This is a genomic window from Actinoplanes missouriensis 431, from assembly GCF_000284295.1.
Taxonomy (GTDB): Bacteria; Actinomycetota; Actinomycetes; order Mycobacteriales; family Micromonosporaceae; genus Actinoplanes; species Actinoplanes missouriensis.
Genome location: NC_017093.1, coordinates 6,132,977 through 6,594,349 on the forward strand (window position 1 = coordinate 6,132,977; position 461,373 = coordinate 6,594,349).

A 461,373-nucleotide genomic window follows, 5' to 3' on the forward strand; every position below is an offset into this window, starting at 1 on the left:
GCCCGCGATCCCGAGCGGGAACAGCGCCGGCAACCCCACGATGACGATCGCGCCGAGCAGCGCTCCCCCGGTCCGGGACAGCCCGCCGACCACCGCGATCGCGACCACGTCGATGCTGGCGGACGCCGGGAAACTGTTGATGCTCAGCTGCGCCTGACCGAACCCGATCACCACGCCACCGAGGCCGGCCAGGGCGCCCGCTACCCCGTACACCTGAAGTTTGCGGACCGGCGCCGCGACCGTGAGCGCACGTCCCGCCTCCTCGTTGTCCCGCAGCGCGAGCAACAACCGGCCGAAGCCGCCGCGGCGCAGCCGCGCGGTGACCGCCCACCCGACGGCGAGCATGAGCAGCGCGAACAGGTAGTAGTCGGTGGCGACGCTCACCACGTAGTCGCGCCACATCGGGTACGGCGTGGTCAGCCCGTCGCCGAGCAGGAACGTCTGGCGCAGCAGCCAGCCGCTGGTGGCGAGCGCGAACGCGAGCGTGGTGACGCCGAGGGCTACCCCGCGCAGCCGCAGCGCCGGAATGCCGACTCCGGTGGAGGCGAGGGCGCCGGCCGCGCACCCGGCCAGGACACCGGTGAGCATGTTGCCGGTGAGCTGGGCCGTTTGGATGGCGGCGGCCGCCCCGATGCCGGCGAACGCGAACTGGCCGAGCGACAGTTCACCGGCGATGCCGGTCACCAGGATGACGGAGAGGCCGACCAGCGCGTACCCGCAGATCATCGTGAGGATCGAGGCGGTGGAGTTGCTGACCACGTACGCCAGACCGACACCGATCACGGCGAGCAGGATCAGGCCGATCCGCGTGCCGGGCGGCGGGGTGGCGTCCCAGCGCGGCCAGGACGCGTTCTGCTCGTTGTTGCGCCCGCCGGTGCGCTGCCGCAGCAGCGAGACCAGGATCGCGAGGCCGAGCACCACGTCGACGAACCCCGAGCTCTCCCGGGAGAGGAGGACCTGTTCGAGAACGCCGACGCCGATCGAGGCGGTGAACGCGATCGGCAGCGACGTCATCCGGGCGATCACCGCGCCGGCCAGGCCGCGCAGCAGCAGTTGCGGACCGAGCGATTCGATCGACTGCACGCCCTGGGTGGGTGTCAGCAGGATCGCCGAGAACGCGGCGACCCCGCCGGCGACGGCCCAGGCCAGGCTGGTCATCAGGGGTGCGGGGACGCCGTTCACGGTGGCCGCGTCGGGGTGGTCGGCGGCGGCGCGGATGGCGATGCCGTACTTGGTGCGGCGCAGGAAGAACGCGAGCGCGGCGAGCAGCACCGGGGTGAGCAGGAGCATCGCGGTGAGCGAGGAGCCGACCGCGGTGGTGCCGATGCTGAAGGCGGGCAGGCCGGGCGGTTTCGGATAGGTCGAGCCGGAGAAGCTGTCCCGGTCCACGAGCAGCGCCAGGACCAGGATGAACTGGGCCAGGCCGAGAGTGGCGATCATGCCGATCACGCGGGGCCGGCCGTGCAGGCGGCGGACCACGGACATCTCGATGCCGGCGCCGAGCGCTCCGGCCACCACGATGGCGATCGGGAAGGCCAGCCAGAACGCGATGCCGTCGGTGAGCCGGGCGAGGACCGCCGCGCCGAAGACACCTATCGCGCCGTGGGCGAAGTTGACGAACTTGCTGGACCGGTAGACCAGCACGATGCCGACCGCGAGCAGGCCGTAGGTCAGGCCGGTGAACAGTCCGACGGCGAGCCGGTCGAACCCGAAGTCGTACCCCAGGAAACTCATTCGGCGTGACCTCCGAGCACCAGGCGGCGAGCCAGGTCGGGGGTCGCGCGCAGTTCGTCCGGGGTGTGCTCGGCGATGATCGTGCCGTGTTCCATGAAGAGCAGCCGGTCGGCGATCGACATGGCGACGTTCACCGACTGCTCGATGACCAGGGTGGCGACGCCGGCCGCGGCGAGCCGGCGGACGAGTTCGAGCAGGCCGCCGACGACGACCGGCGCGAGCCCGAGGGAGAACTCGTCGATCAGCAGCAGGCTGGGCCGCTGGATCAGGGTCTTCGCGAGGACGAGCATCTGCCGTTCGCCGCCGGACAGGTTGGCGGCCGGCTGGTCGGTTCGGACGGCGAGGCGCGGGAAGACGGCCAGGGCGCCGTCGACGACGGTGTCGGTCCGGTCGTCGTCGTGGCCGTTCGGGTACGCGTGCAGCCGCAGGTTGTCGCGGACCGACAACGATCCGAACGCCTGCTGCCCGATCACCGTGGACATGCCGAGCCTGACCCGTTTCGGCCCGGAGAGCGCCGTCACGTCCCGGCCGAGGAGCGTGACCGTGCCGGCGCGCGGCCGGTTCAGCCCGCTGAGCATCCGGACCAGGGTGGACTTGCCGACTCCGTTGGGCCCGCAGAGCGCCACGGTCTCGCCCTTGCGGACCGTCAGGTCGATGCCGAAGAGGACCTGGATGCTGCCGTAGCCGCCGGAGAGCCCGTCGACGCGCAGAACGACGTCACTGTCCAAGGCTGGTCACCGGTCCCTCGTAGGTGAAGCAGCCGCAGCCGGCGTCGAACTTCAGCACCCGGTACGCCGTACCGGCCGCGTGCCCGCCGCCGAACTCGCCCAGTCCGGTGGCGGTCGCGAACTCCGCGGACCGCGCCGCCGTCGCCCACGCCGAGGCGTTGAGGTTCGGGCCGAGATCCCTGGCCGCCGACTGCAGGAGCAGCGCCGCGTCGCAGTAGGTGAACGCGACGCGCGCGTTCTCCCGGGCCCGGAACGTGATCCCGGCGCCCGCGTAGATCTTCTGGCAGGTCTTCTCGGCCTCGCTGTCCGGGAACGCCATCTGGCTGTCCGGCACGTCGTAACCGGGCGCGAACCCCACACCGACCATGCCCTTCAGCGCGGCCGGCGGGATCGTCCCCGGGTTGGACACCATGAAGCTGGGGCTGTCGAAGGTGGAGATGCCGTACCGCGCGGTGTAGCTGTTCGCCGCGGCGGAGGTCATGAAGAACGGCGCGATCCGGGCGCCGCCGAGGAAGAAGACCCGGTCGATCTTCCGGCCCCGGAAGTTGACGGCCGCCTGGGTGAGCCCGGAGTTGAGCGTGCCGAGCGAGGTGGTGTCGATCCAGGAGACCGTGACGTCGATGCCCTCCTTGTCGGCGAACGGCGTGACGATGTCCTCGAACACCGCCTTGTTCGCCGGGGTGTCCGCGGCCACCAGGCCGGCCCGGTCCCGCCCCTCGAAGAATTTCTGACGCGACAGGACCGACAGGAACGACGTCGCGAACGCGTCGTACTCCGGGAACGACGCCGTCCACAGATAGGGCGACAACTCGGAGAACGTGGACCTGCCGTTGGCGATCAGGGTGGCGTCCAGCATCAGGGTCTGCCGCTGCGCATAACACGGCCGCGCGTTGGACTGCAGCTGACCGGTCAGCACCACCGCGAACGCCTCGTCGTCCTGGGTGATCCGGCTGCACAGCGTGGTCTCGGCGGCCGGCGAGTCGTTGCTCGCCTCGTACTCGCGGTACACCGCCTCGAGCTTGCGCCCGGCGATCCCGCCGTTCGCGTTCACCCAGGAGGCCAGCGCCTCGACCTGCTCCTCCGGCTTGCCGACGTCGGCGTTGGTGAACCCGGTGAGCGACGCGGTCTTGGTCAGGTCGGTGCCGACGAAGACGACCTTGACGCTGTCCTCGGTGACGCCCGGTCCGGTCCCGGAGGCCGACGCCTGCACGGTGCCGTTGCCGCCGGGCATCAGCGCGCCGCACCCGGTGTAGGCGACCACCGCGACTCCCAGCACGGCGCCGATCCGCATCAGCAGGGGGCCGTCGAGGTTCCGGCGTGTCATTCGTTCTCCTCGAGCAGTGAGATGGAGCGCGGATACCGCCGGGCCAGCACGTGACCGAGGGCGTCCAGGTCGAGCACCGATTCGCCGGCGCCGGGACCGTTGCCCGCGCCGATGAGCGCGCGCAGGTTGTCCAGGCTGAGCTGGGCGCCCGCGTGCCGGCGCAGCCGCCGGGAGCCGGGCGCGTCGTCGAAGACCAGGTAGGCGCCGAGGCTGCCGAGCCGGACCACGGCCGGGAGCAGCGCGTCCGCCGGGTCGACGTCGCGCAGGGCACGCCGCCGCCCGAGCCGGCGTACCAGTCCCCAGACGATCAGCGCGATACCGAGGGCATTGATCAAAATCAGACCCCAGGGGTACGCGTCATGGCTCACCCGGACCGGAGCGAGCCCGCTGACGTCGGCGCTGACGACGTACCGGCCGAAGGCGGCGATCGGCAGCTCCACCGGGACCGTGACGGTCCGGCTCTGCCCGGGCGCGAGTCCCTCGACGACCTCCTGGTGGAAGATGTTGTCGTCGCCACCGCCGCCGAGCCGGATCTGCACGGTCGCGCTGGTCAGCGCCGCCGGAGTCGGGTTGCGGACGGTGTAGGTGAGCGTCAGCCGGTCGCGGGCGCCGAACCAGGCGGCCGCGGTGCCGCCGGTGAGCGTGAACTCCTGCACGGTCAGCTCGCGCGCGGCGGTGGCTGCGGCCGGGATCGTCCCGACCGGGTGCCCGGTGATCGAGATCGGCAGGTTGACCGGGATGGCGCTGCCCTGCACCTCGGCGATGTGCACGACGCACGGGCACGGCCGGGGCGGGGTTCCGGCCTGCACGTCGACCACGAACCTCCCGTCCGCCCGGACCGGGGTGGCCACCGCGGCCCGGGTGTCGCAGGCCGCCGAGCCGGTCAGCCCGCCCTCGCCGCACGTGACGAACTGGAGCAGCGTGCCGGCGGTCCAGCCCGTGCCGGTGACCCGTACCGTCTCGCCGGGCTTCGCCACGTTCACCGAGAGCGTGGCGACCCGGCCCGCGGCCAGGGCCGGCGTGGCCGCCGGCACGGTGAGCGCGGTGAGCACGGTGCACGTCACGAGCGCGACGGTGACCGCGACCAGCGCCGATCTGGTCATCGGGCGGCCACCAGGCCGCGCGGCCGGAGCTCGCGGGCACGGCGGCGGCGCCGGATCAGCAGCACGATCCCGGTGATCAGCAGTGCCAGCAGCAGCAGGGCGGTCCAGGAGACGACGACGGTGCGTTCCGTGCGCTGGGCGAAGACGTCGCCCTCGGCGCGGACCGCGACAGCGGTGGTGACCACGTCGAGCGGCCAGATCCCGCGGGCCCTCATCGCGAAGGCGCCCTGCGCGCCGGGGACCATGTCGCTGGCCGGGGTGGCGCCGGTGACGGTGATCCGGTGGCCGAACAGCCCGGTCATCGTCACGGTGGCGGCCGGCACCAGGTGGATGTTGCCGACGTTGGCGACGGTGTACTCCAGGTCGCCGCCGGTGATCGTGGGCAGCAGCGGCGCGCGGACGTCCAGGTTGAGCTCCGGCACCCCGAGGCCGGGCACGACCGCGCCGGCGACGCGCAGGTAGACACGGGCCGCGACGGCTCGCTGGATGTTCACGGTGGCGCCGTCGGCCTGTGCCGTGGAGCTCGCCGAGGCCTCCATCGCGACGATCCCGCCGACGTGGTCGCCCGGTGTGGCGTTGGCCGGCACGGCGATCGTGAACGGGATGTCGGCGCTGGTCCGCGCCGGCACCTCGACGGCGGTGACCTGGGATCTCACCCACGAGCCGAGATCTTTCTGAGCATCGGTACGGGTCCGGATCGCGAACCCGCCGTTGCGGGCGGTGTTGTAGGCGTCCGCACCGTAGATCACGAACGACCGCGGTTTGGCCGTCAGGTTGGTGACCCGGACCGACTCCTTGACGGTCTCGCCGGCGTGAGCATCGAGGAAGAAGTAGAGCCGCGGTGTGGGGCCGGGGTTCCCCGCCGGGGTCGGCGTGACGGCCCACTCCCCGTTGCCGGTGGCGGCGGCAGGAGCCGGCGTGAGCAGCACCGACGCCACGATGACCAGCGCGGCCGCGAGCTTCCGCATGTGTTTCCTTCCGACCGTTCTTGCGGGTGAGAGGCGGTAGCGGCCGCCTCTCACCCTCAGAAGGCTCAGCTCAGCGTGAGCGTGAGCGTCGCCGTGTACGTGCCGGCGAGCTGGATCGCCGGCACCGTGAGGGACAGTTCGGCCGACGCGTCGTACGAGCCGCCGGTGACCGTGCCGCCCGTGCCGGCCGGACCGGAACACAGGGTCGCCTCGTTGACCGGCACGGCCGCCGAACCCGCCACCGCCGCTGTCGCGTTGGTAGCCCCGGTGTGGTCGGCGCAGGACGGCGTCCAGGTCAGCGCGCCGGCCGGGATGGTGCCGCCGGGGACGCCGGTGAAGTCGGTGACCGCAGCGGCGAGCTCCCAGCCGAGGGTGCTGCCCCGGTTGTCGGTGACGTTGATCGGCTTGAGCGAGCCGGTCGCGGTCTGCGCCGAGCCGTTCAGCGTCACACCGGTGAAGATGATCGTGCTGGAGCCGGCGCCCCGGGACATCGACAGCGAGCCGCCCGTGACGGTCTCGGAGAGCTCGTACTTCAGGTCGCAGTCACCCGTCGCCGCGTTGCCCTCCTTCGCCGTGCAGGCGTCCGCGGACGCGGTCCACGGCGCCAGGGCGAACATCCGGCCGGACACCGCACCGACGTACGCGGTGGTGGTGTCGTTGACCGTGAAGGCGGCGCTGATCCCGCCGGTCGCCGACGCGGTGGCCGTGACCGGCGTGTCGGAGGTGGCGGGCGGCGGCGGGGCGCCGGTGAGCGCCTGATATCCACGAACCACGACGGAGCTGCCGGGATCCCAGTCGGTGCCCTTGACGGAGATCGCCGTGCCGGCGCCGCCGCCCGAGGGCGTGATCGTGACCGTCGGCGTGCCGAGGATCGTGATGGAAACCAGGACGGTGTTGACGCCGTCGGTGACGGCCAGGGTCCGGGTGCCGGTCGTGGGACTGGCCGGCACCACGAGCGTTCCGGTGCCCGAGCCGCCGGCGCCGGTGGAGCCGGTGCCGCTGCCCTCGCCGGTACCGCCACCGGAGCTGTCCTTCAGCGACGCCGTGAGCGTGGCGTTCGCCTCCAGGCCGGTGACCGAGTAGTCGATGGTGTTGCCGGCCCGGGCCGCGGTGACCCCGGTCTGGCCGGTGATCGACGTGATCGTCGCGCCGCCGTCGAAGACGGTGGCGTTGTGCACGATCGTGGTGTCGACCGGCGCGGCCTTGTGGTCCCGGTCGCCGTCGTTCGAGCAGTACGTGGACGCCGTGGAGTTGGCGAACTTGACCTGCTTGACGGTGAGGGCGACGGCGCCCTGCGAGCCGGCGACGAACGAGCCGGTCGCGGTGAAGCCGCCGAGCTCGGCGTACGCCGCGACGGCGCCCGCCGGGTAGCTGGACTGGTTGAGTGTGATCGTGCCGGTCTGTGCTCCGGAGATCCCGACCGTCACGGCCACCGGCACCGAGCCCGCGGTGAGCGGAACCGGGCCGTTCGTGGAGCCTTCCGCCGCGGTGAGCGACACGGTGACACTCTGACCGGGCTTCGGCGACGCCGGATTCGTGGTCAGGGTGAACGTGTCCGCCCACTCCGACGGGGAGGATCCGGTGCCGGCGTCACTGAAGTAGATCCGGCACCCGAGGGAGTTGGCGGTCGGCCCGTAGGCGGCGGCCGGCGCCTGGACGGCCACGACGCCGGCCAGGGCCAGCGCCGACCCGGCCGCCGCGGCCAGGGCTCTTCGAACGATGCGTGTCATGGGTGGTGCCGCGTCCCCTCTGTCAGATGGGTGCGTCCCGTCGTTCCCGGCGGTGACGCTCTTGCGCGCGGTACACATCCGGTTCGCCAACTGTTTCCCATAGGGAAACGCTGTTTTCCTTTTGTGTGGGATCAATAAACGCGGTCGGCATCAGGTGTGTCAACCCACCGAGCAGCCTTATTTCGCATCGCGGAACACTGTTTCCCCAGTGCGAAACAGAGCGGAAACCGGTCCCCCCGCGTCCAGGGCCCACACCGCCGCGGCGAGCGCCTCCACCATCCCGGCGTCGAGCGCCCGGGTCGCGTTGCCGGTGAACTTCGCGGTCACCTCGTCGGCGCGCAGCGGATGACCCGGGCCGCCGCGGGAGCTGTCCACCCGGTGCTCCAGCAGGTGCCCGGACCGGGTGCGGACACGCAGCACCCCGGCGAACGCGCGCGGGAACGCCGCGGTCGCCGCCGGGTCGGCGACCACCCGCACCTTCCCGGCCAGCTCCAGCCGGCGCGGGTCGAGACCGGCGAAGTCGTCCAGCCCGACACCGAGACCGGTCCCCCCGGTCAGTGCCACCGCCACCGTGTACGGCCCGGAGAACTTCGCGTGGTACCCGGTCCGGGGCCGCGCCTTCTCGGCCGCCGGCTCGGCGATCGTGCGCAGCACCGGCTCGGCCACCCCGAGTTCGATGCCGGTCACGTCGTCCGGGTCCAGGCCGGCCGCCCGCAGCGCCAGGGCGCAGTCGATCCCGGCGTGCGTGAAGTGGTTCGACGGGTACGGCTTGAAGACCGTCCGCAGCACCTCCCACCGCTCGCCGAGCGCGTCGGTGACCGCCGCCGCGTCGAGCCGGCCGGTGTGCGCCGTGAAGAAGCCGAACCGTCCCTCCAGGACTGTCGGCGGCCCGGTCAGCCCCTCGGCCGCCAGGGTCGCGGCCACCACCCCGCCGTGCGCCGCCCAGCCGCAGTGCGCCCGTTTCACCGAGCCGCCGGTGCGGTTCGCCTCCAGGACGCCGGCGCCCATCGACGCGGCGATGCCGACCGCGTCCGCGATCCGCCCGGCGTCCAGTTCGTAGAGCCGGGCCACGGCGACCGCCGCGCCGATCGTGCCGCAGATCGAGGTGGCGTGCTGCCCGCGCTCGAAGTAGAGGTTCGCACCGGTGTCCGGGTCGCAGCCGGCCATGCCGAGCCGGTTGGTCACCTCGATGCCGGCGGCGATCGCGGCGATCAGGTCACCGGGCGCGCCGGCCTCGGCGGCGGCGAGCGCGGCCGGCACCACCGAGGCGCTCGGATGCAGCACCGACGGCAGATGGGTGTCGTCGTAGTCCAGCGAGTGCGCGAGCACCCCGTTCACGAACGCCGCGGACGGCGCGGGCAGCCGGTCGCCGTACCCGAGCACGGTGGACTCCCGCACACCTCCCCAGCGCCGCATCGCCCGGATCGCGGCCGGCGCGGCGTCGGCGCCCGGCTCCGCGTACGCGGCCAGCGCGTTGCCGAGCACGTCGAGGATCCGGGGTGGCACGTCCGCGCGGACCCGCTCCGGCGGATCCACCTTCGCCGCGAACTCCCCGATCGTCCGCGCCAGCGGCGCCGTCACGGAATGACCGCCAGCGGCCGGACCGGGCTGCCTGTCGCGCCGACCAGCTTCAGCGGCGCGAGGATGAACCAGAACTCGGTCACGCGTGCGTCGGCCAGGTCGCTGAGCAGCATCGTCTCCACGATGTTGATGCCCGCCTCGACCAGCAGGATCCGGTGCGCCGGCAGGCTCGCGTGCCCGGCGCCCGGCGCGATGTGCTCGTAGGCGATCGTCTCCGCCCCGGTGACGGCGATCTCCCGCTCGGCCAGCCAGCACGCCCCCTCCTCGCCGGGACCGGGCACGCCGGTGGTCGTACCCAGGAAGGATGCGCCCTCGCTGAACCGCCTCGACCAGCCGGTGCCCACCAGGACCGCGTCCCCGGGGTTGATCGGAAGGTCGCCGCAGGCGGCCGCCAGATCCGCGGCCGTCACCTCGTAGCCGGCCGGCAGGATCTCCACGCCGTGCACCCGCGCCACGTCGAGGAAGACACCCCGGCCCACGTACGGCGGGAACTCGTCGATGCCGAGCCGGGCGAACCCGGCGTCGGACTGCACGTCGGCCGCGACCACGCCGCCGTGCAGCAGCCCGTCCTGGGAGACGTGCGCGAGGGCGTCGACGTGGGTGCCGACGTGGGTGCCCATCACCAGCACGTCGTTGGCGGCCGAACCACCGCCGGCACGCACCATGTCACCGTGCCGGCGGACCAGCGAGTGGTGGTACGCGGGATGGTTCGGCGACTGGGGGATGCCCCGCCGCATCGGCTGGGCGAGATCGAAAACCTTCATTGTCAGATGACCCCTTCGGCCCTCAGCTCCGCCCGCCGCTCCTCGTCGTAGCCGAGGCCGGCGAGCACGTCATCGGTGTCCGCGCCGCGCGGCCGGCCGGTCCAGCGGATCCGGCCCGGGGTGCGCGACATGCGGTAGAGCGGGCCCGGCATCCGCACCGGCCCCAGCGTCGGATCATGCGCGGTGGTGACCGCGTCGCGGGCCTGGAACTGGGGGTCGGCGAAGACGTCGGCGATGTCGTAGACCGGGGCGATCGCGGCCTGCGCCTGATCGAACGCGTCCTGGACCTCCCGCTGCGAGCGCGCGCCGATCCAGGCGGCCATCGCCTCGTCCAGCAGGTCGGCGTGCGCGGCCCGGCCGACGCCTGTCGCGAACCACGGCTCGTCGATCAGCTCGGGGCGGCCGATCAGGCGCATCACCCGCTCGGCGATCGGCTGGGCGCTCGTCGAGACCGCCACCCACCTGCCGTCCGCGGTCCGGTACGTGTTGCGGGGCGCGTTGTTGACCGATCGGTTGCCGGTCCGCTGCTGCACGACGCCCAGCTGGTCGTAGACCATCGCCTGCATGCCGAGGACGGTGAGCATCGGCTCGACGATCGCCAGGTCGATCACCTGACCCGGCTGGTCGTGGACGTCCCGGTGGTACAGCGCCGTCATGATCGCCTGCGCGCCGGTGAGCGCCGCGATCCCGTCGGCCAGGCCGAACGGGGGCAGCGTGGGCGGCCCGCCGGGGTCGCCGGTGATCGCCGCGAAGCCGCTCATCGCCTCGGCCAGGGTCCCGAATCCCGGGCGGTGGCTGTACGGTCCGGATTGTCCATATGTGGTCACACGGGCGATGATCAGCTTCGGGTTGATCTCCTGAAGTGCCTGCGGGGCGAGCCCCCAGCGTTCCAAGGTCCCGGGACGGAAGTTCTCGATCAGCACGTCGGTCTCTTCGACCAGGCTTTTCAGGATTTCTGCGCCTTTTGTGGTGCTGAGACTCAGGGTCAGCGTGCGCTTGTTGCGGCCGAGCATGGTCCACCAGAGCGGGACCCCGTCCTTCGCGGGCCCATGTCCCCGCGCCGGATCACCCGTGACCGGATGTTCGATCTTGAGCACGTCGGCGCCGTAATCACCGAGGATCGTCGCGGCCAGTGGTCCGGCGAACAGGGTCGACGCGTCGACGACCCGTACGCCCGAAAGAGGGCTGTCAGCGGCGGGCATGACATACCCTAACCGCTCTGTTCCATTAAGGGAAACCTCGTTACTGTGTGCGAAACACCTGTGGGAGGTTGGGCCGGATGAGCCGTTACGATCTGCTGGTACGCGGAGGCACCCTCGTCGTGCCCTACCTGGGAACCGTCCGGGCGGATCTCGCCACCAAGGACGGCACGGTGGCCGCGATCGGCTCCTTCACTGAGGACGAAGCGGAAACGATCTTGGACGCCACCGGGAAGCTGGTCTTCCCCGGCGCCGTCGACGCCCACTTCCACCTGGGTATCTACCGTGACCTGTCGGTCGACGCGGCCGAGGAGACCCGCTCGTCACTGGTCGGCGGCGCGACCACGGTGCTCTCCTACTTCCGCACCGGCCAGCACTACCTCAACAAGACCGGGCCCTACGGCGAGATCTTCCCCGAGGTGCTGGACGCGGTCGCCGGCCACGCCTGGACCGATTACGGCTTCCACCTGGCGCCGATGGACACCGCCCAGGTCCGCGAGGTCCCGTCGCTGGTCGAGGGAAGCGGCGTCAGCTCCTTCAAGTACTACATGTTCTACAAGGGCTTCAACCTCTCCGCCGACTCCCGTGACGCCAAGGCGTTCACGATGAGCGACGAGTACGACCTCGGCCACCTCTACCAGCTCATGGAGGCGGTCGCGGCGGCGAACGCCGCCACCGACCGCCGGGTCTCCCTCTCCCTGCACTGCGAACAGGCCGAACTGATGCGGCTCTTCATCGATCGGGTACGGGCCGGCGGCGACCCGCAGACGCTGAAGGCCTACTCGGACGCCCGCCCGCCACTCACCGAACGGGTGGCGATCGGCGAGGCCACCACCCTGGCGAAGGCGACCGACTGCGCCATCAACCTGCTGCACCTCTCCTCCGGCGAGGCCCTGGCCGCCGCCCGCGAGGCGCGGGTCGCGATGCCGGGCGTCGACATGCGCTTCGAGGTGACCCTGCACCACCTCTGCCTGTCCCACGACTCACTCCCGGGCCTGGGCGGCAAGGTGAACCCGCCGATCCGGACAGCTGAGGACAACGAGGCGCTCTGGGCGGGCGTCCTGGACGGCACGGTCGGCTGGGTGGCATCCGACCACGCTTGCTGCCTGGAGCAGGAGAAGGGCGACGAGCTCTGGCCGGCCCTGCCCGGCTTCGGCGGCACGGCCCTGCTCTACCCGATCCTGATCAGCGAGGGCATGCACAAGCGCGGCCTCTCCCCGGCCCGCGTCGCCGAGCTGGTCTCGGCGAACCCGGCGCGGGCGTACGGCTTGGACGGCCGCAAGGGCAACCTGCTGCCCGGTTACGACGCCGACCTGGCCGTCGTCGACCCGGACCTGGAGCAGGAGGTCACCACCGACCTGCTCCTCTCCGGCCAGGACCACTGCCCCTTCGAGGGCCGCAAGGTCCGCGGCTGGCCGGTGGCCACGGTCCTGCGAGGCCGCATCGCCTACCAGAACGGCGCCGTGACGGGCACCCCCCGAGGCGCCTTCGTGGCCCGCTGACAGCCGGGTGGCCGGCGGCCCCTCCCGCCGCCCACCCGATTCCTTCGTCGCGGTCATCAGCCGCGTCGCCGGAGTCATGCATGATGGTTCCACCGGCATGGGCATGACCGGCACCGGCGCGGAGGTGACACCGATGAGCCAGTCGAATCACATCCCGGCCGATGGCACGGAACTCGTGATCCGTGCCGTGGGACCGGCAACCGACGGCGGGCGCCTGCCGCTTTCCGAGCTCGCCCGGCTGAGCGGAGGCCTGCAGGCCTCGTTGGAGCGGATCGCGCTGAGCATCAGCGGCAACACGAGCCGGCTCGGTCGTCGTCCCCGCGACATCGTCGACGCGGTCCGGCTCGATGTCGTCGGTTTCCAGCCCGGATCGGCGGTTCTCCGTGTCGCCCGCACCGGACAACACAGTCTGGACGATCTGCTGACCCGGTCGCTTGACGCGCTGGAGGCCGGTCTCACCAGCCTCCGCCGGGACCCCCGCACCCTGCCGCCGCACTTCACACCGCAGGTCATCAACGGCATTCGTGACCTGACCGGGGGAATCAGTGCAAGTAATGTGACACGCATCGAGTTCCGGCGCTCCGGCGAGATACGTTTCACCCTCGATGAAGCGTTGCAGAGGGCGGTTCGTGCGGTGCAGCCGGAAACGATTCAGCAGATGGTGACGGTGGTCGGCCGCCTGCACATGGGTGACTTCTCCCCCGCAGGGCTCCGCTGCCGGATCGACTCATACGCGAGCAGCGTTCTGTGCGACTTCACACCGGATCTCCGGGACGCGGTTCTCGACGCCATGGATCAGATGGTCATGGCTGAGGGCGCAGGCGAATTCGACCCGAACGGCAGTTCGGTGCATGTTCTTCACCTGACCGGGCTGGAAACACTGGACAGCGCCCAGCCACGATCGCTGGAGGCCCTGGCACGTGAGCAGCACGTCGGTCCGGTGCACTCCATCGATGAGTTCACCGTCCCGGGCATGGACGACGTCGACGACTTCCTCGCCGCCCTCCGATCGGCGCGGCAGGGCGACTGATGAAAAACGTCATCGTCGACACCGATGCGTTCTCCCACCTCTGGCTCAGCTCCGGCAGCACCAGTAGCGCCGCGTCCCAACTGCTCGGGACCATCCCCGTCATCAGCTTCACCACGGTGGCCGAGCTGCACTTCGGAGCGGCGAAAGCCGGCTGGGGACCTCGCCGGATCGAACGGCTCGAGGAGGCAATCCGGCGATACGTCGTCGCGCCCTACGACCCGGACCTGGCCCGGCTGTGGGGACGGCTCAAGAGCCAGGCTCAGCGCGCCGGGCATCCGCTCGGGCACAACAGCCAAACCAATGACCTGTGGATTTGTACCACCGCGATCTACTACAACGCTCCTCTCCTGACACTGAACCGCCGCCACTTCGAGGACTTTCCCGGCCTCGTGGTGCTCTCCTAGGCGCGGCCCAGCAGGGCCGCGCCGGCAAGAAAGCCGTCAGGCGCCTGCGGGGACCGACGGGACCGCGGCGTCCTCGGCGGCTGTCGCGTCCTGGCGGGCGGGCTCCTCGCGGAGGATCGCCGCGTTCAGCCAGGTGTCCGGGACGGCGAAGGCGTCGACGAGCGTGCGCATCTGCGGGCGCAGTTCGCGCAGCAGGTCGTTGACCACGCCGGTGACCGCCTTGGATCGGGCCGGGGTCAGCCGGCCGTGCTCCAGGAACCAGCCCTTGTCGCCCTCGATGACGCTCAGCGCGTAGAGGTCGCAGACCCGGGACAGCAGCGCCGCGGCGGCCGGGTCGGCGGCGCGCTCGATGCCGGCCACGAACGCCTCCAGGGTGACCCGCTCGATGTGCGCGGTGGCGGCCTGCAGCACGTGGTCCTGCACGTCGTTGAAGATGTCGAACGGCCGATCCTTCTTCGCCGTGGCGCCGCCGCGCAGCCGCCGGATGGCGCCTTCGAGCAGGTGCTTCTCGCGGAACTCGAACATCTCCAGGTGCCAGCCCCGGTCGGTGACCGCGACGTCCTCGTCCCGGCCGGGCACGGCGCTGACCAGGCGCTGGATCACCGACCGGGCGGCGGTGCGCTCCAGGACCATCTCGCGGACCTGCTCGGCCACGAAGGTGGCCCGGCCCCAGCCGTCGAGCGAGCCGAACGCGTCCCGGTACCCGGTGAGCAGGCCCTTCGCGACGAGTTGCAGGAGCACCGTGTTGTCGCCCTCGAACGTGGTGAAGACGTCGGTGTCCGCCTTCAGGCCGGGCAGCCGGTTCTCGGCGAGATATCCGGCGCCGCCGCACGCCTCCCGGCACATCTGGATGGTGCGGGTGGCGTGCCAGGTCTGCATCGCCTTCAGACCGGCCGCCCGGGACTCGAGCTCCCGCTGGCGGTGCTCCTCGACCTCGGCGCCGGACTGCACGTCGGCCAGGGTGGCGACCAGCTCCTCCTGGGCGAACGTGTAGGCATAGGTGTACGCCAGCGCGGGCAGCAGTTTGCGCTGGTGAGCAAGGTAGTCGTTGAGCAGCACCTCCCGGTCGTCGCCGGGCCTGGTGAACTGGCGGCGGGCATCGCCGTACCGGACCGCGATGGTGAGCGCGCTCTTGGTCGCGGCGAGGGCCGAGCCGCCGACGGTGACCCGCCCACGGACCAGGGTGCCGAGCATCGTGAAGAAGCGCCGGGTGTCGTTCTCGATCGAGCTGGTGTACGCGCCGTCCTCGGCGACCTGCCCGTACCTGTCGAGCAGCATGTCCCGCGGCACCGTCACGTGGTCGAACGAGATCCGGCCGTTGTCGACGCCGAGCAGGCCGGCCTTCGCGCCCGCGTCCTCGATCGTCACGCCGGGCATCGGGCGGCCGTGCTCGTCGCGGATCGGCACCAGCCAGGCGTGCACGCCGTACCGCTTGCCGCCGGTGATCAGCTGGGCGAAGACGACGGCCATCCGCCCGTCCCGCGCCGCGTTGCCGATGTAGTCCTTGCGCGCGGCCTGGTGCGGCGTGTGCAGGTCGAAGCTTCCCGACGCCGGGTCGTAGGTGCAGGTCGTGCGCAGTTGCTGCACGTCGGAGCCGTGACCGGTCTCGGTCATCGCGAAGCAGCCGGGCAGCTCCACCGAGATGATGTCCCGGAGGAACTCGTCGTGGTGCCGTTTAGTGCCGAGCGCGACCACCGCGCCGCCGAACAGCCCCCAGTGCACGCCGGCCTTGACCATCAGTGACAGGTCGACCTGGGCGAGCATCTCCGCGGCGACCACGGAGCCGCCCGGGTCGCCGGATCCGCCGTACTCGGCGGGGAACGCGTCCACCACGCCGACGCCGGTCGGGATCTTCCGGATCAGCGCGCTGACCCGGGTCCGGGCCTCGTCGCCTGTCTCGCCGGGGATCGTGACGAAATCAGCGCCGAGCCCGTCCCGTACCGCCTGGCGCACGTGCGCCCATCGGCCGTCCAGGACCTGCTGCAGGCGTACCGGATCGACCGCGTTCTGCTGACCGTTCATGGCCGAATATTACCCGCCGGTAACGTCCGTCAACCGGCGAACGGCCTATCTCACATCCCGTCGCCGGACCACTCCCCGCGGGACCGCGAGCGCACCGGCAGCGTCGAGATGACCGGCTGGTGGGCGTGGTTGTGCTCGTCGTAGTTCTCCGGGTGGCCGCCCCACTTCACCCACTCGCTCGTGGTGTACCAGTTGGTCAGCTCACCGTCCGAGCGGATGATCCAGTCGATGTCGGTCTCGGCGATGAAGTGGCCGTGCTTCACGCCTGCGGGACGGAAGCAGTACGTACCCTCGTCGATGTCTCCGAAGTTGTACGCCATCCGGCCACCGAGCGTGTAGAACTCCTCGTAGCACGGGTGATGCGCGAGCCGGTGATCGGTCCAGCCCTTCTTCGCCCGGATCAGCCGGGTGTAGAAGCCGGTCTTCGGGTCGCGGTGCAGCAGCTTGATGTAGAGCGGGGTGAGCGGCCCGACCGACGTCGCCTCGGTCCACTCCATGGTGGTGGCGTCCACCACGGTGACGTCCCCGGTGGCGTCCGTCTCCGTGACCGAGGTGAGCGGGTCGAAGCCGGCGTCGCCGTACTCCCGCCAGTGCAGGATCCGCGAGCCCTCCCGGATCTTGATCCAGTCCATCGGGACGCCCTTGGGCACCTGGATGTACCCGCCGGCGCCGAGTTCCCGGCCGCCGTAGATCAGCGATCCCTCGACCACGTAGAACTCGGTGTCCGCGTGCGCTATCCCGGCGCTGCGACCCCAGTCCGCGGTGGCGTGCAGCGACAGTGACGACGAACCGTCCTCCTCGTCGGTCGACAGGCGGCGCTCGAGGATCCTCCCCTCGCCGAACGGCAACTCGCCGGCGTGGAAGATGTAGTCGTTCTCGTGGATCAGCTCCACATGTGCCCTCACGGCGTACTCCTCAGCTCGCGTTTCAGGATCTTGCCGGCGGCGTTGCGGGGTAGCGCCGCGACGGCGCGGTACTGCTTGGGAACCTTGAATCCGGCCAGCCGCTCGCGCAGATACGCCTCCAGCGCATCGGCGGCGACGGGTTCCCGGCCGACCAGGTAGGCGACGACCCGCTCACCCCAGCGGTCGTCCGGCTCGCCGACCACCGCGCACTCGGCGACGGCCGGATGGGTGAGCAGGACCTCCTCGACGTCGCGCGGGTAGACGTTCACGCCACCCGTGATGATCACGTCCTTGACCCGGTCGACGATCGCGATGAAGCCCTCCTCGTCGCGGATCACGATGTCGCCCGAGGTGAGGAAGCCGTCCTCGGTCGTGCAGGCGGCGGTGGCGGCCGGGTTCTCGTGATAGCCGTTCATCAGGTACGGCGACCTGCTGTACAGCTCACCGGGCTCGCCGTCCCCGACCTCCCGCCCGGAGGGGTCCACGATCCGCACCTGCGTCCCGAACCACGGGTGCCCGACCGTCCCGGCCTTGCGGCGGGCGTCCGCCGGGCGCAGGTTGGTGACCACTCCCGCCTCGGTGGAGCCGTAGAGCTCGTGCACCCCGACGCCGGGGAACGCCTCGAACACCCACTCCTTGAGGACTCGGGGCAGCGCGGCCGCGTTGAAGTAGAGGGTGTCCAGGGTCGGCAGGCGCGGGATCTCGCCGAAGTGTGCCCGCAGCAACTGCGCGTGCGTCGGCACCAGGAACACCGACTGCGCGCCGTCCCGCGCGATCATGTCGATCAGCGCGTCCGGCTGGAACGACCGCAGCATGCTCACCGTGCCGCCGCAGTGGACGGCCGCATAGGCGAACGCGAACCCGGCGCCGTGATACATCGGGGCGACCGCGATGGTCCGGCGCCCCGGCCCGATGCCCCATTCGAGCGCGGAGGCATAGAAGGTCAGCGACCGGGAGCGGTGCGAGATCAGCACGCCCTTGGGGTCGCCGGTGGTCCCGGCCGTGTAGGCGATGCAGAACGGATCCCGCTCGTCCACCGCGACCCAGGGGTCGGCGGCCCGCGCGGCATCGATCCACTGTTCGTAGCCGGCGCCGATCCACACCACATGTCCGGAGAAATCGGGAACCGACCCGCCGTGAGCCTCGTCCACGATCAGCACCCGCGCCCCCGAGTGCCCGAGGATGAACGCCACCTCGGGCGCCGTCAGCCGCGGATTCACCGGCACCAGCACGAGACCCGCCTTGGCGATCCCCGCCGCGATCTCCGGGTACTCCAGGCGGTTACCGCAGAGCAGAGCCACCCGGTCGCCCGTCGCGAGCCCCAGCCCGAGCAGCGCGCACGCGAGCCGCGACGACCGGGAGTCCAGCGCCGCGTAGGACAGCGCCCGGTCCCCGTCCCGCACCGCGATCGCGTCCGGAGTGGCCCGGCCGAACTCCCGCACCCCACCAGCGATCGTCAGATCCGCACCACCGGGCCGCAACATGCGAGAATGGAAACACCGTTTCCATTCTCACCGCAAGAGGTGATCTCCAGGAAAGTCGCCGGCGCGCCCGAGCTGGGCGGGCACGGCCGCCAGCCCGAGTTGCTCGCCGATCCAGGCGCCGGCCCCGGCGGCCGACGTCACGTCGACGCCGGTCGCCAGGCCGGAGCGGTTCAGCAGGTAGGCGAGGTCCTCGGTGGCGATGTTGCCGGTGGCGGCCGGCGCGAACGGGCAGCCCCCGATCCCGCCGAGACTCGCGTCGAGGGCTCCGAAACCGGAGGCCACGGCGGCTGTCGCGTTGGCGTACCCGGCGTTGCGGGTGTTGTGGAAGTGAGCGCGCAGCGGCACGCCCGGCGCAACCGGCCGCACGGCGCCGGCCAGCTCGGTGACCTGAGGTGGGACGCCGACACCGATCGTGTCGGCCAGGCAGATCTCGTCGACCGGGCCGGCGTCCGCGACGAGATCACGCACGCGGGAGACCGGCACCGGACCGGTGAACGGGCAGCCGAACGCCGCCGCCACCGTCAATGTCACGAACAGCCCGGCCTCGCGGGCGCGGGCGGCCACCTCGCGGAACGCCGCCAGCGAGTCGGCGGTGGACATCCCCTGGTTCCGGCGGGAAAACTCGTCGGACGCGACAACTACATAGTTGATCTCGTCGGGCCGCGCCGCCTCCTCCAGCGCGAGCGCCCGATCGAGCCCGCGACCGTTGAGGACCAGCGCGGTATAGCGGACACCCTCCGGCCGCGGCGCCGCCCGCAGCACCTCCGCGGCGTCCGCCATCTGCGGCACCCGGTCCGGGCGGGCGAACGCGGCGACCTCGATGCGCCGGAGACCGGCGGCGATGGCCCGCTCGACATAGGCGATCTTCACCGCCGTCGGCAGCACTCGCTTCTCGTTCTGCAGCCCGTCCCGCGGACCGACCTCGACGATCTCCACGCCCCACCACCTGTTCCATCTAGCGAAACACCGTTTCGCAGCATAGGGTGAAAACCATGATCGGACCACTCGCAGACATCCGTGTCCTGGAAACGGGCACCCTGCTCGCCGGCCCCTTCTGCGGGCAGCTCCTCGGTGACTTCGGCGCTGAGGTGATCAAGCTGGAGGACCCCGGCAAGGGTGACCCGATGCGCCAGTGGGGCCGGGAGAAACCGCACGGCCAGTCGCTCTGGTGGCCGGTGGTCGCCCGCAACAAGAAGTCGGTGACCTGCAACCTGCGCACCGCCGAGGGGCAGGACCTGGTCCGCAGGCTGGTGGCGGAGGCCGACGTGCTGCTGGAGAACTTCCGGCCCGGCACGCTGGAGCGCTGGGGACTCTCCTACGAGGAGCTCTCGGCGATCAACCCCCGGCTGATCCTGGTCCGGGTGACCGGTTACGGCCAGTCCGGTCCGTACTCTCCCCGGGCCGGCTTCGGCTCGATCGGCGAGGCGATGGGCGGTCTGCGCTACGTGACCGGTGAGCCCGACCGGGCGCCGTCACGCAGCGGCATCTCGATCGGGGACTCGCTGGCCGCGACGTATGCCGCGTTCGGCACGCTGGCCGCACTGCACGCCCGCGAGCGCACCGGCCGGGGCCAGGTCGTCGACTCGGCGATCTACGAGGCGGTCCTCGCGATGATGGAGTCGCTCATCCCCGAGTGGGGTGTGGCCGGCTACCGCCGCGAGCGCACCGGACCGATTCTGCCCAACGTGGCGCCGAGCAACGTCTACCCCGCCGCCGACGGCACCGACGTGCTGATCGCCGCGAACCAGGACACCGTGTTCCGCCGCCTCGCCGACGTGATGGAGCGTCCCGACCTGCCGGCCGACCCGCGCTACGCCACCCACGGCGCGCGCGGCGAACATCAGGCGGAGCTCGACGCGCTCATCTCCGAGTGGACGAAAACGGTCCCGTCCGCGAAGCTGCTCGCGCTGCTGCACGAGGCCGGCGTCCCGGCCGGCGGCATCTACACGGCCGAGGACATCATCGCCGACCCGCACGTCCAGGCCCGCGAGGCAGTCATCACTGTCGATCACCCGGACCTCGGCGCGATCCCGATGCAGAACGTCGCGCCGCGCCTGTCCGGCACACCCGGCGAGGTCAGGTGGGCGGGACCCGCCCTCGGCTCGCACAACGACGAGGTCTACACGGACATCCTCGGCCTGACCAGCGACGAGATGGCCGGCCTGAAGGAGCGGGGAGTGATCTGATGCCGCCGTCGGAAATGGCGCTCGACGCCGACTACACCTCCGCCGGATTCGCCCGCCGGCTCGGCTGGGGCGCCCGGCCCGCGGTCCTGCTGATCGACGCGGCGCTGGCCTACACGGCGCCGGAGTCGCCGCTGCACCTGACAACCGGCCAGGCCGCGGCCGACGCGATGGCCCAGCTATCAGAAACGGCCAGAGCCGCGAACATCCCGGTCATCTGGACGACCGTCCGCTTCGCCGACGAGTCCTGCTCCGAAGCACCCCTGTTCGCCGCCAAGGTCCCCGCCCTGAAGGTCTTCGCCGCCGGCAACCCGCTCGGCGGCTTCGCCCCGCCCCTGCACCCGGCACCCGGCGAACCGGTCGTGGTCAAGCACTACGCGAGCGCCTTCGCCGGCACCTCCCTGGCCGCCTGGCTGACCTCCCACTCCATCGACACCCTTGCCATCGGCGGCTTCTCCAGCAGCGGCTGCGTCCGCGCGTCCGCCCTCGACGCCCTCCAGCACGGCTTCCGCCCGATGGTCGTCCCCGAGGCCTGCGCCGACCGCGCACCCGGCCCCCACGAATCGAGCCTCTTCGACCTCAACGCCAAATACGCCGACGTGGTCACGCTGACCGAAACCCTGCAAACCCTCACAAGGTACGCCTGACCCTCCCCGCCGCACCGTGAGCCGTCCCCCAGCACGCCGGGCGACTGACGCCCCTGACGCCGGCGCTTCCCGCCGCCGGCCCCGGCGCCCCCGCGCGCGCGTCGACGTCCGGCCCGGACCCCTTCAGTCCCCGGACAGAGGTAGCAGGCAATCGCCCCAGCACGTGCGCCCGCGCCCATCCCATCCGCCCGTGGATCGTGAAGCCGCCCGGGCCGGTCGGCGCTCAGCGTCGTCCGACCGTGCCCCGGACAGCACTGCAAGCCAGCCGGCCAGTGCGAACTGGCTCCCAGCGCTGCCCCGAGGCCGCCCCAACAGCCCTACGCACCAGCCGGCGCTCAGCGCGACAACACTGCGCACCAGCCGGACCGGCCGGCACCCAGCGCTGATCCAGCGTGTGGAGTTCGCAGCGCGCTGCACACCCGAAAATCCACACGCGGGTCAGGACGGCACGGTCAGCTGAGTGTCTGGATGACGTTGCCGGTGAGGAGGTTCTGGTAGTACGCGCCGCCCGGGTAGTACGCCGCGGTCGTCGTCCCGGTGACCGCGTCCGACGCCCAGTTCACCGCCAAGGTCTGCAGCGCGCTGACGTTCTGCGCCTTCGACGTTCCGCCGGTCAGCGTGCAGAGCCAGTTGGTGGTGGCGCCTTCGGCGTCGCAGTGGCTGCCGGTGGTGAGCCGGACCCCGAGGAACGGCCGGTCGATCCGGGCCTGCAGCTCCACGGTTCCGCTGGCGTTGCTGTTCGAGAGGTACGGCGGGGACGAGATCGCGGTGATCGGCAGCGAGGTGCCGGCCAGCCCGGTCAGCCCGTCCGCCATGTTGGTGCCGGACGGCGACTTCACCGGGTCGAGCAGTTGCAGGTGACGCAGCCCGGCGAACGCGGCCGGGAACGTGGTGCGCAGCCGGTTCGCGATGTAGGTAACCGCCTCGCCACCGGCCGAGTGCCCGGCCAGCACGTACGTGGTGGGCAGGGGGGTCCCGGATCGGCCCGCGGTCGCCGCCGCGGCAGCGTAACTGGTGCCGAGCGCGCCGCCGGCGCCGTTGCCGAGCAGGGCTGCCACGTTGTTCAGGAACGCCGTGTTGTTGCCGGTGTTGTTGACCGTGCAGCCGTACAGGTTGGTCGACGGCAGGTTCGGCGTGAACACCAGGAATCCGGCGGCCTGGTACTTGCGGGCCAGGTCGGCGACGTTCGCGTTGGAGCGCGAGAAGCCGTGCTGGAGGAAGACCAGCGCCTTCGGGGTGGTGGCCGCCGGGAAGAACCAGTCGGCGTCCTGGTTGAGCGTCGAGCCGGCGCAGGGGATCGTGACGGCGCCGTCGACCTCGACGGCGGCCGCGTGCGCGGCGGAGGGGGTTGCCGCGAGGACGGAGGCGGACAGGAGCAACGCCGCGACGATGCGGCGCGGGGACAGGGACACGGGACCTCCAATGGTCATCCGTAACACTCTCCGAAACACTGTTTCCATTAGGGGTTATCGATGGGTTTCTGTCAAGGAAGTGCGGAAACGGACAAAGCCCGGCATCCGCGAGGCGGATGCCGGGCTTTGATGACGTCAGGCCGTCACTCCTCGTATCGGGGAACGGCCAGAGGATGCCGCTCGTCGTCGCGGGCCGCGATGCCCGCCATCGACCGGACGTACTGCCCGGCGGTGATCTCACCGTCGAGCAACTGAGCGCAGAGCACACCTTCCAGACTCTGCGGGCCGAACAGCGCCTCCGGGACGATCAGCGGCTCCGCCTCGGCCTGCGCGTCCGCGCGTACCCCGCGCACCGCGAGCACACAGGCGCCGGCCAGGACGAGGATGAGCAGGGACAGGATCAGCATTGCCACCGCCTTCATCGGTCACCGCGGGGCTGTCACGCCCCGCCCACGACAGAGAGAACGGATCACAGCGCGTGATGGTTCGACCGAATCAGCCGGGAAGCAATCAGCCGAGTCCCACGGCAGCGATCATGAGCGGCAGCACGAGCAGGATCAGCAGTCCCCCGAGGACGTCGAAGGAGACGCCGGAACGGATCATCGTGGTGATCGGCACGACGCCGGAGCCGTAGACCACCGCGTTCTGCGGCGTGGAGACCGGCAGCATGAAGCCGAACGAGGCGGCGAACGTCGCGGCGAGGGCCGGGACCAGCGGATCCACGCCCGCTGCCACGGCGATCGGGATGACGATCGGCACGACCACGGCCGCCGACGCGGTGTTGCTGGTGGTCTCCGAGACCACGATCGCCAGCAGCACGGCGAACGCGGTGATCGCGAACGTGCTGGACAGCCCGAGCGCGTCGGCGCTGGAGGTGCCGATGGTCTCGGCGAGTCCGGTGTCGGCGAGCAGCGACCCGAAGATGATGCCGGTGCCGAAGAGCAGGATCGTGCCCCAGTCGATGCGGGCCGCGTCGCTCCAGTTGAGCGTGAACTCCCGCCGGCCCCACGAGGTCGGCAGCAGGAAGAGCAGCGAGGCGCCGAGGACCGCGACGACGCCCTCGTTGAGCCGGCCGCTGACCGTGTCGTAGACGCTGGACTCGGTGCCCCAGAGAACCGCGATCACACCGGGCGTGATCCAGAGGACGACCGTGACGACGAAGGCGACCAGGGTGTTGCGCTCGGCCGGCGAGAATCCGCCGAGCTTGGCGCGCTCGGCGGCCACGTACTCCTCGACGCCCTCGATCCGGCGGATCTCCGGCTTGTTCAGCAGCAGGAGGACCAGCGCGAGGATCACGAACATGCCGAGGCAGATCGGCGCGGCGACGGCCATCCACTCGGCGAACGAGATCTTCACCCCGGTCGCCTCCTCGATGAGCCCGCGACCGATGAGGTTCGGGGGCGTGCCGACCGGGGTCAGCAGGCCACCGACGCTGGCCCCGTACGCCAGCATCAACATCAACGCCGCACCCACCCGCAGCCGGGTGGGATCGAAGTCGGCGGCCGCGAGGCCGCGGTCCTGCATCATCTTGGCGATCACCGCGAGGATGCCGAGGGCGGTGGGCAGCAGCATCGCGACGGTGGCGGTGTTCGAGACGAAGGCCGACAGCAGCGCGGTGATCACGCCGAACGCGATGATCACACGCGCGGTCGAGCGGCCGACGCCGGGCAGCGAGAGCACCCGGAACGCGAACCGGCGGGCCAGGCCGTGTTTCAGCATCGCCTGGGCCAGGATGAACGCGCCGATGAAGGTGAACACTGTGGACGACCCGAAGGGCGCGAGCACGTCCGCCGCGGGCGCCACCCCGAAGATCACGATGAGGGCGACGCCGATCAGGCCACCGACCGGGATCGGCACCGCCTCGGTCACCCAGAGCACGATCACCGCGAGCAGCACCGCGGCGAGGACCTGCTGGCTCGGGCGGATGCCGAGCGGGAGGGCCAGGAAGATCAGCATGACGACCGGGGCGAGGAAGAGCCCGATCGTGCGCCGGCCCCGCTCGAAACGCTCCTCGGCGGGAGAGAGCCGCTGCTCGCCGAGACTGCGGTAGGTCGAGCCTCCGAGCAGCCGCTCCTCGACATCGGTGCGCGCTCCGGGTGCCCCTTCGGTGGTGGACATGCCGACTCCCTCCCGATCAGTGATCTACATACGTCGATATTAAGCCGAGACCACGTTCGAGTACGGGGTATGTCCTAAGTTTACCTATTTTGGATATTGTCCCGCTGTGTCCGGTAAACGTGCTAAATACCCTGCGCTGCATTTGACGCGTTATCTCCGAGGGGCCTGAACCCTTCACAGACGCTCGTCGATGCAGGGAGACCGATGACGTACGACTACGACGGCTTCAGCCGCCTCGCCGGCGACGCCGATCCGGTGCCGGGGCCGGAGTACCGGGTCCGCCTGCGAACCCTGTCCCGGCGGCGGCCGATCCGTTCGGTGCTGATCGCCGGCTTCGCCTTCGCCTTCGAGTCGACGTTCTTCGGCTGGCTGCTGTCCTCGATGGAGCTGCCGGAACGGCGCACGGCCATCACCGCCGTCATGATCGCGGCAACCGCGCTGATCGAACTGTTCCGCCTGGTCAACGTCGTGACGCTGTGCCTCGCGACGCTCCGCGCGCGCGACCCGGTGCCGGTGCCGCCGGACGAGAACCTGCGCGTCGCGTTCCTCACCACGATCGTCCCCGGCAAGGAGCCGCTGGAGATGGTGGAGAAGACGCTGCGGGCCGCACGCCGGATCCGCCACCCCGGCCGGTACGACGTCTGGCTGCTGGACGAGGGCAACGACCCGCAGGTCAAGGCGATGTGCCGGAACGTCGGCGCCCGCCACTTCAGCCGCAAGGGCGTGGCCCGCTGGAACACCGCGGCCGGTGGCTTCAAGGCGAAGACCAAGCACGGCAACTACAACGCCTGGATCGACAGGCACGGCGCCCGGTACGACGTGTTCGTCTCGGTCGACCCGGACCACGTCCCGCTGCCGAACTTCTGTGAGCGCCTGCTCGGCTACTTCCGTGACCCGGACGTCGCCTTCGTGATCGGCCCGCAGATCTACGGCAACTACGACAACGTGATCACCCGCTGGGCCGAGTCACAGCAGTACCTGTTCCACTCGCTGCTCCAGCGCGCCGGCAACCGGCTGGGCATCCCCATGCTGGTCGGCACGAACAACGCGGTACGCATCGCCGCCCTCAACTCGATCGGCGGCCTCCAGGACTCGATCACCGAGGACATGGCGACGAGTCTCGTGGTGCACAGCACCATGAACGAGAAGACGGGGAATCGCTGGAAATCCGTCTACACCCCGGACGTCCTGGCGGTCGGCGAGGGACCGTCCTCCTGGACCGACTACTTCAGCCAGCAGCACCGCTGGTCACGCGGCACCGATGAGGTCTGCGTCGCCCAGTTCGGCTCCATGGTGAAAAAGCTCGGCATCCGGCGGTCGCTGCACTACGCGCTGCTGATGGCGTACTACCCGCTCACCGCCGTGGCCTGGCTGCTCGGCGCGACCACCGCGGTCCTGCACATCGTTCTGGGGGTACGGGGTGTGCAGGTCCCGCAGCAGGTCTGGCTGATGCTCTACGTGGACGCCGCGCTCTTCCAGGTCGGCCTCTATCTCTGGAACCGGCGGCACAACGTGAGCCCGCACGAGGCGGCCGGATCTTCCGGCCTGGCCGGCATGCTGCTCTCCACGCTGTGCGCGCCGATCTACGTCTCCTCGTTCCTGCAGGCGGTGCTGCGCCGCCGCGCCGGTTTCGTGGTGACGCCGAAGGGCGACTCGGCCAGCCCGGATCGCCTGCTCACCTTCCGTACCCATCTGCGCTGGGCCGCGTTCTACGCCGCGCTGCTGGTCGTCGCCGTGCTGACCGGGCACGCGCACGGCCTGATGTGGCTCTGGCCCGCCCTCAATCTGGCGCTCTGCCTCGCCCCGGCGGCGATCTGGGCGGCCCAGCGCCGGCCCGCCGAAGTACCCCAGCCCGCAGTCGAAGAGAAAGAACCCGTGGAGACCTTCGTATGACCCCCCGAACCCGGCCCACAGCCGCCCGGCGGTTGCTCACCGCCCTCACCACGATCCTGTGCCTGGCCGTCGTGGCCGTGGTGAACCGCCCGATAGTGGTCCTCGCGACCGACCGCTATCACGAGTTCGCCATCAACCGGCTGACCTACAAACAGACGCACGGCCACTGGTCGCTGCTGCCGGTGCCCGCCGGCTTCAAGATCAATGCGATCCACGCGGCGCTGCTGAAGACCGGCAAGGTGCTGATCATCGCGGGGTCCGGCAACAACCGGGAACGGTTCGAGGCCGGCACGTTCCGGACGATCCTCTGGGACCCGCGCACCGACCGGTTCACCGACGTGCCGACGCCGACCGACATCTTCTGCGCCGGGCACACGTTCCTGCCCGACGGCAAGCTGCTGGTCGCGGGCGGGACGAAGTCGTACGAGGTACTGGCCACGGACATCACGCACGCCGCCGGCGTCATGAAGATCAAGAACGAGTCGCCGGACTTCGGCGCCCGGGCCTTCCCGAAGGGCACCAGGTTCGAGTCGGCGGACGGCCGGATCTATCTGACCCGGGCCGACGTGAGCGTGCCGGCCGCCACCAAGATGTGGCACGGCACCCAGACCATGGTGCACGCCGGCGAGGTCGAGGTCTGGGTGGACGCGCTCGAACCCGGCGACGCCCCGATCGTGAAGGAGCCCGCACAGTACAAGATCCAAGGCCTGAAGGGCGACGACACCCACAACCTGTACGGCGTCGCCGACAAGATCAGCCGAGACAAGCAGGAGTACGGCGGCGACAAGACCTCGTACGAGTTCGACCCGGAGACCGAGCGCTACGCCCGTACCGGCGACCTGGTGAAGAACCGCTGGTACCCGACGCTCGCGCCGCTGCCCGGCGGTGACGTGCTCGCCGTCTCCGGCCTCGACCAGTTCGGCCGGATGATCCCCGGCATCAACGAGCGCTACCAGGTCAAGAAGAAGAAGTGGGTGGCCGTGCCGCAGCTGCGCCGGACTTTCCCCACCTATCCGTCACTCTTCCTCACCGAGGACGAGCGGCTCTTCTTCTCCGGGTCGAACGCCGGGTACGGTTCGGCCACCGAGGGGCGCACCCCCGGCCTGTGGGACGTCCGGAAGAACAAGTTCCAACCGGTGCACGGCCTGCGCGACGGCACGATGACCGAGACCAGCGCGTCCGTGATGCTGCCACCGGCACAGGACCAGAAGGTGATGATCCTGGGCGGCGGCGCGGTCGGTGACTCGCCGATCTCCACGGCCCGGACCGCGATCGCCGACCTGGCCGATCCCCGCCCGGTGTTCCGGCCCGGACCGGACCTGCCGCATCCGACGCGCTACCTGAGCACGGTGGTGCTGCCCGACGACACGGTCTTCACCAGCGGCGGGTCGTCCGGTTACCGGGGCGGGCCGTACCAGGGACGGCAGCGCAGCGATCTGCACAACGCCCAGATCTACGACCCGCGGAAGAACGCGTTCCGGGAGGCGGCGGCGCCGGCGGTCGGCCGCAACTACCACTCCGAGGCGCTGCTGCTGCCGGACGGGCGGGTCGTCACGATGGGCAGCGACCCGATCTACGACCGGTCCGGCAAGAACCCCGGCACGTTCGAGCAGCGGATCGAGATCTACAGCCCGCCGTACCTGTTCCGCGGGGACCGGCCGGTCGCCCCGACCGGACCGAGCCTGATCGAACGCGGGAAGAAGGCGACCTTCGCCACCCCGGACGCGGCGCGGATCCAGTCGGCGCGCCTGGTGCGGCCGAGCGCGGTCACCCACGCGACCGATGTGGACCAGCGGTCGGTGGCGCTCGGCGTGGCCCGCACGCCGGGCGGCATCACCGTGTCGATCCCGTCGAAGCGCGGCCTGCTGCCGTCCGGCTGGTACATGCTCTTCGTCACCGACGGCGAGGGCACGCCCTCGCCGGCCCGCTGGGTGCGGGTCAAGTAATCAGTTGGTGGCCAGCTCCAGGGCGTACTCCGGCCACCACTGACCGGCCGGGGGAGCTCCCGCGCGGCACGCGCCGTCGGACTCCCCCGGCCGTTTCACCCACAGGTACGCGTCGACCAGCGGCTGACCGGTACGCGTCGTCGGCGCCGGCCCGAGAGCCCGCCCCGGCGGATTGCACCAGTGCCCCTCGGCGTCCCGCCCGTCGATCGCGGCCGGGCCGTTCCCGTTCCGGCTGGTGTCGATCACGAACCGCTTGCCGCCGAGCCGCTCCGAGATCCGCGTGCCGTACTCGATGTTCGCCTCGGTCGTCTCGAAGTTCGCCACGTTCAGGCTGAAACCGTCCGCCTGCCCCACCCCCGCCTCGGTCAGCGCCGCCGCGACCCGGTCCACGTCACGCACCCAGCTCGGGTTGCCGCCGTCCAGGTAGACCCGCACGCCCGGCCCGGTCTTCAGCGCGGCGACCGCCTCGGCGAGCAGCGCGTACCGCTCGGTGGCGGCCGGGCCGTTCACACAGCCCTGCAGGACGTGCGTGACCGCGTCCGGCTCCAGCACCACGATCGCCCGGGAATCCCGGATCGCCCCGGCAAGCCCGGCGATCCAGCCGCGGTAGGACGCGGCGTCCGGCGCGCCGCCACCCGAGTGCCCGCCGCAGTCACGCTGCGGGACGTAGTAGGCGACGAGCACCGGGACGCGCCCGCTCGCGGCGGCCGCGGTGACCAGGGCGTGCGCCTTCTCCGCGTAACCGGGGGCGCCGTCGGCGAACCAGACCGCGGACGGCGACTCGGCGATCCGGCGCATCGCGGCGGCCTCCTCGACCCGCCCGGCGGCGGTCCAGGCCGCGACCTGCCCGACCGGTGGCGCGTCGGGCTCCACATAGAACTCCTCGGCCGCGGCCGAGGACTCGGCGGTCGCGGTGGGCTTGGCGGTGGGTGACGGCGCCACGTCCGGATCGCCGGCTGTGCAACCGCCGAGGACGACAAGGGCGGCGAGACCACAGAGGGCAGGCAGAGTTCTCATCCGGACAAACGGTACCTTCCCCCTAAATGATCACTGCACCGAGCGCGCCACCTCCGTCGCCTCTTCGAGTGTTCCGAGTCCCTCCAACCGGTAGGTCAGGTTCTGGGCCGACGACCAGACCAAAGACGGTCCGGCAAGGCGCGTCGCCTCGGTGTGCGCCACCTGATCCCGGTCGACATAGGTCAGCGGATGCGGCTCCGGCAGCCAGATCGCCACCGGCGCCACCGAGCCGAGATCCACCCATTCGGCGTTCGGCGTGGTCTTCAGGAACCCGCCCTCCAGGGTGCCGTCGAACTGGTCGAACCGCACCGTCCCGCCCCGGTAGAGCATGGTCACCACCCGGTCGGCGAGCACCACCTCCTCCGGTTCGCCGAGCGCCGCCGGCGTCACGAGCGGGAAGCCCGCCAGCCGCCGGGCCTCCCTGAGGCCGATTGTCCGGCTCGACGGGAGCGGGGACGCATCCGGCGGGATCGGGCGGGACGGGTGCTCCGCCCGTACCTCGATCCCTGCCACCCGCAGAAGGTCACCGACCACCTGGACCACCGCCGCTCGTGCCGGCGCGACAAACGCCACCGACGCGATGAGCGCGGCCAGGCACGCGGCAATCGCCAGGCGCACGCGACGCGGTCGCGGCGCAGGCTGAGCGAGGCGCGCCCGGACCGCCTCCCGCTGGTCGATTGCCGGGGGTACGCGGAGAGCCCGCCCCAGATCGCGCAGCTCCCGCGCCAGCTCGTCGTCAGACACCGGGCGCCTCCCGCAGCGGCATCCGCTCCCGCAGGCGGGCCAGCGCCCGCGCGGTCCGCGACTTCACCGTCCCCCGGGGCAGCCCCAGGGTCGTCGCCGTCTCCGCCTCCGACAGGTCCAACAGATAGCGGCAGACCAGCACCTCCCGGTCCCGCGTGTCGAGCGCCCGCAGCTGCTCGACGAGGAACCGCCGCCGTTCCGAAGCCTCAGCCGTCTCGGCCGGGTCCACGTCCAGCGGCAGCGGATCCTCCCGAGCCGCGGCCCGCATCAGCACCCCGGCCCGGCGGCGCCGGGAGCGGAGCAGGTTGTGCGTCTCGTTCGCCACGATCGCCAGCAGCCAGGCCTTGAACCCCTCGCCGCGGTACTGCTTGATCCGCCGGTACGCCTTCACGAACGCCTCCTGCACCACGTCGTCGGCGTCGGCGCCCGCGCCGAGCAGCACCGCGGCCCGATGCGCGGGCGAGGTGAAGCGGGCGACCAGGATCTCGTACGCGTCCAGATCGCCGCCGCGGGCCCTCGCCACGGCGTCCGCCTCGTCGATGTCGATGGCCGCCCCCTTCACCACACCCTAGAGACACCGCCCGGCGGGAACCGGTTCCCGCCGGGCGGTGTCTGTGCGGTTATGACGACTCGGCGGAACCTTCTTCTGGCCGGTGCCGGCCTTGCCTTTCTCGCCGGCTGCCGTTCCCGTCCCAGCGCCTCCCCCGCTCCCCTCGCCGACGTGCTCCTCGTGGAGACCGCTCGCGGACTGGTCAGGGTGAGCGCCGCCGGTGAGCAGCTGCTCGGCACGGCGGCGGCGCTGAGCCACGACGGGCGGCATCTCTACGTGTCCCGCGACGACGGCATGGCACAGGTCGACCCGGTCACCGGGGCGTCCCTGCGCGAACTGGACCACGGGGGCGGGTGGATGCCCCGGACGGTCTCCGCTGACGGCCGGATGTGCGTCCTCACCTCGCCGCCCGCGGACCGGTTCTCCCCCGTTCTGCTGTCCACACCGGGCGGTCCCCGCAAGTACCGCCTGCCCGGCGTGATCGAGCCGGACGCGCTGAGCACCGACGGCACCGCCCTGTTCGTGCTGGAGTGGCTGCCCGCGACCGCGCCCGACCACTACCGGGTGCGTCTGCTGGACCTGGCGACCGGTGCGATGCATCCGCTGAACACGCGTGACAAGACGCCGGTGCCGGCGGGCGCCGAGGAGGAGATGCGCGGCGAGGGGCGGCAGGCGGTGCTGTCGGCGGACCGGACGATGCTGTTCACGCTGTACACGCATCAGCCGGGGCACGCGCACACCCGGGACCTGCTGTCCGGGCGCCCCGGGAACGCCCATGCGTTCGTCCACGTGCTGCATCTGACGGATCGGTGGGCGTACTGCCTGGACCTGCCCCATCCGTTCGGTGAGGGGCCGGCGGCCGCGCACGCGGTGGCCGCCGATGGGCGGCACATCGTGGTCGCGGATCTCGCGTCCGGGAAGCTGGCCTACGCCGATTCGCAGGCTTTGACCGTCAGCAAGGTGATCGACATCCCGGTGGCGGCGCAGTTGACCGCCACGCCCGGCCAGGCGCACGGTGCCGGCGTGAAGGCTGCGGTGTCCCCTGGCACGGCGGGGGCGGCGCTCGCTCTCACTCGGGAGCGAGTGTTCATCGGCGGATCCGACACGGTCACCGTGCTGGACCGGGCCGGCGATGCGGTCGTCGCGAAATGGCAGGTTCCATCGGCGATTCGGGGCATGGGGCTCAGCGCGGACGGCAGCCGACTGTATGTCGGCACTGCTGACCAGGTGATCTGCTTGAACACCACATCCGGTACGGCCCTGAGCAAGACTCCCGTGGACGGCCTGACAACACTCCGCCACGTGCACCAGTCAACCTAGTCGTCGCGACGCCCGTGACGCACCGCAACAGGACGACGAGCAATTGCCGGGGGACGGTTTAGTGCTTTTGGAGAGTTTCAGCCGTACCTTATGGGTTTTTTCGTAGGACGTCCAGGAGGAACCATTCGTCCTCGTGGTGGACCACCCGGGTCAGGCCCGGGCGGGCGGCGAGGATCTCGTGGACGTTGTGGCCGTCGTAGTTGCCGCCGTTCTCGCGGTCGCGGAAGTGCAGGGAGACCAGGTCGCCGCCGGGTTCCAAGCGGTCGGTCACCGCGGTGAGGAACTGTTCCAGGTCGGCGGCGGAGAGGTAGTAGAGCAGGTCGCCGATGACCACCAGGTCGAACGTCTCGTCGGGCATGTCGGCGGGGACCATGGCCTGCTCGACCGTGACGTGGGGCAGGTCGGCGGTGTTCTCGCGGGCCTGCTGGACGGCCTCCGCGACACTGTCCGTGGCCAGGATCTTGGAGCAGCGCGGGGCCAGCATCCGGGTGAACAGGCCGATCGAGGCGCCCGGCTCGTAGCAGCTGCGGTAGTGCTCGCGCGGGAGGCTGGCCAGGGTCACCGCGTATTTGCGCTGGTTGTGCCACTTGGTGGCGACGTCCCACGGGTCGTCCTTCGCCAGGTAGAGCCCGGTGAAGTAGTCCAGCGAGACCGTGGTCTCCGGTGCTGCGGCGTCGCCCTCTGCTCGTGTCACGCCGGAATTGTGCCGAACTCGGGGACGACGCCGCCAACCAGGGTCAGCCGGCGGTCACGGGTGCGTGATCACGATTGACGTGCCGTGACGGTCAGGGTGCCGATGCCCGATTCGGCCCGCAGGTCGATGCCGTCGTCGCCGTCGCCTTTCGTGAGGGTCGCGCCGGTTGCCACGCCTTTGTCCCGTTTACCGTAGAGGGTGACCGTTCCGGCGCCCTTGCGAAAGTCGGCGCGGACCGGGATCTCGCCGGCCGTGCTGATGCGCCAGGTGTTGACGCCGCCGCCCATCAGGATCGGAATCGGACTGTCGGTCTTCGGCAGCGCCAGGGTGGTGCGGGCCGTGCCGCCGAGCAGGTCGAGCCGGCCGAGCGTGCCGCGGGTCAGGTCGAACGTCGCGACCCGGGCGCCGCCGCGCATCCGCAGCGACCAGGTGACGTCCTCGCTGAGCAGGACGTCCACCCGTGCGGAACCCTCCGGGCCGGTGGGTTCGACGAAGACCTTGACCGTGTCGCCGTCGAGCTGGGCGCGCGGCTTGACCCCGCTGCCGTCCGGGCTCGTCACCCGGAACCAGCCCTTCGGCACGTCGCCGATCGTCACGTTGACCTCCGTGGTGCCATCCACCAGCTCGAACGTGGCCGCGTCCGGGATCACGGGGGCCGGGTCCGGCGTCGGCTCGCCGATCTCCACGGGTGGGTTGGCCGGGGTGAGGGCGGCGGGCGGCTGGAACGAGGGGACGCGGGTCTGTTCCTCGCCGGGGCGGAGGGCGGCCCAGGCCGCGGCCGAGCCGATCGCGAGGACGAGGGCGACGATCACGGCGGTACGGCGGACGGGGCGGCGCGGGCGCTCGGCGAGATGTAGTTCGAGGGTAGGGCGGGCAGAGCCGGGATAGACGTCGGCGGTCAAGCCACGGCGGGCGTGGGCCTGATCGGCCTCGGTCACGCCACCGGCGCCGCCCGGGGAAGGGGAAGCGGCGCCGGGCGCGCTCGGATCGGACAGGCCGGCGCCGGTTCGGGTGGGCTCGGCGCCGGGCAGTTCGTAGTGGTCGGCGGCCGGGCCCACCCGGTGCGGGGCGTCCGGCCAGTACTCGGTGATGTCGGGCAGATCGGCAGGGGCGGCTTTACTGTCCACGCGTGGTCTCCTCGGTCGGCGCGCGGGTGGCTCCGGCCGGAGATACGGATGAACGACGCGATCGGTTCGACTGGGATCGCTCCCATCCGGATTTCCCTCTTGCACATCACTTCGCTTACCTGTAGATCATTATCGAACGATTAAGTCGCAATGCGCGAAGTTGCCACAGGAAGTGGAATTGATGCCGGAAGATGAGAACGGCCTTCGCGTCGGTGGCTGGGTGCCGCCGTATTCCGATCCCCGGACCGGCGGATCGCCCGCCGCGCGGCCCGCGCTCCCCCGCGGCTCGCAACGCCCGGCGCTCGGCCCGGGACAGGGCCCGCCGCCGCATTCCATCCGTCACCTGTTCATTCTGGCGGCCGCCGCGGCATTGGGGTGCGCGGCCACCGCGCTCGTCGCGCTGAACACCGGCGGCGAGACCCCGGCACCCGTCGCGCAGCAGAGCGCGGCGTCCCAGCAGGGCTGGCCGGCCTTCCCGCTGGAACCGGAGGAGACGATCCCGCTGCTGCCCAAGCCGTCGCCGTCACGGTCCCACTCCCGGGCCGTCACACCGGTCGCGACCAGGGTCTCGTCGGCATCGCCCCCGGCGAAACCGGGCGCGACCCCGGCCTCACCCACGGCAGGCCCGGCCGGGCCCACGGCACCGCAGCCGGTCTCCCTGACCGCCGGCGCGACGGCGGGCCTGGAGCTCGTGGACCAGCCCGGCCAGTGGGTGCGGCACCGGAACTTCGCCGGGCGGGTGGACCCGATCTCGGCCGCCGGCAGCGACGGCGACCGGGCCGACTCACGGTTCGTGATTCGCACCGGCCGGGCGGCGTCGAACTGTTTCTCGTTCGAATCAGTTAACTTTCCCGGATATTATCTGCGGCACCGCGACTTCCGCATCGAGCTTACCCGGGCGGAGCAGTCGGAACTGTTCGACGAGGACAGCACTTTCTGCGCCGAGTCCATTCGGAACGGCGCCGCCCTGACGTTACGGTCACACAATTATCCGAGCCGTCATATCGCGGTGAACGGCGAGCGGCTGGTGATCGCCGAGTCGGGGGCGGCCGCGTTCCGCCCGCAGCCGCCCCTGTGACGGGTCCTCACATGACGAGGACGCTCCGGGCGTCCAGCACACCCGCGCCGCCGGGCAGGTCGATCGGCTCGTCGGTGCGGTTGATCAGGAACCGGTGCTCGCCACGGATCGCCAGCTCGACCCGGCCACGCAGCTCGGGCGGCAGCTCGCTGGCCACGCCGGCCGGCCGGAGCAGGGACGGCAGGACCGGGGCGATCCCGGCGGCGCCGAGGCGGGTGGAGACGTAACTGGCCGAACCCGTACCCACCGGACGCCGGGTGATCGCGGCCTGCTTGCCGTCGCGGTACCGGGCGAGCACCTCGACGCCGGAGTCGGCCACGTCGACCCGCTCGGTCCAGAGCGTGCCGGTGGCGCCGTTGTCGAGGGCCACGCTGTCGCCGTCGAGCAGCGGCGCGAACTCCTCGACCCGGATGCCGAGCAGGTCCCGCAGGGCCCCGGGGTACCCGCCCAGCCAGACGTGGTCGTTCTCGTCCACGATGCCGGAGAAGTAGGTGGTCACCAGGTGACCGCCGTTCTCGGCATAGCGGGTGAGGCGGCCGGCGAGCGCCGCGGGCACCACGTGCAGGATCGGGGCGATCAGCATCGGGTACCGCTCCAGGTCACCCCCGGCCGGCACCACGTCGGCGCGGATCCCCTGGTCCAGCAGCGCCGTGTACCAGTCCAGCGCCTCCTGCCGGTACCGCAGCCGGTCGGTCGGGTGCGAGTCCTGCTCGGCCACCCACCACGACTCCCAGTCGAAGACGATGCCGACCGGCGCGGGGGTCCGGGGCGTGCCGGCCACCGGCGCCAGGTCGCGGAGCCGCTTGCCGAGCTCGGCCACCCCGCGGAAGAGCGCACTGTCGGTGCCGGCGTGCGGCAGCATCGCCGAGTGGTACTTCTCCGCGCCGGCTCTCGACTGCCGCCATTGGAAGAAGCAGACCGCGTCAGCGCCGTACGCGACGTGGGTGAGCGAGTCCCGTGCCAGCTCGCCGGGCCGCTTCGCCACGTTGACCGGCTGCCAGTTGACCGCGCTGGTGGAGTGCTCCATGAGGAACCACGGGCGGCCGCCGGCCAGCATGCCGGTCAGGTTCGCGGAGAAGGAGAGCTCGTCACGGGCCTGCGGGCCGGGGACCACGTAGTGGTCGTTGGAGACGAAGTCCACCTCGGCGGCCCAGTCGGCGTAGTTCATCGGTTTCTGCTCGCCCATCACCATGAAGTTCGTGGTGACCGGCACGTCCGGGGTGATCTCCCGCAGGACTGCCTTCTCGGCGCGCAGGTGCTCCTTGAGCGCGTCCGAGGAGAACCGCTTGAAGTCGAGCTGCTGGGTGGGGTTGGGGTGCGAGGCGGCGAGGCGCGGCGGCAGGATCTGCTCCCAGTCGGAGTACTGCTGCGACCAGAAGGCGGTGCCCCAGGCCTCGTTGAGCCGGTCCATCGACTGGTAACGCGCTTCGAGCCAGGCGCGGAACGCCCGCGCCGCATCGTCGGAGAAGTCGTAGATGTTGTGACAGCCCAGCTCGTTGTTCACGTGCCAGGCGACCAGGGCGGGGTGGTCCCGGTATCGGGTGGCGAGCGCCCGGACCAGCCGTAGCGCGTGCTCCCGGAAGACCGGCGAGGTGGGCCGCCAGTGCTGGCGGGCGCCCGGCCACACCGTGCTCCCCTCGGCGTTCACCGGCAGGATCTCCGGGTGTTTCGTGGTCAGCCACGGGGGTGGTGAGGCGGTGGCGGTGGCCAGGTCGACCGCGATCCCGCCGGCGTGGAGCAGGTCCATCGCGTCGTCCAGCCACGCGAAGTCGTACGCGCCCTCGGCCGGCTGGAGCCGGGCCCACGAGAAGATCGCCAACGAGACGATCGTGACGCCGGCCTCGCGCATGGCCCGTACGTCGTCGTCCCAGATCGCACGCGGCCACTGCTCCGGGTTGTAGTCGGCGCCGAACTCCAGACGGGCCTCCCCGGCGCGACGGATCCAGCGCCGGGGAGCGTTCTCGGATGAGCTCATTTGACAGTGAAACCCTGTTCCTGGCCGTACTTGACGGAAGCGTCCTGCCAGGACTTCAGCCCGTCCTGCAGGGTGCCCTGCCCGAGGTAGGCCTTGCCGGCGGTGTCGTTGAAGACGTTGTTGGCGTAGACCTGGAAGGGCAGGTACGACCAGCCGGGGACGACCTGCCCGGCGGACGCGGCGAGAACCTCGTTGACCTTCTGACCGCCGAAGTACGGGAACTCCTTGTTCAGGAACTCCGGCGCGTTCAGCTGCTTCGTGCTCGCCGGGAAGGCGCCGTTGTCGACCCGGGTCTGTGCCCCCTTGTCGACCGTGGCGTACTTGAGGAACGCGTACGCCAGGGCCTTGTTCGCGGCCTTCTCCGGGATGGTGATGGAGCTGCCGCCGTTCTCGGCGGTGGCCTTGCCCCCACTCTCCCACTGCGGCATCGGGGCGACCCGCCACTTGCCGTTGCCCGCCTTGACGCCGGACTCCAGGTTGGCCGGCATCCACGCGCCGATCACCAGGGAGGCGATGGTGCCGTCGGCGAGGCCGGCGTACCAGCCGTCGCTCCAGCCGGCCACCGGGTTGAGCAGCTTGCCGTCGATCAGCTTCTGCCACTGGGCGGTGAACTTGCTGGTGCCCGCGTCCGCGAAGTCGATCCCGACGTCGGTGCCGTTCACCGTGTACGGCTTCCCGCCCGCCTGCCAGATCATGCTCGTGGTGAACCCGGCGTCGCCGCTGTCCGCCGTGATGTACGCCTTCGGGTCGGCCCTGTGCAGCTTCTCCGCCGCCGTCGTGTACTCCTCCCAGGTCGCCGGCACGCCCAGCTGGTGCTTGTCGAAGACGTCCTTGTTGTAGAAGAGCGCCATCGGGCCGGAGTCCATCGGAAGGCCGTAGACGGCCGCCCCGGAGTGCACCGCGTTCCAGGTTCCCGGCGTGAACGTGCCGTCCAGCGACGCGGCGCCGAACGTGTTCAGATCGGTGACGGCCTTGCCGAGGGCGAACTGCGGCAGCGCGTAGTACTCGATCTGAGCGACGTCCGGCACCCCCGAACCCGCTTGGATGGCGTTCTGCAGGGCGGTGTACGCGTCGTTCCCCGTACCCGAATTGACGAGGTTGATCTTGACCTTGGGGTATGTGGTCTGGAAGTCCGCGACGACCTGCTTGAGGGTGGGCTCCCAGGCCCAGACCGTGAGCGTGCCGCCGGCGTCGAGCGCGGCCTGGACGTCGTCCTGCGACACCGTGGTGGCGGCGGGCTCGTCGGCGGAGTCACCGCCGCATCCCGCGGCCAGGAGCGTGAACGAGAGAGCGGCGCCGAGGATCGCGCGCCGACGGGTGATCAGCATGGGCGGTTCCCTTCGGTGAACCTTGTCGACGGATGTCATTGCTTGACGCTTCCGGCGGCGAGACCCGACTGCCAGTAACGCTGGAGCAGCAGGAACGCCACGATCAGCGGGACGATGGTGAGCAGCGATCCGGTGATCACGAGGTCGAAGACGACATCGCCGCCGGCCGTGGTGCCCTGCTCGTTCCAGGAGTAGAGGCCGAGCGTGAGCGGGAACAGGTCGGCGTCCTTCAGCATGATCAGCGGGAGGAAGAAGTTGTTCCAGGTCATCACGGTGTTGAAGAGCAGGACCGTGACGAGTCCGGGGGCGAGCAGCGGCACGGCCAGGGAGAAGAAGGTCGTGAACTCGCCGGCGCCGTCGATCCGCGCCGACTCGAGGATCTCGTCCGGCACCGCGTCGCGGGAGTAGGTCCACATCAGGTAGAGACCGAACGGCGAGGCCAGCGTCGGGATGATCACCGCCCAGGGCGTGTCGGTCAGCCCCATCTTGGCGAACATCAGGAAGATGGGTACGGCCAAGGCGGTCGGCGGCACCGCGACCCCACCGAGGACGACGGCGAAGACCGCCCTCCGCCCGGCGAAGTCGAACTTGGCCAGGCCGTACCCGGCGAGCGCGGCCAGCAGGGTGGCCCCACCGGCGCCGGCCACGACGTAGAGCAGCGTGTTGAGCAGCCAGCGCCCGAAGATGCCGTCGTGGTAGGCGAAGACGTCCGCGATGTTGCCGAAGAACGCGAAGTCGCCGCTGAACCAGAGGCCGAACGAGCCGAACAGGCCCTCCTGCGTCTTGGTCGCGCTGATCAGCAGCCAGACGAGCGGGAGCAGGCTGTAGATCAGCGCGAGCGCGGTGATCAGGGTGAGCGGGATGCTCCGCCGGGGCCTCATCGGCCCGCTCCGATGCTGCGGCGCTGGAACAGGTACGCGACGATCATCGTCACCACGCCCATGATCAGCGCGATCGTCGCCGAGTAGTTGACCTGCTGCCCGCCGAACGACAACTGGTAGGCGTAGACGTTCGGCGTGAAGTACGTGGTGATCGAGTTCGGCGCGATCGTGTCCAGGATCTGCGGCTCGTTGAAAAGCTGGAAACTGCCGATGATCGAGAAGATGGTGGCGACCGCGAGCGGCCCGCGCAGCGCCGGCAGCTTGATCGCCCGGATGATCCGGAACTGGCCGGCGCCGTCGATCGCGGCGGCCTCGTAGAGCGCGGTGTCCACCACCCGCAGCCCGGAGTACAGGATGATCATGTTGTAACCGACGAACTCCCAGGTCACGATGTTGCCGATCGCGGCGAGGATCAGGTCGGGCGAGAGCGGGTCGGGCAGCGTGATCCCGAACGCGTCGTTGACGTTGCCGACCAGGCCGATCCGGGTGCCGTACATGAAGCCCCACATCAGGGCGGCGACGACGGACGGCACCGCGTACGGCAGGAAAACCGAGATCCGGAAGAAACCGGCGCCGTACAGCCGGCCGCTGTCCAGGGCGAGCGCGATCAGCAGCGCCAGGAACAGCATGATCGGCACCTGGACGACCAGGAACAGCGCGACGCGGCTCAGCGCCTCGAAGAACTGCGGATCGCTGAACGCCTTGGTGTAGTTCTCCAGGCCCACGAAGGCGGTGCCGCCGATAAGCCGGTTGCGGAACAGGCTGAGGTACGCCGCGTAGCCGATCGGAGCCAGGAAGACCAGGGCGAACACCGCCAGGAACGGGCCGGTGAACTGCCAGCCGATCCACGAACGCCGGGTTGACACGGCCCTCCCTCCACGGATGTTTACGTTAACAATTTCGGCCGTGTCACCGGATGTTTACGTAAACGGGTTGGGCCGTATAGTGGCACGGGTCACCAGCACGGTCAAGGAGTACCCATCGACACTCATCGGCTCCGCGCCGGCTCGGACGTTCCCGGCGGGCGCCGCAAACAGCGCGTCTCCATGGCCGACGTGGCCCGCCTCGCCGGCGTCTCGTCGCAGACCGTCTCCCGGGTCGCCAACGGCCAGTCCGGCGTCGTCGAGTCCACCCGCGAGCAGGTGCTCGCCGCGATGCGCGAGCTCGGGTACCGGCCGAACAGCGCGGCCCGCTCACTGCGCTACGGCCGCTTCAACACGATCGGCGTGATCCTCTTCGGACTGTCGTCGACGGGCAACAGCCGTACCGTGGAGGCCATCGCCACCCACGCGGCAGCCGAGGGATACGCGATCACGCTGATCCCCGTCGGCGCGCCCACCCAGGACAACGTGCTCGGCGCCTTCACCCGGATGGGCGAGCTCGCGGTCGACGGCGTCATCCTCATCATCGAGGTGCACCTGCTCGACGCCACGGCGGTCGCGCTGCCGCCCGGCGTGCACGTCGTGGTGGTCGACTCGGACGCCGGCGACAGGTACCCGGTGGTCGACACCGATCAGGCCGACGGCACCCGCCAGGCCGTGCGGCACCTGATCGGCCTCGGTCACCGGACGGTCCACCACGTGGCCGGGCCGGCGGAGTCCTTCGCCGCCGAGCGACGGGCCGGCGCCTGGCGCGCCACCCTCGAGGAGGCCGGCCTGCCGATCCCGGAGATCGAACGCGGCGACTGGTCCGCGGACTCCGGCCACCGCGCCGGGCTGCGCCTCGCCGCCGATCCGTCCTGCACCGCGATCTTCGCCGCGAACGACCAGATGGCGCTCGGCGTGCTGCGCGCCCTGCACGAGTCGGGCCGCCGGGTGCCCGCGGACGTGAGCGTGGTCGGTTTCGACGACATCGCCGACGCGTCCGCGTACCTGCCGCCGCTCACCACCGTGCACCAGGACTTCGCCGAGGTCGGGCGCCGCTGCGTGCGCCTGCTGCTCGACCAGATCCACGACGGTCCGGCCGCGCCGGGCACCGACCTGGTCCCCACCACCCTCACCGTGCGGGACAGCACGGCGGCACCCGGCTTGACCGGTGGGCGCACCCTGGCATAGACGACTCTCCTCGCAGCGAAGGGCGTTTCCCATGGCTTCCAGGACTGACAGCTCGGACATCCTCGCCAAGGCACGGGAAGGCACCGAGGCCGCCGTGGCGAGCCGCGTCTTCGGCGCGCCGATCGAGCGGGACGGTGTCACCGTCGTACCCGTGGCCGTGGTCTCCGTGGCGGAGGCGCCGGTTCCGGCAGCGGGATCATGCCGCGCCGGAAGGAGGAGGACCGGGCCGAAGGGCTGCCCGAGGGCGAGGGCGCCGGGGGCGGTTTCGGCTTCTCCGCCCGCCCGGCCGGGGTCTACGTCATCAAGGACGGGTGTGTCAGCTGGCGCCCCGCCGTCAACGTGAACGCCATCGTCGCCGGCGGGCAGCTGGTCCTGGTGGTCGCCTTCCTGGTGGCCCGCTCCGTCCTCCGCGGCCGCCGCTGACTCATCGCCGCCGGAAATAATCGTGCGGGCGAGTGCACGGAACCGTGCCGTCGCGCGTCTATATCTGTGTGACCTTCGAGCAATTCGCGGTGGCCCGCCTTCCGAGCCTCCTGCGCTACGCGGTCGTCCTCACCGGCGATCGTGACCTGGCGCAGGACGTCGTGCAGGAAGTGCTGGCCCGGGCCCAGGTCAAATGGCGCCGCATCAGCGGCTCGGACTCCCCGGACGCCTACGTCCGGCGGATGGTGCTGAACGAATATCTCTCGTGGCGGCGCAGCTGGGCGTTCCGGAACGTCCACGCGGCCGGCGAGCGCCTGGCCGAGATCGAGGCCTCCCGGGGCGGCGTGGGCGACCACGCGGACGGGGTCGTCGAGGCGGACGCGCTGTGGAACCGGCTGGCAATCCTCGGCCGGAAACAGCGGGCCGTGCTGGTCCTGCGCTACTACGAGCAGCTTGACGACCAGTCCATCGCCGACCTGCTCAGCTGCTCCCCCGCGACGGTGCGCAGCCAGGCGTCGAAAGCGTTGCGAACGCTGCGACTCGAAGAACAAGACCAGAGACAACGGATCCACGCCGAGGAGTGGTCGTGACCCTGCACGCTGACCGGCTGCGCGAAGCCTTCCTGACCCACGAGAACGAGACGCCCGACCCGGCGCTGGTCTACGCCCGCGTCGAGGAGCTGGCCCGCAAGCGGCGGTGGCGACGCCGCAGCGCGCAGGCCGCCGGTGGGGCCGTGCTCAGCGCCGGCCTGATCGCCGGGATCGCGAACCTGCCGGCGATCCTGCCCGCCGGCCCGCAGCAGCTGCCGGTCGCCGGGCTGCCGGCCGCGGCGCCGCCGGACGCGTCGGCGGTCCCCTCGGCCGACCCGTCGGCGGGCGCCCCGCTGGAGGTGGAGAAGGAGCTGCTGGAGCGGTGGGACGCCTTCTTCAACGCCGGCTACAGCTACAACGAAGCCGTTGAACTGGCGAAACTCTGGAAGATGAGCCCGGAGAACATCGGCGCGGTCAAGGCCGAGGCCGGTCGCCGCCTGCTCGCCGGCGAGACGCTGCCGGTCGAGGCGAAACCGGACCCCGACGTGACCGAGGCGCCCACCCCCGATCCGGAGACGACGAAGCGCCTCGACGCGTATTTCGCGGCCGGCTACGACTGGGACGACGCGGAGCAGCTGGCGAAGCTGTGGAAGCTGGGCGACCCCTACGACGCCAAGGTCGAGGCCGGCAAGCGCCTGCTCGCCGGCAAGAAGCTGCCCGGCGTCGAGGCCGACCCGCAGCTGGCGAAGGAGGCGAAGGAGGGCCGGCTGGTCGGCGCGTTCTTCGAAGCGGGCTACGACTTCGCGGACGCGGAGGCGCTCGCGAAGCTGTGGAAGCTGGACGACCCGTACGCCGCGAAGGTCGCCGCCGGCAAGAAGCTGCAGGCCGGCGAGACCCTGCCGATCAAGCCGTGACCGAGCGGCTGCGCCGGCGGATCGGCTTCGAGATCGAGCTGATGGCGCCCCCCGGTGTCAGCCGGCGCACGCTCGCCTTCGACCTGGCCGGGCGCTGCGGGGGCAGCGTCCGGCCGGTCTGGCACCACGACAGCGAGCCGTCGCTGGTCCCGGGTCTGGGCCGGTTCCTGCATCTGACGCAGGGCTTCGAGGTACGGCGTGCCGACGGCTCCCCGCTGTGCACGCTCGTGGACGACGTCACGCTGCTGCACGGACTGGATCCCCGCGCGCCCGCGCTTCCCGGCTGGTTCCGGATCCTGACCGACGACGGCCGGTTGCTGCGGCTGCTGGCCGCCCAGTGTGATCCCGCCTCCGGTCCGGCGACGGTCCTGGAGCCGGCGGCGAAGCTGTGGGACGCCGAGGTGCGGCAGCACGGGCCGATCCACCGGCTCGACGATCCGGCCGGGGCGACGATCGCGCTGGCCGCGCCGCTCTCCGGGGAGCGGGAACGACCCTGCGAGGTGATCACTCCCCCGCTCGCGTCGGGTCATCGCGAGGCGCTGGCGGAACTGCTGGGACCGGCCCGGGAGCTGGGTTTCACGGTCCCCCGGGAGGCCGCCGTGCACCTGCACTTCGACGGCGGGCCGTTCCGTGATCCGGCCGCCCTGTCGAACGTGATCCGGCTGTTCGCCCACTGGCGGGAGCCGTTGCGGGCGGTGCTGGCGACGAACCCGGCATGCCGCAGGCTCGCGCCTCTGCCGGCGCCGCTCGTGGACGCCGTCGCGGGCACGCCCACGATGACCGAGCTGCGGACCGCCGCCGACGCCGGGGATCTGACGAAATACTTCGACGTCAACCTCACCCAGGTCCTCGCCGGCACCCCGCCGGTCCGGGACACCGTGGAGATCCGCATCCTGCCCGGCATGATCGACGAGGGTCCGATCACCGACCGGGCGGCGCTGGTCGAGCTGCTCCTGGAGCGCTGTCTCGACCCAGCGCCGCTGCCGGCCGGCGCGGACCTGCTGGAGTTGGCCGCCGACGCCCTGGCGGACCGGGATCAGTAGACGTACGGCCATCCCGACGAGTCCCAGCCGAGCAGGTTGATGCCCAGCTTCGCGTCGCCGTTGGCCTGGTAGTAGTGATAGGCCAGGACGGTCTGTGAGCCGTCCCGGAACACCGCCGGGTGCCCGGGCCCGTGAACGGCGTCGTGCGACGCGAGGATCTCCGAGCCACCCCCGGCGGTCATCGCGACGCCGGCCCGGTCGGCGTAGGGCCCGGTGATGCTCTTCGACCGGCCCACCATGATCCGGTACGTGCTGGACGCCCCCTTGCAGCAGAAGTCGAACGCCACGAAGAGGTAGAAGTAGCCGTTGCGCTCGACGATGACCGGCGCCTCGATCGACTTGCTGTTGGTGAACCGCTCGGCGATCGAGTAGATCTTGCTGTCCGCCCGTTTGCCGCTCGCCGAGCTGAGCTTGACCATTTTGATGCCGCTCCAGAAGGAGCCGAAGCTCAGCCACCACTCACCGGACGAGGTGACGATCAGGTTCGGGTCGATCGCGTTGTACCCGCTGGTGGCGGTCGACTCGACCACCTTGCCGTAGTTGGTCCAGGTCCCGGCCGCGCCGGTGGTGCTGCCGGCCAGGAAGATCGCCGACTTGCTCGAGCCGAACGTGGAGGCCGAGTAGTACATCAGGTACTTGCCGCCGACGTAACTGATGTCCGGCGCCCACAGGTTCTTGTCCGAGGCGGTGTAGGCGTCGGCCCACGGCGTGCCGTTCGGGAAGGCCTTGCCGGCGTCGGCGAAGGCGGTGCGGTCGGCCGACGTCTTCAGGCCGATCCCGGGTGACGTGTAACCGAGCAGGTAACCGCCGGTCGGCCGCTTGATCATCGTCGGGTCGTGGGCGAAGGTCGAGCCGGTGACGACGCCGGGATTGGGGTAGGTCGCGGCGTCGGCCATCGTCAGGCCGTAGACGCTGGCCGACGCGGCCACGAGGGCGGTCACGGCGGTCAGCAGGAGCTTGCGTGTTCTCACGGGGGATTCACCTTTCGACGGGGACTCCCCTATGTGTCGTGCAGCGCTGAAAAGGTTGCCCCGGTCCGGTGAAAGTTCATGGTCGTCGGCCGCACCGGGCTGCGGGACCGCAGCCCGGAGTCCGTGGAACGCCGGGCCGGCGACCTCACGGCGGCCGCCCGTGGTCCGCCAACTCCCACGGCGACCTAGAGGAAGTCGACCAGGGCGGACGTGAAGGCCGGCTCCCGCACCGCGCCCAGGTGATCCCCATCGGTCACCGTCAGCTGGGCGCCGGGGATCGCCTTCGCCAGGACCTCGGGGCGGGCCGCCAGCACGTCGTCGCGGCCCGCCAGCACGAGCGTCGGCGCGGTGACGGCGTCCAGCGGGATCGGGTCCGCGTGCATCCGGGCGGCCTGCGCGGCGAGGGCCGCCCGGTCACCGCCGACCGCGTCGATGAACGCCCGGAAGCCGGCCGCCGCCGGGTTGGTGATCGTCGCCGGGTCCTCGGCGTGCAGCGCCTCGCGCAGCGGGTCCGGCCCGATCACCCGGGTGTCGACGCCACCGAGTTCGACCACGGCGGCGCCCACACCGCCGATCGCGAGGCGCCGGATCCGGGTGTCCCGGGTCGCGGTGATCAGTGCGACGACCGCGCCCATCGAGTAGCCGACCAGGTCCACGGCCGGCTCCCCGAGCAGGTCGAACAGCATGATCAGGTCGTCCGACATCCGGACCTCGCCGTAGAACGACGGGTCGTGCGGCTTCCCGGAGCGGCCGTGTCCACGGGCGTCGATCGTCACCACGCGACGGCCCGCCCCGGTCAGCGCGTCGACGACGCCGGTCAGGACCCAGTTGGTGAGCCCGTTCGCGATGAAGCCGTGGTGCAGCACCACGGGCGGCTGTGACGAACTCCCCTCCCAGGTCTGGTAGTAGATCTCGACGCCGTCACCGGCCTGGAAGCTGGGCATGTGTGCGCGTTCCCTTCTGGAGCGGATGCCGCCACAGGGTAGAACTCGCCACCATGATCAAGCATCGGTGAGATCGCCAGCCCGTGGCTTCCGCGATAGATTGCGAGTGAGCATCCCGTCACTCCATAGGGGGATTTCCCGGCTGTGACCCCCACACAGTTGCGCGCCTACTCCGCCGTTGTCCGATTCGGCTCGGTCAAGCGAGCCGCCGCCCAGCTCGCCGTCTCCGAGTCCGCGGTGTCCCTGCACATCGGCCAGCTGCGCAAAGAGCTCGGCGACCAGCTGTTCTCGCGCTCGGCGACCGGGCTGACCTTCACGCCGGGCGGCCTGCGCCTGGCGAGCCGGGCCACCGAGATGCTCGGCCTGCAGGACATCACGGTCCTCGAGGTGAGCGCCGCCGGCCAGGGGCGCCGGCTGCTGCGGGTCGGCGCGTCCAGTCTCTTCGGCGAGCACGCCGCGCCCGGTCTGATCGAGCTCTTCGCGAACCGGGCCGCCGATCTCGACCTGGAGCTCAGCGTGCGGAACCCGGGATCGTTCACCGAGGCGCTCGTCGAGCGCACCGTCGACATCGCGATCGGTCCTCCGCCGCCCCTCGCGGACCCGGCGGTGACGTCCCGCCCGGTGATGTACTACCGGATCGTCACGGTCGCCTCCCCCGACCACCCGCTCGCCGCCACCCAGCCCAGCATGCGCCAGCTGCGCGAGCAGACCTGGCTGCTCGGCCCGTCCGCGGTCGCCGACAGCGGGGCGATCCGCACCCTGGTCCGCCGGATCGGCGTGCCCGACGACCGCCAGCAGATCTTCCAGAGTCACGCGGCCGCGCTCGAGGAGGCGAAACGGGGACGAGGTGTGGCGCCGGCGCTGTCGTTCGCGGTCGCGCCGGAGGTCCGCAAAGGACACCTGGTGAGCTTCTGCGGCGGCCCGGCCAGCCTGGAGGAGGTCTGGCACTCGATCACCCTGGCCGAGCCCGCCACCCCGTCGGCCGCCGCCGAGCTGGCCCGGTTCGCGTCCACGCCGCGGGCGATCCAGGCGATGATGCGCGGCACCGGCATCAGCAAGACCCGATTCCGGCCGTCGGTGCACGTCACGCTCTGGAGCTGAGCTCTCTCAGGCACGCCGCCAGGTCGGCGAAGGTCGCGGCCGGCATCAGCCTGTCGCAGAACGGCAGGGCGGCGGCCATGGCCGCCACACGCGGGGTGAAGCCGGGCGCGCCGGCGCGGGGATTCAACCACACGATCCGGTACGCCCGGCGCCGCAACCGCGCCATGACGGCCGCCATCATCTCCGGCGGATCACTGTCCCACCCGTCCGACGCGATGATCACGATTCCACCCCGAAGAGCATTTCCCTGGTACGAGTCGAGAAGCGCCCGCAGATTCCCGGCGATCCGCGTCCCGCCGAACCGGTCGGTGACCGCCGTGCCGGCCGCCGCCACCGCGTCCGCCGCCGACGCGTTCCGCAGCACCGGGGTGAGCCGCGTCAGCGTCGTCGCGAACGCGAACACCTCCGCGTCGGCGACCAGCGTGAACGCCCGCATCATCTGCAGATAGGCGGCCGCCTGCGCCCGCATCGACTCGCTCACGTCGCAGAGCAGCACCACCCGCCGCGGCTCGCGCACCGGCCGCTGGCGGACCACGGTGATCGCCTCCCACCCGGTGCGCCGGGCCCGGGCGATCGTCGGCCGCAGCGCCACCCGCCGCCCGGCCGGGTCCACGGCGTGCCGCCGGGTGCGCCGCTGCGGCCAGCGGGCGAGCGCGGCACGCAGGTCGTCGCCGAGCGCCCGGATCTGCGCCTCGTCGAGCTCCTCGAACGGCCGGTCGGCGAGACCGGCGAGGGCGCTCGGGCGTAGCTCCGGCACGCGCAGGCCGGAGTCCGCGCCACTCTCGGCGGCCGCGACCACGGGTGGCAGCGTCGCCCAGGGCAGCCCCTCGCCGTCAGCCGTCCCGTCCCCGCCCGCCGGAACCTTCACGTGCACCGTGTCGTCACGCCGGCCGGGCTGACCGGCCGTCCGGTTCAGCGGCAGCGACACGACGTCGTCGAAAACGGTCGCGAACACCTCGTCGAAAACGGCGAGGTCGGCGTGCCGGCGGACCAGGGCGATCCGTACGGTCCAGTAGAGCGTGTCCCGGTCCGCGGGCGGGCTGACCGACAGAGCCCGGACCAGGTCGTCGGTCTCGGTGATCCCGGCAGCCAGTCCGGCGCGGCGCAGCCGAGCCACGAACGCCACAGCGAACGCGGCCCGGTCCGTCCCCCGCAGCAGCACGGGCGCAGAGTCGGCGGCGGTCACGCAGCGACCCGGCGCCGTTCCCGGCGGCGGCCCGGGGAACGGCGATCCACGGCGCAATCGGCGGCGGTCACGGCGGCGTCATCGGCGGTCACGGCGGCGTCAAGGGCGGGCGACGGCCCAGACGATCACGGCGGCGGCCACGGCGACGCCGATGACGACCGGGATGGCCCGCTTGTAGATCGATCCGCCGGCCACCTCCAGCAGATCGAGCGCCTCCGGCTCCGCCGACTCGATCTTCCGCTCGGCGGCCGGCGCCGGAGACGAGGCCGGGGCGCCGCCGGCCAGCTCGGCGCTGGGAACGTTGAGCGGAGCAATCGGATCCGGGGTGCCGGCGGCGACCTCGGTGCGGCCGGCGGCAGGCTCCACGGTCCCGGCGGACGGATCCGGCACCGCCGCGTCCGACATTTCCGAAATGTCGGAGATGCTGCTTCCGGGCGCGGCAGGGGCGACCCCGCCCAGGGCCACCGCGGTGGCCGGCGCGGTCTCGACGGCGGCAGCGGAGGGAGCGGCGTCGGCCCCTGCCGACGGAGCGGCATCCGATCCGGTGGTGAGGGCGGCATCCGATCCGGTCGTGGGAGCGGCGGGCGAAGCCGGCGCGGCGGCGGGCTCGGGGGACTCCTCGCCGGCGGCCAGTTTCTTCTCCAGGTTGGCTACGAACTGGGCGAGCAGCTTGCCCGACACCTCCTTGATCATGCCGCTGCCGAACTGGGCCAGCTTGCCGCTGATCCTCAGGTCGGTCTCGACGTTGACCTGCGTGCTGTCCTCGCCCGACGGGGCCAGCCACGCGGTCACCACGGCCGCCGCGTTGCCCGCGGACCGGGCGTCGCGGCCCTTCGCGTCGATCACCGCGCGGTAGGCGTCGTCGTCCTTCGCGGTGAACTGCGCGGTGCCGGTGAAATCGGAGATCACCGGGCCCACCTTGACCTTGACCCGGCCCTTGTAGACGTCGCCCTCCACGCCGGTGAGCTGGGCGCCGGGCATGCACGGGGCGATGCCCGGAAGGTCGGTGAGCACCCGCCAGGCCCGGTCGATCGGGATGTGCACGACGAACTCGTTATTGATCTTCATGAGCGGGTCTCCTGGGAAGCGGCTCCGGCGACCAGTTCACGGTCGTCGGGGGTCTTGGCGATCGTGCCGAGGGTGCGCAGGACGTCCGCGCCGGCCAGCTCGGTCACCCCGAGCGCGGCGAGGGCGGACACCCAGTCGATGGTTTCGGCGAGGCCGGGCGCCTTGTCCAGGTCGAGCCGGCGCACCCGGCCGATGAACTCGGTGGCGTTGCGGATCAGCGGGGCGGACGCGCCGGGGACCGCACGGCGCACGATGGCGGCGGCGCGTTCGGCAGCCGGGAACTCGATCCAGTGGTAGAGGCAGCGGCGGCGCAGCGCGTCGTGCAGGTCGCGGCTGCGGTTCGAGGTGAGCACCACGATCGGCGGCCGGGTGGCGGCGAACGTGCCCAGCTCCGGGATGGTGATCGCGGCCTCGCCGAGGAACTCGAAGAGCAGCGCCTCGAACTCGTCGTCGGCCCGGTCGATCTCGTCGATCAGCAGCACCGGCGGGGTCGGTCCGGCGTGCCGGACCGCGCGCAGGATCGGCCGCTCCTGCAGGAAGTCGGCGGTGAACAGGTCGGCGTCGCGGATCGACGAGCCCTGCGCCTCGGCGAGCCGGATGTGCAGCAGCTGCCGCTGGTAGTTCCACTCGTAGAGGGCCTCGCCGGCGGTCAGGCCCTCGTAACACTGCAGGCGGATGAACGGCGTGTCGAGCGCCTGCGCCAGGGCCTTGGCGGCAGCGGTCTTGCCGACGCCCGGCTCACCTTCGAGCAGCAGCGGCTTGCCGAGCCGCATCGACAGGAAGATCGCCATCGCGAGCCCGTCGTCGACCAGGTAGTTCACGTCGTCGAGCCGCTGGACGACCTCGTCAGGATTGTTCACAGGACCTCAGCAGCCGCTCATAGTCTTCCCGGGTGTCCACATCGATCGGCACCGTACCCCCGGCGTCCACTTCGGTCACCGGATACGAGCCCGCGTGCAGCAGCTTCCACACCGCCTTGTCACCGTGCAGGCCGGTGAGCTCGCCGAAGGTCTCGCGGCGGAACAGGAACGGGTGGCCGAGGCCGTCGGTGTACCGGCAGATCCCGATCGGTGTGGGTACGGCGGCGACCCGGCGCACGTCGGACGGGCGGATGCCGGGCTGGTCACCGAGGAGCAGGACCAGCCGGTCCGCGTCGCCCAGGTGGGGGACCGCCGACCGGACCGAGGACCCGCACCCGCTGGCGAACGCGGGGTTCTCGATCACCCGTACCCCGGAGAGGTCGACCTGGGCCCGGACGGCCTCGGCCGAACCGCCCAGGGTGACCAGAAGTTCGTCGAACCCGCAGGCCCGGGCCATGTCGAGGGTGGCGTCGAGCAGCGTGCGGCCGCGGAACGGCAGCAGCTGCTTGGGCTCGCCGAGGCGCTTCGAGCCGCCGGCGGCGAGTACCAGCCCGGTGACTGTCATCCTGGTCAGGCCGCCGTGAACTTTTTCAGACAGCCGGGGCAGCAGAACCAGTAGTCCTCGCCATCCACCACACCGTGCGGCGTGTCCGGCCCGATCGTCACGGTCATCCCGCAGATCGGGTCGATCGCGGTGGCGGCGGGCGTCTCCACCCCGGCCGGCGTCCCCACCGCGGCCGGCCTCCCCACCGCGGCCGGCCCGATCAGCAGCGTCGGCCCGGCCACGAACTCGGGCTCCTTGGCGAGCGCCGCGGCCTCCCCATGCGTCGCCGCGTGGCTGGAAGCCGCCTTCCTCGCGGCGGCGAGACCGCCGACCCGCATCTCACGGACGATCTCCGCGAGCACGGCAAGAGCGATTTCCTTCGGGTTACGGGCACCGATGTCGAGCCCGGCGTGCGGGCGGATCCGCTCCCGCTCGTCCTCGCTCAGCTCCATGGCGTCGAGCACCACGGCCGCCCGCTTGTGGCTGGCGACCAGCGCGATCAGGCCGACACCGGCGTCCAGCGCACCGCGGATCGCGCGCTCCTCGTCGCGGCCCAGCCCGGCCACGACAGCCGCGGTCACGCCAGCATAGGCGCCCGGCGGGGCGATTTCGAAGTCCAGGAAGGTGGCGAGTTCCGCGACCGCCGTACCGATGGGTGTGTTTCCGTCGACCGCGACGAGCGGTTTCGGCAGCACCGGACGCAGAAAGATCTCGATCGCTCCCCCGCTGTGGCAGGGATTGACGACGACGAGCGCGCCGGGCGTCTCCGGGAAGTCCGCCGCGTCCTCCGGCAGCACCCGCAGCAGCACGGTGTTGCCGTCGCGCAGCGTGCCCATCGCGGCGGCCCGCACCGACGTCTCCGCACAGGACCCGCCGACGAATCCCTCGATGGAACCGTCGGCCAGGATCACCGCGTCGTCACCGGCGCGCGCCGAGGTCGGCTCCTGGGCGCGGACCACCGTCGCGTGTACGAACGGTCTCCGTGCGTCGGCCAGCTGTCGCGCCCGCTCGGCGGTGCTCGTCGTCATCAATCGCTCCCTGTTTCCTCGTTTCTCAGATCGGCGGGGTCGCCTGGCCGCGCATCGCGTCCCACACCCGGGACGGGGTGAGCGGCATGTCGGCGTGCCGGATGCCGAACGGCTTGAGCGCGTCGACGACCGCGTTGACGATCGCCGGCGGCGAGCCGACCGTGGCCGACTCCCCCACGCCCTTCGCGCCGATGGGGTGGTGCGGCGACGGGGTGACCGTGAAGCCGGTCTCCCAGTCGGGCGTCTCGAGGGCGGTCGGGATCAGGTAGTCCATCAGCGAGGCGCCGAGGCAGTTGCCGTCGGAGTCGAACGAGATCATCTCCATCAGCGCCATGCCGACGCCGTCGGTGAGACCGCCGTGCACCTGGCCCTCGATGATCATCGGGTTGATCCGGGTGCCGCAGTCGTCCACCGCGATGAAGCGGCGGACCTTCACCTCGGCGGTGCCCGGGTCGACGTCGACCACGCAGATGTACGCCCCGTGCGGGTAGGTCAGGTTCGACGGGTTGTAGCAGATCTGCGCCTCCAGGCCACCCTCCATGCCGTCCGGGAGGTCGCCCGCGCCGTGCGCCCGCATCGCGATGTCCTGGATCGTCACCGACTTGCCGGGGTCGCCCAAGACCCGGAACGATCCCTTGACCCACTCGATGTCGGCGACCGACACCTCCAGCATCGCCGAGGCGATCAGCTTCGCCTTGTCCCGGACCTTGCGGGCCACCAGGGCGGCCGCCGCGCCTGAGACCGGGGTGGAGCGGCTGCCGTACGTGCCGAGGCCGAACGGCGTGTTGTCGGTGTCGCCGTGCACCACGTCGATGTCCGCCGGCGGGATGCCCAGCTCCTCCGCGATGATCTGCGCGAAGGTCGTCTCGTGGCCCTGGCCCTGGGTCTTCACCGAGAGCCGCACCACGGCCTTGCCGGTCGGGTGGACCCGCAGCTCGCAGCCGTCGGCCATGCCCAGTCCGAGGATGTCCATGTTTTTGCGCGGGCCGGCGCCGACCGCCTCGGTGAAGAACGAGATGCCGATGCCCATAAGCTCGCCCTTGGCGCGTTTGAGGGCCTGCTCCTTGCGCAGCTCCTCGTACCCGGCCATCTCCATGGCGAGGCGCATGGTCGGCTCGTAGTCGCCGGAGTCGTACACCCAGCCGGTCTTCGTGGTGTACGGGAACTGGTCGGGCTGGATGAAGTTCTTCAGCCGCAGCTCGGCCGGGTCCATCTGCAGCTCGTAGGCGAGCACGTCGACGATCCGCTCGACGAGGTAGACGGCCTCGGTGATGCGGAACGAGCAGGCGTACGCGACACCGCCGGGCGCCTTGTTCGTGTAGACCGCGGTCATCTTGCAATGCGCGGCCAACAGGTCGTAGCTGCCGGTGAAGACACCGAAGAACCCGGCCGGGTACTTCACCGGGGCGGCCGTGCCGTTGAACGCGCCGTGGTCGGCGAGCACGTTGGTCCGGATCGCCAGGATCTTGCCCTCGGCCGTCGCCGCGATCTCCGCGCGCATGATGTAGTCCCGCGCGAAGCCGGTGCTGATCAGGTTCTCCGAGCGGTCCTCCATCCACTTCACCGGCTTGCCGGTGACGATGGAACCGACGATGCTGTGCACGTAACCCGGGTAGATCGGCACCTTGTTGCCGAAGCCGCCGCCGATGTCCGGGGCGATCACCTGGATCTTGTGTTCGGGCAGGCCGGCCACGATCGCGTAGAGCGTCCGGTGCGCGTGCGGCGCCTGGGTGGTCGACCAGAGCCGCAGCTTGCCCTCGACCGGGTCGAAGTCGGCGACCGAGCCGCAGGTCTCCATCGGGGCCGGATGGACCCGCGGGTAGACGATGTCCTCCTTGACGATCACGTCCGCCTCGGCGAAGACGCGGTTCGTCTCCTCCTCGTCGCCGGTCTCCCAGTCGAAGACGTGGTTGTCGTTCTTGCCCTCGAGGTCGGTGCGGATGATCGGGGCGTCTTTTTCTAATGCTTTCCGCACATCGATCACCGGGTCGAGCACGTCGTACTCGACGTCGATCAGTTCGAGGGCGTCCCGGGCCAGGTACCTGTCCTCGGCGACGACGAACGCCACCTCCTGGCCTTGGAAGCGCACCTTGTCGGTGGCGAGCACGGCCTGCACGTCGTTGGAGAGGGTCGGCATCCACGCCAGGCCCAGGCCCTTGAGCGTCTCGCCGGTGACCACGGCCTTCACACCGGGCGCCGCCTCGGCCGCGCTGGTGTCGATGCTGACGATGTTCGCGTGGGCGAACGGCGAGCGCAGGATCGCCAGGTGCAGCATGCCGGGCAGCTGCACGTCGTCGACGAACCGGCCGCGGCCGCGCAGCAGCCGGGCGTCCTCCTTGCGGAGCATCCGGCCGAAGCCGACCGGCTTCTGGTCGTTGTCCTCGAAAACCGTCTCGCGCTTGTCCTGCAGATCGGTCATTTCGCGGCCGCCTTCGCCTCAGCCTCATGCACGGCCGTCCAGCGGACCGAGCGAACGATCGAGGAGTATCCGGTGCATCGGCAGATCTGACCCGAGATGGCCTCGCGGATCTCGCCCTCGGTCGGGTCGGGGTTGTTGTCGAGCAGGTGCCGGCAGGTCATCAGCATGCCCGGCGTGCAGAAACCGCACTGCAGGCCGTGGCACTGCCGGAAGCCCTCCTGGATCGGGTCCAGCTCGGCGCCGTTGGCAAGACCCTCGACGGTACGGACCTCGCGCCCGCCCGCCATCGCGGCCAGCACGGTGCACGACTTGACCGGCTCGCCGTCCATCCAGACCACGCAGGTGCCGCAGTTGCTGGTGTCGCAGCCCCAGTGCGTGCCGGTCAGGCCGAGCGTGTCGCGCAGGAAGTGCACGAGCAGCAGCCGGCCCTCGATCTCCTTGGTGTACTCGACACCGTTCACGGTCACGGTGACCTGCATGCTCAGCTCCTCGCCCGTTCCACAGCCTTGCGCAGCGTGCGCCGGGTCAGCTCGTCCGCCAGGTGGCGCTTGTAGTCGGCGGTGCCGCGCGTGTCGGTCGCCGGATCGCAGCTGCGCGCGGCGATCGCGCCGGCCAGCTCGTAGAGGGCCTCGGCCGGCTCCTGGCCGCGCAGCGCCGCCGAGATCTCCGGGATGCCGGTGGTGTTCGGCCCGACGGCCGCGAGGCCGACGCGGGCGTCGGTGATCCGGTTGTCCGCGCCCAGCCAGATGGCCGCACCGGCACTCACCACGGCCCAGTCGCCCGCACGCCGCTCGACCTTGGCGTAGGCGCTGCCCGACTTATCCGCCTTAACCGGAATGCGGATCTCGGTGAGGATCTCGTTGTCCGCGACGGCCGTCTCGTACGGGCCGACGTGGAACTCCTCCATGCCGACCACGCGCTCGGTCCCGCCGGGACCACGGATCACGCAGCTCGCGTCCAGCGTCGTGCACACCGCCGACAGGTCCTCCGAGGGATCCGCCTGGCAGAGCGAGCCGCCCAGCGTGCCCCGGTTGCGCACGATCGGGTCGGCGATCACCCGTTCCGCGTCCCGGAAGATCGGGAGCACCTGCGCCAGCGCGTCCGACTCCAGCAGCTCACGGTGCCGGGTCATGGCGCCGATCCGTACCTCGTCACCGCTGCGCCGGATGTATCCCAGCTCGCCGTGCAGATCGTTGATGTCGATGAGATATTCGAAGTTCGCCAGCCGCAGCTTCATCATCGGCAGCAGGCTGTGGCCGCCGGCCACCAGCCTCGCTGAGCTTCCGAGTCGCTCCAGCAGTCCAATGGCTTGATCTACGCTCGTGGCACGTTCGTACTCGAACGGAGCCGGCACCTGCACCCTGCACCTCCCGCGAATTCGCGCCGAACCCTCGCGCGGGTCAGGTCCAATGTCAACAGTGACCTAAGGGATCTCTTAACTAGCGTTTGACTCTCCCGTGAAGATCGCGGATCGTTTTCCGGATGCGGGACATCGTCGACGGGCTGCTCGCGTGGCGCGCCTCGGGCACCGAGTTCGCCCTGGCCACGGTCGTCAACACGTGGCGATCGGCACCTCGCCGACCGGGTGCCGCGATGGCCGTCAACGCGTCCGGCGAGGTCATCGGCAGCGTCTCCGGCGGCTGCGTCGAGGGCGCGGTCTACGCCGCCGCGCAGGAGGTCCTGCAAACCGGAAAAGCACAGACCCAGGTGTACGGGGTGAGCGACGGCGACGCCCTGGAAGCAGGACTGACCTGTGGCGGCACGATCGAGGTGATGATCCAGCCGGCCGCGGCGCTCACCGCGATCGACGAGGTGCTGGACGCCGTCGCCGCGGGCCGCCCGGTCGCCACCGTGACCGTCCCCGACGCGCAGCTGGTCGTCTGGCCGGCCGGGCCGGCAGAGGGGACCCTGGGGGACGCGGAGCTGGACAGGCAGGCCGCTCAGCAGGCGGCTGGCCTCCTCGCGCACGGCCGTTCGGCGATCGTGCAGGCCTGCGAGCGCGAGGTCTTCGTCCAGTCCTACGCGGCCCCGGCCCGCATGATCGTCTTCGGTGCCATCGACTTCGCGGCCGCGGTCGCCCGGATCGGCAAGTTCCTCGGCTACCAGGTCACGGTCTGCGACGCGCGCGGCGTCTTCGCCACCCCGGCCCGCTTCCCCGAGGCCGACGAGATCGTGGTCGAGTGGCCCCACCGGTACCTGGAGTCCACCGAGGTCGACGAGCGCACCGTGCTGTGCGTCCTCACCCACGACCCGAAGTTCGACATCCCGCTGCTGCAGGTCGCCCTGCATACCCCCGCCCGGTACATCGGGGCGATGGGCAGCCGCCGCACCTGCGAGGACCGCCTGGCCCGGCTCCGCGAGGCCGGCGTCTCCGAGGCGGCCCTGTCACGGCTGCGCGCCCCGATCGGCCTGGACCTGGGCGCCCGAACCCCGGAGGAGACAGCGGTGGCTATCGCCGCCGAGATCGTCGCCCTGTCCTGGGGCGGTTCCGGGGCGCCGCTGACCGACCTGACCGCGCCCATCCACGGCGCCTGACCACCCATCCCACTACCCGCCGGCGATCTCCGCACCGGCTGGCCGATCCGGGGGCTCCGCGCAGCGACCAAGATCCGCCCCCTGCCGATCGCCGCACCCGGCCAAAGCCGAGACCAACTCAAGCGAAGTGGCGTGAGGGCGCTCGCGAGCCGTAGCTCAGGCAGGCAAAACGGCTGGGAAACCTGCGTCGGCTACGGCTGGCGTGCGGGAGCCGTAGTGCGCGCAGGTAAAAACGGCCGGGAAGCCGGCGCCGGCTACGGCTGGCGTGCGCGTGATGCCACTCGGGCTGGGTTGATCTCCCGTTCGGGTGGTGAACGGCAGGGCGGCTCACGGTGGGCTCGTGCGAGGGTGGCGGCTCACGATACGGCTCTGTCGCGAGGGCGGCAGCACACCGAAGCTCGCGCCGACCGCGATGAGGTCGCACCGAAACGGTTCGTGTGCTTCCATCCCGGCCCTGGCGTTGATGAAACGCCACACAAGCGTTGCGTGTGACCTGATCCCCGCGGCGCAAGCGTTGCGTGTGACCTGATCCCCATCCCCGCGGCACCGGCGTTGCGTGTGACCTCACCCCCGCGGCACAGCCGTTGCGTGTGACCTCACCCCCGCGGCACAGCCGTTGCGTGTGACCTCATCCACGCCAGCGGACGGTCCGGCCGTACCCCCTGGGGGTTCAGCCTCTCTTCATCAGGCGACCGACCGCGGCCATCAACTCGGACGCCATCTCGTCGGCGCGGCCCTCCTGGGCCCCCTCGTGCATGCAGTGGCGGGCGTGCCCATCGAGGAGGCCGAGCGCGACCTTGTCGAGGGCGGCCTGGATCGCGGAGATCTGGGTGAGGATGTCGATGCAGTAGCGGTCGTCCTCGACCATGCGCTCGATGCCTCGGACCTGGCCTTCGATGCGGCGCAGCCGGGATTGCAGGTTGTCCTTGGTGGCCGTGTAGCCGCGCGTCGGAGCCGGGTTGGTCATGGACACCATGCTACAACCCCCCAGGGGTATCGAATGCGGCTTGCCATACCCCTACCGGGTATGTGTACGCTGGGGCCATGCAGACCACGACCTACTCCGTGACCGGAATGACCTGCGACCACTGTGCGAACTCGGTCAGCGCCGAGCTCGGCCGGATAGCCGGGGTCACCGATGTCCGGGTCGAACTCGCTTCCGGAACCGTCGTCGTGACGAGCACGGAGGCGCTCGACCGGGACGCCGTCGCCGCCGCGGTGGACGAGGCAGGGTATGAGCTGGGGGTGACGCCGTGAGGACATCGGTGCGACTGGGCGCCTACGCCGCCGGACTGGTGGTGATCTTCGGGGTGTCGGCGGGCGCGGGAAAGGCTCTCGGACCGGACACCTCACCGGACAAACCCGAAGCCGCAGCCCCGGCACACACGGCAGCCCACGGTGACCCCGCGCCGGGCGCGACGGCAACACACGGTGACCCCGGGCCGAGCGCGACCGCGGCACACGGTGACCCCGGGCCAAGCGCGACCGCGGCACACGGTGACCCCGGGCCAAGCGCGACCGCGGCACACGGTGACCCCGCCACGGAGGCCGCCGCCACCCCGGCCGGACTGCAGACCGTCCAGGACGGCTACCGCCTCGCCCCGCTGACCACCACCCTCTCCACGACCGAACCCACCCCGTTCGAGTTCCGCATCCTCGGCCCGGACAACCGTCCCGTCACCGACTACACCACCGAGCACGACAAGGACCTGCACCTCATCGTGGTCCGCCGCGACCTCGCCCACTACCAGCACGTCCACCCCACCCGGAAACCGGACGGCACCTGGACGATCCCGCTGAGGGCGGGCGCACCCGGCCAGTACCGCGTCTTCGCCGACTTCGTGACGGTCGGCCACGACCTCACCCTCGGCGTCGACGTCCCGGCGCCCGGCAACTACCAGCCGGCGCTGCTCCCCCATCCGGAGCGCACCGCCGACGTGGACGGCTACCGGGTCACCCTCGGCGGTGACCTCCACGATCCCCGGTTCACGATCACCCGGGGAGGCGCCGCGATCACGCCGGAGCCCTACCTGGGAGCTCGCGGCCACCTTGTCGCGCTGCGCGAGGGCGACCTCGCCTACCTGCACGTGCACCCGGCCGACCCGGACGAGCTGGCCTTCCACGCGGAGGTCCCGTCCGACGGGGTCTACCGTCTCTACCTGGACTTCCAGCACGACGGAAACGTGCACACCGCCGAGTTCACCGCCGACACCGGTCACACGCGCAAATGAGGACCCCCGTCATGAACCGGATAGAGCTCACCATCGGCGGGATGACCTGCGCGTCCTGCGCGGCCCGCATCGAGAAGAAGCTGAATCGGATGGACGGCGTGACCGCCACGGTCAACTACGCCACCGAGAAGGCCACGGTGACCGTCGACGGCCCGGTCACCCCGGCCGACCTGATCGCGACCGTGGAGAAGACCGGCTACACCGCCGCCGAGAAGCAGCAGGAAGTCGATCAAAACTCGGAAAAGGCGGACCCGCTGGCCACCCGCCTCTGGGTCTCCGCCGCCCTCAGCGTCCCGGTCATCCTCCTCGCCATGGTCCCGGCCTGGCAGTTCACCTACTGGCAATGGGCCTCGCTGACCCTCGCCGCCCCGGTGGTCGTCTACGGCGGCTGGCCCTTCCACAAGGCTGCCGCCGTCAATCTCCGCCATGGCGCCGCCACCATGGACACGCTGATCTCGCTCGGCACTCTGGCCGCGTTCGGCTGGTCCCTATGGGCCCTGTTCTTCGGCACCGCCGGCGAGCCGGGCATGACGCACCCGTTCCGGATCGCCATCGAGCGCAGTGACGGCGCCGGCAACATCTACCTGGAGGCGGCCACCGGCGTCACCACGTTCCTGCTGGCCGGCCGCTATTTCGAGTCCCGTTCCAAGCGGCGCGCCGGCGCGGCGCTGCGGGCGCTGCTGGAGCTGGGCGCCAAGGAGGTCACGGTCCTGCGCGGCGGCGCGGAGAGCCGGATCCCGGTGGCGCAGCTGGCGGTGGGTGACCGGTTCGTCGTCCGCCCCGGCGAGAAGATCGCCACGGACGGGGTCGTGGAGGACGGCTCCTCGGCCGTCGACATGAGCATGCTGACCGGCGAGAGCGTCCCGGTCGAGGTGGAGCCCGGGGCGACGGTCGCCGGCGCGACGGTGAACGCGGGCGGCCGGCTGATCGTCCGTGCCACCCGGGTCGGCGCCGACACCCAGCTCGCGCAGATGGCCCGTCTGGTCGAGGAGGCGCAGTCCGGCAAGGCGGAGGTGCAGCGGCTCGCCGACCGGATCTCCGGGGTCTTCGTGCCGATCGTGATCGGTCTCGCGGCGGCGACGCTGGGCTGGTGGTTCGGCACCGGGTCCGGCTGGACGGCCGCGTTCACCGCCGCCGTGGCCGTGCTGATCATCGCGTGCCCGTGCGCGCTCGGCCTGGCGACACCGACGGCCCTGCTGGTCGGAACCGGTCGCGGCGCCCAGCTCGGCATCCTGATCAAGGGTCCCGAGGTGCTGGAGTCCACCCGCCGCGCCGACACGATCGTCCTGGACAAGACCGGAACCGTCACCACCGGCCGGATGACGCTCGCCGCGGTGCTCCCCGCCGCCGGCCAGGACCGCGACGAGCTGCTGCACCTCGCGGCCTCTGCCGAGTCCGCGTCGGAACACCCGATCGCTGCCGCGATCGCCTCCGGGTGCGGCGATCACCTTCCGGTGAGTGGTTTCACCAGCTTCGAGGGCCTGGGGGTACGGGCCAGCGTCGCCGGCCGCGAGCTCGTGGCGGGCCGGGTGGCCCTGCTCCGGCGTGAGGGCCTGACGATCCCGGCCGAGGTCGAGGACGCCGTGGCCGCCGAGGAGGCAGCCGGCCGTACCGCGATCGTGGCCGGCTGGGACGGCGCGGCCCGGGGTGTCCTCTCGGTCGCCGACGCGGTGAAGCCCACCAGCCGCGACGCGATCGCCCGCCTGCGCGCGCTGGGCCTGCGCCCGATCCTGCTGACCGGTGACAACGAGACGGTCGCCCGCGCGGTCGCCGCCGAGGTCGGCATCGACGAGGTGATCGCCGGGGTGCTGCCCGCCGACAAGGTGGAGACGGTGAAGCGCCTGCAGTCCGAGGGCCGGGTCGTGGCGATGGCCGGTGACGGGGTGAACGACGCCGCCGCCCTGGCGCAGGCCGACCTGGGCCTGGCGATGGGCACCGGCACCGACGTGGCGATCGAGGCGTCCGACCTCACCCTGGTACGCGGTGACCTGTCCGCCGCCGTCGACGCGATCCGGCTGTCCCGCCGCACCCTGCGGATCATCAAGGGCAACCTGTTCTGGGCGTTCGCCTACAACGTGGCGGCTCTCCCGCTCGCGGCGGCCGGCCTGCTCAACCCGATGATCGCGGGGGCGGCGATGGCGTTCAGTTCGGTGTTCGTGGTGGCGAACAGCCTCCGCCTGAGGCGCTTCGCCGCAGCCACCTGACACAGCGACGCGGCCCGCACGATCCCGACACAAGAGTCCAAGATCGCGCGGGCCGCCGCCGTCAGTCCAGCCCGGTTCGGCCGGGCCGGCCGCTAGTCCAGCACGCCCGGCCCGGCCCGGCCGTCAGTCCAGCACGGCCGTCACGGTCCCCGCGGCCACCGTGCGGTTGCCCTCACGGACCGCGAACCCCATCCCCGGCTCCAGCGCCACCGCCTTACCCAGCGTGACCGTCACCGCGTCCAGCGTGTCACCCGGCATCACCAGGTCACGGTCACCCAGGTCGATCCCACCCGACACGTCCGTCGTGTGCAGGTAGAACTGCGGCCGGTAGTGCTGCTCGAACGGGGTGTGCCGGCCACCCTCGGCGGCCGTCAACGCGTACATCCGGGCCTGGAACCTGCGGTGCGCAAGCACCGAACCCGGCGCCGCGACCACCTGGCCGCGCTGCACCTGCTCGCGCTTGACCCCGCGGAGCAGGATCGCCGCGTTGTCACCGGCCTCCGCCGACTCCAGGATCTTCCCGAACGTCTCCAGCCCGGTGGCGACGCTGCTCACCGTGTCACCGAGGCCCACGATCTCCACCGGCGAACCGGCCCGCAGCGTGCCGCGCTCGACCTTTCCGGTGACGACGGTGCCCCGCCCGCTGATCGACAGCACGTTCTCGATCGGCATCAGGAACGGCTCACCGAGCTCACGGGGCGGAATCGGGATGTACTCGTCCACGGCGTCGAGCAGCTCCACGATCGACCTCGTCCACCGCGGGTCGCCCTCCAGCGCGCGCAGGGCGCTCACCGGGATCACCGGAACCTCGTCACCGGGGAATCCGTACTCCGACAGCAGCTCCCGGACCTCCAGCTCGACCAGGTCGAGCAGCTCCGGGTCGTCCACCGCGTCCGCCTTGTTGAGCGCGACCACCAGGTACGGCACGCCGACCCGCTGCGCGAGCAGCACGTGCTCCCGCGTCTGCGGCATCGACCCGTCCTGCGCCGACACGACGAGGATCGCCCCGTCCACCTGCGCCGCCCCCGTGATCATGTTCTTCACGTAGTCGGCGTGGCCGGGCATGTCCACGTGCGCGTAGTGCCGGGTCGCGGTCTCGTACTCGACGTGCGCGATCGTGATGGTGATCCCGCGGGCCGCCTCCTCCGGCGCCCGGTCGATCCCCTCGAACGCGACATACCGGTTGGTTGCCGGGTCGCGCTCGGCGAGAACCTTGGTGATCGCCGCCGTCAGCGTCGTCTTGCCATGGTCGACGTGCCCCATCGTCCCGATGTTGAGATGCGGCTTGGTCCGGACAAACTGGCTCTTGGCCATCGTTCTGCTTCCTCACTGGATGCGAGGCGTGGGGTGTCACGAGCCCCGATGCCACCCGGGGCGCGCCAGAACCGCGCAGCGTGCAGACACCCTCCCCCGGGTCCTGCTGCCGATGGGGAAGGGTCAGACTCGCGAATCAGCGAAGACGTGCGGGCGCACGGGAGCCACCACAGAGGGCAGCTGCAGACCGGGCGCGAAGAACATGGCTGGGACTGTAGCTCGCCCGCCAACCCCCGGCGACCCATTTTCCGGTACGGGCGACACCGCCCCCGAACCCACCGCCCCGTCCCCCGGCTGACACGCGACCACCTGCCGCCACCGGGCCGCTGCGCGTCCGCCGGCGACCGGTGCATGGTCACCCCGCGCCCGTCCCGCCCACCCATCAGCGCGTGGATTCCGGGTGCGCTCCGCCCCGCACCCCAACACGCAGACGCGAATGCCGCGATCCGTGGGGAATTCCGGTCACCGACCCGCGAGCCGTAGCCGGCGCAGGCTTCCCGGCCGTTTTACCTGTGCGGACGACGGCTCGCGGACGCCAGCCGTCGCCGGCGCAGGCTTCCCGACCGTTTTGCCTGCCTGGGCTACGGCTCGCGAGCGCCCGCTGCCACGTCGCTTGAGTTGATCTCGGCTTCGGCCTGGTGAGGCGATCGGCTTGACTGCGCACCTGGGTTTTCGATCCGCCCGGTGAACTCGCGCGGGAGCCACAGAGCGACGCCCGGGCCGTGGTGACGCCGGGGCCGGGACAGCGAGATGCGGCTGATGTCGGTGGTGTCGGCCGGCCGCGCGCGGGTAGCTGTAGGACCATGAACGTCGTCGTGACCGGCCAGCTGGCCCGAGACCTGGTCCTGCTCGTGGACGAGATGCCGGAGACCGGCACCTCGGCGGACGCCCGGCTGCGCCGGGAGATGCTCGGCGGCAAGGGCGCCAATCAGGCCGTCGCCCTGGCGCAGCTCGGCGCGCGGCCGGTGCTGGTCGCGGTGCGCGGCGACGACCGGGTCGGCGAGGAGCTGATCGAGCAGGCCCGCCGGGACGGGATCGACGTCGGTCACGTGATCTGCCGGCCGGGCACCGAGACCGGGTTGATCGTGGAGGCGCTCGACGCGTCCGGTGGCTGGCGTTACCTGCAGCACCTGCCGGACGGGGTGCTGCTCACCGAGGCCGACGTGGACGCGGCGGCGCCCACGCTGCGGTCGGCCGACGCCGTCCTGGTGCAGTTGCAGCAGCCCGGACCCGCCGCGCTCGCCGCTGCCCGGCACGCCCGCGCGGGCGGCGCGCTGGTGGTCCTGGACGGGGAGCTGCCCGAGGCCGAGCGCGACGAGCTGCTGAAACTCGCCGACGTGATCCGCGCCGACGAGCACGAGGCCGAGTCCCTCGGCGACGTGAGCGTCGAGGCGCCGGGCGGGACGGGAGCCGAGACGCTGGGCGGGACGGGCGGCCCGCTGCTGATGCTCGGGCGCTCGGACGGGAACCTGGTCCGGTGGGCGGACGGCGAGGAGTTCATCCCGCTCACCGACGAGAAGGTGGTGGACACCACGGGCGCCGGGGACGCGCTCACCGCGGCGCTAACCGTGGGCCTGCTGCGGGGGATGCCTCCGGTGGAGGCCGGCCGGTTCGCGGTGGCGGCGGCCGGCGCCACGGTGGGCCATCCGGGTGGACGCCCGGATCTCTCCCGGCTCAGGCGGGGGTGAGCATCTCGGTCACCGACCAGTGCTCGACGATCAGGCCCTCCTCGAACCGCCACAGGTCCACGACCGCCTCGCGCACCTCGCCGGCGGTCAGGAAGTAGTGCATGACGACGAGCTGGTCCTCCGCGAGCACGTGCTGGATCTCGATCTCCGCGGTGGCGATCGGCGAGCCCTTGATGAACTCGATCCAGGCGTCCCGGCCGGCCGGCGCGCCCGGGGTGTGCGAGACGAAATCCTCGCGCAGAATCTCGAACAGGACGGCGGTGTCGCCTTGCGCGAACCGGCCGAACGCCTCCAGGAACCTCGCTTTGTTGATCTCCGCCTCATCGATGTCAGTCATGCCTCAACATTGGCATCGGTGGTCGAGTCCTGTCGACAGCGACCGCATGCCTACCATTGATCGGCCGACCATGTCCGGCGTTTCGGTCAGGTCTGCCCGGACGTCCGGGCGCGCTGCGCCGGTCGGTCAATAAAACAGCTGAGCGAGACACCGGCAAGCGTTTCAGTTGCGCTATTCGCTGCGCCTTCTTCCCCCGCGATCGTACGTTTTGAAGCGCCTTTTCCGCCGTCCGAGACGAAGGAGCTTCGCATGCTGAACGCACTGACCGCAGGAGCCATGGCCGTGTCCTCGCTGACCGCGCCGGCCGCGCCCCCGCCCACCACCGAAATGGTGATCGACGTGGTGAAGACGAACGGCACCGGCTGCCCGCCGGGGAGCGCCGAAGTGATCGTGTCGCCGGACAACAAGGCGTTCACGGTCTCCTACAGCAAATTCGTCGCGCAGGTGGGCCCGGAGACCGCGGCCACCGACGTACGAAAGAATTGTCAGCTTCTCCTGAACGTGCTGGTGCCGGACGGTTACACCTACGCGGTGGCCGGCGTCGACTATCGCGGATATGCCAACCTGCAGAAGGGCGTGACCGCGACGGAAAGCGCGTTCTACTACTTCCAGGGCGAATCGCACACCACGGAGATCAAACACGAGCTGGTCGGTTACCTGGCGGACGAGTGGCAGCACAGCGACCGGGTCCCGGTGGAGTCGATGTCATTCCTCGACTGCGACAACAAACGGTATCTGAGCGTGAACACCGAACTCAAGGTCGACCCGGCGAACGCCGACCGGTCGGTCACCAACTGGGTCGCCATGGACTCCATCGACGGCGACCTGGAGACGACCTATCACGTTGCCTGGAAACGGTGCTGACAGTCACTGAGCGTAGCTGAGACGGAAATCCCCCCGCGCGGGCTGGATACTCTCCGCGACTTCATACATCATGGCTCCCGAGCGCGGGGGTCTCGATATGTACATATGTTGCTTGGTGACCGTCAAGACCACCGCCGCCGCCTGTTCACATTCCTGCGGCCCCTCGGTGGAGACACGGTATGGCACAACGACCGACGCTCGCGACGATTCGCGAGCGCACCTACAAGCGCAGGGACGCGTGGTGGACCGTCTGGCTGGTTGACCCGCTCGCCTCCCGGCTGGTCTGGCTGGTGGCACCGTGGCGCTGGGTCACCCCGAACCGGCTGACCTTCGGGGCCTTCCTCGTCGGCCTCGGCTCGGCCGCCTGTTTCTGGCAGCAGGACTACACCTGGCTGCTCGCCGGCGCGGTGCTGTACCACCTGAGCTTCGTGCTGGACTGCATGGACGGCAAGATCGCCCGGCTGAACGGGACGGGTTCGCTCTTCGGCACGTGGCTCGACTACGTCTTCGACCGCCTGCGGGTGCTGGCCTGCGCCGTCGGTCTCTTCGGCGGGCAGTACCTGCGCACCGAGGACGCGATCTACCCGGTGCTGGCGACGCTCGTCATCTTCGTGGACATGTTCCGGTACCTGAACGCGCTGCAGATGTCCAAGGTCAAGCTGACGATGAAGGACCGGTTGCTCGCCGCGGCCGTGGCGGCCGGAACGACGAACCCGACGTACGTCGAGGAGAGCGACGAGGCGGCGCCGGCCTATCCCGACGCGGACCCCGCCCAGGCGGCGGTCGACGTGCACGGCGACTTCCGGACGAGGTTCGGCCTCTTCGTCCGGATCCGGAACTTCCTGCTGCGCCAGCGGATCCGGGCGCACGTCTTCAGCGGCATCGAGTTCATGATGTTCGTCTTCATCATCGGCCCGGTGATCGGCCAGATCGTGGTGACCACGGTCGTCTCCTCGGTGCTGCTGCTCGCCTTCGAGGCGCTGCTCGTCTTCAAGCTCTGGACCACCACGAAGACGTTCAACCGGCGGCTCGCGAAGCTGGAGAACTCGGCGCCCGCGCTCGTCTGACCCCACCGTGCACAGCGCCCCGGCGGTTCCCGCCGGGGCGCTGCCGTGTCCGCGGACGACTCTTTACGCGACGGATACAAGTTGGTAACTTGCTGAAACAACCTGCAAGAACTTTCACCACGTACCCGTGCCCTGAAAGAACTTGCGCCCCCCGTCCTCGCGTTCCCCTTCCTCAGCAGAAGGCGTCCCCATGCGAACGAGATCCCGTAGCCTCCTCGTCGGATCCCTCACGGCCCTCACCGCGGCAGCCGGCATCCTCACCGCCGTCACGCTGCCGACCACGGCCTCGGCCGCCGTGACCCTCAACAACAGCGACGTCACCGCGAACCTCTGGCAGTGGAACTTCGACTCCGTCGCGGCGGCCTGCACCGACCACCTCGGCCCGGCCGGCTACGGCGCGGTTCAGGTCGCCCCACCCCAGGACTCGGTCAGCCTCTCCTCCTCCAGCGACGGCGCGCACCCCTGGTGGGAGGTCTACCAGCCCACGTCGTACGAGATCGCGGGCCGGCTCGGCAACCGGACCGACTTCACCGACATGGTCACGGCCTGCCACAACGCCGGCGTCCGGGTCTACGTCGACGCGGTGGTCAACCACATGGCCGGCGCGAACAACACCCAGACCACGACGTACGGCGGGTCCACGTTCAGCCCGTCCGGATACAGCTACCCGTCGGTGCCGTACTCGTACAACGACTTCCACCACCCGAACGACGGGTACTGCAACGACGAAGACGGTGTCATCGACAACTGGAACGACATCAACGAGATCACCAACTGTGAACTGCTCTCGCTCTCCGATCTGAAGACCCAGGACTCCTCGGTGCGTACCAAGATCGCCGGATTCTTGAACAAGCTCATCGGGTACGGCGTGGACGGCTTCCGGATCGACGCGGCGAAGCACGTCTCGATCGGCGACTTCAGCGCGATCCGCGGGCAGCTCGCCACCACGACCGCGGAGGGCAAGGCCCCGTACATCGCTCAGGAGATCTTCCCCGGCGGGGTCTCGCCGTCCTCCTACACGCCGAACGGCGACGTGCTCGGGTTCTCCTACGCCTACGGGCTGAAGTCCCAGTTCGCGAACGGCACGCTCAGCAACCTCGCCGGCATCGGTTCCTGGAGCCTGGACGCGTCCAGCGCCCTGACCGCGGCCATGGTCACCAACCACGACCTGGAGCGGGACGGTTCGACGCTGCGCTACCAGGACGGCAGCCCCTACGTCCTGGCCAACTACTTCCTGCTCGCCTACCCGTACGGCCAGCCGTTCGTCTACGACGGTTTCGCGTTCTCCACGTCGGCGACCGGCGCGTCACCGCCCTCGGACTCCAGGGGTTTCGTCACCGGAACGAACTGCGCGAACGGCGCCTGGCAGTGCCTCACCCAGAGCACCGGCGTCAAGGGCATGGTCGGCTGGCGCAACGCCACCCAGTCGGTCAGCACCGTCTCGAACTGGACCGGCACCGCGAGCAACGTGATCGGTTTCAGCCGCGGCAACCTGGGCTGGTTCGGCGTGAACCGCTCCGGCAGCGCCTCCACCGCGACGTACCGGACCGGCCTGGCGGACGGCGCCTACTGTGACCGGATCACCGGCGGAGTGACGAGCGGCGGCACCTGCGCCGGCACGTCGATCACGGTCTCCGGCGGCACCGCGTCGATCACCATCCCGGCGAACGGCGCGGTCGCCGTCGACGTGAACGCGAAGCGGGGCACCACCGCGTCGCCGTCGGCCAGCGCGAGCGCCAGCCCGAGCACGAGTGTCAGCCCCAGCGTGAGCGTCAGCCCCAGCGTGAGCGTCAGCCCGAGCGCGAGCGTCAGCCCGAGCGCGAGCGCCGGCACCGGCACGGTCGCCGCGACGTTCAACGTCTACGCCACCACGACCACCGGGACCGACGTCTACGTGGTGGGCTCGAACGCCGCCCTGGGCAGCTGGAACACCGCGAACGCCGTCAAGCTGTCCGCCACCGGGTACCCGGTCTGGAGCTCCACGGTCGCGGTCCCGTCCGGCACGTCGTTCGAATACAAGTACATCAAGAAGGACGCCTCCGGAACCGTCACCTGGGAGAGCACCGCCAACCGAGCGGCCTCCACCGGCACGTCCCCGGTCACGTTCACCAACAGCTGGAACGTCGCGAACGCCACCACCGTGACCTTCACCGAGACCGCCACGACGAGCGCCGGCCAGAACGTCTACGTGGTCGGCTCGATCGACTCGCTCGGCGCCTGGAACCCGGCCAACGCCATCCCGCTCGCCGCCACGTCGTACCCGGCCTGGAGCCGCCCGGTCGCGGTCCCGCAGAACACCACGTTCCAGTACAAGTACATCAAGAAGGACGCCTCCGGAACCGTCACCTGGGAGTCCGGCAGCAACCGGTCCTACACCACCGGGACCTCCACCACCTACACCACAACCGACACCTGGAAGTGATCCGGAGCGGTCGCCCCCCGGACAAACACGAGGGGCGACCGTCACTTCCTCAGCGTGAAGGTCCCGAGGGTCGCCTTCAGCACGCCGCTCTCCTTGATCTCTTCGACCGTCCGATCATCTCGACGTCAGAATCCGAGGCGGACCGGGACCACGTCCGGGGCGCCGAGCCGGGCCGCGTCCGCTGTCTCGTCGTCCTGCTGTTCCTGGGACGCCCGTTCCGCCTCGACGCGCAGGCGGTAGTGCTCCACCTCCCGTTCGCGCTGTTCGGGTGTCCACCCCAGCACCCGTCCCATCAGCTCGGCCGCGTCCGGCGCCGCCACGACACCCCGGTCGAACGTCTCGATGGAGATCCGGGTACGGCGGGTGAGCACGTCCACCAGGTGCCGGGCGCCCTCGGCAGCCGCCGCGTAGACGAACTCGGCTCGCAGATAATCCTCGGCGCCCTCGATCGGGCGGCCCAGGTCCGGGTCGGCGGCTATCAGGTCGAGCACCTCGGTGATCAGCGAGCCGTACCGGCCGAGGAGGTGTTCGACGCGTGCCACGTGCAGCCCGGACGACGCGGCGAGCAGCCCGCGCCGGTTCCACAGCGCCGGGTACCCGTCCGCGCCGAGCAGCGGCACCCGGTCCGTCACGCAGCGCGGCACCGAGCGGGCCAGGCTGTGCACGCACGCGTCCACGGCGTCCCGGGCCATCACCCGGTACGTCGTGTACTTGCCCCCGCCGACCACGACCAGTCCCGGCACCGGGCTGCCCACCGAGTGCTCCCGGGACAGTTTCGAGGTCGACTCGGACTCGCCGGAGAGCAGCGGCCGCAGCCCGGCGTAGACGCCCTGCACGTCGGCGCGTTCCAGGGGCGTGGAGAGCACCTTGTTGACCTCGTCCAGCAGGTAGTCGATGTCCTTGCTGGACGCGGCCGGGTGCGCCTTGTCGAGGTTCCAGTCGGTGTCGGTGGTGCCGACGATCCAGTGCCGGCCCCAGGGGATCACGAACAGCACGCTGGTGGCGGTCCGCAGGATCAGCCCGGTCGAGGACTGGATCCGGTCGCGGGGCACCACGAGGTGGATGCCCTTGGAGGCGCGGACGTGGAACTGGCCGCGTTCGCCGACCAGGGACTGGGTGTCGTCGGTCCACACCCCGGTCGCGTTGATCACCTGCTGGGCGCGGATCTCCAGGGTCCGGTCGTGCTCGAGGTCGCGGACCCGTACCCCGGTGACCCTCTCGCCCTCGCGCAGGAACCCGACCACTTCGGTGCGCGACGCGACGTGGGCGCCGTAGGCGGCCGCGGTGCGCGCCAGGAACATGGTGTGCCGGGCGTCGTCGAGCTGCCCGTCGTAGTACTGCAGCGCGCCGACCAGCGAGTCCTTGCGCAGCGCCGGGCAGGCCCGGAGCGCGCCGCGCCGGGTCAGGTGCCGGTGGTGCGGCAGCGCCTGCGACGCGGCCATCGCGTCGTAGAGGGTGACGCCGGCGCCGGCGTAGAGCCGCTCCCAGCCTCGGTGTTTGAGCGGGTAGAGGAACCGGACCGGGCGGGCCAGGTGCGGCGCGAGGCGCTGCAGGATGAGTCCCCGCTCCCGCAGCGCCTCACGCACCAGCCCGAAATCCAGCATTTCCAGGTATCGCAGCCCGCCGTGGATCAGCTTGCTGGAGCGGCTGGAGGTGCCGGAGGCGAAGTCGCGCGCCTCGACGAGGCCCACGGTCAGTCCCCGTGTGACCGCGTCGAGCGCGCACCCCGCACCGACCACTCCCCCGCCGATCACCAGCACGTCGACCTCGGCACCGCTCAGCGCGGCCAGGGCGTCGTCCCGGTACTGCGGAGAAAGGGCAGTCATCATTCAGTCCACATCCACCCAGTCGAGGGTTCGCTGCACCGCCTTCTTCCACTTGCCGAAGCCCTGCTCGCGTTGTTCCTGCGACCAGTTCGGCTGCCAGCGCTGCGACTCGTTCCAGTTCTCCCGCAGCTCGTCGGTGGACTTCCAGAACCCGACCGCCAGGCCGGCCGCGTACGCGGCGCCCAGCGCGGTCGTCTCGGCCACCACCGGGCGGCTGACCGGCACGCCGAGCACGTCCGCCTGGATCTGCATGCACAGGTTGTTGACCGTGATCCCGCCGTCCACCTTGAGCACGTCGAGGGTGACGCCGGAGTCCTGGGCCATCGCGTCGACCACGTCGCGGGTCTGGTAGCAGATCGCTTCCAGGGTGGCCCGGGCGATGTGCGCGCCGGTGTTGTAGCGGGACAGGCCGACGATCGCGCCGCGGGCGTCGGAGCGCCAGTACGGCGCGAACAGCCCGGAGAACGCCGGCACGAAGTAGACGCCGCCGTTGTCCGCGACCTGCGCCGCGAGCGTCTCGCTCTGGGCCGCGTCGTTGATCAGGTGCAGCTGGTCGCGCAGCCACTGCACGGCCGAGCCGGTCACCGCGATCGAGCCCTCCAGGGCGTAGACCGGCGCGGCGTCGCCGAACTTGTAGCAGACCGTGGTGAGCAGCCCGTTCTCCGAGCGCACCAGGTTCGTCCCGGTGTTCAGGAGCATGAAGTTGCCCGTACCGTAGGTGTTCTTGGCTTCTCCGGGCGCGAAGCAGACCTGGCCCACCGTGGCGGCCTGCTGGTCGCCGAGGTCGCCGGTGATCGGCACGTCGCCGCCGAGCGGGCCGGGCGAATGCGCCACCCCGAAACCCGCCGGGTCGGACGACGGCCGGATCTCCGGCAGCATCCGGCGGGGGACGCCGAAGAACGACAGCAGCTCGTCGTCCCAGTCGAGCGTCTCCAGGTTCATCAGCATGGTGCGGCTGGCGTTCGTCACGTCGGTGACGTGCCGGCCGCCGTCGACACCGCCGGTCATGTTCCAGATCAGCCAGCTGTCGGTGTTGCCGAAGATCGCGTCGCCGCGCTCGGCCGCCTCCCGGACGCCGTCGACGTTCTCCAGGATCCACTGGATCTTGCCGCCGGAGAAGTAGGTGGCCGGGGGCAGGCCGGCCTTGCGGCGGATGACGTCACCGCGCCCGTCCCGGTCCAGGGCGGAGGCGATCCGGTCGGTCCGGGTGTCCTGCCAGACGATCGCGTTGTAGTACGGCCGGCCGGTCCGGCGGTCCCACACCACCGTGGTCTCCCGCTGGTTGGTGATCCCGACCGCGGCCAGGTCGCTCGCCGACAGGTTGGCCTTCTGCATGGCGGTCCGCACGACCGCGACGGTCCGTTCCCAGATCTCGATCGGGTTGTGCTCGACCCAGCCGGCCTGCGGCAGGATCTGCTCGTGCTCGAGCTGGTGGCGGGCCACCTCGTTGCCGCCATGGTCGAAGATCATGAAACGGGTGCTGGTGGTTCCCTGATCAACAGCGCCGACGAAGTCAGCCACGGTGTGCCTCCACGTTCTCGTCACCACGGGGTGTCGGTATCCTGCCCGGCTCCGGAGGCTCCTCCGCGGGCAGGAAGCGTCCGACCAGAACTTTGTACAGGCCGGCGCCGAGGACACCACCGATGATCGGCGCGACTATCGGCACCCAGAAATAGAGATACCCCGTCTGATCTCGGAACGCGCCCTCGTACCCGGTCAGGTAACTTGCCAGGCGCGGACCGAAGTCGCGGGCCGGGTTGATCGCGTAGCCGGCCGCGGTGCCCCACGCCATGCCGATGCCGACGACGATCAGGCCGATGATGAACGGCGCCAGGTTCGCCTGCGGCGGCGTGCTGAGCACATCGGTGACCGCGAGGATCAGGAACAGCAGGATCGCGGTGCCGATGATCTGGTCGCGGAAGGCGCCCCACTCGCTGAACGGCAGGGTCCCGTTGCCGGGCAGCGTGGAGAAGACGCCCTGCGTCTTGATGGTCAGGCCGGGGTCCGCCGCGTGCAGGGCCTCGGTGTAGTTCCAGCGCACCAGCAGCGCGGCGACGAACGCGCCGAGGAACTGGGCGACGATGTACGGCGCCACCTTCTTCCACTCGAAGCCCTTGAAGACCGCGAGCGCGATGGTGACCGCGGGATTGAGGTGCGCGCCGCTGATCCGCGCCGCGACGTAGACGCCGAACGTGACGCCCAGGCCCCAGGCCCAGGCGATGCTGTCGTGGTCCCCGATGCCGGCGGCGGCGACCTGCGCCACCACGCCCACACCGAAGAGAATGAGGATCATCGTGCCGGCGAACTCCGCCAGGAACTCGCCGGCGATTCCGGGAATCTTGGGACGTGTGGCCATGCTCCCTCCCTGCTTCCGATGTCTCTGGACGCTAGGAACGGGATCGAGATGGGGCAATGAACACCGGTCGGCATTGTCGAACAATCGACCACGGCGAGTTGTCGCGCGGTGGCATAGAGTCCGAAACATGCCGGGAACCGTACAGGCGATCGAACGGGCGGCCGCGATCCTGCGGACGCTCGCGACCGGGCCCGGCCGGCTGGGGCTCTCCGAGATCGCCCGCACCCTCGACCTGGCGAAAGGCACCACCCACGGCATCCTGCGCACCCTGCAGCTTGTCGGCTTCGTCGAGCAGGACCGCAACTCCGGTCAATATCAGCTCGGCGGCGCCCTGCTGCATCTCGGCACCAGCTACCTGGACATCAACGAGCTGCGCTCCCGCTCGATCAACTGGGCGGATCCGCTCGCCGCGCGCAGCGGGGAATCGGTGCGGATCGGCACGGTGCTGGAGGGCGAGGTGCTGGTCGTGCACCACGTCTTCCGGCCGGACGACACGTTTCAGACGCTCGACGTCGGCACGCTGCTGCCGCTGCACGCCACCGCCCTCGGGAAGGTGCTGCTCGCGTACCGGGCCGGTGGGGCGGTGGCGCGCGCCGACCTGGAGGCGTTCACCCGCCGGACGCTCGTCGACCCCCGGGCCCTCACATCCGCCCTGGAGGGCGTCCGCGAGACCGGGTGGGCGGCGGAGATCGAGGAGATGACGCTCGGCCAGGCGGCCATCGCGGCCCCGATCCGGGGGTACGGGGGACTCGTCGTCGGCGCGATCGGGATATCCGGCCCGGTCGAGCGGCTCTGCGACAGCCGGTACCGCCCGCACCCGCATCTGATCACCTACGTCCGGGACGCCGCCCGCGCGGTCTCCCGCGACCTGGGCGCCACACGATAGGGATCTGGGAGCCGCCCGATGACCGAGCGATTCGTGGTCGCGATCGACCAGGGCACCACCTCGACCCGCTGCATCGTCTTCGACCGGCGCGGCCAGCTGGTCTCGCTGGCCCAGCAGGAGCACAAGCAGTACTTCCCCCGGCCCGGCTGGGTGGAGCACGACGCCGCGGAGATCTGGCGCAACGTGGAACGGCTCGCCCCGCGGGCGCTGCGCCGGGCCGGGATCGGCCTCGATCAGGTGGCCGCCCTCGGCATCGCCAACCAGCGGGAGACCACCGTGCTCTGGGACGCGGTCACCGGCGTGCCGATCGGGCGGGCGATCATCTGGCAGGACACCCGCACCGACGGCCTGGTCCACGAGCTCGCCGCCCGGCCGGGGGCGAAGGAGACCGAGGAGCGGGCGGGACTGCCGCTGGCCACGTACTTCTCCGGTCCTCGTCTGAAATGGATCCTGGACCACACGCCGGGCCTGCGGGAACGCGCCGAGCGTAGCGAGGTCCTCTGCGGAACCATGGAGACCTGGCTGATCTGGAACCTCACCGGCGGCCTGCACGTCACCGACGTCACCAACGCGAGCCGGACCATGCTGCTCGACGTGCGGACGCTGGACTGGTCGCCTGAGTCGCTCGCGTTCTTCGGCATCCCGGCGGCCATGCTGCCCGAGGTGCGGCCGTCGGTCGGCGTCTTCGGCACGGCCACCGCGGCCTTCCCCGGGGTACGGATCGGAGCGGCGCTCGGCGACCAGCAGGCGGCCCTGTTCGGGCAGACCTGCTTCACCCCGGGCGAGGCCAAGTGCACGTACGGGACCGGCAGTTTCCTGCTGCTCAACACCGGCACCGAGCTGGTCCGCTCCCGGAACGGGCTGCTCACCACGGTCGCCTACCAGATCGCCGGCGAACCGGCCGCGTACGCCCTGGAGGGCTCGATAGCGATCACCGGCTCGCTGGTCCAGTGGTTCCGCGACCAGCTGGAGCTGATCTCCAGCGCGCCGGAGATCGAGACGCTGGCGCGAACCGTCGCCGACAACGGCGGCTGCTACATCGTCCCGGCGTTCTCCGGGCTCTACGCGCCGTACTGGCGCAGCGAGGCGCGCGGCGTCATCGTGGGCCTGACCTCGTACATCACCAAGGGACACCTGGCCCGCGCGGTGCTGGAGGCGACCGCCTGGCAGACCCGCGAGGTGGTCGACGCGATGAACGCGAGCTCCGGGCTGGCCCTGCGCACGCTCAAGGTGGACGGCGGGATGACCGCCGACAACCTGCTCATGCAGATGATCGCGAACGTGCTGGACGTGCCGCTGGTCCGGCCGCTGGCCGTGGAGACGGTGTCGCTGGGCGCCGCGTACGCGGCCGGGCTGGCCGTCGGTCACTGGCCGGACCTGGACGGGCTGCGCAGCAACTGGCACATCGCCGGCCAGTGGATGCCGGCCATGGATCCGGCGGTGCGCGCCACCGAGTACGCCAACTGGCGCCGCGCGGTGGAGCGCACCTTCGACTGGATCCAGCCCGCCTGAACCGGGTGGTGGCCCGTTACTTGGTGGCCCGGCCGCTCAGCTTGTCGCGCAGCCGGTCCACCAGGCCGACGCCGGGGCCGACCAGCTTGTGGAAGAGCTCGGCGTTCGGCGCGCCCGGGTGCGGCCGGGTCGGCGCCAGCTTCTTCGCGGTCTCCACCTTGCCGGCGAGCTCCACCAGCTTCTCCGCCGGCACGTGCCGGCGGAGCTCGGGGAACTGCTCGTCCTCCTCGTCGCGCACGTGGTCGGCGAGCACCTCCTCGAGCTTGGCCAGCGCCTGCTCGAACTCGGCCGACGAGACGTCGACGTCCTCCAGGCGCTTCATCGTCTCCTCGAGCTCCTTGTGCTCCTCGACGTCGTGCTCGACGGCCTTGTCGCCGTCCGGCAGGTGGTCCTTCATCGCGGGGTAGATGTACATCTCCTCGGCGACCGCGTGCCGGACCAGCTCGCTGATCGCGGTGTCGGTCAGATCGCGGCGGATCATCGGGTCCTTCACCGACTTGATGTTGCCGATCAGCGCGGTGACGTCCCGGTGGTCGGCGATCAGGACGTCGATCACGTCACCGGTGCTCGGGGCGCTCGTCATGGTTCCTCCCGGGGGACATGCCGCGCGCTCTGCGCGGACGCTCTGCCGCCTACCCGGCCGGGCGGCGAATATGCGCGTATCGAAGGAGTGAGTTCCGGGCGCGGGCGCAGCGGTGGCACGCAGAATGGCGGGGTGCCCGACCCCGTGGAGTGGCTCGCCGCCCTGGACGCCGATCCGCAGGGCTGGGCGCTGGCCACGGCCGTCCGGGCGGACGGCGGCGCCGGTGAGATCGTCGACTTCGAGCTGCGGTACGTGAACGAGGCGGGCGCCCGGCTGACCGGCCGGACCCGGGCCGAGCTGATCGGCGGCCGGTACCGGGAGCTGTGGCCGGAGACCGCTGGTCCGCCGCCGGTTCCGCGCGAGGCGCTCAGCGCGTCCACCGCCCGCCGGTTCACCAGTGACATGCTCGCCGCCTGGGACCTCACCGCGCTGCTCGAGGACGCCCTGCTGATGCTCGGCGAGCTGATCACCAACGCGATCCAGCACACCGTCGGGGACGTGGTGGTGGAGCTGCGCACGGACGGGGCGCTGCGCATCGCGGTGAGCGACCCGAGCAACCGTCTCCCGGTGCCGCGGACCCCCGGCCCGGAGAGCGAGAACGGGCGCGGCCTGCTGATCGTCGAGCGCCTGGCCGCCGGCTGGGGCACCGCGATGCTCCCGGCCGGCGGCAAACAGGTCTGGTTCGAGCTGCCCCTGCCCTGAGCGCGGCCCGGCCCGGCGGGCTCAGTGCACGGCCAGGCCCATCCGGTGCGGGTCGGTCTCGCGGAAACCCCGGCAGTGCCCGCACACCAGGAAGTACTTCGCGGCCTTGACCGGGAAGAGCGGGATGAAGAACAGGGTGAACCGGGTGGTCCGTTTCAACAGCTGCTGCGGCGCCTGCCACCCGCAGATCTCGCAGTTCATCAGGTGCGTGCCGACCATGTGGTCCTTCGAGCTGATTCCGAACAACAAGAACATGGCTTTCAGTGTTACCCACCACCGCCAGACCTCAGTCGCCGTTACCCCGGGCGAAGACTCTGCGAGGGAGGTGCGGGCGACGTGGCAGGACCGAGCCTGGTCATCCGGTTCGGTGCCGGGCGGATCACGATGGCGCTCGACGACGACACCGCGAGCGGCCTTCCGGCGCTCTCCCACCGAGACAGCGCGATCCGGCCCGGCAGCACGCCGGCCGAGTTGTCCGCGCTCCTCGCCGAGGTGCTGCGGCAGGCCGGGCCGCCGGTGCCGCGCCGGCTCACGGTGATCCACCCGGTGGGGTGGGAGGAGGCGCACCGGACCGCGATGACCCGCGCCACGGCCGCCGCCGGGGTGTCCGGTCCGTCGTTCCTGATCGGTCCGGTCGCGGTGGCCCACTCGGTCGCCACCGGCCTGCGGCGGCGGCGGGCCGCGGCGGTGGTCACCCTGGGCGGCCCGGTCGCGGAGGTCGCGGTCGTCGTGCGTACGCGGTCCGGCTTCACCGTTGTCGGCGAGCCCTCGAGCGTGCTGGTCCCGCACACCCCGGAGGGCCGTCGCCGGGTGGTCGGCGAACTGCTCACCACGGTCTCCGGGGCGGGTCTCACCTCGGAGCAGCTCGCCGGGGTCTACGTGGTGGGCGACACCGAGCCGGGCGCGCCCCTGGCGGCGGAGATCCAGAAGACGCTCGGGGTGGCGACGTCGGCGCGCCGGGAATTGGAGAACGCCGCGGTGGACGGGGCGCTCAGCGCGTACCCCCGCAATCGCCGGCGCAGCGGGTGGCGCCGCACCCTGCTGGCCGCCGCCGCGGTGATCGCGCTGCTCGGCGCCGCGGTCGCCGGTGTGCAGGCGCGCGGCGGACCGGAGGCGGCCGGGGCCCGGTTCGTGGCCGCCACCGCCGCGCCCGCGCCGCTCGTGCACCTGCTCGATCCCGACGCCGGGACGCTGATCACGCTGGACACCGCGACCGGCCGCACCACTCCGGCGTCCCCGCTGCCGGCCAGTGAGGCCGACTGGTTCCGGCTCACGCCGGACGGGCGGACCGCGGTGACCGGCAACATCGACGGCGTCACGCTGATCGACACGGCGACCCGCCGGGTACGCCACCACGTCCACCTGACCGGCGCCACCAGCACGGTGATCTCCGCCGACAGCCGGACCGTCTACGTGCTTACCTGGCCGGACCCGGCCCGCCCGGCCATGATCGTGCCGGTCGACACCGCCACCGGCACCGCGGGCACACCCATCCCGGCGGGCCGGCGGGCCGGTCAGCCGGCCGGCGGACCGGACGGCGTGATCTACCTGCTGGAGCCGGCCCGCAAGGGCGCGGACGCCCGGCTGAGCATCGTCGAGACCGCCACCGGCTCCCGCCGCCAGATCGCGCTGCACCCGAGCTCGCGGGAGATCGCGCTGACCCCGGACGGGCGGACGCTCTATGTGGCGGCGGACCGGCGGCTGAGCTCCTACGACACGGTCACCGGCACGATGCGGGCGCCGATCACGCTGCCCCGCCGGATCACCGCGATGGCCGTCACGCCGGACGGGCGGTCGCTCTACGCGCTCGGCGCCGGCGCCGCGGTCGCGGTCGACGTGGCCACCGGCCGGGTGCGCGCCGAGATCCCGCTGCCCGGCGTCGGCAACGCGTGGCGCCTCAGCGCCGCGCCGGGCGGCCGCCGGGTGTACGCCTACGGCAGCACCGACGTCCCCGCGATCGGCTGGATCGACACCGCCACCGACCGGGCCGGCCCGCCGATCACCGTCGGCGCGCAGCCGTGGGAGATCGTGCACCGCGCCGACGGGGACGCGTCCTACGTGCTGACCCGGGCGCCCGGCAACCGGTCGGCGCTGGTCACCGTCGACGCGGTGAGCGGGACGGCGGGCCGGGTGTTCGACCTGCCGGCGGGGCCTGTCGTGATCGCGACCCCCGGCTGATCTCACGTGTCGCTAGGCTCCTGTCGCATGGGGCGTGGCTTCGGATGGCTGTGGGCGGCGTACGCGGTCAGCACCCTCGGCACCTGGCTGGCGTTCGACGCGTTCTCACTGATCGCGATCCTCGCCCTGGACGCCGGCCCGGCCCAGGTCAGCCTGCTCGCGGCGGCCGGTCTCGCCGTCGGCGCGCTGACCGCGATCCCGCTCGGCCCGTGGGTGGAGTTCCGCCGCAAACGGCCGGTGATGGTCGGCGCCGACCTGGTGCGGTTCGCCGCGATGGCGAGCGTGCCCGTCGCCTACGTCCTCCACGTGCTCACTTTCGGTCAGCTGCTCGTGGTGTCGATGGTGGCGGTGACCGCCGACATCACGTTCCGGGCGGCCTCCGGGGCGTTCCTGAAGTGGCTCGTCCCCCGGGACGCCCTGCTGGAGGCGAACGCCCGGTTCGAGACCACCACGTGGACCGCCACCGTGCTCGGCCCGCCGCTCGGCGGCGCCGCGATCAAGCTCTTCGGCCCGGTGCTCACGGTCGCCGCCAACGCGGTGAGCTTCCTGGTCTCGGCGCTGTTCCTGCGCGGCGCCGGCGATCGTGAGCCGCCGCCGCCCGCGCGCCCGGCCCGGCGGATCAGCCGGGCCGACCTCGCGACCGGCTGGCGCCACCTGCTGGCCGACCCGCCGCTGCGCCGGCTCTACCTCAACACGGTGCTGGTCAACGGGCTGATCATGGCGACCGCCCCGCTGCTGGCGGTGCTGATGCTGGGCACGCTCGGCTTCCCGCCGTGGCAGTACGGGCTGGCGTTCGCCGTACCGTGCCTCGGTGGTCTTCTCGGCTCCCGCCTGGCCCGGCCGCTGGCCCTGCGGTACGGCCGCACCCGGGTCCTGCGGGTGGCCGGCGTGCTGCGGGTGTGCTGGTCGGTGCCGCTCGCGCTGATCACAACCGGACCCGCCGGGCTGGCGACCGTGATGGTCGCCGAGTTCCTGCTGATCCTCAGCGCCTCGGTGTTCAGCCCGCTGATGTCGACCGAGCGCCTCGACCGGACCCCGCAGGACCGGGTTGCCCGGGTCCTCGCCGCCTGGACCGTCACCGACAAGACGACGGTCGCGGCGCTGACCGCGCTCTGGGGCCTGCTCGCCGCCGCGGCCGGCACCCGGGTCGCGATCGGGGCGGCCGGGCTGCTGCTCCTGGCGACCCCGATATTTCTGATCGGTCCGAACACTTCAGTCCCGCGCCCGGCAGCCGACAAGAACTCGCGAGACAGTCAGTTCGACTCGAGAGGCCGGTAGCACAACGTGCGCAGCTCCGCGGTTTACGACCAGATCCCCGTCGTCAAGGTGACCGGTCAGGGCACCACCACCCTCTCCGCCTTCCACGACGCGCTGGTCCAGGCCGACCTCGCCGTCTACAACCTGGTGCGGCTCTCCAGCGTCATCCCGCCCGGCACGTCGGTCGACGCGACCGGTAAGGCCCCGGTCCCGGTCGGCGCGTGGGGCGACAAGCTGTACTGCGTCTACGCCGACCAGTACGCGACCCTCCCCGGCGAGCAGGCGTGGGCCGGCATCGGCTGGGTGCAGCGCCTCGACGGCAAGGGCGGGCTCTTCGTCGAGCACGAGGGCACCAGCGAGGGATACGTCACCCAGGCGATCAAGAACAGCCTCCGCGACCTGATCCGCGGGCACGAGGAGGGCTTCACCGACCCCGACTTCGTGGTGCACGGCGTGGTCTGCGAGAGCGACCCGGTCTGCGCCATGGTGATCGCCCCCTACGAGACCGCGACCTGGGTCGGCGCCGCTTCCTGAGGGTGCTTCCGATCACGGCTTTTCCACTTCCCGGAATCGCCCGGGACCGCGGGAGGTTCGCGCTGACATGACGACGATCGGACTCATCGGCAGCGGGAACATCGGCAGCACCGTGGCACGTCTCGCGGTCGCGGCCGGCCACGACGTGGTGCTCAGCAACTCCCGCGGTCCCTCCACCCTCGCCTCCCTGGTCGCCGAGCTCGGCCCGCGTGCCCGCGCGGCAACCGTCGCCGAGGCGGCCGCGGCAGCCGACATCGTGGTCGTCACGGTGCCGCTGAAGGCGTACCGCGACATCCCGGCGGCCCCGCTGGCCGGCAAGATCCTGATCGACACGAACAACTACTACCCCGAGCGCGACGGCGAGTTCCCCGACCTGGAGAACGGGTCGACGACCACCGGTGAGCTGCTCCAGAAGCACTTCGCCGACGCCTTCGTGGTCAAGGGCTTCAACACCATCTGGTACGAGCACCTGCGCTCCCTGGCCCGCCCGGCCGGCTCGCCGGAACGGTCCGCGCTGCCGATCGCCGGCGACGACGAGACCGCGAAGAAGACGGTGACCGGCTTCTTCGACAGCATCGGCTACGACACGGTCGACGTCGGGCCGCTCGCCGAGAACTGGCGCATCCAGCGGGACGAGCCCGCCTACGTGACGCCGTACGGTCCCTACGGCGACCCGGCCGGCGCGACCGCGAGCGCCGACTACATCCGCGAGCGCGTGGCGGCGGCGAAGCGCTCCCGATAGACGTGATGACAGGCTTGCGCACACCCTTGCGGCGGCTCGGGTAGCAGGCCGAGGGCCGCGCGCCCGGTCGGCGGACCGGGCGCGCGGCCGCTTTCCCCTATGCGGGTGGTGCCGCCGCCCGGCGGTCGCTTTCCCACGCGCGACCACCGCCCCTGGCACGGCGCGGTTCCGCAGGACGCGGTCCGGGTGGTTACTGGTCGGCTCGGGCTCCGGTCAGGCGGGCTGCTGTTCGCTGCTTGAAGGCGAACCCCTGCTTCGCCGCGTCGCGCAGGCGGGCGACCAGCGGTGACCGGGAGCGCCGCGCCCACGGGACCGGGACCTCCGTGGTGCCGTACTTCGCCTTGTACGCGTTCCCGCCCACGAAGTCGAACTCGGTCACACCCTGCTGCTTCGCCCAGCGCAGCGCATGCCAGATCAGCGTCTCGTTGGGCCGCAGGTGCTGGTGCTCCCGGTAGCTGGCGCCACCCCAGAAGTACATCGCCCGGTGGTACCACGGCAGGACCGCGGTGGCGATGCTGCGCCCTTCGGGATCACGGGCTCGGAGCAGCAGGATGCGGCCCGCCGGTTCCAGGTGACGGATCAACGACTTAACTCTTTCCACCGAATAGGTGGGCACCAGATTCTGCTTCGCGAAAACGTCCCGCAATTGATCGTAGAATTCGTCGGCGAATGCGGGATCGCCGTGCACCTCCTCGACGGTGACGCCGGACTTCGCGGCCTTGCGGATGTTGCGCCGGCACGCGCTGGCCATCGCGCCGAAGAGCGCGTCCTCGTCCGGATTCACGTCGATCACCGCGGTCGGCGCGGCGTCCCAGCGCAGCCCGAGGCCGCCGAGATCCGCCTCGGTGAGGCCGCGGTCGCGGATCTCCAGATGCGCGCAGCCGAGCTCGCCGAAGGCGAACGGCATCAGCGCTTCCAGGGCGGCCCGGCGGGACACCTCCGGGAGCAGGTTGAACCCGACGTACGACGTGGTCCAGCCGGCCATCGGGCTGCCCAGGATCCGCAGGCCGTACTTCCTGGTGATCAGCCCGGTGAAGTGACCGACCGGGGTGTCGCCGTCGTGCAGGGTGGCCAGCACCGGCTCGGCGCCCTGGCACTCGGCGACGAACGCCAGCCACTCGGGAGTGTGGAAGATCAGTCGATCGTGGTAGCCCGCCCGGTCGCGCCAGAGCGCCGCATCCGGGTCCATCCGTCGCAGTCGAAGCATGTGTTCGGTATCCCCGATCGAAATAGACGCCGCGGTGGGATGGTGCCCACCGCCGGCGTCATTCCACAATGACCCGTTCGGACCATTTATCAATCGACGTGAGTAATACTCACGTTCCTTATGACAATTGCTACTGCCGTGGATCGTACGCATTTGCCATCGTGGGTGAGAGCCGCGGGGCGCAAGGCGCGCCGTGGCCCTTCGTGGTCGAGATCAAAGGGGGACCATGCATCCGCCCACCGCGCTGAAGAAACGCCTGAACGAGCTCGGGCTGCGCAGCCGGCTGCGGGCACGGCCTCGCACGCAGGGCCGGATCCTCGCCCCCGCCGGCCTGCTGCGCCGCCTGCCCAGCACCCCCGGTCTCTACTTCCCCTTCTACCACGACGTGCTCCCGGAGTACGGCGCCGACCTGCGCCGCCACCTGCGCACCCTGCAGCGGATCGGCCCGATGCTCTCCTGGGACGAGGCGCTGCGCGTGCTGGCCGGGGACAAGCCACTGACCGGCCCGATGTTCTGCCTCTCCTTCGACGACGCGCACCGCAGCTGGCGCGACGTGGCAGCGCCGATCCTGCTGGAGATGAAGGTGCCGGCGATGTTCTTCCTGACCTCCGGGCTGGTCGGGCAGCCCGGCAACCTCACCTGGGACGACTGCCGGCAGCTGGTGGCGGCCGGCTTCCGGTTCGGCTCGCACACGGTGACCCACCACCGGCTCGCCGACCAGGACGACGAGGAGGCCGCCCGGGAGATCGTCGAGTCGAAACGGGAGATCGAGGACGAGCTCGGCGTCGAGGTACGGGACTTCGCCGCGCCGTACGGTCATCCCGCCGTGGATTTCCGTGAGCGGGACGTGCGGGTCGCCCGGGAGGCGGGCTACCGCAGCTTCGCCACCACGCTGCGCCCGGCGATGCATCGCGGCGACTCACCGATGTGGATCCGGCGTCAGGGCCTGCACCCGGCCTGGCCGATCATGGCGGTGAGGACCCGGGTCCATGACTGACGCGCGCATCTACCTCTCCCCGCCGGACGTCAGCGACCTGGAACGCAAGCTGCTGCTCAACGCGTTCGACTCGAACTGGGTGGCGCCGGTCGGCCCCGACCTGGACGCCTTCGAGGAGCAGGCCGCGGCGCTGGTCGGCGTGCGGCACGCGGTCGCGCTCAGCAGCGGCACGGCGGCGCTGCACCTGGCCCTGATCGCCGCCGGGGTGCGCCGGGGCGACACCGTGCTGGTCCCGTCGTTCACGTTCGCCGCCACCGCGAACGCGGTGCTCTACCTGGGCGCCCGCCCGGTCTTCGTGGACTCGACGCCGGACAGCTGGAACGTGGATCCCGAGCTGATCGCCGAGGAGCTGCGCGCCCGGGCCGAGCGGGGCCAGCTCCCCCGGGCCGTGATCGCCGTCGACATGTACGGGCAGTGCGCCGACTACGAGCCGCTGCTGACCGCCTGCGACAGGTACGGCGTACCCCTGATCGAAGACGCCGCGGAGGCACTGGGCGCCACCTACCGGGGCCGTCCCGCCGGCGCGTTCGGGCTGGCCGGGGTGCTGTCGTTCAACGGCAACAAGATCATCACCACCGGCGGCGGCGGGATGCTGGTGACCGACGACGGCCGCGTCGCCACGCAGGCCCGGCACCTGTCCACCCAGGCCCGCGAGCCGGTGCCGCACTACGAGCACCGCACGGTCGGCTACAACTACCGGCTCAGCAACCTGCTCGCCGCGGTCGGCCGGGGCCAGCTCCAGCGGCTCCCGCAGATGATCGCCGCTCGCCGGGAGACGTTCCGCTTCTACCAGCGCGAGCTGCCGGACCTGGAGTTCATGCCGATCGCGGCGTACGGCGAACCGAACTACTGGCTCACCTGCGTGCTCACGGACCAGCGCGACGAGATCATCGCCGAGCTGGCCCGGCACGACATCGAGGCCCGCCCGGCGTGGAAGCCGATGCACCTGCAACCGGTCTTCCGGGACTGCGTGATGCGCGGCGGGCACGTCAGCGCCGACCTGTTCCGCCGCGGGCTCTGCCTGCCCAGCGGCTCCGCCCTGACCGGCCGCGACCGGGAGCGCGTGGTCACCGCCGTCCGAACCGCGCAGCAGAGGGGCTGACCCGCGATGCACATCGTCTACATCCACCAGTACTACTGCAATCCCGGGATGGCCGGGGGCATCCGCTCCTACGAGCAGGCCCGCCGTCTCGTCGCCCGGGGGCACACGGTCGACGTGATCACCACCGACATCACCCCGGGCGAGCGGGAGCTGGGCTGGCGGGTCACCGACGACGACGGGATCCGCGTGCACTGGTTCCGCGTCCCGTACTCGAACAACATGTCCTATGCCCGGCGGCTGCGCGCCTTCGCCGAGTTCATGGTGCTCGCGGCGGCGAAAGCCGCCCGACTGAAAGCCGATCTGGTCTTCGCGACGAGCACCCCGCTGACCGTCGCCGTGCCCGGGGTGATCGCCGCGAAGCTGCGCCGGGCGCCGTTCGTCTTCGAGGTCCGCGACCTGTGGCCCGAGGTGCCGATCGAGATGGGCGCGCTGCGCAACCCGGTGGCCCGCGGCCTGGCCGGCGCCCTGGCGAACTTCGCCTACCGCAACGCCGCCGAGGTCATCGCCCTCTCCCCCGGCATGGCCGCCGGGGTGACGGCCCGGCGGCCCCGGACCCGCACCACGGTGATCCCGAACGCCGCCGACATCGACCTCTTCGCCGTGGACGCCGACGAGGTCGCGCGGTTCCGGGCGCGCCACGACTGGCTCGGCGACCGGCCCCTGATCGTCTACACCGGCGCGCTGGGCGCGGTGAACGGCGTGGAGTACCTGGTCAAGGCCGCCGCCCGGATGCGCGAGCTGGACCCGGAAATCCGGGTGCTGATCGTCGGGCACGGTAAGGAGTGGGAGCCGACGAAAGATCTCGCGGCGCGCAGCGGTCTCCTGCAGGAGACCGTCTTCATGTGGGAGAAGGTGCCGAAGTCCGAGCTCCCGGTGATCCTCGGGGCGGCGACCATGTCGTCCAGCTTCGTCCGGCCGATCCGGGGACTCTGGGACAACTCGGCCAACAAGTTCTTCGACGCGCTCGCGGCGTCCCGGCCGATCGCCGTCAACTACGGCGGCTGGCAGGCCGACCTGATCCGGGAGACCGGCGCCGGCCTGGTGCTCGACCCGGAGGACACCGACGCGGCGGCATCCCTGCTGGTCCAGCACCTGCGCGACGAGCTGTGGCTGAAACAGGCACGGGAGGCCGCGCACCGGCTCGCGGTCGAGCGCTTCTCCCGGGACCTGCTCTTCGCCGACTTCGCAGCGGTCCTCGAGCGATCCGCCCGGCCGCAGGCAGAGCGACCCGCCCGGCCGCAGGCACAGCGACCCGCCCGGCCGCAGGCAGACCGACCCGCCCGGCCGCAGGCAGACCGACCCGCCCGGCCGCAGGCAGACCGACCCGCCGGACCGGCCACCGGGCGGCCCCCGCGACAAGCCGGCGAGCGGCCCGCGCAGACGGCCACCGAGCGATCCGCACCAGCGAACTGACGAGCGGGGGAAACGTGGAACTGCGTGCGTACGTCCGGGCCTGCCGGCGCCGATGGCTGTGGCTGCTGGTGCCGGTGCTGGTCGCCGTCACCGTGGCGACCGGCCTCTCGCTGGCCGGCCCGCCCGCCTACACCTCCTCGATGGTCGTCTTCGTGACCGGCGGGAACGGTGATCCGGACGCGGACGCACGGCGGCTCAACTCGTACATCGCCCTGCTCACCGGCCCGCGCGTGGCGCAGGGCGTGGTCGACCGGCTCGGCCCGGACGTGACCGCCGACCAGGTGCAGCGCAGCCTCGCCGCCCAGGTCCGCGAGGGCACCGACCTGCTGGTCATCTCGGCGACCGCGCCGGACCCGGAACAGAGCCGGGAGATCGTCACGACGGCCGCGTCGGTGCTGGTCAGCGTCACCCGGCAGATCGGCACGCCGAGTGACGACGGGCCGGCCCCGGCCATCTCGATCGTGCAGGACGCGGTGACCGCCGAGCAGCCGGGCAGCCTGGGCCGCAACGCCGGTTTCGCGGCGGTGCTGGGCCTGCTGATCGGCGCGGCCGCGGTGGCGATCCGGGAGGCCACCGCACGGACGGTCGCCGAGGAGGACGACCTGCGCCGGCTCGGCCTGGGCACGGTCGGGACGATCGCGATCGGGAACCGCCGGTCCGGCGACCCGGACCAGGACCTCGCCGAGGCGTTCCGGCGGCTGCGCAGCCTGCTGCCGGAACTGTCGGAGCCGCCGGACGTGCGCGGGCCGGACCGGGGACGGTCGGTGCTGCTCACCGGCACCAGCCGCCGGGAGGGCACCACCGCCGTCACCTGCGGGCTGGCGATAGCGATGGCCGAGACCGGCGCCCGGGTCGCGGTGGTCGACGCCAACCTGCGGACTCCCGGGCTGGGCCGCTACCTCGATCTGGAGAGCTCCCGCGGGCTGGCCGAGGTGCTGACCGGCGACGCCCGGGTGCCGGACGTGCTGCAGAGCTCGCTCGGCGGCCGGGTGACCGTGCTGCCGTCCGGTGAGAACGCGCCGGATCCGGGCGAGATCCTCGCGTCGCCGCGGCTCGGCGCCACGGTCCGTACCCTCACCGAGCGGTTCGACGTGGTGCTCGTCGACTCACCCGCCCTGCACGGGGTGGCCGACGCCGTGGTGCTGAGCCGGGTCACCGACAGCGCCCTGCTGGTGGTCCGGGCCGGCCGGACCCGGACGGCCGACGTGGAGAAGTCACTGGACCTGCTGCGCCGGGTCGGCGCCCGGATGGCCGGCGCGGTGCTCAACGCGCTGCCCCGCAAGCTGCCGACCGGCAAGGACTGGCACGAGGTGGTGGCCGAGGTGCAGCCCGGCCTGGACAGCATCGGGCTGATCCCGGACGGGCACCGGATGGAGGACACGTTCGTCTCGCTGCCGCCGGTCGGCACCGCCCGCGGCCGGGCCCGGGTGGAGACGGCCGCGATCTCGGACGCCCCGGAGACGGGTGCCCCGGAAAGAGACGCCCCGGACGCGGAGGGCCAGGACGTGGTGCGCGGCTCGGCGAGGGTCGTCACGCCGGCCGAGGTCGAGGTGCCCGCCCAGCGCGAGCCGGAGCTGGACACCCCGGAGAGCGACCGCCCGGATGAGTGAGGTCCGGGTACGCCAGCGGGAGAGCACCTGGCTCCTCGGGATGCTGCGGGAGCCGTACGTCCAGCTCCTCGCGTCCCAGGTGCTCACCGGCGTGGTCGCGCTCGCCGCGAACGTCCTGATGGTCCGCTCGCTCACCCCCACCCACCGCGGCGAGGTGGCGCTGATGCTGCAGGTGGTGTACCTCGCCACCCAGGTGCTGCTGCTCGGAACCGAGCGCAGCTTCGTGGCCGCGTACCACAACGTCGCCGCGGGCCCGGCGGTCCGCGCGTACGCCCGGTTGTTCGCCGTGCCGGCCGCGCTCTTCCTCGGTGCCGCGGTGATCTACGCGCTGGTCGCACCGCACCGGCTCAGCCCCGGCCCGCTGATCATCGGGATGCTCGCCTGGTACGCGCTGATCGAGGCGGCCGGGCTGGCCACCCGGTCGATCGCGATCGCGGCCGGCCGGGTCCGCGACTTCCTGCTGTGCCGGGTCATCGAGGCGTTGCTGCTGCTCACCGGCCTGATAGGCCTCTACACGGCGGGCGCGGGCCACCCGGAGACCTGGTTCATCGCGTATCTGGTGGCGGGTGCCGCGCCGACCCTCGTCTACGTGGTGATCTGGCTGCGGCTGCCGGTCGACGAGACCGCCGCCCCGATCTCGCCGGAGCAGAACCGGCTGGTCCGGCGGGAGGGTCTGGCGCTCTTCCCGGCAGCCCTGTCGAACATGGCGATGCTGCGGGTGGACCGGCTGGTCATCCCGGCGCTCGCGTCGACGGCGGCACTGGGTCTGTACGCCTCGGTCGCCACGATGACCGAGCTGCTGGCGTGGCCGTTGCGCGCGTACGCGGACTCGCGTCTCGGGCGCTGGCGTGCCGCGTACCGGGAAGGGACCTTGCGGGCCAAACCGATAGTCCTGGCCGCCGCCGCGTACGTGCTGGTGGTGGTGCCGCTGGTGGCCGGCGGGCTCTACCTGCTGATCGAGCCGGTCTTCGGCCACCACTACGCGCCGGCCAAGCAGATCGTGCTGCCGCTGGTGGTGGCGGCCGGCCTCTACGGCGTCTCCCGGGTGAGCCTCGGCCTGCTGATCTCGAAGGGGTACGGCGGCCTGGTCTCGACCGCGGAGATCGCCGGTTTCGCGGTCAGTTTCGCGGCCTACGTGCTGCTCATCCCCAAGATCGGCATCCTGGGCGCGGCCTACGGCTCGCTGCTCGGCTACGGCGCCTGCCTGATCTTCTCGCTGGCGGCCACGGTGGTCGTCAAGAGATGACCGAGCGCGCCTTCGGAGCACCGGGACTCGTGCTGGTCCTGGTGACGATCGGTGGCCGGTACACCCTGGACCGGGCCGGTTTCCTGGAGCTGGCCTGGGTGGATCTGCGGGTGATCGGGCTGATCATCGCGCTGGTCCTGCTCGCCGTCGACCTCTCCCGCCGGCCGGCCCTCGGGGTGGGGCCGGACAAGCGCGAGGGCTGGCTGCTCGCGGCGATCCTCTTCTTCCTCTTCCAGATCGGCTCGGCGCTCTGGGCGCCGGCCGCTTCGCGGATCGGCCCGCAAACCCTCGACCTGGTCCTTCTCGGCGTGCTGGTCCTTGCCTTCTACGGGTACGCCGTGAGCGATCCGGAACCTGTCATCCGCACGACGTTCCGGCTGATGTTCGCCGCCGCGATCATCTTCGCTCTGCAGGCGCTGCTGATCAGCGGGCCGGGCGAGCAGGGCCGGTACTCCGCGTTCGGCGGCGGCCCGAACGTCTTCGTCCGGATCCAGATCCTCGGCGTGATCAGCGCGGTGGCGCTGCACATGTTCACCGGCCGGATCCTGCCACTGCTGGTGACGCCGCTGTTCCTGCTCGCCGCGGTGCTCTCCGGTTCCCGGGCCGGCCTGCTGGCCGGCCTGGCGGTCGGCGCCTACGCGCTGCTCAAGCTGCGCCGCCGGCTGCGGCCGGGCGTGGTGGCCGCGGCCGGCGTGCTGCTCACCGCGGTGGTCGCCGGGCTGTGGGCGTTCGCCCCGCCCGAGTTCACCAGTCTGTTCCAGGAGCGCTTCGTCGAGCAGACCGTCCAGGAGCAGTACCTGTCGGACCGGACGTCGATCTGGGCCGCCGCCTGGAACCTCTTCCTGGACCACCCGGTCGCCGGGGCCGGCCTGGACGGCTTCTACGGCGCGATCGGGGTGAACCAGATGGTCGAGTACCCGCACAACTACGTGCTCGGGGTCGCGGCCGAGGGAGGCCTGCTCGGCCTGGGCCTGATGACCACCTCGATCGTGCTCTGGACCCGGCTGGTCCACGGCGGCGGCGCCCGCCCGCAGATGACCGGCCTCTGCGTGGCGGCGGCCGTCTTCGTGGCGCTCAGCAGCCTCTTCTCCGGCGATTACTACGACTCCCGGCTCGCCTGGATCTTCGCGGCGCTGGCCGCGGCGGCCGCCCTGCCCCGCGCCGGGATCACGCCCGGCGCCGTTGTACCGGCCATGACAGAACGAGAGCCGGTGTCCCGATGAAACCGTTGAGCAGGCGCAACCTGCTGCTGCTGAGCGCCGGCGCCCTCGCGGTGGCGGGCACCGCGGCGGCGCACACCGCGGTGCGCGACCCCGACGTGCCGGAGATCCGCGATCCGATGCCCGGCGCCGCGCCGTCCCCGCAGGACCGGCTGAAGGTGAAGCCGGTGTCGCACTGGGCGGCCGTCTTCGGCAAGAGCTGGGACTTCCAGTACCGGCACGGCCTGCCGCTGAGCCGCTCCGCCGACAGCCGCGACCACTACGACCTGTCGTACGACGTGGACTCCTGCGTGGCGATGTTCCGGGCCACCGACCAGCGCCGTTACCTGGACCGGGCGCTGACCTTCACGGAGAACGTGGTGGCGTCGGCGAAACCGTCCTCGTCGCTGCCGAAGAGCGGGTTCAAGGACCGCTACCGGGGCTGGAAGGCGGCCGAGGAGGGCGACGACGAGGTCCCGCTCTACGAGAGCTACTTCTGGCGGTACGCGACGTCGCTGCTCGTGGCGATGCGCGACAACCCGGGCGTGCACGGCGACGCCGGGTACCGCGCGCGGTACGACCGTCTGCTCGCCTTCGCCGAGGTGGACGTCTTCGAGAAGTGGGACAGCCGGGGCGCCGAGGACACCATCTACCGGGAGCGCACGCACATGGCCGCGCACTGGGCCCTGATCGCGCTCAACCTGTCCCGGCTGACCGCCGACGCCGGGCGCAAGGACCGCTACACCACCGTGACGAACACGATCGCGACCCGGCTGCGCGGGCAGCTGCGCCGCAACCCGGCCGAGCCGACGGCGTACTTCTGGAGCGACGTCTGGGAGTCGGCGAAACGGCCCGGTCAGGACGTGGGGCACGGCAACGGCGTCATCGCGTACGTGGTGGAGGCTCGTGATCGCGGCGCCTCCTGGACCGACGCGGACATGGCGGCGTTCGGCGCCCTGCTCACCAAGGTCGTCTGGCCGCTCGGCCGGACCACCTACGCCGCCTACGTGGACGGCACCGGATCCGACAACGGCTGGTTCGCCGACGGCTTCGTGAAACTCGGCCGCTACGACCCGGCCGTGCAGCTGCGGCTGGAGAAACACCAGGTGGTGAACGACCAGTTCGCCGCGAACATGGCGCTCAACGCCCGCTTGCTGCGGGGCTGAGGCGCGGAAGGAGACACCCATGACGGCATGCCTGCTGGAGCCATCGGCCCGGGAGTGGAAGGAGACCCTCCAGCACGTCGGGCACGACATGTACCACGTGCCGGAGTACGTCGTCCTCGACGCCCGGCTCTACGGCGGCGCGCCGGCCGCGTTCTGGTTCGAGCGGGACGGCCGGCGGCTGCTGATCCCGCTGATCGTGCGGTCGATACCGGGCTCGGAGCTGCGGGACGCGATCTCGCCGTACGGCTATCCGGGGCCGGTCAGCGACGCGGACCCCGCCGACGCCGCGTTCTGGGAGCACGCCTGCGCGGCGTTCGTGGCGACGATGCGCGCCGGCGGTATCGTCTCCGCGTTCGTCCGGATGCACCCGCTGCTCGGCCGCCCGGTGCCGGCGATGCGGCAGGCCGGGGCGATGGTGCACCACGGCGAGACGGTGTCGATGGACCTCACCGTGAGCCTGGAGGAGATGTGGTCGCAGACCCGCAGCGACCACCGCAACCACATCAACCGGGCGAAACGGGCCGGCACCCGGGTGGTCTTCGACGACTGGGACCGGCTCGGCGAGTGGGTCGAGGTCTACCACGACAACATGCGCCGGGTCGGCGCGACCGACTACTACTTCTTCACCCGGGAGCACCTGGCGGCGCTGCACGACGCGGTCGGCGACCGGATGCACCTGGCGGTCGCCCTGGAGGACGACGAGGTGGTCGGGGGGAACACCTTCTTCGAGTACGACGGGATCGCCACCGGTTACGTCTCGTCGACCCGGCGGGCCCCGAAACGGTACGCCGACGAGATGCTCTACGACGAGGTGCGGCGCTGGTGCAAGAGCCGTGGTGACGAGGTGTTCCACCTCGGCGGCGGCAAGGGCGGGGCGAACGACTCGCTCTTCTCCTACAAGGCCGGGTTCTCGCCCCGCCGGCACCCGTTCCACACCTGGCGGGTGGTCGCCGACCCGGCCGCGTATCGCGCGCTGGTCCGCGAGCACCGGCCGGACGCCGACCCGGACGACCTGACCGCCATGTTCCCCGCCTACCGTTAGGAGCTCGCCATGCGGATCACCTGCGTCGGTGGCGGACCCGCCGGCCTGTACTTCGCGGTCCTCGCGAAACTCGCCGACCCGGGCCACGAGATCACCGTGCTGGAGCGCAACCCGGCCGGCGTGACCTGGGGCTGGGGCGTGGTCTTCTGGGACGACCTGCTGGACGACCTGTTCCGCTACGACCCGGTGAGCGCCGAGCGGATCTGGGAGTCGGCCCGCAAGTGGGACGAGTACGAGGTCCGGGCCACCGGCAAACCCGACACCCACCTCGCCGGGTACGGGTTCAGCCTGGGCCGGCACCGTCTCCTGGAGATCCTCGCCGAACGCGCCGAGGAACTCGGCGTGCGGATCAGCTATTCCGACGAGCTCAGCGACCTCGCGGCGCTGCCGCCGGCCGACCTGGTGGTGGCCTGCGACGGCGCCCGCAGCCGGATCCGCGACGAGCACGCCGGGCACTTCGGCGCCGAGGTGGAGGTCGCCCGCAACAAGTACATCTGGCTGGGCACCCCGCACGTCTTCGACACGTTCACGTTCGGCTTCGAGAAGACGTCAGCGGGTTGGATCTGGTACCACGCGTACCCCTTCGACGACACGACCAGCACGTTCATCGTGGAGTGCCAGCCTTCGACGTGGGCGGCGCTCGGTTTCGACACGCTCGACGCGCACGCCGGTGCGGAGAAGCTGCGGCAGATCTTCGGAAAGCATCTCGGCGGGCAGAAGCTGATCGACCACCGGGCCGAGGTGGGCGGCACCGGCTGGCTGAACTTCCGCCGGGTGACCGCGCAGCGCTGGGACCACGGCAACGTCGTGCTGATGGGCGACGCGGCACACACCACGCACTTCGCGATCGGCTCGGGGACGAAACTGGCGATGCAGGACGCGATGGCCCTGGCGGACGCGGTCGCCTCCGGCGATCCTTTACCGGTGGCCCTGGAACGCTACGAGCACCGCCGCAAGGCAGCCCTCGCGCCGCTGCAGAAGGCGGCGCGGGCCAGCAGCGCCTGGTTCGAGCGCCTCCCCGAGTACGCGGACCTGCCCGCGAAGCGGTTCTCCTACGCGCTGTCGAACCGCCGCGGCGAGTACCCGGCGTGGCGCTACCTCTTGCACATGTCGACGCAGAGCCCGATCCCGCGCACCCTGCTGCGGCGGACCCTGGCCGTCCGCCGGTGGACCCGGGCCCGCCGCCGCCCCCCGATCCTCGCCAACACCGCCTGAGCGGCCCCGCTCGGGCGGGCACGACTGAAGGGACGACCGATGGCCGAAGGCGCCCTGCTGGAACCCGGCGACACGGCATGGGCGGACGCGCTCGCCCGGACCCGCCACGACGTGTACCACCTGCCCGGTTACGTCGCGCTCGACGCGCAGCTGGCCGGGGGCACGCCCGCCGCGTTCCGGTACGACGAGGCCGGCCATGTGCTGCTCGTCCCGCTGGTGCTGCGGACCATCCCGGAGACCGGGCTGCGGGACGCGGTCTCCCCGTACGGATATCCCGGCCCGATCAGCGACGTGCCGGCCACGAACACGGCGTTCTGGGCGCGCGCCGCGACGGCCATGGTGGAGCTGCTGCGCTGCCACGACGCGATCACCGCGTTCGTCCGGCTGCACCCGCTGCTGCCGGCGCCGGCCGTCGCCCTGGACCGGGTCGGCACGGTGGTGCGGCACGGCGAGACGGTCGCGATCGACCTGACCCTGCCGGCCGACCGGATCTGGAGCGAGACGCACCGCACCCACCGCAACCAGATCAACAAGTCACGGCGGGCCGGTGTGGAGATCGTCTTCGACGACTGGTCCTACCTGGACGCGTGGATCTCGACCTACCACGCGACGATGCGGCGGGTCGGCGCCACCGCGTTCTACTTCTTCGAGCGTGACCACTTCCACCGGCTGCGGGAGGCGCTCGGCAGCGCCCTGCACCTGGCGACCGCGGTGCGCGACGGGGAGGTGCTCGGCGGCAACCTGTTCTTCTCGCACTCCTCCGCGGCACAGGGCGGCATCATGCACACTCATCTGCAGTCCACCCGGGACGGCGATATCTGGTGGGCGGACAAGCTGCTCTACCACGAGGTGCGCCTGTGGGGCCGCGAGCACGGCAACCGGGTCTTCCACATCGGCGGCGGGCTGGGCGGATCGGACGACTCGCTGTTCCGGTACAAGGCGGCGTTCGGGTCCCTGCGCCAGGACTTCCACACCTGGCGGGTGATCACCGATCCGATCGCGTACGAGAAACTGGCCGGCCCGCCGACGCGTGAGTCCCTGGCCGGCCGGTTCCCCCCGTACCGCTGACCGGTTCCGCCACCCCGCCGTGGCCGGCCGGGCCCGCCGGACCGGCTATGACCCAAGCGGTGTGGCAGGACCGAGATCAACCACAGGTCATTCATAGACTTCGATGCTTTTCTGCTGTCTCCCCCACGGCAGAAGGGAGAAGTCCCATGCAGGACAACGAGGCCTTCGTGCGCGAGGTGCACGACAAGGGCCTGACCTACGACCTGCCCGTCATGTCCCGGCGGCGGATGCTCGCCACGGTCGGCGGCGCCGCGCTGCTCAGCGCGCCGCTGCTGACCGGCGCCACCTCGGAGGCGGCCGCCGCGGCGTGCGCCGCCGAGGTCGACTCGGAGACCGCCGGGCCGTACCCCGCCGACGGCTCGAACGGGCCGGACGTGCGGGTGCTCTCCGGCATCGTGCGCAGCGACATCCGCCCGTCGTTCGGCACGTCCACCACCGTCGCGCCGGGTGTGCCGCTGCAGTTCTCGCTGACCGTGCTGAACGCGGCGTGCACACCCACCGCGGGTGCCGCGATCTACGCCTGGCACTGCGACCGGGCCGGCCGGTACTCGCTCTACTCCACCGGCGTGACCCGGGAGAACTACCTGCGCGGCATCCAGGTCACGAACGCGGCCGGCACGGTGACGTTCACCAGCATCTACCCCGGCTGCTACGCCGGGCGGTGGCCGCACATCCACTTCGAGGTGTACGCGTCGCTCGCGCACGCGACGAGCGGCGCCGGCCCGATCCGCAAGACCTCACAGATCGCGCTGCCGCAGGACGTCTCGCAGACCGTCTACCGGTCGGCCACCGGGTACGCCCAGAGCGTCACCAACCTGAGCCGGATCACGCTGGCCCGGGACATGGTGTTCGGTGACGACCTGGCGGCCACCCAGATGGCGTCCGTGACCGGGTCGGTCTCGGCCGGTTACGTGGCGAACCTGACGATCACGGTCTAGCCGCCCGGTGGTGCCGGTCGTGCCCCGGCAAAGCGGCGCGACCGGCACCACGCACCCGTAGCGAGACGCGCGTAACGGCCCGGAGCGGGCAGACGGCCGCGGTGTCAGGCCCGGGACGGGGTTACTGCTTGTGGGTGCGGCCGTCACCCCGTACCCGGAAAGGGGAATCTAGCGGCGCAGGACGCCGTGCGGGTCGAGCACGTATTTGCGCGCCGCGCCCTGGTCGAAGTCCTGGTAACCCCGCGGGGCGTCGTCCATCGGGATCGGTGTGGCGTTGACGTTCTTCGCGATCTGCACCCGGTCGTGCAGGATCGCCATCATCAGCCCGTGGTTGTACTTCATGACCGGGCACTGACCGGTCACGAAGGAGTGCGATTTCGCCCAGCCGAGGCCGAGTCGCAGGGAGAGCGAGCCGACCTTGGCGGCCTCGTCGACGCCGCCCGGATCACCGGTGACGTAGAGGCCGGGCACGCCGATCGCGCCGCCCGCGCGGGTCAGGTCCATCAGCGAGTTCAGCACGGTGGCGGGCATCTCGGTGCCGGAGTCGCGGCCGTGGCCCCGGGCCTCGAAACCGACGGCGTCCACCGCGGCGTCCACGAGCGGCTGACCGATCGCCGGCGCGGAACGGCCGAGGATCTGCTGCACCTGCTCGGTCGGATCACCCTGCGCCACGTTGATCGTCTCGCAGCCGAAACTGCGGGCCTGCGCGAGCCGCTCGTCGTTGAGGTCACCGACGATGACGACCGCCGCGCCGAGCAGGAACGCCGAGGTCGCAGCGGCCAGACCGACCGGACCGGCGCCAGCGATGTAGACCGTCGACCCGGTCGTCACGCCCGCGCTCACACAACCGTGGTACCCGGTCGGGAAGATGTCGCTGAGCATCGCCAGGTCCAGGGCCTTCTCCAGGGCCTGGTCGCGGTCCGGGAAGCGGAGCAGGTTCCAGTCGGCGTAGGGAACCATCACGTACGCCGCCTGACCGCCGACCCAGCCGCCCATGTCGACGTAGCCGTACGCCGAGCCGGGCCGGTCCGGGTTCACGTTGAGACAGACGCCGGTCTTGCGTTCCTTGCAGTTGCGGCACCTGCCGCAGGAGATGTTGAACGGCACCGAGACCACGTCGCCGACCCGGATGAACTCGACGTCCGGCCCGACGTCGATCACCTCGCCGGTGATCTCGTGGCCGAGCACCAGGCCCTCCGGCGCGGTGGTGCGCCCGCGGACCATGTGCTGGTCGCTGCCGCAGATGTTGCTGGCGACCGTCTTGAGGATCGCGCCGTGGGGTGTCCTGCGCCCGACGTTCATCTTGTTGACGCCGGGGCCGTCCTTCACCTCGTAGCTCGGGTAGTCGACGTCGCAGACCTCGACCCGGCCGGGACCCTGGTAGACAACCGCTCTGTTGCCTGACATGGTGCGCCTCCAGTTGGTTACGTCGCTGTCACCGCCATGCTTCTCGATGCGTGACCGGAACAGAACCGTCAGTAGTTGCGGATCGCGCATACGCCCGTGGGCGGATGTGCTCGCCGGGCGGGCCGGCCGACCGGGAACCCGAAGTGGCCGGGCCGGCGCCGAGATCGCGTGGTCGTCGCGTCCCCGCCGGGGCCGGCTACCTGACCGGCCGCCCGCCGGCCTCCAGGACAGCGGTCAGGTGCGGCGCCACCCAGGACGGGAAGTCGGCACGGTCCACCGGCTCCAGGCGCACCCTGTCGACCCGCTCGTTCCCGGCGGGCACGGGTCGCAGCCCGGTCCATCTGCTGCCGGTCAGCAGCCAGGCCACCTGACCGGCGAGGACACTGCCGTCGGCGTTCCGGCCGGTGATCAGCGCGGAGACGCTGCCCCGGGTCTGCGCGCGGGCCCGCTCCGCGAGACCGCGGTCCCGCGGCGGCATCCACGGCTGCCACTCCAGGTCCGCGAGATCCACCGTGCCCCGCAACGGCCGCTCCGGGCCGAGGCCGGCCCGCACGGGGTCGCCGCCCCCCGGTTCGGGTACGGCCCGGAGCAGCTCCCCGCCCAGATCGGCCGCATTGAAGAGGGACAGCTCCACGGTCTCGCCGGCCAGGGTGAACAGGCTCGCCCCCAGACTCCCGGCAACGCTGAACAGGCCCCGCAGCACCCGGCTCGGCACCGCGGTCTCGATCCGCACGGCGGCGACCGGACGGGCCAGGACGGCCAGGTTGACGGCGAGAGCCTGCTCCTCCTCGGGCGACCACTGCCGCTCCGCCTTCGGCACGGCGTCCTGCGGGACCAGCCCCGGTGGGAGGGTCACCTCCGCGAACTCGACGAGCGCGGCCATCTCCCCCTGAGTCAGCACGAGCCGCCGGGCGGTCACAACGCACCCGGCCGGCTCAGGAACCGGCCCGCGTTGTCGCGGGTCCAGGCCACGTTGTCGCGGGTCCAGGCCACGTTGTCGCAGCTCCAGGCCGTGTTGTCGCGGGTCCAGGCCGCGTTGTCGCAGAGCCCGGCCGCGTTGTCGCGCGGACCGGCAGCTAGCCGGTCGAGCTCGGCGGGGTTGCCGTAGAAAGCCATGATGCCGCCTCCCGGGAGGAGTCTCTCCCTGAGGTCTACGCCAGTGTGGACGCCGCCGTTCGGCGCAGGCCAGTAACCGACACGCCTCGCTGGGGCATCCTAGGAACCTAGCTTGAAGGGGGTCAGCGGTATCTCCGGGGCGCGAAGTTAAGAGGTCAAGCGGCATTAGCGTGGAAGATCGAGCGCCTGCTTCCGCCCCGAACCGGGCCGCCTGACCGGCGTCAACGGCGCGAACGGCGGTATGAACGGCGCGGCCGGTGCGCGGCCGGTCCGGGTGCGTGCTCGGTTGCCTCTTGCGGTCCTCGGGTTCGCCGATCGTGGAAACGGCGAGGCCGGCTGGCTCTCAGCGCGGACAAAACGGGCGCAGGGCAGCACTGGTGACCAGCCGGGCGAGATGAGCTGGCTTCCAGTGCTGGCAGCAGCGTCTCAGACAGCACTGGAAGCCAGCCGGACCAGCCGGACGACAGCGTTGATCACGCGAACCGGGTCGCCCACACGCGCGATCACTTGACCTCGCGGCACCGGGCGGCGCCCCGGACCAGAGCACACGGTGAGCAGCGACTCAGGCCAGGGCACACCGTGATCAGCGACCCAGGCCGCGCCCACAGGCGCCGGCTCACCCCTTCCTCCCCCACGGGAACCGCCACCGCCCCGGCCCCGGAAACCGGCCGCGGACGCCTCGGCTGCACCCGCCCCGAGCTCCCCCCACGCCCGGGATAGATCAGCAACCCGTTCACCGGATCAGGAACCGCGTCCAGCGCCGCCCCCACCACCGCCAGCCGCCGATACGACTCCCACCGGCCCTCAGCCCGGAACCCGATCTCGAACACCACGCCCCACGACTGCCGGACCCAGCTCCATTCGTAGGCCCCGTGCGCGACGGCCGCCTCGACGAGTGCCGTCCCGCAGGAGTCCTGCCACCGCGCCGCCGACTGCTGCGGCCCGTCCAGCACCTCGATCGACCACCAGTGCAGTTCCACGAGCTCACCCCATCGTCACGCCGCCGACGAACGCCGCCCCGACGGCAACGCGTGGCGCCCCGACTTCCGCCGCGAACCCCCACGCGGCGCCGCCCGCGACCCCCGCGCCTCCGGCAACGAGGGCCGCCGGGCCTCCGGAAGCTGCGGCCCGGCCCACGCCGGCACGGAGCCGGGCACGTTCAGCGTGCGGTCCGGCGGCACCCACAGCGGCTGCGGCGTCGTCGGCGAGCCCCACCAGCGGAATGTGCCATATCCCCGGACCAGCGGCGGCTGCAGCGCCGGCCAGTGCGCCTCGGGCGGGATGGCGAGCCGCCACGCCTCGACCGGCACCAGGCCGAGCCCGGACTGCGGTGGCACCGCGACGGTGGTGCCGGCGGGCGCCGGGCTGCCGTCGGCGGATTCGACGGCGACGGTGGCGGGCGCGGAGGCGAGCACCACGGCCGCGCCGATGGTGACGATCCCGGCGAGCAGGGCGGCGGGTTCCCAGCCGGGGCGGACGGTGTCGCCGAGCAGGGTCAGGGCGATCACCGAGGGGGCGACCACCTCACCTGTCCAGTGCACGGCGGTGACCCGGCCGACGTCACCCTGCTGGAGCGCGTTGGCGTACAGGATCATGCCGTTGATCGGGAAGATCAGCAGGGCCCAGACCAGCGGCTCGGTGGCGATCGCGACGACCGCGGACGGGAACGTGTCCATCGAGCCGGGCGGCATCGTGAGAACGCGGCCGGTGAGCGCGGCGCCGCCGAGGGAGAGGCCACCGACGCCGGCGATCAGGCCGGGGATGCCGATCCTCGTGGTCATCCAGCCGAGGATCACGACGCCGACGGCCGCGCAGCAGAACCCGACCCGCATGGTCCACGTCGGGGTCATCTCGTGCTGCTGGCCGGCCGACATGGCGAGGGTGGTGAGGGCGACGCTGGTGCAGACGATGGCGGCGACGTCCCGGTGGCGCAGCCGGGAGCGCAGGAACAGCCAGGCCAGCACGGCGGTGACGGCGAGGGAGCCGGCCAGCACGGACTCGACGACGTAGACCGCGAGGTGCTGCAGCGCGAACATCGCGGCGACCCAGGCGGAGATGTCGAGGGCGATGCCGATCAGGTAGAGCGGGTGGCCGAGGGTGCTCACCGTGTTGTGGCTGCGCTTCGCGCCGACGGCTTGGAGGATCGATCCCACCGCGTAACTCAGGGCGCCGTAGACGGCCAGCCCGAGCGCCATCCAGCCCGCGGTGGTCATGGTCACCGCCCTTGATCACTCTGCGTTGATCGACATATCACGCAATGATGATATGCCGATCGACCGATCGATGCGACCCTAGGCGGCGACGGCGGGTGCGAACGCGGTCATCACCTCCGCCATCCGCAACAAATCCCCTGGTCCGCACCGATGATCGACGGGCAGCGTGAGCATCCGCGCGGCCAGTTCCGCCGCCTCGTGGTCGCCGCTCCAGAGTCCGCCGCGATCCTGCCGCCAGTGCACCGGCGCATAGATCCGGTTCGCGGCCAGGTGCGCTTGCAGCGCATCGCGCGCCTGTGCGGTGGGGCACGCCAGCTGCAGGCGGAACGGGCCGTCTCCCACCAGCTCGATTGCGGGGGTACGCCCACCGAGCAGTCCCGCCATCTCCCGCGCCCGGGCCGCCGCCGTGGCCAGCACCCCGCCCACGTCGATCAGCGGCAGCGCCGCCCGGGTGAACGCGCAGGCCGGCCCGGCGCTGCCCAGCAGGTCGTGCTCCCCCTGCTGGGCCAGCGCCCGGAACTGCTCCTTGGCGACCGGCCGCCCCTGCAGCCAGGCCGCCTTGAGCAGCATCGCCGCGAGCTTCAGATGCGCCCCGTCGCTCTCCGGACCCCGCGGACCGGGCAGCTCGCGGCCCGACGGCGACCAGAGCAACCCGCCGTCGGGCAGGGGCAGCGTCTTGCGCAGCGAGGCCACGGCGTACGCCGCTTCGCTGTCCCGCGCCCAGTCGCTGAACGGGGCGTGCGAGTGGTCCTCGATCACGCAGACGCCGGGATGCGCCCGGATCCACGCCGTCCACGGCTCGCCCCGCTCCCGCCCGAACAGGTTCTGGGCGAGCACCACGTCCCCGTCGCCGGCCCGCAGGGTCTCCCAGCGCGGGCCCCGCCCGTCCGGCAGGTGCCGGTACCAGGCGATCGGCGCCTGCGCGGAGAGCGCCTCGGCGACGCCCATGCAGAAGTAGGACGGCACGTGCAGCCGGCTGCCCGGCGCGAGCAGCCGCAGCAGCTCGCTGAGCGCGCCGCATCCGGTGGCGAAGAGGGCACGCCGCGCCGGCAGCCACGCGGGCGGGCCGTCCTGCTCGGCGCCGAGCAGGACGGCCGGGTCCCAGTGGAACTCGGAGCCGATCTCAGGCGACACGCGAGACGTCCTTGTCGGCGGCGTCCACCGTGGCCGCGGTCTGCTGGCGGGCGATGTTGAGCGTGTCGACGTGCACCGGCGGCTCGTCCCGCTGCAGCGTGACCGCGGTCCGCCAGAGGATCTTCAGGTCGAGGGCCGGCGACCAGTTGTCGACGTACCACCGGTCCAGGATGAAACGCTGCGGCCAGTCGATGTCGTCCCGGCCGTTGACCTGGGCCCACCCGGTGATGCCGGGTTTCACCTCGAGGCGGCGGGCGTCCTCGGCGGAGTAGTTGGCGACCTGCGGCAGCACGTCCGGGCGGGGGCCGACCAGGTTCATCTGCCCGCGCACCACGTTGATCAGCTGAGGCAGCTCGTCGAGGCTGGTGCGGCGCAGGAAGCGGCCGCACGGGGTGATCCGCGGGTCGTTCTCCAGCAGGCCGAACGGGTCGTCGATGCCGAGCTCGGCGCTGAGCGCCACCGAGTTGTGCACCATCGACCGGAACTTGAGCATCCGGAACGGCGTGCCGGCCCGCCCGGCCCGGTCCTGGACGAAGAACACGCCCTTGCCGTCGGCGATCCGGATCCACGCCGCGAGCGCGAGGATCACGGGGGCGAGGAGGACCAGCATGACGGCGGCGACCAGCCGCTGCAGGCCGTTCCAGAGAATGCGTGTCACGACTACCTCCGCAGGGTGTCTCAGATCGACTCGACGGTGGGTCCGGTGAGGCGGTGGCGGGTGTCCAGCACGTAGGTGGCGTGCTGCACGACGAGATCCAGGTCGAAGTCGTCGTGGTCGGCGAGCAGCACCACGGCGTCCGCGGCGGCGACCTGTTCCGGCGTGAGCGAGACCCGGGCGACCCGGCTGTCCACGTGCGCGTCCTCGACCACGTGCGGGTCGGCGGCCCGTACCTCGGCGCCCATCTCCAGCAGCAGCGCGGCGACCCGCCGGGCCGGCGACTCGCGCGCGTCGCCGCTGTTCTTCTTGTAGGCGAGGCCGAGCAGCAGGATCGTCGAGCCGTTGACCGCCTTGCGCCGGGTGTTCAGCGCGGCGACCAGGCGGCGGGCCACGTAGTCCGGCATGTGGTTGTTGATGTCGTTGGCCAGCTCGACGAAGCGGAAGCTCTGGCCGAGGGTCCGCTGCACCCGCCAGGAGAGGTAGGACGGGTCGATCGGCAGGCAGTGCCCGCCGACGCCGGGCCCGGGTACGAACCGCATGTACCCGAACGGCTTCGAGCTGGCCGCGTCGATCGCCTCCCAGACGTCGATGCCGAGCTCGTGCGCGTACACCGCGAGCTCGTTGACCAGGGCGATGTTGACGTGCCGGAAGGTGTTCTCGAGCAGCTTGGCGAGCTCGGCCACCTTGGGGTCGGAGACCGGCACGGTGTGCTCGACCACCGAGGCGTAGAACGCGCGCACCCTCTCCAGCGACGCCGGGTTGATCCCGGAGACCACCTTGGGCGTGGTCGCGAGGTTCCACTCGCGGTTGCCCGGGTCTATCCGCTCCGGGCTGTACCCCAGGTGGAAGTCGACGCCGGCGATCAGCCCGGAGCCCTCTTCGAGCAGCGGCGCGACCAGCTCGGTGGTGGTGCCCGGATAGGTGGTGGACTCCAGCGCGACGGTCGCGCCGGGGCGCAGGTACCGCGCCAGGGTGCGGGCACAGTCCTCGATGTAGCGCAGGTCGGGGGTGCCCTCGCGGAGCGGGGTCGGCACCGCGATCACGGCGATGTCGAAGCCGCCGCAGGAGCGCGGGTCGGACGACGGGCTGAAGGTGCCGGCGGCTAGGACGGCCTGCAGGTCGGCGGAGGAGACGTCGTCGACGTACGACTCTCCGGCGGCGAGCCGCTTGATCCGATCGTCGTCGACGTCGAAGCCGACGACCGTGTGCCCGACCTGGGCGGCACGGACCGCGAGCGGCAGTCCGACGTACCCCTGACCGGCGATGACGACCCGCATGGGCGTGCTCTCCTTCTGCTTCTCCGGATGGCTCTTCTGCCGGGACCGGGCCGTTTTCTTGGTCTGCGGCGGGCGCACGGCCCGCGACCGGGCCGTCTTGGCACGCTTGATCACGGGCGCCGGGCCGGCGGGACCGCTGCGGCCTGCGGGTGGCGCTGCTTGCTGACGGGCGCCGGGCGGTGCCATCCGTTCGGCACGGCGGTGGCCGGGCCGGGCGACGTCTGGTGTACGGGCAGAGCCGGCGACTCGGCGAGCCAGTGCAGGACGGCGATCAGGTCGGCCCGGGGCGCTGCCGGATCGAGCAGGGACAGCACCGCGCCGTCCAGCGGCGGCACCGGGGCCTGCGAGATCAGCGGGTGGTTGGGCCGGTGATCGGGCTCGTCCGGCCCGAGCAGGATCTCGGCGATCTTCTCCCCCGGCCGCAGCCCGGTGTAGACGATCTGGATGTGCTGGTCGGCGGCGTCGGCGATGCGCTTGGCCACGTCGGCGATGCGGACCGGCTCGCCCATGTCCAGGACCAGCACCTCGCCGGCGCTGTCCAGCGCGCCGGCCTGGACGACCAGCCGGACCGCCTCCTGGACGGTCATGAAGTACCGGTTGACGTCCGGGTGGGTCACGGTGATCGGTCCGCCGGACTCGACCTGCGCGGCGAACGCGGTGAGCACCGAGCCGCGGCTGCCGAGCACGTTGCCGAACCGGACGCTGCAGTAGGTGCCGGTCGACAGCGCGTCGGCCGCGGCGGTGAGCCGCTCGGTGATCCGCTTGGAGTACCCGAGGACGCTGCACGGGTCGGCGGCCTTGTCGGTGGAGATGTTGACCAGCCGGTCGACGTTGTGCCGCAGCGCGGTCTGGAGGATCTGGTACGTACCGATGATGTTGGTCTTGAGGGCCTCGGAGGGGTGCATCTCCAGCAGCGGCAGGTGTTTCAGGGCTGCGGCGTGGAAGACGACGTGCGGCTTGTGCTCGGCGAACACCTCGTCGAGGCGCTGCTGGTCACGGATGTCGGCGACGACCAGGTTGCGGTCGTCGAGCATGCCCCGGCCGTCCAGCGAGAGCTGCACGGCGTGCAGGCCGGACTCGTCGCGGTCCAGCATGATCAGCTGCGCCGGGTTGAACCGGGCGACCTGCCGGCACAGCTCCGAGCCGATCGAGCCGCCGGCGCCGGTGACCAGCACCCGGCGGCCTTCCAGGTACCCGGCGACGGCGGCCAGGTCGATGCCGATCTCGCGGCGGCCGAGCAGGTCCTCGTGGCTGACCGGGCGGATGTCCTCGACCCGGACCTTGCGGCCGAACAGCTCGACAACCGGCGGCACCACCTTGAGGTCGGCGTTGAGCGGCCGGGCCAGGTCGGTGAGCGCCCGGATCAGCTCGGCGCTGGCGCTGGGGATCGCGATGACCACGGCCTCGGCGTCGAACCGGCGGACCACCTCGGCCATCGCGTCACGGTTCCCGGCCACCGGGACACCCATGATCCGGTACGTCCGTTTGGCCGGATCGTCGTCGAGCAGGGCGACCGGGACGTAGGGGCTGCGCGGGCTGCGCAGCATGGCCCGGATGACCTGGGTGGCGCCCTCGCCGGCGCCCATCACCACGACCCGGATCCCGTGCTCCGGCTTGGGGCGCAGCCGGCTGTCCTTGAGCAGCCGGACCGTGTAGCGCACCCCCGCGGCGAAAACCAGGGCGATCAGGCCGGCCGCGATGATCGCGGAGCGGGGCACCAGCCGTCCGAGCAGCGTGTCCAGCAGGAACAGGGCCGGCGTCACGACCACCGCGGTCTTCACCAGCGCGGCGATCTCCTCGAAGCAGCCGTACGCCCAGCGGCCGGTGTAGAGGCCGAAGTGGATGCCGGCGGCGGTGTGCACGAGCGCGGCGACGGCGGAGAGGGCGACCAGGCCGCGGAAGTCGACCTCGCCGATCCGCCCGTCGTGGCGCAGCAGGGTGGCGATGAGGAGCGCGGCCGCGAGGGCCAGCGCGTCGGTCCCGGCACGGGCGGCCCGGCCGGGTAATACGCTCGCGAACCAGGGCGACGCTGATCGCCGTGCCTGCATGGAATCCCCCTCGTACGATGCCGGTTCTCCGGCAGCGGAACCCGTTTTCGCGCGACAAGAAATGCGAGCCGACGGAATACATTTCCGGCAGACCGGAAATGCCAGCGTCCACTCGCCTCGGATGACCGTTTGAAGCTTTCTGCAGAATTAGACTTGCAGCCGGGCAAGGCCGATTACAGTAGCAATTGTCATGGCCTACGCGAGGATCGTTCATGTTCCTCGTTTTGGCATGAACACGATGATTCGATCAAACCGATCGGGCGGTCGAACCAGCCATTCGGGCGAGGATGTCATGCTGAGAGTGAGAACCTCTCGCCTTATGCATGACATCTGCGACTTACGCCGGGCGCATTATTCCGGCAGCGTCTTTCCGGCAACGTGTTTTGGCGCGGGTGTCGCAAGCGTTCTGTCGTCAATGCGACCGGGGGACATGAGAGATGAGGGTGCTCCACGTCATCAGCGCACCGGGGCCGGGCGGGGCGACCCACCAGGTGCGGTTGCTCGTGCGCCGGCTGCCGCACGACCACGAGGTCGTCCTGCTGGAGCCCTCGTCAGGGGCGCCGGAGGGACTCCCCGGCCCGGACCGGATCCTCGCGCGCAGCGATCCGGGCCGGCCGGACGTGCGGGCGCTGCGCGCGGAGGGCGTGCGGGTGCATCGGGTGACCGCGACGCGGGACGCGGACCTCGCCGCGATCGGGCGCCTGCGGCGGCTGATCCACCACGGGCGGTTCGACCTGGTGCACACCCACCTCTACCGGGCGTGCGTGCAGGGGCGGATAGCGGCGCGGCTGGCCGGCGTTCGACCGGTCGTCGCCACCGAGCACCACCTGGGCGCCGCGGCCCTGGAGGGGCGCAGGGTCTCCCCCGGCGTGCGCGCGCTCTACCGGGCCGGGGAACGGTTCGGGCAGATCACCGTCGCGGCGTCCCCGGCGATCGCCGCGCGGCTGCGCGCGTGGGGCGTGCCGGAGCGGCGGATCACCATGATCCCCAAGGCGATCGACGCGGCCGAGTTCCGCTTCGACGCGCGGCTGCGCGAGGCGGCCCGGGCCCGGCTGGGCGTCGCGCCCGGCGTCCCGCTGGTCGGCGGCGTCGGGCGGCTCGACCCGGACAAGCGGTTCGACCTGCTGATCCGGGCGATCGCCGAGGCGCCGGACGCGTGCCTGCTGCTGGTCGGCGACGGCCCGGCCCGGCCCGCGCTGGAACGCCTCGCGGTGATCGAGGGGGTCGCCGACCGGGTGCTCTTCGCCGGGGCCGTCGCACACGCCCGCGAGCTGCTCTGCGCCATGGACGTCTTCGTCTCGCCCGGCTCCGGCGGCTTCGGGCTGGCCGCCCTGGAGGCGATCGCGGCCGGGCTGCCCGTGCTCTACGCCACCTGCCCGCCGCTGGAGGAACGGCTCGCGGCTCGCACCCCGGTCCGCGGCACCCACCGGCTCTCCCCGCGCGACCGGGAGTCGCTGCCCCGGGCCCTGCGCGCCGAACTGCTCTGCCTGGCCGAGCGCGAGGACGCGCGGCTGCCGGCCCGGGCGGTGGCGTCCCGGTACTCCGCGGACCACCTGGCGGCCGCTGTCGGCCGGCTTTACGAAACGGTCGCCGGCCGGCCCGCCGTCACACCGCTATCGGCGCCGCATGGGCCGGGCGGGCGAACGAGCACCTTTCCACTGCCCGGCGGAAACGTGCGGAACGCATGAGCCGGTGGAACAGCAGAAAGCCGAGATAGGCGCCGGACGTGTTCGATATCAGGTCGTTCACGTCCGCCCAGCGGTTGCCGTGCAGGGTGAGCACCAGCGCGGCCTGGGTCAGCTCGATCGCCAGGCTCAGCAGGAAACCGGTGAGCACCACCCGGCGCTGGTCGCGGACGCCGAACACGACGTGCAGCACGGCCGCGAGCGGCACCGTCATCACGATGTTCAGCAGGAAGTCGGTCGGGCGCATGCTGACCACCGGCTCCAGGATCAGCCGGTTGGCCTCGAGCTCGCCGCCGCCCCAGGAGAGGCGCATCGGCAGCATCGTCGCGCCGAGGATCGCCACCGCGTACCACCCGGCGGCCCAGCCGGCCAGAAGTCTGCGAATGGTCAGCATGCGGCGGGCGCCGAGGGCCAGACCGGTGACGACCATCAGGACGACGCCCAGGGGCAGGAGCACGGGCAGGGCGGGGATGTCGAGGTGGTGGTTCTGCATCCGTTCCCACGCTACGCCGGAGGCCTGAACGGGCCCTGGGAGATCAGCGCAGCCAGCCCTCCTTGCGGGCTATCCGGATGGCGTCCAGCCGGTTGCGCGCGCCGGTCTTCGTGATGATCGCGGACAGGTAGTTCCGCACCGTGCCGCCGGACAGGTAGAGCCGGCCGGCGATCTCCTTCACGGACTCGCCCTCCGCCGCGAGCCCGAGGACCTCCAGCTCCCGCGTGCTGAGCCCGCGGTCGGTGTTGAGCGAGGCGGCCTGCAGCATCGGCGACACCACCCGCTCACCGCGGGCCAGGCGGCGCACCGCGTCCGCCAGCATGCTCGGCGAGGAGTCCTTGAGCAGGAAGTTCAGCCCGCCGTTCCACCGCCGGGGTGGGAGCATGCCGCGTTTGCTCGGGTCACAGAGCAGCAGCATCGAGCAGGACGGGATAGCGGTGTGCAGCTCGTCGGCGATCGGCAGGACCTGGCTCACCATGTACTGCGTGTCGATCACCACGACGCCGGGCCAGAGCTGGGCCGCGCGCTGCGCAAGGTCACCGCCGATCGGCAGGGTGTCGACATAGTGCATGTCCGGTTCGGTCTCGAGGAACGTCCGCACCGGGACACCGAAGTATCCCTCGTCTCTGACAACGACGACCCGGATCATCACACCACCCTCGTCGAAGGACACGCTGGATGCACTTACCTTTCTATCGCCCCGTGTCCATTCCGGTCGCGCCGGGGCGGCAGAATTTCCATTGATCTCAATAAACGCGAGTCGTGCCAGCTCAGGACAGATCCGTGCCAACGGCGGGCGCCGCTGAACACCTACTTAACGTAACGGGCGGAGGCACTCTTCGCACAGAGCCCTAGCCGATCGACTGACTGAGGTTTACCGGATCTACGATGCGGTGGCCGGAAATCACCCGCACATCGATCAATTACACCGAAGAAATCAAGGGCAAAACCGGACAAATTCCGACTTGTACGGCGGGAAAGTGATCAGTATTCGCCATTGCGATCACCTGAAAGTGATAATGGCGGGGCACCGCAACCGGACCGTTATTCGATCAATTAGGGGCAGCCGCCGACCGAAAAGGATTATCTGTGCGCCGGACCACCCGGGAGCGGTCCCCCGAACAGGCGACAGAAGGTCTTCCAGGCGGCGACCAGACGCCCGGCGTCACGCGACACGGGGCGTGACGGGAGGCATGGCGTGACGGGACGGCGGGCGTGACGGGACGGCGGGCGTGACGGGACGGCGGGCGTGATGGGACGCCGGGGGCGGCGGCGGGATGCGCCGGCGGGAGGGACGTCAGTCGCCCGGCGTGCCGGGGGACTTGGGTAGCGCGTACCCGATGGGTGGGCGCGCCCGGGAAGACGAGCGCGCCCACCGCCGGGTCTACCGGGTTTCGGACTGATCCCTGGCGATGCGCACCAGTTCGATCAGGCCGCCGGCGTATTCCTGAGCTTCCGAATGCGCCTCGTCGAACGGCGGCTGGAAGCCGACGCCCTCCCACTGCTGGGTGGCCTCGTTCCAGCGGTCGTTGCCGACCTCGAAGTTCCAGGCGGTGATGCCGAGGTCGTAGTAGAGGTGGTCGGCGGAGTTGCCGGCCGCGGAGTAGAGCACGTCGGCGACCGGGCCGGTGTAGGCCGGCCAGGTGACCGTGCCGCGCTCGGTGGCGATGGCACCGACGATGCGCCGGGCGCTGTCCAGGAAGAACTTGGACTCGTCGATCGACGGGCGAGGCAGGGTGATCCGGCCGGGGACCTTGTAGGCGCCGGGCGACCACATGAAGTAGCCGCCGTAACTGTGCACGTTCATCGAGAACTTGATGTTGCTGTGCTTCGATGCGAGCGCGACGACGTTGCGGCTCTCCGCCTCGGACAGTTCGGACGTTCCGGCATATGTCCCGGAGAGGCAGTTGGCGCTGGCTCCGACATAACCGTCGAAGTACGAGCCGACCGCGTAGTTGCGGTTCACGTCGACGCCCCACGAGTTGCGGTAGCGGGGGTCACGCTGGGCGCCCGTACAGTGGTTGACCAGGTTCTTGCGCTGGAAATTGAAGTCGTTGAAGGAGTAGTTGGCGCCGTCCGGGTTGACCGTCGGGATGATGAAGACGTCGGTCGAGTCGACCAGGCTCCGGGTCGCCGGGTCGGTCGCGTAGTTCGCCAGCAGCCGCTCCGCGAACTCGAGCGTGACCAGCGGCGTCGCCCACTCCCGCGCGTGCTCCTGGGAGTAGGCGAGCACACCCGGCTTCGAGCCGTCGCGGACCTTGCCGATGCGCAGCGCCTGCACGGTCTGCGGCTTGTGCGACACCTCGGTCCCGGCCAGCCCGTCGTCGAGCCGCGCCGGACCGGCCACCGGCATGATCAGACCGGCCGAGCCCTCCTCGACGAACGCCGAGAACCGCTGCGGGTACTTCGCCGCGATGAACGCGGCCACCTGATCCGTCGTGCTGATCACTTCGCCGGCCGCCCCGGTGGCGAGCCTGATCGTCAGGACGCGATCCCGGTATTCGGCACGCAACGGGCTGTTGCGGCGGCCGGGATCGACGGTGCGTACCTGGACGCCGTTGTAGCCCTGATCGCCGAACTTCACCGACTCCACGACGATCGCGGCGGTCGCCGGGTCGCCGAGGTAGGTGACGGCGGTCCGCCGGTACCCCTGCGTCTTGTTCGGCAGGTTGATCACGTCGACGAGCTTCGGGTACTGCCGGGACAGCCGCTTGATCCGCGCGGTGATGTCGGTCGGCGTCATGTAGGCGTCGATGAAGTCCTTCTGGTACCCGGCCGGGTTCGCCGGCGGGGTGGCGCCGGGCCACGCCGACGGGGTGACGGCCCGGGACTGCCCGCCGAGGCTGGAGGTGGCGGTCACCTTCACCGGCTTCGCGGGCAGCGGCTGCGGCAGCGCGTAGTGGTACTGGTACTCGTCGGCGTCCTCGAAACGGACCAGCGGGTACGACCCCGTCTGGCCGTCCGCGGTCGTCCACGTCACGGTGATCTCCACGTCCGGGTCGTCGCTCGCGGTCGTGGCCACCTGGGTCTGCAGGAACGTGCGACCGTTGCTCGTCCACCAGTAGGCCTGGAGGAACGACAGGGTGTCGGCGGCCGCGATCCGGGCGGTCGAGCGGTTCGCCCGGGTGGCGCCCTCCTTCTGGATCAACTGCACCGGCGTGGCGGTCTTCCGCAGCTCGGCGAGCTCCCGGTCGTCCACGACGAGGTCGGCGAGAACGGCGCCGGGAGTGGTACGGGGACGTGCGGCGATGTCGGCGCCGCTTCTCAGGAGGCGCTCGAAGGCCGCCTCGTCGGTCAGCTGGAATCGGATGAGCGCCCGCTCACCGGAGTTCAGGGTGATCGTTGGTTCCTCCGCGGCCTGCGCGGTCGCGGGTTGGACCGTCAGCAGCGTCGCGGTCAAGAGTGCGGCGGTCAGTGTGGCCGGCCAGCGCATCGAACCTCCTGCGTCGTCGAAGGATGTCGACCTCCACCGCAATCTAAAGATTCGAATCTGTCAATCGGCTGGTTATCGGGCTGACATCGCGACGGCCGGGGCGGTAGGCTGCCCGGCGATGAATACCTCCGGGTACGGAACGGGGGTCTCGTTCGCCGAAGGTGAGTGCTGATGCGCTCCGCGAACGACACCCGACTGGAAATCTGGCGGCACGTGCGGTCGTACGCCGTGCCGCGTTCGATGATCGAATCCGCCACCGTCCGGCGCCTCGCCGGAGACTGGGCCGGCGCGTGCGCCGCGGCCCGGTTCGACGTGGACCTCGACGTGCGGGCCGTGGCCCGCGCACACGGCTCCCCGACGGCTGCCGCCCTGCGCGCGGATCTCCGGGCGCTCGCGCCTGACCTGCTCCGATGGCATCTGCCCCGGGGCGGCGACGGTTTGCTGCGGCCCGGGCTGACCGTGGCGCTCGCCCGGTACGGCGGGCTGCACCTGGTGGCGCGCACTCCCCCGGCCTGGGCGGATGCGGGACAGCGGGTGAGTCTGGCGCTGTGGGAGCGGGGTGAGCCGAGGCCGCGGGGGCATCCCCATCCGCGACCGGACCGGCGTTTCCGGCTCGACCTGCATCGGTGCCTGTGGGACGCCGGGCGAGTTCCTGAACTGTATGAACGCGCCGACCCGGCAGGCTGGGCGGGTGCGGACGGGTTCGCGGTGCATCGGTGGGCCGCCGAGGCGGCGATCCTGCTCACCGCCGACGGATTGCCGGACGGCCCGGTGGCAGTGCGGCGACGCCCTTTCACCGCCGTCGTGGCGAAAGGCGCCCACGGGGCAGCCACGACGTGCCCCGATCGCGTCGGTGGGCGCCACGCCGGAGTGAATCTGCCGGTGCTGCCGGCCGTGGCTGTCCGGGTGCTGCCGGACGTGATGCTGCTCCGCGCCGGACTCGTCGACGCCGAGCAGTTGCACCCGCTCGTCGCCGAAGCGCTCGTGCCCGGCGCCTCGCCACCCCCTGCGCGGCAGCAGCGGGATGAGGTCGCCGATCTCCGGATCGTGGAGTGCGACGAGGCCCGGCATCGGATCGGCCCGGTCGACGGCGTGCTCGCACCCCTGGACCACGACCCGGCCGAACTGCGGCGCGAGCAGCTCCTGGTCGCGCTCGGCGGCACCCCACTGCCCTGCCTGCGAGCCGTCGACGCGGCGATCCGGCACCCGGAGGACCTCGTCGACGTCCGGGCCCGGCTGGACCACGGTGACTACGCGGGCGCGCTGGACACCGTGGAGTCGCTGCTCGGAACCGGTGGCGTGCTGCGCGACGGCGCTTTGCGGGACGAGCTGCGGGCGGCCGCCGACCAGCGGGTCCGCTACGGGCTCTTCCGCGCCGGCATCGCGGGGCACTGCCCGCCACGTCACCCGCGGCAAGCCCGGGAACGCCGCGCCGTCCGGACCCACCCCCGCCACGCCGGCGGACGCTGACCAGCAACTCCCCTGCCGCTCGCCGCGCTCTCCGACCGGAGGCAGCGGCGGCGACCGGCCACACTCGACTTCTCGAAGGTGATGCACATTGACTACTGTCCTGAACGCCGCCGGAACGCTCGACGTCGCCGCCGACCTGCTCGCCCTGCTCGGCGATACGGCCACCGAGCACCGGCCCGACACCCAGCTCGAAGCGCTCACGCTCGCGGTCAGCGCCGACCTGCCGGTGCTGCTCTGGGGTGAGCCCGGCATCGGCAAGACCGCGGCGCTGAACCACCTCGCCGACTCCCTCGGACGTGATCGTGGCACTGACCGACGGCCAGACCCCCCTGGCCCGAGCGCCGGCCACCGTGCCGCACGGTGGTCGGCCTCTTCCCCCGGCCGTCCCGGTTCAACGAGCAGCTGGACTACGTGCCGGACCGACCCCCGGACTGGGCCCACGTCGTCCACATCGGCTGACCACCACCACCACCCAGCACCCACGTCCCACGTCGCCCGCCTTCGTCGCCCGCCTTCATCGCCCGCCTTCATCGCCCAACCGGCATCGCCGGCCCCGTCGCCCGGCACGCGCCTGATCCGGGTGCGCGCCGTCGGTCGCGTCACGCGGTCCTGAGCGACCCCTCGCGATCCCGAGCGCGTGCCGCGGCCCCGACGAGGGCGTCTCGCGATCCCGAGCGCGGTCCCGACGAGGGCGTGTCCGGTCCCAAGCGCGTGTCGCGGCCCCGGCGAGGGCGTGTTCCGGTCCCGAGGGCGTGTCGCGGTCCCCAAGGCTGGCAGATCTTGGAAACGCCGATGCCGGCCGGCGCTCAGTGCGGACAAAACGGGCAGCTGGCAGCACCGGTAACCAGCCGAGCGAGACGAGCTGGCCCTCAGTGCTTTCAGCAGCAGCCCGGGCTTCGGGGCCAGGGCCGGCGCGACCGGCGCCCGGCAAGGCTCAACCCGCGCGACCGACGCCCGGCGACCGGCGCCCGGCAACCGGCGACCGGCAACCGGCGACCGGCGACCGGCAACCGGCAACCGGCAACCGGCAAGGCTCAAGCATGCTGCCATCCACCTACGACGAGAAATCCCCTGACGACAGGAACCGGATGAGCGCCGCCACCTCGGGCAACCGGGCGGTGTCCGCGGCTGTCAGGGCCGGATCGGCGGAGCGGACGGCCAGCGCCGCGTCGAGTCCGGCACGCACGTCGTCGCCGGCGACCCGCCCGAACGCGGCGACGAAACCGCGGGCCGGCTCGGCCATCGGATGCTCGGGGTCCGCCGCGACCTGGGCGACGATGACCGCGGTGAGCGCGACGTCGACCTCCGGTGGCCCGTCCGCCACGTTGTTCCAGTCGATCACCACGGGCCCCCGGGAGGTCATCAGCACGTTGTCCGGGTGCAGGTCGCGGTGCAGGATCCGGTCGCCGGCGCGCCCGCCGGGCCGGGGTGGCACCTCGTGCAGGCGGCGGTGCAGGCCGGCCAGGCAGGCCGCGCCCTCCGCCGTGCTCATCTCTCCGGCCAGGAGCGCGCCCAGCAGCGTGCGGCCGTCCAGCCGTTCCAGGATCAGGTCGGCGCCGCCGGCCCCGTACACCCGGGGTGTGGGGAAATCGAAGCGCGACAGGTACGCCATGATCTCCGCCTCACCGGTGGCGTCCGTCCCGTCGCGGTAGCGACGCAGGACGCGCCGCTCGTCGAGGGCGTAGACGTCGGCCTGGCGTCCGGTTCCGATCAGTTCCAAGGTCGCCCCCGCAGACGGGTGAGGACCCGGGAACGAGCCCGGGTCCTCATCGTGAAGAAGCCGGCGTGGTCAGTGCAGGATGACCGGTGTCGCGGCGCCCTGCTCGTCGGTCAGCTTGGACGTCTCCTTCTTGCGGGGCAGGAAGAACGCCGGGATCAGGGTGAGCAGCGTCAGGACGAAGCCGACCGTGAACGTGGTGGCGAACGAGTCCGCGGCGAACTGCAGGCCCCGCTCCAGCAGCGACGGGTCGGGGAACTGCTGGGCGACAGCGGGGTCCTGCTGTGCGGCGATCGCCATGCCCGCCTCGGTCACCGGCTCGCCGCTGACCGGGTTGGTGACGCCGGGGATGACCGGCGACTCGTTGAGCTGGTTGGTCAGGATCACCGAGAAGATCGCCGAGCCGATCGAGCCGGCGATCTGCTGCAGGATGTTCAGCAGGGTGGAGCCGCGGGCCACCTCGTGGTTGGTGAGCGTGCGCAGCGCCGACGTCATGATCGGCATCATCGTGCCGCCCATGCCGAGGCCCATCACGAACAGCGAACCGCAGAGCAGAAGGTACGACGAGTCCGTCCCGACCTGGGTGAACGCGAAGAAACCGGCCCCGATCAGAAGAAGGGCGAACGGCACGGTACGCCCGATCGGCACCTTGTCCGCCAGGATGCCCGCGATCGGCATCGTGACCATCGCGCCGAGGCCCTGCGGCGCCATCAGCAGGCCGGCGTCGAGCGTCGACTCGCCGCGGATCTGCAGGAAGTAGCTCGGGAAGAGCAGCCCGGCGCCCATGAACGCCACGGTGAACACGGCCAGCGTGATCGAGGCGACGGTCAGGTTGCGGTTACGCAGCAGGCGCAGGTCGAGCAGCGGGTGCCGCGGCTTGAACGAGTAGAGGACGAAACCGATCACCAGCAGACCACCGACGAGCATCGGCAGCCACACCTTGGTGGCGGTGATCGTGCCCTCCTCGGGCAGCGAGGACACGCCGTACAGGAAGAGCGCGAGACCGGGCGAGAGCATCAGCATGCCGATGAAGTCGAACGACTCGGACGGCTCGGCGTTGTCCTTCGGCAGCACGACCAGCGCGTAGACCAGCGCGACGGCGCCGATCGGCAGGTTGATCAGGAAGATCCAGTGCCAGCTGGCGACGTCGATCAGCCAGCCGCCGAGGATCGGGCCGCCGATCGGGCCGAGCAGCATCGGGATGCCGAGCACGGCCATCAGCCGGCCGATCCGTTCCGGACCGGCGGCCCGGGTCATGATCGTCATGCCGAGCGGCATCAGCATGCCGCCGCCGAGGCCCTGCAGCACGCGGAAGGCGACGAGCTGGCCGATGCTGTCGGCGGTGGCGCAGAGGCCGGAGCCGAGCGTGAAGAGCAGCAGCGCCGCCATGTAGAGGCGCTTGGTGCCGAATCGGTCGGCCGCCCAGCCGGAGAGCGGGATCACCGTGGCCAGGGCCAGGGTGTAACCGGTCATGGTCCAGGCGACCTCGGCGTAGGACGCGCCGAACTCGGTCTGGAACGTCGGCAACGCGACGCTGACGACGGTGACGTCGAGGATCGACATGATGGCGCCGAGAACCACCACGCCGGCAATCTTGAGGACGGCGCCGTCGAGCTTGGCTGGCGCTGCCACGGGTTGATTACTCACGAAAACTCCTGGGAACAGGGAATTTGCGGCTTGCGATGCGGGCCCGGCGCGCACCCTGGATCGTCCGCCCCGCAGCCTAGCGACGGATATCCAGCTCCACCTCACCTTTTAACTGTCGGAAGAAGGCCCGGCGCGGCGGCGGCGCACGGCTGTCGATGCGAGCACACCCAGGCCGTTCGCGGCCCAGTGCAGCGCGAACGGCGCCAGCACACCGCCGGAGAGGTCGCGGAGCAGGCCGAACACGACACCCGCGAACGTGGTGAACGCCACTGTCCCCAGCTGGGCGCGGGTATCCGGATCGGGTGATACGTGCCAGAGGCCGAAGAGGACCGCGGTTATCGCGGTGGCCCAGACCCGGCCGTGCTGGGCGTCGATCAGCGTCCAGAGCACCCCGCGGAAGGCGATCTCCTCGAAGGTGACGGTGGCGAGCGGGATCTCCACCAGCGCGGTGCGCCAGGGAGTCGGGAACTCCCGTGCGGCGAGCGCCCTCCGGGCCGCCGGGATCAGCAGGGCCACGGCGTATCCCGCGGCGATCACGAGGACGCTGCTCACCGCGTACCCGATGCCGGTGTTGAAGGCCGGCGGCAGGCCGGTGAGAAGGACCAGGCCCACCGTGGCGAGCGGACCGGTGATCGGCTGGGCCCATGCGGGGCCGATCCAGGTCCAGACGCGGACGGCGACCATCACCGTTAAAACGATCGACACCTCCGCCACCGGCCTCGTAGCCTCTCCCCATCACCGCGACCAGGGAGAGGAGACCGCCGTGCGTTACCGCACCGCCGTCGTCGTCCCGGTGTCGCTCTTCGAGCTGATCCTCGTGTCTGGTGTGCCCGGCTTCGGCTGCGCCACCGAGGCCGGACGTGCCTGACCGCTGTTGGTGAGCGGTCCGGCGGGCGCTGCCCACCATCGGATCAGCTTCGAAAGACAAGAACAATGCGTGTACGCAATCTCGGCATCCTGGCCCACGTCGACGCCGGCAAGACCACCCTCACCGAGCGGATCCTGTTCGCGACGGGCGTCACCCACAAGACCGGCGAGGTCCACCACGGCACCACCGTGACCGACTTTGATCCTCAGGAGCGGGACCGTGGCATCACCATCTTCGCGGCCGCGGTCAGCTGCGACTGGAACGACCACCGGCTCAACCTGATCGACACGCCCGGCCACGTCGACTTCTCCGACGAGGTCGAGCGCTCGCTGCGGGTGCTGGACGGCGCGGTCGCGGTCTTCGACGGTGTCGCGGGCGTGGAGCCGCAGAGTGAGGCGGTCTGGCGCAAGGCGGACCGGTACGCCGTGCCCCGGCTCGCGTTCGTGAACAAACTGGACCGTCCCGGCGCGGACCTGGACGCGGCGGTGGCCTCGATCCGGGAGCGGCTCGGCGTGGTGCCGCTCGTGGTGCAGGTGCCGATCGGCCGAGAGGGTGGCCTTACCGGTGTGATCGACCTGGTCAACAACCCGCCCGCGGAGACTGCGGCGGCGCGACAGATCTTGGAAGAAGCGGTGGCCGAGCTGCACGAAGGGGCTTTAAGCGAAATTTCCGGAATGTCCGACGCGACCCTGCGCGCAGCGATTCAAGATCTCACGCGCACCCGCCAAGCCGTCCCCGTCCTCTGCGGCTCCGCCTACCGCGACATCGGTGTGGAAGCCCTTCTCGACGCCATCGTGGACTACCTTCCCGCACCGGCCGGCGACCACGCCGCACCCCTCGCCGCGCTCGCCTTCAAACGCGCCGGCCGCCTCACCTACCTGCGCGTCTACGACGGCACGATCACGAAGGGAGACGTCGTGTGGGACGCCGGCGCGCACCGTACCGAACGGATCGCCCGGATCCTGCGCGTCCAGGCCGACCGGCACACCGACGTGGACCGGGCGGTGGCCGGCGACATCGTCGCGGTCGCCGGGGTGAAGGCCGCGAAGGCCGGCACCACGCTCTGCGACCGGGCCCATCCGGTGCTGCTGGAGGCGCCACGGGTCGCCGAGCCGCTGGTCTCGGTGGCGGTCGAGGCGCGTACCCGCCAGGACGCGCAGCGACTGCCGTCCGCCCTGGCCGCGCTGACCGAGGAGGATCCGTCCCTGAGCGTGCGTACCGACGCCGAGACCGGTCAGCTGCTGCTGTCCGGGCTGGGTGAGCTGCACCTGGAGGTGGCCGTGGAGAAGCTGCGTCAGGCGACGGGTCTGCTGGTGACGACCGGCCGCCCGCAGGTCGCCTATCGGGAACGGGTCGCCGCCGGGGTCGCCGGTGTCACGTACCGGCACGTCAAGCAGGACGGCGGCGCCGGTCAGTTCGCGGTCGTCACGCTCGACGTGACGCCGGCCGAGGGCACCGGCTTCACGTTCGCGTCCACGGTGACCGGTGGCCGGGTGCCCGCCGAATACGTGCGGGCCGTCGAGGCCGGTTGCCGGGAGGCGCTGGCCGGTGGTCCGCTCGGCGGGCACCCGGTGGTCGGGCTGTCGGTCACGCTCACCGACGGTCAGACCCACCCGAAGGACTCGTCGGAGATGGCGTTCCGGGCGGCGGGCCGGTTCGGCCTGCGGGCAGCGCTGCGCGCCGCCACGCTGGAGGTGCTCGAGCCGGTCGCGGAGGTCACGGTGAGCGCGCCGCCCGAGACCCTGGGCGCGGTGCTCGGCGACCTTGCGGCGCGTCGGGGCCAGGTCACCGATTCCGGGGTACGGGGTGTGACAGCGCTCGTGCCGCTCGCCGAACTGTTCGGCTACGCGAGCCGGCTCCGCAGCCGCACCCACGGCCGCGGAACGTTCACCAGCCGACCGGCCGGTTACCGCCCGGCGGCGTGACTGATCGGCCCGGCGCTCAGCCAGGGCGCCGGGCCTCGATCAGCGTGCGGGTGGAGTGGGCGGCGAACTCCCCCCGCGCGCCGATCAGGGAGTGCATCCGCTCCAGCTCCGCGCGGTAACGGTCCACGCTGAAGTCCGGGATCCACCAGACGCAGCGGCGCAGCAGCCACACCACCGCCCCGACGTCGGAGAACGCCATTCTCAGTCGTACCGTGCGGAGGTCCGTCACCTCCAGACCCGCCGCCCGCGCCGCTGCGGCCTCCCGCTCCGGATCGCGCGCCAGGCGCTGCCGCGGCAGCGGCCCGGTGAAGAACTCGATCAGCTCGAACGCGGACGCCGGCCCGACGTGCTGCGCCAGGTAGCTCCCGCCCGGCGCGAGCACCCGGGCGATCTCCGACCATGCCGGATCGACCGGGTGCCGGCTCGTGACCAGGTCGAACTCGCCGTCCGCGAACGGCAGCGGCGCGCCCTGCGGCACCTCGACGACCGTGACCCCGCGCGGCCCGAGCAGCTCACGGGCCCGCGCCGCGTTCGGCGGCCAGCCCTCGGTCACCACCTGGCGCCGGGCCAGACGGGGCATCCCGGCGAGCACCTCGCCGCCGCCGGTGTCCAGGTCGAGCGCGGATCCGGCGGCGGGCAGGCGGGCGGCCAGCAGTCCCGCGTACCCCCAGGGTGGCCGCTCCTCGGTCGCGCGCCCCTCCAGCCAGCGGAAATCCCAGCCGGACACGTCGGCCGCGGCGGCCTCGTCGATCAGCTCCCGGAAGGCGCGCACGGCAGATCCTTCTGATAGAGGCGGCTGCGGTGGGTGTGAACGTAGCCGAGCGACGCGTTGACCCGGCGCATCGCGGCGTTGCTGTCGGCGGTGTCGGCGAGCAGCCCGGTCAGCCGGGGGAACCGTTCGCGGACGGCTCTGATCTGCGCGGCCTTCATCCATCGGGCCAGCCCCCGGCCGCGGTGCTCGGGCAGCACACCCGTCCCGTAGTGCTGTCCCTCCGCGCTCTCCCCCACGACGACCTCGGTGAACCCGGCGATCTCGCCGTCCGGCCCGATCGCCGCGGTGGTGCGGAGCGTCTCGCCGCGTCGGGCCACCGCCTCGGCGACCGCGTGCAGCCGGGCGACGTCCCACGGCTGCGGGACATAGCCGGCGTCGTCCATCGGCATGTCGTCCATCGCCCGCCGGGACCGCGCGAACGTCTCCGCGAGTTCCGGCGGCACCACGCCCTCCCAGTGGGCCAGCCGATAGCCGGGCGTCTCGGTCACGTCCGGCAGCGTCCCGGCGAGGTCGAGGCGGGTGTAGCTCAGCGACAGCACCCGCCGCAGCCCGTGCCGCAGGTAGAACGCCTCCGCGTCCGAGCCCTCCGGCACCGCCTCGGTCAGCACCCCGGGCAGCCCGCGTTCCTCCGCGGCGGCCACGGCGGCGTCCAGCAGCCTCGTGCCGACACCGGCCCGCCGTTCGGCCGGATGCACCCGGATCTCCAGATCCGCGACGCCACCGGTGGGCACACGCAGGAACGCGGTGCCGAGCGGGCGGCCGTCCGGACCGGACGCGAGCCAGGCCAGGCGGTTCGCCGCCGGGTCATGCAGGAGAATCAGGCGTACGCTCACGGCGGTCATTCTGCGGCAATCCGGTGCCGTCCTCTCCTCAATATCGACGGCATGCCCGTCTCGATGTCGCCGGCATGGCAGTATTCCCGGATGCGACCCTCCGTGATGACCGTCCATCGCATGGTGACGGCCCTCGAACCGGGCGACAACCTGGAGGCCGAGCACCGGGCGCACACGCTGGGCTGGCTCCGGGGCACCGGCGACGTCTTCCGCCGGGTCAAGCCGGCCGAGCCCGCGCAGCACCTGGTCTCCTACGTCGTGCCGGTCGACCCGGCCGACGGCTGCGTCCTCCTCGTCGACCATGTGAACGCCGGGTTGTGGCTGCCGCCCGGCGGGCACGTCGAGGTGGACGAGGACCCGCGCGAGACGGCAGCGCGGGAGGTGCGTGAGGAGCTCGGTGTGACCGCCACGCCGGAGCCGGATCCGCTGTTCCTGACGGTCACCCGCACCGTGGGCGTCGATGCCGGGCACACGGACGTGAGTCTCTGGTTCGTACTCCCGCTGGGTCGTGCGCACCGCCTGACCCCCGACGAGGGTGAGTTCCGCGCGGTGCGCTGGTGGTCGCCGGACGAGCTCCGCTCGGCCGACCCGGGACGATTCGACCCGCACCTGGGAAGGTTTCTGGACAAGCTTCAGCGGAGCACGCGATAGGTCAGGTGGGTGACGCCACGGCCCTCGATCACCTCGGGGCCGGTGAGCCGGATCGGGGCCACGGTGAGGCTGCCGAAGAACCGGGTGCCCTCCCCGAGCAGCACCGGGACCAGCGAGACGGTGAGCTCGTCGAGCAGGCCGGCGTCCAGGTACTGCCGGGTGATCGTGGGTGTGGAGACCGCCACCGTCTTGTCGCCGGCCTCGGCCTGCGCGGCGTCGAGCGCGGCCATCGCGTCCGGGTAGAAGGTGACCGGCACGTCGTCGCGCGGCCAGCCGGTCGGCAGCGAGTGACTCACCACGAAGATCGAGCAGCCGGCCGGGTGCCGCCCGTTCCAGCCGTTCGTCAGGTCGAAGAGCCGGCGGCCGCAGATCAGCGCGCCCACGCCGGCCAGGGCGGCGCGCAGGAACACGGCGCTGGCCTCGGTCACATGGAACGTCCACCGGGGATCGGCACTGGTGATCTCCACGTCGCCGTTCTGATACCAGCCGATGAGCTCGGCGACCCCGTCATGCTCGTCAGCCACGAAGCCGTCGAGCGACATGGAGAGCGCGGAAACGACCTTGCCCATCGGCAGGCCTCCTTCGACGTCTGTCTCCGCAGAGTCGCCCGCGGCCCCCGCACCTGGCAAGACTCCGCCGAGTGACAACCACATTCATTCGCGCGGCTGCCACCGCCCGTCGTCGCGTAGGATGAGCGCACCGCGTTGTACGGGAGAACCCGACATGACTCGAACGCTGACCGCAGCGGTTCACCAAGAAGAAGACTGGTATGTCGCGCGCTGCCTGGAGCTCGATGTGGCGAGCCAGGGGCAGTCCCTCGAGGAAGCGCTGACGAACCTCCGCGAGGCAGTCGAGCTGTATCTCGAACAGACCTCGCAACCCGAGATCGAAGCCACGCCGTTCGTCACGTCGTTCCAAGTGGCCTCGGCTGCATGAGCCCGGCGCTCGCGGACCTTCCTCTGCGTAAGGTTGTCGACGCACTCAAGAAGGCCGGCTTCGCCCACGTTCGAACGAAAGGCAGCCACGCGGTTTTCCAGAACGCGGATGGCCGGATCGTCGTGGTTCCTCAGCATCCGACAGTCAAACGCGGAACGCTCGCGTCGATCCTCCGCCAGGCCGGCCTGACTCCCGCGGAATTTCTGCTGCTGCTGCGGTGACGGTGCCCTCGGCGCGATTCGAACGCGCACCGTCCAGGACCTCGGCCTGGTGCCTCTGCCTGTTGGGCCACGAGGGCGATACAACGCGTGTCCCCGGGGAGATTCGAACTCCCGGCCGCCGGATTCGTAGACCGGTGCTCTGTCCGCTGAGCTACGGAGACGAGGCCCACCCGGCCGGATCGGCCGGGTGGGCGGGCGCGGCGTGAGAGAGAGACACGCGGCACCCGACGGGGAAAGAACGGAAGAAGAGAAGCCGCCCGGATCCGGAATCGCCAGGGGCGGCGCGTCGATCGCCAGCGAAACGCTAGGCGCGCAATCGGGCAAGGAACACGGCTCGTCGGATCATGACTGTCGTGCTCCTTTCGAAGATCCGTTGTGCTGGTAGGACAAACGATAGGTGCGCCCGCGGGCGCCGGCAATTCATTTAAACGGCGGCCTGGTGGCGTCGGCGATGGCCTTGTGCGAGACGTGCGCGGTGAGGCCGCCGTCCACCACGATCTCGGCGCCGTTGACGTACCCGGACTCGTCCGACACCAGGTAGACGATGAGCGGCGCCACGTCGGCCGGGACGCCGACCCGGCCGAGCGGGATCTCCGGGAGCGCGGCGTCGAAGAACTCCTGCGGCGCGGTGTCCATCAGCGGGGTGTCGATCAGGCCGGGCATCACCGCGTTGACCCGGATGCCGCGGATGCCGAGTTCCAGCGACGCGCTGCGGGTCAGGCCGCGCAGCGCCCACTTGCTTGCCGTGTACGGCGCGGCCGCGTGCCCGGAGACGGCGGCCACCGAGCAGATGTTGACGATCGACGAGCCGGCCGGCATCAGCGGGACGAGGGTCTTCATGCTGTACATCGGCCCGGTCACGTTGATCGCCATGACCCGTTCCCAGGCCGCCGGGTCGATGTCCGGCAGCCGGTCGCGGCCGGTCACCCCGGCGTTGTTCACTATCGCGTCGACCCGGCCGAAGCGGCCGCGCAGCTCGGCGGCGAGCGCCACCCAGTCGTCGAGGCGGGACACGTCGAGCGGGCGGATCCCGGTCTCCGGCAGGACGTCGGTGGCGATCACGACGGCCCCCTCGGCGCGCAGCGCGTCCACCTCGGCGGCGCCCTGGCCGCGCGCCGCGCCGGTGACCACCACGATCTTGTCCGCGCACCGTCCACCCATAGCCACGATTCTGCCCACCGGCGGAGACGGGATCGCAGGGGATGGCGCATCCTGGGCTACCGCGTCAGCGCAAGACCTTCGTGACCAGGTCGCGGACCGCGTCGGGCGAGGGCCGGGCGCCGGTACGGTCGGCGAACAGCAGATGCCCGGTCCCGATCAGCATCGCCCCGAGCACCTCCGGATCCGCGTCCGCCCTGATCCGTCCCCGCGCCCGCTCGTCCTCGAGGTAACCGGCGATCATCTGGGCGCCCTCGGTCAGCACCGGCACCCCGGCCGGCCAGGTCGTCCGCAGCCGCGCGCGCAGCTCGTCCCGGAACGTCACCAGGGCCACGATCGCGACGGCCACCGACTCGAAGAGCGCGGTCAGCGCCGCCGCCACGTTCTCGACGACGGTCCCGGCGCCGGCCGCCTCGGCGAGCCGGGCGGCCTGCGCGTCCATCCGGTGCGCCCGGTCCAGCACGTAGTCGGCGAGGAACGCGTCGAAGTCGGCGAAGTGCCGGTGCAGCACACCCTTGGCGCAGCCCGCCTCGGTGGTGACCGCGCGGCTGGTCAGCGCCTCCGGGCCGGAGGTGAGCAGGATCCGGTCGGCAGCGTCGAAGAGCTGCTCCCGCACGTCTCGCAGAGCCACACCTGTCGGCATTCCGGCACACACTCTTCCCGCCAACGAGTGGGCAGGTGCCCACTCCGGCCCTATAGTGGGCGCATGCCCACTCCTGACGCTCACCGCCGGCTCGCGGAATCGTTCGGCCTCGACGCCGAGCGCTACGACCGGACCCGGCCACGCTATCCCGCCGCGATGGTGGAGCGGATCGTCGCCGCGCTGCCCGGCGCCGACGTGCTGGACGTCGGCGCCGGCACCGGCATCGCGGCCGAGCAGTTCCGCGCGGCGGGCTGCCGGGTCCTCGGCGTCGACCCCGACGACCGGATGGCGGCGCTCGCCCGGCGGCGCGGTGTCCCGGTCGAGGTGTCCGCGTTCGAGACCTGGGACCCGGCCGGCCGCAGCTTCGACGGGGTGATCGCCGGGCAGGCCTGGCACTGGGTCGATCCGGTCGCGGGCGCACGGCAGGCCGCGCGGGTGCTGCGGCCGGGCGGCGGGATCGCGCTGTTCTGGAACGCGTTCACGCCCGATCCGGAGCTGGTCGCGATGTTCGCCGAGGTGTACCGCCGGGTGGCGCCGAGCCTGCCGTTCACCCCATGGGCCACACCGGCCGGAGGCACAACCACGAAAGACATGGCGTTCCACGATCGGGCCGCCCAGGGCCTGACGGAATCCGGAGCCTTCGGCGAGCCCGAGCTCTGGACGCATGCCTGGGACCACACCTATCGCCGCGACGACTGGCTGGACCAGGTCCCCACGTCGGGCGGGTACCACCTGCTCCCGCCCGCCGAGCAGGACGCCCTCCTCGCCGGCCTGGCCGCGGTGATCGGCGAGACGGTCACGATCGGGTACACCACCGTGCTGACGACGGCGACCCGGACCGGTCAGGACGTGAGCAGCGAATCCTCCGGGCCGGCGCTCCCGGCCGGGTAGTCCAGGAGCGGCACCGCCCCGGCCCGCCACGCCGCGGTCACCGGCTCGACGATCCGCCAGCACTGCTCGGCCACGTCAGCCCGGATCGACAGCGTCGGGTCGTCCTCGAAGACGCCACGCAGCACTTCACCGTACGGCGGCAGCTCCCCCGCCCCGAACTCGGCCGACAGCGAGACCGGATCCAGCTCGAACGGGTCGCCCGGGCCGTTGATGTTGAAGTCGAGGGCGATCCGGTCCGGCCCGAACGTGATCCGCAGCCGGTCCGGCTCATCGCAGCCGGTCAGCCCGTCCGGCACGCGCGGCGGTCGCTTGAAGGTGATCACGGCTTCCTTGCGGCTGTTCCCGATCGCCTTGCCGGAGCGCAGCCGGAACGGCACGCCGGCCCAGCGCCACGTGTCGACCGTGAGCACGAGCTCGGCGAGGGTCTCGGTCTCGCGCGACGGATCCACGCCGGGCTCGTCGGCGTACCCGGGAAGGTGGCGTCCGGAAAGGTCGCCGGCGGTGTACCGCGCGCGGCGGCTGCAGGCCGCCGGGTCCTCGCCCCAGAGGCGGGTGGCGCGCAACGCGTCGGCCTTGCGGTCCCGGAACTCGCCGGTGTCCAGGCTGATCGGCGGTTCCATCGTGAGGATGCCGAGGATCTGCAGCAGGTGACTCTGGATCATGTCGGCGAGCGCGCCGGCACGGTCGTAGTAGCCGGCCCGGTTCTCCAGCCCCAGGTTCTCGTCGAAGACGATGTCGACCGACGCGACGTGGGTGCTGTTCAGCAGCGGCTCGAAGATCCGGTTGGCGAAGCGCACGCCGAGGATGTTGAGCACCGTCGACTTGCCGAGGAAATGGTCGACGCGGTGGATGCGGTCCTCCGGGACCAGGCGGGTGAGCAGCGCGTTCAGCTCGGCCGCCGACTCCGCGGAGGTGCCGAACGGCTTCTCCAGCACCAGCCGGGTGCCCTCCGGGAGGTCGACGTCGAGCAGGGCCGCGCAGGCGCGGGCGGTCACGGCGGGCGGCAGGGCGAAGAAGATCGCCGGCGGGCCTTCGGCGGCGCCCAGGACGGTACGCAGGTCGTCTGCCCGTGTCACGTCGGCGCGGATCCACCGGGACGGCGGTGTCTGCCCGGCCGAGTCCCGCACCCGCTGCTGCCATCGGGCGTCGTCCCAGTCCTCGTCGAGCGCGGCGCCGATCAGCGTGAGCCCCGGCACGTGTCCCGCCTTGATCAGGGCGCCGACACCGGGCAGCAGCAGACGCGCGGTGAGGTCGCCGCTCGCACCGAGAATGATGAGTGTCTGGTCCGTCATGGACTCCCGATACCCGCTGGACCGGGCCGGTACTCGACTTCGGGACGACCCGGTCCGCCGTATCGCGGGGCCCGGGTCACCCGGGCCGCGTCGGCGAGATGCTCCAGATAGCGGCGGGCGGTCACCCGGGACGTGCCGATGCGGGCGGCGACCTCGGCGGCGGAGAGGCCGGCCGGGGCGGCCGCCCGCAGAGCGCCCCGGATGAGGTCGAAGGTGCGCTGGTCGAGGCCCTTCGGCAGGGTGTCCGGGGAACTGCCGCGCAGGGTCGCGAAGACTCGGTCCACCTCGTGCTGCGCGGCGACCGCGCCGGCCTCGCGGAGCTGGCGGCGGTACCGGGCGTAACCGTCCAGTTTGTCGCGGAAGGCCGCGAAGGTGAACGGCTTGAGCAGGTAGTGGGTGACCCCGAGCGCGACGGCCTGCCGGATCATGTCGATGTCCCGGTTGGACGTGACGGCGAGGACGTCGGTGCCGCTCCCGGCGGCCCGCAGCGCACGGGCGATCTCCAGGCCGTGCTTGTCGGGCAGGTTGAGATCGAGCAGGACCAGGTCGATCGGCTCGCCGCGCAGGCGGGCCATCGCCTCGGCGGCCGTGTGCGCCACCCCCGCCACCCCAAAACCAACGACCTTCTCGGTGTACGCCCGATGCGCCTCGGCGATCCGCGGCTCATCGTCAACCACCAGCACCCGGATCACGACGGCACCGGCAACCGGACCGTCAGCACGGCGCCCCCCTCGGCCGGACTCTCGAGCGCATAGGTTCCCCCGTACCTCTCCGTGATCTGGCGGACCAGCGACAGGCCGACGCCGCGTCCCTCACCCGGCTTGGTCGACCAGCCGCGGCGGAAAGCCTCGGCGGCCTCGCCGGGGCGCAGCCCCGGTCCGTTGTCGCGCACCCGGACCAGCACCTCGCCGTCCTCCTGCCGGATCAGGACGCTGACCCGGCGCGGCAGGTCGCGTCCGGCGACCGCCTCGAGAGCGTTGTCGACCAGGTTGCCGACGACGGTCAGCAGGTCCCGGCTGGGCAGCACGTGGCCGGCCAGGAACGAGGCCGGGTCCACGGTCAGCTCGACGCCCCGCTCGCCGGCCTGGGCGCTCTTGCCGAGCAGCAGCGCCGCGAGCGCCGGCTCCTCGACCGCGCCGACCACCTGGTCGGTGAGCTGCTGCGCGAGGGCGAGCTCGGCGGTGGCCAGTGCGATCGCCTCGCCGGTCCGGCCCAGCTCCACCATGGTCAGCACGGTGTGCAGCCGGTTCGCGGCCTCGTGCGCCTGCGCGCGCAGGGCCTCGGTCAGACCGCGCACGGAGTCCAGCTCGCCGGTGAGCGCGCGCAGCTCGGTGTGGTCGCGCAGGGTCAGCACGCTGCCGAGGACACGGCCGTCGAACCGGGTCTCGCGGCGGCTCACGACGAGGATCCGGTCGCCGGCGAGCACCGGCTCGTCCTCGCCCATCACCGATTTGATCTCCGCGGGCAGGTCGCCGCCGAAGTCCAGCAGCCGGCGGGCCTCGTCGTTGATCAGCTCCACGTGACCGTTTCTGTCCACCACGATCAGGCCCTCGCGGACCGCGTGCAGGACCGCGTCGTAATACTCGTACATCCGCGTCATCTCGGCCGGGCCGAGGCCGTGGGTCTGTCGCCGCAACCGACGGCTGAGCAGCCAGGATCCGCCTGCGGCGAGCAGCAGCGCGCCGCCGGTGGCGGTCGCGACGGCGGGGAGCCGGGCGAGCAGGCTGCGGTTGATGGCGGCGGTCGTGATGCCGACCGAGACGAGGCCGATGACCGTTCGTGTTCCGGGTTCGAAGACCGCGACCACGGTACGGACGGAGTCGCCCAGACTTCCGTGGAACTCCTCCACGACGGTGCCGCCGCGCAGCGCCTCGTCGATGTTGCCGGCGAACGGCCGGCCGATCAGGCTCGCGGTGGGATGCGTGTAGCGGGTGCGGTCGGGCGCCATCACCACGATGAAGTCGGTCCTGGTCGCCCTGCGGGTGGCCTCGGCCCAGGGCTGGAGCGCGGCGGCCGGGTCGGCGCTGCGCAGACCGTCCACGACGGCCGGTGACAGCGCGATGGTGTCGGCCACGGCGGTGACCTCCTCGATCGCGGCGTTGCGGGCGTCGCGGTGGGCGAGCAGGACGGCACCGGTGGTGCCGGCCGCGACCAGCAGCGTCACGACGAGCACCTGAAGGGCGAAGAGCTGCCGCGCGATGCTCCAGCGTCGGACCACGCCGCCATCCTTCCGGTTGAATCGAATGAACAAAATGAACGTAATCGTGATCCCGGGTGAGACCCAGGCCACATTCTCGACATGGAAACCGCACCCGCCCCGAAGGTCAAGAAAGACCGCACCCGCTACCTCTACCCGGCGGTCGTCGTGGCCGTCCTCCTCGGCATCGGCGTCGGGCTGCTCGCCCCGGACGCCGCCGTCGAGCTCCGCCCGATCGGCACCGGATTCGTCGACCTGATCAAGATGATGATCGCGCCGGTCATCTTCTGCACCATCGTCCTCGGCGTCGGCTCGGTCCGGCAGGCGGCCAAGGTCGGCAAGGTCGGCGGCCTCGCCCTCGGCTACTTCCTGACCATGTCCACCGTGGCGCTCGCGATCGGCCTGGTGGTCGGCAACCTGATCCACCCGGGCTCCGGGATGGACCTCAGCGAGTCGGTGGCGGCGGCCGGCCGGAAGGCGGTCGGCGACACCGCGTCGGAGAGCACCGCCGACTTCCTGCTCGGCATCATCCCGACCACGCTGATCTCCCCGCTCACCGAGGGCAACGTGCTGCAGACCCTGCTCGCCGCGCTGCTCGTCGGTTTCGCCCTGCAGGGCATGGGCCAGGCGTCCGCGCCGGTGCTGCGAGCGATCGGGATCTTCCAGAAGCTGGTCTTCCGGATCCTCGCGATGCTGATGTGGCTGGCCCCGATCGGCGCGTTCGGCGCGATGGCGGCGGTGGTCGGCGCGACCGGCGTGGACGCGCTGATCAGCCTCGCGCAGATCATGCTCGGCTTCTACGCGACGTGTGTCATCTTCGTCTTCGGCCTGCTCGGCGCGATCCTCTGGGCGGTCGCCCGGATCAACATCTTCACGTTCTTCAAGTACCTGGGCCGGGAGTTCCTGCTGATCGTCTCCACCTCGTCGTCGGAGTCGGCGCTGCCCCGGCTGATCGCCAAGATGGAGCACGTCGGCGTGTCCCGGCCGGTCGTCGGCATCACGGTGCCGACCGGGTACTCGTTCAACCTGGACGGGACGGCGATCTACCTGACCATGGCGTCGCTCTTCGTGGCCCAGGCGATGGGCGACCCCCTCTCGGTGGGCGAGCAGGTGTCGCTGCTCCTCTTCATGATCATCGCCTCCAAGGGCGCGGCCGGTGTCACCGGCGCCGGCCTGGCCACCCTCGCCGGCGGCCTGCAGAGCCACCGGCCGGACCTGGTGGACGGCGTCGGGCTGATCGTCGGCATCGACCGGTTCATGTCCGAGGCGCGGGCGCTGACGAACTTCGCCGGCAACGCGGTGGCGACGGTGCTGGTCGGCGTCTGGACCCGCGAGTTCGACCGGGAGCGGGCCGCGCTGGTGCTCAGCGGCGGTGACCCGTTCGACGAGGCCACGATGGTCGACGATCACGGTGGTGAGGCGCCCGCGGCGCCGAAGCCGGGGTCGGCGTCGGGGCTGGGGTCCGCGCCGAAGCCGGCGTCGGGGCCGGGGTCGGAGCCCGAGCCGGAGCCGGCCAAGGTGTGACCCCGCCGGGCGGATCAGGGCAGGGCTTCCGTGAAGACCGCCGCACACCGTGCTGCCACGTCGGAGTCGGAGCCCTGCCACAGCCGGTCCAGCCACGGTCCGGCGAAGAGCCCGACGAGCGTCGGCGTCCCGTCCGCCGCGGTGGCGTCCAGCCACTCGCAGATCTCGTTCTCCCCCGGGCCGTGCACCCGGTAGTAGCCCGCCGGGTGCACTGGCCAGAATCGGTCACCAAACCGCAGCACCACCTTCTCCACCCGGCCCGCCCCGAGACGCCCGAGCGCTGCCCGGTGCTCCTCGGGCAGCGCCGGCTCGATCGCGATGCCGCCGGCCGCGAGCACCGGCAGCGGGACCGTCACGATCACCGCGTCGGCGTCCAGCGTGCGCCCGTCGCCGGTCAGTGTCACACCGTGCGGCCCGATGCCGATCCGCCGCACCGGATGCCCCAGCCGCACGTCGACTCCGCCGGCCAGGTGCTCGGTGAGCAGCCGATAACCGCCGACGATCCACCGGTCCCCCTCGCCGACACCGGGCTCGAACCCGTGCCGCGCGCTGAGCCAGGACAGCGGCGCGCCGGAGTCCATCACGATCTCCGCGTCGACGAGCTCCCGGATCGCCGCGGCGGGGAACGGCGCCGGATGCCGCAGCCAGCTCTCCAGCACGTCGGCCACGGCCGCCTGCGGCGGCGCCTTCTCCAGCCGGGCGCGCAACTCACCCTCGAGACCTTCGGGTACGGGTCCGCGCGCCGGCCCGAGCACCAGCGGATCGGTGAAGTCGGTGGCCACCACGGTCAGCCCGATCCGCTCGGCGAGCCGGGCCAGCACGTTGTCGTCGTACTGCTGCAGCCAGTTGGCCCCCAGGTCGAACGTGAACCCGCCCACCTCCACCCCGCAGGTGCGCCCGCCGATCCGGTCCCGGGCCTCCCAGACCATCGTCTCGACGCCGTGGCCGGCCAGGGCACGGGCCGCGCCGAGACCGGCCATCCCGGCGCCTACCACCGCGACCCGCCGGTGCCCCAGCCCTGCGGCCCAGGTCCCGGCGGCGACGCCCTGCTCGTAGGCGCCGTGTGTCATCCCGGCCCGGGTCGGGTGGGTGGCCTCGCCGGCGATCCGCAGCCGGTCGCCGACCGGCGTGCCGAGCGTGATCCGGTCCTGCGGCGTGCCGTCGCGGCCGATGAGGCTCCAGGAACCCCGCGCGAACGGGTCGTCGCCCCAGCGGGACACGGCGGAGGCGAGCAGGCCTGGCGCTTCGATCATGACGGGCAGCCTAGATAACCCGAGAATCTTTCTCAATGTGCAAGTATTAGCCAGCGACTCATACCAATGTTCACTGTGACGAAGCTGAAAACGGGCTGAGCGTTACCGGTCAATGTATGACACGCGCGAAATACTCGTTAACGGATCCGTAGTAACTTGATCGATCTTGTTGTAAAGTCCCGATCACTAATGTCCTCCCCCTGCCGCAGTGAAGGACACGGGCTCAGGCGATGTTCAACCGCACTGTCATGTTCGCGAAGCAGCACACACCGAACCACCTGCGTGTCCGCGCACGCCGGACGATGCTCCAGGCACACAACGCGCGGCTCCGGCTCACCGTTCCGGTGGCCTCCCGTTGCGAATATGTCAACATCTATCACTGCGCTGTGCGCAAAACGGCGAGTCAGTGGATTAAATCCATTTTCAGCGATCCGATCGTTTACCAGCACTCCGGATTACTCACCTATGACCCTCGCTTTTACGACTGGCGCGATCCACGGGTGTGCCCGCCGAACCGCATCGCGCTGTCGCTCTTCTTCTCCCGCAAACGGTTCGACGAGATGCCCAAGCCGGAGCGGTACCGCGCGTTCTTCGTGATGCGCGACCCGCGCGACATGGTCGTCTCCAGCTATTTCTCAACCCGTGACTCGCACGGGCCGATGGGCGACGTCCTCGAGGTCCGCAAGGTGCTGCGGGAGCTGCCGAAGAAGGAGGGCATGCTCTACCTGATCGACGACCTCGCGAAGAAGGGCCGGTTCAACGCGCTGCGCTCCTGGGTGCTCGCGCCCGAGGACGAGGCGATCCGCCTGATCCGGTACGAGGACCTGACCGGTCCCCGGCAAACCGAGGAGATCGACCAGTTGATGCGGCACTGCGGCATCGCCATTCCCCGGCCCGCTCTGGAGACGCTGCTGGACCGGTACAGCTTCGCCCGGATGAACGACAGGCAGGGCGGCGGCACCGTCTCGCACTATCGCAAGGGCGAGGCCGGCGACTGGCAGAACCATTTCGACGACGACATCCAGGAGGCGTTCCAGAAAGCGGCCGGCCCCCGGCTCGTCGAGCGCCTCGGATACCCGGTGGACCAGCGCGCCCACGAGTGACAGCGCCGCGTCAGGGCCGCGCCAGCACGGTGTGCGGCCCATGACAGCGCCCCGTCGCAGTCTCGATGCGAAACGACATCGAGGAGATGCGACGGATGGAAGATCTGGTGGTGCGCGCCGAAGGGCTGCGCAAACGATTCGGGCAGACACAGGCGCTGGACGGCGTCGACCTGGCGATGCGCCGGGGGACCGTGCTCGGGGTGCTGGGCCCCAACGGCGCCGGTAAGACGACCGCCGTCCGGGTCCTGGCCACCCTGTTGCGACCGGACGAGGGCAGCGCCGTCGTGGCCGGCGTGGACGTGCTCAAAAACCCGCAGGCGGTACGCCGCAAGGTCGGGCTGACCGGTCAGTACGCGTCGGTCGACGAGGACCTCACCGGCGTACAGAATCTGGTGTTGATCGGACGCCTGCTGGACATGTCCGGCCGGGACGCCCGGGGCCGCGCCGACGAGCTGCTGGCCTGGTTCGACCTCACCGAGGCCGCGCAGCGGCCGGCCAAGACCTACTCCGGTGGCATGCGCCGCCGCCTCGACCTGGCGGCGAGCCTGGTCGGCCGCCCGGAAGTGATCTTCCTGGACGAGCCGACGACCGGCCTCGACCCGGCCAAACGCGAGGACATGTGGGGCGTGGTCCGCACCCAGGTGGCGCGCGGCGCCAGCGTGCTGCTCACCACGCAGTACCTGGAGGAGGCGGACGCGCTCGCCGACGAGATCGTGGTCGTCGACCACGGCCGGGTGATCGCGCACGACACCCCGGACGGCCTGAAGCGGCGGGTCGGCGGCCAGACGCTGCGGATCCGCCCGGCCGACCAGTCCCGCCTGCCGGAGGTGCTGCGGATCCTCGACGCCGTCGCGGCGCCGGGCACCACCGCGGCCCGGGACGAGGCGGCGGGCAGCCGCCCGGGCGCCGCGAGCGTGCCGGTGGCCGGCGACGCCGTGCTCACCGAGACGCTCTCCCAGCTGACCCGCGCCGGCGTCGAAGTCACCGAGATGGCCCTGCAGCTGCCGAGCCTGGACGAGGTGTTCCACACCCTGACCGGCCGCACCAAGACCGAGGAGCTGGTATGACCACGCAGATCGCCCCGCAGCCGACCGTTCCGCAGCACAGCGCCGCGCCCGATCGTCACAAACGCGGCCTGCCCGCGCTGATCAGGCACAGCGCCGCGCTCGCCCGGCGCAGCCTGATCAAGACGATGCGCACGCCGGAGGCGCTGATCGACGTCACCATCCAGCCGGTGATCTTCCTGCTCCTCTTCACCTACCTCTTCGGCGGTGCCATCGCGGACGGCAACCGGCACGCCTACCTGCAGTTCCTGCTGCCCGGCATGCTCGCGCAGTCACTCGCGATGGGCGGCGTCGCGCTCGGGCAGAACCTGAACGCCGACATCGAGAAGGGTGTCTTCGACAGGTTCCGGTCACTGCCGATCTCCCGGTCGGCGCCGCTGGTCGGCGCGGTCGTCGCCGACGTGATCCGCTACCTGACGGTCTGCGTGGTGATGCTGACCTTCGGCACGATCATGGGCTTCCGCGTGGAGACCGGTGTGCTGCCGGCGATCGCCGCGGTGGCGCTCTCGATCGGGTTCGGCCTCTGCTTCTGCTGGATCTCGGTCTGGGTCGGCATGCTGGTCCGCACCTCGGGCGCAGTGCAGGGCATCATGTTCCTGCTGGTCCTGCCGCTGACCTTCGGCAGCAACGTGTTCGTGGCGACCGACACGCTGCCCGGCTGGCTGCAGGCGTTCGTGAGCGTCAACCCGATCACGCCGCTCGTCGAGACGATCCGCGGCCTGCTGGTCAGCGGACCGGTCGCCTCGCCGCTGATCGTCACGCTGATCTGGATGGCCGGCCTGCTGGTGGTCTTCGTGCCACTGGCGCTGCGCGCCTACGCGAAGCGGGCGTGAGCCCTCGTCGGCCCGTCACGCCGGTCCCAGCGACAGGCGTGCCGGGTCGATCCGGGTGATGGCGGCCGGCGAATCCAGCGACCAGCCGGCCGCGTACGCCTCGCCGTACCCGCTCTCCCCCAGCGCCTTGCGCGCCTCGGCGGCGACCGCGGCGACGTTCAGGTCGGTGTGGTCGTGGGCGCCGCGCAGCCGGGCGGCCGCCCCGATCAGCAGGGCCGCCTCCCGGTGCCGGCCGCGCAGCCCGGCGAGCCCACCGGCGGTCACCGCGACCATCGCCATGATCGGCATGTCGTTGGTGCCGAGCGCGGCGTCGTACGCCGTCTTGAGGTGTTTCTCGGCGGTGTCCGCGTCGCCGCGCCGCAGCGCGAGACCGGCGCGGACGCTGCCGATGATGGCCCCGCCGTGATCGCCGCCGAGGATCGGCAGGTTGTTGCGACCCAGCCCGGCGGCCGCCCGGTCGAGCAGTTCCTGGGCCCGATCGAGGTTGCCGAGGACCAACTGGAACCCGGCCTCCAGCGCGTCGACCAGCAGCACCATCTCGGGCGAGGTGGACCGCTCGGCGCGGACCCGGGCGGACTCCACCGCGGCCGCCGCCTCCTGCATCTCGCCGCGGCGCATGTGCAGGTCGGCCCAGCGCAGGTCGATGAAGACCTCGTCGGCGAGGTCCATCGCGCCGAACTGGCGGGCCATCGCCCGGGCCAGGGTCAGGTCGGCGAGCGCGCCGTCCAGGTCGCCCTCGTACTGGCGCAGCAGCGCCCGCAGCGGCAGGACCGTGGCCTGGCCCCACCGGTCGCCGGTGGCGCTGAACCCGTCCAGAGCGGCGATCACGTCCGCGCGCAGCCGGGCCACGTCGCCGTTGTTCTCGGCGGTCTGCGCCCGGAACATCCGGGCCAGCGCCGCCATCCACGGGTCGGCGCCGGCGATCATCCGCTCCAGGCGCTCGTCCGCGGCCTCGGCCTCGCCGGCGAAGTAGAGCAGCGCGGCGGCGATCGCCCCCGGCGGGCCGGGCAGCAGCTCGTGCCGGCGCACCCGCTGGGCGAGCGACCGCAGCCGCTCACGGCGATCGACAGCGGTCTCGGTGAGGTACGCCGGCTCGTGCCCGGTCCGGTTGATCATCAGCACCGCCTCGGCGCAGTCGGCCTCGAGCGGATCGGTGTCACCTCCGACCGACAGCGCCTCGGCCAGCCAGTACCCGGCGTCCGCCTGCCGGCCGAACATCTGCCAGTACCAGCAGAGATCCAGGGCCAGCCGGATCGCGCCGCGGGCGTCGCCGGTGTCGCAGAGGTGGCGCAGGCCGCTCAGCGCGTTGTCGTACTCCGCGCGGATCACCTCCAGCGCGGTCAGCTGGGCGGCGGTGCGCAGCAGCGGGTCGTGCTCGGCGACCAGCGCGGCCAGGTGACGGGCGGCCAGCTCCCGGACCTGGGTGAGGATGCCCTGCTCGGTGAGGCGCTCGATGCCGTACTCCCGGAGGGTCTCCAGCATCCGGTAACGGCCGCCGTCCGGCGCGAGCTGCAGCAGCGACCTGTCGACGAGCGCCGCGAGCAGGTCCGGGACGTCCTCGGCGGCCACCCCGCTGCCGGCCACGATCGCCGCCGCCGAGGCCGCCGTGACGCCGCCGGGCAGCACCGCGACGCGCTCGGCCAGGATCCGCTCGTCGGCGGAGAGCAGGTTCCAGCTCCAGGCGATCACCGCGCGCAGCGTGCGGTGCCGGGGCAGGGCGGTGCGGCTGCCGGTGGTGAGCAACCGGAAGCGCTGCGAGAGCCCGCCCGCCAGCTCGGGCAGGGCGAGGGTGCGCAGCCGGGCCGCGGCGAGCTCCAGGGCGAGCGGCATCCCGTCCAGGCCGCGGACGATCGCCACGACGTCGCGCACGGTCGTCGCGTCGACCGCGAAGCCGGGCCGGACCGCCGCCGCACGCTCGGCGAATAGCCGGACCGCGGGTGAGCCTGCCGCCTGCGCCGGTTCGGCGTCCGCCGGGGGCAGGCCCATCGGCCCCAGGGGTACGAGGGATTCGCCGTCGATCGCCAGCGGTTCCCGGCTCGTGGCGAGAACGCGCAGCAGCGGGCACCGGACCAGCAGCGCGCTCGTGAGATGGGCGACCGCGTCGATCAGGTGCTCGCAGTTGTCGACGACGAGCAGGACCTGCCGGCCGTTCAACCGGTCGGCGAGCACGTCCAGGTCGTCGCGCTCGCCGCGGGCCCGGTTCGCGGGGTCGAAGAGCGCCGAGCCGCGCAGCCCGGCCGCGGCCACCACCGCGGCGCCGACCTTCGCCGGCTCGGTCACCGAGGCCAGGTCGACCAGCCAGGTGCCGTCCCGGTAGTCGCCGGCGCGCCGCCGTGCCGCCTCCAGCGCGAGCCGCGTCTTGCCGGCACCGCCCGGTCCCAGCACCGTCACCAGCCGGCCGGCGCTCAGCAGCGCGTCCACCCGCGCCAGGTCGTCGTCACGACCGATGAAACTGGTCACCGACGCCGGCAGGTTGGTCCTCGCCTCGGCGGGCAGGGGCCGCTCCCCGCGCAGCAACCGCAGGTGCCGTTCCTGCAGCGTGGCGCCCGGATCAGCGCCGAGCTCGTCGGCGAGACGCTCCCGGATGCCCTCGTACGCCGCGAGCGCGTCGGCCTGGCGGCCCTGCCCGGCGAGCGCGTCGATCAGCAGCGCGGCCACCCGCTCGTCGAGCGGATGCTCGGCGGCCAGCGCGGCGAGCCGGGTGCCGGCCCGGTCCGCCCGGCCCAGGGCGATCTCCGCCTCGGCCAGGTCGGCGGTGGCCGCCACGACGACGGCGGCCAGCCGGGTGGCCTGCGCCGGGGCGACCTCGGCGAGCTCAGGGGCGAGCGGTCCGCGCACCAGCGCGACGGCCTCGCCCAGGGTCGCGGCCGCGGCGGCCGGGTCACCGGCGCGCAGCCTGTCCCGGCCGGCGGCGGCGAGCTGCTCGAACCGGGTGACGTCCACGTCCCGCGCGGTGACCGCGAGGCGGTACCCGCCCTCGATCTGCGTCACGGTGTCGCCGCCGCCGAGCAGCCGCCGCAGCCGGGAGACCAGCGACTGCAGGGCGTTGGCCGGATCGGCGGGGCGGTCGTCGGGCCAGAGCGCGTCGGTGAGCTGGGCCGCAGCGACCGGGCGGCCACCCGCGACGGCGAGCCGGACCAGCAGGCCGCGGATCCGGGCGCCGGGCAGCGTGACCTCAGCGTCGCCCCGGCGCACGCTCAGCACGCCGAGCATCGCGACCCGCAGGCCGGCACCGGACCCTTCTCCGCTCACCGTCCGATCCTCCCCCGCCGTGTCGAGCGGCCCCCAGGTGGGTCAGTTCTCGGCGGCGTAGGCCTCCACCTTCGCGGTGTCGCCGGCGACGATCAGGATCGCCCCGTCCGGGACCGGGGTCTCCGGCCGTGCGTACACGAAATCCTCGCCGGGCCGTTTCGTGCCGACCACCGTGACCCCCCACTTACTGCGCAGCCCCAGGTCGGCGAGGGTGCGGCCACCGGCGCCGCGGGGAGCGCGGACCTTGGCGATCGCGAAGCCGTCGTCGAACTCGATGTAGTCGAGCATCCGGCCGCTGATCAGGTGCGCCACCCGCTCGCCCATCTCGGACTCGGGATAGATCACGTGGTCGGCGCCGACCGAGGAGAGGATCTTGCCGTGTTTCACGCTCGTCGCCTTCGCCCAGATCTCCGGCACGCCGAGCTCCTGGAGCGCGAGCACGGTGAGCACGCTGGTCTCCAGATTAGTGCCGATGCCGACGACGACCCGCGGGAAGTCCGGGATGCCGAGCTGGCGCAGCGCGTCCTCGTCGGTGGAGTCCGCCTCGACCACCTGGGTGAGCCGGTCCGACCAGTCGAGCACGATGCGGGGGTCGCTGTCGACGCCGAGCACCTCGTAACCGAGGTCGAGCAGGGCCTCGGCGACCGAGCCGCCGAACCTGCCCAGGCCGATCACGGCCACGTTGTCGGCATCGCGCGGGGATTTCTCAGCCAACTAGGGGTCTCTCCTCCGGGTATCGGTAGAGCCGGCGCCGGGTGTTCAGCGCGATCGCGGTGCCGACCGCGATCGTGCCGACCCGGCCCACGAACATCAGGACGACCAGGACGACCTGCGCCGACGCCGGCAGGCTGCCGGTGACGCCGGTGCTCAGCCCGACCGTCGCGAACGCCGAGGTGACCTCGAACAGCACCCGGTCGAACGGGATGTCCTCGGTCAGCGCGTCCAGCACGACGGTACCGGTCGCCACCAGCGCGACGCCCATCAGCGCCACCGTGATCGCCTGCCGCTGAGTCTCCTCGGCGATCCGGCGGTTGCGGACCACCACGTCCGGCTCGCCCCGGATCTCCGCCCAGATCACGTAGGCGAGCAGCAGGAACGTGGTGAGCTTGATGCCGCCCGCGGTGCTCGCGCTGCCGCCGCCGATGAACATCAGCCCGGTGGTGGTCGCGATCGTCTCGCTGTTCAGCTGCCCCAGGTCGACCGTGTTGAAGCCGCCCGACCGGGTCATGATGTCCTGGGTGAAAGCGGTCAGCACCTTGGCCGGGGTGCCGAGCGGGCCGAGCGTCCCCGGGTTGCGCCACTCGAAGATCAGGAACGTGAGGAAGCCGAAGACGGTGAGCAGCAGGCTGCCGGCGACGGTCAGGAACGTGTGGGTCGACCAGCACTTCGGGGTGCGCCACTCACGGGCCAGCTCGAACAGCACCGGGAAGCCGATCGAACCGGCCAGCACGCCGAACGCGAGCGGCAGGCAGATCCACGGGTCGGTGACGAACCGGACCAGGCTGTCGGGGTAGAGCGCGAATCCGGCGTTGTTGAAGGCCTGCACGGCGTGGAAGACGGCGTACCAGAGGGCGCGGCCGGGCGGATACCCGTACCCCAGCCAGAAACGCAGGGTGAGCACGACGGCGATGGCGCCTTCGCAGATGACCATGACCAATGCCACCCGGCGCAGGACGGCGGCGATGTTTCCGCCGGAGAGGCCGGCGCTCTCGGCCTGCGCCATCAGGCGCCCGCGCAGACCGAGCCGGCGGGAGACCAGCAGGCTGAGCAGCGTCGCCAGGGTCATGATGCCGAAACCGCCGATCTGCGACAGCACGGTCAGCAGCACATGGCCGAACGTGCTCCAGTAGGTCGGGGTGTCCACGACGGACAGGCCGGTGACGCAGACCGCCGAGGCGGCGGTGAAGAGCGCGGTCACCAGCGGGGCGTGACCCGGCTCGGCGCGCGCGGCAGGCAGCATCATCAGGGCCGTGCCCACCGCTATCGCGCCGAGGAACGCGAGGGGGACGATCCGAGCCGGATGCTGCCAGGGTGATCGCACCCGGAGATTATCGCCGGTGTGCCGCCCGGACGCCGGGTGGCCTACCGGTTTGTTGCAGAAATCCTGCAACAACATTTCTCTTCACATCTATGGACGCCTATGTTTTTCTAGCACTCGGGAGCGCCCCCCATCCCCAAGATCCGCATTCCCCCATGCGGATCACGCTTTAGAAATGGAGCAGAAAATGCCTGGCCGAATCTCTCGGTTCACGCTCGCGGCCGCACTGCCACTCGCCCTCGTCACCGGGGCCGGCGCCGCCTCCGCCGCACCCGTGCAGACGCTCGCCATCACCGACCTGGTCGGGTGGGCCACCCAGAACGGCGGCACCACCGGCGGCGGCAGCGCCGCGACCACGACCGTGACCAGCGCATCCGCCCTCACGACGGCGCTGGGGTCGACATCGGCGGCCACCATCCGGGTGTCCGGCACGATCAACTGCAGCGGCATGCTCCGGGTCCGGAGCAACAAGACGATCATCGGTAACGCCGGCGCCGCGATCGTCGGTTGCGGATTCAACATCAACGGCGACCGGAACGTCGTCATCCGTAACCTCTCTTTCCGGAATTGGAACGACGACGCGATCAACGTGCAGGAGTCGGCCACCAACATCTGGATCGATCACAATAGTTTCAGCAACGGGTACGACGGCGCGGTCGACATCAAACGCGGCTCGGATTTCATCACCGTCTCGTGGAACCGGGTATTCAACCACGACAAATCGATGCTGCTCGGCCACAGCGACAGCAACGCGAGTCAGGACACCGGCCACCTGCGCGTGACGTACCACCACAACTGGTTCGACGCGTCGACGCAGCGGCATCCGCGGGTCCGTTTCGGGAACCCGGTGCACGTCTACAACAACTACTACTACAACAACTCCGGGTACGGAGTGGCGTCCACCGAGGGCGCCGGGGTGCTCGTGGAGGCGAACTCGTTCGAGGGCGTGGACGATCCGTACCACCTGGGTGAAGGGTCGTCGGATGCGGGGACGCTGGTGGCGCGGAACAATCTGCTGGTCAACTCGGGGAGCGGGCAGACCGGCGGGTCGGTGAAGTCGATTCCGTACTCGTACACCGCCGACGCCGCGTCCAGTGTGAAGTCCATCGTGACCGCTAATGCGGGCGCCGGCCGGATCAGTCTCTGATCCCGTTCCCCCTGGTGAGCGGGCGTCCCTGGGCGGGCGTCCGCTCTCCGGTCGTGCCCGTCGTTTCGCCGGCCGGCACGGTCTTGTCGTACCCGGGCGGTAGCTTGCCGGGGTGACGCCGATCGACGCCGGCCGGTTCGCCGGTCTTCTGCACGCCTACGGCCAGGCCACTGACACGCCGGCCCATCTCGACGCGCTCGCCGGCGGTGATCCGGCCGCTCTCGACGCCGCCGTCCATCACCTGTGGTCGGCGATCATCCATCAGGGCACACCGTGGACCGCCACCGCGCCCGCCGCCCTGGTGGTCGCGGCGCTGGTCGGCGACTCCTGGATGTCCGGTCCCGCCAGAGCCGGCCTCCGCGCCGATCTGCTCGGCTTCCTCGCCGAGGTCGCCGAGGCCGGGATGCCGTTCCCCGAGCTGACCGACCTCGAGCCGCCGCCCGGCTTCGATCTGGACGCCGTGGTGGCGCAGGCCGTGGCCGAGGACGAGGACCGCGCCGCCTCCGACCGCCTCACTTCCCCGCCACCACCGCCATCACCCCGCCCTGCCGCCGCGGGGAGGGCGGCGCGGGGCGGACGCTCACCTGGCGAACGCGCACGGGCAGACACTCCCGCGGAGCGAACACTCGCGCGGGGCGGGGCCGGCGAAGCTCCCTGGGCCGGCGGAAGCCCTCCAACCATCTACCGGCAGCGGGCCTGCAGGCGCGCGAAGAACATCGTCAAGCTGCCCCGCGCCCCCTGACCCCCGTCGAATCCGCGCCAACTGCTCCGCAGCAGGGCCGCCAGTTCGTAACACGCGTCGATCGGCACCAGGAAGCAACCCGCGCGCCGCACCACCAGCGCCTCCACCCCGGGACTCAGCGCCGCGAACGCCGGATGCCGAGCCACCAGACGGTCCCACACCGCACCCGGCAGTTCCGACTCGACAGCGCCGCCGGGCCCCGGCCCGCACACGACCAGACCCTGCCCGACCCGGGTGACGATCGCCAACCCGGCCGGCACCCGCAGATCGTCCCACGTCTCCTGCGCCGCCACCTCGCCGGGAAACTCCAGGTAACGATCGGGGACGGGCCGGATCCGATCATCGGAGGCGGGACGCGCGTGACAACCCGGGCAGCCGCACACCAGGGCCCGCCGCGACTCGTCCAGCAGATGCCGGTGCCGCGAGCTGATCACCGCCGAGCAGATGCCGCACCGCGGACCGTCCGGCACCCGGGCATCCCAGCGACGAACAGTTCCCCGGACGACGCCCCCGCGCGAGGCACCTCCGCGCCAAGCACCCCTGCGTGAACCAGCCCGACGCGACACCAGCACGGCCATCGAGACCTCCCGAGCGCCAATGAGGCTCACAGGTTAAACGCCTGCCAGCGGCACCCCACAAGCCCGAACACCCCATGGAGTGCTCGCCGTTGAAAGAGTTTTCATAGCACCCGAATGTGGCGTAGAGGTTGCACATTGACGCAGCTCACGAACGCCTTGCACATCCACACCCGGACATACCACTGTGGATGCAGACGGCCCGCTGCGGACCGAGACGCGGCAAGAAGTTTCAGATTTTGCGGCCGTCATGAGAAGGGAGCATCATGCGTACGAAGCAGATCCTGGCCCTGGGCGCCCTCGCCGGCGTCCTCGCCGCCCCGGCCCTCGCCACCCCGGTTCTGGCCGCGCCGGAGCAGGTGGAGAAGCAGGCGGTGAGCGCCGCCGACGTCGTCCCGATCGCCGCGACGTTCAACGTGGTCGCCGGCTTCACGTCCTACGGCCAGAACGTCTACGTGGTCGGCAGCATCCCCGAGCTCGGCTCGTGGGACCCGGCGAAGGCCGTCCCGCTGACCACGACGAGCAGCACGTTCCCGAACTGGACCGGTGGGGTGGCGCTGCCCGCGAACACCTACGCCGAGTTCCAGTACATCGTGAAGAACCCGAACGGCACCGTCGCCCGCTGGGAGAAGGGCTACCGGCAGAACCGCTCCACGATCACCCCGCCGACCGGCACCTACATCACCCACGACACGTTCGGCGGTTACTGATCGGCACGAGCGGTTGATGATCACCAAAGACGCGTAGGGCGCCGAGGGATATGGCCTAGATATCCCTCGGCGCATGATCATCGTATCGGCAGTGCGGTCCGTCCCTATAGTTCAGTTCGTGGCTCAGGGTCTGTCCTACAACGATGCGCTCAAACTGCTCGGCGGCTCCGGCCCGCTCGCGAAAGCCGCCGACAACGTGCTGGGCGGCGCGCTCTCCGTCGCCACGGCCGGCGGCAGCGACGCGGCGATCAGCCTCTTCGACGCGAAGACCGAGGTGGTCCGGCTGGGACGCCTGGTCACCCAGAAAATCACCGATCTGGTACGGGGCCAGAGCCGCTACAACCGCAGCCAGCGCCTCCACGCCGCGCACAGCGTCCTGGTCGTCACCGCCTTCTTCGAGACTCTCGACACCGACCAGAGCCGGGACGACCAGCTGGCCGCGGTGGCGTCCGCACCGGGCACCTGGATCGAGCAGCTCCTCACCGCCACGATCCCGGCACCCGGCCCGGACGTCCCCTTCGACGCCCTGCTCACCCGGCTGCGGGACTGGTTCACCCGGCACGCCGACGACCGGATCGCCGGCGCGGCTCTCGCCCGCTACCAGGAGCACGTCCGTGCCCTGATGACCGAGGTCCCGGAGTTCGCGATCTGGATGCGCCAGCAGGAGGACCGGGCCGTCTCCCGCGGGCTGGAGGCGCTGGAGGCCACCCTGCTGCGGGTCACCTCGCACCGCGACCCGGTCCGCCACCGCGCGGCGCTGGCTCTCACCTACCGCGCCGGCCTGGGCAGCCCGGTCCTCGGCGGGGACTCGGGCGACCTGACTCTGCCGAGCCTCGGTACCGCGTACCTGGATCCGCGCTTCCGGGTGAAACCCGGCGGTCCCGGCGCCCGGCCGGCGGAGGACGGCTGGTGGGACACCGCTGTGCGCGACGATTTCGCCGAACTCCTCGCGGTGTACCTGACGACGCCGCAGGCCGCCGTCGCTCCGATGCTGCTGCTCGGCCAGCCCGGCGCCGGCAAGAGCGCGCTCACCCGGATCCTCGCGGCGCGTCTGCCCGCCGCCGACTATCTCGTGGTCCGGGTGGTGCTGCGCGAGGTGCCCGCCGAGTCCCCGATCCAGGACCAGGTCGAGGCGGCGCTGCGCAGCGCCATCGGCGAGACCGTGGCCTGGGCGGATCTCGCCGGCGACGCGGGCGGCGCGATGCCGGTGATCCTGCTCGACGGTTTCGACGAGCTGCTGCAGGCCACCGGCGTGCACCAGTCGGACTATCTGCAGCGGGTCGCCGAGTTCCAGCAGCGCGAGGCGGTGCTCGGCCGCCCGGTCGCGGTGATGGTGACCAGCCGGGTCGCGGTCGCCGACCGGGCGCGGATGCCGGCCGGCAGTCTCGCGGTCCGCCTGGAGCCGTTCGCCGAGCCGCAACTCGAGCGCTGGGTCGCCACCTGGAACCACGCCAACGCCGCGTACTGGGAGGTGACCGGCCGCCGCCCGCTCACCCTCGACGTGCTGAAACGCTATCCGGACCTGGCCGGGCAGCCGCTGCTGCTGCTGATGCTGGCGATCTACGACGCGGACGCCAACGCGCTGCAGCGGGACGGCGACGAACTGGGCGCCGGTGAGCTCTACGAGCGCCTGCTGCACTCGTTCGCCGAGCGGGAGGTCCGCCGGATTCACGCCGGGCGCCCGGACTCCTCGCTGCCCGAGCTGATCGAGGACGAGCTGCTGCGTCTCTCCGTGGTGGCGTTCGCGATGTTCCACCGCGGGCGCCTCTGGGTGACGACCGCCGAGCTGGACAACGACCTCGCCGGGCTCGGGCTGCGGCCCCGGCGGGAGACCGGCGAGGGGTTCCGCAGCCCGCTCACCGCGGGCCAGGAGGTGGTCGGGCGCTTCTTCTTCATCCAGCGCGCGCAGGCCCGTCAAGACGATCAAACCCTGCAGACGTACGAGTTCCTGCACGCCACTTTCGGTGAATACCTCGTGGCCCGGCTCGTGGTGCAGGCCCTCGCCGACGCCGCGGCACGCGCGAAGGCCCGCACTCTCAGTCTCGGCGCCGGAACCGAGGACGATCTGCTGCAGTCGCTGCTGGGATACACGCCGCTCAGCGCCCGCGCGACGGTCCTGCCGTTCGTCGCTGAGCTGCTGACCAGGCATCCCGACGTCGGCGAGTGGCTGATCGGCCGCCTGCGGGTGGCGGTGACCCGGCCGGCCTACCAGCCGCGTTCCTATCAGCCGATCGAGAAGCGCGTCGACTATTGGATGTCGACGTACTCGTTCAACCTGGCCCTGCTGGTCCTGGCCGCCGGGCACGAGGTGCGGGCCTCCGAGCTCTTCCGGTACGCGAAGAGGCCGGCGACGTGGCTGCGGGACACCGCGCTGCAGTGGCGTGCCGCGGTACCGGCCAACATGTTCCTGGAGGCCATGAAGTCGGTCGGCGTCATCCGGACCTGGACTGGCGACGGCCGCCGGGACCTGGTCCTGACCGGCACGCCGCACGAGGTGGCGCCGCCGGTCGAAATTCTCTGGTCGCAGGACTACGGGATGGTCCGGGACTCCGGCGTCACCCGCCACGACCTGCCGCTGAAGGACGCCCTCACGTCGATGGATCTGAGCGGCGCGCTCAGCGACGACCTGCTGCGGCACGCGCTGCAGCCACTGCTGGACCGCATGCCGGAGGCCGTGGAGTGGGTCGTGACGGACGCGGAGGGACGGTCGGTGTCGATGGCACACCTCCTGATCGAGGTCCTGCTCGCGTCGGCCATGGAGAAGGACCCCGACGCGCTGCGGTCGATCCGCGAACGTGCCCTGACCCTGGCCCGCTCGGCGGAGTTCGGGTTCCTCGCCGACCATCTGCGGGGCCCTGAGGAGTAGCGATCAGGCCGCCGGGTTGCGGTGGATCGCCAGGTCCCCGATCGTGTCGGTGGCCCGCTGCCGGGGCAGCGGGAACCCGCCCGCCCGCAGTTCCCGGGTCAGTTCCGGGAGCAGCGCCTCGATCCGGATCAGCTCACCGCCGCCGCTGATCCCGTCCCGCAGGACGCGCAGCAGGGCGGCGGTGAAGGCCGAGTTGCGGGCGCCCTCGGGCGCGTGGGCCTTGTCGTTACGCGCGGTGGCCGTCAGCACGTAGGCCCCCTTGATGTCGAGTTCGCCGCCGGGCTCGTCGCCGGCCATGAACTCGATGGCGGTCCCGGCGTAACAGCAGTCCAGGATCACCACGCACCGGCGGCACGGGCTGCGCTGGATGAGGCGCCGGATCTGCGCGTACGGCAGGGAGGTGACCTCGACGTGCGCCGCTGTCGTCTCGCTGAGCCCGAGGTAGAGCCCGTCCTCGGAGAACCCGTGCCCCGCGTAGTAGAGCAGCAGCGTGTCCAGCGGCTCGGCGGCCAGCTCAGCGATCTTCGGGATGTCCGCCCACCCCGGATCGGCGAAGACGTGCACCCGTTCAGGAGCGAACGCCCCGTGCTTCGGATCGCTCAGCACGTCCCGCAGGTCGGCCAGGTTGCCCGCCACCGACGGTAGATCCGGAAGCCGCGCGTCACTGTAGGAAGCCGTCCCGATGAGGATGGCCGCCGACTCGGCGGGAGCGGGCAGCAACCGGTTCACGACACGAACGCCCGCCGCCGCGGCATCCGGAACCACGTCGACGACCGGCACCGGAATCCCGGCCATCTCCAGCACCGCCACCACGTCCTCGGGCCCCACCACCGGGGAATCCGCGATATGCGATACCTCAGGTTCCCGGCTGTCCGCGCGGACCCGCGCCAGCGCGGCGGCCTCGTCCAGGAGATCGAGCGCCCGCCCCGGCGAGACGAACGCCGACTCGTAGCGGTCGGCGTGGGCGGCGGCAACGACGAGGGCTTCGTCGGCGACCTCGACGTCATAGTGTGCGGCGACGCCCTGCGCTGCCCGCCGCAGCATGGGAAGAACCTGTGCCAGACCGGGCTCCTCGACGGCGATCGGGACGAGCCGCCCGCGCAGGAAGGGGTCGTTCAGCAGTCCGTCCCTGGCGGTGGTGTCCCGGACCATCAGGACCGCTTGGAGGGTGCCGGTGGTGATGTCAACGAAGAGCCCATGGAACTGTTTGTCATCGACGAGGAGTTCAGCGCCGTCCACGCACAGGACATCCTCCGGACCCATGTCGAACTCCGCCTCGGAATCCATCCGCCGGAGATCAATCGTCGCCAGTTTGCGGCCTCGCAACTGCTGCGGCACCTGACCCCTGTCGATCCGGTGTCTCAGGCCCTTGACCAGCTCAGACTTGCCCACACCCGCGGGACCGGTCAGCAGCGCGCTGAATCTCCCCCGGCGCACCAGGATCTGGGTGAGGCGCTGCAACTCGCGGTCCCGCCCCACGACCGGCAGATCCTCGGCGGCAGGCGCGGGTGGCCGGCCGAGTTTCGCCAGCAGCCCGGCACGATCCACACCCAGCCCGTCGAGGATCCTGATCGCTCCGCCCTCGCCCTGCCGGAGCAAGGCGATCAGGATGTGCTCGGGACGGACCTCGTCGTCCCCGGCCATATCCGACTCCACCACCGCGAGCCTGCAGATCTCCTTGGCCTGTCGCGAGAACGGGGTGTTGACGCTGGAATTCGCTCGCGCCGGCCGCTTGACGCCGGGAAGTTCGCCCAGCACTCCCTGCCGGGTGACCCCGGCTTCACGCAGCACCTCGCACGCGTCGACCAGGCTGAGCAGGACATGCCCCGTACCCATGTAGTTGTGGCCCCGCTGGTGAGCCTCCTCCTGCGCGCCGAGGAAGACCCGGCGGGCGGCCGCGTCGAACTTCTCAAACATCGGTGTCGTCGTCCCGCAGTTTGCGCAGCAACTCTTCCGCGGTCGCGTCCGCGTCCTTCACTCGATCGGACTCCAGCTCGATCTCCCGCTCCCCCAGTCTCACCCGGACGCGGGTCGGCTGCCGCTGCCGGCCGAGCCACCCCGCCACCGCTCCGGCGAGTGCCGCCAGCAGCGTGTTGTTGTCGGTCACCCACTGCAGCGCGTCCGGGACGAAGCCCATCTCACCAGGCTTGATCGGCGCATCGATGCGGCTCAGACGCGTACCCCGGAGATCGGCGTCGGAGCGCAACTCGCGCTCCACAGCCCGCAGGGTGTCCGGGTCCGCGAAAATCTCCACGCGCAGCGTCATGGAAGCACGTTACGGCATCAGCTCAAGCGCACCTGCAGACCGGAGAGGCTGGGTCGCACGCTGACCACCGTGCCGGCCGGGTACCGCAGGGTGTGGTCGCGTTCGGTGGAGATCAGGACGAGGCCGATCCGGTGCCCGGCGGCGAAGACGTGGTCGGTGGTCTGGAGGTCCCAGTGGAAGGTGTACTCCCGGCCCGCCGTGATCGGCACGGTGCGGGCGGGCGAGAACCGGTTCCGGACGTCCAGCCAGCCGCGCGTGACGATCTCGAACGGGGTCGACGCGGTGACGTACTCACGCTGGTTGAAGCAGCCCGGATCGCCCTCGATGCCGGGGCCGATGCAGTCCTGGGTGGTCAGGGTGCGCAGGCCGGCGTACCGGTCGGCGACCCCGTAGTCGACGAGCAGGGCGGTCAGGTACGGCGAGTCGCCGGTCAGCGAGGCACGCACGGTGACCGTCGGTGTGCCGGTGAGCCGGGTCTGCCGGGACAGCGGCGACGACAGGTAGGCGAGGCGGTTCGGGTCGGGGCCGGCCGTCGCGGCGAGATCCTCGGCGGTCCGGGACGGGTCGTCCACGAACGACTGGGCCGCGTGGGACCAGCCGCCGCCGAGCGTGCCGTCACCGAGCCGCAGCGACTGGGACAGGCCGGGCAGGGGCCAGCGGGCCGAGGTCTGCCAGACGCCGGGCGCGGTCTCCACGTCCGCGATCGGCTCCCGCATGACGCCCGTGTCGATCTTGTACAGCCACGTGTCGAACCACCGCTGGAGGGTGGTGAGCCACTGCTGCCGCCTTACGTTGAAGGGGTCGGTGTGCGCGGCCTGGTGCAACCAGATCTTGCGCGGCACACCGCGCGCGGACAGCGCGTCCCACCACTGGCCGGCCTGCAGCGTGCGCACGTTGTCGTCGTGCAGGCCGTGCACGAGGAATACGCTGGCCCGCACTTTGTTCACGTCGCGCAGGTAATCACGTTCCGCCCAGAACGCGCTGTAGTCACCGGTCTGGCGATCCTGCGCTTTCTCCAGATAATTCATCGCTTCGGCGCAGACTTCCGGGTTGGCCCGTGTCAGCACCGCTTTCGCCAGCACGTCGGTGTCCTCGCCCTGGAAGCCGCCGGGCGCGACCACCCCGCCGTTGGCCCGGTAGTAGTCGTACCAGGAGGAGATCGCGGCGATCGGGACGATCGTCTCCAGCCCCTTCACGCCGGTGGTGGCGACCGCGTTCGGCAGCGTGCCGTTGTAGGAGACGCCGATCATTCCGGTACGGCCGGTGGACCAGCTCGCCGCGACGGGCTGTCCCGCCGCGTCGAACGCCGGCGCCCGCCCGTTCAGCCAGTCGATCACGGCTTTCGCGCCGAGCGTCTCGTTGCGCCCGCCGGAGGTGGGGCAGCCGTCCGAGCCGCCGGTGCCGAGGCTGTCGGCGAAGACCACCGCGTAGCCGCGCGGCACGAAGTAGTTGTCCAGGTACCCGGCGAAGGTGATGTTCTGCGCCCGGTCGGCGGTCCGCGCCGAGCCGACGGTGAGGCCGCCGTCGCGGTCGATGTCGTCGTGGTTCGGCACGTCGTTGAGGCCGGCGTAGTACGGGCTGGCCTGGAAGATCGCCGGCACCTTGACCGGCGCGTCCGGCCGGATGATGCGCACCGCGACCCGGTCCGGCTTGCCGTCGGCGTCGCTGTCGACGGTGGTCTGCACCCACACCTGCTCGCGGATCGCGGAGGCGTAGTCGTAGATCGGCTGAGTGCCCGGAGCGGCGGCGTTCGCGGGCGCCGCGGTGAGCACGGGAGCGCCCACGAGGGCCAGCAGAACCGCCAAGACGATGCGCATCGCCGCACTATATCGCCGCGCGTCGATCAACGGTACGGATGATGCATCGATCGCCGACTTCGTCTACGGTCAGCGGTGTTCCGATGTGGACAGGAGAATCCGCGATGAAGCTGAGGATCTTCGCGGCGGCGGCGACCGCCACCGCCCTGGTCATCGTCCCCGGTACCGCAGCCACCGCAGGCGGGCACGGTCACGGTCACTACGACCCATGTGCGCGACAGGCCAACGACACCTACGCCGAACTGCTCAAGTGCGTGACGCTCAAGGGCGTTCTCGGTCACCTGCAGAAATTCCAGAAGATCGCCGACAAGAACGACGACGCCTACTACCCGGGCTCCCGGGCGGCCGGCACCGAGGGGTACGCGGAGAGCGTCAAGTACGTCTCCGGGCTGCTCCGCAAGGCCGGTTACAAGGTCACCCTCGACCCCTTCGAGTTCCAGTTCGTCTTCCCGGCCCTGCTCCAGCAGCTCACCCCGGTGAACGCGGAGTACGAGACCGGCGCCTTCACCAACAGCCCGCCCGGCGACGTGACCGGCCCGGTCGTCCCGGTCGACATCAACCTGACCGGCGACCGCGCCACCACGAGCGGCTGCTCCGCCGACGACTTCACCGGCCTGGACTTCAGCGGGCCGAACGACATCGCGCTGATCCAGCGCGGCGGCACCCTGCCGGACGGCACCACCTCGTGCTCCTTCGTGATCAAGGCGCAGAATGCCGAGGCGGCCGGCGCCGAGGCCGTGATCCTCTTCAACCAGGGCAACGACCCGACCCGGGAGGGCCTGATCGTCGGCACGCTCGGCGACAACCCGCCGGTCACCATCCCGGTGGTCGGCGCGAGCTTCGCCGACGGCTCGGCGCTGGCGCAGGCCGGCTCGACCGCGCACGTGCGGGTCCTGCCGTCCGAGACCCGCACCGACGTGAACGTCATCGCCGAACTGCCCGGCCGGAACCGGAACAACGTGGTGATGGCCGGCGCCCACCTGGACAGCGTCGGTGACGGCCCCGGCATCAACGACAACGGCTCCGGCTCGGCCGCGATCCTGGAGACCGCGCTGCAGATGGCGAAGATCAGGCCGCAGAACACCGTGCGGTTCGCCTGGTGGGGCGCCGAGGAGGAGGGCCTGATCGGCTCGACCGCGTACGTCGCGGACCTGCCCCAGGCCGAGCGTGACCGGATCGCGCTCTACCTCAACTACGACATGGTCGGCTCGCCGAACTACATCTTCCAGGTCTACGACGCGGACGAGTCGTCGTTCCCGGCCCCGGTCGTGGTGCCGCCCGGCTCGACCGCGATCGAGGACCTCTACGAGTCGTACTACACCTGGAAGAACAAGCCCTACGACGACGCCGAGTTCTCCGGCCGCAGCGACTACCAGGCGTTCATCGAGGCGGGCATCCCGTCCGGCGGGCTGTTCACCGGCGCCGAGGTGGTCAAGACCGAGGAGCAGCAGGCCATCTGGGGCGGTGTCGCCGGCGAGTCCTTCGACCAGTGCTACCACCAGGCCTGCGACACGATCGGCAACCTGGACCTGGGCGCGCTCGAGGTCAACAGCGATCTGATCGCGTTCGCCCAGCTCACGTTCGCCTACTCGACCGAGTCGGTGAACGGCGTACCCGGTAAGAAGGTCCCGGGCAAGCCGATCAGGCTGCCCGCGCCGGCCGGTCCGCAGGGCACGTTCAGCACGGACGGCGGTGACGGTCCCCACCACCCGGAGGACTGATCTTCACAGGCCGATCCAGGGGCGCGGGCCGCAGCGGACGCTGCGGCCCGCTGCCTTGTCCATCCGGGTGCGTTGAGGGTACGTGTACCGCTTCCGCCCCTGCCTTCTCCTGCTGTCCGGGGTACTGCTCGTGATGGCCTCCCTGGCCGCGACCACGGCTGCCCGGACCGGCACCGACCGTGCCTTCTGGGTCCCCGCGCCCCCGCCGCCGACGATGGTGGCCCACTACACGTTCGACGGCGCCGGGCCGGAGATCTGGGCGGACAGCTCCGGCAAGGGTCACACGCTCACCCCGGTCACCGGCCACGCCACCCCGGAGCTGGCCGTCCGCGACACCGGCCGGGCCGTCCGGTTCCCCGGCCCCTGCCGGATGTCGCCCTGCCCCCGCCTGGTGCTGCGGGCCGCCACCGCCCCGGACCTCAATCCCGGCGTCCGGCCGTTCCGGTTCGGCGCGGCGGTGCGGCTCGCCCCGAACCGCACCAGCAAGGGGCAGAACATCCTGCAGAAGGGCTACTCGACCGAGGGCAGCCAGTACAAGCTGCAGGTCGACGGCAGGTCCGGCCACCCCAGCTGCGCGCTGGTCTCCGGCGCCGCGATCCACCTGGTCCTGGCTCGGGTGACGGTTGCCGACGACCGCTGGCACACCGTCGAGTGCCGCCGCCACGACGGGAACCTCGCCGTCTACGTGGACCGGGTCGCGCAGGGCATCGTGGCGCTCCCGGCGGACCTGTCAGTGGTGAACAGCGAGCCGCTGAGCCTCGGCGGCAAGAGCGCGTTCGGCGACAACGACCAGTTTCACGGGATGCTCGACGACGTCTGGGTCGCGGTCGGCTGACGGGTCCGCTCCCAGAGCTTGCGGGCCGCGGCGGCCTCGGTGAGCGCCCGCAGCAGCGGCAGCGCCTCCTCGGTGGCGGACCGGCCGGCCTGCTCGAACTCGCCGATCCGGGACAGCTCCCAGAACGCGTACCCGTCCACCTCCGGGCTGAGCACCAGGTCGGCGTCCTTCGCCAGGGTGCCGGTGCCGCCCGGCTGCAGCGTGGAGACCGCCACCATGATGTGCAGGATGGTGGCCGGCGGGCGGCGCGGCAGCGGGCCGGACACGTCGACCGCCACCACGATGTCGGCGCCGAGGCGGCGGGCCACCCCGGCGGGGACGATGTTCACCAGCGAGCCGTCGACGAGCATCTGCCCGTCCCGGTCCACCGGCGGGAACACGCCCGGCACCGCCGCACTGGCGAGCACCGCCTGTGCCACCGACCCGTCCCGCATCACCACCTCCTCGCCGGTCGCCAGGTCACAGGCGACCGCCGCGAACGGCAGCCTCAGGTCGTCGAAGGTGGCGTGGTCCAGCGCCGTCTCCAGGAAGAGGCCCAGCTTGCTGGTCTCGAAGAGCGCTTTCCGGGTACGGGCGGGGCGCACCAGCCGCGCCCACCGCAGCGTCTGCGCCAGCTTGAGGATCTCGGACGGCGGCTTCCCGGCGGCGTAGAGCGCGCCGACCAGCGCCCCGGCGCTGGTGCCGGTGATCACGGCGGGCTCCAGCCCGGCCCGGTCGAGCACCTCCAGCACGCCGACATGCGCGGCCCCGCGCACCGCGCCGCCACCGAGGGCCAGCCCGATCCTGATCTCCGGCGTCTCGTCCAGGTCCATCCCTCCACCCTGCGACCCGCCCGAACGCTTCGGCAAGCCGGTGTGTCCAGCCCCATCGTGCCGGTCGGCGCTTATTTGACCTTTCGGGTGGACCGGGCGACCACCGCGTCGTATTCCGGGTGCTTCTCCAGCCAGCCGCTGATGAAGGGGCAGATCGGCACGACGGTGCGATGGCGGGACCTCGCGTCGTCCATCACGGCCTTCGCCAGGGTGGAACCCACACCATGGCCCTCGTACGCCGGGACGACCTCGGTGTGCGTGTAGACGATGATGGCGCCGGTCAGCTGATAGGTGACGAACCCGGCGAGGTTGCCGTCGTCGTCACGCGCCTCGAAGCGTTCGCGCTCGGGCGCGTCGGTCACAGAGATGCTCACCGCCTCATCCAATCAACCCAGCAGCAGGCCCGCGGCGGCGGGCAGGTCGGCGACGACCGCGGTCGCGGGCGGGTCGTCCGGGCAGTCGGTGTACTCGCCGGTGCGTACCCGGATCGAGCGGGCGCCGAGCGCGGCCGCGACCGCGACGTCCTTGCCCGGCCGGTCGCCGATCATCACGAGCCCGGCGGGCGGGACGCCGAGCCGGGACGCCACCTCCCGCAGCCCGGCCGGGTCCGGCTTGCGGAGGGCACGGCCGCCCAGCTCGTCGGTGATCACGACGACCGGGAAGAACGCGTCCAGGCCGACCGCGGCCAGTTTGGCGCGCTGGATCACCGGGTTGCCGTCGGTGAGGCAGGCGATCGGGAACCGGGCGGCGATCGCGTCCAGGGCCGCGGCCGCGCCGGGGAACAGGGGCAGCCGCCGGGGCCGGTACCCGGTGAACGCCGCCACCAGGACCGGCAGGATCGCGGGAAGGTCGGCGGCCGGAACCCCGTACCGGAGAAGGGCTCTGTCGATGGTCCTGCCGCGGTCCGATCCGGCGATCAGCTGGCGCCGGACCGCCCGGCCGAGCCGCACCGGGTCGAGGCCCGCCGCGGCGCCGGCGCGACCGACCGCGCGGGCCGCGCCGTAAAGATAGGCGGCCTGCGGATAGATCGTGTCGTCCAGGTCGACGACGATGGCTGTCGCGCCGGAGAACACGGCGGAATCGGTCACGCGACGGCCCAGGGCAGCGGTCCGGCGGTGTAGTCGGGCTCGTCCAGGGCGAGCAGCGTGTCCATGATCGGATCGGCGAGCAGTTCGGCGACGCGGGGACCGGTGTTGCCGTCGCCGTACGGGCAGGGCAGCGCCGCGATGTGCGCGAGCATCAGTGGCGCGCTCAGCCGGTGGGCCGCCGCGACCGCCCGGTCGGCCTCCTCGTCGGTGCTGATCCCGGTGAGCACCGCGGTGCCCGTCTCCACCCCTTCCCAGCGGGGCGTCGAGCGCCGCAGCACGACCACCGGGACACCGAGGTAGGACGCCTCCTCCTGCAGCCCGCCGGAGTCGGTGACCACCACCCGGCTGGTGGCCAGCTCGCGCAGCAGGTCGTCGTAGGCGAGCGGGTCCTCGCAGGTCACGCCGGGCACCGCGGCGAGGCGCTCGGCGAGGCCGTGCTCGCGCAGGCGGGCGCCGGTGCGCGGGTGGACCGGGAAGCGGACCGGCCCGATGTCGGCGAGCCGGGCGACCACGCCGATCAGGCGGGCCAGGCGCTCCGGGTCGTCGACGTTGCTCGCCCGGTGGGCGGTGACGAGCACCCCGGTACGGTCGGCGGGCGGCACCGGCGTGATGCCCCGCCGCCGCAGCGCGTCGATGACCGGGTTACCGACGATGAAGATCCGGTCGGCGTCCACGCCCTCGCCGGCGAGGAAGCCGGCGGCCCGTCCGGTCGGCGCGAAGTGCAGCTGGGCGGTGGCCGCGGCGACCCGGCGGTTGACCTCCTCGAGGCTGCGCGGGTTGAAGCTGCGCAGGCCCGCTTCGAGGTGGGCGAACGGCACGCCGGCGGCACGGGAGGCGAGGGCGTACGCGGGGACGGTGTGCGTGTCGCCGAGCGCGAGCACCAGGTCGACCGGGTTGGATCGCAGCACCTCGTCGGCGCCCTCCAGCAGCGCGCCGAGCCGGCTGCCGCCGTCCTGCGCCGGCTCCGGCAGGGACCGCCGGATGTCCGGGCGCAGGCCCAGGTCGCGCTGCACGTCACCGGCCATCGCGGCGACGGTGTGCTGACCGGTGTCGACGGCCAGGACGGTGTGCCCGTACTCGCGCAGGGCGGCCACGACCGGGGCGAGTTTGATGACCTCGGGCCGGGTGCCGAACGGGACAAGGATGCGTTTCGCGGTCATCGGGCGGCTCCCACGAGCTCGTCGGCGGACGTGTAGAAGATCTCGCTGAAGTACCGGGCCATCCGCAGGCCCGGCCGGAACTCCAGCGGTGGCAGGGCGGCGTCCGGGTCGAGGATCCCGGCGACATAGGCGCCGACCACGTCCGCGCCGGCCGCGAGGGTGAGCGGCAGCCCGCCGGAGAACCGCGGGTTGACCTCGACGATCGTGACCTCGCCGGCCGGGCCGACGAAACCCTGCACGTTGGCGGGGCCGCTGTGGCCGACCGCCCGGAGCGTCGCGGTGACCACCTCGGTGACGGCCTCCGACGCGAACGTGGTGCCGCGCACCGAGATGCCGCCGCGGGTCTCGTCACGCCAGCGGGGCACGCAGGCGAGCATCCGGCCGTCCCGGGCGACCAGGGCGTCCGCGGTGAACTCGCGGCCCTCCAGGCGGGTCTGGACGATCGCGCCGGGGACCGTGAAGAACGCGTGCGGCAGGTCGGCGGGCTCGTCGACCAGGACCACGTCGCGGCTGCCCCGGCCGCGTGCCGGTTTCACCACCCAGGGACCGGGGACCAGCCCGGCGGTGCCGGCGGTCCAGGCGGTGGCCGGGTGCGGCACCCCGGCGGCGTGCAGGGCGGTGGCGAAGGCGACCTTGTCGAGGCAGGTCTCGGCGGCGGCCGGGTCGGGCAGCCAGGTCCGCACGCCCATCTCGTCGAGGCGGGCGGTCAGCGGGGTCAGCGCCCGGTACTCCTCGGCGACCGTGCAGACCAGCGCCGACGGGCGGTACTCCGCCAGGATGGCGAGCAGGCTCTCGGCGTACCCGGGCTGATCGGCCCGGGGAAGCACCGCGGCGTGCGCGGCAAGCCGGAGCCCGGCCCCCTCGGGGTTGGCGTCCAGCGCCAGGACCTCGTCGCCGGCCTTCTGCAGCGCCTGGATCACCGCGACGCCGGCCGGGCCGCCGGCGCCGGTCACCGCGATCAGGCGGCCGGTCGGGGCGGGACCGGTGCCGGCCGGCGCGCGCATCAGCCAGGCCCGGGCCCAGAGCCGCAGCGCGATCACGTCGGCGCTGGCGATCGGCTCCCACTGGCGGGCGGCGACCGCGTCGGCGAGCGCGTCGAGCACCCCGATGTCGGTCTCGTGGGTGGCGACCGCGAGCAGGGTGGCGGTGTGCACGCCGAGGCCTTTGCCGGCGAGGTCGCGGACGATGGCGGCGCGGCGGGCGGCGTTCTCGTGGCCGACCCGGTAGTCCACCCGGGTGCGCTCCCGGCGTCGGGCCAGGCGCGCCGACAGGGCCCGCGGCAGCACCCGGCGATGCAGGAATGCCGCGACCTGCACCTTCGGCTCTTTCGGGGCGTCGTCTGCGTCGAGCGGCACCCGGTGACCGAGTCCGGGACGGGCCCAGGCCTCGGGCCGGTCCGCGGTGTGCCGTCCCGTGTGATCCTGCTCGGCGCGCTGGGCGTCGTACATCGTCATTCCGATCATGATGAGCAGTCCGATCAGGGTGTAGGCGAAATTGATGACCGCGCCGATCCAGTCGTGGAAGAAGACCAGCGCGTCCACGGCGAAGTACCGCCCGGCCAGCAGCGACAGCACGAGCCGGACCTGGTTCGCGGCGAGCACGAAGACGGTCGCGACGGCGAACCCGGCGACGACCTGGGACCGTTCGCGCAGGACGATGGCGGCGAGGGCGGCCAGCGCCAGGACGCTGGAGAGGATCGAGCAGGAGCCGGTCATCTGGGCCACCACGGGCTCGAGCCCGGGACCGAAGACCAGGAAGGAGTCGCCGAGCGCCGCGGAGATCCGATCCACGCCGAGCGCCATGATGATCTGCTCGCAGATCAGCACCTCGAAGTGCCGGGCCCCGTCGATCCAGAGCAGGTATCCGCCGACGCAGCCGGCCACCGCGAGCGCCATCTCGACCAGCACCAGGTGGCGGCGGCGGGCCGTGCCGCTGGGGACCAGCCGGCGCGCGGCCCGGTCGTGCAGGGCGTGGTCGAGGCGGCGGGCGACGAGGGTCATGCCGCCTCCGGGAGCGGCGCCTTCACGGGTGCGCTGGTGGCGCCGGACCGGGCCGTCTTGGACCAGCTGTAGGTGGTGCCCCACATGCCGTCGAGGTAGGCCTTGGTGGCGGTCAGGATCGACATCCCGAAGGCGGGGATGAACCCGATCAGCATCCAGACGGCCTTACGGGAGACCCGGCCCAGGACCAGTCCGACGGCGAGCTCGGTGAAGGGTCCGGCGAAGAGCAGGGCGGAGAGCGCGATCATCTGGAGCAGCGACGAGCCGCCGATCCCGAACGCCCGCAAGCCGATCAGTATCAGCCCGAGTCCGCACAGGACGGGCACGTGGTAGACCCAGAGGAAGAGGATCGTCTCCAGCTTCTCCATCAGGGACAGATGCGGCGTGACGACGACCGGCCGCCAATAGTCCCGCAGACACTTCTGATGGCCGCGCGCCCATCGGTACCGCTGCCGCCAGAACCGGCTGTTCGACAGCACCGCTTCCTCGAAGTCGACAGCCGTCGAGTCGTAGCGGACCCGGTACCCGTCGAGCAGCAGCCGCAGTGTGAGGTCGGTGTCCTCGGTGACGGTGTGCGGGTTCCAGCCGCCGAGCGCCCGGATCAGATCGGTGCGGACCGCACAGTTCGCGCCACCGTACGCGGGCAGTTCGAACAGCGCCTGCCGGCCGTACTCGTTGACCAGATAGCCGGACAGGTAGTCGATGAAGATCGTGGACGCGAGGTTCGACTCGACGCCGTTGCGGACCACGCAGCGCCCCATCACCGCGCCCACCCGCGGATCCCGGAAATGCCGGACGAGCCGGCGCAGCACGCTCGGCTCGGGCTGGTGGTCGGCGTCGAAGATGACCGCGATCTCCGCGTCGACCAGGGCGAGGGCGTCGTTGAGGGCGCCGGACTTGCCGCCGCCGGCGCCGGGCGGCCGGTGCAGCACCCGCAGCCGCGGGTTGGCCACGTGCCAGGCGTCGAGTTTCGCGCCGGTGCCGTCGGTGGAGGCGTCGTCGACGACGACCACGGTCAGCGCCGAGGGCGGATAGGACAGGTCCAGCATGGCCGCCACCATGCCGTCGACCACGAGTTCCTCGTCCTTGCAGGCGACCAGGACGGCGATCGTGGGGGTGTAGGTCTCGATGCCGACGACGGGCGCGTCGAGATCGCGTTCCGCCCAGCGGGCCGCCGAGACCGCGAACGCGAGATGCCGGAAGAAGAAGAGCAGGAACACGACGTTGAGCACTGTCGCGGCCCAGCCCAGCGTCCGGTCCACGCCGAACAGCGCGAGCGCCGCGGCGAGGACCAGGACGTGGGTGAGCAGAGCGCGACGGTAGTGCTCCGGCACGCGGCGGTGGCGCCCCCGTCCGGCAGGGGACGCCACGCCGCCGGTCACGCGGCTACCTGCGCCGAGTACACCGGCATCTCCGACATCATCGGCAGCACGAGAGGCGGCGCCAGATCCCACACGAAGCGGGCCGGCACGAACGCCTCGGCGAACCGGACCCGCGCCTGGGCGCCGAAGTGCCGGGCCGAGGCGGCGACCACCTCCGGGTCGACCATCGCGGACGACTCGACCTGGCTGCGGTGACACGCCAGAGCGGCGATCTTGCGGTCCAGGTGCGCCGAGATGTCGACGTAGACGGTCGGCTCGAACCGGGTGGTGGACGGGCTGCGGTAGTGCAGGATCCGCCGGCTGTGCCGGGTCGCGGACAGGGTGGCCGCCGCGACCGCGCGGTGGTCCTGGTGCGAGTCGTCCGCCGCGTGCACGTAGACGACGTCCGCCTCGGCCTCCCGGATCGCCTGCTCGATCAGCGCCACCGTGGCCGCGTCCGGGGTGACCGCGCAGTCCACCAGGCTGCCCCAGATCAGATTGCAGTCCAGGCTGCGGGCGGCGGCCTCCGCCTCGGCCCGGCGGCCGTCGACCAGGCCGGGACCGTTCTGGCCGCCGGTCACCACGAGCATGGTGACCTTGTCGCCGGCTGCCCGGTGTGCGGCGAGGGTGCCGCCACAGCCGAGCTCGATGTCGTCGGGGTGCGCGCCGATCGCCAGGACGCTGCGCATCGTCACGGCTGGGTCACCGTGCGACGCTTGCGCCACAGGTAGACTCCTCCGCCCACCAGAGCTGCGATGATCAGCACGAGGATCGGACCGGAGCCGTTGCCCCCGGCGGGCAGGTCGACGTCCTTGCCGCAGTTCGGCCGGTTCCAGTGCCCGATCACGATCTTGCCGCCGACCTTCCAGGTGACCTGGGTGTCCTTGGAGATCCAGCCGGTCGCGAACGACGCCTTGTGGGTGCCGGGCTCGAACCGGGTGGTGACCTTCGCGTCGGTGCTCCTGGTCGTGCCGGACAGCACGATCTTGTTGTTGTCCCCGGCGTCGATCTTCCCCGCCTTGCTGGCCGTGCTGACGTAGCCGAACACCGCGCGGTAGGAGTTGGTCTTGCTGTCCTGCACGACGCAGTCACAGGTCGGCGTGCCGGAGAACGTCTGCCAGGTGGCCGCCGCCGGCGTCGAGTTCAGCACGAGCACGGTCGCGATCGCGGCGACCAGCGCAGCGCCGGACGCCGCAAGCAGCGCACGGCGCCTCCGCAGTGACTGGGGCACGAGACGCATGGGTTACCTCCGCAGGTCTACCGGGCACGCCGGGTGGCGCGTCGTACCCATCGGCCTTGCCCGGAGATGCCTGAGTAGCGGGCGGGTTGCACCGCGACATCTGTAAGGGTGTGCCGAGTTCGCCCGTCCTTGCAGCGAAATGCTCGATTCCGGCCTCGGCCCCTCCTTCTTCGGTACGGGTGACCGAACGGTCCCCGAGAGTCCTTGATGATCTTCGGTAACGTGCCGGCCATGACACTCACCGATGTGCTGGCCAGGGCGGCTGCGCTCGCCCCCGATCAAGGCATCGTGCACGTCGGGGACACCGATCGTCTCGTCGGCTACGCGGAGCTCCACGCCGACGCGCTGCGGGTCGCGGGCGGGCTGCGGGCGGCCGGCCTGCGGCCCGGTGACCCGTTGCTGGTGGTGGCGGCCGCCGGCGAGGACTTCCTGGCGCTGTTCTGGGGTGCGGTGCTGGCCGGGGTCGTACCCGTGCCGTTGCCACCGGAACCGGACCGCCTCGCCGCCGTCCGGCGTCACCTCTCCTCGCCGGGCTCTCCTTCGCCGGCCCTCGCCGGCGATCCTGTGGTGCCCGGCGCGCTCTCCCTGGAGACGCTGCGCTCGGCCGAACCGCTCAGCGCGGCGCACCCGGCGCGGCCGGACGACGTGGCGTTCCTGCAGTTCTCCTCGGGCAGCACCGGAACGCCGAAGGGCGTCGAGCTGACCCACCGCAACGTGGTCGCCAATCTCGACCAGGCCGCCCGGGCCAGCGGAACCGGACCGTCGGACGTGGTCGTCACCTGGATGCCGTACTTCCACGACATGGGCCTGATCGGCACCCACCTCACCCCGGTGCACGTGCGCTGCCGGCAGGTGCGGATCAGCCCGCTCACCTTCGCGAAACGCCCCGAGACGTGGCTGCGCGTCGCCGCCCGGCACCGGGGAACGGTGCTGTCGGCGGCCAACTTCGCGCTCGCGCTGGTGGTGCGCCGGGTGCCGGACGCGCTGCTGGAAGGCCTCGATCTGAGCAGCGTGCGCCTGGTGATGGTGGGCGCGGAACCGATCTCGCCGGCAGTGTGGCGGGCGTTCGCCGCGAAGATGGAGCGCGCCGGGCTGCGGCGGTCAGCGCTCGCTCCGGTGTACGGGCTGGCGGAGGCGACGGTGGCGGTCGCGTTCCCGCCGATGGGCGAGGTGGCCGAGCCGGTTGCGCTGAGCCGGGCGGCGCTGGCCCGCGGCGTCGCGCTCCCGGTGTCGTCGGCGGCTTCGGCGGCTTCGGCGGCTTCGGCGGTCGAGTTCATGGACGTCGGTCATCCCGTGCCGGGCTGCGCGGTCCGGATCGTGGACGCGGACGGGATCGTGGTCGAGGACGGCCTGGTCGGGGCCGTACAGGTGGCCGGGCCGAACGTGACACGGGGCTACCATCGCGACCCGCGGGCCACGGCGGCGGCACTGACCGGCGACGGCTGGCTCCGAACCGGCGACATCGGCTTCCTCCGCAACGGCCGGCTGGTGATCAGCGGCCGGGAGAAGGACGTGCTCTTCGTGCACGGCCGCAACTTCCACGCCGCCGACCTGGAGGAAGTGGCGGCGGCGACACCGGGGCTGGGCGCCGGCCCGGTCGCGGTGGTCGGCGCCACAGACCCGGACGGGGGCCGCGAACTGGTCGTGCTCTTCCTCGCCGCGCCGGCCGTGCGGTCCGACCCGGGCGCGGCCGAGCGGGCGCGGCGGCGGGTCGCGGAGGCGCTGGGCTACGACAACGTGCGGGCCGAGGTGGTGCCCCGGGGCGCCTTCGCCCGGACCACCAGCGGCAAGCTGCGCCGCCAGCCCTTACGAGACCGCATCTCCGCCATGCTCGCCGAGCCCCACGCGATCAGGCCCCGCGCGACCAAGCCCTTCGCGACCAAGCCCTTCGCGACCAAGCCCCGCGCCGCCGAGCCCCGCGCCGCCGAACCCCGCGCGCCTGAGGTTCACCCGGCCGCAGCGCCGGCCCGAAGCGCGCCCGAAATCTCCTCCGACACCGGATATTTCCGATCACGGCGGGACATGGAAGGCCTGGTCCGTGCGGTGTGGGCGCGGGTGCTGCGCATCGAGCCGGAGACGATCGGGGCGGAGGATCGGTTCCTCGCGATCGGCGGATCCTCGCTCGCGGCCATGGAGGTGCTCGCGGGGCTGGAGGACGCGCTCGGGCGTACCCTCGATCCGGTTCTCCTGCGCGACTGCGCAACCGTTCCCGCCCTGGCCGACCGCCTCCTGGCCGGGCCCCTCCCCGCGGCGGCCGAGCCCGCCGTGCCCCTTCCCGCTCTGACTGAGTCCGCCGCGGCCGCCGAGGCCGGCATCTCCCACGACCTGGCGATCATCGGGATGGCCTGCCGGTTCCCGGATGCGGACACGCCCGAGCAATTCTGGAACAACCTGATCAACGGCCGGGACTCGGTCACCCGGTCGGACCGCTGGGACGGCTACGGGGCGTTCCTGGCCGACCCGTCGCTGTTCGACGCCGGCTACTTCGGCATCGGCGACGAGGAAGCCCGCCTGCTCGACCCGCACGCCCGGATCTTCCTGGAACTCGCCCACGAAGCCCTGGAACGCGCCGGATACGCCGGCCCTCGCCGCCACGGCCGCCGCATCGGAGTCTTCGCGGCGGTCGGCGAATCCGGCTACCCGGAGCTGCTCCGCGACACCATCGCCGGCGCCGGGGCGCACGCGCTCACCGGCAGTCTTCGCAACCTCACCCCGGCGCGCGTGGCGCACCTGCTCGACCTGCACGGACCCGCCGTCGCGATCGACACCGCCTGCTCGTCGGCGCTCGTCGCGCTGCACCTGGCCCGGCTCAGCCTGACCGCCGGTGACTGCGACGTCGCGATCGTCGGCGGGGTGAACCTCAACCTGACCAGTACCGGTCACAGCCTCCTCGCCGGCGCGCAGGCGCTCTCCCCGACCGGGCGGTGCCGGGCGTTCGCCGGCGACGCCGACGGCTTCGTGCCGGGTGAGGGCGGCGCGGTGCTGGTCCTGACGCGCCCGGAGACCACCGGCGGCGCACCGGTGCTCGCCCTGCTGAAGGGCACCGCCGTCAACAATGACGGCCGTTCGCTCAGCCTGATGGCCCCGAACCCGGTCCTGCAGCGGGAGGTCGTCGCCGAACCCTACCGGCGGATGGGCGTCGACCCGGCCGGCGTCACCTACATCGAGGCGCACGGAACCGGCACCCCGGTCGGCGACCCGATCGAGGCGCGGTCGCTGGCGCACGCGTTCCCGCCCCGGCCCGGCGGCGAGCCACGGCTGCTCGGCTCGGTGAAGACCAATATCGGTCACCTGCTCAACGCGGCGGCCATGCCCGCGCTGCTCAAGGTGATCCTTGCCTTCCAGCATCGCGAACTCCCGCCCTCCCTGCACCGAGGCGAACCGTCACACCGCTTCGACCTGGCCGCGGCAGGCTTCGAGGTCCTCACCGAACGCCGCCCCTGGACCGGCTCGCTGGCCGCGGTGAACAGCTTCGGCTTCGGCGGCACCAACGCCCACGCCGTCCTGGCCGCGCCCTCACCCACCGCACCGGGCGAGGCCGTCCTCATCTCGTCACCGGCATCCACAACGGACATCTCACGCGAATCACCGGACGCCCCTCAGCGCACCGGCCCGCGTCTGCTCACCCTCTCCGCTCACTCCGCGAAGGCGCTCGCCGCCGTGGTCGCCGACCTCACTGATCACCTCCGCGAACACCCTGAGCTGCACGAACACGACGTCTGCGGCACCGCGTCGACAGCGCGAGATGATCACCCGTACCGGATCGGTCTGGTCTGTGAGGGGGACCTCGTCGAGCGGCTCGCGGCAGCGCAGCCGGCGCCTCGCGCAGGCCGCGCACCCCGCGTGGCGTTCCTCTTCACCGAGTCCGCGCCGTCCGGTGTCGCCGAGGCGGCCCGGTTGCGCGCGTGCGGTATCCGTCCGGACGCCGTCGCCGGCCACGACGACGGCGAGCTGACCGAGGCCACGATCACGCGCTTACTGACCGATGGTTTCGACACATTCGTCGTATTCGGTGGACGCCGCGAGGTGCTGCCCCTGCTGCCCGACGGGTCGGCGCTGATCGCCGGAACCGATGCTCGCGCGATCCTCGAAACCGCCGCTGAGCTGTGGCGACGCGGCGCACGACTGGATCGGGCGACCCTCGATGCGGGCAGTCACCGCGTTCCGCTGCCGACGTACCCGTTCCAGCGCCGCCAGTTCTGGATCACCCCGCCGGTCACGCTCGCCACCCCGCGCTGGCTCCCCGAACCGCTGACCGCTTCCGACCCCACCGGCGAAGTGTCCGTCTTGTGGGGATCTTTCAACGCCATGACAGCCCCGGCATCCGGTCACCTCCTTGTCATCACCGAGAACGCCCTGGTCACCGGCGAAGACGGGGAAGCCCACGACCCGGCCCAGGCGATCCGGCTCGGCCTCGCGATGGCCTGGGCCGACGAAAACCCCCACCTCGGGGTACGGGTAATCGACCTCTCCACGTCCGATCCGGAACAGGACCGTCACGACGTCGTCGCCCGGGAGGCCGCCGCCCCGCCGTCACCCGGCCCGGCCTCGGTCGTGGCCTGGCGCAACGGTCGGCGGCTGGCACGCTCGTTCACGCCGGAGCCGGCGCCGCAGCGGGTGGATCTGCCTCCGGACGGCAGCTATCTGATCGTCGGCGGAGCGGGCGCCGCCGGTTCCGCCATCGCCCGTGACCTGGCCCGGCGCGGCCGGCCGTCCCTGCTGCTGGCGGGCCGCTCAGCCGAACCCGTCACCCTGCTGGCCGAGTTACGGGCGCTGGGGGCCACGGCCGAGTACCGGGTCGCGGACATCGCCGTGGATTCCGACGTCGCGGCGCTGGTGGGCGGCTGGACGTTCGACGTGGTGGTGCAGGCCGCCGGCGTGGTACGACCGGGCAGCCTGCGGTCCAAGAGCGCCGCCGATCTGGAGGCCGGACTGGCGGCGAAGGTGACCGGCACCGCATCGCTGTTCGCCGCGGTTGCCCGCCGGAAGCCCGCGCTCGGCGACCGGTCGGCGACGGGAGCAGGCACAGACTCGGGGCCGCTGTTCATTGCCCTCTCCTCGGTGTCGTCGGTAGTGCCCGGGCTGGGCGGCGCGATCGGTGAGTACGTCGCGGGCAACGCCTTCCTTGACGCGTTCGCGGCGGCACAGCGGGCGGCCGGACACCGGTTCGTGGCGGTCAACCTCCCGGCACTCAGCGGCGGCGGCCTCGCGAACGGCATCGACGGGCAGCTCCCGGTGTCGCGGGTCCCGGAGATCCTGTGGTCGGCCGCGGGCTTGAACGTGGCCCAGGTGCTGGTCAGCGCACCGGTCAGCGGTCCCACCCGTACCATCAGCGCACCTTTCCCCTCCCTCGCCGCCCCTCATGTGATCGTGGAATCTCCTGGAGCCGCCGAACGATCACCACACGCGGCGCCGGAGGAACTCGTCGCGGTGGTCCGGGAGCTGCTCGGCGGCGCGCTCGACCGGGAACCGTCGAGCATCGGGCTGGACGAGCCGTTCCTGACGCTGGGGCTGGACTCGCTCACCGCCGTCGACCTGGTCAAGGAGCTGGAGACACGGCTCGGGCGCAGCCTGTCGACGACGCTCTTCTTCGAGCATCGGACGCTCGGTGAGCTCGCCGGACATCTGGCGGGACCGGAGAGTTTCCCGCTCAGTCCGGTGCAGCGAGCCTTCCACACGGCCGGTCGGCTCTATCCGGAGGTGCCCGCTTACGCGTACGTGAGGCAGACCGTGACCGGACCACTCGACCCGGACCGCCTCCGCGAAGCGTTCGTGGCGCTGGAAGAGCGGCATCCGATGCTGCGCGTGCGGATCGATGCCGGCGGCCAGCGTTTCAGCAGTGGCGACACGGCGTCCTGGTTCCGGGTCGTGGAGCTGGACCGACCGCTGGCGGAGATCGACGCTGAGCTGCGTAATGCCACGTTCGACCTGGCCCGCGAAGCGCCGATCCGCGCGGTGCTGGCCGTCGAGCGCCCGGAGCCGGGCTCGGGCGGGGTGTCGCATCTGCTCGTGGTGGCGCACCATGCGGCCGCTGACGGGTACAGCCTGGCGATCCTCGGGGACGAACTGTGGTCGATATACGGGGGTTCGGCGCCGGGCGGGTCACCGGCGACGACGTTCGCCGAGCATGAGGCGTTACGGGCCGCGCCGAAGCCGGCCGACCTCGATCATTGGCGGACGGCGCTGAGCGGATATCCGTCGCTGACGCTGCCGTTCGACGGTTCGCCGGAACCCCGGCCGCCCTATGCGGTGCATCAGGTGTCGGCCGATCCGGCGCTGACGGCGGCGCTCGAGGAGCAGGCCCGGGCGGCCGGTGTCTCGCTGTTCCACCTGGTGCTGGCGGCGTACGTGCGGTGCCTGTCGCGATGGACGGGACAGTCAGCGGTTCCGGTGCTCGTCGCACGCGCCGGGCGGGAGGCGCGGCTGGCCGGTATCGATCGGATGGTGGGCCCGTTCGCGGACACCCTGCCGGTGCTCGCCACCGTGGAGCCGGGCGAACCGGTCGCGGCGCTGGCCGGGCGACTGCGGGACAGGTGGCTGGTCAGTGAGCAGCACGGATCGGTGTCGAGTCTGGATCTCGCGCGGTTGCTGGTTGACGTGCAGACGGCGAGTTTCAGTTTCGCCCGGTTCCCGTCGGCGGGGGTGACCGCCGCGGATCAGGTGACGGCGACGGTCGCGGGGACGGCGTCGGCCGCGACCCGGCTCGGGCTGGTCTGTTTCGAGGCGCACGGCGGGCTGCACTTCTCCTGGAACCACCCCGCCGGCCTGTTCGAGCCGGCGACCGTGGCCCGCTTCGCGGCGGAACACCTGGCCGAGGTGACGGCGCTGGCCCACGCCGGCTCGACCCCCGCAGCGGAAGCCCCGGCCCACGGTGACCCCTGGGACACGCCGGAGCTCACCGTGACTCAAGACCAACCGACAGCGGCCCGGGCACACGGTGGGCCTCTGTCCACGCCGTCGATCGTGGAGCGGATCAGGGCTCAGTGCCGGCTCACTCCGATGGCCGTCGCCGTGCTGACCAGCGGGAAGCCACTCAGTTACGGAGATCTCGACCTGGCCTCCGACCGGCTGGCCGCCACGCTCGAAGCACATCTGTCCGCCGCCGGCACCGGCGGAAACAGCGGCCACCGACGGGTCGGGCTGCTCACCGGACGCGGCAGCGCTACCGTGATCGGCCTCCTCGGCATCCTCAAAGCGAACGCCGCCTGGATCCCCCTCGACGCGACCCACCCACCGGCGCGCCTCACCGACCAACTGACCCGGACCCGCGCGGACATCGTCGTCTGCGACCCCGAGACCCGGAACGTCACCCACGAACTGGGCGCCTTCACCCTCGTGGACGCCACCGCGCCGCCCGCCGCAACCCAGCCGCCCACCGCAACCCAGCCGGCCGGCGCGCCGCACGCCACCACCCAGCCGCCCACCGCGCCGCCTCCGATCGAGAACCGGCCGGACGACATCGCCTACGTCATCTTCACGTCCGGTTCCACCGGGCGTCCCAAGGCCGTCCCGATCACCCATCGCTCGATGGTCAACTACCTCGACTGGGCGATCGGCGAGTTCGGATACCACTCCGGCGACCGCCTCGCACAGACCGCCTCCCTCTGCTTCGACGCCTCGGTGCGGCAGCTCCTGGCGCCGCTCCTCGTCGGCGCAACCGTCGTGACCTGGGACAACGAGACCGTCCGCGATCCCGCTGAGCTGTTCGAGCGGCTGGCCGAGGACCGGGTCACCGTGTGGAGCTCGGTACCCACCCTCTGGGAACGGCTGCTCGGCGCCGCCGAGAAGAGCCGCCGGAACCCTCCCCTGCGGCTCGTGCACGTCGGCGGCGAGGAGCTCTCCCCCGTACACGTCAGACGGTGGTTTGACCGGTTCGGACCAGGGCAGAAAATTACCAACCTCTATGGCCCCACCGAGACCACGATCAACGCCACCTGTCATGTCATCACCGCGCGCCCGGCCGACGACGTTCTGCGTCTGCCGATTGGCAAACCCATCGGGGGTACGGTCGTCGCGGTGCTGAGCGAGACGCCGGCAGCACGGCCCTGTGCTGCCGGCGAGGTCGGTGAGCTGTACATCGCCGGAGCCGGGTTGTCCCCCGGCTATCTCGACGACCCGGAGCAGACCGCCGCGCGGTTCGTCGAACGGGACGGCCGGCGCTGGTACCGCAGCGGCGACCGCGCGGTGATCGACGCCGACGGCCTGCTCTGGTTCCGCGGGCGGGTCGACGACCAGGTGAAACTCCACGGCTACCGGATCGAGCCGGGCGAGGTGACCGCGGCGCTGCGCCGGCATCCGTCGGTGGAGAGCGCCGCCGTGCGGGTCGAGGCCGGTCGCCTCACCGCCTGGGTTCAGCCCGGTGAACCCGTCGAGCCGGCCGAACTGCGGGCGTTCCTCGCGACGTCGCTGCCCCCGTACCTCGTGCCGTCCCGCTTCGAAATCGTCCCCGCACTGCCCCTCACCGCGACCGGAAAGGTTCAGCTGCCACCCAGCCCCTCCGACACGACGGCCACGCCGGCCGACCACGTCGACGAGACGGCTGAGCCGGCGACCCGCACCGAGCGGCTCCTCGCCGCGATCTGGTGCGACCAGCTGGGCCTTGCCCGGGTGCGTCGCGACGACGACTATTTCCAGCTCGGCGGGGACTCGATCGGCGTCCTCGACATGTTCGCCACCCTCGAGACAGCCCTGGAGACGGCCCGGCGGGAGGAGGCGCCCGCACCCACGCGCGGTGCCACGGAACCACTCGCCCTGCCGCGGCCCACGGTCATCTACCGACACCGGACCCTCGCCGCTCTGGCCTCCGTCATCGACGCCGCGCACGCCGCCACGCCCGAGCCCATGCCCGCGCCCGCCGCCGCGTCCACGCTCACCGCCACGCCCGCGCACGACGATGGCGCCTTCCCGCTGACCGCCAGCCAGCGCGGATTCCTGCTCGCCGACGCGCTAGGCGCACCGTCGACGTGGCTGGCCACGCCCCGCATCCACGGGCCCATCGACCGAGAGCGATTCCAGCACGCGGTCGACACCCTGGTCGAACGTCATCCGATGCTACGAACCGTCATCCACGCCGATTCACGCCCGCCGATGCAGCGGGAGCTGGCCTCGCCGGGACGGCTGACCGTCGCGTTCGAGCCGAATCCGGCGCCCCTCCACGAGGAGCTCGCGACCGAGAAAGCCCATCGGTTCGACCCAGCGCGGTGGCCCCTGCTGCGGTTGCGGCTGCTGCGCACCGGGCCGGAGGAGCACGTGCTGATCATGCATGCGCACCACCTGATCGGGGATGGTTACAGCGTCGCGCTGCTGGCCCGGGAATTGTTCGCCGTCTATGACGGGGCGAAGCTGCCGCCGTTGCGGTCGACGTTCCGGGACTACGTGGCGTTGCTCGACGGGTTGACCCCCGAGGTCGTCGAGGGTGGCTCGTTCGGGGGCGGGACGGTATCGGCGACCGACTTCACGGTGACGGGTCGGGTTCCGTTCTCGACGGTGCTTTCCGCATACCGTGAAGCTCTGACCAGCGTCATCGGCGCGCCGGAGTCGGTGATCGGCGTGGCGGTGACCGGTCGTGATCACGCCCTTCCCGACCTGGCCCGGATCTTCGGACCATGCGCGACGGCGGTGGCGGCGGCTCTCGGCACCGATCTCGCGGAGGCCCGCACCCGGACGTTCGTCGCCCCGCGCGGCTGGCGCTATTTCCTCACCTATCTGGACTTCGACGCGCTCGGTCCGCTGAGCGGCGAAACCCTGCGCTGGGAATGGTCGGATTCGGACTCGGACCTGACCGTGCCGTCCGGAACCGACGTCCTGCTTGCCGCCCGTCCCATCGACGGCGGCCTCCGCGTGACGCTGCGCGGCCACCTGCCCGCAGAGATCGTGGAGCGGCTGGCGGCGGCGCTGCGCACCGCCTTGCGGCGGCTCGACGCCGCGCTGATCGGCTACCTTCCGGCCCCCGCGCAGATCGCGCAACTGATTCCCTCATCGGTACGGGCGATGCTGCCGGCCTTGGACCGCGAGAGCATCCGGGCAGCTCTCTTCCCGGACAGGAGTGCACGCCTGCTGGAGACCGCCGATACCCCGCTCGGGCGTTCCGGGTTCGTGTGCCTGCCGAGATTCGCCGACGAGCTCGGCAACCCGGGTCTCGCCGAGGCCGCCGCCGCAGCGGTGGACATCGCCGCCGGCCACGGCGCCCGAACCGTCTCGCTCGCCGGCATGATTCCGGCACACACCGGATACGGAACGGCGGTGTCCGAGCTGATCCGCTCGAACACTGTAATCACTACCGGTCACGCGGTGACGGCAGCGTCGGTTGTCCGCACCACCCTCGCGGCGCTCGCCGCTCAGGGACGCAAGCTGTCCGGCAGCGTGGTGGCGGTGGTCGGCGTCGGCTCGATCGGCAGTTCCTCGCTGCGGCTGCTGCTCGACCGCGGCCCGGAGACACCGGCCGGCCTGATCCTCTGCGACCTGCCCGCGGCCGCCGGCCGGCTGGCGGACCTCGCCGATTCCCTGCCCGGCATCCCCACCGAGATCGTCGCGGCCACCCCCGCGGCACCGGACGCCGTCTACCGCGCCGACGTCATCGTCGCGGCCACGAGCGGCGGCCCGGGCACCGTCGACGTCGACCGGCTGCGACCGGGAACGATCGTCGTCGACGACTCGTTCCCGCACTGCTTCGACACCGCGAAGGCCCTCACCCGGATGCGCGAGCGGGCCGACGTCCTGATCGTCGGCGGCGGCTTGCTCGACTGCGGCCCGTCCACCCGCGAGGCGGCGCCGGGACTCCCCGCCGCCCAGTTCAGCCTGCCCGGCACGATCGCCTCCTGCCAGCTGGAGTCCCTCCTGCACGCGACGGCAGGCGCCCTCGACCCGACGGCACGCAATGCCCGGCCGACAGCAGGCGGGCACGGGACAGAGGCCGGCGTTGCCGGCGCCGCGCGGACAACCGGCCTGCCCGCCGTCCTGGGCCCGGTGAACGCGGAGCAGGCAGCGGTCTACGGCGCCGCACTCGACGCCGCGGGCGTCCGAGCAGCCCCGCTACACCTGCTGGGCACGGTGGTCGCGCCCGGAACGGGTCAGTCCCAGGAGGGGACCCACCACAGCCAGCCGTAGGGCGGCGGCGGCCAGGACGGATCGGGGCGCCAGCCGGGTGGTGGTTTCCACCCGGCCGGCGGCTCCGGCCAGTTCGGCGGCACGACGAAGCGGATACCGGTCGGTTCCGGCGGGATGGTGCCCGGATCCCAGCCCGCCGCCGGCCCGGGAACAGCGGACGCCACTCCAGCAGCGACCGGCACCAGGCCGGAGACCACCGGCGCCGGGCCGGGGACCACGGGCGGCACGGTGGACGTCTGCGGTGAGCCGCCGGGAACCGGCCCGAGCGAGAACGAGATCGACGTGGAACCCGCCGAGACGACCGAACCCACCGGAACCGGCGACGAGGACACCGGCGGGACCGGCGGCGGCGGGACGGCCACCGTCGACGGCTCCGCGCCCATCTTCACCGCATACACGTGCGCATCCGCGATCCAGCTCTCCGGCAACTCGTGTGCCCGCACCACCTGCAGCACCACCTCCGCCTTGAGCCGGTTCCCCTTCACGACGGCCCGCACCCCGGCGCCCAGCCCGCCCTCGGCCAGCATCCGCACCGCGGGCAGCACCTCACCGCTCATCTTCGGCGTCAGCTGTCCGACCCGTACCCCGTCGATCCGCACCTCCACCACGGTCCGGGTGCTACGGGCCAGCTGTTCGGTGACCTCGTGCAGGGTGGCGTGCACCCAGCACTCGCCTTCCGGGCAGAGCCACGGGATCAGCGCGTCGAGGTGGTGCTCCTCGCCGGTGACCTGGATGGCGTTGCCGAGCGGCAGCATCAGATGCGGCCCGGTGGGTGGGGCGTTCCCGGGTACGAGCAAGTGCGGCTCAGCCAGTTCGAGACGCGCCGAGTATCCCCAGTCGCCGCCCCAGAGGTGTGCGGTGACCTGCGGATCCCAGCCGTTCGCCACGAGCTCGGCGAGGACCGGGACATAGCGTGCGGCGTCGGCGCGGGAGAGGTGGCCGATCTGGCCGGTGGAGGCCCAGACACCGACGGCGTTGGGGTCGTGCCGGTTCCGCGGATCGGGCATGAGCCGCACCGGCGTGACGATCTCCGCATCGGACGCGGGCGCCGATGCTCCGAACAGGGCCTTCCACGCCGGGGTGTAGTGCGACTCCCCGACGACCTCGATGTTCGCCCAGCCGCGCTGGCCCCACAGGTCAAACGGTACCGACATGGACGGCAAGCGTACGGACGCGCGGCTGCGGTGGCGGTCAGCGACGCTCGCCCGTACAGCCAGCGGTTTTCGCCGGATCAGCGGAAGCGAACACCAGTGATTCACAGGCGTCGATTCTCGGTGTTAGCGTCTGACCACCCAACGTTGGGAGGAACAGATGAGAAGAGTCCTCGCTGTCTCCACGACCGTCGCCCTTACCGTCTTCGGACTGGCGACCGGCGCCCAGGCAGCACCCGCCGAAGCCGACGTCCTCGCGGTGCCCGGCGCCGAGGCGGTGCCGGGCAGCTACATCGTGGCGCTGAAGTCCGGCAAGGTGGCGAGCGCGGTCGCCGCGGAGCACGACGCGACGGTGCTCCACACGTACCACCGGGTGTTGAACGGCTTTGCCGCACGCATGACGGCGCGCGAGGCGCGGCAGATGGCCGCCGACCCGGACGTCGCGTTCGTGCAGCCCAACGTGATCCATCGGATCTCGGACACGCAGGCCAACCCGCCCTCGTGGGGCCTCGATCGGATCGATCAGCGCAATCGACCGGTGAACCAGGCCTACACCTACGGCACCACCGCGTCGAACGTGCACGCCTACATCATCGACACCGGGATCCGGACCACGCACCAGGACTTCGGCGGGCGTGCGAGCAGCGGATTCGACGCGGTCGACGGCGGCACGGCGGACGACTGCAACGGGCACGGCACCCACGTGGCCGGTACGGTCGGCGGCGGCTCCTACGGTGTGGCGAAAGGCGTGCAGCTGGTCGGCGTGCGGGTGCTCGACTGTCAGGGCAGCGGCACGACGGCGCAGGTCGTGGCCGGGATCGAGTGGGTCACCGCGAACGCGCGGAAGCCCGCGGTGGCGAACATGAGCCTCGGTGGCGGCGCCGACACCGCGCTGGACAACGCGGTCCGCGCCTCGATCACGTCCGGGGTCAGCTACGCGATCGCGGCGGGCAACGGCCTGTTCGGCCTGTTCGCGCTGGACGCCTGCACCCAGTCGCCGGCCCGCGTCCCGACAGCGATCACCGTGTCGGCCACCAACGCCGGCGACGCGAAACCGTCCTGGGCCAACCGCGGGAGCTGCGTGGACGTCTTCGCACCGGGCATCAGCATCCCGTCCACCTGGAACACCGGCGACACCGCGACGAACACGATCAGCGGCACGTCGATGGCGTCACCGCACGTCGCCGGGGCGGCCGCGCTCTACCTCGCGACCCACCCGGGCGACTCACCTGCTCAGGTGCACAGCGCGATCGTCAGCAACGCGACCGCCGGCGTCGTGATCAGCCCAGGCTCGGGCACGCCGAACCGGCTGCTCTACACCGGAGCGTTCTGAGCCGCCCGCGTTCTGCGGCCGCGCCCACCCTGTCGCGATCAGGGCGAGCGCGGCCGCGTGCGCGGCGGCGGCGACCGCCGGCAGATGCAGGCCCGCATACCCGAGACCGGTCAGCAGATCCGCGACCACGAACAGCACCCCGCCTGCTGCGACGAGAGGCGAAACCCCTGCCGCTGCCGCGGCCATGGCGGACAGCGCGAGGCTGTAGACCAGCAGGGGTACGCGGAAAGCACCCCACCGGTCTCCGAAGAGCGCATTGGCCGAGACCGCCAGCAGGGCGAACATGGCCGACGGCGAGGGCAGCGGCTTCGCCCGGTTGAGGAACGCCAGCGTGAAGCAGATCAGGGTGCCGAGGAGGAACACCATGCCGGCGAGCAGCCCGGCGCGGTTCGGGATCAGCAGGGCGATGTCGCCGGCGGTGGCGAACCCGAGGCCGTGGACGACGGCGTCGGGTCTCCCCTCCCCCCGTCTTCTCGTCACCTGGAGATGCCAGATCAGGAGCGGGGCCAGCAGCGGGGTGGTGACCCACTGGAGTGCGGTGAGGCCGGTGGCGACGGCCGCGATCTGCACGGCGGCGACCGCAGCGAACAGTTTCAGTGGAAGAGTCATACCCGGCGATACCCCGTCATGGCGGGCAATCATGACGGCGGGATGGATCACGCGTCAACGGGTTCGACCAGTTGTTAACGCGCGGTTCATGCGGTCGGCGCTTGAACCTTCCACCCTGCGGTGCGTCGGTGCCGGTGTACGCGAAAGGAGTGGTTGACATGCGCCGATGGACCACATACCTCTGGCAGGCACTGGCCGCGCTCGCCGACAGCGAGTACCCGATCGGGGTCTATGCCCCGCCGCCCCGGCCCTTCCATGTCGACCTCGACGACGACGTCTCGGTCCGAGCCGCGTTCACCTCGATCGTGGAGTGGAACTGGGGTCCCGGCCGGTAGGCCAGGGAGCTGCCGGACACCCTGCCGGCGCCGGGCGCACTACGCGTTGCGCTCGTTGCGCCAGGCCGTGCTGCGCCCGGTGTGGCAGTAGTTGCGCTGCCCGGTGTTCCCGGCGTCGAGCCGCTGGATGTCGAGTTGCAGATGCTCCGGCAGACCGGTGCCGCACGAGTCCATGAAGATCGCGTTCCGGACCCGCGCGGCACGGCCGCCGGGCAGGGTGACGGGCGCTCCCGGCACGGCGACCGTGTCCGGCGGGCAGAAGATCACTTCGTTGCTGACCAGGCACGGGCCCACCTCGGCGCCGTCGACGTGGACGGTACGAGGCTCGTCGGCGTGCAGCATCGCGAATTCCAGCCAGTTCACGTCTACCAGTGTGCCCGCGCTGCGATGGATCAACCCAGATTCTTGCGCGTGACCGTCCACTGTGTGCCGCTGCCCAGCCCGAGGATCAACGCTCGAGCCGCCTGGTCGCCCTTGAGCTGCCACTTCAGCCAGGCCGCGCCGACCCTGCCGTACTCACCGCCGTTGACCTGGGCGAACGTCCCGTAGTGACCGACCGGCAGGTGCGCGAGCAACGCCGGAAGCCCGGCCGGAAGGCGGTTGTAGTCGTCGACCGCGTTCGGGTACGCGATGTCGTCCGGCCCACCGGTGAAGTAGGCGACCGGCGCGTGCAGCCGGGCCAGCCGGTAGTTCTCCAGGTCGCTGAGCAGCCCGCTGTTCCAGAACACCGTGGTGTCGACGCGGGCGTCGGCGCTCGCCTCGACGGCCTCGATGCCGCCGCAGGACTGACCCATCACCGCGACCTTGCCGGTGTCGATCCGTCCGCGGTACTTGCTCGCCACCCGGCTGTTCTCCGCGACGGCCCAGTCGATCGCGTCGATGAGCATGTCGGCGTCGGTGCTGCCGGTGCCGCCCGGCCGGCCGTTCGCGATCACCAGGAAGCCGTGCGAGGCGAACTCCTTGAGGATGTTCTCGAACCAGGTGCCGTCCGCCCGGCAGGCGCCGTTGCCCCAGACCACGATCGGCAGCTTCTCCGCCGGGAGCGTGGACGGACGGTAGATGGTGTGGTTGTAGAGGCGGATCGTGGTCTCGTAGTCGGCCGGGTAGGGCCCGGAGCCGCCGGGCGCCGCCTGCGCCGGGGTGGCGGCAGTGCCGAGCGCGAGAGTGACAGCGATCGCTGCGATGACCGTTCTTCCGATGCCTTTCATGCTCCTGCTCCTCCTATGCCGAAGAATTGGACGGCTTCGTAGGGGCCGCAGATCGCGGCGTAGCCCTGACCCGCGGTGCCGCAGTTCTCCACGCCCGCGCCAGGGTTGACGGGCTGCTCATGACCCATGCCACTGACCCGGTACGTCTGAATCTCCCCGGCACCGAAGACCTGTTTCGTGACACCCGGCTTCGGCGTGGTGGTCTGCGTGGGTATCCGGCTGATCCCGAACACGCCGGCCCACTGATCCCGCTGGCGCTCCAGCGACCGCGGGCTGATCAGCCGATCCTCGCTGCCGTGCCAGATCTGCACGGGCGGGCGCGGCCCGGCGTACCCCGGATACGCGGTCCGGATGTCCGGCAGCCGCGTGGCGACCGATCCGGAACACGGGCCGCCGATCAGGAAGTAGCGGGCCTCCGTGCCGGCACACCCGTACGGCATGCCGAAGAAGACCGCGCCGGCCCGGAACCGGTCCGGGTACGCCGCGAGCATCACGTTCGTCGCCGCGCCGCCGCCGGAGTAGCCGGTCACGAACACTCTGTTCCGGTCCGCGCCGCTCTGCCCCACCACGTGATCGACCATCTGGATGACCGACTTCGCCTCGCCCTCGCCGGCCCGGGTGCGGTCGGCGTCGTTCCAGGCGCTGAAGCACTTGTGCGGCACCAGCCCGCCGGAGCCGACGTTCTCCGGTTTCTGCTCCGGCATCACGAGATGGAATCCGTACAGGTCGGCGTACTTGCGCCAGCCGGTGCTGACGTCCAGGTTCAGCGCCTGCCCGCCACACCCGTGAAAGAGAACCACGATCGGGGCGCCCGGCCCGGCCGCCGCCGGCGTGTAGAGAAACATGCGCTGGTTGCCGGGGTTGCTGCCGAACCCGGAGACCTCCTGAAACCCGGTCGCGGTCGTGACGGGGGTGAGCGCGAGAACAAGCGCCACGAGAAGACTCTTCATCCACGTACCTCCTTTGCCTCGCTCCTTCCGCATAGACGCTCGCCGATCAAAAGCATTCGCGGATCGGCGAAATCACCGGCCCTGAACCGCGGGGAGATCGTCCCGGTACATCAGGCAGAAGCAGCCATGCCGGGAGGTAGCCGTGACGAGTCCACTGGCCGCCCCGGTGGCGGGCATGGGATTGGTGGAGGACCCGTTCGAGATCGCCTCCGGGATCCGCAGCGGCAGCTGGGTGGACGCCTCGCTGGGCGGCGTCGGGATGTCGCTGGAGGCGCTGTCGCTGGTCCTCGATCCGCTGGGCAGCCTGATGAGCTGGGGCGTCGGCTGGCTGCTGGAACACGTGGAACCACTGCGGGAAGCCTTGGACCATCTGGCCGGCGACGCCGCGGCCGTGTCCGCGCAGTCGTCGCAGTGGCAGCAGGTGGCGGCCCTGATGTCCTCGGCGCACGCCGGATACACGGCCAGGGTGCAGGCGGACACCGCCGGCTGGTCCGGCGAGGCCACCGAGGCCTACCGGGCTCACGCCGGCGAACAGCTCGCAGCGATGCAGGGCATCGGGGTAGCCGCAGGCGGGATCGCTTCCGCAGTCATGGGTACGGGGTTGCTGGTGGCCCTGGTCCGCGAGATCGTCCGGGATCTGATAGCCGATTTCGTGGCGACGCTGGCGGTGCGGTTGCCGCAGTGGCTCGCGATGGAGGGGTTCACGCTCGGTATCGCGACACCGGCGGTCGCCAGCCAGGTGGCGAGTCTGGTGTCGTCCTGGGCCGGCCGGATCCGGGGCTTCGTCCGTGGACTGCTGACCAGCCTCCGGAATCTGCTGCCCAGCACCGACGGACTGCGCCGGATCCTGGACGCCCTCGTCATGAGCGTCGGCGACATGGCCCGGAAGTCCCCGGTCGGCGGTCACGCCGACGCCACTCCGGCCGCGGGCGGCAGCCCGGCCGCGCCCCGCCCGGACGGCGACGGCGGCGACGGCGGGCCACCGTCGAGCTCCGATCCGCTACCCGAGAAGGACGACGCGCCTCGGGAACCCGACGGCTCACCGACGACGAGTCCCCGCGACGTGCACGGAGCGCTCCAGACCTCCACACGGCAGATCGACGCGGATTACGTCTGGCGGAACGGAACAATGTACGTGCAGGAGGACGGACAGATCGTCAAGGTTCTGGACAATGGGAACGGCACCTATGACGTCGTGGTCCGCGATCTGAGCAATCCGACGGGCCGGCCCACGACCAGCATCGCGGACGTACCCGAGCGCTCCATCCAGCGGAAGATCGACAAAGGAATTTGGGAGTGAGGCATGAATCAACGGGTCTGGACCGGCGAGGTGGGCGCGCGTCTCCGCTGCTGCATCTGCGGGGACGAGACGGTGGATGCCGACGACTACGTGCTGATCCAGATGACTGCGTCACCCGGCGACGAGGCCCAGTGGTTCGGTGCCCACGCCGCCCACCTGAACTCCGTGCTGAAGGAGGGGTTCCGCGTCGAGATTCACGAGTGGTGAATGTCGACCGCGAACCCCTCGGCGAGGACCTCGTTGAGGTGGCTCGCGTGGACGCCGAGAAACTGTTTCGCCTCGGTCGGGGCCGCCGTGATCCGCAGCAGCACGTAGTCGTCGGCACCCGTGGTGTCCTCACCACAGATGCAACAGCGGAGTCTTTCGGTGACCGCTCCCGTCCACTCCCGGCCGTCCGTGCCCACCGCGCCCTCCCCCGCTCCGCAGAACCTCACCTATCTGACCACGGGACCGTCGGTTGAGAAACCCGTCGCCGGGCGGCGGTGGGCCGCCCGGCAACGCTGGGTCAGCGGCGGCGGAGGGTGGGGTCGAGCAGGGACGGGGGTGTGTCGAACTTTTCGTCGGGGGCCAGGTCGTGGCCGGGAGCGACGATGCGGTCGATGGCGTCCAGGACGTCGGCGGGCAGGGTGGTGTCGGCGGCGGCCAGCTGGGAGTGCAGGTGGTCGAGTGTGCGGGGGCCGATGATGGCGCTGGTCACGGCGGGGTGGGCGGTCACGAAGCCGAGCGCCAGCTGGATCAGGGTGAGGCCGGCGTCGTCGGCCAGTGCGGCGAGCTGCTCGACGGCGGCGAGGCGGGCCTGGTTGGCGGCGGCGGTGAGGTCGAAACGGCCGGGCAGGATCGCGGAGCGGTGGGTGGTGATCTCGCGGCCGGCGCGGACGGCGCCGGAGAGCCAGCCCGAGGCGAGCGGGCTCCAGGCGAGCACGCCCATGCCGTACTCCTGGGTCGCCGGGAGCACGTGCGCCTCGATGCCACGTTGCAGGATCGAATAGCTGGGCTGCTCAGTGACGTACCGGGAAAGATGGTTTGCCGTGGATGCCCATTGCGCCTGGACGATGCGGTAGGCGGGGAACGTCGACGAACCGAAGTAGCGGATCTTGCCGGCCCGCTGGAGGTCGGTGAGGGCGGACAGGGTCTCCTCGTCGCTGGTGCGAGGGTCCCAGCGGTGGACCTGGTAGAGATCGACGTGGTCGACGCCGAGGCGCCGCAGGCTGTTGTCCAGGGCCGTCATCAGCCAGCGGCGTGAGGTGCCCTGATGGTTGCGCTCGTCGCTCATCGGCATGGCGGCCTTGGTGGCGAGCACGATGTCGTCGCGGCGGCCGGCGATCGCCTTGCCGACGATCTCCTCGGAGTCGCCGGTGCCGTACATGTCGGCGGTGTCGATCGTGTTGATCCCGGCGGCGAGCGCCGCGTCGACGATGGCGGTGGCCTCGGCCTGGGTGGTGTTGCCGATCTTTCCGAAGTTCATCGCGCCGAGCACGAGCGTGCTGACCTGCACACCGGTGCGGCCCAAGGTGCGGTACTGCATGGCCGTTCCTCCCGAAGATCTGTCATGCTGTTCAAACGGAACCGCGTTCCGGTATGAACATACGGAACCATGTTCCGTTTACCAAGAGACGTGACGGAGGCAACACAGTGGCGCCACGGAAACGCGCAGACGCGCGCCGCAACGAGGAGACGCTGCTGGAGGCGGCCGCCGCGGCGTTCGTGGCATCGGGCGTGAACGTGCCGGTCCGCGAGATCGCCGCGCAGGCCGGGGTGGGTGTCGGCACGTTCTACCGGCACTTCCCGACCCGGGCCGATCTGGTCGTCGCCGTCTACCGGCACCAGATCGAGGCGTGCGCCGACGCCGGGCCGGCGCTGCTCGCCGAGGACGGGACGGCTCATCAGGCACTGGCGGCGTGGATCGACATGTTCGTCGACTTCCTGGTCACCAAGCACGGGCTGGCGGAGGCGCTGCAGTCGGACCAGGCGACGTTCGAGACGTTGCACGGGTACTTCCTGGAGCGGTTGCTGCCGGTGTGCGAGCGGCTGATGGAGGCGGCTCGGGAAGCGGGTGAGGTGCGGGCGGATGTGTCGGCGTATGAGGTGATGCGGGGTGTGGGGAATCTGTGCGCGGGCGCCGCCGATGAGCGGTATGACGCGCGGCGGCTGGCGGGGGTGTTCGTGCAGGGGTTGCGGGTCAGCGGTTGAGCCAAGGGGGTGGTTCGGGGGCGCGGTGCCACCACCAGGCCTTGTCGGCCGAGACGCCGGGAATTTCCTGGGTGGCCGCCCGGAACGTGTCGTCGACCATCGTCACCGCAGCGGCAACGGTCTCGGCCAGGTCCGGCGAAAGCTTGGCCAGGTCGGCGGCCAATTCATCCCGGGTAGCCAGGTCCTCCTGCCAGTATTCGAGGGGGTACCAGCCGTCTGGTGGCCAGCCGGAGGTCATGCGCACCACCATGGCCTCCCATGCCGCCAGCCCGCTCACTGCCTTGCGCGTTACTTTTTCCGGCCCTGCCGACGGCCGTAATCCGTCGGCGACCGGCGTCGGCATGCGGTGCTCCCGGATCACTTCAGGCTGGGCTTCGACGGGAACATGTGGAAGCAGGCCGACCGGCCTCTCCACAGCCTCGATCAGATGTAACCAGGTCTCTCCCTCTTCTCTTCCGTCCAGGCGCACTCTCAGCCGCTGACCATCGGGCTCCACCAGCCAGAAAGCGCTCGGCGGGTAGCTCTCCGCGGCGTAGACGACCGGTGTGCGCAGATGCGCGGACAGTCGTTGAGCGAAGTCAGCCTCTGAAAGTTCCACCGTCCTCATGTAGAAATCGAGGTAGTAGGTCAGGTCGCCATCGAACGGCTCATAGGTGCACAATGCGGCCGCATCCGAATTCCTGCCTTCGTGCCACTCCGCATCGATATCCACGTCATCTCCGGAGACTCCGGCGATTTCACACATCGCCGCGTGCAATCGGTCGAGGTCGAGGCTGTCGATGAGGTAGACGTCGTAGATCCCGGCCGAAGTCATAGCAGTGGCTGCGGCAGCGGTCGCACGGGATGCCCCGCGACGAGCGGGGCGACCTCCGCGCTGTCCAGCCAGTCGTGCCACCCACTGTGGAACACCACTTCGCCGGGCGACCATTGCAGAACCGCGACATCGCCGTTGTGAAGCAGCACGCCCCGACTGGCGTACCTCGCCGAGAACGCCAGGGCTGACGAGATCATCAAGGCCATGTTGTGCTGTCGATCCTGCTCGGTCGACGCGTTCTGGAAGCGGAACGTCCCACTTACCCGCTCGTCGAATCCGAACAGCCGAGAGGTCTCATCCTCCTCGCCGTCGGCCACCCGGTAGACCGTGGCGTACATGCCGTCCCGGAAGACCGCCCCACCCGCGCCGATCTCCCCTTCCAGCGCCGCGGCGAAGAACGCCCGCAACTCGTCGTCACGTAGGTCCGCATCGGTGCTCAGGTCGTACTCAAGCGCCATCCTGATCACTCACCAAAGGGGTAGAAGGGAATGACTTCGCCGTCCTGCACGACGAGTATCTCCTTCAGGTTCGCTATCGGCTTACGCTGCAACACCGCAGCCACCTCCTCCATCGTGCGTGGCGTGTCGTCCATGAACAGGATGAGCCGATCCGCCTGCTCCTCCCGCACCTTCTTGCTCAGCTTGTTCCGGATCTTCTCAGCGTTGTCGGACGCCGGCGAGTAGCAGTCGAAGTATTCGCCTTCGATCTTGTAGTCGGGTTCCTTGCCGTTCGCTTTCTTCTCCGGGTTCTGTTCGATGTCGTAGCCGTGCTGGGCGAGCACATCAGCAGACTCGTTCTCCCGTCGTACGCCCCTGTCATTGAGCCGCTCCGGATGCGCCTCGGTTCGCGTTCCTCGGGGACGCAGGTTGGGGTCCGGTGGCCCGGATGGCGTGGTGAAGCCCGGACTGCCTCCGGGCGCTCCGCCGGCGCTGGGTTTCCCGCCCGCACCGGTGCCGCCGGTACTGGCTTCCGCCCGACCGGAGAACGGCGACTTCCGGGCCAGCCTTGCCAGCAGTTCCCGCAGTTTCTCCAGGATCCGCTTCAAGCCGTCGGTCTTCGGGAGCAGCTGGCGCAGGCTGCTCAGCAAGCCCCGGATGAAGTGCTGGATCCGATGGGCCCATTTTGCTACCAGGCTGGAGACCTGGCTGGCCACGAACGGTGTCGCTATGCCCAGCGTCAGCCCCTCCGCCGCGAGCCACTGCGGCAACCGGACCGCCAGCGTCGCCACGAAGTCGGCGATCAGGTCTCGGACGATTTCGCGGACCAGGGCGACCAGCAGCCCCGTACCCTCGACGGCCGAGGCGATGCCGCCGGCTGCGACGCCGATGCCGTCGAGCGCGGCCAGATGGTCGCCGGCGTGGGCGCGGTAGGCGTCGCCGGCATCGCCGGCCCAGGTGGAGACGTCGGCGGAGAGCCGGGCCGCGTAGTCCGCCCGTGCCGCCTGGGTGTACGCCGCCACGTTCTGCCAGGTCGTCGCGTGGGCGGCCACCTCGTCGGCGTTGCCCGCGAGGTTGTCCAGCGCTTCTTTCAGCACCGAGACGTGTTCCATCAGCCAGCCGACGCCCCAGCTCACGAGGCCGCCGATCGGGTCCAGGACCAGCGACAACGCTTCCAGGGACGTGCCGACGCCGCCGAGGGAGGCGTCGATCCAGCTGCCGTTCTGGATACCGGTGACGAGTCCGTGGGCGTCCTCGACCAGCCCCAGCCCGGTGATGCCGGTGGTCGAGCCGGTCACCGGCGCGACGAGCGGGCTGGTCACGGTGACCTGATCTCGCCGGCCGCGTGACTGTCGGTGGTCTCGAACGTACGGACCGCGTCGCGCAGGTTCAGCGCGGTCTCCTGCAACGCCTCGGCGCTGCCGTTCATCGCGACCACGGCGACCTCGAACACCCCGGACAGGATGCCGGGCAGGAAGGAGCACAACATCCCGTACGCGCCGGGGTCCATCGCCACCTGCGAGACCGCGGAGCGGGCCGTGCGGACCGCGTCGGTGACCCCCTCGACCGCCGACGCGTGCCCGAGGACGGCGGGGACCGGCAGATCCACGAATTCAGCCATGAGAATCCTCCGCGGCCGGTGCCGGGAAGCGCCGGGCGAAGCCGTCCAGCACGGCCCGCCCGGTCTCCGAGTCGGCGCCGACGGTGTCGTGGACCTCCTCGGCGACCTGATCCACCAGCGACTGCTGCGCGGACCGCATCACGGCGAGGATCTCCTCGCTCAGTTCGTGCGGGCTCAGGTCGTACATCCGCTCGTCGAGATCCAGGCCCACGACCTGGCCGTTCGCGCCCACGGTGACCGACGCCCCGTGGCCTCGCGCCTGCGCGCTGAGGCCGGCCACCCGCTGCGCCAGCCGGGCCGCGCGGGCGGCCTGCGCGTCGATGCGGGCGGTCCAGCCTTCCAGCCACTCGTCGGCAGCATCGATGTCCCTCACCGTCGCCACCCCCTTCCCCGTGCTGTACCCGCGGGCAGTGCGCCCGGTTCAGTCGGGACTTACGGCCCTGAACGGATGGCCGGCCGGGAGGAAGGCTGAATGTGACACGAACGAGGGAAGTGACGACATGCGCGCAGCGGTGGTGACCAGCTTCGATCAGCCCCTGGTGGTCCAGGAGGTGCCTTTGCCCACTCCGGGTGAGGGACAGATCCGGGTACGGGTCGAAGCGAGCGGACTCTGCCACACCGATATCCACGCCGCTCAGGGTGACTGGCCGGTGAAGCCGAACCCTCCGTTCATTCCCGGTCACGAGGGCGTCGGCATCGTCGAGGAGCTCGGCGCCGGCGTGACGCAACTCGCCGTGGGTGATCGGGTCGCCGTGCCGTGGCTGGGATACGCCTGCGGCACCTGTGAGTACTGCGTCGACGGCTGGGAGACGCTCTGCGAGTCGCAGCTGAACACCGGTTATGCGATCGACGGCGGGCACGCGGAGTTCCTGGTGGCCGACGCCCGCTACGTGGTCACGGTTCCGGAGGGCATCGACCCGGCCGAGGCGGCGCCGCTCACGTGCGCCGGGGTCACCACGTACAAAGCGGTCAAGGTCGGTGGCGTGACGCCGGGCGACCGGGTCGCGATCTTCGGGATCGGCGGCCTGGGGCACCTGGCGCAGCAGTACGCGCAGATCTTCGGCGGGGAGACGATCGCCGTCGACGTGACCGAGGAGAAGCTGGCTCTGGCCCGCGACCTGGGCGCGACGCACACGGTGAACGCGGCCGAAACTGATCCGGTCGCCGCGATTCAGGCGCTGGGTGGCGCGGACGTGGCGGTGGTCCTCGCGGCGAGCCCGAAGGTTCTCGAGCAGGCGCACGCGTCGCTGCGGCGCGGCGGCCGGCTGGTGCTGGTGTCGCTGCCGAAGGACAACGCGATGTCGCTGCCGATCTTCGAGACGGTGCTGAAGGGGATCCGGGTGATCGGGTCGATCGTCGGCACCCGCAAGGATCTCGCCGAGGTGTTCCGGCTGCACGCCGCCGGGCGGACGAGGGTGCTCTACGAGACCCGCAAGCTCGACGAGATCAACGCCTCGATCGACGACGTTCTCGCGAGCCGGGTGCCGGCCCGCCTCGTCCTCATCCCCTGAAAGGAGCCGATCATGCAAGCGTGGCGAGGCTTCGCCGGTGAGAGCTGGCGGGACAGCATCGACGTCAGCGCGTTCCTGCGGGACAACGTGGAACCGTACCTCGGTGACGCGGGTTTCCTGGCCGGGCCGACGCAGCGCACCGAGAAGATCTGGCAGCAGTTGCAGCGGATGTTCGTCGAGGAGCGCCGGCGCGGGATCTACGACGTGGACGCGCACACCCCGTCGGGCATCACCGCGCACGAGCCGGGTTATCTGGACCGCGACGCCGAGCTGATCGTCGGGTTGCAGACCAACGCGCCGCTGCGCCGCGCGATCATGCCGGCCGGTGGGTTGCGCATGGTGCGCCAGGGGCTCGCCGCGTACGGCTACAGCCTGGACGAACGTGTCGAGGAGATCTTCACGCGGTACCGCAAGACGCACAACGACGGCGTGTTCGACGCCTACCCGCAGTCCGTCCTCGCGGCCCGCCGCTCGCACGTGATCACCGGGCTGCCGGACGCGTACGGCCGTGGCCGGATCATCGGCGACTACCGGCGGGTGGCCCTCTACGGCGTGGACCGGCTGATCGCCGAGCGCCGGGCACTCAAGGTGGCCCTGGACGGACGGCTGTCGTCGGAGGACGTCATCCGGGACCGGGAGGAGCTGGCCGAGCAGATCCGCGCCCTGCAGGAGCTGCGGTTCATGGCGGAGAGGTACGGCTACGACATCTCCGGCCCGGCGACGACCGGCCGCGAGGCGATCCAGTGGGTGTACTTCGCGTACCTGGCGGCGACGAAGGAGCAGAACGGCGCGGCCATGTCGCTGGGGCGCACGGCCAGCTTCGTCGACGTCTACCTGCAGCGTGACCTGGCCGAGGGGACACTCACCGAGGAGCAGGCGCAGGAGCTCGTCGACGACTTCGTGATCAAGCTGCGGATCATCCGGTTCCTGCGCACCCCGGAGTACGACGAGCTGTTCTCCGGCGACCCGACGTGGGTGACCGAGTCGCTCGGCGGGATCGACGCGGACGGGAAGCCGCTGGTCACCCGGACCAGCTTCCGGTACCTGCAGACGCTGTACAACCTGGGGCCGGCGCCGGAGCCGAACCTGACGGTGCTCTGGTCGCCGTCGTTGCCGGAGGGGTTCAAGCGGTTCTGCGCGCAGGTGTCGATGGACACGAGCGCGATCCAGTACGAGAACGACGACCTGATCCGGCCGGTGTACAGCGACGACACGGCGATCGCGTGCTGCGTGTCGGCGATGCGGGTCGGCAAGGACATGCAGTTCTTCGGCGCGCGGGCGAACCTGGCGAAGGCGTTGCTGTACGCGATCAACGGCGGACGCGACGAGATCAGTGGTGACGTCGTGGCGCCTGGGTTGACGCCGGTCAATGTTGACGTCCTCGACTATGACGACGTGTTGACTGCACTGGACAACACGCTCGACTGGCTCGCGGAAGTCTATGTTGACGCACTCAACGTCATTCACTACATGCACGACAAGTACGCCTACGAACGCCTGGAGATGGCGCTCCACGACTATCCCGTCAACAGGTACCTCGCGACCGGCATAGCGGGACTCTCGGTGGCCGTCGACAGCCTGTCGGCTATCAAGTACGCCCAGGTCAAGGTGCTGCGCGACGAGACCGGTCTCGCGGTGGACTACCAGGTGGACGGGACGTTCCCGACGTACGGCAACAACGACGACCGGGCCGACGCGATCGCCGTGGACCTGGTCGAGCGGTTCATGGCGAAGATCCGGCGGCAGCCGGCGTACCGGGGCGCCACGCCGACCCTGTCGGTGCTGACCATCACGTCGAACGTGGTGTACGGCAAGCACACCGGCAACACGCCGGACGGCCGGCGTGCCGGTGAACCGTTCGCGCCCGGCGCCAACCCGATGAACGGCCGGGACAAGCACGGCCTGGTCGCGGCGGCGCTGTCGGTGGCGAAACTGCCGTACGACTCGGCCCGCGACGGCATCTCGCTGACCACCACGGTCACGCCGGACGGTCTCGGGCACTCCCGGGACGAGCGGATCGGCAACCTGGTCGGGGTACTCGACGGGTACACCGACGCGGGTGGCTTCCACCTCAACGTCAACGTGCTGAACCGGGCGACCCTGGAGGACGCGATGGCCCACCCGGAGAAGTACCCGCAACTGACCATCCGGGTCTCCGGGTACGCGGTGAACTTCGTCCGGCTCACCACCGAACAGCAGCGCGACGTCATCTCGCGCACCTTCCACGGCGCGCTGTGATGCTCCGGGAACTGACCGGTTCCGTCCACTCGTTCGACGTGTCGACCGGGGTGGACGGGCCGGGCACCCGGTTCGTGGCGTTCCTCGCCGGATGCCCGCTGCGCTGCCAGTACTGCCACAGTCCGGACACCTGGTACCGGCGCTCCGGCACGCCCACCACCCCGGACGAGCTGCTCGCCGAGATCCGCCGCTACGAGCGGTTCATCAAGGTCGCCGGCGGCGGCGTGACGATCAGTGGCGGGGAGCCGCTGCAGCAGCCCGCGTTCGTGCGGGACGTGCTGCGGCGGTGCAAGGAACTGGGCCTGCACACGGCCGTCGACACCAGTGGATACCTCGGTGACCGGGCCGACGACGACCTGCTCGACGTCACCGACCTGGTGCTGCTGGACATCAAATCGGGAGATCCGGGGACCTATCGGTCGGTCACCCGTACCGGCCGCCTCGCGCCCACCGTGCGCTTCGCGCACCGGCTCGCCGACCGAGGACTGCCCATCTGGGTACGGTTCGTGCTCGTCCCCGGTCTGACGGATGCCCCGGAGAACGTCGAAGCGGTGGCCGCGATCGCCGCGTCGGTGCCGACCGTGCAACGGGTCGAGGTGCTGCCGTTCCACCGGCTCGGCGCGGCCAAGTACGAGGCTCTGGGAGTGGACTTCCCCCTGGCCGGGACGGAGGCGCCGGAGCCGGAGCTGGTCGAGCGGGTGCGGGGACAGTTTCGTGATCATGGACTGTGCGTATTCTGAGGCCGGTGGAGGTTGATCTCGCACTGGTCGGCTACGGCGGCGCCGCGGCGCTGGTCCTCGCCGCGCTGACCAGGGCCGGCGTGACGGACCTGCGGGTCGCGGTGATCGACCCCGTTCCCGGTGCGAAGCCGCGGACCTGGGCGTACTGGACCGGCCCCACCGACGACCTCGATCGGGTCCTGGACGCCCAGTGGCCCGGCGTGGACCTCTTCGGTCCGACCGGCCGCCGCCAGCGCATCGAGCTCAGTCCCCTGCGGTACGCGATGGTCCGCTCCGAGCCGGTCTTCGGGCTCGCCGCCGAGGCAGCCGAGCGCCTCAACGCCCGGACCATGGTGGCGAACGTCGAACGGCTGGCCGACGACGGCGCCGGTGTCGACGTGATCGACGACGGCGAGGCGACGGTGGCCCGGGCTCGCTGGGTTCTCGACTCCCGGCCGGCGAAACCGGTCACCGTCGGCCGGACCTTCTGGCTTCAGCACTTCCGTGGCTGGTGGGTGCGCTCCGCCGAGGACCTCTTCGACCCGGCGTCGGCGGTGCTGATGGACTTCCGGACCCCGCAGCCGGCCCGCGGGGTGTCGTTCGGGTACGTGCTGCCGACCGGTCCGCGCACCGCGCTGATCGAGTACACCGAGTTCTCCCCCAGCCGGCTGGACGATGCGGGTTATGACGGGGCGCTTCGGGCGTACGTGAAGCAGTTGGGTCTTGATCGTCTGGTTGTCGACGAGGTGGAGGACGGCGCGATCCCGATGACCGACGCGCGGTTCGACCCGAGGCCGTCGGCGCGGGTGGTGCGGATCGGGACGGCGGGCGGGGCGACGCGGCCGTCGACCGGGTACACGTTCTCGGCGATGCGGCGGCAGGCCACGGAGATCGCTCAGCTGATCAGATCCGGTCGTGATCCGGTGCCGGGTGCGGCCTATCCGCGGCGGCATCTGTGGATGGACGCGGTCGCGCTGCGGGCGTGGGACGGCGGGCTGGTGTCCGCGCCGGAGTTCTTCGAGCGGCTGTTCCTGCGCAATCCGGCGGATCGGGTGCTGCGCTTCCTGGACGGGCAGACGACGCCGGCGGAGGAGCTGGCCCTGATGGCGTCGACGCCGCTGGTGCCGATGTCGCGGGCAGCCGCTGAGGTGGGGTTTTCGTCGCTTTCGCGGCGGTTCTGAGCGGTACGGCGTCCGGGAGACCCGCCGAGCCGACGCTGAACGCCGGCCGGTCCGGCTGGTCCTCAGTGTCGTCGCGCTGAGCGCCGGCCGGCACGCGAAGTTCCACGATCCACGGCCGGCCGACACGGGGCTGCGCTGCGAGGCGGCGCTCTAACGGCGGGCGCCTGCCAGCTCGGCCTGCCTCAGCACGATGCGGGTCGCCGGCTCCGGGGGCGCGCCCAGCGTGTTCAACGCCTCCCGGACCCGGCACACAACCCGGCCCAGCGCCACCGGATCACGCCGCTGGGTCTCCGCCGCGAGCAGCAACCGCATGCCCCGCTCGGCGTAGGGCTCGGCGGCCAGCGCGCGGCGGGCCAGCTCGGCGGCGGCGGTGGTGTCGCCCTCGGCGAAACGGCGTTCGCCCAGTGTGAGGGCGGCCTCGGTCAGTTCGGCGAGCACACCCGCGGCGACGCCGTCGAAGCCGACCAGGTCGGTGAGCGGGTCGCCGCGCCACAACCCTACGGCGGCGGCCAGGGCCGGGCCGGTGGCTGCCGGGTCACCTCGGCTGCGGGCCGCGTCCGCCTCCGCCAGGTGGTCCCGCAGGTCGGCCAGGTCGACGGTGAGGGCCTTGGAGCGCACCAGCCGGACCCATGATCTGTCGCAGCGCAGGTGGTCGGCACCGAGGGCCTGCCGCAGATAGGTGAGGGTGACCCGCAGGTTGCGGGCGGCCGCGGCCGGGTCCAGGTCGGGCCAGAGCAGGTCCATGAGGCGGTCGCGGTCGATCTCGCCGGTCACGGCCAGGATCGTGAGCAGCTGGCGGACCCGGCGGCGGCGCAGTTCGACAGGACGTCCGTCGACCAGGACCCGCAGCGGACCGAGGACGGAGACCACGGTGGCGGCGGACGGGGTGATCGGGACAGCGTCGAGCAACCGCCGTGCACCGGAGATCCGACCGGCCAGGGGTCGCAGGGCGTCGTGGGCCCGGCTGCCCAGGTGGTCGACGAGCCACTGGAACAGCCTGCGGCCGAACGGCAGGCCCGCGCCCGCCGCGTGCGCGGCCAGTTCCACCGCCCACGGCAGGGGCAGCGCGATCAGCACGGTCTCCGGTGTCACGCCGGCCATCGGGACCGATGTCAGCCGTCCGGCGCGGGCCGCGAGCAGCAGCCGGGCGACCTCGCGGACCCGCTGGTGGGCCGGCCCGAGCGGCGTGCTGTCCCAGGTGCGGCGGGCCGGCGGGGACAGCACGTACCCGTACCCGAGGAAACGCCGCAGATGCACCGCCGCAACCGGATCGCTCAGCGGATGTTCGCCGACGAAGGCGGCGAACATCGCCCGGGCCTGCTCCTCGTCGCCGTTCAGGATCGCGCGGGCGGCGGCGGCCGTGGCCAGCATCGCAGCGTCGCGGGTATCGCCGCCGAGACCCCCCGGGGCGAGCGGGGACCCGGAGTACCCAAGCCCACCCCCGACGAGTGGAGACCAGGAGTGCCCGAGGTCGCCAGCGGCGAGCTGGGACCAGGAGTGTTCGAGGGCCGGCCGGTCGCCGAGGGAGGCGGCGACGACGGTGGCGAAGGCGAGGAAGTTGAACCGGTAGCGGTCGTTGGCGTCAGGTTCCGGCAGGTGGGCGGGACGGTCCGGGGAGTGGGCGGCGGGCAGCAGGTCGCGGGGGTCGCCGGCCAGCCAGCGGGCGAACTGCGGCATCCGGCGGACGTGCGCGTACGGCGAGGTGGACAGGTGCTTCTGCGCGATCACCGCCGCCTCGTCGGCGCGGCCGGCCAGCAGCAGGAGGTACACATGGAACCGTACGATGATCTTGCCCGGTTGATGATCCACGTCGTCGGGTGGGAGCGCCTCGACCAGCGCGAGCGCGTCGTCGATCGACCCCATCAGCTCGAAGATGGCGCCGCGCACCCCGGCCATCAGCAGCCGCAAGGTGGGCTCGGCATCGGCGCCGGGCAGGTCGAGCGATTCCTGGAAGAGCTCGGCGAGCCGGTTCTCGTCGCCGCGGGCGTGCGCGGCGATCGTCGCGAGGCTCAGCGCCGCGGTCCTCAGCCGTGCGTCGCCGTCGCGGAAGGCCGCGTCCACGATGCCGTCGACCTCGCGGTCGCCGGCCCGCGAGGCGTAGCGGGTGGCGGCGGTGAGCAGCCGCAGCCCCGGCCGCCCGTGTTCGGTCTCGGCCACCGCGGCCAGCCAGCGCACGCCGGTGTCCTGCGGGAACGTCGCCAGCGTCGAGGCGACGAGCACGGTGGCGGCGCGGTCCAGCAGGTCCACGTCACCGGCCTCGATCGCGATGCTGCCGGCCCGCAGCGCGTCACCGCGGTCCAGCAGCAGGCCGGCGGCGTGCGCGCGGACGGACGCCACCTGCGCGGCGGGAAGCAGCCTGGTCAGCGCGTCGGTCCAGAGGTGGTGCGCCCGGATCCGGCCGTCGCCGAAGCGAGCCACCAGCGGAACCCGGTCCAGCAGGTCGGAGGCGTCGGCGGAACCGAGCATCGCGAGATAGAGCAGCGCTTCCCGGTCGGCGGGGCTGAGGCCGCTGACCACCTCCTCCCAGAGGTAGTCCCGCGCCACGCCGGGTGGCGCCGCGAGCGTGAGCCGGACCAGCGCGGGCCAGCCACCGAGCCCGGCGACGTCGGCGGCGGCCCGGTCGGCGTGCCCGGCGGCCTGCGCGAGCTCGCCCTCGTCGAAAGCGAGATCGGCCTGGTGGAAGCAGCGGATCAGCTCGGCGGCGTGCAGCCGGGCCAGCGGCGCGGCCGGCAGCCGCCGCCCGCTGAGCAGCAGATGCGCGCCGGCCGGCAGGTGCCGCACCAGGTCCGCGATCAGCCGCTCGCCGGACGATCCGGCCGGGATCTCGTGGCAGTCGTCGAGGATCAGGCACGTCTCGATCGGTGACGCCGAGCGCAGCGCCTCCAGCGCGGCGTCGAGCGGCGTGACCGCCGGCGCCGGCACGCCGAACGCGCGGCAGACGGCGGTGGCCAGGCGGCGGGCGTCCTCGTCACCGGGTTCGCAGGTCACCCACGCCTCGACGCCGCGCGGGTCGGCGGCGTGCCGCCGCATCGCCTGGGCCAGCGCCGTCGACTTGCCGAAGCCGGGACCCGCGACGACGGTCGTGACCGGGACGTCCCAGCGCGCGGCGAGACGGTCGATCAGCCGGGTCCGCAGAATCTCGCCGCTGATCGCCCGTGGTGGGCCGCCGGGAAGTCGCACCCTCTCATCTCGCGCCCGGCAGGGAGGCGGAACAAGCGTCGAGTCGCGTAGGTGACTGACGGTTTGTGGCTAACGGACCGCTAACGGCGGCCCGCGACGCTTCCGGCATCCGATTCTCCAAGGGGGGAGACAGAAAATGGCCGACTCACGCGTCGCCAAGCACACGTTCGTCTACAACGGCGAGCGCTACTTCCGGGACAAGTCCGAGGACATCCTGATGTGCTCGTACGGCGAGAAGGAAGACCCGCTGGGCACCAAGGCCAGCCTGAACGTCACCGACCACGTCGAGCGCGGGCTGCTCAAGGGCCGCGTCCACTACGTCACCACCGCGGACGTGGAGTGGGAGCGACAGGCCAAGGCGGAGGTGGAGGCCGACGCCTCGCTGAAGTACTTCACCGCCCAGGCGTCCGGCACCGCGGCGTTCTCCTACGAGCGCGCCAAGACCGGCAAGCTCAAGCTGGCCAAGTTCGTCATCGACGAGGGACCGCTGCAGGAGCTGCTCAACCGCGACGCCGGCAAGGCGCGCAACTTCCTCGCCCGCGAGGGCGGCGACGGGCGGATCGTGTCGACGATCTGGGTGGTCGTCGAGGGCGAGATCGCGGAGTCGTTCGCGGCGGCCGGCAAGTCCACCGGCGCGATCGAGGCCGAGGTGCTCTCCGCGGCGAAACTGCGGCTCACCGTGAAGAAGAAGGGCAGCGCCGGCGGCACCACGACGATCGTCTGGGAGCCGGGAACGACGTTCGCCTACCTGATGCACAAGGTCGGCAAGTGGAACAAGGACAAGTCCCGCGTCGAGGAACTGGTCATCGACGCCAAGGGTCTCAACTGACCGGACTCGCCGCCGGCTCCTGCCGGCGGCGAGCTCCCTTTCCCGGGTACGGGGTCAGCCCCGTACCCTCAGTTGTCGTCGATCTCGATGCTCACCCGGTGCTGATCGGAGCGCCACGCCGGGACCGGCAGATAGGTCCAGCCGTCGCTGCGGGACCTCGCGACGATCGAGACCGTGCCCCGCGCCGGCATGAACAGGTCCAGCCCGGTCATGAACGTGATGCCGAAGAACTCCGGCAGCGGCGCCGACAGGTCGGTGACGCGATCGCTGCCGTCGTCGAAGGCGAAGACGCCGATCACCCGCTTGACCCGCGGCGCGTTGGCGGCGTTGAGCACCTGCCGCCCGTTGATCCACAACTGGTCGCCGGCCGCGCCCTGGTCGCCCCACCACTCCTTCTGGCGCTGGAACGTCAGGGCCGTGTGCCGCTCACTCGTGTCGACCAGAGCGCCGATGCCCTCGCCGGGCCGGCTGGTGAGAAGTCGGACCAGGGTGTCGGTGCGCTGGAACGGTTCGAAGTAGAAGTGGTGGGTGGCCTGCCCGGGACGGACCAGGGCGAACTCGTACCGGGCCCGGGGGTTGACCGGAACCGGGGCGAACGCGCCGTCGGCGGCCACCTGACGCACGTGCGCGGGCCGTTTCGACAGCCGCCGGCCGTTGCGCGGGTCGAGCCGGTACACCTCCACCGTCGCGTCCTCGGCCCCGGCGTTGCTGGGGAAGAGGACGGCCCTCCCGGAGACCTGCGGGTGGCGGTCCGCGACGATCGCCGTGGTGCGCGGGTCGCGGCCCCGGAAGAAGCGGTAGAACTCCCGGAACGTCTCCACCGACGAGACCGTCTGGGTGTGCGACTGGTCCGGGAACGAGACGTTGGTGGCGCCGGCGACGGCACGGGCCGGGTCGCCCTCACCCCAGATCGCCAGCGTCGGCACGCCGCCGGGCAGCGCCGCGGCGGGCCGGCCGTCCAGGTTGACGTAGTGGGCGACCCGCGCGGCGCGGGCCGGTGAGCTGTTCAGGTAGCCCTGCATCACGAACGTGCCGAGCGAGTGCGCGAGCAGGTCGACCCGGTCGGCGCCGCTGGCGGCGAGGAGCCGGTCGATGCGGGCGTCGAGTCCGGCGTAGACCTGCGGCAGGATCGTGGCGATGTTCGGTGAGTCGTACTCGTGCGCCTCGATGAGCCGGGCCGGATACCCGTTGCCGGCCAGGCGCTTGGCCTGGGTGCGGAACTGCAGGGCGGAGCCGGCGCTGCCGTGCACGAACACGACCGGCCGGAGTTTCGCCGCTGCCGGCCTCTCGGTTGCCGTTGCCGGAGCGCAGAGCCCGCCGGCGCCGAGGATGACGCCGGCGAGCAGGGCGAAAAGCTTTCGGCGAGCAATCAACACTGACCCTCCCGATTGATGACGGTGGTTATCGCACTCTAAGTGCAGATACTCATGGTCGCTACGACTTTCGGCCAATGCGATCGGCCGCCGGCCAGATGTGGGCGAGGGCCGGCGGATTCGATCATGAGGACATGTCCGGCACCCAGACCCAGATTCCCGCCCTGCCCGTCCTCGCCCCGCTCGCGGTGATCCTCTTCGCCGCGGTGGGATGGCGGCTGCGCCGCACACCGGGACGGCTGCTGCTCGGCGGCGCGGCCGTCGCGTACGCCCTGGCGGTCGTCGCCGTGACGCTGCTGCCGCTGCAGATCGCCACCGGCGACTACGCCAACCAGATCCCCTGGTACGAGAAGGGCAACTGGATCCCGGTGATCACCATCGACGTGGTCACGTTCGTCGCCAACATCGTGATGTTCGTTCCGCTCGGAGTGCTGCTGGCGCTCGGCGACCGCACCCGTACCCGCACCGCCGGGAACGTCGCACGGATCGCGCTGGCCTGCAGCGCCACCGTCGAGATCGTTCAGTTCCTGACGAACGTGCTGGTCAGCAGCGGCCGGCAGGCCGACGTGAACGACCTGATCGCGAACACGCTCGGTGGCGTGATCGGGTTCCTCGCCTGGCGCGCCGTCTCGGTTAGAGTGGTGTCGGCCACCTGATCCACAAGGGTCCGAAGCGTCTCGACTAGCATTTGCTGCGTTCGGCAAGCGTGAGGCGAGGCGACATGCGGTTTCTCCGGCTCGGGCTGCGCAAGCGGCGCGTCCAGCACGATCCCGCCCGGCAGCAGCAGCTGCTGCAGGACGTCCGGCAACAGTTCGGAACCCACCTGACCACCCCCTACGGCGACCAGTCGGCCCAGCTCACCCAGCTGCTCGTCGGCACCGACGGCCTGCTGGTCGCCACCGAGATCCTGCGTGAGTTCGCCGAGAGCGCCCACGCCTCCGTCGTCGTGCAGGCCGCCGGTCTCGGCCTGGTCGCCGACCGGACCAACTACCGCACGCTGTGGAAGACCGCGGGCAAGCGACTGCGGTCCCCGCTGTTCGAGCAGCCCCTGCACCCGTACATCCAGGTCACCGCGGCGGTCAAGGCGGTGGGCGCACAGGCGCGGGAGACGGTACGGGTGACCGACCCCGAGCCACTGCTGAGTCACGTCTTCGAGGTGCTCGACCTGACCGTCGCCGGCTGGCAGTACGGCCGGGTGCTGGTCGACACGCACGGCGCCGAGCTGGCCGCCGGGCTGATCACCACGGCGACCGAGCTGCGCAACGCGATGGACGACCCGCCGCCGCTGCCGCCGCCGGTCCGCGAGCAGATGCGCTCCAACGCCAGCGTCGACGTGCTCGACCCGGCCGCCAGCCTCTTCGTCGGCCAGTGGAACCCGGGCAAGCAGATGCGGGAGTCACTTCTCGCCTAGAAGTTTTCCTTGACCCGGGCGTGGCGCGGCCGATCTTCGGGCTCGTTGCGGACGGAAAGGAATCCACCCAATGACCCAGACATCAGCACGTGGTGTGCCGATGCGCGACGACCGCTGGCGACCCCAGGACGAGTTGCTGAACAGCGTGATCGACAAGTGCATCGACGAGGCGTATCGCACCGCCGCCGACGGCAAGGGCGGCAGTCCCGTCATGGTCGCCGGCGCCCTGGTGCTGGCGGTCCTCGGCCTGATCATCGGCTTCGGCACCGGCGATCCGCTGCTCGCCGCCGGCATCGCGGTGGCGCTCGGCCTGGCCGGGTTCGCCTTCACCGCGGTGAGCACCCCCTCGGTACAGCTGAACAAGCTGTCGGTCCTCGACCCGATCGGCGGCCCCGGCAACCTGCCCGCCGGGTACCTGGTCTACCCGAAGGCGTGGGAGGCCGGCATGCGTGAGTACGTCGCCCCGATCACCGACCAGCAGTTCCGCCTGGCGGTGCGGCTCTGCCGGGAGCACCCCGGCTCGGTCTCCGACGTGATCCGCCTGGTGAAGCGGGCCGAGAAGCACGCCGCCCAGCACTCCGGCGGCGGGGTCGTCACCGAGCACGACGCGTTCAAGGTGGCGTCGCGGTGGACGAGCGAGCACGCCCGTAACTCCCCGACGATGGTGATGCAGGTCGCCGCCCGATAACGCGCACGCCGAGGCCGGGACGGCAGTGTCTTCCAGGCCGGGACGGCAGTGGCGCGAGAGGCGCGCTGCGGCCCGGCATGGCACCGGGTCGCGTCGTCAGCCACGAGACGGGCCGGCTGCTCTTGTGAGCAGTCGGCCCGTACCTTTTATGTGGTTTCTCGCCGGTCGTCGGGAAGCCGGCGCGTGATGCCCTTGCGATCGAGGAACTCCAGCAGGGGAACCGCCACCCGGCGGGTGGTCCGGAGCGCGTTCTTGGCCTCGCTCATGGTGAACGGCTGGGGCAGGCCCGCCAGGATTTCGGCTGCCCGGGACGGGGCTTCGGGTGCGAGGACCACCGTGTCGGCCAGGCGGATCAGCAGGCCGGCGCGGGCGGCGGCGGCGATCTGGCGGGGACCGAGGCCGAGTTGGGTGAGCCGGGTCGCCTCCGGGGCGGTGAAGGGTTCCGCACCGGCGAAAGCCTGATTCACCGCTTTCATCAGCATCTCGGGGATCTCGGCGGTTCCCCGGGTGACGCGGCCGGAGCGGCTGGTCAGGGGCGGGCTGACCAGGGCCTCCACCAGCGCGCGGTCGGGGAGGTCAAGGCGGTGGCGAAGCGCTTCGAGAGGGGCGCCGGGCTCCAGCGGCTGCTCGGTCGCGTAGCTTCCGACCTCCTCGACCAGCCTGCGCCGCAGCGCCGCCCAGTGCTCCGGATCGGCGAGCCACTCCCCCGTCACCGGCGCGATCGCATCGACCGGGACGCCCATGCCCGCCAGCTCGGCACGGGAGATTAGCCTGCGGCGGCGCAGCTCGGCCACCGGGTCCGCGGCGCCGTCCATGCCGGCCAGTTCCTCCGCCCGCGCGGAGGCGGCGCCCCGGCGGGTCAGGGGCGGCGGCGCGACGTCGAGGATCGTGACGCCGCCGGCCACGTGGTGCCGCCCCGGATCCCGGATCAGGGCCCGGTCGCCGATCCGCAGCGGCAGCGGGCGGGACAGGCGCAGCCGGGCCGTGTCCGGACCGAGCGGGCGGACCCGCACCGGCACCGCCGCCGAGCCGATGTGCAGCATGATCGTGGCGGGCAGGCCGGTGACCGGATCGCCGTGCCCCCGCACGTCGATCAGGTCGGTGTGCCGGAACCGCCCCGGCGTCAGCAGCGCGGTGCCGCGGGTGATCGCGCCCCGGTCGGTCCCCCGCAGGTTGACCGCCACCCGGGCGACGGCCTCGACCCGGCCGGCCGGGCTGCCGAGCGTCTGCAGGCCACGGATCCGCACCCTGGTTCCGACCAGCTCCAGCTCGTCGCCCCTGGTCAGCACGCCACCGCCGAGGGTGCCGGTCACCACCGTGCCGGCGCCCTTGATCGTGAACGAGCGGTCGATCCAGAGCCGGACCGGCTCGTCGGTGACCGGTGGCGGCAGCCGGTCGGTGAGCCGCCGCAGAGCGGCCCGCAGATCGGGCAGGCCCGCGCCGGTACGCCCGCTGACCGTCACCGCCTCGACCGCGCCCAGCGACGACCCGGCGATCCGCTCGGTCGCATCGCGAAGGGCAGGGCCCGGAGCGGCGAGGTCGGAGCGGGTCACCACCAGCAGGCCGTGCCGGACGTCCAGCGCGTGCAGGGCTGCCAGGTGCTCGGCGGACTGCGGCATCCAGCCCTCGTCGGCCGCCACCACGATCATCGCGGCCGGTACCGGACCGATCCCGGCCAGCATGTTCGGCACGAACCGCTCGTGGCCCGGCACGTCGACGAACGCGACGGTGGCGCCGGAGTCGAGGGTGGTCCAGGCGAAGCCGAGGTCGATGGTCATGCCCCGGCGGCGCTCCTCGGCCCAGCGGTCCGGCTCCATGCCGGTGAGGGCGCGGACGACGGTGGACTTGCCGTGGTCGACGTGGCCGGCGGTGGCTACGACGAACATGTCGGCCCCTCGGCGTGCTGTTCCTGCGGCTCCTGTGCTGCCCGCGCGGCCGCGTTGATCGCCTCTATCAGTCCCGCGTCGGCGGACGGCGGGACGCAGCGCAGGTCGAGCAGCAGCCGGCCGCGCTCGACGCGGCCCACCACCGGCGGATCGCCCTCCCGCAGCGGCGCCGCCCACCCGGCGGGCAACGCCAGCGCCCAGGACGGCAGCTCCAGCTCCGGCGCGCCGCCACCGCCGACCACCGCGGTCGCCGCGACCACCTCGCCGAGGCCGAGCCTCGCCCGGAGCTGCTCGGTGCGCTCGCGCAGCTCGCCGGCGTCGGCCCGGAGCGCCTCCCAGGTCGGCGTGGGCGGACCGGCCACGGTGGCGTGCAGCGCCGCGAGGGTCAGCTTGTCGACCCGCAGCGCACGGGCGAGCGGATGGCGGCGCAGCCGTTCGACCAGGGCGGCGTCGCCGAGCAGCAGCCCGGACTGCGGGCCGCCGAGCAGTTTGTCGCCGCTGGCGATGACGAGATCGGCGCCGGCGCGCAGGGTGGTGGCGGCATCCGGCTCGTCGGGCAGCAGCGGGTCGGGGCGGAGCAGTCCGGAGCCGATGTCGGCGACGACCGGCACGCCGAGGCCCGACATTTCCGAAATATCAGTGGAAAGGGTGAATCCGCGGATCACGAAGTTCGACGGATGCACCTTGAGGATGAACCCGGTCTCCGGCCCGACCGCGTTCGCGTAGTCCACGACCGACGTCCGGTTCGTGGTCCCGACCTCCCGCAGCCGCGCCCCGGTCGAGGCGAGCAGGTCCGGCAGCCGGAACCCGTCCCCGATCTCCACCATCTCCCCGCGACTGACGATGATCTCCCGTCCGGCGGCGAGCGCGGTCGCGGCCAACACCAGCGCGGCAGCGCCGTTGTTGACGACGTGCACCGCGCCCGCGTCCGGGACCGCGGCGGCCAGCGCGGCGAGCACGTCACGTCCCCGGCGCGCCCGTTTGCCGGTGCGCAGGTCCAGCTCGACGTCGGTGTGCCCGGCCGCGCGGACGACCGCGCCCACGGCGGCCGGTGACAGCGCGGCACGGCCCAGGTTGGTGTGCAGCACGACCCCTGTCGCGTTGAGCACCGCCCGCATCCCCGCCGGAAGTGCCGCGACGGCGGCGTCCGCGACCGCCACGGGCTCGATCTCCCCGGCGCGCGCCCGGTCCTGTGCGGCCAGGACCGCGGCCTTCACCGTGGGTCGCCCCAGTCGTGCGGCGGCGGCTTGCAGGCGAGGATCGGACAACACCACATCGGTACGGGGTACCAGCCGCCGACGATCCACGCCCATTGCACCCTCTCCCACCCGTGCTGGTTGTGGCGGAGGCGGACGGGAATCGAACCCGCCTGACCCGGATCCCGGGTCACGTCGGTTTTGAAGACCGCGAGGAGCACCAGCTACCTGAACGCCTCCGCCGCCCACCGTAGCCGCCCGCGTCCCGGCCCGCGCGGCAGCACGCCAGCAGCCGCCCGGGCGTTTGTGCCGAGCGGGGTGACCGGACATGTGCGACAGTGCGACAGTGACGGTCCGGCTTACACAGTTCGCGCACGGCGGTGGCTGTGCCTGCAAGATCCCGCCCGGCGAGCTGGAGGACGTGGTCTCCGGCCTGATCGGCGGCTCGGCCCCGCGCGGACCGGGCGAGCTGCTCGTCGGCCTGGACGACGGGGACGACGCCGCGGTGGTCCGGATCGCCGCCGGTACGGCCGTGGTCGCCACCGCTGACTTCTTCACTCCGGTGGTGGACGACGCGTACGACTGGGGGCGGATCGCGGCCGCCAACGCGCTCTCCGACGTCTACGCGATGGGCGGGACGCCGGTGGTGGCGGTGAACCTGCTCGGCTGGCCCCGCGAGACACTGCCGATGGAACTGGCCGGCGAGGTGCTGCGCGGCGGCCTGGACGTCGCCCGGGAGGCGGGCTGCCACGTGGCCGGCGGGCACAGCGTCGACGACCCGGAGCCGAAGTACGGCATGGCGGTGACGGGTGTCGCCGACCCGGCGCGGCTGATGCGCAACGACGCCGGGCGGCCCGGCATGCCGCTGACGCTCACCAAACCGCTCGGTATCGGCGTGCTGAACAGCCAGCACAAGTCGACGGGCGAGGTGTTCCCGCAGGCGGTCGCGGCGATGACCCGGCTCAACCGGGAGGCGTCCGAGGCCGCCCTGTCCGGCGGCGCGGTCTGCGCGACCGACGTGACCGGGTTCGGGCTGCTGGGGCATCTGCACAAGCTGGCCCGGGCGAGCGGGGTGACGGCCCGGATCGACGCGGCGGCGGTCCCCTATCTGGAGGGGGCCCGGGAGGCGCTGAAGGACGGGTTCGTCAGCGGGGGCACACGGCGGAACCTGGAGTGGGTGCGCCCGAGCCTGGACTCCGGCGGGGTGGCCGAGGATGAGTTGCTGCTGCTCGCGGACGCGCAGACCTCGGGCGGGTTGCTGGTCGCGGGGGAGGTTCCCGGATATCCGGTGGTCGGTGAGCTGCTGCCCGCCCAGCCCGGCGTCACGGTCACCGTCCGCTGAGGGGGTCCCTCCAGGCGGCGAGTGGAGGCAGCACGGCCCGCAGGTCGGGCCCGGTCACCGCGACGTGGGCGGCGGCCTGTGCCGCCGGGGTGGCGTTGAACGCGATCGCCAACCCGGCCTCCGCGAACAGCGGCAGATCCGACCGGCTGTCCCCGACCGCGGCGCACTCCCCCAGCCCGAACCCGAGCTCCCGCGCGACACTCCGGGCGAAATCGCGTTTGCCCTCTTCGTCGAGGTGCTCGGCGACCTGCCCGCTGTACCGCCCGCCGACGACCTCCAGACGCGGACCGCAGGACCGCTCGAATCCGAACCTTTCACACAGGTACGCCCCGACCGCGTCCCAGGCGAGCGTCGCGAGCACCGGCACGAGCCCGTGACCCCGGCACCACTCCACCGTCTCCGCGATCCCGTCGACGACCGGCAACGAGTCGAGGAATCCGCGCACGTCGGCGGGTGACCAGTCGGCCCATCCCCGGGCGTCGATCAGCGAGGCCTGCTGGTTGGTGAGGGTGCCGTCGTCGTACCGTGCCTCGGCGTCGCGGCAGAGCTCGGCGTGACCCAGCCGGTCGGCGAGGTGCTGCCCGCTGCTGGTGCCGGGAACCAGCGTCCCGTCGACGTCGAAGAAGACCGCTCCCCGGATCATGGATGTCATCGTAGGGGCGCGGCCGGCCGGCCCGTCGATGGCAAGCTGCCGGTATGACATCGCTCGATTTCAAGGCCGACCTGCACCGGTACCTGCGCGAGGCCCGCGAAGCCCTGCTCTGGAAATTGGAGGGCCTGCCGGAGTACGACATCCGGCGCCCGCTCCTGCCGACCGGCACCAACCTGCTCGGGCTGGTCAAGCACAACGCCGGGGTGGAGGCCGGCTACTTCGGAGCGACGTTCGGGCGGCCGTTCCCGGACGCCCTGCCGTGGATGGAGGTGGAGGCCGAGCCGAACGCGGACATGTGGGCCACCGCCGGCGAGTCGCGGGAGGAGATCGTCGGGCTCTACCAGCGGGTCTGCGCGCACTCCGACGCCACGATCGAGGCGCGTCCGCTGGACGCCGAGGGCCGGGTGCCGTGGTGGTCGCCGGAGCGGCAGGTGGTGACGCTGCACCGGATCCTGGTGCACGTGACGGCGGAGGCGCACCGGCACGCCGGGCACGCGGACATCGTGCGGGAGCTGATCGACGGGGACGCCGGGGTGCGCCGGACCAACAGCAACATGCCCGACGAGGACCGGCAGTGGTGGTCGGCCTACCGCGACCGTCTCGAAACGGTGGCCCGGACCTTCCGGTCCTGACCGGGAAGGACCCGCAGCACCTCGCCATCGCGCCGCCAGAAGACCTCACCTCGGTCGCCCGGTCCAGGCCGTCGATGGCGGCGCCGGCCAGGCCTGAGGGGCACGCATCGCGGCGTGCCCCCGTAGCCGGCGTCAGATCCGGTACGCGGAGACGGTCTGCTGCAGCTCCGCGGCGGTGCGTGCCAGATCCGCCGCGGTCTGCTGGGTCTCGGTCGCGCCGCTGGTGACCTGCCGGGTCGCCTCGGCGACCGCGGCGATCGTGTCCGCGATGCTGACCGAGCCCTGCGCCGCGTCGTTCACGCTGCGGGAGATCTCCGCGGTGGTCGCCGTCTGCTCCTCGACCGCCGCGGCGATGGTCGTGGTGTAGTCGTTGACCGTCGCGATGACCTGGCCGATCTCCTGGATCGCGGTCACCGCCGACCCGCTCTCCGCCTGGATCGCCGCCACCTGCGCGGTGATCTCCTGGGTGGCCCGGGCGGTCTCCTGCGCCAGGTCCTTGACCTCGGAGGCGACCACGGCGAAGCCCTTGCCCTGCTCACCGGCGCGAGCGGCCTCGATGGTGGCGTTCAGGGCGAGCAGGTTGGTCTGCTCGGCGATCGAGGTGATCATCGCGACGACCGTGCCGATCTGCGCCGAGGCCTCGCCGAGACGCGCGACGCTGGCGTTGGTGGACTCGGCGGCACGCGACGCCTCGGCCGCCACGCCGGCGGCCTGGTTCGCGTTCGTCGAGATCTCCCGGATGGAGACGCCCATCTCGTCAGCGCCGGCCGAGAGCGTCTGCACGCTTGTCGACACCTGCCCGGCCGACTCGGAGACTGTGTCGACCTGCGCGGCGGTCTCCTCCGCCGACGCGGAGAGCTGTGCGGCGACCGCCGACATCTCCTCCGAGGCCGAGGCGAGCACCGTCGAGCTGTCGGTGATCCGGCCGACCATGGTCGACATCGCCGCGACGGTGGTGTTGAGGGCCTCGGACATCCGGCCCACCTCGTCGGTGCTGTCGACCGGCACCCGGGCGGTGAGGTCACCGCCGGCGACCCGGCCCAGCGCCTCGACGGTCCGGACCAGCGGTTTCACGATCAGGCGGGCGATCGCGGCGGCCAGCAGCAGGCCCAGCACGGTGCAGCAGGCGAGGAGCGTGATCACCGTGGTGCGGGTCGACTCGTACCGGCTCTGGGCGAGGGCCTCCTGTTCGGTGCCCGCTTTCAGCGTCTCGTCGGCGAGCGTGGTCAGGTCGGTGCGCACGGCCGTGGCCCGTTCGGCGATCTCGCCGTCCCGCAACGCGGCCAGTTTGCCGGTCTCGCCGGCTGCGGCCAGCGGCAGCAGCTCGTTGTCGAGGGTGTCGGTGAACTGCTTCCAGTCCGCGTCGAACGCGGTGAGGGCCTCGGCCGCCACCGGGCTGACCGAGAACGTGCGGTACGTGTCCGCGTACCCGGTGACCTGATTCTGAGCCGTGGTGACGGCCTTCTCGGCGGTGGCGCGCTGCGCGTCGGTGCTCGCCAGCTGGTAGTCGTCCATGCCGAGCCACACACGGTTGACGGCGCTGCGCAGGCTGCCGATCGTGTTGAGCTCGTCGTTCATCACGTAGGCCCGCTTGACCTGGTCGTTGGTGGTGCCCAGGCTGTTCAGCGCGTAGAGGCCGTTGCCGATGCCGGCCACCGCGACGACGCCGACCGCCGCCATGATCTTGGTGCTGACCCGCCAGTTGCCCAGGAGGCGCTGCAGGGGGTTCACGTGCGCGGCCATGGTTCTCCTCGGCGGTCGTGGGTGCGTACACGCCTAAGGTCGGACGCATCGGCCGCGGGAGTAGTGCAAACGGGTTGCTTCAGCGGTTCAGACGTTCCCGTTGCGGGATCACCGTGTACTTCGGGTCCTTGGCGGACGCGATGCCGCCGTCGAAGATGCCGAAGCGGGTCGCCAGGGAGGCCGCCAGCAACGACGCTCCGGACAGGGCGGAGACGACCCGGCTGCGGCGTCCGAGCAGGGCGCCGGCCACGCCGAGGGCGGTCAGCGTGCGGCCCGCGCGGAGCAGCCGCCCCGGACGGCCCTGCGCGTACGGCTCGCTCAGGATGCCTTTCGTGGTTTCCACGCGGTGAGCGCCGTAGAGCTCCATCGCCGCGCCGAGCACGGCCATGGTGCGGGCCGGGACGGTCTCGCTGGGCGGCGCCGCTATCAGGCCCACGCCGGCGCCGCTGGCCAGGGCGCTTCCGGCGAAGACGAACGGGAGCTCGGGATAGGCGGCGTGCCAGCTCGGGGTGGCGGTGTCGGCGAGCAGGACGGCGGTGTAGGTCGCCAGCGCGGGTGCGAGGGCTGCGGCCGCGTACCCGCCGGTGGCGCCGATCCGGGGCAGGCGGAGCACCTCCGCCCCGGCGGCGACGCCGGCCGCCCCGCCGAACGCGCTGAGGATCCAGGTGCCGACCGACATCGGTGAGGTCAGCTTCGCGACCCGGAGCATGTGGTGGAAACGTTCCGGCCGGCCCAGGTCGTTGATCAGGAAATACGTGCTGGCGCCGAGGGCGCCCAGCGCGGTGAGCCGGCCGGCCCGGCGCAGGCCGGGCCGGTTCGTGGCGTCGCCGCCCGCGGCCAGCAGCGCGGAGCCGGCGGCCAGGCCACCGGTGAAGAGGTAGGCGGCGATGTCGTGGTGCCAGACCGCCGGGCGCACGATCGGCCGGCCGTAGTAGGAGCGGAACTCGGCGGGCGGAACCATGGCGCGGTCCTTCATCGGTTCCCTCCCAGGAACGACACGGCGACGGCGGCGGCCATCGCCAGGCCGGCCAGTCCCGCGCGCTTCCACATGGCCGGCAGATCACGGGTGGTGACGATCGGGTCCGGCGGCAGGCCGTAGACCTCGGGCTCGTCGAGGAGCAGGAAGAACGCGCCGTCACCGCCGACGCCGTCGTCCGGGTCGTGGCCGTAGAGCCGGGCGCCCTCGACCTTCGTCACCCGTTCCCGGGCGCGTTCCCGCAGCTCGTCGAGCTCACCGTACTGGATGGACTGGGTCGGGCAGGCCTGCGCGCACGCCGGTGTCAGGCCGTCGCCGATCCGGTCATAACACAACGTGCACTTCCACGCCCGCCCGTCGTCCTTGCGCTGGTCGATCACGCCGTACGGGCAGGCCGGAATGCAGTAGCCGCACCCGTTGCAGACGTCCTCCTGCACCACCACCGTGCCGAATTCGGTGCGGAACAGCGCGCCGGTCGGGCAGACGTCGAGGCAGCCGGCGTGGGTGCAGTGCTTGCACACGTTGGACATCATCAGCCAGCGGAAATCCGGCGCGGCCGGGGCCCCGCCGGCGACCGCGAGGGCATCGACAGCGGGTGGCGCGGGCGCGGCCGGCTGCTCGATGAACGCCACATGCCGCCACGAGTCCGCGGAGAGCCCGCCGGTGTTGTCGTAGGAGTGGCCGAGCAGGTTGAACCCGTCGTCGGGTACGGCGTTCCACTCCTTGCAGGCGACCTCGCACGCCTTGCACCCGATGCAGACGCTGGTGTCGGTGAAGAATCCCATCCGCGGCGGCGGCTCGGTGTAGCCCGCGTCCGCTGCCGGGTCGAGCGGGCCGTACAGGCTATTGGTCCCCATCCGCCCGCCTCCGGTAGTCGTTGACGTAGTCGATCAGCGCCGGGCCGGTCGGGCGGCGCCCGGGACGGATGTCGCAGGTGCCGACCTTGCTCTCCTGGATGAGCACGTTCGGGTCCAGCACGATGCCGATCAGGTCGTTCGCGGAGTCCCCGGTGACCAGGCCGGAGCTCCCCCAGTGGTACGGCAGCCAGATCTGGTGCACGACGCGGCCGTCGATGCGCAGCGGCCGGAGCCGGTCGGTGATCATGACCCGGGCCTCGATGGCGGCGCGGGTGGTGACGATGTGCGCCCAGCCGAGATGCTCCAGGCCGCGTTCCGCGGCCAGCCGCGGGGAGACCTCGACGAACATCTCCGGCTGCAGTTCCGACAGGTACGCGAGTTGCCGGCTCATGCCCCCGGCGGTGTGATGCTCGGTCAGCCGGCTGGTGGTGAAGACGTAGGGGAACACCTCGGAGATCGGGTTCGACGGGTTCTCCGACCGCTCGTAGCGCTTGCGCGTCGGGTTGGCCCGCTGGCCGTAGAGCGGGTTCGCCACCGGCGACTCGTCCGGCTCGTAGTGGGTCGGCAGCGGCCCGTCGATCAGCCCGCTCGGCGCGTACAGCCAGCCCTTGCCGTCGCCCTGCATGATGAACGCGTCGTCCCCGGCGATCGCCTCCACGCCCGCCGCGCCCTCCGGCGGCCGGTACGACGGCGGCTTGGTCTTCTCGAAGTCGGGCACGTCGTAGCCCGTCCACTCGCCCGCGTCCGGATCCCACCAGACGTACTTCTTCCGCTCCGACCACGGTCGCCCCTCCGGGTCCGCGGAGGCGCGGTTGTAGAGCGTGCGCCGGTCGGCGGGCCACGCCCAGCCCCACTCCCGGGCCACCCAGTCCTGCTCGCGGCCGGGCTTACGGCGGGCGGCCTGGTTGACGCCGTCCTTGAACACGCCCGAGTAGATCCAGCAGCCACAGGCCGTCGAGCCGTCGGCCTTGAGGTCGGTGAATCCGGAGACCACCGACCGGTCGGCGACGCGATAGCCGTTGATCTCGCGCAGCACGTCCTCACCGCTCGGCTCGTCGCCGTGGACCTCGTAGTCCCAGTTCAGCTTGAGCAGCCCCTGGTCGCGGTCCCGGGTCGAGGAGGCCAGCTTCTCCCGGATCCGCCGGCCGAGGTGGTAGAAGAACCACAGCTCGGAACGGCAGTCGCCCGGCGGGTCCAGGGCCTTCTCGCGCCACTGCAGCATCCGCTGGGTCTGGGTGAACGTGCCCTCCTTCTCCGCGTGCGACGCGGCCGGCAGGAAGAAGACCTCGGTCCGGCACTCGGACGGCACGATCTCGCCGGTGGCGATCTCCGGCCCGTCCTTCCAGAAGGTCGCGCTCTCGATCATGAACAGGTCCCGGACGACGAGCCAGTCGAGGTTCGCCATGCCGAGCCGCTGCGCCTTGCCGTGCGCCGAGCCGACCGCCGGGTTCTGCCCGAGCAGGAAGTACCCCCTGATCTTCCCGTCGATCATGTCGAGGACCTGCTGATACGTACCGTGATCGCCGGTCAGGCGCGGCAGCCAGCCGAAGCCCCAGTCGTTCTCCGCAGTCGCCGCGTCGCCCCAGTAGGCCTTGAGCAGACTGACCGCATAGGACTCCGCGTTGGCCCAGAAGCCCTTCTGCTCCGGGTGGCGGATCTCGTCGACCCACTTCTGGAACGTCTCGTGCTGCCGATGGTGCGGCATCGGCAGGTATCCGGGCAGCAGGTTGAACAGCGTCGGGATGTCGGTCGACCCCTGGATGCTGGCGTGGCCGCGCAGCGCCATCACCCCGCCGCCGGGCCGTCCCATGTTGCCGAGCAGCAGCTGGATGATCGCGCCGGTCCGGATGTACTGCACGCCGACGCTGTGCTGCGTCCAGCCCACCGAGTAGACGAGCGCGGTGGTGCGCTCCCGGCCGGAGTTGGCGGTCCAGGCCTCACACACCGCGAGAAACTGCTTTTCGGGTACGCCACAGACCCGCTCGACGACCTCCGGTGTGTACCGGGCGTAGTGCCGTTTCAGGATCTGATAGACGCAGCGCGGATCCTGCAGCGTCGGATCGCGGGGAACGTCAGCCGGGATCGGCGGGCCGTGCGACTCCTGTTCCAGGCCGGAGGCGGTCTCCCGGTCGGCGTGCGCCTCGCCCTCCTCCTGGCCCATGTGCTGCTGCCCCGCGTACTGCCAGCTGGACTGGTCGTACACGTTCAGCTCGGGGTCGAACCCGGAGAACAGCCCGTCGAGCTCCTCGGTGTCCTGGAACTCCTCGCTCACGATCATGGACGCATTGGTGTACGCGACGACGTACTCCCGGAAGTCCTTCTCGTTGCTGAGGATGTAGTTGACCACCCCACCCAGGAACGCGATGTCCGCCCCGGCGCGCACCGGCACGAACTCGTCGGCGAGCGCGCTGGTCCGCGTGAACCGCGGATCGACGTGGATGATCTTCGCACCGCGATTCTTGGCCTCGACCACGTACTGGAAACCCACCGGGTGGGCCTCCGCCATGTTCGAGCCCTGAATGACGATGCAGTCGGCGTTAGCCAGATCCTGGAGGAATCCGGTGGCCCCGCCACGGCCGAAGCTGGTTCCCAGACCGGGAACGGTGGCGGAGTGTCAAATGCGCGCCTGGTTCTCGATCTGTATCGCGCCCATCGCCGTGAACAGCTTCTTGATCAGGTAGTTCTCTTCGTTGTCGAGGGTCGCCCCACCGAGACTCGAGATGCCGAGCGTGCGGTTCAGCGGGCGGCCGTCGGAGTCGGTGTCCTCCCAGGTCTCCTCGCGGGCCGCGATCACCCGGTCGGCGATCATGTCCATCGCCGTGTCGAGGTCGAGCTCCTCCCAATCGGTCGCGTAGGGCCGCCGATAGAGGACCGTCTTGATCCGGCGGTCGCTGGTGACCAGGCTCTTGCTCGCCGAGCCCTTCGGGCAGAGCCGCCCCTGGGAGATCGGGCTGTCCGGGTCGCCCTCGATCTGGACGACCTCGCCGTCCTTCACGAAGATCCGCTGGCCGCAGCCGACCGCACAATAGGGGCACACCGATCGCGCCATCGTGTCAGCGGTCTCGGTCCGTGCTTGCAGACTGCGCGAACGGGTGGACTGCGCGGCGGCGCCCCGCCCCAGCGGGTCGGTGCCGGTCAGCTGCCGGTAGACCGGCCAGCCTTCGATCCAGGTGCGCACGCCCATGTGATCGACACTAACCCCGGTGCGCGCAATACGCACGATATGGGGAATTGCAACCGGCGACGGCCGACCACCATGATCTACGGCATGGCGGCGCTCGCGGGTTTGCACGACATCGACTGGTCCTCACTTGACCAGGGATCGGCCGTACCCCGTCTGCTCGCCGACCTGGCCGGCGGCGAGCCGAAGGCCTTGCGCGATCTCTATCGCCGGGCGCCGGACGGCGAGGACGTGCGCCCGTGGGTGGTGACCGCGCTGCCGTTCCTGCTGGACCTGGTCGCCGACCCGGCGCGCCCGCTGCGGGGTGAGACGCTGCGGCTGGTCGGTGATCTCGCCGGGGCGGATCGGACCTGGCAGATGGCCGGACGGACCCTGGCCGCCAAGCGACTGCTGGCGGAATGGGACGGTTTGAGTGATCTGCTGCTGGATGAGGATCCGTCGGTGCGCGAGGCCGCCGCCTACACCCTGCGTGCCGTCTACCGCCTGATCACCAACCCGACCGGCGACCTGTGGGAGCGGTTCGCCGAGGAGCCGGACGCGGGCGTGCGCCTCATGCTGCTGCGGACCAGCGTGATCACCGGGGCGGTCGGCGGCGGTTACGAGCTGACCAAGGTCTGGCTGGCGTCGGTCGCCGACACCGACGACGACCTCCGGGTACGGATCAGCGCCCTCACCGAGTTGATGGCGCTCTACAACCCGGTGCCGTTCGACGCGGGCCGGGCCCGGGAGACGCTGCTCGACGCGTACCGCGAAGGCCTGAACCGGGAGCCGGAGCCGGTCGCCGACATGGCCGCGCCGCTGCTCACCGGCGCGCGGATGGCGACCCGGCAGTGGACGCCCGGCTATCACCAGGTGGTGAAGGCGGTGCGGGCGACGTACCGGGACGACGTGGACGCCCACCTGGGTCTGCTGCACGAGATGCTGGCGATCGACGCGTGGGACGCCCGGCAGGACGCGCTCTACGAGGCACGCTCGCTCGTGCAGCGGCTGCGCGGGCCGTACCGTCCGCTGATCGACCGCGCCGCTGAACTGCTGTCCGACCGGGACGCGCAGGTCCGGGCCGCCGCGCTGCACCTGCTCCAGGGTGTCGGCGAACTGGCCCGCCCGGCCGCCGACGCGGTGTGGGAGACGATGTCCGGCGCGAAGCCGTGGACGCATCAGGGCGCGCTGAGCCCGTCGGTCGGCATCCTGGCGAGCCTGGGCGACGAGCGGGTGCTGCCCATTCTGGAGCGCCTGCTGGACGACGCCCCCCAGACCACCGGCCTGCACGAGGCGATCGCCGGCTACGGCGTGCGAGCCCGAGCCCTCGGCCGCACCCTGCGCCGCCTGCTGCGCGCCCTCCCCGCCGCGGCCTCGCCCTCGCCTGCGTCCGCTGCCGATGCGTATCGGGCGGCGCTGCTCGACGCGCTGATCGCGGTCGTGCCGCAGGAGGCCGCCGACTACCTCATGCAGGAGCCGCTCGATCTGACCGGTCTCCACCGCCTGATCCGCACCGGTCGCGCCGCCGCCGCCCGCGCCGCCGAGATCCGCACCGCCCTGACCAGCGAGGACCCGGTCGTCGCGCTGACCGCCGCCCGCGCGATCTGGTGCGTCACCGGCGATGCGGAGGCCGCCGCGACCGTTTACGACCAGTACCTGACCGGCCCGGACCACGCCGTGACCGCGATCGACGGCCTCGCCGAGCTGAACTCCCGCGCCGCCGGTCGCGCGCCGCTGCTCAACCGCCTGGTCAAGAGCCGCACCAGCGACGAGGTGCGGGTCGCCGCCGCTCGCGCCCTGTGGCGGATCACCGGCAACCCGGGCAGCGCCCGCCGCCTCGGCCCGGCCTGGGAGGCCACGCCCCGGCTCCGTCCCCGCATCGCCCGCCTCTGGGTGGAGACCGACATGGGCGCCTACGCCACCCGTTACGCCAAGGCCGAGCTGGCCGTCCCGACCCGTTACAACGTGACCAATCTCGGTCTGAGCCCCGCCGAGATCAGCGAGGACGAGCAGTTGCTGGCCGACTGCCGCAAGCTGATCACCGACAAGCCCCGCTGGCCGTTCTGATCGTCAGCCCTGCTGGTGGTTCACCGCGGTCAGGGGTCGGGGACACCGCACTCAGGTGCCGGCGAGGGTCCTGGCCCAGGGTTCGTCGACGTCGGCCAGGGCGAGCACGGTCGTGACGTTGGCGAGCATGCCGGCGGCGAACCAGCGCCGGACGGCTTCGGAGTCACCGTCGAGCAGCTTGTGCACGACCGCGACCTGCCGGGCATAGCAGGCGCGACGTCAACCCTGCTCAGCGCCACGTCGGCCATTTGCCGCAGGCAGTCGTGACACCTACGGCTAGACCGATGCCGGGACGAGGAAGGTGGAGCCGGCCGCGGGCGGCGAGAACGGCCCGTGCTCGGCATCATCGAAGGATGTCGAAAAACTCGTTGACGGACCGGGTCGTGATCGTGACCGGTGCCAGCCGGCGGATCGCGATCGGCGCCGCCGTCGCTCGCCGCCTCGCCGCCGACGGCGCCGCCGTCGTGGTGCACTCCTGGGCGCCCTACGACGCCGAGCAGCGGTGGGGTGCCGACGACGAGGGCCCCGAGGCGCTGGTCGCGGAGCTGGACCGCGCCGTCCACGTGTCCCTGGACCTGAGCGCCCCGGACGCCCCGGCGGCCCTGATCGACCGGGCCCGCGCCGCGTTCGGCCACGTCGACGCGGTGGTCGCCAACCACACCCGCAGCGGCACCCGGCAGTCCCTGGAGGAGCTCACCGCGGCCGAACTCGATCTGACGTTCGCGGTCAACACCCGGGCCACCCTGCTGCTCGCCCAGGCGTTCGCGGCCCAGCACGACGACACCCGTCCCGGCGGGCGGCTGGTCCTGTTCACCTCCGGGCAGTACCACGGGGCGATGCCGGCCGAACTGCCGTACATCGCCTCCAAGGCCGCCCTGCACCAACTGACCCGCAGCCTCGCCGTGCACCTCATCCCCCGCGGGATCACCGTGAACTGCGTCAATCCCGGCCCGAACGACACCGGCTGGGCCGACGCCGACACGAGAGCGGCGATCACCCGGCTCAACCCCGGCGCCCGCTGGAGCACCCCGGCCGACACCGCAAGGCTGGTCGCCTGGCTGCTCAGCGACGAGGCCGACTGGATCACCGGCCAGACGATCGCCTCCGACGGCGGCTGGTCCTCCCGCTGACGGGAGTTCACACAGCGGTGAAGAACGCGGCCGAAGCGCTCAGATCGTGGCGAACCAGAGGTCGTTGGCGGAGAAGGGTGTCACGTCGACCGAAGACCCGAAGGCGGCACGCAGGTCGGTGTCGCTGCCGACAAAAACCTGGCTGGTGAACGACGGGACGGTCACCGAATGGACGGGCAACCGGGCGGCGCGGGCTGCGAGGGGTTCCCTGTCCTCGGCGAGAACGGCGACGGGCCGGCTCGTCGAGATCATGCCGATTCTTGCCGTGTCGTCGAGCAGGCTGATCCACTCCTCGCCGGCGTCCCCGTCCCAATCCATCGTGAACGGTGTGCCGTCGATCAGGGCCATCGCCGCGTCCAGGGCGTCCTTGTCGGTCCATGACGGCCGAGGCGGGTTCGCGGTCAGCACCGCCGAGAAATCGATCACGGGGCGCCTCCCGGGCTTCCGTGCACGGCTCCGCGGTCGTTGCGGTAGACGTTGATGTAGTGGGTGAGTTCCCCGGTCCTGCCGATGATGCCGACCGGCCCGTTCACGACCAGCACCTTCGCCTTGTCGTGGATCCAGAGTTGGTGTGCGTCGGCGAAGGCCGCGGCGTCCAGCACCGCTTTCTCCGCGTGGACCCCGCTCAAGAACACGCTCCTGCCCGGCCGCGCCGTCAGTGCCAGATGCTTCAGCATCGCCTCATTGCTCACAGTGTATGTGCCGTTACTCAGCCTTCCATGGCGGTCGAGGTACGTCGCCGGGGCGACGAACGGCCCGTACGACGCCGGTGTGGCCGCCTCGCCCGGCGGTGCCTTGTCCGGCGGGGAGGGATGGCCGAACAACCGTCGCGCGAGGGCGTGGGCTCGCTCCGTCAGCCATTCCATAGCGGCTCGGAGCCGGCCCAGCAGCGAGCTCAGACCTCGCAGACTGCGCAGCAGGTGGCGGAGGGGCTGCTGGAGACGCTCGGCCCAGTGCCGTACCAGATTCGCCACCTGGCCGACGACCAGCGGTGTGGCGACGCCAAGCGTGATCCCCTCCATGGCGAGCCACTGCGGCAGCCGCACCGCCAGGACGGCCATGAAGTCGGCGATCAGATCGCGGACGAGCTCGCGGACGGTCGCGACGATCAGCCCGGCGCCTTCGACCCCAGAGGCGATGCCGCCAGCCGCGGCGGAGAGACCGCCCAGGATCTCGAGGTGCTCGTCGCTGCGCGACCGGTACGCGTCGCCCGTGGCGCCGAGCCACCCGGCGACGTCGATACGAAGCCGGTCCGCATACTCCTGCCGGGCAGCGGCGACGGAGGCGGCGACGGTGTGCCAGGTGGCGGCCTGGGCAGCCACCTGATCGGCGTCGCCGGCGAGCTGGTCCAGCGCTTCGCGCAGCGGGCGGACGTGTTCGATCAGCCAGGCGACACCCCAGCTCGCCAGCGTGCCGAGCGGATCGACAGTGAGGGACAGTGCCTCCAGCGCGACGCCGGCACCACCGAGCGCGCCGTCGACCCAATCCCCGCTGCGTATCGCGGCAGCGAACTGGCGCGCGTCCTCGACCGCGCCGATTCCGGTGTATCCGGTCGTCGAATCCTGCACGGCGACCACCAGTGGACTCGTCACCGATCAACACCCCCGTCTCAGGGGGATGTACAGGTCGGCGCGTCCCGAGGTTCGGGATCGACTCGGCAGACCCGTCAGTCCACGGCGGAGGCGGCCACGTCGATGCGGTTGGTCCAGATGCCGCCGGACCAGCCTTCCGGGAGGTTGTCCAGGTCGGCGGGGGTGTCGAAGCCGGCGGAGAAGTCGCCTCCATCGGCGGTGAGGATGACGCGGGTGCCGGCGCCGGCCATGCGTTCGGTGAAACGGTGGGGCCAGCCCCAGAGCCAGCGGCCGTATCGTTGCGGCAGGTGCAGCTGAGTGTTGCGGCAGGCATCCGGCACGTGTCCGGTCCAGCCCGTGGCCGCGTACCGGATGAGGCATTTCTCCATCGAGGCGCGGGATGTGGCGCGGACCTCGGGAAGTCGCGTGGTGAAGGCCTCGACGGCGCGGTCCTCGCCGTAGACGGTGAGCTGACCGCGGCGCTGCCCGGGCAGGCCGGCGAGCAGCGTGGCGAGGGCCTCGCCGTCGGCCGGGTCGTTGTTCTTGAGGTGGATGAGCAGCTCACGGTCGCCGAACGCGGCGAGCACCTCGGGCGCCGTGGGCATCAGCCCCACACCCTTGCCACGGAACGGGTACGTGGCGCCACCGTCCGCGGTGTACCCGTACCCGATGTCGAGTTTTCGCAGCTCGTCCATGGTGTGATCGGCGATCGTGCCGCGGCCGTCGGTGCGGCATTCCAGGGTGGCGTCGTGGAAGACGGCGAGCTGGCTGTCGCGGGTGAGTTTCACGTCGAACTCGACCATGTCGGCGCCGGCGTCGAACGCGGCGCGCATCGAGGTCAGCGTGTTCTCCAGGTAGGGGTGCGCCGGGGGTTGGATCACCTGCGCGGTGCAGGTGTCGGCCTGCACCCGGCTGACGTCGAACGTCTGCGCCAGACCACGGTGTGCCATCAGCAGCGGGCGGCCCTCGGTGTCCTCGAACGCGGAGGTGTTACCGATCCAGAGGGCGGCCACGATGACGACCAGCACCGCTAGCGGGATCCGCAACCGCCTGACGATCTTCGGCATCCCGACATCCTGACAGCGGACCGCAAACCGGCGATCCAGGTCGGCGATCTGGCCACGGTCGTCCAGGATGGGCGGATGCTGATGACGTTCGTGGTGGCCCAGGTGCCGGTGTCGTGGGATGTCGAGGCGAATCTGAGCACCGTGCGCGAGATCGTCGGAGCGGCGCACACCGGTGACGTGGTGGTGCTGCCGGAGGGGATGCTTTCCGGGTACGGGGAGGATCTGTCCGATTTAGATCACCTCTGCCCCGCCGTGGTCCTCGATGCGGTCGCCGAGGTGGAACGGCTGGCCCGCTCCTCGGGAGCGCACGTGTTCTGCGGATCGCTGCTGCCGGTCGAGGGCGGCGGGTGGTGCAACGCCGGGCTGATCGTCGCGCCGGACGGCGGCCACCGGGTCTACCAGAAGATCAATCTCGCGATGAACGAGCGGGGTGTGCTGATGGCGGGCTCGTCGCTGCCGACGTTTCCGCTGGCGGGCGGGATGGTGGCCGTTCAGCTGTGCCGGGAGATCAGGTTCCCGGAGCAGTGGCAGCATCTGGCGGCGGCGGGCGCGCAGGCCTTCGTCTACCTGACGAACGCGGCGAATCCCCGTGAGGCGCCCGGGGTCTGGCGCAGCCACCTGATCAGCCGGGCGGCCGAGAACCAGCGGTTCGTGGTGGCGTCGAACGTCGCCCATCCCGATCAGCACTGTCCGAGCATGGTGGTGTCGCCGCGCGGGGAGGTCCTCGGAGAGCTGCCACCCGGCGATGCCGGAATTCTGCGGCTGACCGTGGACCTGGCGCAGGCCGGCGAGTGGTACCTCGGCCAGCGCCGCACCGACGTGGTGGCGGTGACCGCTCACCCCACCCAGACACGCCCAGCGGTGGCATAGCCGGCGTCGGCGCTGGCCGGTCACAAAATGGGCGGCGGATCTTCGGTGGGGTGGCGCAGACTGGCGGGCATGTCGATGGTGGTTCCGGATGTGGCGGCTCTGGCTGCTGCTCACGCGCGTGGTGAACGGCTCAAGTTCCTCTTCTTCTGGGGGCATCAGCCCGAGCGGGACGGCAGCGTCGGCGCCGGGTGCCTGAGTCAGTGGTGGCCTGCCGCCTTCACCGTGGACGGTGTCGGATTCGCCACGGCGGAGCACTACATGATGTGGCACAAGGCGGTGCTGTTCGGTGACGACGCCATGGCGGAGCGGATCCTCGGGGCGTCGCATCCGCGTCAGGCCAAGACGCTCGGTGGGCGGGTGGCCGGGTTCGATCAGCGGACGTGGGACGAGCACCGGTTCCCGATCGTGGTGGCCGGGAACCTGGCGAAGTTCGGGCAGCATGCTGACCTGCGGACCTATCTGCTGGGGACCGGGGAGCGGGTGCTTGTCGAGGCGAGTCCGATGGACCGGATCTGGGGCATCGGGCTGACCCGGGACGACCCGGCGGCCGGTGACCCGGCGCGGTGGCGCGGGCTCAACCTGCTGGGCTTCGCGCTCATGGAGGCGCGCCGGGCACTGGCAGCCGCGTCTTAGGGCGACGGGTCAAGAGTGGAAGACGACCTCGGGGTTGGCCGCGGCCGGACCGTTGAGCAGTGGCCGCGGGAGTCCCCGCAGATGCGGTCCTCGAGGAAGAGCGCCCCGGGCGGAGGCGGGCGGGATTCCGCCCGCCTCCCCGACGACTATGCCGCGGCGCCGGCCCAGGTGAACGTCTGGGGCCGGGCGGTCACGGCGGTGGCGAAGCTGTTGTTGACGGTGGTCGCCTCGCGGGTGTTCGGGTTGGCGTTGGTGCAGCTGACCGGGGCGCTGCTGCCGGACATCAGGTCGGCGCAGAGACCGGTGCGACGGTCGGGCAGCCCGAGGATGTGGCCGAACTCGTGTGCGGCGATGCGCGGCTGGTAGTAACCCTGGTTGACCGCCTGACGGCCCATGTACCACGTGCCGTTGCCCAGCGAGCTCGTGTAGGTCCGGGGCCAGCCGTTGTCGGCGTACACACGGATGTTGGGGGTTCTGCCGCTGGGGACCGGTTCCAGGCGGACGTTGGTGACGCGGCTGTTCCAGATCTGTGCGCCCTGGGTGACCACGGCGCGGAACTCCTGGGCCTGGCTGGCGTCGTAGTACAGGATGCGGGGCGCCGCGGTGGCGGGTGCGGCGGTGACCGCTTGCACGCCGAGCACGGCCAGGGCGGCCACGATCGCGGCCGCTACTTTGCGGAGCAGCATGGCTTCCTCCGAGGGGGTCGGGAACGGATATCCCGACAATGCCGCCACTCAATGATGAACATCAATGAGTGGCGGCATATCGATTAGCCCCTATCAACAAACCTCAGTCGGTCCAGATACCGCCGTCCACCAGGGCGATCGCGCTGTCGTAGACCTGGTCGGACGAGTCCGCCACGGCGATCTGCACGGTCACCTCCTTGCCCGGTGTGACAGGCACCGAGCAGGTCAGCGGCTTGGTCAGCCCGTCCATGCTCGTGGCGTAGCCGGCCGCGCCGTCGGCGTTGTCGACGTAGTGGTCCGCGTTCTCCCCGGCGTTGATCGTGTTGACCGACACCGGCTGGGTCGTGCCGGGCACCAGGGCACAGTTCTTGCCGTCGACGCGGACGGCCATCACGTCGTTGTAGGAGCTGTTCACGTACTCCGGGTACTCCTCGCTCGCGAAGACGTAGCGGACGTGCAGCGTGTCTCCGGCCGGGACGAGCTTGACCTGGTACGAGGCGGCGTCGTGAGTGGGGTGACCGGCGAACTCGGTCAGCTCCGCGTCACCGTCGCGGCCGAGGGCGGTGCTGGCGAACTTCCCGGGGTCGCCGAGCGCGTCCGCCATCCGCCCGGTGCTCAGCACCCAGGTCTTCTTGCCGGGGACGAACCCGTCGACGTGACCCCACTGCTCGGCGGCGCCGACCGTGGTGTCCTCGACCTTGTCGACGCCGTCGCCGAGCAGCGAGTCCTTGGAGCCGCCGGCCAGAGTCTTGCAGTCCTTCGGCAGGTAGTACGGCGAGCCGGCGTAGGAGTGCGAACCCTTCAGCGCGTCGAGCGTGACCTTCTCACTGAAGCTCCACTTGCTCAGGAACACCTTGACCGTCAGGAACAGCCCGATGCTCATGCCGAGCTTGGCCTCGAGACAGGCGTTGAAGCGGGAGTCCTCCGCGGTGAAGACCGGGCCGAACGCCGCGTCCACCGGGTAGAGGCCGCCACCGATGCCGGCGATCACGCCGGCCTCCTTGGTTCCGGCGCCGGGGCCGACGATCACGTCGCCTCCCACCTTCAGCCCGACCGAGCCGTTGGCGGTGACCTTGGGAGCGAGCGGGGAGGCGTCCAGGATGCGCTTGCCGGAGAACGAGGCGCCGTTCTTGACCGACATCGATCCCTTCATCTCGAATCCCGCGGTGCCGGTCAGGCCGAGGTTGGCGATCTCCATCGCGCCGCCGATGCTGATCTCGGCGCCGGCCGCGTAGGAGAGCGCCATGGGCACCGGCGAGACGGACAGCTGCTTCACCGCCTCGGAGAAACCGACCTTGCACTTGCGGTTCCCGCTCACCTTGACGCCGGCCGGGCCGCTCACCGTGACGGTCAGTCCCATGTCGACCGACGCGCCGGTCGGCACGTCGGCGCCGAGGAAGCTGTACTTGTCGACCTTCGTGGAGAAGTGTCCGCCGAGCTTCACGTCCGGCGAGAAGACGACCTCGTCACCGGCGCTCGCGCTGCCGCAGCTCGCCGACAGGGCCTTCGGCGCGACCGATTTCGCCGAGGCCGACGGGGCCGGCCCGCTCTGCGCCGCAGCCGCCGCGCTGAACTCCGGCACGTCGAGCTCGTAGTAGTCGAACGCGTCGATCAACGCTCCGGCCCGCAACGACAGCGTCCGCCCGTCCGCCGCCACCGCGGTCACCACACCGAGGAACCCACCGGGCAACGTGTCCGAGATCGGCAGCACCACCGCGGCCCCGGGCACCGGCGTGGCGACACCGTTCCGCAGCACCGCCCGCACTCCGGACCCGGTGGGCGCCGCCGACACCAGATCAGCCGGTCCGGCGAGCAGCGTGGCGGGATTGGCGACGTATTTCGCCGTGTCCGCCGCCGATGCCGGGCCCGCCGTCATCGTCAACGGACCGGCCCACCGGCCCTTGTGAAAAGTGAACAGCGAATAGGTGTACTGCTGTCCCGCTTTCAGCCCGCTGTCCACCGCGGTCGTGCCCTTGACCCGCACTCCGGCGCCGAGCGACGACAGGCTCACCGGCACCCGTCCGGGCGTGCGCCGCAGCACGAACCTCGCCCCGGCCGGCGCTTTCCACGACAGTTTCACCCCGGTCGCGGTCACGTCCGTGGCGTGCAGGTCCCGGGCCGCGCCGTCGGCGGCATAGGTCACCGTCACCGCGGCCTTCCCGCCGGCCGTCGCGCGCACCACCGGCGTCGACGCCCGCCCGGCATAGCGCACCCCATCAAAGATCAACCCCGGCGTCTGTACGGCGTAGAGCCCGGCCGCCGGCGTCAGCGTGACCACGGTGGACGTGCCCTCGGGCGGCTTGGCCGCGACCTGTCTGGTCCTGCCGGCGAGGGTGACGCCGGCCGGCACCCCGCTGGGGGTCACGATCGTCACCCGCACCGATCCGGTGGCCGGCGCCGGCGCCGCCGCGGCCGGTGACCCGAATGCCAGCAGGGACGCGGCGACGACGAAAACCGTCGAGGTCCTCATGTGTTACTCCTAGCTACGGAAAACTGCGGAGAACTGCGGAATCGCTGTGGAGATCACGTCGAAAGGACGCGCACCGCGTACTCTGCCGAGGTTTTCCGGGTCGAAAAAAGGGCCTTGCCCGGCCGGAATTAAATGCCGACCGAATGGCGTCCACTGTGGGAATTACGCCGTCCGGTGGGTGCTCGCCCGGCCATTCGGTCTCTCCCGGTGGGGCGTCCGGGGGCGGTGGCGGCGTAACCGCCACTGACGGATGCCGCCACCTCACGGGTCCGGGAAGTCGTCGCCGAGGAGGTCGCGGAGCCTGCTCAGGGCCCGGGTGTTGCGCATCTTCACCGCGGAGACGGAGAGGCCGAGGATCGCCGCCACGGTGTCCACGCTGTGGTCCTCGGCGTGCCGCAGAACGAGCACCGCGCGGTCCTCGACGCTGAGCCGGGCCAGCGCGTCGACCAGGGCTATCCGCAGCTCGGGCGTGCCGGCGCGGGCCGGATCGGGCGGCTCCGGCGGGTCGGCCAGGACGATCTCGGAGCCGCTGCGGCGCCGCTGCTGGTCGAAGACGGCGTTCATCAGGACCCGCCTGCTGTACGCCTCCAGGTTCGTGCCGTCGCGGATCCGCTCCCACGCCGCGTACATCCTGGTGAAGGTCTGCTGGGTGAGGTCCTGCGCGAGATGCCAGTCCCGGCACATCAGGTACGCGCTGCGGCGCAACCGGGTGCCGGTGGACTCGACGAACGCGGTGAACTCCTGGTCACGGGCGGCCTTGGCGCGACGGCGGGCGGCGCCCCAGCCGGTCCGGACGCCGGTGCCGGGCGCGGGCGTCGCGGCGATGCCGGTTTCGGTCACAGCAGCCCACCGACCGGGGCGTCGGCCGTGCACCGGCGGCCGCTGACCAGCTGGACACCGGGCATCGCGCTGTAGTCCGCCTGCAGCGCGGTGTACTGCCCGGGTTCGACCAGGCGCAGCCGGAACGACTCGGGGATCTGGGCGGGGTCGACGGCGGCGACGAAGTCCGGCGAGTCGGCCCACAAGGCCGTGAACTTCCGGTACGCCTCCGCGCGGCTCTCGAATTCCACGGCGGCGACCCGCGGATCGGCGCGCAGCGCGGTCTCCACCGCTGACGCCCGCCCGCCGGTCAGCTCGTCGGTGAGGAAGACCGCCGCGTCCGTGGCGTCGGTGTCGACCGGGTGCGGCACGCAGGCCGGCGCGGTCCTCGGCATCATCGCCGCCGCCAGGGTGATCGGCGGCCGTGCCGTGTCGTCCCGCAGGCTCACCGCGGCACCGGCCCCGGCGCCGAGGATCGCGACCAGTCCGGCCGCCACGCCCGCGGTGACCAGCTGCCGGCGGCGCCGCAGCCGGCCGCCGTCGAGGATGGCGGTCCGCGCCAGGTCGCCGAGCGCGGCGCCGGGGTCGTCACCGACCGCCCGGTCGAAGTGGTCTCGCAGGGTCGGTGTCACGGCAGGCTCTCCTTCGGTGGGGTCTCTGCCGGTATTGACGGGGTGGCCGTCCTCTTCGGTCACATCCTCGCGACGGAGACCAGCGTTCCGCTCTCCATGGCCACCCAGACGTGCGTCTCGGAGAGCCAGAGGCCGTGCGGCTCGTCGCCGGGGAGGGGATGGAGCGTGATCTCTCCGTCGGCGGTGACGTGTGCCAGTTCCCCGGAACCCCAGAGGGTGACCCAGCAGGATCCGTCGGCGTCGGCGGCCACGGCGTGCGGGCGGCAGGCCGGCTCGTCGAAGGGGAACTGGTGGATCTCGCCGGAGGGGTCGACACGGCCCACGCTGCCGCCGGCGATGTCGGCGTACCAGATCCCGGTTTCTGCGGCCGTGATGCCGACCGGAGCCGGTGGGGTGCGGCCCTCCGGGAGTTTCACGATCTCCACGACGTCGTCGCGGATGCGGGCCAGGCAGGCGGCGCCGTTGAGGGCGGCCCACGGTGTGCCGGCGGCATCGACGGTGAGCATGGCGGGGCGCGCGTCGGGGATCGGCAGGTCGAACAGGGTGATCGCGGCGCCGCCGGCGAGGCGGCCGATCTGGTTGGTGCCGGGGGCGGTGAACCAGACGTCGCCGCCGCGGGTGGCGGCGATGCCATAGGGGGCGGTGCCACCCGGCAGGCCGACGACGGTGCCCGGGCCGGCGCCGGTCAGATCCCGGCGGGCCAGACGGTCGTCGGAACGGGAGTACCACACCGCGTCGGCGGTGACGCTGAGCAGCATCGGCCGGGCATCGGTGAGCGGCTCGTGGTCGACCACCGGCTCCGGGGCGCCGGGCGTGACGCGGGCCAGGCCCGGCGGAGTCAGGACGGTCACCCACAGGGCGCCGGTGTGGTCGCCGGCGACGGCATAGGGGGCCTGTCCGGGCATCGCGATGGTCATCCGTGATCCTCCATTCACTAACGCTACTGTTGTAGCATTAACGACATGGAGAGTGTCGCGCAACCCGTTTCCTCCGGCGCGGCCCGGCCCGGCGGGCGGACCGCTCGCACCCGGGAGCGGGTCCTCGCCGCCATCATGGCGATCCTGGTGGAGCAGGGGTTCGACGGGGTGACCGTGGAGGCCGTCGCCGGGCGGTCCGGAGTGCATCGGACCACTGTCTACCGGCGCTGGCGGGACACCGGCGGGCTGCTCGCCGACGCGTTCGACGCGGCGCGGGAGCTGCCCTGGGAGCCACCGGACACCGGGACGCTGCTCGGTGATCTGATCGAGGTGAACCGGCAGGTGGTGGCGGCGCTGACGGAGCGACCGCCGATCGCGGCGGCGCTGATCGCGGCGTCGTTCCGGTCGCCGGCCGCCGCGCGGGCGCTGCGGGACTTCTGGGAGGACCGGTTCGCGCGGGCGGGAGTGGTCGTGTCCCGTGCCGCCGGACGGGGCGAGATCGGGGCGGATGTCGAGGCGCGGACGGTGCTGGTCGCCGCGTGCGCGCCGGTGTTCTACGAGATCGTGCTCATGCGGGCGCCGGTGACCGATGATCTCGCCGAGCGGTACGCACGGGCGGGAGTGGCCGCGGCCCGCTGAGGGCGTGACCGAAAAGGGTGACCATGCACCCGTCGCCGTAGCTCGCCGGACGGCCGGGAGCGGGCAGCGGGTCGCGCGGCTTCTCGGGGACTGCGGTCTGGGCGTACCCCAATCTCGGGGTCCTTTGTGGAATCGTGGAAGCATGGTCAAACTCGGTGTCAGTCTGCCCCAATTCCAGCACTTCGTCCCCGGCAAGGATGTCGTCGCCGCGGCTCGGGCGATGGAGGAGATCGGTTTCGACAGTCTCTGGGTGTTCGAGCGGGTGCTCGTTCCGGAGGACCAGAGTGGGCCGCACGGGCTCTACGGCGTGCCGGGTCTGCCCTGGCCGGAGCGGTATCGCGGGGTCGCGGACGCGCTCGTGACGCTCTCCACGGCGGCAGCGGTGACGTCGCGGATCGAGCTCGGGACGGGTGTTCTGGTGGTGCCGCTGCATCTGCCGATGCGGCTGGCCCGGGAACTCGCGACCTTGGACGCGGCCAGCGGAGGGCGGCTCATCGCGGGGCTGGGTTCCGGATGGTCGCCGGACGAGTTCGCGGCGGTCGGCGCCGTCCCGCTCTCCGAGCGCGGGCGGGCGCTGGATGACTTCCTGGACATCGCCGCGGAGGTGTGGGGACCGAATCCGGTCAGTTTCAAGACGCGCCGGTTCGAGGTGTCGACGGCCGACATCGGACCGAAGCCGGCCCGGCGGATCCCGATTCTGCTGGGCGCCGGCACCCAGCGGGCGCTGCGGCGGGTGGCCCGGCGCGCGGACGGCTGGGTGGCCAGCGGGGTGACGCCGGCGCAGGTCAAGGAGTCCCTGACCGGGCTGCGGGTGATGGCGGAGGAGTTCGGGCGCGATCCGGCGGAGATCAGTTGCACGGTGCAGATCGGCACCCTCGACCTGACCGAGTCGACGGCGTCGCCGCGGCCCCCTTATGCCGGGAATGTCGCGCAGCTGGCGGAGGATGTGGCGGCGCTGGCGGAGGCGGGCGCGGACCACGTCTACATCACGCTGCCGGCCGCGGTGGAGGGTGTCGGCGAGTTGATCGACAAGGCTTCCGAGTTGCATGAGCTGGTGCGTGCCCGTTTGTGATCACGTACGGAACGTGCGCCGGTACGTGTCCGGCGGGACCCCCACGCTGCGCTGGAAGTGACGGCGCAGCGTGGTGGCGGTGCCCATCCCGGCCGCCGCGGCGATGAGATCGATGCCGTGGTCGGTGTTCTCGAGGAGCTCCTGAGCGCGGCGGACACGCTGCGTGAGCAGCCACTGCAACGGGGTGGTGCCGGTGGTGGCGCGGAAGTGGCGGGTCAGATGGCGTGCGCTCATGTTCGCCCGCCTGGCCAGATCCTCGACGGTCAACGGTTGATCGAGGCGCTGCATCACCCACGGGAGCAGGCCGGACAGCGGATGGTCGTCCTGGTCGGGGACCGGCGTGGTGACGTATTGTGCCTGTCCCCCGGCCCGGTGCGGCGGGACGACGAGGCGGCGGGCGACGATGTTGGCGATCGCCGGGCCGTGGTCACGACGGACCAGATGCAGGCAGAGGTCCATGGCGGCGGCCTTGCCGGCCGAGGTCAGGACGTTGCCGTTGTCGACGTAGAGGACGTCCGGGTCGACGGTGACCTCCGGGTAACGGGTGGCGAGCTGATCGGTGTGCGCCCAGTGGGTGGTGGCCCGCAGGCCGTCCAAGATCCCGGCAGCGGCGAGGACGAACGCGCCGGTGCAGAGGGAGACCATTCGGGCGCCCGCCCGAGAGGCCGCGGTGACCGCTTTCAACAGGTCGGCGGGTATCTCGGCGTCGACATCGGTCACCGCCGGGACGATCACCGTGTCGGCGTCGGCCAGGTGGCCGAGTCCGCGGTCGGGCCGGACGTGGAAGCGGCCGGCACGGACGGGGTGGTCGCCGCAGACGGTCACGTCGTACCAGGGGCCGGGGATGGCGTCGGGTTTCGCCCCGAACACCTCACAGGCCATCGCCAGCTCGAAGTGCAGCATGCCGTCGGTGGCGGCGATGGCCACGGATCCCATGTCGGGAATTGTACGGGTCGTGTCGTTCCGGACACTGTCCCGTCCTTCTCATCCCGGACAGGATTCCCGGCATGGTGAAGGTTGCGGTGTTCGGGGCGTTCGGTCACACCGGCCGGTTCGTGGTGGCGGAACTGGCGGCGCGCGGGTTCGAGCCGATCGAGATCGGTCGGCAGCAGGCGTCGGTCGATGATCCGGGGTCGCTCGACCGGGCCCTGCGCGGGGCGGCTGCGGTGATCAACTGTGCCGGGCCGTTCGCGGCCACGGCGGGTCCGGTGATCGCGGCGGCGCTGCGGGCCGGGATCGGCTACGTGGACGTGGCGGCCGAGATCGAGGCGAACGTGGACACGTTCACGCTGTTCTCCGCGCCGGCCCGGGAGGCGCACGTCGTGGTGGTGCCGGCCATGGCGTTCTTCGGCGGGCTCGGGGATCTGCTGGTCACCGCGGTTCTGGAGGGCTCTTCGGCGGACGAGATCCTGATGGGGTACGGCCTGAGCAGCTGGCATCCGACAGCGGGAACCGTGGCGTCGGGTGCGGTGTCGCGGGAGCGCCGCGGCGGCCGGCGGGTGCGGTTCGCGGGTGGGCGGCTGGAGTATCACGACGACGAGTTGCCGGTCGTGGAGTGGGAGTTCCCGTCCGGGCCGCGCCCGGTGATCGCGGACTTCTCGATGGCGGACGTGGTGACCGTTCCCAGTCACGTGCAGGTGCCGGTGGTGCGCTGCCACATGAACGTCGAGGCGGTGGCCGACCTGACGGCGGGTGACTCGTCGGCGGTGACGGCGCAGACGTTCGTGGTGGATGTCCGGGTGCGCCGTGACGGGGTGGAACGCCGGATCACGGCCACCGGCTCGGACATCTATGCGGTGAGCGCGCCGCTGGCGGTGGAGGCGGTGGCCCGGATCGTGGACGGGCGGACGCGGGGCGCCGGTGTGCTCTCGGCGGGCGCCGCGTTCGACGCGACGGACTTCCTGCGGGCGATGTCGGCGCACCTCACGGTTACGGTCCACTGATCGGGGTCCGCGGAGACTTTCCGGAGTTCCATGGAGGGAAAAGGCGCAGGTCATCACGCTCAGCCGTCACCCGGAGGGGAATTCGGCTGTCGCCGCCGGGCCGATGGGCGCGTAATTTGGCGGCGTGCCGACGCCTGAACACCTCGCCGCCCACCTCCGGACTCTTTCTCCGGAAGAGCTGTCCGCGCTGCTCACAGCCCGGCTCGACGTGCTGCAGGAGCCGGCTCCGCGGTCGCTGGGCGAGCTCGCCGGGCGACTGCTGCGGCAGGAGTCGATCATCCGGACGCTCAGCCTGTCCGCCCTGTCCCACGTGCAGGTCGCGGAGGCGGTGGCAGCGCTCGGTGACGGCTGGACCGTCGCGCGGCTGGCCGACCTGCTCGGCGTGCCGGCCGATGACCCCTTCCTGCGCGAGACGCTGAGTGTGCTGGCCGGGCGCGGGCTGGTGTGGCCGGGCGCGGGGTCTCATCTGCGGGTGATGTGGCCGCATCCGCTGGGGCTGGGCCCCACCGCGGCGCAATTGTTGCAGCAGCTCGACGTGGTGGCGCTGCGGGAGATCGGCGCCGCCCTCGGCGTGACGCCGGGCCGCACGAAACGCGCCGCGGTCGCCGAGCTGGCGGCATGGCTGGGTGATGCGGAAAAGGTGCGGGCGCTCGTCGCGCAGGCGCCCGCGTCGGTGGGCACATCCCTGTCCCGGATCGCCCAGCAGTCACTGGATCCGTTCGGATTCGGTGGCATCATGCTGGGCGCGCAGATGGACGCGCCGCCGTGGGCGGTCGACCGCGGGCTGGTCGTGCGGTCCCCGTGGGGTTCCGGTGTGCAGATGCCCGCGGAGGTGGCGCTCGCGTTGCGCGGCGGGGCGGTGCCGTTCACCCCGGAGCCACCGAGTCCGCCGCTCGGCGAGGTCGACGCCGAACTGGTCGAGCGGGAGTCGGCCGCCGCGGCGGCGGACATGCTGTCGCTCGTCACGGCGGTGACCGAGCTGATCGGGCACACCTCGGTCACGGTGCTGAAGAACGGCGGGATCGGCATCCGCGAGCTGCGCCGCATGGCGAAGGCGGCCGGCCGCGACGAGGATCGGATCCGGTTCGCCGTCGAGGTGATGACCGCCGGCGGCATGGTGGGCGGCTCGGAGCGCGTGCTGGCTCTCGGTGACGGCTTCGAGGAGTACGCCACGATGGAGCCCCCCGGCCAGCTGCTCGATCTCGCCGACTCCTGGCTGGGACTACCGGCGTGCCCGTTGGCGCCGGGCTCGGCCGGTGACCCGGCGCTCTCCTGGGATTACGACGACGAGGCGGTGCTCTCCGGGTTGCGGGCCGGCGTGATCGGCCTGCTGGCCAGCGTGACCGTTCCCGGGCAGAGCCTGGACCCGTCCGAGCTCCCGGGACTCCTCACGTGGCACATGCCCTTCCTCACCGAGGCCGCACGGGACGATCTGGACCGGTTCGTCGCCGGGATCTGGCGGGAGGCGCACCTGCTCGGGCTGCTGGCCCACGGCGCGATCACGCTGCTGGGGCGGCAACTGCTCGCCGGCGACGCCGAGGCGCTGCGTGCCCATCTCGCCGTGCTGATTCCCCCGGCGCGGACCACGGTGGTGCTGCAGAACGATCTGACGGCGGTCGTCACCGGCACCCCGTCCGCGGCGCTGCTCGCCCTGCTCGACCAGACGGCCTCGACGGAGTCCCGCAGCGGGGCGTGGACGTGGCGGTTCACGCCGGCGAGCGTGCTGCGGGCCCTCGACGCCGGGGCGACGCCCGCGTCACTGGTCACCGACCTGACCGCGGTCGCCGAGGACGGGCGGCTGCCGCAGCCCCTCGAATATCTGATCAAGGATGTCGGGCGGCAGCACGGGCGGGTCCAGGTGCGGGCCGTGGGGTGCGTGCTGTGCAGCACCGACGAGTCGCTGCTCGACGAGATCGTGGCGTCGCGGGCGCTGAAGGGGTTGCGGCTGGTCCGGCTCGCGCCGACGGTGGCCGCCAGCGGAAAGCCGCCCGCGGAGACGTTGGTCGCGCTGCGGGAGGGTGGTTACGCGCCCGCTGAGGTCCGGGCCGACGGCAGTCCCGTGGTGTCCGTGGTCCGGCAGCGCAAGCCCGCGCCCGCGCCCGTGCCCGTGCCCGCGTCCGGCGCGCCGATGCTGGCGGATCCGGTGGCGCTCGCGGACCGGTTGCTCAAACTGGATTGATCCAGTCGGTCTCGCCGGTCGCGGTGATCGCCAGGTGGACGAAGGTGCTGTCGTCGGTGGCGCCGTGCCAGTGCGGGACGCCGGGCTGGACGTGGATCCAATCCCCGTGGCTGATCTCCTTGGGCTCGTCCAGGCCCTCCCACTGGATGAGGCCGCGGCCGGAGAGGACGACCAGGGCCTGCTCGCCGGTGTGGATGTGCCAGTGGGAGCGGGCGCCCGGGGCGTAGGTGAAACGGTTGCCACGCATGCCGCCGGGCTGGGTGGCGGGCAGGACGTCGGCCTGCCACACGCCGCCGGTGAACTTGTCGGCAGCGGCCGGCGAGCTGGGCACGGAGGCCTCAGGGATGATCGCGAAGTCCATGCGGCCGATGATCCTCCCCGTTGCGATCTTGTTGACTGACGGGGTTACGGTCGTGGTCATGGCTTCTGCTTCGTATGGGCGTGCTGTCGGGCTGGCGGCTTTGCAGGCCGTTCTGAGCAGCACGTGGATCGCGGCCCGTGAGTTGTCCCCGGCGAAGCGCCGGCTCGCCCGCCTGGGAACCGTGGCGGCGGTCGCGGCGGTGGGGTGGGTGGCCGCCCCGAAGGACGCGTCGGACTCCGACGATCGGATCGGGCCGGCCATCGGGGCGAGCCCGTATCTGGCCGCCGAGGGCGCAGCGTCGTTGACGGCGTCGGACGACGCTTCCCCGCCGGACTCCGAGCCGCCTTTCGACAAACGCAAGGCGGCCCTGATGGCCGGCGGGATCGGCATCGGCGTGGCGGCGATGGTGGGGCGCCGGCAGCTGGAGAAGCGCTGGCTCGCGAGGCTGACCCGCAACGGTCACCCGCACCCCACAAGGGCGCTGGCGGTGCGGATGGCGGGCGTGGAGTTCGTCGGCCAGCTGGCGATGCAGCTCAACGACGTCCGCAAGGCGCGCTCGCAGGAATCACCGCGCTAGAGAAAACAAACCTCTTCAACGGCCCTCCGATACCGGGGGTTATGAACCCGAGGTCATCCACGAGGATTGAACACATGTCCCCGACGCGAGCCCGGCCACGAACCGGCGCCCTCCTGGCCGCCGTCCCGCACGTGCTCATCCTGGCGTGGATGGCAGCCACCCTCAGCGGGCCGGAAAACGCCTACGCGGGGTTCCTCGGCGTCCTCGAACTCTTCGTCGTTCCTCTCGGGCTGCTGGCCGCCGTGGCGGCTCGCCTCACCCAGCCGGTTCGTCACTGGGCCCGCCCCATCGCCGTGACAACCGTCGCGGGAGGTCTCCTGGTCATCCTGGTGGCGTTCCTCGCCGCCGGCATGACGGGTGCCTGAAAGCCGCAGGTGCTCGGAGAGCGCTGAGAGTCAGCCGGGACCAGCTGGCCCGCAGCGCTGATCCGCCGCATCGCGCGGCGTTCGGACGTTTCCGACATGCACGATCGCTCAGCTTCGCGGCATCGCGCCGCGGGCGGTGAACACACGCGAACCGCTCACCGCCCCGGCGATGCCGCGCCAGGAGTGCTAGCTGGTGACGATCTCGGAAGCGGCCGGGGCCTTGATGTCCACCGGCACCCCGAAGTCGGAGTAGGTCATGTCCATCTTGACCTCCGGCTGGGTGCCGACCGCCGGAATCGTCAGCGTGTACTTCGTCAGACGACCCTCCCCGTCGATGCCGGCCTCGAACGGGACCGTCTTCGCCCCGAGCTTCTCGACGTCGGCGGCGCCCATGCCCAGCTGCTTGCCGGCCTTGGACAGGTCGATCGTGCCGGTCACGGTGTCGTCGCCGGCCCACTTGACGTCGGTGGCGGCCTCCAGGCTGCGCACCGTGTCGGTGGCGTCGAAGGCGCCGATGGTGCCGGTGCCGCCGGCGCCGTTGAGTTTGCGCCAGGTCTTGCCGTCCATGCCGGGGATGTCCGAGCCGGGCATGGTGATGCGGATGTAGTTCGCGCCGTCGACGATGCGCATCTCGGTCTTGATGTCGGTGCCCTCGGACTCGGCCTCCAGGATGAACTCGCCGGTCTTCTTCACCGGGTCCATCACGCCGTTCATCGTGCCCTGGTCACCCATGTTGATGACGGCCTTGAAGGACTCCTGCTGCAACTTGTTCGCGGCGTCGACGAGCGCGGCGGCCGGTTCCTTGGTGGACTCGGCGGCCTTGGTGTCGCCGCCCGAGTCACCGCCGGACGTGTCGTTGCCTGCACAGCCGCTGAGCGCCAGCGCGGCGGCCATGGCCAGTGCCACCCCGCCGCGCATGATCCGCACGTTCATGTGACCTCCCCGTCTCTGGAGCAGGCCACTTTAGCGACAACAGTCGATCAGCGTGGACCCGGGTCGCGACGTCACGCGACCCGGCAGCTGATCTGCGGCCAGGACCAGTTGCCGCCGTGCATCACCGTGAAGCCGAACGTGTTGCCACTGCCGTTCGGGCGCGCGCCAAGCACGGTGTTGCCGTTGCTCAGCGTCACGTTCGCGTTCCAGCTGTTCTGGAACCGCTGTGGCGCGGCGGCGCTGGCGGTGACGATCCAGGTACTGCTTCCGGTCACGGTCACGGTGAGGTTGAACCGGTCGGACCACTGCTGACCCTGGGTGTAGGTGGTCGAGCAACTGCCGGAGGGCGACGAAGGACCGGGAGAAGACGAAGGACCGGAAGACGAGGGTACGGAAGACGAGAGTACGGGGGATGAGGGCGCCGACCCGAGCACCGGCGTCGTCCAGTCCCGCCACTCCACCAGGTTCCCGGCCGCGCGGCTCGAGATCCGCATCGCCCCGCCATGACTTCCGGTCTTGAGCAGGAACTTCTGGATGGTGCGCTGCAACGGCTCCCGCCACTCCGGCCGATTCGCGCAGTGACTGCCGTCCTGCACGTCCGACCAGTACGTGATGTTCTCCCCCGCTCCGAGCGCCTTGTACACCTCCGCCCCGGCCAGCGCGGCCACACTCGCCGACTTCGGCCCCAGGTTCGCGATGTGCGGGTTGTCCATGATGAACAGCCCTCGCGGGGCGATCATCGCGATCGCGGAGTGGGTGTCCACCGGCAGCCGCGCCGGGCTGGACGTGAACGATCCGAAGGCGTCACCGAGCCACGGCTGCTCACCGTAGGCGCTGCTCAGGCTCTGCGCCCCCTCCCCCGGAATCCCCCGGAAGATCGGCACTCCGGCGCTGCCGGACTCGATCGGCATGGTCAGCGCGATCCGCTGGTCGAACGCCCCGGTCACGAACGCGCCCTTGCCGAACCGCGAGCAGCCGGTCACGCCCGTCGCGTCGGCCCGCAGGATCGAGCCGCCGGACTGCTCCAGCACGTCGATGATCCGGCTGACGCCCCAGGCCCATGCCGCGAGCAGGCCGGTGCTGCTGGTCGAGCCGTAGATGCTGTAGAACGCGCCCTGTTTGCCGGCCCGCCCGGTGCCCTCCTTGCCGACCGCGTAGGGGTCGTACTTGATCACCGCGGCGCCGGCCGCCTTGATCGTGCCGGTGTCGGCGCCGAAACCGCCGAGGACGACGACGGCCGGGAACGGCCCGGTCCCGCTCGGCAGTTCCACACCCGCCGAGAAACTGCTGCTGCGCCCGTTGTGACTGACGTTCACGGTGATGCTCGATCCGGAGACCGTGCCGCTGACGCTCGACGGGCGGCCCGGTTTCTCGCCGTAGACGAACTTCTCGGCCAGTCTCCTGGTCTCGTTGCGCTGGCAGCGCCAGTCGGCCGCCGAGCCGATCCGGGTGCCGTCGAGGCGCCGGAACGGGTCGGGCAGCTTGGTGATCGACGGCAGGGCGCCGGCGTCCGGCAGCGCGGGTGCGGGGCAGCCGGCGCCGTCGTCCTCGACCGGGGCCGCCGCGGCTCCGAGCGGTGCCACGACCGTCACGGCCGCGGCGATGACCAGTGTCAACGCGGCTCTTCGCCACATGACAAGCCTCCTCGAGTGGGGGATGAACCTCTCTGGGGACGAACCTCACTGGGGCCGAACTTCACTGGGGCGGTGAAGCGACCCCGGCGCAGGCGGCGACCGCCGGCGACCGCGGACAGGACGGGCGCCGGACGACGTGGGGATGAGCCTGCACCGGGATCGCCGATGCCCGACAAGACAGATACTTGTCGATGCCCCGAGTATTCGACGGTGGCCACATTGTGTCAACAACTTCCGAGGACGGACCGGAATTTTCGGGATCACCGGGTGCGGCGTTCCCCGGCGTACCTCATGAAGGTTGTTTTGTGTCTCCGATAGTTTCGGTGCTGAGCTTCAGTGTGCGCATCGGTCGATTCATGCCGGCGGGATGATCCGGTGGCCCGGCCGATCTGATGCGATGGAGCCCCGGCGAGAGGCGGCATCGATGACCACCACCGCGACGCTCGTGTTCCTGCTGGTCGTCGGCGCGCGCTTTCTCGTCCCGCTCCTGATCCCGCGCTACCCGCTCCCCGCAGTCGTCGCCGCGCTCGTCCTCGACGCCGTCGACCAGACCGTCTTTCAGTCGTTCGGCTTCGACCCGCCCGGCTATCAGGGCTACGACAAGGCGATGGACGTCTACTACCTGGCGATCGCCTATCTCTCCACGATGCGCAACTGGGCCGGCCGCCCCGCCGTCCAGGTGGGCACGTTCCTCTACTTCTACCGCCTGGCCGGCGTCGTCGCGTTCGAGCTGACCGACTCCCGTGCGCTGCTCATGGTCTTCCCGAACACGTTCGAGTACTTCTTCATCGCCTACGAGGCCTACCGCCTGTTCTGGAACCCGGCCCGCGTCACCCTCAAGTCCTGGATCACCACGGCCGCCGTCATCTGGATCTTCATAAAGCTGCCGCAGGAGTGGTGGATCCACGTCGCCCAGCTCGACTTCACCGACATGGTCGCCGACGTGCCCTGGTTCGGCCCGGCGGTCGTCGCCGCGCTGATCGCGATCGGTCTCGTCTACTGGTTCGTGATCCGCCCTCGACAGCCGCGGCCCGACTGGTCCTGGCACGTCGCCGCCGATCCGCTGCCGACCGGAACGCTCACCGTTGCCGACCGCAACCGCTGGGTCGCCGAGCACGGCAGGCTCTGGTCGGTCGGCACCCTGGAGAAGGTCGCCCTGGTCAGTCTGATCTGGATCATCTACGCCCAGGTGCTGCCGAGCGCCACCTTCACCAACGACCAGCGCGTCCTGGTCACCACCGCATTCGTCGTGGTCAACGCCGCGATCAGCCTCGCCTCGGCCCGCGCGGCCCGCAGCGTGGAGAGCGTGCTGACCGCGTTCACCGTCCGCGCCCTGATCAACGTCGGTCTGGTCTGGCTCGCCGACTGGCTCCTGCCGCGCACCGGCGGCGACCTCCACCCGGCGGTCGCGCTCTTCTTCGTCCTGCTGCTGAGCCTGATCACGCTCCTCGACGACCGCTACCGCCCGATCTACGAGATCCGCTTCCGCTCCACCCCCCATCCGGTACGCCGTTGACCCTCCCCGGAAACCGCGCCTCCCCGGGCTGCCACGCGACCCGGGCGGTCCGTCCCGGCCGCTGCGCGACCTACGGCGACGGGCGGTCCGTCCCGCTGGAACGCCCCACCAGAATGATCGCCATGCCTCCGAAACGCGCCCGTATCCCCTGGCCGGCGATCGGTCCCGTGATCGGCCTGACGCTCGGCGCCGTCGACTCGGTCGTGAACCACATCCCGGTGCTGCTCGGGGAGGTCGGCGCCGCCCGCGCCGCCGCCCCGCCGAGCTGATCAGCGTAAGGCTCCGGAATGCCATCATGAGGGATGAGGTTCGCGGCACGGCTGGACCGGGCCACCTTCACCGCAACGGTCGACCGGAAATTGACGACGATCAGGCAGGCGGCCGGGGCGTTGACGCTCTACGAGCCGGTCGGCTGGTCCGGTCCGCGGCGGATCGGGTCCTGGTCGTGGACGAACGACCGGCTGACCACCGGCGCGCTCCGCTTCGGCGCCGGTCCCTGGCTGGAGGTCATCACGACGACCGGGCCGGTGGCGGAGGTGGTGACCGAGCAGCGGATGGCGGCGGCTCTGGAGACGCGGGATCCCCGGGAGGTGGACATCCCGGTCCTGGATCCGCCCGGTGATCTGATCGTCGAGGTGGACGGGGAGGCTCGGCGCTTCGACCTCTGGCCCGACGGGGTGGGCTGGCAGGCGGCCTCGCCGCCGATCGTGATCAGCGCCAACGGGTTCGCCCCGGCCGGGATCCGCCTGGTCCGGGTGACGCAGATCGAGCCTTACCTGGCCGAGACCAGAGCCGCCCTGCTGGCCCAGTACGACGCGGCCTGACGGAGGGCTTTCGCCGAGCCGTGGTATAGCATTGCTGCTATGGCCTGGGGTGCTGTCGAACTGGAGCCGGAGGTGCAGAAGTGGCTGGGGGGATCATTCTCCTGACGGTGTTCCACAAGACGCGGATGCGGGATGAACGGGAGATCGACCGGGCGCGCAAGGCATTGGCGCGGTGCATAGACGAGGCACACACGGTCGTGAACGAGGAAGGCTAGAACATGAGCGAAGGTGGCAGTTGGGCCGCGATGCGGGAACAGCGAATGGCTGAGCCGGGTGCCGCTGAGGCGTATGACGCCGCGCGGCTCGCGTTCGAGCTCGGTCGTTCCGTCCGGGAGCTCCGTGAGCGCCGAGGGTGGAGCCAGACCCAGTTGGCGACGGCATCGGGAATGACGCAGTCCGCGGTCGCGCGATTCGAGGCGGGCGGAACAGTTCCGACACTCGTCGTGCTGGAACGGCTGGCTACCGCACTGGACTTGAGTCTCAAGGTCGGTTTCGAGCCGCGCAGCGACGCGGCCTGATCGGCCAAATAGGCGCGCGCCCCGCTCCCGGCCATGTCAGGATTCGCGGCATGCCGGTTCGTGCGCTCACCTTCGGAACTGTCGCGGAAGCCTACGAGCGCTACCGCCCCGACTACCCGCAACCGCTCTACGACCTGATCGCCGGCTACGCGGGCCACCCGATCCGCACCGCCGTCGAGATCGGCGCCGGCACCGGGAAGGCCACCCGCCTCCTCGCCGCCAACGGCGTCACCGTGACGGCCACCGAACCGGATCCCGCGATGCTCACGGAGCTGCGCCGGCACGTACCCTCCGATGTCATTCCGCTGCGGGCGGCGTTCGAGGATCTGACCACCGGCGACTACGACCTCTTCTACGCGGCCGCCGCCCTGCACTGGACGAACCCGGACGGCCGCTGGCAGCGCGTCGCGTCCCTGCTCGCGCCGGACGGCGTGGTCGCCGTCTTCGGCGGGCCGCTGCAGCTCACCGACGCGGGTGTCGAAAGGGCCGTCCGGTCGGCCCGCGCGCCGTTCCTGGAGAGCGACGAGTTTCCCTCCCCGGACGGCACCGGACCGGACGCCGCGATGCAGTGGCCCGGCACCGAACTGGAACGGTCACCACTGTTCACCGACGTCCGGCAGCACGTCATCGAGCGGCGCGTGACGATGACGGCGGAGGGGTTTCTCGGTCACCTCTCGACGGTCTCGGCGTACCTGGAAATCCCGCCCGCCCCGCGCGCCGAGGTGTTCCGCCGCATCGCGGACGTGCTGCCGGAGACCGTGGAGCTGACCGCGGATGTCTTCGTCCACCTGGCCCGCCGCAGTTCCGAGAACCCCGCCACGCTTTCCGGAGACGATTGATCGACAGGTGCCCACGAGGGCGTGGCGGGCGATACGCTGCCAACCATGCTGAACGCCGCTGACCAGGCGACTGTGGACCGGGCGAGAGACAGAGCGTTCGCGCTGGTCCATGACAATGTGGGAGCGGCGGGAATGCGGGCAGGCGGCGCCGCGTACCCCCAGGTCTGGGTCCGCGACGCGGTGATCACCGGGCTGGGGCTGGCGGCGATCGGTGACGAGGCCGGGCGGCGGCTGCTGCGCCGGTCGATGGAATCAGCCGGGCGCATGCAGTCCCGTCTCGGCCGGATCCCGAACCATGTCTACGCTCCGGACCCGGATGCGGAACTGGTCGCCGACACGATGTTCGCCGGCGCGGTCGACGCTTCGCTGTGGTACATCGTCGCCCAATACGTTCTCGGCGACGAGACCGACGCGGCGACCGATGAGACGGTCACCCGCGCCTACCGCTGGCTCGAGCACCAGGATGTCAACGAGTGCGGCCTGCTGGAGGTCCACGAGTCGATGGACTGGGCGGACCTGTTCGCCAACCGCTACAACTCGCTGCTGCCCAACGTGTTGTGGTACGCGGCCAACCGTTGCATGGCGGCGATAGCTCGGCGCAACGGCCGGGACGGGGACGAGTTCGACACTCGGGCCGAAGGCATCCGGTTCCGGATCAATCAGCTGCTCTGGGTCGGTCCGGAGGTGCAACGCGACACGACGTGGATCCACGAGAACAGGCTGGAATGGGAGTACCCGACACAGCTGGTGGACACCGTGCTGGGACATCGCCCCTACTATCTGCCCTACATGGCCTTCCGAGAATTCGGGGACCGCTTCGACACCCTCGGAAACCTCCTGGCCATTCTCTTCGGGGTGGCCGACAGCTCACAGGCCGATCGCATCCTGGACTATGCCCGGGGGGTGGGCCTGGACGAGCCGTGGCCGGTGAAGGCGTGCTGGCCGCCCATCACCGAGGCCGACAAGGACTGGCGGGAGTACTACCGGCTGTACAACCTCAATTACCCGCACCAGTACCACAACGGCGGGGCGTGGCCATTCCTCGGCGGGTTCTATGTGGCCGCGCTCGTCGCGGCCAAGCGGCCGGACGAGGCGGAGACGGCGCTGCTGCGCCTCGCCCTGATGAACCGGGAGGGCCGCGACCAGGAATGGGAGTTCAACGAGTGGTTCCACGGCCTGTCCGGGCGCCCGATGGGTCATCAGCGGCAGAGCTGGTCGGCGGGAATGTTCCTGTACGCGGCGGAAGCGGTCACTCGTCAGGCACCGGTTTTCTTCGGGCATCGTGGCCGCTGGAGCCTTCCTTCCACGTGAAGGAGAGCCAGAACAGCACAGCTGTCACCAGGCACGCGAGCACGAACAGCGCGATCACCGGCCCGTGCGGCGGCCGCACACCAAGGCTTGCCACCACCGCGATGAGCGCGCTGATCGCGAAGATCGCTCGCACGCCCCAGAAGCCGATGCGGTACTTCGGAAAGGGGTTTGCCTGAACGAACGTCTCCCACCCGAATCGCCTCTTGTCGCCGACGATCTCCTCCTTCTCCCGGATGTACGCGGCGCATCGGCACACGCTGTGGGCGTGGTTCATCCAGGAGACGCCGAGAATGAGCGCCAGGATCGGATGGACCAGGACGATGGCCGGATTCTTCGCCTGAAAGCCGACGGAAAGCACCGTTCCGAACGCCACCACGGTGAGCGCGATCAGCTGGCCCTGCATCTCGATGAGCTTGAGAATCTCCGTGCGCAGACTCTCGTATTCGGCGATCGCAAAGCTCTCCGCGAGAGGTGCCTTGTCGCCCACCGGTTTTTCAGCGATCGTCATGGGACGCTCCGACCTGGCCGCTCGATGCTGGTCAACTCCCGCAAGGTCGCATGCCGGTGCCCGTGCGCGCCGGGTTGAGTCCATGATTCGACAGCCTTCGACCGGTGGGCACGCGCCAAGCGTGCCCACCGTCGTACCTATGACGTCAGAAGGGGTTGAAGGACTTCGTGCACATACGTGTTCGGGTGCTTGCCGGTGAACCGCTCGGCGTACGGGCCGAACGCGGTGACCGGGACGTCCTGGCCGGTGTGACCGTCGGTCGTCCAGTCGATGAAGAACTCGAAGCCGGTGCCCTTGACCGGGAACGGCCCGTCCTCGGCGACCGACTCGTCGTCGGCGTCCACGTCCTCGACGGCCAGGCCGCCGGTCTCGTGGTCGCCGGTCACCACGACCAGGGTGTCCCGGTGGTTGGCGGCGTACGCCCGGGCCACCGCGACCGCCCTGTCGAGCTCACCCATCGCCTGCAGGGTACGGCGGGCGTTGTTGCGGTGCGCGAACTCGTCGACCGCCTCCTCCTCGACCAGCAGGAAGAAACCGTCCCGGTCGGTGGAGAGGTTCTCCAGGGCCTTCTTCGTCATCGTGGAGAGGCTGACCACCGGGTCGTAGACGTCGCCCTCGCCCTCGGCCCGCTGCTGGAACATCTCCTGGTTGGCGAAGAGGCCGAGCAGTTTGCCCCGCCCGGCGGAGGCCAGCTGGGCGGGCGTGGAGACGTATCGGTAGCCGGCGGCCCGCGCCTGCGCGATCAGGTTGCCCTTGGTGCCCCGGCTGCCCTCGGTGGGGTCCTCGGCGGGCTGGTCCGGGTAGGCGCCCGGGGTGCCGGCCGGCAGCCACCAGTCCTCGCCGCCGCCGAGGATGACGTCTGGCTTGGAGGCCTCGAGGTACTGCCTGGCGATGTCGTCCTGCGCCGCGCGGTCGAGTGAGTTCGAGAAGAACGCCGCCGGACTCGCGTCGGTGACCTGCGCGGTGGTCACCAGCCCGGTCGCCTTGCCGGCCCGTTTCGCCTCCGCGCCCAGGACCGGCAGCGGGTTGCCGTCCGGGTCGACGCTTATCGCGCCGTTGTAGGTGGCCACGCCGGTCGCCCACGCGCTCGCCCCGGCCGCCGAGTCGGTGATCGCCGATTCCGGGTCGTCCGGGCTGGTGGTGAGCTGGCCGGAGACCGGGAGCCGGTCCATCGTGAGTTGCCCGTCGAGACCGGCGTAGTAGAGGCGGGCGGCCTCGCGGTGGGCGGCGGCCATGCCGTCCCCGTTGATGAAGATGACGTTCTTGACCGCGGGTGGTCTCGGCTTCCCCGCGCCGGCCTCGGTCACCGGGTTGACCAGGCTGAGCCCGGCGGCCGCCACCATTCCCGCCACGACCGGCGCCGCGAGCCAGCGCACAGTGCGAACCTGCATGTCTCCTCCTACAGCATCAGCGATGTATCGGGAGGCCCGCCCCCGCAGGGATGGGCGTCGATGTCAGTAAACGCCACACCACGATTGATCGCTCGGTCCCGGCGAAGCGGGAGCCTGCCGAGCAGGCCTGACCACTCTGGCCGGGCGCGCGGTCGTGTGTCACGGGCGGAAGCTGGACCGGTACTCGGTCGGGGTACGGCCGGTGAGCCGGCGGAACGCCGCGTTGAACGCCGACAGCGAGGTGTACCCGACGGCGAAGGCGATCCGGGTGATCGGGGTGTCGCCGGCCGCCAGCTCCTCGATCGCCCGCAGCACCCGCATCCGGCGCAGCACGTCCCGCCACGTCATCCGGGTCTCGTCGGCGAAGCGCCGGGCCAGCGACCGGGGCGCCAGCCCGACCAGCTCCGCGATCTGCTCGAATCGGACCTGCTCACCGAGGCGCTCCTCGGTCAGGAGCAGGGCGCGCCGCAGCTCCGGGGACGAACCGGCCGGCACGACGACCGGGCTGGGCCGCTCGGCCAGCCGCCACGTGACGGCGGCGAGGGTGGTGAACAGGGTTACCCCGTACCCCTGGGAAGGGTCTTTGATCTCGGAGCACTCGGCGAGCAGAGCGCGGGCGAGCGGGCTGAGGTCGAACACCGTCAGCGCCGCCGGTGGACTCGGCGTGATCGCGGGATCGAAGAGGACCGACGCGGTGGTGACCGGCTGCGGAATGCTCACCCGGATCGCCCGGCCCGCCTCGATCAGCGCGGCCCGGGCCGGCGGCAGCAGCCACGACTGCCCGCCGGCCTCGAGCCGCAACGCCCCCGCCGAGGCGCAGAGCAGGTAGTGCCGGTCCACGCACAGCTCGCGGGCGGGTTCACGCGGGAACGTGCGGACGAAGCTGTACGCCACCGGTGTCATCGGAGACCGATCGTAGGAGTCAGCCGACCGTCTCCACCAGCTCCGCCCGGAACCTCCGGCTGACCGGCGGCTCACTCATCAGGGGCCGCAGCACCGCCCCCGACCGGGCGAACGACTCCGATCGCTGATAGCCGGCGAACGACTCCTCGTCCGCCCACTCGTGCACCAGGGTCACGTGGTTCCGGTCGTCCCGGGCGGCGTAGACCCGGAACGCGACATTGCCCGGCATGGCCCGGACCTGCTCGCCCTCCCGGTCGAGCTGGGCGAGCGCGGCCGCCCGGTCACCGGCCGCGGTGGCGAAATCGACGATGGCGATGAACATTCGTGCCTCCTTCATGTGATGGATCGATCCTCACCCGACGGTGGTGGCGCCGGCTCCCGCCGGCCGGACAGGTTCACGCTCGGGTCTGCCGACGCGGCCCGTTCCCGGCATGATGGGCGGTGACGACCTCGGAGGGAGCCCTCGATGATCGGCACGCTGCGCACGGTGGTGCTCGACGCACCGGACATCCGGCGACTGGCCGCGTTCTACACCGCCCTCGGCGGGTGGACCGAGCGGTACACGGACGACGAGTGGATCGGCCTGCAGACCGGCGACGGGTGGCGGATCGCGATCCAGAGCAGCCCGGACCACGTACCCCCGCGATGGCCCGACCCGGAACGGCCGCAACAGGCCCACCTGGATCTGCGCGTGCCCGACCTCGCCGCCGGCGCGGCACGGGCGGTGGAGCTGGGCGCCACCCCGCTGCGCGAGAACGAGAACTGGCACACCCTGGCCGATCCGGCCGGCCACCCGTTCGACCTGTGCCTGTTCCCGGCGAACCCGGAGCCGACGCTGATGGGCGTCATGCTGGACTGCCCGGACGCGAAGGAGCTGAGCGGGTTCTACGCCGAGCTGCTGGGGAAGCCGGTCACGTATTCGGGCGACGGCATGGCGATGATCGGCGAAGAGGGCGCGCAGCCGATCATGTTCCAGCAGGTGGCGGATTATCGGGCGCCGCGGTGGCCGGACCCGGCGTATCCGCAGCAGTTCCACCTGGATGTGACGGTTGATGACGTCGAGGTCGCGGAGCAGGGGGCGCTGAGGCTGGGTGCGACGAGGCTCCCCGAGGAGGGGGAGAATTGGCGGGTTTACACCGATCCGGCGGGAAAGCCGTTCTGCCTCTGCTGGGACTGATCCCGGGCCCCTGAATTCCATACGTAGGCACCGCGCACGGTGACGCCGGGCCGGCCACGCGCCGGGAACGCCGACAACGGGTCACACTCGGTGATGTTCACGATTCGCGGAGTGGTCGCCTAAACCCGCCATCCCGGCTGCCGATCAGCACGCCGACGGAACAGGTGCGACCTCGGAGGCGTCGGTGTTCACACGGTGGGCGGCATTGGGCACGGCAGTGGCCCTGTTGGCCGCGACGGCCGGCTGCGGCAGCAGCGATGACGCGGCGGCGGCTGCGGCCCCGGCGAAGGGCACGATCGGGCTCGCCATGCCGACCAAGGCCTCGTCGCGCTGGATCGCGGACGGCGACAACATGGTCAAGCAGTTCCAGCTGCTCGGCTACGGCACCGACATGCAGTACGCCGACGACGACGTGGACGTGCAGGTCAAGCAGATCGACGAGATGATCGGCGCGAAGGTGAGCGCTCTGGTCGTCGGGGCGATCGACGGCACCGCGCTGAAGAGCGTGCTCGGCAAGGCGGCCCGCGCGGACATCCCGGTGATCGCCTATGACCGGCTGATCCGGGACAGCGGCGACGTCGACTACTACGCCACGTTCGACAACTTCAAGGTGGGCGTCGAGCAGGGCACCGCGATCGTGGACGCCCTGAAGCTCACGTCGACGAAGAAGACCTTCAACCTGGAGCTGTTCGCCGGCTCACCGGACGACAACAACGCGACCTTCTTCTTCAACGGGGCGATGAGCGTGCTCACCCCGTACATCAAGAAGGGTGTTCTGAAGGTCCGCAGCGGCGAGACGAAGTTCGCCGAGGTCGCGACGATGCGCTGGGACGGGGCGGTCGCGCAGAAGCGGATGGCCGCACTGCTGGCGAAGAACAGCGACGTCGACGCCGTGCTCTCCCCCTACGACGGGATCAGCCGGGGCATCCTGGCCGCGTTCGCCGAGGCCAAGGCCGACCTGCCGGTGATCACCGGGCAGGACGCCGAGCTCGAGTCGGTGAAGCTGATCGCGAGCGGCGAGCAGACCGAGACCGTCTACAAGGACACCCGCGAACTCGCCAAGGTCGCCGTGCAGATGACCGACGCGCTGCTCAGCGACGAGAAGCCGATGGTCAACGACACCGAACAGTACGACAACGGCGTCAAGACCGTGCCCACGTTCCTGCTGCAGCCGGTGAACGTCGACAAGTCCAACTACCAGCGCGTCCTCGTCGACGGCGGCTACTACACCGCCGCCCAGATCGGAGCATGAGCGATGCTGAGCAACACTCCCGTCTGGGCGAAGCTCACCGGGCTGGTCACGGCCGGCCTGTGTGCCGTCGGCACCTGCGTCGGCGTCACGCTCTACACCAACCACGTCGCCTCGGACACCTCGGACCGGCTGGCGAACCTGAACACCGCCAGCGCCCTGGTGCTGCGCCTGGACCGGATCGCCAGCGATCTGAAGGTCAACGGCCTGCAGGCGATCACCCGGGACGACCCGGAGACGCAGGCCGCGCTGCTGGACGCCCAGCTCAAGCAGGCGGGCACGCTGCTCGACCAGCTCGACGGCGTCGCCCTGCCCAGTGAGCTGGACGCCGCCGTCACCCGGATCCGCACCGCCTACACCGACTACAGCGACGTCGTCGCACGCTACGTCGCCGGCGCCGAGGCCGACCAGGCGTCGGCCCGGCTGGCCTGGGAGCAGATCGACGTCGACAACTACCTGACCAGTGCGGTGCTCGCCAACGAGCGCGCGCTGTTCGCGTCCACGATCGCGCAGGCCGAGGCGGACGCGGCGACCAGCCGGGACCGGGCGCAACTGATCCTGCTCGGCACCGCTCTGGCCGCCGCGATCCTGCTCTGCGTGCTGGCCCGGATCATCGTCACCTCGATCACCCGGCCGTTGCAGCGGGTCCGCACGGCGCTCGGCGCGATGGCCGGCGGCGACCTCACGGTCACCGCCGACGTGACGTCCGGCGACGAGGTGGGACAGATGGCGCGGGCGCTGGACGAGGCGCAGGCCAACATGCGTACCGTGGTGGCGCAGGCCGCCGCCTCCGCACGCACCCTGGCCACCGCCGCCGAGGAGATGACGTCCACGGCCGGCGCGATCGCCGACACCGCCCGCGGCTCCTCCGAGCAGGCCCGCGACGTGTCCGGCACGGCGGCCGTGGTCTCGGCGAACGTGGGAGCGGTCGCGGCCGGCGCGCAGGAGATGGCCGAGTCGATCCGGGAGATCTCGCAGAGCACCGCGCAGGCCGCGCAGGTCGCCAACCAGGCGGTCGCGGTGGCCCGGTCCACCAGCGCGCACATCGACAAGCTGGGCACCTCGTCGGCGGAGATCGCCAGCGTGGTCCAGGCGATCACCAGCATCGCCGAGCAGACGAACCTGCTGGCGCTGAACGCGACGATCGAGGCGGCCCGCGCCGGTGACGCCGGCAAGGGGTTCGCGGTGGTCGCGAGCGAGGTCAAGGACCTCTCCCAGGAGACCGCGCGGGCCACCGAGGACATCACCCGCCGGGTCGCCGCGATCCAGGCGGACACGGCCGGCGCGGTGGAGGCGATCAGCCAGATCACCGCGGTGATCGAGCAGATCAACGATCACCAGGCGACGATCGCGGCCGCCGTGGAGGAACAGACCGCCACGACGGCCGAGATGAACCGCAGCATCACCGCGGTGGCCGACGGCGCCGGTGACATCGCCGGCGGTGTGGCCGGGCTGGCGTCCGCGTCGGAGAGCACGACCGCGGGCATGACCCAGTCGCGTCAGGCGATCGGCGAGCTCAGCACGATGGCGAACGAGCTGCAGACGCTCGTCGCGCGGTTCAGAGTTTAGTCTCGCAGTTGACCGCGGTGTCCTTCGGGAACAGGTCGCACGCGTCGTCGTCAGCGCCGCCGTCCAGCAGGTCGGCGGCGTTGCCGTCCACCGAGTCGTCGCCGATCAGGTAGTCCGGGCCGGCGCCGCCGTACATCGTGTCGGCGCCCTGCTGCCCGTCGATCCGGTCCCGGCCGCCGAGGCCGTGGATGACGTCCTTACCCGCCGCGCCCTCCAGCGAGTTGTCGCCGTTGCTGCCGGTCAGCCGGTCGTTGCCGGCGCCGCCGACCAGACCCTCGACGTCGGCGGCGATCGTGTCGCGCTCGCCCTTCATCCCGTCGTCGCCGGTCGCGCCGTCCAGGTCCACGGTCACCGGCGACTGGTACCAGTAGTGCACGGTGTCGCCGCCGCTGCCGCCGGAGACGTAGTCGTTGTCGGTCGGGTAACTGCCCTTGATCGGCTCGTTCAGCGCGAACCAGTCGGTGCCGGCGTCACCGTGGAACCGGTCGTTGCCGCTGCCGCTGAAGACGTAGTCGTCACCGTTGCCACCGCGGACCAGGTCGTTGCCGTAACCGTCCTCGATCCAGTCCTTGCCGTCCCCGCCGTACAGCTTGTCGGCGTCGTTGCCGCCCTCGAGCCGGTCGTTGCCGCCGAGGCCCCAGAGCTGGTCCGCGCCGCGGTCGCCGCGCAGGATGTCCGCCCGCGGGCCACCGGTGACCTTGTCGTTGCCGGTGCCGCCGTCGAGCGTCGATCCGAGACCGGTCCGGTTCACGATCGTGTCGTTGCGGTCGTAGGTGTAGACCCGCACCCGGGTGGGCGCCTTCTTCGTCGTACACCTGACCTTGGTCTTGTCGCCCTTGACCTTCTTGCAGCCCTTGCCGGCGGTGATCGCCACCCGGTCGTCGACCGTGATCGTCCTGCCGGACCGGGTGACGACGACCGCGTTCTGCTTGCCCTTGGCCGCCTTGTAGCGCACCACCGTCGATTCCACGACCGTGACCACGCCGGTGGAGGCGGCGAAGGCGGGCACGGCGAAGGCGCCGGTGGTGAGCGTGGTGAGCAGGGTCAGGCCGAGACCGGCCCGGATGTGGCGTGGCACGTGGGATCCTCCCCCGAACGGATCCGGTGGCATCGATCGCCACACGGTGCCAAGATCATAGGGGCTCCGGCTACCGTCGCGCCGCCTCCAGCTGACGCGGGGTCCGCCGCCCCCGGAGCCGGTGCCACACGCCTGCCGCGGTCGCTCGCACGGTCAGCCACAGGACGCGGACGATGCCCGTACCCCGCAGAAGGGTCTCCCCCGCGATCGCCGCGACCCGGTCCATCACCATGCAGGCCCGCCGGTAGTCGTCATCGTCGTCCTGCAGCTCCCAGAGCCGCTCGGCCTGCTCCCACGCCATCGCCCGGGTGGTACGGACCAGGACCCGCTGACTCCAGTCGTCGAGCTCGCCGACGCACTTGTCGATCTCCATCTGCCAGGCGGTGGCGAACCGGCGGCGCAGCGGCGGGATCTCCTCGTAGAAGATCTTGTTGACCAGCAGGTAGTCGGGGTGCTGCGGCCCGTCGCCCGGGTAGCCCATCTTCTTCCACGTCTCGATCAGCGCCAGCGACAGATCGTGGTTGATGTGCGCGTTGACACCGAGCACCGCCGCTTCGAGGGTGCTGATCGTGTCGGTGTGGGCACGCCGGAACAGCACCTCCCACGCGTCCGGGGTGTCCTTGCCCGGCACGCCCCAGGAGGAGAGCGCGGTGAAGTAGAGCCGGGCGAACTCGACGTCGAGCACCTCGAGCCACTTCTTGTCGTGCACCTCGCTGCCGAGCAGGTGCGCGGCGACCCGCTCGGTGATGGTCAGGTACAGCGCGTTGAACTGCCCCACCCGGTTCTTCGCCGGGCTCGGCGGCAACGTGTCGAGAATCGTCTGCAGCAGCTTGAGCCGCTCCACCACACCGGCGATGTCCTCCGGCGGCGTCCGGCAGGCGTCCGCCATGGCCTGCTCCGCGGGCGTCCACCCGTTGACCACTTCCGGAACGGAGGCCTCGATGCGCCGGCGGCACTCGCGCAGCCGCTCAGCGCTGGCCTCAACTTGCACGCGATCGAAATTCACACCTCATGGTCGGTGCCACCGCCCCGCCGGGGCATCCCATATTCGGCCCCCACCCAGTCGGATAGACGACTGTCTTCCTCCACACAAGACCTTAAGACCCTTTCGGGTACGGCCGACCCACGTCCCGTGGCAGCCGCGCGACCAGTTGCCCGCTCCGGGCCGCTGCGCGGGCGCCGGCGACCGGTGCATGGGCGCGGTGGGCGAGTGGCCGTTCGCGCGAAGAAGTGAATTCCGTTCGGAGAAAAGGGGCAGCCGATATCGTCCGAGAGTACGAGCCGGCCACCCGTGCGTCTGATTGCCCTCCGGCGAATATTCCGCGAATGTGGGCCTCCACGAGAAAAGGTCCATTGTGATCATCACGAACGATGTGATCTTCAGTGGAATCGTGGTCTCCCCCGGATGCGGAAGAAGGACTGCCGGCAATGAACGAATCACCCGTACCCGGAAACGATCCGTATTCGCAGGCGCCCGCCTCGGCGCGATGGCCCTCCTACGGCGGCCAGGCCCACGCGGCCGTGCAGCCCTGGTCCCCGCCGGCCCACCCGGCGCAGTACACCACCCCCGCGATCAGCATGCCGCTCGTCTCCCCCGGCGGACGGCTCGCCGCGGTCCTGCTCGACGTCGTGCTGGTCGTGGTCACCCTCTGGATCGGCTGGTTCGCCTGGTCGATGGTGACCTGGTCGCAGGGGCAGTCCCCGGGCAAGAAGCTGCTCGGCTTCGTGGTCGTCGACGCGGCGACCGGCGAGCCCTTCGACTGGCCCCGGATGGCGCTGCGCGAACTCGGCATCAAGGGCCTGCTCGGCACGGTGCTGAGCATGTGCACGCTCGGCGTGTACTTCTGGGTCGACGCCCTGATGATCCTCGGCGCCGGCACCCGGACCCTGCACGACCGGATGGCCACCTCGGTCGTGCGGCACGTCTAGGCACCCACGACGATGCCCGATCGGGGACTCGGCCAGGCCCGGCACGCCGCTCCGGCGCCGGACGACGCCTCCGTGGCGGCGTCGGCCTCCACCTGGATGCAGGTGGTGTTCGGCGGGATCAGCACGAGCGTCGCGATCGCCGCCCTGGTGATCGCCTACTTCGCCTGGATCCGGCCGCATTCCCCGGACGGGCCGCCCGAGCCACCGGCTACCGCCGTCACCACCCCGGCTCTGGCTGATGCCACCACGGCGGCCACCACCCCGACGACCACCACCACCACGGCCGCCGCCGGACAGGTCGGCCTCACCACGCTCGACCCGGAGATCGGCGGCGACAAGATCCGGGTCACCGGCGGGAATCTGGCGATGCCCTGCGCCAGCGGCCAGTCGAACGACAGGCAGCGTTCCGTCCAGTACGACCTGGCCGCCCGATACACGGCGTTCACCGCGAGAATCGCCGTCACGAAAGCACCGGACGGCGATTCGCAACTCCAGATGAAGATTTTCGCCGACGATCGTCAGGCCACCGTGCACACATTGGTCGACGGCGAATCCGAAACCGCCCACGTGCCGCTCGACGGAGTTAGCAGAATGCGCATCGAATTGACCTGCCAGTCCCGGCTCAGCGAATTGACGATCACGGAACCCCGGCTGGACAAAAGGGGGACGACCCGGTGACCGATCCGCAGTCTCCCCCGAAGCACCGCGGATACCTGCTGGTGATCACGCTGGTGGTCGCGGCCCTCTCCCTGGTCGTCGGGCTGGCCGGCGTCACGCTGTCGGCGATCGCGCTGGGCCGCAGCGACGAGGCCTCCGCGTTGGCGAAGCAGGCGAACGACAAACCTGTCGCGGTCGCGCCCACCACCGAGGCGACCGGCGAGCCGCCCACCCCGGAGCCCACCGATCCCGCGTCGGCGACGCCCGACCCGGAGCAGCCGTCCGGCGCCGCGACGACGCCCGCGGACATCAGCCCCACCGCCGACTACACCGTTGCCTACCAGGGCGAGCACCTGCGGGCCCGCTCGGTCGGCTGCAACGGCAACTTCATGGCGGTGGACCTGGACGAACCCCGGGTGGCCGGCGAAGCGCGTTTCCTCTCCGAGTTCGGCGTCCAGGGCTGCAACGCGCCTGGTGAGATCGTCACCAATCTCGCGATGGCCACGGTGTCCGGCCCGTCCGCGACCCCGTTCGACTGCCTCGAGACCATTCGCACCGACCCGGGCCGTTCCCCGATCGCGCCGACCCAGGGCATGACCCTCTGCCTGGTCACCGACCAGAAGAAGGCGACCGCGAACGGCGTGACCCAGAAGATCGTCTTCGTCACCGTCGACTCCATCTCGGTCGACCGGGAGACGGTCGTCCTCAACCTCACCCTGAAGGCCTGGGACATGCCGCAGTAGACACCGCGGCGCTATTGGTCCGGACCTGTCACCCAATCTCTCGCCGCCCCGGCACCACCCGTGCACTTCGGCGTCACCCCGCCCGCGCCGGGCACGAGCGGCGCCGCCGCGATCGACGGCACGAGCGTCACCGCCCGGCCCACCGACGCGTTCGACAGCCTCGCGCTGCGCACCCGGGTCGACGAGACGGGCATCCCGCCGGCCCTCGCGGGCTGCAACTGGGTCATCGACGACCTGCGCGTCTCCTGACGATCATCGGGCCGGCCCTTCGGTAGGGTCGGCCCGGTGACGGTCGATGCGGTTCGCGGCGGGGTGCCCGAGCACGGCAGGGTGCCCAAGTACTACACGGTGAAGACCCAGCTCCAGAATTTGCTGGCCGAACTAGGCGAGGGCGCGCTGCTGCCGGCCGAGCGGGACCTGGCGGCGGCGTACGGGGTGGCCCGCTCCACCCTGCGCCAGGCGATCTCGGAGCTCACCATGGAGGGGCGGCTGCGCGCCCATCGCGGCCGGGGCACCTTCGTCGCCTCACCCAAGCTGATCCAGCCGCTGAGCCTGTCCAGCTACACCGAGGCGCTGCGCGAGATGGGCCACGTGCCCAGCCGGCGCCTGATCACCGAGGAGCGCCTCCCGGCCGGCTCGCTCGCCGGCGACCTGGCGATCGACCCGGCCGACGAGGTGCTGCACCTGGAACGGGTGCTGCTCGCCGACGACGAGCCGCTCGGCCTGGAGAGCACCTATCTGCCGGCCGGCCGGTTCGGCGACCTGATGGACGGCTGGGATGCGACCGGTTCGCTCTACCGGCACGTCGCGGACCGCTACCAGGTCCGGTACGCACAGGCCACCGAACGCATCGAGACGGTCCTGGCAAGCCCTCGCGAGGCCCAGTTGCTGAACACCAACCCGGCCCAGCCGATGCTGCTCATGCAGCGCGTCTCCGCTGATCAGGACGGTGTTCCGATCGAGCGGGTGCGCTCGCTCTACCGCGGCGACCGGATCGGTTTCGTCACCCGGCTGACGGGCTGATCCGAGATTATTAAAGGTTCGAACCTTTGAGGTTCGTTCACCGTCGCGTCATGCTGCCTGCACGCGCGAGTCGCCGATCTCTCTGAAGCTCTTCCCAGAGCAAGGGAGATCAGATGCGAGTGATCATCGTGGGCGGCGGGGTGCTCGGCACCATGCACGCCTGGCAGGCCGTCCAGCGCGGCCACGACGTGGTACAGATCGAGCGGGAGGCCGAGGCCCGGGGCGCCTCGGTCCGCAACTTCGGCCTGGTCTGGGTGTCCGGCCGGGCGCCCGGCGCCGAACTGGAGACGGCGCTGCGGGCCCGGGAGCTCTGGGAGCGGATCGGCGACCAGGTGCCGGGCATCGGGTTCCGGGGGAACGGGTCGCTCACGCTCTGCCGTACCCCCGAAGAAATCGCCGTGGCGCAGGCCGCGGCAGACGGTCCGCACGCGGCTGCCCGCGGCTTCCGGATCGTGGACCGCGCCGAGGCCCGGAAGATCAACCCGGCGCTGCGCGGGGACTTCGCGGCGGCGTTGTGGTGCGAGCGCGACGGCGCGGTGGAGTCCCGCGTCGCGCTTCCGGCCCTGCGGGCCGTGCTCGGCGCGACCGGCGCCTACCGGTGGGTTCCGGGCCGGGAGGCGCGCGCTCTCACCGGCACCGGGGTACGCGACGACCACGGCACCCACCACACCGGCGACCTGGTCGTCCTCACCACCGGCGCGACGCTCTCCGGTCTGGTCCGCGAACTGGTCCCCGAGCTGCCGGTGCGCCGCGTCTGGCTGCAGATGGCGCAGACCGCCCCGCTCGGCGAGCCGCTGACCACCTCGGTCGCCGACGCCGACAGCTTCCGCTACTACCCGGCGTTCCGCGGGCCGCAGCTCGACGCGCTGGTCACCGGCCAGCCGCAGCCGCCGGTCGCGGCCACCCACGCCATGCAGCTGCTGATGGTGCAGCGCCTGGACGGCGGGCTGACCATCGGCGACACCCACGCGTACGCCGAGCCGTTCCCGTTCGACCAGGTCGAGGAGCCCTACGAGCACCTGATCACGGTCGCCTCCGGGCTGCTCGGCCGGGACCTGCCACCGATCCGGCGGCGCTGGCACGGCGTCTACGCCCAGTGCACCGACCCGGCGGCGGTCGTGCACCGGCAGCGGATCGCCGGCAACGCGGTGCTCGTCACCGGACCCGGCGGACGCGGCATGACCTGCTCCCCCGCGATCGCCGAGCAGACCGCGACGGAGATGAGCTGGTGAGCATCCAACTGGTGGTCCTCGACATGGCCGGCACCACCGTCGCCGACGACGGACTGGTGCTGCGGGCCTTCGACACCGCTCTGGCGTCCGCGCCGGTGGCCGAGACCGACGCGGCCCGGCAGTACGTCCTCGACACCATGGGCCAATCCAAGATCACGGTGTTCCGGCACCTCACCGGCGGCGACGAGCAGCATGCCCAGCGGCTCAACGCCGCGTTCGAGGCCGCGTACGACGACCTCGCCCATCTCTGCACGCCGATCGACGGCGCCGCCGAGCTGATCCGCGACCTGCGCGCCGCGGGCATCCGCACCTGCCTGACCACCGGGTTCTCCCGGCCCACCGCGGACCGGATCCTCTCCGCGCTGGGCTGGCGGGACCTCGCCGACCTGACCCTCACCCCGGCCGAGGCCGGACGCGGGCGACCCTACCCCGACCTGGTGCTGACCGCGCTGCTGCGGCTCGGCGCCGACGACGTCCGCGCCGTCGCCACCGCCGGCGACACCACCTCCGACATCCGCACCGGCCTGCGCGCCGGCGCCTCGGTCGTGGCGGGGGTGCTCACCGGCGCCCACGACGCGGCCGCGCTCCGGGAGGCCGGAGCGACGCACGTCCTCTCCTCGATTCGCGAACTTCCGTCCGTTTGGGAGCAGTCATGAGACGTACCCTCGCCGTTCTTGTCTCGGTTTTGATCTTGGCGGGCTGTGGATCCGGGACCGGGTCCACCGCCGCCGAGGGCGACCGGACCGTCACGCTCTACACCGCCGACGGGCTCGGCGACTGGTACACCGAGCAGTTCGCCGCGTTCGAGAAGCAGACCGGCATCACGGTGCAGACCATCGAGGCCGGCTCCGGCGAGATCGTCTCCCGGCTGCAGAAGGAGCGGACCAACGTCCAGGCCGACCTGGTCGTCACGCTGCCGCCCTACATTCAGAAGGCGTCCGCGGACGGGCTGCTGCAGGCCTACACCCCGGCCGGCGCGGACCAGGTGACAGGGGCCGCCGCCGATTACACGCCGGTGGTCAACAACTACCTCTGCTTCATCTACAACCCGTCGTCGCTGAGTACACCGCCGAAGACCTTCGACGACCTGCTCAGCCCGTCGCTCAAGGGCAAGCTGCAGTACTCCACGCCGGGTCAGGCCGGCGACGGCACCGCCGTGCTGCTGCACCTGCAGCACGTGCTCGGCAAGGACGGCGCCCTGGAGTACCTCAGGAAGCTCGAGGCCAACAACGTCGGCCCGTCGTCGTCCACCGGCAAGCTGCAGCCCAAGGTGAGCAAGGGCGAGATCTATGTGGCCAACGGCGACGTCCAGATGAACCTCGCTTCCATCAACAACGACAAATCCCACTTCAAGATCTTCTTCCCTTCCGGTACGGGGGAGAAGCCGTCCACCTTCGCCCTGCCGTACGTGATGGGCGTCGCCGCCGGAGCACCGCACGCCGGCAACGCGAAGAAGCTCGCCGACTTCCTGCTCACCCCGGCCGCCCAGGAGCAGATCGCCGCCCAGGCCTACGGCTTCCCGGCCCGCGGCGACGTGAAGCCCGGCGACACCTCGATCCTCGACGGCGTCGAGATCTGGCAGCCGGACTGGACCCGCATCCTCGCCGACAACGACGCCGACATCGCGGCCTACAACAAAGCGCTCGGACTCTCATGACCGAGCAGCCGGCGGTCCGGTTCGACCGCGTCCAGGTCCGATACGGCGCGGTCACCGCCCTCGACGACTTCAGTCTCGACGTGGCCGCCGGCGAGACGGTGGCCTTGCTCGGCCCCTCCGGATCGGGCAAGTCCACCGCCCTCAAAGCCCTCGCCGGGTTCCTCACCCCGAGCTCCGGCCGGGTCCTGCTGAACGGCCGGGACGTGACGGGCCTGCCACCGCACCGGCGCGGACTCGGCGTGGTCGTCCAGCAGTACGCCCTGTTCCCGCACATGACCGTGGCCGAGAACGTGGCGTTCGGCCTGCGCGCCCGGCGCTCGTTCTCGGCGAAGCGGGTCACCGACATGCTCGAGCTGGTCGGGCTGCCCGGCTTCGGCAAGCGGTACCCCCGCGAACTCTCCGGCGGCCAGCAGCAGCGGGTCGCGATCGCCCGCGCCCTCGCCATCGCTCCCCCGGTGCTGCTGCTCGACGAGCCGCTCTCCGCGCTCGACGCCCAGCTCCGCGCCGACCTGCTGGAGGAGCTGCGCCGGCTGCGCGACGAGCTGCCCGACGTGGCGATGCTCTACGTCACCCACGACCAGACCGAGGCGCTCACGCTCGCCGACCGGATCGCCGTCATGCGCGACGCCCGGCTCGTCGACGTCGACACCGCGTTCGATCTCTACCAGCAGCCGCCGAGCAGCTTCACCGCCTCCTTCCTGGGCGGCGCCAACCTGCTGGCCGGCACGGTCGTCTCCGCCGGCGGCCTGGTCCGGATCGGCGGCGTCACGCTCACCGCGTCCAGCGCCGACCCGCTCGTCGAGGGCGCCGACGTGCGCGTCGCGATCCGCCCGCACACCCTCGTGGTCGCCGACGACGGGCTGGAGGCGACCCTCACCGGGCTGCAGTGGCGCGGCGCCACGTTCCGGCTCACCTGCCTCGTCGACGGGATGGCGGTGCACGCCGACGTGCCCTCGGCCGACGGTCTGCCGCCGGTCGGCTCGCCGATCCGGCTGCGGCTGCCCGCGACCGGCGCGGCGGTGGTGGCGCGATGACCCGTACCCGTGTGCTGTGGGTTCTTCCGCCCCTGGCCCTGCTCGGCGGGTTCCTGATCTACCCGCTCGCGCTCGTGGTCCGGCAGTCGTTCACCTCAGGCTCTTCCTCCTCGGGCTCTTCCTCCCCGGGCGTGCCGACCTTGGAGATCTGGCGGGCCGTGCTCTCGGCCGGCGAGTTCCACCGGGCGCTCGGCAACACCGTGGTGATCGCGGTCGCGGCCACCGCCGGCTGCGTCGTGCTCGGCACGTTCTTCGCGGTCGTGCTCGCCCTGGTCCCGTTCCCCGGCGCCACCGCGGTGTCCCGGGCCGTCGACACGATCCTCGCGTTCCCGTCGTTCCTGATCGCGCTCAGCTTCACGTTCCTCTACGGCGCGGCCGGCATCCTGCAGCTCGGCGACTTCCTCTACACCCGCTGGTGCGTGATCCTCGCCGAGATCACCTTCTACACGCCGTTCGTCATGCGCCCGGCCCTCGCCGCGCTCGGCCAGCTCCCGGCCGAGCGCCTCAACGTGGCCGCCTCCCTCGGTGCGCGGCCCTGGCGGGTGCTGCGCCGCATCGTGCTCCCCGAGATCGCCCCGGCGGTCGCCGCCGGTGGCGCGCTCTGCCTGCTGCTGACCCTCAACGAGTTCGGCATCGTGCTCTTCATCGGCGCCAAGGACGTCCTCACCCTGCCGATGCTCGTGCACAGCAAGGGCGTCGTCATGTTCGACTACCCCGCCGCGTGCGTGGTCGCGGTCGTCGAGGTCGCCCTCTCCCTGGCCCTCTACTGTCTCTACCGCTGGGTGTTCACCAATGCTCGTATGGTCGCGTAACGGCCGCTGGTCCGTGTGGGCCGCGTTCACCGTCGTCTTCGTCCCCGTCGTGGTCGCCCCGTTCGCCGTGCTGGTGGCGGCCGCGTTCGCCGCCGAGTGGAACGGCGTGCTGCCCGGCGGCCTCACCACCGGCCACGTGCAGGCCGCCCTCACCGGCCTGAACCGGGCGAGCCTGCTGGTCAGCCTGCAGACCGCGGCCGCCGCCGGGCTGCTCGCCGTGCTGGCCGGGACGTGGGCCGCGATCGCCCTGTCCACCGCGCCGCGCCCGCTGCGCCGGGTGGCCGACGCGCTGCTGCACCTGCCCGTCGCCATCCCGTCGGTGGTCGTCGGGCTCGGCCTGCTCGTCGCGTTCAGCCGGCCGCCGCTGCTGCTCAACGGCACTCGCTGGCTGGTGCTGGCCGCCCACGTCATCCTGGTGCTGGCGTTCTCCTACAGCACCGTGGCCGGCGCGCTGTCCCGCCTCGACCCGTCGTATGCCCAGGTCGCGGCGTCGCTCGGCGCCCACCCGGCCCGGGTGCTGTGGCGGATCCGGCTGCCGCTGCTGCTGCCCGCGATGGCCGCGGCGGCGGCGCTGGCGATCGCGCTGTCGATGGGCGAGGTCGGAGCGACCATCATGGTCTATCCACCGGACTGGCGGACCCTGCCGGTCACCGTCTTCACGCTGACCGACCGGGGCGAGACCTTCGACGCCTCGGCGGCGACGCTGGTGCTGCTGGCGGCGACGTTGCTGCTCCTGCTCGTGCTGGGGAGGCTGGCCCGGCCCCGAGCCACCCGGCGGTTCTCGGCATCGGCGACGAATGCGTTTCTAAACACCACGCCGCTGTCGAGAATGCGTCAGCGGCCGCTCTCGGGATCGCCGTCGTCACCAGAGTCACGGCGCCGAGACACACCGCCTCTCCCGGAAACCCTGCGGGGCAACGAGTATCAGGTCTAAACCTCACCCGGTCTGCGAACCCACTAGTCAGGTGTGTCGGAAAGTTGTCAGGCTGACCATCGGGAAGGTTTTTACCATCATCCGAGCGTCTACTTCCCGCTAGCACTTGAGGGCTACTATAGATCCTCTGTTCGAGGAATCCCTTCGGTTCGGGAGGAAGCGTTGATCATGCGACAGCCCGGGGCACCCCGGAAATGAATTAATGAAAGTCTTTCGGCATGGCTGACCGGAGCGCGGCTCCGGTGGAGCGTCACCGTGAACGGAAAGGCACTGCATTGATCCACGAATGATTTCTCGCATCTGCGGATCCGGATAAAGAAACCACGTTCGCATGTGACGGCCCGGATGGCGGGCCGTCACATGCTCTGTACCGCCACCATTTCCCGGCAGCAGCCTCCTCGGCATCATCAGTTCTCCATGCCATTACCTCCGTTGAACCACTTCCTGGCACGCCTGCATCACCGGCCATCTTGCGAACTAGGGTATTTGCCCCAATTATCCCATCTTAGGTCATACCTGATGCCCACCTTCGGCGAGTCGGGCGAGTAGCAGGCCTCCGTCGTCGCACCGTTGTCCGACCAGTCCACGTCGTGCCCACCAGCACCGATGGTGCGCCAGCTCTCGGCACGCTTCCGGGACGGGCGGGACCGCCTCGCCACGATCGCCCTCGGCGCTTGATCGCTCGGAAACACGACCTTCAAGGTCAGCTTCGCCAGCGGACTGGAGACGATCTTCGCCAGGATCGGCTCGAACTCCCCACTGGCGTCGAAGAGTTCCTGCTCCAGGTGGATCAGAGTCTCTTCGCCCTTGCTGAGTGGCTGGTCGAGATGGACGTAGTAGTGCCGCCGCCCGGAGATCTTCTCCCTGGTCTCGCAGATGCGCTGGGACCCGTTGGCCACGCGGACCGTACTGGTTCCCACGCCGGTCCAGCGGTAGGTGTTATGAAAGAGATTTACATTGTCGCGGTTCGCGCGGATCCTTATCTTTATGGTCTGCGTCTGACGGCGCAGGTCAGCGGCATCGAATCGATAGATGTATTCCGCGGACACCCATCTATACATCGGCGTGGAGGCCCGGCGAAAGAGAATCACCGACGCGCCCAGCATGCATGCGGACACCAGAAGAACGGCGACACTCAAACCGAGGTACGGGCTCCGGAGTCCGAATCCGACGAGCCACGCCAGCCCCGCGCCGCAGGCGAGCAGGAGCCACGCCACATTGCGGTAGGCGCCGATCCGAGCCCCGAAACTCAGGAGAGGATCCGGTGAGCCACTGGGCAGGCTCATCCGATGACTCCGGGGAATCCTCCACTACGAAGTGGCATCACTATCGCCCCCATTTCGCGAAAGCCACTCACAAATTTCCGACCTCCCTGTTTCGGCGCCACGGAAGACTGCCCCCGCACAACGGCGCCATGCCGCACACGAAGTCCGCGAATGCGGGCCGCGGGGCGGGATCCGCCCATTGGGGTGATCGCCCGGGTCCCACGCATCGACCCTGCCGCACGCATCGACCCTGCCGCACGCATCGACCTTGGCCCACCACGGCAGGAGCCGGGCGACCGGCGCCCGGTAGCCTGCCGCCATGGTCAGCTGGCAGATGCGCGGTGTCGGGCTCTTCACGCGACTGGTGTATCGGCGTCGCTACGCGACCGCGGCAGCCGGGCTGCGCACCCTGAACCGGCCCAAGGGCCCGTCCGCCCCGCCGGCGTCGCTGGCCGCCACCCGCTCGACCGTCAACGGGTTCCCCGTGTACCGGGTCGGCGAGGCGGAGACGGCCGTGATCTATCTGCACGGGGGCGCCTACACCAGCGAGATCGTCAAGCAGCACTGGTCACTCATCGGGTTCCTCGCCGAGCAGACCGGCTGTGCGGTACACGTACCCATCTATGGCCTGTCGCCGAAGCACCACGGCCTCGAAGCGCTCGATCTGGTCAGCGAGGTCATCCGTGGCCTGGACAGGCCGTGCCATCTGGTCGGCGACTCGGCCGGCGGCGGGCTGGCGCTGCTGGCCGCGCAGGCGAACAGGGGGCGCGTCGCCGGCCTCACGATGATCGCCCCGTGGCTGGATCTGACCATGTCGAACCCGGGGATCGACGCGGTCGAGCCGCACGACCCGTGGCTGTCCCGCGCCGGGCTGCGGCCGGTCGCGGACGCCTGGACCGGCGGTCTCCCGCTCGACGACCCACGGCTCAGCCCGATCCACGGTGACCTGGACGGGCTGCCGCCGACGCAGATCCTGGTCGGCACCCGCGACATCACCCTGCCGGACTGCCGGCTGCTGCGTGACCGGCTGCCCGCCGGCACGACGCTGACCTATCACGAGGAGCCGGGCGCGATCCACGTCTATCCGCTGCTGCCGGTCCCGGAGGCACGCGCCGGCCGGCGCGCCATCGTGGACCACATCCGCGCCTGTAGTTAATCGAGAATCACATGATTCGCGTCGTAAATAGACTGCTTGACGTGCGGTACTTCCCAACAAGTTAACGCTGAATTACAGTGCGTTCAGGCACCGCGGGGCCACCCGCCGGTCCGATCCTTCTCATGCTCCTGGTACCGCCGGCTGCTGACGCCGAGCGGTGCTCCGCCCTGCCGTTCTCCGGGCGGACTCGTCACACCGGCACGACCATCGCGTCGAAACGAGAGAGCCATGCATAGCAATCGGGTCCTTTTCCGTGCCCTGACCGTGCTCGTGGTGGCCTCGGTGGCCGCCGCCGGCTGCGGCGGCACGTCCAGCACCGAGACGACCACCTCCACCCTGACCAAACCGCCGATCACCATCGGGTTCCTCAACCCCTCCGGCGGACCGGTGCCACAGCCGGGCACCGACACCGGCGTCCAGGCGGCGCAGTCCTACATCAACGGCGAGTTCGGCGGCATCAACGGCCACCCGATCGAGGTCGTCCCGTGCGACACCGACACGACGCCGGAGAAGGCCCAGTCCTGCGCCAACACTTTCGTGGAGAAGAAGGTCGTCGCGGTCCTGGACGGCTACAACCTGTCGTCCAGCGCGGCCCTGCCGCCGCTGACCGCCGCGCAGATCCCGCTGGTCGGCATGATCCCGTTCGACTCGGTGACCGGCGCCAAGCCGGAGAACCGCGTCTTCTTCGCCGCCCCGCAGGCGTCCTTCCTGGTCGGCGCGCTGCAGGCGTTCCAGTCCGAGGGGAAGAAGTCGGTCACCCTGGCGCTCGTCGACACCCCGTCGTCGCACCAGACCATCGACACCCTGCTGCCGGCGCTGTCCACGGCGCTCGGCATCCGGGCCAAGGGCATCTACTTCTCCCCGACCAGCCCGAACTTCACCGCGGTGGCCTCCGCGATCGCCAAGGACAACCCGGACGTCGGCGGGCTCGTCGCGGCGCCGAGCGAGGCGGTCTGCACCGCGCTGGTCAAGGCGCTGCGGCAGCTCAATTACCAGGGCGAGATCTTCACGGCGGCCTGCACCGACTACATCAAGGACGCGCCGGAGCAGGCCGCCGGCGGCGCGCTCTACTCCTCGAACTGGCTGCCCACGGCGGCGCGGTACGCGCCCCCGGAGGTGCAGAGCGACCTCGCGATCGCCGAGAAGCACATCGCGGCGGTGGAGGGCGGGACCGCCGGGTATTACGCGTACGGTGAGTTCGCGCTCCTCGTGAACCTCGCGAAGGCCCTCACCGCGTCCGGCGCCACCGCGAGCGTGACCGGCGCGGACGTACTGAAGACGTTGAAGGCTCTGAAGGACTTCCCCAGCTTCCTCGGCCCGAAGATCACCTGCGGCAGCGCCACCTCGCCCAACTGCACCACGCAGATGCTGCTGTTCAGCGTGCAGCCGGACGGCTCGACCAAGCCGGTCACCGACACCTGGATCACCCCGGCCGCACAGGTCCTCGGGGCCATCCCCGGCGCGGTCTGACCCTGGCATGGACCAGCTGCTGCTCTTCGTCACGCTCGGCTTCGCCGGCGGAGCGGTCTATGCGGTGATCGCCGCGTCCATCGTGTCCCTGCACGCCGCCACCGGAGTCCTCAACTTCGCCCAGGGCTCGCTGGCCCTGTGGGGCGTGTGGGTGGTGGCCGAGCTGCGGCGGAGCGGCACGCTCGTCCTGCCGGTCGGGTCGATCGGCCTGAGCCCCGAGCCGATGGCGGCCTGGCCCGCCGTCGCGCTCGGGGTGCTCAGCGTCGCCGGCCTGGCGCTGGCCGCGCACTGGCTGGTGTTCCGCCCGCTGCGTGCGGCGCCCTCGCTGGCCCAGGTGGTGGCGTCGGTCGGGCTGATGCTGGCGATCGCCTCCCTGGTGCCGCTGCGCTTCGCGACCGAGGGCGCGCTCGCGCCCGCGCTGCTCACCGACCGCACGGCCACCGTCGCCGGAGCGATCGTCAACGTCAGCGACCTGATCCTGCTCGCGACCGCTCTGATCATCGCGGGGGCGCTCTCGGCCTACCTGCGGTTCACCCGGTGGGGCGTGGCGACCCGGGCCGGCGCCGAGAACGAGCTCGCCGCCCGGCTGACCGGAATCGCGCCGGACCGGCTGGCCGCCGTCATGTGGGTGCTGACCGGCGCGGCGACGGCTCTGGTTGCCGTCCTCGCCGCGCCCACGCTCGGCCTCGATCCGATCGGCTACATGTTCTACGTCCTGCCCGGCCTCGCCGCCGCCCTGCTGGCCCGGCTCACCTCGATCATCGTGGCGTCCCTGGCCGGGCTCGCCATCGGCGTCCTGCAGTCGATCATCCTGCTGCTCAGCACGTCGGACGGCTGGCCGGCCTGGGCACAGGCCGGGCTCGGCGAGGCGGTGCCGTTCGTCCTCGTGGTCTTCGCACTGGTGGTCCTCGGCAAGAGCATCCCGGCGCGGGACGCGCCCGGCCCGGCCCGGATGCCGGCCGTCGTGCTGCCCACCCGGCCCTGGCCGGCCGCCGCGGCGCTGCTGATCGGCGCGGTCCTCGCCATCGGGCTGACGTCCGGCAGCTGGCGGTTCGGCGTCGTCACCTCGATCATCATGGCACTGATCGCGCTGTCGCTCGTCGTGCTCACCGGCTACCTCGGCCAGATCTCGCTCGCCTCGATGGCGTTCGCCGGCAGCGGCGGGTTCCTGCTGTCCCGCATCACGATGACGTGGGACATCCCGTTCCCGCTGGCGATCCTGCTCGCGGCCGGCGTCGCGACGCTCGTCGGCGTGGTCGTCGGCCTGCCCGCGCTGCGGGTGCGCGGCGCCCAGCTGGCGGTGGTCACCCTGGCCGGCGCCGTCGCGGTGCAGCAGCTCGCGTTCGCGAACCCGGCGCTCACCCCGTTCGAGGGCAACCTGATCCACGGGCCCACCCTGTTCGGCTGGGACCTGGCGGTACGCAGCGGAACCGACCTCACCACGACGGCGTTCGCCGCGACGGTCGTCGTCATCGTCGGGGTGCTCGCCATCGCGGTGGTCCGCCTGCTGGCCGGCGGCACCGGGCAGTCGTTCCTCGCGGTCCGCTCCAACGAACGCGCCGCCGCGAGCGCCGGCATCAACGTGGCCCAGGTCAAGCTCGCCGGCTTCGCCCTCTCCGCGTTCCTCGCCGGGGTCGGCGGATGCCTGATCGGATACAGCCGCTCCCAGCTGTCCGTCGAGTCGTTCAACGTCGTCGTCGGGCTCAGCGTGCTCTGCATGGCGTACGTCGGCGGCATCACCCGGATCAGCGGCGCCCTCATCGCCGGCCTGATCGCGCCGCTCGGGGTCGTCTACACCCTGTTCAACAGCACCCTCGGCCTCGGCCGGTACTACACGCTGATCGCCGCCTGCGCCCTGGTCCTGACCGCGGTGCTCAACCCCGCCGGGCTCGCCGGCGGAACCACAGGCAAGCTGCGCCGGGAGGTAGCGCTGTGAACCCACTGCTGTCCACCGAGGGACTGACCGTCCACTACGGCGGCGTCCGGGCCAACACCGGGATCAGCATCACCGCCGACGCCGGTGAGGTGGTCGGCCTGATCGGTCCGAACGGCGCCGGCAAGACCACCTTCGTCGACGCCGTCACCGGGTTCACGCCCGCGCAGGGCACGGTCACCGTGGCCGGCCGGCGCGTCGACACGCTCGCCCCGCACCAGCGCCGGCGCGCCGGGCTGGCCCGCACCTGGCAGGCCGGCGAGCTGTTCCTGGACCTCACCGTGCGGCAGAACATCGCGGTCGCGGCCGGCCGCCGCCCGCTGCGCAACCTCTGGAACGACCTGACCGGCCGGCGCGAGGCCACGCACGAGACCGACGCCGTCATGGCGATGTTCGGCCTGGAACCGGTCGCCGACCGCCGTCCCGGCGAGCTCAGCCTCGGCCGCCAGAAGATCGTCGGCGTGGCCCGGGCGCTGGCCGGGACCGTCCGGGTGGTCCTGCTCGACGAGCCGGCCGCCGGGCTGGACACCGACGAGAGCGCCGCGTTCGGCGAACACGTCCGCACGATCGCCGGATCCGGCCCGGCCGTGCTGCTCATCGACCACGACATGACACTCGTCGCCGGCATCTGCGACCGGGTCTACGTCCTGGACTACGGCGCTGTCATCGCCACCGGGACGCCCGCTGAGGTGCTCGCCGACCCGGCCGTGCGCACCGCGTACCTCGGATCGGAGCTCGTCCCATGACCGCCCTGCTGAGCCTGACCGCCGTCACGGCCGGTTACGCGGGCATCCCCGCCGTCCGCGATCTCGACCTCAGCGTGGCGCCCGGCGAGATCGTCGCGATGCTCGGCCCCAACGGTGCCGGCAAGACCACCACCCTGCTCACCGCGGCCGGCGTCATCACGCCGATGGCCGGCGCCGTCACCGCGTTCGGCCGGCCGCTGCGCAACCGGCTCGAGCAGAACGCCCGCGCCGGTCTCGTCCTGGTCCCCGACACCAGGGGCGTCTTCCACACCCTTTCGGTACGGGAGAACCTAGCCCTGGCCCGAGGCGGTCTCGACGAGGCGCTCGACCTTTTCCCGGCCCTGAACGACCTGATGTCACGCCGGTGCGGCCAGCTCTCCGGCGGGGAGCAGCAGATGCTGGCGATCGCGAAGGCGCTGGTCCTGCGGCCCCGGGTGCTGCTGATCGACGAGATGAGCATGGGGCTGGCCCCGGTCGCGGTGCAGGCCCTGCTGCCCAGCATCCGCGCCCTCGCCGACCGGCTCGGCGTCGGCGTCCTGGTCGTCGAGCAGCACATCGACCTGGCCCTGTCGATCGCCGACCGCGCCGTCGTGCTGCACCACGGCCGGGTCGTCCTGACCGGCAAGGCCGCTGACCTGCGCGCCGACCGCCACGCCGTGGCCGACGCGTACTTCGGGGCCGGTTGAGCCCCGGCTCTACAGTCACACCATGATCGAAGAGTCGGACTGGTGGTCCCGGGTGGGAACGGCCTTCCTCGTGGGGATGCCCACCCTGGTCGGTCTCGCGCTGCTGGTCGGGGCGGCGAGGCAGTGGGCCAGGGTCCGCGCTCTCCTCGTCTCCGGCCGCCCGGCCACCGCCCGCGTGGTCGACAACCAGCTGGAGTCGCTGTCCGACGGGCGGACCAGCTTCCGGCCGGTGGTCACCTTCCGGACGGAGACCGGCCAGGAGGTGACGACCACCCTCCCGGACCTGGACGGCTCCCGCTCCCACCTCGTCGGCACCGAGGTGGCCGTCCGCTACGACCCGGAGAAGCCGTCGGACGCGACCCCGGCCAAGGCAAGCAGCGCCCAGACCGTCGTCGCGGTGGTGTTCGGGGTGATCTTCCTGGTGTTCGCCCTGGTCGCGTACCAGGTGATGAGCTCGGGCATGGAGGATGCCGGCCAGTTCAGCGACTTCCCGTAACGCCACCGAGCGCCCTGCGCGCCCGGGTACGCCACCAACGCCGCGACGCCAGCCCGGCCAGCACCGCCCCGGCCGCGTTGAGCAGCACGTCGTCGACGGACGAGACCCGATCCAGCCGGAACACATACTGCGCGACCTCGATCAGAGCCGAACCGCCCGCCCCGAGCGCCAGGATCCGCGGCACGGACGCCAGCGCCGTGAACCGGATCGGGGCGAAGAAGCCCAGCGCCGCGAAGACCAGCAGATTCCCGCCGATCCCGATCGGCCCCATGGTGACCAGGTCACGCAGCGGAACCAGGCTGACCCGGCCGGCGACCACACCGGCGCCCACGCCCGGCATCATGGTCATCCAGAGGAACGGCAGCGTGCCGTACACGATGCCGACCTCGGCCAGCGGTTTCCGGAGGCCGCCGCGCAGCCGCGCGAGCAGAAGCACCAGCACGGCCGCGAGCGGCAGCCCGGCCAGCGTCATCAGCACCACGCCGTTCTCGGTGTCGTAGCAACCGTGCCACCTCCCCGCCAGGCACCGGGGCGCGGCCATCAGCAGCGGCCGCCGGATGACGATCACGGCAACGGCAACGGCAAGAATCCCCAGAACCACCATTCGGGTACGGCGGGACGGGGCGACCGTGGGTGCGATCCGACTCATGCCCACAGTGAACCGGCAGCAACGTATCGGGAGCATAAGGACGGTCAGCCGAGCCGTTCCGTCGCCGCCCGGATCAGGTCGGCCGCGGAGCGCAGATAGGTCAGGACGACAGTCCGCTCCGGGCCGGTGAGTCCCTCGGCGAGCTCGTCGAGGCTCTGGCTGCCGTCCCGGTAGAGGCGGGCGAGGCGCTCGGCGCCGACCGGTTCGATGAGGACACTGCGGCGGTCGGTGGCATCCCGCCGGCGCAGCACCCAGCCGCCTTTCTCCAGCCGGGCGAGGACTCCGGTCAGCGTGGCGGGATGCGTGCCGGTGCGCCGGGCAAGCGCGGTCGGCGACCGGCCTCCCTCACGGACGAGCACGTCGAGGACGGCGAGGTCGGAGTCGTTGAGCCCGGCGAGGGCGGCGACCCGCGCGGTGTTGAGGGCCAGCTCGATGCGCAGGTCCCGCAGAGCGGTGCGCAGGTCGCCGGGTTCGGTCACCACCCGCCCCCTCCGTCGAATACTATGAGAATCATAATAACTTCCATGGGTACGCGTTCTGTCCGCCGTTCCACCACCGCGGCGCTGCTGACCAGTTTCCTGATCATCGCGACCGGCGGGGTCGTCCGGGTCAGCGGTTCCGGCCTGGGCTGCCCGGACTGGCCGCGCTGCACCGCCGGCTCGTTCACCTCCGCCGCGGCGTCCACCGGCGTCCACGGCGCCATCGAGTTCGGCAACCGGGTGCTGACCGGCGTCGTCGTGCTGGCGGTCGGGTGGGTCATCGTCGCGGCGTACCCGCACCGGCGCGACGCCGGGACGTTCCTCTGGCGCAGCGCCTGGGGCCAGCTTCTGGTCGTCCTGCTGAACGCGGTGGTCGGTGGCGTCACGGTGTGGACCGGCCTGAACCCGTACATCGTGGCCGGCCACTTCCTGGCGGCGATGCTCCTGCTGGCCTCCACCACCGTCAGTTTCGATCTCGCGCACCGGACCGGCCCCCCGCGGCCCGTGCAGCGCTCGACGGCTCGATGGGGGCGTCTCGTCCTCTGGACGAGCGCGGCCTCGGTGACCGCGGGTACCGTCGTCACCGGCGCCGGGCCGCATCCCGGCGACACGGCCGAGGTGACCCGCATCCCGCTGGACTGGACCATCCTCACGTACGCACATGGTCTGCTCGCCGCATGCGCCCTGGTCGCGGTGGCCGGCTGCATGAGGGCTGCCGCCCGCCACCGCGACCGGCTCGCCCTGCACCGCAGCCGGACGTTACTCGCGGCGCTCTCAGGCCAGGCCGCGATCGGCCTCTACCAGAGCCTTGATGGTCTGCCCGCGGTCGCGGTCCTGCTGCACCTGGCCGGGGCGGCCCTCGTCTGGTCCGGCGCCGTCCGGGTGCGGCTGGCCTGCCCGCCAACGGCAGCCGCGCCGGCGTCCCGGTTCGGCCCGCTCGCCGGCGCGAGACAGCCGTGACCGCCGCAAGCAGTCATGATCGGCGCGAGACGGCCCTTCCCGGCGCGCCGTCATCGGGAGAGTGCATGATCCGGGTGGTCCTGGCCGACCATCAGGCGCCGATCCGGATCGGCCTGCGGGTGCTGATCGAACGCGAAGCCGATCTCGCGCCGCCTCGACGTGCGCGCCGGCGCTCACTACGACGTATTGGTCGCGCACATCTTCACCGCCGCGGTCGCCCTGGTCCTCTGGCCGCGGCAGTTCGTCCCGGGCGTCCGGGCCCGCCGGGGACTGCACCGGGCGCTCGGCCGGACCTATCTGCTCGCGGGCGTGCTTCCGAGCCCTGTCACCGCGGTACCGGTGGCGATCTGGTCGGGCCGGCCGCTGACCCGGGTCAGCCTCACCCTGGCGGCGGTGTTGTGGCTGGTCACCGCCGGGCTGGCGTACCGGGCGGCCCGCGCCGAATCTAGGCGTCCAGGGCGGGCGCGACGACCGCGAACGCGCGGTCGGTCAGTTCGGCGAGGCGCGTCTCGTCGTCCCCGGGCTGCCACTGCTGGAGGACGGCGTCGAGGGCGAGCAGCGCCATGCCCGCCGCCATCGACGGGTAGGGGCCGGCCTCCGGGTCGAGGCCCCGGCGTGCGGCAATGCCGGTGGAAAGACCGGCTCGCCACTCGATCTGGCGTTCCAGCCAGCGGGCGTGCAGCGCCGGGGTGTCCAGGATCAGGCGGACCACGATCCGGGAGCGCTCCGCGTGGTCGGGCTGGTCGGCGCAGCCGGCGAGCGGGCGCCAGATGGCGTGGCGCAGCGCCACCGACGGTGGTTCACCCGCCGGCCGGCCGGTGAGCTCGTCGAGGACGTCCGCGCCCATGTCCGCGATGAAGCGGACGACAACGTCTTCTTTCGACGCGTAATAGCGGAAGAAGGTGCGCCGGGACATGCCGGCCGTGGCCGCGATGTCGTCGACGGTCACCTGCTCGAAGCCTCGGGTCGCCATCAGCATCATGGCGGCGTTGCGCAGTTCCTCGGCAACGAGCTGCCGCTTGCGCTCGGCGAGCGTGGCCCTGGCGGTCATGCGCCGATGCTATGCCATGCAGTTGTTGACACTGAGTGCCATAAAAGGCACTGTTGGGCGCATGAATGCTGATCGCTGGACCGCTGACCGGATTCCCGATCTGAGTGGGCGCATCATCGTCGTGACCGGAGCCGGCAGCGGGCTCGGCCTGGTCACCGCCCGGACACTGCGCGAGCGCGGGGCCCGGGTGATCGCGGCCGTGCGCCGGCCGGAGGAGCATCCCGGCGAGGCTCGCCGGCTCGACCTCGCCGACCTCGACTCGGTGCACGAGTTCGCCGGCCGGATGCACGACGAGCACCACCGGATCGACGTTCTGATCAACAACGCCGGGACGATGGCTACGCCGTACGCACTCACACCGCAGGGCCACGAGCTGCAGTTCGCCACCAATCACCTTGGGCACTTCGCCCTCACCGGCCTGCTGTTCGACCTGCTCCGGTCCGGCCGTGACCCGCGCGTGGTCACGGTGACCTCGGTCAACCACCGCGGGGCCCGGCTGCCGTTCGAGGAGGCCCGGCGTTACCAGCCGATGGCCGTCTACAACACGACGAAACTGGCCAACGCCATCTTCGGCGCCGAACTGCACCGCCGCCTCACCGACGCCGGCAGCCCGATCCGCAGCATTCTGGCCCACCCCGGATACACCGCCACCAATCTGCAGTTCCGCGCCACCACGCCGGCCTGGCGGTTCCTGCTCGGCCGAATCGGCAACCCGCTGCTGGCCCAGAGCGCCGACCGGGGCGCGCTTCCCCAGCTGTACGCCGCGACTGACCCGGCCGCCCGCGCCGGCGCACTGATCGTTCCGGACGGTCCCGGCGAGTTACGCGGCCATCCCGTCGAGGGCCGGCTGTCCGCTGCCGCCGCCGACCCCGATAACGGCCGGCGGCTCTGGGAACTCTCCGAACAGGCCACCGGGGTCCGACTCACCTGTGCGGCGTCATGAGCGCCGGGCGTACACCCGCTCGATCGTGCCGGCCTTCAGCCGCTCCACCTCGACGATCTCGAAACCGGCGGCGCGGACCAGCGGCAGCTGACGGCGGGTGAAATGCTCGCCCGCCGCCCGGATGGTGACCCGCTCCAGGAGCCACTGGGCGGCCCGCACCGGCGGCCGGCTGCTGCCGATGTGATCGAGCAGGAGCAGCCGCCCACCCGGCACGAGCACCCGGCGCGCCTCGCCGATCGCCGCCCGCGGGTCCGGAATCGCACACAGCGACAGGGCGCAGACCACCGTGTCGAACGAGCCGTCCGGGAACGGCAGCCGGGTCGCGTCCCCCTCCCGCAGGTCGACCGGGCGTTGCGCGCTCCGCCGGGCCACGGCCAGCATCTCAGGGCTCAGGTCGATCCCGGTGACGGTGGCGTCGGCGCGATAGTGCGGGAGGTTGCGCCCGGTGCCCACACCGACGTCGAGGATCCGGCCGGTGGCGCGCTCCCCGAGCCACTCACGCCCGCCGGTGAACCAGTGTCTCTCCAGGAACGCGATCTGCCTGTCGTACCGCGGCGCGGCCTGATCCCAGACCCTGCGGGCCTTCCCGGTCGCGTCCACCGGCTCACGAGGCCTGACGGACCGGCATGCCGGCCAGCCACACGTCGGCCAGCTCGCTCAGCGGCACGTCCAGGGCCTGGCTGAGGCAGACCACCGTGCCGAACGCGGGCGCCGGCAGCCGGCCCGCCTCGATCTTGCGGAGGGTCTCCGGCGAGATGCCCGCCGCCAGCGCCACCTCGCCGAGGCTGCGCCCGGCCCGGGCGATCCGGAGCGCGGCTCCGAGTCGCTGGCCCGCGGCGATCTGTTCCGGGGTGAGCGGTTGGCGAACCATGGCAGCAGGATAACCCGGAAACCGGCGTGGTATAAAAATACCGTGATCGAGTTGAAGTCTTCGGATGAGATCGGCCGGATGGCCGTCACGGGCCGGTTCGTCGGCGAACTCCTCGCGGAGTTGCGGGACGCCGCCACGGTCGGCGTCAACCTGATGGACCTCGAGCACCAGGCCCGCCGCCGCATCAAGGACCGCGGCGCGGAGTCGTGCTACTGGGACTACGCCCCGTCGTTCGGCCGCGGCCCGTTCCGCAACGTGCTCTGCCTCTCCGTCAACGACGCGGTGCTGCACGGCCTGCCGCACGACTACGTGCTGCGCGACGGCGACCTGCTCAGCATCGACATGGCGGTAGGCATCGACGGCTGGGTCACCGACTCGGCGCTCTCGTTCGTCGTCGGCACGCCCGACCCGGCCGACCTGAAGCTGATCGAGGCGACCGAGGTGGCGCTCGAGTCCGCGATCGTGGCCGCGCAGCCGGGCGGCAAGCTGGGCGACATCTCCGCGGCGATCGGCAAGGTCGCCCACGACTACGGGTACGGCGTGAACCTCGAGTTCGGCGGCCACGGCCTCGGCCGGACCATGCACGAGGCGCCGCACATCCCCAACAACGGCCGGGCCCGCCGCGGCATGAAACTGGAGCCGGGCCTGACCATCGCCATCGAACCCTGGTTCTGCAGGACCACCGACAAAATCAAGTTCGACGCCGACGGCTGGACGATCCGCTCGGCTGATGGCTCCCGCACCGCCCACTCCGAGCACACGGTCGCCATCACGGAGTCGGGTCCGCAGGTGCTCACGCGGCGGCCCGCGGCTTGAGGCCTTGAACCCTGCATGGCGAGGGTACGGCCGAAGCGTCCCGAAGCCCGGCTGGTCACCAGAGCTGTCCCACCAACACCCACGACCAGCCGGACCGGCCGGCGCCCAGCGCTGTGACATGGGGCACGCAGCAGCACTGGTAGCCAGCTCGGCCTGCCCGGCTGGCGCTCAGTGCTGCTGCGTGCCCGTTTTGTGAACACTCAGCGCCAGCCGGCATCGACGTTTCCACGATCCACGACTCCGGAATTGCCGGGAACGGGTCCGGCTTTCCGACGCCGGGCGGCCGGTCGGGCGCGGGCAGGCGGGCGCGGGGCAGGCGGGCGCGGGGCAAGCGGGAACGGGGCAAGCGGGAACGGGCCGCGCGCGGGGGCGGGCTCTGGGTGACCATGCACCCGTCGCCGGCGGGCGCGCAGCGGCCTGGAGTGGGCACCTCGTCGCGTGTCAGGCACGGGACTCAGGTCCGGCCGTACAAAGAAGGGGTTTTGATCGATGATCTGACACTCCATGATGGAAGGCGGCAGCGTCGCCCACCGTCAGGAGTGCCCGTGGACCTCGTCGACATTCGCGCCGGTGATCTCTTCGCGCAGGGGTTTCCGGCTCTGGCGCACGGGGTGACCTGCGTCGGCGTCATGGATCACGGGTTCCGGGTGCGGTGGCCGGCTATGTATGACCGCTATCGGGCACGCTGCCGGGCCGGGATGCTGCGGCTCGGCGGGTTGATGTCGTGGAAGGCGCCGGACGGGCTGATCGTCTACAACCTGGTGGTGGCTCAGCGGGCCGGCACACCGCCGGACCTGACCGCGCTGCGCAGTGCGCTGGCGGCGGCGCTGGATGACGCGGAGCGGCGGGAGATCCGGTCGATCGGGTTGCCGCAGTTCGGGGACTGGGACGTGGTCGGGCCGGTGGTGCGTGAGGTGGCGGCCGGCAGCAGTGTGCGCATTGTGGTGATGCGTTCCTGATTCAGCGGGGCGTGGAGGGGGTAGCTCTCGGCCATGTCGTCGTCGACGTTCTTCGGTCAGCCTCGCGCGCTCGCCAACCTGTTCGGGGTGGAGCTGTGGGAGCGGTTCTCGTTCTACGGCATGCAGGGCATCCTGCTGATCTACCTGTACTACTCGGCGGCCGACGGCGGGCTCGGCATCGATCAGGACACCGCGACGAGCATCGTCGGCGCGTACGGCGGAGCCGTCTACCTCTCCACGATCCTCGGCGCCTGGGTGGCCGACCGGCTGCTCGGCTCGGAGCGGGTGCTGTTCCTCAGCGCGGTGCTGGTGATGCTCGGGCACATCGCCCTGGCCGTGCTGCCCGGCCTGGCCGGTGTCGGCGTCGGCCTGGTGCTGATCGCGGTGGGCAGCGGCGGGGTGAAGGCGAACGCCACGTCGCTGGTCGGCAACCTCTACAGCGAGCACGACGAGCGCCGCGACGCCGGGTTCTCCCTGTTCTACCTCGGCATCAACCTGGGCGCGCTGGCCGGGCCGCTGCTCACCGGTCTGCTGCAGACCAACGCCGGTTTCCACTACGGGTTCGGGCTCGCCGCGGTCGGCATGGCGATCGGCCTGGTGCAGTACACGCTGGGCCGCAAGCGGATGCCGGAGGCGGGACGGGAGGTGCCGAACCCGCTGCCGGCCCGCGGCCGCCCGATCGCCGCGCTGGTGTTCGCCGCGGCCGCCGCGATCGTGGTGCTGGCCTCCGTGACCGGGCTGCTCTCCGCCGACCGGCTGTCGAACGTCGTGGTCGCGCTCAGCGCCATCGCCGCGGTCGCCTACTTCGTGATCATTTTGAGCAGCCGCCAGATCACCGCCGTGGAGCGGCTGCGGGTGGTCGCGTTCATCCCGATGTTCCTCGCCAGCGCCGCGTTCTGGTCGCTCTACCAGCAGCAGTTCACCGTGGTGACGATCTACAGCGACGAGCGGCTGGACCGCGGCATCGGCGGCTGGGAGATGCCTGTCTCCTGGGTGCAGTCGATCAACCCGGTCTTCATCATCGTGCTCTCCGGCGTGTTCGCCGCGCTGTGGACCCGGCTCGGCGACCGGCAGCCGTCCAGCCCGATCAAGTTCGCGCTCGGCACCACCATCATGGGTGTGGCGTTCCTGCTGTTCCTGCCGCTGGCCGGTGGCGGGCCGAACAGCACGCCGCTGCTCGCCCTGACCGGCATCCTGCTGGTCTTCACGGTGGCGGAGCTGCTGCTCTCGCCGGTGGGGCTGTCGCTCTCCACCAAGCTGGCGCCGCACGCCTTCCACACCCAGATGGTGGCGCTGTTCTTCCTGTCGGTGGCGCTGGGTACGGCGTTGTCCGGGACGCTGGCGCAGTTCTACAGCGCGGACGACGAGGTCGTGTACTTCGGGGTGCTCGGAGCGGTCGCGATCGTGCTGGGGCTGGCGCTGGGTGCGGCGGCGCGGCCGATCTCCCGGTTGATGGGCGGAGTTCGATAGCGACGGCGAGGACTCCACGAGTCGCTCGGCTGGACGGTCCGCGGCCCACGTGCCCGAACCGTCCAGCCGAGACGGGTCAGCCCGTGACGGTGATCGGGCCGCTGTCGGAGATGTTCGTCAGGTTGAGCTCGGCGAGGGTGGTGGCCGGCGTCGTGGCGGCGCCGGCGTAGATCTGGCGCAGCACGACCCCGGTCACGGGCGCGGACGGTTTGCCGTTGACCCGGGCCGGTGTGGTCCCGAGCGTGTGGAGCCGGGCGTTCGACACGACGACGTCCTGGATCGGGCCGACGCCGTGGGTCTCGCCGGTCCAGAGCGCCAGCCAGGTGCGGTTGCTGTCGTTGCTGAAGCTCAGCTTCTCCACGTCGATGTTCTCGAACCGGATGCGGCGGGCGGGCGCGGCGCCGTACTTGTGGTGCACGCCGAGCGCGACCGCCGCGTCGTAGACGGTGACGTTGCGGAAGGTGATGTCCTCCTGGGTCTGGAAGACGCCCTGGCCGACCTTCACCCCGTAGCAGTAGGTGAACGTGACGAGGTCGTCGAAGAGGACGCCGGACTGCGGTCGCGGTTCACCGGGGACCTTGGCGAACAGGTCGACGGTGGTGTCCCAGGTCTTGGTGCTGAACGGGTCGTCCAGGCCGACACCGATGGCGTGCCGGACCGTCACGTTCGTGGACTCCATGACGTCGATGCCGTCGTTCTCGCCCATGTCGAACCGGTTGAAGATCTTCAGGTTGCGGAACGTCATGTTCGACGACCGGGTCGGCATGATCGCCCAGCTGCTGGACTCGCGGAACGTGATGCCGTCCACCGCGAAGTTCGTGGTGTAGATCGGGGTCAGCAGGTTGACGCCGAGGTTGCCGGGAGCCAGGGCGGCCTTGCCGTTCCCGTCGATGATCCCCCGGCCGTAGATGCTGATGTTCTTGGACGAGTACCGGGTGGAGATGAACCAGGTGATGTCGCGCTGCTGGGACTCCTTGCGCCAGTGCACGTCGTTCTCCGACCGGTTGCCGGTGAACCGCAGCACCGCGCCGGGCGCCAGGTACAGCGCCAGGTCGCTGCGCAGGTAGAGGTTGCCGACCGGGTAGACGCCGGCCGGGACGTAGACGATGCCCTGCCTGGAGTTGGCGCTGCCCCAGGCCGCGGCGTCGTTCAGGGTCTGCTGGAACGACGCGGTGGTGGGCGCCGGTCCCACCGGGAAGACACCGGCTCCCGAGGACGCGGGCCGATTGGTCTCCGCCGGGTCGGCCGCGATCACCAGGTCCGGTCGCCCATCGATCTTGACGATCAGGTACGCGTCATCGCGCACCGTGAACGTGAGCGTCGGCCCGCTGACCGTGCCGGCGATCCCGAGCTTGCGGGGGCTGATCCGGTACGCTCCGATGTTCGTGTTGTTCACCTTGGTGATGGCGATCGTGGCTTCGCCGTCACCGAGCGCGAACTGCGCGATGTCGTAACCGGGGTAGTCCTGCACGGGCACCGGCGTCCCGTTGACGCTCAGCGTGTAGTCGGGAGAGGCGGGGTAGATCGACGGCACCGGGTAGACGTCGACGGCGGCCGGGGCGGCCTGGGCCGGCGTCGCGAACAAGAGCGACGCCAGCAGGAACATCAACAGGACGGGGATCTTTCGCACAGTGCTCCTTACTGAGAAGGTGCCTCCGCGGCGAGGATGACCGCGAGGGTCTCGGTGAGGGGGCCTTCGGGCACGAAGTGACCGAACGTGTCATTGGCGAAGAAGGAGAACCCGCCGACGTGCGCGGCGGCCGGACCGGCGAGCAGTTCCCGCTGGTAAAGGTAGGTGCGCCGGTCATCGAGGTGGGTGCGGTACCAGTACCACGGGTCGACGAAGTCCAGGCCGTAGAGGACCCGCGGCCCGCCGAGAGCGGCCTTGCTGCGAACGTTCGGCAGGATCTCGGTACGTTCGACGAGCACCGCGAACGTGCACACCAGCACCGCGTCCATCCGGGCGTAGGCGCTGGCCGGCATGCCCCAGGCGCTCATCTCGACCTCGGCGCGCCAATAGGTGTCCATCCAGTACAGCTGCCGGTCGCCGAGCGCGTCCCGCATCCGGTCGAAGAACCGGGCGACGCCGGCGGTGCGCTCCGGGGTCGGCGCCGGCGCCCGTGCCGGATCCCAGAAGCCGACGAGCCCGAACTGGTTGCCCAGCAGGATCCCGTCCAGGCCGAAGTCGGCGACATAGGCGCCGGTCTGCGCCGCGACGAAGTCCCCGGCCGGCAGCCCTTCCGGGACGCCGGCGGGATAGGCGGCATAGACATTCTCGTCCGCGTGCAGGGCCATGGTCACGTCGAGGACACCCGGGATGACATGCCCGCCCGCGTCAGCCGTCCCCGCCGACACCTCCGGATGCCGCACGGTCTTCCACTCGCTGCGGCAGAACTCCGGCCCCGGCTCCAGGTATTCGAGCAGCCGCACCGCGATTGACCGCCGCGCCGCCTCGGCCCGGATCGCCGCGTAGCAGCCGGCCAGGATCTCGTAGTCCATCGGCTGCTCGCTGACGGTGAACATCGGACCCGCCGAGTACGGGTTGAACGACCTCTCCCCGCCCTCCCGCACCCGGGTCAGCCAGTCCCGGTTGTGTGCCCTGGTCAGCCCGGGGTCGCCGTGCGCGTAGCAGTTGTACCGCGCCCAGTCGAAACGGTCCCGCCGATGGTCCGGCCCGGCGTAGCCGAGGATGTGATCACCGTTGGACGGGCAGAACACCACGGTGACCGGCCGGCCGTCCAGGTAGGCGGCGTAGTGCTCGAAGAACGCCGCGACACCGGGGGCCGGGTCGGTGAGGTCGTCGAACACCTTGGGGGTCAGCCAGAGGACCGCCTCCATCATGGGTTTCCCTCTTTCAGGTTGCGCAGCGCGCGGGCGGCGGCGTCGAGCCGGGCGGCCGACGCCAGTCCCGCGTGGTAGACGTGCAGTTCGTCCGCGCCGGCGTCGATCAGCGCCTGCCAGTCCCGGGTGAGCTGATCCGCATCGGGCACGGTCGGCGGCAGGATGGTCACGTAGGCGCCGACGCGACCAGCCACGGCATCCCGCAGGCTTTCGACCCGGGACGTCGACGCGTCCCACGCGGCTGCGACGTATAAATCCGCTTTTTCCAGGACGTGGGCGGAGGGTCCCACCGCCCATGGATCCGGATCAGCGAAGAAGCCCAGCCGATCGGCCCCGCGAGCGGCGAACACCACCTCGTCCCGCAGCGCCGCGGTGACGGCGGACCGGACCCCGAGCACGTCGGCCGCGACCTCGTCCGGGACGAACCGCCCGGTGCCGACGGCGGCTGCCACGGCTGACCGGGCACGATCCGGATCGGTCATCAGCTCCGTGCAGGCGGAACAGAAGCAGATCGACAGCAGCCGCTCGTCGAGCGCGTCCCAGTCGGCGCCCGCGGTCTTCTCGTGCTCCGACTGATGGCCCACCCCCATCGGCCCGCACGCCTCCACGATCAGCCCGTCCGGCGCACCGGCCCGGACGACCTCCTCGACCAGCGTGCGGGCGTAGTCGCGGACCTCCCGGAACGCGGGGCACACCCCGTACCCATAGGTGTCTCCGAAGGCATTGCGCGGCGCGAAGCCGGCGGCGTCGTCGGTGTGGGTGAGCACCACCCAGGCGTCGACCGGCAGGCCACGAGCGCGCACCACGTCGCGGGCGGCGAGGAACGAGTCATCGCGACCGGTCCAGGCCGCGGCGGAGCGCGGCCTGATCGCCTGGCCCGCCCACCTTCTTCCGGGTACGGGTAGATAGAGCGCCCCATGAGTCGCGTGCACGATCCGATGCCGTGGATGGAGCGGGGTGGCCGCGCGAACCGCGTGGTAGGAGGCGCCCAGCGCCACGCGGCTCACCCCAAGCGCGGCCACCCGGTCCACCGCCCGTGGATCGCCGAGGACGTCCCACGGGTAGAGGTAGGCGACGGTGTTCACCATCGCGGCAGCGCCGGGTCATAGCCGGGATCGAACCGCCGGGCGTACCCGGTGTCGTCGCGCACCTGGCGGCCGGAGTCGACGTAGAGCCGGTGCTGCCGCTCCAGCGCGTCCGGGTCGAGCTCGACACCGAGGCCCGGCCCCTCCGGCACCGGCACTGCCCCGCCCTCGAACCGCAGCACACCCGGCTTCACCACGTCGTCGGCGAGGTTCCACGGGTAGTGGGTGTCGCAGGCGTAGGTGAGGTTCGGGGTGGCGGCCGCCAGGTGTGTCATCGCGGCGAGGGTGATCCCCAGGTGCGAGTTGGAGTGCATGGACAGGCCCAGCCCGAGTGTCTCGCAGACGGTCCCGAGATGCCGGCTCAACCTCAGCCCACCCCAGTAGTGGTGGTCGCCGAGGATCACCTGCACGGCGTCGGTCGCGACGGCCGGCGCGATCGTGTCGAACGAGTTCACGAACATGTTGGTCGCCAGCGGCATGCGCGCGGTCGCGCTGACCTCGGCGAGGGCGTCGAGTCCCCAGGACGGGTCCTCCAGGTACTCCAGGATCCCGTCGAGCTCGGCGGCGACCCGCCGCCCGGTGGCCGGGGTCCAGGCGCCGTTCGGGTCGATCCGCAGCGGGTGATCCGGGAACGCCTCCCGCAACGCCCGGATCGCCGCGATCTCCCGGTCCGGCGGGAAGACGCCGCCCTTCAGCTTGATCGAGCCGAAGCCGTATTCGTCGATGAGCGTCCGGGCCTGGGCCACGATGCCGTCCGGGTCGAGCGCCTCACCCCATTCGTCCGGCGTGGAGCCCGGGTGGCCGGCCCACTTGTAGAACAGGTAGGCGCTGTACGGCACGGCGTCGCGGACCGCCCCGCCGAGCAGCGACACCACCGGCTGACCGAGCAGCCGGCCGGCCGCGTCCAGGCAGGCAACCTCGATCGCGGAGAAGGCGGCCCGGCGGCCCATCGCGCTCTCCCCCGGCAGCGCCGCGTCGATCGCGCGGGCCACCCGGGTGGTCTCCAGGACGTTCAGGCCGGCCAGCGCCGGCGCCACCGCGGTGAGCCGGTCCAGCTGCGACCGGTCGCCGCCGCACTCGCCGAGACCGATCACGCCGCCGTCCACGACCAGGCGCAGCACGCAGCGCAGCGCGAGGGGCTCGTGCACGCCCGTCGCGTTGAGCAGCGGCGGGTCCCGGAACGCGATCGGGGTGACCAGCAACTCCCGGATGATCATGCGTGGACCACCTTGAGCCCTTCCTCGATCAGCTCGGCGAGCCGGTCGACGTGTTCCGGAGCGGGATCGGTCAGCGGGGCGCGGACGCCGCCGACCGCCAGGCCGCGCAGCCGCACCCCGGCCTTGACCAGCGCCACCGGGTAGCCCGGCCGGGCGTCCCGCAGCTCGACCAGCGGCGCGTAGAACCGCTCGAGCAGCTCGTCGCGCAGCGTGTCGTCGCCGGTCACCACGGCCCGGTAGAAGCCGAGCGCGATCTCCGGCGCGAACGCGAAGACGGCCGAGGAGTAGAGCGGAACACCCACCCCCCGGTACGCCGGGACGGTCATCTCCGCGGTCGGCAACCCGTTGAAGAACTGGAAGCCGGGACCGGAGGCCTGCCGGACCGCCAGCACGATCCGGTGCATCAGCTCCAGGTTGCCGACACCGTCCTTGATGCCGGTGACGGTCGGGATCCGGGACACCTCGGCCGCCGCCTCCGGGGTGAGCACCGCGTTCGCCCGCTGGTAGAACACCACCGGCAGATCGGTGGCGGCGGCGACCTGGCGGACGTAGTCGACGACGCCGGGCTGAGTGCCGCCGACCAGGTACGGCGGGAGCAGCAGCACACCGTCGACGCCGGCCTCGGCCAGTTGCCGGACCTGCTCGACGGCGACCGGAAGCGGGCCGCCGGCGCCGGCGTAGACCGGCACGGTGTTTCTCGTCGCGGCCACCGCGGTCCGGGCGACGGTTTGGATCTCGTCGCGGTCAAGCGCGTGGAACTCACCGGTTCCGCAGCCGGCGAAGACCGCGCCGGCGCCCGCCTCGACACCCCGCGTGACGTGCTCGGCGAGCAGCGACACGTCGAGGCCGCCGTCCGCGCCGAACGGGGTCACCGGGAAGAACAGAACACCGTGGAAGGTCATCGAATCCCTCGACAAGACAGGGGCGGTCAGCCCTTGGTGGCGCCGGCGGTGATCCCGCGGACGAGCGAACGCTGCAGCAGCAGGTAGACGACGAGGCTGGGAACCAGCGCGACCACCGCGCCGGCCAGCACGGCGCCGGGGCCGACGACGTTGTCGACACGCATCAGCGCGAGAGCCACCGTGATCGTGTAGTCGCTCTGGTTCTCCGCGACGATCAACGGCAGCAGGTACTGGTCCCAGATCATGATGAAGCCGAAGACGGTGATCACACCGAGCGCGGACCGCGACAGCGGGAGCACGATGCGCCAGAGCATCCGCAGCTCACCGACGCCGTCCAGCTTCGCCGCCTCGATGATCTCGCCGGGGATCTCCTTCATGAACTCGCTCATCACCAGGATCGAGAAGCCCCAGATGCCGACCGGCAGGATCACCCCCAGCGCGGATCCCTTGAGGCTCAGCCCGAGCCCCGGCAGGTCGCCGATGACCAGCGACAGCGGGATCGCGATGACCTCCTCCGGCAGCATCATCGTGAGCAGGATCGCGAGCATCACGAACGCCTGGCCGCGGAACTGCTGACGGGCCAGGGCGTACGCGGCGAAGACCGACACGGCGATCTGCAACACCAGGCCGCCGCCGACGATCACGAGCGAGTGCCCGAGGTACGACCAGATGCCCCGGTCCCCGGCCACGGTGAAGTTGGCCCAGGTCAGCTCGTTCGGCCAGAAGCTGAGCCGGGTGGACTGGCCGTGGTTGTCGAAGGCGCCGGAGAGCACCAGCACGAACGGGCCGGCGAAGACGAAGAGCGCGAGCAGGCACAGGGCTGTCCGGAGCAGCCTCGTTCGCGGGGTCCAGCCGAGCGCGGTGTCGAAGCGATCCATCACGCCTCCTTCTTCCGGGTGGCGAACCGGACCGCCAGCGTCGCGGTGAGGGTCAGCAGGAGCAGCAGCACCGACGCCGCCGAGGCCCGGCCGATGTTGTTCTCCTCCAGGCCCAGCGAGATCACCCGGGTCATCCAGACCTCGGTGGATCCGGCCGGCCCGCCGCCGGTCAGCACGTAGACCTCGGTGAACGTGCGCAGGCTGCGGATCGCGGCGAGGGTGAGGATCACGGCGATCGCGGGCCGCAGCGCCGGCACGGTGATGTGCCAGAGCCGCCGCAGGGTGCCGGCGCCGTCCACCGACGCCGACTCGTAGAGCGCCCGGTCGACGCCCGCGAGCCCGGCCAGGACGATCACCATGTTGTACGGGGCGCCGATCCAGACGCCGACCGCCATGACCGACCAGAGCGCGGTGTCGGTGCCGGCGATGAACTGCGACGGTCCCAGCCCGAGCAGCGACAGCAGCGAGTTCAGCGGCCCGTCCGGGGTCGGGTGGTAGATCAGCCGCCAGATCTCGCCGCTGACCGCGGTCGCCGTGACCACCGGCAGGAAGACCGCGCTGCGCAGCACCCACAGCGACCGGGTCTGGCCCTCCAGCAGCAGCGCCAGCAGGGCGCCGACGATCAGCGCGCCGACCGTCTGCCCGATGCCGAGGATCAGGGTGTGCCCGAGAGCCTCCCGGAAGCGGGCGTCGGTGAGCACGTCGGTGTAGTTGTCCAGGCCCACCCACTCGTTGCCGAGGAACGGCTGCACCTTGAAGAGGCTCAGCCGGACGCCCTCGATCATCGGGATGAACTTGAACCAGACCGCGAGCAGGATCGCCGGTATCAGGAACAGCCAGGAGATCAGCGCGCCGGACGGGCGGCGGCGCGTCGCTCCGGCGGGGTCCCCGCCGGAGCGGGACCGGCTGGTCCCGCTCCGGACGGGCAGGAGTGACGTCGTCACGCCAGGACGCCCTGCTCCTGCAGGGCGGCCGAGACCGCCTGTGCGGTGGCGTCGAGTCCGGCCTTCACGTCGCCGGAGCAGTCGGCGAGGACCTTGTTGAGTCCCTCGGCGGCGGCGTTGCGCACCGGCACCCACTGCAGAGCGGACGGGAACTCGTGGCCGTTCTCGGTGTACGCCTTCTGGATCACCGACCAGCGCTGGTCACCGGTGACCTGGGCGGCGTCCAGGGTCTTGTTGACCGGCAGCCGGACCACGGCCTGCGTCTTGCTGACCATGCCGAGCTTCTGCGCCTCGGGCGTGATCAGGAAGTCGGCGAGCTTCTTCTGCGCGTCGGTCAGCTTGCCGCCGGCGCCGAGGTAGATGTTCTCGCCGTTGGCCAGCACGTCACCACCGGCCGGTCCGGCGGGGGCCGGCACGACCTCGTACTTCTCCTTGGTGAGCTTCTGGTCGTAGGGGACGAAGTTGTAGGGGCCGGTGAAGTAGATGCCGGCCGTGCCGTCGGTGAAGTGCGTGGTCTGCGCGGTGGTCTGGGTCAGCGCGCCCGGCTGCACCACGCCCGGCGTGCAGAACTGGTCGCGGATCCAGGTGACCGCCTGCACCGACTTGTCGCTGTTGATGGCGACGCCGTACTTGCCGCCGCCGGCGTCGGTGACGATGTCGCCGCCGCCCTGCCACAGGTAGCTCGCGCCCCAGAAGACCGTGTAGCCGTTCTGGGCGCTGCCCGGCACGAGCATCCCGTAGGTGTCCTTCTTGCCGTTGCCGTCCGGGTCCTTCTCGGCGAACGCCTTGGCCAGAGCGGTCAGGTCGGCCCAGGTCTTGGGAACCGGCAGGCCGACCTTCTCCCGCCAGTCCTTGCGGATGAACGTGGCGAAGGCCTGCCGGGAGAACGGGATGCCGTAGGTCTTGCCGTCCAGGCCCTTGACCGAGCTCCACGCGGTGTCCGCGATGTCGGTGGCGCCGGCGACGCTCGCCTGCTCGATCGGCTGCAGCCAGCCCTGCGCCTGGTAGGTGCCGAGGTTGGCGGCGTCGGCGACGAAGACGTCGGGCAGATCCTTGGAGCTGGCACGGGCCTGGAGCTGCTGGTCGAACTCCACGACCGGCTGGTAGTTCACGGTGATGCCGGTCTTGGCGGTGAAGGCGGCGAAGATGTCCTTATAGGTGGCGGCGGGCTCGGGTGCGCTGCGGGTCCAGACCTCCAGGGTGTCGCCGGCGTCGCCGGCGGTGTCGTCACCGGCGCAGGCGGCGCTGCCGAGCAGCAGCACAGCCGACACCGAGGCGAGCAGGCCCCGGATAGCGGTTCGTGGCGCCATGCCATCTCCATTCACATATGTGTAAGGCGTTCACATAGGCGGATCCTTGCGGTACGGTATGGATCTCTCAACGAAGATGTCAAGACTGTTACGACAGCGACCTGATCGAGATCGCCGTTCCACTGGTGGAGGTAACTCCTTGCCCGAAACCTTGCTGGTCACCGGCGCCGCCGGCCGTGTCGGCACGCTGATCCGCCCGCTCCTGCGCCGCCCCGGCCGCCGGTTGCGCCTGCTCGACCCCTTCCCACCACCCGCCCTGGACGGCGCGGAGGAGCACCTCGCCGCGTCCGTCACCGACCCGCGGGCGATGGCCGACGCCTGCGCCGGCGTGGACCTGGTCGTGCACCTCGGCGGCCACAGCAAGGAGCGGCCCTGGCCGGAGATCCTGGAGGCCAACGTGCACGGCACGCAGGTCGTCCTCGACGCCGCGCACGCCGCCGGGGTCCGCCGCGTCCTGCTCGCCAGCTCGGCGCACGCGGTCGGGATGACCCCGGCCGCTGAGGCCGGCAGCGCCGACGAGCTGCCGCCCCGGCCAGACACCTTCTACGGCGCCGGCAAGGTCGCCGCCGAGGCCCTGGGCAGCGTCTACGCCGACCGGTACGCGATGACCGTCGTCTCCGCCCGGATCGGCACCGTCGAAGCCGAGCCCCGCGGCGTCCGCAGCCTCTCCACCTGGCTCTCCCCCGCCGACATGGTCCGGCTGATCGAGGCCACCCGGCACTTGGACCGGCCCGGCCACCACGTCGTCAACGCGATCTCCCGCAACACCCGGCGCTGGATGAGCCTCACCGCCGGCGAAAAGATCGGGTACCACCCGGCCGACGACGCCGAAGCCTGGGCGGACCGCTACCCCGGCACCCTGTCCGATGAGAAGGAACTGCTCGGCGGCGCCTGGGCCGTCAGCACCGAACCCCTGGGAACGACGCTATGACCAATCCCCTGGACGGCACCGACCGCGCCCGGTTGCTGCATGCCGTCGCCGACACCCTCGACGCGGCCGCCGACGAGCTCGTCCCGCTCGCCGCCGAGGAGACCCACCTGCCGATCCCCCGCCTGACCGGCGAACTCGCGCGCACCACGTTCCAGTTGCGCCTCTACGCCGACGAGATCACCGCGGGGCGCGTGGACGACGTCCGGGAGGACCCGGCCGACCCCGGCTGGCCGACCGGCCCGCGGCCGTCGCTGACGCGGATACGCGTACCCATCGGACCGGTTTTGATCTTTGCGGCGTCGAACTTCCCGTTCGCGTTCTCGGTGGCCGGCACCGACACCGCCGCTGCCCTCGCCGCCGGCTGCCCGGTCGTCGTGAAGGCCCACCCCGGCCACCCGAAGCTGTCCCGCCGGGTCGCCGCCCTGGTCAGCGACGTTCTCCCCGCCGGAGCGTTCACCCTGATCGAGGGCGAGCAGGCCGGCCGCGACGCGCTGCTCGACCCGCGGATCCGCGCCGCCGCGTTCACCGGCTCCCTGGCAGGCGGCCGTGCCCTGTTCGACCTGGCCGCCTCCCGGCCCGAGCCGATCCCGTTCTACGGCGAGCTCGGCAGCGTCAACCCGGCGTTCGTCACCCGCGCGGCGATGGAGAGCCGCGGCGACGAGATCCTGCGCGGGTTCGCCGGGTCCTACACGCTCGGCCTCGGGCAGTTCTGCACCAAACCGGGCGTCCTCCTCGTCCCGGCGGGGCTCCGCGCGGAGCAGGCGCTCACCGGGATCCTCGCGGACGTGCCCGGCGGGATGCTGCTCAACGAGCGGATCGCCGGTGGGCACCGGGACGCGCGTGCCGAACTCGCCGCCCACCCCGGTGTCCGCGTCGCCGTTGCCGGCCAGGCCGACGGCACCTCGGCGGCCCCGGCGTTGCTGGTCACCGACACCGGCACGATCCTCGACGTGCTGCACGAGGCGTTCGGGCCGACCGCGATCCTGGTCGAGTACACCTCCCCTGAGGAATTGCTGACGCTTGCGGCACGGCTGCCCGGCCAGCTCACCGCCACCGTGCACGCCGAGCCCGACGAGCCGATCACCGGGCCGCTGCTGCGCGAGCTCGCCGGCCACGCCGGGCGGGTGATCCTCAACGGCTGGCCGACCGGGGTCTCGGTGAGCCCGGCCATGCATCACGGCGGGCCGTACCCGGCGACCACCGCGCCGCTGCACACGTCGGTGGGGACGGCGGCCATCGACCGGTTCCTGCGGCCGGTGACGTTCCAGAATGTTCCGGACGCGGCGCGGCTTTTCCGGGTCTCCCCGGATTCCCGAGTTTCCCGGGTCTCCCCGGATTCCGGAGTTTCCCGGGTCTCCCCGGATTCCCGAGTTTCCCGGGAGACGGCATGAACCCGGATGAGCCCAAGCTGGTCAAATCGGCGCAGCGCACCATCGAGATCCTGGAGATCCTCGGCGAGGCCCGCGATCCGATGAGCGTCACCGACCTGCACAAACGACTCGGCTACCCGCGGTCCAGCCTGCACCAGCTGCTGCACACGCTGATCGCGATGCGCTGGCTGGAGGCGACCGGCGACGGATCCGCGGTCGGCATCGGACCACACGCGCTGCTGACCGGAACCGCCTACCTCGACCGGGACCCGGCCCTGCCGTTCGCCACCCGCACCCTGGAGCTCATCCGCGACAAGCTCAACTACACCACCCACTACGCCCGCCTCGATGGCTCCAACGTCATCTACCTGCTGACCCGGGAGACCGCCGACTCCCGCCGCGCGGTCTCCCGGGTCGGCCGCCAGCTACCCGCCCACGCGACGGCCCTCGGCAAGGTGCTGCTCGCCGAACTCACCCCGCGTGAGGTGGGCGCCCTGCTGCCGGCGCCGCCGCTGGCGCGGCTCACGCCGAACACCATCACCGACCCGGACGCCCTGCTGCGCGATCTGGAGCAGACCCGGGTACGGGGGTATTCACTCGAACACGAGCAGAACACCCCCGGCATAGGGTGCGTCGGGGTGACCGTGCCCTATCGAATCCCCGCGACGGACGCGATCAGCTGCTCCATCCCGATCGCCGCGGCGACGGACGCGGAGCTGGAGCGGGTCGCCGAGGTGCTCCGGGACCACGCCAACCAGCTGGCAGCCGACCTGCGGGCCGAGGGGATCCGCTGACGCCCCATTCACACTCCGAGGGGTTCACCGAGCGCCCACGCCGCTCCCCACCCGGGCCGACCAGCGCACACGGCGAGCCCACCCCGGGGAGCGACCAGCGCACACGGTGAGCCCACCCCGGGGGACGACCAGCGCACACGGAAGCGCTTTGTCTGAACGGCAGGGCGGCTCACGGTGAGCTCGTGCATGGGTGGCGGCTCACGGTGAACTCCGGCGTGGGTGGCGGCACACCGAAGCTCACGCCGACCGCGATGAGGTCGCACCGAAACGGTTCGTGTGCTTCCATCCCGGCCCTGGCGTCGATGGATCGCCACACAGCCGTTGCGTGTGACCCCACCCCCGCGGCACAGGCGTTGCGTGTGACCTCATCCCCGTGGCACAGGCGTTACGTGTGACCTCATCCCCGCGGCACGGGCGTTACGTGTGACCTCATCCCCGTCAGCGGACGTGACCGCGCCGGGACGTCTCGGGCCGGGACCGCAAGACACAACCCGGAACCGGCGGACGCCGTCGATCGCTCGGAATCATGGGCGGCAACCGTGCCGGCTGCCGCCCATGGTGGGACTGTGCGTCAATCCCGCGGGACGAGAAGCCACCGGGCGAAGCAGACGTCGTCCCCGATCCGGGTGAACAGCCGGATCCGGGTCCGATAGGCACGAACGGCGCCCGTCGGGATGAGCAGCCCCGGGTGGATGTCGCTCAACGGCCAGCCGTGCTTGGCCGGCACCGGACCGGGCCGCGGCGGGAGCAGCGGTGTCGCGTACTCCCCCGCCCCGTCACTCGCAGCGGAGAAGATCGCCAGCTCACCGCTGTCCACCGGGAGGATGTCGCCCTCCCGGTCGTCGCCGTCCGGATATCGCAGCGCCGCGGCCAGGGCGGCCCGGTAATCCGGGCCGCCCGCCTGAACGACGGCGAGAATTCCCTCGTCGCCGGAGACGAAGACCTCGATCCAGCTGTCGTCCCGGACCACGCCGTCGCCGCCGACGAGAACCGCGCGACCGTCACCGACGGTGAGGCTGGTCTCCTCACCCATGTCGAGGATCCGCTCGAAGTCGTCTGCGCCGTCCTCGTCGGTGTCCCAGGCGCCGCGGTGCGCGCCGTCGATGGCGAGGAACGGCTCACCGTTGGTCCAGAGACGGCCGATGTGGGTCCAGGTGCGCGGCATCCGACGATTATCAGCAGCCCCGGCCGCCGTGTCGGAAGCAGCCCCGGCCGCCGGGTCAGAAGCAGTTCCAGCCGCGGTGTCAGAAGCGGATCTCGCCCTGGTTCAGGACCCGGGGATGGAAGTACGCGGCCTGGATCTCCGCATTCGTGTTGCCGCCGCGCAACTGTTCCGACCAGACCATGAAGTACGCCCACCGCGGCTGCGCCGCCAGCAGCGCCGCGTCCGGCACCTTTCCCATCTCGGCGATGGCGATCGGCTTGCCCGCCGCGATCGCCTGGATCTGCTGGTAATCCGCCGCCGACGGATGATTCTTGTACCAGGCGTCCAGCGACACCACATCCACGTACGAAGCGCCCGGGTAGTACGCGGACCAGCCGCCGGCCGGGTTGTCCTGCACGTTCCACACCCAGATCAGGTTGGTCAGGCCCTGGCTGTCGAAATAGTCGCGCATCTGCCGGAACAGCGTGGCAGCGCCGGTCCGCCCGCCCCACCAGCTCCACGTCTCGTTCATCTCGTGGAACGGCCGCCACAGCACCGGGACACCGGCGTCACGCAGCTGGCGCAGATACGGCGCCACCTCGGCCATCCGGGCCCGCCACGTCTGGCTCAACCCGGTTCCCGCGGTGATGACCTGCTGGAACTGGGCGTCGGTGATCCGGGTCTTCACCCCGCCCTCGAACTCGCAGGTCCGGGCGACGGTCGGCGAGCACGCGTGCCAGGTCAGCGCCACGAGCGAGCCGTTGGCCCACTCCTGTCGGGCCTGGTCGACGACGCGCTGCCGGTTGTTCACGTCGTCGGCGCGGAACATCATGTCGCCGCCCCACAGCCCCGGCCACTGACCGGTGACGTCGTGCGCCTGCCGGGTGTACTGGCCGGGCGAGCTCGCCGGCTCCTTGTTGTGCTGGCCGGAGACGATGCCGGTCCCGGTGATCGACCGCAGATAATTCACGACGGCCGACTTGCCGGTGGCGGGGAAGGCGGTTGCGGGGACGGGCAGGATGGTGGCGCCGAGCAGCAACGCGGCGCCCATCGCGAGGGGGATTTTCACACCAGGACCTCCTTAGCGGTACGGGGTGAGAACGGTCGCCAGATCGACCAGCACCCACGGCTCCTTGACCGCGAGCGGATCCAGCGCGATCGGGGCGCGGACGTGCAGCACCGCTGACTCGCCGGGCAGCAGCGTGACGAATCCCCGGTCCACGACCGCGTCGGGGTGGATCCGGTCGGGTTGCAGCAGCACGTCACGGGCGATCCCGGTGGCCTGCAGCCGCACGTCGAGACCGCCGGTCACCTGCTCCGCGGTGACGGTCAGCCCCGGGTCGCCGTACCCGCCGTCGGTGTCGAACCAGACCGCGCGCGCCTCGCCCAGGGTGGCCACCACGACGGCCGCGCCGGTCACCGTCACGGGGACGATGGACACCTGGCGGGCCGCTACCGCGATCTGATGAGAAACGGACTCCAGCACGGATCCGTCGGCGGCTCGGAACTCGATGCGCAGGTCGCCGCTCCACGTCGACGCCGCATCGTTGAGAACCGCCACGCCGCGCGGCTGAATGGTCAGCGTCCGGGGCGCGTACATCTCCCGCAGCGCGTGGTAGAGCGGTTTCAACCGGCCGGCGCCGTCGATGGCCGCCCACGAGGTGACCGGCCACAGATCGTTGAGCTGCCACACGATCGTGCCGGCCGTGTGCGGCCAGTGCGCGAGCCAGTGCTCGATTCCGGTGCGCACCGCGCGCACCTGGTTCAGCTGGGTCAGATAGTGCCAGGCCTCGATCCCGAGCTCACCGGAAACGGCTTCCGGGAAATGCGCGGCGAGACCGCGGGCGAGTTTGCCGTTGCCGTCCTCGGCTTTCTGATGGTGCAGGACGCCCGGCGAGTCCGGCAGCATCGGCTCGTCGGAGACGGCGTCGCGCAGTGTCCGCCAGGCCGGTGGCGCCTGCCATCCGAATTCGGCGACGAATCGCGGCGCCGAGTCCAGATAGCGCGTGTAGTCCTGCCGGTTCCACACCTCCCAGGAGTGGAAGGTCTGGTGATCGGGATCGTTCGGCTCGTGCTCCCACGACCCGGACCAGGGACTTCCCGCCTGGTAGGGCCGGGACGGGTCCAATTCGGCGAGAATGGCCGGCAGCACGTCGAGGTAATAGCCGTCGCCCCAGCTCAAATCCCCGCCGGGCTGATCGGTCCAGCCGGAGGCCCCGCGCAGCCACAGATTCTCGTTGTTGCCGTTCCAGGTGATCAGGCTCGGATGCGGAGACAACCGGGTGACGTTCTCCCGTGCCTCGGCGATCACTTCGGAGCGGATCGGCTCCTCTTCGGGATAGCAGGCGCAGGCGAACGGGAAGTCCTGCCAGACCATCAACCCGAGTTCGTCGCAGACCTCGTAGAAAGCGCGGTCCTCGTAGATGCCGCCGCCCCAGACCCGGATCAGATTGACGCCGGCGTCGGCGGCCTGCCGCAGCCGCAGCGCATAGCGTTCCGGGGTCATCCGGGACGGGAAGATGTCGTCCGGGATCCAGTTGACGCCTTTCGCGAGGACCGGTTCGCCGTTGATGTGGATGACGAATCGGGTGCCTGCCGCGTCCGGTGACCGGTCAATCTGCACGGTGCGGAATCCGGTGCGCCGGTGCCACCGATCAATCTCGGTCTCGCCGTCGAGCAGCACCACCGTCAGATCGTGCCGTGCGGCCTCGCCGTGACCCCGCGGGTTCCACGGCGTCACGCCCGGCACGTCGATCTCGGCGCGGACCCGCGTCGTGCCCGCCGGGAGATCCAGCACGGTCAGCTCGCGGCCGTCGATCAGGACCCGCGCGCGGAGCGGGCGATCCCGGGTGCGCTCGACCTCGGCGGTCAGGTCCAGCTTCCCCCGGCCATCGGCGTACGTGCAGAGTGGACGCACCGTGGCGATCCGGGCGACACTCCAGCCCTCCAGCCGCACCGGCCGCCAGATACCCGCGGTGACGAGTGTCGGTCCCCAGTCCCAGCCGAAGCTGGACGCCATCTTCCGGACGAACGGAAAGGGCTCGGGATAGGCGTTGGGCCGCGGACCGACGATGCCGCGCACCCGCTCCGCCTCGGTGTAGGCGGACGTCAGCCGTACCCGCAAGGGGGTTGTGGTCGTGAATCTGCCTGTCACGTCGAAGCGGTAGGCGCGGTGCATGTTGCGCGTCTCGCCGATGACTTCGTCGCCTGTCTCGATGCGGGCGACCGTGTCGAGACCCTCGAAGACCAGGTCGACGCGGTCGTGCTCGGGACCGGTCCACGCGATGTCACGTTCGTAGGTCCAGTCGGCGCGGCCGACCCAGGCCACCGCGTTCTCGTTGTCGTCGAGAAAGGGATCCGGGATGCGGCCGGCGGCGAGCAGATCGGTGTGCACACAACCCGGGACGATCGCCGGAATCACGTCGCCGCCGGCGTCGCGCAGACGCCATTCGCCGGACAGGTCGGACTGAGAGATCACTTGGTCGCTCCCGCGGTGATGCCGTTGTAGATGAAGCGCTGCAGCAGCAGGAAGAACACGATCGTGGGCAAGATGACGATCATGGTGCAGGCAGCGATGGTCTCCCACTGCGCTCCGTAGGGCCCCTTGAATCGGAACAGCGCCGTGGAGATGACGCTCAGGTCGGGCGAACGCAGATAGAGGAAGGGGATGTAGAACTCGTTGTAGATGGCGATTCCCTTGATGATCGCGACGGTGGCGATCGCCGGTTTCATCAGCGGCAGGATGATCCGCCGATAAACGGTGAACCGGGTAGCGCCGTCGATCATCGCGGCCTGGTCGAGGCTCGGCGGAATCGACTGCATGAACTGGATGAAGATGTAGATGGAGATGATGTCGGTGCCGAGGAACAGCACGATCGCCGAGCCCGGCGTGTTGACCAGGCCCATCGACTTGACGATCTGATACGTCGCGACCTGGGTGGTGACGCCGGGGACCAGCGCGGCGACCAGGAAGAGGCCGAGCACGAGCCGTTTCAGGGGAAATTCGAAACGGCTCACCGCGTACGCGGCGAGGGTCCCCACCAGAATCGTGCCGGTCAGCGAGATCGCCAGGATGACAGTGGTGTTCCAGAAACCGAGGAGCATCCGCCCCTCGGTCCACGCCGTCGCGAAGTTGTCCGCGTTGAACCAGTTCCGCGGCGGGGTCAGCGGTCCGGTCGAGTTGTACTCGGCGTGCGTCTTGAAAGCGGCGAAGAGGACGACCGTCAGCGGGAGCAGGACGACGATCGAGGCGAGGATCAGCGACGCGTACTTGATCGGGTTCTTCATGACAGAGCTCTTCATGACAGGGTGACCTCCTCGTCCGGGACGATCCGGCGCTGGATCCAGGTGACGAACAGGACGACGAGCAGCAGCACCACTGCCATCGCCGACGCCAGCCCGATCTGGCGGAACTGGAACGCGGTCTCGTAGGCCTGCACCACGAACGTGCGGGTGCCGTTCGCGCCGCCGGTCATGATGAACGGGATGTCGAAGACCGACAGGCTGCCGGAGATCGCCAGGATGAAGGAGAGGCTGATGATCCGTCGGATGCCGGGCACGATGATGTGCCGGAACTTGTGCCAGTCGCCGGCGCCGTCGATCTCCGCTGCTTCGTAGATCTCGCTCGGGATCGACTGGATCGCCCCGAGGAACAACACGAAGCTCAGCCCGGTGAACCGCCACACCGACGTGCCCGCCAGGGAGATGTTCGCGATGTCCGGGTCGCCCAGCCAGTACCTCGTGTGCTCGCCGAGCCCGGCCCAGCCCAGCACCGTGTCCAGGGTGCCGCCCGGCTGGAACAGGTAGAGGAAGACGAAGCCGACGGCCACCCCGTTCAGCAGGTACGGGAAGAACAGGATGCCCTTGAACAGGTTCCGGAACCGGGTGTGGAACGACAGGATCACCGCGAAGTACAGCGCGATGGCGATCTGGGCGAACGACGCCACGAAGTAGTACCCGCTGACCAGGAAGACCCGCCAGTACCGCTCGTCGGTGAAGACCCGCACGTAGTTGTCCAGGCCGACCGGGTCCATCGTGGCGTCCAGGCCGTCCCACGAGGTGAAGCTGTAATACACCATGTTGCCGACCGGCACGTAGGTGAAGGTGATCAGCAGGCCGAGCGCCGGGGCGAGATAGAGCCAGGGCATCCACCGCTTGCGTCGCTTCGGCGGAGCCGGCGGCTTCCGGAGAGCCGCCGGCCGCTGCATCGTCGTGGTCACTTCATGACCTGGGACTGGGCCTCGCCCCACCGCTTGTTCAGCTCGGCGAAGTACGACTCCTTGTCGCCCTTGGCCGCGCCGCGGGCGATGTCGATCAGCTTCTGGCGGTAGATGTTGCCGGCGAGGTCGATCTCGGAGACCTTGATGATCTCGTCCTCCTTGCCGGTGTTCGCCACGGCGGCCGGCAGCTCCATCAGCTCGACGCCGGTGTTCTGGAAGTCCTTGAGCACGGCCGGCAGCTCCTGGCCGATCGGCGTCGGGATGGCCTGCTGGTCGGCGGCGAACCCGGACTCGCCCACGAACCACTCCAGCCACGCCTTAGCGGTCGCCTTGTTCTCGCTGGTCTTGCTGACCGCGCCCTTGTAGTCACCCTCGATCCGGGCGTGGAACGTGCCGGCCGTCTGGTACGGGAACGGCCAGAACACGATGTCGTCGGGGTTCGCGCCGGCGGCCTTCGCGGCGTCCTTCATCTGCGGCACCGCCCAGGAGCCGAGCAGCATGCTCGCGACCTTGCCGGTGCCGATCATCGGCTTGCTCCCCTCCCAGTTGGTGGTGAGCGGGTCCGGCTCGCTGAGCTTGTTCCGCACGATGTCGAAGAGCAGCCCGTCGGTGATGTGCTGGATCTTGCCGGGCTGCCACGGGCTGGGGTCGGCCGGGAACGTCTCGTTCGCGGCCGGGTCGCCGAGGATCGCCCGCTGACTGTTGAAGAAGCTCAGCGGCCAGCCGTCCTTGTAGTTGGTGTAGAACGGGATCGCACCGGTCTTGGCCTTGATCGCGGTCAGCCCGGCGAGGAACTCCTCGGGCGTCTTCGGCGGCGCGGTGATCCCGGCCTGCTGCCAGACCCGCTTGTTGACCACGAAACCGTTCGCGACGCCGCCCAGCGAGAGGCCGTAGACCTGGCCGCCGAACGCCTTCTCGTCGGCGAACCGGTACTTCGCCTTCAGCTCGTCGAGCGATCCGAGCGGCTCGAAGAACTGCCCGAGCTGGTCGACCTTGACGGTGTTCGGGATGAGCAGCACGTCGCCGTACTCGCCGGAGCTGAGCTGGGTGGTGACGTCGCCCTCGTAGTTCGTCACCGGCTCGAAGGTGACGGTGGTGCCGGGGTACTTCTGCTGGAACTTCTCGGCGTACGCCGGAAGGGCGGTGGTCGCCAGGTCGGTGCGGTTGGTCAGCACCGTGATCGCGCCGGTGATCTCGCCGGAGAAGTCGGCCGGCTCCTCCTCGCTCGCGCCGCCGGTGCACCCGGTGGCCAGGGCCAGCACGGCGGCCGCGCCGATCCCGAGGAAGGTCCTTCTATCCGCCATGTCGCTCGTCCGTCCGCTCAGTCATTCGTGAAGGGATCTATCCGAGCGGATGCGATGACCGCCCGATGAGGGCACAGCATGGTCGGGTCGCGGCGATGTCGTCAAGGTTAAATTAATAATTTATGTAGTCTGAGGATGCGGGTCGGCCGGGTACGGACCATCGAGGATCAGTCGAGGGGGTGGGTGCTGTCCCGAACCACCATGTGCGCCGGCGGGGCCTGGTAGACCGTGGCCGGCTCCCCCGCCATGGCCGCCAGCATCGCCCGGCCGGCCAGCTCGCCGATCCGCTCCACGTCGTGGCTCATCGCCGACAGCGCCGGCACGGCCAGCTGGCACTGCGCCGAGTCGTCCCACGCCACCACCGAGAGGTCGGCCGGCACCGTCCGGTCCCGTTCGGCCGCGGCGGCCAGTCCGCCGAGCGCCATCACGTCGTTGTCGAAGACGATCGCCGTGGGGCCCTGCCTCAACAGCTCGGCCGTCGCCGCGCGCCCGCCCTCGAACGAGTAGTCGCCCTCGGCCACCAGCAGCGTCAGCCCGCGGGCGTCGGCCTCCGCCGCCAGCCCGCGCTGCCGCAGCTGCGTGTGCGCGAACTGCGGCGGACCCGTCACGTGCCCGATCACCCGGTGACCGATGCCGGCCAGGTAGCCAACCGCCTCGGCGGCGAACCCGGCGTCGTCGGTCCAGACCGTCGGCAGGCCCTGCGCCGTCGATGGATCCCCGATCACCACGGCCGGCAGCCCGAGACCGGTCACCAGCGGCACCCGGTCGTCGGCCATGGCGAGATCGACCAGGATCACGCCATCCACCCGGCGCTGCTCCGCCCACCGCTCGTAGGTGGCGTTCTCCGCGTCCCGGTCGGTAACGACCTGGACCAGCACCGACACGGCTGCCGGGGTGAGCACGCGCTCCACGCCTTCGAGGAACTCGTGATAGTACGGCTCCTCGCCGAGCACCTGCGCGGCCCGCGCCAGCACCAGCCCGACCCGCCGCGGCGCCTGTGTCACGGGCTCCTCCCGGGCTCCCCCGCGTCCCTTCGGGTCTCCGCCGCGTCCCTTCGGGTTTCCCACGCTTCCCTTCGGGTTTCCCACGCGGTCCTCCAGGTAGGGTGTCGCTGTCCGTTCGAGACCCGGAGACACTACCGCGATGGCACGTCGTGAAGCGCCCGCAGCGGGCCCCGGCAGCCGGGCACTCGTCGTCGACGTCATCCGCTCCGCGGCGGCGATCTCCCGCGTCGAACTCGCCGACCTGACCGGGCTCACCCAGCCCTCGATCTCCAACATCGTCCGCGAGCTGATCACCGACGGCATCATCCACGAGATCGGCTCCGCCGACTCGGTGCGCGGCAAACCCCGCAAGCTCATCGCGATCAAGCCGGCGAACCGGTTCGGCATCGGATTCCACCTCGGCCCGGACACGCTGACCTGCGTCGCCGTGGACCTGACCGGCGGCGTGGTGGGGCGCGAGGTGGTGCCCCGGCCCTCGGCCTCCCGGCTGGCCGGGCAGTTCGAGGACTTCACGGCGGGGCTGGACCTGCCGCGTGGCCGCATCGAGGGGCTCGCGATCGTGACGCCCACGCCGTACCCGGGAAGCTCCTCGACCACCCACGAGCCGGCGGCGACGCGCGCGGATCTCGCGGACCGGATCGGCCTGCCGGTGATGGTGGAGAACGACGCGGCTGCCGCCGCTCTCGGCGAGTTCTGGAGCCGCCGGGTCTCCCGCGAGCAGGCGTTCGGGTGCATCTATCTGGGTACGGGGATCGGCGCCGGCTTCGTCTTCGGCGGCGCTCTGTTCCGCGGGGCCAGCTTCGACGCCGGCGAACTCGGCCACATGTCGATCGACTACGACGGCCGGCCCTGCCCGTGCGGCAACCGAGGCTGCGTGGAACGCTACGCGTCGATGGCCGCCGTGGTAGCCGACTCCGGCCTGTCCTTCGACGGCGCGGCCACGGTGTCGAGCGCCTATGACGCGATCGCCCGGGCCGCCGTCAACGGTGACGCCGACGCGTTCGCGCTGCTCGACCGGGCGGCCGGCCACCTCGCGGTCGCCGCCACGTCCATGGTCAACCTGCTCGACCTCGGCCGCGTCGTCCTCACCGGACCCGGCGCCGCCCTGGCCGGCTCGATCTACGCCCGCCGGCTGCGCACCCACCTGGAACGCACCGCCCACTCCCGCCAGCGCCACCCGGTCCTCGTCGAACTCTCCGCACAGCCCCGCGACGCCGCCAGCATCGGCGCGGCCGCCCTGGTCGTCCAGGCCGCCGTGGCACCCGGGCACACCCCGGGCGCCTGAGCCGCGGGCCGCGTTGACCTTCGCCCCGGGTGAAGGTCGAGACTGGGGGCGTGAACGGTCTTCTGCCGATCAGCGCGTTCTCCCGCGCGTCGCTGATCTCGGCCAACACGCTGCGGGCCTATCACGAGTCGGGGCTGCTGGAACCTGCTTCGGTGGACCCGCGGACCGGGTATCGCGGGTACCGTGCCGCCCAGCTCGCGGACGCCGCGGTGATCCGGCAGCTGCGGGAGCTGGACGTGCCGCTCGCGCGGATCCGGGAGATGCTCGCCGCCCGGGATCCGGGGGTGACCCGGCGGGTGCTGGCCGAGCACCGGGAACGGATGCTGGCGGAGCAGGCGCGCCTCGACCGGATTTTGCTCGCCACCGACGACCTGCTCGCCGAGCCGGCCCCGGTCACCCCGCCGCCGGTGACCGAGCGGACGTTCCCGCCGGTGCGGGTGTTCAGCGTGACCGCGGCGGTGCGTGAGGACCAGTTCGCCGGGTTCCTGGACGAGGCGTTCGCCCAGCTCGGCCGAGGGGCGTCCGGGGAGGCCACCGGGCCGCCGGGCGCGCTCTATCCGGCCGAGTACCACGACGAGGCCGTGCCGGTCACCGCTTATCTGCCCGCCGCGGGTGGGGACGACGAGCTGCCCGGTGGGCGGTTCGCGGTCGCCGAGTTCGTGGGGCCTTATCACGACATGTCGGCCGGGTACCGGGCGCTCGGCACCTGGCTCGCCGGCAGCGGGCTCACCATCGGCGGTCCCGTGCGGGAGAACTACCTGGCCGGGCCGGGCGAGGTTCCCGAGGACCGCTATCGCACCGAGATCTGCTGGCCTGTTCAACTTCTGGAGGACTGATGCTCGACCTCGCCCACATCACGTTCGACTGCTCGGACGCCGCCGAGCTGGCCGGTTTCTGGGCGGAGGCGCTCGGCCGGCCGGTCGACGACGGCGCCGGTGTGCACGTCGCCACCATCGGCGCCGCGCAGGCCGGCCCGACGTTCATGTTCCTGCGGGTCGACGAGCCGAAGACGGCCAAGAACCGCTGTCATCTCGACCTGAACACCGACGACCGGGACGCCGAGGTGGAGCGCCTGGTCCGGCTCGGCGCCACCTACCGCTCCACCCACGACGAGTGGGGGCACAGCTGGGTGGTGCTGCACGACCCGGCCGGCAACGAGTTCTGCGTGGCCCAGCGCACGCCCTGACCGCCCGAACCCCGGCCGCGCGTGGAGTTCGGGTGCGGAGCGCGCCCCAACTTCCCACGCGGTCAGGGGGTGGTCAGGGCGGTGACTGCCTCGTCGACCGTGGGGCGCAGCGGGAACAGGCGGTCCAGGCTGGCCACCTTCAGGGTGCGCAGCACGAAGTCGCGGGCCCCGGCGACCGCCAGCGAGCCACCCCGGCCGGCCAGCCGGTTGTGCAGCTGGACCAGGTAGTTCAGCCCGCTCGAATCGCAGAACGTCACGCCGGCCAGGTCGGCGACGATCCACCGGCCGGGGAGCTCGTGGACCGCGTCGGCCAGCACCGTCGTGCTGTCGCGGTCGATCTCGCCGACCGCGACGAGCACGGTTATGTCGCCGGCGACCACGGTGGTCGTCGCCGTCAGGAAATGATCAGACATCAGCGGCTTTCGTTGTGGGGACGGTGTCGAGTGCCGCAGCAGCCGACCACTGCACGAGCAGCAGGGTGGCGTCGTCGTCGGGCGGGCCGCCCTGATGGTCCAGGACGGCGTGGGACAGCCGGCGCAGGGTCTCCGGCGCGGGCAGGCGGGCGGCGGCCGAGCGTTCGACGAGGCCGACCAGGCGGTTCACCCCGAAGAACTCACCCTCCGGGGTACGGGCCTCGGTCACCCCGTCGGTGTAGAGCAGCAGCCGGTCGTCCGGTTCCAGCGCCTCCTCGCCCACCTGCGCCCGCGGGTCGGCCAGCCCCAGGGGCAGTCGCCGGCCGGCGTCGAGTTCCCGGACCAGCCGGCCGGAGCGCAGCAGCAGCGGCGCCGGGTGACCGGCGTTGAGGTAGCGGATCCGGCCGGTGTCGAGCCGCAGCTCGGCGAGGACCGCGGTGACGAAGCGGACCTCGGTGAAGTGCTCGGTGAGCGCCTCGTCGGCGGCGCGTGCCTGCTCGGCGAGGCCACCGCCGGCGCGGCGGGCGGCACGGATCGCGGCGAGCGCGACCGCGCAGGCCACCCCGGCGGTCACCCCCTTGCCGACGGCGTCCAGGATCGCCACGTACGCCGTGTCGCCGTCCAGCGCGTAGTCGAAACCGTCGCCGCCCACCTCGTAGCAGGGCTGCAGAGCCGCGCTGATCACCGCCCGCTCGCAACTCACGGTGAGCGGCGGCAGCATGCGCCAGAGCAGCTCGGAGGCGGTGGACATGGCCTGCGAGCGGCGCACCAGGTCGAGGTGGTCACCGCGGGGCATGGTGGTGGTGATCAGGTGTCCGATCAGGCCGGCGAGCAGCTCGCACTTGCCGACGAAGTCCGCATCCTGATCGGCCTCGGCCACGAATTCGACGACGCCGATCCGGTCCGTGCCGTTCACCATCGGCACCCACCACCGAAGCCCGTCCCCGCGCAACGACCTGACCCGGGCGAACGCCCGCCCGGCCAGGGAACCGTCGATCGGCAGCGGCTCCGGGGCGGCCCGGCCGGGTTCCGGCAGGGCCCGCAGCGCCATCTGCTCATAGTCGGTCAGCCAGATGGTGGCGCGCAGCCCGAGAGGGGACACCGCCGCGCCGACCCGCCCGGCGACCTCACCGGCCTGCCACAGGTGTGAGTCGTCCAGCACGGCCCGCAGCGCCTCGAACCACCGCGTCTCGCCTTTCCCGGTCACGGCGACACCCTATGCCCGTTACGTTGCGGCGGCGAACCGCCGCCCGGGGCGGCCCGGACGACGACCACCGACGTGTCCCGGCGGCCGCGCCGCGGCCGGCTCGGCGCCGCACCCGGTCGCGCGGCGGCCACGGGATTTCTGTCACCCGTACCGGAATGGGGGTGGTGTCCAATTCTGGTCATTGAGGCGCTCGAAACCATCGAGCAGGACGTCGAGGGCGAACTCGAACTCGAACTGGTCGTCGCAGCCGGCGCCGACGATCGAGTCGTTCTCGTGGGCGGCCGCCGTGGCGATCTCGAGGACGTGCGGGAAGAGCGTCAGATCCGGTGGTCGCCGGGTCTCGTCGGGCGCGTAGAGCTCCTGGGTGAAGCCGAGGACCCGGCTGCCGAGAGCGTGCATGACGTGGTGCGTGAGGGTCGCGGAGAGGCCGCCGGCACGGAAGATCCCGATCACCGAGTTCATGTGCGCGAGGATGGCCGGCGTCGGCGCCTGTCGCATCTCGATCGCCCGTGCGGCCCACCGGTGCCGCAGCATCGCCTGCCGCGCGGCGAGGATGCGCTGCCGGACGGCCGGTTTCCACTCGGCGCCGGGGGCGGGCGGGTCGATCTCGGTGACGATCACGTCGAGCATGCCGTCGATCAGCTCGTCCTTGTTCGCCACGTGCTTGTAGAGGGCCATCGGCACCACGTCGAGCTCCTGGGCGAGCCGGCGCATGCTGAGCTGCTCCAGGCCGATCTCGTCGGCCAGCCCGATCGCGGCGCGGAGGACCCGGTCCCGGTTCAGGCGCAGCGTCTTCACCACGGTGGCACGATATCTCCCTTGACAGGTGTACGCCGTACACCTCAGCCTTGGTGTACGACGTACACCTTGGAGGTGGCCCATGAAAGCGCTGGTGCAGGACCGGTACGGGGAATGCTCGTTCGCCGATGTCCCGACGCCCGAGATCGGCCCGGACCAGGTGCTGGTGCGGGTCCGCGCGGCCTCGGTCAACGCCTACGACTGGCACGTGCTGCGCGGCGACCCGCGGCTGGCCCGGCTCAGCATGGGTCTCACCCGGCCCCGCGCCCGGATCCGCGGCCGGGACTTCGCCGGTCAGGTCGTCGCCGCCGGGTCGTCGGTCACCCGGTTCCGGCCCGGTGACGAGGTGTTCGGCGACACCGGGACGGCCGACGGGACGTTCGCCGAGTTCGTGGCGGTCCGGGAGGAGCTGGTGGCGGATCGGCCGGCCGGGGTGCCGCCCGAGGCCGCGGCCGCCCTGCCGCTCGCCGGCGTCACCGCCCGGCAGGCCCTGCGCGACGTGCGGGCCGGCCACCGGGTCCTGATCAACGGGGCCTCGGGCGGGGTGGGCACCTTCGCCGTGCAACTGGCGGTGGCGTCCGGCGCGGCGGTGACCGCGGTGTGCAGCGCCCGCAACGCCGAGCTGGTCCGGTCGCTCGGCGCGGCCGTCGTCGTCGACTACCGGCAGACCGATGTCACCACCCTCGGCGAGCGGTACGACGTCGTCCTCGACCTGGTCGGCAACCGGTCACTGGCCGCGCTGCGCACGCTGCTGACGCCCGGCGGGACGCTCGTGCTCTCCGGCGGCGGGGTCTACCGCGGTGGGAGCGTGCTCGGGCCGATGCGGCTGATCCTCTGGGCGCAGCTGGTGTCCCGGTTCGCCCGGCAGCGGATCACGGTGCTGACCGCGACGACGAGCCGGGAGTCACTGGAGGCGCTCGCCGCGATGGTGGCGGAGGGCCGGATCACGGTGGCGATCGACCGGACGTTCCCGCTCGCGGCGGCCGCCGACGCGATCCGCTATCTGGAGACCGAGCACGCCCGCGCCAAGGTGGTCGTCACCACCGAGCAGTGAGCGGCCGGGGCGGGTCACCGGCCGGCGGTCAGCGAGCGGTGAGCGGCCGGGACGGGTCACCGGGCGGCGGTCAGCGAGCGGTGAGCGGCGCCAGGTCGGCGGCGACCCGGTCGTGGACGTGCCGGACGAACACCCGCAGATCCGCGCAGTAGACCGACGGGGACCGGAAACCGGCGCCGGGACGGTACCGGTGGGCGTAGTGCCCGCCGCCGCAGACCGCCACCGCCGGACATCCGAGGCACTCGGCGGCGAGGGCGTCCCGGCCGATCTGGCGGGCCACGACGCCGGGATGGTCGAGCGCCGCGTCGAAGTCGTCACGCAGCACGCTCAGGCCGGTGGCGCAGGCGCCGGGGTAGGCGGTCTTCAGCGCGTCGGTCTGCTCGATCGCGCCGTCCGACTCCACGACCACCGTCGCGGACGGACTCAGGCCCAGCTGCTCACCACGGGCGGCGCCGCCGAGCACCAGGCTCAGCGCGTCGTCGAAGAGCCGGATCCGGACCGGGGAGCGGCTCGCGTACCACCTGTCGAAGACGGCGATCAGCCAGCCGGCGTGGGGCGTGGGCGCGCCGGCCGGACGCCACGGCGGGTTCTCCCAGGTGGCGTGCGGCAGCAGGAGGTCGATCGCGGGCGGGTCGAAGGCGATCAGCTGTTCATAGGTGGCGATCGGGTCAGTGCCGGGATTCACGGTGCCGAGCAGTCCCCCGTACACCTGCTGGTTCTCCGGTTTTCGCAGCAGCCGCAGAGCGCGGGCGACGGCGGTGAAGCTGCCCTGTCCACCGGGGGTGCGGCGGTGCCGGTCGTGATCGGCAGCCGTGCCGTCCACGCTCACCCCCGCGGTGATGCCGTGCTCGCGCAGAACGGCCACCACCGGCTCGTCGAGCAGCACGCCGTTGGTCTGCACGCTGAACTCCACCCGGCAGCTCGCCGGCAGGGCGGCCCGCGCGGCGCGGACCAGCTCGGCGATCCGGGCCGTGCCGTAGAGCAGCGGTTCGCCGCCGTGCAGCACGATCCGCACCGTCTCCAGGCGGTGCCGCCGCACGTGGCCGGCCAGGCGCGCGAACGCGGCGTCCCGCACCTCGTCGGACATCGTCCGGGGGCGCTGCCGCCAGCTCTGGTCGGCGTGCTCGTACATGTAGCAGTAGTCGCAGGCGAGGTTGCAGCGCTGGTGGATCTTCAGGACGAACTCGCGGAACGGCACGGGCAGGTGGCCGCGCGCCCGTAGCGCCGCGACGTCGAGATCGGTGTACGGCCAGTGCTCCATCGTTCCTCCGCTGCGAGTATGAAAGATCCTCGCAGGGTTCCCTCCGGTTGACACGATGGGGTGTTATAGACGCGGATCGCATCGATGACCGCGCGGGTGGGTGGTGCACGTGAGCTCCTGGATACGGCGACGGGATCACAACCTCTTCGTCAACGCGTTCGTCCTGCTGGTCTGCGGCCTGATCGCCGGGGTCGTGGTGGCCGCCGCGCTGTTCCCCTACGCGGCGATGTCCGGGCTCACCCTGCGCGCCGGCGAGGAGGCGTTCGCGAGCCTGCCCAGCGAGCTCAAGGCGTTCAAGTCGCCGCAGATCACCCGCGTCTACGCGTCCGACAACAAGACCCCGATCACCCAGTTCTACGACGAGTTCCGCAGCGACGTCCCGCTGAAGGACATCTCGCCGCACATGCGCGCCGCGATGGTGGCCGCCGAGGACCGGGAGTTCTACAAGCACAACGGCGTCGACATCAAGGGCGTGGCCCGGGCGCTCGTCAACAACAACCAGGGCGGACCGAAACAGGGCGCCTCCACGATCACCATGCAGTGGGTGCGGATGTCGCTGGCGTACTCGGCGACCAGCCCCAAGGACGTCGTCGAGGCCACCAAGGACACCCCGAAACGCAAGCTGACCGAGATGAAGTACGCGCTGGAGCTGGAGAAACAGCTCTCCAAGGACCAGATCCTCGAGCGTTACCTCAACATCGTGCCGTTCGGGAAGCAGACCTACGGCGTCTTCGCGGCCAGCCGGGTCTACTTCAACAAATCGCCGAAGGACCTGACGATCGGCGAGGCCGCCATGCTCGCCGGCATCGTCCGGGCGCCGTCCGGTTACGACCCGACGACCTCGGACGGTCACGAGGAGATCCGGCAGCGCCGCAACAACTACGTCATCCCCGGCATGGTGGAGATGGGCGCCATCACCGCGGCCCAGGCGAACGAGGCGATCAAGACGTCGATCCCGAAGAAGGTCCGGCCGATCAGCAACGGCTGCGTCTCGGTGGCGAAGAACAACTGGGGCTTCTTCTGCGACTATTTCTACCGGTGGTGGATGGACCGGCAGGAGTTCGGCCCCACCGCGTACGACCGGGAGCGTCGCCTGAAGAGCGGCGGGTACCGGATCACCACCACGCTGGACGTCACCGCGCAGAAACAGGCCCGCGCCCGGATCTCGGACCTGATCTCCGAGAAGAACAAGAACGCGCTGCTGCTCGCCGCCGTGCAGCCCGGCACCGGCAAGGTGCGGCTGCTCGCCGCGAACCGCAGATACAAGCTGGACGACCCGGCCGACCCGCAGAACAAGATCTCCTCGGATCCGCGGAAGGCACGCCAGGGCATCCGCGGCTCGTACCCGAACACGACGAACCCGCTGCTCACCGGCGGCGGCGATATCACCGGTTACCAGGCCGGCTCGGTCATGAAGATCTTCACGCTGGTGGCGGCGCTGGAGAAGAACTATCCCCTCGCCTACACGATCAAGGCGGAGAAACGCTACAAGTCGAAGTACATCATCGACAGCGGCAACGACGCGGCCTGCGAGGGCACCCACTACTGGTGCCCGAGCAACTCCGGTGGCGGCGGCGAGGGCGTCTACAACATGTGGAGCGGCTTCGGCAGGTCGATCAACACGTACTTCGTGCCGCTCGAGGAACGGGTCGGCGCGGAGAACGTGGTGGCCGTCGCCAAGCGGTTCGGCATCCAGTTCCGGGCCGCCAGTGACGCCACCCTGGCCCAGCCCGGCAACGCGCATCAGTGGGGCGCGTTCACCCTCGGCGTCTCGGCGACCACCCCGCTGGACATGGCCAACGCGTACGCCACCCTGGCCGCCGACGGCATGTACTGCCCGCCCACCCCGATCGAGGGAATCGTCACCCGCGACGGCGCGAAACTCGACGTCGGCCGCTCGCACTGCATCCGCGCCACCGACGTGGACGTGGCCCGCGCCGCCGTGGACGCGGCCCGTTGCCCGGTCGGCGACTCGGCGCGGCTCGGCAGTTGCGAGGGCAGCACGGCCGGCGACACCCGGCGGGTGGTCGGCCATCCGGTGTTCGGCAAGACCGGGACCACCGACCGGGACAAGACCGCGTCCCTGATCGCCGGCACCACGTCCCTGGTGGTGGCGGGTTACCTGGTGAACCCGGACTACCAGAACCACAGGGACCGGCTCCGGCACGAGCAGGTCAACCCGGCCGTCTACCGGACACTCGGCGACTACATGGACGACAAGCCGCGGGTCCAGTTCAAACGCCCGGAGAACCGCAAGATCGCGTACGGCGATCGGCGCTCGATCCCCGACGTGGAGTGCGACCCGCTGGGCCGGGCCAGCAACCGGCTGGAACGCGCCGGGTTCACCGTCGACATCGGCCGGGAGGTCGACTCGAACTGCCCGGCGGGCACCGCGGCCGGCACCGACCCGAGCGGCCGTACCGTGAAGAACGGCGTGGTCACCATCGAGGTCAGCAACGGCAAGAGCACCGACCCTCCGGTGATCCCCGGCGTACCCCCGTCGACCCCGCCCACCCCGCCACAAAACCCGCCCCGGTGACGACCTCGTCACGTGGATGGCCCGGTGCCGCCGGAAAACCCCGCCCGGAGAGATACCCTGCGGCAGGTCGAGTCGTGGTCGTGGGGAGCAGACAGTGAGTCAGAACGCGCTGGCGTCGTCCGGTGTCGCGGTGCAGGCGGGCCGGAGGCGGACCTTCGCCGTGATCTCGCACCCGGACGCCGGCAAGTCGACGATGACCGAGGCGCTGGCGCTGCACGCGCGCGTCATCGGGCAGGCCGGGGCGGTGCACGGCAAGGGCGACCGCAAGGGCGTGGTCTCCGACTGGATGGCGATGGAGCAGCAGCGCGGCATCTCGATCACCTCGGCGGCGCTGCAGTTCTCGTACGGCGACACGGTGATCAACCTGCTGGACACGCCGGGGCACGCCGACTTCTCCGAGGACACCTACCGGGTGCTGACCGCCGTCGACAGCGCGGTGATGCTGCTGGACGCCGCGAAGGGCCTGGAGCCGCAGACGCTGAAGCTCTTCGAGGTGTGCCGCCAGCGCAGCATCCCGGTGATGACGTTCATCAACAAGTGGGACCGGCCGGGCCACGACGCGCTCGCCCTGATGGACGAGATCGAGCAGCGGATCGGGCTGAAGCCGACCCCGCTGACCTGGCCGGTCGGCATCGCCGGGCACTTCCAGGGCGTGATCGACCGCCGTACCGGCGTCTTCACCCGGATGCAGCGCTCCCCCGGCGGCGCCGACCTGGCGATCGAGGAGGAGATGAGCTCCGAGGAGGCAGCCGAGCGGTACGGCGCGGACTGGGTCACCGCCAACGAGGAGCTGGAGCTGCTCGCGATGACCGAGGCCGACTACGACGAGAAGGAGTTCCTGGCCGCCAAGAGCACGCCGGTGCTCTTCGGCGCGGCGGTCGCGAACCTCGGCGTCCGCCAGCTGCTGAACGTGCTGCTGGAACTCGCCCCGCCGCCCTCGGCCCGGCCCACCGTCACCGGCGCCGACCGGCCGGTGGACAGCTCGTTCTCCGGCTTCGTGTTCAAGATGCAGGCGAACATGAACCGCACCCACCGCGACCAGGTCGCGTTCGTCCGGGTCTGCTCCGGCCGCTTCGAGCGCGGCATGATCGTCACGCACGCCGGCACCGGGCGGCCGTTCACCACGAAATACGCCCAGCAGATCTTCGGCCAGGGCCGGGACACGATCGACGAGGCGTACCCAGGTGACGTGATCGGCCTGGTGAACGCGACGGCGCTGGGGATCGGCGACACCCTCTACGCCGGGGAGCCGGTGCAGTACCCGGCGCTTCCGTCCTTCCCGCCGGAGCACTTCGCGGTGGTGAGCACGTCCGACACGTCGGCGTTCAAGCGGTTCCGGCGCGGCATCGAGCAGCTCGACGGCGAGGGCGTCGTCCAGGTGCTGCGTTCCGAGCAGCGCGGCGACCAGTCACCGGTCCTCGCGGCGGTCGGCCCGATGCAGTTCGAGGTCGCCACCTACCGGCTGGAGACCGAGTTCGGCGTGAAGGTGCAGCTCAACCACCTGCCGTACGAGGTGGCGGCACGCACCGACGCGGCCGGCCGGGAGATCCTGCGCACCGAGTCGAACGTCGAGGTGATGACCCGGGTGCGCGACGACACCCTGCTCGCGCTCTTCCCGCACAAGTGGCGGATGCGCACGGTGGCCGGCCGCCACCCGGAGCTGTTGCTGGAGGAATAGGCGTGCGCGAGCCCGTCGATTCCGTCGATCGCCGCCGGTGGGGCGGGCCGTAGCCGGCGCGGGCTAACCCGGCTTGATCACCGTGCTCGGCTACGGCCGGGACCCGCGAGCCGTAGCGGGCGCAGGCTACGCCGGCTTGATCACCGTGCTGGGCTACGGCTCGTTGGTGCGTGGCGGGCGGCGGGCGGGCGCTTGGCGACGCGCAGCGGGCTGCGGGCGGGCGGTTGGTGGTGAGCGGGACGGCGTGGTGGGGGTGCGGGGACGCCGGGGCCGGCGGCTTCGGGCGCCGGCGGAAGGGGCGTCAGGGGCGGCGAGCTGCGGGACGCGTCAGGTGCGCCTGGGAACCGGCGTGCGCGTACCCGGAAAAGGCTCTACAGGGTCCAGGGCAGCGCGGGCAGCTCCGGGCGGTCCAGCCAGGCGTCGAAGAGGCCGTCCAGGGGGTACGGCGCGAACCGCGCGGCGTGCTCCCGGAACTGCTCGGTCGTCACCGTCCGGTGCCGGTGCTCGGCCACCCAGGAGCGCAGCAGCGCGAAGAACGCCGCCTCGCCGATCCGGGAGCGCAGGGCGTGCAGGGTCAGCGCGCCGCGCTTGTAGACCAGCGGGTCGAACATCCGGTCCACGCCCGGGTCGGCGACGGTGACGACGGCCGGCTGCCGGGCGGCCCAGGCGTGCCATTGGGCCGCGTGCGCCGCTGCCGTCGGGCCTCCGGAGACGGCGGACCAGAGCCATTCCGCGTACGTCGCGAAGCCCTCGTTGAGCCAGATGTGCCGCCAGTCCGCGACCGTGAGGCTGTTGCCGAACCACTGGTGGGCGAGCTCGTGCACGGCCAGCCGCTCGTGGGTGCGCCGGCCGTCGAGATGGTTGCGCCCGAAGACGGCCATGCCCTGCGCCTCGATCGGGTCGTCCAGGTCGTCGTCGGCGACCACCACGACGTACTCCCGGAACGGGTACGGGCCGAGCATCCGCTCCAGGGCGATCATGATCTCGCCGTGCCGGCCGAAGTCGTGCCGGAACGTGCTGCGCAGCCGGGGCGGGATCGCGGCCCTCTGGACCACCCGGCCCGGCGCCAGCTCGACCAGCTCGTAGCGGCCGACCTGCACACCCATCAGGTACGGGGCGGTCGGCTCGTCCCGCTCGTACACCCAGGTGGTGCTCCCCGGGCCACGGCGCTGCGCGACCGGGTCGCCGGTGACGAGCACGGTGTACGCGGAGGGGGCGGTGACCGTCACCAGGAAGGTGGCCTTGTCGCCGGGCAGGTCGTTGCACGGGAACCAGGACGGCGCGCCGATCGGCTGGCTGGCGACCAGCGCCCCGTCGGTCAGCTCGTCCCAGCCGATGTCACCCCAGCGGCCGGAGATGGGGGTGGGCCGGCCCGCGTACCTGATCTCGATCTTGAAGGTGGAGCCGTACCCGATGGGCTTGTCGGGTTTGATCCTGATCTTGTCGGGCCGGTGGGTGAACTTCGCCGGGCGCCCGTCGACCTTCACGTCCTGGACCCGGAACTGACCGAGGTCGAGCGTGAACCTCGACAGCGGCTGGGCGGCCCGCGCCGTGACGACCGCCTTGCCGGCCAGCCGGTTCCCGGTGACCCGGTAATCGAGGTCCAGGTCGTAGTGCAGCACCCGGTAACCGCCGTTGCCGTGCCCGGGCAGATAGGGGTCGGTCGAATGGTCGGCGCCCGGCCGGGCGCCGACCGGCAGGGGTCCCGGGGTCATCGCCGCCGGGGAGCCGACGACGGCCAGGTCGCGATCGGGTTGCCGAGCCAGCGGCTGTCGTCGGGCACGGCGTCGCCACGGGTGACGAGCGAGCCGGGTCCGACGGTGGTACGCGCGCCGATGCTCGCGCCGGGCAGCACGATCCCGTGCGGGCCGAGCGTCGCGCCCGCGCCCAGAGTCACCTCATCCATGGCCATAATCCGATCATGGAACAGGTGGGTCTGAACAACGCACCCCCGGTTCACCGTCGCGCCGGCGCCGAGACTCACCAGGTCGTACTCCGGCAGCCAGTGCGTCTCCAGCCAGACACCCCGGCCGATGCGCGCGCCGAGCGTCCGCAGCCACATGGTGAGCAGCGGCGTACCGGTGGCGAAACGGAACAGCCACGGCGTGGCGAGCACCTCGACGAACGTGTCGGCGAGCTCGTTGCGCCACACGAACGACGTCCACAGCGCCCGCTCGGAGACCCGGAACCGGCCGATCAGGAGCCACTTCGCGGCGGTCGCGGTCAGACCGGCGGCGATCGCCGCGGCCAGCAGCACCGGCCCGGCGGCGAGCGCGGCCGCCCAGCCGCCGGCGGCCTGCCAGATCCACCCCAGTGACGCGAGGACCAGGACGGCCAGCGCGCCGGCCAGCATCACCGGGACGATCCGGCACAGCTCGATCGCGGCGCGGGCCAGTTTCAGCGGCAGCGGCGGCGCGAAGGTGCGGCTCGCGTCGCCGGACTCGACCGTGCGGCGCAGCGGCATCGGCGGCGCGCCCAGCCAGGACGAGCCCTTCTTCGCCTTGTGCGGCGCCGACGAGAGCACCCCGACCAGACCGCGCTTCGGCACCGACCGGCCCGGCGCCGCCATCCCGGAGTTACCGAGGAACGCCTGCTTGCCGATCCGGGCCGGGGCGACCCGCAGCCAGCCGTGGCTGAGTTCGTAGGTGGCGACCATCGTGTCGTCGGCCAGGAACGCCCCGTCGTCGACGGTGGTCATGGCCGGCAGCGCCAGCACCGTGGACGCCTCCACGTTGCGGCCCACCTTGGCGCCGAGCAGCCGCAGCCACACCGGCGTGAACAGGCTCGAGTACATCGGGAACAGCGCGACCCGGGCCATCCCCATCAGCCGCTCGGTGGTCCACACCTGCCAGGCCACCCGGCCCTGGACCGGGTGGAAGCCCTCCTTCATCCCGATCCCCAGCGTCCGCACGGCGATCAAGACCAGCATCGCGTACGCCAGGACATAGCTGATCGCGGCAGCCGGCACGGCGAGCAGTGCCGCTCCGAGCGCCGGGCCGTCGGCGACCGCCGCGCCGAGCAGGGCCAGCGCCGGCAGCGCCGCCAGGACCGGCAGCAGGCCGAGCAGCTGGGCGGTCAGGCTGTAGGCGCCCACCCAGAACCCGCGGCCCAGCGGCGAGCGGGCAGGGCGCTGCGCCGGCCAGCCCTCGGCGTCCTTGGTGGCGGCCGGGACCGCCGGTGATCCGGCCCAGCGCCGGCCGGACGGCACCGCGCCGGTCACGGTCGAGCCGGCCGCGATCTTCGCGCCCTTGCCGACCCGCGCGCCGGGCATCAGCGTGCTGCGGGAGCCGATCCGGGCGCCGGCGCCGATCCGCACCATGCCGACCCGGACCAGGTCGCCGTCGACCCAGTAACCGGAGAGATCGGCCTCCGGCTCGACCGCCGCGCCCCGGCCCAGTTTCAGCAGGCCGGTGACGGGCGGGGCGGAGTGCAGGTCGACGTCCCGGCCGATCTTCGCGCCGAGCGCCTTCGCGTAGGTGATCATCCAGCCCGCGCCGGCGACGCCGTTCGCGCCGGTCAGCTCGGCGAGCCGCTCGGCCGCCCAGATCCGCAGGTGGACGCCGCCGCCACGCGGGTAGTCGCCGGGGCCCACGCCGCGCAGCAGCAGCCGCGCGCCGGCGGCCGCCACCGCGATCCGGCCGGCCGGGCTGAACAGCACCGCCCAGCCGGCGGCGATCCACCACCACGAGACGTGCGGCGCCCAGGTGAGCAGGTTGCTCGCCGCGGCCAGCACCACCACCCAGCGCAGGCCGACCAGCACGAGCATCGGCAGCATCAGCAGCGCCTGGATCAGGCCGGCGCGCCGGGGCGTGGGCCGGACGTCACGGCGGACCGTGGCCTCCGCGTCCAGCGCCTCGATCACCGCGACCATCTGCGACAGGCGGGGGTTCTGGTAGACGTCGGCGACCGACACCCGCGGGTGCGTCCGCCGGATCCAGGCGACCAGCTGGGCTGCGTTGAGGCTGCTGCCGCCGCTGCTGAAGAAGTCGGCGCCGGGGTCGCCCGGCCGCACGCCGAGGATCTCCTCCCAGCCGCCGGCCAGCCACTCCTGCGCCGCCGTCAGCTCGGTCTCCGACCCGTCGGCGCGGACGAGCGGCCACGGCAGGGCGGCCCGGTCCACCTTTCCCGACGTCCGGGTCGGCAGCGCGTCCACCACGGCGAGCAGCGGCACCAGCGCGGCCGGCAGCTGCTCGCGGATCCGCTCGGTCGCGGCCGCCACGTCGAACCCGGCGCCCTCGTGGGGCACCAGGTAGCCGACCAGCAGCTGGTTGCCGGCCGCGGTCCGCTTCACCGCGGCGGCCGCGCCGGCGACGCCGGGCAGCGCCTGCAGCGCGGCGTCCACCTCGCCCAGCTCGATCCGGCGGCCGCCGAGTTTCACCTGCTCGTCGCCGCGGCCCAGGAACAGCAGCCCCTCGGGTTCGGCGCGGACGATGTCACCGCTGCGGTACGCCCGCTGCCAGCCGAGCGACGCCAGGGCGGCGAACTTCTCGGCGTCCTTGGCGGCGTCCAGGTACCGCGCCAGGCCGACGCCGCCGATGACCAGCTCGCCGGTCTCGCCCATCGCGACGGGTTCGCCGTCCGGGCCGACCACGGCGAGCTCCCAGCCGGCCAGCGGCAGGCCGATCCGCACCGGGCCCTCGCCGGTCAGCCGCGCCGCGCAGGCGACGACCGTCGCCTCGGTCGGGCCGTACGTGTTCCAGACCTCGCGGCCCTCGACGGCCAGCCGCTCGCCGAGCTCCGGCGGGCAGGCCTCCCCACCGAAGATCAGCAGGCGGACGTCCTCGAGCGCCTCGACCGGCCAGAGCGCGGCGAGCGTCGGCACCGTGGAGACCACGGTGATCCGCTGCTCGGCCAGCCACGGGCCCAGGTCGACGCCGCTGCGCACCAGCGAGCGCGCGGCCGGCACCAGGCAGGCGCCGTGCCGCCAGGCCAGCCACATCTCCTCGCAGGAGGCGTCGAAGGCCACCGACAGGCCGGCCAGGACGCGGTCCTGCGGGCCGATCGGCTCCTCGGTGAGGAAGAGCTGCGCCTCGGCGTCCACGAACGCGGCCGCCGAGCCGTGCGAGACCGCCACGCCCTTCGGGGTGCCGGTGGAGCCGGAGGTGAAGATGATCCAGGCGTCGTCCGCCGGTCCGGGCCGTCCGGGACGGCCCTCGGGGGTACGCCGCATCGACACGGTCAAGCCGTCACCCAGCACGGCGCACACGCCCGCCTCGGCGAAGACCAGCTCGGCGCGCTCCTCGGGGTCGTCCGCGTCGACCGGCACGTACGCCGCGCCGGCCGCCAGCACACCGAGGATCGCCAGGTAGAGGTCCGCCGACCCGGAGGAGATCCGCACGCCCACCCGGTCGCCGACGCCGACGCCGTGCCCGGCCAGGGTCTCCCGCAGCTCCTCGACCTCGTCGGCGAGCTCGCGGTAGGTCAGCGGGGACACCCCGGCGTCGATCGCCGGGGCGTCGCCGTGGTCGCGCACCGTGGCGTCCAGGATGTCGAGCAGCGTCCGGCGGATCGGCGCGGAGCGGGACCGGAACAGCGCCGGTCGTACCTCGTGTCCGGAATCGATCTCGGGAAGCTCGATCAGTCGCAGGTCAGTGGTCACGGTCACCGGGCGCGCTCCATCTCCACCACCGGGTTTCATCGATCAGGCGCACGGCGCCTGGCTGCCCGGGGCAGCCATCCAAGCTACGGGAGCAGGAGCGGAAACGGCGGCTCAACGTCGAATAGGTGTCTACCGCCACACCCTTTTCACGTGCGGCGGCTTTCACGTTCGGAGGCTTTTACGTGCGGCGGCTTTTACGTGCGGCGGCGCAGGACCTTGACGCTGCGGCCGGGGAGCTCCGTGCTGCCCGAGGCCTCGAGCACGTCCTCCCGCTGCGGCGCCGGGTCGGCGGTGTCGACCTCGGTGACCCACTCCTTGCCGAAGCCGGCATCCGGCGCGGTGAACCGTAACGGCTCGTGGTGGGCGTTGAACATCACCAGGAACGAGTCGTCCACGATCCGCTCGCCTCGCCGCCCGGGCTCGGTGATGGCCTCACCGTTGAGGAACATCGTGACGGTACGGGCATGGTCGACGTCCCAGTGCTCGTCGGCCATCTCGGTGCCGTCGAGGGTGAGCCACGCGATGTCCGGCAGGGCCTCCCCCGCGTCACGCACCGGGGCGCCGCGCAGGAACCACCGGCGCCGGAACACCGGATGCCGCCGTTGCAGCATGATCAGCCGGCGGGTGAACGCCAGCAACGGCGCGTTCGACTCGGCCGCCGACCAGTCGAGCCAGGAGATCTCGTTGTCCTGGCAGTAGGCGTTGTTGTTGCCGCCCTGGGTGCGGCCGAACTCGTCACCGGCGAGCAGCATCGGCACGCCCTGCGACAGCATCAGCGTGACGAGCATGTTCCGCTGCTGCCGGGCCCGCAGAGCGAGGATCTCCGGGTCGTCGGACGGGCCTTCGGCGCCGCAGTTCCAGGACCGGTTGTGACTCTCCCCGTCGTTGTTGTCCTCACCGTTCGCCTCGTTGTGCTTCTCGTTGTACGAAACCAGGTCGCTGAGGGTGAACCCGTCGTGCGCGGTGACGAAGTTGATCGACGCGACCGGCCGCCGCCCGTCGTCCTGGTACAGGTCCGCCGAGCCGGTCAGCCGCGACGTGAAGTCCGCCAGGGTCGCCGGCTCGCCGCGCCAGAAGTCACGGACGGTGTCCCGGAACTTGCCGTTCCACTCGGTCCACGCCGGCGGGAAGTTCCCCACCTGATACCCGCCGTCGCCGATGTCCCACGGCTCCGCGATCAGCTTCACCTGCGACACGATCGGGTCCTGCTGGATCAGGTCGAAGAACGCCGACAGCTTGTCCACCTCGTGGAACTGCCGCGCCAGGGTGGCCGCCAGATCGAAGCGGAAACCGTCGACGTGCATCTCGGTCACCCAGTACCGCAGCGAGTCCATGATCATCTGCAAGGTGTGCGGGTTCCGCATCAGCAGGCTGTTGCCGGTGCCGGTGGTGTCCATGTAATAGCGCGGCTCGTCGTCGACGAGCCGGTAGTAGGCGCCGTTGTCCAGTCCCCGGAAGCTCAGCGTCGGCCCCATGTGGTTGCCCTCGGCGGTGTGGTTGTAGACCACGTCCAGGATCACCTCGATCCCGGCCGCGTGCAGCTCACGCACCATCGCCCGGAACTCCTGCACCTGTTCGCCGCGCTGCCCCCAGGCGGCGTACCCGTTGTGCGGCGCGAAGAAGCCGATGCTGTTGTAGCCCCAGTAGTTGCGCAGGCCCCGCTCGATCAGGTGGTGATCCTGGACGAACTGGTGCACCGGCATCAGCTCGACGGCGGTGACGCCGAGCCGGGAGAGGTGCTCGATCATCGCCGGGTGGCCGAGCCCGGCGTAGGTGCCGCGCAGATGCTCCGGGACCGCAGGATGCAGCTGGGTGAGGCCCTTGACGTGCGCTTCGTAGATGACCGTCTGGTGATACGGGATCCGGGGCGGGCGGTCGTTGCGCCAGTCGAAGAACGGGTTGACCACCACGGCCTTCATCATGTGCCGGCCGCTGTCCAGGTCGTTGCGTGACTCGGGGTCGTCGAACCGATATCCGAACAGCGACTCGTCCCAGTCGATGTCACCCTCGATCGCCCTCGCGTAGGGGTCCAGCAGCAGCTTCGCCGGATTGCATCGCAGCCCCGCCGCCGGTTCGTACGGGCCGTGGACCCGATACCCGTACCTCGTCCCGGCGCCCACGCCGGGCAGATAGCCGTGCCAGACGAAGCCGTCCACCGAACAGAGTCGATGCCGGGTCTCGGTCCCGCCCTCGTCGAACAGGCACAGCTCCACCCCGTCGGCGACCTCGCTGAACACCGCGAAGTTCGTCCCCGTGCCGTCGTAGGCGGCACCCAGCGGATAGCTGCTGCCCGGCCAGATCTCCTGCACCACTCGCCCCCGTAGACCCGGTACGCCGGTGTGCGGCGTCCGGAGCGCTCCCCCGAATGCAGCGACCAGCGCGCTGCGGAGTCGGCGGATACCCGGGATAATTCCCCAGAAACCTACGCAAAGGTACGACTTCAGCCCCTCGTTGCGCGCCGCTCGCAGGGACCACCGCGATCCCCCGGCTGCAGCATGATGGCGGCATGGACCAGCGGTGGGCGGAACTCGCGGAAACGCTACGCGTCCTGGGCATGTGGGACCGCCTTTCCGACCAGGAGGCCGCGGAGGCGGAGCGGACGATCGCCGATGGCGGATACCCGTTCCGGAAACCCGAAGCGCTGGAGGGCGTCCTCTGGTTCTACCTGGACAGCGAGGAGATGGCCGAGGGCCAGATCAGATTCAAGCTGTCAGCGATCGAGCCGGCCCTGCGCGAGCATGGTGTCGGGCTGTGCATCGACGTGCTGAACCACCCGGACGTCGAAGCCACGGTGGGTGACTACATCATCGCTCTCAACGGCCGCCGCTGCGTCATGTGGACGCAGGCCGACTGGGCCCAGCCGTGGATCGCACGGCGGAAGGCGACCGTCCGGCCGCTCGCTGTCCTCAACGACCAGCTCGCCGAGGCAGGCGCCACGGTACGGCTGTTCACGCTCTACGCCGGCTCCGAGGAAGCGACGGGTTGGCTGCCGGATCCCCGGATCGTCGCGGCGGTCACGGACAGCGGACTGATCGAGGAGAGGGAACTGCCCGTCCTGGCCGTTCACGCATGACGACGGCCATCTATTGATAAACCTCCTTAACAGTCATAGAGTCCGTCCCGCGCGCGCACCTCCCGATCCCCCCTCCCCCAGGAGCGCCATGTCTCGCGTGAAGACGGTCGTCTACGCCCTGTCCGGACTCGTTCTCACCAGCGCCGCCACGGTCTACGGACTGCTCCCGGCCGGCGCCGCCACGGCCGGCCCGATCAAGGGCCTCGGCAGCAAGTGCATCGACGTCGCCGGCGCCGCGACCGCCAACGGCACCGCCGTCCAGCTCTACGACTGCAACAACTCCGCCGCCCAGCAGTGGACCGCCGACGGCACCCTCCAGGCGCTCGGCAAGTGCCTGGACGTCACCGCGGCCGGAACCACCAACGGCACAAAGATCCAGCTGTACGAGTGCAACGGCACCGGCGCGCAGAACTGGACCCTGACCGGCGGCGCGCTGGTCAACCCGGCTTCCGGCAAGTGCCTCGACGTGACCGGTGGCAGCACCGCCAACGGCACCCGCCTGCAGATCTGGACCTGCACCGGCGGGGCCGGCCAGGCGTGGACGCTGCCCGGATCGGCCGGCACCGGGAAGAACCTCGACGACCCGGCGAAGAAGGACGTCGCCATGCAGATCGTCTCGGCGGCCGAGAACTCGTCGCTGAACTGGCGAGCGCAGTTCTCCTACATCGAGGACATCAACGACGGCCGGGGCTACACCGCCGGCATCATCGGCTTCTGCTCCGGGACCGGCGACATGCTGGAGCTGGTCGAGGCGTACACCGCAGCCAGCCCCTCGAACGTCCTGGCGAAATACCTCCCGGCGCTGCGCAGCGTCAACGGCACCGCGTCACACGCCGGCCTCGACCCGAACTTCACCCGGGACTGGCGGACCGCCGCCGCCGACCCGGCGTTCCAGGCCGCGCAGGAGGCCGAACGCGACCGGGTGTACTTCAACCCGTCGGTCCGCGACGGCAAGGCCGACGGCGTGCGCGCCCTCGGGCAGTTCGCGTACTACGACGCCGCCGTCGTGCACGGTTACAGCGGCATGCGCTCGATCCGCAGCCGGGCCCTCGCCAAGGCCAAGCCGCCGGCCCAGGGCGGTGACGAGCGCGCGTGGCTCACCGCGTTCCTGAACGAGCGGGTGATCGAGATGAAGAAGGAGCCGGCCCACGAGGACGTGACCCGGATCGACACCGCGCAGCGCGTCTTCCTGAACAACGGCAACTTCGACCTGAACACGCCGCTCGACTTCAAGGTCTACGGCGACTCGTTCCACATCTCTTAAGGCTTCACCAGCACTTCGTACGCCTCGGCGAACCGCTCCCGGCGTACCGCGTAGTGCTCGGCATGGGCGGACCGGGGCTCGTAGGTGGCCCCGGTCGCTCGCGGCGCACGCGGGACGCCGGGCGCCAGCACGTCGAGGGCGAGCAGCGCGGTGCCCCGCTGGGTGGCCCGGCGCCGGGTCACGTGCGTGACCGGCCGCCCGAGCACGTCGGCGAGGACCTGCAGCCACTCCGGCAGGTCGTTGCTGACCCGTCCCGCCGCCGCGACCTCGATGATCTGCGAGGCGGCCGGACGCAGCTCGTCGGCGACCCGCGCGTAGGTCATCGCAACGCCCTCGACCATTCCCCGGAACAGGCTGTCCGCGTCGGTGGCCGCGGTCACCCCGCCGAACACGGCCCGCGCTCCCCCGGCCCAGCCCGGCGCACGCTCGCCGGTGAGGTAGGGCAGCACCAGCGGCGTCGCGTCGCTGGGCGCCGCGGTGAGCGCGGCCGCGATCCCCGGGCTGAGCCGCAGCGTGCTCTGCGCCCAGCTGACGGCCCGGCCGACGTCGTTGATCGCCCCGCCGAGCAGGGTACGGTCCGCGGCCACCCGGTAGTTCCACAGGCCGAACGGCAGCGGGTCGGCGGGCCCGTCGAGCAGCACCCGCAGCGCCCCGCTCGTCGCCGTCGCCGCGGTGAGCACCGTGGCGTCGGTGGCCCCCGACCCGATGTTGCTGGCGAACCCGTCGGTGATCACCGGGAACCAGACGGCCCGGGCCAGCGCGGGCCGTCCCGCCGTCGCCGGCGCCGGCTGGTCCATGTCCCGGGGCGGCGAGAGCTGCCCGGGCTCCAGCCCCGCGGCGGCGAGGAGCTCGGCGTCGAGCGCGCCGGTACGGCGGTCGAGCAGCCCGGTCCAGGCGACCGTGGAGGTTCCGGCGAGCGGCTGCCCGATCAGCCGGGCGAAGACGTACTCGCCGAGGGACCACCAGGCGGTGGCCTGCGCGACCAGGCGGGGCTGCGTCCCGGCGAGCCAGCGCAGGCGCGGGGCGTGGTAGCTGGTGTGCAGGCGGGTGCCGGTGCGCTGCTGCACCGTGTGCTCGTCGAGCTGCTCGCGCAGCGCGGTGACGGCGGCGGAACTGCGCGAGTCGGCGTAGGTGAAGCAGGGGGTGAGCGCCCGCCCGGCCGCGTCGACGCCGATCAGCGAGGCGGCGAAGGTGTCCATCGCGACGCCGGCGATGCGGGTCCCCAGGCGCGGATCGCCGGTGACGGCGTCGAGGACCTGCTCGACCTCGGCCGTCACCTGGTCAGGGTCGATGACCGAGGTCCCGTCGGGCGCGACGGTGAAGGCGTGCGGCACCTTGTGCTGCAGCCCGTGGACCCGCCGCCCGGACGCGTCGTGCACGCCGCCGCGGGTCGCGGTGGACCCGATGTCCAGCGCCAGGACAAGGGGGTCCAGCGCCCGATCGAGCGCGACGTCATCGTCGAAGTGGGTCATCGCAGTCCTCGCCCTCGTGACCGGTCACGCTACGAGGTGCCCGCCGCCCGTACCCGGGAAACGATTTTCTGCCCCGGACTCCTTGGTTCGGGACCCGATCATCCGATCATCCTGGTAACCCGCCGCAGCATGCCGCCCGGCGGTCCTCACCCCGGGAGCCGCGCATGTCCACTCGCCAGTTCGTGACCTTCGAGGTCGCCGGCCAGTTCTTCGGCGTGGACGTGGACGCGGTGCAGGAGGTGCTGTCGTACAGCGAGTACACGCGGGTGCCGCTGGCGCCGAACGCGGTCGGCGGACTGTTCAACCTGCGCGGGCAGGTGATCACCGCGGTGGACCTGCGTGTGCAGTTCGGGCTGCCGCGCCGGGACATGTCCGGTCTGGTGATGAACGTGATCGTGCGGTACGAGGGTGAGCCGGTGAGCCTGCTGGTGGACCGCATCGGGCAGGTCGCCGACCTGGACGCGCAGTTGTTCGAGGAGCCCCCGGCGACATTGACGGGTCCGTCACGGGCTCTCGTCACCGGCGCGTACAAGATCGAAGGGCGGCTGCTGCTGGTGCTCGACGTCGCCGAGTGCGTGAACACCGCCCGCGTCACTGCTTAGTGTCCCCGCCGGCTTCGTCGTGGCTTGTCACAGGAGAGGCACTCGTGCACGACCATGGGGATGCCACGGCGCGGCATCTCCTGCCGCACCAGCGGTCGCCGGCACCGGCCGCAGTCCTCGCCCCGCTGTCCGGTTCCCGGTGCCGCATCCGACTTCTTCCGACGCTGCGTACGGTTGACCAGGTCCGCGAAAGGCTTGTTCAGTGTTCGCAGCACCACGCCGGGATGGGGGTCGAGAAGCGAGCGGCTCGCTGACCAGACGACGTCACCGATGACGGCGCTCGACTCGATGATCGGGGTGCAGGCCCGGACGTTGACACCGTCACGTCGTACCTGGAGAGCCTCGACCGGCAGGAATCCCTCCCGATCCGGCTCCACCCAGATCGTGATCGGCTCGACGCCGTCCATCGCCCGTCCGCAGGATCTCAAGGCCGGCAGCAGGCTCGGCAGAGCGGCCAGGGACCCGGCCGGTAACCACATCTCCAGGCTCTCGGCCTGCTCGATGTCCTCGGCGAGACGCGACAACACGTCAGCCGGCGCCACCAGTTCCAGCGCCTCGCCGGCGCTTTCGACGACTTCCTCCCACGGCAGCGACTCGGCGCGGTCCTTGAGGTGCGCGAAGAACCGCCACATCGGGTCCGCCGAGCTACCGGTTCGGTGCAGCTGCTTGAACGCACCGACAACGACCAGATGGTCCTTGGCCCGGCTTGCGGCGACGTTCAGCAGCCGTGGCCCGGCGCTCTCCGGATCGTCGTCGGTGAACCAGGGGTGGAGCTTGGAGACCCCGTAGCCGGTGTCGACCGTGTCGTACACGACGATGTCCCGCTCTCCACCTTGGAAGCGATGCACCGTAGAGGCATCCCAGGCGGGCCGCCCGAACTCCTCGAGGAGTGATTCCAGCAGACGAGCCTGGGCCGCGAACGGGGTGATCGCTGCCAGATTGTGCGTCTGGGTCGTGGCGCTGGCCATGAGCGCGCCGATCAGCTGGGCGTGCATCAGGTTGTACCGGGAACTGCCGCCCTGCTTGCGCGCCGTCCGGGCCGCGAGACCCGAGGTGTCGAGCATGACCAGGTCGTCGATCGTCCACCATGCCCGGCTGCCCCGTGGCCGGCTCTTGATCGCCGGGCCGGGCGTCAGCGGATTCTCCCGGTAGAACGCCGCGCTGACGACCTCGCCGATCTCCGGCTGCATACGATGTTGTTCCGTCAGGGCTGCCAAGCGTGCCGGCTTTCTGCCGTCCTGCACGGCCCGCGCGATGCCGGACTTCTCGAACGCGCTCTGGTGCAGCCATTGCCGCGCGGCAGGCGTGTCGGCGACGGCGACCGGTGGCAGCTGCCGGAAGTCACCGGCGATGATCGTGTGCCCGGCACCCGCCCCCGCCACGACCATGGCCAGGGCCGCCGTCGTCATGCTGGCTTCATCCAGGATGATCACGTCGAAGGTGATTCCTTCGAGCGTGTGCAGCATGACCTGATGTGCCGTAGCCGCCACCACCTGGGCCTTGGCACAGATCTCCCGGCGCAGTTCGAGCAACTGACGGTCGAGATCAGCAACCCGCGGCTCTCGCTTGGCGATCTCCCGGTCCAGGCGGTCCCGTTCGGCCAGGTCCTCTTCGCTCAACGCGCCGCGCTGCCGTCGCAGCCGGTCAAGACCATGGCGGAGCGTCACCAGTTCCCCGCCGAGCTCCTTACGCCGTGCCGCCAGCTCACTGCCGCGACTCGCCGCGATCTGGTCGACGAGTACGTTCTTGCCTTCCCAACTGTCCCGATTGCCACGTGCCGGTTGCCCGAGCCGAACCAGCGTCCCGTTGTCCGCGTCGAGATCCGGGCGACGCCGGAGAACCGCCTCCACCAGGACGTCGACAGCGGCATTGGTCGGAGCGGAGAGCAGCACCTTCTGTCCACGCTCGACAAGGGCGTCCACGAGAGCGCCGATGGTCGTCGTCTTACCCGTACCGGGTGGACCCCACAGCCAGGTGACCCCCGGGGTGAGGCAGAGCTTCACCGCATCTCGCTGAGCGAGACTGAGCCAGCCACCCTCACGTCTGTGGAGCGGTGGCAGCAGAGGCAACTCCGGCGGGGCGGAGTCGCGGGAAACCACAGCAAGCGCGGCATCCGGATTGAAGCCCGTGGCGCCGTTCCTCAGCTCGTGCAGTCGTTTGCTCTGCAGGTTCAGCAGCCAGGACAGATCGAGCCGCAGCCGCCCTTCCCGCACGGGTGGCGTCTCCGCCGGCAATGCCAGGGTCACTACTGTGCCGAACACCGAGATGACTTCCGCGTTGAGCTGCATCTCCGGCAGGACCAGCAATCCGGAGGTGCCCTCGGCCGTACCGATGTCGCTCTGTGCCTCGAAGCGCATGAGCTTCCGGTCCGCGACGGTTCCCATGACGCGGCCGCCGACAAGCGGCACATCCGTCTCCGTCCGCCGGCGGGTCACGGCGCTCAGTTCCTCACTGAGAGCTCGGATCGCCCCATCCGCGGCGGCTCGCCAATTCTCCCGGACGGCTGCCTCGCGCGCCGTGAACTGCTCCGGAAGCTGTGGTTCCTCCATCGGGGGCGACGGGGTTGCGGGTGGCGCCCAGCCGCGAGGAATCCACCGGCCGTCCTTCAGATCGGCGAGGCCATGTGTGTGGCACAGATTCCACAACCCGGAGAGGTCGGTGCGGAATCCGGCTTGATTGACGGCAACGAGCAGTTCGCCCTGCGCTACCGGCCCGGATTGCAACGCCCTGCGCACGATTCCGACGAGCCGATGCGTGGTGCGGGTTCGCATGACCGCCTCTCCTCCGGCACACGTGAATCGTGCCGGCGTGACGTCCCGAGTCCGTTCGGGGTGATCAACTTTCTCGCCTCGGGAAGGTCACGCGGAACCGTCCGTTCGTCCATGCGGGACCGCCGGGACGGATGGACTCCCGGTTGATGCGCCGACAGCCGGGCCCCGGGCACCGGCCGGTGAGAACCGGCGCCCGGAACGCGGACGTCAGGAACGGAGTGACAAACTCGGCCCATTCGCGGCCAGGGCGCCTTCGGTGATCAGCCGATCGATGAGCCGATCCAGCCGGCGTGCGATGTCCGCGCCTCGCCGCGTCCAGCCGTAGAGCTTGGCAACGTACGCACTCAATTCGTCGCGCGTCACGCCGCCGGTGTCTCGCACCAGGTTGGTGAGTGCAAGCCTCAGCTCGTCATCGTGGACCTGTTCCACGGTACGGGCGAAGGCATCGATCGGGCTGCGAACCTCGGTGACGTCGGCGCCGGCCAGCCGTACGAAATCGCCTTCTCGATCGAGCCCGGCCTCGCGGATCGCGATGTCGATGTTCTCCCGGATGCGCGCGCCGATACGGCCGATGTCCCAGCTGTCGCGCAAACGTTGGTGCATGACCGTGATGTGCACCGGGCCCTCGACCGCGGCGATCTCCGCGACACCGATCTTCATGGAGTGAGAGTTGCCCCGCTCCCCCGGATCCACCCAGTACGGCAGCGGATCCACCGCTGCGATCCGATAGGGCGTCACCCATTCCGGTTGCAGGTCGACCGCGGCGCTCTCGACGGTGACGGCCGGACGTTCGACGAGGTCCGCCGTGTCGGACAGGAGACCCCGGATCGGCGCGGTCACCGCGCGCTCGATCGCGCTGCGAAGGCGCTCCTCCTCACCGGCCCGGTTGCGGTACCAGGCGGTGCCCCAGATCCGGTGCAGCCGCCATCCGAGACCACGCAGCACCTGATCACGCAGCCGGTCACGGTCACGGGCGACCTTGGACGAGTGGTATTGGAAGCCGTCGCACTCGACCCCCAGCACATAGACGCCGGGCCGGTCCGGATGACGCACACCCATGTCGATCCGGTATCCGGCGGCTCCGACTTGTGGTGTCAGGTCGTACCCCCAGGAACGGATCACGGAGATGACCGATTCTTCGAAGGGTGACTCGGCGTCGCCGCCGGTGGTGGTGTCCAGCGCCCGGGCCGCGATGCCACGCTCGGCGTAGTCGAGGTAACGGCGCAGGTGGCGGAGGCCCTCGCTGCCTGCGGTAGCGGCGATGTCGGCGGCGCCGACGCTGGTGACGATCTCATTGCGGAAGCGGGCACGAGTGATGGCGACGTTCAACCGCCGCCATCCGCCGGCGCGATTCAGCGGTCCGAAGTTCATCGTCGTCTTGCCGGCCTCGTCAGGGCCGTAACCGATCGAGAAGATCATGACGTCGCGCTCGTCGCCCTGCACCGACTCGAGGTTCTTGACGAAGAAGCCGCCGAGCCGATCGTCGGTGAAGTATTGATCGAGCTCGGGCCGGTCCTGGCGGGCCTGCTCAACCGCGTACTCGATGGCGGCGGCCTGTGACTCGGAGAAGCTGACGACACCGAGCGTGAGGTGTGGCCGGGTGGTGAAGTGGTGCATCACGCGCTCGGCGACCTTGGCGGCCTCGATGGGATTGTCGCGCGACGAGCCTCGCCGATACACGCCGTCGACCGGGATCAGCTCGACGCCGACGTCCGGCCCCACGTCCTCGGCGCCCGGGAAGGTGATGAGCTTTCCCTTGTAGAACGAGGAGTTGGAGAACGCGATGAGCGCCTCGTGCCGGGACCGGTAGTGCCAGCGCAGCGTGAGCGAACGGAACGCCGCGGACCCTTTCATGAGGTCGAGCACGGATTCGAAGTCGGCGCCGTCCTCGGCTTCGGAATCCCACTCGTCGCCCTCGTCGGCGACACCGGCGCTGAAGAAGCTGGTCGGAGGCAGCTGCTTCTGGTCGCCTGCGGTGATGAGGGCGTCGCCGCGGTAGATGCAGTTGATGGCGTCCGCGGGCGCGACCTGACTGGCCTCGTCGAAGATGACGACGTCGAATCGCATGTCCGGGGGCAGGTACTGGCTGACGGCCAGCGGCGACATCATGAAGCACGGCTTGATCGCTTGAGTGACGTTGCGGGTGCGGTCCAGCAGTAGCCGTACCGGCATGTGCTTCTTCTTCTTGCCGGCCTCGCGCCGGATGATTCCGGATTCGCCGACGCCGGTACGCGGACGACGCTGGTTGCACGCTTTGATGATCTTGGAGGTCGCGTCGGTGATCAGTGCTCTGTCGAGACCCCGGTACTCCGCCACCAGCGATTCCCGGTCCTCGGAGCGGACGACGCGCAGAGCCTCGTCGCGGGTCAGGTGATAGTCGGCCCACTCCTGCAGCAAGGCACGTTCGAGAACCAGCGGCACCTGGTCGGCGATGACCCGTTCGGTGATGCAGAAGTCGATGGCGGCCTCGAGGCCGGTAGCGACCAGCTCGGCGCGAGCGTTCTGATACGCGAACCATTCCTGCTGTCCCGAGCTGTCCTCACGCAGGGAGGCGATGAAGTCGGCAGCTTCCTCGTAATCGCCGAGCTCGCCGACGAGCTCCGCCTGCCGGTCGGAATCGAAGGCCGCCAGAAGCCCGTCACGGGCGTCGGCCCAGCGCCGTTCGACGGCGGCCAGCTGCGGTGTCGAGGCGATACTTCCCAGCGCTTCGACCTGAACGGCGGTCAGACGCTCGCCCTTCGTCAGCGCTCGCATTCCGGCCGCCCACTCCAGCGCGGTGCGGATGGCCGCCATGTCGGTCCATTCGCCTTGATAGAGCGCGCCGAAGAGTCCGGCATAACGGTCGTCGTGCTCGGCGATGGCGAGGTAAGCGGAATCGACGGCGGCTCGTACCTCAAGGAGATGCTGGGCCTGCTCGACGGTGAGATCCCGGTTCGCCGCCTGGCTGACGGTGCCTGCCAGCACGGCTGCGGCGCGCAGCGGGGCCTGGTGGCTGTGCAGCCAGGCGACAGCGCCGGCGATCGGCAGCAGGACGAGTTCGGGCCGCGCCGCGAGCAGCGGTTCCGGCGCCAGCCGGGAGCGCCATTCCCGCATCCGGGTACGGGTCTCCGCAGCGACTGCCAGGACCGTCGCGTTCGGCTCGGCGTCGCAGGCGATGTGGTCGGCGAGGGTTCGCAGATCAGTCGTGCGAGCCTGCCGCAGCGCGGTGTCAGCGGTTGCGAGAGCGCGGGCGATGCGGTTGAAGTCGGTCTCGCGACCCCGGTAGTAGGTACCGAGAATCGCCGCGTGCCGGCGTTCCGCCTCGGCGAGCTCAGCCGTCGCCTGTTTCCAGGCGATGCCCTGGGGGAGCTTCTCGCGAGCCTGGTGCCGGTGCACTCCCTCGCGGGTGAACTCGGCGAGGGTGCGCTTGTCCGCCCAGAACGCGCCGCCCAGCTTCTTGATGCCTCGGTGCTCGTGCGTGAAGCGGCGCGACAGGTTCTCGACGTCGGCGACGAGCAGGCCCTCGGTGTAGTGAGCCACGGCCGTCTCCTCAGCCTGCCGCAAACTGTGGATCGCCGCCTGTAGCTTCTGCGTGGCCTGCGATGCGGCGGCGTACCCTTCGGCGGACAGCCACGTGCGCTCCGGGCGGTCGCTCGCGAGAGCAAGCTCAGCGATGGCAAAGGTGGCTTCCGCGTCGTCGAACGACACGACCGGCGGCAGGCCGAGCATGACTGCCAGCCCGCTCAGCGAACGCCCGGCGGACTCCAGCGTTTCGCCGTCGCGGTGGAACGTGTCAGCCACGGCGGTGGCCTGCCCCGCGGTGAGGGGACGAACAGGCAGCGGCGCGACCGGCAGGTCGTGCAGCGACGAGGTGTCGACCGCGGGTACGGTGCCGGTGGCCGGCAGCTCGGACCACGGCACACCGGCAGCTTGATCGGCCGCGTGCTGCCGGTCGGCGAGTGCCTGCAACTGCGCGGTGAGCCGATCCGCGCCCTCCGCCATCTCATCAAGTCCGGCGGCCGTCAGCCACCGGTCCGGCACACCGGCCGGCCGGGATGTGGCGTGGGAGACGATGCGGGTGAGATGGGGGGCGTCCGACAGACGGCTGACGTCGAATGCGGCGGCCAAGGGTCCGTGCAGGGCGGTGATACCGGCCAGCGCGTCGAGGGCCGATCCGGCCGCGTACAGGCGGGCGTCCAACGATCCTCGGTGTGTCACGCCGCGCCACGCGAACGAGCGGCCCTGTGCGGCAGGACGCCAGGCCCGGGCGAGAGCAGCGGCGGTAGCGCGTACGGAACCGAAATTATCGACCGTCAGATCAACCGGCGCGATGCCGCTCATGGGTGCGGCGGGCACGTGATTCAGGTTCGCGATCAGGCCGAGGACGTCATGCAGCGAGTGATTGAGCGGTGCCCGCAGGACGTTCATGGCCTCCGCGTACGCGTTGAGTTCCTCGCGGCGGCGGCGGGCGTTGTCACGGTCGAGCTCACTCATTCCGCCGGGGGCGACCGGTACGGTCTCCAAGCCCTGTCCGAGGGCAGCAGCAACCTCTTTGCGGGTGGCCTTGTGCGAGTGCAGTTCGAGCAGGTAGGCGCTGAGTCCTACATCGTGCAGGCGGTTGCGGACCACCTCGAGAGCGGCCGCCTTCTCGGATACGAACAACACCCGCTTACCCGCGTGCAGCAGCGCCCCGATCATGTTCGCGATCGTCTGCGATTTGCCCGTGCCGGGCGGGCCGTCCATGACGAACGATCGGCCGTCGAGGGCGGCGGCGACGCTTGCCCGCTGCGAGGAGTCGGCGTCGAGCACGAGCGGGATCCGCTCGGCGGGCATCTCCTCGTCGATGCGCCCCTCGGTGAGCTCGTCGAAGAGGAAGCTTCCCCCACCGGAGTCCCGGCCGCCGCCGACAAGTCCCTGGATCACCGGGTGCTCGGCGACAGCTGACTCGTTGTCGAGCAGGTCGCGGTACATCGCCTCCTTGGCGAAGGAGAAGTAGGAGAGGGTGACCTCGTCGTTGACGGTCCAGCCCCGCTGCCCGGCGACGGCATTGCGGGTCGCGGCCAGGAAGTCGCCGTAGGCGATGTCATCGAGGTCGTCCACGGACGGGAGGGTCACCATGAGCTGGCTCAGCTTCAGCGCCAGCGCGGGGTTGACCACGGGGTCTTCGTCGGCACGTTGCATCAGCGGGAGCTGCCGGACACCGGTCGGCACGAGGCGGACCGGGACGAGCAGGAGCGGGCTGGTGTACTTCGCCTTGTCGCCGTCGGTCCACGTGAGCGAGCCGAACGCCAGATAGAGAATCCACAGCCCCCGGTCCAGAAACTCCTGGTTCGAGCGGCGCAGGAGGTTGCGAAGCGCGGCGCCCAGATCCGCGGGCGGCTTGTCGGTCTGGAGGACGTCGACGCGCAGACGGTTGCTTGCCTGGATCGCCGGCTGTTCTTCGCCGTCTTCACCGATCTCCGCGGTGGGGCGGAAGCGGAAGTAGCGGTCAGCACGCAGGCTGGTCAGGATCTCCTCACCGGTGGCGTTCGGGAGGCGGATCGCGCCCGATTTGCTCAGCCGGAAATTCAGAAGGCGATTGGTGCCGGACAGGTTGATGAGGCTGTCTCGCCATTGCCCGATGCTTGCCTTGAGCAGCCGGGCCAGTGCCGGGTTCGCTGTGGACACCGTTCAAATCCCCCGTCCGTACTTACCGTGCTCTTCGTCGTTCCACGCCACTGATCCGGCGCCCTGACCGGGCCGGAAATCGCCAGGTGGCCGAGCCGCTGGGCTGCGGCTTCGGGCAGCGGTCAGAACGGCTGCACGTCGAAGCCACGGCGATGTGGATCTTCATCGGATATCCGCTCGAACCTAAAGGTGATCACGCGTTCCCACACTCGGCCATCTGGACATCAATGGCCCTTCCCGCGATAAGGGACCGGCCCTACTGCCGGCGGCTGGACAGAAACGGGCTGGGTGCTCCGTGCCAGAAGACGGCCAGCTCGTCGCGAGCCCGGGTGGCCGCCACGAACAGCAGGGAACGGTCCCGCTGCCGTTCTCGCTGGTACTTCGCCGGATCGGCATCTCGGTAACGACTGATCATCATCCGGGGCACCAGACCATCCGTCACACCCGAGATGATCACTCTCTGGTATTCCAGCCCCTTGAACCGGTGCATCGTCCCGACATGGACGCCGTCACCCACCTTCGGGCCGTCCGGGCCGATCTCGACGGCTTGGATGCCCTCCGCCTCAAGTCGTTTCATGACGTCGGTGGCGAGTTCCTTGGTGGGGACACAGATCGCCACGGAGCCGTCCTGCGGCCGGTGCCACTCGTCGAGCTGAGTGACGATCAGATCACGCTCTTCCTCCCACGTCCGGGCGCCGCAGAAGAAAGGCTGCCCACCGCGCAGCAATGATCGATATCCGGCCAGATCCTCCTGGCCGCCGTCGAGGTCGTCATAGGTCTCGCCGCTCATGATTTCCAACGCGGCGGCAAGAATCTGGCGAGTGGTGCGGTAGCTCAAGGTCAGCCGTGATGATCGGCCACGAATATTGATACCGAGGCTGCCGAGCGTCACCTTGTTGTCGTAAATGCGCTGGTGAGTGTCGCCGGTCACGAACAGATCGTCCGGAGCGGCCGGAACCATCGCCCGCAACATCCGCCAGTGGGCGGCTGACAGATCTTGGGCCTCGTCCACGATGACGTGCCGGTAGCGGTATTTGTCCTCGGCGGCTCGGGCCATCTCCAGCGCGGCGCCGCGCACGGCGACCTGCCGCCAGGTCCATGAGTCGCCGGCGGCAAGCCATCGGACGAAACGCTCGGAGAGTTCCCAGATCTCTTCGCGTTCCATGCGGTTGAGGTTGCGGCCCCGATAAGGCCGGCGCGCCCTGAAGTAGTCGCTCCGGGAAGTGAGCGCCTGCCCGAGAATGACCTGATCCCACTCGGCGGCAAGGAAATCGGCGTCCCACGTGGTCTCGCCGTTTTCCGTGCTCAGGAACTTGCGCCACAGTTGAGGCGCCTGGTTGTCGTCGAGTTTGCGTTTCGGAGCTCGTGGGTCCTGCTCGGCGACGACCCGGGCGGCCAGGCGGTCGACGTTGGCGATGTCGACGCGTTCGAGGAGCTCGGCACCGCCCAGGGCCAGCAGCCGGGTCTTCAGGTCGGCGGCGAGATTGCGGTTGAAGGTGGTGAGCAGGATCGGTTTCGTGGTGCCGGGATGCAGCTGCCGCGCCAGGTGAGCCACGCGATGCAGCGCGACAATGGTCTTGCCGGTGCCCGGTCCACCGCCGACTCGGGCCGGCCCGCTGTACCGGCGTTCCACCAACCGGCGCTGTGTGGGATGCAGGAAGACCTGCCACCGCTCGAACGACTCGGCCAGCATGAACTTCAAGGCCTCGTCGTCGGTGGTGACCTGCGTGGCAGGACGCTGCACCGCGGCCGCGAGGTCATCGACGTCGACGTCGTCAGTGGTCCGAACGGGCTTGGTGATCTGCTCGAGCACCTCGTCGTAAGTCTTGCCGTCATAGAGCGCGAACAACACGTCCGTGGTCACCTGAGGCGCCCGGTCGACCAGTTGCACCAGCTCTTCCTCGCTGACGATCCGGCGGATGCCGGGCAGCAACGGCTCGGAAACCCCCAGGTCGATCAGCTGGGCGTCGGTGTAGGCGCTGAAAAGAGGCGCCGGCGCCGGCGTCGACGGCAGTAGACGCCCGATGATGCTGTCGCCGACCGGCTGCATGTCGATCGGGTCGACTTCCATGACCTCGAGACCACCGGTCACCCGGTTGATGCGATATGCGTACCGGTCCAGGTCCTCGTAGACCGAGCTGCGATGCTCCACCCCGATGAGCAGATAGTCCCGCTCGCCGATGTGCAGCAGCAGCGCCCTGATGTCGCGTTTGACCCGAGCCGCCATCAATCGGCTGTCGCCATGCAGGCTCTTGAGGTCCAGGCCCGGCTGCTCAGGGTTGTTCCTGAACTTGTGCATGAACTCGTACACCGCACCGATGTCGGTACGGGACAGCTTCATGATCTCTTTTTCGGCCCGGTCCAGGACCTTGAGCCGCGCCTCGGCGCTCATCGGGCAGCCCTTCGACGGTGACCGCCGGCGGTCAGGTGCGAGACCGTGACCCGGCTCAGCGCACCCGCATACATATGAGCTGCCCGGTTCGACGGTGACGGATCCTGATTCGCCGCCAGCGGAGCAAGGTCGGTGACGTACGGCAGAAGCCGGTCATAAACGGTCTCGGCGTCGGCAGGCCGGTCACCGGGCTTCTTCTCCAGCAGGCCGGCGACGATCCGTTCCAGTTCCTCCGGCAAGTCGGGCCGCGCCGAGCGCAGTGCGGGTGGCACGTCGTTGACCTGCTGGGCCATGACCGCGTGCGTGTCCTTGCCGGGGAACAGGCGCTTGCCGGTCAGGAGTTCGTGGAGGATGCAGCCGAGCGCGTACAGATCGGACGCGGGTCCGCTGGTGCTGGTCTCGATCTGCTCGGGAGCCATGTAAGCGGGGGTTCCCAGCCGTACGCCGCTCTGGGTGATGCGGGAGAACTCGGTCAGTTCCGGGGCCGCGGCCAGGCCGAAGTCGAGCACCTTGACACCGCCGTGGGGCTCCAGGATGAGATTGGCGGGTTTGAGGTCACGGTGGATCAGCTTGGCGGCGTGTGCGACAGCGAGAACTGCGCAAACCTGTGCGGCGATCCCGGTTGCCCACCCGATGGACAGGGGCCCTTCCTCGGCGATCACGTCCTCGAGGGTCGGTCCGTGAACCCGTTGCATCACGATGAACGGTTTACCGGCCTCGTCGCCGACGTCGTAGATCGCCGGCACCCCCGGATGCTCGAGCCGTGCGGTTATCCGCCATTCCCGCCGGAAACGGCGGCGAACCTGCTCGGTGTCGTGCCCGCCCGGTAGCCGGGGGAACTTGACGACGACCTCACGATCGAGTTTCGTATCGCGCCCGAACCACACCTGGCCCATCGCACCGCCGGGAAGCGGCAGGTCCTCGAGCTCGTAGCGTCCGCCGTTCAACGTTCGTCCCGGCACGGCTTCTCCCCCTGTTCGACGACACGCTGTGCATTTTCACGTACGCAGTGAGAGGACCTCGCAGGGGCCGGGCAGCGTGGGCCGGCGCTCACACGAACGCCGGCCCACGCGCTTGATCACAGCGCCTGCCGATCGAGGCCGAGCCTCGCCGCAGGATCTTCCGAGAGCCGTTGCTGGGTCAGCCGGGCAGTGAGGAACGGGCTGGGCGTTCCGTGCCAGAACACAGCCAGCTCATCGCGCGCCCTGGTCGCGGCGACGAACAGCAAGGACCGGTCACGTTGCCGTTCACGCTGGTAGCGCTTCGGATCGACGGTTTCGTACCGGTCGATCATCCCGCGCGGAATCAGGTCGTGGCTGACTCCTGCGATGATCATGCGCTGGTATTCGAGGCCCTTGAACCGGTGCATCGTGCCGATGTGAACCCCGCCGGCACCCTTGGGCCCGTCGGGACCGATCTCGGTCACCGGCACACCGTCCTGCTGGAGCCGTGCCGCCACGGCCGCGGCCAGCTCACGGGTCGGCACGCAGATCGCCACCGAGCCGTCGGCCGGCGAACCCCACCCCTTCACCTGCTCGAAGATCAGGTCGAGTTCCTGGTTCCAGGTGGCGGCGGCGCGGAAGACCGGCTGCTCACCGCGCAGCAGGGAGCGGTACCCGGCAAGGTTCTCCTCGCCGCCGTTGAGGTCGTCGTAGACCTCCCCGCTCATGATCTCCAGAGCGGCGGCGAGGATCTGCCGGGTGGTCCGGTAGCTCAGCGTCAGCCGGGACGATCGGCCGCGGATGTTGATACCGAGGCTGCCCAGGGTCACGTGGTTGTCGTAGATGCGCTGGTGGGTGTCGCCGGCGAGGAACATGTCGTCACCGGTGGTGGGCACCATGGCCCGCAGCATCTTCCAATGTGCGGCACTGAGGTCCTGGGCCTCGTCCACGACCACATGCCGGTACCGATGCCGCAGCAGGCTCCCCGAACTCTCCTCGGCGGCCGCGACGGCACGGGCCGCGCGGTCCATCTCCAGCCGGGCGGCCCGCTCGGCGACCTGCCGCCACGTCCACATGCCCTGCCCGTCGAGCCAGTTGGTGAACTGCTCGGTCAGCTGCCACACCTGGTCCCGCTCACCGCGGGTGAGGCTGCGGCCGCGGTTGGGACGCCGGGCCCGGAAGTAGTCGCTGCGGGAGTTGAGGACCTGGCCGAGGATGACCTGGGTCCATTCCGCGTACAGGAAGTCGGCGTCCCAGCCCTTCTCGCCGACCTCCAGCAAGAAGGTCTGCCAGAGGTCGGGAACCCGGTTGTCGTCGACTATCCGCCTGCCCGTGCCGACCTTCGCCTCGGAGACCACCCGCCCCGCGAGCTTGTCGATGTTGACGATGTCGACCCGGGCGGTCAGCTCCTGCCCGCCGAGCGCCACCAGCCGGGTACGGAGATCCGCGGCGAGGTTGCGATTGAACGTGGTGAGCAGGATCGGCTTGTCCTTGCCCGGCGGCAACTGTTTCACCAGGTGAGCGACGCGGTGCAGCGCGACGATCGTCTTGCCGGTGCCCGGTCCACCGCCGACCCGGGTCGGTCCGGTCGTCGGCTTCTCGGCCAGTTTGCGCTGTGTCGGGTGGAGGAAGACCTGCCACTGCGCGAAGTCCTTCACCAGGACGGCCTGCAAAGCCTCGTCGTCGGAGAACACCTGCGTGGCCGGACTGTTCACCGCTGTGGCGAAATCGTCCGGGTCCACCGGTTCCTCGGCCGCGACCGGCTCGGTGATCTGCGCGTAGACCTCCGCGTACGAGTTCCCGGCCGCCAGCGCGACGAGCACGTCGGCGGTCAGCTGCGGCGCCCGTCCGACCAGCTCGGTCAGCTCCTCCTCGCTGCTCAGCGTGCGCACCTGCGGCAACAGCAACTCGGCGATGCCCAGGCCGAGCAGTTGCTCGTCGGTGTAGGCGCCGAACAACGGTCGGCGCGGCGAGCGCGGGGCGGAGGTCTGCGCCGCCTGAGCCAGGTCGATCACCTCGATGCCGCCGCTGACCCGGTTGACGCGGAAAGCCTGCCTGGTCAGAGTGTCCGCCACCTGGTCGCGGTGCTTCACCGCCACCAGCAGGTAGTCACACTCCCCGACCGGCAGCAACAGGGCCCGGTAGGCGCCGTCGACCCGTGCCGCCAAGAGGTCTGAGTCCGCACCCGCCGCCCGCACGTGCAGGACCGGATCCCGGTGGTTGGCGCGGAACCTGTTCATGAACTCGTAGACCGCACCCTGCTCCTGGCGGGGCAGCGCGGTCATCTCCTTATGCGCACGGTTCATGATCCGCAACGTCGCTTCGGTCCTCACCCGCGTGCACCCCCGTTCGTGCTGTCGAAGAGCGCGGCGAGTTCCTCCACGGACCATTCCCGCGCGGTACGCGCATGCCAGCCGGCCGCGCCGTAAGCCTTGTCCCGGTCCTCGATCTCAGGATCGCCGGCCGGTCCGGAAAGGACGATGGCGAGACGCTGAGCCGGCCAGCCGAACTCCGCCAGCCAGCCCTGTTCTCCCAGCTCGTAGCCGACCACCGGCACCGGCAGGTTGCGCTGCGGCAGCGCACGCATCAGACCCTCCAGCCCGGGCTCGTCGGCATCCACGAACCGCAGTGCCTTCTCCCATTCCGGATCGGCTTCGTCGGCGGTTCCGGCCGGCGGAGCGGCATTCGGTGCCACACCGAGCCATGTCGCGGTCTCCTCATCGAGATCGACGGCACGCTGCGCGGCCACCAGACCGCTGCCTTCGGTCACCGCCAGAACCGCGGGATCAAAGGCCTCGATCACGGAGTACGCGAGCTGAGCTCCGTCGCCGGCACCGTTGAGGAATTGGATGACGTTGGACCACCACAGCCACCGTGCCCATTGGGCCTTGTGCCCGGCCGTGGTCACGGCCTCCGTGCGGTCGTCGACGACAGCCAGGGCTGACCAGGTCGGCAGGGGCCCTTGCCGCTGGTCGACGATGAAGGTCAGCGGGTAGCCGACGGTGTCGCGTACCCGGAACAGGTTGATCTTGCCGGTGACCGCCGCCGGCAGCTTCTCCCCGCGCACCGCTGCGAGGATGCGCTCACCGATGGCCCCGGAATCGGCGGCCGTCTTCTCGGCGGGCAGCCGGAGCAGGCCGCTGACCGTGGCCGCAGCGAGGTGCCGCCAGTGCGTGACATCCGGATCCGCCAGGACGTTCATCAACAGGTCGGCCGGGTTGGCCCAGACCCGTCCCAGTTCCTCGGGCTGGGCGTGCGGAACGGCCTGCTTGAGCACCGCGCGTGCGGCGGTCTGGCCGTTGCCGCCGTACGGCTCCCACGTCCCGGTTTCCACCGGCTGCTGCCAGTTGGTGATGTCGTCCCAGGTCAGGGCGATCACCTGGTAGCCGTGCGCACGCAGCCGGGCCCGTTTGTCGGCGTCGTCGGCGAGCCGGTTGTGCTCCGGTGAGGCGTGGTACTTGAAGCCGTCGAGGTAGACGGCAACCGGCGCGGAGTCGCCGTCGAGACGGCGGAACAGCACATCAGGCCGGGTGCCGTGGATGGTGTTCTGCAACTTCATCTGCCAGTGCCGCACATCCCGGCCGTTCGGTGCGGTGAAGCGCACGTCGGCGATCCGGGCGCCGTTCTGGTCGGTGGCCCGCTCGAACCGCATCCCGGCCTCCGGATCGTCCGCTCGCCCCATCAGCTTGCGCAGGAACAACAGCTCCAGCTCGCTCTCGACCTGATGGACAAGCGAGATGGCATCGGTCGGTGTGCCCTCACGGATCTTCCACCCGTCCAGCAGCCGCTCCAGAACACCGAGCGCCTCCAGCCGGCTCATGAGCGGGAACTCGTCGTTGCGGGCGTAACGCAGCAAGCAGCGGTGGCAGGCGGCCCGGCCCTCGTGCTGGCAGACGCAAGCCGCCAGGATCGCCCGCGCCTTCTTCATCACGGTACGGAACCTGTCGGCCTCGGCGAGCCGGTCAAGGTAGCCGGTGCCCTGCGGCTGGGTGTCGTAGACGACGACGAAGTTGCGGGTGCCGCCGCTCTCGGCGTCCGGCATGGTGGCCCGCACCATCCGCAGGTGGGCGGGGTCACCGCCGTACTCGGCCGCGATGCCCAGGCGCAGGGCCGCCGCGAAGGAGACGACCCGTTCGTCGATCACGTCCACCGTGCTGGGGATGAGGATCCGCAGCGCTTCGGTCTCGAGCTCGTGAGCGAGGATCAGGCCGACGTGCTCCGCCGTCTCGGGTGAGCGGCGGTGCTGGCACCACGGCCGGTGGTGCTCCGCGCCGGCGGCGACGGCGGTGCCGGCGGCCTGCGCGAGCACCATCTGCCCGGCGGGCGGTGTGCCGTCCACCGTCGTGCCGCCGCAGTTCGTGCACGTGTGGAACGGGTTGATCCGTACCTCGTCACCGGCGAAGAGCTCGGCGACCCGGTCGAACCGCTGAGCGCCGAGGTTGAACCGCCGCACCATGGCATGCCGGGTGTAGTCGACACCGAACGTCTCGTGCTCGTGCCGCCACGATCCGGCGACGTGCTGCGGGTCCACGTCGACCGCGACGGTGGTGGCGTAGAAACGTCGGTCCCGGTCGTCGTTGTCGTCACGGATCGCCGCGTCATCACGCTTGTCGCGGCTGAGCACCCGGGTCGGCTGCAGAACCCGGAACAACCGGCCGTGGTCGGCGATGCCCGGGTCCTGGCAACGCGGGCAAGGACTCGTGTCGCTGTCCGCCAGATGGGTCCGTACATAGCCACAGCGGGCGCACGAACGCCACTGCCGGTACGCGGGCTGCTTCGCCCGCCCGATGTCCAGCCCGGAGATCTCGTGCTTGTAGCCGCGCACGTAGTAGGTGTTCCCCGGGGCGATCTCGGTCAGCGCCTGCTGGGCCGGGCGGTCGTACTCGCGGACCTCGCTGTGGAAACGACGGTCGCCGCCGACCCGCTCCTCCCATGTGAGGGTGGCTTCCAGCTGCGTCCGGGTGTCGATGAGCGCGTAGTTGGGCAGCAGCCCGAGCTCGACGAGCGTCCCGTGGGCGGCAGCGGCTCCCACCTGAGCGAGCCGCCGGCGGACCGCGCTCGCCTCGGCCCGCAGCATCCGGATCTCGCGGGCGTGGTCGGGGTCGCTGGGCACCAGCGTCGTGACCGCCTCGTCGATGTCCTTGAGCCGTCGCCGGAAATCGTCGAGCCGGCCGTCCCAGGCAGCCTCCGCGGACCGGACGCGCTCGTCGATGCCGGCGTCGGCGAATGCCGCCATCTGCGTCACCGCCGACTCCGACAGGTTCCCGCCGAACAGTGCCAGGAAGTCGCCGACCAGCCGCAGGCCGTCACGGCGGGCGGCCTCGACCAGGCTGGTGAGCCAGGCACCCACGCCGAACAGCATGTGTGCCTTCCGCGGCATCGGCATCACGCCGGGGAACCGGCCGCGGGCAGCCAGGTCGATCAAGTGGGCCAGATACTGCCGACGCAGGATCTCCACCGCCGACAGGAAGCAGCCCGGCGGAATGATCTGCCCGGCGATCATGTCGCGGGGCTCGGACAGGTAGTAGCGCTCCCGCTCGGAACGGCCGACCAGGGTGATCACGAGCGCGTTGCCGCTCTTGCGCCCGGCCCGGCCGGCTCGCTGCACGTAGTGGGCCGGTCCCGGCGGCAGTGACGCCAGCACGATGGCCGAGAGGGCGCCGATGTCGATGCCCATCTCCAGCGTCGGCGTGCACGACAGCACGTTCGGGTCGGTGTAGCGCTCGCCCTCCCGGAAGCGCTGCTCCACGGTCTCTCGCTGGGCCCGGGTGAGCATGCCGGTGTGCTCACCGGTCACCACCCGGAAGACACCGCTGTCCAGATAGAGCCGCCGGTAGTAGTCGGCCGGCGCGGTGTCGTCCTCGGCGGCATGCAGATGTCCCGGGCAGCGGTACTGCCGGCACGGCTGACCGATCCAGTCGGCGACCCGGACCGGGTGCTCGGTCTGCGCCCAGTGGCAGGTGTCGCAGGCGATGCCCGCTGCCACCGCGGCGGCGTCACCGAGTCGCGTCACCCGGATGTGGCCGGGCTGCAACCCATACACGGTATTGCCGTCCTCGGTGCTGCCGGAGGCGACGATGCCCGCCGACGCGAGCGTCGGCAGAAGCCGGGAGAGGTACGCCGTAGCCTGCCCCGCGTCCAGCCCCAGGCAGCGCATCGTCCAGTCCTGATACCAGCCGCCCCGGGCCGGGATCGCGTCGAACATCGACTTCGACTGCGGCGCGGAGATCAGGAACGCCGGCGCCGAGAGTCCGTCCGGGAACGCCGGAAGACCGGGAGGCCGGCCACCCCAGATCTGCCACCTGCGGCCACCCCTCTTCAGGTACGGCACGAGCCACTCGTGGTACACGGCGCCCCGAGTACGCAGCCGCTCCAGCAGCCCACGCAGGAAGGCGAGATAGCGTGCGGAGTCCGGCAACTCGCCGTTGGACTCGCCACGCAGGTGCTCGTCCCGGCAGAGCGCCGCAGCGGCCGATGGGTCCTCCAGTGCCACGTCGACGGCGGCGGTCCGGGTCAGCTCGATCGTGCGGCCCTGCCGGGAACGCAGCCCCATTTCCATGATCGTGGCGAAGGCCAGCCGTTCTCCGACGAGTTCCCAGGTCGCGCGGCTGCCCGCTCCCTCACCGGCGAGCAGCTCGTCCACACCGGGTTGATCGTGCAGGTCCGGCGGCACGACGGCGGACAGGATGCCCGGGTCTGCGGCTGCCGCGACCATGTCGGTGATCAGCTCATCCAGCGTCACCGGCCGATCCGCATCCAGGCGGCTGGTCAGCAGCGCCCGCAAGGAGAACGAGTGCGATCGGTTGGCCACGAACCCGGCCCGGTGCGCGGCGTCCTGCACCGAGTCGTTGAACAGCAGCGTCTTGAGCTCGGTCGTGCCGAGCTCACCGCCGGTGAACAGCTGGGTGATCGCCACCGAGGCCAGGGTCGCGAGACCGGCGCCGAGGAACCGGATGCCCCCGTCCATCTCGCAGGACGGGCACCGGTCCTTCTCGGCGGCGTCGATGGTGACGATGTCGGCGAGGACCGGTATCTCGTCCTCGCTCAGGGCATGGTCCTTCGCCGGGTCGAACGGGCGAACGTGCCGGCCGTACCGCAGGATCTGCAGGTTCTTCGGCTTCTTGTTCCGGTCGGCAAGAGCGGCGGCGAACTCGTCCGCGGTCGCGGTGATCAGCGCTCGCACCCGCCGCTTCTCCCGCCCCACACCGGCCCGGTAGATCTTGTCCGGCTCGGTGACGAGCTCCTGCGGCTGCCGTTCCGGGGAGAACGCCGACCATCCGGAGCGCCCGCAATGGCGGCAGTAGATGGCCGGCAACCGGGTGAACCGCGTGTCGGTGACGACCGCGTCGATCTCCGGCGCCGACGGGTCGAACACCCGCGCCTGCTCACCGTCCCAGCCGAACGTGGCGTCCGGGCCGACCCCGCGCAGCAGACGCGACACCGACCGCACCCACAGGTGCGTCTCGATGTTGAGCAGCGGGCGCGTGGGGTGATCCGGGTTGCGCGCCAGCGAGAGCAGGCCGACGAACCGGGCCAGCGCCCGCGCGGTGACCTCGGGGTCGGTTCGCATGGGGCTGCCCCAGCCGCCCATCACCTTCCGCGGCAGCACCTCGATGATCTCGTCGAACGTCCGCGGATCCGGCCCCAGCGATTCGAGCAGCCCACGAGTGAGCGGGTGCTCCAGCAGCAGCGCGCCCATCCGTGCCGGATCGTCGCCACAAGGCTCGCCGAGCAGCAGTTCGGCGGCGTGGTCCATCATCGCCGGCGTGCGATCGTCGAGGAAGGCCAGCAGCTCGGGATCGGGCAGGGGAAGCGTGTGGTTGGGGGCCTTGAGGAAGTCGTTCGGCGTGTACCGGACCTCACCGACCAGCGAGTCCTCGTCGAAGGGCACGCCGAAGACCTGCTCGGCGACCTCGCGGACCGCGGTCCGCCCGTCCTTGTCGCCGCCCTCCCCCAGCGTCGCCGAGGTGGCCACCGGGCAGATGGTGCCCAGCGGCCGGCCCGGCTGCGTCAGCCCCAGAGCAGCCGCGAGCCGGCGCAACAGCATGGCGACATCGGTGCCTTGCGCGCCGTCATAGGTGTGGAACTCGTCGAGCACCACGTAGGCGGGGTCGGCGTTCTCCCACAACGGCAGGTCATCGGCCCGTTGCAGCAGCAGGTCGAGCATCTTGTAGTTCGTGATCAGAATGTCCGGCGGGTTCCGCCGCATCTCCGACCGCTTCGTCATGACATGCGGGTATTCGACGGCAGCGACGTCACCGATGTAGAGACCGGCGGTCACGCGGCTCAGCGCCGGATCGGAGAGCAGCTCGTTGATCCGCTGGGTCTGGTCGGTCGCCAGAGCGTTCATCGGGTAGAGCAGGATCGCTTTGATGCCGGCTCGGCCCTTCGCCCGCTCCCGCCGGCAATGATCAAGCACAGGTACGAGGAACGACTCCGTCTTGCCGGACCCGGTGCCCGTGGTGATCAGTGTCGGTTCGGCGGCTCTGTTGAGCGTCGAGAGCCGCCGGAACGCCTTGGCCTGGTGCACATAGGGCCCGAACTCTTCCGGCGCCCACTCCAGCGCCTCCCGCCACCCGTCCCCCGCGACGCGGAAGGGCGTGCGGATCCGCAGGTAGGGTCCGCGGAACACCCCCTGCTCCGGGTGGGTGAGGAACCCTTCCAGCCCACGCCGAACCCGCTCCTCGGTGAGCCCGAAGGTCGTGGTCAGGTATTGGGTGAGGTTCCGCTGCAGCGTGTCAGCCGCGACAGTGGGCCTCATGACGGCTGCCACCCGGCATCGATGGCGTCCTGGAGACGCTTACTGAAAACGGCATGCGCCCGACGATACTCGCTTTCCCGGTCCGCCTTGTAAAATGGCAGACTGTAACCATCCGGCAATGAGGCGGAATCCATTTTTTCGCTGTATTTTTCGAACGCCAGCCAATGTTCGCGCGTCTGGGCGAACCCGAAAGCATAAGGATCAGCCGCCAGTCTGCGCCCCGCAGCGTCGAACCACATTTTCGCCTCACGATCGGTGAGGATCGGGTAACGAGACCCGAGAATAGCGATCAGTTCATCGACACCGAGGCCGAGCCACACGGCAACAAGGGCGTCGATCTCCACGAGTGCCGCCCGGCGCTCGAATTCCGAGCGCAACGGAACAGCAGGCGACCACGATTCACTGACGCCCCCCAAAGAAGACACGCCACTCCATGGGAATGCCCACTCCTCGTCGCACCATTCGCGCATGAACAACTTTCCCCAGAGCGACGCGTAGGCTTCTGTCAGGCAATTGAGGCGGAGCGTTCTGAGCAACAACGGCTGCGCCAACGGATGATCCTCCTGCGGCGCCGGCATCGCCCTGGCCTCTCCAGGCTGCAGATCCGCACGCCCGGTGATGCGGAGAACGTAGTCCAAGGGCAGGGAGGCCCAGAAACCGGCAGCAAGAACCGTGAGGAGGTCGGTCCCCACATGCATGGAATTCACCGTGTGCACGTGTGCGGGCCCCGGCGGGATCAGCGCGGAGAAGAGGGAGCGCTCAGTGCTTTTAGGGTCAATCATCCTCCGCCAGGCCAGCCGGTAGCGGGAGGTGTACGGCAGACCGTTCCAGACGTCCTGACCACGCCCTTCAGCGTCAGAGCCGACGATCTCGTACGTTGTCCGCGGAACAGCATCCCGATGAAGCTCGTTGAGATTCCAGGGGCGCCAGTCCTTGCTGTTCCGGAAGGGGTCGTTCGGCTCTTTCAGAAACGGCGTGGCGATCCCGAAATGCGTACCCTGAAGAACCACGTGATCCAAGGACTCCGGCCGTGACACCTTGTAGCGGATCAAACCGTCCCGCTTGCCGAACGTTTCATTGTAGCCGCTGCTGATGGCATGCTCGAGTCGCCCCAACCGGTGCCGGAAGAAGGCAATACTGGCGATAGCTCTGCCTTCATTCACCGTAATCGGGTAAAGGATCGGCGTCTCATCGATACTCTTGCCGTCCTCATCACGGATCCGATACCAATCGGCCAACGTCGCAGCGTTGACCGAGATCACCCGCGCACGGTGTGGACGACGATCCCACGAGCCATTGAATTTCTGCCCGGGAACCGGACCTATGCCGTCGTGTTCCAGTGATCCTGACAGCACTTCGGCAGCGAAGAGCTGGCTGAGATGCAGGAAGTCGATCTCCCGCCGCTCGCCATAGATGTGGACACCGAATTCGAGTGTCCTCCCCGCATCGGAGAAAGCCCAGTTGGCCGCGTTGACGAAACCGCCGTGAACCCGGAGACGGTGGTACGCCTCCGCTCGGAGACGCCCCTCCTTGACGCCACCGAAGTGCGTGTCCGGGTGTACAAGACCGGCGGTTCCGCCCGGACCGCTGTGTCTCCAGACCTTGCACATGAACGCCCGGTAGAGGTCGGGGCGAGTCCCGACGAGCAGGGGGAAGACAGAAGGGTGGCTCAGGTGTGCCACCGTGCCGGCGTTCTCGCCCAGTTCACCGGCGAACTGGAGGCTTCGCGACCGATCAGCCAGGAGTTCGGATTTTCGCTGCCGCCAGACCTCGGCGTCGGCCTTCTCGACGAGACGGAACCAGGGGTCCCATTCGGCCAGGACCACGTTCTCCTTCCAGTCCGGCCGAACCCACGGCGGGTTTCCCACCTGAAGGTCGAAGCCGCCTCGGGCGAAGGCCTGGGCGAAGGTCAGCTCCCAGTGCATGAAACCCTGCTGCTCAGCGACACGCTCGGCAGCACGCAGCCAAGGAAAGCGTTCGGCGAGGACGAACGGCGAGTCGACGCCGATGAAGGCGTCCAGCTTCGCCTCGAAGTCGCTCATCGCGCTGAGACTGGCGAAGCTGTGCCCATAGAACCGCTCGGTGTCCTCGTCGAGGTCACGACGGCCGATGAGCGACTCAGCGAAGGTGATCCAGTCGTCGAGGCCGGCCAAGGGAACCTGCTGGCTCAGCTCGTGGGCGAACGTCATCTTGCGGCTGCCGCCGGTGACCTTCGTGGCCGTCCTCAGCTGCTGCGGCTGAACCTGACCGAAGATGTCCGCGACCTCGAAGGCCGGCTCCTCGAGCTCCGGTTCTTCACGGACGTAGGTGATCTCGACGGGCCTGGCCGGATACTTGGTGGTGTCGTCACCGTCGAGGAGACCGACCTTTTCCAGCGGCCAGAACCAGAGGGCGCACCAGACGTCCATGAGCGTCTTCAGCCGCCAGTAAGGCGTACCCGCGCGGGTCAGATCCGCGAGGATCTTCTCCCGGGAGACAGCGTCCTCGACGACGGGGAGATCGTCTGCGCCCCAGACCTTGATGTCACGGCGGATCTCCTGTTCCGACAGCTCAAGACGCTGGTGAACCAGGCTCCACAGATATTCGACCCGGCCGGCGAGCGCCTGAAGCCGGTTCACCTGCGACGGCTTGCCACGGGAACCTTTCGCGGAAGGAACGCGCTTCATGGTGGCACGCCACTTCTTCAGCCGTTCGGCCTCCTCAGGGACCAGCTCACGAGCTTCCTTCTCGCCGGCGATCGCGCCCCAGCCGTCCGCTGGGAGAAGAAAGTGGTGAATGGTGCCCGCGTCGATGGCACCGTCGCGCAGCGGCCTGTCCTGCGGGGCCGTGGTCAGCCAGGACTTGTCAGCGAGCTGTTCCGGGCGGTAGAGACGCCGACCGGCACCGATCAGGGAGTTTCCTCGTTGGAGGTGCAGGCCGAACCACGGGGCTTGCAGTCCCTTGTGCATCACGTTGAGCCAGACGGAGACCTCCGCGAGCTCGACGGCGGTACGGTTCAGGTCGACGCCATACGAGTTGTGCAGAGCGATGTATGCCTTGACCTTTTGCAGTTCCTCATGGTATTGCTCCGGGTCGAGTCTGACTTTCAGCTCGTTCTGACGGAGCTCGAGGTACTTCGTGGCGACCTGGTTGACGGCCTCGTTGAGGAAGGCGCCCGAACCGAGGGCCGGTTCACAGATCGTCCAGTCGAGAAGCCGCCGCGCGAGGGTTTTGCCCCCCGGCTCACCTTCGATGAGCTTCAGCTCTTCTTCGATGCGGTACTTGAGAGCAAGCTGGGCGGTCACCTCGGTGAGCGACTGCGGGGTGTAATGCGACGCGCTGGTCTGGCGGTCGCGGCCGGCGAGGCGGTAGACGAACTGGCCCGGCCGGTACGGGATCCGGCTGCGGATGCCGGTGTACGGGTCCTCTTTGTAGACGAAGACCGAGTCGTCGTACTCGTCGGCCTTGGAGGCCGGGATCATCCACGAGCCGTCCTTCGGGTCGCCGCCCTTGGCGACCTCGTACAGCTGCTCGGTGGCGACGAAGCCGGTGTAGGACATCAGACCCTCGTAGACCGCGCCGAGCTGGTTGATCCCGAGCTGGGCGTACGAGATGAAGCCGCCCCGGCCGCGCTTGCCGCCCTTGCTCAGCATCAGGCGGCGCAGGACCTGGTAGAGGACCTTGTTACGCAGACGGGTGTCCAGCCTCGGCGCGTCCCGGTCGTCCGGGTCGCTGCCGGGCTGCGGGATGAGCCGGCCGATGAGCTTGGTCTTCTCCGGCAGGAACAGGTCGGACTTCATCGGCTCGAAGCGGAGACCGGCGCCCTCGCTGGCCTTCTCGTCGACCTCGGCGCTGCCGCGTGGCCGGTGGCCCTCGTTGACCATGTGGAACAGCAGGTCGAGGGACTCGTACAGATGGAAGTTGTCTTCGGAGCTGGGGGCGAGCCGCCGGGAGATGAGGTCGCCCAGGCGGGCCAGGCTGTAGCCCTCGATGTATTCGCGGTCCTTCGCCGGCAGGACACCCAGTTCGGGGCGGGCCTCGGCGTAGAGCAGGAACAGGACCCGGTAGAGGTAGCGCAGGGACTCCTGGCCCAGCTCCTTCGCGAGTTCGCCGAGTTCCATGACGTCCTGCGGCTGGTATCCGGCGCGGCGGATCTGGTCGAGGACCTCGTTGGCGATGAGCTCGACCGAGACACGCAGGCCTTCGCGGAGTTCGCTGGAGACGCCGACGGCGTGCTGGCGGGAGCCGTTGACGAGTTCGGCGAGTTGTTCGGTGCCGCCCTCGGCCGGTGGGCGCAGCGAGTCGGCGCCGAAGAGGGCCGCGATGACGTCGAGTTCCTTCTCGTCGTTGCGGCCGTAGGCGACGTCGAGACTGACCGACAGGTAGCGGCCCTCACCCCAGACGGTGCTGTCGGCGAGCGTGACGACGCCGCCGTTGAGCAGCAGGACGTAACGCGGCTTGTTCGTCGCGGCGAACAGCCAGGACGCCAGCTTCGCACCGGTCCCGATCGTCTCGTTGCCGTCGAGCGTCACCGGTTCGAGCAGGCGGCCGGCCTCGGTCGGGTCCTGGGCGGCGTCGGGGTCGACGGTCCAGCCGCAGTGCAGTGCCACGATGCTGTGACCGGTTCCGGTCTCCAGGTGTGCGACCGGGATCTCGTACTCCTGGCCGGAGCGTTCCACCGTGAGGGTCTGCGGCGCAGGATCGAAGCCGAACCCGCGCAGCGTCTCGAGGTTGAGTTTGCGGAGCCGTTCGGGGTCGAAGAGCTCGAGGTCGCTCAGTTCGGCTTTGGCGTCGAGGTAGTCGCGGCGCCGGCCCCTGAACCGCGACCGCGGGGTGGACCGGCCGGCCTTCTCCTCCTCGGCCCACTTCTTGAGCAGCGTGCCCTTGATGGTGGTGGGCAGAACCTCGGCGAGGTAGTGCGCGGAGAGGTACTCACCGCGGTTGGACAGTGATTCGAAGCTCATGCGACACCCTCTCCGGGCTTGACCAGGACGGCGAGAACCCGGAGCAACGGGTCAGGGATGGTTTCCAGGCGCTCGACGAGGTCACGCTGCTGCTTGACCACGGCTTCGGACCGGCGGGTGCGCTGCTGCTTGATCGCGGCGGGCAGATCCTGGAACAGGCTGGTCTGCTCGGCGGCGAAGCCGTCCAGCTTCGCGCGGTAAGACTCCAGCGGGAAGGTGTTCTGCTGCTCCCAGTCCTCCCGTTCGCGGGCCAAGTGCGCCCGGGCCGCCGCGACCGCGTCGGGCACGAGTTTCTGCAGCGTCTCCAGGTCGACCTTCTCCGCGCGGTTGACCATCTGCGGTCCGACCCCTGCCGCTTCCAGGACGTCGTCCATCTTCGTCACCGTCGCCTCGCCCGGCAGTCCGGTCACGGCCATCCACTCGACGACGGTCGGCTGGCCCAGCTTGTTGGCGTAGACGCCCTGGACCAGGAAGACCGGGTCGTCGACGTTCGCGGTCAGCACGGGGGCCTGCTGCCGGCCGAGGCGGATCAGCACCTTGTCGATCAGCCAGTCGATCATGGGATGGACGTCGCTGAGGAAGGCGATGTCCGGCCAGCTGGTGGTCTTGGCCTGCCGGGCCTCGTCCAGCTTGCGCTGGGCGAGCTTGCGGTCGAAGGTCACCTTCAGCCGGAGCCGGTCGCCCTCCCGGTGCGCCTGCAGGTAGGACTTCGGCAGGTCGGAGAGCCGGTAGACCAGGTCGTCGGGCGCGAGGAAGGTCAGCAGTTCCTCCTCTCTGCGCAGGTCGATGGCGTCCTCGGGCCGATCGTCGTACAACTCGCGCAGTGCCGCGTCGGCGAACTCCTCGGTGGAGGCGAACAGTCTGGGCACGTGGGCGATCGGGACGTCGGCCGCGGCCGGGGTCTCGCTGACACCGGCCATCAGGTCGGCGAGAACGTCGACCTCGAAGCCCTGCTCGTACGACTCGTCGACAGTCCTGCCGCTGAGCAGGTCACGGACGAGCCGGTCCTCCTCGGCCTTGGCGTCGTGGACGCCGAGGGCTGCTTCGACGCTGCCGAGGCTCCGATGCGCGTTCTCCTCCCGCTTGAGCAGCTTCTCGGCCACGGTGCGGTCGTCCTTGGCGTTCTCGATCCCGGAGGTCAGGATGAGCGCCCGGAACTGCGGTTCGTGACGCTGGCCGTACCGGTCGACGCGGCCGTTGCGCTGCTCGATCCGGATGAGGCTCCATGGGATGTCGTAGTGAATCAGGTGGTGGCACTGGCGGTGCAGGTTGACGCCCTCCGAGGCGACGTCACCGGTGAAGAGCAACCGCACGTCGCTGCCCTCCAGTTCGAACTCCTGGAGGATCTTCTGTTCCTCGGTGTCGGTCAGGCCACCGTGCATCACCCGCACCGCATTCGGCTTGAGTCCCAGCCGCTGCGGAACCGCCTCGGCGAGCCACTTGAGCGTCGGCACCCGCTCGGAGAAGACGACGACCCGGGTGCTGCCGCGCGGGCCGATGCCGATCTTCTTCAGCTCGGTGACGAGGCCGGCGAGCTTGCTGGAGTCGTCATCGGAGATCCGGTCGATCAGACCGGTCAGCCGCTTGAGGTTCTGCTCCTCGGTCGGGCTGTCCGTCTTGCGGCGCCGTTCGGCGACGGTCGCGGCAAGCGCCCTGTGGGAGGAGAGAAAGGACTTCAGCAACGTGTACGGGAAGAGCCGGTTCTGCCCGCGGACCGGCTCGTCACTCCACGCGCCACTCATCCAGACGTCGGTGAGCTCCTGGAACACCTGCTCCTCGGCCTCGGTCGCGAGACAGCGGACCTGCTGGGACGGACCTCTGTCGGCCCAGCGGTCGCCCATCTGGTCGCGGACCTCAGGGCTGATCTTCGTACGGCGGAGGTAATAGTCCTTGATCTCGTCCGCCGTGTAGTTCTTCTTGTCCTTGATGGCGGCCGGTTCGAGCATCGAGATCAGCTCGGCGAACGACTCCCTGTCACCGTTGTGCGGGGTGGCGCTCGCCAGGAGCAGCGCGTCGGTCCGGCCGGCGAGCTTCTGGGCGAGCTCGTTGCGCTTGGTGCCCTTGTTGATCAGGTTGTGGGACTCGTCGATCACCACGGCGTCCCACTCGATGGCGTCGAGGTGGTGCCCGAACTGGCCGGCGTCCTTGAGCGTGTCGACCGAGATGATCGCCCGCTTGAAGTAGGTGAACGGGTTGCGGCCGGCCGGGATCTCCTGCTGGATGCGCTGGATTCCGGTGGAGTCGAGACGGACGAGCGGGATGGAGAAGCGGGTCCACAACTCGCGCTGGAACTGTTCCAGGACCTGCTGGGGCGAGACCACGAGGATGCGCTCACCGCGGCCGCGACGGATCAGCTCGGCCAGGATGAGACCGATTTCCAGGGTCTTGCCGAGACCGACCACATCGGCGATGAGAATGCGCGGCCGCAGTCCGGCGAGGGCGAGTTCCACCGGCCGTTGCTGGTAGGTGAGCGGGTCGAGCAGGAACCGGTCGGCCAACGCCAGGCCCTTCTCGGAGCGCGGCAGCGGCGTACGCCGGAGAACCGCTTCGAGGAAGAGCCGGCTCTGCCGGAACTGGGAGGAGGCATCCTGCACCAGCACGGTGTCCTCGGGCTCCATCGCTTGGACCGTCTCCAGGCCGGTGAAGAACGTGGCCTCCATGTCCTGCACGAACTCGGAGACACCGACGGCCTTGACCATCGTCCCGTCCGGGGTGTCGGTCTTGACGCTGCGGACCAACCATTCCTCGTCCCGGACGAGGATCCGGACCCCCGGCGCGAGAGTCGTGGTCTCTGTGTTGCTCACTGGTAGGCCCTTCTCACCATGTCGCCCGGCGTGCGTACTGCCGGCGTAGTTTCTCGATCAGCCAGGTCACGTCCACCGCGGGGAGGGCGGCGGGCTGCTCATCCCGCGGAGTGGCGTCGGCGGGGTCAGGCGGCGTCGGCGTGCTGCTCTCGATGTCGCTCTCCGGGTCGGCCGACGGGTCGGTGAGCGACGGCGGAACCTCGATCGGGGTGGGGTGGTAGGTGCTGCGGCTGACCTCCGCACGGACCTCGATCACCGACCGGCCCGGCCCTGCCGCGAGCTGCAGAAGATCCTTCTTGACTTTCCGGAGATCCGGCCGGGCTTGCGGATCGTGCGCGATCATCTCCGTGACGAGGGAAGTGATCTCCGGTGCGACGCCGGTCAGGTCCGGTGGCTGCTTGCCACTCCCGACGACCCACAGGATCGCGCCCTGTGTCGTCGGGAAAAGCGTGTGCCCGGCCAGGGCGAAGACGAGGGTGGCGCCGAGGCCGTACACGTCGACGGCCTTGGACAGATCCTTCTCACCGCGGGCCTGCTCGGGTGCCATGTATGCCGGGGTTCCGACAACCATGCCGGTCTGGGTCTGCGCAGCGGCCGCGTCGCGCTCGGTCAGGGCGGCGAGCCCGAAGTCGATGAGCACGGGTCCATGCTCGCCCAGGATGATGTTCTGCGGCTTGATGTCGCGATGGAAGAGCCCGGTCTCGTGCACCCTGTCCAGCGCCTCGGCGAGCATCGCCCCGACCATGGCGGCCAGGTGCAGGGGCAGCGTGCCATGTTGTTCGACGTACTGCCGGAGAGTGAGGCCGGGAACGAACTCGGTGGCGAGCCACGGCGGATCCGCGTACGGATCGGCGTTCTCCAGCCGGGCCACTCGCGAGCCGAAGATGGTCCGGAGGTTCTCGATCTCCGATGCGAACCTCTGCTTGATCGACGGATCGTCGAGCAGGTGATGGTGGATCATCTTCACGGCTGCCAGATCGGCCGTGGCGGAAACGCCGAGGTAGACATCCCCCATACCGCCCGCGCCGAGCCGGCGGAAAAGGCGGTAATCGCCGACCTGATTCAGCAACATGCGCGTCGATCCTCTACTGCTGGCGCGAGGGTGAACAAGGTCCGGTCACATATCCCGCTGTCTGAGCTTTCGCAGAGTAGCGGTCACCGAGCCGACACGGACCTCGCCTCCGCCATCGTCCATTCGACGCTGCGACGTCACCCAGGCTAGCGAGCGTGAGCACCTCAATCAAGCATCGTGTCTGTTGACATTGTCACCCGACTGAGTTTAGCGCTCGCCATCCGGCCGCAGGGTGCCGGAGGTCAGCCCCTCGCGCGCACGGGAGATGGCATCGAGTCCCAGGCGGTTGATCTCCTTCAGAGTCGCCTCGGCCTCATCGAGAGCCCGGAACGCCGCGCCGTAACTCCGCTGCTCCGCGATTCCCATCTGCGGAATGCGAGATCCCCTGACATCGACGCGGTATGTTCCACTGCTGCTCGTATTACGTGACGCATTGGCAGCGCTGCTCAGAAAGCCTTGCAGGAAATCGGTATCGATCTGATCACTCGCCGACGTAGCCGTATTGTCATTCACCAGAACGAGTCCAGCGCGAGCAAGATCAGAGACACGAAGCAACGCACCTTCGATCTCGGCAGATCCAGCAGAAAGATCGGGGAGCATTCCCGCCAGACGGCCGACACGTCGCATCAGAGCGTCGCGCGCCTCGGCATACTGCTCGGCCTGCTCTGATCTGTTGAGCAGATGGCTAGCGGGCGTGAGGTCGACGTCCTCGTCAAGGAGGTCGATGACGGGCACCTCCACCGCACGCACCGCCTCGAAGGCGGAGAGTCGCTGCGGATCCGCTCCCGACATGTCAACCATCCGGACGACCGGAGCGGATCTCTCTGACTCAAGTGGTCGTCTCAGAATCCAAACATGCATCGGCTGCGTATGCGAGGAGACCAGCCCCGCCGGTAAAGCGACGACTTGCTCGAGGACCCCACGACGCAACAGTTCAGTGCGAATTCGTCGCCCCGCTCTGCGATACGCCACAGACGGGGACATCACGATCAGAAGTTTACCCTTCGGCGCCAGGTGAGAATAACAATGCTGGAGCCAAGCGAGTTCACTCTCGGCCTTGGTCGGCAAACCGAATTCCCAGCGCGTGTCCACCATCAGGCCATCTCTGCCCCAATCGGTGAGACCGACCGGCGGGTCGCAGACGACGAGGTCGGCCTGCAGACCCGGCCAGCCATCCGCCTGTAGCGAGTCCCCCAGCTTGATATCGGGTTCGATGCCGCACAGGGCGCCACGCGCCCGGGCGAGCCTGGCGGCTGATTCGCTGATCTCCTGGCCGACCGCTCGGATATCGGGCCCGCCGGCGCAAGCGAACAGCAAGGATCCCGCGCCACATGCGGGATCGAACACCGTGCCGGTCACCGGACCGGCGAGATGAGCGATCGCTGCCGCGAGCCTGCTGGTGGTCAGGGCACTGCCGCCGGCGTGCAGACGTTCCGTGAACGCTTCGATGACCTCGCTCGCGGACGCCTGAGCGGCCATGCCCTCGGCACGTAGCCTGGTCTCCTCACTCAGGCGCCCGGACGAACCGCCGAGGAGCATCTCGGCCATGTCGGCCACACCGGTGATCATGTCGTCGCCGTAGAGCGCTCGCATGTCCTGCCAGACCAGGACTTCGTCGGAGACGTCGGAGCTCTTCTTCTGCCGATCCAGCCAGTCGGTGATCTCCGTCAGCGCGAAGAGGGCGTTACGTCCACCCTCGACGGGCTCGGGAAAGTCGGGATGACGCCGGCGCCAGTTCGACACCGCGGCCCGGGTCACACCGGCGAGGCGTGCCACCTCGGCGGAGGAGATGAGCCTGCTGGAACCCGAGTTCTCGACGGTCACGGCCCGACCCTACAAGAAGAGACTCGCGGCGCAATAACACTGTCAACGCAGGACTATCACCGCTCGACGTGAGATGCCGGGCGACGTTCACAAGGCGTAGTGCACACTGTGTTGACAATGCCGACATACGAGTGTTCCCATAGTTGCCACAGCCGGGTGAACTACCGCAGCGGCTTTCCTACGTCTTTGGAGCATCTCGATGTCGAACCCCCAACAGGCCGCCCGCGCGACTTCCCCGGCCGGCAAGGCACGGACGTGGCCCTGGATCGCTGGTAGCGCCGTAGCCCTCGTTCTGCTCGGATGCGGCAGCGCCTCCAGCAGCGACGACGCGGCCGGTACCAGCGGTGACGCCGCGGCTGTGACTGAGGAGAAGACCGAAAGCGCCAAGACCGGGGACAAGAAGGAAGAGAAGAAGGCCGCCGGCATCGGGGACGCCGTTCGGGACGGGAAGTTCGAGTTCACCGTCAGCAAAATGAAGTGCGGCGTCGAGAACGTCGGCTCGGACCTCCTCGGCCAGAAGGCCCAGGGCGAGTACTGCCTGATCGACATCAAGGTGAAGAACATCGGCAAGGAGGCGCAGACCTTCACCGACTCGGCGCAGAAGGCGTTCGACGCCAAGGAGGTCGAGTACTCCGTCGACTCCAGCGCCGCAATCTACGCCAACGGCGAGAGTCAGCTGCTCCTCAGCGAGATCAACCCGGGTAACTCGGCCAAGGGCAAGCTCGTCTTCGACGTACCGGCCGGCACCAAGCTGACCTCACTCGAACTTCACGACTCGGTCTTCTCCGGCGGCGTGACGGTGACGCTCAAGTGAGGGTTCCGGCCACCACACCCATGCGGATCGCCGCCAAGGTCACCGACACCTCCGAGATCTCGAGATGACGAACGAGTTCAACGAGGTCCTTTCCGTCGGCGGGCACGCGACCATGGTCCGCCGGTACACGGAAAAACGCCTGGCCCGGCTTCCCCGCGACAGGCAGGGCTATCACCGCGGGCTGCTCGACCTTCATGACGACCTGACGCGCCGCGGGGAAGAGAGCCCCACCCGGGTGATGGCCGCCGCTCACGGAATGCCCGAGGAGACGATGCGCGCCTGTCTCAGAGTCGCCCGCCAGCACGTCAACAGTCCCTCCGTACCGATCAAGGAATAGGAACAATGGACGCGCCCGAAACTCACGAGAACGCGATGGTCCGCTTCGTCCAGGACGTGGTCGTCAAGGTCACCCGGGACGGCGTCGGCCCGATCATCGGTTCGGTCCCTTATGCGGAAGCCCGGCTCAGCAAGGGCGCCACCGAGGAACAGGCCATCGATCGCCTGATCACTGAATCGGTGATGGCGTCGTCGACGAACGGCTTCGTCACCGGCCTGGGTGGTCTCGTCACCATGCCCATCACCCTCACAGCGAACGTCGCGGGAGCATTGGTGATCAACGCACGGCTCGTCGGGGCGATCGCGCACATCCGCGGTTACGACATCGCGGACCCGCACGTGCAGAGCATCATCACGCTCACGACGGCCGGCGGGACGCTGATGAGCTCGCTGCACGGGGCCGGCGTGCAGGTCGGTTCGAAACTGACCGCCCAGGTCATCAAGGCGATTCCGGCCACCGCGATCCGGCATATCAACAAGCGGGTGGGCTTCACACTCCTCGCCAAGTACGGAACGCAGCGATCCGTGATCACCCTCGCCAAAGCAGTCCCGATCGCGGGCGGACTCGTCGGCGCGGGAGTAGACGCCGCCTTCACCACGGTGATCGGCCGTACGGCGAAGGCGAACTTCCCGGCGCACGTGGGCTGACCAGCCCACAGCCGGCTCACAGCCGAGACACCGGAGACTCCATCTTCATGATCAAATTGGTTTACGGCTACCTCGACTACCACGAGACCCTCGCGTTCGCCGACGACAGCACCGCCGCCCAGGAGGCCCGGGAGATCGAGGCCATCGCCGCCGCCCGGACCTACGGCGAGGCGCGCCGGATCGAGACCCGCCACGTCTCCCACAATCCGGCCGGCTGGGACTACACCGACGCGGAGGACGACGAGCCGTTCGACATCAACAAGGTGGGCGCGGTCCAGGACGGCGACTGGCCCCCGATGATGGCGAGCCGGGCGATGCGGTTGCTGCCCGAGGACCTGCTGAAGCAGTTCGGCACGATGGCGGACACCACACTGAACGGGCCCTACATGGAGATCCCGCTCGCTCAGGAGCCAGCGATCGTGGCAGCGCTGTGCGAGCGCGGGTTCGAGGTTCGCCGGGACGACGCGCTCATCAACGCCTTGGACGGGGCAACGATCCAGCCTTGAAGCAAGGCGATGACCGGCGCCGCACCCGTGGGCGCCACGCTACGGTGACCGGGTGTCGATCGGCGGACGGCTCGTTCGTCGTATCAGTGCCCGGGTCGCCCAGGCCCCCGACGATCGGACATGACAGATGGCCAAGTACATGCTCCTCATCTACGGCAACGAGCAGGAGTGGGCGTCGATGACCCCGGAGGAGGGCGAGCGGCTGGAGGCCGGCCACGCCGCCTTCGCCGCCGCGATCGGCGAGGCAGCCGTCCTGAGCAGTCACCCGCTGGAGCCGACCGCCACGGCGACCACCCTGCGCGGCGACTCCGGTGGCCGGCCCACCATTACCGACGGCCCGTTCCTGGAGACCAAGGAAGCGCTCGGCGGCTACTACGTGATCGAGGCGTCCGATCTGGACCAGGCGATCGCGATGGCGCAGAAGCTGCCGGAGCTGACCTGGTCACACTGCGCGGTGGAAGTCCGGCCCGTCCGGGACGTCAACTGAACAGCGACCCGCGCCCAGCCGCGGGTGCCTCGGCGGACGACGTCGCCGGGGCCCTCACGCGGGCGCACCGCGACGAGTGGGCCGCCGTTCTGGCCGCGACGGTGCACTTCACGCGCGATCTCGACCTGGCCGAGGAGTGCGCGCAGGACGCGTACGCCCAGGCGCTGGAGACCTGGAGCCGGGCCGGGATCCCGGCCCGGCCCGGCGCCTGGCTCACCACCGTCGCGCGCAACCGGGCCCGGGACCAGATGCGCCGGGCGTCGGTGTTCCGGCGGGCCCTGCCGCTGCTGGTGGTCGACGAGGCGGTGCCCGGACCGGAGGGCGGCACCGAGACACCCGTCGCCGACGACCGGCTGCGGCTCATCTTCACCTGCTGCCACCCCGCACTCTCCCGGGACGCCCAGGTGGCGCTGACCCTGCGCCTGCTGTGCGGCCTGTCCACGGCGGAGGTGGCCCGCGCCTTCCTGGTGCAGGAGACCACGATGGCAGCCCGGATCACCAGGGCCAAGAACAAGATCCGGGCGGCGCGGATCCCGTACCGGGTGCCCGCTCCCGAGGAACTGCCGGAACGCGTGGAAGCGGTGCTCGAGGTGGTGCATCTGGTGTTCACCACCGGGCACGCGGCGCCGGTCGGGGAGTCGCTGATCCGCCGCGACCTCACCGGCGGCGCGATCGGGCTGGGGCGGCTGCTGCACCGGCTCCTGCCGCACGACGCGGCAGCCACCGGCCTGCTGGCGCTGATGCTGCTCATCGACGCGCGCGACCAGGCGCGGGTGTCCGCCGACGGGCGCCTCGTCCTGCTCGCCGACCAGGACCGGACCCGGTGGGACGCCGCACGCATCGAGGAGGGTGTGGCGCTGCTGGTCGAGTCGCTGCAGGCGCAGCCGCCGTGCCGGTACACGGTGCAGGCCGCGATCGCCGCGGTGCACGCCGAGTCGCCGAGCTGGGCGGAGACCGACTGGAACGAGATCACCGGGCTCTACGACGTACTGCTGTCGCTGTGGCCGTCACCGGTCGTGGCGCTGAACCGCGCGGTCGCACTCGGCATGCGCGACGGGCCGAGGGCCGGCCTGGAGGCCCTGACGCCGTTGCTCGAGCAGCCGGCGCTCGCGAGGTACGGCTATCTCAGCGCCGCCCGCGCCGACTTCCTGCGGCAGCTGCGGCGCTGGGCCGAGGCGGCCACCGCGTACGAGGGGGCGCTGACGCTCACCGACAACGACGTCGAGCGCTCGTTCCTGAGTGGCCGGCTTGCGGAGGTCCGCGCGCACCTTCGCTGAACCTGCCCGTCCCCTCTCTGAACCTGCCCGTCCCCTCTCTGAACCTGCCCGTCCCTTCGCTGAACCTGCCCCGTCGCCGACGCCGGCTGTCGAAAGCTGGCGGTCCCGCTCGTCGTGTCTGTGACAGGCGCCGCGAAGGGCGCTGGCGGAAGGGGGAACCGGCATGCAGACGATGCCGACGGACCGGGCCACGATACGGGCCCGATGGGCGATAACCACAGTCTTCGGCGCCAACGGTCTGCTGATCGCGAGTCTGGCGGTACGGACCCCGTCACTGAAGATCGACCTGGACCTGACGCCGGGACAGCTCGGCACCCTGTCGGCGCTGTTCGGCGTCGCCGCGGTGATCGCCATGCAGACCGTCGGCACGCTGGTGGCGCGTACCGGAAGCCGGACCATCGTGCAGGTCACCACGGTGACCCTGCCCCTGCTGCTGATCGGCATCGGCGCCGCGCCGAACCTCTGGACCCAGATGCTCGTCCAGATCGCGTTCGGCGCCGTGCACGGCATGCTCGACGTCACGATGAACGCGCACGCGGTCGCCGTCGAACGCCGGCTGGGCCGGCCGATCATGAACACCTGTCACGCGGCGTGGAGCATCGGCTCCGTCGCAGGCGCGCTGCTCGGCGCCGGCGCGGCGCAGATCGGCACGAGCCGGACCGTGCACTACGTGCTCCTCACCTGCCTGCTGATCCCGCTGGCAGTGGTCTGCTCGCAGGCGCTGCTGCCCGCGTCCGCGGACCGCAGCTCGCCCGTCCCGGCCGGTTCCGGCGAGGCGGGGAAGACCAGGCAGACCGGCTGGCGCACCGGCTGGAGCCTGCCCGTGGTGATGTTCGGCGTGATGGGCGGCATCGTGCTCACCGTGGAGGCGGCGGTGGCCGACTGGAGTGGCGTCTACCTGCACGAGGACCTGAGCGCGTCGCTCGGCGCGGCCGGTCTGGGCTATGTCATGTTCGCCGCGTTGCAGACCGCCGGCCGGCTCGTCGGTGACCGGTTGCAGGAACGTACGTCGGCGACCCTGCTGCTGCAGGTGGGCACCGCGACCGCAGCGGCGGGCGTGGCGATCGCCGTGCTCAGCCCGTGGGTGCCGCTCAGCGTGGCCGGTTTCGCGATCACCGGCATCGGCCTGGCGACACCGCTGCCGGTGCTGTTCGGGGTGGTCGGTCATCTCGGCGCCGGACGCGGGGACGACGCCGGGGCGGCCGCCATGGTGGCCCGGTTCACCACGCTGACGTACACCGGCATCCTGTTCGCGCCCGCCGCGATCGGCTGGTTCGCCGACCACTTCGGACTGCAGCGGACTCTGGCCGCGCTGGTGCCGCTGCTCCTGGTGGTGGCGGCGACGGCGGGCCCGGCGACCCGGTCCCGCCGGCCGGCCGACGAGGTGGCCCGGGCCGACGCCGGGTGACCCCCTGAACGTCCGGTGGGAGCGGGGTCCCGCCGGACGCACCGGACCTCGCCGGTCACCCGGCGCGGGCGGGCGGCAGCACGGCGGTGATGAGAAGCCCGAGCCCGGCGAGGACCACAGCTGTCGCGAACCCGCCGGGAACCCGGCGACCAGGTGACCGTGGACGCGACGGCGACGCCTAGACCACCGCCGGTCTGGCGCGCCGCGGTGTTCATCGCCGAGGCCGGGCCGAGGTCCGCAGGCGGCACGCCGGCGAGCGCCGCGGCTGAGGTGGCCACGGTGCCCAGCCCGAGGCCGCAGTCGAACAGGAACATGGCGGCGAAGATCAGCGAGCCGAGGCAAGCGGTCTACCGTCGGCGTGCTCGACCCGGCAAGACGTGCCGAGATCACAAAAGAGGGCCTCTGCCCTGCAGAGACCCTCTCGCTGTCGGGCTGACAGGATTTGAACCTGCGACCCCTTGACCCCCAGTCAAGTGCGCTACCAAGCTGCGCTACAGCCCGATCCCGCCCCGAACATCAGCCCGGCGCGACATCTCCTAAAGCTTACCAACCGCTACCCATGGGCCTTCCCTCGCCCCCCTGGCCCCAGCTTCTTGCGGGGCTTCACCGAGAGTTCCAGCGGCGTCCCCTCGAAGCCGAACTCCTCGCGCAGCTTCCGCTCGATGAACCGCAGGTACCCGGCGTCGAACGGGCCGGTCGTGAACAGCACGAACCGGGGTGGCGCGACGCCGGCCTGGGTCACGAACAGGACTCGGGGGGCACGACCGCCGCGGACCGGGTGCGGCGTGGCCTGGGTCAGCGCGGTGATCCATTGGTTCAGCGCGCCGGTGGGGATGCGCTGCTCCCACGAGGAGAGGGCCTTGCGCAGGGCGGGCGCCAGCTTGTCGACGGCGCGGCCGGTGCGGGCGGAGATGTTCACCCGGATGGCCCAGGCGACCCGTTTCATGTCCCGGTCGATCTCCTTGTCGAGGAAGATCCGCCGGTCGGCGTCGACCAGGTCCCACTTGTTGTAGGCGATCACCAGCGCCCGGCCGGCCTCGATCACCTGGGAGATGACCCGCTGGTCCTGCTCGCTGATCACTTCGCCGGAGTCCAGGAGGACGACGGCGACCTCGGCGGCCTCGACGGCGCCGGCGGTGCGCAGGGACGCGTAATACTCCGTACCCGATGCTTGGTGGACCCGCTTGCGCAGGCCGGCCGTGTCGACGAACTGCCAGAGCTCGCCGTCCATCTCGACCAGGCTGTCGACCGGGTCGACGGTGGTGCCGGCGACCGAGTCGACGACCGCGCGCTCCTCGCGGGCGAGACGGTTCAGCAGGCTGGACTTGCCGACGTTGGGACGGCCGACGAGCGCGACCCGGCGCGGGCCGCGGGGGCCGCCCTCGACGACGGGCGGGGTGGGTGGCAGCGCGTTCAGGATGGTGTCGAGCAGGTCGCCGGAGCCGCGGCCGTGAAGGGCCGAGATCGGGTACGGCTCGCCGAGCCCGAGCTGCCACAGCGAGACGGCTTCGAGTTCCAGGTTCTGGTTGTCGGCCTTGTTGGCGACCAGGATCACCGGTTTGTGGCTGCGGCGCAGCATCTTGACGGCGGCCTCGTCGACGTCGGTGGCGCCCACCGTCACGTCGACCACGAAGATCACCACGTCGGCGGTCTGGACCGCGATCTCGGCCTGGTCGGCGATGGCGCGGGCCCGGTCGCGGGCGTCGGGCTCCCAGCCGCCGGTGTCGACGACGGTGAATCGCCGGCCGCTCCACTGCGCGTCGTAGGGCACGCGGTCCCGGGTCACCCCGGCGACGTCCTCCACGACCGCCTGGCGGCGCCCGATGATGCGGTTGACCAGGGTCGACTTGCCCACGTTCGGCCGGCCGACCACAGCGACCACCGGAACAGGTCCCGAAAATTCGGAAATATCCCCCGAAGAAGAGCCGGAACCAGAGAAGTCCAGCCCACCCTCGAAGTCGTTGAGATCGAGACCAGCGGGAAGATCAGTCACTTACTTACCTTGCTGTTGAGCAGATCGAGCAGATGCGCCACGACCTCGTCGATCCCCATCCCGGTGGTGTCCACCTCGATGGCGTCGAAGGCCTGGCGCAGCGGGTCGACCGCGCGGCTGGAGTCGAGCTTGTCGCGGCGGGCCAGGTCGGCCTCGGTAGCGGCGACGTCAGTGGCGTCCTCGGCGCTGCGCCGGGCGGCGCGGGCGGCGGCGGACGCGGTCAGATAGACCTTGAGATCCGCGTCGGGGGCGACCACTGACGCGATGTCACGGCCCTCGACGATGATCCGCGGATGGGCGGTGATGATCGCCTGCTGCAGCGCGACCAGGTGCTTGCGGACGGCAGGCACGGCGGCGACAGCGGAGACGGCGCCGGTGACCTCCGGCCCGCGGATCGGGGCGTCGACATTCACACCGTTCGCGGCGAAATGCGGCGCGGCGGGGTCGGTGCCGATCGACAGCTCGGTCTCCAGCGCGATCTTGGCGATCGACTCCGGGTCGGTGAGGTCGGCGCCGCCCTGGAGCACGGCCCAGGTGATCGCCCGGTACATCGCGCCGGTGTCGAGGTAGACCCCGTCGACCGCCGCGGCGAGCCGCCGGGAAACGGTGGACTTACCCGAACCGGACGGGCCGTCGACGGCGACCACGCACGTTGTCGGCCGCTGAGATGCCGGCCGTTCCTGAAGCGCCACCGGTTCCTCCTGATGTCCCACGGCAACCAACCCTCCCATTGTGCCCGCCCATGGACTCACCGACGAACCGGGGCTATGCCGAGAAACAAATCAAGATCAAGAGCTTTCCCGGGTACGCCCCCCGGCGCCCGTTCCTGACATCAGCTCGCGGCCAGCGGCGGCAGCATCTTCGCCGTGATCGCCCCCAGCTGGGCGATGTCCTCCGGGTCCAGATTGTCGAAGACCAGCCGGCGCACCTCCTCGACATGTCCGGGCGCGGCCGCCCGCAGCGTCTCCCAGCCGGCCTCGGTGAGGTGCGCGACCTGGCCGCGCTTGTCGCTCGGGCAGGCCTGCCGCTCCACCCAGCCGCGCTGTTCCAGGCTGGCCACCGCGTGCGACAGCCGGCTGGTCGTGGTGCCGACCACCCGGGCCAGGTCGGTCATCCGCAGGCACCGACCGTCGGCGCCGCTCAGCGTCGCGAGGATCTGGTAGTACGCGTGCGGGATCCCGGCGTCCTCCCGCAGCTGCCGGTCCAGCGCGGCCGGCAGCAGCATCAGGACCTGGGTGACGTTGAGCCAGGTCCGCATCTCCGGGTCGGTCAGCCAGCGAGGTTCGGCCACGGTGTCATCCTGCCTGGCCGGGCGCGAGGACGTGCGCGTTGACGGCGCGAACCTGGGCGGCCAGTTCGGGCAGCTCGGCGACGTCGACCCCGGCGAGGCGCAGGGTGTCCACGCCGTCGCAGTCGGCGAAGAGCAGCGGCTCGCGAAGCGCGAGGACCACCCGGCCGACCCCCGCGGCGAGCACCAGGCGGGTGCAGGACGCCGGCCGGGAGCGGCGCGTCGTGCAGGGCTCCATGGTGGTGTAGACGGTGGCGCGGGACAGGTCGGTCCCCGGCAGGATCTTGGCGAGGGCCGCCTCTTCGGCGTGCTCGTGCGGGTCGTTCTCGCCGGTGTACCCGGTGGCCAGGATGCTGCCGTCGTAGTCGACGACGATCGCGCCCACCGCGTACCGGGTGTCGACGCGCGGCGCGAGCAGGGAGAACGTGATGGCGGCCTGCATCCAGTCGGCGTCGGTGGCCACGGCTTCAGCGGGATCGGCGCCGGCCGGCCCGGGCCCGGCAGCGCCGGGGTGGACCGTGCGGGGCACGGCGGTGGCGCTCATCTCAGCCGGCCAGCGGCAGGTCGAGCGTGTGCGCGGTGTGGTCCCGCTTCGCGGTCAGGTACCGGGCGTTCGAGCCGGTCAGGTGCACCCCGGTCGGGATCCGCTCGGCCACCCGGACGCCGAGCGCCGCGAGCTGCGCGGCCTTGTCCGGGTTGTTGCTGAGCAAGCGGATCTCCTCTACCCCGAGCGCGGTCAGCATCTGCGCGGCGGGTGTGTAGTCCCGTTCGTCCTCGCCGTGCCCGAGCGCCAGATTCGCCTGGTAGGTGTCGAGCCCCGTGTCCTGCAGCGCGTAGGCGTCCAGCTTCGCGTAGAGGCCGATCCCCCGGCCCTCCTGGCGGAGGTAGAGCAGGAAACCGCCGGTCTCGGCGATCCGCTCGACGGCCTCGCGCAGCTGAGGGCCGCAGTCGCAGCGCTCGCTGCCGAACACGTCCCCGGTGAGGCACTCGCTGTGCGGCCGGACCAGCGGCGCCGACTCGCCGGCGGCGGCCGCGGCGAGGGCGGCCCGCCACGGGCCGAGGCCCAGGGCGAGGTGTTCGCGGCCGTCGACCAGGCCGGTGAAGGTGAAGACGTCGGCGGTGGTGGCGTATCCGTCCGGGAACCGCAGTGGCACCGAGACCCGGGTCCGCACCCTCGTGGCTGGTAAGTCCAGCGTGACCGTCATGACGCCCCCCAAGTTGTTGAACTTTCACCAACAGCATCCGTCGGCGATCGGCAAACAACAAGAGTGGCGATCACCACGTCATCGACCGGTGACGACGAGAGCGCGGGCCGCCTCCCGGCGGCGGGTGGAGAACCGCGGCTCCAGCAGGGCGACCAGGAAGGCCAGCAGGCTGAGCACCGCGCCGGCGAGCGCCACACTGCGCACCCCGGACGCCGGGATCAGCACACTGCCGAGCAGCGCCCCCGCGGTGATCCCCACGTTGAACGCGGTCGACGTGCCGGCGGTCGCCATGTCGGTGCTGCCCGGGGCGGTCTCCAACGCCCGTACCCCCAATGCGGAGGCCATCGCCGACAAGGCGAAACCGGCGGCAGCAAGAGTGACCACCGACGCGGCCGCCGACGTGCCGAAGGCCCACTGGACGAAGAGCGCGACCGCCTGCGAGCCGATCACCGCGGTCATGGTCAGCCAGCCGTTGCGCGCCACCAGCCAGGCGGCCGCGAGGACACCGGCCAGCCCGGCCAGGCCGCGGACGAACAGCAGCGGCCCCACCGCCGACTCGCTGAACCCGCTGACCTCGGTGAGGAACGGGTTGATGTAGGTCAGAACGGTGAACGACCCGGCCACCGCGAGCGCCGAGTAGACCACGATCGTCCAGTAGCGCCCGGCGTCCGGCGCGGTGCCCACCGCGGTCTCCTCCCGGCCCTGCGGCGCCCGCGGCATCAGCGTCACGATCACCACCATGATCAGCAGACCGACGACGCTGAGCGCCAGGAACGCGGCCCGCCAGCTGGTCTGCTGCCCGAGCCAGGTGCCCGCCGGCACACCGGCAAGCGCGCCCAGCGAACTCCCCGCGAACAGCACCGAGAGCGCCCGCGGCCGCGCCGGGGCCGCGAACATCGCCGCGGCGGCCGGCGTGACCACCGACCAGAAGACGGCCTGGCTCATCGCGACGACCACGCGGGCGACCATCAGCGTCCCGTAGCCGTCCACCAGCGCCGACCCGGCGTTGCCCAGCACGAAGACCGCGAGCAGGGCGCAGAGCAGCAGACGACGCGGGACCCGGTGGGTGATTCTGGTGAGGGGTACGGAGGTGAGCACCACCACGAACCCGTAGACCGTCACCAGCAGCCCGATCTGCGGAATCGTGCGCCCGAGATCGTCGGCGATCAGCGGCAGCAGCCCGACCGGCAGCGTCTCCGCCGTGACATAGACGAACGTGGACAACGCCAGAGCCAGAAGCGTCACGACCGCACGCACATGCATGCCCTACTTCTACCCGCCCACCGCGGACTCCGCAGAGGTGCGGAAGCCCGTCGCGCTCCGCTGTCAGCGGCACCGCGCTTTCCGTATCGGCGCTTCCCGTATCGGCGAAGGATTCTCGCAACGGTCGCGATCCCTTGTCGGAGGGCGAAAGGGGACGATCAAGACCCGAGCGGCCTCACCTGGTGCGTTGCGCCACCGAACAGGTCATCGAATGGCTCCAGCCGAATGTCTCCGACCAGAACCTTATAGACGCACTCGGTGGCCGACAGATCGAGATCACACCAACCTTCGAGGTCTTCATCGACTATCACCACACTCCATTCCTCGGGCGCAGCACCGCTCACTGCACGCCAGAAGAAGTAAGTCGCCTCAATCGCGCCGAAAGCAATCAGCCTACTTCCTTCAGTGAAGTATCCCGCCGAAAGCTCCGCTCCGGACTCGCGCAAAACGCCCCAGGCCTGCTCGCGTTCCTCCACGAGAAGGGCGATGTCTGAGATTGCGCTGCCCCTCTCCGGCCCGAATAGACAGAGCCAATCATCAACGATGACCGCCCCTGTAGCGTCGATCAACTCTTTGTAATCCGATGGCAGCACAGAGTCGATCGCCGCCTCGGCGGCGTCCCACGAGTACGGGCCCGCGGTCTCCGAAACCCCTAGAAGATCGACAAGCTTGCCGGCGAAGCTGCGCATGTGTACCGCCTGTTCCGGATGTGACCCACGCTACATTGATGCGTCGTGTGTTTTGCCCAGCAACGCCACCGGCGAGGGCCGACGCCTCCGATGCCATGTCCAGATCCCGGTCGGCCGGGACCCCCTCGACCTCCAACGAAACCGGCACAGGGGCCCGATTCGAGGTTTCCAGCCAGATAGGACGGGCCGGTCTGACGTCCGTCTTCACGAGACGGACGTCAGACCGGCATCCTCCGCAGCGATGATCACCACGGCATGGATGCCGCTTACCCCCACAGGCGCGAGAAACGGGCCTTCCAGAAGCTCGACTCGTCCCCGAGCGCAAGCGGATCCCGCGCTTCGAGGCGAGCCACCACACGCTCGTACAGCCGCATCATCTTCTCCTCGTTCACTCCTTCGTATCGGACCGAGGCCGCGCCTTGCTTGTGCAGGAAGTAGAGGAAGTGTTGCAAGGAGGAGTTGACAAGCAGGTCACCGTCGTGGCGCAACCAGCGGTACACGACTTCGCCGGATCCTTCTCGCAGTCCGAAGTAGCCACATTCCGTGCATCCCGCCTCGTGCACGTGATTGGGGGTGATCTGTTCCCGGCCGATCACGTACATCGTGGGCAGCGCGGGCTCGTCGCCATGCTGAGGATCGGGAATGAACCTGGTGTCGAGTCGGGGCAGCCCGACATCGACCAGCAGTGTCCGTGCCTGCTCGGGGACCCTCCACCGGGCCACCGTCGCCGGCGTCAGGCGGAGAACGTTGCCGACGCCCGCCCAGCCCTCGAGATCCCGGGCGTCCACCGAGGGGAGGCGGCGGGTTTTGGTGATCACCAGAGTCCTTCCCAAGTCATGCCTCGATTGTAGTAATTGTTCACGCCGTTCCGGATGCCCTTACGGGCGGCGTTCTCCTTGGACTTGTCTGTTTTGCTGTATTCGAAGCTCCACGAGATCCTGAATTCCATGCCGGTGAAGAACGTCCGGCATCCGTTGGGATCGCAAGGCTGCCGCTCGGTGAACATCTTCTTGATGTTGTCCCCGTACTTGGCGTAGGCCTGCTGCTCCGCGTGCCCCGCGACGGTGTTGCTGCCGTCGCTGATGAAGGCCTCGATGGTGCCGTCCTTGAGTAGTACCGCCGCCATGTTCCGCGAGACGGACTTCTCAACAGTCACCTTGCCGGTCTGCGGGTCAATCTTCAGGGCTTTGGCGTCCGCCTTCGACTGCGCCCGCTCTTCAATGATCTTCTTGCTCAGGGGTTCCGAACCGTACCTGGTCGGACAGGTGTCGATGTTGGTGTTGTGGACCAGGACCGGAGTGTTGCCGGCGACGACGTAGTACGTGTGCAGGTCATCGACGGTGAGGTTGTGCACCCGCGTAGTCGCGGTGTGATGCGAGATCGCCGTGATCTGGACGTAGGTGCCGGCGCTGGTCCGTAGCCACTGCTGTGGTGCCAGCTGGCCGGCGTCGATCCACTCATCGAGTGCGGCCACCCAGAACGGGTGGTTCTCGGTCGCGGTGACGGCGGCGGTTCGGTTGCCGTGAACGCCATCCACGTCAATGGTCACGTCGACGAGTTGCTTGGCCCCCTCACCCACGATGACATCAGTGACAGGCCTACCCGCGGTGATACCGGAGATCGGATCGGTGGCGAGCACTCGGTCGCCCACATGAACCCGTTCGATGGGCACGGTAGTGCCATCGGCGAGCAGGACCGGCGTGCCTGGGAGGAAGCTGTTCGTTCGGTTGCATTCCTCTTCGTCGTCTTTCAGCTTCTTCTTACGACGGGCCAGTTCGCGCAGTGCGTCGCGCCGTTTCTTCGCGTCCTTGACCTTGTCCAGGAACGTGATCAGCTTCGGAACCAGCTTGCCCAGCTTCCAGGCCGCACGGACCGCCTTGATTCCACCGATCAGGTTGACCAGGCTCCACAGGCAGGCGATGACGTTGCCGTCACGGATGCAGGAGACGAGGTCACCGGCGCCGGAGAGGTCCCAGAACAGGTCCTCGGCTTCGGCTTTGATGAAGTCCAGGACGCTCATCCCGGCTTCCTGTTCGGCCTGACGCAGTTGCGCCAGCTCATTCGCGTTGAGGTACTGCGTCAGATCCGTTCCGGTGGCTTCCGGCGGGATGTTGGCGACGGCGTCGGCGAGTTCCTGCGCGGCGCGCTCTCGTTCGGCCGCCTCGGCACGGTCGGCGGCCTGTTGCGCGGTGACAGCGTGCTGTAACGCCTGGTCGGCAGCGACCGCAGCGCTGTCGGCAGCTTGCTGTGCACTCGCCGCAGCCTGGCGGGCGTCGGCGGCGTCCGCTTCGGCCGCGTCGGCGGCAGCACGTGCCGCGGCCGCATCCTTCTCCGCGGAGGTGGCGGCACGGTCGGCCGCGTCGGCGGCGTCACGGGCCGCCTGTGCGCTGCGTCCGGCGATCGCCGCGTCGCTGGCGGCCTCGTTGGCCGACTGGCGAGCCGCCTGCGCGTCGGCACGGGCCTGCACGTCGGCGCGTGCGGCACTGGCGGCTGCGGTTCGCGCCGCCGCCGCATCTGCGGCTGCTTGGGCAGCGGATTGCCGGGCTTGAGCCGCTGATTCAGCGGCTGCGGCGGCGGATCGAGCCGCTTGCGCAGCCGACAGGTAGGCGGGTCGCACCTGCTCAGCCGCGCGATCCGCAGCGGCGTCGGCTCTTTCCGCGGCGACGAGCGCCTCGTCAGCCCGGGCCCGTGCGGCTGCGGCCTGTTCGGCGCCGATCACCTCTGCTTGCGCGGCCACCCAGGCGACGAAGTCAGCGTCGATGTCAGCGCCCGTGAACGGGCTGACCATGCCGATCGCAGTGTTAGCCGGTTCAGCGATCCCGGCCGCCGACGTCGACGCCGAGGTGGCGGCTCGAACCGCGGATTCCGCCTGCTCGCTGGCAGCCACGGCCTCGTTACGGGCAGAGTCCGCTTCCGACTTCGTCCGGTCCGCCGCCCAGAGCGACCGTACCGCCTCGTCGGCGGACTGCCCGGCCAGACGCTGTGCTGCGTTCGCCGCCTCCGCCGCCTTGGCTTGCTGCGCAACCGCCTCAGCGGCCTTGGCATCGGCTCGTACTCGGGCGGCATGGGTCGCACGCGCGCTCGACTCGGCCTTGTCCGCTGCCGCGTCGGCGGCAGCAGCAGCGGCTTCGGCCTGTTCAGCGGCAGCCCACGCCCGGTCGGCGGCGTACTCAGCCTGGTCGGCGGAGGCACGCGCGTTCGCTGCCGCACCACTGGCGGTGTTGGCTGCGGACCGGGCGGCGCGTGCGGCGGTTCCAGCGATGCCCGCCTGCCGGTCGGCTTCGTCGGCCTGCGCCTGCGCTTCCCGCTTCTCCTCCTCGGTCTCGGCCTGCGCGGCGGCAGCCCGTAGTGCCTGTGCCTTGGCTTTGGCGGTCTGCTCGTCCCGTTCTGCCGCGATCGCCTGGTCCCGCGCATCGCGCGCGACGGCCTCCTGCTGCCATGCCCGGTCGTCGGCGTTGGAAGCGGCTTGCCCAGCGGCCTCAGACTTCTCCAGGGCCTGTTTCGCGACGGCGGCCTGCGCGTCTGCTGTGGCCCGGGCGTTCTTCGCGATCGCGGCCTGCTTCTCCGCCTCCGCTCGATGTTTCTCGGCCGCAGCACGTTCCGCTTCGGCGATCTGCCGCTTCCGCTCCGCCTCTGCTGCCTGCTCCTGGGCGATCACCCGCTGCTGGCGGGTCTTCTCCGCCTCGGCCCAGGCCTTGGCCTCGGCGGCCTGCGCCTGTTCCTTGGCCGTCTTCGTCCGCGCCGCCGCCGTCTTCGCCGCGTCCGCCTGCTTCTTCGCCGCCGCAGCGAGCTTCGCCGCCGCAGCCGCGTGATCCGCGGCGTGCTGACGCCACTTCTCCGCCTGCCGGGCGTGTGCCTCGGCCTGCGCCTGTGAACCCTGCGCCGCGTTCGTGGCGATCGTGGCGTCCACCGCGTGCCCGGCGGTCGTGATCGCACCGACCGAGGCGACCGCCGCCTCCCGCATGCCGACGGTGATCGCCGACCACTCGATCCCGTACGTCAGGCCGGTCTCGTCCAAGGTCTGCGCCGCCGCCTGTGACGCCGCCGCCGCGGCCTGCGCCTGAGACAGCGCGGTCTGCGCCGCCCGCAGCTGATCAGCGATGATCTGCTTCTCGATCGCCAGCGAACCGGCCTTGCTCGCGACACTGCCGCCACCGGCCAGGATCCGCTGACTGTTGCGCGCCGCGTTCGCCGCCCCGCCCATCGCGTTGGCGGAGCGCTGCAACGCCCGTACCCCATCGCCGTGCGCGACCATCATCTGCGCCCGCGCCTGCGAGGCCCGCTGGGCCCGCTTGGCCAGATCCGACAGCTCCTCGAGGGCCTTGTTGCGCGCTTCGAGGTCGGCCAGATGCTTCTCCCGGGCCGCCGCGTCAGCCTTCGCCGCCGCCGCATATCCGGTGGCGAAGAACGCGGCCACCGCCAGGTCGTCACCGGCGAGGGCCTGCTCCGCCGCCGCCTTGACCTGGGTGCCGGCCGGCGCCGCCGCGGCGAACACCCGCAGCCGCTCCCGCAACGCCGCGGCGCGCTCCCGCGAGTCCACGTTCTTCTTCTCGTCCCGGGCCCGCGCGATGTCGGCCCCATAGGCCAGGAACGCCCGCCGGTCCTCATCCGAGCCGGCGTAGACCCGCCGCACCTCGGTGTCGAAGTAGCCACCGGGCACACCCGTGCCGACCAGCGCTTTCACCTTCGCCAGCCGGTCGGCGGCTTCGAGGCGCTTACGCTCACGCACCTGCTCTTCGATCACCGGCATGTCATTGAGCGCGAACCGGCGGATCGCCGCCGCGTCACCGGTCGCCAGAACCTTCAACGCCGCGTCACGGATCTCCGGCTCCTCGGTGAACTCCGCGAGATCGGTGACCGCCCGTACCCACCGCTCATTGCTGGCCACCACCCCCGTGGTGCCGTTCCACTGCTCCGTGACCAGCGGCGGCACCGGAATCGGTGGTTCTTCCTGCTGCGCGGCGGCCGGCGACGGCGCAGCCAGCGCGGGTGGTGCGTGCAGGCCGGCGGCGGCGACCACGAGGGCCAGCAGCATCACCAGCCACAGACGGAGGGAGGACGTTCGAGTATTCACCGGAATCCGTTCGGAAGAAGGGGAGGCTCAGGACTGCAGCACGTGCTCGCCGGCCAGCACCATCGCGTGGATCTGCGCCCAGTACGCGGCCTGCTTCGCCGCCGTGTCCCGCGTGGTCTGCCAGTGCTGCTCGTTGTCACCAGCGGCATCGGCGATCGCCGCCCAGTTCGGGTTCGACGACGCCTCGCCAGCGGCGACCGCCACCTGCTGCCAGTTGGCCGCCTGCTGCTGCGCGACCAGCACCGCGCCGTCCCAGGCCGACGTCGCGGGCCGGGCCCGGTCTCCGACCAGCCCCCAGGCCCGCAACGCGGTCGCCCGCGCCAGTTCCTTGGCCTCGCCCTCTGCCTCGAGTGCCGCCTGCTGCGCCGCCTTCGCGTCCGCGATCAGACCCTCCAGACCCGAACGCCACACCATGTCACTGTTCGCCCGCTGGGTCCGCTCGACCTCCAGGTCGACAGCGGCCGCGGCAGCCCAGTCATAGGCGTAGAACTCGACCACATCGGCGTCGGTGGCCTCGGGACGCACCGCCAGACCGGCTGCCGCCCGCACCTGAGCGCCCGGGTCGGTGTCCCGCAGATGCACGACGAAATCCCGGTCGGCCTGCGACAACGCGGCCGCCTGTTCCCCGTCGGCCTCCCGGGCCAGCCGGTCGCGTTCCTTCGCCGCCGCATACCCGGTCCGGGCGAACGCATCGAGCGCTGCCGTGCCCCGGTTCAGCGCGTCCCGCGCCGCCGCGTGCACCTCCGGCGAATACTCCACCGTGTGCGTGGCCAAAACCCGGCGCGCGAAATCCTCGTTGCGAGATGCCAGCATCTTCGCCCGATCCACCGCGAACTTCATCCCCGAATTCAGGAAACGGTCCACCGCAGCCGGGACATTCTTACTGGTCAACGCATTCCACGCGGCTGTCCGCACCAACGCGCGCGGATCATAGAGCGCCAGATAGCGTACGTAAAGAAGGTCTTCCTCGTTCTGGTCGAAGCTCTCATCGAACGCCGTCATCACCACGGCACCCCACACGGGCGCCGCCGGCGTCACCACAGCGCCGGCTACCACGCCGGGAACCAGCACCAACGCAGCCGCCATCGCTGCGGACCGAGTCCGCACACGCGTATTCAATTGCAACATCCCCCGTTTCACAGCAACTTCTCAGTGAATTCTGGCCGAGCTCGTTTTTGAGCACCGTTCGAAAAATCGACGAGGGGCCGAATCCACGAGATTTCTAACATGGACGCTCGTCGCTCACCACCCCTGATCCCATTGAAGGTGGGCTTTGCCTAATCAACGGAGAAAATCTTGACGGGTACGCGTTCCGCTGGTTACGTTTCGGCGGCCGTGCTGGATGTGTCATCACGTCGCACAGGCAATTTTTCATCGACAACGGGGATTTCATGAAAATCTGCACCAGACGACCAGGTGTCCTGCCTGGACTGCTGGCAGCCGTCACCGCCACCACCTTGGTGATGTCGCTGACCAGTCCGGCCGCCGCCTCACCGGACCCGACTCCCTCGGCGCCCACTCCGGCGTCGGCCGAACCCTCTCCGGCGCCGTCGCAGCTCACGGCCGACCAAGCACCAGCGGAGCAAGCCGCCGGAGCACGAGCATCGACAGCGGCCCGAGCTGCCGCGGACGACGAGCCGACCGAGATGGAGGACAAGGTCCTCGCCGCCCGCGAGATCGGCATCGAGCCGCCTCCCGAGTGGCTCGGTCAGAGCGACCGCAACTTCGTCTTCCTGATCTGGCAGCACTCGGCCGACTACCCGGTGATCCGCTCCGTCGCCGAGCTCGTGCTCTCCGCCGACACCAAGATCGTCGACGCGGTCTGCAAGGAGTTCATCCTGCAGGGCATCTTCGAGGCCAAGGTCGCCGACGACACCAAGAAGATGAGCGACGAGCGCGCCGCGCGCCAGGCCCGTGAGATCAAGCGGGCCGCCTACGCCGCCGCGGCCGTCACGCTCGACGCCGAAGGGCGCATGCTGCTGCTCTCCGAGCGCGACGTGGTCATCGAGATCTGGCGCAAGACCACCGGCCCCAGGGTGAAGGCCGCCGCCGAGACCGCCATCGACGGTGACGCCGCCGCCCAGCACGAATTCCTGGTCTCCGGCGTCACCGCCGCCGCCAAGGACGACCTCGACGACGCCATCGCGGCGGCCGCAAAGGAGAGCCTGGAAGCTGCCGAGCGGTTGAAACGCCGTGGCGAGATGCTCGACGCCGCCGCCCTCATCGGCATGATCCCCGACGAGGGCAAACTCGCCATGACCGACGACAACTTCATCCGCTGGATCTACAACCTCGTCGACGCCGACCCGGACAAGGTCGAGGTTCGCGCGGCCGCCCTGGCCGCGCTGCGCAGCAGCGACCCCGCCGACTGGCGCGAGTTCATCGACAACGGCATGGAAGTTGCCAACAAGAAAGACACCCTCCGCGTGCGGCTCGAAGGTGAGGCCGCGGACCGTGCCAGCGCCCTCAAGATCAAGAACGACGCGGCCGCCAATGGCAAGGACAACCTCGTCACCGCCGCCACCCACGCCCTGCTCGGCGACAAGCCGGACGTCATCTCCCACTTCCTGCTGACCGGCCGCAACCAGGTCGCGCCCGACTCCGACAACCGGCCCAGCGCGATGTCCTGGCAGTGGCGCAACCTGAACTCCGACAAGTGCCTGGCCACCGAGGCCGGCAGCCTCGCCAGCGGCGCCGTCCTGGTCCAGGCCGACTGCGCCGAAACCGACAAGCAGCGCTGGATCGCCATGCGCGTCTACAACTCCGCCCCGGCCAAGTACCGCATCATCAACGCCCAGGACCGCGCCAAGTGCGTCGGCCTGGAGACCGACACCGCCGCCAACGGCACCAAGTTCACGATCGCCACCTGCAAGAACGCGGAAGACGAGTTCTTCACCTACACCAAGGTGGGTGACAACTACGTCTGGAAGAACATCCTCGCCGGCCGCGCGATCACGGTGCTCAACGCCAGCAAGGTCACCGGCGCCCACACCATCACCTACGACGTCAACAACGGCACCAACCAGCAGTGGTACCCCACCAACACCCGGCTGCTGCCCGGCCAGGAACTCGGGGAGGCGAAGGTGCTGCGGTCACTCGCCGGCCACTCGGCCCGCCTGCAGAGCGACGGCAACTTCGTGATCTCCAAGGGCCCGAAAGCGGTGTGGGACAGCGCGACCACCAACGGCGTCCGGCTCATCAACCAGCGGGACGGCAACCTCGTCCTGCGCCGCGCCGACGGCCTCGCGGTCTGGGCGTCCGGGACCCACACCAAGGGCCCCAGCACACTGCAGATGCAGGACGACGGCCACGTCGTGCTCTACGACGACAGCGACGGCAGCGTCACCTGGAATTCGAACATCTGGGACATCTCGTACGTGAGCGACATGAACGACAAGTGCATCACCGTCCCCGGCACGACGTTCGGCTCCAGCCTCCAACTGGAGATGCAACCGTGCGACGGACGCATCCAGCAGCAGTTCATGTCCCATGAGGGCATCCTGAGCTTCAACAACCAGTGCATCGACGTCAAGGGCGGCGGCCTCGCCCCCAACGGCACCATCGTCCAAACCTGGACCTGCAACAACGGCCCGGCACAGAAGTTCGTCCTGCAGGGCGACGGAACCTTGAAGAACCCGGCGTCCGGCAAGTGCATCGACATCCCCAACAGCAACAGCAACAACGGCGCCAAACTGGTCATCTGGACCTGCAGCACCGGCAGCAACCAGAAGTGGCACAAGGCCTACTTCTAGAAACGTGACAGGTGCGGGGCTGCCATCAGGCAGCCCCGCACCGCCGTGTTCACAACCCCTCCCGCCCCTCAGACGCCGGACGCCGGGATCCGGCCCTGCACCGGGCGGGGGTTCGCCAAGCCTCGGTCGAGAAGCGCACGGACCGTGGTGGCCTCCTCCAGGCAGCGGCCGACGAGACCGGCACGGCCGGGCCGGTTATGGAAGGAGCTTCTGCGGAGGGCGGATCGACCTATTGACTTTCGATAGCTATGGAGCGATCCTCGATGGGTGCTTACCGATAATCGAGTAGTAGTGCTGCTGCTCCGCACCGTTCTCGCCGGGCTCTTCGCCCTGCTCGTGATGCTGCAGACGTTCTCGTTCCCGGGGCAGTTTGCCAGCATGGCGCGGGAGGATCCGGACTTCGCGCCGCTGCGCTGGCCGGCCACCGTCATCGTGATCTTCTGGTTGCTCTGCGCCCAGGTGGTGATCGTCGCGACATGGCGGCTGCTCACCCTGGTCCGGCGCGACGCGATCTTCAGTGACGCCGCGTTCAAGTGGGTGGACGCGATCCTGTACGCGATCGGTGCGGGCTGGGTCGTGCTCGTCGGTGTCTTCCTGGTGGTCGGGTTCAACGCGGACGACCCGGGGCCGATCGTGGTGCTCATGCTCCTGGTCACCGGCGTGACCGCGTTCGGCCTGGTGATGCTCGTGATGCGGGCGCTGCTGCGGCAGGCCACCCATCTGCGCAGCGAGATGGAGACGGTGATCTGATGCCGATCGTCGTGCGCATCGACGTCCAGCTGGCGAAACGGAAGATGGGCGTCGGCGAGTTCGCCGAGAAGGTCGGTCTCACCCCGGCGAACGTGGCGGTGCTCAAGAACGGCCGGGCGAAAGCGGTCCGGTTCAGCACTCTCGAAGCGATGTGCCGGGTGCTGGAGTGCCAGCCCGGCGACCTGCTGGAGTTCGTGGAGGACGAGCAATGAAATATCTGATCACCGTCCCGCTGGTCGCCCTCGGCGCGGCAGCGGTCGTCTTCGGCGAGTCGGACGACTCCCCCGGCCTGCAGGCGATCGGCGTGGTGCTGGTCGTGACCGCCCTGGTCGTGTTCCTGCGCCGAGCACGACGCTGACAAGCCGGGCACGGCGCTGACAAGCCGGGCACGGCGCTGACAAGCCGAGCACGGCACCGGTAAGCCGAGCACGGCATGAAACCGGGCGCCAGGGATCGCGACCAGGGTTCCTCCCTGGCTCGCCCCGGGCGCCCGGGCGGGCAGGCTGTGGACAGCCGACAAACGAGGAGCAACGCAGATGTCCACGATCCGCCTTCACCAGCACACCACCGTCACCCCGGAGCAGTTCGTCGCGGCGATCACGGACTTCGGCCCGGGCCGCGAGAAGATCTTCGGCAACAGCGCCGACGCCGACCTGCGGGTGCACTCCCTGGGTGCCACCTCCGCCGACGTGACCGAAGGGTCCGGCGGCATCTGGGAGCGGCTTGCCTACGACTGGTCGGACGTGCGCCGGGTGACGATGAGGACGACCGACTCGAACGTGTGGGGCGGGGCGTCCGGTCACACGTACACGATGACGACGTTGACCGATGGGACCACCGACATCGACGTCGTGGTGATCCGGGACGGCAAGAACCTGAAGGGTCGCACGCTGGGCTTTCTCTTCTCCTTCGTGGGAAAGAGCTTTCTCGGCAAGGCCCTCGGCAACACCGTCAAGGCCGTCGAGGAGCGCGTCAACGCAGCCTGACGGGAGACGCCGGGTCCCGGAGCGGACGGCGAGGTGCCAGCCTCTAACATGTACGCACTTCTGATATCGGGGGACGTGCATATGGCAAATAATCGATGGCCGGTGCGTGCCGGCCTCTCCCTGCTCGCCATGCTCGGGGTCGGCGTGGTCGCCGCGCCGGTTCAGGCGGCGGCAACCGTCCGGGGTACGGCGCGGGCCGGCACCTCGACGGTGACGTTCGAGGCGGGCACCGCCACGAACAAGGTCGTGATCACCCGGTCCGGGCGGACCGTCACGATCGACGACCGGGTGGAGATCCGGCCGGGCAAGAACTGCAAGCGGGTCAAGGGCGACAAGACCAAGGTCCGCTGCAAGACCAAGAAGGCGCCGAAGAAGGTCGTCGTGGACGTCTACGACCGCAACGACACCGTGACCAACAAGAGCGACCTGCGGATGGATGCGGACGGCGGCGCCGGCAACGACAAGCTGGTCGGCGGCCCGAAGGCGGACATCCTCTACGGCGACGACATCTTCACCCGGTACAAGAACGGCAACGACCGGGTCTACGGCGGCGGCGGCGACGACGAGATCTTCGGCGGCGAGGGTTCCGACTACCTCTCCGCCGGGGACGGCAACGACGTCGTCACGGCCGACGCGGTCTGCGAGTGCTACGGCCCCCGCCGGCCCGGCAACGACACGTTGCTCGGCGGAAACGGCGAGGACCTGCTGGCCGGCATGGGCGGCAACGACCGGCTGTCCGGTGGCGCCGGCCGGGACTCGCTGTTCGGGCAGGCCGGCCGGGACCGGATCGAGGGTGGAGCCGGTGACGACGAGATCCAGGGTGACGACAGCGACAAGGGTGCCGCCGCTGACGTGCTGCTCGGCGGATCGGGCTTCGATCGGGTGGTCTATCACGGGTACAGCAGGGGCGTCGTCGTCGACCTGGACGGCGTCGCCGACGACGGTGTGCCCGGTGAGCGGGACAACGTCGGCGCCGACGTCGAATACCTCTACGGCAGCAGCAAGAACGACCGCCTGACCGGCAACGCCAAGGCCAACAAGATCGACGGCATGGAGGGTGACGACGTCATCCACGGTGGCGGCGGCAACGACGAACTCAACGGCGTGCAGGGGCGCAACAAGCTGTACGGCGGAGCCGGCAACGACACCCTCGACAGCTTCTCCGACAACAAGGGCTCCCTCCTCGACGGTGGGATCGGCACCGACAAGTGCTGGTACGGCACGAGGGACACCGTGACCGGGTGCGAGGACACGTACCAGCAGTACTGAACGCCCGAACCGGTCATCGAGGTGTGAGCCCGGGTCCCCGTGTCCCGGGCTCACACGTACTGGGTCAGGGCAGGGTCCAGCGCTGGTTCGCCCCGGCGAAGCAGTCCCAGATCTGCAGCCGGGTGCCGCTGGCCGAGCTGTTGTTCTGCGCGTCCAGGCACCTGCCGCTCGACGGGTTGCGCAGCGTGCCGTCGGCGGCGGCCTGCCACGCCTGGGCGCCGGTGCCGTTGCAGTCGTAGATCTGCACGAGCGAGCCGTTCGCGGTGCCTGCCGCGTTCACGTCCAGGCACTTGCCGAGCGCCCGGATCGTGCCGTCGGAGCCGACCGTCCAGGTCTGCGCGGCCGTGGAGTTGCAGTCGTAGAGCTGCACGGCCGTACCGTTGGCGCTGCTGGCAGCCGCGACGTCCACGCACTTGCCGCCGATGCCGGTGATCCGCCCGGTCCGGCCGGCGGGCGGCTGACTCCCGCCCATCGCCGTCTCATAGATCGCGCTGACCAGCGAGTTCGCACCGGTGGCGTCCTGCGACAGCTCCCAGTTCATGATGCCGCCGGCGTTCGCCATCGCCCACTGCGTCTTGCGCCGGATCGTCGGCAGGCCGTTGTAGCACTCGCCGGACGGGGTGCAGTCCCGGTTCGCGTTCGCCGGGTCCTGCGCGACCAGCTGCGCGTAGGTGAGATAGCCCGGCCGGCTGTAGAACGGCACGCCCAGCACGGTCTTGGCCTTGGGCAGCCCGCGGCCCTTCCAGAAGTTCGCCGCGTTGATCGACCAGTCGTAGTTGGCGTGCGGGCTGCCACCGTCGTACGCCATGATGTTGAGCCAGTCGACGTAGCCGAAGACCGCGGGCTGCACGCCGTTCGCGGTGCCGCCCTCGCTGACGACCGCTGCGGTCAGCAGTTTGCCCTCGTTGTGCAGGGCCGTGCTGAGCTGACCCATCAGCGCCGTGTAGTTGGTCGCCGAGGCGCCCGGATCCGGGTACTCCCAGTCCATGTCGACGCCGTCCAGGCCGTACTGGCGGACGGTGTTCATCACGGCGTTGACGAACGTGGTGCGGCTGCCGGCGTTCGCGGCGAGAGATTCGAAGGCGGAGTCGTTGCCGTCGTTCCAGCCGCCGATTGCGATCGAGACCTTGACGTTGTTCTGATGGCCGAGGGTGACGAGCTGCTGCAGCTTGGCGGTGTTCTCGATGGGCTGCAGCGTGCCGTTCGCGTTGGGCAGCGCGAACGCGTAGTTGATGTGGGTGAGCTTGGTGTACTGGATGCTGGTGACGCTGCCGGCCCAGGACGGCATGTAACCGACGCTCTTGAACCCGCCGGGGAGGACCACGGCCTGCGCGGCGCCCGGGCCGGTGACGGTGAGGCCGGCGCCGGCCAGGACGATCGCGAGCGCGGCCGTGACCGATCTTCTGATGCTCATGGGGAACGCACCCTTCATGGGGGATGAGTGGGGCGCGTCAAACGTTAAGAACATTAACAGAAGCCGGTCAATACGTTCCGCCGGTTCCGGAACAAGATGACGTGTTACATCACGCCGCGATAGGGAGCGCATTGGCATGACCGGGGGCATTGCTGTTCATCGATGCCAGTGGTGGGGTAGGTGCACCATCCCCCTGATTCCGGAGGTCGTTCATGAGACGACGTTCCCTCGCGGCCTTCGCCGCGGCCACGCTCTGTGCGGCCGCCGCGTTCACCGCGTCCGCCCCTGCCGGGGCGGGGCCGGCCCCCGACCCCGCAGGCGAGTACGAGATCTACGACGTGCGCACCGAGGCGCAGCGGAACCGGATCGCCCGGATCGGCGCGGCGATCGAGGACATCGAGCACGGCGTCGCGGCCGTCACGGCGACCGGCGCCGAGGTGAGCAGGCTGCGCAAGGCCGGCTTCACGGTCAAGGAGGCGCCGGAGCAGCTCACCACTCTGGACTTCCCGCCGGCCGACGCGGCGTACCACAACTACGCCGAGATGGTCGCCAAGGTGAACGCGGCGGCCTCCAACTTCCCGTCGATCGTCAGCAAGCGGGTGCTCGGCAAGTCCTACGAGGGCCGCGACATCGTGGCCGTGAAGATCTCCGACAACGTCGGCACGGACGAGTCCGAGCCCGAGGTGGTCTACCAGGCGAACCATCACGCGCGTGAGCACCTCACCGTCGAGCAGGCGCTCTACCTGCTCGGCCAGTTCACCAGCGGGTACGCCACCGACAGCCGGATCAAGACCATCGTGGACAGCCGGGAGATCTGGATCATCCCGTCGGTCAACCCGGACGGCACCGAGTACGACGTGGCGACCGGCAGCTACCGCTCGTGGCGCAAGAACCGGCAGCCGAACAGCGGATCCAGCTACATCGGCACCGACCTCAACCGCAACTACGGGTACCAGTGGGGCTGCTGCGGCGGCTCGTCCGGCAGCACGTCGAGCGCCACCTACCGCGGACCGTCGGCGTTCTCCGCGCCGGAGACCCGGGTGCTGCGCGACTTCTACAACAGCCGGGTGATCGGCGGCGTTCAGCAGGTCAAGGCCGTGATCGACTTCCACTCGTACTCGAAGCTGGTGCTCTGGCCCTACGGGCACACCACCGCGAACACGGCCACCGGCATGAACGCCGACCAGGCCAACACGTTCGCCACGCTGGGCCGGCAGATGGCGGCCACGAACGGGTACACGCCGCAGCAGTCCAGCGACCTCTACATCACCGACGGTGACTCGCTCGACTGGCTGTGGGGCGTTCACAAGATCTTCGCGTACACCTTCGAGCTCTACCCGGGCAGCTCGGGCGGCGGCGGCTTCTACCCGCCGGCCAGCGTCATCCCGACCGAGACGGCCCGCAACCGCACGGCGGCGCTGATGCTCGCCGAGGCCGCCGACTGCCCCTACAAAGTGATCGGCAAACAGAGCACGTACTGCTAGTAAGGATCCATGCGGATCGACGTGACGACGGTGCGGAAGCTGGTGTCGGACCAGTTCCCGGAGTGGGCCTGCCTGCCGGTGCGCGAGGTGGAGTCGGACGGGACGGTCAACGCCATCTTCCGCATCGGCGACGGCCTCACGGCCCGGTTCCCGCTGATCCGCAAGCCCGGAAACCCCGCCCCTGCCGAGATCCTCCAGATCCGGCAAGGGCTTCACCGCGAGATGTACGCCTCCCGGCGCCTGCTCGGCCGGACCCGATTCCGTACGCCCGTGCCGGTCGCCATCGGGGAACCGGGCGCCGGGTTCCCCCTGCCGTGGACCGTGCAGACCTGGCTGCCCGGCACCGTGGCGACGGCCGCCGACCCGGGCTCCTCCGTGGCGTTCGCGACCGACCTGGTCGACCTGATCACCGCGATGCGTGCCGTGGAGACGGAGGGCGCGACGTTCACCGGTCCGGGCCGCGGCGGCGTGCTGGCGGATCACGACGGGTGGATGCGGACCTGCTTCGACGCCAGCGAGGGGCTCTTACCCGTACCCCTGCTGCGGGGTTTGTGGGAAACCATGCGGAAGCTTCCGCGCGGCGGCGACCGCGATGTGATGACCCACGGTGACCTGATGCCCGGCAACCTGCTGGTGGCCGGCGGGCGCCTCACCGGCGTCCTCGACGTCGGCGGTTTCCGGCCGGCCGACCCGGCGCTCGACCTGCTCTGCGCCTGGCACCTGCTGGAGCCGGGTCCGCGCAAGGTCCTGCGCACGGGCCTGGCCTGCGACGACGCGGAGTGGGAGCGGGGCCGGGCGTGGGCGTTCGAGCAGTCGATGGGGCTGGTCTGGTACTACGAACGCACCAACCCGGTGATGGCCGGAATCGGACGCCGGACCCTCGACCGGATCATGGCGGACGCCGCGGTCACCAATCCAGGTAGCGGCTCTTCCACGCGGTGAAACGCTCGCCGAACTCGTCCCGCGCGGCCGCGACCACCTCGTCCGGGTCGTCGACCGGGGTCAGGCCGAACGTGCCGGCGAGCCAGGTGACGAACGTGTCGTGGTGCGCGGAGTGGTCCTCGTCGTCCGCGCGGTAGAAGAACAGGTCCTCGTGGCCGATCGACGGCTCGCTGTCGAAGGTGAGCAGCCGGAACAGTTCCCGCAGGTCGCGGGCGACCACGTGCTCGCCGCCCTCGTCGCCGAACGCGATCACCGGCAGGGTGGCCAGGTCGGCGCGGTCGTCGATCCGCCACAGCGCGTAAAACGAGCCGCCACCGGTGGCGCGGGCGAACGGCAGCAGGCCGGCCAGGAATCCTGGGTCCTTCGACCAGCCGGCCTCGAGGCCCGAGGTGTCGTTCCAGTCGTCCAGGCCGAAGCTCTGCGAGTACGACTCGTACCCGTAGCGGTCCTGGAAGTCCTTGAGCAGGTTCAGTTCGGGAACCGGGGAGTATGCGGCGCTCACACCGGCGGAGCCTACCGGGGGCCGTGGTCCGCGATATGAGCGACATGAGATTTAAACATTTGCACGTGTCAATGGGACAGTTCTCCCAGCGGCGCTACCCGACCGGCGCGCCCCGACCGAGGAGGACCCCCTCATGCGCAGATGGCGATCCCTTCTGGCGACCGCTGCGGCAGCCCTCACCGCAGCCACCATGGGCGTGCTGGCCGCACCGGGCACGGCTGTCGCGGCGGACGAGCCCGTCACGCCGTACGTCGTCGGCGGCACCCGCGCCGCCCAGGGCGAATTCCCGTTCATGGTGCGGCTCTCGATGGGCTGCGGCGGCGCGCTCTACAGCCCGACGCTCGTGCTGACCGCGGCGCACTGCGTCAGCCGCACCGGCAGCAACACGTCGATCACCGCCACGATGGGTACGGTGGATCTGCAGTCCAGCAGCCGGATCACCCGCCGGTCCAACTACGTCTACCGCGCTCCCGGATACAACGGCAACGGTGACGACTGGGCGTTCATCCGTCTCGCCAGCCCGGTCACCGGCCTCGCCACGCTGCCGATCGTGACGTCGACCGCCTACGACTCGGGCACCTTCACGATCTCCGGCTGGGGCGCGGCCAGGGAGGGCGGAGCCCAGCAGCGTTACCTGCTCAAGGCCACCGTCCCGTTCGTCAGCGACAGCACCTGCAACTCCAGCGCGATGTACGGCGGCGAGGTGATCGCGGCCGAGGAGATCTGCGCCGGGTACACCTCCGGTGGCGTCGACACCTGCCAGGGCGACTCCGGTGGCCCGATGTTCCGCCGGGACGCCTCGAACGCCTGGATCCAGGTCGGCATCGTGAGCTGGGGCGACGGCTGCGCCCGCCCGAACAAGCCGGGTGTCTACACGCAGGTCAGTTACTTCTCCGCGGCGATCCGGTCGGCTGCTGCCAGCCTCGGCGGATGACCGGGACCTGCCGGATGCGCGGGCTCTTCTGAGGCGCGGACTCTTCTGAGGCGCGGACTCTTCTGAGGCGCGGCGGGGGCGGTGATCGCCCCCGCCGTCACGTCGTCGTGTTACTCGGTGGCCCCGGGAGCGGCGGACTCCTCCGCGGCGCCTTCCTCACCTGCCGCGCCTTCCTCACCTGCCGCGCCTTCCTCGCCTGCGGCGCCCTCCTCACCTGCGGCACCCTCGTCCTCGGCGGCGCCCTCCTCCTCGGCGGCGCCCGCTCCGGCGGCGGCCTTGGCGTCGGCGAGCGCCAGGCACGACTGGAGCAGGGTGCGCTGGGCCGAGACGACAGCGGCCGCCGCGGCGGCGCCCTCGTCAGCAGCGCCCTCCTCAGCAGCGCCTTCCTCGGCAGCACCCTCTTCGGCGGCGCCCTTCTCGGCGCTCTTCTCCTTGCCCGCGGCCTTGGCGGCCTTCCTCAGGACCTTGGCCCACTTCTTGGCCTGAGCCTTGTTCTCGGCCTTCTCGGCCTTCTCGGCCTTCTCGGCCTTCTCCGCCTTCTCCGCCTTCTCCGCCTCGTCCGCCGCTGCGCCCTCGTCGGCAGCGCCTTCCTCGGCAGCGCCCTCCTCGGCAGCGCCCTCCTCGGCAGCGCCGCCCTCGGCTGCCGCCACGTCCGCGGCGAATGTGTCGCAGGCGGCCTCCAGCGCCACCGCCGCATCCGCGGCCGCCTCCTCCGGCGCCTGCTCCTCGACCGGCGCCAGCTCCTCGCCGTCGCAGATCACCGCACCCGCGTTCACCTGGAGCTCCGCACACTGGGACACGTCGAACTGCTGACCGTCGACGTTCACCAGATCGGCGGCTTTCGCCTCGGTGCCGGCCGAGGCCAGCTGGACGCCTGTCACGCCGGTGGCGACCAGCACCCCGGCGACGATCACCGCCCCAATCGTCTTGCGCCGGTTGCCGTCGTTGCGTCGGTACGCGCGCGACCTCATGATCACTCCTCGTCGTGGACGTCGATGTCACCCCGGTCGGGGGCACATACGGGCGTCGACGGGCGAGCGGTTCAAACCGGTTTTTCTGATCGGTACCGGACAGGCGGAAATCCGCTGGTCAGCCCGCTGCTGGGGAAACCCTGTGAATGCCGGCGGCGACGAGCTGCTCCCGCTGTTCCGCGCCGAGCCGGTCGAACCAGCGGGGCGGCCACAGCGCCGGCGGCAGGTACCCGGCCATGCCGAGGTCCCGCCGGGCGCACTGGTAGAACTCGTCGCGGGTCCGCTCGAACTCGGAGAGCGCCTGCACCCACGACGCTTCGCTGGTCAGGACGCCGCGCGCGAAGAACTCCAGCTGCCAGACCGTCTGGTGCCAGGCCCGCGCAGCCCGCACGGTCTCCGGGTGCCCGAGCAGCAGCACCGACTCCCACGTGACGGCGCGTGCCGCGGCCGCGTCGGCCAGCTCGGTGCGGCCCCGGTCGAGCGGGACCGCTTCGGAGGAGTGCGACAGTCCACGGGTACGGGCCATGCCGCTCGCCACCCGCACCACCCGTTTGACCGCGGTGCCGTACTCCACATAGGCCGCGAGCCGTTCCGCGTCCCAGCGCGACCGCTGCTCACGGCGTTGCCGGTGGCGCTCGCCGGCGCGGACGAGCAGGAACGTGAACAGTCCGCCGAGGACGGCGCCGACCAGAGCCGCATACTGCTGCATAGTCACTCCCAGAAGTCGCGCCGACACGGTAAGAACATTGTCGGGTGTCCACCGTCCTAGCGGCATTCACCCGATTTGGTGGGATCGGGATTCCTCTCCGCCCGATCGGGGGCACACTGACCGCATGACGCAAGCCCTCGCATCGCAGGCGGCCGAAGTGGTCTGGAGCCGGGCCCGTGCCGACCTCGGCAACGGCCCCGGCGACCGGCACCTCCGCGCGCTTCTCCTGGTCCACGGCATCGTCACGAACTGCGGTCCGGCGCACGCCGCGATCAGCTGCGAGCCGGCCGAGCTGACCGTCGCCGCCGAGGCGTGCCGTTACCTGGGCCTGGACGACCTCGCCGCGCTGCTGCTCCGGTTACCGGACGCGACCGGGAGCGACTCCGCGGAGCGGCTGCTCGACGAGGAGTACTACGAACTCGTGCCGGACGACGCGACCATACGAAGGGCGTTCGAGCAGCGGTACGCGACGACGCCGGACGACTTCGAGGAGATCACCGCACGCCGCTTCCCGAGGTATCACACCGCCGAGAAGTGATTCACGGGTTCGCCGGCGGTGGGCTGATCAGCCCACCGCCGGCGAACGGTTCGCACCGGCTACGCCGGGTAGAGCTCGTCGATCTCGCCGGCGTACCGATCGGTGATGACCCGGCGGCGCAGCTTGAGCGTCGGGGTCAGCTCGCCGGTCTCCGGGGTCCAGCCGTTCGGCAGGATCCGGAACGTCTTGACCTGCTCCGGCCGGGCCAGTTTCGTGTTCGCCAGGTCCACCGCCGTGGTGATCTCGGCGAGCACGGCCGGGTCGGCGGCGAGCTCGGCGGTGGTCCCGCCGGTCAGCCCCCGTGAGCGGGCCCAGAGCGGCAGCACCTCCTCGTCCAGGACGATCAGCGCTGTCACGTACGGCCGGCGGTCGCCGATCGCGACGGCCTGGGCGATCAGCGGGTGGGCCCGCAGCAGGTTCTCGATCTGCGCCGGCGAGATGTTCTTCCCGCTGGAGTTGATGATCAGTTCCTTCTTGCGGTCGGTGATCGTGAGGAAGCCCTCGTCGTCGAGCGTGCCGACGTCACCGGTGGCGAGCCAGCCGTCGGCGTCCGTGACCGGGTCGATGCCGCCGTCGGCGCGCAGGTACCCGGCGCATACGAGCGGGCCGCGGACCAGGATCTCGCCGTCCTCGGCGAGCTTGAGCTCCATGCCCGCGTTGATCCGCCCGACCGTGCCGGTGCGGAACTTCGACGGCGTGTTGATCGTGGCGGTGCCGGTGGTCTCGGTCATCCCCCACACCTCGAGCACGTCGATGCCGAGGCTGGCGAGGTAGAGCAGCACCTCGACCGGGATCGGGGCGGCGCCGCTGCCGGCCCAGAGCATGTTGTCCATGCCGAGCCGGGCGCGCAGCGGCTTGAGCACCTTCTCGTCCAGGGCGGCGAGTTTCGCGGCCAGCTCCGGCGGCACCTCCTGGTCGGCGCCGCGCAGCTTGTAGGCCTCGAGGGCGACCTCGCGCGCCATGTCCACCGCCGCCCTGACCTGCGGCTCGGCGCCGGCGAGCTGGGCCTGGACGCCGGCCACCATCTTCTCCCAGATCCGGGGCACGCCGAAGAACGAGACCGGCCGGATCTGGGCCAGCCCGGCGAGCAGCTGGGTGGGGTCGGGGCAGATCGTCACGTGCCCGGTGCGGTAGACCGGGTTGTAGACGCCGAGCACCCGCTCGGCGATGTGCGCGAGCGGCAGGTAGGCCAGCGAGGCCGCGTGGTCCGGCACGTCCGGCACCACCGCCTCCAGGACCACCGCCTGGTAGATCACGTTGCCGTGGGTGAGCAGCACGCCTTTCGGGTCGCCGGTCGTGCCGGACGTGTACAGCATGGTGACCGGCTGCTCCGGCCGCACCTCACGCCAGGTCTTCTCGAACGCTCCCGGGTCGGCCTCGAGCGCGGCCGCGCCGCGCGTGACGACCTGGTCGAGCGAGAGCCGGTCGCCGGCGTCCTCCACGACCACGACGTGCCGGAAGCGGTCCAGCACCTGCTCCCAGCGGGCCAGGTCGGCGGTGCGCTCCACGATCAGGATCTCGGCCCCGCTGTGCCGGGCGAGATAGGCGAGCTGGTCGTCGGAGAGGGTGGCGTAGACGGTGGACGGCACGGCGCCGAGGTGCACGGCGGCCAGGTCCACCAGCCAGTGCTCGGGCCGGCTGGACATCATGATCAGCATCCGGCCGCCGGAGCTCAGGCCGAGGTCGGCGAGCCCGCGGGAGATCACGGCGATCTCGTCGCGCAGCTCACGCCAGGTCCGGGTGCGGTCGGAACCGAGAACGCTGAGCGCCGGCAGGTCGCCGAGCTCGGTGGCGTTGCGGTGCAAGAGGGCAGGAATGGTCAGGCCGCGCGCGGTGTCGGCGCACCGCTGGGCGAGGGAGGAATCCATGGTTGTGCCTCCTTCTGGCCGTGTGCCGCAGGGCGGCGGACGGGGTCGTTCGGCAGACAGGCTGGCTCGCAGGACGACGACAGGACGAGTCGTCACCCATGGCGGCACTGTAAACCCCGGTTAACTTGTTGTGAAGGGGCCACGCGGAAAGCGTCCGCATAGGAGCGAATCACCCCTAACATCAGGCCTTTAGGACGGTGAGCGCCAAGCGCACCAGATGACGGTCCATCCCGCTGCTCCGATCGAACCGGACCCATCTGCTCAGATCCGTCACCACGTTCAGCGCGGCGTGCACCAGCAGCCGGGCCTCGGCCGCCGCGAGCTCCGGCCGCAGCCGGCCGAGCAGCCGCACCCACTCCTCCACGTGCAGCCGCTGCACCTTGCGCAGCTCGTGCCGGTCCGCCTCGGGCAGGTTGTTGTTCTCCGCGAGGTAGACCGAGACCAGCGCGCTGCGCTCGAACGTCAGATCCACGTAGGACTGTGACATCCGGCGCAGCGCGTCCTCGTCGCCGTCCGCGCCGGCCAGGGCCACGGCCGTGGTCTCGGCGACCCGCTCGGACGCCCGGTAGAACGCGGCGGCGAGGATGTCGGCCTTGCCGGGGAAGTAGCGATAGACACTCGACGCGTTGATGCCCGCTGCCCGGCCGATCTCCTCCACTCCGACAGCGTGATACCCGTACCGGTGGAAGAGCTGGACCGACTCGGCCAGAAGGATCTCGCGGCGCGCGCCCACCCGCACGGCCTGCTCCTCGGAAGGTCCGCTGGGGACCGCCTCCGGCGTCGGCGGCTCGCCGCGCAGCACCGCCCACGCCGCCCGGTGCAACGCCGCCTCACCGCGCCCCTTCGCGATCGCCGCGCGGTGCGTGCCGACGCTGCCGAAGACGCTCAGCGCGGCCCGGACCAGCGCTTCGGCGTCGGGACCGGTCAGCGACGGACGAAGATCCATCAACGGTACGGCCAGACGCCGCACCAGAACCTCGAGGTCGCCCCGGAACTCCTCGCGGTGATCGGCGTCGAGGTACCGCCACTCCCACTGGTAGAGCCCGGCGACCTTGCGCCCCGCCACGGCCAGCCGGGCCAGCGCCATCAGCAGCTCGTCGAGATCGGTGGAGGTGGTCGCGTCGAGCACGGTGTCGGTGAGCTTGCGGGTGGCGAAGACGAGCATCGCGTACTTGTTCGGGAAGTGGCGGTAGATCGCCGGGCCGCTGATCCCGACCGCGGTGGCGATCTCGTCGAGGCTGACCCCGTGGTAACCGCGCTCGCAGAACAGCTCGGCGGCGGCCAGCGCGAGCTGCGCCTTGCGGTCCTTGGGGCGTTTGCGGACCGTGGGCGCAGGCTCTCCGGAGGCTGCTGTGACGCTCACGCAGGACAGCCTAGTCGTGATGTGCGGTTCGCGGCACTGACACTCGCGTAGCCTTGACATCTAGCGGAAACATCGGCAAAAGTTAGCCGCAATTCGCACCCCCGAGGGAGTACGCGTGACTACCGAGGCCTTCATCTACGACGCCGTGCGGACTCCGCGCGGCCGCGGCAAGAAGACCGGTTCGCTGCACGGGGTGAAGCCCCTCTCGCTGGTCGTCGGACTCATCGACGAACTGCGCCGGCGCTTCCCCGACATCGACCCGGCCGAGATCGACGACGTCGTGCTCGGCGTCGTGTCGCCGCTCGGCGACCAGGGCGCCGACATCGCCAAGACCGCGGCGATCGCCTCCGGCCTGCCCTACACGACGGCCGGTGTCCAGCTCAACCGCTTCTGCGGCTCCGGGCTGGAAGCCGTCAACATCGCGGCGCAGAAGGTCCGCTCCGGCTGGGAGGACCTGGTCCTGGCCGGCGGCGTCGAGTCGATGTCGCGGGTGCCGATGGGCTCCGACGGCGGCGCCTGGGCGCTCGACCCGGAGACCAACCTGAACACCGACTTCATCCCGCAGGGCATCAGCGCCGACCTGATCGCCACGCTCGACGGGTACAGCCGCGAGGACGTCGACACGTACGCGGTGGGCTCGCAGCAGCGGGCCGCGAAGGCCTGGCAGAACGGGTACTTCGACAAGTCGGTGGTGCCGGTCCGCGACCGCAACGGCCTGCTGGTCCTGGACCGCGACGAGCACATCCGCGCGGACAGCACGGTGGAGAGCCTCGGCACGCTGCCCGCGTCGTTCGCGGTGATCGGCGACCAGGGCGGCTTCGACGCCGTCGCGCTGCAGAAATACCACTGGGTCGAGAAGATCAACCACGTCCACTCGCCGGGCAACTCGTCGGGCATCGTGGACGGCGCGGCGCTCGTGCTGATCGGCTCGGAGGCGGCCGGCGTGCGCGCCGGGGTCCAGCCCCGCGCCCGGATCGTGGCCGCCGCGCTCAGCGGCGCCGACCCGACGATCATGCTGACCGGCCCCGCCCCGGCCGCCCGTAAGGCGCTCGACAAGGCCGGTCTCACCGTCGACGACCTGGACCTGGTCGAGATCAACGAGGCGTTCGCCGCCGTCGTGCTGCACTTCATCGACGACCTCAAGCTCGACCCGGAGATCGTCAACGTCAACGGCGGCGCGATCGCCATGGGACACCCGCTGGGCGCCACCGGCGCCATGATCCTCGGCACCCTCGTCGACGAGCTGGAGCGGCGCGGCGGCCGGTACGGCCTGGCCACCCTCTGCATCGGCGGCGGCATGGGCATCGCCACCATCGTCGAGCGGCTCTGAAGGGGCATTCACACATGACCGAGACCATCCGCTGGGATCAGGGTGAGGACGGCATCGTCGTGCTCACCCTCGACGACCCGGCCCGCCGCGCCAACACCATGAACGACGCGTACGTGCGCAGCATGGGCCAGACCGTCGACCGCCTCTACGCCGAACGCGACAGCATCACCGGCGTCATCATCACCTCGGCCAAGAAGTCCTGGTTCGCCGGCGGCGACCTGGACCAGCTCGGCAGCGTACCGGCCGACCGCGGCGCGGACGTCTTCGCGCTCGGCACCGAGGTCAAGGGCCAGCTGCGCCGGCTCGAGACGCTCGGCAAGCCGGTGGTGGCCGCGATCAACGGCTCCGCCCTCGGCGGCGGCCTGGAGCTGGCGCTGGCGACCCACCGCCGGATCGCGCTGAACAACCCGCGCCTGGAGGTCGGCCTCCCCGAGGTCACCCTGGGACTGCTGCCGGCCGGTGGCGGCGTCGTGCGTACCGTGCGGCTCCTGGGTCTGTTCGTGGCCCTCACCCAGGTGCTGCTCAAGGGCACCCGGCACCGCGCGCCGGCCGCCAAGGAGCTGGGCCTGATCGACGAGCTGGTGGACACCCCGGAGCAGCTGCTCGCCGCGGCGCGGGAGTGGATCCTGGCGAACCCGGCCGCAGCCCAGCCGTGGGACACCAAGGGTTACCGGATCCCGGGTGGCACGCCGTCCACCCCGGCGCTCGCCGCGCAGCTGCCGGCCTTCCCGGCGAACCTGCGCAAGCAGCTCAAGGGCGCGCCCTACCCGGCGCCGCGCAACATCCTGTCGGCCGCGGTCGAGGGCGCGCAGGTCGACGTGGACACCGCGTTCACCATCGAGACGCGCTACTTCGTCGAGCTGGTCACCGGCACGGTCGCCAAGAACATGATCAAGGCGTTCTTCTTCGACCTGAACGAGGTCACCTCCCGCGACATCGGCGACGTGCCGCCGATCAGGAAGATCGCGGTGCTCGGCGCCGGCATGATGGGCGCCGCGATCGCCTACGTGTCCGCGAAGTCCGGCGTGGACGTGGTGCTCCGGGACGTCTCGCTGGAGGGCGCCCAGCGCGGTAAGGCGTACTCGGAGAAGCTCGTCGCCAAGGACGTCGGCCGGGGCCGCATCAGCCAGGAGAAGGGCCAGGCCCTGCTCGACCGGATCACCGCGACCGCCGACGTCGCCGACCTGGCCGGCGCGGACGTGGTGATCGAGGCGGTCTTCGAGGACCCGGCGCTCAAGCACAAGGTGTTCGCCGAGATCGAGGGCATCGTGGCGCCGGACGCGCTGCTCTGCTCGAACACCTCGACCCTGCCGATCACCCTGCTCGCCGAGGGTGTGCGCCGCCAGGCGGACTTCATCGGCCTGCACTTCTTCTCCCCGGTCGACAAGATGCCCCTGGTCGAGATCATCAAGGGTGCGCAGACCAGCGATCTCACTGTCAGTCGCGCGCTCGGCGTGGTGCGGCTGCTGCGCAAGACGCCGATCGTGGTCAACGACAGCCGGGGCTTCTTCACCAGCCGGGTGATCGGCACGTTCACCAACGAGGGCATCTCGATGCTCGCCGAGGGTGTGCCGCCGGCCAGCATCGAGCAGGCCAGCAGCCAGGCCGGGTACCCCGCGCCGGTGCTGCAGCTGATGGACGAGCTCACGCTGACGCTGCCCCGGAAGATCCGCAAGGAGTACCAGGCGGCGGCCGGCGACTCCTATGTCCCGCACCCCGCCGATGGCGTGATCGACCGGATGATCGACGAGTTCGAGCGCCCGGGGCGGTCCGGCGGCGCGGGCTTCTACTCCTACGCCGACGGCAAGCGGACCGGGCTGTGGGAGGGACTCTCCGCCTTCGCCACCCCGGCCGGCCGGGAGATCCCGTTCGAGGACCTCAAGGAGCGGATGCTCTTCATCGAGGCGATCGAGACCGTCAAGTGCCTGGACGAGGGCGTGCTGACCTCGGTGGCCGAGGCCAACGTCGGGTCCATCCTCGGCATCGGCTACCCCGGCTGGACCGGCGGCGTGCTGCAGTACATCAACCAGTACGCGGGCGGCCTTCCCGGCTTCGTGGCCCGCGCCCGGGAGCTGGCCGAGCGTTACGGTGAGCGGTTCACCCCGCCGCCGCTGCTGGTCTCCAAGGCCTCGGCCGGGGAGACCTTCGCCTGACGGCGCGGGCCGGTCACCCACCACTTCCGGTACGGGTGACCGGCCCCGCCATCGCGGATCCCGCGCACTGCCAGCGGGCGCTGGTGACGTCCCACCAGCAGCGGGAGCAGACCGGGTGCCAGGCGCCGGGCAGGACCGGCCGGCGCTCCACGAAGGCCTCGTCGGCGACCCAGCCGGCGTACTCGGCGGGACCCATCGCCGCGATCAGGCCCGCGGTCTGGCTGGCCTGCGTGCCGAGCGCCCGGACCTTGCGCTCCAGGGGAGCCCCGTCGAGCACCAGGTGCAGCGACAGCGCGGACGCCGCGACCCGGACCGGGTAACCCGGCTCGAAGACGTCGAACCGCGTGTTGACGCCCGCCCACCGGGACGCCCAGTCATCGGTGACGGCCGACTGCAGCAGCCGGGTGCCGGGCGCCGCCCAGGAGACCGCGGCCTCGACCCATCGCCCGACCGCCCGATGGTCGGGGTGCCCGGTGTTGCCGTCCGGCCCGAACGACACCACGGTGTCCGGCCGGACCTCCTCGATGATCGCGCAGAGCCGGGCGATCGCGCCGCTCGGCGGGATGCGGGCGCACCCGCCGTCGGCGTAGCCGAGCCATCGATGCTCGGACACCCCCAGCAGGCCAAGACAGGCGTGCAGCTCGGCCGACCGCCGGCCGGGGTCGCCGCCGAGCTCGCCACGAGTGGCCGTCACGCAGACCACGCGCGACCCGGCGTCGGCCGCGAGGGCCATCAGTCCGCCGGAGAGGTAGGCCTCGTCGTCGGGGTGCGCCCAGACGCCGAGGATCGTGCCGAGATCGCTGATCGATGTGGAAGTCATGGGTCCACGGTGCGGGCGGGTCCTTGCCGGGCCCTTGCCGGCGGCTGTCGCCCGGCGCGGTTGTTCAGCGCGGGAACGTCGCGAGTTCCCTCACCGCTGCCGCGAGGTCCCCGTCGTACCCGGCGTCCACCAGCTTCCGGCATCCCGCATCGCCCGCTGCCGCGAGCCGCCGGATGTCGTGGATGGACGCGCTGATCCGGTCCCGGACCTCCCGCACGATCAGCGAGGTGTCGCCCCGCCACCCGTACGCGTCGAGCATCAGCCGCAGCCGCCGCGGCCGGTCGGCGAACGCGGTGAAGCCCTCGGCGGCGGCCACCTCCCGCGCGCTGAGCGGCACCCAGGCGAACGCCGTGAACGCCAGATCCGCCGCGACCGTGACCGGACCGGCGAAGTCCCACCCGTAGAACCCGGTGACCCGCTCGCCGGACCAGACCGCGTTGCAGGGCGCCGCGTCGTTGTGCCCGATGATCAGTCCGGGCTCCCACGCCCCGCCCTTGCGCCACACCGCGTCCCGCGGCGGCTCGAAGCCGGCCACCACCGCGTGGTACTCCCGCAACCACTGTGCGACTTGCCACAACGTCTCGTCGCTGTGCGTCCAGGCGGGCCACGGACGCTCGTCGCCGAGGGTCTCGCCGGGCAGCAGGGTGAGGATCTCCCGCCCCTGCTCGTCGAGGCCGCGGGGCGCCGGCGCGCCGTCGAACCCGGCGTCCTCCAGGTGTTTCAGCAGCGCGGTGACCGCAGGTGTCCAGGGACCGGCCGGCCGGCGGACGGTGTCGCCGAGGCGAACCGCACCCCCGGTCCGGCCGCCGGGTAACTCGCGTTCGCTCATGATCAACAACCGTAACCCGAAGGGGTGGTTTCGCGTGGCTCTGCTAGTCTGAATTCGAACTAGTCAACTTGTCGCACTAGACCGGGAGACCACCTATGGCCGGATCGGCGCCGGATTCGGGCTGGCTGCGCGCCACCCTGGAGATGACGGTCCTCGCCGCGCTGACCGAAGGCGACAGACATGGGTACGCACTGGCCCAGCGCCTCGGCGACGAGGGCTTCGGCACGATCCGGGGCGGGGTGCTCTACCCGGTGCTCAACCGGCTGGAGACCGAGGCCGCGGTCAGCTCGGCCTGGCAGGCCGGCGAGGGCGGGCCGGGCCGCAAGGTCTACGCGATCACCGAAGCGGGACGGCGCCGGCTGGACGAGCAGTGGCAGTCCTGGCAGCGGTTCACAACCACCCTCGACGGGTTCCTGCGGCAGACGATGGAGGATCGATGACAGCCGGATTCGAGCGGTGGGAGCTGCTGGCCCGCACCGCGTTGGACGACCGTGGCATCGGCTATCACGAGGCCACCCCGCTGATCGAGCAGGCCCGGTCCGACTACGAGCAGAGCGGTGCCGACCCGTGGGAGGCGCTGGGCTCACCCACCGACTTCGCCGCGGACGTCGCCGCCGGCCAGCCGGCCGCCCAGGCGTCGCGGGACACCCAGGGCAAGACCGCACGCGACCACCTCAGCGACGGCGCGTTCGGGTGCGCGTTCCTCGGCGTGCCGGTGTCGCTGCTGGCGATGTGGGCCAACCGCGGTCTCACGATCCCGCTCACCCCCGCCGGTACGGCCGGCACCCTGCTCAGCTTCCTGAGCCTCTTCACCGTCGTCGCGGTGCCGAACGCGCTGCGCGCCGCCGGGCGTCCCCGGCTGGCCCCGTGGGCGTTCGTCGCGGGCGGCGCCCTGGTGGTCGCCGCGGCCACCGCGTTCACCGGGTTGCCGAAGGATCGCTTCGGCGAGATCTCGGCGCTGGGCACGCTGGTGGTCTCGCTCGGCCTCTGCTGGCTGCTCACCAGACCGGCGAAGCCGTCGAAGTCCGGCGCGCTCCCCGACCCGGCCGCGGGTCCCGCCGCCGACCCGACCGCGTCGACGGCTCGCCGTGACGCCGACCCGGCTGATCCGGACGCGTGGTTCAGGCGGTTGCGGGCGCTGCTCGTCGGGCGGTTCGACGTGCCGCCCGCCCGGGCCGCGGCGCTTGTCGGGGAGGCCCGGGCGCACGTGGCGGCGAGCGGCGCCCGGCCGCAGGACGAGTTCCCGTCGCTGCAGCAGTACGCGAAGGAGCTGGCCGACGGCGAACCCCGCCGCCAGCCGCCGTGGTGGCGCACCCCGGCCGCGAGCCGGGCCGGCCGGATCGGCATGCTCGTCCTGCTGGCCGTCCAGGTCGTCATCGCGGTGACCGGGGACGACTGGTGGATCGCGGTCACCGGCACAGCCCTGCTGCTGTGGCTGGCGACAGATTTCAAACGCCGGGCGAACTGACCTTTCGGTGGACGTCAGGGGTGCAGCGGCTGGGCGGCCAGGCGGCGGTAGTACTCGTCGACGTGCAACAGCTCCTCATGCGTGCCCTCGGCCGCCACCACGCCCCCCTCGATCACCAGCACCCGGTCCGCGGAGCGCACCGTGGAGAACCGGTGGGCGATCACCACCAGCGCGCACACCGCCGCCACCTCGCGCAACGCGACGGCCAGGGCCCGCTCCGAGTCGGCGTCCAGGTGGGCTGTGGGCTCGTCGAGCAGGATCACCCGGGGCCGGGCGAGCAGGCACCGGGCGATCGCGACCCGCTGCCGCTGCCCGCCGGACAGCTGCCTGCCCCGCTCCCCCACCGGGGTGTCCAGCCCGCGCGGCAGGGCGGCGACGACGCCGGTCAGGCCGGTCATCGCCAGCACCCGGGACAGTTCCGACTCGGAGACGGCGGGGCCCGCGCCGTAGAGCAGGTTCTCCCGCAGGCTTCCGGCCAGCAGCGGGCAGTCCTGTTCGACCAGGCCGACGGCGGCGCGGTGCCGGTCGTACGGCGTGAACCGCACGTCCCGCCCGTTGAGCAGCACCGCGCCCCGGTCCGGCTCGTAGAAGCGTTCGGCCAGCGCGAAGATCGTGGACTTGCCGGCGCCGGACGGGCCGACGAGGGCGATGTGCCCGCGGGACGGGACCGCGAAGCTGATGCCGCGCAGCACCGGCCGTGACGGGTCGTAGCCGAACCAGACGTCGCGGAACTCCAGCACCGGGCCGGCGTGCCGCTGCACCGGCACGATGCCGACCGGGTGATCACGTTCGGTCGGCAGGGACAGCACCTCGTTGATCCGGTGCAGCGCGCCGGAGCCCTGCTGGACCGCGCTGACCGCCTGGAAGATCTCGTAGATCGGCGCGGACAGGTACGTCATCGCGAGCGTGAACGCGACCAGCCGGCCCAGGCTCGTCTCGCCGGCCGCGACCCGGGTGGAGCCGACCAGCAGCACGGCCAGGAACGCGCCGCTCACCGCCAGGTCGTTGGTGGGGCCGCTGAGCGCGACGAGTCCGGCCATCCGCAGGTTGGAGGTGTACGCCCGGCCGGCTGCCCGGTCGATCCGGGCCGCTTCGACGGGTTCCGCCCGGCAGGCCCGCACGGTGCGCAGACCGCCGAGCGCGCGTTCCAGGTCGGCGGTGAGCGCGCCCTCCGCGGTCTGCGCCATCCGGGACGCGACCCGCAGCCGGCTGACCACGGCGAGCAGGCTGCCGACCGCGACGCTGAAGAGCAGCACGACGAGCGCGAGCAGCCAGCGGTCCAGCCAGCCGAGCACCAGCACGGTCGCGATCAGGCCGGCGATCCCGGCGACGCCGGTGCCGAGGCTCTGCGCGACGAGGGTCTTGACGATCGTGGTGTCGCCGCAAGCCCGGGCGATCACGTCCCCGGTGCGTACCCGATCGAGAACGGACAGGCGCATGCGGAGCACGTGCCCGGCCACGGTGCGGCGCAGGTCCCGGGTCATGGTCTCGCCGGTGTAGGCCTGCACCCAGCGGGCCAGCGCCAGCGCGGACGCCTGCGCGATGAACAGCCCGCCGAGGACGCCGAGGACCGGCCACGGGACGGTTCCGCCGGCGGCCGTGTCGATCGCCTTGCCGGCGAGCAGCGGCTGCGCGAGGGCGAGGGCCGAGCCGAGGAGGCTGAGCGCGGCGGCGAGGGCGATCCACCGGCGGTACCCGCGGGTGAGCTGCCGCAGATCCCGCCAGCGAGCCATATCGGGCATGTAACGACTCCTCGGCATATATCTGCAACCGCGTGAGAAAACGCTATGCAGCAGCCGCTACGGGCAGCAACCGGCCGCTCACTCCCGACAGCCGGGCGGCGGTCCGCAATTCCCCCGTGCGATGACACAATCCGGTCATGACGCTGCTGCCCGCACTGACCGGCGGGGACGACCTGGCCGATGCCGTCGCCACCCCCGGCGACTCCCTGTCCCGGCACGAGCTCCTCGGCTGGGCATCCGCGATCGCCGAGCGGATCAGCGGCCACGAGATCGTCGCCGTCGACGCGAAGCCCGGCCTGCCGACGATCGCGGCGGTCACCGGCGGCCTGCTCGCGGGCGTCCCGGTCGTCCCGGTGCCGCCGGACGCGGGCGAGCTCGAGCGCGCGCACATCCTTCGTGACTCCCGGGCGGCGCTGATGCTGTCGGACGATCACGAGGCGGCCGGGGACTCCCCCGTACCAGTGATGGCGGTCAGTGACCGGAAACGGCCCGGCAGCGTGCCGCCGGAGCCGGAAGCGAAGCGACCGGCCCTCGTTCTCTACACCAGTGGAACCACCGGGCCGCCGAAGGGCGTGGTGATCTCACGGGCCGCCCTCGCCGCCGGTCTGGACGCGCTCGCCGAGGCCTGGCAGTGGACCGCGGACGACACGCTCGTGCACGGCCTGCCGCTCTACCACGTGCACGGCCTGGTGCTCGGCGTGCTCGGACCGCTGCGGCTGGGCTGCCGGTTGCGGCACACGATCAAACCCACACCCCAGGGGTACGGGTCGACGCCCGGCACCATGTACTTCGGCGTCCCGACCGTGTGGTCCCGGATCGCGAACACCCCCGACGCGGCTCGCGCGCTCCGGCCGGCGCGACTGCTCGTCTCCGGAAGCGCCCCGCTGCCCGTTCCGGTCTTCGACGCCCTCCGCGAGCTGACCGGACAGGCCCCGGTCGAGCGGTACGGCATGACCGAGACCCTGATCACGGTGAGCGCCCGGGCCGGCGGCGAGCGGCGCGCCGGTCAGGTCGGCACCCCGCTGACCGGCGTCCGCACCCGTCTCGTGGACGAGTCCGGCGCACCGCTACCCGCCGACGGCGCCACCATCGGCCACCTGCAGGTCACCGGTCCGACCCTGCTCGACGGCTACCTGCGCGGCGGCGGTGTCGAGCCGCCCGGGCTGGCCGGCGGCTGGTTCCCGACCGGCGACGTCGCCACGATCGGCGCGGACGGCTGGCACCGCCTCGTCGGACGGGCCTCCACCGATCTGATCAAGACGGGCGGGTACCGGGTCGGCGCCGGCGAGGTCGAGGACGCGCTGCTGCTGCACCCGGCGGTCCGCGAGGCCGCCGTGATCGGCACGCCGCACGCCGACCTGGGTGAGCAGGTGACCGCGTTCGTGGTGGCCGACCCGGTCACCGAGCAGGAACTGATCACGTTCGTGGCGGACCGGCTCGCCGCCCACAAACGGCCGCGGATCGTGCGCATCGTGGGTGAACTACCTCGCAACGGCATGGGCAAGGTACAGAAAAAGCTGCTCGCCGCGATGTGACGTGCCGATAGGCCGGACATGATGAGACAGGCCGTCCGCGTCCTCATCCTGGCGGCCGTCTTCTTCACGATCAGCACGGTCCTGGGACTTCTCGGCCGCGAACTGGGCTCGCCGCCGTGGCTGCTCTGGCCCTCCACGGTCGGCGCGGCCGCCACCTCGATGCTGGCCTGCGCGCTCGCGTCGGTCACCGGGCGGGGCCCGGCCCGCGACTTCTGGCGGCGCCTGGCGTACGCCTGTGGCTGGCTCACCGCCGGCACCCTCGGACAGACCGCCGACACGCTGGCGGCCGGCCATCCGGTCGCGATGAGCCCGTTCACCGCCACCGGCTACCTCGCCGCGGTGACCGTCGCCGCGCTGGCCCTGATCCGCCTGCCCCGGCCGCAGCGCACCTGGCGGGCGACCGTCGCCATGTTCCTGGACATCGGCATCGTCGCGGTCGCCGCCAGCCTGGTCGTCTCGCACTTCTTCTGGTCCACCTCGGGACCGGCCGCGGGCACCGGCGCCGTCCCGGTCATGCTGGTCGTCGTGCTGACCGTCGCGTGCGCCGCGGTGGTCGCCGTGATCAAGGTGGGCATCACCCGCAGCTCCGCGGTGCACCGTGCCGCGATCTGGTCACTCGCCCCGATCGGCCTGCTCGGGCCGGCCGCGTGGGCCGTCGCTCCGCTGCTCCAGGAGAGGCCGTTCCTCAACCCGACCTCGGTCACCCTGCCGTCCGCGGCGATCTTCTTCGCCGCCGCCGCCCTGCTGCAGATCCGCGCCAACCTGAACCCGGCCGTCCGGGAACCGCAGCCACTGCCCGCCGACCGGCCCGGTCATCTCGGGCTGTGGCGGCACGTCAGCGCGGTCCCGTACACGGCCGTCGGCATCACCGCCGCCATGCTGATCCTCACCATCGTGCGGCACGGCAACCTGTCACCCGGGATGGCCGGCGGCTCGGTGGTGCTGACCCTGCTCGTCATGGTCCGCCAGTACGCCGCCCTCTCCGACAACAACCTGCTGCTCGACCACCTCGACGCGCAGGCGAACCACGACGACCTGACCGGGCTGCCGAACCGGCGGTTCTTCACCGCCGCGCTGACCGGCCGGACCGACCCGGTCACCGTGGCGGTCTGCGACCTGGACGGGTTCTCCACCCTCAACGACCGGCTCGGCGACCGCGCCGGTGACGCGCTGCTGCGTGCCGCCGCCGAGCGGATCCGGGTCGTCGCCGGACCGGACGCCGTGGCCGCCCGGCTGCTCGGCGACGAGTTCGGCGTCCTGATGCCGCTCGTCGACGGCAACACCGGTCCCGGCCTGGCGGAGTCGCTGCTGGAGGCATTCCGGATCCCGCTGCGGGTGGACGGGCACGACCTGCTCGTCACCGTCACGGTCGGCATCGCGTCGGGCGGCGGTGACACGGTGCCCGACCTGCTGCGCCGTGCCGAGCTCGCGCTGCAGGCCGCCAAGCTGACCGGCACCAACCGGTTCCGTGATCACAGCGGCGAGCTGGACGCCACCGCGGCGCACCACGCCGAACTGGCCGCCGCCCTGCGCCGCGGCCTCGACCACGGTGAGTTCCGCCTGGTCTACCAGCCGATCGTCGAGCTGCCGACCGGCGCCATCACCGGCGTGGAGGCGCTCGTCCGCTGGCAGCCCGCCGACGGCCCGGTGGTCTCGCCCGCCGAGTTCATCCCGGTCGCCGAGCACAGCGGCCTGATCATCGACCTGGGCGCCTGGATCCTCGACCAGGCCTGCGCGGACGCCGCCGCCTGGCACCGCCGGCACGGCGCCGGCGCGCCCCGCGTCAACATCAACGTCTCGGCCCGCCAGCTGCTCGACCCGGACCTGCCCGGCCTGGTCGCTGACGCGCTGCACCGGCACCGGCTGTCCCCCGACCGGATCACCATCGAGATCACCGAGACCGCCGTCTTCGCCGGCGGCGTGGCGCTGGGCACGGTGCGTGAACTGCGCGAGCTGGGCGTCGGTCTGGCTCTCGACGATTTCGGTACGGGACACAGCTCCCTGACGTTGCTCCGGACCTGCCCCGTCACCACCCTGAAGGTGGACAAGTCCTTCATCGACGACCTCAACGGCACCGCCGAACAGGAGGCGATCGCCACCTCGCTGAGCACGATCGCGGCGACGCTGGGACTGCGCGCGGTCGCGGAGGGCGTGGAGACCCGTGATCAGGCGGACCGGCTGCACGCCCTGGGGTACCGGTACGCCCAGGGGTATTACTTCGCGCGCCCGTCCCCGGCCGAGGAGATCGACGCGGCGCTGGCGGAGATGGCGCTGGCGAGTTAGCGGCGGTGGGCGCCCGGACAACTCGCTGGGTCTCGCCGGGCTGGTCACCGGTGCTGTCAGCGGTGTGCCCGGACAGCACCGCGAGCCGGCCGGACCAGCTGGTCCGCAGTGCTGCCCGGCATCGGGTCAGGGGTTGTCGTTCAACAGCTCTCGGTACTGCTCCGGGCTGAGGATCATCAGGTTCTCGAAGTCGTCCGGGACGGCGTCGTCGACCGGATCCGTGTCGCCGGCCGGCGGCGGAAGCACCCACCCGCTCATGTCGTAGACCTTCGAACAGTATTCGTCGGCTTCCCCGGCCTCCCTCTCAAGGTCCAGCTCCCCGTTCTCGAACACCGATGCCAGCAGCATGGGAAACGTCCCGCCCATGCCGGGACAGATCTCTCCATCCGCGTCGGTGAGAGGCAGGTCCAAACCGACCGTCACGCCGCTGGCCGGGTCCCTGACGTAGAGCCGATGCCGCCGCGGCCCCCGGATCAGGAAGCCGACGAGCGAGTACAGCTCCCTTGACCACACCGAGCTGCCGTAGAGCATCATCCGCAGCAGCGTGAAGTAGTCGGTGTCCGGGCGAGTGGCACGACGGTCCGCGCTGAAGCCGATCTCCTCGGCGGGCACTGTCGCGTAGCCGTGACTGTCCCGCTCGCCGCCGGCGCCCACGAGGTCGGCCGGAGTCAGGTCCCGTATCCAGTCGAAGGCCGCATGGATGTCGAGCTCGCTCTCGCCGGTCGTCAGGCGGAAGGACACGGCCACGCCGCCCCGCAACATCACCCTGGTCTCGTCGGCACCCGCCCGGACGATGCCGGCAAGAGCCGGCCCGGCCGGCCGGCCCCCGATCGGGTCGACCATCAGGGGCGCGACCGCCAGCAGGAAACGCTCGTGCAGATGGTCTTCCTGTTCTGTGCTCATCAGGACCGGCACTCTAGTCCGTGGTGTCCTCGGGGTCGGTCACCCAGGCGGAGAAGACCGGGACGCCGTCCCACGGGCCGTCCGGCTGGGTGGTGACGGCGACCACCGCGTACGGGTGGGCGAACCGCAACTCCGCATGCCGGATCGCGCCCTCCGGCGGGAACGACGTCGCCACCCCGAAACCGCTGACCGCGGCCGCCTCGAAGCCGTAGCGGCTGTACCGGGCGGTGGCCACCTGCTTCGCGTCGAACCGCGGGGCGGCGACCCCGAGCAGGTCGCCGAGCACCCGGGTCGCGGCCGGGAAGCCCAGCCCCGGATCGGCGGCGAGGTCGTGGTCGCTCGTGGCCGACCAGGCTGGGAGCAGCGCCCGCACGTGCTCGCGCTGGTTGTCGTGGCCGTACTCCTCGCTGATGGTCCAGAGCGGCGACTCCCCGAGCGGCAGGTCGAAGAGCGACGCGGGGGTGAGCGTGCGGGCGGCCACCGCCGGGGCGATCTCGTAGGCGGCGGCGAGCACCCGGCGGGCCGGCACGTCCGGCGCCGCGGCCACCGAGACCACGGTCAGCCCGCCGGCGGCGGAGGCGGCGTGCACGATGGCGTCACCGATGCCGGCCGAGCGTGTCACGAACGCCCGGTGGCCGAACGGCGGTGTCCGCAGCACCGTCGTGAGCCGGGCCGCCCACTCCCCGCCGAGCGCGGACGCCGGGGCCGGCTCGAACGGCTCGGACCAGGAGATCATGGTGGCAAGGGCGCTGCCGAGCAGCAGCAGGAGTTCCGGTGCGGGCTCGACCGGGAAGCGGTCGATCAGCCCGCCGGTGTGCTCGCGCGCCCACGTGTCGAGGGCGGCGGTGCCGGGCAACGGCCCGGTCGTGGTCGCCTCCGGCAGGGGCCACCCGGCGAGCGCCGCCGGGTCGACCTGCTCCGCGTGCCACACCGCTGTCGCGGCGGCGACCAGCGGATGCGGCTCGGCGAGCAGCGCGGCGGCGATCCGGGCGGCCTGATCGGGGGCGACGCCGAGCGCCTCGGCCAGGTCGTCGCCGCCGCCCGCGGACGCGGTCAGCGCCGGCAGCAGCCAGGCGCCCAGGGGTGAGGCGACGTGATGGTGGCTGCCGGCGGTGGCGTGCAGGCGATCGGCGTACCGGGCCAGTGCGCTGTTCCAGTCCATCGACCCATCCTCTCGGATCGGCCACGCGGCGGCCACCGGCGAATGGTCGCTCGCCACCGGCCCGAGCCGGATCGAACGTCGCGCGGCCGGACGCGAGTACCGTCTGATTGATGATCCCTTCCTGTCCCGAGTGCGGCGCCCCCGGTGTGCCGCTGCTCTTCGGCCTGCCCGTCCCGGAAGCGATCGACGCCGCTCAGGACGGTCACCTGGCACTCGGCGGCTGCGTCGTGCGCGACCCGGTCCCGAACTGGCAGTGCCCGCAGGGCCACCAGTGGCGCGACGACGACGAGCAGGCCTGGGACCAGCGCCTGCTCGTCGTCCTGGCCGCCCACACCCACCGCTGACACTCCCGAGCGTGTGGATCTCAGGCCGTCGTCATCGTGCGCTGTGCGCCAGGTCCCGCACCGGCCCGCCCGCCGTCCCGGCGCCGGCCGACGGCAGCTCCGGCGCCGGAGCGCCCGGGGTCGCTGTGGGAGCGGTCCGGCGGCTCAGCAGGGCCACCGTCGCCAGCAGCACCAGCAGGATCCCGGCGAACCAGGTCATCACGGTGACCGCCGGCAGCGACCGGGTCGCGACGCCGAGGGCGATCGCCGGCACGCCGAGGCCGAGATAGGCGATCAGGAACAGGCCGGCCAGGGCCTCACCGCGCTCCGCCGGCGCCGCCGACGCGGCGACCGAGCCGACCGCCGCCTTGAAGAGGACGCCCGCGCCGATGCCGGCGACCACGCCGCCGACCAGGAACGCGGCCAGACTCGCGGTGTGCATGCCGATCACCAGGACGACGATGCCGGAGGCCTGGGCGAGCAGGCCGAGACGGGTCTTCGCCGCGGCGCTCAGCGAGCCGGTCAGGGCCTGAGCGGCGGCCGCCGCGCCGAAGACCGCGAAGACGATGGCTCCGGCCAGGGCGCGGGACGAGTGGTGCAGGGTGCCGGAGACGAAGCCGGGGGCGAGCGAGGTGAAGACGCCGAACACCGCGAACGAGGCGAGCGCGGAGACCGCGGCGGTCAGGTAGACCATCCGGTTGCCGTGCGCGCCGATCCGCTGCGGCCGGTACCGGTAGCGGTCCGGCGCCCGGGTCACGGTCTCCGGCGTGAGCGCCACGAGCAGGATGCTCAGGGCGAGCAGGCCGGCGAAGACGAGGTACGGCGTACGCAGCGGGGCGTACACGAATTGGGCCAGAAGTCCCGCGATCAGCGTGCCCAATCCGAGGCCGCCGCTGTTGGCTGCGGTCGAGACCACCTCGAAGCGCTGCCGTGAGGCACCCGGCTGGTGTGCCGCGTGCAACTCCTGCAGGTGCGCGGTCGCGGTGGCCGTGATCATGCCGACGCCGAGACCGGTGACGAACCGGGCGGCGAGCAGCACCGGCAGCGACGAGCTGGTGAGGAAGAGGGCGGCGGCGAGCAGTTCCAGCGCCAGGGCCGGGATCAGGATCTTCTTGCGCCCGAGCCGGTCGGAGATGTGCCCGGCGAGCAGCAGGCTGATCACCACGCCGACCGCGTAGACGGCGAAGACCACCGTCACGGTGAAGGTGGAGAAGCCGTCGCGCCGCATGTAGAGCGGGTAGAGCGGGGTGGGCACGGTGGAGAACGCCATCGCGGTCAGGAACGCGATGGCGATCGACCAGAAGCCGGCGTGCAGCCGGGCGGGCGATGCGTTCATGAGCCGACTGTCGCTCGCCGCGATCATCAACAACAACGAAGAAAATAGCTGGCATGCATCACCATCGTTGATAATCGACGGGTGGAACTGCGCCAGCTGGAGTACTTCGTCGCGGTCGCCGAGGAGCAGAGCTTCACCCGTGCGGCGACCCGGCTCTTCGTCGTCCAGTCCGCGGTCTCGGCCGCGGTCAAGGCACTGGAGCGGGATCTCGGCGTACCCCTGCTGGAACGCAACTCGAAACGGGTGCTGCTCACCGATGCCGGCGCGGCCCTGCTCCCCCGCGCCCGGTTCGCCCTGGACGCCGCCCGCGAGGCCCGGGACGCGGTGGCCGAGGTGCGTGGCGGGCTCAGCGGCACCCTGCGGATCGGCACGCTCACCTCGATCCGGATCATCGACCTGCCGGCGATCCTCGGCGAGTTCCACCGCCGCCACCCGGGTGTGCTGCTGCGGGCCAGCGCCGCGCCCTCCGGCTCGATGGGCCTGATCGAGGCGCTCACCGATCATCGGCTGGACCTGGCGTTCGTGTCACTGCCGGGGGCCCGGCCGCCCGGCGTACGCCTGATCGACCTGACCGAGTCCGTCCTCGACCTGGTCGTCCCCGAGGACCACCCGCTCGCCGGCGCCGATCATGTCCCGATCACCGCGCTGGCCGGCCTGGACTTCATCGACTCGCCGGTCGGCTACGGCAACCGGTCGGTGACCGACCGCGCCTTCACCGCCGCCGGGGTGCCGCGCCGGGTCACCATCGAGATCCCGGACATCGCCACCGGGGCGGCGCACGTCTGCCACGGGCTCGGCGTCGCGCTGCTGCCCCGGTTCATCGTGGCCGGTGAACCCGGCGTCGCGGTGGTCCCGGTGACCGGCGCCGACCTGGTCTGGCCGCTCTCGCTGGCGATCGCCGCCGACCGCACGCCAGGCGCCGCCGCACGCGCCCTGATCACCCTGCTCACCGACACTATCCGCAACGGAGGACGCCCGTGACCCTGTACCTGATCGTCTGTGCCACCGGCCCGGCGCCCGGCGCCGGCGAGCTCGTCACCCTGTCCCAGCGGGCCGGCTGGGACGTGCAGGTCGTCGCCACCCCGCTCGCCCTCGACTTCCTCGACCTGGCGGCGATCGAGGAGCAGACCGGGCGGCCGGTGCGCAGCCGGTACCGCCTGCCCAGCGAGCCGAAACCGCCCCGGCCGGAGGCCATCATCGTGGCTCCGGCCAGCTACAACACCATCAACAAGTTCGCGCTCGGTATCGCCGACACGTACCCGCTGGGGCTGCTCGCCGAAGCGCCCGGCCTGGGCATCCCGGTGGTGATCCTCCCGTCGGTGAACCCGTCCCTGGCGGGACGTGTCCCCTATCAGGCCAGCGTGGCCCGGCTGCGCGCCGAGGGGGTGGAGTTGCTCGACCCACCCCCGGCCGGCGCGTTCCCGTGGCACACGGCTCTGGAGGCCCTCAGTCGCCGACTGCCTTGAACAGGGCGGCCACCTCGGCCTGGGACAGGTGCCGGAAGTGCCCCGGCCGCAGGTCACCGAGCCGGATCGGGCCGACCGCCGTGCGGATCAGCCGGGTGACCGGGTGACCGACCGCGTCCATCATCCGGCGGACGATGTGCTTGCGGCCCTCGTGCAGGACGATCTCCACCTGGGCGGTCTTGCCGATCGCGTCCACCAGGCGGAAGTTGTCCACCTTCGCCGGGCCGTCCTCCAGCTCGACGCCGGCCTGCAGGGTGCGGCCCACGCTGCGCGGCAGCGGCCCGATCACCTCGGCCAGGTAGGTCTTGGAGATCTCGTACGACGGGTGCATCAGCTTGTGCGCGAGCCCGCCGTCGTTGGTGAGCAGCAGCAGGCCCTCGGACTCGGCGTCGAGCCGGCCCACGTGGAAGAGCCGCTGCTCGAAGTTGGCGCCGAGGAAGTCCGCCAGCTCGGTGCGGCCCTTCTCGTCGTCGAGGCTGGAGACGACGCCCCGCGGCTTGTTCAGCGCGACGTAGACCAGCTTGGTGTTGGTGATCACCCGCTGCCCGTCGACGTGGATCTCCGCCGTGGCGGGGTCGACCTTGTCGCCGAGTTTGGCGACTCGGCCGTTGACGGTGACGCGCCGCCGGAAGATCAGGTCTTCGCAGGCGCGCCGGGATCCAACACCGGCCGCCGCCAGGACTTTCTGGAGGCGTTCGGCGGTGTCAGCCTGAGGCATCGAGTACTTCTTCCACATCGTCGGGCAGGAACGGGGCGAGCGGGGGCAGCTGGTCGACCGAGTTGAGGCCGAGCTTCTCCAGGAACAACACGGTCGTCCGGTACAGGTATGCACCCGTCTCCGGCTCCGTGCCGCACTCCTCGATGAGGCCGCGAGTGACAAGCGTACGCATGACGCCGTCACAGTTCACACCGCGGATGGCCGAGATTCGCGAGCGCGTCACCGGCTGCTTGTACGCCACCACCGAGAGTGTCTCCAGGGCGGCCTGCGTGAGCCGCACGGACTGCCCGTCCAGCACGAACCGCTCGACGTACGGCGCGTACTCCGGACGGGTGTAGAGACGCCAGCCACCCGCCACCCGCCGCAGGTCGATCCCGTGCCCGGCCGCCGTGTACCGCGCCGAGACGTCCTCCAGGGTCCGCGCGATCCGCTCGACCGGCTGCTCCATCACCTGCGCCAGCTGCAATTCGCCTACCGGCTCATCAACCACGAGCATGATCGATTCGAGGGCCGCCGCCAGCTCGGCGTCATCCAGGACCACCGAGGGGGTACGGGCTTCACCTCCCTCAGAAGCAGCTGAGCCGTCCCGCGGCTTCCGGCCCTGAGCGGGAACCGTGACCGGAACCGGCGTCCCCGCCGGCGGGCCGGGATGGTCGTCGCTCGCCTGCGGGCCGGGACCGTCGCCGTTGATCGGGGCGTCCACCGGAACGTGCTCGTCGTCCTCGGGCAGGTCCTCGTCGGCGTCCGCGCTCTCGGCGGCCTCCTCGACCGGGTCGGGCAGCGGCAGCTCCGGGCCCAGCTCCTCCTCGGTCGGCTCGGGAGCCGGCTCGGCGCCGGGCTCGTCCTCGGGCAGATCCTCCGGAGCGTCCACGGCGTCCTGGAAATCCCGGTCGGGCTCGCGCCGGCGCTCCCACGGCGGCACCCACGCGGCCGCCTGCGCCGCCAGGGAGTCCTCATGCTCCGGGCTGCTGCTCACGATGTCTCCTCCACCCCGCCAAGATCGCCACTGGACGGCCGCTCGTCAAGATCGTCCACGCCATTCTCGTCCGAAACGGCGGCTGTCCCGGCATCATCGGCCGGATCGCCCCCGGCCTGGGCGGAGTTCGGCTCGGCAGACCCCTCGGGCGCCGGTTTGGTCCCCTCGTAGTCGTCGATGTCCAGCTCGACCTCGCCGTCCCCGCCGATCCAGCGCACCGTCAGCTCGTCCAGCGAGACCGGCTGCTCGAAGTCGATCAGCCCCTCCCGGTAGAGCTCCAAGAGCGCCAGGAACCGGGCGACCACCTCCAGGGTGTTCTCGCAGTCCGCGACGAGCAGGCTGAACGTCGCCACCCCGGCCCGCCGCAACCTGTCGCGCAACAGGGACGCGTGCTCGCGGACGCTCACCCGGACCTGGTGGATGTGCGCGATGGAGACCTGCGGCGGTCCCGGCTTGGGGAGGAACTGCTTCAGCGCGAGTTTCAGGAGCCGCTCCGGGCCGATCCCGAGAACCAGCTCCGGCAGCGCTTCCGCGTACCGTGGCTCCAGAGTGACCAGTCGCGGCCAGCGACGCGCGCCGCTCGCCTCGAGTTCCGCGATGTGCGCGGCTGCCTCCTTGAACGCTCTGTACTGCAGGAGCCGGGCGAAGAGCAGGTCGCGCGCCTCCAGCAGCGCCAGGTCCTCCTCGTCCTCCACCTCGGCCGCGGGCAGCAGCCGGGCCGCCTTCAGGTCCAGCAGGGTCGCCGCGACCAGGAGGAACTCGCTCGTCTCACCGAGGTCCCAGTCGTCGCCCATGGCCCGGATGTAGGCGATGAAGTCGTCGGTGACCTGGTGCAGCGCGATCTCGGTCACGTCCAGCTTGTGCTTGCCGATCAGCTGCAGCAGCAGGTCGAACGGGCCGGTGAAGTTCTCCAGCCGTACCGTGAATCCGCCGGAATCGGCCTCCGCGACCTCGGCCATGACGGCATCGTCGGAGACGGCAGGGGCGTCGACGACGCCTGCTGCGGGCTGGGCGGACTCTTCGGGCACGTGCCGACCGTAGACCATGCCTGAGACGAGCTGCTCCGGGCTCACGTTGTCGGTTCCTCCGCCTCGTCGGTCGTCCATGTCGCCGGACAGCCCCCCGAAGCTTCCAACGTCGCAACCCGTGACCGGTTGCTGCTCTCCGGTTACGCTGCCGCGATGAAGTCACTGATCACTCCGCGTCTGGTGTTACGCGAGTGGGAGGAGAAGGACGCCGGGTTCATCCTGGACATGTACTCGCGCTGGGACGTGATGCGCTATCTCGGCGCCGAGCCGCAGGTGCTCACGGATCTGGCCGGCGCCCGTGCCCGGCTCGCCGCGTGGCGCGACCGGCAGGACGACGTGCACACCGTCTGGGCGGTACAGGACCGGCAGACCGGGCACCTGCTCGGCACCGCTTTCCTGGTGAGACTGCTGGCCGGCACGCCGCTCACCCCGGCCGCCGAGACCGAGATCGGCTGGCACCTGCACCCGGACGCGTGGGGCCGGGGCTACGCCACCGAGGCGGCGACGGCCGTTCTCGCGTACGCGGCCCGCTTCGGTATCTCCCCGGTGCTGGCCGTGACGTACCCGGAGAACGCCGCGTCGCAGGCGGTGTGCCGCAGGCTGGGCATGCGGCACCTGGGCCGGACCGATCGCTACTACAACATGACCTGCGAACTCTTCTCGACATAGGCCGGCGGATCCGCCGAGCAGGGCGTGACGGGCCGGATGCGGAGGGATTGGCCGGCGCCGGGTGGGTAAGGGATTGACATGTCTCTCTTGGATGACCCCGGACTGTTCGGGCGGCAGTGGGCCGCCGGCTACGACCGGCCCGGCAATCCCGACCCGGAGCCGGCCGCCGCGTTCCTCGCCGGGCTGGCCGGGGACGGACCGGCGCTGGAGCTGGCGATCGGGAGCGGCCGGGTGGCTCTGCCGCTGGCGGCTCACGGCGTACCCGTGGAAGGAATCGAAGCCTCACCGGAGATGGTGGAGCTGCTGCGGGAGAAGCCCGGCGGGGAATCCCTGCCGGTCGTCGTCGGTGACATGGCGGACGTGGCCGTGAACGGCGCCTACCCTCTCGTCTACCTGGTGTTCAACACCCTCTTCAACCTCACCGTCCCGGGACGGCAGGAGGACTGCTTCCGCAACGTGGCACGCGTTCTCGCGCCCGGCGGCCGGTTCGTGATCGAGGCGTTCGTGCCGGACGAGGCGAAGTTCGCGACGGAGGAGCGGGAGGTGCAGGTGCACGACGTCACCGAGGACTCGGTGACGGTCCGCATGCATCGGTACGACCGGGAGGCGCAGACCTTCCTGCGGCAGACCCTGACGTTCACCGGGAACGGCGTCCAGCTGCGGCCGTTCGGGATGCGTTATCAGTGGCCGGAGCAGATCGACGGGTTCGCCGAGGCGGCCGGGCTGCGGCTGGAGGCGCGGTACGCGGACTGGGACCGCAGCCTGTTCACCGTGGAGAGCCGGAGCCACATCTCGGTCTACCGCAAGGATTAGACCCAGACGCGGAGGAAGAGCACTCCGAGGAAGTCCAGCACCATGTTGAGCAGCGGGTAGCCGGTCGGGAAGAACGCGAAGATCAGCAGGAGCAGGACGCCGATGTTCTTGTCCTCGAGCCAGAGGCGCATCCACTGCATACCGGCGGCGGGGCGGCGCAGCGCGTTCCAGAGGATGCCGAAGCCGTCGAGCGGCGGGATCGGGATGAGGGCGAGCAGGCCGAACGCGAGCAGGCCGACCCCGAGGGAGAGCACGATCTGCTGGGCCGCCGGGAGGTTCACGCCGCGCAGGATGTCACCGATGCCGGCGTTCGCCAGGACGAACTCCGCGGTGTCCGGGAAGACCAGGGCGTAGGCGGCGATCAGCAGCTCACCGGCGAGGATGCAGGCGACCGGACCGGCGATGAAGACGGCAGCCGCCCGGCCTCGGCCCCGGTACCGCGGGACCTCGTCGACGGAGAGCTGCTTGCCCCAGCCCATGCCGCCCACCGCCGCCGCGACCGCGCCGAACGGGTCGATGTCCTCGCGCGGGCTCAGACGCAGGGAGACGCGGCGTTCCGCCAGGCCGACCGTGCGCGCGGTGAACCGGATGGCGATGGCCCGCAGCGCCAGGCCGAGGAGGAAGGCGATCAGGAGGGCGACGAAGGCGACCGGTTCGCCGAGGGCGAAGAGCACGGGTGGCGGACCTAGCCTCGTTCGGCCTTTGCGGCGATGACCTCGCGAGCGAGCTGACGGTAGTTGCGGGCGCCGGACGACGCCGGGTCGAGCGAGGTGATCGGGGCGCCGGCGACCGTGGACTCGGGGAACTTGACGGTCTTGGTGATGACCGTCTGGTACACCTTGTCGCCGAACGCCTCCACCACGCGCTGCAGCACCTGGCGGCAGTGGGTGGTGCGGGAGTCGTACATGGTGGCGAGGATGCCCTCGAGCTCCAGGTCGAAGTTGAGCCGCTCGCGCACCTTGTCGATGGTGTCGAGCAGCAGCGCCACGCCGCGCAGCGAGAAGAACTCGCACTCCAGCGGGATGAGCACGCCGTGCGCGATGGTCAGCGCGTTGATCGCCAGCAGGCCCAGCGAGGGCTGGCAGTCGATCAGGATGAAGTCGTACTCCTTGCGGACACTTCGCAGCGCCCGGGCCAGGGCCATCTCGCGGGCGACCTCGTTGACCAGCTGGATCTCGGCGGCCGAGAGGTCGATGTTCGCCGGGAGCAGGTGCAGGCCGGCGACGTCGGTCTTGATGATGACGTCCTCGGTGGCGACGTCGTCCTGCATGAGCAGGTTGTAGACGCTCAGGTCGAGGTTGTGCGGGTTCACACCCAGGCCGACCGAGCAGGCGCCCTGCGGGTCGAAGTCGACGAGGAGGACCTTCCGCCCGTACTCCGCGAGCGCGGCGCCCAGGTTGATGGTGGTCGTCGTCTTCCCGACACCACCTTTCTGGTTCGCCAGCGCGATGATCCGCGCCGGGCCGTGCCGGTCGGTCGGCATCGGCTCGGGGATCGGGCGGCGCATGGTGTAGGCCGTGGGATCCGCCGGACCCAGGTCAGCTCCGAGATCAAGGGAGTTCTGCTGCTCGCGGAGCGTGGACGTCCAGGCCTCTGCGCGCTCGCCGTTCCCTGACATGACCTCGCCCCCCTCCCGGCTCGAAGCCCGACTGTACGCCACGACCGCCGCCCCTTCGGGGTCAGCCGTTCGGCGTGTCGCACCTGTGGGTACGCATCTTCTAACGAGCGCGCGGATGAGAGGTGGCGTAGACCTCCCGGAGACGCTCGACGGTCACCAGCGTATACACCTGCGTCGTCGTGACTGACGCGTGTCCCAGGAGTTCCTGAACCACGCGGACGTCAGCCCCGCCGTCGAGCAGATGCGTGGCGTACGAGTGACGCAGGGTGTGCGGGCTCACCGCGTAGGGGCCCTCGACGGGCAGGCCCACCGCTGTCGCACAGCGGTGCAGAACCGTCCAGGCGCTCTGCCGCGACAGGCGTCCGCCTCGGGCATTCAAGAAGATCGCCGGGGTACCGCGGCCGTTCTCGATCAGCAGAGGGCGGGCCCGGGTCCGGTAGGCGTCGAGCGCATTGCGGGCATAACCGCCTATGGGGACGATCCGGCTCTTCCCGCCCTTGCCCTTCAGGATGACGTCCTCCTCATGAAGATCGTCGATGTCCGCGCCGACCGCCTCGGAGATCCGGGCGCCGGTGCCGTAGAGGAACTCCAGCAGCGCCCGGTCCCGCAACCCCAGCGGCGAATGCGTGTCCGGCACCGCGAGCAACCGGCCCACCTGGTCCACGTCGAGCGCCTTGGGCAGCCGTTTCGGCGGCGCCGGCGGACGGATGTCGGCCGCCGCGTCCTGCCCGGCCAGGCGCTCGCGGACGGCGAACCGGTGCAGCCCGCGGACCGCGCTGATCGCCCGCGCGGCCGACGAGGACGCGAGCCCGCCCTCGCGCAGCCGGGCCAGGTGCCCGGTCACGTCGGCGGGCCGCACCTCCCCCAGGTCGGTGACGCCCGCCTCGGCCAGCTCCGCGGCGTAACGCTGGAGGTCACGCCGGTAGGAGGCGAGCGTGTTGCGGGACAGTCCCCGCTCCACGCTCAGGTGGTCGAGGTAGGCGGTGATCGACTGGTCCAGGTTCAGCGGAGCACCTCCGTCAGCGATATCGAGCCCATGCCGTGCGCCTCGGCGACCGGGCCGTAGACGACCTCGCCGCCGAACGTGTTCAGGCCGCCGGCCAGCGCCGGATCGGTCCGCAGCGCGTCCCGCCAGCCCCGGTTGGCCAGCTCCAGAGCGTACGGGAGGGTGACGTTGGTGAGCGCGTAGGTGCTCGTGTGCGGCACCGCGCCGGGCATGTTGGCCACGCAGTAGAACATCGAGGAGTGCACCGGGTACGTCGGGGCGTCGTGCGTGGTCGGCCGGGAGTCCTCGAAGCAACCACCCTGGTCGATCGAGATGTCCACCAGGACACTGCCCGGTTTCATCCGGGACACCAGGTCGTTCGAGATCAGCGTCGGCGCCTTCGCCCCCGGCACCAGCACCGCGCCGATCACCAGGTCGGCGTCCAGGACCGCTTTCTCGATCTCGTACGCGTTCGACGCGATCGTCTGGATGTGCCCGCGGTAGTCGGCGTCGACCGCCCGCAGCCGGGCCACGTTCTTGTCCAGCAGCAGCACCTCGGCCTGCATGCCGAGCGCGATCGCCGCGGCGTTCAGCCCGGACACCCCCGCGCCGATCACCACCACCTTCGCCGCGTAGACACCCGGCACACCGCCCATCAGCACGCCGCGGCCGCCGCCCTGCCGCATCAGGTGGTACGCCCCGACCTGCGGCGCGAGCCGGCCGGCGACCTCGGACATCGGGGCCAGCAGGGGCAGCGAACGGTCCGGCAGCTCGACCGTCTCGTACGCGATCCCGGTGACCCGGCGGTCCAGCAGCGCGTCGGTGCACGCCTTCGACGCGGCCAGGTGCAGGTACGTGAAGAGCACCTGCCCGTCCCGCATCCGGTGGTACTCCTCGGCGATCGGCTCCTTGACCTTGAGGATCAGGTCACCGGTCCCCCACACCGCGTCGGCGTCCGGCAGGATCGTCGCGCCCGCCGACTGATAGTCACCGTCGGTGATGGAGGAGCCCAGGCCCGCGCCCGCCTGCACGAAGACCTCATGGCCGGACCGGGTGAACTCGAACACCCCGGCCGGAGTGATCGCCACCCGGAACTCGTTGTTCTTGACCTCGCTGGGAATGCCGACCTTCACGAGCCGACACCGTCCTCTCTCCACGCTGAGTTAGTCCCCTTTGCGCGGAGAGTACCCTTGAAAGACCTCGGGTTTCGCGGCTCATGTCCCGGGTTACCCCTGTTGGCTCTTCAGGCGGTACGGTCGCCGGATGATCGGCCCTCCCTGGCTTCTGGTCGACGAGACCATCGACGATGGTGACAGTCTCGTCGCGGCGTGCGCCGACATCGACGGGCTGTTCGCCACGGTCACCGAACCCGCCCTCGAGCGTTACACACTGCTCGACTGCACGCCGGCCGGGCGGTTGCGGGCGGCCTGTGACGGAACCGGTCCGGCGTGGGTGGGCAATATCGGTCTCGGGGCGGTCGAGGACCCGTCGAAGGACCAGGAGTTGCTGGACGTGACCGTCCTCGACGCCCGCCGGTCGTCGCGGCACGGGCCGCTCGACGTCGTCATCGAGGGCCGGCTCCGTGATCAGCCGGCGGTCACGCCACCGACCGGCGGTTTCGAGCTCACCGGGATCATGGCGGACGGCGAGGAGGACTTCGGTTCCTGCGGCGCCACCGAGGGCGTCCACCGGGACCGCCCCGCGCCGGCGCCCCGCCCGGCCACCCTGATCGGCTGCCGCCCCGGTCCCCGCCTGCAGCGCGCCATCGACGCCGCCTCCCGACCGGCCGGCAGCCCCGGCGGCGCCCGGCACCGCCGCTGGATCAACGCCTCCGTCTTCACCATGGCCCACGACGGCACCGCCAGCCGGCTGCTCGACACCGGCATCGGCGCCGAGGTCGCTGCGGTCCGCCCCTCGCTGCACGGCGACGACCTGGTCGACGTGGTGCTCGAGCCGACCTATGCGGACGCCGTCGTCGCGCCCCGGCCCGCGCAGGCACGCCAGGTCTGGGAGTTGTGGCGGGCCGGGCGCCCGGCCGAGGCGGGCAGCTGGGCCGGATACGACCGCGAGCTGCGGCAGGAGTGGGCCGGGGCGGCGCTCGCCCACCACCGCCACGTGCCCGACCGCCGGTCCCGGGTCTTCCACCTCGACGGCCGGCAGGTGACCGACGAGGAGGGCTTCTACTGCGCGATCGGCGAGGCCGTGAACGGGCCCGGCGGCTACTTCGGGTGGAACCTCGGCGCCCTGCACGACTGCCTGCAGGGCGGCTGGGGCGCCGCACCCGGCTTCCAGCTCATCTGGCACGACGCTGCGGTGGCGCGGGCGGCGCTGAAGCCGGGCTACGACCGCAGGTGGTGGGCGCCGGCGCTCACCATGGACCAGTTGCTGGGCCTGCTCACCGCCGCCGGCGTGGACGTCGACCTCCGCTAGCGTTTCCGTTGACGGTCAGGCCGGCCGCGCGGTCAGCCGGGCGAGTTCTGCCGGCGTTCCGATGGCGGACCGGTGCGCGCCATGCCGACTCGGCGTCGCCGGAGCACACGACGGACAACAAGTGTCCGGACAGGAAAGGCGCAGCGAAAAACGTCAGCCGACGAAGACGCAGAACGTGTGACCGTCGGGATCGGCGTAGACGCGCAGTGGCTCCACCGGGTCGTCGCTGCGGTCGAAGCGCAGCGTGCCGCCCAGGCTGAGCACCCGCTCGTGCTGCCGGTCCAGCTCGGCGACCGAGCCGACCGCCGTGTCCAGGTGCATCTGCTGCGGGACACCCGCGTCCGGCCAGGTCGTCGGCTCGACCTTGTCGGTCTGCTGGAACGACAGCTGCCAGGAGCCGTCGTCGCCGAGCAGGACCAGCCAGTCCTGGCCCTTCTCGTCGGGTGTGCCGGGCGCCGGCGGCTCGTCACCCGGCCGGTACTCCAGCCCGAGCAGGTGACGGTAGAACTCGGCGAGCCGCCGGGCGTCCGACGAGTCGAGGACGAATGCTCTCAGCTTCGGAACAGTCACGCCGGTCTTTCTACCCCGGCAGCTGGCAGACAATCACGTCACCGGCGCGGAATCGCTCGGCCGCCGGCGTGGCGAACTGGACGCCGCGTCGTTGATCCGCCGCCGTTTTCCATAGTCCGTCCTGGATGCGGCCAACTGCCGTGCGTCAAGGAATCACCCGCCGATCAGCACCGGGATCAGGGTCAGCCCGTTGATCGCCGCGTGCACGAGGAGGATCGCCCAGACATTCCGGTATTTCGACCACAGATAACCGGCGAAAAGGCCGAGCGCGCCGTTCGAGGTGAGAATAACGAGAGTGATGTCGAGGAATGGGCCGTCCGCGTACCGGTGAACGTGCATCAGGACGAAGAGCAGCGCCGTCGCGACGATTCCGGGCCATCGGCCCCACAACGCCTCGAGACGGGTCTGCAGGATCACCCGATAGAAGATCTCTTCCAGCACGCTCGCGGTCAGGAACGTGTAGAACGCCACGACGGCGAGCTCGACCCGGTCCCAATCCTCATAACCGGAGACGTCCCATTCGGCGAGCGGACTGTAGAAGAACAGATAGCCCCAGACCAGGATCACCAATGCCGGGCCGAGCCAGTGCCAGAGCTTCGGAATGCGCTCCCGATGCGCGCGCGCCGGTGACGGCCGCCGGATCCGGCGCAGCACCACCCACGCGCCGACCAGCAGAATCAGGACCTTCGCCACCGGATAGACGAGACTTTCCCCGGTCAGCACACCGGCGAGGGGAAACAGCAGCGCCAGCCCGATCAGCCAATAGGCCTGCCGCCGCAATCGCTCATCCGGATCGACGGCCAACACCGGCAGACGCGGCGGAATCAGCGCGATCAGCGCCAGCCCCACCAGATAGGGAATCACCACGCCGGCAAGCGGCACCGCCCCCGCTTCCGCGTCGGCCGACGTCGCCAGATCCGTCCGCCCCATCACCAGCAACAGAATCGGTGCCCCGGCGAGAAGAACAATCCCGGCCGCGGTCAACGCTTTCGTCCGCATCAATCCATCATGGACGCCGAAGGCAAATGGGTACGAGCGGACCCCGCTCCACCGCACCAGCCCCGTCCCGCCTTCGCCGGGCACCTGACGGCCCCTTCCGCCGGCGCGGCCCGCCGCCGGGCCTGGCGTGCCGCCGGGCCTGGAGTGCCGCCGGGCCTGGAGTGCTGCCGGGCCTGGAGTGCCGCCGGGGCCGGCGGCGGGTCGCGCCGGGGCATGGACGTCAGTGCCGGGTGCTGCGGGACGGGTGGGGTGCGGTTGGGGACGGCCATGGGCGTACCCGGAATGGAACGGCGCCGGACCGAAGACGGCCCGGCGCCGGAAAATCCCAGCTTGCGGCGTTATGAGCGGTTCAGCACGGACCAACCGGTGTCGCGGGCGCGCGCGGCAGCGAGCAGACCCGCGACGGCGGCCGCGTTGGTGATCTCCCCCTGGAAGATCATGTCGACGGCGGTGTCCAGGTCGACGCGGCGGATCTCCAGGTCGGCCTCCTCGGCGGTGCGCACGTGGCGCTCGGCCGCGGGGACCGGCGTGAGGTCGCGCGCGAGGTAGACCAGCACGAACTCGTCGCTGAAGCCCGGCGAGGTGTGCAGGTCGACCAGGCGGTCCATGCGGCCCGCCTGCAGATCTGCCTCCTCGGCCAGCTCACGGGCCGCGGTCAGCGCCGGCTCCTCGCCCTCGACGTCGCGCAGGCCCGCCGGAAGCTCCCAGAGGTGGGCCTTGACCGGGTGGCGGTACTGCTTGATCAGCACCACCCGGTCCTGGTCGTCGAGCGCGACCACGACCACCGCGCCGCGGTTCTCCACCACGTCACGCCGCGCCGAACCGCCGTCCGACATGGTGACCTCGTCGGAGTAGACCGAGAAGATCGCGCCGTGGTAGCGCTCGGTGCGGGACAGCCGCTCGTGCTCGAACGCCACCTCAGGCCTCGGCCGACTCGGTGAGAGCGGTCTCGGCGAGGACCGGCAGCTCGTCCGCGGCCGCATACGTGATCGCGGCCTTGACCAAACCGTCGAAGAGCGGGTGCGGACGGGTCGGGCGGCTCTTCAGCTCCGGGTGCGCCTGAGTGGCCACGAAGTAGGGGTGCGTCTCGCGGTCCAGCTCGATGAACTCGACGAGCCGGCCGTCCGGCGAGGTGCCGGAGAAGACCAGGCCGGACTGCGACAGCTTGTCGCGGTAGTCGTTGTTCACCTCGTAGCGGTGCCGGTGCCGCTCGGAGATCTCGGTGGAGCCGTAGACCTCGGCGACGATCGAGCCGTCCCTCAGCTTCGCCGGGTACGCGCCCAGACGCATGGTGCCACCCAGGTCGCCCTTGCCCGCGACGATGTCCTCCTGATCGGCCATCGTGGAGATCACCGGGTAGGTGGCGGTCTCGTCGAACTCCAGCGAGTTCGCGCCGGTCAGGCCGGCCAGGTTGCGCGCCGCGTCGATGGTCATGCACTGCAGACCCAGACAGAGACCCAGGATGGGTACGCCGTTCTCCCGCGCGTACCGGGAAGTGTTGACCTTGCCCTCGATGCCGCGGACACCGAAGCCACCGGGGATCACGATGCCGTCGACGCCCTTGAGCGCGGTCGCCGCGCCCGACATCGTCTCGCAGCTGTCGCTCGGCACCCAGCGGATCTGGATCTTCACGGTGTTGCCGAAACCGGCCGCGCGGATCGCCTCGGTGACCGAGAGGTACGCGTCGGGGAGGTCGACGTACTTGCCGACGAGCGCGATCGTGATGGTGCGCTTCGGGTGGTGCACGCGCTCCAGCAGGTCGTTCCACTGCTTCCAGTTGACGTCCCGGAACGACAGCCCGAGCCGGCGCACCACGTAGGCGTCCAGGCCCTCGTCGTGCAGCACCTTCGGGATGTCGTAGATGCTCGGCGCGTCCGGGCAGGCGATGACGGCCTCGGCGTCCACGTCGCAGTAGAGCGCCAGCTTGTGCTTCATCTTCTCGGGGATCTCGCGGTCGCTGCGGCAGATCAGCGCGTCCGGCTGGATACCGATGTTGCGCAGCGCGGCCACCGAGTGCTGGGTCGGCTTGGTCTTCAGCTCGCCGGACGGCGCCAGGTAGGGCACCAGTGAGACGTGCAGGTAGAAGACGTGGTCCCGGCCGACCTCGTGCCGCACCTGACGGATCGCCTCGAGGAACGGCAGCGACTCCATGTCGCCGACCGTGCCGCCGACCTCGGTGATCACGACGTCCGGGACGTTGCCGTTCTCGTCCGGGTCCGCCATCGCGAAGATCCGGCTCTTGATCTCGTTGGTGATGTGCGGAATGACCTGCACGGTGTCGCCCAGGTACTCACCGCGCCGCTCCCGGGCGATGACCGCCGAGTAGACCTGGCCGGTGGTGACGTTCGCCTTGCCGGAGAGGTCCCGGTCGAGGAAGCGCTCGTAGTGACCGACGTCGAGGTCGGTCTCGGCGCCGTCCTCGGTCACGAAGACCTCGCCGTGCTGGAACGGGTTCATCGTCCCGGGGTCGACGTTCAGATAGGGGTCGAGCTTCTGCATCACGACGCGGAGACCGCGGGCGGTGAGCAGATTGCCGAGGCTGGAGGCGGTGAGGCCCTTGCCCAGCGAGGAGGCGACGCCCCCGGTGACGAAGATGTGCCGCGTGTCGCGCACTGTTGAGGCCAAGGCCCGCTCCCGTGGTCGCCTGTCTTTCGGATCTTGCGGCGGGGGCCGGTCACATTCACGGCCTGACCCCATCCACGGGAGTTCACCGTAACACTGTTTGCCGGGACCGCCACGTCGGGGCTGATCGGTTAGCGTGTCCTCCCGCCTTTATAGGGGTTTTACGCTGCGCGTCGGATCAGCCCGTTCCGTCTCCGGAACTAGATCTTCGTCGCTTTTGCGCAGCGACGGCCCGCCCGGTCCGTCGGTCTCCCCCGGCGGAGGCGTCCGGTCCGCGGCGTGCAGCAGGACACGCAGCGTGGTGAGAACCGCCACCGGGACGGCGAGCGCGGCAGCCGTGCCGGCCACCCCCAGCGCCGTCCCGCCGAAGATCCCGGCGATCAGCGTGGCCACGATCGTGCCGGCGATACCGGCGCGCACCGCCGGGTGCAGCCCGAACACCCGGTTCAGGCCGCCCCACGGGGAGAACTGGCAGAAGACCATCATCAGCGCGCCGAAGATCGCGAGCAGGGTGAGCGGGCTGTCCACCAGCGCCTGCCCGCTCGCCGACGCGGCCCGCTGCATGGCCGGACCGGCCGTGCCGTTGCCCAGCGCGGTCAGGAACCGGCCCAGCGTGCCCTGCTCCAGCGGCGGGCGGCGCAGGTCGAAGACGGCGAAACCGACGGTGACCACGAAACCGGCGAGCGCCGCCCAGGCGAACCGGGGGAACGTCAGCCAGCCGCCGGTGCTGATCGCCGCCGCCACGCACACCCCGGCGGTCAGCGCGATCGCACCGGTCGGGTCGGCGCCCAGGTACGGGCTGCCCACCATCACCACGCCCAGCCCGCCGAAAATCACCACGACCAGCGGGCGCCACTGCCGGGTCACCTTCTGCGCCACGCACCCGGCGAGCAGCAGCAGACCGGCCACCAGCGCGCCGAGACCGACGCTGCCGACACCGGCGTACCGCACGCCGTAGACCGCGGAGTACCCGGCCACCCCGTTGAGCTGCAGCCGGGCGCCGGTGAGCAGGTCCACCGCGACCACCACGACGGCCGTCGCGGAGACCGCCGCCATCGGCCACAGCGTCCGCGGATAGCGCCGCGGCAGGCGGATCAGCAGCGTGCCGAGCACCATCAGCGCGCCCGTGGCCGCGCCGAACATCCAGGCCGGATGCTCCGCGCTCCACCACGGCACCAGGTCGGCCAGCAGCGCCGCCGGGATCGCCAGGCCGGCCGCGATCAGGGCCGCCTCGACCACCGTGACCAGCCGGCGCGGCGGCAGCGGCGGACCCGTCGGACCGGCGTGCCGCCGGGCCCGGATCAGCACCGGCACGGACACCGCGAAGAGCAGCAACTGGACGACGGCGAGCACGGTGAAGAAGATCTCGGCGACGCCGCGCTGGGCTATCGCCCGCCGGTCCGCGTCGTGCTCGCCCTGCATCGCCACGGCCGGGTCCGCCGGGCGGCCCTCGGAGACGGTCGCGGCGTATCCGGCGAAGAGTTTCTCCGGCGCCGGGCGGCCCAGCGCGGAGAGCACGGTCGGCGCCAGGTCGACGAGCTGAAGGTAGCCGTCCCGGCCGGTGCCGGCCGAGGTGAGCCAGCCGCCCTCCCAGCCCGGCCCCTCGGCGATCGCGACGTGCAGCCGCGAGCTCGGGTCGGTGTCGGAGACGCCGGCGATCAGCATGAGGGAGCGTTCCGGGCGGGCGGCGAGCACCCGCGCCAGGGTCGCGTCGGCGGCGGCCACCGCGGCCTGCCGCTCCGCGCCGCCGCCGTTGATCGTGCCGAGGTCGACGATGCTCAGCACACAGTCGTCGAGCAGCGCGGACGGGTCCTCGGGCAGCTCGGCGGCGTACTTGTCGACGCGTCCGAACGGCCGGGCCGCCGCGATCGCCGCGCCCGGGCCGACGGCGTAGGTGCAGCGCACCGATTCGGCCAGCGCGCCGGGCGTGGTGCCGTACGGCATCCGGTCCTGGTTGTTGCGGACCACCGTGCGCTGGTCGGCGACGTTCGCGCCGATCGCGTCCGGCCGGTTCAGCTCCGGCGCGGCCGCCGCGCAGCGCCCGGTCACCTCCCGGGTGTCCCAGGCCGCGTAGTTGCCGGCGCCCAGCGTCAGCCAGCCGTCCGCCGGGCAGGTCACGTCGTGCGCGGACCGCACGGTGAGCCAGCCGACCGCGCCGCGGGTCGCCTCCGCCCACAGCGCCGGGGTGCGCTGCGGATCCAGGTCCTCCCAGCGCAGACCGGGCGCCGCGGCCACCACCACATAGTCGGCGGAGCCCCGGCTCGACTGCTCGGCCGGGCGGATGCTCAGACCGGCCAGGCTGCTGACCGCGACCAGGGCCACCAGCAGGTAGGGCAGCCAGACACGACCGCTCCGGGTCACCGGCGGACCGCCGTGACCTCGGCATAGGCGGCCCGGACGCCGGCCACCACGTCCGGTTCGGTCGGCCAGGTGGCGGCCTGCCGCGGTCCGCGAGCCGCGTAGTCGGCGCGCATCCCGGGATCGGCCAGCATCCGGCGGACCGCCTCGTCGAGCGCGTCCAGGTCGCCCGGCGGGATCTGCACCGCCGCGTCACCGACCAGCCCGGGCAGCCCGCCGACGGCGGTGACGATCAGCGGCACCCCGGCGTGCAGCGCCTCCTGGGTGAACAGCTGCCGCGCCTCCCAGTCGCTGGTGACCACCGCCAGGTCCGCGCCGGCCAGCAGGTCCGGCACGTCACCGCGGTGCCCGAGCAGGTGGAACGGGGCGTGCAGCTGCGAGGCGCGCTGGGCGAGCGGCATGTAGCTCGGCCCGGAGCCGGCCACCGCCACCACCGGGGCGGGGGTCAGCTCACGCCAGCGGGCGGCCCCGTCGACGAGCAGGTCGTAGCGTTTCTGCGGGTGCAGCCGGCCGACCGAGAGGATCAGCGGGGTGTCCGGCCGGAGACGGAACTCGGCGCGCACCGCGGCGCGGCTGCGTTTCGGCGCGGCCAGCCGGGGCGAGGCGACCGGGCCGAGCCGGGCGTTCTTCGCGCCGAGCACGACGGCCCGCTGCACCAGGTCCTCCGAGGCGCCGAGGGTGAGCGTGGCGTTGCGCGCCACGATCCGCTCCAGCAGCGCGCCGGCCTGCCCCTTCAGCCCGCGGGCCAGCACCGCGTTGTGCCAGGTCACCACGACCGGCAGCCCGGTGCGCGCGAGCGAGACGACGAAACCGGCCCGCAGGCCGTGCGCGTGGATCACCTCCGGCTCCCGCCCGGCGATCGCCTTGCGCAGCTGCCGGATCGCGCCGGAGTCCTGCGGGCCGGGGTCGGCCGGGATCTCCACCGGCGCGAAGTCGACGCCGGACGCGCTGAACCCGAAGTGCGCGTCGGTCGCGGCCGGGCCGCAGACCAGCACCCGGCACCCGCCGTCGGCCAGCCCACGGGCCAGCGATGCGACGTGCTGGCCGATCCCGCCGGTGCTGGACGCCAGCACCAGCACCACCGAGCCACGCCACCTGTCGTCGCTGCTCACGAGCCGTGTTCTCCCCTCGAAAGACGCAGTTTCCCGGCCAGCGGTCCCAGGTCACGCCGGTCCAGCAGGAACGCCACCGCGACGAAGACGCCGGCGACGGCCGCACCGCCCAGCATGCCCTCCGCGAGGGCGGCGGGCACGCCCGGGGTGGGCCAGAATGCCCGTTCCAGCCCGGTCACGACCGCCCATCCGGCGGCCCCGGCAGCCAGCCCGGCGACGACCGCGGTCACGCTCGCCCGGGTCAGCCCGCTCAGCGCGGCGGCGCCGGCGTGCCGGCGCACCGCGAAGGCCAGCAGGGCCGCGAGAACGGTCATGCCTGCCGCGTTCGCCAGCCCCAGCACCAGCGCCTGCCTGCCGTCGACGAGGTTCACCAGGGCGAACGCCGCGACGGCCGCCACCAGCCAGCCGGCCGCTGTCGCAGCGGCCGCGGCCACGGTGGCGCCGCGCGCGTAGAGCGCCCGGGAGAGGAGCGCGAACAGCGCGTAGCCGAGCAGGCCGGGTGCGAACCCGGCGATGCCGGCCGCTGCCGGTGGCGCGTCGATCAGGTAGGCGGCGGGCTCGGCGAGCGCCACCAGCGCGGCGGCCCCGAGTCCGGCGAGCAGCACGACGGTGCGTGCGGTGCCCGACAGCGCGGTCCGGTAGCCGTCCTCGTCACCGTGCTCGGCGGCGGCCGACAGCCGGGGGTAGACGGCGGTGGCCAGCGGCACCGCGAGCACCGCCCACGGCAGCAGGAACACCGTCTGCGCCGTGGTGTAGATGGTCAGGCCCCCGGCTGCGGTGAGCACGAGCACCACCAGCGTCATCAGCTGCTGCGAGCCGACCGTGACCGCGCCCGCCCAGCCGAGCCGCACCGCCGTACGGCCGACGCCGCCGGGGAACCGCAGGGCCGGGCGCAGCCGCAGCCGCAGGCCACGCAGCGGGAGGATCAGGCAGAGCGAAAGGACCACCACGCCGAGGGTGGTGCCGCCCGCCAGAACCAGCTCACCCGTGGACGACAGGCCGCCGATGTCACTCTTCGCGCCGTCGACCAGCGCATACGTCAGATAGGCGCCGATCACCGTCACGCTGGACAGCAGTGGCGCGATCACCGGCCAGGCGAACCGGTGGTGCGCCTGGAGAACACCGGTCAGCACGATCCCGATGCCGTAGAGCGGGAGCTGCGGCGCGAACACCCGCAGCATGCTCGCGGTCAGGTCCCGGTTCTGCTCGGGCGCGCCGGCGAGCAGCAGGTCGCTGATCGGGCCGGCCAGCGCCGCGAGCAGCAGCGCGAGCGGCACGAGCAGCAGCAGCACCCAGGTCAGCAGCGCGGAGGTGACCGCGTGCACCCGGTCCCGGTCACCGGCCGCCACCGAGCCCGCCAGCAGCGGCACCACCAGGCTCGCCAGGGCGCCCCCGGCGACCAGCTCGAAGACGATGTTCGGGATGACGTTGGCGGCGTTGTAGACGTTGCCGAGGGTCTCGTGCCCGACCGTGCGCAGGAAGACGAAGGTGCGGGCGAACCCGGCGAGGCGGGCCACCACGGTGAGGATGGTGATGAGAGCCGCCGCGCCGGCGATCTTCGCGGCGCCGCCGCCGGACTTCACCGTATCCGTCACGCTTCGGGAGGCCGGCGGCCGAGCTCGTCGACCGCGCGCAGCCACGGCGTGTCCTGGATGACCTTGGTGAAGCTGATCTGCTCGCTCGCCGCGGTCAGCGACGCCAGCACCGCGAGCGCCGCCACCCGGCCGGCGGTCCCGGCGCGGGCCGTGAAGGCCACGCCGAGCAGGGCGCCGAGCGCGTTGGCGCCGGAGTCGCCCAGCATGATCTCCTCGTTGAGGTCGGCGGGCAGCAGCGCGGCGCCCGCGCCGAGCGTGCCGGCCGTCATCGCGCCGCCCCGGCCGAGCGCCAGCGGGGCGCCGAGGATCGTGCCGGCTTTCAGCGCGCGGCCCGGCCTCAGGTCCAGCAGGTTCAGCAGGTTCGCCGTCCCGGCGATCACGCCGGCGCCGAGCAGGACGTCGGCGCCCCGGCCGAACCGGCTGCGCCGCTCGCTGCCGACCAGCGCGGACGCGACCAGGCCGGCCGCGCCGACCCCGGCGATCTTGACAAGGCCGCTGGTGACCCGGCCCTCGCGGAGCGCGCCGAGGTGACCGGCGAAACCCTTGAACGCCTTCTCCTCCGGGCGGTTGCCGACCACGTCGTCGTAGAAGCCGACCGCGCCGGCGACCGCGCCGGCCGTGACGGCGGCCGCGGCGAGCCGCGGCGTGGCGGCTCCGGACGCGGCGCCGGCCGTGGCGCCCAGCGCGAGCGCGGGGCCGCCGGCCAGCGTGACCGTGCGGCCGTGGAAGTTGGTCCGGCGCAGGTCACCCGCGTTCGGGTCGCGCCGCACCCAGCCGAGCGCGGTCCGCGCGACGATCGCACCGATGCCGAACGAGCGGAGGAGGGCCATGGCCGGAAAGTCTAGTCAGCCGGGGCTACGGCGCTGCGGACGGCACCATCGACGTGGCGCCGGCGCCCAGACCGTACTGTCCGACCTTGTTCTGCACCAGCCGCTCGGTGGCCGCCATCGCGGTCGCGACCTGACCCTGCACGGTGCTCACGTTGTCCACCGTGGAGATCTCCTTCACCAGCGTGGGGTCGCCGCGCACGCCGGAGACCAGGTTGCCCTCACCGGCGCCGTCGCCGGCCACCACGAGCGGGCGGCGCTGGTAGAACTGGCTCGCCACGGTGACCGCCGACTGGTTCTTGCGGGTCGCCTCCTTGTCGGTGGCGGGCTCGCTGGAGACCAGCACCACCGCCTCGGCGCCGCCGCCCGCGGCCTCGTCGGTGGCGACGTAACCGGCCTTGGAGAGCCCGGTCAGGACCGCCGTCACGTCACCGGGCGTCGGGGTCGTCGTGCCCTGCAGCAGGGTGAGCGCGAGCAGCGCGCTCGCCGTCTCCACCCCGTCGCTGTTCCGCGGCAGGGAGGTCACCGGGATGCTCGGCTGCGACGACTGGTCGGCCAGGTCGAGCAGCTCGTTCGTGTAGTTCGGGTCGAAGAACTTCTCCTCGAGGCCGACCCGCGCGGTGAGCGTCGCGCCGGCCACGGACAGCATCTTCACCACGCCGTCGGCGGACTCGTCGGCGCCGGGCATCGAGACCACCGCGATCTTGCGGGTGGCCAGCTTGCCGGCGAGCACGACCGGCGCCACCTGAGTGGCGAAGTCCTGGCCGCTGTTGAGTTCCTCGCGCAGCTGGTTCACCTGGTCGCGCCGGACGTCGTTGTCCTTCTTCAGCGCCTCGAGGTTGGTCCGCAGGTTCTCCGAGACCGGGCCGTTGAGCGCGGCGGTGCCGACGACCAGGCCGATCGCGAGCGCGAGGAAGACCGCGGTGAGCGACACCACGTGGTACCGGAAGTTGATCACGACGCCCTCAGAAAAGATTGCCGAGCTGGAAGACGAAATTGTCCCACCACTCGGACACGACGGTGAGGTACGCCTTCCCCACCGTGGACACGGCCACCGCCGACGCCATCGCGGCCATCGCCGACAGCACCAGGAGCAGCAGCGCCGACCCGGAGATGTTCTGCCGGTAGAGCCGGCTCACGCCTTTCGCGTCGACCAGCTTGCCGCCCACCTTGAGGCGGGTCAGGAACGTCGACGCCATGCCGCCGCGGCCCTTGTCGAGGAACTCGACCAGGTTCGCGTGCGTGCCGACCGCCACGATCAGCGACGCGCCCTTCTCGTCGGCCAGCAGCATCGCCAGGTCCTCGCTGGTGGCCGCGGCCGGGAAGGTGATCGCGTCGACCCCCACGCCGCGGACCCGCTCCAGGCCGGGGGCGCGCCCGTCCGGGTACGCGTGGACGATCACCTCGGCGCCGCACCGCAGCACGTCGTCGGTGACCGAGTCCATGTCCCCGATGATCATGTCGGGGGTGTAGCCGTTCTCCACCAGGGCGTCGGCGCCGCCGTCCACCCCGATCAGGACCGGCTTGTACTCCCGGATGTAGGGCCGGAGGACGTCGAGGTCCTCCTTGTAGTCGTAGCCACGCACCACGATCAGCACGTGCCGGCCGGCGATCCGGGTCCGCACGTCGGGCACGCCGACGCCGTCGAGCAGCAGCTCACGCTCCTGCTTCATGTAGTCCAGCGTGTTCGCCGCGAACGCCTCGAGCTGCACGGACAGGCCCTCCCGGGCATCCGCCATGGACTGGGCGACACTCTCCGCGTCCTGCCGGACCCCGGTCGCCACCGGCTCGCCGCCGAGCAGCACGGTCCCGCCGTCGATGCTGACCGTCTGCCCCTCGCGCAGGCCCTTGAACACGTCCTCGCCGAGGCCGTCGACGAGCACGACGCCGCCCTGGATCAGCACCTCGGGACCGAGGTTCGGATAGCGCCCGGAGATCGACGGCTTGGCGTTGAGCACCGCCGTCACGCCGGACGCGACGAGCGAGTCGGCCGCCACCCGGTCCAGGTCGATGTGGTCGATCACGGCGATCTCGCCGGGACGCAGGCGGCCGGTCAGTCGTTTGGTGCGCCGGTCGAGCCGGACCAGCCCGGAGACCGGCCCCGGCTCCGTGGCACGCGTGCGGCGCAAGGTGGGAAGTCGCATCCCGGCCATCCTGACACGACGCCGCACGCCATCCCCCCGCGACATGCGCCACCTCACCGACAATCGGGACTTATCACGCACGTTTCTCCCGAGCCGCTACGGAGAGCAACTCCTCCGCATGCGCAATGCCAAGATCAGAATCGGGCAGACCCGCCAGCATCCGGGACAACTCGCGGGCCCGCTCGGTCTCCTCCACGATCCGCACACCACTCGTAGTGATCGCGCCACCGGTGTCTTTCGCGACCACGAGGTGGCGATCGGCGAATGCCGCGACCTGCGGCAGGTGCGTCACGACCAACACCTGATGGGTACGGGCGAGACGCGCCAGCCGCCGGCCGATCTCCACGGCCGCCGTCCCGCCGACACCCGAGTCCACCTCGTCGAAGACCAGCGTGGGCGGGCCGCCGGCACCCGCGAACACCACCTCGATCGCCAGCATCACCCGGGACAGCTCACCACCGGAGGCGCCCTTCTGCAGCGGCAGCGACGGCGCGCCCGGATGGGCCAGCAGCCGCAGCTCCACCTCGTCGGCGCCGTCCGCCCCGGCGGCCAGCTCCTCGCCGTCGACGGTCACCGAGGGCTCGTCCCTCGACGGGGAGCGGGTGACGACCGCGACCTCCACCCGCGCGTGCGGCATCGCCAGGCCGGCCAGCTCCACGCTGACCGCCTCGGAGAACCGCCCGGCCGCCTCCCGCCGCGCCGCGGTCAGCCGGCCGGCCAGCTCGCCGACCGTCGCGGCCAGCCGCTGCCGCTCCTTGTCCATCTCCTCGAGCAGCTCGTCGGAGGTGTCCAGCTCGCTCAGCTTGGCCCGGGCGTTCTCCGCCCAGGTGATCACGCCGTCGATGTCGTCCGCGTATTTGCGGGTCAGCGCGCGCAGCGCGGCGCGCCGCTCGTAGATCGCCTCCAGCCGGGCCGGATCGGCGTCGAGCGTGCCCAGGTAGGCCGAGAGCTCCGAGGAGACGTCGCCGACCAGGGTGGCCGCCTCCTCGATCCGCGCCGCCAGGTCGCCGAGCGCCGGATCCACCCCGGCCTGGCCCTCCAGCGTGCGGCGGGCGGTGCCGAGCAGCTGCGTCGCGTCCGGCGTGTCGTCGGCCGCCTCCACACCGCCGGCCAGGGCCTGCGCCGCCTGGGCCGCCGCGACCCGCAGGCCCTCGGCGTGCTCCAGCCGCTGCACCTCGGCCCGGAGATCCTCGTCCTCACCGGGCTGCGGGTCCACCCGGGTGATCTCGTCGAGGCCGAGCTTGAGGAGGTCGGCCTCCTGCGAGCGCTGCCGGGCGTTACGCCGCCGGTCGGTCAGGTCGTCCACCACGCGGCGCCACCGGGTGAACGCCTCACGGTAGGAATCCAGCAGCTTCTCGTGCCCGGGACCGGCGAACCGGTCCAGCGCGGACCGCTGCTCCGACGGGCGCAGCAGGCGCAGCTGGTCGGACTGGCCGTGCACCGCCAGGACCTGCTCGCCGAGCTCGCTGAGCGTCGACACCGGCATGCTGCGGCCGCCGACGTGCGCCCGGGACCGGCCCTCGGCCGTCACCGTGCGGCTCAGCAGCAGCGAGCCGTCGTCGTCGGTCTCACCGCCGGCGTCGGTGATCCGGGTCCGCACCGCGTCGCCGAGCGTCCCCCGCAGGTTCAGCCGGCCCTCCACCACGGCCCGGCCCGGATCGGCGCGGACCCGCCCGGCGTCGGCCCGGCCGCCGAAGAGCAGCCCGAGACCGGTCACCACCATGGTCTTGCCCGCACCGGTCTCGCCGGTGATCACATTCATTCCCGATGTGAGCCGCAGCGTGGTGTCGTCGATGACGCCGAGCCCGGTGATGCGCAGTTCCTCCAGCACAGGGCGAACAGTATCGGTGCCCACCGACAAACGCCCAACCCGGGAGGTGATCAGCGTCGATTGCCGCGCCAGCCCACCACCGGGAGCTCGAACTTCGCCACCAACGTGTCGGTGAACGGCCGGGGCGCCAGGCGGACCACGCGGACCGGCAGCTGACCCCGTTCGACCGTCACCTTCGAGCCGGGCGGCAGGTCCCAGGTGCGGCGACCGTCACAGCAGAGCACCGCAAAGGAGGTATAAGGGTCCACCGTCAGGACGAACGTGGACGTCGGAGCGGTCACCAGCGGCTTGCTGAACAGCGCGTGGGCGCTGATCGGGACGAGCAGCAGCGCCTCGACCTCGGGCCAGACCACCGGACCGCCGGCCGAGAACGCGTACGCCGTCGAGCCGGTCGGTGTGGCGCACACCACACCGTCACATCCGTACCGGGAGAGCGGGCGGCCGTCCACGTCGACGAGCAGCTCGAGCATCTGCGCCCGCTGCCCCTTCTCCACCGAGACCTCGTTCAGCGCCCACGACTCGGCGATCAGACGGCCGTCGTACTCCGCCCGCACGTCCAGGGTGAGCCGCTCGTCCACCGTGTAGTCGCCGGCCACCACGCTGGCGACCGCCTCGTCGATGTGCTCGATCTCCGCCTCGGCGAGGAAGCCCACCTTGCCCAGGTTGATGCCGAGCAGCGGCGCCTTCACCGGCCGGGCCAGGTCGGCCGCGCGCAGGAACGTGCCGTCGCCGCCGAGCGCCAGCACGATCTCCACGCCCTCGGCGGCGCCCGGGCCGTCGACCGGCTTCACCTCGTCCGGCAGGTCCAGGTCGGCGACCTCCTCGGCGATGACCCGCACCTCGAAGCCGGCCGCGATGAGATCCAGCGCCACCGCGCGGGCGTGCTGGGTGCTCTGCCGCCGGCCGGTGTGCGTCACCAGCAGGGCCGAACGCGTCATTTCTCCTCCAGAGGGACCGGTCCGGCCTCGACCACGCTCTCCACCCGCTCCCGGTCGGCGGGCGGGGCGTCACGACGGAACCACACGAAGAACTCCACGTTGCCGCTCGGACCGGGCAGCGGGCTCGCCGTCACGTCCCGCACGCCCAGGCCCAGCTCCTGCGCGGCGGCCGCCACGTCCAGCACCGCCTCGGCCCGCAGCCGCCAGTCGCGGACCACGCCACCGGCGCCGACCCGCTCCTTGCCGACCTCGAACTGCGGCTTCACCATCAGCGCGAGATCGCCGTCGGTGCACGCGGCGAGCGCCGGCAGCACCAGCCGCAGCGAGATGAACGACAGGTCGGCCACGGTCAGGTCGACCGGGCCGCCGATCGCGTCCGGGGTCAGGGTGCGGACGTTGGTGCGCTCCATCACCACGACCCGCTCGTTCTGCCGGATCGGCCAGGCCAGCTGCCCGTACCCGACGTCGACGGCGACCACCTCACGCGCGCCGGCACGCAGCAGCACGTCGGTGAAGCCACCGGTGGACGCCCCGGCGTCCAGGCAGCGCCGGCCGTCCACGGTCAGCCCGCCCCCGCCGAAGGCGCTCAGCGCCCCGGCGAGTTTGTGGCCGCCCCGGGAGACGTACTCGGTCTGCGGGTCCTCCCCGGTGACCAGCACCGGGTCGGCCGGGTCGACCATCGCCGCCACCTTGTGGGCGACGACGCCACGGACCTGCACACGGCCGGCCTCGACGAGAGTGGCGGCCTGTTCCCGGGAACGGGCGAGTTTGCGGCGGACGAGTTCGGCGTCCAGTCGCGCGCGGCGAGCCATTTCAGTTCTTTCTGTACGAGGTGTGTCAGCGGTCGATGCTCGCCAGGGTTTCCTGGAGCACCTGGTGCGCGGCCTCGTACTCGGCGATCTGCTCGGCCGGTGCCAGCCGCGCGGCGTTGGCGAGCGACCGTAGCACCGCGTCCACCGCCGGGTGCCCGGTGTCCTCCGGGTTCCCGCCGAGCGGCGGCGCGGGCTGTGCGGCGTTCGGGAACGTCACGGGATCACGCCTCCGTGGTCTCGGCCGGTCCGGCCGTCTCCGCCGCGCCGCCCTGGCTCGGCACCGCCTTCTTGGCAGCCGCGGTCTTGGCCACAGTCGTCTTGGCCACAGTCGTCTTGGCCGCAGTCGTCTTGGCCACAGTCGTCTTGGCAGCGGCCGTCTGGCGGGGCGCGCGCTTCTGCGCGGGCGTCCGGGCCGGCGCTGCCTTGCTCGGAGCGGCCTTGCGGGCCGACCCGGTCGCGGTCGGCGGTTCGGCCACCGGCGGCAGCGTGGTCGCCGCGGCGGCCTCGACCACCGGGCTGACCGGCGCCGCGGCGGTCCCCGCCGGAACGGGCACACCCACCGCGGGCGTGTCCACACTCGCAGCGGGTGTGCTCTGCGACGGGACGGCAGCCTTGGCGCGCTTGGCCGCAGCCTTCTTGACCGGAGCCTTCGGAGCCACCGCCGTCTTCGGAGCCACCGCCTTCTTGGCAGCCGTCTTCTTGGCCGGCGTGACCTTCACCGGCGCGGGTGTCTCCGGCGCGGCGGCCACATTGCTCGGTGACCCCGCGGGCCCGGTCCCCGCGGCGGGCATCGCGTTCGGCTTGGCCCGCCCGGCCTTCTTGGCGACGGCCTTCTTCACCGCGGCCTTCTTGACCGGCCCCGGCGAGACAGCCGGCCCCGAAGCACCCGCCGGTCCCGGCGAACCCGGCGCCTTCCCGGCCTGCGACTGCGCGTCCCGCAGTTGCCGCTCGAGGTCGTGCACCCGGGACGTCAGATCGGACACCTCGTCGGCGGTGGCCAGCCCGACACGCCCGAGCGCGCGGTCCACCTCGTACCGAACGATGTTGGTCAGCGCCTCACGGTTCGCCACGCCGGCCGAGAGCAGGTCCTCCACCATTGTCTGCAACTGGGCCGCGGTCGCGCCGCCCCGGGTGAGCACCTCCCCCGCGACCTGCTGTGCTTTCTTCCGTGGCGCCTCGGTCAGCCCGAGTGCCAGGTCCAGATATGCCCGCCATGCGTCCGGCATGATCTCGGCTCCTCTCGCCGCGTCGGGTGCCACGCTACCGGGCACCGCAGTCAAACTCCTGAGGTACCGTGCTGGTGTCGCGAGCGCGTGCTGGTGTCATGAGGGGGAGTGCCGATGGCCACCGTGGACGAGTGCCGGCAAGCATTGCACGACCTGGCCGCGAAACTGGCGGCCAATGCGGAGGCCCAGGGCCACCTCGATCTCGATCGCACGCTTGCCTGCCGGATCACGGACCTGGACACCGCGTTCCACGGCCGGATCACCGGCGGCCGCCTGATCGACATCGCGGACGGCGACGATCCGAAAGCCAAGATCGCCCTGACCGCGACGAGCGACCACCTGATCGAGCTGATCAACGGCAAGCTCGATCTCACCCGCGCGTTCACGTCCGGGCAGATCAAGGTGAAGGCGAACCCGTTCGACCTGCTCAAACTTCGTAAGCTCCTCTGAGAGCGCCAGCAGCGCTCCCGGATACGGAACCGCACCGGAAAACGTTCAAGATCCGGCGCGGGCGGACAGGGTCTGCAGACCGGCCAGCACCTGGTCGGCCGCCGAGGTGGCGTTCGACAGCTGGGTGGTGACCTCGGCGAGCATCAGGGCCTGCTCCTCCACCGACGCCGCGATGTTGAGCTGCACCTTGTGGATCTCGTCGACGGCTCCGGTGGTGGACGCGAACGTCTGCGCCACGTCGTCGGTCTCGGCGACGATCGCGGTGATCACCTGCTTGACCCGTTCCACCGATGTCGCGGTCTCCCGGGCCAGGTCCTTCACCTCGCCCGCCACGACGGCGAACCCCTTGCCGAGCTCACCGGCGCGGGCCGCCTCGATGGTGGCGTTGAGCGCGAGCAGGTTCGTCTGCTCGGCCAGCGACGCGATGAGCGCGTTCACCTCGGCGATCTCGGCGACCGAGCGCTCCAGGGCCCGTACCTTCTCGCCGGCCGACGACGCCGCCTCCTTGCCACCGGCCGCGGTCTCGGCGGCCGCCGCGGACCGGCGGGCGATGTCCCCGACCGACGCGGTGAGCGCGGCGAGCTCCCGGTCCACCGACGCGACCGCCGAGATCGCGGCGTGCGCCTCCCCGCTGATCCCGGCCACGTCGGCGGTGATCTGCCGGGCCTGCTCGGCGGTCTGCTCGGAGCGGATCCGCAGATCCTCGGCCGCGCGTTCGCGGGATTCCTGCTCGGCCCGTTCGACGTCCCGCCGGGCCTGCTCGGCCTGCTGGGCGAGCGCCTCGTTCTCGCGTTCGGCCTGCTCCGCGAAGTGCCAGAAGATCACGATGCCGGCCACCTCGAGGGTGAGCAGCCCGGCGTGCACCGCGACCATGACGAGCGCCGCGGCGACACCCATGTGATGATCGCCGAACACCCGGTCCGGCGCGATCAGCCCGAGCACCCCGTGATGCACCACGACAACGGCGATCGACGACGCCAGCGGAGTCCACTGCTGATACAGCGCCACGAAGATCAGCACGGCGTACAGGTGGATGTGCGCCGACATCTCGCCGCCGGTCAGCTCGATCGCCACGAACGTGCAGGCGATCAGCCCGACGCTGGTGTGCGACGACTTGCCGCTGGACGAGGGCACCAGCGTGGCCGCGGCGGCCCACACCCCGACCAGCACCGGCAGCAGGATCGCCTCCCAGGTGGGCCGGGGACCGAGGATGCCGACCACGAAGAAGACAGGCGCGTGAAACCAGAGGAGGCGCGTGACGATCCGATGCCGCGCCGCCCACGACGCGTCGGAGAGCCGGGCGCCACGCGGCAGAGTGAACCCGCTCACAACCCTCATGATCGGCCGATCGGGCGAACGATTGACCCGGAAGCGCCGTCCGGTAAGGACTGACCTTTTCCCGGACGTAGCGGACGCCTCCCGCACGGTGCCAGGCTGACGGGAGGAACGACGTGTGACCGGCGCCGGCCGGCCGGGAAGGAAGGACCATGACCAGCTCAGACGACCTGCACACTCAGGCCGAGAGTGTGGCGGTGCCGAGTTTCGACTGGATGAGCACGCCGGTGCTCTCGGTGGTCGACGGCCTGCTGCACATCGACCCGGACGCGCCACTGCCGCGCCGCCGCTACCGACCGGCCGCCTCGGTCGCTCCGGAGCACGCTCCCACCGACAGCGCCACCATCGAGTCCAGCCGCCTGCTGGCCGGCCTCACCCGGCATCACCCGCGTCACTAACCCCGCTGGGGGTACGGGGTCAGACGCCCCAGTCCCGCAGCAGCTCCCCGGCCGCGGGTGAGCCCGCCTCCACCGCGGCGACCGGAACTCCGTCCCAGGTCACCCCGCAGAGCAGCCGCAACGCGTCGACCGGGTCACCGGAGCCGTCCAGCACCGCACGGTCGCCGTCCCGGCTGACCCGCCAGCCACCGGCCTCGCCGCCGGTCGCCGGCACGCGCGCCTCATCGGCGGGCCGGAAGAGCCCGGACAGGTCGGCAGCGACGAATGCCGGCCGGCGCTCCGCGGGCGCGGCCAGCAGATCCGCCGGGCCGCTCACACCGGTCAGCACCAGCAGGCTGTCCATCCCGGCGCCGACCGCACCCTGGATGTCGGTGTCCAGCCGGTCGCCGACGGCCAGGGGCCGGTCCGCCCGCGACAGCGTCGCGGCCGTCGTGAACAGCCCCGGCTGCGGTTTGCCGACCACCACGTCCGGCTCCCGGTCCAGGGCCGTGCGCAGCACCGCGACCAACGAGCCGTTGCCCGGCAGCGGGCCGCGCGGGCTGGGCAGGGTCCGGTCGGTGTTCGTCGCGAACCAGGCCGCCCCGGCCCGCACCGCGAGCGCGGCCTCGGACAGGACCTTCCAGCCGACCTCCGGGCCGTACCCCTGAACCACCGCGACCGGCTCGTCCTCGGCCGAGCCGACCGGGGTGAGACCCGCGTCGCGGACCTCGGCCCGGAGCGCTTCCGCACCGACCACCAGCACCGGCGCACCGGCCGGGAACCGCTCGGCGAGCAGGGCGGCGGCCGCGCCGGCCGAGGTGAGCACCTCGGCCGGCGTGGCGCTCACACCCATGCCGGTCAGCAGCGTGGCCACGTCGGCGGCCCGCCGCGACGCGTTGTTCGTCGCGTACGCGATCGGCGTGCCGCCGGAACGCAGCCGGTCGACCGCCTCGGCCGCTCCCGGGATCGGTTTGTCGATCAGGAAGACGACTCCGTCCAGGTCGAAGATGACCAGGTCGTAGCCGGCGGCCAGGTGGTCGCTCATCCCCGGGGCTGCTCGTCGTCCGCGTGCTTCTCGTCCGCGTGCTTCTCGTCCGCGTGCTTCTCGTCCGCGTCGGCGAGGCCGTCGGTGTTCACGTCGGTCGCGGACAGCTCGGCCGACTCGTCGTCCTCGTCGTCCTCGTCCGCGAACTCGGCGGAGTCAGCGGTCCGGGCCGCAACCGGCTCGTCCTCGTCGTCCTCGTCGTCGAACTCGTCCGCGTCCCGCACGGCAACCGGCTCGTCGTCCTCGCCGTCGAACTCCGCGGTGTCGCCCTCGGAGTCGTCGTCGTCCTCGGAACGGGTCTCCGCGCCGCCCTCGCCGAGCGCAGCCTCGGTCTCCTCGTCGTCCTCGTCGTCGTCGCCCTCGATGGCGACCCCGTCGAGTTCGAGCAGACGCTCGGCCGCGTCGGTGAGCTGCTCCGTGTCCACCGCGGCAGCCCGGGCGAACCACTCCCGCGCTTCCTCACGGCGGCCCGCCGCGAGCAGGGCATCCGCGTACGCGTAGCGCAGGCGTGCCGCCCAATCCGCATCTTCCTGGCTGGTGAGCTCGTTGACCTGCAGCATCGCCACGGCGGCGTCGTGCTGACCCAGGTCGCTACGGGCGCCGGCCGCCACGATCAGCAGCTCGATCGCGCCGCTCTTCTCCAGCTTCGCCATGTCGGCTCCGCGGTAGAGGTCGATCGCCCGCTCCGGCCGGCCCAGGGCCCGCTCGCAGTCGGCCAGCTCGGCCAGGTGCGTCTGCCGCCCGGTCATCCGGTGGTAGGTGCGCAGCTCGGCGATCGCCGTGGTCCAGTCCCCGGCCGCGTAGGCGGCAAGACCGACGGCCTCACGCACCACGGCGATCCGGGACGCGAGCCGGCGCGCGGCGATCGCGTGCTGCAGCGCGAGCTCGGAGTCCTCGTCGATGATCTGGCCGGCCGCGACGAGGTGCCGCGCGACCTTGTCGGCCATCTCCCGGGCGAGCGAGTTCAGTTCCGCGCGGACCTCCTGGTCGAGGTCGGTCGCGACGATGTCCTCGGGAATGTCCGGGGACTGGAACGGCGCCTGGCCGGCCTCGTCCTGCGGACCCTCACCGGTGCCGTTCCGCTCGTCCCGCCGGTAGCCACCGCGGTCGTCGTTGCGGAACCCGCCCCGGTCGCCGCCACCCTGGTAACCACCACGGTTGCCACCCTGGTAGCCCCCGCGGTCGCCGCCACCCTGGTAGCCGCCCCGGTCACGGTCGCCACCACGGAACCCGCCCCGGTCGCCGCCACCCTGGTAGCCACCGCGGTCGCGGTCGCCACCACGGAAGCCGCCACCCTGCGGACGGTCACCCTGCGGACGGTCACTACGGAAGCCGCCGCGGTCGCCGCCACCCTGGTAGCCACCGCGGTCGCGGTCTCCGCCACGGAAGCCGCCGCCCTGCGGACGGTCACCCTGCGGACGGTCGCCACCACGGAACCCGCCGCGGTCGCCCTGGAAGCCCTCACGCGGACCACTCGGACGGTCCCCGCCACGGAAGCCGCCGCGGTCGCCGCCACCCTGGTAACCGCCACGGTCACGGTCCCCGCCACGGAACCCGCCGCGGTCGCCGCCACCCTGGTAGCCGCCCCGGTCACCCTGCGGCCGGTCACTGCGGAAACCGCCGCGGTCGCCGCCACCCTGGTAGCCACCGCGATCGCGGTCTCCGCCACGGAAGCCGCCACCCTGCGGACGGTCACCCTGCGGACGGTCACTACGGAAACCACCGCGGTCGCCCTGCGGACGGTCCCCACCACGGAAACCACCGCGGTCGCCGCCACCCTGGTAACCGCCACGGTCACGGTCTCCGCCACGGAAGCCGCCACCCTGCGGACGGTCACCCTGCGGACGGTCACTACGGAAACCACCGCGGTCGCCCTGCGGACGGTCCCCACCACGGAAACCACCGCGGTCGCCGCCACCCTGGAAACCACCACGGTCACGGTCGCCACCACGGAAACCACTGCGGTCGCCGCCACCCTGGTAACCGCCACGGTCACGGTCGCCACCACGGAAGCCGCCCCCCTGCGGACGGTCACTACGGAAACCACCCCGGTCGCCGCCACCCTGATAGCCGCCCCGGTCACGGTCGCCACCACGGAAACCACCGCGGTCGCCGCCACCCTGGTAACCGCCACGATCACGGTCGCCACCACGGAAACCACCGCGGTCGCCGCCACCCTGGTAGCCGCCACGATCACGGTCGCCACCACGGAAGCCGCCACCCTGCGGACGGTCACCCTGCGGACGGTCACTACGGAAACCACCACGGTCGCCCTGCGGACGGTCCCCACCACGGAAACCGCCCCGGTCGCCGCCACCCTGGTAACCACCACGGTCACGGTCACCGCCACGGAACCCGCCCCGGTCGCCGCCACCCTGGTAACCACCGCGATCGCGGTCGCCACCACGGAAGCCGCCGCGGTCGCCGCTCACCGAGCGCTGGCCACCCTGGTAGCCGCCACGATCGCCGCCACCCTGGTAACCGCCGCCCTGCGGACGGTCACCACCACGGAAACCACCGCGGTCGCCGCCACCCTGGAAACCACCACGGTCACGGTCACCGCCACGGAACCCACCGCGGTCACCGCCCCGATCGCGGTCGCCGCCGCGGAAACCGCCACGGTCACCGCCTCGGTCCCTGTCGCCCCGGTAGCCGCCACGATCGCCGCCCTGGTAGCCGCCACGGGATCCGCCCCGCTCGCCGCCACCCTGATAGCCGCCCCGGTCGCCCCGGCGCTCGCCGCCACTTCCGTCGCGACTGCTGCCGGAACGGCTCTCGCCGTCTCGGTTGCTGGAGCCGCCGTCCTGCGGTCCTGTAGTCACGGTTCAATTCCTTCCAGTACGGCGGCGGGCCCTCGGAACGGGCAGCGGCCATGCGTCAACACACAAAGTTACTCGGAGAATCTGTCTTAAACGCAGTCGAGGGCCGACCCCGAGCGGGGGCGGCCCTCGACCTTCACGTTGAGTCCGGCGGCGTCCTACTCTCCCACACCCTCCCGAGTGCAGTACCATCGGCGCTGGAGGGCTTAGCTACCGGGTTCGGAATGTAACCGGGCGTTTCCCCACCGCTATGACCACCGAAACAGCCTTCAGCAGAACAAACCAGCAACCCGATGTGTCTCAACCGGGGTGGTTGTTCGTTTGCTGTGAATCACACAGTGGACGCAAGCGCAATGTTTAGAGTGGTTAAGCCCTCGGCCTATTAGTACCGGTCAACTCAACACGTTACCGTGCTTACATCTCCGGCCTATCAACCCAGTAGTCTCCTGGGAGCCTTACCCACTCAAGGTGGTGGGATACCTCATCTCGAAGCAGGCTTCCCGCTTAGATGCTTTCAGCGGTTATCCCTTCCGAACGTAGCCAACCAGCCGTGCCCTTGGCAGAACAACTGGCACACCAGAGGTTCGTCCGTCCCGGTCCTCTCGTACTAGGGACAGCCCTTCTCAAGTATCCAACGCGCACGGCGGATAGGGACCGAACTGTCTCACGACGTTCTAAACCCAGCTCGCGTACCGCTTTAATGGGCGAACAGCCCAACCCTTGGGACCTGCTACAGCCCCAGGATGCGACGAGCCGACATCGAGGTGCCAAACCATCCCGTCGATATGGACTCTTGGGGAAGATCAGCCTGTTATCCCCGGGGTACCTTTTATCCGTTGAGCGACACCGCTTCCACACGCAAGTGCCGGATCACTAGTCCCGACTTTCGTCCCTGCTCGACCCGTCAGTCTCACAGTCAAGCTCCCTTATGCACTTACACTCAACACCTGATTGCCAACCAGGCTGAGGGAACCTTTGGGCGCCTCCGTTACCCTTTAGGAGGCAACCGCCCCAGTTAAACTACCCACCAGACACTGTCCCTCGACCCGATCAGGGCCGCAAGTTAGATACCCAAACCCAACAGAGTGGTATTTCAACAATGCCTCCACCCGAACTGGCGTCCGAGCTTCACCGGCTCCCACCTATCCTACACAATTAAATTCGGATACCAATGTCAAGCTATAGTAAAGGTCCCGGGGTCTTTCCGTCCTGCCGCGCGTAACGAGCATCTTTACTCGTACTGCAATTTCGCCGGGCCTGTGGTTGAGACAGTGGGGAAGTCGTTACGCCATTCGTGCAGGTCGGAACTTACCCGACAAGGAATTTCGCTACCTTAGGATGGTTATAGTTACCACCGCCGTTTACTGGCGCTTAAGTTCTCCGCTTCGCCCTCACGGGCTAACAGGTCCCCTTAACGTTCCAGCACCGGGCAGGCGTCAGTCCATATACATCGTCTTACGACTTCGCATGGACCTGTGTTTTTAGTAAACAGTCGCTTCCCCCTGCTCTCTGCGGCCATACCACGCTCCACCCGCAAAGGGCTTCACGCGTCCGGCCCCCCTTCTCCCTAAGTTACGGGGGCAATTTGCCGAGTTCCTTAACCACAGTTCACCCGTCGCCTCGGTATTCTCTACCTGACCACCTGTGTCGGTTTAGGGTACGGGCCGCTCGAAGCTCGCTAGAGGCTTTTCTCGGCAGCATAGGATCAATGACTTCACCAGAACGGCTCGGCATCACGTCTCAGCCCATGTGCACCGCGGATTTGCCTACGGTACGGCCTACACGCTTACCCCGGCACAACCACCGGCCGGGCTCATCTACCTTCCTGCGTCACCCCATCGCTAAACTACTACCCACAGAGGTCCTAGTCTCCCGCATCGCCGGCCGAAGCCATTGAATTGATCAAGTAGTTAGTACTATGAGGTTCGTCTTGGGCGCTTCTACGCGGGTACGGGAATATCAACCCGTTATCCATCGACTACGCCTCTCGGCCTCGCCTTAGGCCCCGACTCACCCAGGGCGGATTAGCCTGCCCCTGGAACCCTTGGTCATCCGGCGGAAGGGGTTCTCACCCTTCATTCGCTACTCATGCCTGCATTCTCACTCGTGTAGCGTCCACGGCTGGATCACTCCGCCGCTTCACCCGCAACACGACGCTCCCCTACCCATCCACACGCTTGGGCTCAACCCCGAAAGATTGAGTCGAGCAAAGTGTGAATGCCACAGCTTCGGCGGTGTGCTTGAGCCCCGCTACATTGTCGGCGCGGAACCACTTGACCAGTGAGCTATTACGCACTCTTTAAAGGGTGGCTGCTTCTAAGCCAACCTCCTGGTTGTCCATGCGATCCCACATCCTTTTCCACTTAGCACACGCTTAGGGGCCTTAGCTGGCGATCTGGGCTGTTTCCCTCTCGACTACGAAGCTTATCCCCCGCAGTCTCACTGCCGCGCTCTCACTTACCGGCATTCGGAGTTTGGCTGATTTCAGTAAGCTTGTGGGCCCCCTAGACCATCCAGTGCTCTACCTCCGGCAAGAAACACGCGACGCTGCACCTAAATGCATTTCGGGGAGAACCAGCTATCACGGAGTTTGATTGGCCTTTCACCCCTAACCACAGGTCATCCCCCAACTTTTCAACGTTGGTGGGTTCGGTCCTCCACGTAGTCTTACCCACGCTTCAACCTGCCCATGGCTAGATCACCCCGCTTCGGGTCTAGAACATGCGACTTTGGGCGCCCTATTCAGACTCGCTTTCGCTACGGCTACCCCACACGGGTTAACCTCGCCACATGCCACTAACTCGCAGGCTCATTCTTCAAAAGGCACGCCGTCACCCCGCTATAAAGCTAAGGCTCCGACGGATTGTAGGCGAACGGTTTCAGGTACTATTTCACTCCCCTCCCGGGGTACTTTTCACCATTCCCTCACGGTACTTGTCCGCTATCGGTCACCAGGAAGTATTCAGCCTTACCAGGTGGTCCTGGCAGATTCACAGCAGATTCTAGGAGTCCGCTGCTACTCGGGAACACTGCAAAGAGGCTTGGAATTTTCGTCTACCGGGCTCTCACCGTCTACGGCTGGCTTTCCCACACCATTCGACTAACAACAAGCTTTGTAACTCTTTAGATGCGTGTCAGCACATCAAAGCAGGTCCCACAACCCCCCACGTGCAACCCCTGACAGGTATCACACACGCAAGGTTTAGGCTACGTCCGCTTTCGCTCGCCACTACTCACGGAATCACGGTTGTTTTCTCTTCCTACGGGTACTGAGATGTTTCACTTCCCCGCGTTCCCCTCACACACCCTATGAATTCAGGTGCGGATGACACGACATGACTCGTGCCAGGTTTCCCCATTCGGACACCCTGGGATCACAGCTAGGTTGGCAGCTCCCCCAGGCCTATCGCGGCCTCCCACGTCCTTCATCGGCTCCTGGTGCCAAGGCATCCACCGTTCGCCCTTGACAACTTAACCACAGAAAACAAGATGCTCGCGTCCACTGTGCAATTCTCAACCAACGACCAACCCGCGATCCGACCAGAAACCCACCAAACCCCGGCAGAACCGAGCGGTATGAATTCCCAGATCGCGCCTGGCATTGAAAAACAACCACCGGCCTCGCCGGCAAGGTTGTTCTTTCAGATACCCAACAGGGTGCTCATCACCAGATTCCAGCCGCACCAACCCACGTTCCACGCCCGAAGGCTGTACTAGCGATGCCGGCCGTTGCCAGATCTAATTAGCCAGTGTCTCCGCCTATGAGCTCCTCGATTCGTCATTCGCGAACCGCAGGATTTCTGTCCACCTTTCGGCAGAAGAATGCTCCTTAGAAAGGAGGTGATCCAGCCGCACCTTCCGGTACGGCTACCTTGTTACGACTTCGTCCCAATCGCCAGCCCCACCTTCGACGGCTCCCTCCCTTACGGGTTAGGCCACCGGCTTCGGGTGTTGCCGACTTTCGTGACGTGACGGGCGGTGTGTACAAGGCCCGGGAACGTATTCACCGCAGCGTTGCTGATCTGCGATTACTAGCGACTCCGACTTCACGGGGTCGAGTTGCAGACCCCGATCCGAACTGAGACCGGCTTTTTGGGATTCGCTCCACCTCACGGTATCGCAGCCCTTTGTACCGGCCATTGTAGCATGCGTGAAGCCCTGGACATAAGGGGCATGATGACTTGACGTCATCCCCACCTTCCTCCGAGTTGACCCCGGCAGTCTCCCATGAGTCCCCAACTGAATGCTGGCAACATGGGACGAGGGTTGCGCTCGTTGCGGGACTTAACCCAACATCTCACGACACGAGCTGACGACAGCCATGCACCACCTGTCACCGGCCCCGAAGGACCCCACATCTCTGCGAGTTTTCCGGCGATGTCAAACCCAGGTAAGGTTCTTCGCGTTGCATCGAATTAATCCGCATGCTCCGCCGCTTGTGCGGGCCCCCGTCAATTCCTTTGAGTTTTAGCCTTGCGGCCGTACTCCCCAGGCGGGGCGCTTAATGCGTTAGCTGCGGCGCAGAAACCCGGAGAGGGTCCCCACACCTAGCGCCCAACGTTTACAGCGTGGACTACCAGGGTATCTAATCCTGTTCGCTCCCCACGCTTTCGCTCCTCAGCGTCAGTATCGGCCCAGAGACCCGCCTTCGCCACCGGTGTTCCTCCTGATATCTGCGCATTTCACCGCTACACCAGGAATTCCAGTCTCCCCTACCGAACTCTAGCCTGCCCGTATCGAATGCAAGCTCGGAGTTGAGCCCCGAGATTTCACATTCGACGCGACAAGCCGCCTACGAGCTCTTTACGCCCAATAAATCCGGACAACGCTCGCGCCCTACGTCTTACCGCGGCTGCTGGCACGTAGTTGGCCGGCGCTTCTTCTGCAGGTACCGTCACTTGCGCTTCGTCCCTGCTGAAAGAGGTTTACAACCCGAAGGCCGTCATCCCTCACGCGGCGTCGCTGCATCAGGCTTCCGCCCATTGTGCAATATTCCCCACTGCTGCCTCCCGTAGGAGTCTGGGCCGTGTCTCAGTCCCAGTGTGGCCGGTCGCCCTCTCAGGCCGGCTACCCGTCGTCGCCTTGGTAGGCCATTACCCCACCAACAAGCTGATAGGCCGCGAGTCCATCCCGAACCGAAAAACTTTCCACACGCACCCCATGCGAAGGCGTGTCGTATTCGGTATTAGCCCCCGTTTCCGAGGGTTATCCCAAAGTTCGGGGCAGGTTACTCACGTGTTACTCACCCGTTCGCCGCTCGAGTACCCCGAAGGGCCTTTCCGCTCGACTTGCATGTGTTAAGCACGCCGCCAGCGTTCGTCCTGAGCCAGGATCAAACTCTCCAACAAAATCTGTGGAAAATCTGATTCCCAGCAACATGATATGTTGCCAAAGGAATCTCCAACCCATCCGAAGACAGGCCGGGGTATTGCCATAATTGGCACTGGCTTATCAAGCACCCTGTTGAGTTCTCAAAGAACAACCGCACACCATCATCGTGACTGGGGCTTTTGTTCGACCCGCAGAACATTACACGATCCGAGAACCGTGATCATTTCCGGGGTTCCTCCAGGACGGCCGCTCCGGGCCTCTTTCGAGTCCCGCTCGCTCGCCCGTCTCCCTGGCGGCTTGGAAAACATTACAGGCACATGTCCACAACGCCAAATCGGCCCGCCGCGACGTGGGTCACAACGGGCCGATCAACGCAAAACCTCAGGTCAGAGCGCTATTTGACGATCTCGACGCCGGCGAACGTCCGCTTGCCGCGGCGCAGCACCAGGAATCGGCCGTGGAGCAGTGCCGATTCCGGCACCACCGCCTCACCGTCGGTGATGCGCTCGTTGTTCAGGTAGGCGCCACCCTCGGTGATCGTGCGGCGAGCCTCGTTCGCGCTCGCCACGAGACCCGACTCCTTGAGCAGGGTCCCCACGGCCGGGAGCTCACCCCGTACCGGATGAAGGCCGGCCTCGGCCAGCGCGGCGCGCAACGTGTCCGCGGAGAGCTCGTCCAGGGATCCCCGGCCGAACAACGCCTGGCTGGCGGCGACCGCCTGGTTCGCCTCCTCCTCGCCGTGCACCAGCGCGGTGATCTCGAAAGCCAGGGCTCGCTGCGCGAGCCTGGCCTGCGGCCGCTCCGCGGTCGCCTTCTCCAGCTCCTCCAGCTCCTCGCGGGACTTGAAGCTGAAGTAGCGCAGGTACTTGCTGACGTCCCGGTCGTCGCTGTTGATCCAGAACTGGTAGAAGGAGTACGGGCTGGTCATGGCCGGGTCGAGCCAGATCGCGCCGCCCTCGGTCTTGCCGAACTTGGTGCCGTCGGCCTTGAGGACCAGTGGGGTGACGAAGGCGTGCACCGGACCGGCGCCGCGGCGGCGCACGAAGTCCACGCCGGCGGTGATGTTGCCCCACTGGTCGGAGCCGCCGAACTGCAGCCGGCAGCCGTGCTGGACGTGCAGCTGGTAGAAGTCGTTGGACTGGAGCAGCTGGTAGCTGAACTCGGTGAAGCTGATGCCGCTCTCCAGCCGGTTGCGCACCACGTCGCGGGCCAGCATCTTGTTGACCGGGAAGTGCTTGCCGACGTCCCGCAGGAATTCGATCACCGACGTCGGGCCGGTCCAGTCCAGGTTGTTGACGAGCGTCGCCGCGTTGTCGCCCTGGTAGGTCACGAACGGCGACAGCTGGGTGCGGATCCGCTCCACCCAGCCCTGAACGACCTCCGGCGGGTTGAGGCTGCGCTCGCTGGACTCCCGCGGGTCACCGATCTGACCGGTGGCGCCGCCGACGAGCAGCAGCGGGCGGTGGCCGCCCTGCTGGAGGCGCCGGGCGGTGAGAACCTGCATGAGGTGGCCGACGTGCAGCGAGGCGGCGGTGGGGTCGAAGCCCACATAGAACGGGATCGAGCCGCCGTCGAGTGCTTTGCGCAGCTCGTCGGGGTCGGTCGAGTCCTGGATCAGTCCGCGCCACAGCAGGTCGTCTACGAGAGTCACGCAACGGATTGTCCCGCACCCTCCCGTGCGGATCACAGCGGGTTTGGCGGATGCTAGGCGGATGGGTCACCTGGGAAGTGCTGCGGCACCGATCGACATCTCGAAGAAGAAGGCCGAGGAGCGGCTGGAGGCGGCGCAGGAGCGGCTGCTCCGGCTGCGCCTGCTGCTCGGCGGCCAGATCGGCGAGAAGAAGATCGGCCCGCCGCTCTGCGTGCTCTTCGAGGGCTGGGACGCGTCCGGCAAGGGTGGCGCGATCAAGCGGCTGGTCACCATGATCGACCCGCGGCACGTGCGGGTCTCCCAGTTCGCCGCGCCGACCTACGACGAGAAGCGGCACCACTTCCTGCAGCGGTTCTGGCAGGTCCTGCCCGGCAACGGCGGGATGACCGTGCTGGACCGGTCCTGGTACGGCCGGGTCCTCGTCGAGCGGGTCGAGGGCTTCGCGACCACCGAGCAGTGGCAGCGGGCCTACGACGAGATCGCCGAGTTCGAGCGCACCCTCGCCGCCGAGGGCATGATCCTGATCAAGTTCTGGATGCACGTCTCCGAGGAGGAGCAGCTGCGCCGCTTCGAGGACCGGGCGAACGATCCGTTGCGGTCGTGGAAGCTGACCGACGAGGACTGGCGGAACCGGAAGAAGCGCCCGGAGTACGAGGCGGCGATCGAGGACATGCTGGAGAAGACCGACCGGCCGCGCGCCCGGTGGAAGGTCATCCCCGGCGACAGCAAGCCGTACGCCCGCCTCGCCGTCGTCGAGCACGTCTGTCACGTGCTGGAACGCAAGCTGGCGAAGCGGGGGTACGACCTGGCGTCGGCCGACCGGCCGGGGACCGCGTCCGTCTAGCCGATGGCTGCCTTGCGCGCCGTGGCCGCGTCCGGTGCGGCGACCGCCAGCTCGGCCAGCCGCCGGCAGTCCGCCTCGGTGACGCCGGCGAGGGCGGCCCGCACCGCCGGGAGCGCGCGCGGTGACATCGACAGGCTCGTCACGCCGAGACCGACCAGGATCGGCGCGAGCGCCGCGTCGGCGGCCGCCTCGCCGCACACCCCGACCGGTTTGCCGGCGGCCCGCCCGGCCTCGCCGCAGATGCCGATCAGCTGGAGCAGCGCGGGTTGCCACGGGTCCAGCAGGTCGGCCAGGGCGCCGCACATCCGGTCGGCGGCGAACGTGTACTGACTCAGGTCGTTGGTGCCGATGCTGAGGAAGTCGACGACGCCCAGCAGGTCACGGGCGCGCAGCGCGGCGGCCGGCACCTCGATCATCACACCGGCGCGGGGCAGGCCGGCCTCGTGGACGGCGGCCGCGAACGTGGCCGCCTCGGTGATCGTGGAGACCATGGGGGCCATCACCCAGACGTCCGCGCCGGTCTGCGCGCGCGCCTCGGCGATCGCCGCGAGCTGGGTGGTGAGGACGTCCGGTCGCTGCCGCGCGATGCGCAGGCCGCGGACACCCAGGGCAGGATTGGGCTCACCCTCCTGGTTCAGGAACGGCAGCGGTTTGTCGGCGCCGGCATCGAGGGTACGGATGACGACCCGTCGCCCGGCCATGGCGGAGAACACTTCCCGGTACGCCTCCACCTGCTCGTCCAGGCCGGGCTCCCGGGTCCGATCGAGAAAGAGCAGCTCGGTGCGGAACAGCCCGACGCCCTCGGCGTGGACCTCGTCGGCGGCGGGGACGTTCTTCGCGGAGCCGACGTTGGCGAGGAGCTTCACCCCGTACCCGTCGGAGGTCTGACCGGGGCCGGTGAGGGCCGCAGCCGCGGCAGCCACCTCGGCCGCACCGCGCACCGCGGCTTCTGCCGCGACCTGATCGATGCCCGCGTCGACACGCCCCGTCGCGCCGTCGACGAGCACCAGCGTGCCCTCCGCGATCGCCAGCACGCCGGGACAGGAGACCACGGCGGGCAGGCCCAGCGCGCGGGCCAGGATCGCGGTGTGACTGGTGGGACCGCCCACCTCGGTGACCAGCGCCAGCACCTGGGCCGGATCGAGGTCGGCGGTATCGGCCGGGGCCAGATCCTTCGCGGCCAGCACGAACGGGTGCCCGGGCTGCGGGATGCCCGGCATCGGCTGCCCGAGCAGCACCGCGACCGCCCGGTTGCGCAGGTCGTCGAGGTCGGCGACGCGCTCGGCGAGGTAGCCGCCGGCCGCCTCGAACGATTCCCGGAATGCCCCGAAGGCGAGGGAGACGGCGTGCACTGCGTCGGCACCCTCTTCGACGTGCTCGCGAACGCCGTCGAGCAGCGCCTCGTCACCGGCCATCATCGCCTCGGCGCGCAGCACCTCGGCGACCGTCTCGTCGGTGGCCCGGTCAGCCCGGCGTTCCAGGAACGTGACCACCTCGGCCAGGGCGGACGAGGCCCGGGCGACTTCCGCCTCGGCATCCGTCACGGCGACCATCGGGGGCAGGGCCGGGACGTCGGCGATCCGCAGCAGCGGACCGGCGGCCACCCCGGCACAGACTCCGATCCCGGAGAGGCTGACCACCTCAGCCATCGGAGGCGTCCAGGTCGGTGGCGAGCAGCGCGGCCAGGTCGGACAGCGTCTGCTCGGCGCCGTCGCCCTCCGCCTCGAGGGTGACCTCGGTGCCCTGCTTGGCGCCGAGCGCGAGCACCGACAGCATGCTCTTGGCCGGCACCGGCTTCTTGTCACCGACCCGGATGGTGACCTTGACCGGCGCCGCCGCGGCGGCCTCCACGAAGATCTTGGCGGGCCGGGCGTGCAGGCCGCTGGCGGAGCCGACGGCAACCGTGCGCGTGGGCATTCTCTTTTCCTTCCGGACGGTCGGACGGACGGACGGGTCGGGTCGGGTCGGATCAGGGCTCGATGGTTACCTTGATGGCCTCGCCGCGGGCGACGATGCCGAACGCGTCGATCGCGCCCTCCAGCGGCAGCCGGTGGGTGATCAGGTCGGCGACCGGCACCGCGCCGGTGGCGACCAGCTGGAGTGCCTCCTTGTTGTGCGACGGGCTCGACCCGTTCGCCCCGATGATCATCAGCTCCCGGTAGTGCACCAGGTTCGAGTCGCAGGTGATCGTCGGGTTGTCCTTGGGCAGGCCGCCGAAGAAGCTGATCCGGCCCTGCCGCGCGGCCATCTCGATCGCCTGCTCCTGCGCCTTGCCGGACGCGGCCGCCGTGATGATCACGTCGGCGCCCCGGCCGTCGGTGAGCTTGCGGACCTCCTCGACCGGGTCCACCTCGCCGGCGCAGATCGCGGCGTCCGGCTTGACCAGGTTCGCGGCCATGTCCAGGCGTTCCCGGTTCAGCTCGACCAGGAACACCCGGGCGGCGCCGCGGGCCCGGGCCAGCCGGACGTGCAGGCAGCCGATCGGGCCGGAGCCGATCACCACGACGTCGTCGCCCTCGCCGACACGGGCGAGGTTCTGCGCGTTCAGGGCACAGGCGAGAGGCTCGGCCACGGACGCCTCGGCGAACGAGACGCCGTCCGGGATCCGGTTCAGCCCGTCGACCTTGAGCACCTCCGTCGGCACCACCATGAACTGCGCGAAGCCGCCCTCGAAGTGGTAGCCCATCGACACCTGGTTCGGGCAGACCGTCATCCGGCCGCGCCGGCACTCGGCGCACTCTCCACAGGGGATGGCCGCGATGACCTGCACCCGGTCCCCCGGCTGCCAGCCCTCGACGCCGTCACCGACCGCGACGACCTCGCCGGCGATCTCGTGGCCCATCACCCGGGGCGGGTGGATGTGGTGGTGCCCGAACTTGGAGATCTTGACGTCGGTGCCGCAGGTGGAGCAGTTCCGGACGCGGATCTTCACCTCACCGGGTCCGGCCTCGGGCTCCGGCACGTCCTCGAAGCGGACGTCGCCGGGGGCGTGGAATCGCACGACCTTCATTCGGGGTTTCCCTCAATTCGTCCTAGCAGATTGATCACGGTGTCGGCCTCGGCCGCTTCCCGCAGGGCCCGCGCGTCGTCGGCGTCCAGGAGGATCTCGGCGAGCGCGGCGAGCAGTTCGACGTGACCGTCACCGGCGGCCGCGATGCCGACGCAGACGCTCACCCGCTCGCCGTCCCAGTCCACGCCCGCCGGGAAGCGGAGCACCGCGAGGGCATCCCGCTTCACCAGCGCCTTCCCGTCCAGGGTGCCGTGCGGAATCGCGACACCCTCACCGACGTACGTGGAGATGCTCTTCTCCCGGGCCAGCATCGTGTCCACGTATCCGGGCTCGACGGCGCCGATCTCGACCAGCGCCGCGCCGGTCAGCCGGATCGCGTCCTCCTTGCTGCCCGCCTTCTCGTCCAGCCGGATGGCCCGGCGGTCCAGCAGCTCAGACATTGAGGTCCGTGCCCTGCTGGATGGCCTTGACCACCTTGGTCACGGCCGGGTCGCCCAGGAAGATCTGGAACGGCACGATCGGCTTGTCCGGCGCGACCGAGCGGGCCCGGGCGGCCAGACCGCTGTGGCAGACGACCAGGTCGGCGTCGGCGGGGATCGAGTTGACCGGGCTGTGCTCGACGGTGACGCCGTTCTTGCCGAGTTGTTTGCGCAGCGTGCTGGCGAGCATCACGCTGCTGCCCATGCCGGCGTCACAGGCGACGATCAGCTTGCGGATGTCCTTGCCGTTGATGGTTGCCATCACGAGCCTCCTAGGCGTTTTCCTTGCGGCTGGTGCCGGTTTCCTCTGACGTGCGCTGGTGCGGGATCTCCGTCTCGGCGCCGCGCTGATGCGCGACCTCCGACTCGGTGGCGCGCTGGTGCGCGACCTCCGACTCGGTGGCGCGCTGGTGCGCGAGCTCCGACTCGGTGGCGCGCTCGTGGGGGATCTCCGCCTCGGTCGCCACCTCCTCCTCGGCCGCGTCGAGTTCCTGGTCGGACTTCAGTCGCCCGAAGCCGAGCAGCAGGGACGCGACACCGAACGTGACCAGGGCCGCGATCGTCACGCCGAGGATCATCCCGAGGTAGCCGTCCTTCGCGGTGACCGCAGCGAACGCGAAGATGCTGCCCGGAGCGGGCGAGGCGACCGTCCCGGTGCCGGTGATCATGAAGGTGGCGACGCCGGCCATGCCGCCCGCGATCATCGCGAGGATCAGGCGGGGCTTCATCAGCACGTACGGGAAATAGATCTCGTGAATGCCGCCGAGGAAGTGGATGATCATCGCGGCCGGTGCGGACGGACGCAGCGACTTCGGACCGAAGAAGAGGTACGCGGCGAGCAGCCCGAGACCCGGACCGGGGTTCGACTCGATCATGAACAGGATCGACTTGCCCTGCTCCTGGACCTGCTGCACGCCGAGCGGGCTGAACACGCCGTGGTTGATGGCGTTGTTCATGAACAGCACCTTGGCCGGCTCCACCAGCACCGACACCAGTGGCATCAGGCTGTGGGCGAGCAGCCAGTCGACGCCGTTGCCGGCCGCCTTGGTGATCCCCTCGACGATCGGGCCGATCGTCAATTTGCCGAGAATGGCGAACGCGCCGCCGATGATACCCGCCGAGAAATTGTCGATGAGCATTTCGAAACCGGGGCGGACCTTGCCCTCAATCACGGAGTCGAAAAGCTTCAGCACGTACGCCGTGAGCGGGCCGATGATCATCGCGCCGAGGAACATCGGCACCTCGGCGCCGACCACCACGCCGAAGGTGGCGACCGCGCCGACGACCGCGCCGCGCTGTCCGTGCACCATCCGGCCACCGGTGTAACCGATGAGCACCGGAAGCAGATACTTGATCATCGGGTCGACGAGCTGGGCCAGGTTCTCGTTCGGGATCCAGCCGACCGGGATGAACAGGGCGGTGATCAGGCCCCAGGCGATGAGCGCGCCGATGTTGGGCATGACCATTCCGGCGAGATATCCGCCGATCTTCTGGATCCGGGCCTTGAATCCGGTCCCGCTGACCTGGGGTGTGTAGGTAGTAGCCATGACGATCTCCATTCATCGCCAGAGGGATGCGGTGAGAGTGCGGGTGGTTCACTGGAATGAGGCACAGCTATTACCGAGACGCGACGAGGAATCGTCGGCCTTTGTTCGATTCAGGAACGCTCAGTCGCGGCGGAGCGGCCGGTTCAAATCCGGTTCACGGTCGAGCCGGATACTCGTACGATCAAGGTCTTGTGGTTTTGGCATCCGGCTGCCCGGAAGGCTGACCGCGGCCGCGCCCCACGCCAGGCCCTCCACCAGCGCCGCCTCGCCGCTCGCGCCGGCCGCGAGGAAGCCCGCCAGCAGCGCGTCCCCCGCGCCGACAGTGCTGCGCGGCACGCTCACCGGCGAGACACCGGTGATCACCCCCGCCGCGTCCACCAGCACCGCGCCCTCCGCGCCCAGACTGGCAAGGACCGTGCCCGCGCCGGCCTCGCGCAGCCGCCCACAGGCCCGGATCACGTCGCCGAGCGTCACCAGGTCGGTCCCGGTCGCCTCGGCCAGCTCCTCCCGGTTCGGCTTGACCAGCGCGGCGCCCGCCGCCACCCCGGCCAGCAGCGCCGGGCCACTGCTGTCCACGGCGAGCCGGACACCCGACTTGACCAGCCGCTCACACAGATCGGTGAAGGCCGCGACGGTCGGGCCGGGCGGGAGGCTGCCGCAGATCACCACCCAGTCGGCGGTGCCGGCGGCTGCCAGCACCGCATCACTGACCTGGGCGAACTCGGTGTCCGAGAGGGTCGGGCCGGCTTCGTTGATCTTCGTGACCGTGCCGTCCGGCTCGGCCAGGGTGATGTTGGAACGGGTCCGCCCGGTGATCGGCACCGCGAGCATGTCGACGCCCTCGCCCTTGAGGAGATCGACGAGCTGCTCGCCCTCGGCGCCACCGGCCGGCACCACGGCCGTCGAGCGGATCCCGTTCGCCAGCAGCGCCCGGGAGACGTTCACGCCCTTGCCACCGGGATCGATGTGCGAGTCGGCGGCCCGCAACACCTCGCCCCGGACCAGCGCGTCGACCTCGAGGGCACGGTCGACGCTCGGATTCAGGGTGACGGTGAGGACCGTCCCCGGGTTCAGGCCGGTCATGACCGTCCCCGGGTCCAGGCCGGTCATGACCGTCCCCGGGTCCAGGCCGGTCATGCGCGCACCAGCCGGACGCCGGCGACCTCGACCTCGGCGGCGAGCTCACCGTCGAGACCGTTGTCGGTGATCAGCAGGTCCAGGTCGGCGAGGCCGCCGAAACGGGCCAGGTAATCGTTGCCGATCTTGGTGTGATCGGCGAGCAGCACCACCCGGCGGGCCGCGGCGATCATCGCCCGCTTGACCGCCGCCTCGGCCGGGTCCGGCGTGGTCATGCCCCGCTCCACGGTGCATCCGTTGGTGCCCATGAACGCGACGTCGACATACATGTCGGCGAGCGGCCGCAGCGCCCAGTCATCCACCGTGGCCAGGGTCTTGCCACGGACCCGGCCGCCGAGCAGCAGGACGGTGAGGTTGGGCTTGAGACCGAGCGTCGACGCGAGCACCGGCGAGTTGACCACCACGGTCAGCTCCCGGTCGGCCGGCAGCAGCTGAGCGAGACGAGCCGTCGTGGTCCCGGCGTCCAGGATGATCGCCCCGTCCTCGGGGACCTCGGCGAGCGCCGCCTTGGCGATCCGCTCCTTCTCACTGATCAGCACCGCGTCGCGGGTCGCGAGCGCCGGCTCGAACCCGAGCCGCTCCACCGGGATGGCGCCGCCGTGGACCCGGCGCAGGACACCGGCCCGCTCCAGCACCGTCAGATCCCGGCGGATCGTCTCGGCCGTCACGCCGAAGGTGTCCGCCAGCGCGACGACGTCGACCCGGCCCTCGGCGCGGGCCCGTTGGACGATCTCCTGCTGGCGTTCCTCCGCGTACATCCACTCACCGCCCGGCTCGTTTTGGCTTTGTCTTTGTTTACGCCCGGTTCTGCCCGAAAGCAATATGTCAAAGAGATTTCGGTCTCCTTGCTGGGGGATTGCTTGCTGGTGGATGCGGTTATGTACGGAATTTCGGGCAGGGTGGGAGTGACGGGCTCGTGCCCGTTCATGTGGATATGGGCCCGGTCGCGCCCGGTTCGGGGTGCGGGTGGGCGGCGGCGCCGCGGGGCCATGGGTAGGAACGGCGTGGATGAGGTCACACGCAGGGGCGTGATGCATCGACAAGGTCCCACGCAGCGCCTGCGTCGCGGGGATGAGGTCACACGCAACGCCTGTGTGGCGATTCATCAACGCCAGGGCAGGGATGTAGGCACACGAACCGTTTCCGTGCGACCTCATCACGGCCGGTGGGAACGTCGTGCGCCGCAGCCCCGCCACACAGCCGCATCGTAAGCCGCCCCGCGACACAGCCGCACCGTGATCCGCGGTCAGCGCACGCGAGCCGGGCGAGAAAGGGCCGGAACGGGCCGGGCAGGGCAGGTTCGGGCGGAAACGGGCAGGGCTGGGCCAGCAGGGTTCGGGTGGGACGGGCAGGGTCGGATGGGAGCGGCGGAAGGAGGGCCTGGCTGGGCCGCATGGGCGGAGTGAAGAGCGGGAGGGGGCAGCTGTGGCGGGGGCGCGCTACGGCCTGGAGGACCCGGGGAGGCTGCGCGGGCTTCCCGGTACGGCGCGGTGCGCCTGGTGAGGGCTCACCGCCCGTACCCGATCAGGCCCTGGCTCTCATCACCGTCAGCATGCCCAGCTCCGGAGCGAGGACACCGTCCTGGGCGAGGGCCTCGAAATCGGCCTCCACTTCGGAGAGCCGCAGCGTCCCGGCGAGGACCGCGCGGTAGCGGACCAGCGACCACAGGAAGACGTCGAGGTTGTCGAAGCGGGTCTCCGCCTCGAGCACCTCCTCCTCGTGGAACCAGACGGCGACCTGGCCGTTGGTGAGCAGCACGTGGAGGTTTCCGCTGCCGTCGGCGGCGATCGCGTGGACGTCGTCGCCGGTCAGCGGGGTCTCGTAGTCGGAGTCGAGGATCCCGCACTCGTTGGCCGCGAAGTCGAACCCGTACGAGAAGTCCAGGATGTCCAGGTCGACGGGGATCCCACCGGCCCTCACCCGCTGATCCAAAGCGGCCAGCGCCGACGCCGCCGCTGCCGGCAGGCGGGGCAGGAAGGGCTCCACCGGGCGAGCGTCGGCGCCGACCTCGGCCGGCTCCGCCCCGGGGAACCAGCGGGCGAGGTCGGCGTCGAGATCGCGAGAGACGTACCCGGTCAGTTGATCGACAGTGATGGTCACCGCGGCATGCTAGCCCTTGTAGGCGGGCAGTCCCAGCGTGTCCCGGATGGCCTGCTGGACCTCCTCCAGCGGCGGGCGGCCGTCCACGTCGTGCACGACCTCCTTGCGCCGGAAGAGCTCCAGGACCGGGCGGGTCTTCTCGTGGTAGTCCCGCAGCCGGGCCTCCAGCGCCTCGGGCGTGTCGTCGGCGCGGGTGACCAGCTCATGACCGCAGATGTCGCAGCGGCCCTCCTGCTCGGGGCGGTCGGCGATCAGGTTGTAGTCCATGCCGCAGTTCGGGCAGAGCCGGCGGCTGAGAACTCGGCGGCGCACCTCGTCGTCGGGGAGTTCCAGGTGGATCACGGCGTCGATGTCGTAGCTCTCCATGAAGAACTCGGCCTGCCGCCCGTTGCGCGGGAAGCCGTCGATGATGAAACCGTAGTTCCAGTCGTGCTCGTCGAGGCGGCGGCGGACCACCGACTCGACGAGATCGTCATCCACGAGTGAACCTGCTGCCATGATCCGGCGGACCTGCGCGCCGAGTTTGGTGTGGTTGCGCACGTGCCAGCGGAAGATGTCGCCGACGCTGATGTGCACCAGGTCGAACTCCTCGCGCAGCAACTGGCTCTGGGTGCCCTTGCCGCTGCCCTGCACGCCCATGATCACGTACTTACGCATCTGCCGCTCCAAGTAGCAGGGGGCCGGGGGCCGGCCCGGTCAGCGTGGTCGGGTCGATGCTCCACGCGGCGGCCACCCGGAACACGTCCCGTTCGGCGACCAGCACGGTGGTCTCCTCGTCGAGCTCACCGGGCAGCCCGGCGTCCCGCTCGGCCGGGTCGGGGTCGCCGAACCACGACGTCACCTCGCCGGTCTGTCCCACGTACCCGAAGGCGCGCACGAGCTCGCCGTCGGCGGCGCGCTGCCAGCGGTGCAGCTCGGTCACCCGGTGCGTGGCGAAGAACTGCACCTCGGCACCGAGTTTCGCGGAGATCTCCACGATGTCGACGCCCTGCATCAGCCGGCGGCCGGCCGCGAGCACCCAGGAGATCCCCCGGGCGCCGGGCAGTGGCGGGGTGATCGCGACCCGGTCGTCGGTGAGGTGGGCCAGGTCCAGCCCGGCGCGCCAGCCGACCGTCCCCAGGTCGCGGAGGCCGAGCGCCTCCAGGACCGCCTGTGGCTCGCCGCTCGCGACGGCGAGCCAGGCCTGTTTCCCGCCGAAGCCGGTCATGACGTCCGTATCCATGCCACAACGCTATCCGGATCACGCAGGGGCTGTCCGCTTACGTCACGGCCATCCGTAGTTGCGCCGCAGGATCGCCGCGACCCGGTCGAATCGGGGGCGGTCCAGGACCGCGCCTTCCCGCCGGATGCCGTCCTCGTCGACCTCCAGGACCCGGTCGAGCCGCACCCAGCTGGGACGCGCGTCGCGGTCCCAGTCGCCGGGGCCGAGGGCGAGCCAGTTGCGCTGCCCGTCCCGGTCGCTCTGGCTGGAGAGCATCAGCCCGAGCAGGGTGTTCGCGTCGCGCCCGACGACGAGAACCGGGCGGTCCTTGCCCTGGCTGGGGTCGTCCTCGTAGGGCACCCACGTCCAGACGATCTCACCCGGGTCGGCGTCACCGTCCAGGTTGGGCGCGTAGGCGAGGTGCCTTCCCCGCGGCTTCGGGACGGCGCGCGGCGGGCGGATTCCCGCCGGCTTGGGTTTGGCCTCCGGCCCCTTCCGGGGTACGGGGGTAGCCGGCGCCTGCGGCTGTTCGGGTGCTCCGAACAGCCGCTGAAAGAACGACCTCAACGTTTCGAACACGGCGCCACCCTACGGCCGCACGATCATGACCGCACTTTCCGTACCGCCATACAGTATGGCGATACAGTCCTCCCCCGCGACGTCGGCCGGGAAGGATGACCAGCATGACCCGCTACGGACCGATGTTCGGGCCGGACTACACGTTCCTCGGTGTTCCGGCCTGTGACTGGGAGACACCGGAGACCTATGCCGACGCCGACGTCGTGATCATCGGCGCGCCCTTCGACGGCGGCACCTCGCACCGGCCGGGCGCCCGGTTCGGACCACAGGTGATCCGCGGCACCGACTACCTGCCGCACGACGGCTCACGCCCGCACATGGCGATGCGGGTCGACGCGCTCACCGGCGACCTGACCGTGAAGGACGCCGGCGACCTGGAGGTCTTCAGCGGTGAGATCCAGCGCAGCTGCACGACGATCGAGGACGCTGTCGCGTTCATCTCCTCCCACGGCGCGATCCCGCTGATCCTCGGCGGGGACCACACCATCACCTGGCCGGACGCCACGGGCGTGTCCCGCACGCACGGCAAGGGCCGGATCGCGCTGATCCACTTCGACGCGCACGCCGACACCGGGGACATCGAGTTCGGGTCGCTCTACGGCCACGGCCAGCCGATGCGCCGGCTGATCGAGTCCGGGGCGGTCCGCGGGGACCGGTTCCTGCAGCTCGGCCTCCGCGGGTACTGGCCGGGCCCGGAGACGCTCGACTGGATGGCCGACCAGCGGATGAACTCGTTCCACATGAGCGAGATCGTCGAGCGCGGCCTGGACGCGGTGCTGGACAGCGCGTTCGCGATCGCGATGGACGACTGCGACGGCGTCTTCCTCTCGGTCGACATCGACGTCTGCGACCCCGGCCACGCGCCCGGCACCGGCACCCCCGAGCCCGGCGGCCTCACCGCCCGCCAGTTGCTCGACGCGGTCTCCCGGATCTGCCATGAGCTGCCGGTCGTCGGCATGGACATCGTGGAGGTGTCGCCGCCGTTCGACCACGCCGAGATCACCGCGATGCTCGGCAACCGGGTGGTGCTCGAAGCGCTCTCCGGGATCGCCCGGCGGCGCAAGGACGGCGACGGGCCGCGGTGGAAGCGGTCCACTCCCCTGCTAGAGGGCCGGGGCACGGGGGCCCAGCAGCCGGGTGAGGCCGTCGGCTAGCAAGCGTTGCGCGGCGGCCCGGGTCACCGGCCCGCCGACTTGCGACGTGAGCTCACACCCGGCAGTGTGCCAGCCGATCTCAGCCGACGAAGTCCTGGGTCATCCAGGTGATCCCCTTGGAGTCCCGGACGACGCTCAGGCCGATCCGGGTGAAGCCGGTGCTCAGCAGGTTCTTGCGGTGACCGTCGTTCGGCGGCACCTCGGCCAGCATCGAGTCGGTCAGCCCGTTCGCGGCCTTCACCTTCGCGGCGTCACTGCTGCCGCTGGATCCGTACCCGATGTTCTCGCCGGCCGAACTCCACTTGACGCCCTGGGCGCTGAACCTGTCGCCGATGCCGGACTCGCCGGAGCACTGGTGGGACAGGCCGCAGCCGTCGATCATCAGCTGGTTGTGGATGGCCGCGGCCTTGGAGAGGTCGGCGTCCAGGGTCAGCGCCTTGAGCCCTTCGGCGACGCGTGCCTCGTTGATGTGCGCGAGGACCTGCTCGGCCACCGAGCCGGACGTGCTCGCGGCGGTGACCTTCTCCTCGGCCTCCGGCGTGGGCGTGGCGGTCTTCTTCTTCCTGGTCGGGGTCGGCGACGGCGCCTTGCTCGGCTTCGTCGAGGCCTTCGCCGACGCGGACGGGGAGGGCTTCACCGCTGCCGACGCCGAGGCCGCGATCGAGACCGAGGCCGACGGGGACACCGAGGACTCCGGCGCGGGAAGGAGTTCCTCGTCGCCGCCGCCGCTGTCGGGGGAAGCGGCGGCGGCGAGCGGGACGTCCACCGAGGTGGGGGAAGGGGTCTCGGCGGACCCTTGCGTCAGGCCCGACACGGTGAAGGCCGCGCCGATCACGACTGCTGTCGTGCCCGCCACCAGGGTGTACCGGAACTTGGCAGCAGCGGAGAGGGGCACGAGGAATTCACCTTTGTGAGCCGGGCAGGGGATGACGCCCGATCACTATGCGGGAGGCTCACCGCGAGATCACGCCCGCAAAGGATTCCTTAAGACAACACTCAAGGAGTTCTAATCCTCGATGCCCCGAGGGCTTCTCAAGGCTGGATGTCGAACTCACCGTCGCGGACGCCGGCCAGGAAGGCGTTCCACTCCGCGTGCGTGAAGATCAGGGTGCCGCCGTCCGGGTCCTTGGTGTCGCGGATCGCCACGATGCCGGGCAGGTTGCCGGCCACCTCGACGCAGTCGCCTCCGTTGCCGCCACTGCGCGTGCTCTTGTGCCAGACGGCACCCGTGAGATCAATGTCCGCCACCGGCCCTCCTCTCAGGCATCGCTGTGCTTGATGATCTCGCCGATGAGATCGTCGGAATCGGACTGACTCAGCGCGGTCGACTCGAGCTCGGCCCAGACCGACTCGTACGTCTCCACCTCAGTGAGCTTATCCAGGTAGAGCGCGCCGGTGAGGTTCTCGCAGTAGATGGTGGTCGGCTCCGGCGACGCGGTGCCGACAGCCGGAAACTCCAGAATGGTGAACTGACCGGAACTGGCCGCCCGGTGCGGTCCGGCGCCGAACGGGATCACCCGGACGCCGATGTTGGGCCGGGTGGACGCGTTCACCAGGTGGGCGAGCTGTTTCTGCATGCCCAGCGTGTCCGGGATGGATCGTCGCAGCACGCCCTCGTCGATGATCACGTCCAGCCGGGGCGCCTCGGGACGGCGGCGGCTCAGCAGCGACTGCCGTTCCAGCCGTACGGCCACCGCGTTCTCCACGGCCTCCTCGTCGTCGCCGTGCCAGGCCCGGAACACACTCTCCGCGTACTCCCGGATCTGCAGCAGGCCGGGGATGACGCTTGGCGCGTAGGAGCGCAGGCGGCTCGCGCCCTGCTCCATGCCGACGTAGAGCTCGAACCAGGCGGGCACGACGTCACCGTACGCATGCCACCAGCCCTTCGCCTTGGACTCGGCGGCCAGGCCGATCAGCACCTCGGTCATCGGTCCGGGCGCCGCGTAGACCGAGCACATCGCGATCACGTCGTGCTTGCGGACCGGCACCTCGCCGTTCTCGATCCGGTACATCCGGGCCCGGGAGAACTCCAGCTCCTGCGCCGCGGCCATCAGCGAGATACCGGCCTGCTCGCGCAACTCGCGCAGCAGCCGGCCGACCTGCCGCCGCGGCACGGTCGACCCGGTCTCCGTCATCCTGCCCATCCCTGTCGTGGCCATCCCTGTCGTGGTTCTGGTGTCTCGAACGAGACGATCCGATCGCTGCGGCCGAGACGCTGAGAATCCATTCATGGGATTCTCAGCAACTCCGCTTGAGCGGCAGCCTAGGGCACGCGAGGCTCCATTGTGTAGCCGGGAAATCGCTCAAGGTGAGGGTTGGCATGCTGGTTCCGCGGACCGAACACGTCGGCGAACGCCCGTCGTGGGACTGCCTGGTCTGCGGCCGGCCGTGGCCCTGCGCCACCGCCAAGGTCGAGCTCGCCGAGCAGTACCAGAACTTCCCGCACGGGCTCGCCGTCTACCTGGGCTCCTGCATGCTGGAGGCGATCGACGACTGGGCGGCCGGCAGCGGCGGGCCACCGGCCGACCTCTACGAGCGCTTCCTCGGCTGGACCGGCACCACGCTGAACTGAGGAAACCCCCTCGGTGCGCCCGCCGGACCGGGGCGTGATTGGGTGGTCCGGTGACATCGTGGGTGGAACTGCCGGCCGCGGACGTGGAGACGGCGGCCCGGCTGCTGCTCGGGTGGCGGCTCACGGCGAACGGCGTGACCGTGCGGCTGACCGAGGTGGAGGCGTACAGCGGGCTCGGTCAGGACCCGGCCAGCCATGCGCACCGCGGGGTGACGAACCGCAACCGGGTGATGTTCGGGCCGGCCGGGCGGCTCTACGTCTACCAGATCTACGGCATGCACTTCTGCGCGAACGTGGTCTGCGGCGAGACCGGCAAGGCCGCCGCCGTGCTGCTCCGGGCCGGCGCCGTGATCGACGGCGTGGAGATCGCGCGGGAGCGGCGCCCGGCCGCCCGCAAGGACACCGACCTGGCGGCCGGACCGGCGAAGCTGATGCAGGTCCTCGCCCTGAATCGCAGCGCCAACGACACGCCGCTGCTGGACGGGACCGGCCCCGCGTCGCTGGCCCCGCCGGACGAACCGGCCGGCGAGATCGAAGCCGGGCCGCGGGTCGGCGTGACCTCGGCCTTCGACGTGGCGTGGCGGTTCTGGATCGCAGGGGACCCGACCGTGAGCGCCTACCGGCGGCACACCCCGCGCCGCAGACCGGACATGTCTCGCTGACCGGGCCGGTTTCGCTGACCGGCGCTGGTTTCGCTGACCGGGGCTGGTTTCGCTGTTCGGGGCTGGGGTAGCCGCAGCGGATGACACCGGACGCCAGCGTCACCTTCGTCGGGAACGCGACCACCCTGCTCCGGCTGGGCGCGTTCACCGTGCTCACCGATCCCGCGTTCAGCCCGGCCGGCAGCCGCACCTATCTCGGGTACGGCGCGTGGACGCGGCGGCTGCGGGACCCTGCGATCCCGTACCCGGAACTGCCCGTTCCTGATCTTGTGCTTCTCTCCCATCTCCACGGCGACCACTTCGATCGCACGGCACGCCGGCAGATTCCGCGTGACCTGCCGATCGTCACGACCGTGCAGGCCCAGCGGCGGCTGCGGCGCAAGCACTTCGACGCGGCCAGCGGGCTGCCGACCTGGGAGGCGCGGGAGTGGCGGCGCGACGGGGAGCTGCTGCGGATCACCGCGCTTCCCGGGCGGCACGGCCCGGGATTCGTCGACCGGCTGCTGCCGGACGTGATGGGCTCGCTCGTCGAGTGGGAGGTGGCCGGCGAGCGGCGGCTGCGGCTCTACGTCACCGGGGACACGCTCTACCGGCCGTACCTCTCGGAGATCCGGGAACGCTGCGGTGACATCGACGCGATGCTCATCCACCTGGGCGGCACCCGGCTGCTCGGCCTGCTGCTGACCATGGACGGGCGGCAGGGCGCCGACCTGACCGGGCTGATCCGGCCGGCGCTCACGCTGCCGATCCACTACGACGACTACCGGGTGATGAAGTCGCCGCTCAGCGACTTCCTCGCCGAGTGCCGCACCCGCGCCCTGACCGGTGTGCAGCCGATCGGCCGGGGCGAGACGGTGAGCCTGTTACCCAGCGCCGCCGGCCGGGGCGGGGCGGAGAACGCCTAGCCGGTAGGTGGAGCGGGTCAGGGCCACGTAGAGGTCGCTCGGGCCGCGCGGGGACTCGGTGCGGATGGCGTCCGGGTCCACGACGATCACGCTGTCGAACTCCAGGCCAGGGGAGAGCTCCTGCGCCTCGTCGACGATCACGTGCCCGAACATCCAGTTGCGGTCGGCGGCCGCCCGGTCGGAAGCGGACCGCCACTCCCGCTCGGCCAGCCGCTCGGCCAGCATGTCCGCCTCCATCACGTCGGAGACGTTCGGGATGGCGGCCTCGTCGTCGTCCTCCAGCTCGTACGCCTTCGAGCCGGCCGTGATGTCCAGGATGCCCTGGGCGTACGCGAGCCGGTCCCGCTGCTCCCGTGCCGCCGCGAGGCGCGCCGCCCGGTCGTCCTCGCCGAGCAGCTCGGCCGCCTCGTCGAGCAGCGGCACATCCGCCGGAGACCAGTCACCGCCGGGCTGCCGGTGCAGGAGCGCCCGCTCGGCCGGGGTGAGCCCGGGCGCGACCCGGGCCAGCGCCGCCTCGTCCGCGAAGAGGCCGGCGAGCAACTGCTGCGGGGTGAGCACCGGCCACAGCTCGTCGAGCACGGCACGCACCTCGGGCGCGGCGGCCAGATCGGCGCGCAGGTCGGCCCGGTCGGCGTCGTCCAGGACGTTGTCCGAGGGCAGCGCGTCGTCCTCGCCGAGCGGGTCGTTCCAGAACGGGTCGTAGCCGATCGTGTCGGCGACCTGGTCGGCCAGCGCGTCGAGCACCGCGTCGGCGAAGATCGGGCGGGCCAGGTTGTGCAGGCGGCCGGAGGCGCGAGCCCGGTCACGGGCGGCCTCGGCCCGGACCGGGTCGAGGGTGAGCCGATGCCGGTCGGCGACGATCGTGCGGGGGGCCTCGGGGACTCGTTCGCGGTCCCGTACCCCGGCAAGCAAGATCTCCACCATCTGCGCGCGACCCTTGATCTCGGCCGCCGCCGGCGGCTCCGGCCGCCGTGCGGTGACCCCCGGGAAGAGGTCGCCCGGCGTCGCCAGCAGCACGCCGGTCTCCGCGAGGGACGGCAGGACCTGGGAGATGTAGCGCAGGAACGTCGCGTTCGGCCCGATGATCAGTACGCCACGGGAGCTGAGCTGCTCGCGGTGGGTGTAGAGAAGGTACGCGGCGCGGTGCAGCGCGACAGCCGTCTTGCCGGTGCCGGGGCCGCCCTGGACGACCAGCACGCCGCCGAGGCCGGACCGGATCACCCGGTCCTGTTCGGCCTGGATCGTCTCGACGATGTCGCGCATCCGGCCGGTCCGGCTCGCGGTGAGTGCGGCGAGCAGGGCGGCCTCACCGGTCAGCGTCTTGTCGCCGGTGCTCGTCGCGTCGGCCACCGACATGCCGAGGATCTCGTCGTCGAGGCCGATCACGGTGCGGTCGCGCGTGCGGATGTGCCGGCGTCGTTCCACCCGCTCCGGGGTGATCGCGGTCGCGGTGTAGAAGGGGCGGGCGGCGGGCGCTCGCCAGTCGATGAGCAGCGGCTCCTCGGTGTCGTGCATGCCGATCCGGCCGATGTAGAGAGCGCCGGCGCCGCTGTGCGGGTCCACGCCGCTTCGCACGTCCGCGGCGCTTCGCACGTCCGCGCCGCTTCGCACGTCCGCGCCGCTTCGCACGTCCGCGCCGCTTCGCACGTCCGCGGCGCTTTGCAGGTCGAGCCGGCCGAAGCAGAGGCCCTGCTCGACGGCCGCGAGCTGGGCGAGGCGCTCGGCGTACCGCGCGCTGACGGCGTCGCGGTGGGACCGGGCGTGCGGGGTGCCACCGGCTTCCCGGTTGGCGGTGGCGAGGTGGCGACACGCCTGCTCGCGCAGCTCGTCGAGGTGCCGGTAGGTGAGGGTGAGGTGCCGCTGCTCTTCCGCAAGTGCTGCCGGCAGATCACTTGACAGACTTGACAAGACGCCCCCTAGGTCGTAATCTAATAATGGTTCTCTCTGACTTTTTCAGTCACAGACAGAGCGAACTCTCACCGTAGCACCGAAACGGCCACCTCGGGACCCTGCGGGCCATTAGCGTCTTCCGTGATGATCTCGCGCCGGGGACTGCTGCTGCTCAGCCTGATGTGCGGGGCCGGTGTGCTCTGGTCGGCCACCCTCATCGTGTCGCTGGCCGCCGGGGCGCGGCCCTTCGCCGCTGCCGTCGCGGTCGGCGTCGCCGCCTTCCTCACCGTTCCGGGTTTCGCGGCGGGCGTTCTCAGCAACCGGCGCGGATATCGCACCCGGCAGCCGATGCGCCCCTGGCGGCTCGCGTCGTGGGTGCCACCGCACGTGCCGCACTGGGCGGCGATCACGGCCGGACTGGTGTTCTTCGGCTTCTGGCTGGCGGTCGTGCTTGCCTTCGCCGCGCTCGACGGCAACCCGGCCATGAAGGACGGGCGGTACGTGCTGGAGGACCACGACCGGGTGATCGAGGTGAACCAGGAGGTCTACGAGCGGCAGTCGGACCATCAGCAGCAGATCTCGCTGGGCGTGCTGGGGGCGTTCGCGGTCGGGGGCTCGTTCCTCTGTGCGGCGCGCGCCACCGACCACGAGCATTAGGTACGGCTCGCCCCCGCCGACGGGCCGGCCAGACGCTGCGCCAGCCGGCGGAGGGTTGCCGCTGGCGGTGCTGACCTGGGCGTGAGCCCGGCTCCGGACCGGGGCGGCGAGGACTAGGGGCGGATCCAGCCGAGCATGCGGTGGTACAGAGCCTCGGGACAGGAGGTGCCCAGCCCGTCGTGGAGGGCGTCCGCCAGCACCGCGCCCAGATAGATCGCCAGGCTGATGCGCTCCGGGCGGTACTGGGCCATCAGATCGGCCCGGGCTCGGGCGCACGGCCACGGCTCGCCGCAACCCTGGCAGGACCAGGACGGGCGCAGGTAGAAGTGCTCGCCCACCAGCATCACATCCCCCGGAGATGAAAACTCCGTGCACATGCATGAGGACTCTCTGTAACAGCATGCACCCGTGCGGAGCGAAAGGCGCTTGTCGCATACCGGACACGATGGTGATCATCTATCCAATACCGTGGGTGGATGGAGATCCGCCTCTGGTCCGTCGTCGCCGAGCCGGTTGCGCTCGCCGCCGCCGGGCCCGGCGCGGAGGAGACCGGTGGGAGCGGCGCGTGGTTCGCGGCGGGACCGCACGGCGTCGTGGTGGTCGTGGCCGGCGGGGTGCGTACCCACGAGGATCTGACCGTGCCCGGACCGCTGCCGCGCGTCGTCGAACGGCATCTCGCGGGGGAACCGCAACCGGCGGTCCTGGCTTTCGCCCGGCTGCCGGAGGGATGCCTGGCGCTCGGCGCGGCAAGGGTGACCAGAATCGGTCGGCGCCGGGGCGCGGTGCAGGATCTCGAGCTGCGCCTGGACGCGCCGCTCCCCTATGAGTTCCTCGATCGGGTACGCCCGACCGGCCCGCCCGGGCCACAACCGGACATCGACTGGGTGAACCTGCTGCCGGACGATCCGGCCACGGCGCTGGAGCGATTCGTCGCCGGCTGGTACAACGACGTACCGTCCGGCGCACCCGAGAAGACCGCCGGACTCCCCCAGCCGTTGCAAACGTTCCACCGGGCCGCCGCCGGGCGCGCCGAGGTCTACGGCCGGGCACTGGAGATCTTCCGGGAAGCCGCCGCGACGAGCGAGCCAGGGATGATCGCGTTCGGTCAGGAGGGTGACGGGGTCTTCACCCTCCTGACCGAGGCGGCCGGGGACGACCCGCGGGTCTGGTACCACGGGCTCAGCGATCAGCCGCTGCGGGAGCGGGAGCGGCTCGGGGCGTACCTGATGATGGTCGCTCTTGCCCATGCCGCGATGGACTCCTCGCCGGGCGGGATGGCGTTCGCCGACCGCGCGCAGACCCGGCGCATCGTCGGTCCGCTGCGCCGGGTGCCGCTGCGGCCGATGCGCTGGCCGTGCGCGAAGTCCCGGTTCTACGTGGGACCCGGCGTGGTCGCGCTGGTCGGCGAGGACGACGGCGACTGGTTCGAGGTGTACGTGGGCGCGCGGCACCGATCACTGCTGCGCCGGCTGCGCAAACTGGGCCTGGACTGGGAGTCGTTCGACGGCTAGAGGGAAGATGAGGAGGGGCCCTCAGGCCCCTCGACATCGGACGATCACTCGCTGATCGCGTCGATCAGGTCACCGACCGGGCGGTCCGGCAGCGCGCGGGCCACGTCGGCGACCGCGACGATGCCGACCAGCTGGTGGCCGTCGATCACCGGGAGCCGGCGCACCTTGTGCTGGCTCATCGTACGCAGGATCTCGGCAGCGTCGTCGTCCGCGCCGACCGTGATCGGCTTTCCCTGGGCCAGCTCGGAGGCGCGCACATCGGCCGCGTTACGACCCTGCGCGAGGGCCTTGATGACGATGTCGCGGTCGGTCAGCATGCCGTGCAGCCGGTTGTCCTCGCCGCAGATCGGCAGCGAGCCGACGTTGAGCTCGGACATCTTCCGTGCCGCGTCCGCAAGTGTCTCCTTCTCGCCGACGCAGGTGACGTCCCTGGACATGATGTCGCGGGCGGTGGTCATGGGGGTTGACTCCTTCCACGGTGTGACAGTGACGTAACTAGGCGTACCCCCGTCAGACCATTGCAATCGTGGATGCCACCTCGTCCACGAGTTCCCGCGCGAGGAAGCCCACCCGGCCGTACCGCGGGGCCAGCCGGCGGCCGCTCATCGCGTGGGCGTACGCCGCCCAGCACGCCGCCTGCGCCGGATCCGCACCGCGCCCGAGCAGCCCGGCCACGATGCCGGCGCGCACGTCGCCGCTGCCGGAGGTGCCGAGGCCGGTGTCGCCGCTCTCCTCGCGCCAGGCCCCGCCGTCCGGGTCGGCGACGTAACCGTAGAGCGAGACCACCGCCCGGTACCGTTCGGCCAGCTCGCGGGCCGCGGCGGCCAGATCGTCGCCGGGTTCGCGACCCAGCAGGTGACCGGCCTCGGTGATGTTCGGGGTGAGCACCACGCGACGCTGGCGTACCAGATCGGGATCCTTGCTGAGGGCGCCGAGGGCGTAGGCGTCGAGAACCACCCCGGTCTCCTCGCCGGCCGCGCCGAGGACCGAGCGCATCAGCCGGATGGTGTCGTCGATGTCGTCGAGGCCGGGCCCGAGCAGGATCACGTCGGCCGAGCCGGCGAGCTCAAGGATGTCGCCGGAGAGGCCGACCACGAGCGCCTCCGGCACCGCGATGCTGAGCGCCACGGCCGACGCGTCGGCGACCGCGAGCTGCAGCTTTCCGGCGCCGGCGCGCAACGCCGCCACACCGGCGAGAAGGACAGCGCCGGGGGTACGCCGTGCCCCGCCGACCACGAGCACGGTGCCCCGCGACTCCTTGTCACCCTGCGGATCCGGCAGCGCCCACTCGTGCAGCAGCCCCGGCGTGATCACCCGTTCCTCAGACCGGTTCGGCATTGACGTCCTCCTGCCGGGTCGGCTCGGCGTCCTCCCGCTCGAGGTGCTCCACCGCGTTGAACAGCTCCGGGACGAGCCGGTCGCCGTCGAGGCGCCAGCTGCTCACCGAGCAGTTCGCGATCGCGGTCCGGTGCGCGAGCTCCATCAGCTCCTGCTCCAGCAGGCCCTCGGTGAGGTAGCGCACCATCAGCACGGTCGCCTCGTGCGCGAAGAGCACGACCCGGCCGCCCGGGTGGTCCTCGCGGACCTCCCGCAGCAGGGCCCGCAGCCGCAGCAGCACGTCGGCCCAGGACTCGCCGCCCGGCGGCCGGTAGTAGAACTTGCCGAGCCGGGCCCGCCGGCGGGCCTCGTCGGGCAGCCGCGCCTCGACGCCACGCGCGGTGAGCAGGTCGAGCACGCCCAGTTCCCGGTCGCGCAGCCGCTCGTCGACCACGACCGGCACACCCGAGCCGGCCAGCGCGATCTCCGCGGTCTGCCGGGTCCGCAGGTACGGCGAGACGACCGCGAGATCGGGCCGCTGCTCGCGCAGGAAGCGGCCGACCGCCTCGGCCTGCTCCCGGCCGGTGTCCGAGAGCGGCACGTCGGCGTCCCGCTCCGGGATCTCGATCATCTCGGCGCCGCCGGCCTCGGCCTCCTGCGCGGTGACGTTGCCGGTGCTCAGCCCGTGCCGGACCACGGCCAGCCAGTCGAGTCTCTCCATGCCGGTGGCCTTACCCGCTATCGCGGGGGCCTACCCCACGGGCGCGCAGCCGGTGATCGAGCGGGCCTGGCCGAGCAGCCGGTCGCGGGTGAGCGTCAGCTCCTCGATGGCGGCGCGCATCGACTCGGTGCCGCGGACGTCACCGGCCAGGTCGCGCAGCGTGGTGAGCATGTCGACGGTCGCGGTCATCTGCCCGGCGGCCGTGGTGAGGCGGCGAACCATCTCCTCGCGTGCGAGCGACAGCAGCGGATCCACGTGGCACCTCCACAGGAACGAGCGGCCGGGCGGCCGCGTCCGAGCCGTTCTGATCGGCTGGCCGGCGCCGGCCTTGAGAGGAGAGGCGCCGACGGCGGATAAGACAGACCCTTTACGCCTGTCGCTCACCATGCGGGAATCTCGACAATCTCAACTGATTTAGTAGACAAGGCGGGGATTGTCGCGCAGACTTTTTCGCCATGGATCCGATCATGGCGCTGGCCGGACTCGGGGTCGGCATCATCGTCGGCCTGACCGGCATGGGCGGGGGTGCGCTGATGACCCCCGTGCTGGTGCTGCTCTTCGGCGTGCACCCGGTCGCCGCGATCTCCAGCGACCTGGCCGCCAGCGCGATCATGAAGCCGTTCGGCGGCTGGGTGCACGCCCGGCGCGGCACGGTGAACTGGCGCCTGGTCGGCTGGCTCTGCGCCGGCAGCGTGCCCAGCGCCTTCGCCGGGGCGCTGCTGCTCAAGCAGTTCGGCACCGACGAGAGCGTGCAGCACGGCGTCAAGATCGCGCTCGGCGTGGCGTTGCTGCTGGCGGTGGCCGGCATGCTGCTCAAGGCCTGGACCGGTCGCCGCGACGCGGGCCGCCCGCCCGCCGCGATCACGGTCCGGCCGCTGCCGACCCTGCTGGTCGGCGTGATGGGCGGGCTCGTCGTCGGCCTCACCTCGGTCGGCTCCGGGTCGCTGATCATCGTGGCGCTGCTCGCGCTCTACCCGAAACTGCGCGCCAACGACCTGGTCGGCACCGACCTGGTGCAGGCCGTCCCGCTGGTCACGGCCGCGGCACTCGGCCACGCGATCTTCGGCGACCTGCAGCTCGACATCGCCGGTGCGGTGATCCTCGGTTCCATCCCCGGCGTGCTGATCGGGTCCCGGATCTCCTCCCGCGCGCCCGGCGGCCTGGTTCGCAGCGCGCTGATCATCGTGCTGCTGGCCAGCGCCCTCAAACTGTTCGACGTGCCGACCGCGGTGGTCGGCGGGGTCGCGGGGGCGGCGGTCCTGGTGGCGGTCGGCATCGGCATCGCCGGCCGGACCGGCGGCCGGATCGCCTGTCGAATTCGCCCGAAGAGAACTCCCGCCCCAGACGACTCAATTCTGGAGGATGCCCGCCGATAGGCAGGTTGATGAACGTACGGCAGAAGCTCCTCGGCGGGTACCTGTTGGTGGCGCTCCTGCTGGCCGCCACCGCGCTCGTGGCCTGGCGGGCGGACAATGCCTCCGCCGAGAAGGCCGCCGTCGAGGAGGCCAAACAGCTGGCCACCGGCATCGCCTCGGACATCGGCAACGGCCTGCCGGTGGACACGCCGGACGAGGTGCCGATCCCGCTCTACTACAGCCAGACCGGGCTCAACAACTACCTGCAGCGCCTGCACACCACGCAGAAGCGCGACGTCGTGGTCGTCGACGGCGGCAAGTACATCCTCGCCGACGTGATACCGGCGAACGTCGGCGAGATCTTCGACCACGACACCGGCAACGAGGTCGGGAAGACCCTCACCGACGGCAAGGCCCGGGACTTCGTCGAGACCAGCGCCGACTATCCGGACGGCATCAAACAGGTCGTGGTGCCGATGCGCAGCGGCCAGGGCGCGATGCTGGGCGCGGTGATCCTGGAGTACACGCCGCTCTACGACCAGATGATGGCCGGTGCCCGGCAGGCGCAGAAGGTGATCCTGACCAGCTCGACGATCGCCGTGGTGCTGGTGCTGCTCATCGGTTTCGGCGTGGCCGGCTCGGTCACCCGGCGGATCCGCGCGCTGACCTCCGCGGTGCGGGTCATCCGCAGCGGCGACTACTCGCACCGGGTGCCGTCGACCGGCCGGGACGAGATCGGCACGCTCGCCCGTGCCTTCAACGCGATGGCCGAGCAACTGGAGCGCTCCGCGCGGGAGATCCTCGCCAAGGAGTACACCGACAGCATCCTCGCCAACGCGGGCGAGGGCATCTGCGGCGTCGACGCGACCGGGCGGATCGCGTTCGCCAACGAGGCCGCCGGCCGGATCACCGGCGTCGGCGTGACCGGGCTGCTCCAGCGCGAGGCCACCACCCTGATGCCGGAAGCGACCGGCAGCCTCACGCCGGGCACCCGCGAAGGGCGCCTGCAGCGTCCGGACGGCACCTCGGTACGCGTCGAGTACACGATC

394 protein-coding genes, 4 tRNA genes, 3 rRNA genes and 8 pseudogenes (2 of these 409 only partly in view) are annotated in these 461,373 nt (G+C 70.8%); 171 read left to right on the forward strand and 238 right to left on the reverse strand.

Annotated elements, in window-relative coordinates:
• From AMIS_RS28215 to AMIS_RS28255, 9 genes are all read right to left on the reverse strand, one after another.
• On the reverse strand, positions 1–1,734 hold the 5' portion of the coding sequence (locus AMIS_RS28215) for an ABC transporter permease subunit (protein WP_014445842.1). Its footprint begins 1,080 nt before the window's first position; 1,734 of the gene's 2,814 nt are visible here — the first part of the coding sequence; the start codon lies at positions 1,732–1,734; its stop codon lies beyond the left edge, outside the window.
• Complete coding sequence (locus AMIS_RS28220) at positions 1,731–2,462, reverse strand: ABC transporter ATP-binding protein (protein ID WP_014445843.1); 732 nt, start codon at positions 2,460–2,462, stop codon at positions 1,731–1,733. The genes AMIS_RS28215 and AMIS_RS28220 overlap by 4 nt, the downstream gene beginning before the upstream one ends.
• Positions 2,452–3,786: an ABC transporter substrate-binding protein gene (locus AMIS_RS28225; RefSeq protein ID WP_014445844.1), complete on the reverse strand. Its 1,335-nt coding sequence runs from the start codon at positions 3,784–3,786 to the stop codon at positions 2,452–2,454. The genes AMIS_RS28220 and AMIS_RS28225 overlap by 11 nt, the downstream gene beginning before the upstream one ends.
• The gene (locus AMIS_RS40880) at positions 3,783–4,889 is read right to left on the reverse strand and encodes a hypothetical protein (protein ID WP_014445845.1); all 1,107 of its coding nucleotides are present in this window, start codon (positions 4,887–4,889) and stop codon (positions 3,783–3,785) included. Before AMIS_RS40880 ends, AMIS_RS28225 begins: the two co-directional genes overlap by 4 nt.
• A complete protein-coding gene (locus AMIS_RS28235; RefSeq protein ID WP_051042163.1) occupies positions 4,886–5,857 on the reverse strand; it encodes a WxL protein peptidoglycan domain-containing protein in 972 nt (323 codons plus the stop codon). Before AMIS_RS28235 ends, AMIS_RS40880 begins: the two co-directional genes overlap by 4 nt.
• A 65-nt stretch (positions 5,858–5,922) precedes the next feature.
• The gene (locus AMIS_RS28240) at positions 5,923–7,587 is read right to left on the reverse strand and encodes a WxL domain-containing protein (protein WP_014445847.1); all 1,665 of its coding nucleotides are present in this window, start codon (positions 7,585–7,587) and stop codon (positions 5,923–5,925) included.
• A 177-nt stretch (positions 7,588–7,764) separates the two neighbouring features.
• Positions 7,765–9,168, reverse strand: coding sequence for an MmgE/PrpD family protein (locus AMIS_RS28245; RefSeq protein ID WP_014445848.1), 1,404 nt, complete (start codon positions 9,166–9,168; stop codon positions 7,765–7,767).
• On the reverse strand, positions 9,165–9,932 hold the full coding sequence (locus AMIS_RS28250) for a cyclase family protein (protein WP_014445849.1): 768 nt from the start codon (positions 9,930–9,932) through the stop codon (positions 9,165–9,167). The genes AMIS_RS28245 and AMIS_RS28250 overlap by 4 nt, the downstream gene beginning before the upstream one ends.
• Positions 9,933–9,934: 2 nt before the next feature.
• Entirely contained in the window at positions 9,935–11,134 is a 1,200-nt protein-coding gene (locus AMIS_RS28255) for a CaiB/BaiF CoA transferase family protein (RefSeq protein ID WP_014445850.1), read from the reverse strand.
• 77 nt (positions 11,135–11,211) lie between these two features.
• On the opposite strand from AMIS_RS28255, the gene AMIS_RS28260 reads away from it, so the two are divergent.
• Genes AMIS_RS28260 through AMIS_RS28270 form a run of 3 tightly spaced genes read left to right on the forward strand, consistent with a single transcriptional unit; the run spans position 11,212 to position 14,067 of the window.
• Complete coding sequence (locus AMIS_RS28260) at positions 11,212–12,633, forward strand: dihydroorotase (RefSeq protein ID WP_014445851.1); 1,422 nt, start codon at positions 11,212–11,214, stop codon at positions 12,631–12,633.
• Positions 12,634–12,640: 7 nt separating this feature from the next.
• Entirely contained in the window at positions 12,641–13,663 is a 1,023-nt protein-coding gene (locus AMIS_RS28265; RefSeq protein WP_014445852.1) for a hypothetical protein, read from the forward strand.
• Complete coding sequence (locus tag AMIS_RS28270) at positions 13,663–14,067, forward strand: type II toxin-antitoxin system VapC family toxin (RefSeq protein WP_014445853.1); 405 nt, start codon at positions 13,663–13,665, stop codon at positions 14,065–14,067. The genes AMIS_RS28265 and AMIS_RS28270 overlap by 1 nt, the downstream gene beginning before the upstream one ends.
• A 36-nt stretch (positions 14,068–14,103) precedes the next feature.
• Here the strand turns inward: AMIS_RS28270 and AMIS_RS28275 are convergent, their stop codons facing one another.
• Genes AMIS_RS28275 through AMIS_RS28290 form a run of 4 tightly spaced genes read right to left on the reverse strand, consistent with a single transcriptional unit; the run spans position 14,104 to position 19,414 of the window.
• Complete coding sequence (locus tag AMIS_RS28275; RefSeq protein ID WP_014445854.1) at positions 14,104–16,089, reverse strand: acyl-CoA dehydrogenase family protein; 1,986 nt, start codon at positions 16,087–16,089, stop codon at positions 14,104–14,106.
• 50 nt (positions 16,090–16,139) lie between these two features.
• Positions 16,140–16,994 carry a DUF4437 domain-containing protein gene (locus AMIS_RS28280; RefSeq protein ID WP_014445855.1) on the reverse strand — a complete coding sequence of 285 codons (855 nt, stop codon included), beginning with the start codon at positions 16,992–16,994 and terminating at the stop codon, positions 16,140–16,142.
• Positions 16,991–18,478, reverse strand: a complete 1,488-nt coding sequence (locus AMIS_RS28285) for a class I adenylate-forming enzyme family protein (protein ID WP_014445856.1) — start codon at positions 18,476–18,478, stop codon at positions 16,991–16,993. Before AMIS_RS28285 ends, AMIS_RS28280 begins: the two co-directional genes overlap by 4 nt.
• A 27-nt stretch (positions 18,479–18,505) precedes the next feature.
• On the reverse strand, positions 18,506–19,414 hold the full coding sequence (locus AMIS_RS28290) for a hydroxymethylglutaryl-CoA lyase (RefSeq protein WP_014445857.1): 909 nt from the start codon (positions 19,412–19,414) through the stop codon (positions 18,506–18,508).
• Positions 19,415–19,470: 56 nt separating this feature from the next.
• Between AMIS_RS28290 and AMIS_RS28295 the strand changes: the two genes are divergently transcribed.
• Both AMIS_RS28295 and AMIS_RS28300 read left to right on the forward strand, forming a co-directional pair.
• A complete protein-coding gene (locus AMIS_RS28295; protein ID WP_014445858.1) occupies positions 19,471–20,664 on the forward strand; it encodes a CaiB/BaiF CoA transferase family protein in 1,194 nt (397 codons plus the stop codon).
• Entirely contained in the window at positions 20,664–21,308 is a 645-nt protein-coding gene (locus AMIS_RS28300) for an isochorismatase family protein (RefSeq protein ID WP_014445859.1), read from the forward strand. Before AMIS_RS28295 ends, AMIS_RS28300 begins: the two co-directional genes overlap by 1 nt.
• Positions 21,309–21,760: 452 nt before the next feature.
• Here AMIS_RS28300 and AMIS_RS28305 read toward each other — a convergent pair whose 3' ends face one another.
• The 3 genes from AMIS_RS28305 to AMIS_RS28315 all read right to left on the reverse strand — a co-directional run bounded on the left by AMIS_RS28305 (position 21,761) and on the right by AMIS_RS28315 (position 24,838).
• Positions 21,761–22,738, reverse strand: coding sequence for an alpha/beta hydrolase family protein (locus AMIS_RS28305; RefSeq protein WP_051042166.1), 978 nt, complete (start codon positions 22,736–22,738; stop codon positions 21,761–21,763).
• A 125-nt stretch (positions 22,739–22,863) separates the two neighbouring features.
• Entirely contained in the window at positions 22,864–23,127 is a 264-nt protein-coding gene (locus tag AMIS_RS28310; RefSeq protein WP_231859112.1) for a hypothetical protein, read from the reverse strand.
• Between the two features lie 103 nt (positions 23,128–23,230).
• Entirely contained in the window at positions 23,231–24,838 is a 1,608-nt protein-coding gene (locus AMIS_RS28315; RefSeq protein WP_014445862.1) for an SLC13 family permease, read from the reverse strand.
• A gap of 204 nt (positions 24,839–25,042) precedes the next feature.
• On the opposite strand from AMIS_RS28315, the gene AMIS_RS28320 reads away from it, so the two are divergent.
• Positions 25,043–26,731 carry a glycosyltransferase family 2 protein gene (locus AMIS_RS28320; protein ID WP_014445863.1) on the forward strand — a complete coding sequence of 563 codons (1,689 nt, stop codon included), beginning with the start codon at positions 25,043–25,045 and terminating at the stop codon, positions 26,729–26,731.
• Positions 26,728–28,677 (forward strand): radical copper oxidase GlxA, encoded by a 1,950-nt coding sequence (gene glxA, locus AMIS_RS28325; RefSeq protein ID WP_014445864.1) that lies wholly within the window; start codon positions 26,728–26,730, stop codon positions 28,675–28,677. The genes AMIS_RS28320 and glxA overlap by 4 nt, the downstream gene beginning before the upstream one ends.
• Here glxA and AMIS_RS28330 read toward each other — a convergent pair whose 3' ends face one another.
• From AMIS_RS28330 to AMIS_RS28340, 3 genes are read right to left on the reverse strand one after another with little or no spacing between them, the layout of a single operon-like run.
• Positions 28,678–29,694, reverse strand: coding sequence for a glycoside hydrolase family 6 protein (locus AMIS_RS28330; protein ID WP_014445865.1), 1,017 nt, complete (start codon positions 29,692–29,694; stop codon positions 28,678–28,680). It lies immediately after the preceding gene.
• Between the two features lie 30 nt (positions 29,695–29,724).
• Positions 29,725–30,438, reverse strand: coding sequence for a hypothetical protein (locus AMIS_RS28335; RefSeq protein WP_041830117.1), 714 nt, complete (start codon positions 30,436–30,438; stop codon positions 29,725–29,727).
• The gene (locus tag AMIS_RS28340; protein WP_231859113.1) at positions 30,431–31,000 is read right to left on the reverse strand and encodes an RNA polymerase sigma factor; all 570 of its coding nucleotides are present in this window, start codon (positions 30,998–31,000) and stop codon (positions 30,431–30,433) included. The genes AMIS_RS28335 and AMIS_RS28340 overlap by 8 nt, the downstream gene beginning before the upstream one ends.
• Before the next feature lie 60 nt (positions 31,001–31,060).
• On the opposite strand from AMIS_RS28340, the gene AMIS_RS28345 reads away from it, so the two are divergent.
• On the forward strand, positions 31,061–32,308 hold the full coding sequence (locus AMIS_RS28345) for a hypothetical protein (RefSeq protein WP_014445868.1): 1,248 nt from the start codon (positions 31,061–31,063) through the stop codon (positions 32,306–32,308).
• A gap of 88 nt (positions 32,309–32,396) precedes the next feature.
• On the opposite strand, the gene AMIS_RS28350 is transcribed toward AMIS_RS28345, so the two are convergent.
• Together AMIS_RS28350 and AMIS_RS40885 are read right to left on the reverse strand one after the other, a co-directional pair.
• Positions 32,397–33,002, reverse strand: coding sequence for a class I SAM-dependent DNA methyltransferase (locus tag AMIS_RS28350; RefSeq protein WP_014445869.1), 606 nt, complete (start codon positions 33,000–33,002; stop codon positions 32,397–32,399).
• 68 nt (positions 33,003–33,070) lie between these two features.
• A complete protein-coding gene (locus AMIS_RS40885; RefSeq protein ID WP_014445870.1) occupies positions 33,071–34,129 on the reverse strand; it encodes a hypothetical protein in 1,059 nt (352 codons plus the stop codon).
• Positions 34,130–34,310: 181 nt separating this feature from the next.
• Here AMIS_RS40885 and AMIS_RS40890 point away from each other — a divergent pair, with 181 nt between their 5' ends.
• On the forward strand, positions 34,311–35,207 hold the full coding sequence (locus AMIS_RS40890; RefSeq protein WP_014445871.1) for an AbfB domain-containing protein: 897 nt from the start codon (positions 34,311–34,313) through the stop codon (positions 35,205–35,207).
• Positions 35,208–35,214: 7 nt separating this feature from the next.
• On the opposite strand, the gene AMIS_RS28365 is transcribed toward AMIS_RS40890, so the two are convergent.
• From AMIS_RS28365 to AMIS_RS28380, 4 genes are read right to left on the reverse strand one after another with little or no spacing between them, the layout of a single operon-like run.
• Complete coding sequence (locus AMIS_RS28365) at positions 35,215–37,182, reverse strand: beta-galactosidase (RefSeq protein ID WP_014445872.1); 1,968 nt, start codon at positions 37,180–37,182, stop codon at positions 35,215–35,217.
• A complete protein-coding gene (locus tag AMIS_RS28370; protein ID WP_041830118.1) occupies positions 37,179–38,510 on the reverse strand; it encodes an ABC transporter substrate-binding protein in 1,332 nt (443 codons plus the stop codon). Before AMIS_RS28370 ends, AMIS_RS28365 begins: the two co-directional genes overlap by 4 nt.
• A 35-nt stretch (positions 38,511–38,545) precedes the next feature.
• Positions 38,546–39,391, reverse strand: a complete 846-nt coding sequence (locus tag AMIS_RS28375) for a carbohydrate ABC transporter permease (protein ID WP_014445874.1) — start codon at positions 39,389–39,391, stop codon at positions 38,546–38,548.
• On the reverse strand, positions 39,388–40,257 hold the full coding sequence (locus AMIS_RS28380) for a carbohydrate ABC transporter permease (RefSeq protein WP_014445875.1): 870 nt from the start codon (positions 40,255–40,257) through the stop codon (positions 39,388–39,390). The genes AMIS_RS28375 and AMIS_RS28380 overlap by 4 nt, the downstream gene beginning before the upstream one ends.
• Before the next feature lie 180 nt (positions 40,258–40,437).
• Here AMIS_RS28380 and AMIS_RS28385 point away from each other — a divergent pair, with 180 nt between their 5' ends.
• From AMIS_RS28385 to AMIS_RS28405, 5 genes are all read left to right on the forward strand, one after another.
• Entirely contained in the window at positions 40,438–41,445 is a 1,008-nt protein-coding gene (locus AMIS_RS28385) for a LacI family DNA-binding transcriptional regulator (protein ID WP_014445876.1), read from the forward strand.
• A 198-nt stretch (positions 41,446–41,643) separates the two neighbouring features.
• Positions 41,644–41,868 (forward strand): hypothetical protein, encoded by a 225-nt coding sequence (locus AMIS_RS43755; protein WP_014445877.1) that lies wholly within the window; start codon positions 41,644–41,646, stop codon positions 41,866–41,868.
• A 68-nt stretch (positions 41,869–41,936) separates the two neighbouring features.
• On the forward strand, positions 41,937–42,458 hold the full coding sequence (locus tag AMIS_RS28395) for a SigE family RNA polymerase sigma factor (protein ID WP_041830120.1): 522 nt from the start codon (positions 41,937–41,939) through the stop codon (positions 42,456–42,458).
• Positions 42,455–43,312 carry a hypothetical protein gene (locus AMIS_RS28400; protein ID WP_014445879.1) on the forward strand — a complete coding sequence of 286 codons (858 nt, stop codon included), beginning with the start codon at positions 42,455–42,457 and terminating at the stop codon, positions 43,310–43,312. The genes AMIS_RS28395 and AMIS_RS28400 overlap by 4 nt, the downstream gene beginning before the upstream one ends.
• Positions 43,309–44,355 (forward strand): amidoligase family protein, encoded by a 1,047-nt coding sequence (locus tag AMIS_RS28405; protein ID WP_014445880.1) that lies wholly within the window; start codon positions 43,309–43,311, stop codon positions 44,353–44,355. Before AMIS_RS28400 ends, AMIS_RS28405 begins: the two co-directional genes overlap by 4 nt.
• Here the strand turns inward: AMIS_RS28405 and AMIS_RS28410 are convergent.
• Positions 44,349–45,326, reverse strand: a complete 978-nt coding sequence (locus AMIS_RS28410; protein ID WP_014445881.1) for an arabinan endo-1,5-alpha-L-arabinosidase — start codon at positions 45,324–45,326, stop codon at positions 44,349–44,351. The genes AMIS_RS28405 and AMIS_RS28410 overlap by 7 nt on opposite strands.
• A 185-nt stretch (positions 45,327–45,511) precedes the next feature.
• Positions 45,512–46,270, reverse strand: a complete 759-nt coding sequence (locus AMIS_RS28415) for an alpha/beta fold hydrolase (protein WP_014445882.1) — start codon at positions 46,268–46,270, stop codon at positions 45,512–45,514.
• A gap of 144 nt (positions 46,271–46,414) precedes the next feature.
• On the opposite strand from AMIS_RS28415, the gene AMIS_RS28420 reads away from it, so the two are divergent.
• A complete protein-coding gene (locus AMIS_RS28420; protein ID WP_014445883.1) occupies positions 46,415–47,371 on the forward strand; it encodes a LysR family transcriptional regulator in 957 nt (318 codons plus the stop codon).
• On the opposite strand, the gene AMIS_RS28425 is transcribed toward AMIS_RS28420, so the two are convergent.
• The 8 genes from AMIS_RS28425 to AMIS_RS28460 all read right to left on the reverse strand — a co-directional run bounded on the left by AMIS_RS28425 (position 47,355) and on the right by AMIS_RS28460 (position 55,836).
• Positions 47,355–48,557: a vWA domain-containing protein gene (locus AMIS_RS28425; RefSeq protein ID WP_014445884.1), complete on the reverse strand. Its 1,203-nt coding sequence runs from the start codon at positions 48,555–48,557 to the stop codon at positions 47,355–47,357. The genes AMIS_RS28420 and AMIS_RS28425 overlap by 17 nt on opposite strands.
• Positions 48,558–48,656: 99 nt before the next feature.
• On the reverse strand, positions 48,657–49,625 hold the full coding sequence (locus AMIS_RS28430) for an SRPBCC family protein (RefSeq protein WP_014445885.1): 969 nt from the start codon (positions 49,623–49,625) through the stop codon (positions 48,657–48,659).
• Entirely contained in the window at positions 49,622–50,485 is an 864-nt protein-coding gene (locus tag AMIS_RS28435) for an AAA family ATPase (protein ID WP_014445886.1), read from the reverse strand. The genes AMIS_RS28430 and AMIS_RS28435 overlap by 4 nt, the downstream gene beginning before the upstream one ends.
• Positions 50,472–51,050: a nucleotidyltransferase family protein gene (locus tag AMIS_RS28440; protein ID WP_014445887.1), complete on the reverse strand. Its 579-nt coding sequence runs from the start codon at positions 51,048–51,050 to the stop codon at positions 50,472–50,474. Before AMIS_RS28440 ends, AMIS_RS28435 begins: the two co-directional genes overlap by 14 nt.
• Positions 51,051–51,055: 5 nt before the next feature.
• A complete protein-coding gene (locus AMIS_RS28445) occupies positions 51,056–52,057 on the reverse strand; it encodes an XdhC family protein (RefSeq protein ID WP_014445888.1) in 1,002 nt (333 codons plus the stop codon).
• A gap of 25 nt (positions 52,058–52,082) precedes the next feature.
• Positions 52,083–54,476 carry an aerobic carbon-monoxide dehydrogenase large subunit gene (locus AMIS_RS28450; protein ID WP_014445889.1) on the reverse strand — a complete coding sequence of 798 codons (2,394 nt, stop codon included), beginning with the start codon at positions 54,474–54,476 and terminating at the stop codon, positions 52,083–52,085.
• Positions 54,473–54,955: a (2Fe-2S)-binding protein gene (locus AMIS_RS28455; RefSeq protein WP_014445890.1), complete on the reverse strand. Its 483-nt coding sequence runs from the start codon at positions 54,953–54,955 to the stop codon at positions 54,473–54,475. The genes AMIS_RS28450 and AMIS_RS28455 overlap by 4 nt, the downstream gene beginning before the upstream one ends.
• Before the next feature lie 2 nt (positions 54,956–54,957).
• Positions 54,958–55,836 carry an FAD binding domain-containing protein gene (locus AMIS_RS28460; RefSeq protein ID WP_014445891.1) on the reverse strand — a complete coding sequence of 293 codons (879 nt, stop codon included), beginning with the start codon at positions 55,834–55,836 and terminating at the stop codon, positions 54,958–54,960.
• Positions 55,837–55,958: 122 nt separating this feature from the next.
• On the opposite strand from AMIS_RS28460, the gene AMIS_RS28465 reads away from it, so the two are divergent.
• On the forward strand, positions 55,959–57,011 hold the full coding sequence (locus AMIS_RS28465) for an XdhC family protein (RefSeq protein ID WP_014445892.1): 1,053 nt from the start codon (positions 55,959–55,961) through the stop codon (positions 57,009–57,011).
• A gap of 670 nt (positions 57,012–57,681) precedes the next feature.
• On the opposite strand, the gene AMIS_RS28470 is transcribed toward AMIS_RS28465, so the two are convergent.
• Positions 57,682–57,978: a metal-sensitive transcriptional regulator gene (locus AMIS_RS28470; protein WP_041831370.1), complete on the reverse strand. Its 297-nt coding sequence runs from the start codon at positions 57,976–57,978 to the stop codon at positions 57,682–57,684.
• A gap of 77 nt (positions 57,979–58,055) precedes the next feature.
• Here AMIS_RS28470 and AMIS_RS28475 point away from each other — a divergent pair, with 77 nt between their 5' ends.
• Genes AMIS_RS28475 through AMIS_RS28485 form a run of 3 tightly spaced genes read left to right on the forward strand, consistent with a single transcriptional unit; the run spans position 58,056 to position 61,446 of the window.
• Positions 58,056–58,268, forward strand: coding sequence for a heavy-metal-associated domain-containing protein (locus AMIS_RS28475; protein WP_014445894.1), 213 nt, complete (start codon positions 58,056–58,058; stop codon positions 58,266–58,268).
• Positions 58,265–59,242, forward strand: a complete 978-nt coding sequence (locus AMIS_RS28480) for a hypothetical protein (RefSeq protein ID WP_014445895.1) — start codon at positions 58,265–58,267, stop codon at positions 59,240–59,242. The genes AMIS_RS28475 and AMIS_RS28480 overlap by 4 nt, the downstream gene beginning before the upstream one ends.
• 11 nt (positions 59,243–59,253) lie before the next feature.
• Entirely contained in the window at positions 59,254–61,446 is a 2,193-nt protein-coding gene (locus tag AMIS_RS28485) for a heavy metal translocating P-type ATPase (protein WP_231859114.1), read from the forward strand.
• A gap of 123 nt (positions 61,447–61,569) precedes the next feature.
• On the opposite strand, the gene tuf is transcribed toward AMIS_RS28485, so the two are convergent.
• A complete protein-coding gene (gene tuf / locus AMIS_RS28490) occupies positions 61,570–62,760 on the reverse strand; it encodes an elongation factor Tu (RefSeq protein WP_014445897.1) in 1,191 nt (396 codons plus the stop codon).
• 803 nt (positions 62,761–63,563) lie between these two features.
• Between tuf and AMIS_RS28495 the strand changes: the two genes are divergently transcribed.
• Positions 63,564–64,448 carry a PfkB family carbohydrate kinase gene (locus tag AMIS_RS28495; RefSeq protein WP_014445898.1) on the forward strand — a complete coding sequence of 295 codons (885 nt, stop codon included), beginning with the start codon at positions 63,564–63,566 and terminating at the stop codon, positions 64,446–64,448.
• Here the strand turns inward: AMIS_RS28495 and AMIS_RS28500 are convergent.
• Positions 64,435–64,785, reverse strand: coding sequence for a nuclear transport factor 2 family protein (locus tag AMIS_RS28500; protein WP_014445899.1), 351 nt, complete (start codon positions 64,783–64,785; stop codon positions 64,435–64,437). The two genes, AMIS_RS28495 and AMIS_RS28500, sit on opposite strands and share 14 nt — an antisense overlap.
• 249 nt (positions 64,786–65,034) lie before the next feature.
• Here AMIS_RS28500 and AMIS_RS28505 point away from each other — a divergent pair, with 249 nt between their 5' ends.
• The 3 genes from AMIS_RS28505 to AMIS_RS28515 all read left to right on the forward strand — a co-directional run bounded on the left by AMIS_RS28505 (position 65,035) and on the right by AMIS_RS28515 (position 69,138).
• Positions 65,035–65,649, forward strand: coding sequence for a DUF4360 domain-containing protein (locus tag AMIS_RS28505; protein WP_014445900.1), 615 nt, complete (start codon positions 65,035–65,037; stop codon positions 65,647–65,649).
• Positions 65,650–65,828: 179 nt separating this feature from the next.
• Complete coding sequence (locus AMIS_RS28510) at positions 65,829–66,716, forward strand: CDP-alcohol phosphatidyltransferase family protein (protein WP_014445901.1); 888 nt, start codon at positions 65,829–65,831, stop codon at positions 66,714–66,716.
• A 190-nt stretch (positions 66,717–66,906) separates the two neighbouring features.
• Positions 66,907–69,138 (forward strand): carbohydrate-binding module family 20 domain-containing protein, encoded by a 2,232-nt coding sequence (locus tag AMIS_RS28515; protein WP_014445902.1) that lies wholly within the window; start codon positions 66,907–66,909, stop codon positions 69,136–69,138.
• 125 nt (positions 69,139–69,263) lie between these two features.
• On the opposite strand, the gene AMIS_RS28520 is transcribed toward AMIS_RS28515, so the two are convergent.
• The 3 genes from AMIS_RS28520 to AMIS_RS28530 are packed head-to-tail and all read right to left on the reverse strand — an operon-like array spanning position 69,264 to position 73,320.
• Positions 69,264–70,967, reverse strand: coding sequence for a glycerol-3-phosphate dehydrogenase/oxidase (locus AMIS_RS28520; protein ID WP_014445903.1), 1,704 nt, complete (start codon positions 70,965–70,967; stop codon positions 69,264–69,266).
• Positions 70,968–72,485 (reverse strand): glycerol kinase GlpK, encoded by a 1,518-nt coding sequence (glpK, locus tag AMIS_RS28525; protein WP_014445904.1) that lies wholly within the window; start codon positions 72,483–72,485, stop codon positions 70,968–70,970.
• Positions 72,478–73,320, reverse strand: a complete 843-nt coding sequence (locus AMIS_RS28530) for an MIP/aquaporin family protein (protein ID WP_014445905.1) — start codon at positions 73,318–73,320, stop codon at positions 72,478–72,480. The genes glpK (AMIS_RS28525) and AMIS_RS28530 overlap by 8 nt, the downstream gene beginning before the upstream one ends.
• 127 nt (positions 73,321–73,447) lie before the next feature.
• On the opposite strand from AMIS_RS28530, the gene AMIS_RS28535 reads away from it, so the two are divergent.
• Together AMIS_RS28535 and glpK (AMIS_RS28540) are read left to right on the forward strand one after the other, a co-directional pair.
• Positions 73,448–74,206, forward strand: coding sequence for an IclR family transcriptional regulator (locus tag AMIS_RS28535; protein ID WP_014445906.1), 759 nt, complete (start codon positions 73,448–73,450; stop codon positions 74,204–74,206).
• Positions 74,207–74,224: 18 nt separating this feature from the next.
• Positions 74,225–75,718 (forward strand): glycerol kinase GlpK, encoded by a 1,494-nt coding sequence (gene glpK / locus AMIS_RS28540; RefSeq protein WP_014445907.1) that lies wholly within the window; start codon positions 74,225–74,227, stop codon positions 75,716–75,718.
• A 16-nt stretch (positions 75,719–75,734) separates the two neighbouring features.
• On the opposite strand, the gene AMIS_RS28545 is transcribed toward glpK (AMIS_RS28540), so the two are convergent.
• Positions 75,735–76,301, reverse strand: a complete 567-nt coding sequence (locus AMIS_RS28545) for a hemerythrin domain-containing protein (protein ID WP_014445908.1) — start codon at positions 76,299–76,301, stop codon at positions 75,735–75,737.
• A gap of 132 nt (positions 76,302–76,433) precedes the next feature.
• Here AMIS_RS28545 and AMIS_RS43760 point away from each other — a divergent pair, with 132 nt between their 5' ends.
• Entirely contained in the window at positions 76,434–77,003 is a 570-nt protein-coding gene (locus tag AMIS_RS43760; protein ID WP_014445909.1) for an ATP-binding protein, read from the forward strand.
• 21 nt (positions 77,004–77,024) lie between these two features.
• Here AMIS_RS43760 and AMIS_RS28555 read toward each other — a convergent pair whose 3' ends face one another.
• Positions 77,025–77,258, reverse strand: a complete 234-nt coding sequence (locus AMIS_RS28555) for a zinc ribbon domain-containing protein (protein ID WP_014445910.1) — start codon at positions 77,256–77,258, stop codon at positions 77,025–77,027.
• Positions 77,259–77,339: 81 nt separating this feature from the next.
• On the opposite strand from AMIS_RS28555, the gene AMIS_RS28560 reads away from it, so the two are divergent.
• The 4 genes and pseudogenes from AMIS_RS28560 to AMIS_RS28575 all read left to right on the forward strand — a co-directional run.
• Positions 77,340–79,181 (forward strand): YncE family protein, encoded by a 1,842-nt coding sequence (locus AMIS_RS28560; RefSeq protein WP_041830122.1) that lies wholly within the window; start codon positions 77,340–77,342, stop codon positions 79,179–79,181.
• Positions 79,182–79,208: 27 nt separating this feature from the next.
• The gene (locus tag AMIS_RS28565; RefSeq protein WP_014445912.1) at positions 79,209–80,459 is read left to right on the forward strand and encodes an MFS transporter; all 1,251 of its coding nucleotides are present in this window, start codon (positions 79,209–79,211) and stop codon (positions 80,457–80,459) included.
• A 6-nt stretch (positions 80,460–80,465) separates the two neighbouring features.
• Positions 80,466–80,972: a pyruvoyl-dependent arginine decarboxylase gene (locus tag AMIS_RS28570; protein ID WP_014445913.1), complete on the forward strand. Its 507-nt coding sequence runs from the start codon at positions 80,466–80,468 to the stop codon at positions 80,970–80,972.
• 64 nt (positions 80,973–81,036) lie between these two features.
• Positions 81,037–81,714: pseudogene (locus tag AMIS_RS28575) on the forward strand (NADPH-dependent F420 reductase); the annotation flags it as partial.
• A gap of 190 nt (positions 81,715–81,904) precedes the next feature.
• Here the strand turns inward: AMIS_RS28575 and AMIS_RS28580 are convergent.
• The gene (locus AMIS_RS28580) at positions 81,905–82,921 is read right to left on the reverse strand and encodes a lipid II:glycine glycyltransferase FemX (RefSeq protein WP_014445915.1); all 1,017 of its coding nucleotides are present in this window, start codon (positions 82,919–82,921) and stop codon (positions 81,905–81,907) included.
• Between the two features lie 226 nt (positions 82,922–83,147).
• Here AMIS_RS28580 and AMIS_RS28585 point away from each other — a divergent pair, with 226 nt between their 5' ends.
• The 11 genes from AMIS_RS28585 to AMIS_RS28635 all read left to right on the forward strand — a co-directional run bounded on the left by AMIS_RS28585 (position 83,148) and on the right by AMIS_RS28635 (position 95,917).
• The gene (locus AMIS_RS28585; RefSeq protein WP_014445916.1) at positions 83,148–83,918 is read left to right on the forward strand and encodes a polysaccharide deacetylase family protein; all 771 of its coding nucleotides are present in this window, start codon (positions 83,148–83,150) and stop codon (positions 83,916–83,918) included.
• Positions 83,911–85,020, forward strand: a complete 1,110-nt coding sequence (locus AMIS_RS28590) for an aminotransferase class I/II-fold pyridoxal phosphate-dependent enzyme (protein WP_014445917.1) — start codon at positions 83,911–83,913, stop codon at positions 85,018–85,020. Before AMIS_RS28585 ends, AMIS_RS28590 begins: the two co-directional genes overlap by 8 nt.
• 6 nt (positions 85,021–85,026) lie before the next feature.
• The gene (locus AMIS_RS28595; protein ID WP_014445918.1) at positions 85,027–86,433 is read left to right on the forward strand and encodes a glycosyltransferase family 4 protein; all 1,407 of its coding nucleotides are present in this window, start codon (positions 85,027–85,029) and stop codon (positions 86,431–86,433) included.
• Positions 86,434–86,447: 14 nt separating this feature from the next.
• Positions 86,448–88,043 carry a polysaccharide biosynthesis tyrosine autokinase gene (locus tag AMIS_RS28600; RefSeq protein WP_014445919.1) on the forward strand — a complete coding sequence of 532 codons (1,596 nt, stop codon included), beginning with the start codon at positions 86,448–86,450 and terminating at the stop codon, positions 88,041–88,043.
• On the forward strand, positions 88,036–89,289 hold the full coding sequence (locus AMIS_RS28605; protein ID WP_014445920.1) for a lipopolysaccharide biosynthesis protein: 1,254 nt from the start codon (positions 88,036–88,038) through the stop codon (positions 89,287–89,289). Before AMIS_RS28600 ends, AMIS_RS28605 begins: the two co-directional genes overlap by 8 nt.
• Positions 89,286–90,512 (forward strand): O-antigen ligase family protein, encoded by a 1,227-nt coding sequence (locus tag AMIS_RS28610; protein WP_014445921.1) that lies wholly within the window; start codon positions 89,286–89,288, stop codon positions 90,510–90,512. The genes AMIS_RS28605 and AMIS_RS28610 overlap by 4 nt, the downstream gene beginning before the upstream one ends.
• Positions 90,509–91,654 carry a hypothetical protein gene (locus AMIS_RS28615; protein WP_014445922.1) on the forward strand — a complete coding sequence of 382 codons (1,146 nt, stop codon included), beginning with the start codon at positions 90,509–90,511 and terminating at the stop codon, positions 91,652–91,654. Before AMIS_RS28610 ends, AMIS_RS28615 begins: the two co-directional genes overlap by 4 nt.
• A 19-nt stretch (positions 91,655–91,673) precedes the next feature.
• On the forward strand, positions 91,674–92,696 hold the full coding sequence (locus tag AMIS_RS28620; RefSeq protein ID WP_014445923.1) for a GNAT family N-acetyltransferase: 1,023 nt from the start codon (positions 91,674–91,676) through the stop codon (positions 92,694–92,696).
• 9 nt (positions 92,697–92,705) lie between these two features.
• A complete protein-coding gene (locus AMIS_RS28625; RefSeq protein ID WP_014445924.1) occupies positions 92,706–93,911 on the forward strand; it encodes an FAD-dependent monooxygenase in 1,206 nt (401 codons plus the stop codon).
• A 39-nt stretch (positions 93,912–93,950) separates the two neighbouring features.
• Positions 93,951–94,979, forward strand: a complete 1,029-nt coding sequence (locus tag AMIS_RS28630) for a hypothetical protein (RefSeq protein WP_014445925.1) — start codon at positions 93,951–93,953, stop codon at positions 94,977–94,979.
• A gap of 146 nt (positions 94,980–95,125) precedes the next feature.
• Positions 95,126–95,917 carry an intradiol ring-cleavage dioxygenase gene (locus tag AMIS_RS28635; protein ID WP_014445926.1) on the forward strand — a complete coding sequence of 264 codons (792 nt, stop codon included), beginning with the start codon at positions 95,126–95,128 and terminating at the stop codon, positions 95,915–95,917.
• A 168-nt stretch (positions 95,918–96,085) separates the two neighbouring features.
• Here AMIS_RS28635 and fdhA read toward each other — a convergent pair whose 3' ends face one another.
• The 9 genes from fdhA to AMIS_RS28680 all read right to left on the reverse strand — a co-directional run bounded on the left by fdhA (position 96,086) and on the right by AMIS_RS28680 (position 105,770).
• Positions 96,086–97,324 carry a formaldehyde dehydrogenase, glutathione-independent gene (gene fdhA, locus AMIS_RS28640; RefSeq protein ID WP_041830123.1) on the reverse strand — a complete coding sequence of 413 codons (1,239 nt, stop codon included), beginning with the start codon at positions 97,322–97,324 and terminating at the stop codon, positions 96,086–96,088.
• Positions 97,325–97,520: 196 nt separating this feature from the next.
• A complete protein-coding gene (locus AMIS_RS28645; protein WP_014445928.1) occupies positions 97,521–98,243 on the reverse strand; it encodes a hypothetical protein in 723 nt (240 codons plus the stop codon).
• Complete coding sequence (locus tag AMIS_RS28650; RefSeq protein ID WP_014445929.1) at positions 98,240–98,440, reverse strand: hypothetical protein; 201 nt, start codon at positions 98,438–98,440, stop codon at positions 98,240–98,242. The genes AMIS_RS28645 and AMIS_RS28650 overlap by 4 nt, the downstream gene beginning before the upstream one ends.
• Positions 98,441–98,943: 503 nt before the next feature.
• The gene (locus tag AMIS_RS28655) at positions 98,944–99,420 is read right to left on the reverse strand and encodes a hypothetical protein (RefSeq protein WP_014445930.1); all 477 of its coding nucleotides are present in this window, start codon (positions 99,418–99,420) and stop codon (positions 98,944–98,946) included.
• A gap of 15 nt (positions 99,421–99,435) precedes the next feature.
• A complete protein-coding gene (locus tag AMIS_RS28660) occupies positions 99,436–100,653 on the reverse strand; it encodes a hypothetical protein (RefSeq protein WP_014445931.1) in 1,218 nt (405 codons plus the stop codon).
• Between the two features lie 78 nt (positions 100,654–100,731).
• Positions 100,732–101,787, reverse strand: a complete 1,056-nt coding sequence (locus AMIS_RS28665) for a hypothetical protein (protein ID WP_014445932.1) — start codon at positions 101,785–101,787, stop codon at positions 100,732–100,734.
• Positions 101,777–102,445 carry a sugar transferase gene (locus tag AMIS_RS28670; RefSeq protein ID WP_014445933.1) on the reverse strand — a complete coding sequence of 223 codons (669 nt, stop codon included), beginning with the start codon at positions 102,443–102,445 and terminating at the stop codon, positions 101,777–101,779. Before AMIS_RS28670 ends, AMIS_RS28665 begins: the two co-directional genes overlap by 11 nt.
• A 20-nt stretch (positions 102,446–102,465) precedes the next feature.
• Entirely contained in the window at positions 102,466–103,722 is a 1,257-nt protein-coding gene (locus AMIS_RS28675) for a nucleotide sugar dehydrogenase (RefSeq protein ID WP_041831379.1), read from the reverse strand.
• 110 nt (positions 103,723–103,832) lie between these two features.
• On the reverse strand, positions 103,833–105,770 hold the full coding sequence (locus tag AMIS_RS28680) for a nucleoside-diphosphate sugar epimerase/dehydratase (protein WP_014445935.1): 1,938 nt from the start codon (positions 105,768–105,770) through the stop codon (positions 103,833–103,835).
• Between the two features lie 437 nt (positions 105,771–106,207).
• On the opposite strand from AMIS_RS28680, the gene AMIS_RS28685 reads away from it, so the two are divergent.
• A complete protein-coding gene (locus AMIS_RS28685) occupies positions 106,208–107,458 on the forward strand; it encodes a glycosyltransferase (protein ID WP_014445936.1) in 1,251 nt (416 codons plus the stop codon).
• On the opposite strand, the gene AMIS_RS41945 is transcribed toward AMIS_RS28685, so the two are convergent.
• The 3 genes from AMIS_RS41945 to AMIS_RS28700 form a co-directional block, all read right to left on the reverse strand.
• Positions 107,376–107,948 carry a VanZ family protein gene (locus tag AMIS_RS41945; RefSeq protein ID WP_014445937.1) on the reverse strand — a complete coding sequence of 191 codons (573 nt, stop codon included), beginning with the start codon at positions 107,946–107,948 and terminating at the stop codon, positions 107,376–107,378. The genes AMIS_RS28685 and AMIS_RS41945 overlap by 83 nt on opposite strands.
• 43 nt (positions 107,949–107,991) lie before the next feature.
• Positions 107,992–108,621, reverse strand: a complete 630-nt coding sequence (locus AMIS_RS28695) for a response regulator transcription factor (RefSeq protein WP_231859115.1) — start codon at positions 108,619–108,621, stop codon at positions 107,992–107,994.
• A gap of 711 nt (positions 108,622–109,332) precedes the next feature.
• Positions 109,333–111,381: a M14 family zinc carboxypeptidase gene (locus tag AMIS_RS28700; protein WP_014445939.1), complete on the reverse strand. Its 2,049-nt coding sequence runs from the start codon at positions 111,379–111,381 to the stop codon at positions 109,333–109,335.
• Positions 111,382–111,552: 171 nt separating this feature from the next.
• On the opposite strand from AMIS_RS28700, the gene AMIS_RS28705 reads away from it, so the two are divergent.
• The 3 genes and pseudogenes from AMIS_RS28705 to AMIS_RS45020 form a co-directional block, all read left to right on the forward strand.
• A complete protein-coding gene (locus tag AMIS_RS28705; RefSeq protein WP_014445940.1) occupies positions 111,553–112,851 on the forward strand; it encodes a hypothetical protein in 1,299 nt (432 codons plus the stop codon).
• An 88-nt stretch (positions 112,852–112,939) separates the two neighbouring features.
• Positions 112,940–113,143: pseudogene (locus tag AMIS_RS44865) on the forward strand (hypothetical protein); the annotation flags it as partial.
• Positions 113,130–113,310, forward strand: a pseudogene (locus tag AMIS_RS45020) (DUF2201 family putative metallopeptidase); the annotation flags it as partial. The pseudogenes AMIS_RS44865 and AMIS_RS45020, both read left to right, overlap by 14 nt.
• Before the next feature lie 595 nt (positions 113,311–113,905).
• Here the strand turns inward: AMIS_RS45020 and AMIS_RS28710 are convergent.
• The 3 genes from AMIS_RS28710 to AMIS_RS28720 form a co-directional block, all read right to left on the reverse strand.
• Complete coding sequence (locus AMIS_RS28710; protein WP_014445942.1) at positions 113,906–114,571, reverse strand: phosphotransferase; 666 nt, start codon at positions 114,569–114,571, stop codon at positions 113,906–113,908.
• A 69-nt stretch (positions 114,572–114,640) separates the two neighbouring features.
• Entirely contained in the window at positions 114,641–116,269 is a 1,629-nt protein-coding gene (locus tag AMIS_RS28715) for a DHA2 family efflux MFS transporter permease subunit (RefSeq protein ID WP_014445943.1), read from the reverse strand.
• A 54-nt stretch (positions 116,270–116,323) separates the two neighbouring features.
• Positions 116,324–116,920: a CPBP family intramembrane glutamic endopeptidase gene (locus tag AMIS_RS28720; protein ID WP_157435117.1), complete on the reverse strand. Its 597-nt coding sequence runs from the start codon at positions 116,918–116,920 to the stop codon at positions 116,324–116,326.
• Positions 116,921–117,148: 228 nt separating this feature from the next.
• Here AMIS_RS28720 and AMIS_RS28725 point away from each other — a divergent pair, with 228 nt between their 5' ends.
• Positions 117,149–119,008 carry an elongation factor G gene (locus AMIS_RS28725; protein WP_014445946.1) on the forward strand — a complete coding sequence of 620 codons (1,860 nt, stop codon included), beginning with the start codon at positions 117,149–117,151 and terminating at the stop codon, positions 119,006–119,008.
• A 16-nt stretch (positions 119,009–119,024) separates the two neighbouring features.
• On the opposite strand, the gene AMIS_RS28730 is transcribed toward AMIS_RS28725, so the two are convergent.
• On the reverse strand, positions 119,025–119,780 hold the full coding sequence (locus AMIS_RS28730; protein WP_041830126.1) for a class I SAM-dependent methyltransferase: 756 nt from the start codon (positions 119,778–119,780) through the stop codon (positions 119,025–119,027).
• A complete protein-coding gene (locus AMIS_RS28735; RefSeq protein ID WP_197537975.1) occupies positions 119,759–120,613 on the reverse strand; it encodes a GNAT family N-acetyltransferase in 855 nt (284 codons plus the stop codon). The genes AMIS_RS28730 and AMIS_RS28735 overlap by 22 nt, the downstream gene beginning before the upstream one ends.
• Positions 120,614–120,703: 90 nt before the next feature.
• Between AMIS_RS28735 and AMIS_RS28740 the strand changes: the two genes are divergently transcribed.
• Complete coding sequence (locus AMIS_RS28740; RefSeq protein WP_041831384.1) at positions 120,704–121,264, forward strand: NUDIX hydrolase; 561 nt, start codon at positions 120,704–120,706, stop codon at positions 121,262–121,264.
• Here the strand turns inward: AMIS_RS28740 and AMIS_RS28745 are convergent.
• Positions 121,246–121,833, reverse strand: coding sequence for a dihydrofolate reductase family protein (locus AMIS_RS28745; RefSeq protein ID WP_014445950.1), 588 nt, complete (start codon positions 121,831–121,833; stop codon positions 121,246–121,248). The genes AMIS_RS28740 and AMIS_RS28745 overlap by 19 nt on opposite strands.
• Positions 121,834–121,987: 154 nt before the next feature.
• On the opposite strand from AMIS_RS28745, the gene AMIS_RS28750 reads away from it, so the two are divergent.
• Positions 121,988–122,200, forward strand: a complete 213-nt coding sequence (locus AMIS_RS28750) for a type II toxin-antitoxin system HicB family antitoxin (RefSeq protein WP_014445951.1) — start codon at positions 121,988–121,990, stop codon at positions 122,198–122,200.
• Positions 122,197–122,421 carry a type II toxin-antitoxin system HicA family toxin gene (locus AMIS_RS28755; protein WP_014445952.1) on the forward strand — a complete coding sequence of 75 codons (225 nt, stop codon included), beginning with the start codon at positions 122,197–122,199 and terminating at the stop codon, positions 122,419–122,421. Before AMIS_RS28750 ends, AMIS_RS28755 begins: the two co-directional genes overlap by 4 nt.
• A gap of 3 nt (positions 122,422–122,424) precedes the next feature.
• Here AMIS_RS28755 and AMIS_RS28760 read toward each other — a convergent pair.
• The 4 genes from AMIS_RS28760 to AMIS_RS28775 form a co-directional block, all read right to left on the reverse strand.
• Positions 122,425–122,498, reverse strand: a tRNA-Leu gene (locus AMIS_RS28760).
• Positions 122,499–122,509: 11 nt separating this feature from the next.
• Positions 122,510–122,582, reverse strand: a tRNA-Arg gene (locus AMIS_RS28765).
• Positions 122,583–122,841: 259 nt separating this feature from the next.
• On the reverse strand, positions 122,842–123,582 hold the full coding sequence (locus tag AMIS_RS28770) for an SDR family NAD(P)-dependent oxidoreductase (RefSeq protein ID WP_014445953.1): 741 nt from the start codon (positions 123,580–123,582) through the stop codon (positions 122,842–122,844).
• Between the two features lie 64 nt (positions 123,583–123,646).
• Positions 123,647–124,222 (reverse strand): TetR/AcrR family transcriptional regulator, encoded by a 576-nt coding sequence (locus AMIS_RS28775; protein ID WP_014445954.1) that lies wholly within the window; start codon positions 124,220–124,222, stop codon positions 123,647–123,649.
• 63 nt (positions 124,223–124,285) lie between these two features.
• Between AMIS_RS28775 and AMIS_RS28780 the strand changes: the two genes are divergently transcribed.
• On the forward strand, positions 124,286–125,113 hold the full coding sequence (locus AMIS_RS28780) for a class I SAM-dependent methyltransferase (protein ID WP_014445955.1): 828 nt from the start codon (positions 124,286–124,288) through the stop codon (positions 125,111–125,113).
• On the opposite strand, the gene AMIS_RS28785 is transcribed toward AMIS_RS28780, so the two are convergent.
• From AMIS_RS28785 to AMIS_RS28795, 3 genes are read right to left on the reverse strand one after another with little or no spacing between them, the layout of a single operon-like run.
• Positions 125,065–126,405, reverse strand: a complete 1,341-nt coding sequence (locus AMIS_RS28785; RefSeq protein ID WP_014445956.1) for a glucose-6-phosphate dehydrogenase — start codon at positions 126,403–126,405, stop codon at positions 125,065–125,067. The two genes, AMIS_RS28780 and AMIS_RS28785, sit on opposite strands and share 49 nt — an antisense overlap.
• The gene (locus AMIS_RS28790) at positions 126,402–127,097 is read right to left on the reverse strand and encodes a response regulator (RefSeq protein WP_014445957.1); all 696 of its coding nucleotides are present in this window, start codon (positions 127,095–127,097) and stop codon (positions 126,402–126,404) included. Before AMIS_RS28790 ends, AMIS_RS28785 begins: the two co-directional genes overlap by 4 nt.
• A complete protein-coding gene (locus AMIS_RS28795; protein WP_014445958.1) occupies positions 127,094–128,623 on the reverse strand; it encodes a sensor histidine kinase in 1,530 nt (509 codons plus the stop codon). Before AMIS_RS28795 ends, AMIS_RS28790 begins: the two co-directional genes overlap by 4 nt.
• Positions 128,624–128,704: 81 nt before the next feature.
• Here AMIS_RS28795 and AMIS_RS28800 point away from each other — a divergent pair, with 81 nt between their 5' ends.
• Entirely contained in the window at positions 128,705–130,126 is a 1,422-nt protein-coding gene (locus tag AMIS_RS28800; protein ID WP_014445959.1) for a cation:dicarboxylate symporter family transporter, read from the forward strand.
• Positions 130,127–130,140: 14 nt separating this feature from the next.
• Here the strand turns inward: AMIS_RS28800 and AMIS_RS28805 are convergent, their stop codons facing one another.
• Positions 130,141–131,415 carry an NAD(P)/FAD-dependent oxidoreductase gene (locus tag AMIS_RS28805; RefSeq protein ID WP_269447695.1) on the reverse strand — a complete coding sequence of 425 codons (1,275 nt, stop codon included), beginning with the start codon at positions 131,413–131,415 and terminating at the stop codon, positions 130,141–130,143.
• Between the two features lie 194 nt (positions 131,416–131,609).
• Here AMIS_RS28805 and AMIS_RS28810 point away from each other — a divergent pair, with 194 nt between their 5' ends.
• The 3 genes from AMIS_RS28810 (at position 131,610) to AMIS_RS28820 (ending at position 134,379) form a co-directional block, all read left to right on the forward strand.
• On the forward strand, positions 131,610–132,482 hold the full coding sequence (locus tag AMIS_RS28810; protein WP_014445961.1) for a sulfotransferase domain-containing protein: 873 nt from the start codon (positions 131,610–131,612) through the stop codon (positions 132,480–132,482).
• A gap of 65 nt (positions 132,483–132,547) precedes the next feature.
• Positions 132,548–133,549, forward strand: coding sequence for an ATP-binding cassette domain-containing protein (locus AMIS_RS28815; RefSeq protein ID WP_014445962.1), 1,002 nt, complete (start codon positions 132,548–132,550; stop codon positions 133,547–133,549).
• On the forward strand, positions 133,546–134,379 hold the full coding sequence (locus tag AMIS_RS28820) for an ABC transporter permease (RefSeq protein WP_014445963.1): 834 nt from the start codon (positions 133,546–133,548) through the stop codon (positions 134,377–134,379). The genes AMIS_RS28815 and AMIS_RS28820 overlap by 4 nt, the downstream gene beginning before the upstream one ends.
• Before the next feature lie 15 nt (positions 134,380–134,394).
• Here the strand turns inward: AMIS_RS28820 and AMIS_RS28825 are convergent, their stop codons facing one another.
• The 3 genes from AMIS_RS28825 to AMIS_RS28835 are packed head-to-tail and all read right to left on the reverse strand — an operon-like array spanning position 134,395 to position 139,672.
• The gene (locus AMIS_RS28825) at positions 134,395–137,631 is read right to left on the reverse strand and encodes a BTAD domain-containing putative transcriptional regulator (RefSeq protein ID WP_014445964.1); all 3,237 of its coding nucleotides are present in this window, start codon (positions 137,629–137,631) and stop codon (positions 134,395–134,397) included.
• A gap of 42 nt (positions 137,632–137,673) precedes the next feature.
• A complete protein-coding gene (locus AMIS_RS28830) occupies positions 137,674–138,345 on the reverse strand; it encodes a potassium channel family protein (RefSeq protein WP_014445965.1) in 672 nt (223 codons plus the stop codon).
• Positions 138,338–139,672, reverse strand: coding sequence for a TrkH family potassium uptake protein (locus tag AMIS_RS28835; RefSeq protein ID WP_014445966.1), 1,335 nt, complete (start codon positions 139,670–139,672; stop codon positions 138,338–138,340). The genes AMIS_RS28830 and AMIS_RS28835 overlap by 8 nt, the downstream gene beginning before the upstream one ends.
• Before the next feature lie 172 nt (positions 139,673–139,844).
• On the opposite strand from AMIS_RS28835, the gene AMIS_RS28840 reads away from it, so the two are divergent.
• Entirely contained in the window at positions 139,845–140,816 is a 972-nt protein-coding gene (locus AMIS_RS28840; protein ID WP_014445967.1) for a pectate lyase family protein, read from the forward strand.
• A gap of 112 nt (positions 140,817–140,928) precedes the next feature.
• On the forward strand, positions 140,929–141,558 hold the full coding sequence (locus tag AMIS_RS28845; RefSeq protein WP_014445968.1) for a hypothetical protein: 630 nt from the start codon (positions 140,929–140,931) through the stop codon (positions 141,556–141,558).
• Here the strand turns inward: AMIS_RS28845 and AMIS_RS28850 are convergent.
• Positions 141,498–142,028 (reverse strand): DUF5947 family protein, encoded by a 531-nt coding sequence (locus tag AMIS_RS28850; RefSeq protein ID WP_014445969.1) that lies wholly within the window; start codon positions 142,026–142,028, stop codon positions 141,498–141,500. The genes AMIS_RS28845 and AMIS_RS28850 overlap by 61 nt on opposite strands.
• 371 nt (positions 142,029–142,399) lie before the next feature.
• Between AMIS_RS28850 and AMIS_RS28855 the strand changes: the two genes are divergently transcribed.
• Positions 142,400–142,843 carry a CBM20 domain-containing protein gene (locus AMIS_RS28855; protein ID WP_014445970.1) on the forward strand — a complete coding sequence of 148 codons (444 nt, stop codon included), beginning with the start codon at positions 142,400–142,402 and terminating at the stop codon, positions 142,841–142,843.
• Positions 142,844–142,961: 118 nt separating this feature from the next.
• A complete protein-coding gene (locus tag AMIS_RS28860) occupies positions 142,962–145,709 on the forward strand; it encodes an NACHT domain-containing protein (RefSeq protein ID WP_157435118.1) in 2,748 nt (915 codons plus the stop codon).
• A gap of 3 nt (positions 145,710–145,712) precedes the next feature.
• On the opposite strand, the gene AMIS_RS28865 is transcribed toward AMIS_RS28860, so the two are convergent.
• The 3 genes from AMIS_RS28865 to AMIS_RS28875 are packed head-to-tail and all read right to left on the reverse strand — an operon-like array spanning position 145,713 to position 149,792.
• Complete coding sequence (locus tag AMIS_RS28865) at positions 145,713–147,626, reverse strand: caspase, EACC1-associated type (RefSeq protein ID WP_014445972.1); 1,914 nt, start codon at positions 147,624–147,626, stop codon at positions 145,713–145,715.
• A complete protein-coding gene (locus tag AMIS_RS28870) occupies positions 147,619–147,975 on the reverse strand; it encodes an effector-associated constant component EACC1 (protein ID WP_014445973.1) in 357 nt (118 codons plus the stop codon). Before AMIS_RS28870 ends, AMIS_RS28865 begins: the two co-directional genes overlap by 8 nt.
• Positions 147,976–147,992: 17 nt before the next feature.
• Positions 147,993–149,792, reverse strand: a complete 1,800-nt coding sequence (locus AMIS_RS28875; protein ID WP_014445974.1) for a Xaa-Pro dipeptidyl-peptidase — start codon at positions 149,790–149,792, stop codon at positions 147,993–147,995.
• Between the two features lie 104 nt (positions 149,793–149,896).
• Here AMIS_RS28875 and AMIS_RS28880 point away from each other — a divergent pair, with 104 nt between their 5' ends.
• Entirely contained in the window at positions 149,897–151,513 is a 1,617-nt protein-coding gene (locus AMIS_RS28880; RefSeq protein WP_014445975.1) for a M28 family metallopeptidase, read from the forward strand.
• Between the two features lie 82 nt (positions 151,514–151,595).
• On the forward strand, positions 151,596–152,348 hold the full coding sequence (locus AMIS_RS28885; RefSeq protein WP_014445976.1) for a LamG-like jellyroll fold domain-containing protein: 753 nt from the start codon (positions 151,596–151,598) through the stop codon (positions 152,346–152,348).
• Here AMIS_RS28885 and AMIS_RS28890 read toward each other — a convergent pair.
• The 8 genes from AMIS_RS28890 to AMIS_RS28925 form a co-directional block, all read right to left on the reverse strand.
• A complete protein-coding gene (locus AMIS_RS28890) occupies positions 152,309–153,160 on the reverse strand; it encodes a patatin-like phospholipase family protein (protein ID WP_014445977.1) in 852 nt (283 codons plus the stop codon). The two genes, AMIS_RS28885 and AMIS_RS28890, sit on opposite strands and share 40 nt — an antisense overlap.
• Before the next feature lie 71 nt (positions 153,161–153,231).
• Complete coding sequence (locus AMIS_RS28895; protein WP_041830127.1) at positions 153,232–153,534, reverse strand: GNAT family N-acetyltransferase; 303 nt, start codon at positions 153,532–153,534, stop codon at positions 153,232–153,234.
• A 12-nt stretch (positions 153,535–153,546) separates the two neighbouring features.
• On the reverse strand, positions 153,547–154,248 hold the full coding sequence (locus AMIS_RS28900) for an HAD family hydrolase (protein WP_014445979.1): 702 nt from the start codon (positions 154,246–154,248) through the stop codon (positions 153,547–153,549).
• Entirely contained in the window at positions 154,245–155,408 is a 1,164-nt protein-coding gene (wecB, locus tag AMIS_RS28905) for a non-hydrolyzing UDP-N-acetylglucosamine 2-epimerase (protein ID WP_014445980.1), read from the reverse strand. The genes AMIS_RS28900 and wecB overlap by 4 nt, the downstream gene beginning before the upstream one ends.
• Positions 155,405–157,408 (reverse strand): exosortase/archaeosortase family protein, encoded by a 2,004-nt coding sequence (locus tag AMIS_RS40895; protein ID WP_014445981.1) that lies wholly within the window; start codon positions 157,406–157,408, stop codon positions 155,405–155,407. Before AMIS_RS40895 ends, wecB begins: the two co-directional genes overlap by 4 nt.
• Positions 157,405–158,742 (reverse strand): glycosyltransferase family 2 protein, encoded by a 1,338-nt coding sequence (locus AMIS_RS28915; RefSeq protein WP_197537976.1) that lies wholly within the window; start codon positions 158,740–158,742, stop codon positions 157,405–157,407. The genes AMIS_RS40895 and AMIS_RS28915 overlap by 4 nt, the downstream gene beginning before the upstream one ends.
• A gap of 44 nt (positions 158,743–158,786) precedes the next feature.
• The gene (locus AMIS_RS28920; protein WP_157435462.1) at positions 158,787–159,458 is read right to left on the reverse strand and encodes a PIG-L deacetylase family protein; all 672 of its coding nucleotides are present in this window, start codon (positions 159,456–159,458) and stop codon (positions 158,787–158,789) included.
• A 2-nt stretch (positions 159,459–159,460) separates the two neighbouring features.
• A complete protein-coding gene (locus AMIS_RS28925) occupies positions 159,461–160,009 on the reverse strand; it encodes a hypothetical protein (RefSeq protein WP_014445984.1) in 549 nt (182 codons plus the stop codon).
• A gap of 231 nt (positions 160,010–160,240) precedes the next feature.
• Between AMIS_RS28925 and AMIS_RS28930 the strand changes: the two genes are divergently transcribed.
• Complete coding sequence (locus AMIS_RS28930) at positions 160,241–171,115, forward strand: non-ribosomal peptide synthetase (RefSeq protein ID WP_083888834.1); 10,875 nt, start codon at positions 160,241–160,243, stop codon at positions 171,113–171,115.
• On the opposite strand, the gene AMIS_RS40900 is transcribed toward AMIS_RS28930, so the two are convergent.
• Positions 171,079–172,269 (reverse strand): HIRAN domain-containing protein, encoded by a 1,191-nt coding sequence (locus AMIS_RS40900; protein ID WP_014445986.1) that lies wholly within the window; start codon positions 172,267–172,269, stop codon positions 171,079–171,081. The genes AMIS_RS28930 and AMIS_RS40900 overlap by 37 nt on opposite strands.
• A 157-nt stretch (positions 172,270–172,426) precedes the next feature.
• Here AMIS_RS40900 and AMIS_RS28940 point away from each other — a divergent pair, with 157 nt between their 5' ends.
• Positions 172,427–173,599, forward strand: a complete 1,173-nt coding sequence (locus tag AMIS_RS28940; protein WP_014445987.1) for a S8 family peptidase — start codon at positions 172,427–172,429, stop codon at positions 173,597–173,599.
• On the opposite strand, the gene AMIS_RS28945 is transcribed toward AMIS_RS28940, so the two are convergent.
• Positions 173,492–174,208, reverse strand: coding sequence for a lysoplasmalogenase family protein (locus tag AMIS_RS28945; RefSeq protein WP_157435119.1), 717 nt, complete (start codon positions 174,206–174,208; stop codon positions 173,492–173,494). The two genes, AMIS_RS28940 and AMIS_RS28945, sit on opposite strands and share 108 nt — an antisense overlap.
• A gap of 158 nt (positions 174,209–174,366) precedes the next feature.
• Here AMIS_RS28945 and AMIS_RS43005 point away from each other — a divergent pair, with 158 nt between their 5' ends.
• On the forward strand, positions 174,367–174,543 hold the full coding sequence (locus AMIS_RS43005) for a hypothetical protein (RefSeq protein WP_157435120.1): 177 nt from the start codon (positions 174,367–174,369) through the stop codon (positions 174,541–174,543).
• Between the two features lie 39 nt (positions 174,544–174,582).
• On the opposite strand, the gene AMIS_RS28950 is transcribed toward AMIS_RS43005, so the two are convergent.
• From AMIS_RS28950 to AMIS_RS28960, 3 genes are read right to left on the reverse strand one after another with little or no spacing between them, the layout of a single operon-like run.
• On the reverse strand, positions 174,583–174,906 hold the full coding sequence (locus AMIS_RS28950; protein WP_041830128.1) for a hypothetical protein: 324 nt from the start codon (positions 174,904–174,906) through the stop codon (positions 174,583–174,585).
• Positions 174,907–174,935: 29 nt separating this feature from the next.
• Positions 174,936–175,751, reverse strand: coding sequence for a poly(ethylene terephthalate) hydrolase family protein (locus AMIS_RS28955; RefSeq protein WP_014445991.1), 816 nt, complete (start codon positions 175,749–175,751; stop codon positions 174,936–174,938).
• Positions 175,748–176,701 carry an extracellular catalytic domain type 1 short-chain-length polyhydroxyalkanoate depolymerase gene (locus AMIS_RS28960; protein ID WP_014445992.1) on the reverse strand — a complete coding sequence of 318 codons (954 nt, stop codon included), beginning with the start codon at positions 176,699–176,701 and terminating at the stop codon, positions 175,748–175,750. Before AMIS_RS28960 ends, AMIS_RS28955 begins: the two co-directional genes overlap by 4 nt.
• Before the next feature lie 142 nt (positions 176,702–176,843).
• On the opposite strand from AMIS_RS28960, the gene AMIS_RS40905 reads away from it, so the two are divergent.
• Both AMIS_RS40905 and AMIS_RS28970 read left to right on the forward strand, forming a co-directional pair.
• Complete coding sequence (locus AMIS_RS40905) at positions 176,844–178,001, forward strand: WXG100 family type VII secretion target (RefSeq protein ID WP_014445993.1); 1,158 nt, start codon at positions 176,844–176,846, stop codon at positions 177,999–178,001.
• Positions 178,002–178,004: 3 nt separating this feature from the next.
• Positions 178,005–178,208: a hypothetical protein gene (locus tag AMIS_RS28970; protein ID WP_014445994.1), complete on the forward strand. Its 204-nt coding sequence runs from the start codon at positions 178,005–178,007 to the stop codon at positions 178,206–178,208.
• Here the strand turns inward: AMIS_RS28970 and AMIS_RS28975 are convergent.
• Both AMIS_RS28975 and AMIS_RS28980 read right to left on the reverse strand, forming a co-directional pair.
• Positions 178,196–178,405, reverse strand: coding sequence for a hypothetical protein (locus AMIS_RS28975; RefSeq protein ID WP_014445995.1), 210 nt, complete (start codon positions 178,403–178,405; stop codon positions 178,196–178,198). The genes AMIS_RS28970 and AMIS_RS28975 overlap by 13 nt on opposite strands.
• A gap of 101 nt (positions 178,406–178,506) precedes the next feature.
• Entirely contained in the window at positions 178,507–179,526 is a 1,020-nt protein-coding gene (locus AMIS_RS28980; protein WP_014445996.1) for an aldo/keto reductase, read from the reverse strand.
• 53 nt (positions 179,527–179,579) lie between these two features.
• On the opposite strand from AMIS_RS28980, the gene AMIS_RS28985 reads away from it, so the two are divergent.
• Positions 179,580–180,191, forward strand: coding sequence for a TetR/AcrR family transcriptional regulator (locus tag AMIS_RS28985; RefSeq protein ID WP_014445997.1), 612 nt, complete (start codon positions 179,580–179,582; stop codon positions 180,189–180,191).
• Here the strand turns inward: AMIS_RS28985 and AMIS_RS40910 are convergent.
• From AMIS_RS40910 to AMIS_RS29010, 5 genes are read right to left on the reverse strand one after another with little or no spacing between them, the layout of a single operon-like run.
• Positions 180,181–181,005 carry a hypothetical protein gene (locus tag AMIS_RS40910; protein WP_014445998.1) on the reverse strand — a complete coding sequence of 275 codons (825 nt, stop codon included), beginning with the start codon at positions 181,003–181,005 and terminating at the stop codon, positions 180,181–180,183. The two genes, AMIS_RS28985 and AMIS_RS40910, sit on opposite strands and share 11 nt — an antisense overlap.
• A complete protein-coding gene (locus tag AMIS_RS28995; RefSeq protein WP_157435121.1) occupies positions 181,002–181,463 on the reverse strand; it encodes a SitI3 family protein in 462 nt (153 codons plus the stop codon). The genes AMIS_RS40910 and AMIS_RS28995 overlap by 4 nt, the downstream gene beginning before the upstream one ends.
• Positions 181,464–181,468: 5 nt before the next feature.
• Positions 181,469–182,764: a CdiA C-terminal domain-containing protein gene (locus AMIS_RS40915; RefSeq protein WP_014446000.1), complete on the reverse strand. Its 1,296-nt coding sequence runs from the start codon at positions 182,762–182,764 to the stop codon at positions 181,469–181,471.
• On the reverse strand, positions 182,761–183,063 hold the full coding sequence (locus AMIS_RS29005) for a type VII secretion target (protein WP_014446001.1): 303 nt from the start codon (positions 183,061–183,063) through the stop codon (positions 182,761–182,763). Before AMIS_RS29005 ends, AMIS_RS40915 begins: the two co-directional genes overlap by 4 nt.
• A complete protein-coding gene (locus tag AMIS_RS29010) occupies positions 183,056–183,436 on the reverse strand; it encodes a YbaB/EbfC family nucleoid-associated protein (protein ID WP_157435122.1) in 381 nt (126 codons plus the stop codon). The genes AMIS_RS29005 and AMIS_RS29010 overlap by 8 nt, the downstream gene beginning before the upstream one ends.
• A 127-nt stretch (positions 183,437–183,563) precedes the next feature.
• On the opposite strand from AMIS_RS29010, the gene adhP reads away from it, so the two are divergent.
• The 4 genes from adhP to AMIS_RS29030 are packed head-to-tail and all read left to right on the forward strand — an operon-like array spanning position 183,564 to position 188,712.
• Positions 183,564–184,574 carry an alcohol dehydrogenase AdhP gene (gene adhP, locus AMIS_RS29015; protein WP_014446003.1) on the forward strand — a complete coding sequence of 337 codons (1,011 nt, stop codon included), beginning with the start codon at positions 183,564–183,566 and terminating at the stop codon, positions 184,572–184,574.
• A gap of 12 nt (positions 184,575–184,586) precedes the next feature.
• Positions 184,587–186,812 carry a formate C-acetyltransferase gene (gene pflB, locus AMIS_RS29020; RefSeq protein ID WP_014446004.1) on the forward strand — a complete coding sequence of 742 codons (2,226 nt, stop codon included), beginning with the start codon at positions 184,587–184,589 and terminating at the stop codon, positions 186,810–186,812.
• On the forward strand, positions 186,812–187,552 hold the full coding sequence (gene pflA / locus AMIS_RS29025; RefSeq protein WP_051042179.1) for a pyruvate formate-lyase-activating protein: 741 nt from the start codon (positions 186,812–186,814) through the stop codon (positions 187,550–187,552). The genes pflB and pflA overlap by 1 nt, the downstream gene beginning before the upstream one ends.
• The gene (locus AMIS_RS29030; protein WP_157435463.1) at positions 187,549–188,712 is read left to right on the forward strand and encodes a lycopene cyclase family protein; all 1,164 of its coding nucleotides are present in this window, start codon (positions 187,549–187,551) and stop codon (positions 188,710–188,712) included. Before pflA ends, AMIS_RS29030 begins: the two co-directional genes overlap by 4 nt.
• A gap of 150 nt (positions 188,713–188,862) precedes the next feature.
• Here AMIS_RS29030 and AMIS_RS29035 read toward each other — a convergent pair whose 3' ends face one another.
• Positions 188,863–191,892 (reverse strand): BTAD domain-containing putative transcriptional regulator, encoded by a 3,030-nt coding sequence (locus AMIS_RS29035; RefSeq protein WP_014446007.1) that lies wholly within the window; start codon positions 191,890–191,892, stop codon positions 188,863–188,865.
• 136 nt (positions 191,893–192,028) lie between these two features.
• Here AMIS_RS29035 and AMIS_RS29040 point away from each other — a divergent pair, with 136 nt between their 5' ends.
• Positions 192,029–192,721, forward strand: coding sequence for a hypothetical protein (locus AMIS_RS29040; protein WP_014446008.1), 693 nt, complete (start codon positions 192,029–192,031; stop codon positions 192,719–192,721).
• Positions 192,722–192,789: 68 nt separating this feature from the next.
• On the opposite strand, the gene AMIS_RS29045 is transcribed toward AMIS_RS29040, so the two are convergent.
• Positions 192,790–194,097, reverse strand: a complete 1,308-nt coding sequence (locus AMIS_RS29045) for an alpha/beta hydrolase (RefSeq protein ID WP_014446009.1) — start codon at positions 194,095–194,097, stop codon at positions 192,790–192,792.
• 131 nt (positions 194,098–194,228) lie between these two features.
• On the opposite strand from AMIS_RS29045, the gene AMIS_RS29050 reads away from it, so the two are divergent.
• From AMIS_RS29050 to AMIS_RS29060, 3 genes are all read left to right on the forward strand, one after another.
• Positions 194,229–194,750, forward strand: coding sequence for a VanZ family protein (locus AMIS_RS29050; protein WP_014446010.1), 522 nt, complete (start codon positions 194,229–194,231; stop codon positions 194,748–194,750).
• 65 nt (positions 194,751–194,815) lie between these two features.
• The gene (locus tag AMIS_RS29055; protein WP_014446011.1) at positions 194,816–195,505 is read left to right on the forward strand and encodes a hypothetical protein; all 690 of its coding nucleotides are present in this window, start codon (positions 194,816–194,818) and stop codon (positions 195,503–195,505) included.
• 70 nt (positions 195,506–195,575) lie between these two features.
• Positions 195,576–196,193 carry a hypothetical protein gene (locus tag AMIS_RS29060; RefSeq protein ID WP_014446012.1) on the forward strand — a complete coding sequence of 206 codons (618 nt, stop codon included), beginning with the start codon at positions 195,576–195,578 and terminating at the stop codon, positions 196,191–196,193.
• 146 nt (positions 196,194–196,339) lie between these two features.
• Here the strand turns inward: AMIS_RS29060 and selB are convergent, their stop codons facing one another.
• The 3 genes from selB to AMIS_RS29075 form a co-directional block, all read right to left on the reverse strand.
• Positions 196,340–198,079, reverse strand: coding sequence for a selenocysteine-specific translation elongation factor (gene selB / locus AMIS_RS29065; RefSeq protein WP_014446013.1), 1,740 nt, complete (start codon positions 198,077–198,079; stop codon positions 196,340–196,342).
• The gene (selA, locus tag AMIS_RS29070; RefSeq protein ID WP_051042184.1) at positions 198,067–199,392 is read right to left on the reverse strand and encodes an L-seryl-tRNA(Sec) selenium transferase; all 1,326 of its coding nucleotides are present in this window, start codon (positions 199,390–199,392) and stop codon (positions 198,067–198,069) included. The genes selB and selA overlap by 13 nt, the downstream gene beginning before the upstream one ends.
• A 27-nt stretch (positions 199,393–199,419) precedes the next feature.
• Positions 199,420–199,515, reverse strand: a tRNA-Sec gene (locus AMIS_RS29075).
• An 88-nt stretch (positions 199,516–199,603) separates the two neighbouring features.
• Between AMIS_RS29075 and selD the strand changes: the two genes are divergently transcribed.
• Positions 199,604–200,617: a selenide, water dikinase SelD gene (gene selD / locus AMIS_RS29080; RefSeq protein WP_197537977.1), complete on the forward strand. Its 1,014-nt coding sequence runs from the start codon at positions 199,604–199,606 to the stop codon at positions 200,615–200,617.
• Here selD and AMIS_RS29085 read toward each other — a convergent pair.
• Entirely contained in the window at positions 200,604–201,260 is a 657-nt protein-coding gene (locus tag AMIS_RS29085; RefSeq protein WP_157435123.1) for an HAD family hydrolase, read from the reverse strand. The genes selD and AMIS_RS29085 overlap by 14 nt on opposite strands.
• 53 nt (positions 201,261–201,313) lie before the next feature.
• Here AMIS_RS29085 and AMIS_RS29090 point away from each other — a divergent pair, with 53 nt between their 5' ends.
• Positions 201,314–201,901 (forward strand): DinB family protein, encoded by a 588-nt coding sequence (locus tag AMIS_RS29090; RefSeq protein ID WP_014446017.1) that lies wholly within the window; start codon positions 201,314–201,316, stop codon positions 201,899–201,901.
• 132 nt (positions 201,902–202,033) lie between these two features.
• Here AMIS_RS29090 and AMIS_RS29095 read toward each other — a convergent pair whose 3' ends face one another.
• The 4 genes from AMIS_RS29095 to fdh form a co-directional block, all read right to left on the reverse strand.
• Entirely contained in the window at positions 202,034–203,644 is a 1,611-nt protein-coding gene (locus AMIS_RS29095) for a methyl-accepting chemotaxis protein (protein ID WP_014446018.1), read from the reverse strand.
• Positions 203,645–203,723: 79 nt separating this feature from the next.
• Entirely contained in the window at positions 203,724–204,620 is an 897-nt protein-coding gene (gene nrfD, locus AMIS_RS29100; RefSeq protein WP_014446019.1) for an NrfD/PsrC family molybdoenzyme membrane anchor subunit, read from the reverse strand.
• A complete protein-coding gene (locus AMIS_RS29105; RefSeq protein WP_014446020.1) occupies positions 204,617–205,477 on the reverse strand; it encodes a 4Fe-4S dicluster domain-containing protein in 861 nt (286 codons plus the stop codon). The genes nrfD and AMIS_RS29105 overlap by 4 nt, the downstream gene beginning before the upstream one ends.
• Positions 205,464–208,661, reverse strand: coding sequence for a formate dehydrogenase (gene fdh / locus AMIS_RS29110; RefSeq protein ID WP_157435124.1), 3,198 nt, complete (start codon positions 208,659–208,661; stop codon positions 205,464–205,466). The genes AMIS_RS29105 and fdh overlap by 14 nt, the downstream gene beginning before the upstream one ends.
• Before the next feature lie 84 nt (positions 208,662–208,745).
• Here fdh and AMIS_RS29120 point away from each other — a divergent pair, with 84 nt between their 5' ends.
• The gene (locus AMIS_RS29120; RefSeq protein ID WP_157435125.1) at positions 208,746–210,704 is read left to right on the forward strand and encodes a hypothetical protein; all 1,959 of its coding nucleotides are present in this window, start codon (positions 208,746–208,748) and stop codon (positions 210,702–210,704) included.
• Between the two features lie 51 nt (positions 210,705–210,755).
• Here AMIS_RS29120 and AMIS_RS44710 read toward each other — a convergent pair whose 3' ends face one another.
• Positions 210,756–210,890: a hypothetical protein gene (locus tag AMIS_RS44710; RefSeq protein ID WP_014446024.1), complete on the reverse strand. Its 135-nt coding sequence runs from the start codon at positions 210,888–210,890 to the stop codon at positions 210,756–210,758.
• Positions 210,891–211,057: 167 nt separating this feature from the next.
• On the opposite strand from AMIS_RS44710, the gene AMIS_RS29125 reads away from it, so the two are divergent.
• A complete protein-coding gene (locus AMIS_RS29125) occupies positions 211,058–211,834 on the forward strand; it encodes an SDR family oxidoreductase (protein WP_014446025.1) in 777 nt (258 codons plus the stop codon).
• Between the two features lie 39 nt (positions 211,835–211,873).
• Here AMIS_RS29125 and AMIS_RS29130 read toward each other — a convergent pair whose 3' ends face one another.
• The 3 genes from AMIS_RS29130 to AMIS_RS29140 all read right to left on the reverse strand — a co-directional run bounded on the left by AMIS_RS29130 (position 211,874) and on the right by AMIS_RS29140 (position 214,472).
• Complete coding sequence (locus AMIS_RS29130) at positions 211,874–212,260, reverse strand: hypothetical protein (RefSeq protein WP_014446026.1); 387 nt, start codon at positions 212,258–212,260, stop codon at positions 211,874–211,876.
• Positions 212,257–213,426: a WXG100-like domain-containing protein gene (locus AMIS_RS40920; RefSeq protein WP_014446027.1), complete on the reverse strand. Its 1,170-nt coding sequence runs from the start codon at positions 213,424–213,426 to the stop codon at positions 212,257–212,259. The genes AMIS_RS29130 and AMIS_RS40920 overlap by 4 nt, the downstream gene beginning before the upstream one ends.
• 74 nt (positions 213,427–213,500) lie before the next feature.
• Positions 213,501–214,472, reverse strand: coding sequence for a glycerophosphodiester phosphodiesterase family protein (locus AMIS_RS29140; protein ID WP_014446028.1), 972 nt, complete (start codon positions 214,470–214,472; stop codon positions 213,501–213,503).
• A 75-nt stretch (positions 214,473–214,547) separates the two neighbouring features.
• On the opposite strand from AMIS_RS29140, the gene AMIS_RS29145 reads away from it, so the two are divergent.
• Together AMIS_RS29145 and AMIS_RS29150 are read left to right on the forward strand one after the other, a co-directional pair.
• Positions 214,548–215,342 carry a carbon-nitrogen hydrolase family protein gene (locus AMIS_RS29145; protein ID WP_014446029.1) on the forward strand — a complete coding sequence of 265 codons (795 nt, stop codon included), beginning with the start codon at positions 214,548–214,550 and terminating at the stop codon, positions 215,340–215,342.
• Positions 215,343–215,411: 69 nt separating this feature from the next.
• On the forward strand, positions 215,412–215,975 hold the full coding sequence (locus tag AMIS_RS29150) for an NADAR family protein (RefSeq protein ID WP_231859117.1): 564 nt from the start codon (positions 215,412–215,414) through the stop codon (positions 215,973–215,975).
• 146 nt (positions 215,976–216,121) lie between these two features.
• Here AMIS_RS29150 and AMIS_RS29155 read toward each other — a convergent pair whose 3' ends face one another.
• The 5 genes from AMIS_RS29155 to AMIS_RS29175 all read right to left on the reverse strand — a co-directional run bounded on the left by AMIS_RS29155 (position 216,122) and on the right by AMIS_RS29175 (position 221,499).
• Positions 216,122–216,661: a snapalysin family zinc-dependent metalloprotease gene (locus AMIS_RS29155; protein WP_014446031.1), complete on the reverse strand. Its 540-nt coding sequence runs from the start codon at positions 216,659–216,661 to the stop codon at positions 216,122–216,124.
• 103 nt (positions 216,662–216,764) lie between these two features.
• Positions 216,765–219,131 carry a choice-of-anchor L domain-containing protein gene (locus AMIS_RS40925; protein WP_014446032.1) on the reverse strand — a complete coding sequence of 789 codons (2,367 nt, stop codon included), beginning with the start codon at positions 219,129–219,131 and terminating at the stop codon, positions 216,765–216,767.
• A gap of 261 nt (positions 219,132–219,392) precedes the next feature.
• The gene (locus AMIS_RS29165) at positions 219,393–219,971 is read right to left on the reverse strand and encodes a SigE family RNA polymerase sigma factor (protein ID WP_014446033.1); all 579 of its coding nucleotides are present in this window, start codon (positions 219,969–219,971) and stop codon (positions 219,393–219,395) included.
• Positions 219,968–220,582 carry a permease-like cell division protein FtsX gene (locus AMIS_RS29170; protein WP_041830131.1) on the reverse strand — a complete coding sequence of 205 codons (615 nt, stop codon included), beginning with the start codon at positions 220,580–220,582 and terminating at the stop codon, positions 219,968–219,970. The genes AMIS_RS29165 and AMIS_RS29170 overlap by 4 nt, the downstream gene beginning before the upstream one ends.
• A 59-nt stretch (positions 220,583–220,641) precedes the next feature.
• Positions 220,642–221,499, reverse strand: a complete 858-nt coding sequence (locus tag AMIS_RS29175; RefSeq protein ID WP_014446035.1) for a Vgb family protein — start codon at positions 221,497–221,499, stop codon at positions 220,642–220,644.
• Positions 221,500–221,544: 45 nt separating this feature from the next.
• On the opposite strand from AMIS_RS29175, the gene AMIS_RS29180 reads away from it, so the two are divergent.
• Both AMIS_RS29180 and AMIS_RS29185 read left to right on the forward strand, forming a co-directional pair.
• Positions 221,545–222,138, forward strand: a complete 594-nt coding sequence (locus tag AMIS_RS29180; RefSeq protein WP_014446036.1) for a TetR/AcrR family transcriptional regulator — start codon at positions 221,545–221,547, stop codon at positions 222,136–222,138.
• Between the two features lie 142 nt (positions 222,139–222,280).
• Positions 222,281–223,210, forward strand: coding sequence for a TIGR03619 family F420-dependent LLM class oxidoreductase (locus AMIS_RS29185; RefSeq protein WP_014446037.1), 930 nt, complete (start codon positions 222,281–222,283; stop codon positions 223,208–223,210).
• Here AMIS_RS29185 and AMIS_RS29190 read toward each other — a convergent pair whose 3' ends face one another.
• Positions 223,211–224,146, reverse strand: coding sequence for a helix-turn-helix domain-containing protein (locus AMIS_RS29190; protein WP_014446038.1), 936 nt, complete (start codon positions 224,144–224,146; stop codon positions 223,211–223,213). It lies immediately after the preceding gene.
• A 71-nt stretch (positions 224,147–224,217) separates the two neighbouring features.
• On the opposite strand from AMIS_RS29190, the gene AMIS_RS29195 reads away from it, so the two are divergent.
• Positions 224,218–225,153 carry a saccharopine dehydrogenase NADP-binding domain-containing protein gene (locus AMIS_RS29195; RefSeq protein ID WP_014446039.1) on the forward strand — a complete coding sequence of 312 codons (936 nt, stop codon included), beginning with the start codon at positions 224,218–224,220 and terminating at the stop codon, positions 225,151–225,153.
• A 124-nt stretch (positions 225,154–225,277) separates the two neighbouring features.
• Positions 225,278–227,332 carry a helicase-associated domain-containing protein gene (locus AMIS_RS29200; RefSeq protein WP_014446040.1) on the forward strand — a complete coding sequence of 685 codons (2,055 nt, stop codon included), beginning with the start codon at positions 225,278–225,280 and terminating at the stop codon, positions 227,330–227,332.
• On the opposite strand, the gene AMIS_RS43460 is transcribed toward AMIS_RS29200, so the two are convergent.
• A complete protein-coding gene (locus AMIS_RS43460; RefSeq protein WP_172666633.1) occupies positions 227,319–227,753 on the reverse strand; it encodes a cupin domain-containing protein in 435 nt (144 codons plus the stop codon). The two genes, AMIS_RS29200 and AMIS_RS43460, sit on opposite strands and share 14 nt — an antisense overlap.
• On the opposite strand from AMIS_RS43460, the gene AMIS_RS43465 reads away from it, so the two are divergent.
• Positions 227,752–228,270: a hypothetical protein gene (locus AMIS_RS43465; protein WP_014446042.1), complete on the forward strand. Its 519-nt coding sequence runs from the start codon at positions 227,752–227,754 to the stop codon at positions 228,268–228,270. The genes AMIS_RS43460 and AMIS_RS43465 overlap by 2 nt on opposite strands.
• 74 nt (positions 228,271–228,344) lie before the next feature.
• Complete coding sequence (locus tag AMIS_RS29215) at positions 228,345–228,635, forward strand: hypothetical protein (RefSeq protein ID WP_157435127.1); 291 nt, start codon at positions 228,345–228,347, stop codon at positions 228,633–228,635.
• 186 nt (positions 228,636–228,821) lie between these two features.
• On the opposite strand, the gene AMIS_RS40930 is transcribed toward AMIS_RS29215, so the two are convergent.
• Both AMIS_RS40930 and AMIS_RS29225 read right to left on the reverse strand, forming a co-directional pair.
• Positions 228,822–229,568: a hypothetical protein gene (locus AMIS_RS40930; protein ID WP_014446044.1), complete on the reverse strand. Its 747-nt coding sequence runs from the start codon at positions 229,566–229,568 to the stop codon at positions 228,822–228,824.
• 71 nt (positions 229,569–229,639) lie between these two features.
• Entirely contained in the window at positions 229,640–231,202 is a 1,563-nt protein-coding gene (locus AMIS_RS29225; RefSeq protein WP_014446045.1) for a glucuronyl esterase domain-containing protein, read from the reverse strand.
• A 424-nt stretch (positions 231,203–231,626) separates the two neighbouring features.
• Between AMIS_RS29225 and AMIS_RS29230 the strand changes: the two genes are divergently transcribed.
• The 6 genes from AMIS_RS29230 to AMIS_RS29250 all read left to right on the forward strand — a co-directional run bounded on the left by AMIS_RS29230 (position 231,627) and on the right by AMIS_RS29250 (position 236,210).
• Complete coding sequence (locus AMIS_RS29230) at positions 231,627–232,718, forward strand: hypothetical protein (protein WP_041830134.1); 1,092 nt, start codon at positions 231,627–231,629, stop codon at positions 232,716–232,718.
• Entirely contained in the window at positions 232,715–232,987 is a 273-nt protein-coding gene (locus AMIS_RS43010; protein WP_157435128.1) for a hypothetical protein, read from the forward strand. Before AMIS_RS29230 ends, AMIS_RS43010 begins: the two co-directional genes overlap by 4 nt.
• Before the next feature lie 33 nt (positions 232,988–233,020).
• Entirely contained in the window at positions 233,021–233,542 is a 522-nt protein-coding gene (locus AMIS_RS29235; protein WP_014446048.1) for a hypothetical protein, read from the forward strand.
• 218 nt (positions 233,543–233,760) lie between these two features.
• Positions 233,761–234,060 carry a helix-turn-helix domain-containing protein gene (locus tag AMIS_RS29240; protein WP_014446050.1) on the forward strand — a complete coding sequence of 100 codons (300 nt, stop codon included), beginning with the start codon at positions 233,761–233,763 and terminating at the stop codon, positions 234,058–234,060.
• A gap of 50 nt (positions 234,061–234,110) precedes the next feature.
• Entirely contained in the window at positions 234,111–234,899 is a 789-nt protein-coding gene (locus AMIS_RS29245; protein WP_014446051.1) for a class I SAM-dependent methyltransferase, read from the forward strand.
• 45 nt (positions 234,900–234,944) lie between these two features.
• Positions 234,945–236,210, forward strand: a complete 1,266-nt coding sequence (locus AMIS_RS29250) for an amylo-alpha-1,6-glucosidase (protein WP_014446052.1) — start codon at positions 234,945–234,947, stop codon at positions 236,208–236,210.
• Here the strand turns inward: AMIS_RS29250 and AMIS_RS29255 are convergent.
• From AMIS_RS29255 to AMIS_RS29270, 4 genes are all read right to left on the reverse strand, one after another.
• Positions 236,149–236,718: a hypothetical protein gene (locus AMIS_RS29255; RefSeq protein ID WP_041830135.1), complete on the reverse strand. Its 570-nt coding sequence runs from the start codon at positions 236,716–236,718 to the stop codon at positions 236,149–236,151. The genes AMIS_RS29250 and AMIS_RS29255 overlap by 62 nt on opposite strands.
• A gap of 137 nt (positions 236,719–236,855) precedes the next feature.
• On the reverse strand, positions 236,856–238,109 hold the full coding sequence (locus tag AMIS_RS29260) for an alkaline phosphatase (protein WP_014446054.1): 1,254 nt from the start codon (positions 238,107–238,109) through the stop codon (positions 236,856–236,858).
• 159 nt (positions 238,110–238,268) lie between these two features.
• Complete coding sequence (locus AMIS_RS29265) at positions 238,269–239,012, reverse strand: AraC family transcriptional regulator (RefSeq protein WP_014446055.1); 744 nt, start codon at positions 239,010–239,012, stop codon at positions 238,269–238,271.
• A 19-nt stretch (positions 239,013–239,031) separates the two neighbouring features.
• Positions 239,032–239,334, reverse strand: coding sequence for a putative quinol monooxygenase (locus AMIS_RS29270; RefSeq protein WP_041830136.1), 303 nt, complete (start codon positions 239,332–239,334; stop codon positions 239,032–239,034).
• A 144-nt stretch (positions 239,335–239,478) separates the two neighbouring features.
• Between AMIS_RS29270 and AMIS_RS29275 the strand changes: the two genes are divergently transcribed.
• From AMIS_RS29275 to AMIS_RS29285, 3 genes are all read left to right on the forward strand, one after another.
• Entirely contained in the window at positions 239,479–240,189 is a 711-nt protein-coding gene (locus tag AMIS_RS29275; protein WP_014446057.1) for a VOC family protein, read from the forward strand.
• 184 nt (positions 240,190–240,373) lie between these two features.
• Positions 240,374–241,441, forward strand: a complete 1,068-nt coding sequence (chvE, locus tag AMIS_RS29280; protein ID WP_014446058.1) for a multiple monosaccharide ABC transporter substrate-binding protein — start codon at positions 240,374–240,376, stop codon at positions 241,439–241,441.
• A gap of 3 nt (positions 241,442–241,444) precedes the next feature.
• Positions 241,445–243,007 (forward strand): methyl-accepting chemotaxis protein, encoded by a 1,563-nt coding sequence (locus tag AMIS_RS29285; RefSeq protein WP_014446059.1) that lies wholly within the window; start codon positions 241,445–241,447, stop codon positions 243,005–243,007.
• Here the strand turns inward: AMIS_RS29285 and AMIS_RS29290 are convergent.
• Together AMIS_RS29290 and AMIS_RS29295 are read right to left on the reverse strand one after the other, a co-directional pair.
• Positions 242,997–244,085 carry a calcium-binding protein gene (locus AMIS_RS29290; RefSeq protein ID WP_041830137.1) on the reverse strand — a complete coding sequence of 363 codons (1,089 nt, stop codon included), beginning with the start codon at positions 244,083–244,085 and terminating at the stop codon, positions 242,997–242,999. The genes AMIS_RS29285 and AMIS_RS29290 overlap by 11 nt on opposite strands.
• Positions 244,086–244,155: 70 nt before the next feature.
• Positions 244,156–245,076, reverse strand: coding sequence for a DUF5995 family protein (locus AMIS_RS29295; RefSeq protein ID WP_157435130.1), 921 nt, complete (start codon positions 245,074–245,076; stop codon positions 244,156–244,158).
• A 437-nt stretch (positions 245,077–245,513) separates the two neighbouring features.
• Here AMIS_RS29295 and AMIS_RS29300 point away from each other — a divergent pair, with 437 nt between their 5' ends.
• The 11 genes and pseudogenes from AMIS_RS29300 to AMIS_RS29350 all read left to right on the forward strand — a co-directional run.
• Positions 245,514–246,014, forward strand: a complete 501-nt coding sequence (locus AMIS_RS29300; RefSeq protein WP_014446062.1) for an RDD family protein — start codon at positions 245,514–245,516, stop codon at positions 246,012–246,014.
• 12 nt (positions 246,015–246,026) lie between these two features.
• Positions 246,027–246,692, forward strand: coding sequence for an NPCBM/NEW2 domain-containing protein (locus AMIS_RS29305; protein ID WP_014446063.1), 666 nt, complete (start codon positions 246,027–246,029; stop codon positions 246,690–246,692).
• Positions 246,689–247,414: a hypothetical protein gene (locus AMIS_RS29310; protein ID WP_014446064.1), complete on the forward strand. Its 726-nt coding sequence runs from the start codon at positions 246,689–246,691 to the stop codon at positions 247,412–247,414. Before AMIS_RS29305 ends, AMIS_RS29310 begins: the two co-directional genes overlap by 4 nt.
• 60 nt (positions 247,415–247,474) lie before the next feature.
• Positions 247,475–247,663, forward strand: coding sequence for a hypothetical protein (locus AMIS_RS29315; protein ID WP_014446065.1), 189 nt, complete (start codon positions 247,475–247,477; stop codon positions 247,661–247,663).
• Positions 247,664–247,699: 36 nt separating this feature from the next.
• Positions 247,700–248,437 carry a GntR family transcriptional regulator gene (locus AMIS_RS29320; RefSeq protein WP_014446066.1) on the forward strand — a complete coding sequence of 246 codons (738 nt, stop codon included), beginning with the start codon at positions 247,700–247,702 and terminating at the stop codon, positions 248,435–248,437.
• A gap of 113 nt (positions 248,438–248,550) precedes the next feature.
• Positions 248,551–249,669 carry a TIGR03364 family FAD-dependent oxidoreductase gene (locus AMIS_RS29325; protein ID WP_014446067.1) on the forward strand — a complete coding sequence of 373 codons (1,119 nt, stop codon included), beginning with the start codon at positions 248,551–248,553 and terminating at the stop codon, positions 249,667–249,669.
• Positions 249,666–250,325, forward strand: coding sequence for a phosphonatase-like hydrolase (locus AMIS_RS29330; protein WP_014446068.1), 660 nt, complete (start codon positions 249,666–249,668; stop codon positions 250,323–250,325). The genes AMIS_RS29325 and AMIS_RS29330 overlap by 4 nt, the downstream gene beginning before the upstream one ends.
• Entirely contained in the window at positions 250,322–251,326 is a 1,005-nt protein-coding gene (locus AMIS_RS29335; RefSeq protein WP_014446069.1) for a 2-aminoethylphosphonate ABC transporter substrate-binding protein, read from the forward strand. Before AMIS_RS29330 ends, AMIS_RS29335 begins: the two co-directional genes overlap by 4 nt.
• Positions 251,323–252,360: an ABC transporter ATP-binding protein gene (locus AMIS_RS29340; protein WP_014446070.1), complete on the forward strand. Its 1,038-nt coding sequence runs from the start codon at positions 251,323–251,325 to the stop codon at positions 252,358–252,360. The genes AMIS_RS29335 and AMIS_RS29340 overlap by 4 nt, the downstream gene beginning before the upstream one ends.
• Positions 252,357–253,172 (forward strand): 2-aminoethylphosphonate ABC transporter permease subunit, encoded by an 816-nt coding sequence (locus AMIS_RS29345; protein ID WP_014446071.1) that lies wholly within the window; start codon positions 252,357–252,359, stop codon positions 253,170–253,172. The genes AMIS_RS29340 and AMIS_RS29345 overlap by 4 nt, the downstream gene beginning before the upstream one ends.
• Positions 253,153–253,944, forward strand: a pseudogene (locus tag AMIS_RS29350) (ABC transporter permease); the annotation flags it as partial. The gene AMIS_RS29345 and the pseudogene AMIS_RS29350, both read left to right, overlap by 20 nt.
• A 620-nt stretch (positions 253,945–254,564) precedes the next feature.
• Here the strand turns inward: AMIS_RS29350 and AMIS_RS29355 are convergent.
• Positions 254,565–255,392 (reverse strand): hypothetical protein, encoded by an 828-nt coding sequence (locus AMIS_RS29355; RefSeq protein ID WP_014446073.1) that lies wholly within the window; start codon positions 255,390–255,392, stop codon positions 254,565–254,567.
• 298 nt (positions 255,393–255,690) lie between these two features.
• Here AMIS_RS29355 and AMIS_RS29360 point away from each other — a divergent pair, with 298 nt between their 5' ends.
• From AMIS_RS29360 to AMIS_RS29385, 6 genes are all read left to right on the forward strand, one after another.
• On the forward strand, positions 255,691–256,527 hold the full coding sequence (locus AMIS_RS29360) for an alpha/beta hydrolase fold domain-containing protein (RefSeq protein WP_014446074.1): 837 nt from the start codon (positions 255,691–255,693) through the stop codon (positions 256,525–256,527).
• 228 nt (positions 256,528–256,755) lie between these two features.
• On the forward strand, positions 256,756–257,997 hold the full coding sequence (locus AMIS_RS29365) for an ABC transporter substrate-binding protein (protein ID WP_014446075.1): 1,242 nt from the start codon (positions 256,756–256,758) through the stop codon (positions 257,995–257,997).
• Between the two features lie 7 nt (positions 257,998–258,004).
• On the forward strand, positions 258,005–259,933 hold the full coding sequence (locus AMIS_RS29370; RefSeq protein WP_014446076.1) for an ABC transporter permease: 1,929 nt from the start codon (positions 258,005–258,007) through the stop codon (positions 259,931–259,933).
• Complete coding sequence (locus tag AMIS_RS29375) at positions 259,930–260,676, forward strand: ABC transporter ATP-binding protein (protein ID WP_014446077.1); 747 nt, start codon at positions 259,930–259,932, stop codon at positions 260,674–260,676. The genes AMIS_RS29370 and AMIS_RS29375 overlap by 4 nt, the downstream gene beginning before the upstream one ends.
• Positions 260,673–261,362 (forward strand): ABC transporter ATP-binding protein, encoded by a 690-nt coding sequence (locus AMIS_RS29380; protein ID WP_014446078.1) that lies wholly within the window; start codon positions 260,673–260,675, stop codon positions 261,360–261,362. Before AMIS_RS29375 ends, AMIS_RS29380 begins: the two co-directional genes overlap by 4 nt.
• A gap of 22 nt (positions 261,363–261,384) precedes the next feature.
• Positions 261,385–261,858, forward strand: coding sequence for a DUF3592 domain-containing protein (locus AMIS_RS29385; protein ID WP_014446079.1), 474 nt, complete (start codon positions 261,385–261,387; stop codon positions 261,856–261,858).
• Here the strand turns inward: AMIS_RS29385 and AMIS_RS29390 are convergent.
• Entirely contained in the window at positions 261,842–262,507 is a 666-nt protein-coding gene (locus tag AMIS_RS29390) for a VanZ family protein (RefSeq protein WP_041830138.1), read from the reverse strand. The genes AMIS_RS29385 and AMIS_RS29390 overlap by 17 nt on opposite strands.
• 44 nt (positions 262,508–262,551) lie before the next feature.
• Entirely contained in the window at positions 262,552–262,989 is a 438-nt protein-coding gene (locus tag AMIS_RS29395; protein ID WP_014446081.1) for a MarR family transcriptional regulator, read from the reverse strand.
• 42 nt (positions 262,990–263,031) lie between these two features.
• On the opposite strand from AMIS_RS29395, the gene AMIS_RS29400 reads away from it, so the two are divergent.
• Together AMIS_RS29400 and AMIS_RS43015 are read left to right on the forward strand one after the other, a co-directional pair.
• Complete coding sequence (locus tag AMIS_RS29400; RefSeq protein WP_014446082.1) at positions 263,032–263,946, forward strand: COX15/CtaA family protein; 915 nt, start codon at positions 263,032–263,034, stop codon at positions 263,944–263,946.
• Positions 263,947–264,105: 159 nt separating this feature from the next.
• A pseudogene (locus AMIS_RS43015) lies at positions 264,106–264,378 on the forward strand (DUF2306 domain-containing protein); the annotation flags it as partial.
• 13 nt (positions 264,379–264,391) lie between these two features.
• On the opposite strand, the gene AMIS_RS29405 reads toward AMIS_RS43015, so the two are convergent.
• Complete coding sequence (locus AMIS_RS29405; RefSeq protein WP_014446083.1) at positions 264,392–264,997, reverse strand: acyl-CoA-like ligand-binding transcription factor; 606 nt, start codon at positions 264,995–264,997, stop codon at positions 264,392–264,394.
• 61 nt (positions 264,998–265,058) lie between these two features.
• Between AMIS_RS29405 and AMIS_RS29410 the strand changes: the two genes are divergently transcribed.
• Positions 265,059–265,940 carry an oxidoreductase gene (locus AMIS_RS29410; RefSeq protein ID WP_014446084.1) on the forward strand — a complete coding sequence of 294 codons (882 nt, stop codon included), beginning with the start codon at positions 265,059–265,061 and terminating at the stop codon, positions 265,938–265,940.
• Here AMIS_RS29410 and AMIS_RS29415 read toward each other — a convergent pair.
• Positions 265,935–266,540 carry a class I SAM-dependent methyltransferase gene (locus AMIS_RS29415; RefSeq protein ID WP_014446085.1) on the reverse strand — a complete coding sequence of 202 codons (606 nt, stop codon included), beginning with the start codon at positions 266,538–266,540 and terminating at the stop codon, positions 265,935–265,937. The two genes, AMIS_RS29410 and AMIS_RS29415, sit on opposite strands and share 6 nt — an antisense overlap.
• A 4-nt stretch (positions 266,541–266,544) precedes the next feature.
• Positions 266,545–266,811 (reverse strand): helix-turn-helix domain-containing protein, encoded by a 267-nt coding sequence (locus tag AMIS_RS29420; protein ID WP_014446086.1) that lies wholly within the window; start codon positions 266,809–266,811, stop codon positions 266,545–266,547.
• A 42-nt stretch (positions 266,812–266,853) separates the two neighbouring features.
• Between AMIS_RS29420 and map the strand changes: the two genes are divergently transcribed.
• From map to AMIS_RS29435, 3 genes are all read left to right on the forward strand, one after another.
• Positions 266,854–267,627 (forward strand): type I methionyl aminopeptidase, encoded by a 774-nt coding sequence (map, locus tag AMIS_RS29425; protein ID WP_014446087.1) that lies wholly within the window; start codon positions 266,854–266,856, stop codon positions 267,625–267,627.
• A 545-nt stretch (positions 267,628–268,172) separates the two neighbouring features.
• Positions 268,173–268,586, forward strand: coding sequence for a macro domain-containing protein (locus AMIS_RS29430; protein ID WP_157435131.1), 414 nt, complete (start codon positions 268,173–268,175; stop codon positions 268,584–268,586).
• Between the two features lie 33 nt (positions 268,587–268,619).
• Entirely contained in the window at positions 268,620–270,056 is a 1,437-nt protein-coding gene (locus AMIS_RS29435; RefSeq protein ID WP_014446089.1) for a peptide MFS transporter, read from the forward strand.
• A gap of 76 nt (positions 270,057–270,132) precedes the next feature.
• Here AMIS_RS29435 and AMIS_RS29440 read toward each other — a convergent pair whose 3' ends face one another.
• The 8 genes from AMIS_RS29440 to AMIS_RS29475 are packed head-to-tail and all read right to left on the reverse strand — an operon-like array spanning position 270,133 to position 279,233.
• Entirely contained in the window at positions 270,133–271,686 is a 1,554-nt protein-coding gene (locus AMIS_RS29440; protein WP_051042189.1) for a glycosyl hydrolase family 28 protein, read from the reverse strand.
• A gap of 8 nt (positions 271,687–271,694) precedes the next feature.
• Positions 271,695–272,897, reverse strand: a complete 1,203-nt coding sequence (locus AMIS_RS29445; protein ID WP_014446091.1) for a hypothetical protein — start codon at positions 272,895–272,897, stop codon at positions 271,695–271,697.
• Positions 272,894–273,985: a hypothetical protein gene (locus AMIS_RS29450; protein WP_014446092.1), complete on the reverse strand. Its 1,092-nt coding sequence runs from the start codon at positions 273,983–273,985 to the stop codon at positions 272,894–272,896. Before AMIS_RS29450 ends, AMIS_RS29445 begins: the two co-directional genes overlap by 4 nt.
• Entirely contained in the window at positions 273,979–275,199 is a 1,221-nt protein-coding gene (locus AMIS_RS29455) for a glucarate dehydratase family protein (RefSeq protein WP_014446093.1), read from the reverse strand. The genes AMIS_RS29450 and AMIS_RS29455 overlap by 7 nt, the downstream gene beginning before the upstream one ends.
• Positions 275,196–276,101: a 5-dehydro-4-deoxyglucarate dehydratase gene (locus AMIS_RS29460; protein WP_014446094.1), complete on the reverse strand. Its 906-nt coding sequence runs from the start codon at positions 276,099–276,101 to the stop codon at positions 275,196–275,198. Before AMIS_RS29460 ends, AMIS_RS29455 begins: the two co-directional genes overlap by 4 nt.
• 26 nt (positions 276,102–276,127) lie before the next feature.
• Entirely contained in the window at positions 276,128–276,979 is an 852-nt protein-coding gene (locus AMIS_RS29465) for a carbohydrate ABC transporter permease (protein ID WP_014446095.1), read from the reverse strand.
• On the reverse strand, positions 276,979–277,923 hold the full coding sequence (locus AMIS_RS29470; protein ID WP_014446096.1) for a carbohydrate ABC transporter permease: 945 nt from the start codon (positions 277,921–277,923) through the stop codon (positions 276,979–276,981). The genes AMIS_RS29465 and AMIS_RS29470 overlap by 1 nt, the downstream gene beginning before the upstream one ends.
• Entirely contained in the window at positions 277,920–279,233 is a 1,314-nt protein-coding gene (locus AMIS_RS29475) for an ABC transporter substrate-binding protein (protein ID WP_014446097.1), read from the reverse strand. Before AMIS_RS29475 ends, AMIS_RS29470 begins: the two co-directional genes overlap by 4 nt.
• Positions 279,234–279,372: 139 nt before the next feature.
• On the opposite strand from AMIS_RS29475, the gene AMIS_RS29480 reads away from it, so the two are divergent.
• From AMIS_RS29480 to AMIS_RS29490, 3 genes are read left to right on the forward strand one after another with little or no spacing between them, the layout of a single operon-like run.
• A complete protein-coding gene (locus AMIS_RS29480; RefSeq protein ID WP_197537978.1) occupies positions 279,373–280,164 on the forward strand; it encodes an NAD-dependent epimerase/dehydratase family protein in 792 nt (263 codons plus the stop codon).
• Positions 280,161–281,555, forward strand: coding sequence for an aldehyde dehydrogenase (NADP(+)) (locus AMIS_RS29485; protein ID WP_014446099.1), 1,395 nt, complete (start codon positions 280,161–280,163; stop codon positions 281,553–281,555). Before AMIS_RS29480 ends, AMIS_RS29485 begins: the two co-directional genes overlap by 4 nt.
• Positions 281,552–282,328 (forward strand): IclR family transcriptional regulator, encoded by a 777-nt coding sequence (locus tag AMIS_RS29490; protein WP_014446100.1) that lies wholly within the window; start codon positions 281,552–281,554, stop codon positions 282,326–282,328. The genes AMIS_RS29485 and AMIS_RS29490 overlap by 4 nt, the downstream gene beginning before the upstream one ends.
• Before the next feature lie 571 nt (positions 282,329–282,899).
• Here AMIS_RS29490 and AMIS_RS29495 read toward each other — a convergent pair.
• From AMIS_RS29495 to AMIS_RS29525, 7 genes are all read right to left on the reverse strand, one after another.
• The gene (locus AMIS_RS29495; RefSeq protein WP_014446101.1) at positions 282,900–283,493 is read right to left on the reverse strand and encodes a hypothetical protein; all 594 of its coding nucleotides are present in this window, start codon (positions 283,491–283,493) and stop codon (positions 282,900–282,902) included.
• A gap of 79 nt (positions 283,494–283,572) precedes the next feature.
• Positions 283,573–284,541, reverse strand: coding sequence for a glycosyl hydrolase (locus AMIS_RS29500; RefSeq protein ID WP_041830140.1), 969 nt, complete (start codon positions 284,539–284,541; stop codon positions 283,573–283,575).
• Positions 284,542–284,553: 12 nt separating this feature from the next.
• Positions 284,554–286,950: a glycoside hydrolase family 2 protein gene (locus AMIS_RS29505; RefSeq protein WP_014446103.1), complete on the reverse strand. Its 2,397-nt coding sequence runs from the start codon at positions 286,948–286,950 to the stop codon at positions 284,554–284,556.
• Positions 286,947–287,774: a carbohydrate ABC transporter permease gene (locus AMIS_RS29510; RefSeq protein WP_014446104.1), complete on the reverse strand. Its 828-nt coding sequence runs from the start codon at positions 287,772–287,774 to the stop codon at positions 286,947–286,949. Before AMIS_RS29510 ends, AMIS_RS29505 begins: the two co-directional genes overlap by 4 nt.
• Positions 287,771–288,691 (reverse strand): carbohydrate ABC transporter permease, encoded by a 921-nt coding sequence (locus AMIS_RS29515; protein ID WP_014446105.1) that lies wholly within the window; start codon positions 288,689–288,691, stop codon positions 287,771–287,773. The genes AMIS_RS29510 and AMIS_RS29515 overlap by 4 nt, the downstream gene beginning before the upstream one ends.
• Complete coding sequence (locus tag AMIS_RS29520; RefSeq protein ID WP_014446106.1) at positions 288,688–289,995, reverse strand: ABC transporter substrate-binding protein; 1,308 nt, start codon at positions 289,993–289,995, stop codon at positions 288,688–288,690. Before AMIS_RS29520 ends, AMIS_RS29515 begins: the two co-directional genes overlap by 4 nt.
• 167 nt (positions 289,996–290,162) lie before the next feature.
• The gene (locus AMIS_RS29525; protein WP_041830141.1) at positions 290,163–290,999 is read right to left on the reverse strand and encodes a LacI family DNA-binding transcriptional regulator; all 837 of its coding nucleotides are present in this window, start codon (positions 290,997–290,999) and stop codon (positions 290,163–290,165) included.
• Positions 291,000–291,138: 139 nt separating this feature from the next.
• On the opposite strand from AMIS_RS29525, the gene AMIS_RS29530 reads away from it, so the two are divergent.
• From AMIS_RS29530 to AMIS_RS29540, 3 genes are read left to right on the forward strand one after another with little or no spacing between them, the layout of a single operon-like run.
• Positions 291,139–292,284, forward strand: coding sequence for an ROK family transcriptional regulator (locus AMIS_RS29530; protein WP_014446108.1), 1,146 nt, complete (start codon positions 291,139–291,141; stop codon positions 292,282–292,284).
• A 50-nt stretch (positions 292,285–292,334) separates the two neighbouring features.
• The gene (locus tag AMIS_RS29535) at positions 292,335–293,120 is read left to right on the forward strand and encodes a MerR family transcriptional regulator (RefSeq protein WP_014446109.1); all 786 of its coding nucleotides are present in this window, start codon (positions 292,335–292,337) and stop codon (positions 293,118–293,120) included.
• Positions 293,120–293,470, forward strand: coding sequence for a VOC family protein (locus AMIS_RS29540; RefSeq protein ID WP_014446110.1), 351 nt, complete (start codon positions 293,120–293,122; stop codon positions 293,468–293,470). Before AMIS_RS29535 ends, AMIS_RS29540 begins: the two co-directional genes overlap by 1 nt.
• A 62-nt stretch (positions 293,471–293,532) precedes the next feature.
• Here the strand turns inward: AMIS_RS29540 and AMIS_RS29545 are convergent, their stop codons facing one another.
• From AMIS_RS29545 to AMIS_RS29555, 3 genes are all read right to left on the reverse strand, one after another.
• Positions 293,533–293,883, reverse strand: coding sequence for an STAS domain-containing protein (locus tag AMIS_RS29545; RefSeq protein ID WP_014446111.1), 351 nt, complete (start codon positions 293,881–293,883; stop codon positions 293,533–293,535).
• Entirely contained in the window at positions 293,876–295,090 is a 1,215-nt protein-coding gene (locus tag AMIS_RS29550) for a PP2C family protein-serine/threonine phosphatase (protein WP_014446112.1), read from the reverse strand. Before AMIS_RS29550 ends, AMIS_RS29545 begins: the two co-directional genes overlap by 8 nt.
• A gap of 141 nt (positions 295,091–295,231) precedes the next feature.
• Positions 295,232–295,891: a TetR/AcrR family transcriptional regulator C-terminal domain-containing protein gene (locus tag AMIS_RS29555; RefSeq protein ID WP_014446113.1), complete on the reverse strand. Its 660-nt coding sequence runs from the start codon at positions 295,889–295,891 to the stop codon at positions 295,232–295,234.
• 79 nt (positions 295,892–295,970) lie between these two features.
• Here AMIS_RS29555 and AMIS_RS29560 point away from each other — a divergent pair, with 79 nt between their 5' ends.
• On the forward strand, positions 295,971–296,942 hold the full coding sequence (locus tag AMIS_RS29560) for an NAD(P)-dependent alcohol dehydrogenase (RefSeq protein WP_014446114.1): 972 nt from the start codon (positions 295,971–295,973) through the stop codon (positions 296,940–296,942).
• Between the two features lie 70 nt (positions 296,943–297,012).
• On the opposite strand, the gene AMIS_RS29565 is transcribed toward AMIS_RS29560, so the two are convergent.
• Positions 297,013–298,203 carry an FxsB family cyclophane-forming radical SAM/SPASM peptide maturase gene (locus AMIS_RS29565; RefSeq protein WP_014446115.1) on the reverse strand — a complete coding sequence of 397 codons (1,191 nt, stop codon included), beginning with the start codon at positions 298,201–298,203 and terminating at the stop codon, positions 297,013–297,015.
• Positions 298,204–298,312: 109 nt separating this feature from the next.
• Here AMIS_RS29565 and AMIS_RS29570 point away from each other — a divergent pair, with 109 nt between their 5' ends.
• Both AMIS_RS29570 and AMIS_RS29575 read left to right on the forward strand, forming a co-directional pair.
• Positions 298,313–300,742, forward strand: coding sequence for a transglycosylase domain-containing protein (locus AMIS_RS29570; protein WP_041831426.1), 2,430 nt, complete (start codon positions 298,313–298,315; stop codon positions 300,740–300,742).
• Positions 300,743–300,836: 94 nt separating this feature from the next.
• A complete protein-coding gene (locus AMIS_RS29575; protein ID WP_014446117.1) occupies positions 300,837–302,420 on the forward strand; it encodes a peptide chain release factor 3 in 1,584 nt (527 codons plus the stop codon).
• A 371-nt stretch (positions 302,421–302,791) separates the two neighbouring features.
• Here the strand turns inward: AMIS_RS29575 and AMIS_RS29580 are convergent, their stop codons facing one another.
• From AMIS_RS29580 to glgX, 3 genes are all read right to left on the reverse strand, one after another.
• Positions 302,792–304,135 carry a M1 family metallopeptidase gene (locus AMIS_RS29580; RefSeq protein ID WP_014446118.1) on the reverse strand — a complete coding sequence of 448 codons (1,344 nt, stop codon included), beginning with the start codon at positions 304,133–304,135 and terminating at the stop codon, positions 302,792–302,794.
• Positions 304,132–308,019, reverse strand: a complete 3,888-nt coding sequence (locus AMIS_RS29585; RefSeq protein ID WP_407921890.1) for a Pls/PosA family non-ribosomal peptide synthetase — start codon at positions 308,017–308,019, stop codon at positions 304,132–304,134. Before AMIS_RS29585 ends, AMIS_RS29580 begins: the two co-directional genes overlap by 4 nt.
• A gap of 194 nt (positions 308,020–308,213) precedes the next feature.
• The gene (glgX, locus tag AMIS_RS29590; protein WP_014446120.1) at positions 308,214–310,331 is read right to left on the reverse strand and encodes a glycogen debranching protein GlgX; all 2,118 of its coding nucleotides are present in this window, start codon (positions 310,329–310,331) and stop codon (positions 308,214–308,216) included.
• Between the two features lie 194 nt (positions 310,332–310,525).
• Between glgX and AMIS_RS29595 the strand changes: the two genes are divergently transcribed.
• Entirely contained in the window at positions 310,526–311,092 is a 567-nt protein-coding gene (locus AMIS_RS29595) for a hypothetical protein (protein ID WP_014446121.1), read from the forward strand.
• An 88-nt stretch (positions 311,093–311,180) separates the two neighbouring features.
• Positions 311,181–312,356 (forward strand): chitosanase, encoded by a 1,176-nt coding sequence (locus tag AMIS_RS29600; protein ID WP_014446122.1) that lies wholly within the window; start codon positions 311,181–311,183, stop codon positions 312,354–312,356.
• Here AMIS_RS29600 and AMIS_RS29605 read toward each other — a convergent pair.
• A complete protein-coding gene (locus tag AMIS_RS29605; RefSeq protein ID WP_014446123.1) occupies positions 312,353–313,828 on the reverse strand; it encodes a gluconokinase in 1,476 nt (491 codons plus the stop codon). The genes AMIS_RS29600 and AMIS_RS29605 overlap by 4 nt on opposite strands.
• 164 nt (positions 313,829–313,992) lie before the next feature.
• Here AMIS_RS29605 and AMIS_RS29610 point away from each other — a divergent pair, with 164 nt between their 5' ends.
• Positions 313,993–314,430, forward strand: coding sequence for a chemotaxis protein CheW (locus AMIS_RS29610; protein WP_014446124.1), 438 nt, complete (start codon positions 313,993–313,995; stop codon positions 314,428–314,430).
• Here the strand turns inward: AMIS_RS29610 and AMIS_RS29615 are convergent.
• The 10 genes from AMIS_RS29615 to AMIS_RS29660 form a co-directional block, all read right to left on the reverse strand.
• Entirely contained in the window at positions 314,427–317,201 is a 2,775-nt protein-coding gene (locus AMIS_RS29615; protein WP_014446125.1) for a DEAD/DEAH box helicase, read from the reverse strand. The two genes, AMIS_RS29610 and AMIS_RS29615, sit on opposite strands and share 4 nt — an antisense overlap.
• 207 nt (positions 317,202–317,408) lie before the next feature.
• Positions 317,409–322,847, reverse strand: coding sequence for a DUF3320 domain-containing protein (locus AMIS_RS29620; protein WP_014446126.1), 5,439 nt, complete (start codon positions 322,845–322,847; stop codon positions 317,409–317,411).
• A 256-nt stretch (positions 322,848–323,103) separates the two neighbouring features.
• Positions 323,104–325,239 (reverse strand): UvrD-helicase domain-containing protein, encoded by a 2,136-nt coding sequence (locus AMIS_RS29625; RefSeq protein WP_014446127.1) that lies wholly within the window; start codon positions 325,237–325,239, stop codon positions 323,104–323,106.
• Entirely contained in the window at positions 325,236–326,201 is a 966-nt protein-coding gene (locus tag AMIS_RS29630) for a serine/threonine-protein kinase (protein ID WP_014446128.1), read from the reverse strand. The genes AMIS_RS29625 and AMIS_RS29630 overlap by 4 nt, the downstream gene beginning before the upstream one ends.
• Positions 326,202–326,317: 116 nt before the next feature.
• Positions 326,318–328,513, reverse strand: a complete 2,196-nt coding sequence (locus AMIS_RS29635) for a UvrD-helicase domain-containing protein (RefSeq protein ID WP_014446129.1) — start codon at positions 328,511–328,513, stop codon at positions 326,318–326,320.
• On the reverse strand, positions 328,510–334,941 hold the full coding sequence (locus tag AMIS_RS29640; RefSeq protein ID WP_014446130.1) for a DEAD/DEAH box helicase: 6,432 nt from the start codon (positions 334,939–334,941) through the stop codon (positions 328,510–328,512). The genes AMIS_RS29635 and AMIS_RS29640 overlap by 4 nt, the downstream gene beginning before the upstream one ends.
• Positions 334,938–339,884 (reverse strand): DNA methyltransferase family protein, encoded by a 4,947-nt coding sequence (locus tag AMIS_RS29645; protein WP_014446131.1) that lies wholly within the window; start codon positions 339,882–339,884, stop codon positions 334,938–334,940. Before AMIS_RS29645 ends, AMIS_RS29640 begins: the two co-directional genes overlap by 4 nt.
• The gene (locus AMIS_RS29650; RefSeq protein WP_014446132.1) at positions 339,881–342,688 is read right to left on the reverse strand and encodes a helicase-related protein; all 2,808 of its coding nucleotides are present in this window, start codon (positions 342,686–342,688) and stop codon (positions 339,881–339,883) included. The genes AMIS_RS29645 and AMIS_RS29650 overlap by 4 nt, the downstream gene beginning before the upstream one ends.
• A gap of 13 nt (positions 342,689–342,701) precedes the next feature.
• Entirely contained in the window at positions 342,702–343,760 is a 1,059-nt protein-coding gene (locus tag AMIS_RS29655) for a serine/threonine-protein kinase (protein WP_014446133.1), read from the reverse strand.
• A 207-nt stretch (positions 343,761–343,967) separates the two neighbouring features.
• Complete coding sequence (locus AMIS_RS29660) at positions 343,968–345,584, reverse strand: N-6 DNA methylase (RefSeq protein WP_014446134.1); 1,617 nt, start codon at positions 345,582–345,584, stop codon at positions 343,968–343,970.
• 199 nt (positions 345,585–345,783) lie between these two features.
• On the opposite strand from AMIS_RS29660, the gene AMIS_RS29665 reads away from it, so the two are divergent.
• The 7 genes from AMIS_RS29665 to AMIS_RS40935 all read left to right on the forward strand — a co-directional run bounded on the left by AMIS_RS29665 (position 345,784) and on the right by AMIS_RS40935 (position 351,060).
• Positions 345,784–346,398, forward strand: coding sequence for a DUF4352 domain-containing protein (locus AMIS_RS29665; protein WP_014446135.1), 615 nt, complete (start codon positions 345,784–345,786; stop codon positions 346,396–346,398).
• Between the two features lie 64 nt (positions 346,399–346,462).
• Positions 346,463–346,735, forward strand: a complete 273-nt coding sequence (locus AMIS_RS29670; RefSeq protein ID WP_014446136.1) for a hypothetical protein — start codon at positions 346,463–346,465, stop codon at positions 346,733–346,735.
• A 5-nt stretch (positions 346,736–346,740) separates the two neighbouring features.
• Positions 346,741–347,382: an EcsC family protein gene (locus tag AMIS_RS29675; RefSeq protein WP_014446137.1), complete on the forward strand. Its 642-nt coding sequence runs from the start codon at positions 346,741–346,743 to the stop codon at positions 347,380–347,382.
• Between the two features lie 47 nt (positions 347,383–347,429).
• Complete coding sequence (locus AMIS_RS29680; protein WP_014446138.1) at positions 347,430–347,888, forward strand: hypothetical protein; 459 nt, start codon at positions 347,430–347,432, stop codon at positions 347,886–347,888.
• A gap of 127 nt (positions 347,889–348,015) precedes the next feature.
• Complete coding sequence (locus AMIS_RS43020) at positions 348,016–348,375, forward strand: YciI family protein (RefSeq protein WP_014446139.1); 360 nt, start codon at positions 348,016–348,018, stop codon at positions 348,373–348,375.
• A complete protein-coding gene (locus AMIS_RS29690) occupies positions 348,372–349,652 on the forward strand; it encodes an RNA polymerase sigma factor (RefSeq protein WP_014446140.1) in 1,281 nt (426 codons plus the stop codon). Before AMIS_RS43020 ends, AMIS_RS29690 begins: the two co-directional genes overlap by 4 nt.
• A 163-nt stretch (positions 349,653–349,815) precedes the next feature.
• The gene (locus AMIS_RS40935; protein WP_014446141.1) at positions 349,816–351,060 is read left to right on the forward strand and encodes an MFS transporter; all 1,245 of its coding nucleotides are present in this window, start codon (positions 349,816–349,818) and stop codon (positions 351,058–351,060) included.
• A gap of 427 nt (positions 351,061–351,487) precedes the next feature.
• On the opposite strand, the gene AMIS_RS29700 is transcribed toward AMIS_RS40935, so the two are convergent.
• The 11 genes from AMIS_RS29700 to AMIS_RS29750 form a co-directional block, all read right to left on the reverse strand.
• A tRNA-Pro gene (locus AMIS_RS29700) sits at positions 351,488–351,561 on the reverse strand.
• Positions 351,562–351,613: 52 nt separating this feature from the next.
• Positions 351,614–353,005, reverse strand: coding sequence for a ribosome biogenesis GTPase Der (der, locus tag AMIS_RS29705; protein ID WP_051042594.1), 1,392 nt, complete (start codon positions 353,003–353,005; stop codon positions 351,614–351,616).
• Between the two features lie 44 nt (positions 353,006–353,049).
• The gene (cmk, locus tag AMIS_RS29710) at positions 353,050–353,745 is read right to left on the reverse strand and encodes a (d)CMP kinase (RefSeq protein WP_041830144.1); all 696 of its coding nucleotides are present in this window, start codon (positions 353,743–353,745) and stop codon (positions 353,050–353,052) included.
• 140 nt (positions 353,746–353,885) lie between these two features.
• Positions 353,886–354,344, reverse strand: a complete 459-nt coding sequence (locus AMIS_RS29715) for a MarR family winged helix-turn-helix transcriptional regulator (RefSeq protein WP_014446144.1) — start codon at positions 354,342–354,344, stop codon at positions 353,886–353,888.
• A 4-nt stretch (positions 354,345–354,348) separates the two neighbouring features.
• Positions 354,349–354,783 (reverse strand): deaminase, encoded by a 435-nt coding sequence (locus AMIS_RS29720; protein WP_197538177.1) that lies wholly within the window; start codon positions 354,781–354,783, stop codon positions 354,349–354,351.
• A 103-nt stretch (positions 354,784–354,886) separates the two neighbouring features.
• Positions 354,887–355,546, reverse strand: coding sequence for a GTP cyclohydrolase II (locus tag AMIS_RS29725; RefSeq protein ID WP_014446146.1), 660 nt, complete (start codon positions 355,544–355,546; stop codon positions 354,887–354,889).
• Between the two features lie 78 nt (positions 355,547–355,624).
• Complete coding sequence (locus AMIS_RS29730) at positions 355,625–356,809, reverse strand: MFS transporter (RefSeq protein ID WP_014446147.1); 1,185 nt, start codon at positions 356,807–356,809, stop codon at positions 355,625–355,627.
• A gap of 158 nt (positions 356,810–356,967) precedes the next feature.
• The gene (locus tag AMIS_RS29735) at positions 356,968–357,498 is read right to left on the reverse strand and encodes a hypothetical protein (protein ID WP_014446148.1); all 531 of its coding nucleotides are present in this window, start codon (positions 357,496–357,498) and stop codon (positions 356,968–356,970) included.
• Between the two features lie 266 nt (positions 357,499–357,764).
• On the reverse strand, positions 357,765–358,316 hold the full coding sequence (locus AMIS_RS40940; protein ID WP_014446149.1) for an SUKH-4 family immunity protein: 552 nt from the start codon (positions 358,314–358,316) through the stop codon (positions 357,765–357,767).
• On the reverse strand, positions 358,313–362,038 hold the full coding sequence (locus tag AMIS_RS44300; protein WP_157435133.1) for a polymorphic toxin-type HINT domain-containing protein: 3,726 nt from the start codon (positions 362,036–362,038) through the stop codon (positions 358,313–358,315). Before AMIS_RS44300 ends, AMIS_RS40940 begins: the two co-directional genes overlap by 4 nt.
• 561 nt (positions 362,039–362,599) lie before the next feature.
• Entirely contained in the window at positions 362,600–363,712 is a 1,113-nt protein-coding gene (locus AMIS_RS29750) for a hypothetical protein (protein WP_157435134.1), read from the reverse strand.
• 251 nt (positions 363,713–363,963) lie between these two features.
• Between AMIS_RS29750 and AMIS_RS29755 the strand changes: the two genes are divergently transcribed.
• The 6 genes from AMIS_RS29755 to AMIS_RS29775 all read left to right on the forward strand — a co-directional run bounded on the left by AMIS_RS29755 (position 363,964) and on the right by AMIS_RS29775 (position 369,329).
• The gene (locus tag AMIS_RS29755; protein ID WP_083888728.1) at positions 363,964–366,324 is read left to right on the forward strand and encodes a ricin-type beta-trefoil lectin domain protein; all 2,361 of its coding nucleotides are present in this window, start codon (positions 363,964–363,966) and stop codon (positions 366,322–366,324) included.
• 267 nt (positions 366,325–366,591) lie between these two features.
• Complete coding sequence (locus AMIS_RS29760) at positions 366,592–367,074, forward strand: DUF2975 domain-containing protein (protein ID WP_041830145.1); 483 nt, start codon at positions 366,592–366,594, stop codon at positions 367,072–367,074.
• On the forward strand, positions 367,074–367,286 hold the full coding sequence (locus tag AMIS_RS29765; RefSeq protein ID WP_014446154.1) for a helix-turn-helix domain-containing protein: 213 nt from the start codon (positions 367,074–367,076) through the stop codon (positions 367,284–367,286). Before AMIS_RS29760 ends, AMIS_RS29765 begins: the two co-directional genes overlap by 1 nt.
• Entirely contained in the window at positions 367,283–367,432 is a 150-nt protein-coding gene (locus AMIS_RS43475; protein ID WP_014446155.1) for a DUF3188 domain-containing protein, read from the forward strand. Before AMIS_RS29765 ends, AMIS_RS43475 begins: the two co-directional genes overlap by 4 nt.
• Positions 367,433–367,610: 178 nt before the next feature.
• On the forward strand, positions 367,611–368,060 hold the full coding sequence (locus AMIS_RS29770; RefSeq protein ID WP_014446156.1) for a hypothetical protein: 450 nt from the start codon (positions 367,611–367,613) through the stop codon (positions 368,058–368,060).
• An 81-nt stretch (positions 368,061–368,141) separates the two neighbouring features.
• Positions 368,142–369,329 carry a calcium-binding protein gene (locus tag AMIS_RS29775; RefSeq protein WP_231859119.1) on the forward strand — a complete coding sequence of 396 codons (1,188 nt, stop codon included), beginning with the start codon at positions 368,142–368,144 and terminating at the stop codon, positions 369,327–369,329.
• Between the two features lie 64 nt (positions 369,330–369,393).
• On the opposite strand, the gene AMIS_RS29780 is transcribed toward AMIS_RS29775, so the two are convergent.
• Entirely contained in the window at positions 369,394–370,743 is a 1,350-nt protein-coding gene (locus tag AMIS_RS29780) for a glycosyl hydrolase family 18 protein (protein WP_041830146.1), read from the reverse strand.
• Between the two features lie 212 nt (positions 370,744–370,955).
• Here AMIS_RS29780 and AMIS_RS29785 point away from each other — a divergent pair.
• Both AMIS_RS29785 and AMIS_RS29790 read left to right on the forward strand, forming a co-directional pair.
• Positions 370,956–372,224, forward strand: a pseudogene (locus tag AMIS_RS29785) (M14 family metallopeptidase); the annotation flags it as partial.
• Positions 372,225–372,236: 12 nt separating this feature from the next.
• Positions 372,237–373,169, forward strand: coding sequence for an aminoglycoside phosphotransferase family protein (locus tag AMIS_RS29790; RefSeq protein ID WP_014446160.1), 933 nt, complete (start codon positions 372,237–372,239; stop codon positions 373,167–373,169).
• On the opposite strand, the gene AMIS_RS29795 is transcribed toward AMIS_RS29790, so the two are convergent.
• Positions 373,135–373,671, reverse strand: a complete 537-nt coding sequence (locus AMIS_RS29795) for a hypothetical protein (RefSeq protein WP_014446161.1) — start codon at positions 373,669–373,671, stop codon at positions 373,135–373,137. The two genes, AMIS_RS29790 and AMIS_RS29795, sit on opposite strands and share 35 nt — an antisense overlap.
• 133 nt (positions 373,672–373,804) lie before the next feature.
• Here AMIS_RS29795 and AMIS_RS29800 point away from each other — a divergent pair, with 133 nt between their 5' ends.
• Entirely contained in the window at positions 373,805–374,605 is an 801-nt protein-coding gene (locus AMIS_RS29800) for a S1 family peptidase (RefSeq protein WP_014446162.1), read from the forward strand.
• Between the two features lie 110 nt (positions 374,606–374,715).
• On the opposite strand, the gene AMIS_RS29805 is transcribed toward AMIS_RS29800, so the two are convergent.
• Both AMIS_RS29805 and AMIS_RS29810 read right to left on the reverse strand, forming a co-directional pair.
• The gene (locus AMIS_RS29805; RefSeq protein ID WP_157435135.1) at positions 374,716–375,576 is read right to left on the reverse strand and encodes a hypothetical protein; all 861 of its coding nucleotides are present in this window, start codon (positions 375,574–375,576) and stop codon (positions 374,716–374,718) included.
• A 118-nt stretch (positions 375,577–375,694) separates the two neighbouring features.
• The gene (locus AMIS_RS29810; RefSeq protein WP_014446164.1) at positions 375,695–376,285 is read right to left on the reverse strand and encodes a hypothetical protein; all 591 of its coding nucleotides are present in this window, start codon (positions 376,283–376,285) and stop codon (positions 375,695–375,697) included.
• A 124-nt stretch (positions 376,286–376,409) separates the two neighbouring features.
• On the opposite strand from AMIS_RS29810, the gene AMIS_RS29815 reads away from it, so the two are divergent.
• Positions 376,410–376,823 (forward strand): hypothetical protein, encoded by a 414-nt coding sequence (locus AMIS_RS29815; protein ID WP_014446165.1) that lies wholly within the window; start codon positions 376,410–376,412, stop codon positions 376,821–376,823.
• A 59-nt stretch (positions 376,824–376,882) separates the two neighbouring features.
• Here the strand turns inward: AMIS_RS29815 and AMIS_RS29820 are convergent, their stop codons facing one another.
• Both AMIS_RS29820 and AMIS_RS44715 read right to left on the reverse strand, forming a co-directional pair.
• On the reverse strand, positions 376,883–378,691 hold the full coding sequence (locus AMIS_RS29820) for an AMP-dependent synthetase/ligase (RefSeq protein WP_014446166.1): 1,809 nt from the start codon (positions 378,689–378,691) through the stop codon (positions 376,883–376,885).
• 181 nt (positions 378,692–378,872) lie between these two features.
• Positions 378,873–380,054 (reverse strand): TetR/AcrR family transcriptional regulator, encoded by a 1,182-nt coding sequence (locus AMIS_RS44715; RefSeq protein WP_014446167.1) that lies wholly within the window; start codon positions 380,052–380,054, stop codon positions 378,873–378,875.
• Between the two features lie 115 nt (positions 380,055–380,169).
• Here AMIS_RS44715 and AMIS_RS29830 point away from each other — a divergent pair, with 115 nt between their 5' ends.
• Complete coding sequence (locus tag AMIS_RS29830; RefSeq protein WP_014446168.1) at positions 380,170–381,384, forward strand: acetyl-CoA C-acetyltransferase; 1,215 nt, start codon at positions 380,170–380,172, stop codon at positions 381,382–381,384.
• Between the two features lie 14 nt (positions 381,385–381,398).
• Positions 381,399–383,537 (forward strand): 3-hydroxyacyl-CoA dehydrogenase NAD-binding domain-containing protein, encoded by a 2,139-nt coding sequence (locus AMIS_RS29835; RefSeq protein ID WP_014446169.1) that lies wholly within the window; start codon positions 381,399–381,401, stop codon positions 383,535–383,537.
• A 13-nt stretch (positions 383,538–383,550) separates the two neighbouring features.
• On the opposite strand, the gene AMIS_RS29840 is transcribed toward AMIS_RS29835, so the two are convergent.
• Together AMIS_RS29840 and AMIS_RS29845 are read right to left on the reverse strand one after the other, a co-directional pair.
• Complete coding sequence (locus tag AMIS_RS29840; protein WP_014446170.1) at positions 383,551–384,357, reverse strand: PIG-L deacetylase family protein; 807 nt, start codon at positions 384,355–384,357, stop codon at positions 383,551–383,553.
• 64 nt (positions 384,358–384,421) lie between these two features.
• On the reverse strand, positions 384,422–385,186 hold the full coding sequence (locus AMIS_RS29845) for a phosphotransferase (RefSeq protein WP_014446171.1): 765 nt from the start codon (positions 385,184–385,186) through the stop codon (positions 384,422–384,424).
• Between the two features lie 95 nt (positions 385,187–385,281).
• Between AMIS_RS29845 and AMIS_RS29850 the strand changes: the two genes are divergently transcribed.
• The gene (locus AMIS_RS29850; protein ID WP_014446172.1) at positions 385,282–385,626 is read left to right on the forward strand and encodes a PadR family transcriptional regulator; all 345 of its coding nucleotides are present in this window, start codon (positions 385,282–385,284) and stop codon (positions 385,624–385,626) included.
• Positions 385,623–386,654 (forward strand): hypothetical protein, encoded by a 1,032-nt coding sequence (locus tag AMIS_RS29855; RefSeq protein ID WP_014446173.1) that lies wholly within the window; start codon positions 385,623–385,625, stop codon positions 386,652–386,654. Before AMIS_RS29850 ends, AMIS_RS29855 begins: the two co-directional genes overlap by 4 nt.
• A 14-nt stretch (positions 386,655–386,668) precedes the next feature.
• On the opposite strand, the gene AMIS_RS29860 is transcribed toward AMIS_RS29855, so the two are convergent.
• Positions 386,669–388,396 (reverse strand): ABC transporter ATP-binding protein, encoded by a 1,728-nt coding sequence (locus AMIS_RS29860; RefSeq protein WP_041830147.1) that lies wholly within the window; start codon positions 388,394–388,396, stop codon positions 386,669–386,671.
• A 137-nt stretch (positions 388,397–388,533) separates the two neighbouring features.
• Between AMIS_RS29860 and AMIS_RS29865 the strand changes: the two genes are divergently transcribed.
• Both AMIS_RS29865 and AMIS_RS29870 read left to right on the forward strand, forming a co-directional pair.
• Positions 388,534–389,931, forward strand: a complete 1,398-nt coding sequence (locus AMIS_RS29865) for an AMP-binding protein (RefSeq protein WP_014446175.1) — start codon at positions 388,534–388,536, stop codon at positions 389,929–389,931.
• 18 nt (positions 389,932–389,949) lie between these two features.
• Positions 389,950–392,214 carry a putative bifunctional diguanylate cyclase/phosphodiesterase gene (locus tag AMIS_RS29870; protein WP_014446176.1) on the forward strand — a complete coding sequence of 755 codons (2,265 nt, stop codon included), beginning with the start codon at positions 389,950–389,952 and terminating at the stop codon, positions 392,212–392,214.
• Positions 392,215–392,340: 126 nt separating this feature from the next.
• Here the strand turns inward: AMIS_RS29870 and AMIS_RS29875 are convergent, their stop codons facing one another.
• Positions 392,341–393,117 carry a hypothetical protein gene (locus AMIS_RS29875; RefSeq protein ID WP_014446177.1) on the reverse strand — a complete coding sequence of 259 codons (777 nt, stop codon included), beginning with the start codon at positions 393,115–393,117 and terminating at the stop codon, positions 392,341–392,343.
• A gap of 13 nt (positions 393,118–393,130) precedes the next feature.
• Complete coding sequence (locus AMIS_RS29880; protein WP_014446178.1) at positions 393,131–394,279, reverse strand: hypothetical protein; 1,149 nt, start codon at positions 394,277–394,279, stop codon at positions 393,131–393,133.
• Between the two features lie 110 nt (positions 394,280–394,389).
• On the opposite strand from AMIS_RS29880, the gene AMIS_RS29885 reads away from it, so the two are divergent.
• Positions 394,390–394,623 (forward strand): hypothetical protein, encoded by a 234-nt coding sequence (locus tag AMIS_RS29885; protein ID WP_014446179.1) that lies wholly within the window; start codon positions 394,390–394,392, stop codon positions 394,621–394,623.
• A gap of 31 nt (positions 394,624–394,654) precedes the next feature.
• Here the strand turns inward: AMIS_RS29885 and AMIS_RS29890 are convergent, their stop codons facing one another.
• Positions 394,655–395,938, reverse strand: coding sequence for an MFS transporter (locus tag AMIS_RS29890; RefSeq protein ID WP_231859120.1), 1,284 nt, complete (start codon positions 395,936–395,938; stop codon positions 394,655–394,657).
• Between the two features lie 81 nt (positions 395,939–396,019).
• On the opposite strand from AMIS_RS29890, the gene AMIS_RS29895 reads away from it, so the two are divergent.
• Together AMIS_RS29895 and AMIS_RS29900 are read left to right on the forward strand one after the other, a co-directional pair.
• Complete coding sequence (locus AMIS_RS29895) at positions 396,020–396,919, forward strand: LysR family transcriptional regulator (protein ID WP_014446181.1); 900 nt, start codon at positions 396,020–396,022, stop codon at positions 396,917–396,919.
• Positions 396,916–397,404, forward strand: coding sequence for a flavoprotein (locus tag AMIS_RS29900; RefSeq protein ID WP_014446182.1), 489 nt, complete (start codon positions 396,916–396,918; stop codon positions 397,402–397,404). Before AMIS_RS29895 ends, AMIS_RS29900 begins: the two co-directional genes overlap by 4 nt.
• On the opposite strand, the gene AMIS_RS29905 is transcribed toward AMIS_RS29900, so the two are convergent.
• The 3 genes from AMIS_RS29905 to AMIS_RS29915 are packed head-to-tail and all read right to left on the reverse strand — an operon-like array spanning position 397,385 to position 400,144.
• Complete coding sequence (locus AMIS_RS29905) at positions 397,385–398,140, reverse strand: pseudouridine synthase (protein WP_051042199.1); 756 nt, start codon at positions 398,138–398,140, stop codon at positions 397,385–397,387. The two genes, AMIS_RS29900 and AMIS_RS29905, sit on opposite strands and share 20 nt — an antisense overlap.
• A complete protein-coding gene (gene scpB / locus AMIS_RS29910) occupies positions 398,109–399,098 on the reverse strand; it encodes an SMC-Scp complex subunit ScpB (RefSeq protein WP_014446184.1) in 990 nt (329 codons plus the stop codon). Before scpB ends, AMIS_RS29905 begins: the two co-directional genes overlap by 32 nt.
• Positions 399,095–400,144 (reverse strand): segregation and condensation protein A, encoded by a 1,050-nt coding sequence (locus AMIS_RS29915; RefSeq protein WP_083888841.1) that lies wholly within the window; start codon positions 400,142–400,144, stop codon positions 399,095–399,097. Before AMIS_RS29915 ends, scpB begins: the two co-directional genes overlap by 4 nt.
• Before the next feature lie 135 nt (positions 400,145–400,279).
• Between AMIS_RS29915 and AMIS_RS29920 the strand changes: the two genes are divergently transcribed.
• Together AMIS_RS29920 and AMIS_RS29925 are read left to right on the forward strand one after the other, a co-directional pair.
• Entirely contained in the window at positions 400,280–400,795 is a 516-nt protein-coding gene (locus tag AMIS_RS29920; RefSeq protein ID WP_014446186.1) for a GNAT family N-acetyltransferase, read from the forward strand.
• Positions 400,796–400,873: 78 nt separating this feature from the next.
• Entirely contained in the window at positions 400,874–401,608 is a 735-nt protein-coding gene (locus AMIS_RS29925) for a class I SAM-dependent methyltransferase (protein WP_014446187.1), read from the forward strand.
• Here AMIS_RS29925 and AMIS_RS29930 read toward each other — a convergent pair.
• The 4 genes from AMIS_RS29930 to ald all read right to left on the reverse strand — a co-directional run bounded on the left by AMIS_RS29930 (position 401,605) and on the right by ald (position 405,344).
• A complete protein-coding gene (locus tag AMIS_RS29930; RefSeq protein ID WP_014446188.1) occupies positions 401,605–402,282 on the reverse strand; it encodes a zinc metalloprotease in 678 nt (225 codons plus the stop codon). The two genes, AMIS_RS29925 and AMIS_RS29930, sit on opposite strands and share 4 nt — an antisense overlap.
• 11 nt (positions 402,283–402,293) lie before the next feature.
• On the reverse strand, positions 402,294–403,226 hold the full coding sequence (locus AMIS_RS29935) for a ParA family protein (protein ID WP_014446189.1): 933 nt from the start codon (positions 403,224–403,226) through the stop codon (positions 402,294–402,296).
• Positions 403,227–403,326: 100 nt separating this feature from the next.
• The gene (locus AMIS_RS29940; protein ID WP_386932272.1) at positions 403,327–404,232 is read right to left on the reverse strand and encodes a site-specific tyrosine recombinase XerD; all 906 of its coding nucleotides are present in this window, start codon (positions 404,230–404,232) and stop codon (positions 403,327–403,329) included.
• A complete protein-coding gene (ald, locus tag AMIS_RS29945) occupies positions 404,229–405,344 on the reverse strand; it encodes an alanine dehydrogenase (protein WP_014446191.1) in 1,116 nt (371 codons plus the stop codon). The genes AMIS_RS29940 and ald overlap by 4 nt, the downstream gene beginning before the upstream one ends.
• Before the next feature lie 130 nt (positions 405,345–405,474).
• Between ald and AMIS_RS29950 the strand changes: the two genes are divergently transcribed.
• Positions 405,475–406,641, forward strand: a complete 1,167-nt coding sequence (locus AMIS_RS29950; RefSeq protein WP_014446192.1) for a barstar family protein — start codon at positions 405,475–405,477, stop codon at positions 406,639–406,641.
• A 153-nt stretch (positions 406,642–406,794) separates the two neighbouring features.
• Here AMIS_RS29950 and AMIS_RS29955 read toward each other — a convergent pair whose 3' ends face one another.
• The 15 genes and pseudogenes from AMIS_RS29955 to AMIS_RS41985 all read right to left on the reverse strand — a co-directional run.
• Positions 406,795–407,211 (reverse strand): VOC family protein, encoded by a 417-nt coding sequence (locus AMIS_RS29955; protein ID WP_014446193.1) that lies wholly within the window; start codon positions 407,209–407,211, stop codon positions 406,795–406,797.
• 153 nt (positions 407,212–407,364) lie between these two features.
• Positions 407,365–408,210 (reverse strand): CPBP family intramembrane glutamic endopeptidase, encoded by an 846-nt coding sequence (locus AMIS_RS29960; RefSeq protein WP_014446194.1) that lies wholly within the window; start codon positions 408,208–408,210, stop codon positions 407,365–407,367.
• Positions 408,211–408,548: 338 nt separating this feature from the next.
• On the reverse strand, positions 408,549–409,127 hold the full coding sequence (locus AMIS_RS29965; protein WP_014446195.1) for an NUDIX domain-containing protein: 579 nt from the start codon (positions 409,125–409,127) through the stop codon (positions 408,549–408,551).
• Position 409,128: 1 nt separating this feature from the next.
• The gene (locus AMIS_RS29970; protein WP_041830150.1) at positions 409,129–410,835 is read right to left on the reverse strand and encodes a CTP synthase; all 1,707 of its coding nucleotides are present in this window, start codon (positions 410,833–410,835) and stop codon (positions 409,129–409,131) included.
• 147 nt (positions 410,836–410,982) lie between these two features.
• Positions 410,983–413,193, reverse strand: a complete 2,211-nt coding sequence (locus AMIS_RS29975) for a hypothetical protein (protein ID WP_014446197.1) — start codon at positions 413,191–413,193, stop codon at positions 410,983–410,985.
• Positions 413,190–414,302 (reverse strand): glycosyltransferase family 4 protein, encoded by a 1,113-nt coding sequence (locus AMIS_RS29980; protein WP_014446198.1) that lies wholly within the window; start codon positions 414,300–414,302, stop codon positions 413,190–413,192. The genes AMIS_RS29975 and AMIS_RS29980 overlap by 4 nt, the downstream gene beginning before the upstream one ends.
• On the reverse strand, positions 414,299–415,897 hold the full coding sequence (gene murJ / locus AMIS_RS29985) for a murein biosynthesis integral membrane protein MurJ (protein WP_014446199.1): 1,599 nt from the start codon (positions 415,895–415,897) through the stop codon (positions 414,299–414,301). Before murJ ends, AMIS_RS29980 begins: the two co-directional genes overlap by 4 nt.
• Positions 415,894–416,727 carry a hypothetical protein gene (locus AMIS_RS29990; protein ID WP_014446200.1) on the reverse strand — a complete coding sequence of 278 codons (834 nt, stop codon included), beginning with the start codon at positions 416,725–416,727 and terminating at the stop codon, positions 415,894–415,896. The genes murJ and AMIS_RS29990 overlap by 4 nt, the downstream gene beginning before the upstream one ends.
• Positions 416,728–416,752: 25 nt before the next feature.
• Positions 416,753–417,682 carry a copper transporter gene (locus AMIS_RS29995; RefSeq protein WP_014446201.1) on the reverse strand — a complete coding sequence of 310 codons (930 nt, stop codon included), beginning with the start codon at positions 417,680–417,682 and terminating at the stop codon, positions 416,753–416,755.
• Between the two features lie 7 nt (positions 417,683–417,689).
• Complete coding sequence (gene steA / locus AMIS_RS30000) at positions 417,690–418,868, reverse strand: putative cytokinetic ring protein SteA (protein ID WP_041830151.1); 1,179 nt, start codon at positions 418,866–418,868, stop codon at positions 417,690–417,692.
• A gap of 73 nt (positions 418,869–418,941) precedes the next feature.
• On the reverse strand, positions 418,942–420,699 hold the full coding sequence (gene recN, locus AMIS_RS30005; RefSeq protein WP_014446203.1) for a DNA repair protein RecN: 1,758 nt from the start codon (positions 420,697–420,699) through the stop codon (positions 418,942–418,944).
• Between the two features lie 50 nt (positions 420,700–420,749).
• Positions 420,750–421,637 (reverse strand): NAD kinase, encoded by an 888-nt coding sequence (locus tag AMIS_RS30010; protein WP_014446204.1) that lies wholly within the window; start codon positions 421,635–421,637, stop codon positions 420,750–420,752.
• The gene (locus tag AMIS_RS30015) at positions 421,634–422,449 is read right to left on the reverse strand and encodes a TlyA family RNA methyltransferase (protein ID WP_014446205.1); all 816 of its coding nucleotides are present in this window, start codon (positions 422,447–422,449) and stop codon (positions 421,634–421,636) included. The genes AMIS_RS30010 and AMIS_RS30015 overlap by 4 nt, the downstream gene beginning before the upstream one ends.
• A 25-nt stretch (positions 422,450–422,474) precedes the next feature.
• Complete coding sequence (locus AMIS_RS30020) at positions 422,475–422,666, reverse strand: hypothetical protein (protein ID WP_014446206.1); 192 nt, start codon at positions 422,664–422,666, stop codon at positions 422,475–422,477.
• A gap of 367 nt (positions 422,667–423,033) precedes the next feature.
• Positions 423,034–423,675, reverse strand: a pseudogene (locus AMIS_RS41985) (phasin family protein); the annotation flags it as partial.
• 114 nt (positions 423,676–423,789) lie between these two features.
• Here AMIS_RS41985 and AMIS_RS30030 point away from each other — a divergent pair.
• Positions 423,790–424,125, forward strand: a complete 336-nt coding sequence (locus tag AMIS_RS30030) for an SCP2 sterol-binding domain-containing protein (RefSeq protein WP_014446208.1) — start codon at positions 423,790–423,792, stop codon at positions 424,123–424,125.
• Positions 424,126–424,170: 45 nt separating this feature from the next.
• Here the strand turns inward: AMIS_RS30030 and AMIS_RS44720 are convergent, their stop codons facing one another.
• The gene (locus tag AMIS_RS44720; protein ID WP_014446209.1) at positions 424,171–425,463 is read right to left on the reverse strand and encodes a methyl-accepting chemotaxis protein; all 1,293 of its coding nucleotides are present in this window, start codon (positions 425,461–425,463) and stop codon (positions 424,171–424,173) included.
• A gap of 149 nt (positions 425,464–425,612) precedes the next feature.
• On the opposite strand from AMIS_RS44720, the gene AMIS_RS30040 reads away from it, so the two are divergent.
• Entirely contained in the window at positions 425,613–425,858 is a 246-nt protein-coding gene (locus tag AMIS_RS30040) for a hypothetical protein (protein WP_014446210.1), read from the forward strand.
• Between the two features lie 19 nt (positions 425,859–425,877).
• Here AMIS_RS30040 and AMIS_RS30045 read toward each other — a convergent pair whose 3' ends face one another.
• Together AMIS_RS30045 and AMIS_RS30050 are read right to left on the reverse strand one after the other, a co-directional pair.
• On the reverse strand, positions 425,878–426,882 hold the full coding sequence (locus AMIS_RS30045) for an HAD-IIA family hydrolase (protein WP_014446211.1): 1,005 nt from the start codon (positions 426,880–426,882) through the stop codon (positions 425,878–425,880).
• The gene (locus AMIS_RS30050) at positions 426,879–427,829 is read right to left on the reverse strand and encodes a hypothetical protein (protein WP_014446212.1); all 951 of its coding nucleotides are present in this window, start codon (positions 427,827–427,829) and stop codon (positions 426,879–426,881) included. Before AMIS_RS30050 ends, AMIS_RS30045 begins: the two co-directional genes overlap by 4 nt.
• On the opposite strand from AMIS_RS30050, the gene AMIS_RS40945 reads away from it, so the two are divergent.
• Positions 427,752–429,794, forward strand: a complete 2,043-nt coding sequence (locus AMIS_RS40945; RefSeq protein ID WP_051042201.1) for a hypothetical protein — start codon at positions 427,752–427,754, stop codon at positions 429,792–429,794. The genes AMIS_RS30050 and AMIS_RS40945 overlap by 78 nt on opposite strands.
• Before the next feature lie 52 nt (positions 429,795–429,846).
• Here AMIS_RS40945 and rrf read toward each other — a convergent pair.
• The 4 genes from rrf to tyrS all read right to left on the reverse strand — a co-directional run bounded on the left by rrf (position 429,847) and on the right by tyrS (position 436,683).
• Positions 429,847–429,963, reverse strand: a 5S ribosomal RNA gene (gene rrf, locus AMIS_RS30060).
• 100 nt (positions 429,964–430,063) lie between these two features.
• Positions 430,064–433,178 (reverse strand): 23S ribosomal RNA (locus tag AMIS_RS30065).
• 356 nt (positions 433,179–433,534) lie between these two features.
• Positions 433,535–435,049: ribosomal RNA gene (locus AMIS_RS30070) — 16S ribosomal RNA — on the reverse strand.
• The 16S, 23S and 5S rRNA genes sit together here, the layout of an rRNA operon.
• A gap of 377 nt (positions 435,050–435,426) precedes the next feature.
• Positions 435,427–436,683: a tyrosine--tRNA ligase gene (gene tyrS / locus AMIS_RS30075; protein WP_014446215.1), complete on the reverse strand. Its 1,257-nt coding sequence runs from the start codon at positions 436,681–436,683 to the stop codon at positions 435,427–435,429.
• Between the two features lie 61 nt (positions 436,684–436,744).
• On the opposite strand from tyrS, the gene AMIS_RS30080 reads away from it, so the two are divergent.
• Complete coding sequence (locus AMIS_RS30080) at positions 436,745–437,527, forward strand: polyphosphate kinase 2 family protein (protein ID WP_014446216.1); 783 nt, start codon at positions 436,745–436,747, stop codon at positions 437,525–437,527.
• On the opposite strand, the gene ptsP is transcribed toward AMIS_RS30080, so the two are convergent.
• The 12 genes from ptsP to AMIS_RS30140 all read right to left on the reverse strand — a co-directional run bounded on the left by ptsP (position 437,524) and on the right by AMIS_RS30140 (position 447,547).
• A complete protein-coding gene (gene ptsP, locus AMIS_RS30085) occupies positions 437,524–439,176 on the reverse strand; it encodes a phosphoenolpyruvate--protein phosphotransferase (RefSeq protein WP_041830152.1) in 1,653 nt (550 codons plus the stop codon). The two genes, AMIS_RS30080 and ptsP, sit on opposite strands and share 4 nt — an antisense overlap.
• Positions 439,169–439,444, reverse strand: coding sequence for an HPr family phosphocarrier protein (locus tag AMIS_RS30090; RefSeq protein ID WP_014446218.1), 276 nt, complete (start codon positions 439,442–439,444; stop codon positions 439,169–439,171). The genes ptsP and AMIS_RS30090 overlap by 8 nt, the downstream gene beginning before the upstream one ends.
• 52 nt (positions 439,445–439,496) lie before the next feature.
• Positions 439,497–440,537 (reverse strand): zinc-dependent dehydrogenase, encoded by a 1,041-nt coding sequence (locus tag AMIS_RS30095; protein ID WP_014446219.1) that lies wholly within the window; start codon positions 440,535–440,537, stop codon positions 439,497–439,499.
• Positions 440,534–440,977, reverse strand: coding sequence for a PTS sugar transporter subunit IIA (locus AMIS_RS30100; protein WP_014446220.1), 444 nt, complete (start codon positions 440,975–440,977; stop codon positions 440,534–440,536). The genes AMIS_RS30095 and AMIS_RS30100 overlap by 4 nt, the downstream gene beginning before the upstream one ends.
• Complete coding sequence (locus AMIS_RS30105; protein ID WP_041830153.1) at positions 440,970–441,278, reverse strand: PTS sugar transporter subunit IIB; 309 nt, start codon at positions 441,276–441,278, stop codon at positions 440,970–440,972. The genes AMIS_RS30100 and AMIS_RS30105 overlap by 8 nt, the downstream gene beginning before the upstream one ends.
• Positions 441,279–441,288: 10 nt before the next feature.
• Positions 441,289–442,563, reverse strand: coding sequence for a PTS mannitol transporter subunit IICB (gene mtlA, locus AMIS_RS30110; protein WP_231859121.1), 1,275 nt, complete (start codon positions 442,561–442,563; stop codon positions 441,289–441,291).
• Positions 442,564–442,683: 120 nt separating this feature from the next.
• Positions 442,684–443,646 carry a 1-phosphofructokinase family hexose kinase gene (locus AMIS_RS30115; protein ID WP_041831445.1) on the reverse strand — a complete coding sequence of 321 codons (963 nt, stop codon included), beginning with the start codon at positions 443,644–443,646 and terminating at the stop codon, positions 442,684–442,686.
• 50 nt (positions 443,647–443,696) lie between these two features.
• Positions 443,697–444,458, reverse strand: coding sequence for a DeoR/GlpR family DNA-binding transcription regulator (locus AMIS_RS30120; RefSeq protein WP_014446224.1), 762 nt, complete (start codon positions 444,456–444,458; stop codon positions 443,697–443,699).
• 766 nt (positions 444,459–445,224) lie between these two features.
• Positions 445,225–445,800: a hypothetical protein gene (locus AMIS_RS30125; RefSeq protein ID WP_014446225.1), complete on the reverse strand. Its 576-nt coding sequence runs from the start codon at positions 445,798–445,800 to the stop codon at positions 445,225–445,227.
• A 9-nt stretch (positions 445,801–445,809) separates the two neighbouring features.
• Complete coding sequence (locus tag AMIS_RS30130) at positions 445,810–446,457, reverse strand: adenylate kinase family protein (RefSeq protein ID WP_014446226.1); 648 nt, start codon at positions 446,455–446,457, stop codon at positions 445,810–445,812.
• A complete protein-coding gene (locus AMIS_RS30135) occupies positions 446,450–447,022 on the reverse strand; it encodes a hypothetical protein (protein WP_014446227.1) in 573 nt (190 codons plus the stop codon). The genes AMIS_RS30130 and AMIS_RS30135 overlap by 8 nt, the downstream gene beginning before the upstream one ends.
• 42 nt (positions 447,023–447,064) lie before the next feature.
• Positions 447,065–447,547 carry a type II toxin-antitoxin system PemK/MazF family toxin gene (locus tag AMIS_RS30140; protein ID WP_157435480.1) on the reverse strand — a complete coding sequence of 161 codons (483 nt, stop codon included), beginning with the start codon at positions 447,545–447,547 and terminating at the stop codon, positions 447,065–447,067.
• Positions 447,548–447,684: 137 nt separating this feature from the next.
• Here AMIS_RS30140 and speB point away from each other — a divergent pair, with 137 nt between their 5' ends.
• A complete protein-coding gene (gene speB / locus AMIS_RS30145; RefSeq protein WP_014446229.1) occupies positions 447,685–448,734 on the forward strand; it encodes an agmatinase in 1,050 nt (349 codons plus the stop codon).
• A 79-nt stretch (positions 448,735–448,813) separates the two neighbouring features.
• Here speB and AMIS_RS30150 read toward each other — a convergent pair whose 3' ends face one another.
• The 3 genes from AMIS_RS30150 to AMIS_RS30160 form a co-directional block, all read right to left on the reverse strand.
• Positions 448,814–449,629: a CAP domain-containing protein gene (locus AMIS_RS30150; RefSeq protein ID WP_014446230.1), complete on the reverse strand. Its 816-nt coding sequence runs from the start codon at positions 449,627–449,629 to the stop codon at positions 448,814–448,816.
• A gap of 137 nt (positions 449,630–449,766) precedes the next feature.
• Positions 449,767–449,973, reverse strand: coding sequence for a DUF397 domain-containing protein (locus AMIS_RS30155; protein WP_041831446.1), 207 nt, complete (start codon positions 449,971–449,973; stop codon positions 449,767–449,769).
• 20 nt (positions 449,974–449,993) lie between these two features.
• Positions 449,994–450,869: a helix-turn-helix domain-containing protein gene (locus tag AMIS_RS30160; RefSeq protein ID WP_014446232.1), complete on the reverse strand. Its 876-nt coding sequence runs from the start codon at positions 450,867–450,869 to the stop codon at positions 449,994–449,996.
• Positions 450,870–451,054: 185 nt separating this feature from the next.
• Between AMIS_RS30160 and AMIS_RS30165 the strand changes: the two genes are divergently transcribed.
• The 3 genes from AMIS_RS30165 to AMIS_RS30175 all read left to right on the forward strand — a co-directional run bounded on the left by AMIS_RS30165 (position 451,055) and on the right by AMIS_RS30175 (position 452,873).
• Entirely contained in the window at positions 451,055–451,306 is a 252-nt protein-coding gene (locus AMIS_RS30165) for a hypothetical protein (protein WP_014446233.1), read from the forward strand.
• A 50-nt stretch (positions 451,307–451,356) separates the two neighbouring features.
• The gene (locus AMIS_RS30170; RefSeq protein WP_014446234.1) at positions 451,357–451,968 is read left to right on the forward strand and encodes a DNA-3-methyladenine glycosylase; all 612 of its coding nucleotides are present in this window, start codon (positions 451,357–451,359) and stop codon (positions 451,966–451,968) included.
• A gap of 80 nt (positions 451,969–452,048) precedes the next feature.
• Complete coding sequence (locus tag AMIS_RS30175) at positions 452,049–452,873, forward strand: MBL fold metallo-hydrolase (RefSeq protein ID WP_014446235.1); 825 nt, start codon at positions 452,049–452,051, stop codon at positions 452,871–452,873.
• 108 nt (positions 452,874–452,981) lie between these two features.
• Here AMIS_RS30175 and AMIS_RS44320 read toward each other — a convergent pair.
• A pseudogene (locus AMIS_RS44320) lies at positions 452,982–454,781 on the reverse strand (HelD family protein); the annotation flags it as partial.
• Between the two features lie 126 nt (positions 454,782–454,907).
• On the opposite strand from AMIS_RS44320, the gene AMIS_RS30185 reads away from it, so the two are divergent.
• Positions 454,908–455,420 carry a hypothetical protein gene (locus AMIS_RS30185; protein ID WP_014446237.1) on the forward strand — a complete coding sequence of 171 codons (513 nt, stop codon included), beginning with the start codon at positions 454,908–454,910 and terminating at the stop codon, positions 455,418–455,420.
• Between the two features lie 113 nt (positions 455,421–455,533).
• Here AMIS_RS30185 and AMIS_RS30190 read toward each other — a convergent pair whose 3' ends face one another.
• On the reverse strand, positions 455,534–455,758 hold the full coding sequence (locus tag AMIS_RS30190; protein ID WP_386933881.1) for a hypothetical protein: 225 nt from the start codon (positions 455,756–455,758) through the stop codon (positions 455,534–455,536).
• A 138-nt stretch (positions 455,759–455,896) separates the two neighbouring features.
• Between AMIS_RS30190 and AMIS_RS30195 the strand changes: the two genes are divergently transcribed.
• Positions 455,897–456,931, forward strand: a complete 1,035-nt coding sequence (locus tag AMIS_RS30195; protein ID WP_014446239.1) for a hypothetical protein — start codon at positions 455,897–455,899, stop codon at positions 456,929–456,931.
• Between the two features lie 44 nt (positions 456,932–456,975).
• Here AMIS_RS30195 and AMIS_RS30200 read toward each other — a convergent pair whose 3' ends face one another.
• From AMIS_RS30200 to AMIS_RS30215, 4 genes are read right to left on the reverse strand one after another with little or no spacing between them, the layout of a single operon-like run.
• Complete coding sequence (locus AMIS_RS30200) at positions 456,976–457,389, reverse strand: CBS domain-containing protein (protein WP_014446240.1); 414 nt, start codon at positions 457,387–457,389, stop codon at positions 456,976–456,978.
• A 52-nt stretch (positions 457,390–457,441) separates the two neighbouring features.
• Positions 457,442–458,269 carry an NAD(P)H-hydrate dehydratase gene (locus AMIS_RS30205; RefSeq protein WP_041830156.1) on the reverse strand — a complete coding sequence of 276 codons (828 nt, stop codon included), beginning with the start codon at positions 458,267–458,269 and terminating at the stop codon, positions 457,442–457,444.
• Complete coding sequence (locus AMIS_RS30210; protein ID WP_014446242.1) at positions 458,253–458,969, reverse strand: histidine phosphatase family protein; 717 nt, start codon at positions 458,967–458,969, stop codon at positions 458,253–458,255. Before AMIS_RS30210 ends, AMIS_RS30205 begins: the two co-directional genes overlap by 17 nt.
• A 30-nt stretch (positions 458,970–458,999) precedes the next feature.
• A complete protein-coding gene (locus AMIS_RS30215; RefSeq protein WP_014446243.1) occupies positions 459,000–459,224 on the reverse strand; it encodes a hypothetical protein in 225 nt (74 codons plus the stop codon).
• 200 nt (positions 459,225–459,424) lie between these two features.
• Here AMIS_RS30215 and AMIS_RS30220 point away from each other — a divergent pair, with 200 nt between their 5' ends.
• A complete protein-coding gene (locus AMIS_RS30220) occupies positions 459,425–460,345 on the forward strand; it encodes a sulfite exporter TauE/SafE family protein (protein WP_014446244.1) in 921 nt (306 codons plus the stop codon).
• A gap of 8 nt (positions 460,346–460,353) precedes the next feature.
• A protein-coding gene (locus tag AMIS_RS40955) for a putative bifunctional diguanylate cyclase/phosphodiesterase (protein ID WP_014446245.1) crosses the window boundary here: on the forward strand, positions 460,354–461,373 show its beginning. It continues 1,392 nt past the right edge of the window; only the first 1,020 of its 2,412 coding nucleotides appear in the window; its start codon is at positions 460,354–460,356; the stop codon falls past the right edge of the window.

Coding starts and splice junctions, on each gene's coding strand:
- AMIS_RS29870 (WP_014446176.1), top strand. CDS start 389,950: ATGATGAGACAGGCCGTCCGCGTCCTCATCCTGGCGGCCGTCTTCTTC.
- AMIS_RS29405 (WP_014446083.1), bottom strand. CDS start 264,997: ATGACCGCCAGGGCCACGCTCGCCGAGCGCAAGCGGCAGCTCGTTGCC.
- AMIS_RS28745 (WP_014445950.1), bottom strand. CDS start 121,833: ATGGGCAAGGTCGTTTCCGCGCTCTCCATGTCGCTCGACGGCTTCGTG.
- AMIS_RS29565 (WP_014446115.1), bottom strand. CDS start 298,203: ATGGAGCACTGGCCGTACACCGATCTCGACGTCGCGGCGCTACGGGCG.
- AMIS_RS29950 (WP_014446192.1), top strand. CDS start 405,475: ATGATCGGCCCTCCCTGGCTTCTGGTCGACGAGACCATCGACGATGGT.
- AMIS_RS30045 (WP_014446211.1), bottom strand. CDS start 426,882: ATGAGCGACCACCTGGCCGCCGGCTACGACCTGGTCATCTTCGACCTG.
- AMIS_RS28445 (WP_014445888.1), bottom strand. CDS start 52,057: ATGACGACGAGCACCGCCGAGCGGGCGCGACAGCTGGCCGACGCACGG.
- AMIS_RS28475 (WP_014445894.1), top strand. CDS start 58,056: ATGCAGACCACGACCTACTCCGTGACCGGAATGACCTGCGACCACTGT.
- AMIS_RS30165 (WP_014446233.1), top strand. CDS start 451,055: ATGCTGGTTCCGCGGACCGAACACGTCGGCGAACGCCCGTCGTGGGAC.
- AMIS_RS28505 (WP_014445900.1), top strand. CDS start 65,035: ATGCTGAACGCACTGACCGCAGGAGCCATGGCCGTGTCCTCGCTGACC.
- AMIS_RS28440 (WP_014445887.1), bottom strand. CDS start 51,050: ATGACAGTCACCGGGCTGGTACTCGCCGCCGGCGGCTCGAAGCGCCTC.
- AMIS_RS29735 (WP_014446148.1), bottom strand. CDS start 357,498: ATGCGCAGCTTCGCCGGCAAGCTTGTCGATCTTCTAGGGGTTTCGGAG.
- AMIS_RS30050 (WP_014446212.1), bottom strand. CDS start 427,829: ATGGCCGACAAGGTCGCGCGGCACCTCGTCGCGGCCGGCCAGATCATC.
- AMIS_RS28840 (WP_014445967.1), top strand. CDS start 139,845: ATGGAGCAGAAAATGCCTGGCCGAATCTCTCGGTTCACGCTCGCGGCC.
- AMIS_RS29335 (WP_014446069.1), top strand. CDS start 250,322: ATGAGACGTACCCTCGCCGTTCTTGTCTCGGTTTTGATCTTGGCGGGC.
- AMIS_RS29875 (WP_014446177.1), bottom strand. CDS start 393,117: ATGAGCACAGAACAGGAAGACCATCTGCACGAGCGTTTCCTGCTGGCG.
- AMIS_RS28470 (WP_041831370.1), bottom strand. CDS start 57,978: ATGACCAACCCGGCTCCGACGCGCGGCTACACGGCCACCAAGGACAAC.
- AMIS_RS28565 (WP_014445912.1), top strand. CDS start 79,209: ATGGGGCGTGGCTTCGGATGGCTGTGGGCGGCGTACGCGGTCAGCACC.
- AMIS_RS29790 (WP_014446160.1), top strand. CDS start 372,237: ATGCGGATCGACGTGACGACGGTGCGGAAGCTGGTGTCGGACCAGTTC.
- AMIS_RS29005 (WP_014446001.1), bottom strand. CDS start 183,063: ATGGCTGAATTCGTGGATCTGCCGGTCCCCGCCGTCCTCGGGCACGCG.
- AMIS_RS29530 (WP_014446108.1), top strand. CDS start 291,139: ATGGCACGTCGTGAAGCGCCCGCAGCGGGCCCCGGCAGCCGGGCACTC.
- wecB (WP_014445980.1), bottom strand. CDS start 155,408: ATGACCGCGAAACGCATCCTTGTCCCGTTCGGCACCCGGCCCGAGGTC.
- AMIS_RS28880 (WP_014445975.1), top strand. CDS start 149,897: ATGAAGCTGAGGATCTTCGCGGCGGCGGCGACCGCCACCGCCCTGGTC.
- AMIS_RS28300 (WP_014445859.1), top strand. CDS start 20,664: ATGCCGCCGTCGGAAATGGCGCTCGACGCCGACTACACCTCCGCCGGA.
- AMIS_RS29855 (WP_014446173.1), top strand. CDS start 385,623: ATGACAGCCGGATTCGAGCGGTGGGAGCTGCTGGCCCGCACCGCGTTG.
- AMIS_RS28555 (WP_014445910.1), bottom strand. CDS start 77,258: ATGTTCTTGTTGTTCGGAATCAGCTCGAAGGACCACATGGTCGGCACG.
- AMIS_RS30015 (WP_014446205.1), bottom strand. CDS start 422,449: ATGGCTCGCCGCGCGCGACTGGACGCCGAACTCGTCCGCCGCAAACTC.
- glpK (WP_014445907.1), top strand. CDS start 74,225: ATGACCGAGCGATTCGTGGTCGCGATCGACCAGGGCACCACCTCGACC.
- AMIS_RS28595 (WP_014445918.1), top strand. CDS start 85,027: ATGCACATCGTCTACATCCACCAGTACTACTGCAATCCCGGGATGGCC.
- AMIS_RS28815 (WP_014445962.1), top strand. CDS start 132,548: ATGCGAAACGACATCGAGGAGATGCGACGGATGGAAGATCTGGTGGTG.
- AMIS_RS29255 (WP_041830135.1), bottom strand. CDS start 236,718: ATGACGATCGCTGAAAAACCGGTGGGCGACAAGGCACCTCTCGCGGAG.
- AMIS_RS28235 (WP_051042163.1), bottom strand. CDS start 5,857: ATGCGGAAGCTCGCGGCCGCGCTGGTCATCGTGGCGTCGGTGCTGCTC.
- AMIS_RS29435 (WP_014446089.1), top strand. CDS start 268,620: ATGTCGTCGTCGACGTTCTTCGGTCAGCCTCGCGCGCTCGCCAACCTG.
- AMIS_RS29230 (WP_041830134.1), top strand. CDS start 231,627: ATGACCACCACCGCGACGCTCGTGTTCCTGCTGGTCGTCGGCGCGCGC.
- AMIS_RS28875 (WP_014445974.1), bottom strand. CDS start 149,792: ATGCGCATCGTCTTGGCGGTTCTGCTGGCCCTCGTGGGCGCTCCCGTG.
- AMIS_RS28925 (WP_014445984.1), bottom strand. CDS start 160,009: ATGCGTCTCGTGCCCCAGTCACTGCGGAGGCGCCGTGCGCTGCTTGCG.
- AMIS_RS29490 (WP_014446100.1), top strand. CDS start 281,552: ATGAACCCGGATGAGCCCAAGCTGGTCAAATCGGCGCAGCGCACCATC.
- AMIS_RS29510 (WP_014446104.1), bottom strand. CDS start 287,774: ATGAAGAGCTCTGTCATGAAGAACCCGATCAAGTACGCGTCGCTGATC.
- pflB (WP_014446004.1), top strand. CDS start 184,587: ATGCAAGCGTGGCGAGGCTTCGCCGGTGAGAGCTGGCGGGACAGCATC.
- AMIS_RS29265 (WP_014446055.1), bottom strand. CDS start 239,012: ATGACACCGGTGGCGTACAGCTTCGTCCGCACGTTCCCGCGTGAACCC.
- AMIS_RS29780 (WP_041830146.1), bottom strand. CDS start 370,743: ATGAGCATCAGAAGATCGGTCACGGCCGCGCTCGCGATCGTCCTGGCC.
- selA (WP_051042184.1), bottom strand. CDS start 199,392: ATGGGCGTGGATCGTCGGCGGCTGGTACCCCGTACCGATGTGGTGTTG.
- AMIS_RS30130 (WP_014446226.1), bottom strand. CDS start 446,457: ATGCGTAAGTACGTGATCATGGGCGTGCAGGGCAGCGGCAAGGGCACC.
- AMIS_RS29090 (WP_014446017.1), top strand. CDS start 201,314: ATGACATCGCTCGATTTCAAGGCCGACCTGCACCGGTACCTGCGCGAG.
- AMIS_RS28635 (WP_014445926.1), top strand. CDS start 95,126: ATGCAGGACAACGAGGCCTTCGTGCGCGAGGTGCACGACAAGGGCCTG.
- AMIS_RS29455 (WP_014446093.1), bottom strand. CDS start 275,199: ATGATCATCCGGGAGTTGCTGGTCACCCCGATCGCGTTCCGGGACCCG.
- AMIS_RS30095 (WP_014446219.1), bottom strand. CDS start 440,537: ATGAAGGTCGTGCGATTCCACGCCCCCGGCGACGTCCGCTTCGAGGAC.
- AMIS_RS28800 (WP_014445959.1), top strand. CDS start 128,705: ATGGAAACCGCACCCGCCCCGAAGGTCAAGAAAGACCGCACCCGCTAC.
- AMIS_RS43465 (WP_014446042.1), top strand. CDS start 227,752: ATGGCTTCTGCTTCGTATGGGCGTGCTGTCGGGCTGGCGGCTTTGCAG.
- AMIS_RS30205 (WP_041830156.1), bottom strand. CDS start 458,269: ATGCCGAACCGGTCTGAGGAACGGGTGATCACGCCGGGGCTGCTGCAC.
- AMIS_RS28370 (WP_041830118.1), bottom strand. CDS start 38,510: ATGCTGATCACCCGTCGGCGCGCGATCCTCGGCGCCGCTCTCTCGTTC.
- AMIS_RS29935 (WP_014446189.1), bottom strand. CDS start 403,226: ATGTCAGGGAACGGCGAGCGCGCAGAGGCCTGGACGTCCACGCTCCGC.
- AMIS_RS29215 (WP_157435127.1), top strand. CDS start 228,345: ATGTCCCCGACGCGAGCCCGGCCACGAACCGGCGCCCTCCTGGCCGCC.
- AMIS_RS40890 (WP_014445871.1), top strand. CDS start 34,311: ATGCCGGAAGATGAGAACGGCCTTCGCGTCGGTGGCTGGGTGCCGCCG.
- AMIS_RS28365 (WP_014445872.1), bottom strand. CDS start 37,182: ATGAGCTCATCCGAGAACGCTCCCCGGCGCTGGATCCGTCGCGCCGGG.
- AMIS_RS29380 (WP_014446078.1), top strand. CDS start 260,673: ATGACCGCCCTGCTGAGCCTGACCGCCGTCACGGCCGGTTACGCGGGC.
- ptsP (WP_041830152.1), bottom strand. CDS start 439,176: ATGGCTGAGGTGGTCAGCCTCTCCGGGATCGGAGTCTGTGCCGGGGTG.
- AMIS_RS29345 (WP_014446071.1), top strand. CDS start 252,357: ATGACCCGTACCCGTGTGCTGTGGGTTCTTCCGCCCCTGGCCCTGCTC.
- AMIS_RS29300 (WP_014446062.1), top strand. CDS start 245,514: ATGAACGAATCACCCGTACCCGGAAACGATCCGTATTCGCAGGCGCCC.
- AMIS_RS28255 (WP_014445850.1), bottom strand. CDS start 11,134: ATGCCCGCCGCTGACAGCCCTCTTTCGGGCGTACGGGTCGTCGACGCG.
- AMIS_RS29180 (WP_014446036.1), top strand. CDS start 221,545: ATGGAGAGTGTCGCGCAACCCGTTTCCTCCGGCGCGGCCCGGCCCGGC.
- AMIS_RS29450 (WP_014446092.1), bottom strand. CDS start 273,985: ATGGTGAACACCGTCGCCTACCTCTACCCGTGGGACGTCCTCGGCGAT.
- AMIS_RS28500 (WP_014445899.1), bottom strand. CDS start 64,785: ATGACTGACATCGATGAGGCGGAGATCAACAAAGCGAGGTTCCTGGAG.
- AMIS_RS29670 (WP_014446136.1), top strand. CDS start 346,463: ATGACGAACGAGTTCAACGAGGTCCTTTCCGTCGGCGGGCACGCGACC.
- AMIS_RS29055 (WP_014446011.1), top strand. CDS start 194,816: ATGCGGTTTCTCCGGCTCGGGCTGCGCAAGCGGCGCGTCCAGCACGAT.
- AMIS_RS40895 (WP_014445981.1), bottom strand. CDS start 157,408: ATGACCCTCGTCGCCCGCCGCCTCGACCACGCCCTGCACGACCGGGCC.
- AMIS_RS28970 (WP_014445994.1), top strand. CDS start 178,005: ATGAATCAACGGGTCTGGACCGGCGAGGTGGGCGCGCGTCTCCGCTGC.
- AMIS_RS28260 (WP_014445851.1), top strand. CDS start 11,212: ATGAGCCGTTACGATCTGCTGGTACGCGGAGGCACCCTCGTCGTGCCC.
- pflA (WP_051042179.1), top strand. CDS start 186,812: ATGCTCCGGGAACTGACCGGTTCCGTCCACTCGTTCGACGTGTCGACC.
- AMIS_RS29140 (WP_014446028.1), bottom strand. CDS start 214,472: ATGCCGAAGATCGTCAGGCGGTTGCGGATCCCGCTAGCGGTGCTGGTC.
- AMIS_RS28700 (WP_014445939.1), bottom strand. CDS start 111,381: ATGCGCTGGCCGGCCACACTGACCGCCGCACTCTTGACCGCGACGCTG.
- AMIS_RS28725 (WP_014445946.1), top strand. CDS start 117,149: ATGCGTGTACGCAATCTCGGCATCCTGGCCCACGTCGACGCCGGCAAG.
- AMIS_RS28630 (WP_014445925.1), top strand. CDS start 93,951: ATGGCCGAAGGCGCCCTGCTGGAACCCGGCGACACGGCATGGGCGGAC.
- AMIS_RS28755 (WP_014445952.1), top strand. CDS start 122,197: ATGAGCCCGGCGCTCGCGGACCTTCCTCTGCGTAAGGTTGTCGACGCA.
- AMIS_RS29845 (WP_014446171.1), bottom strand. CDS start 385,186: ATGAGCGAACGCGAGTTACCCGGCGGCCGGACCGGGGGTGCGGTTCGC.
- AMIS_RS41945 (WP_014445937.1), bottom strand. CDS start 107,948: ATGCAGAACCACCACCTCGACATCCCCGCCCTGCCCGTGCTCCTGCCC.
- AMIS_RS29120 (WP_157435125.1), top strand. CDS start 208,746: ATGGCGGCGCTCGCGGGTTTGCACGACATCGACTGGTCCTCACTTGAC.
- AMIS_RS30175 (WP_014446235.1), top strand. CDS start 452,049: ATGACACCGGACGCCAGCGTCACCTTCGTCGGGAACGCGACCACCCTG.
- AMIS_RS28590 (WP_014445917.1), top strand. CDS start 83,911: ATGACTGACGCGCGCATCTACCTCTCCCCGCCGGACGTCAGCGACCTG.
- AMIS_RS28650 (WP_014445929.1), bottom strand. CDS start 98,440: ATGGCTTTCTACGGCAACCCCGCCGAGCTCGACCGGCTAGCTGCCGGT.
- AMIS_RS28960 (WP_014445992.1), bottom strand. CDS start 176,701: ATGAAGAGTCTTCTCGTGGCGCTTGTTCTCGCGCTCACCCCCGTCACG.
- AMIS_RS28620 (WP_014445923.1), top strand. CDS start 91,674: ATGACGGCATGCCTGCTGGAGCCATCGGCCCGGGAGTGGAAGGAGACC.
- AMIS_RS28810 (WP_014445961.1), top strand. CDS start 131,610: ATGTTCAACCGCACTGTCATGTTCGCGAAGCAGCACACACCGAACCAC.
- AMIS_RS29835 (WP_014446169.1), top strand. CDS start 381,399: ATGACCGAGACCATCCGCTGGGATCAGGGTGAGGACGGCATCGTCGTG.
- AMIS_RS29850 (WP_014446172.1), top strand. CDS start 385,282: ATGGCCGGATCGGCGCCGGATTCGGGCTGGCTGCGCGCCACCCTGGAG.
- AMIS_RS28485 (WP_231859114.1), top strand. CDS start 59,254: ATGAACCGGATAGAGCTCACCATCGGCGGGATGACCTGCGCGTCCTGC.
- AMIS_RS29765 (WP_014446154.1), top strand. CDS start 367,074: ATGCCGATCGTCGTGCGCATCGACGTCCAGCTGGCGAAACGGAAGATG.
- AMIS_RS29800 (WP_014446162.1), top strand. CDS start 373,805: ATGCGCAGATGGCGATCCCTTCTGGCGACCGCTGCGGCAGCCCTCACC.
- AMIS_RS28855 (WP_014445970.1), top strand. CDS start 142,400: ATGCGTACGAAGCAGATCCTGGCCCTGGGCGCCCTCGCCGGCGTCCTC.
- AMIS_RS29960 (WP_014446194.1), bottom strand. CDS start 408,210: ATGCGGACGAAAGCGTTGACCGCGGCCGGGATTGTTCTTCTCGCCGGG.
- AMIS_RS28330 (WP_014445865.1), bottom strand. CDS start 29,694: ATGAGAACTCTGCCTGCCCTCTGTGGTCTCGCCGCCCTTGTCGTCCTC.
- AMIS_RS43475 (WP_014446155.1), top strand. CDS start 367,283: ATGAAATATCTGATCACCGTCCCGCTGGTCGCCCTCGGCGCGGCAGCG.
- AMIS_RS29820 (WP_014446166.1), bottom strand. CDS start 378,691: ATGGATTCCTCCCTCGCCCAGCGGTGCGCCGACACCGCGCGCGGCCTG.
- AMIS_RS28675 (WP_041831379.1), bottom strand. CDS start 103,722: ATGCGGGTCGTCATCGCCGGTCAGGGGTACGTCGGACTGCCGCTCGCG.
- AMIS_RS28770 (WP_014445953.1), bottom strand. CDS start 123,582: ATGGGTGGACGGTGCGCGGACAAGATCGTGGTGGTCACCGGCGCGGCG.
- AMIS_RS29595 (WP_014446121.1), top strand. CDS start 310,526: ATGGACCAGCGGTGGGCGGAACTCGCGGAAACGCTACGCGTCCTGGGC.
- AMIS_RS29370 (WP_014446076.1), top strand. CDS start 258,005: ATGGACCAGCTGCTGCTCTTCGTCACGCTCGGCTTCGCCGGCGGAGCG.
- AMIS_RS29915 (WP_083888841.1), bottom strand. CDS start 400,144: ATGGTCTACGGTCGGCACGTGCCCGAAGAGTCCGCCCAGCCCGCAGCA.
- AMIS_RS30160 (WP_014446232.1), bottom strand. CDS start 450,869: ATGACGGAGACCGGGTCGACCGTGCCGCGGCGGCAGGTCGGCCGGCTG.
- AMIS_RS30105 (WP_041830153.1), bottom strand. CDS start 441,278: ATGGCAACCATCAACGGCAAGGACATCCGCAAGCTGATCGTCGCCTGT.
- AMIS_RS29890 (WP_231859120.1), bottom strand. CDS start 395,938: ATGAACGCATCGCCCGCCCGGCTGCACGCCGGCTTCTGGTCGATCGCC.
- AMIS_RS29560 (WP_014446114.1), top strand. CDS start 295,971: ATGAAAGCGCTGGTGCAGGACCGGTACGGGGAATGCTCGTTCGCCGAT.
- AMIS_RS28310 (WP_231859112.1), bottom strand. CDS start 23,127: ATGCTGATCCTGTCCCTGCTCATCCTCGTCCTGGCCGGCGCCTGTGTG.
- AMIS_RS29860 (WP_041830147.1), bottom strand. CDS start 388,396: ATGCCCGATATGGCTCGCTGGCGGGATCTGCGGCAGCTCACCCGCGGG.
- AMIS_RS40880 (WP_014445845.1), bottom strand. CDS start 4,889: ATGACCAGATCGGCGCTGGTCGCGGTCACCGTCGCGCTCGTGACGTGC.
- AMIS_RS28940 (WP_014445987.1), top strand. CDS start 172,427: ATGAGAAGAGTCCTCGCTGTCTCCACGACCGTCGCCCTTACCGTCTTC.
- AMIS_RS29360 (WP_014446074.1), top strand. CDS start 255,691: ATGGTCAGCTGGCAGATGCGCGGTGTCGGGCTCTTCACGCGACTGGTG.
- AMIS_RS28465 (WP_014445892.1), top strand. CDS start 55,959: ATGCGGGACATCGTCGACGGGCTGCTCGCGTGGCGCGCCTCGGGCACC.
- AMIS_RS43755 (WP_014445877.1), top strand. CDS start 41,644: ATGCCGCGCCGGAAGGAGGAGGACCGGGCCGAAGGGCTGCCCGAGGGC.
- AMIS_RS29865 (WP_014446175.1), top strand. CDS start 388,534: ATGACGCTGCTGCCCGCACTGACCGGCGGGGACGACCTGGCCGATGCC.
- AMIS_RS29520 (WP_014446106.1), bottom strand. CDS start 289,995: ATGGCGGATAGAAGGACCTTCCTCGGGATCGGCGCGGCCGCCGTGCTG.
- speB (WP_014446229.1), top strand. CDS start 447,685: ATGACCCGCTACGGACCGATGTTCGGGCCGGACTACACGTTCCTCGGT.
- AMIS_RS28660 (WP_014445931.1), bottom strand. CDS start 100,653: ATGACCACCGCGGGCTGGATGGCGCTCGGGCTGGCCGTCTACGGCGCC.
- mtlA (WP_231859121.1), bottom strand. CDS start 442,563: ATGGCTACTACCTACACACCCCAGGTCAGCGGGACCGGATTCAAGGCC.
- AMIS_RS29085 (WP_157435123.1), bottom strand. CDS start 201,260: ATGATCCGGGGAGCGGTCTTCTTCGACGTCGACGGGACGCTGGTTCCC.
- AMIS_RS28865 (WP_014445972.1), bottom strand. CDS start 147,626: ATGTTTGAGAAGTTCGACGCGGCCGCCCGCCGGGTCTTCCTCGGCGCG.
- AMIS_RS28685 (WP_014445936.1), top strand. CDS start 106,208: ATGAGGGTGCTCCACGTCATCAGCGCACCGGGGCCGGGCGGGGCGACC.
- AMIS_RS29460 (WP_014446094.1), bottom strand. CDS start 276,101: ATGACCTTCCACGGTGTTCTGTTCTTCCCGGTGACCCCGTTCGGCGCG.
- AMIS_RS30200 (WP_014446240.1), bottom strand. CDS start 457,389: ATGACCACCGCCCGCGACATCATGTCCAGGGACGTCACCTGCGTCGGC.
- AMIS_RS28225 (WP_014445844.1), bottom strand. CDS start 3,786: ATGACACGCCGGAACCTCGACGGCCCCCTGCTGATGCGGATCGGCGCC.
- AMIS_RS29125 (WP_014446025.1), top strand. CDS start 211,058: ATGTCGAAAAACTCGTTGACGGACCGGGTCGTGATCGTGACCGGTGCC.
- AMIS_RS28250 (WP_014445849.1), bottom strand. CDS start 9,932: ATGAAGGTTTTCGATCTCGCCCAGCCGATGCGGCGGGGCATCCCCCAG.
- AMIS_RS43020 (WP_014446139.1), top strand. CDS start 348,016: ATGGCCAAGTACATGCTCCTCATCTACGGCAACGAGCAGGAGTGGGCG.
- AMIS_RS29805 (WP_157435135.1), bottom strand. CDS start 375,576: ATGAGGTCGCGCGCGTACCGACGCAACGACGGCAACCGGCGCAAGACG.
- AMIS_RS29545 (WP_014446111.1), bottom strand. CDS start 293,883: ATGTCTGATCATTTCCTGACGGCGACGACCACCGTGGTCGCCGGCGAC.
- AMIS_RS28780 (WP_014445955.1), top strand. CDS start 124,286: ATGCCCACTCCTGACGCTCACCGCCGGCTCGCGGAATCGTTCGGCCTC.
- AMIS_RS29640 (WP_014446130.1), bottom strand. CDS start 334,941: ATGAGGCCCACTGTCGCGGCTGACACGCTGCAGCGGAACCTCACCCAA.
- AMIS_RS29040 (WP_014446008.1), top strand. CDS start 192,029: ATGGCCGACTCACGCGTCGCCAAGCACACGTTCGTCTACAACGGCGAG.
- AMIS_RS28740 (WP_041831384.1), top strand. CDS start 120,704: ATGCGACCCTCCGTGATGACCGTCCATCGCATGGTGACGGCCCTCGAA.
- AMIS_RS28955 (WP_014445991.1), bottom strand. CDS start 175,751: ATGAAAGGCATCGGAAGAACGGTCATCGCAGCGATCGCTGTCACTCTC.
- AMIS_RS28625 (WP_014445924.1), top strand. CDS start 92,706: ATGCGGATCACCTGCGTCGGTGGCGGACCCGCCGGCCTGTACTTCGCG.
- AMIS_RS29355 (WP_014446073.1), bottom strand. CDS start 255,392: ATGAGCCTGCCCAGTGGCTCACCGGATCCTCTCCTGAGTTTCGGGGCT.
- adhP (WP_014446003.1), top strand. CDS start 183,564: ATGCGCGCAGCGGTGGTGACCAGCTTCGATCAGCCCCTGGTGGTCCAG.
- AMIS_RS28945 (WP_157435119.1), bottom strand. CDS start 174,208: ATGACTCTTCCACTGAAACTGTTCGCTGCGGTCGCCGCCGTGCAGATC.
- AMIS_RS28870 (WP_014445973.1), bottom strand. CDS start 147,975: ATGACGCTGCGCGTGGAGATTTTCGCGGACCCGGACACCCTGCGGGCT.
- AMIS_RS28750 (WP_014445951.1), top strand. CDS start 121,988: ATGACTCGAACGCTGACCGCAGCGGTTCACCAAGAAGAAGACTGGTAT.
- AMIS_RS29770 (WP_014446156.1), top strand. CDS start 367,611: ATGTCCACGATCCGCCTTCACCAGCACACCACCGTCACCCCGGAGCAG.
- AMIS_RS30030 (WP_014446208.1), top strand. CDS start 423,790: ATGGCCACCGTGGACGAGTGCCGGCAAGCATTGCACGACCTGGCCGCG.
- AMIS_RS28585 (WP_014445916.1), top strand. CDS start 83,148: ATGCATCCGCCCACCGCGCTGAAGAAACGCCTGAACGAGCTCGGGCTG.
- AMIS_RS28315 (WP_014445862.1), bottom strand. CDS start 24,838: ATGTCCACCACCGAAGGGGCACCCGGAGCGCGCACCGATGTCGAGGAG.
- AMIS_RS29285 (WP_014446059.1), top strand. CDS start 241,445: ATGCTGAGCAACACTCCCGTCTGGGCGAAGCTCACCGGGCTGGTCACG.
- AMIS_RS28515 (WP_014445902.1), top strand. CDS start 66,907: ATGCGAACGAGATCCCGTAGCCTCCTCGTCGGATCCCTCACGGCCCTC.
- AMIS_RS29475 (WP_014446097.1), bottom strand. CDS start 279,233: ATGGCGCCACGAACCGCTATCCGGGGCCTGCTCGCCTCGGTGTCGGCT.
- AMIS_RS28240 (WP_014445847.1), bottom strand. CDS start 7,587: ATGACACGCATCGTTCGAAGAGCCCTGGCCGCGGCGGCCGGGTCGGCG.
- AMIS_RS29060 (WP_014446012.1), top strand. CDS start 195,576: ATGACCCAGACATCAGCACGTGGTGTGCCGATGCGCGACGACCGCTGG.
- AMIS_RS28320 (WP_014445863.1), top strand. CDS start 25,043: ATGACGTACGACTACGACGGCTTCAGCCGCCTCGCCGGCGACGCCGAT.
- AMIS_RS28930 (WP_083888834.1), top strand. CDS start 160,241: ATGACACTCACCGATGTGCTGGCCAGGGCGGCTGCGCTCGCCCCCGAT.
- AMIS_RS29095 (WP_014446018.1), bottom strand. CDS start 203,644: ATGGCCGCGCACGTGAACCCCCTGCAGCGCCTCCTGGGCAACTGGCGG.
- AMIS_RS29600 (WP_014446122.1), top strand. CDS start 311,181: ATGTCTCGCGTGAAGACGGTCGTCTACGCCCTGTCCGGACTCGTTCTC.
- AMIS_RS28285 (WP_014445856.1), bottom strand. CDS start 18,478: ATGTTGCGGCCCGGTGGTGCGGATCTGACGATCGCTGGTGGGGTGCGG.
- AMIS_RS29645 (WP_014446131.1), bottom strand. CDS start 339,884: ATGAGCTTCGAATCACTGTCCAACCGCGGTGAGTACCTCTCCGCGCAC.
- AMIS_RS29410 (WP_014446084.1), top strand. CDS start 265,059: ATGAATGCTGATCGCTGGACCGCTGACCGGATTCCCGATCTGAGTGGG.
- AMIS_RS29920 (WP_014446186.1), top strand. CDS start 400,280: ATGAAGTCACTGATCACTCCGCGTCTGGTGTTACGCGAGTGGGAGGAG.
- AMIS_RS29465 (WP_014446095.1), bottom strand. CDS start 276,979: ATGGATCGCTTCGACACCGCGCTCGGCTGGACCCCGCGAACGAGGCTG.
- selD (WP_197537977.1), top strand. CDS start 199,604: ATGTGCGACAGTGCGACAGTGACGGTCCGGCTTACACAGTTCGCGCAC.
- AMIS_RS28985 (WP_014445997.1), top strand. CDS start 179,580: ATGAACATACGGAACCATGTTCCGTTTACCAAGAGACGTGACGGAGGC.
- AMIS_RS29495 (WP_014446101.1), bottom strand. CDS start 283,493: ATGCCGCGCACCTGGACCCACATCGGCCGTCTCTGGACCAACGGTGAG.
- AMIS_RS29390 (WP_041830138.1), bottom strand. CDS start 262,507: ATGAGTCGGATCGCACCCACGGTCGCCCCGTCCCGCCGTACCCGAATG.
- AMIS_RS29810 (WP_014446164.1), bottom strand. CDS start 376,285: ATGCAGCAGTATGCGGCTCTGGTCGGCGCCGTCCTCGGCGGACTGTTC.
- AMIS_RS29340 (WP_014446070.1), top strand. CDS start 251,323: ATGACCGAGCAGCCGGCGGTCCGGTTCGACCGCGTCCAGGTCCGATAC.
- AMIS_RS30010 (WP_014446204.1), bottom strand. CDS start 421,637: ATGACGCGTTCGGCCCTGCTGGTGACGCACACCGGCCGGCGGCAGAGC.
- AMIS_RS29815 (WP_014446165.1), top strand. CDS start 376,410: ATGACGCAAGCCCTCGCATCGCAGGCGGCCGAAGTGGTCTGGAGCCGG.
- AMIS_RS29625 (WP_014446127.1), bottom strand. CDS start 325,239: ATGAGCGCCGAGGCGCGGCTCAAGGTCCTGGACCGGGCCGAAAAAGAG.
- AMIS_RS28345 (WP_014445868.1), top strand. CDS start 31,061: ATGACGACTCGGCGGAACCTTCTTCTGGCCGGTGCCGGCCTTGCCTTT.
- AMIS_RS28775 (WP_014445954.1), bottom strand. CDS start 124,222: ATGCCGACAGGTGTGGCTCTGCGAGACGTGCGGGAGCAGCTCTTCGAC.
- AMIS_RS28375 (WP_014445874.1), bottom strand. CDS start 39,391: ATGAGGCCCCGGCGGAGCATCCCGCTCACCCTGATCACCGCGCTCGCG.
- AMIS_RS29925 (WP_014446187.1), top strand. CDS start 400,874: ATGTCTCTCTTGGATGACCCCGGACTGTTCGGGCGGCAGTGGGCCGCC.
- AMIS_RS29400 (WP_014446082.1), top strand. CDS start 263,032: ATGGGTACGCGTTCTGTCCGCCGTTCCACCACCGCGGCGCTGCTGACC.
- AMIS_RS28520 (WP_014445903.1), bottom strand. CDS start 70,967: ATGATGACTGCCCTTTCTCCGCAGTACCGGGACGACGCCCTGGCCGCG.
- AMIS_RS30185 (WP_014446237.1), top strand. CDS start 454,908: ATGATCTCGCGCCGGGGACTGCTGCTGCTCAGCCTGATGTGCGGGGCC.
- AMIS_RS28785 (WP_014445956.1), bottom strand. CDS start 126,405: ATGACGGACCAGACACTCATCATTCTCGGTGCGAGCGGCGACCTCACC.
- AMIS_RS29145 (WP_014446029.1), top strand. CDS start 214,548: ATGCTGATGACGTTCGTGGTGGCCCAGGTGCCGGTGTCGTGGGATGTC.
- AMIS_RS29880 (WP_014446178.1), bottom strand. CDS start 394,279: ATGGACTGGAACAGCGCACTGGCCCGGTACGCCGATCGCCTGCACGCC.
- AMIS_RS28995 (WP_157435121.1), bottom strand. CDS start 181,463: ATGGCGCTTGAGTACGACCTGAGCACCGATGCGGACCTACGTGACGAC.
- AMIS_RS28305 (WP_051042166.1), bottom strand. CDS start 22,738: ATGACCATTGGAGGTCCCGTGTCCCTGTCCCCGCGCCGCATCGTCGCG.
- AMIS_RS28450 (WP_014445889.1), bottom strand. CDS start 54,476: ATGACCGATCTGCAGGACAAGCGCGAGACGGTTTTCGAGGACAACGAC.
- AMIS_RS29195 (WP_014446039.1), top strand. CDS start 224,218: ATGGTGAAGGTTGCGGTGTTCGGGGCGTTCGGTCACACCGGCCGGTTC.
- AMIS_RS28980 (WP_014445996.1), bottom strand. CDS start 179,526: ATGCAGTACCGCACCTTGGGCCGCACCGGTGTGCAGGTCAGCACGCTC.
- AMIS_RS43005 (WP_157435120.1), top strand. CDS start 174,367: ATGCGCCGATGGACCACATACCTCTGGCAGGCACTGGCCGCGCTCGCC.
- AMIS_RS30090 (WP_014446218.1), bottom strand. CDS start 439,444: ATGCCCACGCGCACGGTTGCCGTCGGCTCCGCCAGCGGCCTGCACGCC.
- AMIS_RS29485 (WP_014446099.1), top strand. CDS start 280,161: ATGACCAATCCCCTGGACGGCACCGACCGCGCCCGGTTGCTGCATGCC.
- AMIS_RS29105 (WP_014446020.1), bottom strand. CDS start 205,477: ATGGGGACCAATAGCCTGTACGGCCCGCTCGACCCGGCAGCGGACGCG.
- AMIS_RS40900 (WP_014445986.1), bottom strand. CDS start 172,269: ATGTCGGTACCGTTTGACCTGTGGGGCCAGCGCGGCTGGGCGAACATC.
- AMIS_RS40910 (WP_014445998.1), bottom strand. CDS start 181,005: ATGACTTCGGCCGGGATCTACGACGTCTACCTCATCGACAGCCTCGAC.
- nrfD (WP_014446019.1), bottom strand. CDS start 204,620: ATGAAGGACCGCGCCATGGTTCCGCCCGCCGAGTTCCGCTCCTACTAC.
- glxA (WP_014445864.1), top strand. CDS start 26,728: ATGACCCCCCGAACCCGGCCCACAGCCGCCCGGCGGTTGCTCACCGCC.
- AMIS_RS29185 (WP_014446037.1), top strand. CDS start 222,281: ATGGTCAAACTCGGTGTCAGTCTGCCCCAATTCCAGCACTTCGTCCCC.
- AMIS_RS28270 (WP_014445853.1), top strand. CDS start 13,663: ATGAAAAACGTCATCGTCGACACCGATGCGTTCTCCCACCTCTGGCTC.
- AMIS_RS29990 (WP_014446200.1), bottom strand. CDS start 416,727: ATGGCCCTCCTCCGCTCGTTCGGCATCGGTGCGATCGTCGCGCGGACC.
- AMIS_RS29615 (WP_014446125.1), bottom strand. CDS start 317,201: ATGCGAACCCGCACCACGCATCGGCTCGTCGGAATCGTGCGCAGGGCG.
- AMIS_RS30195 (WP_014446239.1), top strand. CDS start 455,897: ATGGAGATCCGCCTCTGGTCCGTCGTCGCCGAGCCGGTTGCGCTCGCC.
- AMIS_RS28415 (WP_014445882.1), bottom strand. CDS start 46,270: ATGCCCAGCTTCCAGGCCGGTGACGGCGTCGAGATCTACTACCAGACC.
- AMIS_RS28920 (WP_157435462.1), bottom strand. CDS start 159,458: ATGCGCAGCGTCCTGGCGATCGGCGCGCACCCCGACGACATCGAGCTC.
- AMIS_RS29885 (WP_014446179.1), top strand. CDS start 394,390: ATGATCCCTTCCTGTCCCGAGTGCGGCGCCCCCGGTGTGCCGCTGCTC.
- AMIS_RS30080 (WP_014446216.1), top strand. CDS start 436,745: ATGGGTCACCTGGGAAGTGCTGCGGCACCGATCGACATCTCGAAGAAG.
- AMIS_RS40925 (WP_014446032.1), bottom strand. CDS start 219,131: ATGAGGACCTCGACGGTTTTCGTCGTCGCCGCGTCCCTGCTGGCATTC.
- AMIS_RS29580 (WP_014446118.1), bottom strand. CDS start 304,135: ATGACCCCGGGACCCCTGCCGGTCGGCGCCCGGCCGGGCGCCGACCAT.
- AMIS_RS29050 (WP_014446010.1), top strand. CDS start 194,229: ATGTCCGGCACCCAGACCCAGATTCCCGCCCTGCCCGTCCTCGCCCCG.
- steA (WP_041830151.1), bottom strand. CDS start 418,868: ATGCGACTTCCCACCTTGCGCCGCACGCGTGCCACGGAGCCGGGGCCG.
- AMIS_RS29155 (WP_014446031.1), bottom strand. CDS start 216,661: ATGCTGCTCCGCAAAGTAGCGGCCGCGATCGTGGCCGCCCTGGCCGTG.
- AMIS_RS29605 (WP_014446123.1), bottom strand. CDS start 313,828: ATGACCCACTTCGACGATGACGTCGCGCTCGATCGGGCGCTGGACCCC.
- AMIS_RS29720 (WP_197538177.1), bottom strand. CDS start 354,783: ATGCAGGCCGCCATCACGTTCTCCCTGCTCGCGCCGCGCGTCGACACC.
- AMIS_RS29250 (WP_014446052.1), top strand. CDS start 234,945: ATGCTGAACGCCGCTGACCAGGCGACTGTGGACCGGGCGAGAGACAGA.
- AMIS_RS29275 (WP_014446057.1), top strand. CDS start 239,479: ATGATCGGCACGCTGCGCACGGTGGTGCTCGACGCACCGGACATCCGG.
- AMIS_RS30135 (WP_014446227.1), bottom strand. CDS start 447,022: ATGGATACGGACGTCATGACCGGCTTCGGCGGGAAACAGGCCTGGCTC.
- AMIS_RS43460 (WP_172666633.1), bottom strand. CDS start 227,753: ATGACCACGACCGTAACCCCGTCAGTCAACAAGATCGCAACGGGGAGG.
- AMIS_RS29755 (WP_083888728.1), top strand. CDS start 363,964: ATGAAAATCTGCACCAGACGACCAGGTGTCCTGCCTGGACTGCTGGCA.
- selB (WP_014446013.1), bottom strand. CDS start 198,079: ATGTTCGTCGTAGCCACCGCCGGCCACGTCGACCACGGCAAGTCCACC.
- AMIS_RS28610 (WP_014445921.1), top strand. CDS start 89,286: ATGACCGAGCGCGCCTTCGGAGCACCGGGACTCGTGCTGGTCCTGGTG.
- AMIS_RS29325 (WP_014446067.1), top strand. CDS start 248,551: ATGCGAGTGATCATCGTGGGCGGCGGGGTGCTCGGCACCATGCACGCC.
- AMIS_RS29665 (WP_014446135.1), top strand. CDS start 345,784: ATGTCGAACCCCCAACAGGCCGCCCGCGCGACTTCCCCGGCCGGCAAG.
- AMIS_RS28275 (WP_014445854.1), bottom strand. CDS start 16,089: ATGAACGGTCAGCAGAACGCGGTCGATCCGGTACGCCTGCAGCAGGTC.
- AMIS_RS30220 (WP_014446244.1), top strand. CDS start 459,425: ATGGATCCGATCATGGCGCTGGCCGGACTCGGGGTCGGCATCATCGTC.
- AMIS_RS29420 (WP_014446086.1), bottom strand. CDS start 266,811: ATGGTTCGCCAACCGCTCACCCCGGAACAGATCGCCGCGGGCCAGCGA.
- tuf (WP_014445897.1), bottom strand. CDS start 62,760: ATGGCCAAGAGCCAGTTTGTCCGGACCAAGCCGCATCTCAACATCGGG.
- AMIS_RS28680 (WP_014445935.1), bottom strand. CDS start 105,770: ATGCAGGCACGGCGATCAGCGTCGCCCTGGTTCGCGAGCGTATTACCC.
- AMIS_RS28705 (WP_014445940.1), top strand. CDS start 111,553: ATGCGCTCCGCGAACGACACCCGACTGGAAATCTGGCGGCACGTGCGG.
- AMIS_RS29445 (WP_014446091.1), bottom strand. CDS start 272,897: ATGATGGAGGCGGTCCTCTGGCTGACCCCCAAGGTGTTCGACGACCTC.
- AMIS_RS29235 (WP_014446048.1), top strand. CDS start 233,021: ATGAGGTTCGCGGCACGGCTGGACCGGGCCACCTTCACCGCAACGGTC.
- fdhA (WP_041830123.1), bottom strand. CDS start 97,324: ATGTCAGGCAACAGAGCGGTTGTCTACCAGGGTCCCGGCCGGGTCGAG.
- AMIS_RS29225 (WP_014446045.1), bottom strand. CDS start 231,202: ATGTGGCGAAGAGCCGCGTTGACACTGGTCATCGCCGCGGCCGTGACG.
- AMIS_RS29725 (WP_014446146.1), bottom strand. CDS start 355,546: ATGACGGTCACGCTGGACTTACCAGCCACGAGGGTGCGGACCCGGGTC.
- AMIS_RS28605 (WP_014445920.1), top strand. CDS start 88,036: ATGAGTGAGGTCCGGGTACGCCAGCGGGAGAGCACCTGGCTCCTCGGG.
- AMIS_RS29675 (WP_014446137.1), top strand. CDS start 346,741: ATGGACGCGCCCGAAACTCACGAGAACGCGATGGTCCGCTTCGTCCAG.
- AMIS_RS29175 (WP_014446035.1), bottom strand. CDS start 221,499: ATGACCATCGCGATGCCCGGACAGGCCCCCTATGCCGTCGCCGGCGAC.
- AMIS_RS28430 (WP_014445885.1), bottom strand. CDS start 49,625: ATGAAGATCAATAACGAGTTCGTCGTGCACATCCCGATCGACCGGGCC.
- AMIS_RS29655 (WP_014446133.1), bottom strand. CDS start 343,760: ATGTTGCTGAATCAGGTCGGCGATTACCGCCTTTTCCGCCGGCTCGGC.
- AMIS_RS29150 (WP_231859117.1), top strand. CDS start 215,412: ATGTCGATGGTGGTTCCGGATGTGGCGGCTCTGGCTGCTGCTCACGCG.
- AMIS_RS28820 (WP_014445963.1), top strand. CDS start 133,546: ATGACCACGCAGATCGCCCCGCAGCCGACCGTTCCGCAGCACAGCGCC.
- AMIS_RS28495 (WP_014445898.1), top strand. CDS start 63,564: ATGAACGTCGTCGTGACCGGCCAGCTGGCCCGAGACCTGGTCCTGCTC.
- AMIS_RS29270 (WP_041830136.1), bottom strand. CDS start 239,334: ATGTTCATCGCCATCGTCGATTTCGCCACCGCGGCCGGTGACCGGGCG.
- AMIS_RS29245 (WP_014446051.1), top strand. CDS start 234,111: ATGCCGGTTCGTGCGCTCACCTTCGGAACTGTCGCGGAAGCCTACGAG.
- AMIS_RS28385 (WP_014445876.1), top strand. CDS start 40,438: ATGGCCGACGTGGCCCGCCTCGCCGGCGTCTCGTCGCAGACCGTCTCC.
- AMIS_RS28510 (WP_014445901.1), top strand. CDS start 65,829: ATGGCACAACGACCGACGCTCGCGACGATTCGCGAGCGCACCTACAAG.
- AMIS_RS29610 (WP_014446124.1), top strand. CDS start 313,993: ATGTCCACTCGCCAGTTCGTGACCTTCGAGGTCGCCGGCCAGTTCTTC.
- AMIS_RS30120 (WP_014446224.1), bottom strand. CDS start 444,458: ATGTACGCGGAGGAACGCCAGCAGGAGATCGTCCAACGGGCCCGCGCC.
- AMIS_RS28615 (WP_014445922.1), top strand. CDS start 90,509: ATGAAACCGTTGAGCAGGCGCAACCTGCTGCTGCTGAGCGCCGGCGCC.
- AMIS_RS28580 (WP_014445915.1), bottom strand. CDS start 82,921: ATGCTTCGACTGCGACGGATGGACCCGGATGCGGCGCTCTGGCGCGAC.
- AMIS_RS29680 (WP_014446138.1), top strand. CDS start 347,430: ATGATCAAATTGGTTTACGGCTACCTCGACTACCACGAGACCCTCGCG.
- AMIS_RS28535 (WP_014445906.1), top strand. CDS start 73,448: ATGCCGGGAACCGTACAGGCGATCGAACGGGCGGCCGCGATCCTGCGG.
- AMIS_RS30115 (WP_041831445.1), bottom strand. CDS start 443,646: ATGACCGGCCTGAACCCGGGGACGGTCCTCACCGTCACCCTGAATCCG.
- AMIS_RS30100 (WP_014446220.1), bottom strand. CDS start 440,977: ATGTCTGAGCTGCTGGACCGCCGGGCCATCCGGCTGGACGAGAAGGCG.
- AMIS_RS28545 (WP_014445908.1), bottom strand. CDS start 76,301: ATGACGAGCGCCCCGAGCACCGGTGACGTGATCGACGTCCTGATCGCC.
- AMIS_RS29905 (WP_051042199.1), bottom strand. CDS start 398,140: ATGTGGAAGAAGTACTCGATGCCTCAGGCTGACACCGCCGAACGCCTC.
- AMIS_RS29305 (WP_014446063.1), top strand. CDS start 246,027: ATGCCCGATCGGGGACTCGGCCAGGCCCGGCACGCCGCTCCGGCGCCG.
- AMIS_RS29540 (WP_014446110.1), top strand. CDS start 293,120: ATGCTCGACCTCGCCCACATCACGTTCGACTGCTCGGACGCCGCCGAG.
- AMIS_RS44720 (WP_014446209.1), bottom strand. CDS start 425,463: ATGAGGGTTGTGAGCGGGTTCACTCTGCCGCGTGGCGCCCGGCTCTCC.
- AMIS_RS29240 (WP_014446050.1), top strand. CDS start 233,761: ATGAGCGAAGGTGGCAGTTGGGCCGCGATGCGGGAACAGCGAATGGCT.
- AMIS_RS28455 (WP_014445890.1), bottom strand. CDS start 54,955: ATGCAGGTCACCGTGACCGTGAACGGTGTCGAGTACACCAAGGAGATC.
- AMIS_RS29385 (WP_014446079.1), top strand. CDS start 261,385: ATGATCGAAGAGTCGGACTGGTGGTCCCGGGTGGGAACGGCCTTCCTC.
- AMIS_RS29840 (WP_014446170.1), bottom strand. CDS start 384,357: ATGACTTCCACATCGATCAGCGATCTCGGCACGATCCTCGGCGTCTGG.
- AMIS_RS29365 (WP_014446075.1), top strand. CDS start 256,756: ATGCATAGCAATCGGGTCCTTTTCCGTGCCCTGACCGTGCTCGTGGTG.
- AMIS_RS40930 (WP_014446044.1), bottom strand. CDS start 229,568: ATGAACGTGCGGATCATGCGCGGCGGGGTGGCACTGGCCATGGCCGCC.
- AMIS_RS29260 (WP_014446054.1), bottom strand. CDS start 238,109: ATGCAGGTTCGCACTGTGCGCTGGCTCGCGGCGCCGGTCGTGGCGGGA.
- AMIS_RS29190 (WP_014446038.1), bottom strand. CDS start 224,146: ATGGGATCCGTGGCCATCGCCGCCACCGACGGCATGCTGCACTTCGAG.
- AMIS_RS29730 (WP_014446147.1), bottom strand. CDS start 356,809: ATGCATGTGCGTGCGGTCGTGACGCTTCTGGCTCTGGCGTTGTCCACG.
- AMIS_RS28295 (WP_014445858.1), top strand. CDS start 19,471: ATGATCGGACCACTCGCAGACATCCGTGTCCTGGAAACGGGCACCCTG.
- AMIS_RS40935 (WP_014446141.1), top strand. CDS start 349,816: ATGCAGACGATGCCGACGGACCGGGCCACGATACGGGCCCGATGGGCG.
- AMIS_RS28530 (WP_014445905.1), bottom strand. CDS start 73,320: ATGGCCACACGTCCCAAGATTCCCGGAATCGCCGGCGAGTTCCTGGCG.
- AMIS_RS28890 (WP_014445977.1), bottom strand. CDS start 153,160: ATGGACCTGGACGAGACGCCGGAGATCAGGATCGGGCTGGCCCTCGGT.
- AMIS_RS30210 (WP_014446242.1), bottom strand. CDS start 458,969: ATGGAGAGACTCGACTGGCTGGCCGTGGTCCGGCACGGGCTGAGCACC.
- AMIS_RS30040 (WP_014446210.1), top strand. CDS start 425,613: ATGACCAGCTCAGACGACCTGCACACTCAGGCCGAGAGTGTGGCGGTG.
- AMIS_RS29775 (WP_231859119.1), top strand. CDS start 368,142: ATGGCAAATAATCGATGGCCGGTGCGTGCCGGCCTCTCCCTGCTCGCC.